Genomic DNA, 461,373 nt, shown 5'->3' on the forward strand with positions numbered 1-461,373 from the left:
TTCTAAATCAATTGTTACCGCTTTAGATGCAACTACAGACGCTGCCGATTCTAAGGCCTCAAATGTTAGTGTAACTGTTCTTTCCGGTATCTTGACACTTGATGCTGTTCCTGATTTCAATTTTGGAAATATGGCACCTGGTTCTACTGTTAAACTAAAGAGCAATGATGCGGACGTGTCAGATTTCAACACTGATAAGGATTCTGGCACTGTCAATGCTGGTATTGATGGTAACAAAAATGGTTATCTTCAAGTTACCGATTCACGTAATCTAACTGACTCAAGTAATATGCCCGGCTTCCAATTGACAGCATCAATCGGACAACTTCAAACTAGTGATAATACACAGACGCTTGACGATATCCTTCATCTTAATTCACTTAACCTAGTAAATTCTAATGATGAAAATGTTTCAAACTCTGGTTCAACACTCAAAACTAATGATGTAGATATCAGTAGTTTAGATGGCAAAGCTCAGACGGTCATGAATTTAAAGAAGGGTGAATACAACCCCGGTGTAATTAGGGCAACATACAACACGCCCGACAGTGCTAATCTTACAATTCCAAGTTCATCAAGTAGCTCAAAAGAAGCTAAAAATATGAACGCTGTTGTTACTTGGACATTAACTGCCAGTCCTAGTGTAACTTCAAACTAATAAGTTAATACAAAAATGAAAATAAGGTTCAGAGATTTTGGGACGCACCCTCAGATCTCTGAACCTTATTTTTTTATTCTATTTTATTAGTACTGCTTACTTTACTGTACCAGTGGGCCGACTTTTTTAATGTCTTAGTTTGAGTATGAATATCATCACGAATCAATCCATAACGATTACGATAAGCATTCTTCCAAGACCAACAATCAATAGCTGTCCAAACAAAATACCCATGGCAATTGGAGCCAGCTGCAATCCCTTTATGCAACTGTACAAGATGTTCACGAATGAAATTAATTCGATAGTCATCCTGAATAACCCCATTTTTCATAAATCGTTCTTCACGTGAAACACCCATTCCGTTTTCCGAGACGAACCACGGAATATTTCTATAATTATCACGAATATTGATGGCAATATCATAGAGTGTTTGCGGATAAATTTCCCATCCTTTATCAACATTCATGACTCTTCCAGGCATTTCATAATTGTCAAAATAAATATCTGGCATCCAATCTTGTAAACTCTTAGGCGATACGCTAGGTCTTTTAACTCTTTCTGGATGATAGAAATTAACACCTAAAACATCCACAGTATTCTCGGCAATCAATTTTAATTCTTCAGGCGTACTTTCCCAAAGTACACCGGCATTATCCAAAATTTTTACCAAATCAGCTGGGAAATGTCCCAAAACTGCTGGATCAAGAAACATATTGTCATCCCACATAGTTGCAAATTTAGCAGCCTTAACATCTTCTGGATCATTAGTTGCAGGATATGCTGGTGTTAAATTCAAAATTGTACCTATTCTCGCATTTGAATTAGATTTCTTTTTCCAATTTTTAAATTTTTCGATTGCCTTAGCAGAAGCTAAGTTTAGATTATAGGCCACTTGAACAGAAGCTGGTCCATCTACACGCAATGGATAATGAAATTGATATAAATACTCTCCATCCAAAATTACTTTAGGTTCATTAAAAGTAAACCAATTTTTAACTCGATTTCCAAACAATTCAAAACATTTTTCGGCATAATCTGCAAAGAGATCCGTTACATGTTTAGATTCCCAGCCTCCAAATTCTTGGTAAAGCTTAACCGGTAAATCAAAATGAAATAAATTAATATACGGTTCAACGCCGTTTTTCAGTAAACAATCAATCACATTGTTATAAAACTCTACTCCATCAGGATCAACTTCACCTGTATCCAAATTTTTAATTAAACGACTCCACTGAATAGAAGTCCTCAAAGCTTTTATTCCAGCCTGAGCCATTAAAGGAATATCTTTTTGATAATCGTTATAGAAATTTGAAGCTTCATCTGGTCCGACTCCGTCATAGAAATCATCTGGCTTTTTCTCAAACCAGTAATCAAAAACATTTTGATTAGGCTTATGAAAGTTACCTTCTGATTGAGGACCAGAAGTAGCCGCTCCCCAAGCAAAATCTTTTGGAAACTCTAACATAATTAACTCTCCTTTGGATAAGTTTGATAAAAGTCTACTGCAGCCCCACGAAGATTAGCTTCATCAGTATACTTACAAGCTACTACCTGTGGTTTAATTGAAGCAATTTTAACTACTTTACGAATTTTTTCAATTTCTTTATTTACAGAAGGAATTAGTTGCGGATTATTTGAAACTGCTCCCCCCAGAACAACTAATTCCGGATCAAAGCTGTACTGCAGATTATAAATCCCCTTAGCAAGTGAATAGTACATCGTTTGAACTTCCTTTTGAGCTCGAATGTCGCCTTGATCAGCTAAATCAAACACTTCTTTACCACTATAGTCAGTCTTGGGCTGAGAATTTTGATTATATCTTTGGGCTACGCCAACCGAAGTAGCTAAGTTACTCAACGTATTTTTATCATCTACTAAAGTAAAACCAAACTCGCCACCGAATAAATGTGCTCCATGCCAAATTTGATGATTAATGATTACTGATCCGCCAACTCCAGTACCAATAATTAAGAACAATAGACTAGAGACATCTTTATCCGCTCCTGAATCTAATTCGGCTAAGGCAGCGCAATTGGCATCATTTTCCATGCTAATCGGTAATCCAAAGTGCTTTTCTAGAGTTTGTTGAATCTTAAAATTATGAATATATGGAATTGCCGAAGCTCCTTCAATAACACCAGTTTTCTTATTAACTGCACCCGGAGAACTAATGCCTACACCAGTAATCTGATAATCTTTCTTCATTAGATTAACTTTATTAGTCAGACTAGTATAAAAATCTTCTAATGTTTCGGGAGTTTTAACCGAGGACAATTTTTTCAATTCATTATTTTGCATTACTGCAAATTTTATTGAGGTACCACCAATATCAATCAAACCTAAATTATTCATTATTTAATCTCCATTTCAAATGGTGCTACTGGAGCCAAGAATTCATTGAACAAAGTACAAGTTGGATAATTCTCATATGCATAACGGATTTTAGTTATATTTTCAGCATTATCAATTGCAATTATTTTGCCAACGGCATTAACTTCTTGTTTTACCCAAGTACCATTTCTTTGAACTAAGAACTCTGTCTTTCCTTTTTGGGACAAAATACCAGCTGCTTTGACAAATAGAATCAATTTGTCGCCGACTATTTGTTGTCGATAAACATAAGGGGTTGAATCGTAACCATTACCGGAAATAATTTCCCCAATTCTAGTTCCAGCAATTCTTTTGTGAGTTGGATGAATATTGTGTTTTTCACCAGTATCTGCTATTGAAATCAAATGAACATCATTGATATTCTGAGTTACTTCCAATTGATATTGTCGAATAATTGCCCATGAATCTTTCGGTTCATCAAAATATCCTGGAAGTTGAACTACATAAAATGGTAATGACTTATCACAAAACAATTTACGCCAGCTTATAATCAATCCTTTTAACATAGTTCCATAGACATCTGGATTAGGGGCATCATTTTCGCCTTGATACCAAACGACCTTATCAACCACGTAATTTTTCACTTGTTCAATCATCGTGTGAAATAAACCATTTGGACGTAAATATGAAGTTGGAGTCATTGGAGGCGGCCATGGCGTATGTCCTACTCTATCTTTAGCATCGCTTAGAGATACTTTAGGATTCTCAGATTGAAACTTTGCCAAATCAGTATTGTGCTTTTCTACTGCAGCATTATAATCAGAAAATTCTTGTTCATAATCAGCCTTACTTTTATTTGTCGTGGCTATTTTAAAGGGTTTGACGAAAGTATCTATCAATTTATTATCTGAATTCAAAACTGACTCAGGAACCCATGATGATATCGAAGTTCCTCCTTTATAGCAATCCACAATACCAATGACTTCGTCCGGATTTAATTCGTGTAATTTCTTAATCATCCAGAACCCAATATCTGACATTTCCCATAGTGTTTCTGCATTAGCAATTTGCCACTTAGAAGTTTCTAGATCTTTAGGCAATGTTATTTTGTCATCTTGATATTCTAGTTGAGGAACGTTATAAAAATAAACATTTTTCAAATTTAAATGAGCAATTTGCTCCTGATATTCTGAATCATCCCGAAATTTGAATTCAATATTCGACTGACCGGTTAGCAAAATCACCGTCCCTGTACGTACTTTTTTAAGCACAATGAATTCATCCAAGCTGCTAATTTTAATATTCGTAGTTACCTGAATTGGAATTGGTGCAATTTCTATTACCCAATCTCCTTTTTCATTTGCTTTAACAGAATAAGTTTTATCCAAAACTTCAAGAGTTACTTGAGTATTTCGGATAGCTTGACCACTAATTTTAAAAGGCTTATTGGCAGGAACTACCATACCATCCGTATAAATATTATCTAATCGTAAGCTACTCATTTACTTGTTCCTTTTTTAATTGCGTAATTTCGGCATGGAGATTGATGACCTTTTCAGCAACTGTCATCATAATATCAGCTGACATGAAATGATCCTGTGAATGAATCAACATAATTGTTTTCTCGACTTTTTCTCCATTCATTTCATCAGTCATCCATTGAGTTTGAATATTATGTGCTTCATGTAATGTTTTTTTAGCCGTTTTCAAAGTAGTTCTAGCCTCATCAATACTACCTTTTTCAGCTTGATTCATCGCATCTATACACATTGATTTAGCTGTTCCTGCAACTGAAATTAAATTCATAGCTCGTTTTAATTGCTTTTCATCCAACTTGTTTTTCCTCCTATGCTTGACTAGTTCTCAATTCTTTTTCTGATTCTTTATGTGCTTCGTCCATTTCTTTTTCTTTTACAATATCAGGGTTCAACTTATTATCCATCTTGACAAATGGGTAATAAATTGCAGTTGTTACTACAACAATAACCGCTTGAACAATTAAGCCCTTGATGGAACCTGTATAAAGAAGTCCTGAAAGTAATGTTGGTACAGTCCATGGAACATTATTAACAATTGGTCCAATAAATCCAACTTTGATAAAGAATAGTCCAATGTAGAATGCTAATGGTTGAGCAACCAACCAAGGGATAAAGTACAAAGGATTCAAAATAATTGGTAAACCGAAAGTAACAGGTTCTGAAATATTAAAGATTGCTGGCATCAAAGAAATCTTAGAAACTTTTTTAGCCGCAGCTCTCTTTGAAAATAGAATTAATGCTAAGACTGGTGATACTGAACATGAACCAGCAGCAACAGTTGAAAAGTTCATAAACAATGTTGAATAAATATGATGTGCTTGACCCAACATATTTTGGGTATCATTGATATTCCATGTTAAACCAAAGATTGGTCCCCAAATTGATGTTGGATGAATACCAAACCATTGCAACAAACTCCAAGTAGTTTGTGATACAAAGGCAAATAATCCGGTACCAGAAATTGCCAAAGCTGGTTTTTGAAGAGCAGTCAAAAGTAGTTCTGGCATTGTTTCACCGGTAAATGTTGTACTCAAACCGGTTAAGATAATGAAAACGCCCATTGTAATAACACCGGGAATCAGTGATTCAAAACTCCGTGCTACAGCTGGTGGTACTGAATCAGGCATTTTAATAGTGATGTTCTTTTCAAGGACTTTGTTATAGATCCATACAGCAAAACCACTAATTAGTAAGGCTGCAAAAACACCTTTAGTTCCGAAAAATGTTGTATCCATGTAATTTAAAACATCAATTGGCTTTTTAGCACCATCTGGTGTGTATTGGAATTTCCATGGCATACAAATGAAGAATGCACCTAAAGCGTATAGAACTGAAGTCATATGTTCCTTACTCTTTGGAAAATACTTTCTCGAAAAAGTATGAGAGAAAATTACAACAATCAATATGGCAAAAGTATTTAAAGAACCATTGGAGACGAGTCCGATTAAGTTTCCTGTTGTAGTCAACCCTTTAAACAATCCCGAAGCAGCCCAAGCTGACCAGGATCCACTGATCAATTTACCTAGACTTAAACCTTGCTTACCGAAGATCAAACCATTGGTTGGATCGACGAAAACATTTTGAATCATAATCGCAAAACCAGCAATCATTGATGTAGCAGCAACAATAATGAAGGAATCACGTAATGTTAACAACAGCTTATTAGCAGCAATTTTACCAGCTACTCTAGTAAAGTTTGCTTGGAATTTTTGCATTCCGCTTCCTTTGCTTTTTCCCATTTTAGCCAATTCCCTTCTCTTTTAATACGTCTACAAGAACTTGTCCGTCCATACTTCCAAATTGTTGCATAGTCAAAAGGATAACCTTGGTGTTTGGATGAGCTGCAACGGTTTGATCGTAAGCCCAACCAATCTGTGGAGCTAGCAAAATAACATCTACATCATCCCCGACCTCATCAACCATTCCGAAGTCATAAGCATCAACTTTTACGTCTTCTCCCTTTTCGTCATAGACTTTTTGCATCTTAGATCCAATTAAACTTGTTGAAAATCCTCCACTACAGAAGATTGCTATCTTTAATTGTTTCATAATGAAACCCCCTTCATTTGTTAACGCTTTCAGTATAAATGCGTATACTTTTGAAGTCAATACCAATTATAAATTTGTTATAACAAATTATTGATTGAAACGCTCAAACCAAGTAATATCAATCAATTTTATTCAAAAAAAAATACAAATCTGCTTTCGCAAATTTGTACCTTCATATTTTTTTTAAATTGATTCGTGTAAAGAAAATTGAGATGAACGAATATAAGTATAAGCATATTCAAATATTTGCCCATTATCCAGAAACGAACGTTGTTCCACTGTTAACAGCGGTTCTGGCTTTGCTAAATCCAATAATCTCGATGTTTCATCATTCGATATTTCTGAAGAGATAGTTCTAATAGCACTATCCACTCCCAAGTCTAATTCTTTTTCAATGAACTCATAAATTGATCCCATCAATGAATCCATCTGCATTCCTTGAATTATTTTCACTGGCATAAAAATGTTTTGTAAGGCAATTATCTTTTCACCATCCATAATCAAACGTTCAATTTCATAAGTTAAATCAAATTGATTGATATTCATCTGTTCCATTACTGTTTGACTAGGCTTACTGACACCGAAATTGATTAATTTAACCTGATATTTATCAAAATCAAAAATTTCCAAAGCACGTTTGCTTTGAATATTTTCTCCTGGTTGGTTATCCTTTACAAAAGTACCTGATCCTTGGATCCGATAAATTAAGTCTTCATTCACTAAAATATCTAAAGCTTTCCGAACCGTGATACGACTGACGTTTAAAGATTTGGCAATAGCTGTTTCTTGAGGCAACTGCTCATTTATCTGGTATTGTTTTTCCAAAATCTGTTGTCTTAACCGATTCGCCACAATCACATATTTGGGCGTCTCTTTCATGTACCTGCCTCCGATAAAATCACTTTTTTCAACATTTGTTATAACAAATATCTACTTGCATTATAGGTAATTATAACGCACGTTCAATATAAGTCTAATCATTCGTCTATACCACTAGAAAATTCAACTTTTAATATAACTATAATTGTTTAAACATGATATTATATTATATAAAGGAAAATAAAAAAGAAGGAATTATCATGATTGAAACTACCACATGGAAACATAATTTTACCAACTACGATAATCTAGAAAATATTAATAAAACTGGTCATCAACATTTAGAGATTTTCCAACCGCTAGCAGGTCACAAAATTCGTCTACAATTAAATAACTTGTATGATGAATCTCCCTTAAAAATTGACCACCTAGAAATTTATAATAATTCAACAGACAAAAAAGCGGTCACCTTCAATCAACAGACATCATTTGAAATTGAACCTCGGCTATTAGAATGGTCGGACTGGATTGATCTAGAAATGAACGGTAATTCTTTTTTATCAATCGACATAGCTTCTCCTAATGAAACGATTCATACTTTGGGACTGACCATTTCCAATACCCTAATCAAAACTGAGGATACCACACCTCAAGCGGCTAAATATTTTTTTGGTGTTTCAGCAATTCAAGTTCAAACTGAACAAGAATACAAGCGGATTGCTTTTTTTGGTGATTCACTGACTAATCAAGGTAATTACAGTGGTCCTTTAGCATATGATTTGGAAACTAAATTTGGATGTATGACCGCTAACTACGGACTTTCCGGAAATCGAATCCTTCATCCTGGTCACAGCACTTCTCAATGGTCGACAAGTTTTGGTGAAGCCGGTTTCACTCGTTTTGATCACATGATTGCTGACTTCCAGCCAAATATCGTAATTTTCATGGAAGGCGTCAACGATTTATTACATCCTGGTACTGGATCACCTATCAGTGAGTTACCTAACGCTTACGCTCTAATTAAAGCCGTTTTCTCTCTCAAAAAGAAATGTAAAAAACACGATATTACTTTCGTACCCATGACGATTACCCCACCCAAAGGTAATATCAATGGCGGTGTCGATGGCTGGTCCGAACAAAAAGAGACTATTCGCCTAACGGTTAATCACGAATTACTTAAAATGCCTCATATCATTGATGTAGCAAATTTAGTTGGTACAAATGGTCGCTTGAAGCCAGAGTTTGATTGTGGCGACCATGTTCATTTCTCCGCTACAGGAGGTAAATTGGTTGCTAAGTTTGTAGAGGAACAACTAATTAGAAAGCGCATGATCTGAAATATATTTCATGATAATTATGTAAATGGTTTTTAATATAATGTAAAATAAATAGTGCATATTGATTTTATTTATTGGAGACATACAAATGGTTGAAACTACTAAGAAAGATATTTATACAGTCTTAAAACAGCGAGTCATTGATGGCTATTATAATATAAAGATGCGTTTACCGACTGAGGACGCACTGATCGAAGAGTTTAATATTAGTCGCTACGCCATTAGAAAGGCAATCAAGAAATTGGCCAATGATGGCTTAGTTTATAGTGTTAAAGGTAAAGGGGTTGTCGTTTTAGAGCAGACGCCCAAAACCAAAGAGATCAATCTAAGCCTAGAAGAAATTGATGGTCTTCATTCACTTAATTCTGATCAAGCAATTGATCGAAAAACAATTATTGCCGATTTTCAACAAGTGATTGTCGACGAAAAATTACATCATAAAACTTCCTTTGCAGTGGGAGTCCCCATCTATGCTATCCAACGTGTCAGACGTATTAACAACAAAAATGCTGTCCTCGATATTAATTACTTCAATGCTCAAATTGTTCCTGGAATAACTCCTGAAATTGCTAAGGATTCAATCTATGATTATATAAAAAAAGACTTGCAAATGAAAATTGCCGTTGTCAAACGTCAATTAAGAATTGAGCATGCTGATCAAATTGATCATGCTCATTTGAATCTTGGAATCAATAACTGTGTTGGCAATATGATCAGTTTTGCTTTCAATGATGACGGTAAACAATTCGAATATACCGAATCACATTTTATTCCTGACAATTTCATCTTCAATCAAATTATTAAATTCTAAAGAAATTATACAGATACTTTCTAGTATATTAAAAAGCCTAGTATGAAAACCGTTAATGGTTTTCATACTAGGCTTTTATGGTGTTTTTAATATGATTCAAATCCTACTAATGAAAAATTATTAGGAATATACTTTGTTTCAGTTGATTCGAATAAATTACCCAAATCAGTATAAACGTATTTTTTCAATACTCCAACACAATTAGCTTTTTTCAAATCTAATAAACGAGTAACTTCTTTGGAAGCTGTTTCAACTGTCGCCACTGAACGAGCAGCTGCAATCTTGAACAGATTCTCCTCACGAATGTATTCGTAAATTGAATGTTCAGCATTTTCTTCTTGTAAATTAGGCATACTATCTTTACGAAAATAACTTGTGTCCAAAGCCATAGCTTTACCATTGACCATCCGTAGTCTTTCCACATGATAGGCAATGTCGCCATAGCTAAATGAGGTATGTTTTGATAATTCTTTATCAATTTCTACCTCTTCAAAGACTAATACTTTAGTTGCTAGTTCTTTGATCGACTTATTCTGCGGAAAACTCATTAAATCTTGAAATCCATAGTGGTTCGCAGCTGAAAAAACCATTCGATTATCGGAAACTGGCTCAAGAACAACTACTCCACGTCCCTTAACCGTATAAACTAATCCTTCGGACTGTAATTTTTTCAAAGCGCGACGAATCGTATTCCTAGTCACGCTGAATCGTTGCGATAATTCTTCTTCACCAGGTAAAATTGTTTTAGGTGGATAAACCTCACTGTCAATCTTACCTTTCAGTATATGGTATATATCTGAATATAAATTTTTTGGCATAATTTCTCCTCAATTCAAATTGCACTCGTGCAATAAACCTCATTTATCTAAAACTTTTTCCCAAACATAACTGATTCATATGGACGTAAAGTTACTGTATCTTCATTTGACTGTAGGTTTTCATAATTCCCCAAAATTAAATTAAAACCTTCAGCTAGCTTACGTTTTTGCTCTTGAGCAGTAAAATTAGCCATTACAATTATCTTAGAATTATTGTTAGATCTTTCATAACTATAAACACTATTATCGTTAGCATCTAATAATTTATATTCGCCGTCAACTAGAACCGCTTTATGCTTACGCAAAAATATCAATGCTTTATAGAAATTAAAAACATTGTCTTTCATATTTAAAACTTTTTCAACTGAATAATCATCATGGTGCAGTGGCTTTAACCAAGGCTGTCCAGTCGTGAAACCGTAGTATTTACTAGAGTTCCATTGCATTGGCAACCGTGCATTCTCGCGTGATTTCTGTTGCAGAATCATAATGGCTAATTCTTTATCAATACCATTGTCAATCAATTCATTATACGCATTGATCGACTCGTGGTCATTGTATTGACTAATATCAGTGAAATAAGCGTTCTTCATCGCAATCTCGTCACCTTGATAAATGTAAGGTGTTCCTTGCAAACCAAATTCGACCATTGCTAACAGCTTAGCTGACTGATCCCGATACTTTTCATCATTGGTAAATCGAGAAATTGCTCGTGGTTGATCATGATTATTCCAGAAAAGAGCGTTCCAGCCACCTTGACGATTCATTTGAACTTGCCATTTACTTAAAATGCTTGTTAGATCTGTCAGTTTATAATGACCCAAGGTCCATTTATTACCATTGGTATAGTCAACTTTTACGTGATGGAAGGTAAAAGCCATTGATAATTCTTGACGTTTTGGATTAGTGTACTTTACAGCTTCAGAAACAGGAGTTGATGACAATTCCCCAACTGTCACGAACTTATTAGGTCCAAATACTTTTTCATACATTTCATGAATATATTCATGTACGTGAGGACCATTGGTATAGAAGTTACGTCCGTCATCTAGAGGTGTAGCGAAAGTATCATTAGGCATGTCTTTAGCTTTAGAAATATTGTTGATAACATCTAATCTAAAACCGTCAATCCCCTTATTGGCCCAAAACTTCAACATTTTGAAGATTTCATTACGTAATTTAGGATTACGCCAATTTAAATCGGGCATAGTTACGTCATACAAATGTAAATAATATTGGTCTAATTCAGGTACATATTTCCAGGCACTACCGCTAAATTTGGAAACCCAATTATTAGGTTCATGTCCATCAACTGGATCTTTCCAAATATAATAATCATGATAAGGATTATCCTTAGATTTCAAGGCTTCCTTAAACCAGTGATTTTCATTAGAAGTATGATTTAAGACCATATCCATGATTATTTTGATATCTCGTTTATGTGCTTCATTTAATAAGCGTTCAAAGTCGTCTATCGTTCCAAAGACGGGATCAATTTGATAATAATCAGCAATGTCATAACCATTATCATTTCCCGGGGAAACGTACATTGGCGTTAACCAAATCAAGCCAATGCCTAAATTTTGTAAATAATCTAAACGTGAAATAATACCATTGATGTCACCGATACCATCTCCATTAGAATCTTGAAAACTGCGTGGATAGATTTGATACACAGTTTCTTTTTGCCATTCTTTCATTTTTGCAGTACTCCTCAGTCTTGTATAAACCTCACTTAACCAAGCAATTTTATAATATGTTTAGACAACTGTCAATTGGTTTGGACCCATACAGATTTTTAAAATCAGCTAATTCTTACCGATATTACTGCGTTATTGATAATAGCCCATTTGTAAAAATAAAATGTCATTTATAATACTTTTATTTATATAATTTTAATTTTTCGAAATATAGCAAAAATACCCTCCACTCATTTTCAAGTTTAGGGGTATTTTATAATCTACTTTATTTTTGAAATTGACTATTATACATTTCTTCGTAGAAACCATTTTCATGCATCAATTCATCATGAGTTCCTCGTTCAATTATCTCACCATCTTTAACTACCAGAATTAAATCGGCATTTTTGATTGTAGATAATCTATGCGCAATTACAAAGGAGGTTCTATTCTTCATCAAAATATCCATAGCCTTTTGAATCTGTTCTTCGGTTCTTGTATCGACCGAACTAGTTGCTTCATCCAATATCAACATCGGTTTATTTCTAATCAAAGCTCGTGCAATAGTCAATAGCTGCTTTTGTCCAACCGATAGGCTAACTGAATCATCTAAGACCGTATCATAGCCCTTAGGAAGAGTTTCAATAAAATGATCTAAGTCCACAGCTTTGGTGGCTTCTTTGATTTGTTCGTCCGTTACACCGGTTTGATTATAGATTAAATTGTTTTTAACCGTATCTTCAAACAACCAAGCATCTTGGAGCACCATGTCAAATTGATTTCTCACATCGGATCGTTTCATATCCTCAATATTGACACCGTCAATTTTGATTTTACCAGCATTCAAATCGTAGAATCTCATTAACAAATTAACTGTTGTCGTTTTACCTGAACCAGTTGGACCAACAATAGCTATTTTTTGACCAGCCTTAGCTTTCATTGTAAAGTTCTTAATGATTTTTTGACCAGGAAGATATCCAAATTCAACGTTATCAAATTCAACATTTCCTTTGGTCCCAACCAAGCTTTGCTTATTGTCATCTGACGCAACTTCTTTTTCCCCAAGGAAAGTAAAAACTCGTTTCATAGCGGCTTGCGCTGATTGTAAACTAGTAAATGCCTGTGTAATCTGTGTCAATGGTTGCGTAAAGAGTCGTACGTAAATCATGAAAGCAACAATTACACCAATTGTTATTTGACCATTTAGCACTAAAACTGCTCCGATAACACTCACCATTACGTAACCAAAATTACCAATAAAGGTCATCAATGGTTGCATGATTCCGGATAAGAACTGCGATTTCCATACATTAGATTGCAAATCATCATTCATTTCTTCAAATTCTGTTCTAGCCTCATTAGTATAATTGTATGTCTTTACTACATCGTGACCTGCATAAACCTCTTCTAAATATCCCGACACATCAGCTAACTTATTCTGTTGATTGTAAAAGTAACGTTGTGATTTCGAAATTAAGAAGATTGTTAAAACAAATCCTAATAAAACAGATAGAACAGCTGTAAATCCTAAAGTAACATTAGTTGTAAACATCATTATAATGCTACCTATCAATAAGGTTACCGCTGAAACAAGCAGGCCCAAACTTTGGTTCAAGGATTGACCAACTGTATCCAAATCATTAGTAACTCGACTTAAAGTATCCCCTTCATTATGAGTATCAAAATACTGCAATGGAAGATGATTAATTTTTTCAGTAATCTTAGTTCTTAACTTTTGAGTAAACTTCTGGGTAATGGTAGCCATAATGAAACCTTGTCCATATGACATAACTGCTGCTGCCACATAGATAATTGCTAGGATTATAACAATTCGCATTACATCTTGAAGATTAATCGTAGTAAAGAGTCCCTTACTGATTAAATCAGTAATTTTACTTAATTGGCTTGGACCTACAATTGTAAAAATACTTCCCGCCATCGCAAAAATAATTGCTAGAATTAACGGTTTAATGTATTCCAAACCATATTTCTTAATACCCTCAATTACTTTCATTAGGCAAGTTCCTCCTTTGACAATTGTGAATAAGCGATTTCTTGGTAAACCTCATTGTTCTTTAATAATTCGCTATGTGTTCCTTGACCAGCGACTTTCCCATTATCTAAAACAATAATTTGATCAGCATCCATAATTGTACTGATCCTTTGTGCCACAATGACTTTTGTAGTCTGGGCAGCCTTTGTTTTCAAAGCACCACGCAACTTACGATCCGTCTCATAATCCAAAGCTGAGAAAGAATCATCGAAAAGAAGTATTTCCGGCTTTCGAGCAATCGCTCTGGCAATTGCCAATCTTTGTTTTTGACCACCCGAGAAGTTATCACCATGTTGAGCAACTTCACTATCCAATTTATGTTGCTTTTGGTCAACAAAATCCCTTGATTGAGCGATTTCCAACGCTTGATAAATATCCTGATCGTTTTGAGAAGCTTGTTTATCTGTTTCACCAAAGGAAATGTTCGAACGAATTGAGCCACTGAATAAGACGGCTTTCTGAGGAATATATCCTAAACGATCGTTCAATTCAGCAGTCGAATAATCTTTAACATCAACGCCATCTATCAAGACTTGACCTTTAGTAACATCATAAAGGTGAGGGATCAAATTCATAACGCTGGATTTACCACTACCTGTTGATCCAATAATGGCAATCGTCTGTCCTTGTTTAGCTTGAAAACTCAAATTATGAACTGCGTCCGCCTCAGCTTGGGGATATCTGAAACTAACATTTTTAAATTCAATTGTTCCCGCTCCTTTAGTTGCTTGATGCTTACTTGGACTACTAATCGAAGGCTCAACATCTAAAACTTGATTGATTCTTCCAACTGAAACTGTCACACGTGGTAACAAAATAAAAATAATTGATAGGAGTAAGAATCCTAAAATTACTTGCATAGCGTAGGAAGAGAAAACAATCATATTGCTAAATAATGTCAATCTTGTTGCACGAGCTGTTGCCTGATTGATAATAATTGCTCCAATTCCATATACTGATAAAGTCAAGGTACTTGAGATAAAGCTCATTCCGGGATTCATCAAGGCTAATACACGATTAGCAAACAAATTAGTCTCAGTTAAATCCTTATTAGCTTTGTTGAATTTATCATTTTGGTAATCCTCAGCATTATAAGCGTGAACCACTCTGATACCTGATAAATTCTCTCTAGTTACTAAATTCAAGCGATCGGTTAAACTTTGAACTTTTTTGAACTTAGGTTGAACCATTAACAAAATAAAACTCAGCATAATAATTAAGACTACCACCGCTATACCTGTTGCAGTCGTCCATTGCCAACCCTTGTTAGCAATCTTTGTAATAGCCCAAATAGCTGTAATTGGTGCTTTAATAATAACTTGCAAGCCCATCGCAATAAATTGTTGTAACTGTGTCAAGTCATTGGTTGAACGAGTTAATAAGCTGGAGACAGAGAACTTTTTAATATCCTGTGTTGAATAGTCCATAACTTTATTAAAAATTTCACTTCTTAATCGTGCCGTAAAACCAGCTGCTACGTGAGCCGCAAAATAACCAACTAAGATTAAGGCTATGGCACTAAGAATAGACAGAAGAACCATCATCATCCCAGGTTCTAAAATCTGATTAACAGTTGTTCCTTGTTGTTCTAATTTTTCAGTAATAGTCGACATATAACTAGGAATTTCTAATTCTAATCCAACTTGTACGACAATAAAAATTAAACTAGCAAGAATCATTAAATATTCTTTTTTATTCAATTTTTTAAATAATTTAAGCATTGATTCCTCCTGTTGTTCGCATGCGAACTATTATATTAAAAACTATTTAGCGTTTTTCTTGATCTGTTTGAGCACCCTAAAGAAGGTAGCCAAATCTTCATCAGAAATTCCACGTTGTAATTCTTTTTCCGTTTGTTCAGCTTGAATAGTGATTTCGTTCATAACATCCTTAGCATAAGTGGTTAAATACAGACACTTTACACGAGCATCATCGGGTGATGGCATCGTATAAACCAAGCCATTCTTAACCATGCGTTGAACCAGACCACTAGCCGTTGATTTACTAATAGACAAGCCCTTTTCTAAATCCTTTTGAATAACTTGATGATCTTCATTCATATGAATAAATCCTGCTGTCATCCCTTGCAAACGAGAGATTCTATCCCTAGATCCATTGTCGAATGGATTATTTCCATCCATTTTTTCATTGTTGCTGTGAATATAACGGAAAATATGTACCGACAAATCTCTAACATTATAAGCAATCGTTTCTTTGAAATTAAGCATTTGCTCCTCCATTCGTTCGCATGCGAACAATATTAATACAGACTATTTTAAAAGTCAATAGATTTCTCCAGTACGAAATAATTTACAATCAGAATCAAAAAGTTTATTATTCTATTTCTAATTTTAATTTATGGAGATATAAATATGCGTCAAATTACAACCGCTAGATTAATTATTCGTCCAATTATTCAAAAAGATTACGATGAACTAAAATCCATTATTTTAGATCCTCAAGTCGTAAAATACATGAGATATCGTGACGTCAAAACTGATTCAAACTTCCAAAAACTTTTTCAAGACCATTTTTTAAATGAATTAGGCTACACTTTTGGAATCGAAGAAAAGAGTCAACACAAATTAATTGGCTTCTATGAATTCCATCCTGAAGATGGTGTCGGCATTCTTACTTATGCACTTAATCAAGCCGCTTGGGGTCATGGTTACGTTGCAGAAGCTGGTCGTGCCATGATGGATTACGGTTTTAGTGAATTAAACCTTGATAGAATTGAAGCTCACTATGCGCACTTGAATCCTAGATCTGGTCGTGTCATGGAAAAAATGGGAATGCATAGCCTAGGCATCATTGAAACTATTACTTTACCAGAAGACAACGACGAAATTAACGTTATGGCCTACTCCTTATCCAAAGATGATTGGAATTCTAATGATCAAGAGCAAGCTGTTTAATTCAATATTCTCTGAAAAAAATAATGGACCAAGGTAATCAAAGTACGATTGCTTTGGTCCATTATTTTAATACTCGAAAACTGACTATATTCGTCTTGCTCTTTTTATTTCTTAAATAAGTTTTTTATGTATATCTTGCATGCCTCTTTCAATATCTTCCAATTCATCGGCGTAACCTTTCAATTGATTGCCATACTTATCAACTAAATTACTGTCGCTATTAGTTTTATAACGTAATTTATGTTCCAAACTAGCCCACATGTCCATTCCAACTGTCCGAATTTGAATTTCAACAGGCACATTGACTGGACCTTTAGATTGGAAGACGGGAACTTGAACTACTATATGCAAACTTCGATAACCACTTTCCTTAGGATGTTTCAAATAGTCCTTCCTTCTTAGAAGGGTAACATCTGTTTGACTCGTCAACAGCTCTTCGATTTTGTAAATATCGTCAATGTAGTTAGTAATCACTCTGATACCAGCAATGTCATGAATATTTTTTTCAATACTTTCCACAGTAAAGTCGGATCCTTTACGCTCAGCCTTTTTGGCCAAGCTTTGGATTTTCTTCATTCTTGATTCCATATGGTGAATAGGATTATAAGCATAATTTACTTGAAATTCTGAATCTAAATTTTCTAGTTTGGTACTGATTTCTTTTTGACCGGCTTGGTAAAGTTGATACATTCTAAGTATCTTAGATAACTCTTGAATATCGGGACGATTATTAATATTACCTAATTGATTCCGCAAGTCATTTAAATTAATAGCATTGGATCTTTCTAATATCATATTTCCATCCTTTTTGTTATAAAAAAAGCAACCTTAACGGTTGCCCTTATTTTATATCTAATTTTCCTAAATATACAATTCTGTTTCAGATGGCTTGGTACTGCCGATTGTTTTTCCATCATGAACTGATAACAAAACATCTGAATGCTTATTAAGGGCATCATAGAAATTATGTGCATTTAAAAGAACAAAACTAGCAGGTTTTCCTACAGCAATTCCATAATCTTCAATATGCATTACTTTAGCACCATTAGTGGTTACAAACTTATACGAATTCATGATTTGTTCGTGTCCCATCATTTGGGTTGCATGCAAGCCGACGTACAAAGCATCTAACATATTGCCATTCCCCATCGGATACCAAGGATCTTTCAAGTCATCTTCGCCAAAGGCAACATTGATTCCCTCGGCATTTAATTCGCTAACTCTTGTCAATCCACGGCGCTTAGGATAATTATCGAAACGACCTCCCAAATACATGTTGACTAATGGATTGGAAACAAAATTCATATTCGACATTTTTAAAAGACGCATCAATTTATACATGTAAGCATCGTTATAACTACCCATAGCGGTTGTATGGGATGCCGTAACTTTTTCTCCCAGACCACTCTCATAGGCTAACGTTGCCAGTGTCTCTAGACTTCTAGAACTAGGATCATCAATCTCGTCTGTATGAGCGTCAAAGAGCAAATTATTCTTCTTGGCCAAATCAAAAGCAACGTGAAGTGATTCGACGGCGTACTCACGATTAAATTCATAATGAGGAATCGCACCAACTACATCGACACCTAATTCAACAGCTTTCTCCATCAACTCTTTACCATTAGGGTATGAAAGGATTCCTTCTTGTGGGAAAGCAACAAGTTGTAAGTTCATCCAATCTTTAACACTTTCACGCACATCAATTAAAGCTTTTAAGGCTTTCAAACTAGGATCAGTGACGTCGACATGGGAACGGACGAATTGCACACCATGACTAGCTTGCATTTTCAAAGCTAAAATAGCTCTTTTTTTAACATCTTGATAGGTTAAAGTTTCCTTACGTTTGGACCAAATATTGATACCGTCAAATAAAATTCCCTTTTCATTCCATTCCGGTTGTCCCGCTGTCAAGGCTGAATCTAAATGAACATGGGGATCAACAAATGGTGGCAACATCAGCTTTTCATGTCCTACAATGACTTCTTCATTATCCTTAGGAGTCAAATGGTCAGCAATTTCAGTAAACTTACCATCTTCAATTCTGACATCTTGTGGTGTTTGATTTTCAATTTTAACTTGTTGTAATAGCATGTGATTGTGCACTCCTCTATTTTGATAATCCAACTTTTAAATCTATTCTAACGCTAAATCGTCAATTTTTAGTAGGATGAAGATTTTTCTCAAAAAGAGTTTAAGACTATTTTCTAGTAACGCGACGGTGCCAGATAAAAATTCCTATCAAAAGAATCACACTGATCACACAGGACAAGCCAAAGGTAAAATGCATCCCATCAATAAATAATTGTGGGTCCCTCGGTAAGTATGACTTCACTCGACCGCCTTTAATAATTGACATCGAACCAAACAACAAAGTAGTCGACATCGCTGAACCAACTACCATACCCACTGTTCTTGCCAAACTGTAGACACTTCCGGCTGATCCGTAATCTTTTTTCTCAACATTATCCATTACTAAAACATTATTAGGCGAATGGAACAAACCATTACCAAGACCTGCCATAGCAGCACCTAAAGCAAAAATTATCACGGCATTATGTAATCCACTGATCACGTAAAAAATTTGTCCAAAACTGATAATAGCTAAACCAGCTAATGTAATTTTAAATGGATCATGTTTATCGGCTAAGCTTCCTGAAATTGGAGCCACGAATAATTGAACCACTGGAAAAATCAATAAGAAGAAACCACTGAATAGTGGACTGAATCCTCTTGCATTTTGAAGATAGAACGGTGCAATTACATCAAAGAAGAAGTCGACAATGAAAACCATGAAACAAGCTAACAACTGAACTGTAAACCATTTATTCTTAAACAATGTCACTGGTAAAATCGGTTCAGCCTGCTTAGTCTCATAACGATACAATAACGCCATCAAAATCAAGCCAACAATCGTCAAACTGAGAATACGCCAATCATTCCAGCCCAGTTGTTGACTCAAAAGAATACCGACAAACATACTAGTGAAGCCCACTATCAAAAATAGCGATCCCCACAAATCAAAACTAGCACTAGGATATTTCTTATCCAAATTGCTTGGTAAATATTTCAATAAAATAAAAATTGCGACTGCACCAATCGGTACATTTAACCAAAAAATGATATGCCAAGGGAAAAAATTCAAAAGGATACCACCAATGCTTGGACCAATGATTCCTCCCAAAGAAACAAACGATCCCATAAAACCAAGAGCCTGTCCACGACGATTATCTGGAAAAATTTCAACAATGATTCCATTAGATGTCGCCATAGTCATTGCAGCTCCCAAAGCTTGTAAACTTCTCGAGATAATCAAAGTCAACCAACTGACTGACAAAGCACACAAAGCTGAGCTAACGACGAATATTATTGTTCCCCATTTGAAGAATTTGATTTTTCCATATTTGTCGCCCAGTTTTCCAAAAATCATCAAGGTAGTACTCATCACGATCAAGTACATCGTCACTACCCAATTGATCAAACTCATATTAGCATTCAATGCCTTACTCAAAACTGGCAGTGCCACTGTGACAATGCTACTATCAAGAGTAGACATGAAAATAACGATGCCCACGCCAATTAGGATCATCGTTAAATTTTTATTCTTAATTGATTCCATAATTATCCTCTATACTATATATTAATATATATAGTTTAATACATATAATGAAATTGTAAAGGAGTCGCCCATGGCACGTACTAATACCCTTCAATATATGATTCTAGGGCTTTTAACTCGTCAACAAATGACTGGCTACGATATCAAACAAATCTTCGATAAGGAAAAGGCTGAATTTTGGACCGCCCCATTTAGCCAAATCTATCCTGAACTTAATCGCCTTTTAGAAAGCAATCTAATTGCATTGGTCAAATCCAATGATCCCAACACACGCAAAAAGACTTACCAACTGACATCAACTGGTAAGCAAGTATTTTTAGACTGGTTAAAGAAGCCTCTAGATCCATCTGTGACACAATTAAATAACGATGACTTTGTTTTACGATTGCATTTTTTAGGGAAAGACCAGCAAGGAATTTTAACTAAACTATTAAAACTACGGAGTCAAACTCTCAAAGTGGAAATTGCTCAATTAGAATTAGAATTAACTGAAGTTACTTCTCATCCCGAACAGTATGGTCGAGAACTGATTATCAAAAAAGAATTAGCTAACAAGAAATCTGACGAACTACTCTGGCATAATCAAATCAGTAATTTTTCTTAATTTATTGAATCCGACCATTTTCAAATTGTTTACGTTTGTCTTGGAGATTATCCGCAAATAAAATCTGAACAATAATTTTAGTTAATTTATCAGGTGCTTCTTTCATACCGCCTTTTACCCATCTTTTTAAGATTCCTTGAAATCCCAACATAATATAAGTATCTTGATAGGCGTCTAAGGTTGTTTTTTTAAACGGATGTGGCCTATAACTTAACATTTTATCCAGCAATTCCGTCTTTCCTTCTACAAATACTAAATTGCTTAATTGTGGATTTTCATAAAAAGCCGTAAGAACAATCGTCAATCCATCAATCAGAGAACTGCCTTCTGGGACTTCCAACTTATCTAGGAAGTCTTTTTCTATCTGATCCACACACATATAAACATCGTTATAATAACGATAAAAAGTGGTTCGATTGACGTCTGCTTCCTTACAAATTTCTGTAACGGTAATAACGTCGATCGTTTTTGTTTGAAGAAGTGATAAAACTGTCTCTTTGATAATTTTTTTGGTATATTTAGCTCGTCTATTATTTCTAATACCGACCATCATTACCTCCTAAACTCAACACTTTGATATTTTTTGTCTAATTTAAAACACTTTGTCTCACATTGACGGTTGAAATCTTCCAACAAAGTTTTTATTATATGAGACATGGTGTTGCAATAATGACAGTTTAACAAAATATTTATTGAAAAACATTACAAATTTAAAAGATTAGAGAGAGTTTGATAAATGCTGGAATTAAAACACATAAAAAAATACTACTACGTTGGTGATTCGGTCACTAAAGCTTTAGATGATGTCTCCGTTTCCTTTCGTAAGCAAGAATTTGTTGCCATTCTAGGACCTAGTGGTTCTGGTAAAACTACGATGCTTAATGGTATCGGCGGACTAGATATATATGACTCCGGAGATCTTATCATTAACGGTAAATCGACTAAGAACTTTTCCGAATCCGATTGGGATGCTTATCGGAATAATTCCGTCGGTTTTATCTTCCAAAGTTACAATATTATCGGTCATTTGAGTATTCTTGATAATGTTGAACTAGGAATGACGCTTAGTGGTGTCGACAATGAAGAGAAGAAAAAGAAGGCTCGTGAAGCTCTAGAGCGTGTTGGATTAGGTCCTCATATCAATAAGAAGCCTAACCAATTATCTGGTGGTCAATTACAACGTGTGGCAATTGCTCGTGCGATTGCTAATGATCCTGAAATTCTTCTTTGTGATGAACCAACTGGTGCATTGGATACTGAGACCAGTGAGGAAATCATGAAGCTGATCAAAGAGTTATCAGCTGAACGTTTAGTTATTATGGTTACTCATAATCCAACTTTAGCTAAAGAATACGCCGATCGTATCATCAATTTTGCTGATGGTAAGATTTTGGACGATTCCAATCCATTCGTTGAAGATACTACTAAAGATAACTTCGAATTAAAGAAAACTAAAATGACTTTTTGGACTGCTTTGAAATTGTCATTTACCAATCTGAAGACTAAGAAAGCTCGAACGGCTCTAACTGCTTTTGCTTCCAGTATCGGTATCATCAGTATCGCCATTGTCTTGGCGCTTTCCTCAGGATTTCAAAAGCAAATCAATAAGACACAAGGAAATACTTTAGCACAGTTCCCTGTGACTATTTCACAGACTGCTTCTAAGCAAAGTGCGCCTGATACTGATAAAGTTAAAAATTCCAAATCTAAAAAAGTTACCGCTAAATTGAGTCAACAAGAGAAATCGACTCATACTAACAAGTTAAATAAAAAATATGTTAACTATATCAAGAATCTCGATCCAGAATTAAGTAAGAACGTTACTTATAATTACTCTACTGGGATGAACCTCTTGAGTAAGGTTGACGGTAAGGTTAAAACTGCTCAATTTTCAAATACTAACAGTTCTAACTCCTTAAGTGGCGTATCTGCTGCCATGGCTTCATCGACAGGTGTCGGCAGTTCTGTCTACCCTTCATCTGACAATAATGGTAAGAACTTTTTGAAGAAGCACTACAAAGTTATTTCCGGTTCATTGCCACAAAATGAAAATGAAGTCGTTTTAATTGTTGATCGTGATAACTCCACTAATATCAACGCTTTAAAGAATATTGGCATGAATGTTAAAGATAATCAAAAACTAGATTTCAACAAAATTGTTGGTCAAGAATTCAAAGTTGTTTCTAACAATGATTACTACAAACAAGTAACTGATAGTCTCTATACACCAAACTCTGATATTTCTAGTCTTTACAATAGCAATAACAATAAGACTTTAAAAATCGCTGGTATCTTGAAAGTTAAATCAGAATCATCTGAAAATATCCTCTCATCAGGTATTGCTTACAGTGATAAATTAACCAAAGACATTGTTAATACGAATAAGAACTCTGACATCGTTAAAGCTCAAAAGAATAGCGACGTCAATGTCTTAACTGGTTCAAATGTTGATGATACAACTAAAGAATCACTTGTTAGTTACTTAGGTGGTTCATCCACTCCATCTAGTATTCTAATTTATCCAAGTACCTTCAAGACAAAGGATAAGGTTCTTGACTACTTAGATAAATTCAACCAAGGCAAGAAAGAATCCAACAAAGTCATTTATACTGATCTCGCTGGTCAAGTTTCAAGTCTAACTGGTGGCTTAATGGACGCTATCACATACGTCCTAGTTGCCTTTGCTGGTATTTCATTAGTAACAAGTATGATCATGATTGGTATCATCACTTATACCTCAGTTCTTGAGAGAACCAAAGAAATTGGTATCTTGAAAGCCTTAGGTGCAAGAAAGAAAGATGTTACTCGCGTCTTCGATGCTGAAACAACAATCTTGGGTGTTTCATCAGGTGTCTTAGGAATCGTGATCGCTTGGTTGGCTACTTTCCCAATCAATGCTATTTTGAAGAATCTAACCGATTTATCAAACGTTTCTCAATTGAACCCTGTCCATGCAATCGTTCTAATCGTCATCAGTACCGTCTTGACCGTTATTGGTGGGCATATCCCCGCACGTATGGCGGCTAAAAAAGATGCTGCAACGGCGTTACGTTCCGAATAGAATTTAGTTTTAAATCATTAAGAAAGCCGATATGGCAATCACCTTTGGATGATTGCTATACCGGCTTTTTAGTTTCTTTTACTTGTACTAGCAAAAAATACATCTAGACCAGTTGATAAATATCAATTAATCCAGATGTATTATTATTCTAAATTTTAACCACTGCTACACCGATCAATCCGGGACCAGTGTGAACACCTAAGGCTGGTCCAACTTGTTCAGTAAACTCTTGTTTACCTTGGATACCATTATCGTGCAAAATATCTAACATGTGTTGACCACCAGCTTCATCAGCTCCATGACCAATTCCAATCAAATAGTCTTTGTCATCGCCAATGAATTTTTTAGCATAATCAAGCATCATTTTCTGACCCTTTTTCATACCACGCGCTTTAGCAGCAATTGTATAAGCCCCCTCAGGCGTACAAGTAACAATTGGTGCTAACTTCAACATTCCACCAACAGCTGAAGCAACCGCACTAATACGTCCTCCGGCACGTAAATAAGTTAGTGTAGGGATGCAGAAATAAACAATCGCATTTTGACACATTTTCTCCACTGCAGCAGCTACTTCGTCTAAATTTTTGCCATCATCAACTAAATTCTTAGCTCCAATGGCTACTAACCCAGAAGCAATAGCTACTTGCTTAGTATCAAAATATTTTGAAACAAACCGGTCGTCGTCTTCTAGAAAAACTTTTAAGAAATTAAATGTTCCACTCAAACCTGATGAAACTGAAATTGAAATAATCTGGGTATAACCATCGGCAGCAATTTTATCCAAAGTTTTTTGAATCGATTCACCTGATGGCAATGATGTTTTAGGAATCTCAACAGGAAGGTTTTGATAAACTTCTTCGGCAGAAATATTCACTCGGTCAAGGTAAGTCTTATCATGATAAGTAATTTGCATTGGTAATTCATAAATACCGGCTTTTTTGAGATATTCTTTTGGCAAATCGCAACAGGAATCTACCAATACGGCAATCTTTTCCATTTTAATTAGCTCTTTTCATCTTGATTATTATTTTCTATCATTAATATTTTTTTAGTAATTAATTTCGTGGCAAACGCCATCGTGACCATCTCGACTAATAAGTAGGCTGATGATTGGTCCTTTTCCGACATGACTTGTCCCTCTTCACGATGATTCAACATCTTTAAAGCGAGTTCTTGCTTATCACAGAAAAAATCAAAAGCTTTGGCAATACCACCATTCAATTTTGTCTGCATATCTAAGCCTTCTTGAATCTCACTGATTGAAACCACTTGCTTCAAAAAGGTTATTGCAATCAAATATGCAAGATGTTCACGATTGTAACGCTTCTTAACAGGATGTGGCATCAAGCCATTCTTAACATAGTTATTGACCATTGATGTCGTTACAACTGGTCCATCTTCTAACCAAATCGGCCCAATATATTTATCAACTAGTGTCAAAAGTTGGTCACGATAGAGATTTAGCTCAGGTAGATCCTCAAATCTAGGTAAGTGATAGTCCTCCAATGTATCTAACCAGTTCTGTAACTCATCCATGAAAATGCACCCCTTTTTGTAATTACCAGTATAATTTATCATAGTTATCGTAACTATTCAATCTAGTTTTTAAAACTAGATATAAATTTAATAAAAAAGCCTTGCACACTACTCAAGACTTTCCTTAACATTATGTTCTCGCCAACCAAAGGCTACTGTCACTGTAATACCAACCAGAGTTAATAAAATTATATAACCTAAATTACGACTGAAATTCGTATCTCCCAGATACAAATCTCCTAACAAAGTCGTCAAGACCGCTATCCAAATCCCAATCAATTGAACTTTGGTAAAGGCTGTTCCCGTCTGACTTCTTTTTTCTCTCTTCGTAATATATGGTAATACGAAACCGAGACCAATTAAAACAAAGATAGCTACAAAATTAATAATCAATTCATACCACCACATTGATGATCCAAAACTGACATCTTGTGGACCAATCGCTGCAATAGTCGCTACCCCAGTAATAATCAGACACCACCAACCAACGATAAGCGAAAGAGTTTTATCCTTGATATAAACATAGCCTGAACTAAAGATATCATCATTTTTTCTAACTTTGATAAATGACCAAAAAATCCAGCAAGTTACTCCTGGCGAAATAATTCCATTGAGATTTAACAGCCAGTTAAAAATATCCTTCATATTTGGCAATAGAATTCCTAAAAACATGATAAAAGCACTTAAACCGACTGTTAATAAATAACCATTAATCGGCAAGCCGGCTGTGTTAGTTTTGCGTAAAAAGCTTGGCATATATTTATTACCCGTATCGGAAATTAACATTCTTGTCATAGCATTCAAAAGTACCGCCAATAAAGCTGCCAAATAAAAAATTTCCGTCACAGCAAAAAGATACATTAAAGTGTTACCCAAATGAAATCTTTGACCCAAAGCTTGAAAGGCGTAGTAAGATCCATTGATCTTCAAATCATTTGGTAAATGATAGGCGTTAAAAAAGACCCCTAAAGAAAATGAACCAAAAATAGTCAAAAAGCCAGTCATCAATGACAACATAATCATGGCTTTAGGAAAATCCCTATTGGGATTACGCATCTTAGTCACAAAAGGTGCAATCCTTTCGGCACCATTAATCGCAAAGATTAAGAATCCCAAAGTCGTTAAATAGTGCAGATTAAAACTAGGTACGATCGTATGAACCGTCAGAGGTTTAGTTGCGATGTGACCGCCCATTCCTAAAGCTGTGACCGTCATCAAGACAAATAAGACCGTCATACCAAACATGGCAATCCCACCGATCGTACTCAACACTTCTAGTGAATGTTCAAAACGAGATTGAATGATGATAAAGAAGACGAATATCAATAACGTAAACAGAGCAAACTTACTATTCGACATCTGATTTTGTAATTCTGCATTGCCGTGATAAACCCAGCCAATCGCGACTGCAATCGTATTGGCGGTATCCACAACATAAGGAATTGAAGCGGCCCAATAAGTCCAGGCAGCAAAATAGCCTAAGAATTCCCCGCTGGTCTCTCTGACCCAAGACGTTAATCCACCACCATCGTCATCAAAAGTTGAACCCAATTGTCCAACCATCAGCGAATACGGAATAACGTACAGTAAAATCATGATAATCCAAGATGTGATGACTCCCATCCCTTGATTTTGGAAGTTATAAGTCAGATCATCGAATCCAACAACTGTCACAAAATCCATTAAAGCTAGCACAGGCCAACTTATATACTTTTTCTTTGTTCCCAAATCTGTCATGGCGTTTTCCTCAGTGAAAATAAATCATACTTTCCTAATTTATTACACCTAGTGGTTACTTAAAATATACAATATTTTCTCGGTAATAAACTAAAAAATGATTCAAAAATGTAAAAATATTTAAGCGCTTACTTTCCCGACATGACCGCAACTATAATGGTTGCCTTTTAAGTGTACAATTTGGAAAATTAGCGACTCGAAATATTCTACCATAAAAGAAGCTAGTGGGATATAAAAAGTTTCACTCAGACATTTCAATTTACTCAAAAAAATATCCATTCAGAATCGCACAGATAAATGTGTGAATTCTAAATGGCAGTTTTCCAACCTAAAACTTTTAATAGACGACTATTTATTAATTCTATTGCTTCATATTTATTATCTTCCGGCCCCATCATATTTTCTGACCCCCAACTTCCATACTAAGATATCAAGTACTACGAAAATTACTGCAATTAAAAATTGAATTATTACAATAAATTCTTTTTCAGGTCTTATTAAAATTAATGCTACTGGAGAAGCTACCATTCCCAAAGGTATTAGAAAATTGAATAATAAACTACCTGTACCTTTATAAATGCTTGAAGGGTATCGACTAATTTGAATCATACTCAGAAATAAATCTGTTCTACCAAAGTTGGTTGGAAACCAGAATGTAGAAATGGTCCATAAAAACCACAGAGAATAATAAATTGTTCCGCCTAAAATACTTGCCAAACTTGCAAGAAATATTTGCGTTGCAGTAAATCCAAATCCCCTGCTAGCATAAAAAATAATTGCCAATCCTAAAAAGCCATTTAAAAACTGTGTAAAGTCTATAGATCCAAAAAAATAAAACAATTGGGGATTAATGGGTTTTAACAAAATTGTATCTAGCGTCCCCTCTCGTATATCATTTTCTAAACGAGGCATTGATTTCACCAAAAAAGCCATCATAATACTATCAATTAGTGTATATATTCCTATCAATAACAGGCATTCCTTAAAACTCCAGCCCGCAATACTATTTACATTTAAATAAATAACCTTAAAAAAAATAATTGGAACTCCTATCCAAATCATTGACGACAGTATTCCAAAAATGATATCCAACCTGAACGTTAAACTTTCCAAAACGGCAACTTTAGTTAATGATTTAACAAAAATAAAATTTTTTCTCATGAGAAATTTAACCCGCAACATCAGAATACTTCTGAAGTCCCTTCCTACTGACAAAAGACAAAGTAACACCAAATCCAACTATCCAAGTTAATTCCAATAAAGTATTCATCAGCCATGTTTTACCAGTCATTCCTTTAATAAGAACATTAATTGGGAATGAACTAAAATACTGAAAAGGTAACCATTGTAAAATACTTTGCCAAAAATCAGGTAATATTGATATAGGAAAATAATATCCAGCCAATAAACTTACTAATACCTCCTTGACTAGTAGAACAAAAAAGAGATTTTCAAACCAAAAAGCTAGGCTTCCTACTATATAGGAAAATAAGAACCAAAGCACCGTTGCTAAAAATAAACTAATTAAGAACTGAAAAACAAGGATTATTGAGATCTTACTTTTAGAAATAATTATTATATAAATCCCGCCCATTAAAATTAGAGGAGATAATATAAATAAATTGGCCATTCTATCACCAACCATTCTAAAAAAATAATATTTTTGAATAGAAATAGGTTTATGTAAAATATTCGATAATTCACCAGAATGAATATCACTATTTAATTCCCAATCAATCGCGTACCAAACAAAAAAATTAATAAAGTTGACCCCCACATAGTAGAGAATTAATTGATTTCGTGAGAACCCGCCCAAAGTCTCATCTCCATTTAATATGCTTGACCATAAATAAAACATTATAGAAATTGGAACAAGCGATTGTAACAATAAAATAAAAACACTACTTTTGTTTGAAAGAATCGACTTCATTGAAAGTTTTATAACCGAAAAATATATCATCATTTTTAATATCCTTTTGAAAATAATTCAAAAATTACATCATCTAATTTCAAATTATGTATTTTAAAATTAGATCCCTCTTGTTCCTTGTTAAGATAGGATAAAGTTTTATCTACCTCATTTTTAGGTACTTTTATAGTAATAGTTGCTTGATCCTGATCTACAACTTTTTGATTAATTTTAGAAATTTCAAAAAATTCACTTTTAGTAAAACTAATATATTTATCCCTGCCAAATTTATTCAATAATTTATCGGTCTCTCCATCCCAAATAATACTTCCCTTATTAACAATTATTAGTCGATTACATATAGTAGAAATATCTTCCATATCGTGCGAAGTGAGAAAAATCGTGATTCCCTCTTCCCTATTTAACTGGACTATAAACTTACGAATATCTCTTTTGGCTATAACATCTAATCCAATAGTTGGCTCATCAAGGAATAATATTTTAGGTTGAATAACAACTCCGGCCAAAAATTCTACTTTCATTCTTTCACCCAAAGATAATTTTCGCGTCTGCACATCTAACTTATTTTCAATTTTCAATAATTTTGCAATTCTTGCGACTGTTGATTCAAAAACTTTACCATCTATTTCGTAAATTGATTTCAACAATTGTAAATAATCTCTTGGGGTCAAATCTGGGAAAAGCTGAGATCTATTTCCCATTACTACAGCTATTGATTTTTTAAATTCTTTTTTTCTTTCAATCGGATCAAAGCCATTAACTACACTATATCCTGAAGAGGGAAATAAAGTCCCCGTAAGCATTTTAATTGTAGTCGTTTTTCCAGCTCCATTTTGACCTATAAAACCGACACTTTCCCCAGCCGAGATAGAAAATTCTAATGATTTTACAGCTCTTATTACCCGCTTATCGGGCTTAAACAAAGATTTAATTGCCCCTAAAGTTCCATTACTCCGATTCGTAACTTGGTAATTTTTTGATAAATTATGCACCTCAATTATATTATTCGTCATAATACCTCAATCTCTTCGCTTTTTTTCAAAATATTAATTTTTTAAGGTCATTTATTCTCTCTACCATTTCCGATAAATCACTAGTAGTAAATAATTGAACTTCATCATCTGCAATAGTAATATTAAATTCATTTTCACATAAAAATATCACAGCCATAGTTGCTATTTTTTAATTTTTATCTAATTATATTCTAATGTAATAATAATTCAACATTTTTTGTTTTATATTTTAATATAAAGCTATCAGCACGAAGGAAATTAATCACATGAGAAATCATTTATTTTACATTAACGATCAATGGAATGGAATTATATAGTCTTTATTTTTAATAATTGTTTACCTATATCATTAGTTTAATTAAAAGATATTTAATTAAATCATTCTGAATAGATTGGAAAGTTAGCAACTCAAAATATTCTCCATAAAAGCTAAGGACTGGATATATAATTTTTTATTACAATGTTTATTGCTTAAGGTAGATTATATACACCACTATTTCTAGAATTAAATAAGCTATAAAAATAATCCATAGTATCCTATCAAAAAAGAATATCGAAAGCAGCATTACAATAGTACAAATTATGTTAACAAGAATACCTATCTATTCTTCAATTTTTATAAATTCAGGGAACTCGTGGCAAAAAAAATCGTGTCGATAAAATGAATCTACCAACACGATTAAATCTAAGCTCGATTTTTTATTTATTACCACTTGAATAGTTAAGTACTTTAACTATGCTTCTTTTAGATTATATTCTTTCCAACCAAAAGCAATTACTAGAGCAATTCCAACTACACTGATAATTATGATAGAAACAATATTATGTTCATAATTCGAACCACCTAGTGCTAGGTCTCCAATAATAGTAGCGGCTAAGGCAACTAATATTCCAGTCCACTGCAAGCGTGTGAAGGCTGAACCAGTAGTACTTCTAACTTCACGACGTGTTACATATGGTAAGAGAACACCTAGACCAATCAAGACAATGATGGCGACAAAATTGATGATCAATTCATACCACCAAGTTGGAGAAGCAAACTGAACGTCTTGAGGTCCAATCCCAAAGATGGTTGCTACGGCAGTGATGATCAGACACCACCAACCGACTGCTAGAGCTAATTTATCATTTTTAATATAGACATAATCAGATGGGAACTTTTGACTATCTTGTCTAATTTTAATAAAGGCAAAGAAAATCCAGCAAGTAACACCTGGTGAAATAATCCCGTTCAAGTTTAAGAGCCAGTTGAATATATCATTCATACTTGGTAAGAAAATACCTAGTAACATGATAAAGGCACTCAAACCACAAGTTAATAGATAACCATTAACTGGTAAACCGTTAGAATTAGTTTTACGTAAAACTTTAGGCATATATTTAGCACCAGTATCTGAAATTAACATTCTAGTCATCGCATCAAGCAACACAGCTAACAAGGCTGCTAGGTAAAATACTTCAGTCCAGGCAAAGATATACATTAAGGTATTACCCATATGATATTGCTTACCTAAGGCTTGGAAGGCATAGTAAGAACCATTCATCTTCAAGTCATTTGGTAAGTTGAATCCATCAAAGAAAACACCCAATGAAAATGATCCAAAGATGGTTAAGAAGGCCGTCATAACGGCTAACATAATCATAGCTTTAGGGAATTCACGTTTGGGATGGCGCATTTTTGTAACGAAAGGTGCAATCAATTCAGCACCATTAACTGCATAAATCAACAAACCGATCGTCGTTAGATAATGTAAATCAAACTTCGGAACGATTGTATGCCAATTCATCGGTTGTGTAGCAATATGACCACCAGCAGCTAGTCCAGCAAAGGTCATTAAGACAAATAGTACCGTCATACCAAACATAGCGATACCACCGATAGTACTCAAAACTTCAAGCGAACGTTTGAAACGTGATTGAACAAAGATAAAGACAATAAAAGTTACTAAGGTCCAAAAAGCAAACCAGCCATTTGACATCTGCGTTTGCATTTTAGCATTACCATTGTAGGCCCAACCTAGACCAACAACGATTGAATTAGCTGTATCGACCACGTAAGGGATCGAAGCGGCCCAATAAGTCCACGCAGTAAAGTAACCTAAGAATTCGCCACTAGTACCACGAACCCATGAAGTAAGTCCCCCACCTTCATGATTAAAAACTGATCCTAATTGACCCACCATTAATGAATATGGAATAACATATAAAAATAGCATGATAACCCAAGAGGTAATAACACCCATACCTTGGTTTTGAAAATTATAAGTTAAATCATCAAAACCAATTACGGTAACAAAATCCATTAAGGCAAGAATAGGCCAGCTTATATAATTCTTTTTTGGTTCCAAATCTTCCATAATAAGCTCCTATAATTTATACATATATTTAACACAAGTTTATATTTTACTCTTTTGAATTGATATACATAGAGTCTGAAATCGTTTTCTTAAAGAAATTCTTCAATTATTTATCGACTTCGATTGTTGAAATTAGCAATTTGTCAGCCAAATTAGACAATTTAGTAATATCAAAATTCTTGTTACGCATTGCAGTATGCAAAACGCCGACCATGCCCCAACAACAATAATTTAAAATATACTCAGCTTCAATCTGATTGGAAAAAGGAATCACTCGCTTGCCGTTCGTAACGGTCAATTGAATTAATTTTTGCATCAATTCTGAGTCCGGATTACGACACAAAACGCCAATCATTTTTTGATTATCCTCGATATAGGACATAGCAACTTTAAAGAATTGGGGACCAATGGCACTTTCATCATTTGGAGGTTCAAACTCCTCTAGTATTTCAGAAAAATGATGCATTACATAGTCTTCCGTTTTATGAAGCAAATCATAAATATCTTCATAGTGCAGATAAAATGTTCGACGATTAATATCAGCTTTGTCGGTAATCTTTTGAATCGTTATCTCTTTAATTGGCATAACTGACATTAAATCAATAAAATTTTCACGGATAGACTTCTGTGTACGTCTAGTACGGCGATCATTTTCATTCATTTTGAACCCTCCTTTAACCACAATTTAGTACTTTGTGTGTATTAAGACACGGATCTCTTAAGTCTGTTTATTGTTCACATAGCACTTTCTTAATATTATAAGTCCATAAGTCAAGGAGGAACACACAATGTATTTAACTTTAAAAGAAATTAGACACGATAAATGGAAATTCACTGCTTTGGGCTTGATCATCTTCTTAATCGTTTTTCTAGTTCTCTTCATTACTGGATTAGCCAACGGCTTGGCTAATGACAGTGGTTCAGCCATTAAAGAGACACCTGCTAAAACCTTCATTCTCCAAAAAGGGTCGCAAGCTCGACTCAACCGATCCAATTTATCTACAAAAGATTGGCAAAAATTTCAAGACAAGTATCATAATGCCGCTACAAAATTGAGTATCGCTCAAATGACGATTCAAAGAAAAAATAACGCTAGTAAGAAAACTGATATTGCTTACTTCATCACCAATCAAAACAGTTTTCTTACCCCTAAAGCTGTTAAAAAGACAACTGGAAACGAAGTCTATGTCAGCAAGAAATTAGAGACAGATGGCTACAAGGTCGGTGACAGTTTCAAAGATTCAAACAGTAATAAAACTTTCAAAATAGCGGGCTTCACTAACAACGAATCCTATTCGCATTCACCTGTCATCTATTTAAACAATCGCCAAGCTACAGATATTTTACCTGACTCCAATAGTTTCAATACTATTGCCTTAAAAAAAGGTCTATCTAAGAAATCTGGCTATCAGGTTATCACTAACCAAACTCTTATTGACAACATCCCTGGTTATTCGGCTGAACAAAGTTCGCTTTACTTGATGATTGGTTTTCTATACTTAATTTCATTATTCGTTCTAGCGGTTTTCTTCTACATCATTAACTTACAAAAAATCAGCGATTTCGGAACGCTCAAGGCTTTGGGTACAAAAACCAGTTATCTAGTCGGACATGTTCTAACTGAAATGGGACTATTATCGCTAGGTGGAATCCTTGCCTCATTTTTAGTAACTTACTTAATCAAACTCAAGATGCCTGCCTCAATGCCTTTCAGTCTCAATTTAACTACGTTATTAGGAACTGGAGTACTATTTCTCGTCATTGCCCTTATCAGTGCACTTTTGTCACTTATTAAGGTGGTCAAAGTAGACCCTATCAATGCTATTGGAGGTAACAATTAATGTCAGTCTTAGAATTAAAAAATATTATTAAAAATTATCCTGATGGACAAAATATCAACGAAGTCTTAAAAGATATTTCTTTTCAAGTCAAAAAAGGCGAGTTTGCGGCTATCATTGGACCTAGTGGTGCTGGTAAAAGTACCTTATTGACCATCATGGGAGCTTTACTTTCACCTAGTTCTGGAAGTGTCTTGTTGAATAATCAAGATATTAGTCAACTATCCAAAAAGAAACAAACACAAATTCGTTTGAATGAGATTGGCTTTATTTTCCAAAATGCTGATTTGATTCCTTACTTAAAAATCTCCGAACAATTACAATTCATTCAAAAGATTTCTAACAAAAAACCAACTGATGCCTCCGCTATCCTCAAACAACTAGGACTGGGGCACCGTTTAAATAGCTATCCCAATGCTTTGTCTGGTGGAGAAAAACAACGTGTTGCTATTGCTCGCGCCTTTATCAATCAACCTGACTTGATTCTAGCTGACGAACCGACTGCTAGTCTGGATTCAAAAAGAGGACATGAAGTTGTTCAAATCATTCAAGAAAGGGTTCATAAGCAAAACAAAGCTGCCGTAATGGTAACCCACGATGAACGTGTCCTCGACTTAGTTGATACGATCTGGCAAATTGAGGATGGTAAGTTAAGAAAAGTAAATCAGTAGTGATAGATTTCGAAATGACCATCTAAATCAAACATTAAGATACCTTTTTTTAAACACAAAATACCACGTCATAGCATGTAAAGTGCAACACAAAAGTTAGACAAAATTGAATATTGTTAAGCTGATAAGGCATGTTCCCTGTATTCGCGGGGAGTCATGCCTTTTGTTTTTCTTGAGATGCGTCGATTGTTAAACCAATCGACGTACTCCTTAGAAAGTTTCCTAAATTCTTTCATATCTTTACAAGGTGGAAATCCATTGAGACATTCTGTTTTGAATAGATGAAAGAAACTTTCGATTGGCGCATTGTCGAGACAATTTCCTTTGCGAGACATGCTCTGTATAAATCCATCTTCAGAAAGCCTATCAGTATAATAATTTAGTTGATAATGCCAGCCTTGATCTGAATGTATCACTGGGTTGCTTCCTTTAGGTATAACTGTCGTTAATTCATTTAATGTATCCATAATTAATTTACTATTGCGACTATTACTTACTTGGAACGCTAGAACTTCTTTGCTTGCCTCGTCGGTAATTGCGGAAACATAAGCCCATTCGTTATCCCTTAAACGAACTTGTGTGACATCTGTATGCAGGACTTTAAAGGGCTCAGTTTCATTAAACTGTTGATGTAAAATGTTGTGTGCGACCTTTCCAACAGTTCCTTTATATGAGGAATACTTTCCATTTTTATGACGATTATAAAGATTTACTTGAACATTTAACTCATTCATCAAGCGACGAGCTACGGCATCTGCTATGTGAACATCTAGTTTAATTAATCCTTCTTGTACGCGACGATAACCGTAGGTTAGGCGTCCACGACATTTTCCACTTTCAGTAATTTTTAATATTTCAGTTTTTATATCTTTGTACTTATCTACATGATTTTTGATACGTTTACGCTCATCATGGTAAGTGGCCTTTTTAAGTCCAATGGCCTTAAGAATATCGCCTATCTTATACCGTTCTGCTTTTGGAAGAGACTCTTGTTCTACCCTGATCTGATCAACTATTTGTGTTTTTTTGCGTCCTTTGAAGTTCCGAACAGGGTCATTGATTTTTTTAAAATATCATTCTCCAACTTTGTGTCATATAATTCTTGATTCTTCTTTGCGAGTTCCTCGCGAAGTTGATCTAATTCATTCTTGTTTATTAAATGACGTAATTTCTTTTTATCATTTTTCACTTTGGATTTTCTGCCTTTCGGATGAGACTTCAAGGCTTCTATGCCATGTTTATTGAATGCCGTTCTCCAGGAACTAATCTGACACTTGTTAACATCAAATCTGGCGGATACTTCAGCTAAAGTTTCATCATGAGTTTGATAGTAGTTTATCACATCAATTTTAAATTCAGCTGAAAAGCTCCGTTTAGTTTTTTTTCGCTTAAGCGAGTCTACGCCGCTTAAGCGATATTTTTGAATCCAGAAACTGACTTGCCGTTTAGGTAAATTATGTTTCTCTGAGAGACTTTGCATGCTGGTTCTACCTTGGAGGTATTCACCAACAACCTCTGCCTTTAATTTTGAACTGTATTTAACCATATAAAAAGCGCTCCATAACTGTTAGATTTCTTGTCTAACAATTATGAAGCACTTTAATGTATTTCGCATACTATAACGTGGTATTTTTTACTAATTATTTCCAATTGTTCTAAAGACCACACTATCTCTAAAATACTTCATATACTTGGGATCTAAACTCTTATCAGTAACTAAGACGTCGACTTGTTGACAATTGGTAACGACATATGGAGAAGTTTTCTTGGTCGTAAATTTGTAATTCTGAGTTACTAAGACAATCTTTTTGCCACGTTGAACTGCCTTTCTCAAGATGGCTGCATCGGCTTTACCCATTACCGTTATATCGCCCTCATCAGTAATCCGTGAGGCACCGATAAAGACCCCATCGAATACAAAATCATTCAAGCGAATCAACGTATCAAGGGAAGAAGTATAACGATTGATTCGGTCTACCATTCCACCTAACAGTTCTACTCTAGGCAATTGGTTTTCCATCAAGTGTTCGGCGTTATCAATTCCATGTGTCACAATGGTTGCATCTATTGCACCTAGTAAATCGCAAACTTGTACTAAAGTTGTTGAAGAACCAATAAAGTACAATTTTCCGGGATGGATGTATGTGGCAGCTATTTTTGCCATTGAGGCTTTCACAGGAGATAAAATACGTTTCCGATTCAAAAACTCTGGCACCTCATCTCCTTGAGTAATCATAACTCCACCATGAACTCTTATTGCCTGTCCTGTCGCAGTCAAATGCAAAACATCCCGCCTGGCAGTATCAAAGGCCACGCCAAAGTGATCAGCGATTTCCTTAGTTGACAACCAACCTTTTAATTTCAAGGTTTCTAAGATCTGTACTTCTCTTTTTTCTCTTGGAATCATAATTATCCCCTCCTTTTAACAAAATGGAAAAATAGTTGCTCTGAAGTCAATCCATCCACTAATAAGTACTGCTACCAAAGCTTTTAAGATTTGTCGCTGGTAGTTGAGTACTAATCTTTATCCTTCTCAAATAAGAATTTTCTAACCGCAACAATTTATTTTCATGTTCCAATTCATCCAGTCTTTTACGGTCTAAAATTACCTGCTGAATATTTTTTCTAAACAAGCCCTCATATCCAAGATCATCATATTTTCTCTGCCAATTAGCGATTGTTCCCGGATTGCTGATATCAAAATAGCTTGCTGCTTGTGAATAAGTCGAATGATTCTTCTGTTTCCATTGTAAAACTTCTAACTTAAAATCGGCATCATATTCATGACTTGCCGTTCTGACTTTGAGTCCATCTGTACCATCTTTTCGGAAACGCTGGACCCAATTAAAAACGCTGAATCTACTAATACCAAATTCTTTTTCTAATGTCACTGAGCTTTTTCCATGCAAATACTCTGTAACGACCTTTAACTTCAATTCATAATCCAATTTAGTCAAAACAAAAACCTCCTATAATCTTTTTTAACTGGTTACGGGAGGATTGCTTCAAAACTCTATTTTTCCTTTACTTCAGCTACTTTTGTATCGTGGTCAACTTGACTATCAAAATTGGCAACAACTTTATAATCCTTTACAACATCACCCGAATTAGTGATTAGGATCATTGTCATAGGATCCTTTTTAGCTTGTTTTATCTGATCAAAGTCGGTTTTGACTAGAACTGTTTCATTGTCGACTTTATCGCCCACGCTTACCAACGTTTCAAATGGTTTACCATTTAGATCGACTGTATCAATACCAATGTGAACAAGAACTTCCATTTGACCACATTGAATTCCTACGGCATGTTTCGTTGGAAACAATTGGCTGACTTGACCTTTTACAGGACTGTAAATATTTCCATCAGTTGGTTCTACTGCAAAGCCTTTACCCATAGCACCACTGGCAAATACTTCATCACTCACTTTATTAAGATCAGTCAATTTACCTGAAACTGGAGCATAGAAATCAATATTCTTTTTAAAATTAAATAAACCCATCTCTTAATCCTCTATCCCTAAATAATCTTCTACTTCTGGACCAATCGTCGAAACCTTAGTTCCATAGATAACTTGAACTCCGGTCCCATGGATAACAGTTCCAACTGCTCCGGTAGATTTCAAAAGACCTTTTTTAACAATATCAGGATTCTTTACACTAACACGTAATCTAGTTGCACAAGCTTCCAAAGTACTTATATTGGATTTACCACCAAGACCATTTACGATCATAGCTGGAACACTGTCATCTGCAGCTGAATTATCATTTGAATCAACAGTTGTACTTGTTGAAGACGAATTCTTTTCAGCAACATAATCTTGTTTTGTATGAAGAGTTGATTCTTCTTCATCATCTTCACGACCAGGTGTCTTCAAATTGAATTTGAGGATAGCAAATCTAAAGACGAAGTAGTACAAAGCAAAGTAGAACAAAATTAATGGTATTAAAGCTAACCAATTAGTCCGAGCTTGCCCTGGCAAAACTCCATAAAGAATCATATCTAGCAAACCACCGGAGAATGTGAAGCCGACACCAATCTTAAATAATGAAACAAAGACGGCAGAAAAGGCGAACAAGACACAGTGAATGCCCCAGAATAAGAATGGTGAAGCAAACAAAACGGTGAATTCTAGTGGTTCAGTGATACCTGTAAGAATTGACGTTAACGATGATGAAAGTAGTAAACCTTTGACATCCTTACGTTTATTCTTCTTAGCGCAATGATACATAGCTAGAGCAGCAGCCGGGAAACCACCGATCATAACTGGGAATTCAAAAGCAAAGTATCTAGCTGCTTGCCATGAAATCTTTTGTCCGGCGCCAAGTTGTGCAAAGACAATATTTTGAGCACCAACAATTGACTTACCAGCAATATGAGCTGTACCACCAACGGCTGTTTGCCAAAATGGCAAGTAGAACACATGATGTAGACCAAAAGGAATCAAAGCACGGTAAACATAGGCATAGAAGAATGTACCAAAGTAACCTGCTTTACCAATCAATGTACCTAAACCAGCAATCCCCATGGCAATGTATGGCCATAAGAAAGCCATGATGAATCCACCAACAATACCTGCTAAAGCCCCTGCAATAGGACTAAAGTGTGTTCCACCGAAGAATGAAATAGCATCTGGGAATTTGATCTTATAGTATTTATTATGTAGCCAAACACAGATCAGACCGATAAAAATACCACCAAAAACACCAGTATTCATCGTATTAGTGAAGCCCAACATATTTGTAAGTAGACCGCCAATTTTCTTAAGACGTCCCAACTCACCAAAATTAACAATGGCACTAGTCATCGTGGCATACATCATAAAGTAGCCAACTAATGCAGATAGTGCGGCAACACCTTTCTCACTCTTAGCTAATCCTAGAGCAACTGAAACGGCAAATAAAAGACCTAAATTATTAAAAATGACACTACCACAATCATTGAAAATTGTAAGCAAACGATTCAAAAATGTACCCGGTCCTAAAATACTTTCCAAATGATACATTTTAATAAATGAAGCACCTGTAAACGAAGCACCGACACCTAGAAACAGTCCAGCAACAGGCAACAAAGCAATTGGAAGCATAAATGTCTTACCAACATTTTGCAAAGCGGCAAAGGCTGTACTCCCACCTTTATTTTTTGACATATTTAACCCTTCTTATCCTCAAAGGGTTACCGGTAACCTTTATTTGTTAATTAACATTATTTATACTAGCATGCAATTATTCCAAAGAGCTTTGTTTTATGAGATTTCAGAAAACTTGCTCAGTGTTTTTCAGCATTTAAGAACTTAAATACTGATTATTGACGATTATTTACCTTCGATAACAACTTATTTGGAAAATAATTATATTCACCGAAACCGCTGTAATTAAAGATGAATACCTTCTGATTATAAGTAAATTTGAGCTTATGCCAGCCCTGATAAATACTTATTTCAACATCTCTTATTTGATCGAGTGACACTTCGTAATATCCAACTTCTCTTCTGCTTCTAAGGTCAAAGGTACTAATGAGTAATTTATTATCAGCAAAAGTATAGTTAACATAGCTCACTTCATGGTCGGTATTATCGATCACTTCTAAATATTCAAACACGTCTTCACGTCCTTTCTTGGCTTCAAAAGTACTTTAAACTATGAAACGCGTTTGATAGCAAGTAAAAAGTAAAAAAAAGTTTGCAAATATTAATTTTTAAACTAATATTTGCAAACTTTCATTATTTTATTAGGATTATATTCTATTTATCAATGTCTTCGACGCCTAGAGTAACATTTTCCTTAGCGCTATCAACAGCATCAATTGCAGCCAGAACTACCATGCTGACAGGTAAACTTCTGTGTGGTTCATCGCTATCTACTACATCGTCATCTGTAACCATTGTGGCGGGTCTAACAATAACTGTTCTAAATTTCCGTTTATTCAAATTATCCTCAGCATCACGCTTAGTTTGGATATAACGCTTATTAGCGTTAGGTATCTCGTCGGCTGACATATATACGAAGACTGGAACGTTATTTTCTTCGGCTGCGTCAGCAATATTCAAAGCACTTTGATAATTGACTTTTTCAAAAGTTAAATTTTCATTTTGATTTTCCCGATATTCACCAATAGTATCAACCACAACATCGGCTCCCTTAAGATATTGTGTCCAAAATCCCTTAGAGAGTGCATTACCAATTTTCCAATCAACATTTTTGAGCCAAGCTTGATTTCCTAAAGGTTCTCCTGTTCTAGAAATACTAGTTACTTCATAACCATCTTCAAGAAATTGTTGAGCAAATTCGCCTCCAGCAAATCCATTTGCTCCTAAAATAACTACTTTTTTTGCCATAATTTATCCTCTTTCAATTAAAATTATTCAAAATCAGAAATTGCTTCGCCAACAATGTAATAATTATTCCATCATTTTTGAAACCGTTACCTTTATAATAGCTCAATTAGGGCTAAAAAAATAAGATTACGAATAAATTTGTAATCTTATCATCTCAATTTTTTAATTTTCTGATGGCAATTCGTGTGATTGACGTTTCTTTTCAATTGATTCACGAACCGCTTCTTCGGTTGCACGACCACGTTTAGCTAATTCGCCATTCTCGAGTTCATCTTTTACTTTGGCTAACTCATCAACATCTTGATGTGCCTCAGGATTATTTCGTCTAAAGATTGCCATAACACGATAAGCAATTTTTTCACCCATCAATGTTACTAATGAACCAAGGAGAATTACTACGATACCAACAATTGTATTAGCTTTCATAGCTTCTCCAAGAATAATTAATGACAAAACTGGAGCAAGTGCAGGTTTAACTAAGAAGATCAGTGAAGCTTGTAAAATACCAACTTTTTCCATTGAAACGAAATACAAACCAAATGCTACACCAGTAACTAAGACTGATATATAAAGAATCAATGGCAAAGTTTGTAAGCTAATTCCCTTAAAGAAGGGAATGTTAATAAATTCAGAATAGCCGCTTGGGATTCTTTGAGCGATTGGTAAATGGCTCAATCCCATCAAAATGCCCAATTCTCCAGAACCGAACAAAAATGCTAGACAAGTCATTGAAAGTCCATTTAAACCAATTTTATTACCATTGACACGTGACATAACGCCGTAAATACCAAAGATAATTGATGACAACAAACCAAGCATAATACCCATAGCTCCACTCAAATGAAGTGGATTAATAATGATCAACAAACCAACTAATGTCAAGATCAAAGCTAACACGTTAGTTCTTGATAATTTTTCTCTTAAGAATATGAAACCAATAATCAAACCAAAGATAGGATTGGCACTTAACATAATCGCAATAACTGATGCTGTAGTCATACCGATCGACAATTGATACAACGTCATACTTAAGACGACGATGACAAAACCTGTTAGAGCAATTCTTCCAAAATCAGATTTTGTCAAACTGACATTATTCTTTTTCAAATAGTGAATTGTAAATGGCAACAAAGCCAAACCACCAATTAAGAATCTGATAAAGTTCAATTCTATGGGGTTAAACTGTCCTCCAGCAATCTTGAGAGCAATTTCCATGGAACTGAATAGAAATGTCGGTATCAATATATAAAAGAAACTCTTTAAATTCAAAACTTAATTTCATCCCCAATTTTTGCAAGTCAATATCCTAAGTGTACTCCTGATTTTGGTGTCTATTAAAATGAAAGTGTTTCCAAATACAAATTTTGCCACGTTAACGTTTTCTTTCTACTTATTAATTGTTGCCTTGGAATAACCTTTACCTGCAGTCAGATCATATTGGACTAAGCGATAATCATGTAAGATTTCTCTTTGCTTTTTCGACAATTCATTAGCAGACACTTGTTGCCCCTTCTCATTAACATAAAGACTTTCATTTGTACCCACACTATTTCGAGCCATCGCCGGTAAATCTTCTTGAACTCGAGTTAACAGTGCATAATATGGTGTTACCTTTTGTTTCATCTGTTTCAAAGCTAACGGAATAAATCCGTTTGGATCCGTGATCTTCGTAGAATCTGAAAGTTTCTTTGTTCCATAATTATGTTTCAGAGCATACTTGTTGCTGTAGACAAAGTAATCTGTCTCATGTTGTACAACATTATACTTAGACATCTTATTGCCATCATAAATTCCTGGAAGATGATCTCCATACCAAACAATTGTTATTGGCTTATTCAATTTATCAATTTGATTTAGAAAATTCTTGGTAAAACTATCCGTCATATTTAAGCCCTTGGCGTAGTTTGAAACTTGCTGGAGATTCTTTCCTGCCCCTTTACCAGTAGCTTGAAATTGATTGCCAGCATAGTTAGTCGTGTATGGCATATGATTTTGCATCGTTACAAGGTTAATAAATTGACCTTTTTTAGTTTGGTTTATCTGCCATAAAGCGTCGTTATAAGCTGACTCGTCACTAATATATTGACCACCGTCAGCCGTAGAAGTATACCTCAAGCCTAAGGCTCCTTTTTCATTAATATTACGAAATTTTTGTATGCCAAATCTTTGATAAACTGTCTTCCGATCATAGAAATTTCCATAATAGGGATGAATTGCTGTAGTTGTTTTGAAACTGTTAGCAAGATTTATTGGATGATCTTGTTTGACCACTAGCTGTGTAAACGGTGAATTCAACGATTTTGAAAATTGATTATAAGCTAATCCTGTCAAAGTCATGTACTCCATATTGGCAGTTCCGCCACCGTAACCAGAACTCATCATCAAGCCAGAAGTATTTTCTTTTTTTATCTGTTCAATATTTGGAGCGGCTTCTTGATTTAATTTAATATTTGGCACTCTTTTAGGGTTGGCAAAACTTTCACTCAAAATAAAAATTAAAGTTTGCTTGCTCAAATTAGCATTAGGACGTGTTTGATTAATTTTTTTGGCATCGTTACGATATTTTGTAACGATTTGTTTCATAGTTGCCTGACTATAATCTTTAGGTTTATTCATAACGTCGATATGCATATTAGCCAAAAAAGTGATCATTGGACCATTACTATTAGCTGACCAATTGATATTAGAATCAAAGTCAGCATACCCAGCTTTAGTCAAAATAAAATTGTTGATTGAGCCCTCACGTTTAGCCGTATAAAAGCTACCCAAGCTCAAGTACCATCACTAAGACTAAAATAACTCGTGTGATTGGATTGAATCGCAACAAATTCTTACCAGAAAGTCTTTCTAGTACAACGCATAACGCTGTCAAAACGATAATTAAAGCGACGACCCAGACAATCAGTCCTACTTTGACCATTGACAATAGTTCTTTAATATTTCCCAAAAACATCAAATCACTTGGTAAAATCGGCTCTGAGCGATAGACAACTTTTAAATGATCAGCTATTCCATAGATTCCAAAGAAAACATAGAAAATTGTCGTAGAAACAAAGAAGCGATTAAATAAACCGTACAACCCCAAATAGATAATAAATAGGACCATTACTGTCACTAAATACACTGGTAAATTGTTTTTAAAGACCATCTGAGCACTGTAAGAAAATGAGGTTAATTGCGCATAATCTAAAAGGTAGCCTACTAAAAACGAAGAGGCAACCATAAATAATCCCTGGCACAAATATATTAATCTTTTTTTATTCATCGTGAATAACACCCTTTAACATATATAATTGTATTAATATTAACCCAGTTTGATTAACATAAAAAGTTCTGAATGAAAATTAACCAAAAATGGTATCAAGTGACTAAACTCTAATCACCTGATACCATTCTTTATTACTTATTAATAGTCTTACGGATATAACCTTTTCCAACGGTCAAATCGTATTGAACTAATTGATAATCGGACATAATTTTTTGTTGTTTCTTAGTTAATTTAGAGACTGTCTGACTCTTCTTATTGACATAGAGACTATTGGTTCCCTCATCAATATTCTTAGCCATAGCTGGAACTTTTTGCTGAACTTGTGTCAACAATGCATAATATGGCGTAACTTTTTGATCCATCTGCTCCAATGCTAGTGGAATGAATCCATTAGGGTCAGTCACTTGTGTATTGCTGTTCAACTTAGTCGTTCCTTCATCGTGCTCTCGAGCATACTTATTACTGTAAATGAAGTAATCTGTTTCATGTTCTTGCACATTGTATTGATAAATATTATTACCGTCATAAATACCTGGTAAGTGATCGCCATACCAAACTAAAGTAATTGGTTTATCAATCTTATCTAATTCATCAAGAAATTCCTTAGTTGAATCATCGGTATAGTTAATACTACGTGAGAAATTCTCCACTTGAGAGCGAGATTTATCACTGACACCAGAACCAGTTACCTTATAAGGATTATTTGTATAATTATTGGTATATGGCATGTGGTTTTGCATCGTAACTAAATTGATGAATTGACCACCTTTTTTCTGATTAATTTGCCAGAGAGTATCTTTATAGGCTGATTCATCACTGACATATTCCATTTCAGGCAACGTATCAGCGTATTTCAATTTTAATGACCCTGTGGTATCAATATTTCTAAACGTCTTGATACCAAATTTTTCATACACTGTACTACGATTATAAAAATTACCATGGAATGGATGAATCGCAGCACTAGTCTTAAAGCTGTTAGTTATGTTAAGTGGATTATCTTGCTTGCTGACTAACTGAGTATATGGCGATTGCAGTGAATCAGAGAACTGGTTCATAGCCAGTCCTGTTAAACTCATATATTCCATGTTCGCTGTCCCGCCACCGTAACCAGAACTCATCATCAAGCCTGATGTTGTCTTTGATTTAATATTGTGAATATTAGGTATTGGATCTTTATTCAATTTAATATTGGGAACACGAGCAGGGTCAGCAAAACTTTCACTTAAGACAAATATTAAAGTTTGTTTGCTTAAATTTTTATTAGAGCGCTTTCTATTAATACTTTTCGCAACGCCTTGATACTTTTTGACTATGCTTTCCATCTTTTCTTTACTGTAACCTTCGGGTTTATCCATTACATCAACGTGCATGTTACCCAAGAACGTTAACATTGGACCATTACTATTAGCCGACTGATTGACATTAGATGCATAGTTAGTATAACCGGCCTTAGTCAAGATTTTATAAGTTACTGAATCAGCATCGTTAGCTTTATAGAAACTACCAATACAAATAGCTACTAAAGCTACAAATACTATTCTTGTGATGTAATTAAAATGCAGCATTTTCTTACCAAAAAACTTTTCTAGTAAGACGAACACAACAATAATCACGACTAAAAAGATACCAACGATAGTCATAATCTTAGGCGTAACCATTCCCAAAAGGCCCTTAGTGTTCTTCAACATGACTAGATCACTTGGAAGAATGGGCTCAGAACGGGATTTTACCTTTAAATAATCTGCAACTGCGTAAATAGCAAAGAAGACAAAGAAAATGGCAGAAGAGACGAAGAAACGGTTAAATAAGCCATACAAGCCTAAATATATTAAAAATAATATTAAAACGGTTAACAAATAGGTATTAACGTTGGATTGGAATACTATTTGCTTAGAAAATATCAAATCATTTGTTTGGGCAAAATTCAAAATAAAGCCGACTACAAAAGCTGATAAAATCATAAAAATAAATTGTACTAAACCTATGAAATTAAATTTTCTTCTCATTGACAATACATCCTCATTTATATCCCTTGATACAATTACATTATATATTAAACCAATTTTCATTAATATCTATAATTTTTCTCAAAGTATTCAAAAAAAGTCTTTTCCAAAATTACCTCATAAATTTATTTATGTTTTGAATCATAATGAATAAAATAGGAATGTTCCAGAATAAATATTCTCGAAACACTCCTTTAAGATTACATTTTAATTTTATTTTCATATTGTTTTATAAAATTGTTTAAAAACTTCTGACGTTCATCGGCACTGATTTGGTTAACTTTTCCAACATGTATCCAACGAGTTTCTTTAGGATTCAATCCAACATCAACTAGAGTACGTTTAATAAAAACGTTTTGGATAGGGTCGCCGCAATTATTGACTAGATAATCTTTAGTTGTAGCTGAGGTCGTTATAACGACTGCTCTTTCAATATTAGTCAACAACCCTTTCCATTCAGCAGTTTCGTCGTAAGCAAAACCACTTAGCATTACTTTATCAAAGAAACCTTTTAACATTGCTGGCATATTGTGCCACCAAATGGGAAAGATAAAAATCAGTTCACTCGAATTGAGAATTTGGCGCTGATACTTTTTCACTAATGGATCATGAGTTTTCCCCTGGCTATAAGTTGCCAAATCTTTTGCAGAAAGAACTGGGTCAAAGCCATCCTCATACAAATCGATTATCTGATACTCTTCATCATTTCTGGAAAGATGATTCGACAATCTATTTAGGATCTCATGATTGAAACTGCTAGCGTTTGGATGAGCATAAATAATTGTTTTCATTTATAAAATATCTCCTCATAAATAACTAAGATTAGTATATTATTTTTCCGGGGAGTTGTGCTTTCAATTAACGTTAAAATAATTATCCAAAATCATTTTAATTATCATTGAATTTACCGGCAATCGACATTGTAGGTTGAATATTAATAAATGCTTCAGGATCTACATCAAGAATGATCTTTTTAGCAAAGAACAATTGAAATTTCGTCAAAACCATCGTAATAGAACCAATTTCTTCACCTGAATAGGCGCCCTTTAAGTGATAATCAAGCGTTAATCCACGATTGAGTGACTTAAGCAATTGTTGAGAGATCTGATCAATCTTATGTGTATAAACTGTAACAGTAATTTTTTGTTGTTGAATATACATCTTGTCGACTACCATATTTGTAATATAAATTGAAATAATTGTATACAAAGCCAATTCCCAACCAAAAGTAAAACCAGCAATTGTAATGATTACTGCATTCACCGCAAAACTGACCTGACCGACAGTCCGACCAGTACTTCTTTGAACAATCAATGCAATAATATCAGTTCCTCCAGTTGAAAAACCATAACGGAAGCAGAGTCCAATTCCAGCACCTGATAGAATGCCACCAAATACAGATGAAAGTAATGGATCATTTGTTATCGGATGGAGTGGAATTACCAAGATAAAGAACGAAGCCGACACGATTGAAATAATCGACAAGATCGTAAATTTTTTACCCAATTTAAACCAAGCCAAAATAACCAACGGCAGGTTTAACAAAGCATACCAAAAATAAACTGGCGTACTCATATGTGAAAACTCATTCAACAAGTTAACAATTAACTGAGCAGCACCAGTTACACCTGCAGTATAAAGTTTTGCTGGTTGTAACAACAATTGGATTCCTAAAGCCGAGGTAATTCCATAAAAAAGAGCCGCAAAAATACTTTTATAATAATTTTTCACAAATTTCATAAGTTTCCCTCCTTTTTCATAAATTTAATTCTCTGTTACATGAATTATAGCAAACAAGACCAATAAAAAAACAGACTAAGCATATCACTACTGGCAAAATTTTTCGTATAATATAATTAATTCGTGATTGGAGGAATTTCTATGCAAAAAATTGGTTTCATTGGTACTGGTGTTATGGGTAGCGGTATTATAAACAATCTATTAAACGCCAATTATAATGTTGATATTTATACAAGAACAAAATCCAAGGCAGAACCATTGATTGCTAAGGGAGCTAAATGGTTCGCCGATCCCAAAGATGTGGCTGAAAGTGCCGATATTATTTTTACCATGGTTGGATTTCCACAAGATGTCGAAGATGTTTATTTCAAGGACAATGGTATTTTTTCTGGCCTAGGCAAGGGTAAAATCATCGTCGACATGACAACTAGCACCCCCACTCTAGCTAAAAAAATTGGTGAAAAAGCTGAAAAAGTCGGCGTAGAAACTTTAGATGCCCCAGTTTCCGGTGGAGACGTCGGAGCCCGTGAAGGTAATTTAACTATCATGGTCGGAGGTTCAAAAAAAGCCTACCAAGAACTACAACCAATCTTTAAAATTATCGGCAAGACCAATCACTACTTCGGAACATACGGTGCCGGTCAACATGCTAAAATGGCTAACCAAATAATGATTGCTGGGACAATGACCGGCTTAACAGAAATGTTCGTTTACGCCAAAGCCGCTGGACTAGATCTACAATCCGTTTTGGAAACCGTCGAAGGTGGCGGTGGAGACAACTGGAGCCTAGAAAATTATGGACCAAGAATCCTAAAAGGCGACTTCAAACCAGGATTTTATTCAAAACATTTCCTAAAAGATTTAAGAGTTGCCTTAGACGAAAGCGAAAAAATGCACCTCAATTTGCCCGCAACCGCTCAGGCTAAAAAGTTATACGAAAAATTAGTCGACGAAAAGGACTTAGGAAACGACGGAACACAAGCCTTAATTAAACTTTGGTAGAGAACGGAAGGCAACCGAGAATCTCTGAGGATTTACCTAAGTCTGGAAATTACATGCGACTTTTGCATGTGGTTTTCAGACTGTAGTAAACCGCAAGAGATTGTTGCCTGTAGTTCGTTTCAATCAGAGAACGGAGGACAACCGGGAATCTCTGAGGATTTACCTAAGTCTGGAAATTACATGCGACTTTTGCATGTGGTTTTCAGACTGTAGTAAACCGCAAGAGATTGTTGCCTGTAGTTCGTTTCAATCAGAGAACGGAGGACAACCGGGAATCTCTGAGGATTTACCTAAGTCTGGAAATTACATGCGACTTTTGCATGTGGTTTTCAGACTGTAGTAAACCGCAAGAGGTTGTTGCCTGTAGTTCGTTTCAATCAGAGAACGGAGGACAACCGGGAATCTCTGAGGATTTACCTAAGTCTGGAAATTACATGCGACTTTTGCATGTGGTTTTCAGACTGTAGTAAACCGCAAGAGATTGTTGCCTGTAGTTCGTTTCAATCAGAGAACGGAGGACAACCGGGAATCTCTGAGGATTTACCTAAGTCTGAAAATTACATGCGACTTTTGCATGTGGCTTTCAGACTGTAGTAAACCGCAAGAGATTGTCGTCCGCAGTTCGTTTCAATCAGAGAACGAAAGGCAACTGGGAATCTCTTATCTCAATTAATTCAAAAAACAGCTTCTATTTAAATTTCACATCGATTCTAACAATCGGTAGGATTTAATAAATAGATGCTGTTTTATTTTTGAATTGCTTGAAGAAGGAACGAAATTTTAATCAAATTCCAAATTTAACAAGCGATTCATTAACTGCAAATGGTGCATGAGTGACAGTTTTTTAACAATTCCTAAACCAGGAAATTTTTCACCTTGATAATAATTCAGTAATTGTTGCACGGCTGGTGTCAAATTCAATCCTTTAATATTCTCATCGACCCAAGGTACCATCTTACCTAAGGCTTCAAAGAACTTCTGCTTTTGTCCACCCATTGTTTGATTACTATCTGAAACAAAATGATGAATTCGTAAATTTCCCTCCTTTGTGGCATAGATCAAATGAAGTGCAATTGCTCTGGACGGCATCCCTTTATCGAAATAAACATGACCGACCATGGAATAATCGCTAAAGCCATTAAAATCAATTTGATGATACCAACTGGCTGGTTCAAAGAACTCATCGTTCAACAAGCCATAATCTTCTACATGACGTACAAAAGTCATCGGATCAGTCAAACTCACTGACTTATCAGTTTTCACAAGTCGTTTCATTCTCGCTACATCAGGAATTAACACCTTATCCACAGTCTGTAAAACGCGCGTCTTCTGATAAGCTTTAAGCAATTCATGATTTTTCACAATCAATAGTGATTGTTGTTGATTTCTTGTTTTAACGAAATCACTGTTAAAATCAGCCGCTAGAATCGCACTGGGATGATAAAAATCTAAGTCGGTAACCTTTGGTACTGGATAAATCTTTGTATCATTTAAACCATATAAACTCACTTGGGGATTGGCAATAACGCTAAAAGGCTGCTTTTTTGATATGAAAGTCCTAACAGTCTGTTGCAATTCTTTGGAATCGCGAACTGGTTCAATTATTGGAACTATTTTAGAACTCAAATCTTCTTGTTCAACCAACTCTTTCAAAGCTAAAAGATCGTACATTCGCCCCCGAAAATAAGGATAATAAATCATATTTTATCCTCCAAATTAGGCTGATTGTACTTTTGCAATTTTAATTTCAATTCTTGACATTCAGCGTTACGAGCATCCAATTCATCCTGTAAACCATCAATTGCCTCATCACGCAAATCAGCGACAAAGCGGTCGTACAAATTTTTATCCGGATTATAGACATCATATCCTGTTTTTTGACGCTTTCGCAATTCTTTGAAAAGTTTATCGTCAGAATACAATTGTAAACCTTTTTCCACTTTTTTAGCCTTGTCGACTTCTCGAAAAAGCGACGCCACAAAATGGCTAGTTAATTGTGCCTCATCAACTTGTAAATCTTGAAATTGAGCTTTTTTAGCTATCGTCAAAAATCCTGGTGCTCTAAGATTTTGAGGTGTAGCTTCCACAGCTTTTTTATCAAAAGCACGATAGATCAAGACGCCAATACGACTAGGAATCTCATCTTGAATTTCTAAGTATAATTTTTGGGGTAAAACAAAATAATTATAATTGCCAATAAATGATAACTTAGCCTTAGAATGAAAATCAGCTTTAGTTACCTTTAATTCATAGCAACGCCATTCAATTTGGTTATCAGCTAATTGTTGATAACTCAAAGTATCCACAATTCCTTTTTTATCCGGCATGACGACTTCTTCAACTACATATGAACCTTGTTCTAGACAGTATTGATAAAGTGTTTTTTCTAAATCTTTAGTTAGCTTTGTCTTCATTTTGCCTTTCCTTCCAAAAATTATCCACATTGTTACTCAATTGTTGTAACGACGCTATACGTTTATAGAATCGCCAATGCTGTGGAAAAAGTTTTGTATAACGAGCACTTGTGAAACGTTGATCTAATAATAAGATTATTCCCGTGTCACGACTTCCCCTAATCAATCGGCCCGCTGCTTGCAAAACATTATTCATTCCTGGCATTTGATATGCATATTCAAAACCACGCCCATTTTTTTGATCATAATAATCACGAATTAAATTATTTTCCGCGCTCAAACCAGGAAGTCCGACACTTACAATCGCTACGCCAATCAATCTATCGCCACGTAAATCAATTCCTTCTGAAAAGATACCTCCTAGAACACAAAAGCCGACCAATGAATCATCAGCATCACTTTGAAACTGATCCAAAAAAGCTTGTCGTGCCACATTATCCATTGCATTGGTCTGAGTAGCAGTTTTTACTTTTGGAAAAGCTGCAACGAACGCGTCGCGAATCTGTTGTAAATACCCATACGATGGAAAGAAAAAGAGATAATTGCCTCTTTTACCATCAATCATTGCTTTTAAACTCATTACTATCTTTTCTTGATTAAATTTTCGTTGCCGATAAGTCGTTTGAATGTATTGTGTAATAAGTATTTCTTGATTTTGTACTGGAAACGGTGATGGCAAGCGATATGCCAAACTATTATCGCTACCTCCTAAAACATTTTGATAATATTCCATCGGCGATAATGTTGCTGAAAAAAGGACTGCTCCTAAACCTAGATTGAGTGATTGGTCAATAAAATCACTGGGGTCAAGACACAATTGCTTTACCATTAGTTTGTTATCTTCTAGTGAAAGTCGCGTTTTATATGTATCGTTATATAACGCTCCAATTTTAACGAATGTCAGACAGTCAAAGAAGAAATCTTTCGTTTTATCCAAAAAATCAGACGGCTTCTGATCCGACATCCACTCTCCATAAAAATCATCGAATTTTCCTAAAACTTTTAGTAATTCATCTGGTGGTTCAGAAGTTGTCTTTTCAATTTGTTCGTCTTCTTTTAAAACTTTTTTCATTCGATTGAAAACCCGTCGAACTTTTTTTAAATGCTTTTGAAAATCTTCACTAGCCTTATTATCAATTTTTCTAGCATCCCTCAACAAACTAGCTATCTTTTGATCGCTGATTGAAGCAGAGTACATAGCGCGTGATCGACTTACTAAATTGTGTGCTTCATCAATCAAGAAGAAATTATCAGTATCTTTTTCAATAAAAAAGCGCTGTAGATAGACTAATGGATCAAATAAATAATTATAATCACAAATTATGACATCACAAAAAAGCGACGCATCCAAAGAAAACTCAAACGGATCAACCGTATGCTTACGGGCATATTTCTCAATCACATCACGTGTAATAAGGTCTTCATTGGTTAATAGATCTGCCAAAGCTGGCTTGAGACGATCATAATATCCAATCATAAAAGGATCTTTTTCCGGTAAAACATCCTGCTGTTCAATAAAGCGAATCTTATCCTTGGCAGTTAAAGTAATACTCTTCAACTTGAGCCCCTTATCTTCCATCAAAGTAATGGCATCTTCAGCAACGTGGCGAGTACTCTGTTTAGCCGTCAAATAGAACAGACGTTGAATCTTTTCTTCTCCCATCGACTTAATTGCTGGAAATAATGTAGAAATAGTCTTACCTGTTCCTGTTGGTGCTTCAACAAACAATCTTTTTTGATAATAAATTGTCTTATAAACTGCCGCTGCTAATTCGTGCTGTCCTGTACGAAACTTGGGAAAAGGAAATGCCAATTTTTTAATCGAATCATTCCGCGTCTTTCGTAATTTAGCTCGTAACACTAACCAGTACTCATACTCATGAATCAAATCCTGAAAGAAAGTGTCTAATTCTGTTTGGGAAAATTCTTTTTCATCGGTCGTAATTTCTTCCGTACTAACCTGAAAATAAGTCAAACGTAACGTTACCCTGTCTAAATCAGGATGATCTTTTAATAACAGATATCCATAAACCTTAACCTGTCCCCAGTACAACTCCAAAGTATTGTCGCTCAGTTCATCGTATGGCTGATCTGAGGTCTTAATTTCTTCGATCAAAGCAGTTTGATTCAATAAAATACCATCAGCACGACCAGATATTAAGTAATTAGTGTCATTCATCTTAACTTCAGTTTTTAAATAGACTTCACTTTCATAATCGCTGTCTTTACTCCGCAGCTTTTGTAGGCGACGATGGATTCGAGCACCATTTAGCGCAGTATTTTGACTATTCTTTGTTTCATTCAAATCACCACTACGCAACACAAATTCTACTAATTGGCGAATTCCAATCTTAGTCGTCATCAAATGCCCCCTAATAATATTAATAATTGTAAAACATACGTTCGAATTTGTCTGTATAATTTTGATTTTGACAAAAAAAATAAAAGAAACTTTTACCTTCCTTTTATCTCTTACCTACTAGAATTGTTGATCCGACAGTAATTTCAGTTACCTTAGTCCAATCAATCAAACTATTATCAACATTGAACAACAATGGAGTCATCTTAATAAATGCTGACCGTTCCTCAGATGTTACTTGATAAGTTTTAGTAGCATCAATTTGGTCAACCAATTGGTAATGCTCTTCAAAGTAATCAAGAACTTTTTTATTAGAATATTTTTCCTGCTTTAATTGATCTTTAGCTTGAGCACGTAATTCCTGTACATGATATTGATTCGGTATAACTTTTAAAATGTAACCATCTTTTTTCAAAATGCGATTGAATTCATGATAATTAGCTGGGGAGAAAATATCAATTATCCCATCAATTACTTGATCTTGCACAGGCAAATGAGCCAAGTCACCGACGAACCATTCCACCGGCGTGTTCATTCCCTTAGCAGCCAATTGGATCGAATCCTTAGAAATATCAAAAGCTAAGACATTTCTAGATGATTCAGCAATTTTCTTAGCATAATAACCCTCGCCACAACCAACGTCTAAAACGGATTCGATATTTAACTCATCAATCAATGTCACCAACTTGTCAGCAATATGATCGTACATCCCTCGCTCCAAAATTAAATGGCGATTTTCAAACGAAGCTAGATCGTAATTTTTCTCTTGCCTATTGTTCAACATAAAATCAACAAAACCCTTTTTTGAAATATCAAAACAATGATTTTGTTCACACATCAAACTATTCTCTTCTAACCTCAATTTAGTGCCACAAATGGGACATTGAAAAAATTGGTCACTGTTACTAAACTTGCTTATTTTACTATTCATGAATTCAGTCCTTTATTCTTCTGCTTCCGAAATTAATTTAGGCATTGCCTGATACAAAAATTGTTCTGCAAATTTATCATCATAGATCCAAGCGTTGATCTGATTTTTCTGAAGTATCAAAGGCATTCGATCATGGATCTGAATCATCGATTCATTTGGCTGAGTCGTAAATAGAATACTTTGTGGAACTCCATCAAAATAATTATAACAACCTGCTATAAATAACGTCTCAGGATCATTACTAAAATTAAATTTATACTTCTGTTTACTCTTACTCCATTCAAAAAATCCTGTGGTTGGATAAACACAACGGCGTTTTTGAAATGACTGTGCAAACATCGACTTATTCTGAACCGTCTCAGAACGAGCATTGATAATCGACTGCCCTTTTTTGAAACCGGGAAAGCCCCACTTCATTCCAATGACATCAACCTGTTTTTTTCCAGCAACAATTAAGGCTGTTTCATCTGTAGGAAAGACTTCGCCAACTTTAGGATTGTAACCAGCTTTCACAGCCAATTGATAAATACGCTTTATTTCAGGATTCTTATCAGGTTGAAACATATAACGTCCACACATAATTTTCCTCCTATTATTGCCCCACAATACAAAAGCGGAACAAAGTATTTTCCCATCTTGTTCAAAAATAGAAATCGAGCATACCTTGTTCCACGCTATTAGTCATTTATTTTCAATTTTGTTCTTTAGGGAAACGATTGCCAAAATCTCTTTGTGGCAAGCAAAGCAAAACTATCAAAACAATTGTTCCAAGAAATGGAATTATCGGTAACAATACCCACCAACCACGCATTTTCCGATCATGTAATCTTCTGATTATCGCTGTAAATATAGCAATTTGGTAATAACCATACGTAATTGCCAAAGCTACTCCAATAATTGAGCTCCAATAAAAATCATCAACTGGCATTTTGGTAATAGCAAAAGCAAGGATTCCCATGATAATGCCGGATACAATTGTCATTCCTAAATAGCCCCACCAAAAATCCTTGCGACTCATTCTTTTTGCACCTATAAATAAATCTTGAAAATACAATTTCGTAGAAGAAAAGATCCCTGGACGGAAGCTTTCATTCCAAACTTGTTCTTTCATTTGCATTATTTTTTACTCCTAAATATGAATACCTATGATGAAACCAAGGATACCAAAAATATAAGTTAAAACAAAGTATAAAAAACAACTTTTTAGACGATGTTGAAACCACAATTGACTCAATTCCATATTAAAGGTTCCAAAAGTAGTGAACCCTCCACAAAATCCGGTTCCTACTAGTAATAATATCGCACCATTATGAATTTGTGCAGTAAAGATTCCCAAGAGCACAGCTCCAAAAATATTAATCAAGAGCGTTATAACGGGAAAGTCAATCTTGATTTTTGATTGTAATAAAGTTAATTCACTCCGCAAGAAGGCTCCAACTGCAGCCCCTAGACCAACAATAAAAAAGTCCATTATCATTTCCCTTTCACATAATCATTAAAAGCCTGACTAGCCGCCCAATAGTTACCCAACAAAGCTAATCCAAAACCACCTACTAAGGTCAAAGTTAAGTAAATCAATAGAGAAAGCCACTGACCAGACTGATATAGCCGATAACTGTCAGCCGTAAAAGTTGAAAAAGTTGTATAAGACCCTAGTAATCCAGTGCTCAATATCAAAATTACTTTCGATGCTAAGTGAAACCGGTCCTGAAGATAATGGATCAAAAATGGTAAAATCAGTGCTCCACTGAGGTTTGCTACCAATGTTCCTAAGGGAAAACCACTACTTGTTTTGAATATTAGGCTTTCAGCATACCTTAAATCGCTACCAATAAAGGCCCCAACCAATAACAGCAAAAAAATTTTACCATGCTTTTTTATCATATTATTTTACCCTTTCAGCAAAAGAAAAAAACTTGCCACAGACAAGTTTTTCCAATTTTATTATTTTTTATCAACATCATGTCCACCAAATTCATTACGTAAGGCAGCCACGACTTTTCCAGTAAAGGTGTCATCTTCCAATGAACGATAACGCATCATCAATGACGCTGCAATAACTGGAGTAGGAACTTGCAACTTCAAAGCTTCTTCTAAAGTCCACTTACCTTCGCCAGAAGAATGCATGACACCTTTTATTTCATCCAAATTAGGATCTTTTGAAAAGGCCGATTGGGATAATTCCATCAACCAACCACGGATAACTGACCCATGTTCCCAAACCTTGGCAACAGCCTCATTATCGTAACCAAATTGACTATGTGAAAGGACATCGAATCCCTCGGCAATTGCTTGCATCATTCCGTATTCAATTCCGTTGTGGACCATCTTCAAGTAATGACCGCTACCTGCTTTCCCAGTATACAAGTAACCGTCAATTTGAGCGATTCCTTTAAAAATTGGTTCAATATAGCCAAAAGTCTTTTTATCGTCGCCACCAATCATGAAGTTTCCATCACGATTAGCGCCACTCATACCGCCTGATGTTCCAACATCAAAGAATTTGATTTGTTTGGCAGTCAAAATTTTGTTATGTTGCAATGAATCTTGATAAAACGAATTTCCACCATCAATCACGATGTCCTTTGGATCTAGCAATACGCTCAACTTGTCAATTGTTTCATTTGTAGGTTTCCCTGCTGGTAACATTACCCAAACAATTCGTGGTGCAGATAGTTTGCTAATAGCATTCTCCAATGAGCTTTCAACCTGTGCCCCTAATGTTGATGCATCATTTCTGGCACCATCGCTCAAGTCGAAAGCGACCACTTCGTTACCATTGCGAATCAAGTTTTCTGTCAAATTGATTCCCATCTTGCCTAGCCCAATCATTGCTAATTTCAAAATTAATCCTCCTAAGTTGTTATCACAAGGATTAATTATACATAAAAAAGCCGTGCCAAAAACAACATTTTGGTACGTCCCGATTGTGCAAAAGGTTGATATCATAGACTTAATTGGCTGATTAGCCCATAAACTTATTCCACCAGTGACCCTTTTTATCGTCGCTTACTTTTTCATTAATACGTTCTTTGATACTTTCGTCCTTTGCTGGTTCAGCGTTTCGAACTTTTTCTTCAGCTTGTTGCTTCAAAGTATCCAACTCAACTTGTAGTTGTTCCTTTGATTTTTGAGCGTCATTTAACTCAGCTTGCAACTCTTTAATTGTGAGCTCACGCTTTTTATTTTCAGACTCTAATTTAGCAACAGTTACCTGCAATTCTTTAACTTTAGATGCTTGTCCGTCTTCATCTTGAACTTTTTTAGTTTCAGAAGTTGGATAGATTTGCATTGCAGATGTTTCCAAAGTCATTTTGGGACCATGACTCAACTTCACCATTTCTTTAAAGTCTTCAATGTTCTTTTGAGTATATAGACGATTATTTTGACTATTACGTTCAAAATAATCACTGTTCTCGGTCGTACGTTCAACGATCAAAGAATATTTACGCAATGTAGCTACACTTATTCCTAAATTTTTGGCAGCTTGTGCAGGAGTTAATAAATTGTTGCTTTTTACTTTAGTCAAAAGGATTCCCCCAAGGTTGTTTCATTCTCTTCATTATAAAAATAATAATTGTGAAGTTCAACCACAAAATCATTGTTGTTGAAATTAAAATCTTCCTTGCTATATTTTACCCGCAAAAATGGATATACTAAAGATGTAATAATAAAATATTTACTCTTAGACACAGTTGTTTTTTCTTTGGTGTATAATTCACATTACAAGAACAGAAGGGGAAATCATATATTGTCAAGTTCTACAATTACAACTAACTCTATTATCATTTTAATAACCTTTATCTTTGCTTTCTTCTTTGTTGCCGCTGAGTTTGCCTTGGTACAAACTAGATCCAGTCAACTTGAAGATGCAATTTCTAAAGGAAATGGTAATACAAAAAAATTAAAACGTGCTCTGATGATGGTCAACAACCTCAATGAGTACTTATCTACGACACAAGTTGGTACTAGTATCGCCGGTATTATCTTAGGTTGGATCGGTGAAAGTACTATCGAATATTTACTGATAGAAGTAGTCGGCGTAGCTCATATTTCCGCTGGTGGCAGCAGTGGTCTGCATGCAATCAGTTCGATTATCGGTGTGCTTTTACTAACCTACTTAGAAGTGGTTTTAACAGAAATCGTTCCTAAAAATATTTCAATTGATATGCCAATGACAATGCTTATGCTTGTCGTCACACCATTACGATTCTTCCATGTGGCCGTTTATCCATTCGTTTGGTTACTAAACGTCTCCGCCTCTGGAATTGTCCGTTTGATGGGAATGAAACCAGCTGATTCTGAAAATGAAGTTTTCTCACAGTCTGAAATTCTTCGACTTTCAAAATCATCTATTAAAGGTGGCGATATGGAACCAGACGATGTTATCTTTATGCAACGTGCCTTCGCATTGAACGATAAAGTTGCTAAAGACATCATGGTCGATCGTACCAGTTTATATGTCGTTGACATTACTGATAAAGTTAAAGACGTCATTAAAGATTATTTACAACAAGGATTCTCAAGATTCCCAGTTGTAGCCGATAATGATAAAGACAAGATCTTAGGTTATGTTTATGCTTACGATATCGTTCGTCAAAATCAGGTAGATGGCGACGTTGGCATCAGTCGGATCTTACGTTCAGTTAATACCGTTCCTGAAACAATGCCAATTCAAGATATTCTTTCAAAGATGATCAAAAAACAAACACCTATTGTTATTGTCGTTGATGAGTACGGTGGTACCAGCGGTATCGTAACTGATAAGGATATTTACGAAGAATTGTTTGGAACTGTTAAAGATGAAATTGATGATGTTTCCGATGAATATATCGTCAAAAATGCTGATGGTTCTTATAACGTTTCTGGTAAAACTACACTTTATGACTTCGAACGTTATTTCAAGTCCGATATTCCTGAATTCCAAGATTCCGATATTATTACCGTTGGTGGTTATATTATCGAGAAATATCCTAATATTCAAAAGAATTTCGAATTTGAAATGGATAACTTCAAATTCAAAGTTGCTGAATTCGATCATGGTTTTGTCAGCTGGTTTAAAGTTTCTGTCAATAAAACAGCGGTAACTAAACAAGACAATTTAGCTTCACTAACTGATGTTGATGATTTAAAGGAATAAGAAAAACATAACAGGTTTAGTCGAGCATTAATAATAAGGCCAGGTAATTAAATGCAATTACCTGGCCTTATTTGTTTTAAGCTAATTTTTACATTGAACTATTATTCCTTATTACCCTTCAATCCTTCTATTTTACTAAAGTCTATTAGATTCAACTTATTAATAAATAGAACTGCAATAATCACTAAGAGTGATAAGAAAGAGATTCGCCGAGAGGCTTTTTGAATAGTTGTTTCGAAGTAATCGACAACCACTTTTCCGTTGCCATTAACTGTGACTTGAGCTAAATTATTGTTTCTCTTATCAACTTTCAATTTGGAAACTTTTCCACTTGATTGGGTGCTCTGATAACCATAGTAACCAATAATTGGTAAATCAATTTTAGCATTCTTAGCATTTTTAAAATTAAAGCTCAACCGTGTTCCGTACTGTTTAAAGTCTGAAATCTTTGCTTTACCAGCTTGAATTTTAGGCTTGTGAGTCGCTCTTTGTAATTCACTTAGATTCGTCCCAATTGGCAAATACTCTTGTCCTGCACCAATACTAAATGGTTCAGTTTGATTATAGGCAGCATAAGTATTTCTTTGCAAAGGCGAACTAGCTACTAAACGATAAGCTGAGGAAACGGAAATCAAAGTTATAAATACCATCAAGACGATTTTCATACTTTTTTTCTTAAAAATCCCTAGTGGATCGGCGGCAACAAAGACTGCTAGAAGCAATGAAACAATCATATAAAAGCGCCATGGGAATTGGATCATCTTCATAGGAGTTTTATTCAGTAATACCCACGGAAAGATTTTAGTACTGCAAATCAACATAAATGCTCCAATTAAGGAGAAGTGACGTACAGCTTTGTTCTTGATCTTAACTGCTGAAACAACTACAACAATTGCCGCAAAAAACAATACTATTCCAGGATTCGCTTGGTTGAAGTTATTATTCATACTAGCGTGAGCCATATCAGTAAAGTCAGCTGCTGCTGTAGCTAAATTCGAACTAGATTCTGTTAATAAGAATTTAGTGTGATGCATTTGCTCTATCATTGGCAAGAAGTAAGCCAGGCTTAGTAAAACTGAGCTTAAAGTTGCCCACAATAATGACAACAAACGTTGGGGGGCTTTTCTCAGTTCACCAATTTGGCAAATTGCTACAATTACAATTAGAATTGCAACTAAAATTGGTGAAATAGCATGGGAATAAATAATTCCAGTCATACCAAAAGTCAGATATAACCAATTTTGACGTTTACCATAAAAAATTTCATAAATACCTAAAAGAGCAACCGGTAAGAATACAAAGGCCCCAACTTCACCTAGATCATGACGGTACAATATATCATACATTCGATAAGTCGAAAGTGTATAAACAAAACTAAATACTAAACTATTCCAATATTTCTTACTAACCTTGTAAAAGCAAAGAAATGCTATACCCATAGTTAAAAATGTCAATAAAATATTCAACCCTGCAATTGCTTGGGCACTAGAATATCCCATTAGACGCATAAAGGCTGCTGGATATAGAAGAAAATCAGAATAAAAAACGTTTACGATATAGCCAAAACCATCCATAAACGACATATTAATGAATGGAAAATATTGATGGCGTAAGAGCGAATGATACAAACCTTCAATTCTCATATTATGAAAACGATCATCGCTAGTCCCCAAATATGACCAAATTCTACCTTGGAAAATCTGAGTTTGATAAATAACTAAAATACTAACTATTAAGAAAAGTGCAATAGTCGCTAAGACTATCATTACCTTTTTTAATTTCTCTTTGTTCAACGCTGTTAATTGCATAACGAAATACCCTTCTTAGTAATGTAAAAAAAACAATATCTACATTATACTAATTTACTTCTCGTAAAAGATACTAATTTTACAAGTAAAAAGGGAAAGTCTTAGGTTTTCTGCCTGAAACTCCCCCCAAAAATAAATTTTCAGTACTTGTACTTCATCGTACTGCCCCAATCGATCAAGCTCAAGATAAATACCATAAAAATAATCGAAATATAGCTTAAAAATATTCCATTGAGGATATTGTACAAGACATCACGGACATTGTAATCGACATTATTTACAATCAAATCTTGTAATGGATAATATGTACATCCTAGCAATATAGCTAATAAAATTGATGTGCAGATACCCACTGTCCCTAAATGATGAAAGAACAACATACTAGATTGAACCTTTATTCGTAAACGTAACGCCAACAGAATAAAGATCCCCGCTGCCGCTACCATTGTAATTTTAATCAGTTTTTTTATTGTTTGAATTCTGACAAGGACTCGTTCAATCGGTCCCATATCATTATTAACAATTTGATTCATTAAACCTTCATTACTTTTAATGACACTATCTATTTCAGGGTCAATATCTAAACCGTAACTTTTAGCTTCAGATTTAAGCTTGGTACTGATTGTGGCTAAGATAGCACTGCCGATTGTTAATTGCGAGTCATCACTGTACACTTCGTCAACCGAAGTATTAATAATCTTTTTTATATCACTATTAGTTAAATTGACCGCTGACAAATTTGTGGAAATAGAATAACTGTTAACTAAACGTCCTAAACGCTGATTAGTATAATTCTTTATTAAAGTCACGTTGGTTTCACTGTTGACGACTTTTTTAACATAATTACTATTTAGCACAGTCGACAAAGTAATTCCTAAGAAAACGATCACCATTAAACAAATTGACAATAGAATCAATGTAAATCCGTGTCTGTTGTACGACAATGACTTGCTCATAATTATTTCTCCATAGCTAGATTAACAATTTCTTGCGGCTTATTGACGATCCACTCTGACTTGGCTTTTTTTAATTCTGCCAAATCCCCGAATCCATAAGTAACGCCAATAGCTTTCAAATTGTTTTTATGTGCCCCCACAACATCACTATTACGATCCCCAACCATAACGAGATTTTTTGTATCTAATTCAATCGAAGTTTTGTCCATTCCATAGGAAATAACATCTTCTTTCAATGAACGAACTGATTCGTCCTCAGCGGCTCCAAAAACGTGTCTAATGTATTGTTTCATATTTAATTGATCGATAATTCTTTTAGCAAAGATCTCTGGCTTCGAAGTGGCAATGAACAATTGCTTATCTGCTTTACTCAAAGATTCTAACATATCATAGACACCATCATAAACAGTATATTCCATCCAACCTTCTTCTTGATAATATTCTCGAAAGGCGTTTATACTTTGATTGATCAATGGATCATCTGGCGCTACATGATCATACTTTTGAAGTGAAGCACCTAGCGTTGGTCCAATAAACTCATGTAAAATAACATCATTATGAGGAATATATCCTAAAGTATGTTGATACATATATCTCAAACTCTTCATGATCCCTGTTTCAGAATTAATGATAGTTCCATCCAGATCAAAAAATAAATTGTTCAAATTAAATTCATCCTTTTATGTTAAATTTAAGTTATGTAAAGATTATATAGCATTCAATAAAAAATAACTAACAGTCGTAGGTAGAGTATGGTAAAAATCAAAAAACCACAAACATATACCAGTCTCGAAAATGGACTGACGGATCAACAAGTTGATACGCAAGTTCAAAAAGGACTGATAAATGTTCAAATCAAGAAATTATCGCGCCCAATCCCTAAGATTCTGGCCGACAATCTCTTCACATTATTTAATCTTCTCAATTTAATTATTGCAATCCTAATTTTTTGGACCGGTTCCTATCGAAATCTCTTCTTCCTAGGTCCCGTTATTGCCAATATTGTTATTGGTAGTTACCAAGAAATTAGAGCTAAACTTACCATTGATAAAATCAGTTTAGTTAATAGTCAAAATTTTACTGTTGTTCGTAATGGTCAAAGAAAAGAAATCGTCATTGATGATTTGGTAGAAGACGACATCGTTTTAATCAAACGTGGCGATACAATGCCTGCGGATGGAATTGTTCGCTCATCTAATGGGCTACAAACCAACGAATCCGGTATTACTGGTGAAGCTGACACAATTACCAAAAGTGTTGATGATGAAGTCTTCTCTGGCAGTTTTGTCATCGCTGGCCAGGCTAAGATTCAATTGACTCAAGTCGGGCATGAAAGTTTTGTCTCTAAGTTATCATCCGCTGTCGGCAAAGAAAAGCGTTCTGTGAGCGTTTTAATGAAAATAATTAATAATATCATTAAAATTTTAACATACACTATCATCCCCATCGGACTTCTTTTATTTTTCCGTTCCTATTTAAAAAATGGCGATGTCGCCCAATCAATCCTTGGTACTTCCGCCTCAGTCATCGGGATGATTCCAGAGGGATTAGTCTTATTAACCGCCGTCGCTTTAGCAACTGGTTCTTACAATCTCTCCAAGCGAAACATTTTAGTTCGTTCTTTAAGTGCCATTGAAACATTAGCTCGAGTCGATACGCTTTGTTTGGACAAAACGGGTACAATCACAACCGGAAAATTAACCGTTAAAAAAACGATTGCGTATGGTAGCGACGAAAATACTATCAAAGCTATCGCAACAAAAATTGTTGAAGCAACGCAGGAAACCAACGCTACTGCTTTAGCCATTGGTAATTTAAACTTCCAGCCTTTTGAAGATGAAGTCAAAGAAGTCATTCCTTTCTCATCAGAAACCAAGTATTCTGGCTTCATTGACAAAAACGATGTCCGTTACACGATGGGAGCTCCCGAGTTCATCATTCAAAATCCTGATCAAAAAGTAGCCAAAAGAATTAAACAAGCTGCGGAAAACGGCTTTCGGGTCATCGCTATCTTGAAAGAGGACATCAAACAAAGCTTACTAGGTTTACTATTGATTTCCGACGAAATTCGTCCTCAAGCTTCTTCAACTTTTAGTTACCTAAGAAACCAAGGGGTCGACTTCAAAGTCATCTCTGGCGATAATCCAGCTACTGTTAGTAACGTTGCTAACCAGGCTGGAATCGCGACTGGTAATAGTTATATAGATATGAGTAGCATTACAGAGGACCAAGACTACCACAAATTAGTCAAGGAGTACAAAGTTTTTGGTCGAGTACGTCCAAGTCAAAAGGCTGATCTAATCAAGGCAATGCAGGACAATGGTTTGACGGTCGGTATGACTGGCGATGGTGTCAACGATGTTTTAGCAATGCGTCAATCCGACTGTAGCGTTGCCATCGCGGGTGAAAGTGATGCTGCGGAAGCCTCCGCTGACTTTGTTCTCTTGGATCGTAATTTTGATTCAATGATCTTTATGCTAAATGAAGGTCGTCGAGTTATCAATAACGTTGAACGTGTCGCTTCATTATTCTTGATTAAAACAATTTACTCAGCTGTCTTGGCAATTCTCTTTATAATTTTAGGAACTGGTTATCCATTCCAGCCATCACAACTAACACCAATCAATGCCTTAACAGTTGGTATACCTACTTTTTTACTCGCCTTAGAGCCCAACTATACGCCACCAGCGGGACGTTTCATGCGTAACGTTATGGAAATAGCCTTACCTTCTGCTCTCTGCAATATCATCATCATTATAACCATTTCAATCTTAGGTAATCATTTCAACTTTAATTTTGCGACGACCTCGACCCTTTCAGTCTTCACAATCGGTATTATCGGTTACTGTGCGTTAATTTCTATCAGTAATCCGCTATTTATGAGAAAGAAAATTATGATTGGTTTCTCATTTGTTTTATTTATTATTACTTTTATCTTTGGCAACAAAGCTTTTGGGTTGGAAAGTATCTTAAATCTACAATACACTTATCTCTTCATCGCTATCTTCTTAATCGCTTGGCCTTTGTTCATGTTCATGCGAGAAGTCTTAGGTAGAAGAGTCTTTTCTAAAATTAATTGGAAATAACAATATAGGCTATTCTTTACATACATAAGGAATAGCCTATTTTTGTTTAAAGCAAAGGAAGCCAAGTAATCAAAATACGATTACCCAGCTTCCTTATTTAGTGCTTGAAAATAGAATTATTCTACACTTTCATTATCTTAATATTAGAATTAATTTATTCATATTTATGATGATGCCGCATGAATATTTCGTGATCTTTTTCCATACCACCTAAATAGACAATCGACAATACGACCACCGAAAACAATGCCAAAATCGCATTGGGGCGATTGAGAAAATATAAGCCAATGGCGATTAATGCCAAAATTACAATTGAGACTTTTAAAGTGACTCTCGGTACCTTATCTTTCATAAAACAACTACCTCTTTTTACTACTTCTAAGTTTATTATGAAAGCAAAATCTCAGTTACGCAATCAAGATGCTTATTTATTTTCCAAATCTTCACCATTTGATTCGATAACTTTCTTATACCAGTAGTAACTCTTCTTTGGAGTTCTACTGAAGTCACCTTCTTGGTTATCGTCACGATCAACATAAACGAATCCATAACGTTTAGCCATTTGACCAGTACCAGCTGATACTAAATCAATGCAGCCCCAAGGAGTATAACCAATTAAGTCAACACCATCTTTGATGGCTTCTTTCATTTGTTCGATATGACCTTTGAGATAGTCAATTCGATAATCATCTTTGATTGAACCATCTTTTTCAACAACATCACGAGCGCCTAATCCATTTTCCACGACCATGACAGGAATACCGTAACGTCCGTAGACATCATTTAGATACCAACGAAGTCCCTTAGGATCCATTGCCCAGCCCCATTCACTGTACTTGAGGTAAGGGTTCTTAACACCAGTTGAGAAGTTACCGGCGGCATCAGCTTTACTTGGGTCTGTTGTCAAAGTATTTGATGAATAGTAGCTGAATGTATAGTAGTCAACTGTTCCTTCTTTTAGAACTTCGGCATCTTCAGCTGTAATATTCAACTTAACGTTGTGTTCATCCCAGAAACGTTGAGCAAAGTGTGGATAAGCACCACGAACTTGCACATCGCCACAGTAATAGTTATTGATTTCATTAGCCAGTTGAGCTTTCAAAACGTCATCAGGTCTTGAAGTCAACGGATAGTTGACATTACCAGCAATCATACAACCAATCATGTTGTTAGAGTTGATCTTATGACCAATTTTAACAGCTAAAGCACTGGCAACGAATTGATGATGTAAACCTTGCAAGTTATTTTGAATATCTTCATCAGTCATCTCGCCATTAAATGGTGCAGCACCGTCTTTAACAGGCAAGCCAAGTGACATGTAACCACCAAACAACATTCCAATATTAATTTCGTTAAATGTTAACCAGTAGTGAACCAAGTCCTTATATTCTGTGAACAAAGTCTTAGCGTACTTGACGTAGAAATCAATCACGCGACGATCATCCCAGCTGCCGTAAGCTTCTGTCAAATGGTATGGCATTTCATAATGAGAAATTGTTACTAAAGGTTCAATCCCATATTTACGACATTCTTCAAAGACATTACGATAGAAATCCAAACCTTTTTGGTTAGGTTCTGCATCGTCACCGTTAGGGAAAATTCTAGTCCACGCTACTGACATTCGATAAGTCTTGTAACCCATGCCAGCTAATAGCTTGATGTCTTCTTTGTAATGATGATAAAAATCACTACCTTCATGAGATGGGTAATAAGCATTATCCTTCAATTCTTTCGTAAAAACACGAGCCTTATCATAAGTTCCGCCTAACAAAAGATCAGCTGTACTGACACCTTTGCCATCAACATCCCAGGCACCCTCATATTGGTTAGCAGCTGTAGCGCCACCCCACAAAAAGTTCTTTGGAAATTCTGTCATATTCTTACTCCCTCTTTTTTCATTATATTTACATGTTAACGCTTTCTGGCATAAAAATTAAAGCCTAACTTAAATCAATCACACTATCTCCTGGTTCAACATGACCATCAGTTAACGTTTTGACTTCGTTATAGTTCTTAGTATTAGTTACGACAATTGGCGTTGTAACGTCATAACCCTGATTAGTGATTCCATCAACATCAAACTCCATCAACAATTGTCCTTGATGTACTTCTTGATCCTTTTCAACATGACTAGTGAAACCTTTTCCTTCAAGTTGTACCGTATCCATACCGATATGGATCAACAATTCAGCGCCACCTTTAGAATTAATTCCAATCGCATGTTTAGTTGGGAAAACAACGGTAACTTTACCATCAACAGGTGAATAAACTTTTCCTTCATCAGGAAGAATGGCAATTCCTTTACCAAGTGCTTCTGAAGCAAACACTTCGTCCTTAACTTCACTTAGTGGAATAGCCGAACCTTTAATAGGACTAATAATTGTTTCTGGAACAACAGCTTCTTTTTCAACTGTTTCTGGAGCAGCAGTTGTTGTTGCTGCAGCTGAACTAGCCATAGCAGTTGCTAATTGTGGTTCAGCATTGTTGTTAGTAACAGTTTCGTTTGAAGCATTTTCAGCTTTCAGTTCATCCTTACTAAATCCAAAGACTAATGAGAGTCCAAGTGCAGCAACAAAAGCTACAACCCAAGAAATAAGAGCACCATAAACCGTCATATCCATACCGCCAGAGCCAATATAACTAGGTAGTAAGAAGACACCTAAACCTCCGACCATGTAACTCTTAGTTCCAAATATTCCTAGTAAAGCACCACCGATACCGGCACCAATACAACTCATTGTAAAGACTTTCTTACGAGGTAAGGTAATACCATAAATGGCTGGTTCGGTAATTCCAAAGATACCTGACAAAAAGGCTGACCAACCAAGTCCTTGAACCTTCTTACTCTTAACTCTCATAATTACAGCTAGAACAGCACCAATTTGAGCAAATGAAGCGGCACCAGTCAATACAAGAATTGGATCATAATGAAGCGTTTGAATATTTAACATAGCCAATGGAACAAGTCCCCAGTGCAATCCGAAGATAACCAAAACCTGCCATAGACCACCGATAAGAATACCAGTAAGAATTGGGCTAAAGTTATAAAGTCCTGAAGCACCAGCAGCTAAAGCGTCACTGATCCATGAAGTTATCGGACCAACAACTAATAGAGTCAAAGGAACAACAACGATTAAGGTAAAGAATGGTACTAAGAAAGTCTTAACAAATGTTGGAATGACCTTCTTTAAATATCCTTCAACTTTAGAGGCAATCCACATTGCCACAATGATTGGAATAACTGATGAAGTATAGTTCATCATGATTACAGGAATCTTCAAAAATGTAATATGAATTGGTGAAGATAAAGCTGTATTAGCAAACAAAGTGAACAATGGTTTTCCGGTTACAGCCGTTGGATTCAAAGCTACGATGGTTGGATAAACCAAAGCAGCCCCAATTGACAAACCGATGAATTGATCAACGCCAAATTTCTTGGCAGCTGACAATCCTAAAATAATTGGCAAGAAATAGAAGAACGCATCACCAATAGCGTAAAGAATTATGTACGTACCAGAAGTCTTAGTTACTACACCAGTTGTTAATAGAATCGTAGCTAAACCTTTGATCATACCAGTTGCGGCTAAAGAGCCTAATGCTGGGGCGAAAATTCCAGAAATCAAATCAATGAATTTATCTAATAGACTAGTTTTTTCATCGTCTTCGCCATAATCATCTGGAACAGTTCCCCCATCAGGGAAACCTCCAATCTTAATCAAGTGGTCATAAACGTCGGCAACTTCATTACCGATAACAACTTGATATTGACCACCGCTCTGAACAACTGTCACGACACCATCGGTATCCTTGAGTTCTTCAGTATTAGCCTTTTTTTCATCTTTTAATTTGAAACGTAATCTTGTGGCACAGTGAACGACGCTTTTTACATTGTCCTTGCCACCGACTAATTTAATAATTTTCTTAGATAAACTATCATAGTCTTTCATGTTTTCCTCCTTCACTACAAGGCAAACAAAAAAGCTCAAGAGTTTACACCATTCTAAATAAATAAAATAGTGAAATTCCTGAGCTAATGCCTGCCGAACAGTAACACGCTGGTATTAATTTTCTCGATGAGTTACTCGCCAGACGTGCAAGATCAAATACACTTGATCATTTGACGAAAGTGCCCATCCTTTAGTATTTCGCAAAAATGTTGAAATCTTTTGAACAGTTTCATTTTCTTGGGGATATTTAACAATCATTAATTTCAATAAACTAGGATCTAATTGTTCACTAGCAGGCTTATTGGATTTGATCTTTCTAATCAAGAAATATCTCAGATGAGAGACCAATCGACTATAATTGAACGATTCATCGTCCAAAGTAGCGTGATAACTGATCTGAATGATATCGATTATGTCGGAAATCATTTTGGAGACCTGGATCGTGTCCTGAAGGGATTCTTTTTCATTCTCCACATTCACAAAATGATAAGTTAAAAAGACTAGTTCGTCCTTAGTAAATTCAACTTGCAAATCTTGATCAATAATCTTTATTGCTCTTAATGATGCCTGATACTCTTTGGGAAATAATTTTTTTACTTCCCAATTAACTGCTCGATCCGTAAACTCAATGTTTTCTTTTGCCCTTTTATAGGCAAAATTGATATGATCAGCCAAAATTAAATATTGATAATCATTGAATTTAACTTTTAGAAAAGATTCGACATCGTTTACAACATCAGAAGCAGTATCAATGATTGATTTATTATATTCCCCTAAATTATCTATGTTTGCTGTATTCTCTGACTTAAAACGTTGAGTGATTTTTGATGCGTCCACCACATCACCCGTTTTCTTACCAAATCCGATGCCTTTTCCAATAACTACCCATTCAACATGATGGTCATCAACTACGAGAGCGGCATTATTATTATAATTTCTTATAAATTTCAACGACTCACCCTCCTAAAAAAAATACCCACTAATCGCGTACAAAATAGACGCAATACTAGTAGGTTTATGCCTGATCGAATCAGTGACACACATCGTTTACAAAAACTATGATAGCGTTTTCTAAACTATACGTCAAGTCTAGTTTTAAATTTAGATACTATTTCCTCAATTTTTATTATAAAAAATGAATTTTTAAGTTTAATTTATTATTACTTTGTTTAGATATTCTTGATCAAATAATTGATCAAAATCAATGTAAGCGTTGTTATTTTTTAAGTGCTAAATAAACACTACAAAATGTCTAGATACTCCGCTATACTTGAGTCAGCAAGGGATTAGAGCATTGTATCAGCAAGCAATAAAGTCGTTTTTTATCAATATATTTTTTATCATGATATTATGCTAATAATTAAACACAGTAAGGAGTCTTGAATATGCCAAAAAAAATTGCTGTTGTAGCCATGAATACCAAAAAGATTCCCTATGTCGATGGTAACGAACTTATCATCACACTCGATAATCAAAAAGTTTGGTACACCGCTAATACTAAACAGATTAAAATTCCTTTTCTTACAAACGTCTTTAATTCAATGACAAATAACTTTATCAAGAAATTTATGAAACGTTCGACTAAAAAGGATACTGTCAAAGCTAATTACTTTTCAAAGCAAGTTGCTCGTTATCTACTTGAGAATGATTTTGATCAGATCATCTTTGAAAATGAGTTGCTCCGAAAGAATATTTCCCGTCGTTTGGAAAGAAAACATACGACCGTTCCGGAAACTTCACTTGCCTAGGACATATAAGTAAGGTTCAGAAATCTTAAATGATTTCTGAACCTTATTTATATGTTTTCTCTTCAAATTAGAAAGATATCCCTCAGAAATATTCAGTAACTTTGTTCCCTTATTCATTTGATCACTTCAAATTCATGTAGTCGTTTCTATAATAAAAATTACCACTACGTTTTTTAAACATTTCTAAATATTGATTACATAATTCATCTGCCCTTTCTTCAATTTAATACCTCTTATGGGAACAAAAAAAGCCCTTGAGTACACAGATTCTATTATTCAGTCTGTATACCTTGGGGCATTTATTTTTAGATTTTATTTTAGAATTCTTTTAATGTTTACTAACGTTCCAAAAGCATAGCAAACATTAAATATTAGTAGCGTTTTGATAACATCATTGTTAAAAGAAAATTTTGAAGGGAAAATAATTGATAATACCCAAGAAATTAAGAAAGTAATCAGGATACTTATGCATATTCTAATCAAATTTTTTTTCAATGTTTATCACTCCAAATGCCTTAATCTATTGCCATCCCCAATTATTAATTGTCCCCATCAAGAAATTATAATCAAACCAAATTCCACTTTTAACGGTTACTCCTCCTAATATACCAGTTACGGCGAGAGCAGCAACTTGTACATAATGAGAATTTTAATAAAGAATCTTTTCAATCTTTCATTCCATCCCTCCCTTTACTTCTCTCTATACCTAAATAATAAAAAAAATCACTTACGATGAAGTGATTTTTCTTCTAAATGTACAAATTTTGCTATGAAATGTATCTTATGCTTCCGTGCTTCATAAAATATAGAAATAAAGAATAAAATAACGACAAAGTAATTAAATATTTAACCAATTTTTCTGATATACTCCTCATTTATTTCCCCTATTCATTTATTAATGTTATTAATATGCCAAAAGAGTTTCCAGTTATTTTCAAACTAACATGCCCTAAGTAGTTTTTTACTATTAAATCAATAAATTTTAATCCATAATCTTTACGCGCAAAATCTTTGTATCTGAAATTTCTAAACTGATTTAAAGACATTTTTTTCGAATAAGAAATAAATATGCTTACTCTTGATTCTTCTTTATAAATTTTAATTTCAAAAAATTTCTTATCAATATCTTGTTTGACGATATCTTCAAATGCCTTAGCAAATATAACGCTCATAAGATTGACTTGATCTTTTACACTAATGAAATCACTTATATCTTCAGAATGATAGTTACTAATAAATTCAATTCCATTTTCATCACAAGTATCCTTTATCTTATCTATTAATAGTCTCATAGAGATTTTTCCAGTTGGATTACTTATTCTTAATAAATTAGTATTTAAAGTCAAAAATCTATTCTCAATTAAAGTTCTGGCTAGAGAAACATCATTACTTTGAATTGCCTCATATATTTTAATTAATACTTCATCACTTCGATGTACTTGTATTGAAAGTTCTCTTTCCTCCTTATCTAGTAACTTAATTTTCTGTTGTTGCTCTTTATATAGGCCACTTAAGGATGCATATCTTTGTAATTCGAATTCATTTTTTCCTAGTTTATTAACTATAAATATCGAATTGACAGACAATAACAGAGAACAAATAACTATCAATACTTGTAAACCAACCGTATATTCAACTGATCTATAAAATAATACCGTATCAAATATTAATCCAATCACGGGTAATGAATATACTGATATCACTATCATCCAGCTTATTTTTGAATTGCCGAAGCTGAATACGTGTTTAAATATCAGAAAAAATAAAATCCCAATTATTGTTGAAATCACAAAAGCCTTTCCACGACTAAATTCATCAACATATGAGATATTTTCTATAATTAATATATAGAAACTTAATAACTCTAATACAGCATTCACAACAAAGAAGGAAATCATATAAAGAAATTTTAAAATAAATTTCCCCTTGTACAGCATAAGTAAAGTAATCCATCCAATAATTGTTATGGTGCCTGTCAATAATGGACTTATTACAATTATTGTAGATATGAAACCAATTAATACATTAATTACAAAGGAGATAATTAAAAGAAATAGTTTTATATTATTTCTACGTACAAATATTATATCAACATAGTTAAACATTATTGTGACATGTACTATAGCAGAAACCAGTATTGCGCAATCGACTAAATAATTATTCACTTTCATTCATCCCAGATAGGATAAAACTATCTAATTTATCTATCAATTTTTTCCTTCTTAATCTCGATAAAGGCAAAACGATATCTTTGTCTTCCATCAGAACAACTCCACTTTTCACTGCCTTTACTCGCCTTATGTTAATAATCACTGATCTATAAATTTGAAAGAAATATTTTTTATTTAATTTTTCTTTTAAATCATTTAACCTATTATGAATAATAATAGATTTATTTTCCATAGTTATAGATATCGATCTATCATAGGAATTCATAACTTGAATGGCAATAATTTTATCCTCAGGTATAATCTCAGTACTATTGTTATCAATATCTTTAATCATAATTACCTTTTTTTCCCTCTCATCTCTTTCAAAATTAGCTAAAATAGTTGATAATATTTTTTCTAATTTTTCATAAACAACAGGCTTACATATATATCCATCCGGATTTGCTCCAAAAGAATCAAATACAAATTCTGGATAGCTTGAAATAAAAATAACACTTCGTATTTTAGAGCCATAGTTTTTTCTTAACAGCTTAGCTTCATCAATTCCATTATTTGCATTCATCTGGACGTCCAACAATAACACAATATTAAGTAGTTCAGCTTGTCTCATATATTCTTTCAAATCATTTATATCACTAAAATAATACGTTTTAAAATCAATATTATGTCTGATTTCATATATACTTATATATTTTATAATCTTATCCAAATCATCTACATTATCATCACAAACCGCTAAATTTAACATTTGCCTTTTCTCCTACATAACTTATTTTGTTTATATAACAAAGTAACTTGTTTCTCTAAAGCAAAACAAATATTCACTATTAATAATGCCTTGATGGTGTTACCATCAAAAGAAAATCCTGAAGGTCAAATGACTGATACTATCCAAGAAGCTGAAAGGGTAACAATAATAGCTATACATATTCTAAAAAATTCGATTTTATCATGTTTTCTCACCCCAGAGAGGACAATGTTGCATCCCAATTTTTTAGTTCTAATTCCAGTATCTCATGCAGTTAATCTTTTTTAAACAAAAAAACTGAATACCTATAATGGCATTCAGCCTAATGATAATAGGACTCAGAAATCTATCTCAATGATTTCTGAGTCCTATTTTTCTGAAAACCAATCTAAATTACCCAATTTATGACGAAATACATCTATAATAAATTCATTGACCTATTTAGAAAGTAGAAAATTTATTATGAAAACTCGCTTATATACACCTAATGTAATTCTGGTTTTGATTGCCAGTTTCTTTTACATGATGAGTTCAATGCTAATTACGCCAATCATCGCTGAATTCACTCAAAGTATCGGAGCCACCAGCGCCATCGCTGGTTTGATTGCCGGAATCATGAATATAACATCATTATTGTTACGACCAATCGCCGGGAATTTAACTGATCGTGTTTCCAAATACCAACTAACTATGATTGGAGCTTCATTTTTACTGCTAGCCAATCTAGGATACAGTCTGACTACTAATATTGCTCTTATCACTTTTTTGAGAATTATAAATGGTTTAGGATACACTTTATGTTCCGTTTGCATGTCAACTTGGATCGCCGATTTATTGCCACCGACTCGTGTCGGAGCTGGTATGGGAATTTATGGTTTGGCTAATGCTTTGGGTATGGCTTGTGGTCCTGCTATTAGTATTTATCTTTACAAACATGTTAGTCACCAATCTTCATTTTGGGTGGCTGCTTTTTACAGTCTATTTTTGATTATCATTATTCAATTCGTGACTAATCGTGGTCTACCTACCAAAAGTTCTAAAGCTTCTAAGCCACACCACTTGAGAATCGTTCAGCCTCGTGTTGTTCCAATTGCGATAATTTTATTGCTCTTTTCATTGCCTTATTTTGCTACCCAGACCTATATCGTCAGCTACATTGCTCGCCGTCATTTCAATGTTTCGCCAGGAATATTTTTCCCCATCTATGCTGTTATTTTACTAGTTCTACGATTATCAATGCGTGATCTTTTTGATCGAGTACCTTTTCGCAAATTCTTATGGATAAGTTTACTCGGTAACTTCGTTGGACTTATCGGATTGACTTATTTGACCAACTGGTTCCTCTTGTTAATTAGTACGACTGGTTTAGCCGTTGGCTACGGTTTGATGTTCTCAATTTGTCAGGCTAAAGCTTTGATGGTGGTAAATCAAAATGAACATGGAATTGCCAACAGTACCTTCTTCATCGGCGTCGATCTAGGGATGTCTTTGGGACCAATCACTGGTGGATTAATCAGTAACTTCTTACCTATGGCGTGGTTTTATCCCATGATGATGATTACTTTGCCGCTGATTGTTTGGGTTTATTGGGCAAATCGTAAGTTGTTAGGTTAGTTGTCAACTCAATTTTCCAGTATAAAAATGCCTGTATTGATTAAATTTACTAATCAATACAGGCATTTTTGTTTTCTATATTCTAAAGATTTATTCAATTACGTCTGTGATATCCTCATCACCCGTGACAAAATTGAAATCTTTTTTAATTGTTGAAGGTGTCTTCAAGGCTTGTGCAATCACTTTAGCAACGTCTTGTCTTGAAACGCTACCACCTTCGTAGTTACTTTGAATCTTAACTTTTCCAGTCGCATCATCATCTGTAAGAGTGCCTGGATGAACGATGGTATAATCCAAATCGGTACCACGAAGATACTTATCAGCATAATGTTTAGCTGTATAGTATGGTCTAATTCCAGAAGCATTCCACTTGCTAGGATCATCGCTATAAACAGCACTGACCATAATGTAACGCTTGATACCGCGATCTTGAGCAATATCCATTGTCTTGATTGCACCATCAAGATCAATCTCCATTGTTAAATCATCCCCAGCACCACCAGCTCCGGCACTAAATACTATCGTATCAGCTCCTGAAGCCGCAATACTTGCTCTAATATCCTCAGCTGAATCAATCAAATTAATATATTGTGTGGCAATTCCTTTGTCTTCATACTTCTTAATTTGTTCTTCCTTACGTAATCCGGCGACAAAATCAATCTTTTGTGCTTGTAGTTCCTCAACTAGCAAACGCCCAACTTTACCATGGGCACCAATAATAAGTACTTTCATTAAATGAGCCTCCTTTGAATACTGTTACTGTATCAACAAATATTTATTTTGGCTATTATTTTGTATTTTGATAAATAGAAAAAAGAATCTCAATAATCCTTAATTGGACTACTGAGATTCTTTTATGTGAAACTGAGAAAATTATTTAATTTCTGTATAGCTATCACGAACTGTGAACAATGAGTCGATTGATTCATTCAATTCAGTCATCTTAATAGCATCGCCTAACAAGTCGGTTACAGAAAGTATCTTTAATTTATCAAACTTACAATCATCTGGAACTACAATTGAATCTGAAACTAGTACTTCCATCAAATCTGATTTTTCTAATTTCTTGGCTGCATCCTTTGAAAAGATAGGATGTGTTGCAACTGCTGAAATTGTCTTAGCACCAGCAACTTTAACAGCCTCAGCGCTATTGATCATTCTTGTTCCTGTATCAATCAAATCATCAACGATAACACATTGTTTACCATCGACATCACCAATGATATCAGGAATAACTTCGTCGTCTTCAGTTGATCTTTGGTCAACGATAGCAATTTGTGAACCAAAAACTTCTGCCAAAGCACGAGCACGTTTAGTTGAATTGTGATCTGGAGCAACGAAAACAAAGTCATCAGGATTCTTGATTTTCTTTTCAAAATAGCTAGCGAAAATAGGCATAGCACGTAAGTGATCAACTGGGATATCAAAGAATCCTTGAATTTGATCAGCATGCATATCAAGTGCGATCACGCGATCGACTTTACCTAATTCCAACATATTAGCAAATAACTTAGCAGAGATAGGTTCCCTTGAACGAGATTTTCTATCTGAACGAGTATATGCAAAGTATGGCAATACACAAGTTATATTTTGTGCACTGGCACGTCTAAGAGCATCTACAGCAATCATCAATTCCATAAAATTATCGTTAACAGGATCTGAAACTGAATGAATGATGTAAACGTCCTTGCCACGAATACTTTCGTTCATTTGAATGTTTATTTCACCATCACTAAAGTGTGAAACCGAAGCATCCAATAATGGAATCCCCATATAGTCAGAAATTCTTTTTGCTAATGGTCGATTACCATTTAAAGAAAGTAAAGCAACGTTATCTAATGTACTATTAGACATATTTGTCCTCCAAAATTATATAAGTACTGGTCTACCAACAGGTTTACTCTCATCAGCAATCACCAATCCCATGTCATTCTCCGACAATGGACGGTCTTTAGTACGGACTCCTGATTGTGAAACTATTGTAAACTTATACTTTAATTTTACACTCAACTGGAGGTAATTATCCAGTAAATATGAATCAATTTTACCATTTAAATAAAGATGATACTCAGGATACTTCCGCATCACATTTTCAACCGTTTTCACATTATCTGGATTCTTCACTTGTGAAACTGTTAAGGCAATTGCTACCCTCTCAGCAAAGTTACCCAAAAATTTGTTCTTCTCATCAGGCTTTAATTGTGGCTTACCAAAAATATTCTTCTTAATGTAATCTTCAACGTTAGTCATATTTAACCCTCCATATGTCATAGTATAGCTGAGAACGGAATAATATAAAAGAATGATAATCTTTCCTTACTTGTCCTGTAAAATTGTATAATGTTCGTAAAGAAAGGATGTGTTACTTATGGATGAAATGGTATTTTTTAATCCCGGTGATGCAATTGCCAATTCAAAAGACTTTGGTGAGGCTGTCCGTGGAGCACAAATTTACAAAGCTAAGGATCCTTATGAATCATCCCTTATCGTTGCTGAGGATGTCAGCGATAACAAATCTTTTGTGGTTTACTTTGCTAAAGATGAAAAATCTAAAGTAAAAGATTCCGATAAAAGTGTTGTACCCTATCATTTGAAGAAAAAAATCTAATAAAACATTAAAGGGCCGATACAGCAATCATCAATAATGGTTACTGTATCAGCCCTTTTTTACATCTTAATTCAACACTTTTTCGTGTGACACAATTGTCATTTTTCAATCAGGATAAACTTTTTTTCAGCCAATTATTCAAAAAAGCAAGCTGTTCTCTAGTATGGAATCTGTGTTGTCCACCCTGCATAATCGTTATGTGAGCGTTATGACTCTTAGTAAAACTATCTAATGTCTCCATAGAAGTATGATCATCATGTTCTCCATAAAGAATCTCAGTGGGAACTTTCCAAACTACAGGATTTTTTCGAACGTACTGCAAACTCTTCCATGTTATTTCTTCACCATTGATACTTACAACTTTTTGCTGTTCCAATTCTGATTCGGTAACAGAATTTTTAGCTAGTAAATCTTCCAAATACTGTTCCATATTCAACAATGGAGAAATGAAGAGAGCTTTTTTGATATTCATCTTCTTGGTCAACATCGTAAAATATGCGCCAATACTATTTGCTAGTATAAGGACTTGATCGTATTGAGAGCTTACTTGATCATAAACATCTGTGATTTGTTTTTCAACAATCCATGGTAAATATTCTTGATAAGCGACGCCAACAAAATCATAATTTGGACAAATTTCTTTAAAACGTTCAATTTCTGAGGCACTGCCACCTTTACCATGAACGTAAATAATCACTTTTTTCAAAATTTCAGCTCCCAACCTCAAAACAGACGATCATCAAATCATTTGCTTTTATTTAATTTTCTCGATTGCGATAATCTTTAACATTAATAAAATTCTGTAATTCTTTCAAATTTCCTTCATCTTTTAAATGCTGACTGTACTCCTTATCCAAATCTGGGATAACCTCATTTGTTCCAGGAACAAAATGAATTGTTTCAGTTCCAGCTTCGACAGCAGTACGGTAATACCATTCTTTGAATTTTAAATAACTCATGGTATCTTCTAAATCCGTAATCCTTTGTTGCAAATCTTTGTGGTGTCTTTCTAATAATTCATATCTTTTCTCAAGAGTATTATCTCCTTGAAGACGATATTCAATAAATTTAGAGATATCAGCTATTGAGACACCAGCATTTTTTAAGCAAATAATTGTTCTCATCAAATGAATATCATTGTCCGTAAATTCGCGTCGACCAATATCGTTACGATTAACAAATGGCAACAGTCCTGATTTGTCATAATAACGAATCGTATCAATTGTGACGCCTAATTTCTTCGATACTTGCCCTATACTATAGCTCATAAATTACCTCTATTATCATTAATCATCTGTAGATAACGAAATATCTTGACGACTTTTTATTTCCGAGACTAAATTCTCCAAATTATTAAGACCACCCTCATAGGCAAATTGACCTAACGGTAAGTGTTTAGGAATCACTTCATTATTCTCAACTTGATTATAAATCACTTCAGCTATTTTTTGAGGATCTCCTGGTGAAGATGTCACGGAGTCAGATACATGTGAAATGGAATCTCCAAATTGTTGATAATCAGAAATCTTAGGTACAACTTTATTTGAAGAACGTCCCGACCAATCAGTTCTAGCACCACTTGGTTCAACGTTCATAACTTGTATACCTAGATCTGTTACCTCTTGTCGCAAAGTATCGGAATAACCTTCAACAGCATACTTAGTAGCACTATAAAAGCCCATTGTTGGCAAGGTCGTCAAAGCCAAAGCAGAAGAGAGATTTACAATAACACCTGATTTTTGAGCTCGCATAATTGGTAATACAGCCTTAGTCATATTAGCCAAGCCGAACACATTAACTTCAAACATATAACGAACTTGATCCATATTGCTTTCTTCAATTGTTGAAAAATATCCTAATCCAGCATTGTTTACTAATACATCAATCGTGCCAAATTTCTCTTTTGCCGTGGAAACGCCAGCTTTGATTTCTGATTGATCTGTTACATCAATAATTACTTTTTCGATTCTACTACTGTCATATTGATCCAAATAATCTAAATCAGACATCTTCCGCGCTGCTGCAACCAAGTTAGTATCTTTTTTACTGGCAACAACTTGTGCTAATTCTTTCCCGAATCCACTGGAAGTACCTGTTATTAACCATGTTTTTGTCATTATTACATTTTCTCCATATTATTCTTAGTATATTTAACCAAGCCGTCTAACCATTTTTGATGTCCATTGAGCATTGGGTTAGGTTCCTGTTTTGACAACTTTGCTGCTGGCTTACCAACTTGTGATTCCTGAGTCAATAAACGAATTCGTCCATCTGTAAGTTTTTCAATTAAGAAAGCGTGATAGACATCAAACTGTGTCTCACTATCGCCATTCTGCCAACCATGCCAAGCTAAACGTGCCACTTCTCCATCATCAGGTGCTACTAATTCCATGACTTGTGCATCTATTGGAAAACCAAAAGTATCAAAATGAAATGTTTCTGCAAAATGGAGTTTTGTATCCTCTTTATCATTCAGATCAATATTTGTTGCATTATCATAATATTTTTCCCATTTCGAAGTATCAACTAAGTTATTCCAGATATCTTCAATTTCAACGCCACTAGTAATAACCTCGTTGGAAACGAAATTGTCAGTTTTTCCTGGTAAATAGTCTGTAGACCAATTAATTGTTTTCATATTTTATATATCCTTTCGTTTAAAGAATAAAACCATCTTATATCCTGGAGCTGACTCTAGGACAAGGATCAATTCAAAATTTTTTAAATATTTCAGTATATGTAAAGCGAAAAGATTTATATCCCAAGAAAAATCTCAAAAACAATCAATCTGATACTTAATTCAAATCCCACTATTTTTCAATTAAATATTCCAACCACATATTATCTGAGGCGCCACGGTTGGTTAACGTACTACTATCATTCAACTGCCACATATCAGTCGTTACCAAAAGATGTTTATCGTCACAGAATTTCTTTAATTTATCAAGCCCGTAAAGGACCCCTTTCGTGCTATTTTCAACTTTAACGACTGCATAATCGCCACTAGGCTTTTCTATCTTAGGCATAACTTTGCGACTGATATTGGTGCTTGATGCCTTAACGACTCGAAAAGCCGCATCAGGATATTTCTCTGAAGCAATTTCAGGTAAATCAGTTAAAAATCCAGATTGATTGCCATCCATTAAAGCCAATTTATCCAATTGTTTATAAAACTCCCCAAACAATCTAGCAATATCCTCGTCCGTACATGAAGCTTCTTTTCTTGAACACCAAAAAATCGTTCTAGGACGACGGGCCACCATCGGTTCATACAATTTTGCCATTAATTCAGAACCCGCCGAAATCTTTTTATTAACAACCGTTTGAATTTTAGAAAGCTCATCAATTTTCTTATCTATATTCTCTTGAACATTTATCAGTTCATCAATAATTTTTCCATTAGGCTTACTCTGCAACTCTTTAATCTTTTCTAGTGGCAAGCCCAAATTCTTCATCCCTAAAATAAATAATAAATCATACAACTGATCGTAATCGTAATAACGATACCCTTTCTCATTACGCTCTTTAGGATGGAAAACTCCTTGCTCATCATAAAAGATCAGTGTTCTACGTGTCGTATCAGCAAGTTTAGCCATTTCACTTATTTTTAGCATACTTTACCTCATATTATCCTATTGTTTTCTCACTTCAAATTATATTCTAAATCGTAAAAAAAGCGGAACCAGCCGTTTTATCTCTTTAAAAAGAAATAAAACCAGTTTGTTCCGTTTTTATTAATATCTATTGACTTGTCTCAGGAAACTTTTTTGAATTCCGTATAATTTAAAACGTTTCTAATTTTTAACTAATTTTATTTTTTTATATACGCGTCCATTGATAACCATCATAATCCTAAAAAAAAAAAAATAAAGCCTTTTTTTAATTTTATCAGAGAGTAATATTAGATATAAATTATAAAGATTAGATTAATGTTAGAAAGAAGAAATTGCTATGATAAAGAAAATGATTCAAGAGCATCCTTTCATGATGATCATAATTACCATCTTATCCATTTCTACAAATGGACTTGAAACGGTAGCTAATTTGATTTTAATAACAGCTACTAACACCATTATTTCCCGTAAGACAGCTCTATTCTTCATACTTTCTGGCGCCATACTATTGGTATATTTAATCCATTGGTTTACTGGCTACTACGCCAATATTTTTGAAGAAAAAATGATTCAAGCTACGAATCACGATATTCGTAAAAAATACATGAGAAATCAAATGACATTGGCTTTAGAGGATAAATTGAACCCTGATGATACTATCAATGTTGTTACTAACGATATTCTTTTATTCGACCAACAATATTTAAAGGGATTCTATAAATTATTCAATTGTATCTTTGGTATTATTCTTTCTTCTGTTGCTCTAATTTCCTTACATTGGTCTCTTTTCTTAGCATCCGTTATTATGACCGTCCTATTAATGTTCGTGCCTAAATTGGTTGGAAAAAGATTAAGAACAACAACCGGCAATATTTCAAGTAATAACGATAAGCTTCTAAAGAAATTAAACGATTGGACTAAAGGCTATCACGATTTACTTTGGAACAACGCCCTTTTTCAACTTTGGAGAAAAACCCATAATTCTTTTCACACCCTAGAAAATTCGTACGTCGATCAAAAAAGAGCCCAACAAACTGCTGTCCAATTCGGGGCTTTCATGAACATGGCTGCACAAGTTGCTGTCAATGCTTTAGCCGGTTATTTAGCAATCAACAATATGGTTACTTTTGGTGTTGTCATGAGTGCAGGAAACCTTGCTTATCAGTTGTTCGGCGCCGTTTCAGTTTCCACAGACAGTATAATTTTATTACAATCTGGTTCTTCTATTAACGACAAGCTTGTATCTCTAACTAAGCCTGTTTCCGTCGACCGCTTCGAAAAACACCAAGATGAGATAGATAATATCAAAAATATTAAATTGCACAATTTATCATATGAATATAAAAATGGTACCAAAATAAAATATCCTGATATAAATGTTTCCAAAGGCGACAAAGTATTAATTACCGGTCCCAGTGGCAGTGGCAAAACCACTTTGATAAACCTTTTAAGCGGCAGGCTAAACGACTACAAAGGCTCGCTGAAATTAAACAATATAGAATACTCATCATTTAATAATCTTTCATTTTTAAAAATATTTGGCTTACAACCGCAGAGTTATCATATTTTTAACGATACTATTGCCAATAATATTGCCTTATCAAATGACAAATATAGTTCTGAACAAATAAATTCAGCCGTGAAAAAAGCACAATTATCAGAAAAAATCACCTCACTTTCACAAGGATTGAAGACCCTTATCGGTTCAGAAAGCGAGGTATTCTCTGGAGGGGAATTGCAAAGAGTCTCCTTGGCACGTTTCTTTATAAGAAAGCGCCCCATTCTGATCGTCGACGAAGGGACATCAGCGCTCGATAAAAATAATGCTTACAAAGTAATGAACCTTTTGACTCAGGATAAGAATTTAACCTTATTCGTCATTACCCACAGTATCGATAACGACGTCTTGAGCCTCTTCAACAAACATATCAATCTTTCTCAAGAATAAATTATTATACATAAACATCTAATAAATCCCATCACGCATTGTGGAATCTGTTAGATGTTTTTGCTTCTATGAAAATATTTTTTTGAAAGCAAGCATATTATAAAGTGCTATTCTTTATTTAGTGCTTCAGACACAAAAAAAGTCGAGTTGACACTCGACTACTCCAATTGATTCTTCTCTTTTCGAGTACTGTCTCGAATCGCTTTGTAAACTTTCATTCTAGCGACGCCAACATCACGGACATTTTCCATGGCAAAACGTTTGGTTATACTGTCTTTTCTAGAAATATAATGATACAAAGGAAGATTATCTAAATAAAATTGACGTGCGACGGTCGCATATTCAACATTAAAGACTTGATCTTCCATTAAATCCAAATCAGTTTGGAATCTTAATTTGTTATCAGTAATAATTGAACGAATGTAGGCTTTGTTCCACGTGTAACCCATCACAGTACCTGTCATTTTAATTATTTGTTTGATAGCTTCGTCTCGCCCAACGACTGATGTTTGACGATTTGAAACCTTATTTTTCACTTTGCCATTCTCGCCCTCATTAAAAAAACCGCAAGTAACCATATCTACATCGTAATCTTCAAATTTGGAAAGAAAGTGTTCTACGTAACTGGGTTCAACCCAATCATCTCCATCAATGAACGTTACTAAGTTACCATCGGCATTGGCTAATCCAGTATTGCGGGCAGCCGAAACACCTGCATTTTGTTTGTGGCAAACAACAGAGATCCAATCATATTTTTTTTCATAAGAAAAAATTATTTTCCGAGTTTGATCTGTAGAACAATCGTCCACAATAATTAAATCAAAATTACGATTAGTCTGAGCGACCACCGATTCAATCGAGCTTGAAATGTAGCTATCTACGTTATAAGCTGTCATAATAATTGAAAGTTTATTTTTCACTATAAGTCACCTTATTATTATTTTACTTCTAATGACCCAAAATACGCAACAAGACCGGGGAGGATAAAAATGCAACGTATCTTAAATCTTGAAGGTGCCATAAATTTACGTGAACTTGGTGGATATCCCACTAAAGATGGTACAACAATTAAATATAATAAACTCCTTCGTTCAGGAGACATAAGTAACTTAACAGCCAATTCTTTAAAGTACCTTAAAAAGTATGGTTTAAAATATGTTGTCGATTTCCGTTCGGAGAATGAACAACAAACATGGTCAGACGTTTCTTCTGATTTTTACAGAATTTATTCTGATCCCGTTTACCCACTAACCGGTAATGGAGACAAGTTAGCTGGAGCTATCAATCATGGCGATTATTCATATTTAGGCTTAATCTACCAAAGCGTTGTTCTCGACAAACATGGACAAGCAGCTTATAAAATGTTGTTCGACCTCTTACTTGATAACGACCAAGACCATCAATCCCTACTCTTTCATTGTGCCGCTGGTAAAGACAGAACCGGTATCGGTGCCCTTTTAATTTTGAAAGCTTTAGACGTAGACAATGAAACCATCACTAAAGATTATTTATTGACTAATCTAATGTACCAAGACAGCAAAGAAATCGAGAAAACTTTAAACGACGCCAACGGTAATCAAGATATTAACAAAATGAATATGACCAAAGCCGATTTAGAAAGCATTACCTCAATTTTTAACGCCATCGAACATTACTATGGAAGTTTTGAGAATTATCTAGACAAAGCCCTCGGAATTGATCAAGCAAAATTGGATAAATTAAAACAGCTTTATACCGAATAACAAATTATAAATATCCAATTATATCAAACTAGATTAGCGTAATAGATTTGGCTTTAGTTATAATACAAGTGGGAAGATAAACTTACCTTACACAACTGCAAAATGTCTATCAGTCTTCCTGAAACACAATCTAATCTTTCTTATTTGACTGAAACAAAACCATTTGTCGTTTTCCTCATACATTATTGTATGAGGTTTTTTTGTTAACATATTCGAACATTTCTAAGCACGACGAAGAAATATTTTGTATAATTAAGTTTCGGATATAACTATACAACATGTGATCTTTTTGTGAACTTTTCGCAAATGGCTTCATATAAGTAGTGGCGTCTTGTATACTTATTTTGTCAACATAATGGAGGAATGCAAAAATGTTTTGTCCAAATTGTGGCCATAAAGTTGAGCCAAATCAAAAATTTTGTGATAATTGCGGCTATGCCCTAAAAAAGAAAAATACTGAAACTTCAAATGAAGCTAAGGATGATGACTCAGTTCGTTCTTTGTCTGAAATTGAAAAGGAATTAAACCAAGAAGATCCTTCTTCAAAGAAAACTGAAAAGAAGTCTGTCTTACAACAAGCTCCTGCTCAAAAACGTGAATATGACCAGCACAATGAGTCTCAGGAAAAAGAACCAGAAATGAAGACCTTCAAACAAAATGATCGTTCATCATTTCAAAAGGCTTCTCAAACGCATCGTGATGAACCTTTAGATGATAGAACTCAAGTCTATAGTAAAAATGACTTTAATCCAATTTCTCAAAAGCCATATAAAAATAACTATGACGACCCTATCAAGGAACCTCTTGGTGATTCTTTCAAACCAACCGAAAGCGAATTACGCGCCGCCAAAGCTAAACAAGCGGCTGAACAAACTGATCCCAATGATGGTTTTATCCACAATATGATCAAGTTTGCTAAAAACAATGCTTTTATCAGTATCATCGCTGTCATTATTGTAGCCATCTTATTGGTATTCAAACGTAACTATGGTTTTATTGCTTTAGCTGTCGTATTAATTGTTTGGTTTTTACTTTCCCAATTGGGTCACGGTAATGAAACAGGTGCGAATAAGGCTCTCAAACGTGAAACATCTTTAAAAAAGTCTCAACCAGACAATGATTCAGGTAACGATTACGTCGCAGATAGACATGAAAGTAAACCTCGTAACAAGAAAAACTATGCGGAAGATAGAATTAAAACTAACAAAAAGACTACTGCTCAAAAAATCATTATTATCTCTTCTATCATTGGTTTTATAGCTTCTATCGGTGGTCCCTTCTTAAATGGTGTCTCATTGACAAGTACTATCTCAACGGCAGCTAACTATACTGCTAACCTTGGTACTGCTCAACCCACTTGGATTACTAATGGTTTTTCAGCGATCCGTTTAATTTGTTTCCTTTCACCAATCATCGCTTTGATTGCGGCTAGTTTTAGAACTCGTGGATCTATCCGCTTGGTAAGAATCTTCACACTACTACCAACGATACTTTATGCTGCTTTATACGGTGCCTTGTATGCTGGATTGGTCAATTCAACAGCTATTACTGGTCAAGTGGCTGTTACTACCAACGGATCGTTTGGTACTAGTTTCTATGTATTACTAATAACTGCAATTGTTTCATTAATAATGTCGTATACTTTACGTCCAAAAATAAGATAAACCTCTTAGAGGTTTATTTTTTTGACCATTAATTAAATCAAATCAGCAAAACAATTTTTATATAAATTGAACCACAAATGTAATCACTTTCACATATACTTATTTATGCAAGAATATTGGGGGTGTCTGGATGAGGTTCTATAAGCATATTTCAAAAAATATAAAAACATTTTTACTATTAATCATACCTTTCTTAGTATTAGGTTTATCAATTTTTTCATCCGAACAACTTACTAAAGCTGACGAAGAAATTGTCGTTGTTCCTAAATACACACCTACTAAAGATCCTAAGAAATTTTTAGGAATCTGGTTAACTAGTGGTTATTCCTTACAGCCTAAAGAGGATTACTACGTTACCGTAAATGATTCCGTTACTATTAAGACGAACACTGGACGTTCAGTCTGGACCTTTTTAACCGGAGCTTTAGACTCAGATAGTTATCAATGGTGGCAAACTACTGATGGCAAAAACTGGACTAAAGTTAGTAAAGCAGATGGCGGTAAGAAACGTAAGTTACCTGTCACCCCTAAAGCAGCCGGAACGACTTGGTATCAGTTGGATACTCAGTATGCTTTTTTGGGTATCAACAAAAAGAATTTTTATTCACGAATTGGGGCTGTTCATGCCCTACCAGAACCAGTGGATGCTACCTCTTTAGACGTAACTGTTGATGACGACTACCTATACAATACGAGCGATCAATTATCCAATACGACTTATGCGCACGCCAAACCAACGCCAAGTAACGCTACAGGAACAATAACTTGGTCGGTTGACGATTCTAGTCTGGCAACAATCGATGAAGATGGTGAGATTACAGCCAATAAAGATGGTAAGTCAGGAATCGTTACAGTTATTGCCACTATGACCAATCCTAGTGGCAATAAAATCACTGGTACAAAAACCGTCGAAATCGGTGGTGGATTAGATGACCAAAAAGTTAAATCTGGTGAAAATGCTACATTCACTTTGAAAGGCAATACTGGTGGTGAAGACGATGAAGAGAATAACGGTTCTGTTTCGATCGACTGGTACCGTTACGACCCCGTTACGGACGCTAAAACCAAAGTAGAAAGCGACGGCGGTCCTTCATATACAACTGACGACACCACTTATGCCGACAACAACGCCTTCTACCAAGCAGTCTTGACTCTGAAAATCAATCTTATCTCTAAAACAATCACGACTAACAAAGCCCGATTGACAGTTACTCCATCAGGAGATCCTAATATTCAAATAACGAATAAAATGACCAATAAATCCTATTCAGATGAATCAGACAATGATCATTTGCTTAATAATGTCGTCAATCAGGATAATATTACTTATCACGATACCCTCAAAAACGATAGTTCTGAAGGATTGCTAAAGGATGCCTTCTACGTGATTCCAATGCACAGCGGCACTGAAATCAATAGTGTTAAAATCAATGACGAAAAATTAGATACTGATCGTTATTCAATTATTCACGAAGACGATTCCGATACCGACAACCTTGTTATTTCATTAGATAATCTAAATATGCAAGAAACGGCAGACATTGATGTGGATACGACCGCCGAAAATATCACTCAAAAAGAAGAACGCTCTTACATTCCTTATGTATACGGAACTAACAATGACGGTAATATCTATCGCAAGGAAGCTCCTATTGACAAAATAAATTACATTACAAATAGTTTATCTGCCACTGTGCAAGATATTAACTTTGGAACAATCAATTCTTTCAGCAAAGATACTTTGAAACACCGTTCTACCGAAGCAAATTCATCTGACAATATTATTGATTTTGATGACCAACGTCGAGATAAAAATGGCGTGAAAGTTTACGTCTCCCAGATGAATGAGTTCATGGACAATAACAATGAAACTTTGCCAGTTAGTCTAAGATATTACGAAGGTACTTCCTACACAGAAGTATTAAATAACAAGGTTCAAATCGCTCAAACCGATAATGGTCAGGCAGTCTCAGCAATAAACTGGGCTAAAGACGATGGCTTATTACTCCATGTTAACGAAGACCATTTGAAAGCCGGAAAGTATAGTACTACTTTGACCTGGTATTTCGAAAATAGTATATAAATATATCTCTATGAAAAAAAGTACAATTAAATTTGTGCTTTTTTTATACCATAATATAAATATAATTAATCATTTTATAGTCTAAATAAATTAGATATTTTACTAAAATTGCTTTATAAAAAATCACTAATTATATACAATTAAAATATGTCTAAACTAGTGGGGATAAAATTGTGGTTATTTTCAAATTACGAGTAATCAAACTGCTTTTTACTTTAGTTGTAATGTTCACAACTTTTTTTGTGGTGCTCACTAACGAACAAATTATAGTTGCTGACTCATCCAATACTTATACTCCTAAATACGCTCCTAGTCCTGGTCCAAAGCGAATCCTGGGTGTTTTAACTAATACCGCATACGTCACTCAACCTCAACCAGACTACTACATTACTGCAGGAGATACTTTAAAAATCAGAACAGACATCGACTGGCCTTTTTGGTATACACCACCACTATTTACCCATTATACTTGGTGGCAATCTACTGATGGAAAATCTTGGAGTAAGGCAAGTAATTCAATCAATGGACACAAATATTTAAATCTAAAAACTGATATCAGCAGTCCAGAAATCACATATTACCAATTAAATACCTTATTTCCCATTTGGTCATATGCTTCCCAGGTCGCCACTGTTCACGTTTTACCTCAACCTATCAATGCGACCGATATAAAAATAGAGACCGATAGTAATTATCTATTCAACATTAATAATAATATCGTTAATAATAAAACTATTGCCCGCGCTCAAAAATTCCCCATTAATTCCACTGAGCCAGTCAATTGGTCGACAGATCGTCCCGATTTAGCAACTATCGACAAGGACGGTGTAATAACTGCCAATACTGTCGGTAATTCTGGAATTGTTAACGTAATTGGAACTATTCAAAATGTCGACGGCACCACTGTCCAAGGCCACAAAGAAATTAATATCGGTGGCGGTTTGACTAATCAATCCGTCGCATTTGGAAAATGTGCCACTTTTAAACTTCAAGGAACCGATGAAAATTCTCGAGATGAAACGAATGGCAATATCACTGTCAAGTGGTATAAACAGCCTTCTGGGCAAAAAAAAGAATTGGTTGCGACAGAAAATAATCCTGTTGGTCAAATTGCATATACTACTTCTAAAGTCACTACAAAAGATAATGACTCCCAATACTATGCTCAAATAATCGTCAATAATACCAAAAAAAGCGTCACGACCAGAGCAGCGACGTTAACGGTCTTGCCACCCAATGATCCTGACGTGCAAATAACAACTGCCCTGTCGAATAGAGATTTTAATATAAATAACACAGACACCGTTATAAACGATGTGACTAGTAACGACCATTTGGATTACCATTTAAACTTAACTAACAATAGTAAACGTTCCATTCACGACTCCTATTTACTATTACCACTACACCTCAACACTTCAGTCGATAACATTAAAGTCAATAATCAAGAAATCAATCCTCAAGATATTTCCACCACTACTAATAATGACAGACAACAGCTCAAAATAAATCTTCACAATCTAGTAATGCATGAAAAGAAGACCCTCGATGTTTCCACCACAGTGGGTAATATCACTAATCGTGAAACGTTTAATTCAATCCCCACGCTTTTCGGATTAGATCCAGACTCTGATGAATATACCAGCAAAGGCCCAGAATTGAGCATTAACTATTTAAGCAATAAATTAACTGCATCTTTTAAGGATATAAACTTTGAACCTATAACCATCTTTGATCATCACCAAATCAAACATCGAACCTACGAAACAAATGATCCTAATGCTGTCATTACGATCGACGACCAACGCCGTAATAGATCTCATCTCAAACTCTTTTTGAAACAATTAACTCCTTTTAAAAATGATAAGGGAAATATTTTACCAGCCGACTTAAGATTATATAGTAATGACTCTTATCAACCAACTTTGAATAATAAAGTTCTAGTCTCCGAATCTACTTTAGGAAAAATTTTTCAATCCGTTATTTGGAGTCATGATGATGGTCTCTTATTGCACATAGATAAGGATCACTTTTTGCCTGGACATTACAGTTCTAATCTTAGTTGGAACATTGAAGATAGCGTTTGATCATGGGTATACCAATTATACAAAAGGTATGATATATAGCCTTTATCTTGGATAACCAATTATATCGTTTATACTTAAAAGTAAGAGGAACGAAAAAGAAGAAGCAATGTTTTTCCTCCCTCAAAGACTCACTATGTGAGCTTACACTTACCAAAATGTCACCGATTAATAAGATCGTAGTCGCGGTAATTGTAATGAATGGGATAGTTACAATTCAAAAAACAGGTTGCAAAGGAGATGACGCAAAATCAATTTAAATAAAGATTTTGTAAGTTCAGAAAATGATATTAAATAAGCCTCGTGTTTCAAGTAAGTTCTTGATAATTCTTAAGAATAAAGAATTGTCACTCATCATGATAAATCCTCTTAAAAAGAAATACAGTTTAAACAAAAATGTCCCGAAAAAAGTTTTTAAAACTTCTTTCGGGACTATTTTTATTTATTCTTCTAAGAAGCTCATACGATCAGCAATATTAGTAATAATACCATCCACACCCCACTTAAGAAGTGTCTGAGCTCGATTAACGTCATCTATTGTCCAAGCATTAATTTCATACCCATAATCTTTCATCTGTTTAACTTTTTCTTCAGTTAGTGAAGAACCATCAGGATGAACTATCTTAGCGTGACAAGCTTGCATAACTAGATTCCAATCATCTCCAAGCGTTGCCCGACTGAATAAGACTGCATATTTCAAGTTAGGTCTTAATTTATACATTTTTTCCAACATAATAGGATTGAAACTCGAAATAATCAACTCTACATGTTCATCTAATCTATCCAAGGATTTCGCAAACTCTTCAACTAATCTATCAGCTAAATAATTGGCATTGTCCCCTACAACACCTTTTAGTTCAATATTAGCATTAATCTTGTGGATATTAAGAAAGTCGATCAGCTGGTCTAAAGTTGGTATTTTTTCACCACGGAATTTCTCCGCAAACCAATAACCCGCGTCAGCCTTTGAAACCAAATCACTATCAAGAGTTTCAATAGATCCAGATTGATTGGTGGTTCTATTTAATTTGTCGTCATGAATGACGAAGACTTTTTCATCTTTAGTAATACTCAAATCAGTTTCGATCCATTTAACATCCCGATTAACTACCTCATTAAACGAGGCCATCGTATTTTCAGGCGCTAGTGTTGGTATCCCTCTATGAGCGACAATTTTTTTATTCATAATAATCCTCCTGATAAGTAGAGTATACAACAGCAATGCAAGGGACTAAAAAAACCGAGGTGTCTATTCACGTAGCCTCAGTTTTTAGTTTTAATTTAGAATTCTAATTATTATCTTAAGCTTGGTATCTTGAAACACCGTCAAGATATGTTTCTGACAATGTCATATCATCATCAAGTACGATAAAGTCAGCATCTCTGCCATCGGCGATGATACCACATTTATCAAGAACCTTTGAACTCTTAGCAGCTGTGTAACTAGCCATTTCTACAGCTTCTTCTTCTGTAGCGATATTCCAGTCAACAACATTCTTAATAGCATCCTTCAACAATAAGATACTACCTGCCAAGTTATGTGTTTCATCTTTCAATCTAGCAGTTCCATTAGCAACAACAACTGGTAATTCACCTAGTACGTAATCACCGTCTGGCATTAAACCAGCACGCATACAATCAGTAATTAGGGCTACATGTTCAGCACCCTTCTTTTCAATTACGATTCTAGCAGCAAATGGGTTAACGTGGTGACCATCACAAATCAATTCATCATCAACTAAATGCATTGAAAGTGCAGCACCAACCATACCAGGTACACGGTGATTCAAGCCACTCATACCATTGTATGTATGTGTAAATCCAGTAGCACCAGCTTCAACACAAGCCTTAGCTTGTTCAAATGTGGCATCACTGTGACCCAAATATACAGCAACATCATTAGATGCAACAGCTTTAACAAACTCTGGAGCACCCTTTCTTTCAGGGGCAATTGAGATCTTCTTGATCATGCCGTGTGCGGCATCTTGCCAGTCTTTGAATTCTTCAGCATCTGGATCTCTGAAATACTTAGGATTTTGAGCACCCTTGTGCTTTTCAGTATAGAAAGGACCTTCAAAATGAATCCCTTGAATCTTAGCACCAGTAGCTTTTTTATAGTTGTCACCGATTGTTTGACAAATGTGTTTTAGTTGATCATGTGATGCTGTCAATGTTGTTGGCAACCATGAAGTAACACCTGCCTTTAATAGACCTTCTGACATTTCATTAAGTTTACCAAAATCATCATCCATAACATCATGACCACATAGACCATGAATATGAGTATCCACAAGACCCGGAGCAATGAACTTGTCTGAGTAATCAACAATCTTGCCTTCAGGTTTTTCATCATCTGTAGTAAAGAACTTACCAAATTTACCGTCATCAGTAACTTCTAGGTAGCCACCGTTTTCAGTTGTATTTTTTAAAAAGAATTTTTTAGCATGAATATAATATGACATTATCGAGTCTCCTTACTAATTTTAACGTTTTCATTATACCATTATTCACTGGTCTATACCACGGTCTAATCAAAAAAAGACTATCTGTCTTCATATAAAAAAAGATGGCGATCAGAAATTCTAATCACCATCAATAACTTTAAAAGATTACTTATTCTTTTTATCATAATAATGCATCTTGCTCATAATGATTCTCTCACACAAGTCAGCATAAGAAATTCCAGCAGCCTCAGCTTCTCTAGGCATCAAGGACAATGGCGTCATACCTGGTAAAGTATTAGCCTCCATGACGTAAAGTTGGCCATCACGCAACAAGAAGTCCACACGACCGTAATTGCTCATCCCTAATGACTCAAAAGTCTTCTTAGTTAAAGCTTGCATCTTACTGTGAATCTCATCATCCAAATTATCTGGAGGAGTGATGAAATGCGTTACATTGTTAGCTTGGAATTTGTGTTGGAAATCATACCAGCCAGTATCAACTGTAACTTCCACAGCTGGAAGCACCAAACCATCAACGATAGCAACGGAGAATTCGCGACCTTTGATATACTCTTCAATCAAGACCTCATCATCGAATCTCAAAGCATCGGCAACGGATTCTCTTAATTCAGTAGCATTCTTAACGATGTGTGTTCCAACACTTGAACCACCATTAGATGGCTTAACTACCATTGGATAGTTGAAAGGTATATCTTCGGATAAAATTTTATCCGTCTTAGTTGTAGTATATTTAGCAGTTGGAATACTATCTTGAACAAAAATTTCTTTAGAATATTTCTTATCCATTGCTAAACCTGAAGCTAACGAGCCACTACCTGTGTACTTAATATCAAAGACATCGAAGACAGCTTGCATTTTACCATTTTCGCCATCTTCACCATGAAGTCCCATGTAGACAATATCGGCATGACGACAGATGTTTAAAACATTTTTACCCAGAAGCCCCTTAGTACCATCAGTCCGTAGAGCATTGATTTTTTCATCAGTTAGTACTTCATCATCAATAACTAACTTGCTATCATCTTCTGGTTCAGTCGTAAAAAGATCATCAATCTTATCTTCTGCTACATCCTTACCTAAAAATGAATCGACATAAGCTACTTCGTAGCCCTTACTACGTAGTGCATTGGTGATTTTAACACCGGAAGATAAAGAAACATTTCTTTCTGTACTTCTTCCACCTGAGAGAACGACAATTTTCATTGTGTTTCACCTAATCCTTTTTATTTAATTACTTACTTAAGCGTAATCCTAGAACCTACAGGGTAGCATAAACTGGCTCTGATTGCCATTTTAAGTCAATCAATTTAAAAATTAATTGTTTTAATTAAGTATGCCATCGTCCACAAAATTCCTGTGATTGGCTGGAACATAGCCGACACGATTTTGAGCCATCACCGAAATTTTGCTCCCGACTAGGTTTCTTCTCCCATTTAGACAGATTTAGACATATGCTTGCACTATAATAATACCCTGACAGAACTCAACTAAACGATTTCTATCAGGGTATTATGTCTAAATTCATATCAATTCTAAATTAATCTTTTGCCATTGTCTTTTCTTTAGCAACCATTCCTTTTTCAGCAACTTTAAAGAATGGATAATACATTGCTCCGGCTAAAACTAATTCGACAGCTGACCAAACAGCCGCACGCCAATCCCAACCGGTGGCCATCAAAGGACCAATAATTGGTGGCATCGTCCAAGGAACCATCGCAACTGGAGCATTCATCAAGCCTAAACTGATCAATAAATAACTGCCAGCTGCCAATACTAGTGGAATAACGATGAATGGAATCATCGTCAACGGATTCATAACGATAGGGAAACCAAAGATAACTGGTTCATTGATTTCAAAAAGTGCACCCGGAAAGGCAACTCTTCCTAAATCACGATAGGTCTTACTCTTAGAAAATAGCATCAAAACGACCAAAGTAATCGTAGCACCAGTTCCCCCAACATTGACCATCAAACTTGAGAAGCCAGATGCAGTTGCGTAAGGCAGCGGTTGATGATGTGCGAAGGCTGTTCCGTTTGCGGCTAAGAATTGGAGAAAAATTGGGTCCGCAATTCCTTCCAAAGTCATATCACCATGAATACCACACACCCAAAGTAAACTGACTAAGAATGTATAAACTAAGATTCCCGGTAAAGTATTCATCGCAAACAATAACGGATGGAAAATTGATTGGATGACCTGATTGATATCAATATGTAATGGCATTCTGACAAACCAAAACAATAATAAGATAACAAATCCCGGCAATAGTGAAACAAAAGAATTAGAAACGGCTGTTGGAACACCGTTTGGCAATTTAATAACAATATTTCTTTTAATAAAGAAATTTAAAATCAAAACTGAAATCATTGCTGTAATAATTGCTGTAAATAAACCAGATGATGAAAAATTATTAGTATCTAATTTGAACTTATCATTGAATGAAACAATAATGAATGCCATTGTCGAAAGTCCGGCACCAGAAATAGCGTCAATATGCAGCTCCTTAGCCAGTTCATAACCGATCCCAATCGCCGCCAATAATGAAATAATCCCAAAAGAACCATTAACGGCCACACTGATCATATTCATATATGGCTTTATCAAATCTGTCCAAGCTTTGATTGGAATATTACCAATAATCAAGAATACACTACCACTGATAATTGCTGGCAATGTGAGAACCAAGCCATTCCGAATCGAAACTAAATATTTATTATTCCCGACTTTTGCCATCGGTGGCATGATTTTATTTTGGAGCCAATCCATAAATTTTTTCAAAACAATACCCCCACTTTCTGTTGCTAAATGCTCTTACAACATAAATGAGTATATTCTTGAAAGCGCTATTATTCAATAGGTATATACCAAATTTACTAAATAGTTGACATAATGTCATTTTTTGATTTAAAATTCGTTAAATAATTATATTCAAATATAAATTATTCTTTATCAAGAGAACTTTTTTACCTAACTTCTCGAATTCTTCACACATATTTGGTTTAATTAGACTTAAGGAGGGTATAAACCTTGAAAAAGTTAAATATCATTTTATTAGGACTAGTATCCTTGATTACATTAGGAGTCTTCACAACTCAAAATGTAAAAGCTGACAGTCTAGACGACCAACCGGTTATGACTTTAGGAACGTCTCTAACTTCTAGCCAACGTCAAGGAACTATTGATGCATTGTCTTCACAAGTAAGTGGCGATTATAAAACCATTACTGTCACTGGAGACACTTTGGTAAAGTATTTGAACCCTAGTGGTAGCTCCTTTACTAGTAACAATGGAGTTTGGTCATCAGCCTTGATTCAAAAGACTTCATCCGGTTCTGGTATTAATGTCAAAATCGTTGATTACAATGGTAAGAACAACATCACCACTATCACTGCTGATCAATATCGTAATGCTGCGGTAACTGCCGGTATCAGTGATGCCAACATCTATGTAACATCTGCTACCCCAATTGATGGATCTGGTGCTTTAGCCGGAATTTATGCCGCTTATGCGGATAGTGGTCAGACTTTGAATCAAAGCCAAGTCAACGCTGCTCAAAAAGAAATGAACGTTTTAAGCAAAATTACCGATTCTAATAAGGGTACTGATGGATATTCCGATAAACAATTGAACAATGCCGTTGCCGGAATGAAATCAGATATGGCTAACAAAGGCGACAATGTCACCGTCAACCAAATTACTACAATCGTTAATAACAACTTACAAAAGAACAACTTGCAAAATATCATCAATAATAATCAAAAACAACAGATTATTAATCTGATGGTACAAATCAAGAATTCTGGTGCTCTAAACAATTCAAACTTCAAGCAACAAGCTAAAAAATTGAGCTCCGATATTATGAGTAAAGCCAAAAATGTTTTCAATAATCTAAATACCGAAGAGAATCGTAACTTCCTACAGAGAATTTGGGATAGTATTGTTTCATTCTTCAGTGGACTATTCAATTAATAAAAAATGACATCTTCTTATGAAGGTGTTGTTTTTTTATACAGATAACATTTATAATCATATTAATATCTTTTTAATTTTAAAAAGGATTATTCATGTTAAATAATTAGGAGAAACTGATTTAATGCAAGACGAAAATTCTTACGAACCTACTTCATCCGAAAATTCTGATTCGGATCATGTCCCGATACACGATTCAAAACAATTATGGGAATTAACTGAGGATGAGTTAGTCAAACTTTACCAAACCGATGCTGAAAACGGCTTAAGTAATGAGGAATACGAACGTCGCTTGAAAAAGTCCGGTCGTAACGAACTGGAGACGAAGAAAACTTCCAAATTCGTTCAGTTTATTAAGCAATTCAACAACAGTATCATTTATATCTTAGCTGCTTCAGCCATTATGACTTTATTTATGAAGCGGTATTCCGATTCAATCGTTATCGGCCTTGTCATCATTGCCAATGCCATTATCGGTTACATTCAGGAACAACAAGCCGGCAACGCTCTGGAAAAAATCCGAGAACTACTGGTTTCAAAGAACTTTATCTTCCGTGGAGGCGAGAAACTAGAGGCCGATTCACGCGATTTAGTCGTCGGTGATCTAGTTAATTTGGAAGCCGGAGATTCCGTCCCTGCCGATATTCGACTAATCTCCGCCGATAATCTAAGCGTCCAGGAATCCGTTTTGACCGGGGAAACTAATCCAGTCGATAAAATTGAGGAACCTATCACGCAGGCTAAATTACCTCTGGCTGAAAGAAAGAATATGGTCTACGCTTCGACTGCCGTAACTAGCGGTTCTGGACTGGGTATCGTCATTGCTACAGCCGCTGATACCCAAATCGGTCAGATTCAAGATTCCGTTGAAACTGTCAAGGAAAAGCCAACACCTTTGATGAGAAACTTGAATTCTTTAGGTTTTGGTCTATCCGTTGCTATCGTTGTAGCCGCAGTCTTACTATTTATCATTGGTTACTTCATTGATACTTACAGTTTACCAACCCTTTTGATCTCCGTTATAACGATGGTCGTCGGTTCTATGCCCGAAGGTTTACCTGCTAGTACCTCAGTTGTCTTAGCTATGGGTACAAGAAAGATGACTAAGCGAAACGTTATCGTCAAGTCATTGCCCGCCGTAGAAACTTTAGGTGCGGTTGACATCGTTAATACTGATAAAACTGGTACTTTGACTAAGAATGAAATGACCGTCAAAAAAGTTGTTACTTTGGATCATACTTTTGACGTTACTGGCGTTGGATATGATGCTGACGGTGGAGTCGATTTCAAGGGTAATTTGGAACTAGGCAGTAAGAAATATGACTGGACCAAAGATACTAATATGAATTGGCTGGTCAATATTGCTGGTCAAACGACTGATGCTCAACTCCACTTTGAAAATAATCGTTGGGAACTAAACGGTGAACCGACTGATGGTGCTTTAACGACGCTTTATCGAAAAATTGCTGGCAAAGACCCCGAAGTTGATGAGGTCGATTCATTGCCTTTCGATTCCGCTTTCCGTTATTCCGCTCGTTTAGCTAATTTCAATGGACAACGAATCCTTATGGTTAAAGGTTCACCTTCTACTATCATTAATTTAAGCAAAAAAGAAACTGATGAAAATTATTGGAACAATACCATCAAGAAACTCTCCGCTGATGGTTTAAGAGTTGTTGCTTTAGCATATAAAGTAGTTAGCTCTGACACAGATTCAATTGATCAAAAACAGATCAGTGATTTGAATCTAGCTGGTATGGTGGGAATCATTGATCCACCTCGTGAAGAAGCTAGAGCCTCAATTCATGAATTACGTATGGCTGGTATCAAGGTCAAAATGATCACTGGAGATCATCCCGATACCGCTTCAGCAATCGCCAAAAGATTAGACTTAGACTCTGTCATCAAAGCTGTCACTGGACCAGAAATCGACGCCATGTCCGACGACGAATTGAAAGCAAAAATTGATGATTATAACGTCTTTGCTCGGACCACTCCTGCTAACAAATTACGAATCGTTCGGGCCCAACAAGCTAACGATCACGTTGTTTCCATGACTGGTGACGGTGTCAATGACGCTCCTGCCTTAAAGCAAGCTGATATTGGTGTTGCCATGGGTATCAAAGGTACCGAAGTTGCTAAAGAATCAGCCAACATGGTCCTAGCCGACGATGACTTTGCTGACATCGTTGTGGCTGTCCGTGAAGGTCGTCACGTCTTTGACAATATCCGTAAAACTATTCGTTTCCTATTACCAACTAGTTTTGCCGAAGGATTAATTGTGGTTATCAGTATCTTGCTTGGTCAAGACTTGCCACTTTATCCAGCTCAATTGCTTTGGATCAACATGGTTTCAGCCTTGACGATCCAATTCGCCTTTATTTTCGAACCACCGGAATCAGGTATCATGGCTCGTGGTCCTAGAAATGTCAAAGCGGGACTGTTGACCAAGCTCGATACCTTCGAGATCGTCTATGTTTCCTTCTTAATCTCTGGATTAGGGATTTGGGCTTATGATATGCTGACTCGACAAGGAATGCCTGAAATTGTCGGTAGCACCATGGCCTTAAACATTATCATATTTGGAAAGATCTTCTATCTCTTCAATTTAAGAAACAATTATCCGGTCATTTCTAAATATTTCTTCCAAAATAAAATGGCCTTTTATATCGTAGCAATTCTGATCGTCTTACAAATGGGAATCGTCTACTTGCCATTCATGCAAGATATTTTCCATACAACTAATATTAACTTTGCTTACGGTTGGGGCATCCCTATTATCATGGGAATAATCGTCTTGATCGTAACCGAAATTGGAAAATTCATTCGAGTACGAGTACTACGTAAAGGTTAAACGAGGTAAAATTATGGATATTCCAACTTATTGGAAAAATTTTAAACAGCAACATTCAGAAGTCACTACTGACGACTACGAAGCCTTTTCTCTTGGCAATCCAAATGATATTGCACAACAGGATAGTTTGGCACATTTAATCAGTGACGGCATAAAAACTGCTACAACTTCAGCTTATGACCTCTATGCCCAAGACGAAAGCGATCCTTTGCCTAAAGTTGGCGAATACGGAATTATCTTGGATGGTCATCAACAACCACTTTGTATCACTAAAACTGTGGTCGTTGAAATCGTTCCTTTCCTACAAGTTTCCGCTGAACACGCCTACCACGAAGGTGAAGGTCCACGAACTTTGGATTATTGGCGTAAAGAGCATTGGAAGTTTTTCAAGAACGAATATAAAGAGGAACATCATGAGTTCAATGAAGAATTACCTTGCGTTTGTGAAGTTTACAAACTAGTTTATAAATAAGCTTATTAAGAAAATAGTTCTGAGTGAAGATTAGATTCTTTACTTGGAACTTTTTTTGATTAAAACAAATAGACCAAGATAATCAAAGTACGATTGCCTTGGTCTATTTGTTTAATGCGTAAAAACTGACCATGTTTGTTCCGTTCTCTTACATTTTATCCATGGTTTCATTCAATAGTTGATCCACACGGTTATTGCCGACATTTTCAGCGTGCCCCTTAGTCCATTCAAAAGTTTTCTTCGGTACAGTCGGTAACAGTTGATCCAATTCTCTCCACAATTCCACATTTGCTACAACTTTTCCATCAGCTTTTTTGAAGCCTCTTCTTTTCCAGCCGTTGAGCCAATTCTTAGTAATTGCGTTGAGGACATATTGTGAATCTAAGACAAATATCGCATTTTGTTGGTTGATTTTAAGCTCATTTAATCGTTTAATACTCTGAATTAGGGCCATTATCTCCATGCGGTTATTAGTTGCTCCAAATTCACCGTCAGTCCCTTCATATACTTGGCCGTGATTGTTGATGTGATAGGCCCAAGCGGCTCTATCAGAATCTTTCACGTGTCCACCTTTAACGTTACCGTGGTTTCTCGAACCACCATCGGTATAAACTACTATGTCAAAATCTTCGATATTAGAAACTTTTTGCTTAGTAGTTTTCTTTTTACTATAGGAATCTTTGCCGTCAAGAAAAGCTTGTGCTTGGGCTTTGTCTGGAAAACTTTTGTATCTTGCTCCAGTAAATCCTTCGACTTGTTTCTTACATTCAGGCCATGTTAAATAGATTCCTGGTTTTCTTCCGTGTCGTACTGCATAATATTTTTGCAATGTCATACCTCATTTGGTTAATTTTTCTCAATAATAATTATATAATAATATCTTGTTGGGGTGAATTTATGAAAAAAGGGCAATGGCCGATTCTTTATATCCACGGATTCCGTGGTGGAGATTATACGACTCATAAAATGATTGAATCAGCTTTAAAAAGCAATGGTAAAACAAAGGACCAATTTCTCAAAGCAATAATTGATTGGCGAGGAAAGGTTACATATGAAGACACTTGGACTGAAGATGAGCATCCTATTGTTCAGGTAGTTTTTCAAAATAAATGGGTCGGCAGCAACCAAATGGCATATTGGTTGGCAAGACTATTATTTGACTTACGCTTAAAACATGAATTCACTACCTATGATGCAATTGGTCACTCACTTGGTGCGGTTTCACTAGTACTAGTCAACCTAAAGGAAAAAATGCGTCCCTATATGCCAAGATTAAAAAAATTGGTACTCATAGCGGCTCCGTTCAACGGTATTATCGGTCTAGGTGATCTTCCCAACATTAACCGGATCAAGCCGAATGGGCGTCCCGCTTTTATGAGTCCGACGTATTTTAGAATTTTTATGAATAAAAATAGTATTTCAGACGATTTACGAGTTTTGAACATTTTTGGAAATGTCGGCGATCACTCAAATAGTGACAAATACATCTCCGTTACATCTGCTAAGTCTATTTCATACATTCTCAAGCCTAGAGTTAAGGAATACACTGAATATCTCATTAAGGGCTCAAACGCAGAACACTCAATGCTTCATGATGATTCAGAGATTCTAAAAATGGTCAACGGGTTCATTTACTATAATCCGCTGTCATAACGTTATATAATTACAATACGTTCAGTTTTAACAGAGATTTGGAGGGGATTTCTATCAAAGCTTGGGAACTATTCAAATTAGACATAAAGAGGACATTAAAATCCAAGCCCGCAACGTTATTAATGCTGGCTCTGGTTATTTTACCTTGTCTGTACTGCTGGTTTAACGTTTGGGCCCTTTGGGACCCATATTCTAACACTAGCGATCTAAAAGTAGCAGTCTATTCAGCTGATACGCCAGTCAAATTAGAGGGTCAAAAAATTGAGATTGGTGATCAGTTAGTCGATAACCTAAAGAAAAATCATAAATTAGGTTGGACTTTTGTCGATTCTAAAAAAGAACTCGATCAAGGTGTCAAAGATGGCTCTTATTACGCTGGAATTTACATTCCAAAAACTTTTTCAAAAGACATTATTAGTTTCCTATCAGGAACTATCAAGAAACCGAATCTAGTCTTCTCGGTCAATCAGAAAATCAATGCCATAGCCCCGAAGTTGACCGAAACAGGGGCGACAACTTTACAGAATACAATTTCTTCAGAATTCGTCGGTACAATCAGTAAGACCGTTACGCAGGCGTTAAACAAATCGGGAATGGATCTAAAAGATAATCTTCCGATGTTGCGGCGTTTCGAGTCACTCCTTGTAACGACCGATGACAATATACCTGAATTACAAAATATTATGGACAAAGTGCAAAAAGCTAACACGATGGTCCCTAATTTGAATCAAAAACTTAATCAAGTTAACGATATGTACGGCTATCTTCCCTTATTAAATGAAGATGCTAACAAATTAGTTAATATCAATAATTATATGCCGCTAGCAGATGTTGGCGACACCGCTTCAAAACAATTAAAAAATAAGATTCCTGAAATTCAAAATGCGGGAACTCAAATTAATGAGGTCGATTCCGACTTTGGTAAAATCAGTGATCTTATGTCTTCTAGCATCACTCAAGTTGAAAACGGACTAGGTGTGATCCAAAAGGTTCAAAACGTTATGCCTGACGTTCAAAAACTTGGTCAAGACGCAAAGAATGCGACTGATAAAATTACTAATGAATTGATTCCTAAGATTCAACAGGCTTTGCCAGTCATCAAATCAACTATTGATACTGGTTTATCCATGGCCTACAACCTAGGAAAACAAATCAGCAGTTCATCCGAAATGGTTAACACTTTAATTGATAAGATTAAAGAAGACCCAACCAATCAACAATTCAAGGAACAATTGAAGACGGTCATTCAAAATGTTGAAACTGATGCTACTCACTTAGCTAAGATTTCTCGACAAGTAGCTTCATCGTTGACCGATCTACAAAATCTCTTTAATCGTCTTGCCGAAATGTTGGGCCGTGATCAGACAACTATCTTCAATCAACCAATTCAACACTTAAATGATCTCGCCGCGCTCAACGATACCTTAGCTACTAAAGCTAATGATATTTTAAATAATTACGACAGCCTTGATACGACCGAGTTACAAAGTAAATTGACTGATCTACAATCTCAAGCTGACAAAGTAACTTCCGGCATCGCTTCAGTAAAAGATTTAAACATTCTCGACAGCGTTTCTAATATTGTCAATGATGTCAATTCGCTCTTAAAAGAAGCCAGTTCAACATTGGGTGAATTCAACACCGATATAATTCCGGCTGTTCCCGGATTGTTGAATAACACCGAAGGTATCCTTAAGACTGCCTTGTCATACTTACAAAAATATCAAAAGCAACTGCCTGCAGTGGGTAATGAGATTCACGATGCTAATCAAATGCTTAACGGTAATATGAATAACATCGTTACAGGAATCAACTTGCTAAACGATTTCTACACTAATGATTACCCTACTTTGAAAAATAAATTAGCCAAGGCAACTTTCTTTGTTCAATATCAACTGCCATCAATTGAAAATGAATTGACGACTACTTTGAACTTAGTCAACTCTAAAACACCTGAATTAGAACAAGCTCTTTCATCAGCTAATGATTTTGCTGAAAATGATTGGCCACAATTGAAAAAAGACGTTCACCACTCAGCAACGCTCTTAAAGAAGGGCAAAAAAGATGTTGACTTGAACGCCATTATTAGACTAATGAAATCTGACGCTAATAAAGAATCCGACTTCTTCTCTAATCCAGTCAAATTGAAGCAACAAAACCTCTACGATGTTCCAAACTATGGTTCTGCTAGTGCTCCGTTCTACTTGGCCTTGTGTATTTGGGTCGGTGCCTTGCTTCTATCAAGTGTCTTCACGGTTCATTTCAAACTCGATGAAAAGCAAAAATTCCTTTATACCTTCAAACAAAGATTCAATGGTCGTTACTTGACCTTCGCGTTTTTAAATCAACTCCAAGCTATCGCCGCGGCACTGGGAAATCTCTTTATTTTAAACGCCTATACTAAAGAAAAAGTTTGGTTGATTGTCTTTTGTATGTTAGTAAGTTTCGTCTTCATCTCGATTCTGTACTCACTAGTGCAGATGTTTGGGACGGTTGGTAAGGGACTAGGTATCATCATCTTAGTTCTCTCAATTTCTGGAGCCGGAGGAAACTTCCCTGTGGTCTTATCGGATGGCTTCTTCCGTTTCATCAATCCTTATTTACCATTTACTTACGCAGTCAATCTGATTCGTGAAGCGGTCGGTGGAATCTATTGGCCAAATGCTACTAAAGATATTATTATTCTTGTAGCCTTTGGCGTCGTCTTCTATTTGCTAGGTTTGCTATGTACTGAGCCGCTTAAGCCATTTATGCATAAACTACATAAGAGTGCTAAGAAGAGTATGATTATCGAGTAGACAGCCAATTAAGGGCATAAGGAGGATGAATTTTTAAAATGACAAATATAAAAATGAAATCTTATCGACCATTTATTACGGAGAATTTCTTCTGGGACTTCCCTAGTCGTTTTAATTTGAAAGAGATTAGTGAATTCTTAGATGAAGAAATTGATCCAACCACCAAATATATTTCTAACACTGCCAAAATCATTATGAGAAACGATGGCATTTATTGGTTCATTCAAAAAAAGGATACTAAACAAATCACGGCAATGATCAGTCTCAGCGACCTTGATTTAGAGAAGCACCACGCTGCCTTGATGGTAACTTTCAAAGATGTGAGTGACTCCGAAAAAATGGAAATTTCAAATCGTTTACTTATGTTTCTTAAAGATCAGATTGCTCTAACTGAAATTGAAATAAATGACTTAGATCACATTGTTCAAGAAAACTTCACAAATAATGGTTATACTGTTCTTAATGAAAAACTATTAAAGAGGAGTTAAAAATATATGTATGGATATGGTTTCTTTGGTCCCAGCTATTTACTGATAATTATTGGTCTTGTTATCAGTTTATGGGCTTCGTGGTATGTAAATCATAATTTCAAAAAATACGATGAAGTCCCTAGTGATCATGGAACTAGTGGTGCCGATGCTGCTAGGTTCATCCTAGATAATGCTGGACTCCAAAATGTACAAATTCAAAGAGTCAGTGGTAAATTAACTGATAACTACAACCCAACTAATAAGACATTAAACTTGTCTGAATCGACTTACAATTCAACTTCTGTTGCGGCTATTGGTGTAGCAGCCCACGAATGTGGACATGCGATTCAAGACCAAACAAATTACGCTCCAATGCGAGCTCGAGCAGCACTTGTTCCTGCTGTTAACCTTGGTTCTAATGCTTCAATTCCTTTGATAATCGTCGGAGCAATTTTAGGTATGAATCAAACCTTAATTCAAATTGGTATCTGGCTATTCGCCTTAGTTGTTTTATTCCAAGTCGTTACCTTGCCAGTTGAATTCAATGCCTCCAGTCGTGCCGTTAAGATCCTTGGTTCAGGCGACTTATTGACTAGCAATGAAGTGCCTATGGTTCGAAAAGTTCTCTTTGCTGCCGCTTTAACTTATGTAGCTGCGGTAATCTCCACTGCCTTACAATTGTTACGTTTGATTATAGTTTTCGGTGACAATCGAAATTAATTATCAAAGTAATTTCAACTTATAAACAATATAAAAGACATTCTTTGTAATCGTGATATGATTATGAGGAATGTCTTTTTAATTGGCAAAATTAATTAGAAATTATGCTTTCAATTCTGCGCAAAAATTAGATTTTATCGTGATTTTGAAGTAAAATTTTTAATATAAATAAATAGAGGGAAATTTATTTTATGGTTGATACTTGGATCATCTGGCTAATTCTCATAATCTTAATCATCAATACTATTTCTGCACTTATTACTGTCTTCCACAGACCTCGTAATATTGTTACTACGTGGGCATGGATCTTGGTCCTTGTCTTATTGCCAATCTTAGGATTCCTTATTTATGCATTTTTAGGGCGTGGGATTGCTCAGGAAAAGATTTTCAATATTAGTAAGCAAGAGCATTATAGTTTAAGCCAGCTAAAGAAAATGGCTATTGCCGCACAAAAGCGTCCGCAAAATGCTTCTCGATATGACGAGACCCATTATGCAGACCATATTATTAGGTTCTTCAACGAGACTGAAGAAGCACCTTTAACACGTCATAACGAAATTAAATTATACTTTGACGGTCAAGAAAAATTCAAAGATATGTTCAAAGACATCAGGCAAGCTAAAGAAACCGTCCATGTCGAATATTATGCCTTCATTAAAAGTAAAATCGGTGATGAATTTCTAACTTTGCTGACTCAAAAAGCTAAAGAAGGTCTAGAAGTTAGAATTCTTTATGATCCTTGGGGTTCTGGTGGAACTAAGCCGAAGTATTTCAAGGAATTTCAAGCCGCTGGTGGAGAAGTTCTCCCCTTTATCACTTCAAAAAATGTGATTGCTAAAACGCGACTGAACTACCATCTGCACCGAAAAATTGTTGTGGTTGATGGAACTACTGGTTGGATCGGTGGCTTTAATGTTGGGGACCAATACGTTAATACGACTGAAAAGTTTGGCTACTGGCGTGACACCCATTCAAGGATTTTTGGTGCTGCTACCTTATTGCTACAGGAACGGTTCTTCCGTGATTGGAATGCTTCACTTGATCGTAATGCGGAACCTTTGGAATTCTTGGAGAAGTATTTCCCGTCTGATAAATTCGATGAAAATGCTAATTTACCTATCCAAATCATCTCTGATGGCCCCGATAGTCGAGAGGAGATTCTCAAGGATGGCTTCATTGATATGATTGTCAGTGCTAAAAAGAGCGTCTGGATTCAATCGCCCTATCTAGTCCCTGACGATGCGATGTTTACTGCTTTAACAATCGCTGCTCGTTCTGGCGTTGATGTCAGGATAATGATTCCTTGTATGCCTGATCATCCCTTTATTTACCGGGCTACGCAATATTATGCTAACCTTTTGACTACTTATGGCATCAAAATCTATAGCTATCAAAAAGGATTCTTGCATGCTAAAACTTCTGTTTTCGATGGAAAAATTGGTTCTGTTGGTTCGATGAATCATGACTTCAGAAGTTATTCTTTAAACTTTGAAGCTAACGCTTTTATCTACGACGCCAAAGTGGCTCATCAAATTGCTCGTTCCTTTGAAAATGATATGAAGGATTCAATCTTGTTGACTCCCGATATTATCAAAGAACAAGGCATGTGGCTACATTTCAAACAGCGTTTCTCACGTTTGTTATCACCAATACTTTAAAAAAAATAAGAACCTGGGAGATAATTATCTATTAGCTAAATTTCAGTGTAAATATGGAATATAACATAGCTTTTTTGCTTAAAAAAATGGACCAAGGTAAAATTACGATTACCTTGGTCCATTTATCTTAATGCTCGAAAGCTGACCATGTTATGTCCCTATTATCTCAAGGTCTAAAAATATTTTTGAGAGGATACAACATGACGACATACTTATTAGTAGTACTAATTGCTTTATTCGGTGCTTTGATGAGAACGGTCTTTGGCTTCGGCGAAGCTTTAGTAACCATGCCACTTTTGGCGTTGATCTCATTTAACCTGCAAACCTCAACTGCTCTGATCGGTGCTCTAGGATTATTAGTCGCAATCCCTGTAGCAATCAAATATCACCAGCACATTGATTGGTCGACTCTAAAACGTTTAGTCTTAGGATCAATCTTAGGAATTCCGATTGGAATTTTGATTATAAAACTTGGCTCTCCAATTATTATTATGAAATTCCTAGGTCTATTCATCATTATTTATGGAACCTACAATTTATATGCTTTAAGACATCCTAGAAAATCGAGTCTTCAAATCAATGACAAATACGATTATCTAGCCGGTATAATTTCTGGTATTTTAGGAGCTTCCTTCAACAGTCACGGTGTCCCTATCGTTATTTATGGAACCGCTAAGAAATGGGATGCGGATAAGCTTAAAGGAATCTTACAAGGACACTTTGTTTGCGTAGGAAGCTTAGTTGTTTTAAGTCAATTGGGTTCCGGAATGTGGAGTTTAGACGTAGTCAAACTGTTAATAGTCATCATTCCCTTATTGTTTATCGTCATACCTTTAGGCAATTGGATCAGTACCAAAATCGACAGTCAGCACTTTACTAAATACGTCTTCATGATCTTAATTATTTTCGGAATAATCTTGCTTTTGAAAAACTAACGACTCATCGCATTAGCACCATTCATCACGCTTTGAATCTCCTCTTCACTGACTAAATTGAGATCTCCAGAAATAGTCAATTTCAAGACACTGGCCGCAATGGCGTACTCAACTTGTTTTTGACCATCGAAGTTATGAATGAATCCATGAATCAATCCTGCTCCAAAAGCATCGCCACTGGCAACACCTTCATAAACGTGCATTTGATAAATTGGACTTTCATAGAATTTGCCGTCACGCAATAAAATGGCTGACCACTTGCTGTCTTCTACGGAATTAATATTTCTCAAAATACTTGCGACCGTATGGCAGTTAGGATATTGTTTGGTAACTTCTTTCATCCCAGCCTTGAAACTTTCAGCTTGATCAATTCCATGCTTCATATCACCATCAAAAGCTTTGATGTCCAAACTAGATTCGAAATCTTCATCGTTAGCCAAACAAATGTTGACGTAAGGCATCACTTTTTTAGAAAATGCTTGTGCTTCTTTGGGAGTCCACATTTTACCTCTGAAATTAGTATCGAACACTACAGTAATTTTATGTTCCTGACAATACTTGCAAGCTGCCAAAATGGTAGTTTGCATTTTTTTTGATAAAGCTGCCGTAATTCCTGAGAAATAAAAGTAATCAACGCCTTGTAATAACTTTTCCCAGTTAAATTCTTTTTCTTCTGCTAAAGCAAACGAGCTTCCCGCACGATCATAAACGACATTAGTTCCTCGAATACTGCTGCCTTTTTCAAAGAAGTAAATCCCTAATCTAGGACCGCCACGCAAGATTTTATCAGTATCAACGCCGTACTTGTTCAACGTTCCAAGTGCTGAATCTCCCAACAAATTATCAGGCAATTTAGTCACATAAGCCGCCTTATCGCCTTGTAAGGATAAAGATACAGCCACATTGGCCTCTGATCCACCATAGTTTGCTTCGAATGAATTTGATTGCAAAATACGTTTACTTTCACTCGGTTTTAAACGTAACATCATTTCTCCAAAAGTCAGAACTCTCATAATTTTGCCTCCATTTGATTTTAAATTTCCTAAATAAGAAACTAAGTTTATTATTAAAAAATCAAAAAGAAAAAATCTTCTTCAGATTTTCTTTATTTCTTATATAGAAATAGCTTTCACATATTGGAAATCATACTTCTAATATAGTCTACTGAAAGCGTTTTATCAAATGAATTATAATGCTTCTTCAATTTCTTTTTTCGTCACTAAAACATCCTTAATAATTTGTTGCTTTCGTTTTTCATCCAAACGATAACTCGGTGTGCTTACACTAAAGGCTCCATAGACTTGTTGCCCTTTTTGAATAACTGCTCCTATACAGACGACCTCAGGTTGGTTCTCCTTGTCATCAATCGAATAGCCGGTTTCTTTCACTAATTGAATCTGCCTATTCAATTCAGAAATACTAGTTACTGTATTATCAGTTATTGCCCGCAGTGGTTCTTTTGAAAAATATTCATCCAATTCTTGAGCCGTCTTTGTGGCTAACAAAGCCTTGCCCATCGCTGAACTGTATAAATTCAATTTGCCACCGATTCTTGATTTCAAATTTATACTTTGAGGACTTTCTAATTTTTGCAAGTAAACAACTTTTTCATCCTGTTCAATACCCAGATGTACCGTCTCTTCAGTTTCATCACGTAATTTTTTCAAAAATGGCAGAGCAATCAAACTAATGTCAAAATCAGCCAAGGCTCTACGACCATAACCAATTAATTCAGTTCCAAAATAATACTGCTTACTGTCTTCATTTCTCCAAACAATATTCTGTTCACTGAGCGTATTCAAAATCTTTAAAGTCGTTGACTTAGGGGCGTGAATCCCTTCACTGATATCCTTCAACGTGACACCTGAATCCTTTGACATCATAAAATCCAGAATTGCCTTAGCTTTGATTAGTACCGTTCCATACGCTTTCTTTTCAGCCATCATTAAAACCTCTCTCAAAATCAGAATTTAAGTTTATTATACAGAAATAATATCCTCTTCGTGCGAAATTTGAATCGAGAATTTCTTGTATAATTAAATATATTTTAATAATATTTGAATTATTACACATTTATTAAAATATCATGATACAATAGGCGGTAAATTTAATAATTGGGGGACAAATTAATGGAATATTTCAAGCTTATTGGAATAGTTATAATAATTCTCGGTTTTGCTTTCAAACTAGATACCATCGCCGTCGTAATTGCAGCCGCCTTGGCAACCGGACTTGTCTCTGGTATGTCATTTGACCATGTTATAACGTTACTTGGTAAGGGATTCATGGATAATCGTATGGTTTCCTTATTCTTTCTAACATTACCAATGATTGGAGTCGTTGAAAGTCACGGTTTGAAACAAGCAGCCGTCAATGGCATCAGCAAAATTAAAAATCTCTCGGCGGGGAAGATTTTCAACCTTTACTTAGCTATTCGTGAAATCACTGACGCTATGGGGATCGCATTGTCAGGTCAAGTTCAGTTCATTCGACCACTAATCAACCCCATGGCACAAGCAGCCGCCAGTGTCAAAAAGCCTTTGACTGACAAACAAGTCGATCTCATCAAAGGAAGAGCTGCCGCAACTGATAATTTCGGTAATTTCTTTTCTCAGAATTTATTCATCGCCTCAAGTGGTGTCTTATTAATGTCTAGTACCATGAAATCATTAGGCTACACTGCAACTCCTGCCAATATTGTGCTTTATTCAATTCCGATGGCAATTATTACCTTTTTAATCACCGCTTATTCTAATAGACGTTTTGATAAACAATTCGATAAATAATTTGTGAGGAAAAAATATGAATGTAAATAATATTCTGGAAATCTTTTATGTTTTAATTGGCTTGATCATGATCTTTGCCAGTATTGAATCATTTCGAGATAAAGACAATTCTGCTCGATTCGGTACCGGATTGTTTTGGCTAATTATGGGTGTAATTTTCGCTGTGGGAAAGTATTTACCCAATCTAGTCATCGGTTTACTTCTAGTTCTAGTAGGAATCCTTTCACTATTCAAGCAAATCAAAGTTGGCAAGCTTAAAGAAGTTAACAAGGAAGTCGCAGAAAAATCAGCCAAACGCTTGGGTGCTTGGCTCTTTTTTCCTTCAGTTGTATTAGCCATCTTATCTATTCTGATTAGTCAGTTCACAAAACTAGGCGGTCAAGTCGGAATCGGGATTGCCTCTGTTATTGCCTTAATTACAGCTATGATTCTTTCCAAAACTGACGGCAAAACTACTTATCATGACAGTGAAAGAATGGTTCGTTCAGTTGGAACTGCCGGTATTTTACCCCAATTATTAGCTACATTAGGTGTTATCTTCACTGCCTCTGGCGTCGGGGATGTTACCTCAAAAGCTATTTCAGGAATCTTCCCAGCTGGAAATCATCTCTTAGGTGTTACTTTATATTGTGTGGCAATGGTCATCTTCACGATGGTTATGGGAAATGCCTTTGCTGCCTTTGCCGTCATCACAGCCGGAATTGGAATTCCTTTCGTCGTTGCACAAGGTGGAAACCCCGCCGTAGTGGCAGCAATTGGAATGACCTCTGGCTATTGTGGAACTTTGATGACACCCATGGCTGCCAATTTTAATTCATTACCGGTAGCCTTATTAGAGATAAAGGACAACCTTGGGGTTATCAAGCAACAATATCCACTCGCTTTAATCTTATTATTGATCCAAATCGTTTTAATGTACTTTTTAGCATTCTAAGGAGGAAATTTTATTATGAAAATACTAGTAACTGGTTTTGATCCATTTGGCACTGACAAAATTAATCCGGCGATTGAGGCGGTTAAGAAATTACCCGATACCATAGCTGGAGCTGAGATTATAAAAGTAGAGATTCCAACAATCTTCAACAAATGTGCGCAAGTCGTTCATCAAGCTATTCTCGACAACAAACCTGACTACGTTTTAGACATTGGTCAAGCTGGCGGACGCTTTGCTTTGACCCCTGAACGAGTTGCTATCAACTTCGATGATGGCAGAATCAAGGACAACGCTGGTTACCAACCTAGAAATCAGCCAATCCATGAAGACGGGCAAAACGCCTATTTCACTCAATTGCCAGTCAAAGCTATGGCACAAGCAATTATTGAAGCTGGCATTCCTAGTAACGTTTCGACCACAGCTGGAACTTACGTCTGCAACCACATCATGTACCAAGTTCAATACATGATCGACAAAGAGTTCCCCGCTTTAAAAGCTGGTTTCATGCACATTCCATTCTTACCCAATCAAGTTCTAAATCGCCCCAACACACCATGCTTATCACTAGCTGATGATGTCACAGGAATTACCGCAGCTATTACTGCTATTGTTGAACGTGACGGCAAAGGCGACATCGAAGTTATCGGTGGAAGTTTGAATTAAATATAAAAAAAGCGATTCAAAGCATTATTTTCTAAGTTGTCTTAGAATAATAATTACTTTGAATCGTTTTTTATTGTAAATCGCTTGATTTGTAAACCTTATGCACGACTCTCTGGTGATACAAGTCATTTCCCTGTCCCCAGAAAATAAAATTCAATGATACGTAAGCGACTGCTAGTAAAACATTAATCGTATTAAATTTCATCGAATCATTTAGCATTTGCCAAACAATAAATATTATTGATAATACCGGAACAATTGCGCCTAACCACACATGAGAATTATTGGCTAAAACATATTTCTCAAGTATTAATGAAGCTATTGAACCAATTACAAAAAATACCCCTAACATAATTACACCCCCTGTAATTAATTCAGCGATAATTATAATAACACAATTTGTTTTCTGAAATAAATCTATTGCTCTATGAAAACGTCTCCAAGAAATAATTTCAGACTTTTTATCTAATTTATTAGATAATATTAGTAGAGAGGTAATCAGTTTTGTACAAACAAATCAATATTTACGACTTATTAGAAATACTTCAACAAAAATTAGGCCCACAAGATTGGTGGCCTGCCGAAAATAACGAAGAGATGCTATCTGGGATGATCTTGATTCAGAATACTAATTGGAAGAATGTTGACAGATCCTTAGCAAATCTCAAGCGTGCCACTAATTTTGATGTCAAAAAGATGTTGCTTATTCCACAAGATCAACTTCAAGAATTGATCCAACCCAGTGGCTTCTTTCACAACAAAGCCATTTATTTGCGTGCTATCTTGACTGCTTACCGTGATGATTTCGATACTTGGGAAAAACTGCCTACTAATTTATTACGAAAAAAATTGAACGCTATCAAGGGCGTTGGCAACGAAACAGCTGATGTATTATTGCTATACTACTTCCATCGTCCGAGCTTTGTAGCTGACAATTACTCAATGAAACTCTTTAGCCGCCTGCATACTTTTAATAAGAAACCAACATATCTTCAACTAAAACATGCTGTCGAAAAGGATTTCGACTTAACCTCTAAACAAGCCGAAGAATTACATGCTCTGATTGACGAATTTGGGAAACTCAACAGTGATTTCTTTGACAATTATCAGCTATCTCTTCCGAATATGTCTTAAGTTAGATTTGCGAAAACGATTACAGTGACATATGATTTATCTAACAGCTATTAGGAAAGGATGATTCTATGTATAAAGCTTCAGATAATCGTTATCAAGGAAATCATATTCGTCATGCTGGCAAAACCGGTCTGATGTTACCACCAATTTCACTCGGACTTTGGCACCATTTTAGTAGTGCTGATCCTTTAAGTGAACGTAAAAAAGTTATTTTGCACGCTTTTGACAAAGGTGTTTTCCATTTTGACGTTGCTAACCACTATGGGGACGGAACCAAAAACGGCTTAGGTAGTTCAGAAACATTATTAGGACAAATCTTGAACACAGATTTAAAATCCTATCGAGATGAACTAGTTATCTCTACCAAGGCTGGCTACGAAATTCACGATGGTCCTTTCGGTGTAGGAACATCGAGGAAATCATTGTTACAAGATATTGATGGATCATTAACCAGACTGCAATTGGATTATGTAGATATCTTTTACGCCCACCGTTATGACGATACAACGCCTATTGAAGAGACCGTCAGGGCTTTAGATGACATCGTAAAATCTGGTAAAGCACTATACGTAGGCGTATCTAATTTTGAAGTTCCAGAAATGAAACAGGCTATTAAAATGTTTAAAGAATTAGGTACTCCATTTGTTTTAGACCAAATGAGTATGAACATTTTGAATCATCATGTTGAAGATAGTGGACTGATCACGGTCTTAAAGGATGCCGGTGCTGGCGCCATTGCCTATGGTCCTTTAGCTGAAGGTCTATTATCAGACAGGTATCTCAAGGGTATTCCTGAAAGCTTTAAGATCCACCCTACCAATGAAGAACTCTTCAAAAATGGTAAAGAAAGTTTAGTTAAAAAATTAAATCAACTCAATGATATTGCTCAAAATCGTAACCAAACGCTCAGCCAATTAGCACTAGCTTGGTTGTTAAGAGACCCTGTGGTCGCAAGTGTCATTATTGGAACGACTAACACTGAACACTTAGATGATAATCTTAAGGCACTAGATAAACTTGATTTTAGTGACGATGAAGTTACCGCTATAACGAACCTACTCAAGTAAAATAGACTCAAGTTTCTGGGATGTTTATCAAATCCAAAAACTTGAGTCTTTTTTTATTTATCCAATTGAATAATTCGATCAAACATAGATTTCTCTTGCTCTGAAATCTTATGTGCAACTTCGATAACAGCAATCTGCGGATTCCTTAAAAGTGTATTGTGAACTTCTAATGATAACGTTGGATCTAAAGCACTGGTTGCTTCATCGGCTAAAAGAATTGGTCGATTCGAGAGTAAGGCCCGCGCAATTTCTATTCTTTGAATCTGTCCACCAGAAAGGTTAGATCCATTCTCGCCAACTTGATAATTCAAACCTTTTTCTTGAATCAAATTAGTCAATCCTGCTTCTCCAGCTACTTGTTCTAATACTGAATCAGTTGCTTTTCTACCTAAAGTGATATTGAATTTCAAAGTATCATCAAAGATAAATGGTTTCTGATTCACATAACTAAAGCTGTCATGAGCTTTTTGCCAATCACCTGTCACATTATTTTGATCAATGTAAATTTTTCCATCATCGGGTCGCAATTTTCCCAACAACAATTTTAGAAGTGTTGTCTTGCCCCAACCACTAGGAGCCATCAATAGAACCTTCTCATTTGGTTTAACTGAAAGTTCCAAATTTGAAAATAAAGTCTTGTCTTTAATTTTATAACTCAAATTATCAACATCTAACCCAGTGAAATTAGTATTGTTAGTAACAGTTGGTTGCACTTTAATATCCCTTCTGTTTATTTATTCTCTTATTTTAGATTACTTTCTTCCCAATTGGATGATCTTTACCCTTTTGGTTGCTATGTATTTCTTACTTAACAAAGGACACTCGATAAATTACCAATTAATAAATTCAATTGTTTTAGGGGCCATATTAGAACTTTCATTATCAATAGTTAGTTCATCAGTAATAGTATACTTGAATAAAAAATTTGCTATAGATGATTTGCCATTTGTTTTAATAGACTTAATAATTTGTTCTTTATTAGCAATGCTATTTATATTACTTTACAGAAATTTTCACCTCAATACTTTTATGAAAAAGCAAAATTCATTCCATTTTAGTCTTTTATTATCGTATTTATATATATCATTATTTTTATTTATGAGTTTAATCCAATATTTCAGGGCATATAAAAAGCTGATAGTTGGTATAATACTTTTTTTAATAATACAAACTATATTAACTCTTTTATATTCGTTATCTGAGATAAAAAAGCAAAAAGAGAGTTTGGAAAAAGAATTACTGATTAAACAAATTGACAATCTGAAATCATATACCAATCAATTAGATGCTGATCAGAAGAATATGCATAAATTTAAACATGATTATAAGAATATAATTCTAAGCCTTGAGGAATTAGCCCAATCTGAAAATAATAGTAAGTTAAAAAAATCACTGAATGAATTAACATCTTATTCAAATAATTATTTTGAAAATACATCTATGAATTTTTATAAAGATCTAGAATATGTCGCTAATCCTTACATAAAGAGTTTATTGATCAGCAAGTTCAAAACAATGAAAACACTTGATATTAATTACAGTTTTGAATGTAAATCAAAAATTAAAGATATTAATATGAATACATTCGATTTTATAAGATTATTGGGTATTTCAATCGATAACGCTATAGAAGAGGTTGAAAATAATCCAAATGGTAGTATTGGAATAGCAATAATTAACGATGATAAAAACATTTCTTTTTCTATTAAGAATTCCCTTGTTCACTCTAAATTACCTACTATTCAAAATATGCGTAAAGAAGGTTTTTCTACCAAAAAAAGTCATTCTGGACTTGGTATGGTAAATATTCAAAATATAAGTAAAAAGTATCCCAATTTATTTATTAACTATCATAAGGACAAAGGGGTATTCTATGTTCAAATTGTCCTTACTAAAGAGTAGGAGATTATTATGAGTTATCCAATAGTTGTATGTGAGGACAACGCCACCCAACTTAAAAATATCAAAGTAATACTAGAAAGCTATCTTATGTTTCACGATGATCCATTAAAACTAGTGTTAGTCGCTCAAAGCCCCGACCAAGTGTTTGAGTACTTATCGAAAAAACCTTTATCCAGAGGAATTTACTTTCTTGACATCGATTTAGGTACAAATATAAATGGCATTGATCTGGCCAAACAGATAAGAAAAATAGATGTCCAAGCAAACATCATTTTCACTACAACTCATGATGAAATGGCACCAATTACCCTTAAAAATAAGGTTGGGGCTATAGACTTCATCGAAAAAGATCAAAGTATTGAAGATTATCGAGATAATTTATATGATGCTTTAAAGTATGCCGAAACTATAACAGATAAAACCATGAAAAAAGAGAATGTTAATTTTTCCTTTGAGATTGGTAACCAAATATATAATTTTGACAAATCAGAAGTTGTTCTCATTGAAACATCAGCCGTTCCTCATCGATTAACATTAGAAACAATCAATGGTAACTATGAATTTTACGATAAAATAAATGGTTTAGAAAAAGAATATTCTTTTCTTCTGAAACTCAGTAGATCCTGCCTAATAAATCCTAATAATATAAGGAATGCTAACTTTACCACTAGAATCATTACATTTAAAAATGGCTCAACAAAAAAATTTCCAATAGGTAAATCGAGAAAATTTAAATTTGAGATTAAAAAAGCTCTTAAACATTAGAAATATCTCCAAATGTGCAATTCTTGATTCATAGTGATTCAAATAAGAATCGCCAAATAATTGTAAATCAGGCTAATCCAATTTCAAAATTCATGTTTCTAATATCTATGTCTGATAGATAATTGAATGATACCTAGACTTCAAGTTATCAAAAATCAATTAACTTCACTCAAAGATAGTTCTTTAACTTTTATTTAAAAATGATTTCAACTAATTCTGATATAAATTTGACGATGTCTTTATTTTTATACTAGACAACTTTTTTCTTGTCTCTGTAATACAAAATTGAGTAACTAATACCAAACACGTCAATACTGAATTGAGAATTTATTTCACTACCGTGACTAGTATCCTCTACAAAGAGTATTCGATTTGAAACCCTAGTTTGAGTTAAAGCCTCACAATTATTGATAAACGAGCTTATTTCTCATCCTAAAGTGATTTTAATTCATTAAATTGTATTAACGATATGTTGCCATTTAATTAATGGTTAAATTCCCATGTATAATAAAAAGTGTTAATTTACAAACAGATATCCAAATACCAATAAAATAATAATGAATCAATACAATATCAAAAGAAGGAGAACATAACCAACATGCGTGAAGACCTTTCCAATATGATAAAGATAGCTTATCAACGAGTAACAGATTCAAAATATATCGAAACCAGAAAAGAATTATTACGTCTTTATAAGAAGTTAAATGGTGGCGAAGACCCCATCAAAATAATGCTTGAGCTGAGAAAAGCATTACTACAATCTGATTCATCATTGAATTTAAAAAATCGTATTTCCGGGTTACCAATTGAATACAGTAACCTGTTTCATTTTATAGATCCACGATTAAAAAAGATTGATGTAAAAACATTAAATAGATACTCCCGATATGGATTCATACCCTTAAAATTTGGAAGTACTATTAAATATCCTTAATGGAGAATCGATTTTTACCAATGCTGAATATATCAAACAAATATGATGAACATTTAGGACCTCACTGTGAATAATAATACTTGATATATTAGTACTTTCGCAGGTTCGAGATGCGACTTGGGAATTGTTAGACGGACTACAGGAAAGAACTACTACTTCTAAACCCAGACACCATGGCTAAATATTTTACATGATATTCAACAGAAATAAAAAAGTGCCCTTAAAATCATTAGATGAAATTAATCTAATAACTTTAAGAGCACTTTTTGAATGTCAATATTTATCGACGAGGCATCTTTTCAAACAATCCATAGAATTGTGATTTATCATTAAAGTTTGCTCGATTTCTACCATTGAGTCCTGATCTCTTTGAGAGGTCACCCAATTCAATCAAAAGGTTATCTTCTTCCCTAGAAAAATGAACTCGACCGAAAGCTTCCATATATATGTAATTTACCAATCTGCTCAACCAAACTTCGGGATTATCAACTATGTCCACACCCAACTGGGACTAAAGACATAATAAAAAGGCCTAACGCTATTTGCACAGTATCAGGACTTACGCATATTTATTTAAAAAGGTTACTCACTTCTGAGGATTTTCTATATGATACATTACACTGAATATTATTATCTAAATACAATATCCTCCTATGAAGATCATATGACACTACCCTATCCTTATTAATTAAATAGCTCTTATCTACTCTTAATAAGTTACTATACTTAGACTCCAATAAATTCAAATTTCCTGGAAAAGAAGTGCTACGACTGTCAGCCTCTAAACTTACTTTACCTGGAAATTGTTTCTTAGTATATAGCAAAACTACTTCTTTCATAGGAACGGAAAAATATTTAGATCCAATCTTATATCCAAAAATTTTTTCTTTCTGATAAAGTGAATTCACATAATAATTTTTTGCCAATTCAATATCTTGTATAATACGTTTCTTTACAAAATCCAATTTATTATCTTTCAAAATATAATCCATCGGTGATATTTTTCTTTCTAATGTTAAAAAAGAAAGTTCTTCATGAGTCGTTAAAAAAACTATTTTTGCATCTTGCATACTTTTCCTAACATTTTCCGCAATTTTTAATCCAGCCTTAACATCATCCCCAATTTCCATATCTAAAAAAAATAATCCGTACTGTTGTTTCACGAACATCTGCTTAAACGTCTCAACACTATTAGCTTCAATTAATTTAATAGAATAATCATTAATCATAATAATATTATTAATGATGTTTTTATAGTATTCTCTTTGACCATCGTTATCTTCAAATAAGTATATCGAAAACATTTTAACTACACTTCCAATACAATTAAAGTAATTCTTAAGAATTTACCTTTTATTTCTGTATCTAAAAAAAGATTAGAATTTTTATTTATAATTTCGGAAACATTAGTTAGACCAATTCCTCGATTCTTTCCCTTTGTTGAATATTCTTTTTTAAATATATTCCTTACATCTATAAAATGATTGATTGGATTCTCTACCGAAACCTCAATAGTATCTTGATTTTTTATAAAGGCAACTCTAACTTCCCTCTTATCACCACTGGCAGCTTCTTCAATGCTATTATCCAAAAGAATTCCAACAACCCTTATAATTTCCAACAAGTTTTTAGTAAACTTTATACAATCATCTACTATTTCTATATTTATTTTAATATTATTGGATCTTGCTTTAAAAAATTTTTGAATAATCAATCCTCTTATAGGCTCGTTTGCAATTTTTTTTAATTCCAAAATGGTCTTTCCATCTAAATCCGCAACAAATCCCTTTTGCTGAACAAGCTCTTTATAAATATCCTCATAATCTTTATTCATATTTTTTTTAGAATCGGCACTTATAGAAAGCACTATATTTTTAAAATCATGTTTAAATTTTCTCAAATCATCATATTGCTCTTGAATATTAGTAAGATATTCACGCATCTGTCTATTCTGTTCAATATCATTAATAGTTTTTTGCCTAATGGAAACCGACTGCACTAGTTCAACCATCTGCCAACACAAAAGAAATGCAAAAAACATAAAAGAAAACAATATTGTCACATTCATTAAATAAGTAATTTCTTGAATATTACCAACGAAAAGTATAATTTCAAAAGATAAAAAAATGGATATTAACATTAGAAAGAACCTATTATTTAATTTTAAAGATAATATCTTTTCTTCAATTTCATTTATTTTTGCATAATTTTCTCTTATCAATTTAACAATTATTAAAACAAATATAATATTAACAAACACAGATAAAATGCTTCTAAAACTATGACTAACGAAGAAAGAACTAATATTAAATAATTTTGATAGGATTAAATAAATCAAATTCGTAAAGACTTCACATAATAAAGACAACATCATTTGAATAACGACAGAAAATATAAGTAAATTTATTTGTCCTTTATCAAAATTTATCTTTTTTTGTTTAATTGAATCCCACATAATAAAAAACATTAAAAATAAAATATAACTATAATCTTCAAATAGCAGGCTTATTAGCCCCCAAAATAACGAATATATAACATATCTATTCATTAGATATATATTATTTTCAGAGATTAACTGTTGATACAGTAAAAAACATAAAAAAATAAATATTGAATCAACAACATACTCGACTGGTATCGGTAACGTAATCATTTTAAATTATTTCTTAATCCATTTATTGATAATGCTTTAAACATATAATTCTTCCTCCTGTTAAAAATAAACATTATAAATATACTACGTTAAATTTAATATATCAATTTTAATTATAAATGCACAAAACCTATGATGTTCATCAAATTTCTTAATAAATCGTTATGCCAATGTCCTCCAATTATTGATAAAAATTGCCGATTCTCAATATCATTAAACATATTCAAATTCCTACTAACTTGATTATCCATTGATAATATTCTCGATTCGTTTTCACTTTTTTAATTAAAAATTAACGTTAAAAGTTTAAAAACTATCAATACTAAGGCTGCAATTCTATGCTTGTTATCTAATTTACTATATGGTGTGAATTGTATTTTTTTCATATTAAGAATTAATACCTAGTCCCCCTGCTTTGTTTCTTACCTCTTCCGCCAATTACCTTACTTAATTGAGAATCGTTGATAGCTATAAATTTAATATTCTTCATAATAATGCTTCCAATCTATATTTTTTTATTGCAATACTCTTAGCACAACTTCATTATAAGAACCTATAGAAAAATTGATTCAAAAAAATATTAACGTTAGATTTTTCATATTATCGAAAAGTATAAATGATTAAAATAAATAGAAAAGGGAAATACAACACTAGCAACTCCTAAAAAGAATATCAACTTAAAATAAATTCATAAAAAAAATACTCTTAAAGCTATCAGATTTGTGTCTGATATCTTTAAGAGCATTTTTTAGTTTGATTCAACGACGAGGCATTCTTTCAAACAAACTATAAAATTGAGACTTGTCATTAAAGTTTGCTCGATTTCTACCATTGAGTCCTGATCTCTTTGAGAGGTCACCCAATTCAATCAAAAGGTTATCTTCTTCCCTAGAAAAATGAACTCGACCGAAAGCTTCCATATATATGTAATTTACCAGTCTGCTTAACCAAGCTTCAGGATTATCAACTATGTCCAACTTCATATAAACCTGACTTAAAACATCTGTAATATTCAATAAATATGGTGATTGATCTGGATGTGCATGTAAAGCGTCGTATAACTCGTGAATAACTTTCTTCGTTGTTTTTATATCTAGCACAGACATCTCTCCTTTTGTGTGAGTTTAGTTAGCGAACCAAGTAAGTATCGACATAAATCCTTTATATTTGTTAGCATCATTTTGCAAAAAATTTGATAGCTCAACAATTGATTTGGGTGCTTTTAAACCATGCGTAAATGTATAAGTACTAATTGCGCTCTCCAATTTAGTTGCCACTATATTTTCAGCATCGCCTTTATTCAATTTGAATTGTGCATTACGCAAAATTTTAGTTAATTCCCCATTGTTTTGTACGTTCTCATCGTTCAATGATGAAGTTATTAGATCGTTTAATTTTGCTTCCCGATTTTTTACCATTTTTATCCCCCAATACTTAACTTAAATAACTATTATTAAAACCTATATATCCTAGATTAGTACCAATAGGTTTCAATTTAATCAAAGCCGAATTAATTACATCGTAAAAGTGAGAAGCACTGGGCGTTAGTCCCTTATTCTTTAAGTCTAATTGTTGAAAACTTACAATTATTTGGTTGAGGACAGCCACAGTATATCTACCTTTTTCCAAATCAGTTTTAGCCATGAGTCCAACCCTACGTTCATCATCAGAAATACTAGGATTCAAGACAAAGTCATAAAGTTTGCTCAATAAAATCTGCTCTTCTCTCTTATCTCCCTTAAACATAATTAATCCCACTTTCATAGTTATTTTATATAATAATTGTAACCTAGTTTTCAATTCCTTTGTGAAAATATTCCTGAATCACCGTATTTAACATCTGCTATTTGATTAATGATAAAATAAAAATAAAAGGTGGTGACAAAGCAAATGAGTAAACTAACTTGGTTTGCTGGTGGCAAAGATCGTGGTAATGAAGCAATTTCTATCATCGATGACTTACTTAATAATTTAAACAGTCAACTTTTACAAGAGGTACTAATCGAATTCAAAGATGAACTAGAAAAAAGAGAATCAGCTGTTCCCTACATCTTAAGTCGAATGAATGTATCAATTTCTAACGCACTTCATAAAAACAAAGTTTCATTAACAGAAGAACAACAATCTAAATTACAACAATTAACTCAATTATCAAATATAAGATACGGCTATTGAAAGTAAAATCGACATAAGTAAAAAAGGCTTGAGAATTTTCCTTCTCAAACCTTTTTTACTTATATTTGTCCAACTTCAACTGAGACTTCATTGGATAATTTCTTATCTAAGAATTTTTGAATATCTTTATATGACGCATTAAAATTCATTTCTACTTGTTGTGGTCGTTTGGTATTAAAAATCACCGCCACTTTGGGTTTACTGCCCTGCAACTCGATTGGTATCAAGGTCACATGGATAATCTGTGAATAGTCCAATACACCTGAATAAAATCCATTGATAACGATTTTCTTTGAACCAATCCCACCGACACCATTCATAATATTAAGTAACATGAATAAAGCAACCATGATGATGTAAGATAATTGATCGGTTGGTGCAAAGAGGAGCCATGCTCCGATAAAGGCTGCAAAGATTAACGACGAAACTTTATAAATTGATTTGATTTCAATTTGAGACTGCCAATAAATATTGAAGGCTGCGCCAAGGAAAAAGATGATATCAACTATTATTAAAATTACACTCATTCGACTTTATCCCTTTTCTATAGAATTTAAATATTGTTTCCTACATTTATATTGTATCGTAACAATGTGACAATTACATGAAGTTGAGCATTAGAAACCAGAAATTATGCATTTACACAGAATTTCTTATGAAATAATATTATTTTTCTTTCAAATTTCATGAACACCAATGCCTGATTTTCTCTACCATCCCTATCTTTTATCATCTTTTTGTTAAGTTGACCTAATTATTAAGTTTAATGTATTTAAAAGACACCTCTAACATGATATTATATGTTGAGAATAAAAAGGGGGAAGAACATTGAGCTCAAAAAATAAAAAACATGAGAGCCTAATCCACTACGCTAACGGTCCTTCTTTAGAGGAAATTAACGACACCGTAGAAATTCCAAAAGATGCCGGTTTCTTCAAGACTCTGTTAGCTTATAGTGGTCCTGGTGCCTTGGTTGCCGTGGGTTACATGGATCCTGGTAACTGGGTTACTTCGATTGCTGGTGGTGCCCAATTTAAGTACAAATTACTATCCGTTATCTTGATTTCTAGTTTAATTGCGATGCTTTTACAATACATGTCAGCTAAACTAGGCATCGTGACCGGAAGAGATTTGGCCCAATTAACGAGGGATCGGACTAGTCGTGTTGGAGGATTTATCCTTTGGATAATCACTGAATTAGCCATTATGGCGACTGATATTGCGGAAATAATTGGTTCCGCCATTGCTCTAAAATTACTATTCAACATCCCAGTCCTCTGGGGTGTCATCATCACAGCTTTTGACGTATTGCTATTGCTAGTCTTGATGAAACTAGGCTTCAGAAAAATTGAGGCTATCGTCGCTACCTTGATTATGGTCATCTTACTTGTTTTCCTATATGAAGTTATCTTAGCTAAACCAGACGTTGGTCAAATGATGGTCGGATTCATTCCTGAACCTAAAATTTTACAAAATCAAAGCATGCTTTACCTATCATTAGGTATCGTTGGTGCAACAGTTATGCCACATAACTTATACTTGCACTCTTCCATTTCGCAAGCGAGAAAATACGATCGTGATGATCCTAAGAGTATTCATCAAGCGGTTAGATTCTCCACTTGGGATTCTAATATTCAGTTGACTTTAGCCTTTGTTGTCAACACGTTGCTACTTCTTTTAGGGGCCGCATTATTCTACGGTACTAGTAGCGATTTAGGACGTTTCGTTGATTTGTTCAATGCCTTGCAAGATCCAAAAGTTGCTGGAGCCGTGGCCAGTCCTGTCTTGAGTATTTTGTTTGCCGTTGCGTTATTGGCTTCTGGTCAAAACTCAACCATTACCGGTACGCTTTCTGGTCAAATCGTTATGGAAGGTTTCATTCATATGAAGATGAAACTTTGGGCAAGACGTGTTATTACTCGTTTAATGTCCATCATCCCGGTTATTACCTTTGCGATTATTTACCATGGTAATGAAGCTAAGATTGAATCACTTTTGACATTTTCACAAGTATTCTTAAGTGTCGCTTTACCATTCTCAATCTTTCCACTGATCAAATTCACAAGTAATAAGAAACTTATGGGCGAATTTGTTAATAATAAATTGGTTGAATACATTGGCTACTTTGTTGCAATAGTCTTAACCATTTTAAATATCTGGTTGATTTACACAACATTTGTACCAACTGCATAACAAAAGAGTTCACTTCATAATGAGGTGAACTTTTTGTGTTTCAAATTTTCTAATTCTCTAACAGCCAATCAATTATATTAATTACTGGTATTCCATCAATATCTTTTATATCTGGATAATGTCTTTGAGTGATTAATAATTTTTGATAATTATCTGATATATTTAATAAATTATCTGTTTCATAACTATTTCTGGGAATTTCATATGTGACTTGGATATACAAAATTTCATCTATTCTTCTTGCTACAAAGTCGATTTCTTTAGTATCCAACTTACCCACATCAACTTTATATCCTCGTCTAATTAATTCCAAATATACAATATTTTCTAGTTGACCTGAATAATTTCCTGGTCTTCGGCCGACTGCATTGCGCCTTAAACCTGGATCAACGATAAAATATTTGCCCGCTGTTCGTAAATAAGCTCGTCCACGTAAATCATATTGTCTGCCACGATAAAAAAGAAATGCGTCTTCTAACAACTGTAAATATCTCTCGATTGTATGATTGGAAACGTTAATTCCTTCGCTTTTCAGAGTCCCCGCAACACTAGCAGCTTTAATTAGTTGACCTGTATTGTCTGCCAAAAATCCGACCAAGCCTCGTAAAGATTCTGTATCACGTACGTTAGCTCTCATAGAAATATCATTTAAAATAATAGTATCAAAAATGCCTGACAAAATTGTATCCTTAATTGTTTCATCAGCTAATACAACTGAAGGAAATCCTCCATAACGTTCATATTCTAAAAACGCCTCATCGACTCTTCTAGAACCAATTGCTATATTTTTAGCTGACAGAAACTCTTTAAAAGAAAATGGATAGATAGGAATCTCAACATAGCGTCCACTTAAAAGCGTAGCTAATTCTCCAGAAAGCATTTTAGCATTAGATCCGGTTACAACAATATCACAATTATAACTTACCCTTAGACCATTGATTACACTTTGCCAGCCATCAACCATCTGAATTTCATCAAACATAAAATAATAATGTTTATTCTTATTTAATCTTGGAGTCAATAATCCAATTAAATCTTTTTGGGTTCTAATTCCTAATAAATCAAAATCTTCAAAATTATAATAAAGAATCGATTTTTCAGAAATTCCCCTACCTTTCAAATAATCTCGATATAACATTAGAAGTACGGATTTACCAGAACGTCTAACACCAGTTATAACCTTTATTGCATCGATATCCTTAAATTTAATAAGTTTATTCAAATACATATCACGCTGAATCATAATTATCCCCTCACAAAATGGAAGTATACTTCCATTTTAATAGATATTTCAAAAAAATGGAAGTATACTTCCATTTTCAAATATAAAATAATCACTAATTGTAAATACACTTAATTATCTGGTATGATTTACCCAACAAAACAAATAGAAAGCAAGGAATCGTGATTGAATGCACTAGTAAATATGTATGGACCTTTCTTTGACCTACACAATTGGGCCACAGTTATTGAATCAGGGGAAGATTGGTTAGTTATTTTATCGTTGGTAATAATGGAGTGTATGCTGTCAGTTGATAATGCTGTGGTTTTAGCTGCTCAAACTCAATCATTACCAAACAAAGTAGAACAGGAAAAATCACTGTTTTATGGACTTTTTGGAGCTTATATTTTTAGATTTCTAGTCATTGGGGTCGGCGTTTATTTGATCAACTTCTGGTGGATCAAGGTCTTCGGTGCTGGGTACCTCTTCTATCTCTTCTTAAAACACTTCTTCTTCAATAAAAAAGAAGTTCAGGTACCAACTGAACCTAAAAAGGAGAATGCTCTAGAAAAGCACTTGCACATTTCTAGATTCTGGCAAGTTGTCATTTCAATTGAATTAATGGATATTGTTTTCTCAATTGATTCTGTTTTAGCTTCTCTAGCTATTTCCAGTAATCCAGTTATCGTTTTGATTGGTGGTATGATTGGTATCCTAGCTATGAGAGGTATCGCCGAATTGATCATGGGCTTGATGAGTAAGATTCCTGAATTAAACGGTATGGCTTACTTCTTAATTCTCTTTATCTCTATCAAGTTGTTCCTCTCCATCCCTGCCATTGATATTGAAATACCAAATCTTGTTTTCGTAGGTGTCTTAATTGGCGCAATTATCGTGACATTGATTATTCATGTTATCAACAACAATAAAGCGCCTAAGGATAAGGAAAAATAACTTTTAAAAGGCATGACTTCAACATTTTGAGGTCATGCCTTTTTATTTGTTTCTGGTATAATAAATCAACACTTTAAAGATAGTTGCATTATGCACATATTGGTGCTACATTAATAGGCGCATAATGCACATAAAATAAAAAACTAAAAAAGAAGGAATTTAAATGAAAGCAGCTATTGTAACCAAAGCAGGAACCAATCCTGTTTACTCAACTTTTAAAGAACCAAAAAATACAGCGGATGAACTAAAAATCAATGTCACTGCGGCAGCTTTGACTAATCTAACAAAGATGCGGGCCTTAGGTAATCACTATTCTTCCACCCAAAGTTTCCCTATCATTGCTGGAACTGATGGTGTTGGAACTACCAATGAAGGCAAAAGAGTTTATTTCGCCATGCCAACGGCACCATTTGGCGCTTTAGCCCAACAGACTATAGTTAATAAGCATTTAATTGTACCAATACCTAAAGAACTAGACGATATTACTGCAGCAGCTATTGCCAATCCAGGAATGTCATCTTGGGTGGCTCTAGTTAGTCGTGCCCATTTCAAAGCAGGACAAACCGTCTTGATTAATGGAGCCACTGGTAGTGCCGGCAGTCTGGCTGTTAAAATTGCTTACCATCTAGGTGCTAAAAAGGTCATTGCGGCTGGTCGTAACGCCGAAAAATTATCCAAGTTAGGCGCTGATGCCACCGTGCCGTTTGATATGACGACTAAAGATGGAATCGATCAATTTGAAAAAGACTTGGATCCATATTTCAAAGAAGGAATAGATGTCGTCTTGGATTATCTATGGGGCGATAGCGCACTATCCATCATGACAGCTATTGCTAAAGCAGGTAATCGCAATAAAAGTCGCTTTGTCAGTATTGGCGCTGCCAGTGGTCAAAAAGATATTAACTTGCCTTCATCATTATTACGTTCTTCAACAATTGAAATCCTTGGAAGTGGTGTTAGAAGCGCTTCAATGCCAGAATTATTGGCAAGTATCAAAGGTGTCTTTGAATTTGCGGCGGCAGAGAATATTTCAATACCTGTAAAAACTTACCCACTAGAAAATATTGAAAGTGCCTGGAACGCACCCACTCAGCCACGTGTCGTTGTTGAGGTTAAATAAGTTGATCGAAGAAGAAATCTATAAAAATTTAATCAATATCTTGGTCTTCTTTAATCGAACTGACCGTGATAAGAAATTAATTCAGGCGGCTGGAGTCGAATTGGAGGCTACTTCTCTACAGGCATTTATTAGTATTGGAAGAATGCAGCCAATAAATGTCAGTGATTTAGCCAATGTTTTGGGAAAGAGCCACTCTAGTACTAGTCGACAAATTGATAAGCTGGAAAGAAATGAATTAGTGATAACTTATAGTTCTAAAAAGGATTCACGGATTCGCTCAATTCAGTTGTCAAAAAAGGGTATGCAAATAATAGAAAACCTCAATGAGGCTAGATTGCAAGCAATGCAGAAGGCTTTTGGCTCTTGGCAAGAAAATGATAAACAGTCACTATTATTGAATTTAAAGCATTTGTCTAAAACAATTGATGAGATGAGTCAAAAATAGCCTCCAAATGGAGGCTATTTTTTATTTTGCAATTTAGAATGTTTCAAACCATAAGTGAAGTAGACGACGATTCCAACTGCAATCCACAAGCCAACACTAATCTTGGAGATAGCTGGCAGCATTAACAAGAAATATAAGCTTGCTAAGCCTGCAAAGATTGGCAGTGCTGGGTACCAAGGCATTTTGAAGCCATCGTTAGGAATATCCTTTCTCTTACGTAGAGGAATTATTCCAAAGGAAATAAAGATAAAGGCTAAAAGGGTTCCGGCATTGATCAAGGAGGTCAATTCAGTCAAGGGAACTAATCCAGCAAAGAATGCTTGAACGACTGTTGCCACGATAATGGCATTACGTGGAACTGAATGTTTGAAATCGACTTGACCCATTTTCTTTGGCAACAATCCATCACGTCCTAATGCGTAAACTAGTCGTGAGCCACCGAAAAACATTGTTAATAACGATGTAAAGATACCCACCAATGCTCCAAGCGTGATTAGTTTATTCCAAGTATCCAGATGAACAACTTTCAAAGCGTAAGCTGCTGGATCATCAACGTTCAATTCCTTATAATTAACGATTCCGGTCAATACTAAGGAGAAGGAAACGTACAAAATCACGGCAACGACGACGGTTCCCAAGATACCTTTGACCATATCCTTTTTGGGATCAATCGTTTCAGCAGAGTTAGCTGCCAATGCATCGAAACCGACAAAGGCGAAGAAAACGGTTGAGCAGGCTGTCGAGATCCCGCCTAAACCAAATGGCTTTGTATGAAACTCTTTCGGATAAAATGGCACATAGTTGCTCGACTTAATATAGAAGAAACCGACAACTACGAACAAGATGATGATTGCTACTTTGATGATTACTGCCACATTCTCAACCTTTTTAGAAAGACTGGCACCGTAAGAAATAATTACAGCAATCACCAAGACGATTAAAGTCGCCGAGATATTGATAACTCCACCTTCTAGTGGTCCTGCTGAGAGATACTTGGGTAAATTGACACCTATAGCGCCTAAAATATTATTGTTAAAATACGAGGCGAAGCCAACTGCCTCGGCTGATACGGTTAGAAAATATTCCAAAATCAAAGCCCAGCCAAGAATCCAGCCAACAATTTCACCATAAATCACGGCACCAAACGAATACGCTGAACCAGCAACAGGCATTGCTGATGAAAATTCTGCATAGGCCATCCCCACTAAACCAGACACCAATGCTGCAATCAAGAAAGCCACTGCCACAGCAGGTCCTGCATGTAACGCCGCTTCATGCCCTGGCAAAATGAAAATACCAGTACCAATTACTGCTCCAATCCCTAGTGACAACAGATCTCTTGCACCTAAACTCTTTGTTAGTCTCGAATCAGCCTTTATGTAGGTATCGACAGATTCTTTTTTAAAGACATTTTTCATAAAAATTTCTCCTTAAATTACGCAGAAACAAGTTATTAACATTAAGTTTAAATTTTACTACAATTTTTTTCATAAAAAAAGGACTTATGTATATAAATCGTATACACGCGTTCAATCATCCTTTACAAAAAATGTAGGAAAAATGACGATTATTAACGCGCCATCTTTCCTACATTTTTTATTATTAATTGATATCTTCAACCCGATATTTTGTAGGTGCATAACCAGTGTACTTCTTAAAAGTCTGACTAAAATAACTTAACCTCGTAAATCCTAATGAATCTGAGATCTCGTTGATACTCTGATTGGATTCTTTCAAGAGAATCATTGCCTTTTGAATTTTTCTGGCATTCAAATAAACTGAGAAGCTCAACCCCGTTTCCCTTTTAAAGAGCTTGCTAAAATAATAATCTGACAAATATACTCGACCAGAAAATTGATCTAAAGTTAAACGCTTATCCAAATTATTATCAATGAATTCGATGGCTGCTATGATTGAGCCATTCGATGTTGATAAATGTTTAATTCTTTTTAAAGCATCACTTTCATTTTCGTCCAGATTATCAATTTCTTTATTCAGATCCAAGGAATATTTAATAACGAAATCATCAATTCCACGATTTTGAATAATCAAGTTAGCAATGCTTTCAATTAAATAGCGTAAATAATCAACTTGTCTATTCAGTTTTTGCATCACTAAAACATTTTTCATGTCAGCGCTTTTTTCAACATCACAGGCAACACAAACTTTACCGATTCGTTGATTAATTGCAGCTATTCTCACCGGAGCGTCGGCATATTCAATACTATACTTATATTTATTGACACTAAGTTTAGATAAATCCCCCATCTTATCTACCTTTGATAAAGCGTCGCTTTCTGATAACTTACCAAACACACCAGCTTGTAAATTGTCATCATTATTCAATACAAAAACAGCTATCTCATTGGTTTGAGCATAAGATTGTAGTAAATGAATAAGCAACTTATCATTACTAGACAACAGAGACTGCAAATCAAATTCTTCCATGATCATTAGCCAACCATTCTACAATATTTAAATATTTGAATTTAGATATTCCATTAGAACTACAGCATCGTTATGTTCCTCATCCTTTGCACTGTATAAAATAAGTACGTCTTGTTTCAAGAGAGCTTCCTTTATTGTTTTTAAAAACTCTTGAGTATAAGGATTATTGTTAATTTCATCCAAATATTTATTTTTAAACTCTAAATATTTCTCTGGATCATGTCCAAACCATTTTCTTAATTCAGTTGAAGGGGCGATTTCTTTTGCCCACAAATCAAGATCGGCCCGAACTTTCGACATCCCTCGAGGCCAAAGTCGATCCACCAAAACTCGATATCCAGCTGGCAATTCTTTATCGTAGATACGCTTTAAAACCAGTTTAGTCATCTTTAACATCCTCTTTTTTATCAATTTTATTGTATCACATCAAATATGATTATTTTTTTCATATTTTTAACATTTTTAGCACTCAGCAATTGAGAGTGCTAAATTCTTGAATTTTAATCCGGATAGGTCTTATACTGTATTTGTAATGAAGGGAAAGGAAGTAATGATCTATGGCAAATGAAATTACTGATCGTAACAATCTGATGAGAAATTGGTTCAATAATGATTCTTGGATGAATAATTTTCCATCAATATTTGATGCCAATTTCCCAGAAAGCTCATATTTAAAGACTGATATTAAAGAAACAGATAAGGATTATCAATTAAAGGTTGATCTTCCTGCAGTCGATAAAAAGAACTTAGATATTACTTACAACAACGATATTTTAACTATCAGAGGTCATCGTGACAGTTTCGATGATCATAATGATAAGAATGGCGACATGATTATGTCAGAACGTTCCAGCGGACGCTTCAGTAGACAATACAATCTGCCAGAAGTTGATCCAGACAATGTCAAAGCTACCTATGATAATGGCGTTCTTCAATTGACGCTTCCAAAATTAAAGAAAGACGTTGACTCTGGACACCACATTCAAATCAGCTAATTGTTTTACTATTTTTTTTGACGTTTCATTAGCACTCCATCTACAGTAGTGCTAAAAAATAAACAAAGGAAGTATATAATTTATGGCAAACGAAATTATGGATCGTAACAATTTGATGAAAAACTTTTTTAATAATGATGGTTGGATGAACAATTTCCCATCAATCTTTGAAGACAATCTAATGGAAGACTCATCATTGAAGACTGATATCAAGGAAAGCGATAAGGATTATGAAGTTCACGTCGATATGCCTGCTTTTGATAAGAAGAATATTGACATTAACTATCAAAACGATGTTTTAACTGTTAGCGGTCGTCGTGACAGTTTCAATGATCATAATGACGAAAATGGCGATATGATTATGTCCGAGCGTTCCAGTGGTCGCTTTATGAGACAATACCATTTACCAGCAGCTGATGTTAAAAATATCAAAGCTACTTATGATAATGGTGTTTTGAAAGTCGTTCTTCCTAAACTAGAAAAGGAAACACCTTCACAACATCACATCGACATCGACTAATTATAGTTATATGGGGGCGAGGGATTGATTCTATTTTGAATCGTACATTTAATAAATGTCGAATTCACAAAATCTTCACATTTTATAAATATATAATTCATAAAGGTTAAGTATTATAGTATTTGTAGATGAGAGATATAAGTAATCCCTTTTCTCACCCCCCTATAACATATATATTTAATCCCCTAATAAAAAAGTACCTTTCCCCGAGGTACTTTTTTTATTGTCTTTTGAGTCTCAGTTGGTAGTAGTTGACTTAAAAATACGATATACTATTCAGTGAAGAGTAGATTTTTCTACTCTCATGGGATGTGGCTCAGTGAGTCACAAAGGACTAAGAATTTATAAAAATAAAAGACTTATCAATAAATGGGCTATCCGTAATTTAAATTTACTTTTAAATCGTAATTAAACGATAAGCCAATAAGTATAAACTGAAAAAAAGAGTCACTGATTCTTTTCTTCATCCCCCCTACAAACCAACATAATCCCCTATAAAAACATCCTCCAATCAGGGTGTTTTTATTTTTGCATTCGTTCTTGAAGTGCACCTCGAGCAATGAATTCTGAAGGAATCAATTTCTTAACCGTCTTATCTTCAAATAGAGACCAAAAAGCATATTCCCCTATTTCTGACAATTTATGATCAATTGTTGAAAAATCCATCAAAAAACTGTAATCCAGATTCTCCTGTCCAATTACTGGAAGTTTGATTTGCATTTTATCCAACTGGTAAATTATACCCGCAGCAACTTGGTCGCCATTAGCAAAAATTACATCCAATTCTTTATTATTAGTCGTTAGTTCTTTTGCGGCCCTGATACCGTCTCTAAAAAACTGCATATCACGAATAACCAATTTTTCAGGAATCTCATGTTGAAAGACTTCATGATATGAATCAATCGTCAATTTGGCACTTCGACTCTCACGTTCGTTACGGCTTATCGTAACGCCGATATGTTGAAAGTCCAATTTCTTGAGTAATTTAAAAGCTTCGATAAATGAAATTTTCCGATTAGTATAAGCACAAGAAATGGGAAAATTTAACGTATCTTCACAACAAGTAATTGGACCATAATTTTGATATTCCTGGATTTTTTCAAAAGAAATTGCTCGAGAAGTAAAAATCAATCCATCAAAAGCTTGGTGTTTCAACATTTCCAAATAATGTATTTCACTCTTAGCGTTATAGTGCGATGGTAATAACGTGACTTGGTAATTTTCTTTGAAGGCTGCTTGGGTAATTGCTGAAACTAATTTTTGAAAATATGGGTGATTACTATACGGCGTAACGACTCCAACACGGTAAGTTTTTCCAGTGCTAAGAGCTCTAGCAATGTCATTGGGATGATAGTTTAGTTCCTTCATGGCACTTAAGATTTCTTCTTTAGTCTGCTTGGCAACATAGCTTCGATGATTGAGCACTCGGGAAACGGTCGAAACTGAATGACCTGAAAGTTTGGCAACATCACGAATATTGGACATAGAACCACTCCTTTTTTACAATTGTTAGCTTCCTACAACTGCTTTTCTTTGATTAAATTCTAATAATTTCAAAAGTTCACAATTTCTTCACATTTTCAATATAATTGGTTCACACTTATTAGTTATAGTATTACTTGTAGATGAGAGAGAGATCTCTTATCTCATCCCCCCTATAACATATATATTTAATCCCCTAAAAATAAAAGAACACCTTCCCCGGGTGTTCTTTTTTATTGCCTTTTTTTGACTGCACTGTGAATTGCAGCAGCTTTCATCATTAAATCATCCACTTCAATATTTTCAAATCCTACATTTTGCATCATTTGGCAAAGCTTCTCAATACTGACAAAATGATTGACGGAATCATCTAAATATTGATAATCAGATTTATTTTTGGCAAAAACTTTTCCCATCAGGGGCATTATATGATTAAAGTATAGCTTCCAACCAGTTTTAATAATCGGTGTTTCCACCTTAAAAGCTTCCAAACAGACTATTTGTCCATTCGGCTTCAAGACACGATAGATCTCACTTAAGACCTTATCGGCGTCGGGAACATTTCTTAAGCCAAAACCAATCGTCACGACATCAAAACTATTGTCCGAAAAATTCAATTTCATGGCATTTCCCGACTCCAAAGTAATGTTGGTTACCTTTGACTTAGCTACTTTTTGTTGAGCTAGTTTCAACATTTCTTGACTGAAATCTACTCCAATGACTTTTGCATGAATGAAACGATGAGCTAACATCACAGTCCAATTAGCCGTACCACAACAAAGATCCAAAATATCTTGAGGTTGGTTATTGATCTTTTGAGTCGCCTTTTGACGCCAGCTTTGATGAGTCCCCAGACTCATGATCGTATTTAATCTATCGTAATTGCCAGCAATATTATTAAAAGTTCTCTGAACATCTTTTTCAGGTACTTTATTCGTTAAACTCATAGTTTGCCTCTAGTCAATATTATTTACACGACCGTAGTATACAAGATATTTGTTGCCACTTGCTGAAACTTTATACTTAGAAACACCACCATTGTTAGGCTGGATAATTTTAGAAATATCTTGCGCACCCGTGGTAACTTTTAAGAATGAGCGGCTAACGAATCCGTGACACACGACTAGAATCTTCTCATCGCCCTTTTTTCCCATTTCATCCATAAAATTCTCTACTCGTTTGTATACGTCAGCGTATTCTTCGCCATTTTTAGCATACTTAGTGTAATTAGGTAAAAGATAATGGTTCTCATCGAATGCGTCTGGATACTTCTCTAATAACTCGGTTTCTTTTAAGCCGTCCCATGAACCGTAATCTGCTTCATAAAGGCGCTTGTCTTGATGTATCTCGTGTGCACCCTGGTTCAAAATTTCTGCTGTTTGCATAGCTCGCTTCATAGGGCTTGTGTAGACTTCATCAAATTTATTAATATCAATATATTCTTCTAATTCCTCAATTTGCTTGATACCTTTGGCGTTTAAGGGCATATCAGTAGACATACCATTAATCCGAGCCTCTGAATTAGTGTCTGTCTCACCATGTCTTACAATATATAATTCAACCATAAATTTCTCCTCATTGTTAACGCTTAAAATCTCCTTTTAGTATTTCATTATTGACTTTACAATGCAACTCAATTATAGTGAAAGAAATTAAATGATCCTTTAAATTTTGGTCCCGTGAGGCTAATAAGGAAACACGTACGTCTTTTATTTCGCATACACGGGATAAAGGACTATTTTTTTACAAAAAAATAATTTTGGGGAGATGTTTTTTTGAATCCAAATAGTAAAGAATACCGCAATCCTGATGCGGTTTTAGATGTCTACGAAAAGCCACCGTTAAGCAGCTGGGCTTTCTTATCATTACAACACTTATTCTCAATGTTTGGGGCGACAGTTCTAGTGCCACTTCTGGTCGGACTTGATCCTAGTATCGCCTTATTCAGTTCTGGTGTTGGTACTTTGATCCACATTTTAATTACACATCGTAAAATACCAGCTTACATGAGTTCTAGTTTTTCCTTCATCGTTCCAATGGTTTCATTGATGAAGACTGTTGGTTATCCTGGTGTTGCTCAAGGTACTATCGCTGTTGGTTGTGTTTATTTAATCGTTTCACTTATCGTTGGTTTCGTTGGTTCAGATTGGATCGACAAAGCCTTGCCACCAATCGTTGTTGGACCCATTGTCATCGTTATTGGTATGTCGGTTGCTGGTAGTGCCGCTGACAATGCCATGATGAATGGCTCCCACTATGATTTGAAATACTTTGGTATTGCAATGTTTACCCTCTTTTTAACAGTTATTCTGAATATGTATTTAAGAGGTTTCTGGAGTAATATTGCGATTCTGCTTGGTATCGTTGGTGGTTACGTCCTTTCCGTTGCTTTAGGAATCGTTGATTTTTCTAAGGTTATTTCTACACCATGGTTCAAGATGCCTGCCTTTGATTTAATGTTCGTCAACTACATGCCTAAGCAGATTTATTGGGGCGCTATTCTGAGTTTTGCTCCCATAGCTTTTGTAACGATGGCTGAACATTTGGGTCATATCATGGTATTGGATGAATTGACTCATCGTGACTTCTTCAAAGATCCTGGTCTTCACAAAACTCTAGCCGGTGACGGTACAGCTTCAATCGTTGCTGCCTTTCTAGGTGGTCCTCCGGTTACATCATACGGTGAAAACATTGGCGTGATGGCTGTTAATAAGATCTACAGTGTCTACGTTGTTATTGGTGCGGCGGTCTTCGCTGCTTTGTTCGGGTTCGTTGGTAAGTTAAGTGCCTTGATTCAAACCGTACCTGGTCCTGTCATTGGTGGTATCAGTTTCGTCTTATTCGGTGTAATTTCTTCAAGCGGTTTAAGAATATTGGTCGATAACAAAGTCGACTTCAATGAAAAACGTAATCTGATGATTGCTTCGGTTATCCTAGTTATCGGAATTGGGAACGCCTATCTACAAGTTGGTAGCTTCCAATTCACTGGTGTCAGTGTCGCTACAGTTGTCGGTATTCTATTAAACTTGATTTTGCCTAAACATGCTTTGTCTGAAAATTGGAATGAAGATAAAGATAATTGGCAAGAAAATAAAAAATAACTCTTCAAAAATTAATCTTTCAATTCAGCACATAGATCTTCTATGCGCTGTTTTATTTTGTCTCCAAAGTCAGTATCAGTAACCATCTTTTGTTCGTCAAAACGTTCAATCGTCTTTCTTTGCGTTGCTATTTCAGCCGAAAAGACCGCGTCATTTAGCGAAATGAATGGACTTAACTTAACTATCTGCATTCCAAATGAATTGTATAGCAGTGTGAATCCACCTTCATTTTGAATCTTGGGACGACCACCATTGACAAAAATAATTTTTCCCTTACTCAAAGGAGACTTCGCTTTAACCTCCGGAGTACGTCCAATAACGATACGACTATCTTCTTCCAAATCAAACTCATCTTTAATCCGTTCAACAAACCATTTTTTGTCGCATAATTTATAGAATGGATTTAAGCTTTCTTTTTGCAAATCAGCATCGTCAATGAAGTATCGCTCGAATGTAGTCATCTTGTCTTTGCCAAACAATGGCGAATCCTTCCCCGACCATAGATACCACAGAACGTCAGAATTAAAACAATCACCAGTAGTTGGATGGCGCATTGCATCCCGCAAAACGCTAGTAAAGTAATCAAAGAGATCTCTACCCGAATATTTGCGACTGTCAATCTCCCATTTAATGAAATTCCCTTGCTCATCAACTGGTACGCAACCGTGGAATAGTAAATTTCCATTGTGCTTTAGATACATTGAGCCATGATCAAACATGAACCACATATGCTCATTTAATTTGCTGGAATTGATAAACTGATTAATTAAATCAATCAAGACCACCTGTTCTGGATGTGAAATTTGATATGGGTTAGCCGGATTAACCATCTGAAAACAACCATTGGTAATATTATATTTCACACCACCAATTTCAATAGTCCTCTTACTCTGACTCAGTTTATCCAAAAAGAGCCTGTCATCCATTTCAAATTCTGGGCGCCGTTTAATTGCCTGACCCTCAAGCTTGAATTGCATAATTGTCGCTGCCTGCTGCACACAATTATCGGTAACTAGTTCTTCCTTAGGAATCTCTTCTACATTATCAACTTTTGGCTCAAAATTAGGCAATGGACGATAGCTGTGACGGGCAAATTTAACAATTGAAGTCAGATCAATATCATACGCTTCATTCAATAATTTCAAATTATGATAACGTGCACAAATACGAATCAGATTCAGCATACACAATTTAGATCCCGCCATGCTGCCCATCCAGAGAATATCGTGATTACCCCATTGAATGTCAAAGTTTTGCCAGTGGTCGCTCAAGTAAGCTATCACCCGATCGGGATGTAGACCTCTGCCATAAATGTCGCCAAGAATATGAATCCTTTCAATAGCCATTCTTTGAATCGCATGACAAAGAGCAATGATAAAATCATCTGCCAACCCTAATTTAACAATGCTTCCTAATAAACCTTGGCAGTAAAGCTGTTTACTATTATAACTAGTATCAATCATCAACAAGTTTTCAATAATTTCCCAAAATTTGGGTTGAACCGACTCTTTGACTAATTTTTTAGGATATTTGTTTGCCATGTAACGCAACATTTCTATCAAATTATTAAAGGTATCCATCTGCCATTGTTCTAAATCTGGTTTATCAGTTAATTTATTCTGTACATTTTTCAAAACCTCAGATGGATAATAAATTAAACAAGCTAATTTTTTTTGATTGGATTTCGTTAATCTACCAGTAAACAATTCCTCAACTTTCTTACTGATATTCCCTGCACCGCTTCTCATAATATGTGAAAAGCGATCTGATTCTCCATGAATATCACTAATGAATGCCTCTGTCCCCTTTGGCAAATTCAAAGTTGCTGATAGATTGACGATTTCCGACGCAATTTCGTTTCTATTCTTTTCTACTTCTTTATGACTGAATCTAGTTTTCATCGAAATCTCCCCAAAGATAATAATGTTTGTCTTAATGATAGCGCATTCAACTATATCTGTGTTAGTCGAAAAGTATTATTCCAACTATCCACTTGATATTTGAGTTAAAATTATAGTTATAGGAGGACTTAAAATGAATTTAAAATTAGATTCTACTGTAACTTTAAATAATGGTGTTAACATGCCCCAATTAGGTATGGGTGTTTGGAAAGTAAACAATACAGGTGCTTCCCAAGCAGTCCAATGGGCATTGAAACATGGATATAAAGCTATTGATACTGCAAAACAATATGGTAACGAAACCGGAGTTGGTGAAGGATTACAAAAAGGCTTTGCAGATAATGGTCTCAAACGTGAAGATATTTTCTTAACAACAAAAATCTTTAATGGTGATCAGGGCTATCAATCAACACTCGACAACTTTGAGGGTCAATTAAAGAGACTACAAACAGACTATGTAGATCTACTCCTGATTCACTGGCCAGTTAATGGAAAATACTTAGACACATGGCGTGCCGTAGAAAAAATTTATCGTGATGGCAAAGCTCGTGCTATTGGTGTTTCCAATTTCAATATTGAAAGATTAAAAGATATTCTAAAAAATAGTTCTATCAAACCCGCTGTTAACCAAATGGAATACAATCCACTTTGCCAAGAAGTAGATATCAAGAACTTCTGTGACGAAAATAATATCTACCTTGAAGCTTGGTCACCACTTGGTGGCGGTACAGTGCTCGGCGATAGTAGATTGAAGAAAATTGCTGCTAAATACAACAAGTCAGTTGCACAAGTTATCCTTCGTTGGGACTTACAAAATGGAGTTATCACAATTCCTAAGTCAGTACACGAAGAACGAATCGTACAAAATTCAGATGTCTACGACTTTGAATTAAGCGATGCCGACATGAAAGAAATTGACGGTTTCGATACTGACAAGAGAAGTCTCTGGTATGGTGACTTCTTCTGGAGCGGTAACCCTGATGGGTATAAAGACTCTGTTGAAGAGTGGGACGACTAATTATTGATCGTCGTTTTTCAAAAAAAGAGCCTCAGAAATCATAATGATTTCTGAGGCTCTTTTGTGTGGTGTCTTAAGCTTTGACTTGTGCATTTTCAACAATATTTCCTAAATTGAAGTTAACTGTCTGTTCACTTTTATCGAGAAAAATTCCAGTCAAATTATAGTGAGCGACAAATGATGAGAATTCCTCCTTATCCGACAGCGTCGCAACTAATGACCAAACGGATGCTTCAACTAGACTGCCACGGATAACAGTCGATTGTTTAATATCGCTTTTAATTCTTCTCAGATCATACCCGGTCAAATTCGTGGTCGACGTAGCGATTGCTCCATTCTTTAGATAATATGTGGTCAGAATCTGTTCATCCTCTGCTGACGGTATAACAATTTCCCAACTAAAACTAGAATCTTGTCTAGTCGCAAATTTCATACTACTACCAGTACCTAGATAGACTCCGACTATTTCGGGATTTTTCAATAATGGTTTAAGATTTTCATTAAAGACTTGTTCGATTGCCCAACTTTTAACTACGACGGAAGGGTCAAATTTTCCTGCAAAATAAGGTTTATAGATACCATTGGTCATTTGTTCAGAAAGGATAGCGGCGTTATAGATTCTTTTAAAGTCATTGGATGACGTCAGTGGCGTCTTATCGCCTCGTTGAAATTTTGAAACCATTGAATCATAACGAAAACTAGAGAATTGTAGATCAATTTCTTTTAATCGTTCATTGATACGATCAGTTGTCACCTTCAATAATTCCATAACTGTAGCATTTCTAGTTAGTGTAGCAAGTTTAATTAAAAAATTCAGATTCATTTGATTAATTGTTTTAATATTTAAATAATACTTTTCATTCTTCATTAGTGTACCTCGATCTTTCTCATTTCTTAATACACCTAAAAGTATACGGAGCGAATTTGAATTATTTATGACTAATTTTAGATTTTTATAGCAAAAAAATAAGACGTATAACGGCGTTATGTGTCTTATTTCTTAATCGCTATTTTATTAGAAATACCGTCTCTAAAATTTATTAAGCCAAAATCTTTATCAATTAACATCCCAGTTAAATGGTACTTAGTTACAAATGTTGGAAACTTATTAGTTCCAGCTGAAAAACCTGCAGCTGACCAAATACTGGCATCCAAAGCATTGCTATTAACAACTGTCACTTGCTGGACGCCACTCTTTTCATTTCTCAAACTTCTAATATCTTTAGTCGTCGAAATGGCACCGTTTTGGAGAAAATAGGTTGCTATTAAAGCATCTAGATCCTTTGGATCTTTAATTTCTATGCGCCACCTGAAGTCAATATCAGGTCGGCTGGCCAAACGAACCGCTTCGCCACATCTCAACGAGATACCATCAACTCCATCTACTTGGAGCATTTCCAAAAGATTTCTATTAAAAATTTGATCAATCATCCAACCGTTTAATAAACTGATTGGATCGTACTTACCATTAAAGTAAGAACTAAAGTAATGCTGCGTCATCTGCTCAGCCGTGATAGTTTGTTCATATACTTCACGAAAAATCTTTGAGCTAACTAAAGGACTCTCGTCTCCTGATTGAAATCTGGATAACAAAGAATCCTTATTCTCCAGTGAAAACAGTTCATCATATTCCGCAATTCTTTGTGAAATTTCGTTAATTTTTTCATCAACTATATCTTGGTTAATTGAAACGTCTTTTTTAACTGCTAACTTTACTTCAAATGGAACATCGAACTTATTAATTACGACACTTGGATATTTATATTCGGGCATATTAAAATCACTCCTTGCATAACATAAAAAGGTACATATGCTTATCTAATTTACCGATAAGTATACGTACCAAATGTGATGAAAATATGACTAAAGTTTGTGAAAAAAGTTAATGTTTCTTGTTAGGATTTAACAAGATATTCAAGATGATCGCAGAAAAACTTCCTACAACTAAACCATTATTCAAAATTGTTTGAATAGTTGATGGCAAAAAATGAAGCAGAGTTGGTTGAACAGTCACACCAAGACCCAAACTGATTGAAACAGCCATGATCATAATATTGTTATTGTTCATCTCAACCTTTGAAAGCATCTTGATACCTTCAATACCAACCGTACCAAACATAATCAACATAGCTCCACCTAAAACGGCATTAGGAATCAATTCGGCGACGGCACCAACTTTCGGAATCAAACCGAGAATTATCAGTAAGAAGGCCGAGAAATAAACCGGTTTGTTCTTCTTAATACCTGACAATTGCACAACCGCAACATTTTGAGAAAAAGTAGAATAAGGGAATGTATTAAATATTCCCCCTAGAATAGCTGCTAATCCTTCAGAAGCGTAGCCTCGTTGTAAATCGTTCTCATCCAAATCACGCTTGGTTAATTCAGCTAAAGCGTAATAAACGCCAGTAGATTCAATCATACATGTTAATGCCGCTAGGAGCATCACTACAATAGATGACCACTCAAACTTTGGCGTGGCAAAGTAAAATGGTTGGGGAATTTGGAACCAATGAGCTGAACCAACACTTGCAAAACCAATTTGGCCCATTCCAATTCCTAACAAGTACCCGGCAACGATTCCAATAAGAACTGCAATCTGTTGAATAAAGCCTCTTCCCCAGATACTGACGACCACGATAATCAAAGCTGTGGCAAAACCTAAAATCAAATTAGTAGAATTACCAAAATTCTTAGCAGTAGCATCGCCACCACCAATATTTTGAAACGCTACGGGAATTAAAGTAAATCCAATCAAAGTAATTAAAGAACCAGTAACAACTGGTGGGAAAAATCTCTTTAACTTAGCAAAAACTTTGGAAATTAGCATGATAAAAATACCAGCAACGATAATTGCACCATACATATAAGCTATTCCAAAATGATGTCCAATATTTTGTAACGGCGTTACATACTCCACTGCTGAGCCCAAAACAACCGGCAAGCCGATCCCAGTCAGTGGTGTTCGCTTAATTTGCAGTAATGTGGCCACCCCACACATAAATATATCAACTGAAATTAAGTAAGTCATTTCTTTAGCACTGAAGCCCAAAGACGCACCGATCAAAATCGGTATCAAAATATCTCCTGAGTACATGGCTAATAAATGTTGAAATCCTAATAGCAAATTCTTTAAAAAAGAATCGCCCTTATCATTCGTATCAAGATCCATTATTGCCCCTCCTATGTTTAGAAAATTATAGCATTTTTTCTGAAAGTTATTAAAGACCAAGTTTCAATAAAATGAACTTCATCTATGATAAAATGAAGTCAGTATAAAATAGGAGGAATTTCTAAGAGATGAATAAAAATCATTTAGATGACGCTTGTACGACTATTTTGGTTGGTAAAAACGCCAGTATAGACGGATCAACAATGATCGCCAGAAACGACGATACATTTTTTGCTGTTGCACCTCACAGCTTCGTATTAAACAAGGCAGTTAAGGGCGAAAAAGGTCGTAAAGTTACATCATGGCTAAACGGCTTCGAATCAGAAGTACCCGAAAACGGCTACAAATGGCCTGCAGTTCCTAATGTGGACTACAAGAAGTTTGGTTATTACGATGAAAGTGGAATCAACGGCAAGAATGTCGCTATGTCTGCTACCGAAAGTACTTATGGTAACGAACGCGCTTTAGCTTTTGATCCATTAGTAAAAGATGGTATGGACGAAGATGTTATCGTTCGAATGGTTCTTCCTTACGTTGATTCAGCTAAAGGTGCTGTAAAACGTACTGGCGAGCTTATTAAGAAATTCGGTTCTCCAGCTGGTAACTCAGTTCTATTCAGCGATAAAGATGACGTTTGGTACATGGAAATCGTTACTGGTCATCACTGGGTAGCTCAAAGAATTCCTGATGACAGTTATGCTGTTTGTGCTAACCGTGTTTCAATCCAACAAGTTGACTTCAATGACCCTAAACAATTCATGTGGTCAGATGGTATCGAAGACTTCGTTGAAAAGAATCATTTAAACACAGACAAAACTGGTTGGAACTTTAGACATATCTTTGGTACTGACAATCTTAAAGACCGTCACTACAACACACCACGTGTTTGGTTCGGTCAAAAATTCTTCAACCCAGAAATTGAACAAGATCCCGAAGATGGTGAACTACCATTCATCATGAAGACAGACCACAAGATCACAGTTGATGATATCGAATATGTTCTTGGCTCACATTACAACGAAACACCTTACGATCCATATAGCCCATATGCTTCAGATGATGACAAACATCGTTACCGTCCAATTGGTTTGAACAGAACTCAAAACTCACATGTTCTTCAAATCAGAAATGACGTTCCTGAAGAATTCTCTGCTATCATGTGGTTATGTATCGGTTTCCCAACATTTTCACCATACATTCCTTTCTATACAAACATGAACGAAACAGATCCTTCATATAACGACGTTTCATTGAAGTTTGATTTCAAAGATGCATATTGGATGTATAACGCCCTTTCTGTCTTAGTTGAATCAAATTATTCTGAATTTATTCAAGATGATATTGATTACTTAACAGATATTCGTCAACAATTACGTGCTTCAGTTGCTGAAACTGACAAGTTAGCCGCTAATTATTCTGGCGACGAATTGGTTGAATTCTTAACTGATAGAAACCAAAAAGTTGTTAAAGATATGCGTGATAAAACTCATAAATTCTTTGGCGAACTTTATACTAAAGGTATCAACCTTTCAAAGCTTACATTCAACATGGATGCAAACTTATAAAATTAATTTTTTGAGGCATCCTCACAGGGTGCCTTTTTTAATTTGATTTCAAATTTAATACATCGAGGTCTTATTCATGGAACCGACTTTTAATAAAATGACACCAGCTGGTTATCACGCCATCGAACAAGAGATTAAACATCTCAAAGAAATCCGGCCAAATAAAATTAAGATTTTAGCTGCTGCAGCAGCACTTGGTGATCGTTCCGAAAATACCGAATACTCAACGGCTAAACGTGATCTTGGTCACTTGGAAGGCCGTTTGAGATTTTTATATAAGCAATTACAATATGCCGACGTTGTTGTACCAGCTAATAACGATAAATTAGACATTGGTAAGTTCGTAACTATTGAGTTCATGGACGATCATGATCAAGCTACTTATCAATTGGTGGGTCGACAAGAAGCCAATTTAGATCAAAACAAGATATCTTTTGCTTCGCCAATTGGCAAGGCTTTAAGCAATCACAAAGTCAACGACGTTGTTACTGTTGAAGCTCCGGATGGCTTTTATGATGTCAAAATTATTAAGATTGAGTTGCGTGATTAGCGATTCGGAGTTTATTTGACACAAATTTTTTATAAATTCTTTGTCATAATTATTTAAATGAGGTCTATACCTATTCCAAGGAATGCTTAAATACTGCTGGCTAAATTGCATACCTTTTATATCGAATATCATGATATAAAAAAAACAATAGTCAAAACCAAATAAGCACGGGTATAATAAAGTATTGGTTTTTTCAGGAGGATACATTTTCATGGATGAAAGTAAAAAATTAACCAAAAAGACACTTGATCGTGGTTTTTGGTTGGCATTTTGTGCGTCTGCCTTGTGGGGAATTTCAGGTACTGTTTTACAAGTTGTTGCTAAGAACCTTGATATCCCCGCAATGTGGTTCATTGCAACTAGAACAACCGTCGCTGGTGTGATTCTATTAGTTGTTGGTCTTATTGTTTTACCAAGTAAAGATTTCTTTGCTGTTTTCAAGAATAAAAAAGATCTCTTAACTCTACTTTGTTTTTCAATTTTTGGTTTGTTAGCCAACATGTTTACCTTTTTTCACGCGATTAAAACTGGTAATTCATCGACTGCTACGATTTTGCAATACCTATCACCACTATTCATTATGATTGGTGCTATTATTTTTACGAAAAAGAAGACTTCTCGAATTGATGTAATTTCCTTTGCATTGGCATTAGTCGGTGTCGTGTTGATGATAACTCGTGGCGATATCGGTCATCTATCAATCCCATTTATTTCTGTACTCTGGGGAATTGGTAGTGGTATTACAGCCGCTCTTTATATCACAATTCCACAAAAATTAATCTCAAAATATCACGGGATTTTAATAACTGGTTGGGGAATGCTTCTAGCTGGTATAATTTCCAATTTCTTTAGCCCAATTTGGGTCAATCCACCCAAGATGACAACTACTAGTATTTTAGGCATTGGAACGGTTATCTTAATCGGTACCGTTTTAGCCTTTTTGATCATGGTTATCAGTACTAAATATACGACTGCAGCTATTGTCAGCATTACCGATGCAGTTCAACCATTTACGACTTTGGTTTTAAGCATAATTTTCCTACACTATTCGGTTAATCTCCCAGAAATTATTGGTGCTGTAATAGTTGTCTTAGCAATTTATGTTTTGAATCGTTATGATACCAACTAAGCAAAATTCACCCTCTGACTTTTTAGTTAGGGGGTATTTTTTTTGGTATAACTTTGTTTTAATGGAGGTGTGATTACTAAGGAGGATTTTTCAATGAAAATATTTGCGTACGGAATTCGTAAAGATGAAGAACCATCTTTAAAAAAGTGGGAACAAGCTAATCCCAATATCGAAGTGGGCTTTACTAAATACACTCTAACTGCCGATTCAGCTAGATTGGCTGAGGGCGCAAGTGGTGTCGTCACACTTCAAACATCGCCTTATACAAGAGAAGCTTTGACAGTCCTCAATAAGTTAGGAATTAAGTTTATTTCAATTCGTAATGTCGGCTTTGACAACTTCAATTTCAAGGATCTCAATGATCTTGGCTTCACTTTGACAAATGTACCCGTCTATTCACCAAACGCTATTGCTGAACACACAGTCCTTTTAATGGGAAGATTGCTTCGCCGTGTCCCTGAGTTTGATGAGAAATTCGACAATGGCGATTTTACCTGGGCTCCAACAATTGGGAAAGAATATCGTGAACAAACGGTCGGGGTCATTGGTACAGGTCACATTGGACGTGTTGTCATCAAAATTCTCCAAGGCTTTGGTGCTAAAGTAGTCGCCTATGACGTTTATCACAATGAAGACATTGAAAAACAAGGATTATATGTTGATTCTCTTGAAGAATTGTACAAACAATCCAGTATCGTGACACTTCATGTGCCATTATTTAATTCCAATAAATATATGATTGATGATCAAGCTATCTCTCAAATGAAGGATGGAGTCTATCTCATCAACTGCGCCCGTGGTGAATTAGTCGACACTGATGCCCTTATTAAAGGCTTAGACAGTGGCAAAATTGCTGGCGCTGGTTTGGATGTCTTGGATGACGAGAACTCTGTCTTTGGCAAAGTTTGGAGCAGCATTAATAATATTCCTAATGAAAAAATTAAGAATCTAGCTAAAAGAACTAATGTTATCATCACGCCACACAGTGCCTTTTATACTGAAACAGCCATTCACAATATGATTACCACTTCTTTTGATTCTAATAAGGCTCTTATTGAAGGTTTGAAACCTAGCAATATTATCGATACTACTAAGTAGTTCTTTAATTATTACAATTAAGCGTTATAACGATTAAAGAATTGATACGTGTACAATATTATCAAAATATTTCACCATTTCTATAATTATTTAATTAATGCACATAAAAGTTGATAAATCAGCTTTTATGTGCATTTTTATTATTTATTTAAAACTAAATAAATTTATTATTATTTATAAATTCTCCTTCTCATCTCTCTGTAAGCGTTTGCCAAATATGTAACGGCGTGTCGTCTTTTGACTCTATTGAATTAGTCTTTTAATGACTTAATATGAAAGTGAAAGCACAAGTATGTATTAATGATTTTGGAGGGGAAATGATTATATGGGTAAGTACATAAATCCTTTCAATTTGATTTTATCGTTTATTATTACTTTTCTATTAATTGGTTTTCTATATCTTTATAACGTCTCAATCAACGTTTTAGCTATCTCTGACGACGACCAAAACGCCATCGACAATGCTCCTAATGGCTTGAACGTCAATAAGCACTTTACTATTCAAACTCCACAAGCACTTGGTGACAACAACCCTTTCGACAAAAACTACGCTTCTACACAAAAAGATGGAACGGTCTTATCACTTGCCAGTGGTAAGGGCTCCTATGGTGCAGCTTGGTCTAATGTCGACGGTGGTAATTACATAAATATCAACAAGGACCAAACTATCTCGGCTTGGCTCTATTTTGGGTCGGATAATTCTGATCAAGGTTTGAATTCACAAGGAATGGCTCTAGTTTTACAAAATGATTCTCGTGGCGCTAAAGCAATCGGTGCCGGTTATCAAGGCTTAGGCGTTTACGGATACGATAAAGCCACAACTGATTTTTATGCTACAGAATATAATCCACAAAACTTTGGAACCGATTATATCGCCAAAACTGCCGTACAAAACCGATTATATCGCCAAAACTGCCGTACAAAATAGTATGGCTTTGGAATTCGATACTCAAAAAAATGACGTTACTTCTGATAAAGATGAAACGCCAATTCAAGTGAAATTTAATCCCGGAAATTTGCTTTATAAAGGAACATACTTTTACACATTAAATGGATACGACACGACGGATACTTCTGGTAGTTTACCTATTCCAGCAAATTATCCAGTCAACTCCAGATTTGGCGCAGGAGGTAACTTTGGTCATATTGCTTTAACCTATCCTGGACTAGCTACTAGTTATGCTCTAACCCCTTTAGGGAGCAATAATCTGAACAATTCAGCTTGGAAAGGATTTCAAAAAGCTGATACCTTGATACATTCGTCCGCCAAAGGAGCTCAACTACTAGACGCAACAGCTCCGGATGGCTCAAATATCTACTGGCACCATATTACTTTTACATGGAAACATGCTCAAGATGGTCAACCAGCACAGATTCAATATGCTTTTAATGACAAATATTTAAACGGAACTACTAATAACAATACTAGTGGAGGTTATCCTCTCGTAACAGATAAGATTAATGTAGATCCATCTATCTTTGGCACCATCAAAGATAACAAATTGCGTTGGGGCTTTACTGGTGCTAATGGGACAAGTTCTGATGTACACAGTAAGTTAGCCGTCCTCGAATCTATTCCCGCATTTTTGAATGCTAATGTTTCCAGTACTTTAACTGACAATACTTCGGGCAAAGTCATCACTGATAAAACAACAGACAACACTGTCGCTCACGGAGATGACCTAACTCTAAACTATCGTCTCCTCTATGATTCAGAAGATAGTCGGACAAACTGGGACAATATTGCTGCCGAGATTAAATTACCAGAAAATATTGATTACACAGCTGATGATTCCGGTAATATTGCCACGATCAATTACAAAAATGACACTACTGGAGATAATATGACCGAATATATCCAGTCCGATAAGATGACCGACAAAGAGTTGAAATTCGTTCTAGGTCAAGCACTTGGCAAATATGACAGTGCCATCTACACCAGTGCTAATATCTCCATCAATGGTAAAGCCGACAATACAACCGACCACGACATTACCGTCCCCGCCAGTCCAGCAACATTTTCAGATAATAGCCAAATTTCATCAACAAGTACGCCTAAATTTACCGTTACTTATTTGAAAGATTGGCTCTTATCCATGAAAAAACCCGATCCGATTGATATCATCTATCACGAGGATTCCGAAGAATTAAATTTGCCGACCCAACTCAGTTATGACAAAAATCATAATTTCAAGAATGACGATCCTATCCGTTATGACGTTACAATCGGTAACAAAAAATATACCACTAGCACCCAAGCAAACTCTGAGACAACAGTGGCTAACGGGATAATTCCATTGAAAAGTATCGTTGGTGTTGACTTTTGGAATATTTTCAAAGAGAACACCACCCAAAAAGTCCAGGTGACTGCTATTGATAAAGATGGCATTACTTCCAATACTGTTACCTATACCATTAACGTACTGAAGGGACAAATATTAGAAGTTCAAGCCTCCCCGACACTCGATTTTCAAGATGTAAACTATCTAGCTACCGCTAAATATTTGAAACGTAAAGGTAAATATAGTTTGAGCATAATTAGTCAAAGAAATCCTTGGAAACTCAGCGTCTCAGCTTCAGAACTCAAAAAGAACAGTGTTCCTTTCAACGGAATCCTAGTTTACAAAAAAGCAGACGGAACAATTTATAATCTCAGCTCCGACGACGTACCTGTAGCCGAAAATGATATCCCAAACGATGAATTGACTACTACAATTGTTTCCAACGAATGGACCAAAGACACTGGTCCACTACTTCATCCCAATGGCATCAGTACCCCGGGAACATACAGTGGATCATTAACTTGGACAGTTAAAAATAGCGTTTAAAACTATTGATGAGATCCCTCATAAATAAATTTGACATTGGAAAAACTAAGGTGTAATTTATTCATCAATCAAACAATTAAAATTTATTTAATTTAATTAGGTGTTGAAGAGAAGAGTAAACTTAATGATTAATTTGGATAGTGACCATCGGACAGTGAAAAGATGGAACGAAAATTAAGTTGAAGATGAACTTGGAGCCTTACTGAGGTAAAAGCCAAAAGTACGCAAGGATGCGATATCATCCCGGACATGTAAGTGTCGTTGAGGTATTTTGTGTAAGCAAGATATGAATTAGGGTGGTACCACGGTAATCGTCCCTACAATGCAGAGAAACTCTGTGATTGTAGGGACGATTATTTTTTTACACTCTCTTTTTTTGTAGCGAAGCTACAAAAATTAGAGAGTGTTATGGGGACGTCATTGACGTCCGTTTTCCTTTATTCCTTTTTTTGTAGCGAAGCTACAAAAATTAGAAAGTGTTATGGGGACGTCATTAACGTCCGTTTTCCCTTATTCCCCCTTTTTTGTAGCGAAGCTACAAAAAACTAGAGAGTGTTATGGGAACGCATAGCGTCCGTTTTCCTTTACTCCCCCTTTTTTGTAGCGAAGCTACAAAAATTAGAGAGTGTTATGGGAACACCCAGCCTTTCCTTTTACAAATGACTTCACCACATATCTTCAACAAACTAATTAAAATAAATAAACCCACGGAGGCTTTAAAATTATGACAGTAAAAACAGCAAATAAAATTGGATTCCAACACGTTGGCAGTTTTCTTAGACCTGACGTTTTAAAACAAGCTCGTAAGGACTATTTCAGTAACCAAATCACACAATCTGAACTCACAACTATTGAAAATGAAGCTATCAAGGATCTCGTCAATAAAGAGGTTGCCGTAGGTCTCGATTATGCAACAGATGGCGAATTTAGGCGGTCTTATTGGCACTTAGATTTCTTCTGGGGATTTGATGGTATCGACCATATTCATTACGGAGAAGGCTACCATTTTGCTCACGAAGAAACTCGTGACGATACGGCTATTCTTTCGGGTAAAATCAAATTTAATCCTAAGTCACATCCTTTTATCAAAGATTTTGAATTTCTCAAATCACTGACCGATGACTTAGAGATTGAGCCTAAGCAAACTATTCCTGCTCCATCTCAACTTTACATAGAATTGATTAGAGGCACCAACGATGACAAGATAAAAGAATTTTATCCCAATATCGATGATTTATACCTCGACATTGAAAAAGCTTACCACGACGCTCTATTAGCCTTTTATGACAAGGGTGCACGTGTTATTCAATTGGATGATTGTTCATGGGGATTGTTTCTTGACGATAAATTTTTAAATACCCCTGACGGTAAAGAATACGCTAATTCTGGTATTCAAGGGACGCTTTTAAATCTAAATAACAAGGCTATTGAAAACTTACCTGAAGATTTAATCATTAATACTCACATCTGTCGTGGTAATTATCACTCTGACTTTGCCTTTTCTGGAGGCTACGGCCCTGTCAGTGACACCTTATTTGCCAAGGAGAACGTCGACACATATTTCCTAGAATATGACTCTAAACGTGCTGGTAATTTTGAACCACTAAGTAAAGTCTCTGGGGATAAAAAAGTTGTCCTAGGTCTTTTGACTACTAAATCAGGTGAATTGGAAGATCGACAAGCGGTTATTAGTCGCATCAAGGAAGCTAGCCAATATTTGCCCCTGGATAGATTGTGGTTATCGACTCAATGTGGCTTCGCTTCTACTGAGGAGGGAAATGTTCTTACTGAACAACAGGAATGGGCTAAATTGAAATTAGTTAAATCTATTCAAGATGAAGTTTGGGGATAACATTGTTGATAGCGCTTTCAAACAAGACTATAATATAAGTAGTAAATAAGGTTTATATAGTTGGGGGTGCTAATTATGATGAAACTTTTAGCAGCATTATTCAACAAGATTGTAGACTATACACTTAATTTTGATTGGTGGTAAACCGGCTTACAAATCTGTAAGAATAATGTAAGTAAATCAAATGTAAAAAAAGTACACAAGCCTTTAGTATATTTCTCAGGAGGTATTTCAAATGAGAAGTTTTCTAAGGCTTTTTCTTTTAGCAATATTTATTTTAGGGGTTGGTTATTTAGGTGCTTGTGCTTATAACAAAGACAATACCAGCGAAAGTGCTCAGGCTCTCAACAAATACAATATCTTGGTCAAACGTGAAGCTAGATATGTCAAAATCGACAATTCTAATGCCAAAGATAAAGATGGCTACGGCAACTATACTTATGATCTTAAAGGTTATGACAAAGATGGACATTCCCACCCTACTTCATTCATGGGTATGGGCAAGTTGAAACAAGACCATTATTTAAAATTAGACACTAAGGGTACTTACGTTTATTCCTATAAAGAAGTTTTCAAAAAAGACATTCCCAGTGACGTCTATACTAAATTGAATCTCTAATTGGAAATTCAATTTGACCACAACATCTTTGATAACTAAAATGAATTAGTTACTACTTTTTTGTTAGGGGTCATTAAACAATGTCAAAACAGATTAAAAAATCACTTTACATCATGGTTTTCGGAACCTTCTTTGGTGTTTTGTGCTCGACTCTCATGAACACTGCTTTACCAGTTTTCATGAGAGTTTTTCAAGTCAATTCTTCCACGGTTCAGTGGTTGACTAACGGCTATACTTTAGTAAACGCTATTATGATTCCTACAAGTGCCTATTTCATCAAAAAATTCTCTTTTAGACATCTATTCATTGCCTTTTCTTCAATTTTTCTTGTCGGAACATTTTTAGGCGCCATTGCTAATTCATTTACCCTCGTTATTATTGGACGAATGATTCAAGCTATCGGAACAGGGATGATGATGCCACTAGTCAACGTTTTAGCCATGCAATATACCGATAGAAGCAAACAGGGTGCGGTTATGGGAATCATAGGTTTAGCCTTTAACTTCTCACCTATCATTGGACCAACACTATCTGGAGTCATTTTGGAATATTTCACTTGGCAATATCTTTTCATTCTCATACTGCCATTTATTATCGTCGTGGTTTTACTATCCATTTTCTTTCTACCACAAATTGAGACTAATGATAATCCGAAATTCGATACCATTAGCTTAATTACAATCAGTTTAGGATTATTACTTTTACTAACTGGCTTCTCAAATATCGGTCAATCCAATCTCTTCACATTTAACGTACTAGGATATGCGGCCATTGGATTAATTTTAATTATTATCTTTTCTATTATGGAAAATAAATCATCTAAGCCTGTTATTAATTTCGAAATTTTCAAACATCATCAATTTACCTTTGCAACAGTTATCAATATGTTGATTGTCCTTACCATGTATGGCAACACGATCTTACTGCCACTGATGATCCAAACAATTTTACACAAAAGCCCTTTAATTTCTGGACTAGCCTTATTACCAGGGGCAGTCCTTACTGGCTTCATGTCACCAGTTAGCGGTCGTCTATTCGATAAATATCCGATTAAACGAATCGTAGTGACTGGTGTCTTAATTGATTGTTTCGGTACGTTTTTACAAGCAGTCATTGACGTCAATGCTTCCGTTTTAATGTTAACGGTTGGACAAACGGTTCGCCAATTAGGATTAGTTTTGATTCTAATTCCTATTCAAACTCAGGCTCTAAGCTCTTTGCCAAAGAAATATATCTCTGATGGTGTTGCAACATTCAACACGCTTAGACAAATTGCGGCATCTTTTGGTACTGCTATTATTATTGCGGTTATTACGATGGCAGATAAAATTATGACGGGAAGTACTGTTAACCAATCCACTGGGATTCAAGCTGGTTTTCTCGCCTGCCTAGGGTTTTTGATTATTGCTTTAATCATGACTTTCAAATTAAGACGTCCAGATTTTGAATAACAAGTTCAAATCTAAAAGGACCCATCAATCACAGCTTTATCAACGATTGATAGGTCCTTTTGATTTATCAATAATAACCAATCTGACTAATTGTTTATTATTTCTTTCATATAAATTGATTTATAATTATTTAGTAAACTAAATTGTCGTGAATCCGGGGGAAACATTTTGCTAAGTAAATTATTTCTAGACATTGCGCCGCTAACTGTAAGTCTCTTCTTCATTATGGGAGCTTTTGTCGTTTTCCAAATTATTTTTTCAGGTATAAGGAAAATTCTTCAAAGTAAAAATATCAATATCGATGAATATGCCCTGCGTTCTGTCCTAGGTATAATCTATATTTTAGTTTTGTTATTTATCATGCAAAGCTCCATCAGAAATGCCAACGAATCGTGGATCTACATCAACTTTCAAATTGTCTCCGTCATCTTCTATACAGTTATCTTAAGCGTTCACTTCCAATATCATATCTTTGGACCAATCATCTTGGCATTCATGCTTTTCAATTCGGCTATTTACAGTTGGCAATCCTGGTGTTTAGCGATAATTTTAATCATTTTTTATTATTCATTGAATTATATCAAGACCCATACGAAAGAAAAATTTCCCTTTTTTCATTATATGTTGCTTAGCATCATTTTAGGTAGCGCTTATTGGTATTTCACCGCCTTAAAATTTTCCATCAGTAACGATATTTTGATTAAAGAAATTATCTATTTAATTATTATGGAATTATTCACTTTTGGATACATCGCCATTCTTTATACCGATATTGAATCTAGAACTGCCCTCTTTAAGGAAGCCACTCATGATAAATTAACTGAAACTTACAATTACGATGCCTTCGATATTGATTTTCGTTCACTCTTTAAAAATACTGCCGTCACTAATGTTAAATCTACCATGATGATGTTTGATATCGATCACTTCAAGAATATTAATGACACTTATGGTCATCTTACTGGCGATAAAGTTCTACGAAGTGTTGTCAAGATCGTCCAAAATATCATTCAAAACACTGATCCAAATATCAAACTATATCGGACTGGTGGCGAAGAGTTTAACATCATCTTCCCAAACTACAGTGTCCAAAGCACCCAAGAGATTGTTGAGCAAATATTTCAGGCAGTCAATCATTCTAGGATTCCTATTGATGGTCATCTGATCAATGTTACGATTTCCGTTGGCGTTTCTGAAATCAACGAAAGTGACGTCTCAGTCAATGATTTCTATTCCCGAGTTGATCGAGCGTTGTATCATTCCAAACGTAATGGGCGCAAAGAAATAACAGTTATTTAAGTACAAAAAAAGAGCTCATGGACGAAGAATCCATTAGCTCATTTTTTATTATTTAGCTTCTTTATTTTCGCGAGTCTTTAGAAAATCAAGAACTGCTTGTGTGCTGGCACGTTTTGCTGCACCATTTTTTTGGTTTACAGGACGGCGGTGGCCAGTCATACCCTTATGTGTATTTTGTGACATCTAAAAAACCCTCCTTCCCGTTACAATTTAACTTATTTTATTAACCCTATTATTGTAAAGGAATTGCCCTCACATTTCAACCTATATTTTCGGTTAATAAAAAAAGAAGATCAATCAAATTTATTATTCGATTGGTCTCCAACGTATCAATTGTTTTCTTTCAAAGCCTAATAATATCTTACGATTAATTCATATCTGTAGCAGCTTCTTTGTCTTGAGAAGTTGCTTTTTCTGTCTCTTTAACATCAACAGTTTCTGCACTCTTATTGTGAACACGAAAAGCTAAGATGAAGCCGAAGACAGCTAAAATCAATGTAAACATGAATCCATAATGAGCACCGTTAGTAAAAGCTAATTTTGCTGAATGTCCACCATTAGCAAAGTAGTTTGATTGACCTGTACTCAAAAGAATTGTAGCAATACCAGTTGCTACAGCACCAATAACTTGTTGGAAAGTATTGATGATGGCAGAACCATCTGCTGATTGATATGCATCCAATGAATTAAGACCATATGTTTGAGATGGTGACATAGCCAATGGAACACCAATCATCAAAACAATATGGGCTGCGATGATATAACCTAAAGAACTATTTGAATTACTGAATAGGAACATTGCTGAACCAATAATAGAAATCAAGAATCCTAAACGTGACATCATCTTGGCACCAATTTTATCGTAAGCACGACCGGCACCAAATGAAACAACCGCATTGATCACACCACCTGGCAACATAACGATACCAGTTAGCGCTACAGCTATACCTAAACCATTTTGTAGATACATTGGCAAGAGATACATAGCTGATAAAGTAATACCAAAGTTCAACATAACTAGAACTGATCCAGTTAGAAATTCAGGTGTTTTTAATACTGAAAAGTCCAATGTAGGAGTTTTAGCATGTAATTGTTGTCTGATATAGACAACTAAGAAAATTAAACCAATTACTAAGGATACAAGAGCAATAATAATATTTTTACTTAAGAAACTGATACCAAAGACGATCAAACCAAAACTGATAGTTGACAGTCCAATAGCTAACCAATCAACTTTTGGCTTAGTAACTTCAAAGACATTAGTTAAGTTCTTTTCCATGATGAACAAACCAATCAATAGGAAAATAACGAATGTCCAGAAGATAAATCTCCATGACAATGCACCAAGAACGATACCAGAAATTGTTGGTCCAATAGCTGGTGCGAACATAATAACTAGAGCAGCCATACCTAAGGCAGCACCTAGTTTGTTTGGTGGGAAAATTCTCATTGCGATTGAGAACGTCAATGGCAAGATAATTCCGGTAGCGATACCTTGGATCATTCTACCTGCAAGAAGCATTGGGAAATTCATTGCTAGGGCTGAAATTACAGAACCTACAATGAAATCCAAGAATCCAAATCTTACTAGTCCACGAGTTGAAAAGTGCTTCGTTAGTAAACTAGAAAGGGGTAAAACAATTGCAATTACAAGCATATAACCTGTAACTAGCCACTGTGCAGTACCTGTTTCAATGTTAAAAGCTTTCATGATAGATGGAAGGGCAATGTTCAATGAAGTTTCACTAAACATACCTACAAATCCACCGATTAAGACACCCAATAGTGACAAGGTTGGATGTTCGGGTCTTGTATTAATTTTTTGAGTTTGACTCATATTTACCTCCAAATTGTTGCAACAGTGGATTAATATACCAGAAAAAACCGCATTTCGTAAGCTTTTTCTGAAATTTTTTTAAGTTTTTCATTTTAATAGGTAAAAACAACGTAACTTTTTGGAGATAAATAGCATAAGATTTCGTCCTCCATAGCCAAGCCGATTTGGCTATTCCGGACTGAATTGTGATTATATTTTTTATTCACGATGTTTGATTAAGATTATTTTGTATGAACGAATTAATAACTTTGATTGCTTCGTTAGAATTATTACATTTACTAATTGCATTATAAAATCTTGAATCGTTTTGCAAATCAACTAAAAAGCTAAACAGAGTTTGAATCTTTGGATACTCATCCTTATTTATTGCTAAAAGAAAAACTAGTTGTATTTTATTTCCTTTATCATCCCACGTAATGGGATGTTTCAATTGCAAAAATGCCACATTAGATTTATTTGCAGCAAATTTTATAGGATGTGGTATTGCGATTCCTCCGCCTATAGCTGTGGAGTACATTCCCTCACGCTTGAACATTTTCTCTCTAAAATCTTGTTTCACTACTTTTTGTTTTTCTAAATTATCACAAAGGAAATTTAAAACTTGTTTTCGATTTGATAACTCACTATTAACAAAAACCAATTCTGGTTTAAATAGACTATAGAGTACCTGCTGGTCATCAGAGGTGGATGTAATGAAATCGTATAATTCCTTACTGTCATTAGCATAGTTTGACAAATCTACTTCAACGACAGGGACAGAACTATTAAGTATAGGAACCGTGGAAATCAAAAAATCAACATCCTTTGGATAAGAGGAATTACAGTACTCCGCATATGAATAAACTCCCATAATATTCAAATAATTACTGAATCTGCCTTCTAATTTTATTTTTAGTAAATTAGCGGTTGCTGTACCTGAGCCACAAATAATTGCTACATTTCTTTTTTTCCACTTATTATTATAATTTCTTTCCATTGAGGCTCCAACATGCAGTGTAATAAATGATAATTCATCTTTAGATAAACGTAATTTCAATTGGTGTTCTAAGATATTAATTGAAGTTACAGTCATTTCATAGGCCAGTGGAAAAGTTGATAAAATAACATCCAATAAAGGATTTTTACGAGTACTATCCAAATCATTTATTTTGATGACCGCTTTAATATGCTCCGTCAAGTTATCAATTAATAATTTATCGTTCAGAAGATTAAAAGTATAATTATCTCTAATTTTATCTAAAAATAAAATTACACTCTTCTTTATTAATTGGGATTGCGGTTCATTAGTATTCTTCACAATTTGTGGATTATTCAAGCCAATATGATATTTAATATATTCCCTTTCAGGTAAGGGTATTTTTATTTTTTCATCTTTTTCCAAATCATTAAACAATTTATTAAAATCGTCTTGAACACTTGAAGATAATTGAAGTTCACTACTGAATTTAGTTAATACGTGTCCTAATTTAATTCTTGATAAGGACAACGCTACATGAATAACTATATTTTTCCGATTGTAATCTGGAATTTCTTTCATCTCTAAATCCACAAAATTATTAACCAATTTGCTTATTGAATCTAAATTAATATTACTGAACAATTTTCTTTCATTACTTGTAAATCCTAAGATATATTCCTTATAATTTTTGTTCTCAAGTTGATCAATAAAACAATATCTTTTGCTTTCTCCATCTCCAACTAGCAATATCCTATTATGTTTATTAACTAAATTAAGGTTATATTTATCTACAATTCTTTTTATTTCAAGAATGTAATTATTAAAAGTATTGATACTAATATATAAATTATCCAAAATATCATCTATAGAAATGGACTGATTACTAATTAACAATTCATTTAATAAATACTTAATCCTGTTCTCAACAGTATCTAATGAGGCTTGCCTATCCAGGCTCTTTAAATCCTTTTTTAATTCTGTCAATTTTTTTCATTCTTAAAATTCAAATAGTAGCCCTTACCTCTTCGGTTAAGTATCTTTAAATCGTAGCCACCAATATCTGAATTCAATTCATTTATATCGCTACGAATTGTTCTAGTACTGACATTTAATCTTTTGGCGAGTTCACTTCCTGAAATCTCAACCCTAGCTAAAATTATTATCATTAATATTTTCTTTAATCTTGGATAAGATAGTTTTAGCATTTTATCACTCCTCAATATTAAAATTAAGCAATCCGATGGAGATCCTTCGCTAAATAAAATAACCAGTCTTCAAAAAATTTGAAGATTGGCTATTCTTTATTCAGATACTAAAATTAATATTCAAAATATAAAGTCTTAATTTTGGCATGAGTTATATTATTCAATTTGACAGTATTATTGACAATTGGAAGTTTTTCAATCGTGTCTTCTTTCAAGTCGACTAATTCAACTCTATTCGGTTTCTTATTAAAAACGATTTCATCATTCGTTGATTTTTGTCCATATCCATTATAGAAACGAATAATGTAACCACTACGATGATCGGCTTTCTTTAAGGTACTTAAAATTAAATTGCCATTAGTTTTTAAAATACTTCCATTTTCGTCTAAAGTACGATCAACTGAATCCATATTGAATATCAAACGACCATTCAAGAAATCGGCATATTCATAATATTGCTCTGGTGTATCATAATCTTTTGCTTTTGCTGCAACGTCACTATCATCAAACTTTTTATTAGAAATTGATAAACCAAATTCAAAGCTTAAATCATTGCGTAACTCTGCATCAGGTGTTGCAATAACCTTTTCTCCTGAAGCTCTTCCTGGACGATAAAGTAAATCAACTTTGCCCATCATGCCGTAAGTTCTAAATAAAGTTAATCTGATTGTTGAGTAATCATCACCAATAATTTCATATTCACGTACTCCCTTAGGGAACACTGAAATAGTATTTTCATCATTAGACAATGAAACGAACGATTGACAAGTTTCAATGGAAATAGGTTTTTCATTCCAATTTTTCTTATTTGCCTCCCAAGATTTCATTTCCTTTTCACGATAAACTGGTCTCTTTATTGTTCCAAATTGTTGATCAGCATATGAAACTTTTGAACTAATTCCTGTTGCAAAATCAACACATAATCTATGATCTAATGGCTCATGGTTATCTATATTGACACTGAACTTAATTACAGGAGAATTCTCCTCAAGTCTGACTTCAAGTGATACAGGCATCTTTACATTACAATCTTTTTGAGCTCTATCCTTTAGGGTACGTGGAACTGAAAATTCATAATCAATTTTTGCTAACGATACTAATTTTGACTTTGACACTGAAACAGTATTGGGCTGATCTGTTGAATAAACAATCATATCTTTTTTAGCAGGCGAATAATTGAAGGAATCTCCATCATCACCATTTTCCTCTAGAACCGCTTGGTTTTCATAAACTTTTCCAGAGTTCTTATCTGTTATCGTCAATGATCCATTATCTTGAACAGTAATTTTAAAATTATCATTCTCTAAGGTTCTATCATTAATATTTTCAATAGCCTTATTCTTATTATCATTTTCACTAAGATAAAGTTGCTTATAACCCATCGCAGGTACATTTTTGGCAAAAACGAATGCTATTACTTTGTAAATCTTTTCAGGCTTATAAATTTTTTCTCCTGGATTTAATTGAATCGTTTGTCCAGAAATATATTCTGTTTGATCATCACATGATTCAATCGAAAAATCGACTGAATTTCCATCTGAATCAACTATGTCAAAATCTTTTGATGGAGCATAGAAAGAAATCTTTGTAATTTCCGTTCTCTGTACAGGTAAAGTATTAAAAACCGATAGTGTGATTTCATACTTCTTATTTTTCTTAATTTGTGTAGCTATTTCTCTTAGAGTTACCTCAACCAAATTTGTGCTGATATCTCGCACTTGCTTGTATCTCATGTATACATCTTCATTTGTTGTATCAGAAACACAGGAACCAATTGAATCATGCGCAGCATTCTCAAACATTAATTTCCAAATATCATTTACAGCTCCTTGTGGGTAGTCAACTCCAAAATGCTTACCCATCGTTAAAACAGGTTCTAGGATATTTACAAGATAATATTGAATTTCAGTATTCAATTTCTTTAAATCTGAACGAGAAGAATAAATGGATTTGTGAATTCTCATATTCTTTCCATTGGTAAATTCACCACTAATTTCTTCAAGGTCCGGTTTTTCACTCTTCACTGCGTCAACGTATTCTTGAATAGAGCTAACCTCAAAATTGAAATCTTTATTAACTGTATTCAGCTTCTTAATCATTTGAGGCAAATCTTTTCTTGCAGGTGCTTGATCGAAACCATTAGGAAAGGCAATGTGATTTGTTGTCGACCTTTTCACAATTGAAGCAAATGGCTCTTGATGCATAATTTTATCTAATTGAGTTTCATCAACAACACCGCCAATGTAATATCCTGATGGAATCTGATAAACGTTTACTTTAGAGCCATCTTCGCCTTTCCAAACAAATTCAGTATGATTAACATTCTCTTCAGAAACGCCACGCCAAAACATTGTATCTGGAATGCCAAATCCTCGATAAATTTGTGGCATGCTTGATTCTTGTCCAAATGAATCAGGAACGTAACCTACGTTCATATACGTACCTAATTCGTTACAAACATCCATACCATATTGCATGTTACGAACAATACTTTCACCAGAAATAACGAATTGATCCGTTTGAGTATACCAAGGTCCAATGATTAACTTTTTATCTGCAACTAATTGTTTAATTGTATTTTTATCTTGAGGACGCCATTTTAAATAATCTTCAATTAATGAGGCTTGACCATCTAGAATGAATCGGTCATACCCTGTATTATGCTGTAAATTATCAATCACATGCATTAAGTCTTTTAACAAATAAACTCTTGAACGCGAAGTAGTGAAATACCATTCCCGATCCCAATGAGTATGGGGAAAAACATGAACTGTCTTAACCATTATTTAATTACAACTTCTTTCTATACTAAATTTATTCAATATCAATCTTAATATCGTCTTCACTAACATCATTTTCTTCTTCATCCGATGAAACATTGAAGTTAACAACCAATGGTGCAACTAATCCAATAAATAGTGCTCCAGCGGCAATCCCTGCTATATATGCAAATTTATTGTCAGCTGTAATAATCCCAGGTAAACCACCTAATGGAGGAATATGTGATTTCATACCTAACAACTCACCAGTAACAGCACCCAATGCACCGCCAATCATATTAACTGGTAATAATTTCAATGGACTAATTAAGAAGAATGGGATAGCACCTTCAGTGATACCAAACGATCCCATAATCAGGTTATTACGACCTGCCATAAACATTTCGTCAGAAAAGCGCTTACGTGGATAAATAAATGTAGCTATAGCGTAGCCAAGGGGAATACAGCAAATAGCGATATTTGTCATCAATGCTGGTCCGTAAATACCCTCAATGAATAGGATGTTACCCACCATCCAAGCGGCTTTATTAATAGGACCACCTAAATCGGTACCAATCATACCTCCTAGAACCAATGCAACAATTGCACCATTTGTATGATTATTGATCATAGCTTTAACCCAAGCTACTAAAGTGGTATTCAGCCATGATAATGGTCCAGCTAAAATGACACCTTCAACAAGTGCAACAGCACCAGTTGTTAATAGTGGCACAATCAGCAAAGGAACAGCGGATTTCCATGCTTCCCCAACTTTAATTCTTCTGCAGTAACGTGCTACATATCCGGCAACAAATCCAGCTACTAATGCTCCTAAAAATCCAGCATTAATATTGGATGCCAATTGACCACCAATGAATCCGGCACCAAGCGCTGGTTTATCACCGATAGCATAGGCAACATAACCAGCAATAACTAAGTTTACTAAACCAATTCCTATCCAACCTACTTGATTAATTTGATAAAGGATATGGAAGAAACCTTCTGCACTCTTATACTTGGTAAGATCATTGACACCAAAAACCATACCAATTAATTGTGGAATACCAACAATCATCGCACCACCAATAACGGTAGGAATCATGTAGGAAATACCACTCATTAAATATCCTTTCCAATCAGATAGTAGCTTTTTCATGAGCTTATGCCCCCTCTACAGTCGAAACACATTTTTTAAGTACTGCTTTTGGCGCTTTTATACAGACATTAATATCAACTCTTAGAACTTTTTTACCTTTAAACCGATCCATTCCAGTAATCTTTTGATCAGATGCAATCAAAATAAAATCAGCGGCATCTGCTTCATCCTGAGTAATGGCATTAACAGGCCCCATCGAACCTTGTTGTTCCATCTTGACGTTATATCCTAATTCTTTTCCTGCTTTCTCTAAGGCTTTAGCAGCCATAGGTGTATGTGCCAGTCCTGCTGGACATGCTGAAATTCCTACAATATTTGCCATCATACATTTACCCCAATCTTTTCAGTTATATAATTTGAAATTTTTTGAGAATCATTCAATTTCCTAATTTCTTTTTTAAAATCATCTTCTAAAAGTGCCGTAGCTAAATTTGATAACATTTTTAAATGAGTTGTGCCTACGCCACTTTCAGGAACCATAAGTGCAAAAATATCTGTTACTGGTTTATCATCATATGTTTTCCACGCTATTGGATTATTAGTTCTAACATAGATAATTTGTGCAGATTTAACATCGTCTGTTTTAGCATGTGGAATTGCAAAACCCTCTTGTAGCCCAGTAGAATAATCTGCTTCTCTTTTTATAAACGAATCATATAAATCCTCGGCTGAATCTGTATAACCAAGTGCCTCACACTTATTAGAAATAAAGTGCAATAAATCATCACGATCTGATACACTAATATTTAATAAAATATTCTTTGCTGGTATCTCCATTAGATATCCTCCTTTCGTTCGTCTCTTGTAACCCCTTACATTTATTATTCTAGTAGGATTTATTTTTTTGTAACTCTAACCAATTTCCAACAAAGTTGGAAATCAATTTTTATATTGGAAACATTACTTAAAACAACAAAAAATAGGGACACTACTAAGCATTTCAACCTAGCAGTATCCCTATTAATTTAAATTTTTATTATCTATTGATTGAGCGTGACATTCTAGAAATGGCATGCCTTTCGCCACGGATAGCTTTACTCAAAGCAAAGATGTTTTCAAATGGTGATTGAATTCCCCAAGCAGCATCCCCGATATGTTGAATATCAACGCCGTCTATCTTATTTCTAACAGCAATATTTTCAATATAACTACTACCTGAGCCTTCTTGACTAGTTCCAATTGTACTCATTACCAAAGCGCCTTTAGCGTGAGCTAATTTGACTACTTCCTTCATCTCAGAATCATCAAACTCTGGTACCGTTCCTACGGCGGGAACTAAGATCACGTCTGCACCTGCTTCTAGAAAGGCTTTCACTGACTCTGGACTGACAACCGGTTCGTCCACTCCGGCACCATGCATTTTACCTGCAATAATTAAACCAGTGAAGTTCTTCTTGGCAACTTTAATATTATTAGCAATTTGAGCATTCGTTACTCCTGTACCGGGATTACCTGTCAATACAACGAAGTTAAAGCCTAACTTTTCAGCTTCTTGCAACGTCTTTTCACTGGCCATTCGACCTTCAGATATAACTAGACGGTCTTCAGCCATTTTGGCATGTGGATCAACTGGTTCTAGATTAACTCCGATTGGTCGACCAACTAATTTCTGCAAACGATGAATACTTTCACCATCGTGATGTGCTTTAGCAGTTAAGAGCGTCTCCTCCCCAGGATATAGTCCTAGAATAATTGGATTCAAAACATCTAAACCATTGAGCAAAATCAAATCAGCGCCAAAGGCTGCCGCAATTTCAGAGGTTGTGATTCCATCTCCTGGTTCATGCATGACTACATTTTCACTTAAAACTACACGTCCTTCACTGGCTTTGATACTTTGCTTCAACTCAGCACCATTCATCGCCAGCATGTCGCTAGTATTTGCACTAATCAATCGTTTAACCATATTTGAAAATATCTCCTTTAAAATTAAGCTTCTTTAATTTTTCCAGCTTCTTCTTCTTTTTGCTTTCTGTTCAATGTCATCATAAATGGCAAGTAGATCAAAACATCAAGTACAACATTTATTAATTGAATTAATGAACCTGTCCAACTATTAGTAGCTAAGAATCCAGAAATAATTGGTGGTATTGTCCAAGGAACAACGGCTCCATTACATAATGGTACAAAGCCAATCTTCATGGCAATATATGTTGTTATAGCATTAATCATTGGAGCTACAATAAATGGAAATACCAAAGTTACATTCAAAACAACTGGCAAACCAAACATTGTAGGCTCGTTAATATTGAAAATACCTGGTGTAATGGTCAAAGGTCCTAAGACCTTTGCTTGTTCACTGGCACGTTTCATCATGATCAAAATACCAATACTGAAAACAAGTCCAATAGTGGCACCGCCACCACCCATGTAGACGAAATTATCCATGAATGGTTGAGCAATAATATGACCACCATGTGCTAGATCAAGATGTCCTGCTTGGAACAAGACACGATTAGCATCAGTATTCATTAACCAAATAGGTGAAATAATTGGGTTGATAACATTTCCACCGTGAATACCGACAAACCAGAACAAACTATTAAGCAAGATGGCAACTAATGTACCGCCTAGAGTATCGCCTAATAATCCTAGTGGCTTTGATAAAATATGTAGTAATAGTTCGTGAATATTGCCTAGCCCAGACCATGTCATGATTGCATAGATAGCACCAAAAATAGTGATGATCACAGCACCAGGAATTAAGGCACTGAAACTCTTAGCAACTGCAGGTGGTACTGTTTCAGGCATTTTAATTTGAATATCTCTATTAATAAACCACTGGAAAATATATCCAGTAAGTAATCCTAACAAAATGGCAACGAACAAGCCTTGACTTCCTAAGAATCCATAAGGCATTCCCTCTAAGGGAACTTTGTCACCACTCATAATGCTTGGCGTTACAACAAAGAAAGCTGAAACGGCAATAATACCGGCCGATTTACCATCAGTCTTATATTGTTCAGCATAACTGGATGCTATACCAAACGCTGCAACTAGACCGATAAGTCCAAAGGACCCATTGACAATCTTAGTAAAAATGGCAGAAATTGTTACTTTATTGATAGCAGTTGTAGCCAACCAATTTGTCCACATTGGTAGTGGAAAACTGTTAGCAATCATAAAAATAGAACCGATAATGATAAGGGGCATTGCAATGGCAATACCATCACGGATCGCAATTAATGGTTTCATTTGACCCATTTTTATTGCGATCGGCATTAGATGTTTCTCGACAGCGGCTGCGAAGCCTCCGTCTTTTTTATTATTAGCCATAATATTTACTTCCTCAAAATTATTGTAACCGGTTACAAATAGAACATAACACGTCGGTATAGTCCAATCAATGATTATCTGTTTTTTTGAAAAAAATAAATTTTGTGCTTTTCAAATATAATATCTTGACTAAAGTATTTTTTGCACAAAAAAAGAAGTGCTATATAACGATAGCACTTCAATATTATCAGTCTTTACAGACTTATTAGCTAAAAATTATCATAACGCATGTAACTTGTTTTTTTATATGTGACACAGATGAAAATAAAGATATTTTTATCAATTTATTAATACCAAGCAGGCTTGTCACCATCGGTATTAGGCTTATTGACACCAATTGATTCCCGTTTAAATTTATCAGGATCTTGCGAAATATCCACAACGATTTGAGCAATTGATCTTCTGGAAACCTCAGTTCCCTTAAAGTCTTCACCCTTTTGAGTGATTTCATAATCAACTTCTGGCTTATCAGTTAACCAAGCTGGACGAATAATCGTATAATCCAAGTCAGAATTCTCAATAACCTTAGCTGCGGCTGCGTAATTTGTTATGTAATCGCCCAAGGTCTTCTTATTCCATTCACCAAACTTACCAGGTACTTCGTCATAAATACCTAATGTTGAAATCCAGACTAGACGAGTCTTACTTTCGGCATGCATTGCTTCAATTACCGCTTTAGCTTGAGCAGTAATGTTAGCGCCAGCCAAATTAGCGTAGACTAAATCGACATCTTTCATAGATCTAATTAAATTTTGAACATCAGTGGCGTCACCTTCGATGGCTTCGGTCAATTTATCGTGTGAATTGACAAAATCCTCCAAACGCTTGGCATCTCGAAGGTATAATTTCAAACTAGTATCAGTTGTATCAACAAAAATATGTTCTGCCAAATGAGCAATCTTCCCATTGGCACCTAAAATTAAAACTTTAGACATTTGTTCTTCCCCCTGTTTTTAGTTTCCATAGTCCAATATAGAAGTCTTCTGAAATTATTACAAAAAATACTTCTCGTCAGACCTGAATCTATCGTAACAACTTAGATGGTATAATTATGATGTAATATTTGATAAGGAGGATCTTCTATGCCCAGCGATGTTGCCCATTTAATCAAAGTCGCCTCAAATGAAATTTCTCGTGGTATCAATACCTTTGCTCATAAATATGGCTTAACTGGAACTCAAGTACAAATAATCCATTACTTAAGCGAGAGTACGGATAACATCTATCAAAAGGATATTGAAAAAGAATTTAATATCCGCCGTCCAACGGCTACCAATATTTTGAAGACAATGGAAAAAGATGATTTAATCACACGTTTGTCAGTTACAAGCGATTCACGTTTGAAAAAAATCGTCTTGTCTGATAAATCCAAAGTAATGGAACAGCCTATTGACCAATTTATGAGCGAGAATAATCAAAAGATTCTATCGACTTTAGGAACCCTTGAGCGGCGTAGTTTCGTTCGGGCATTGAAGAAGATCCCCCAAAAATTAAAAAAGTGAGGTACGTATATTAATGACAAAAGTAATTATGGATTGTGACCCCGGTATCGATGATGCCATAGCTTTAACCGTTTTACTTGCACATCAAACAAAGGCTGATTTAATCGGTGTTACAACCGTCGGTGGCAATGTAAAATTAGATTATGTAACTAAGAATGCTAAGAAACTTTTGACATTCCTCGGATCACACGCCGAACTCGCTTCTGGACAAGCAACTCCACTCGTTAAAGAAATTGAAACAGCTGGCGAGATCCACGGTAAAACTGGGATGGATGGCTACGATTTTCCAAAAGACAGCCAAAATTATCCATTAACCAGCACCAATGCCGTTACATATATGTACGACCGTATCTCCAAGAGTGATGAAAAAGTTAACATCGTCGCAACCGCACCCCTAACGAATATTGCCTTGTTACTAAAGACATTCCCAGACGTCAAAGAAAACATTGAACACATCTATATCATGGGAGGTTCTACCTTGCAAGGAAACATCACATTAGCCGCAGAGTTTAACGCCTATGTTGACCCTGAAGCAATGGATATCGTCTTTAACTCCAAGATTCCTATCACACTATCTGGACTCAATTTAACTGAAAATAAAGCCTATCTTACAATGGATGAAATTGGCAGAATTAAAGATTTAGGACCCGTCGGCGTTATGGCCAGCTCAATTTTAGACTTTTACGCTAAAGCTGAATTGGAAAAAGGCATGACAAAGATTCCAATTCACGACGCCTGTGCAGTTATCAGCTTGATTGCTCCCGAATTATTTACTAAGAGTACTAATTACTCAATGGACGTTTCTTTAAGCAATGATCAGTATCGTGGAATGACTTACCCTGACCGTCGAACTGACGCTCCACACAAAAACAGTATCAAAGTTCTTGAAGACGTTGATCGTGAAGCATTTGTAAAGTTCTTGTTTGATTCCATTCAAAGCTATGATAAGTAAAATATCCTTACCTTCAAAAAGGACCATCAATTAATTGATGGTCCTTTTTTTCGTGAAATACACACACAGACTTTTTTATACAATACTTCTCTTATTCTGCATATTTTCATCAGCCTCCAGTAACCAATGATAAAGTGCACCATACAAGTTAGCATCATTCTTAAATTTACTATCACTAATTTTAGGTCTCAGTAAAGTTGTTTTTATAATTGGTAAACCATTTCTAATTTTATCGAATTCTTTATTAATGGTCTCGGTAACTATAACTTGCGATGAAATACCGCCGCCTATAACATAGCAATCTAAATCTAAAATTCCCTGTATATTATGAATTAAGACAGCAATGTTACGACAATAATCTTCAAATATAGGCATAATATCACGATTATTCTTATTTATTTCTGAAAAAACCGCTTTACCATCATCAAGATCATCTAATCCTAATTTTCTCGCAATCTTATTGATCATTTTCACAGCGGAACCAGAACTACCCTCCAAGTTCTCGTAAGAAATATCCTCATTTTTATTTAAGAGAAAACTAATCTCTCCGGCTTGCGAATGAGTTCCATAGAATAATTGATGATTCAAAATCAATCCACCACCAACGCCAGTTCCAAGTACAATGGCTGCACCATTAGATATATCTTTTAAATTTCCTAGCCAAAGTTCTGCCAATGCCGCTGCTTTACCATCATTTTCTATACTGATAGGCACGCTGCATCTAAATAAATTGCTTAGAGAAAGTCCATTTAGAAACGGCAAACTTCCTCCCCCATGAATAACGTTCTTTTCATGTTCAATCCTACCAGGAATACTGAAAGCTACACCTCTTATAATTTTAGAATAATGATCTATCACTCTTTGAATTTTAATAATAAAGTCATTCAAATTATGTGGAGACTTTATAGAATTTTTTTCCAAAAGTTTTCCAGTTCGATCTATTAAACCATATTTTATATTCGTACCGCCTACGTCTAAAGCTAGATATTTACTTGTCATTTATAAAACCTATTTAACTAAATACTTTCTAATCAAATATGTTGGTGTACAACTCCAAGCATGACAGTAACTATTGATTACTGGACTACCATATGGCGAGAAGTTTGGATCTTCTGGCTCAAATGCTTCCCAGAATGTATCAGCACCTAAATCAACCATCTTTCCCCAATAGCTCTTAATAAGTTCAACACCATCATTCTTATGCCCGGATTCAAACAAAGCTAAAGCAATATGATGATACATATATGGCGTAGCAATTCCAGTAACTGGAAATAATTCTTCAACCGATTTTGTCATTAATTCATTATTTTCATCATCATTTAGTACATGAGCAATTACCATCCAAACTTGACTGGCAATGTTTACTTCTCTATCAGGACCACTTATAAATAGTCCTTTATTACTATCAAATAGTTCATCTTTTGCGGCCTTAGATAAATCATCAATAATCCTCTTATATTTATTAATATCATTATCTTGTTTTTGTTCCGCTAATGCAACGAACTGTTTCAATACATAAATCAGGATTGCCTGTCCAGAAGCTTGCTTATCAATATCATTCGACCAATCGACAAATACCGGCCAATCTTCATTCATTTTTAAAATATTATCTGTTCCGATTTCCTTTAATGCTAATTCAATTTCCTTTTTGGCCACTGGATATAAATCATCTAATATAGATTGATCTTTAAAATTATCGAAATAATCTTTTAATACAGAAATAAAGAACAGGCTATAATCATACATAAAAGTATCATCTGGAATTGACTCAGGCTTTGTGAATACATTTGCAGAAATCTTACCTTCTTCAGTAGTCATTCCTCCAAATAAGTAGAGACATCTCTTAACTAATTCTTGATTATTGAACGTGGCATAATTAGCCAAAGCTTGAAGTCTTAAATCACCTAACCATAATCTGTGATCACGTTTAGGGCCATCTTCAAAGACTTCCTGCATACAATCTTGAAGTGTTTTAATGCTTACTTGGTCAATTTTCTTAAGCATTGGATCATCAATCTCAACTTTTGGCACATCCTTAACTGAAACAGCACTTTCTGTTGTTACTTCAGGATTACTAAAACTAATCTGCCATTTTGGTGATGTATCCTTTACTTCTATTTCAACATATCTAAATGAATAGCGGCGTGGCATTTTTAAAGTAGTTGGTAAAACATCCAAATGAACATATTCTTCAGCAATCCATGAACTACTCAACCAGCCATCATATGTACTTGAATCCACTCCTATTTCTGCCGGTGTCTCTGCAAATGTTAAATGAAGATATGCGGGTGCATCCATAGGTGAGCCGACAGAATTCAAATCAATTTTGAAATGCCCTACTGCATGATTGCCAAAATCCAAAACCAACCTTTGACCCTTCTTGAATGAATAATCAGATAACCTTTCTATCTTCTTATCACTTTTAATGGCTTTAAATCCATTCATCGCGTTCTTATCAGAAATAATATCAACAATTTTAACTGGATGAATTTTCTCATGCTTTAGCTCAGGGATATTTTCATCCGCCTTTTTTAATAAATTTTTATTATGATTGAATTTAACTCCATTATTAATTTGAAATGTAAATGCCATAATTAGCCTTCCTTTACAATATGATTATGATTTCTACTTCGTGCAGTCACAAACACTAATCCAATAATTGCCATAATTGATAGAACAATACCACCAACCATGAATACACCATTAACCTGATCTGTTCCTGAAAGCTTACCTAATAATGCCAGTCCATATGGCGAAAAAGATGATCCTAAGTTAGAGCCGACTAACAACAATGATGTTGACAAAGTAGCTGAGCCTTTTGGAGAAACAATAGAAACTTGATTGAACAAATATGGTACCAAAAGTGAAAATGCAACACCTGTTAGAACTCCACCAACGCCCGAAAGAATGACGCTATTTGAAATGGATAATACAAAAAATGAAATAGCCATTAGAATCATAGAAACAGGAATTGTATAATGTCTAATAATTTTAAAAATGGTACCAAATGCAAATCCAGCTAACATACCACCGATTGAAGTAATACTAATAATATTGGCGGCATCAGTTGCAGTACCATAACCGTTTGATGTAAATAACAATGCTAATTTAACTTGTACACCCATATAAATAATCAAAACGACAAATAACAATAAAACATATCCAATTACTTGTAAATTAGTAGATTGTTTTACTTTTCCATTTGAATTATTTTCATTGCTTGATGATTTTTCTGGATTTGGAACAAAAAGAATAAATAATGCTAATATTGGTAAAATAATTGCATAGATCCAAAATGTAACATGCCAATTAATTTTTAATAATTGACCAGCCACATATGTCATAATTGCAGTACCCAAGCCTTGAAAGGCACTTTGAAATCCAATCAATTGAGCACGCTCATTACCAGTAAAATAATCACTAATCATACTAACAGCTAAGGAATTAAATAGTCCAAAGCCTATACCCAGTGTTCCTCTAGATATTAAAACAACTGTAAAATTAGTACTGAATACTGGTACAATACCTGAAATAAGTGCAATAACCAAACCTAAAACGACAGTTTGCTTTTGACCAATCCACTTTGCAATAAAACTACTTAAAAGTACGAAAATAACAACCATTAATGCAGGAATTGTTGTTAACATTTCTACAGATGACAAAGACTCATTTGAAAATGTTTTTGCCATTGCTGGAATATTACCTGAAATGGCACCTGCAGAAGTCAATACTAGTGATATTGATAGTAACGAAAACTTCATTAACCAGCCTTTCTTCATAATATACCTCCTTAGAATTTGGATAACAATATGTCCTTGTTATCGTTTACATATCCATTAAACAATGATAGCGTTAACATAACAATGTCAAATGCATTGAATAAAAGTAACATATATACAGGTGGTCTTACTTATGAATTTAGACGAAATACTTAGAAAGCCTGATCCCATCGAACAAAAACAGCTAGCAAATCATGCTTTCGTTATGGATTTCCCTCAAATGGAAAAAAGACTTTTACATGGAAATTATCGTTTAAGTAATGAACTTTTCTTTAAAAATAATTCAATATATATATCAAAGCACCATAGATTTGCACCATATCCACTACATTCTCACCAATTTCTTGAAATGAATTATGTATACTCTGGAAAATGTAGGGAAGTAGTCAATGGTCAAGAAATCCATTTACACAAGCATGACATATTGCTGCTAGATACCGGTAGTACTCATAAAATAGACCCTTTAAATGAAAACGATATTCTTATTAACTTTCTTTTTAAGGGAACCGATTTAAATTTAAATTTTTTAACAAACGTCAACCAGCAATATTCTCCTTCATTCGATTTTATCTTAAACGCAGTAACTGGAAACAAAGAAAATAGTCACGAAAATTTCATGTTGATCCAAAACGATAATTCTGAAATACCTCATATTCTTGAACAAATTATGATTGAATATTTTTTTCCTAAAAAATTCTCTGGACAAATAATAAAAAATTATATTTCAATTATTTTTTTCGATCTGGCTCGTGCGGTAAATGCTCAATTAGAAAACAACGTTATTAGCAATAAGGAAATTATTATTCCAATCCTAAAAAGTATTGAACAAGATTACGCAACGATCTCTTTAAATAAAATTGCTCAAAAAATAAATTATAGTAAAAATTATATTAGTAATTTAATTAAGCAAAAAACTGGTCGAACTTTCTCAGACATATTGAATGAACAGAGAATGCAAAATTCCTACGATTTATTAGTAAATACCGATTTACCTATTGGAACAATTATTGATCATATCGGTATGTCTAATAGAACACAATTTTATTCAAAATTCGAAGAATATTTCCATAAAAAGCCTAATACCATACGCCTCGAAAGGTAAACCAGTAAATAACATTATTCTAATATAAAAAAGTTCTAAAAAAAGAAATTAATCTTTTCCTAGAACTAAGCTTTCATTATTAATTAATGAAACGTGGCCGGAACTACAATAACATTTTCCTTTTGCACTTCTCCCTTAAGCCTTTTTACCATTATTTCAGCACACCCTGCTCCCATTAAAAAAGGATCTTGTGAAATCAATTTCATTTTAGGCTCAATTTGTCTTGCCATAGTAGTATCAGCAAACCCTGTGGCGGTTGCTTTTACATTGTCAATATATCCCTTCAATATTAAATTAGGAACAAATTCTAGTAACCACCTTTCCTTCAAAGCAAAAATAACCGTACGCTCTTTTGATTCCGTTAAGAGTTTAACTAAATTATCATAAATTTCCTTATGATTATATAAGGATTCTGAAACTTCCAGTACCTCAATGTTTTTTGCAACTGATTCTATTCCTCTGTAACGTTCTCTTCTGTTCGTTGCTGCCGACAATTTAGAAGTTAATACTATAAATCTGGTAAATCCCTGTTTCATAAAATACGATGCTGCTTCTCTAGAAACTTCATAATTATTTGTTATAACTTGTACCCAAGGAGCTTGATCCATTTCTCTATCAACAATTACAATGGGAATATTTCTATGTATACTTTCTTCAATTGATCCTATGCTATTGAAAGGTTGAATAATTAATCCATCAAACGTATTACTATTAACTACTGACATTAATTTTCTTTCTCGTACAATATCAGAATCCGAATCTAGCATCATTCCAATATACCCATAGCTTTCTAAAATAGAACTAACACCCTTAAATACTTCTGTAGAAAAATAATCATCAGTATTGGCCACAATAAGTGCGATCATTTTACTTGATTTAGTTATCATTTGTCTTGCAGCTGAGTTTGGTACGTACTCCAATTTTTCAATTGCTACTTTGACTCTTTCCGCTGTCTTAGAAGACATCCTATTTAAATTTCCATTTAGATATCTCGATACAGTAGCAGTAGATACTTTTGCAACTGAAGCAACATCCTTAATGTTTGCTATATGTTTTTTTTCTGGCATTATAAATGCATTTCCTAACTTTACTGAATAATACTTATTCTACCAAAAAAGCATTCCAGATGGACAATTCCACCCAGAATGCTTTTTAATTAAGGAAGATTTTATTTAGTTTTTACTTTTTATACGTCTTATTTCTTCATGATACTTTTTAGCTGTATCAGTCACCTTATCAAAATCTCCATTTACAGCAGCACCGGTTAAATTGCTTCCCGCACCTAGAACTGTAGCTCCCTTATCAAACCAGTCTTTCATATTTTCCAAATTTACTCCACCAGTAATCATAAGGTTAACTTTAGGAAATGGTCCGTGAACAGCTGAAACCATCCCTTGACCAACAACTGATCCAGGAAATAGCTTAATAACATCGGACCCATATGTTAAAGCATCTTGTATATCATTTGGCGTCATACATCCCGGAACATAAGGAATAGAATATAAGTTACATAGCTTTGATACTTCTTTGTTAAAAGAAGGACTAACAATAAATTGTGCTCCAGCAATAATTGCTATCCGTGCTGTTGCGGGATCCAATACTGTTCCAGCACCAATAACTACCTCATCATCAGTAGCATATTTTTCAGTTAATTCGCCTATAATTTCATCAGCATGTGGAGCAGTAAAAGTTAACTCGATTGCCTTTACTCCACCAATAATACAAGCCTCAGCCGTTTTATATGCTTCTTCCTTTGTAGATCCACGGACTACAGAAACAACCCCCGCTTCTACTACTTTATTCAAATAATTAAATTTTTGTAACGTCATATTTTATCCACCTATTCCATATTACTATGTTCTGCTTTAGCAGCATCGTTTGAAATATTATCTCTACGACTTAGTTTCAAACATAAAACATCCAATGTTATATGAACACTTTGATCAAATAGTGTACTTAATAATTGAATCGATTTAACTCCATCACCATTCTTAGTTGCACCTGGAACTACTATAACAGCATCCCCTAATTTTCCCAGTGGAGATTCTCCATTACTTGTTACAGATACAATATTGACTCCATCTTTTTTTGCCTTCTCCGTAGGATCAAGGACACTACCAGTTTTACCAGACCCAGATACAGACACTAGTACATCCCCTGGTTTAATAGAAGGTGTTATTGTTTCTCCAATAACGAATACAGTATAACCAATATGCATCAAGCGCATTGCAAATCCTTTAGCCATTAAGCCAGAACGACCCGCGCCAAGTACAAAAATTCGTTTGTCCTTAGTAATTACTTTTTCAGCATTATCCAACTGAATTGGATCCACCATATCCATTACAGTATTAACTTCCTGCATAACCTCATTAATCAAACTCATTGTATAACCTCCATAAAATTCTTAGCTGCACTTACAGGATCATCTTGCCCTGATATTTTACTACCAACAATTACCATATCTGCAATATTTTGTGATGCCAATATTTTAGCCTGTGATAAATCTATTCCACCAGCCACTGCAATATGTTCAATTTCAGGATGATTTTTATGAAAATTAGCAGTTGTTGTCGCAGCATCAAATCCTGATCCCGCATCTTTAGAGTGATGTATACAGAAAATTGCATCTTTAAAATCCGATATTTCCTCTATTTTTTTCTCATCCGTTTCCATTAAGTCAATCAAAATTTGTTTCTGATTCTTCATAGCTACATCATAGACCTGTTCAATTGTTTCTCTTGAACTAGATGCCATTACAGTTAATATGTCAGCTCCAGTTGAGAATCCCTTTTCAAATTCATATTTTCCTTCATCATTTGTTTTTAAATCTAAAAGCAATTTTGAATGATTTAGATGTATCTTTTCATCTCTTAGTCTAACAAGACCGTAATCCTTAACTATTGATGTACCTAATTCAATAACATCAACAATAGAATCCAAGTCTCTCATCATTAACAGAGCCCTTTCAAGAGGCACACGGTCTATAGCTACTTGTAACTTCATTATTCTTCAGAAACTCCTTCTTTGGCATAAAATGTCTTCAGACCCTTTTGGTCTGGATAGCCATCATTGTCTCCTAAGGTTTGAACTTGTAGTGCTCCAATAGCATTGCCACGTAAAGCAGCACTTTTAATTGATTTACCCTCAAGTAATGCCGTAATTACTCCTAAAGCAAATCCATCTCCTGCACCAACCGTATCAATAACCTTATCAACTTTAAATCCTTTTACAGTATAACTCTCTCCGTCACTATTTTTAACAAATGCACCTGCAGGACCAATCTTTACCATAACTGTATTGGTGTTTTTACCTTTAAGGTAGAAATCTGCAATCGATTCCGGATCATCCGATCCCATTAGAATTTTACCTTCTTCTACACCTGGCAAAACGATGTTTGCATACCCGGCCAGTTCATTGATTGTTTTAATCATATATTCTTTACTCTTCCAAAGAGTTGGACGCAAGTTAGGATCAAAAGTCGTTGGTATATTAGAGTCATTAAGACGTTTATATAACTTTCTGAAACTAGCTTCCGCAGTATCCGAAATAGCTGGAAAAATACCTGACATATGGGCAAATTTTACATCACTTAAATCAACATTATCAATTACTTCTGATGATAAATGTGAAGCTGCCGAATTTTTACGAAAATTAAATGTATCTGGATCCCCTTTAGTGACTAATTGTTTCAATTGATGCCCTGTAAAATAATTTGGATCCATAGAAATATATTTAGTGCCAACGCCATGTTCTTTAATTGTATTAATAACGTATTCTCCAAATGGATCTTCCCCAACACGTGAAATATATTGAGTTGAGTGACCTAATCTTTGCACGCCAATTGCAACATTTAATTCAGCACCTCCCATAATCTTGTGCCATTTTTCAACTTTACTCAATGGAACATCTGGCTCACTTGATGCAAAAGTTGTTAAAGGTTCTCCAATTGTAATTACTTCACTCATTTTAAAAATCTCCTTATTATTTTATCGAGAAATTAATTTTATAAATTATCCGAAGAATTGATAGACCAAAAATTCATTAATAATTGAAACTATCCACATGGCCGGAATACCATATTTTAGGAAATCTTTCGATTGAACTTTCATATAATCCAATCCCCACACATTCCAAGATTGTGTAATATCAACGGAAACTGCCATCAAAGTAGGAACATACAACAATGGTAGCAAGAATGGGTCTGTGAACAGTCCGGTACCAGACAAAACCGCAGCTGTAGCTGCACCCGCACCCCAAACGTGTAGTGGACCACGGAATAAAGCTAGTGGTGCCAAAACACCTAAACCAATTGCTAGAATAAGATGACTATTTGGCAAAATTGCTTCAAAAATGGGTTTAAATCTTGATGCATTTAATGAAGCAGCTCCTGTAAACATCGCAAGTGACATCAGAAACATTACCAATCCTGCAATATCTGAAATTGCATGTTTAATTGTTTCATTTAAAAAGTTAACAAAATGTTTATAATTCTTCATATTTCCGGTCAATAATGCACCTAGTAAAGTAGCTAAAGTAAGTGCTGGAACTGCATCCCAATGGAAAAGCATATTCATAAGAACAGGGACGATTGGAATAATGAATGAAATCTTAGGTACTGATTTTACTTCCTTCGCATCACTCATACTTGCTCCGATAGTATTCAAGTTACTCTCTGCTTTATTCGGGTTAAACTTTTTACGCATAATGAATAGAAATACAATTACTGCTATTAATTGAACAATCATAGCAATTATTCCAAAATGCAAATACGAAGCATTGTAACTTGCTTTAGGAAAGAAAACTTTAATTTGGTTATATAAAACAACGTTAATATACATTGGAGCACCAATAGCCATTGAGAAGGCTACCAATGCAATATCACGTGGAACACCTACTGATAGTAAAATTGGCAACAAGATTACCCCTATTGCGATAACTGATCCAACACCATAGGCTGAAACGAAGATAAAACTAGTTACGATCATGACAAGTATAGCCGCGATTAATGGTTTCTTACGTCCTACCTTATTTGTTGTTTCAGAAATAGCAGGGGCTATTCCAGAATCAACAAGGACACGACCAAACCAAGAACCAAAAACAATATAAATAATTGTAGGACCATAATTTGTAGCAGGTTCAGCAAAGATCTTTTGAACGGCGGTATCAAATGGTACCATACCGATAATTGCCCAAAGGATTGCCATTATAAAGAACCCAATCATCAAATTCCCGCCCTTTAAAATATATCCAATAAAAATTACAAAAGTAATTAATAAAAGGATTGCGATTATAGTTGAGCTCATCCTTTATGCACCTACCTCATTGTTCAATAATTTCATTTGAGAAAGAACTTGTTCATCATCCTTCATTGGAAATTCAAGAGCATATGATTGATCAATCGGCAATATTTTGATTAATTTCTTCCAATCAAACATTCCCTTGTTCAAATCATCTGACGTAATTAATTTTCCATTATCGTCAATTACATTCTTCAAATGAATGTAATGAGTATATGGTGTGAGCTCTCTTGCCGCCACTTCAGCATTACCATTAGTAAATGCCCAATTTCCCAAATCATAAACATATCCTAAACTTGTTAATCCAACTTTTCTTGCAGCTGCTAAAAAGGTTTCAATTGATTTCGCATTTCCAGAAACCGAAGTCTGGTCATTTTCAATATTCAATTGAATCTGATCTAAAGGTAACTTGCCTAATTCTGATCTTAAGTCCCCTGTAAATTTATCAAAATGTCCCACATTAAATTTAATCTTTTTCAATCCTAAAATTTTACCTTCATCAAAATATTGTTGCATTTTAGGATTTACTGAACCATCATCTTCAAAAATAACATCAGGAACACTATAATTAACCAACAAATTACTCTTTTTAGCTCTTTCTGCTACTTCTGATAATTCTTTATTTATATCTCTAAAATATTCTCTACGTACTTCAACACCGTCGGCTCCCAATTTAGCAACGCGGTCTACCAAATCAGCCTGTTTTGCTCCTTTTTTCCAATCGTTTTCAAAAATCAAAGTATTTAAGACAAGAGTCATAATTATTTCCTCCATATAATTTTTAATATTTATTCATTTTTTTAACACGTTCCATTAATTGTGGAAATGTCATATCTTCAAAATGTGTTTCTGTATTACTGTCAAAGTTCTTATTTTCAACAGTATTAAATTCTTCTACCAAATAGTATGCCGTTAGATAATTTAATAAATATTTCTTTGCTTCTGATACTGTTTGACTCTTATCCGAGTTCGGTATAACTGAAGCACTTGCAAAACCTAAAGCAAATTTTTCTGGATTAACAAATGTTCGATCTTTCATATGTATTCCCCCATTCGTTTGTAAGCCTTTTCACAACTATATGGTAAACGATTACCTAAAATATTTCAATAGCTTTTTATAAAAAGTAAATATAAATACGTTGAGATACCAATAATAATAAAATTCAGTTATTTATTTTTAGGAAAACGATTTCCCTTACCTTATATTGAATATAAGCTAAAAGAGGTTCAAAAATAGTTTTCCATTTTTGAACCTCTTTTTAATCAGTATCTATAATATTCTAAGAGTAAATATGTCTACCTAAAATTTGATTAACGAACTAAATAACCACCATCAACTGGAACAATTGCACCATTGATATATGCGGCAGCATCACTTGCTAAGAAGACTGCTGGTCCCATCAATTCATAAGGTTCTGCCCAGTGGCCCATTGGAATTCTGCCTAAGATTTCGTCGTTACGTGACTTGTCGGCACGAATAGGAGCTGTGTTTTCTGTCTTGATGTATCCAGGAGCAATTGCATTGACTGTGACATTGTATGCACCCATTTCTGAAGCAAAGGCTTTTGTCAATCCAGCAACACCATGTTTTGAAGCTGTGTATGAAGGAATGAATTTACCACCTTGGAATGAAAGCATTGAACCAATGTTGATAATTCTTCCTGATTTTTGCTTTGCGAAGACTTTGCATGCTTCAAGTGACATATGATATACGGCACTCAAGTTGATACTAATAACTTTGTCCCAATCTTCATCTTTTGATTCTAGTAATGGATTACGTTTGATCATTCCGGCATTGTTTACCAAAATATCAATGCGTCCCATCTTAGAAACTACTTCATCAATAACTTTCTTTGGTGTATCTGAGGCTGTTAAGTCACAGTCCATAAATTCAACTTTACGACCTAAGCTTTCGATCAATTCACGGGTATTATCCCATTCCTTCTTACCAAAAGTTGGAATAAAGATATCAGCACCGGCTCTTGCCATAGCAATTGCATAGCCTTGACCTAATCCAGTATTACCACCTGTGATAACGGCAACTTTACCTTTTAGGCTAAATTTATCCATATTGAAGTTATTCTTTAGTTCTTCCTCATGTTGACGAATTTCTTCAGCACTCTCATGAATTTCTGACATTGAAAAATCCTCCTAGAATTGTTTGTTTATATTTCTTAATAAGAAACACTATTTCTTATTTACAATTAGAGTTTAATATATCTCAAAACTCATTGCAAGCCCTTTCACGGTGTTTTTTTTTATTTTTTGGTATAAAATTGAATAAGATTATGTTGAAAAGAGGTTTCGTAATGACTGAGAAACGCTTATATGGCACAGTTTTACTGAAAGCCAAGGAAATATTAGATTTTATCGCTAACTCAAAAACAGCACCCGGATTAAAAGAAATAAGTCAAAATGTGGACATTTCTAAGCCAACTATTTTAAAAATTCTCCAAACATTAGAATATTGCGGTTATGTCAGATCTTTGGGCACGGTCAAACAATATTATTTGGGAACTATTTTTATTAAATATGGCAATGAATCTACTCAAAGCTTTAATTTAGTCAAAATAGCAATGCCATTTCTTAACAAGCTACGTGATCAAACTACCGAAGCTATTAACTTAGGAATTGTAGAAAATGACAAAGTTGTTTTACTAGATCGGGCTAAGAGTACTAACAGTATTCACTTCGATTTAGAGCTTGGTGGAACGATGGACATGTATTCATCAGCGATGGGCAAGGCTATTTTGTCCTATTACTCTGAACAAAAAATTGATAGCTACCTAGATAAAACAGTCCTGACACCGCTTACTAAAAACACCCTAGTGACTCGCCAAGATTTAATGGCTGATCTTTCTACAAACAAAGCCAGAGGCTATGCAATTGACGACATTGAAAATCAGGATGGTGTCTATTGTGTTGGTTTCCCGCTAGTTAAAGATGGACAAATCTTTGGCGGATTTAGTATCAGTGCTCCGGTCTTTCGTATCAACGAGGATACTGTTAAAAATTGGATTGAATTAGGTACAAATACTAAAAACCAAATTCTTGCACAATTCTAAAAACAACAAAATAAGCCAGTGCGACAACCATCAAGAGTGATTGCTACACTGGCTTATTTACATGGAGAAATTTTTAAAAAAATAAAGGGTTCTTAACTAATCAATTTCAATCACGCCTACCGTAATTTACTTATGATATGTTCGATGATTAATAATCATGAATGAACGATAAATTTGTTCTGTCAACACTAAACGCATCAGTTGATGTGGCAAAGTGAATTTACCAAAACAAATACTAAAATCGGCTCTTTTCATAACTTCTGGACTGACACCAAGTGATCCTCCGATGATAAAAGTAATATCACTAGTCCCATATGTGGATAAGTCATCAATTTTTTTAGCCATTTGTTCAGAAGTCAATTCTTTACCACGTAAATCAAGTAAAATGACATATTCCTTATCTTTGATTTTGCTTAATATTCGTTCTCCTTCAATTTGTTTTACTTTCTCATCTTGTGCTTCACTCAAATTTTCAGGGGCTTTTTCATCGGGACATTCAACGATTTTAAACTTACAAAAAGCTCCTAAACGCTTGGCATACTCGGCTATTCCTGCTTTAAAATATTTCTCTTTTAATTTCCCTACTGTAACCATTTTAATATTCATAATAAAATTCTCCTCAATTAATTATCATACGTAATAATCCCAAAATTGCCAAATAATTTCGATAATTCCGAATTATCATGACAATTCACTTTTACACCGAAAAATAAACGTTTGGATAGATCTGTGTAACAGCTCTTAACTGTACTAAATTAGGAAATATATACGTTTAGTAATTTTTGTCATTAAAGTTATTAACAGCTGTGGGTAATTCTGTGGAAAACTTTTCTACAACGTCATAGTCATTTTTTCCCTACTTATGCACAAGTTATGAACACTTGTGGAAAAGTCCTGTTGATTAAGCTTTATTTTTCCCGAAGAAAATATCTTATTTTCAGAAAATTGTTCAAAAAAAGACGTGAAACCACTATTACTTGGTTTCAACGTCTTATTTGTTAATCTGAAGTTTTCTTAGTTAGATGTACACTTGCTGTCTTCAAACTACCATTACGATAATATTGAACGTTCACAGTATCACCAATTGCGTGTGAGTACAAAGCGGTATGCAAGTCGGCAACTGAGGTTACTTTCTTATTACCTAACTTGACGATAACATCATACTTCTTCAATCCAGCTGCCTTAGCAACCGAACCACTAGTTGTACTATAGACAACTACACCCTTAGTAACATTACTTGGTAATTTCAAACTAGATTGTGAATCATCCGTAATTTGGTCAAGATCCAAGACTCGAATGCCTAATGATGGTCTCTCAACTTTACCATTTTCAACTAATTGATTGATGATCTTCACTACTTCATTACTTGGAATAGCAAAGCCCATTCCTTCAACCGATGAACCGTCAGTACTTGAAGCTAATTTCATCGAATTGATACCAACAATTTGTCCAGCAGCATTAACTAATGGACCACCAGAGTTACCAGGATTGATAGCTGCATCAGTTTGGAGAACTGTTGCTTCGCCTGTAGCTTGTCCAGTATTTTGATCCTGAGTCGTCACAGTTCTATTTGTAGCAGAAATGATACCTTGTGTAACTGTCGTAGCGTACTCGCTTCCTAATGGCGAACCAATGGCAATTACCGGGTCACCAGGAGAAACGTTGTCAGAATTGCCAAATGATACCGTAGCAGGCACTTTACTGCCATCTATCTCCAAAACAGCTAAGTCAGTCGTTGAATCGGTTCCGACAAGTTTAGCAGAAACCTTTGTACCATCTTCCAAAATGATTTCCAATGAATCTGAGCCAGAAACAACATGGTTATTCGTTACGATATAACCCTTACCATTTTGTTTAGCATAAATCACACCAGAACCTTCACTATATTCTTGCAAATCACTGCTGTTAGAAGAACTCGACGAACTTGAATTGGAATCGGAGCTTGAATCTGATGAATTGCTATCAGACTGTGAATCCTCCGAAGAACCACTATCGCTACTGCCACTGTCGTCGCCAAAGAGGTCACCGAAGATGGATGAGATATCCCCATCACTCGATTGTTCTTTTTGCTTTTGCAGATTGATTACAGAAACAACTGCACCATTAACTTTTTTATATGCGCCCGACATTGAACTCGACGTATTAACTTTCGTATTGCTGACTTGCGTAGTCCCCGCAGATCCCGTCGATGAGGACTCGGAAGAATTGTTACCTACTCCGAAATAAGTGAAACCAGCAAAGGCTATTACAACGCCTAATGCGGCGGAAATAAAGGCTACAATTCCTATCTTAAGTAAAGAATTATTGCCCGACTTCTTAGGTGAACTGCGCTTACTTTCTTCTACTCTTGATTCAGATTTGTCGTTTTTGTCATTATTCATTTGTAATGTCCACTTCCCCATATTTTCTGTCTATTATATTAACTTTAAATTATGAAAAAATTATGAACTACTTATGATTTATTTATTAAAGCCTACAAAGCAATCAGCGGATCAGCTACAGCTGGGTCCGTATCGTGAATTTTAAAGTCATGTCCAACCGCAAAATCATGATCCTCTAAGACTTGTGTAACCTCAGTCCGAGCCACTTTTTTAGTATTATTCTCATGGCTCAAATGACCTAAGTAAATCTGTTTAGTATTGTTACCGATCACGTCCATTAGAGTATGGGCTCCGTCTTCATTAGACAAGTGACCCTTCTCACTCAATATTCGCTGTTTCAAAGGCCAAGGATAAAATCCTTCACGTAACATTTCTACATCGTGGTTACATTCCAATAAATATCCATCGGCATTTTCAATTGTCTTTTGAACCCGATCAGAGACATAACCAGTATCGGTTAAAATCACGAACTCCTTGCCATTATGATAAAATTTGTAAAATTGTGGATCTGCCGCATCATGCGAAACGGCAAAACTTTCAATATCTAAATCGTCCAAGGACATAATTTTATTATGTTCAAAAACATTTATCTCATCTTCTGGAACTTTACCAATCTTAGGTAGCATAGCTTCCCAAGTTTTTTCATTGGCATATACGTTTAGATTGTAACGTCTAGCTAAAATACCGACACCTTTACTGTGATCAGTATGCTCATGCGTTACAAACAAAGAATCGACTGTATTGATATCTTTACCGATACTCTCCATTGCCTCTTTAATTTTTTTACCTGACAATCCAGCATCAACTAACACATGATGCTTAGGTGTCTCAATATAAGTGGCATTGCCAGAACTGCTGCTAGCAAGTACACTAACTTTCAAACTATCATCATTGGGCATTATAATTGCTATCTCCATTTGTTGAATTCTTTATAATATTGCCCGTAAAGGCATTAACCTTCTTAATGGAACTGACTTTACTATCTTTATTTTTAATTGTTACGAACCAAACTGGAATATAAATCGTACTATCCTTAGCAACTAACAATTTTGTATAAGCTAAATTAGCATATGAAATTTTAGAATTATTGGGAATTTCAGAATTGGCATAAAGATTGGTAATAACGTCTTTTTCACTCTTAATTGCTTGTCTTTCGTGCAAAATAATCATTGATCTAACATGTGTCTGAGTATAACTAACTACTCGACCGCTCTCAATTGTAAAGGTCAATTGATTAGTTTTATCATACACTTCGCCTAAAGGTCCAGTTCCAACATACACCATTTGGGAACTAGTTGATAATTGTGGTGCATATTTGTAATCTTTTCCAAATAAAACATTAGATTCTTTCTTTATAAACTTATCCATCACTTTCTGTCGATCAGATGTGGTAACAGAAATTGAACTATTCAAACTACTAGTAATCTTATGATTCTCTTCATCATATTGAACCTCTTGATTACGTAATTTATTAACGTTTTGAGCCAAAGAATCATCTGGTTGCGAGCCTAAATAATAAGCATTTCCACCCTTAGTATCTAACGTACCAAAACTGATATTACGTTTTCGCATCTCGGTAACCGTTGATATGTTGGTACTAGTGCTGCTGACCAACTGTTGGCTGTTTCGAAAGGACAAGAACAAAAAGATATCCAGTGAGAAAAAAACTATTAAGAAAATAACTTCGATTCTTCTAAAGTCCATCTATTTATCCTCCGCAGTATCGTTTGTCCAATCGCTATATGGTTTCCAATGACCGTCAATCTTAATGTAGTACGTTGGTTTCAAATCAACCACCTTTTCGTTATCAGTCTCACTTTCCCATTGATAAGCTACTTCGATATTTTGAACATCATTTGGCGAATAACCAACTTTTTCCAAACCTTTGAAAATGTCGTTAGTTGATTTCAACTTAGTTGCTGCTTGATCAGATGGAACTGGAACTTCTAGCACTTTGTTCAAGAAGTTCTCAGTGCTGCCTTTACGACTAAAGTTAATTCGAATTGAACCAAAGTGACTCTTCTTAAAGATTGGAAAACCTTCTACATACTCCCTAAAGACTAAGTCTTTGTCGCCCCAATTAGCACTGTACAAGCGTAAATTGGAAATCGAATTCTGTAGATTGACGACTTTTTGATAACCTCGTTGTAAAAAGGCTAACTTAGTCTTAGGAACTGAGGTATCGGTATAGTCCTCAAACGATAATTCTCCCGAATTATGATCCGAAACCAATCGTTTGGATTCGCCATAATTATACGTATAGACCCCATTGTCTTCTGAAGTAACCAATCCATTGGTATTGGAATCAAATAAAGCTGTTGTATATTCGCCATCTTCTTTGCTGCTGATAACGTACGAATAGGTCTTTAAACTAACCGGATTCGTAAAGAACGTAAAGACACCATGTTTCATGATATTCAAACGGATCTTTAATTTGATATTAGCCTTTTTAATCAGTTTAGTAATTGGTGCAGATGTAGCATTCCTGACTGGGGCTTTGTAAACTGCATAGTTACTATCATTGGCTAAATAAATATTCTTATCATTTTTATCTTTCAAATTAATTAAAATCCGGTTGAAAGAATATGATTTATCATTACGCAAACTATTATTGTTTAACAGATAACCCAAAATACTCGTTGAAACTGAACTTGGATACACTAATTGTAAAACATCCTTTGACTGAATGATTTTCTGATAGTAAGCGCCATCTTTCTTAGAAACTAATCTGGGACTGTCAATTTTCCAATCTTTCATGACCTTTTGAATGCTTAAAGCAATATTATCATTGCTATTGTAAATTAAATTCTGTCCCGAATCGCCATGCCAAATGACTGAAGTAGGACTAATTACTTGGTTAATAGGAATCTCATTCTTATTTGCCTGTGTTGATGATGTAACGTCAATGTTGCGACCACGTTGATAGCGGGCCGTATTGGTCCAAATAAAGAAGGACAGGACGATACTCATTATAACGGCAATGACTAATAACACCTGAATGATCAATCGACTAAACTTCATCCCATTCTCCTCCTGTCTCGTTAGGGTCAAATGGTAAGGAGATATAGAATGTTGATCCCTTACCTTCAGCACTGTTTACCCAGATTCTACCTTTATGTTGCTCAACAATTTCCTTAGAGATAGATAATCCAAGACCAGTACCGCCTTGTTTTCTAGAGCGTGCTTTATCAACACGGTAGAAACGTTCGAAGACTTTCTTGATATCCTTTCTTGGAATACCAAGACCTTCATCAGAAATACTAATAATAATATGTTTATTAGTTTCCAATAATCGACAAGTAATCACACCACCATCGGGTGAATACTTGATTGCGTTATTGATTATGTTATCCATAACTTGCGTCATTTTATCAGTATCAATTTCAACCCACAAGTCTTTGCTAGTAAAGATTCGTTTGATTCGATAATTCTTTTCAATCTTCGAACCATTCTCTTTAGCATCAGTCTTCTCTTTTTTAAGCATCATATCGAAACGATCCAGAATATAAGAGAAGAATTCATTGAAATTGACCAATTCCTTATCCAACTTAGAACGACCTTGATCCATTCGAGACAAGCTTAAAAGATCTTTGATCATTCGAATCATTCGATCTGTTTCTTCGGCCGTAACGCCTAAGAATTGTGGAGCAAGCTTTTGATCCTTCCAAGCACCATTATTTAAAGCGTCAATATAACTACTGATACTTGTCAAAGGTGTTCTCAATTCATGAGAAACATTGGAAACAAACTGGCGACGTTCGCTATCAATTTTTTGTTGTTCCGTGACATCATGCAAAACGCAAACCATACCACTAATGAAGCCACTGTTCCTTTGAATCAAAGAGAAATCTGCGTTTAAAATTAAAGAGTTGTCATCATTAACGTCATAATCTTCACTGGAATCGTTGGTTTCAATGACCATTGGATCAGGATTTTCTAACAGTTCATCAAAACTAACTCGATCCTTGACTCCTAAGACATCAACTAGTGGTTGACCAATAGCTTCATCTTCATCTTTTTCCAAAAACTCTTGTGCCATTTCGTTGATTACCGTTATGTTACCCAAACGATTCGTCGCTATAACGCCATCAGACATTTGTGTCAAAACGCTATCCAGCCTTCGTCGTTCTGACTCTGAGTTCTCAGTAGCCTCTTCGACTTTGACAGATAAATCATTGACAGCCATTGCTAATTGACCCAATTCATCCGGTGAATAAACTCGAACTTGTCCAGAATAATCTCCTTCGGCCATTCGAACAGCTTGTTGCTTCATTTCATCAATCGGTCGCGTAATGGCTCGAGAAATGAAAATTGCAATTATCGCTCCCAACAATCCTGCAACTAGTGACGCGGTTAAAAAAATTAGGATAATATTGTTGATCCCAGTATAAACTGATTCCATACTAGCTCGAACATAAATTGCACCTACTACGGTACTATTATCTGGCGAGGTAACTGGCGAGATGGACTCGTAAGAACTTCCATTATTCTTTTCATAATAGATCTGAGTGATTCGTTTACCAGTTCGAATACTTTGTTTGATATTATCTTTCAAAGTCTGTGTACCAATAATATTGTTTCCCTCAGAGTCCTTGGCTCCAACGATAATTCCACTACGATCTATTACTTGAACATCGGTAATATCAGTACTGACTCTTGAATAGTCTTGAATCGCGTTACTAATATTATCTCGTGTATGTTGATCATTATCCATCAGATTTTCTGAAATCTGATTCAAAGTGTAAGCTGGTACAACAACCGAGTTTTCAAAATTAGCAACATTTTGATCCTCCAGTTGACGCACAAAATATGCCCCAATAATTTCAATTGTGACAATAAGAATCAGGATAAAAGATAATCCGATTTTGAAATTTATTGAATGTAACAAAGCAAATCTATTTTTCAAAATTCTTCCACCTAAACAATACAGACTTAATTACATTATACAGCTAAGCAAGTGAGATAAAACAGGTTTGACCTTTAGCGTTTAAAATAAATATCCGTGATAAACCCTTTTTCGATTTACCACGGATATTTATTTTCAGTGAAGTAAAATCATACTTTATTCCACTATTATTTTTAATTTTTAATGATGAAATTCCCAATTTAACTTGAAAATTATTGAAAACTTCTATTCCCCATCAGGATCTCGCAAATAATAACCAACTCCACGTCTGGTCATCAACCACTCTGGTTGACTAGGATTATTTTCAATTTTTTCACGTAATCTTCTAACAGTAACATCGACTGTTCTTACGTCCCCAAAATAATCATAACCCCAAACCGTTTGAAGTAAGTGTTCACGTTTCATCACTTGACCTATATGTTGAGCTAAGTAATGCAACAATTCAAATTCACGATGTGTTAATTCAATTTCTTTTCCATTTTTCGTTACAGTATATGCATCGGGAAGAATGGTTAAATCACCGATTTTAATTTCGCTACTCTTCTTATCATCATTTTGCATATGGCTTTGTGATCTGAGACGTGCTTTAACACGAGCTACCAATTCCCTATTAGAGAATGGCTTTGTGACATAGTCGTCAGCCCCTAATTCTAGGCCGATAACCTTATCAATTTCAGTATCTTTAGCCGTTAACATAATAATTGGAGTATCTTTAGTTTTTCTGATAGTTCTAGCTACTTCAAGACCATCAATAACTGGAAGCATTAAATCAAGTAGAATTAAATCAGGATTATCCTCATCCACTTTATCCAAAGCTTCTTGTCCATCAAAAGCAGTTATGACTTCGTAGCCTTCATTTTCCAAATTATATTTAACAATATCGGAAATTGGTTTTTCATCATCTACTACTAGAATTTTTTTAGCCATTTTATATCTCCTTGACGTGATTATTATACTAGTTATTTCCCATTAAAACAAAATCAACATAAACTCACCTTAAATTTTTTCAATTTTTTTGAAAAAAATACTTGTCATTAATTTGGAGCTTATGGTATGATATATCTCGTTGGTTGAGAGGGAAACATTTCAATCAACCAAGATACATGGGTGGTTAGCTCAGCTGGCAGAGCAACGGACTCTTAATCCGTGGGTCTGGGGTTCGATCCCCCAACCACCCATCAGCGATTCTCGCTTAACCGATTATGATGAAAATCATGATCGGTTTTTTAGTGTCCTTTTTTAATGAATAACAGTTTTTCTTACTGCAACTGCATATGCTAACACTAATATATTATCAATGACAATAGTTGAAATTTAATACTCAGTCCTAAAAGCTTTCAATTCATCCATCATTGCAGGTCTTCTGGCGTATTTTTCTTGCCATTCCTTTACTATTTTAGAAGCCTCTACTAGTCCATCGGGATATGACAGCATGCGATTCAAAATTCTTACTATCTTTTTATAATACTTTCTATTACCTGTCTCTTGAGCCATTTTTTGAACAATATTCGTGTAGACCGATAGCAATTGTTTCGAATATTTGGGTTTTAAAACTTTTTCATACTCTTCCAATGAATAAATATTTTCATTTTCCATGACAAATTTCAACAGACGATCATACATTTTATCCGCTAAATATAATTTATCTACCTGAGCATATTTTGGTAATCTCTTAAAAATCTTTTCCCGTTCAATTTCCCACTGCTCGGGTGTATATTGTTGTTTCAATTCTTGATATATCTCAACATCCCCTACACTGTATTCAGTTTCTAACAACCACAATTCATTGAGGTAGTCATCGTTTAATTCCATTTTTTGATATAGATTCTTTAACTTTTTACTATATTGAAAAGTCAATCCTTGATAATCGTCTTTTTGTGAATCAATCTTACCTTGTTTTAAAACTTCTATAGCAGCTGTGTAATCCTGTTGTTCGATACAAAAATTTGCATAAAGAAATTTCACCCTACTAGAATCGAGATTATCCAAATAAAATTTTCTCATCTTATCCTTTGGAAACTTCAATCTTTTCATTAGATCAACATAAATATCGACCCACTTATCGAGAATAAAATCACCATACGAACCAATCGATTTACGTGCCTGTTTAATTTTTTTAGAAGTAAATTTTAATTTTTCTTTTAAAAAATTATCCTCATTAAAGTTATTAGCAAAAGTTTCTTCAACTAAATCTTCTAAAATATCATTTTCATCATCTAAAACTGTACAACACCACTGATACATTTCTTTTTTTAAATCATCAGATGCTTGTTTGATTATATCTTTCCAAATATCTTCAGTTTCAGAGAGTATCATTATTATTTCGCCATCAGAATCGTCTATATCCAATTCACTAACTTTTAATAATAGGTGACTAATCGTTTTCCAGGCCTCTTTTAATTGACCGTTCGTAACCAATTCACTTATATCATCATCAATCAATTTAAGTATTTCTTGTCCGAAATAAGTTGCTGAATAATAGTCGATGAATCCATTTTTGTCCAAATATGATCCAATGATGGCATCAATTACATCACAATAGTCAGGTTCAACTTTCTGTTCTTTGATTGTCTTGATGAATTTATTTAAAAGTCCTTTATCTTGGGCCATTTCATCAATCAAAAAAGTGCGAATTTGTTCGTCACTGACACCGTTCATTAGTTCTTTTACTTGAGCAACCTTCTCCTGTCTTTTCGTCCCAGATTCATACTCTAACTTTTCAAAATCAAATAATACAGCAGCCATGTGCTTACAATTATTTCCTGCTAATGCGTAGGGGCAAGCACAAGTCGCTTCCATAAGGCGTCCATTTTTTAAAGTGATTTTCACACTATAAATATTGGTTCCATCGACCTCAGCTGTTATCCGATTTCCATTTGATTTAAGATTTTTAACTGCACCTCTTCGAAAATAATCGTATCCTCGATCTAAAATCTTTGATTTAAACAATTTTTCCCATGTCATAATTTATCCCTTTCACAAATATCAATTGGTTTTGGAGTTTTATTTTGTAAATCATAACAGATATGGTTAATCTGAGTATAGATAATTATTGGAGGGAATAAAATATGAATTTTTTAAATGAAGAAGAACGTTTAGATATTCTTAAAAAATTAATTGCTATTAAATCAGTCAACGATCATGAAAAAGTGGTTGCTACTTACTTACAAAAGTTATTGGCTCAATATGATATTAAGTCAGAAATCAAACCTGTTCATGGCGACCGTGCTAACTTAGTTGCCGAAATTGGATCAGGAAAGCCGGTCTTAGGAATTTCTGGACATATGGACGTCGTAACGCCTGGTAATCCTGACGATTGGGACAGCGACCCCTTTGAAATGACCCAAAGAGATGGGCAGCTCTTCGGTCGTGGCATCACTGATATGAAATCAGGTCTAGCTGCTTTAGTTATCACAATGATTGAATTGCACCACCAAAATTTACCTAAGACAGGAACCATCCGTTTGATGGCTACAATGGGCGAAGAAGTTGGCGAAGTTGGTTCAAGTTATCTTTTAAAAGATGGCTATATGAAAGACGTCGACGGCCTCGTTATCGCTGAGCCATCTGGATACAATATTGGTTACGGCGAAAAAGGTTCGATGGATATCAAATTTATTTCTAAAGGTAAAGCCAGTCACAGTTCTATGCCCGAAAATGGCTTCAACGCTATTGACGCTTTGATGAGTTTACTACTCGACGCCAACAAAATTTTTCGTGACGAAAGCATTCCACAGGATACAATGGGACCATTGATTTTCAACACCACTTTAATCAAAGGCGGAACCCAAATCAATTCAATTCCCGACTACGCCGAATCCGAAGCCAATGTACGGACGATTCCAGAATATAATAATGAAAAAATTGTCACAGAATTAAATCAATTAATGGAAAAGTACAATCAACAAGGTGCTCAAATCAGCACTGATATTTACATGAACGAAAGTCCCGTTCTAATGAGTCCTGACAATTATTTAGTCAAAGCTATCAAGAAATTAATGACACCTTATGCTAAAGAAGATATCAAGATTCGCCCCATTTCTCCCGTTACTGACGCCTCTAATCTAGTCCAAGGTAAACCTAAAGATTTTCCTTTTATCATTGCAGGACCCGGTAACGACACACCTCATCAGATTAACGAGAGTCTCGATAAACAAATGTTTTTAGATTTTATTGATATTTATGAGAAATTGTTTATTGAATTCTTAGAAAAATAGTTTTTACGCATCATATTCAGCGTACGCTGACTAATTCCAATTTTCTTAAATTCTTTGCTTGCCATAAAACCCGTTCGACGGAATATAGTCATGGTGAATCAGGAAAGGTCAGTGAAGAATATGTTTAGTTACATTGAAATAATCAATAATAAATCAGAAGCAGTTTTCAACTACGTTAATTTTGAAATCACCAAGAATATCCTATCCATTAAACCTGTGAAGGGACTACTTTCAGCCACGACCATTAAAATTCCACTTAAGGAAATAACCGATATTCACGACGGCAACTATTATGGTTGGAATCGAATCCAATTTACCTATAATGATAAGAAATATATATTTATTTACAGTGGCTATGGCGAGTTCGATTATCTCAAAGAGAACCTTCTGGCTTCCATCATGGCTTAGATATTCAAAATTGAAAATACCAAAATAAACCTCAACCGTTTAACACGTTGAGGTTTATTTTTTTATATTAAGACTTATTATTGATGGTTCTAAATTTATGGTACCTAGCTTACTTTTCCGCGAGTATATTCTTTAGTAAAAGGATGGTTTATCCCATTCTGTATTTGGTTCTACAACCCCAATACTTTCTGCTTTATACAAGGCTGGATCTTCAACTATGTCAGTGATCAATCTAGCGATAGCTTGGCGAGTTACCTGTGTCCCCTTCATTGGTTCACCTTGAGGAACAATTTGATACTTTAAATTATTATCTTGATTGTATAACCAACTCATTCTCAAGAAAGTGTAATCCAGGCCACTGTTATCAATTACTGCTGCGGCCTTTTTTATTCCTGTGTAATCGCCCATCATCTTTGCATTCCATTGTCCGAACTTACCGGCTACTTCGTCATAAATTCCTAAGCCACCAGCAACGATTAATCTACTAACTTGATTCTTTTTCATCGCTGAAACAACATTCTCGTTGGCTTCAATAAAATGTCCGGTAGCTAGGTAAACGATGTCCTGACCAGAGATACTCTTATCTAAATCAGCTTGATTATTCCAGTTGCCATCAATCAAAGTAATTCGCGGATTATCTTGATATTCTGTTAGTCTTTGGGTAGCTCTTCTAGCAAAAAGCGTCAATTCTGAGTCCGTTTCGCTCAATAACATTGGAATTAAATATTTGGAAATATTACTTGTTGCACCTAATAAAATTATTTTTGGCATAATTTCTCCCTTTATTAGCTTTGTTTTGTTGGATAAATAGTAAATTCATTAACATTGACATCTTCTGGTTGGTCGATTGCAAAGTTAACCACACGGGCAATCGCATCAGGTGTAATTCCCACAGCTTGATAAAACTTGTCCATTCTCTGTTTCGAATTATCATCAGTAATGTGCTTCAATAGTTCAGTATTAATGGCTGCTGGATACAAAGTAGCAGTTCTAATATTAGTTTTTTCTTGAGCACTTTCCATTCGGATTACTTCCATTAAGTCTCTGACAGCAAATTTAGTTGCTCCATAAACACCAGAACCAATTGATCCTTTGAGTCCGGCAACGGAAGAAGTAGTAACGATTTGACCATGTTTTTGTGCGGTGAAATCTGGCATTACTGCGGCTACACCATTGAGAACACCTTTCAAATTAACATCAACCATTCTGTTCCAATCTGCTACTTTTAATTCACTAACTGGTGAAGTCAACATGATTCCAGCATTGTTGAAGATGACGTCGATAGCACCAAATTTTGATTTAGCCAATTCTACTAGTGCCTTCAAATCTTCTGGCTTTGTAACGTCAGTAGCCTTGTAAGTTGATTCACCACCAGCGTCATTAATTTCTTGACTAATCTTTTGTAAACGTTCTTCACGTCTTGCACCTAAAACGACCTTAGCTCCATTACTTGCTAACAATTTAGCAGTTGCCGCTCCAATACCTGATGATGCTCCTGTAATTACAACTACTTTATTTTTAACTGACATATCAATGTCCTCCTAGTTATTCTTCTTGTTTAAAACATCCATTCGTTCTTGATTACAAATACCAGTATACGAGGATCTGTGGAAATGAGAAGAATCCAATAATTGATATGGTATCAACTAAAGGTTTATACTATTAAAAAGGAGTGATTCGGATTATGGATATCTCACAATTACAAACATTTATCAGGGTTAGTACTTATGGTAGTTTTACCAAGGCAGGCGAAGAGAGTTTTATTTCTGGGACGGCGGTAATGAAGCAAATTAACCGATTAGAGAGTGAATTAAACTTAAAACTTTTTGTTCGAACCGCTACCGGAACTAAGTTAACTCCCGAGGGTCAAAAGTTCTTGCCTTACGTTCAACAAATCTTGAGTCTCTTGGACACGGCGATTGACGAGACTCGAAAGGTCGGATTATTGGGGCAAAATATTATCACTGTTGGAACCTCTATCCTGCACCCTGCTGATCCTTTTATGGAAATCTGGAAAAAAATAACTGCCCAAATGTCAGATTTTCAAATCCGCATTGTGCAGTTACAAGAAGATCTTCACTCCAGTAACAGAGAATATGCTATGTTAGGTAAACAGTGTGATTTAATAGTAGGAACTTTTGATAATACTACTTTGAAACAGTCCTTTCGGGCATTGCCTCTAGGACAATATAATTTCGGTATCGCTGTTCGAAGTGATAATCCTTTAGCAAAATTAAGTAAAATCACTTTCAAAGACTTGATCAATCAGACTCTTATTAGCGTTCCTCTGGGTATCAGTGAAAAAAACGATCAATTACGAAAGATTATTGCCAGAGATTTTCCTCAAATAAATATCTCTGAGACTAATGGTCGCTACGATATGAATACTTTTAATCAAGCTGTTGAAGAAAATATTGCCCTTATCACTTTGACTCCTTGGAAAAGAATCCATCCCAATCTGGTTTCCATTCCTTTGGATACGAAGGTTACTGTTCCTTACGGAATCTTGACGACTAAGTTTCCTGGCAGTAATGTGGAAAGATTTTTGGTTGAATTCTCTAAGATTTATAAATCTTTAAAGTAACTAATATAGGAGAACGGGACATAACATAGTCAACGTTTAAATATTAATACAAATAAGCCATACCAGCAGCTTCAATTTCATCATCAGTATCTTGTTCAGAATCCTGATCGCCAGTTAAACGAACAACGTCTTTTAGAATCATCAACTCTTCATTAGTAGGTACGACTAAAACTTCAGCGGAGGATTGTTTAGAACTGATCCGGTGAATCCCCGTACCACTTTCATTTGCTTGTTCATCAATTCTAATACCTAAGTAACTAAAGTGTTCCATAATCTTAGCTCTGATTTCGGCATTCCTAGCTCCAGTTCCAGCGGTAAAGATTATAGCATCAACACCATTCAATAGAGAAATATAAGAACCGATATACTTAACAATTCGATTGACATAAATTTGAATAGCTAACTCTGATCTTGAGTTAGTCTCTCTGGTTGAAATCAAATCACGTAAATCAGGGGAAACACCAGAAATACCTAATAAGCCAGACTTATTATTTAAAATGTCGACCATTTCGTCTACATCTTTTATATTGAGTTTCTTCATCAAATAAGCTACTAATGATGGGTCAATATCACCAGCACGAGAGCTCATTGTCAAACCAGACTCCGGCGTGAAGCCCATTGAAGTATCGACTGATTTGCCACCATCAATTGCATCAATCGAAGCGCCACTACCTAAATGACAGGAGATGATCTTTAAATCTTCAATTGGTTTGTGGAGAAATTCCGCAGCCTTTTGGGAGACGTAACGGTGACTGATTCCTTGGGCGCCAAACTTTCTAGCCCCATATTTTTCATAATACTCGTACGGAATACTATAGAGATAATTTACTGGTTTCATTGTTTGATGAAACGAAGTATCAAATGCTGCAACTTGGGTTACTCCCGGCAACAGTTTTTCAAAAGCCTTGATTCCCGCCACTTGACTAGGGTTGTGCAATGGTGCAAGTTCTGAAAGATCACTTATTTGTTGAATGACTTGAGGAGTCACTACCACTGAGTCTTTGAAAATAGTTCCTCCCGCTACGATTCTATGACCTACACGAGAAATTTCATCGTAACTCTCAATTGCCCTTGACGAAATCAACATCTGCAAAGTTTCCTGAACAGCTGCTTCATGAGTCAGGATTGCTTCATCCTTACGAATTTTTTTACCATTATATTTAAGTTCAAAAACAGAATTTGATTGACCTAAACGATCGACCATTCCCTCAGCAACGATTTCTTCATCAGGCAAATTATACAATTTCCACTTAAAAGTTGAACTACCTGAATTTACAATTAATACTTTCGACATTTATACCACCAACCTACTACAAAATGATAAATACATTTCAGTTTTAATTAAAAAACAATATGAACATATAATTATGATTGTTCCTTGTTCACTTCTTAATATATTATCTTTTGAAAACGATGTCAAGGATTGGAACGTACCACATAATTTTGTGGTTGGTGTCAATGTTAGAACGACACGACTTTAGTCTATTTTTAGATCAATAAATTTATCTAAAACATTTTTTCTGTCTATTAAACCCAAAGAAAAAAAGTATCCTCAATTATGAAGATACCTTATATATTGAATTCTTATTATTCAGCTGTCTGTTTTACGCCACTTTGTGAATCATCAATCTTTAAATATCCACGATAATTATCATTAGAGAAAGAAATTTCTTGACTACCTTGATTCAATTTTTTTGCGTGTTCCTCGCCCCAAATTGACATATCTATCAAAACTCTACGCAAACTCTTCCCCTCATCAGTCAAAGAATATTCAACATGTAACGGCAAGCCCGGATAACTGTCACGCCTTACTACGCCATCACTAATTAACTCTTTCAATTGTTGCGTCAGAACTTTTTGACTGATTCCTGGCATTTTACGCATCAATTCACCATTTCTTTGAGATTTCTCTCCCAAATGGCAAAGAATCAACGACTTCCACTTGCCATTAATAACTGACAGAGTTAGATCCATACTCATATGATAATTTTTTTCTACCATAATTAGCCTCTTTCAAACTTATAGTTACTAAAAAGTGCGTACTATGATTCTAGCATATACGCTTTTACAATTGATTTATTGAAACTTATTAAGTGAGGTATTATTTATGGCTACTAAATATAACTTTTTGAAACCTTATACATTCAAAAATGGAACTACAGTTAAGAATCGGATTGTTATTCCGCCAATGACTGAGGCTGCTGCACTAGAAAATGGTGCCGTTTCCCAAGACGAATTGAAATATTTTGACATACATACTGGTGGAGCTGGAATGTTCATCACTCCCGTACTGAATGTTTCTAACGATGGAAAGGGATTTGAAGGCGAACCTTCTGTTGCTAACGACAAATTCATGCCTGGTTTGATCAAATTAGCTCATACTATGAAGCAAAATGGTACCAAAGCTATTATGCAAATTTTTGATGCTGGTAGAATGTCCAATTCTAAAATTCTGCGTGGCACACAACCTGTTTCCGCTAGTCCTGTTGCTGCTTTGCGTCCCAATGCTGAAACTCCCCGCGAATTGACCGAAGATGAAATTGAACAAATTATTGAAGATTTCGGTCAAGCAACTCGTCGCGCTATTCAAGCTGGTTTTGATGGGATTGAGTTGCATGGTGCTAATACTTATTTAATGCAACAATTCTTCTCACCTCATTCTAACCGTCGCAACGACAAATGGGGTGGCAGTCTTGAAAACAGAATGCGTTTTGCATTAGAAATTATCAAGCGGGTTCAAAAATCTGTTGACGAATATGCCGATGACAAATTTATCGTGGGTTACCGTATTTCTCCTGAGGAAATTGAGGAACCCGGTATTCGCTTAGATGATACTTTGAAATTCATTGATGTCTTGGCTGATCAACCAATCGACTATTTGCACATTTCCATGGGTTACGCTTGGAGAACCTCTTTGAATGATAAATCTGATGACGAACCAATCATTTTAAAAATCAAGCAAACTGTCAATAATCGTCTACCATTAATATCTGTCGGTTCGATCGAGAAACCGGCTGACGCTGAAAAGGTAATCGACGCTGGAATTGATTTTGCTGCTATCGGTCGTGAATCCATTCGTGAACCAAATTGGGTTCAAAAAGTGGAATTAGGTCAAGAGGATTCCATTCACTATCAACTCTCACCAACGGAACTAGACTCTTTAGGAATCAATTCTGCTTTCCTAGACTTTTTGAATTCGATGAACGCTGACTTACACTGGGTCGATAAGAAAGAAGCTAAAGATAATTTCGACAAGGAAATTGGTGGCGTTGAAGGTAACTAATTTTATTTTTAAGCACTAAAAAAGTCGATGTGACGACTATCCTTGATAGTTGTTGTATCGACTTTTTTATATACAATAATTGTCTAATTTTCAACGTTTACAGTGGGTACTTCACTTTTCACCCGTTCATGACGTTTCACAACCAGAGCCAATCCGATTCCTATAATTGTAATAATAACATTTAACAAAATAATCATTCTAGGGGCATCAGCTCCAGTTATTTTAGTCAAATAAGCAGCTACTGACAAGACTGCATAATTAGCAGTACTTGAGGCAATCATAACCAAAGATGTAGCTAGACCCTTACTCTCAGGAAAGAAACTAATTGTCGTTGAAGTTGCCAGTTGCAAGACACCACCGGCAGCAGCATAGCCTATCACGAAACTTCCTACGTAAAGGATTATCGGACTTGTGATGAAATAACATAATAACGGAAATACATGGGTAAATAACTAAAACCGTCGTTTCCTTTAATCCTAAGTGAATCAAACGAGCTGTCAATAACACAGCCACCGTAGCACCTACAGCATAAAACGACTGTAATAAACTAGGATTCTTGACTCCGTAGCTGGCACCAAGCTCTTGGTTACAATTCAACCAGATCATAAAAGTTGTTGAGCTAGTGAAACCAATTAGAATCGAAGCGATCGCTGCTGTGGAGAAATGATGTTTACCCGTTGATTTACTTTTTTCTTTAGCAGCAACTTTTTCCTGCTTGGGAAACGGTAAGAACATTACTAAAACTGCATCCAGCAACATTAAAATCCCACAGCCGATAAAAATCACTTTATAAGACAAATATGCGCTGGCTACCAAACCAATTACAAATGGTAACAAAAATTGTGCTACCGTAATTGCAAATTTAGTAAACAAATTAGCAATAGAAGCTGACTTGGGGAATATTTCCATCACGCTTGGAGAAATACAAGTATCCAAAAATGAATTGGCAGCTCCATTGACGATTCCCATGGCATAAGCAATCCACAGTTGATGAACTGAAATCACCCCAAAGAAGAATACTACATATAAAAGAATTCCTATTAACCCACTGACTCTACGTCCTACCTTATCTGAGATAGGTCCAGCAAACGGATAAGCTAATAATCGTCCTAATCCGTATGCGGCAATTACTGAAACCACCATAGAAACATCGATGGCTCCATTGGACAAAGTTGAAGCTCCCCAAGCTTTTGCAAACTCAGTTTTATATTGTCCCATGATTGATAATGCAATTCCTAAAATAAAATAAGCAAAATATAGAGCAAAAGCAGTTGGGTAATACTTTTTCTGATCATTTACCATTTTACTTCCTCCATTTAATTAGAAGAACAGTTTCTTAACATCATCTACTGGCATATTTTCTCCAGTATAAAGTTTAAAAGCCGATGCACCTTGTTGAACAAGCATCCCTTTTCCACCAATAATTTGACTGCCATGTTCTTTAGCATCTTTTAACATCTTGGTTAAAGCTGGACTGTAAACTGTATCGGTAACCACTAAATCAGGACGAAAGACCGAAGTATCTTTGATATTTGTCTGTTCGACATTTGGTGCCATCCCTGCTTTAGTGGCATTAGCCAAGATATTGCTTTGTTCAATTGCCGATTTCAAAGTAGTCTGATCGTTTATATCATCAACAGTCACCCGACAATTGGAAACTTTTGACATGATTTTATCCGCAATCAATTCAGCGTTGTGATAGAAGGCATCCTTAGGATTAAAAATATGAATTTCCTTTACACCATCTAGCGCCATTTGAACAGCAATGGCAGTACTGGCACCACCAGCACCGAGAAGCGTTAAAGTTTTACCTTCCGGCGAAATTCCATGTTGACGAAGATTAATTACATATCCCGCTCCATCAGTGTTATAGCCTGTCAAAACTCCTTCATTATTTACAATTGTATTAACTGCTCCTATCAATTGAGCAGCCGGTGACAAGTGATCAACTAGTTCACTCGCAATTTTTTTGCAAGGCATTGTGATATTAGCTCCGCGCATTTTTAAAACACGCATTTTTTCTAGAGCACTAGCCATCTCATTTTCTTTAATATCAAATGCTAAATAAGCATAATTTATTCCCGCGTTTTCAAAACTATAGTTATACATTGCAGGAGACCCTGAATGTCCAACTGGAGAGCCGAATAAAGCTAACATTGTTGTATGACCATCAATTCTTGCTTCCATGACTTAGCCCTCTTTTACAGTTTTTTTGGCTTGGTGTTTTTCATAAGCTTGATATTCAGCAGTTGGCATTTCTTTACCTGTGAATAATCCATAAGCTGCAGCTCCTTGCCACAATAGCATCCCTTTACCGGGTGCTACCGTACATCCCAAATCTTCTGCATCCTCAATTAGTTTTGTCTTAAGTGGATTATAAACTGTATCTGCCACAACAAGATCTGGACGTAAGTACTTCTTATCTACTAATGATTGACCATCTAATGGCTTCATACCAACGACCGTAGCATTAACGAGAATATCAGCTTGAGAAATTTCTGATTTCAATTTAGCTTGGTCATCAAGAGTATATACATTAACTTTTACCTCTGGCTTAGCTTCTCCTATTTTTTCTTTAGTCTTTTCAGCGTTTTTATAAAATTCGTCGTCACGATTAAAGATTGAAATCTCTTTGGCACCATCCAGAGCACATTGGACTTGTAGAGCCGTGGCAGCGCCGCCAGCACCAAGGACAACCAATTTCTTTCCGGAAACATCCACGCCATTTTCCTTAAGATTCCGAACGAATCCAATTCCATCAGTAATATGTCCTGTCAATTTGCCATTATCATTGACGATAACGTTAATAGCTCCAATAATTTTAGCTGCTGGTGAAAGATCATCAACTAAAGTTGCTGCAACGCTCTTGCATGGCATGGTGACGTTACTGCCACGAACTTTAAATAGCCTTAAGGCATCGATTGCTTGTGGCATCTGCTCTTTTTTAACATCAAAAGCCATATAGGCGTAATCTAAACCTTGCTTCTGAAAACTAAAATTGTACATAGCAGGCGACCCCGAATGACCTACTGGTGAGCCTAGCAATATAAATAAACCAGTTGTTCCTGAAATACGTTTTTCCATAATAAGCACTCCTATAAAAAAGGACCAAGACTTTTCGTCCCAGTCTCTTTTAGTAAATTTTATTTTTTAGCAGGTTGATGATGATCAATGGCATACTGACGACGACCACCTGGTTTAGGAATCATATCTGAGATCATCATATGGATTCCTCCGTCAACCATAACTTCACTACCATTGGTATAATCTGAGCGATCACTGGCCATGAATAAAACTGTATTAGAAATATCAGTTAGATTACCAATTCTCTTGCTAGCAACCAAGCGTTTTCTACCATCTTCAACTTTCTTATCGCTGTAGAAATTCTCTGACAATGGTGTCTTAACCAAACATGGAAGGACACAATTACTACGTAGTCCAAATTGTCCCCATTCGGCAGCCATTTGCTTGGACATCATATTGACAGCGGCTTTAGTTGTACTATAAGCACCACTATATGTTTCTGGAGAAAGCGATGCAGCCGTAGAAATATGAACCAAAGTACCATGTTTTTGCTTAATCATAACTTTACCGAATCTTTGTGACATTAGGAAATAGCCCGTAATATTAACATTCAAAGCTTGTTTCCACTCGTCTAAACGCAAATCTTCCAAAGGTGAGAATCTCAGAATAGCGGCAGTATTGACCAAAACATCCACTTTGCCAAATTTATCGACCACTTTTTTAACAGCTGCATCGACTTCTTTTTCATCTGTCGTATTACATTGAATTGCTAAAGTCTCAACTTCGTATTTTTCAGAAATATCTTTAGCCAATGCTTCGGTCTTATCCTTTAGTAAATCGACTAAGACGATATTGCTGCCTTGCTGTGCAAAATCATTCGAGAATTTAGTCCCCATTCCACCGACAGCACCGGTAATAACAACTACTTTTCCTTTTAAACCTAACCATGTATCACTCATATTTGTACCTCCAACTTAACTAAGCTTTAACTGTTTCTTTTAATATTTCAGGCCAAGCTTCTTCCATAACTTTGACCGTATTCTTATATGTATAATCAGCAACGTAATCAATTCCTTTAGCCATATAAGCGTCGGAAATAACTTCAACCCCAATGACTTTTGGATCAACTCCGGCATCTTTGATCATTTTGACGAATCCAGCTGTATCCAAGTCGCCTGTACCTGGTGCTAAGCGATCATGCATTGATTCATCACGTAAAATTGATTTGGCATATGGTCTAGTATAGGCATCGTCCAATTGAATCGAGATAACGCGTTTAGCTTGTTCCTTGGTCAACATATTGTATGGTTGATCTGCTCTTACCCAATGCCACATGTCCAAAAGCATGTAAACATTGTCGCAATTTGCCTTTTGCATAATTTTCCAAGTCTTGTCTAAATTAGGTAATCCACTGTATGGCATAGGTTCCAATGCAATGATCCACTTACCTGCTCGAGCAGCTAGTTCTTGAAGTTTTTTAGCTGTATAGTCAATCGGATAATCTTCCATCAATCCTGTATTGATATGTTTAACGCCAAACAATTCACACATATGGAAACACATTTGTTCCTTATACTTTTGTTCATAAGTCCGAGGCTCTTCACACCATTGAACAATATATTCAACTTCAGTACATCTGATATTGTATTTAGCCAACATATCCAAAATATCTTGATCTGTTAAACCTTCGTTCAAAGCGTCAACATAGGTTTCGGCACGAAGTCCAATGCCATCGTAACCAGCCTCACTAGCTGCTTTGCAACGTTCTTCGAAACTGCATTTATCTCCTAATGTCCATGAACTAACCGTAATGGGATGTGACTTTGTCATAATTAATTCCTCCAGAAATTGTGGATTTTTTACATGCATGTTCTTTAATTCACATATTTATTTTACGTATTCAATGTAATCGTTTTTGGTGATATCGTCCAATTACTCTTTATCGCTAACATCTATAGCCAAAAGTTATTAATTCTGTTATATTGGCTATGTTAAGCGTTTTCTAAACATATTAAATTTTACTTTTTTAAGGAGAAATTTCATTATGAACTTAGATCATCTACGTTATTTTGTCGCCTTATCACGAACCGAAAACTATACTCAAACAGCTAAAATGTTACATATTACACAACCAAGTTTAACTAAGGCTATTCATTCTTTAGAAAAAGAACTCGATTTAGCCTTATTCAAAAAAGATGGTCGCAATGTTTCTCTAACTTCTGAGGGTAAACTCTTTGCTAATAGCGTTTCCGCATCATTAATCTCACTTGATAAAAGCATTGCCGAAGCAAAGAGTTTTAACCAAGAAAAAACCATTATCCGCTTAGCCTCCTTAAGGACGTTAAGTATCAAATGGTTACCTGATATGGCACAACGTTTTCTGAAATTCACCGACAATCATACTATTGATTTTCAATTTAATACTGATACAGGCTTATCGCCAGACATTCTAAATGGACTACGTGCTAAGAAATATGACGTTGCCTTTTGTTCCAAATTAGACAACTATCCCGACTTAAGTTTCTTTCCCGTAGCTGAACAGACGATGGTTTGTATCACTCCAATTGATCATGCGTTAGCAAACTACTCGAATGTTAGTTTAATGGAAACTCTGAATTATCCTCAAATCACCTTTTCAGAAAGTAGTGGCTTACATCCAATTATGAACAAACTTTTCAATGACGTCGGTGGTAAACCTATTAGTGCTTATTCGGTTGAGGAAGACCAATCGATCGCTGGTCTAGTTGCCAATGGCTTTGGAATTGCCATCGTTCCCAATATGTCGATTTTACAGACCCTGCCTGTTAAAATTATCCCGATTTCTTTTCCCAAATGGCAAAGGATCCTTTACATGGCAACTTTGAAACAAGTCGAAACTCAACCAACTATCATGAATTTTGTTAATTTCGTCAAATCTCAGAGTAAACAACTTTCAATCAATAACATTTAAAGAAGAATATTATCATTAAATATTTTTTAATTATATTACAAAAATATTTCATCTGTAAGAATTGCATTGACCTCAACCCCACTTTAGGTATTAATATAATATTAATCGAATACTCGAAGGGGGTAAGTTAATTATGAGGTTAGTAAAGTTGAACGCGTTAAAAAATCGTAACAAAGTTGAAACAGGGATTATTATTGAGAATAAAAAAATTCTTAATTCTAAAAATCGTTTTCTAATTAAGCTTGATGAATTAAAAAATGTACCTGAATCAGGAGATTATTATTTAATTTCATTTCGTGGAACTCGCGGCGTGAATAAGAATTACCGTCGTTTCTTGGTTAATAGAGTACCTGATGAAAATAATCTCTTAAGTTTGTCCATAGAAACTGGCGCCGATCTAGATCATAATTTGGATTTAATTAAGCCCGGCTCCAGAGTCAAAATCAAAGGACCTTTTAACACCTGTGTAAAGAAAGCTAGTTAAAGTAAAAGATCAGTATAGTAATCACTAATATGACTACCATACTGATCTTTTTTACTGGATAAATTATATTCAATCCAAAGTTATTAATTTATCAATTCTTATATCATGATCTTTGACTTCCCAATCAACACTAGTAAATTCCATCGTTGAAGGTACTAATGCCACAGTCTTTCCTTTGTACTGGGCTAAAAAGCGGTCATAATAGCCGCCACCAAAACCGACACGATAATTACTATCCTTGGCAAAGGCTAAACCAGGTACAATTACTAAATCTGGTTTTTGGTTTAAGTTATCTTCATTATAAACTGGTTCGGGAATACTAAAATCACTTTTCACTAAGTCCTCATAATCAGTAAACAACAAGAAAGCCATTTGACGATGTGGCATAGTCTTAGGCAAATAGACTTTTTTGCCAGCATTTTGAGCGGCCTCAATGATTGGTTTAGTAGGTACTTCAAACGGCCCGCTCACTGTAGTAGCAATCGTTTTAGCTTGTTGCCACTCCGGAGTTTTTAAAAGCTTTGCCAACAACTGTTTAGCCTCTTCAGCCGTCTTATCCTTATTCTGATTCAGTGCCTTAATTTGCTTTCCTCGTAATTGCTTCTTTTCGATAATTGTACCCTCCTGTTGAATCTAGAATTAATTATTCATCATTTTTGTCAAAAATATCTGGTCCAATAACTAATGTTTCAGCTAATAAAACTTCATTATATAACTCGTAAACATAGTCCTGATATTTCACTTCGCTCTGCGAAACCATATCTAAATATTCTCTTTCCTTAGCCAAAGCAGCCATGAATGCCCGCATTTCAAGTTCTTTTTCCGCACCTGTAAACTCTGGGCGCTTGACTACATTCAACCAAGCTTTAACAAAATCACGTGTCTTCGTGCGTTGTTTTTGACTCAATAAATCAAACACCACTGATTCTTTAACATTGTCAGGCAAGTACATCTTATTTACAACTTCAATTGCCTCGTGAACCATATTGTAGCGTAATTCATCGACTTCGTGACCAATCGCAAGATTATTAGTACTCTTTGGTAAAAGAAATCGGAAGACAATTGTCGGCACAATCAAGCTCAAGATGATCAAAAAACTTTCTGACATTAAGACTAAATTGAAATCACCCGTCTTCACGTGAACCTCAGCTAGCGTATAGGCTAATGCCAAGGTAACCGCTCCATGGACACCGCCCAGTGAGAAAATCCAAGCCGATTTATTATTAAACTCTAATCTTAATCTGCCATAGAAATATCTTGTCAAAACGTTAATGATGTAAAGAGTCAAGCCAATCAAGATCCAATTCAGCGAACTTGTGGTGATTTTATCGTCAATAATAATTTTGACAAACATAAAACCTAAAATAACGAAAACAACACTATTGAAAGTTTCCGTAATCATGGAAACCAAATCATATCCTTCATGAACCTGTGGAGCATTCGTTAATTTACTACGTTGTGCTTCAGCGTTATGAACCAAACCGGCACAAACCACTGCAATAATTCCAGAAACATTAATCTGTTCAGCTGAATAATAAATCACTAGTGGTGTAATAATGTACAAAATATTTTGAGCATTCAAGGAATTATACGAAGTACGTATCAAGATTTGACGGAATAATACCATTACAAACGCTGCTATAAAGCCAAACAAAACTCCACCAACGGCCGAGATCAAAAAGCCCTTAATCGTTTCCCCATAGTCGATATATCCATTCGCATACCAAAGGGCTGCCATGTTTAATAAAATAATTCCTGAGGCATCGTTGAAAAGAGATTCCATTTTCAAGAAGACCCCTTCTTCTCGTGGTGCTTTTAATCCATTGGTAACTGACTCCATGGCTGTCGCATCCGTAGGTGTACTGACTGCCGCTAAAATAAAGGCCAATGGTAAACTGATTCCAGCAATCAAGTGAACCCCAAATCCTGAAAGTATTAGACATAACAAAACCAAAACAACAGCTGTCTGAATAATGTGCTTTAATTCCTGACCAACGGCTCTTAAACGAGTCGCCTGCCCTTCAAAAAATAGTAACGGCGCCACAATTAAGCCGATAAAAATTTCCGAATTAAAATTCCCAATATGACTATTCAAAATTGGTATTAAAGCAATAATCCCCCCAACAATCATACTGATATAACTGACTGAAATTTTTTGAAAAGCTTGAGCCAAAAAGATACTCAAAACAGCCGCTAACAAAAGGACAAAGGTCGATATCATCAAGTCCATAATTAACCACCTTTCAACTGTTTTAAATATATCATATAAGTCTAAAATCAGTTATCCATAAGCTGCTCAACACACTTTGAAAAAATAATTTTACAGACTCTTTTGGCAAGAAAATGTTTCACATGGAACATATAGTATTATCTCCATTTCTAAATACTATATATAGTGTTTAGATTTCAAACTTTACGTAATTTATCATTTAATTAATAAAATTGTGATTTTTACAATACTAGTAAAGACACAAAAATTGTTTTATCCAAATCAAAAAGGTTTAATATTAAAATGTACACTTTTGTGGGAAGGGGTTAAAAAAATGAATAAAAAAGCAGATCTCAACGACAATCCAGTAGATAAAGTCATTGATGAGGTATCTGGGGGTATCAACGAAGCCGAGCCAGTCTTCTCGGCCCAGTCTAATGTAATTGAGGAAAGTACTGGTAAACAGGCCGTTCGTTATTTACTATGGGGACTACTATCAGTTGTCGTTAATTTTGGCACTTTTTTCATCCTCTATCACACTTTACACATCAATTATCAGGTTGCTAATATCATCGCTTGGTTCTTAGGAGTTCAGGTTGGTTTCTGGGTCGATCGCGTCATCGTTTTCCGTCATAAATCCAGCACCGTCTTTGCGGAAATGTTGGCTTTCTATGGTACGAGAGTTCTAACGTTTTTAATTGAAACTGCCACCCTTTGGGTAGGAATCTCATTATTGAGTGCCAATGGAACTGGCTCCAAAGTTGTTGGTCAAATCCTAGCAATTGTCGGTAACTATATTCTTTCGAAATTCTTTATTTTTAAAAATCGTAAATAATTATTTGTGAAAAAAGAGCGGAATATAACATAGTTTTCGAGCACATTAAAATAGACCAAGGTAATCGAAATGATTACCTTGGTCTATTTATTTTTAAATTACTTTTTAAGCAACTTTTACATTAGTACTAATCTTAGCTTTATTTAACAAGACTGAACTTGTTACAACTGACAAGGAACTGAAAGCCATTGCTAAACCGGCTAATTCAGGACTGAGCGTTAATCCTATAGCAAAGAACAAGCCTGCAGCAACTGGTATGCCTAAGACGTTCAATTTAATACGATTGAAAGTCTTTCTACTCAATTCCAAAGCCTTAGCAACATCGCGTAAATCATTTTTCATCAAGACGATGCCACCAGATTCAATGGCAATATCTGTTCCTGAACCCATAGCAATTCCGACATCAGCCATGGTCAAAGCTGGAGCGTCGTTGATTCCGTCACCGACGAAAGCAACTTTACCAGATTTTTGTAAGGCTTCCACATGATCTGCTTTATCGCCTGGCAAAACATCAGCGATTACGTCGTCAATTCCAACTTCTTGAGCAATTGCTTGAGCAACTCGTTTATTATCACCTGTCAACATGACAGTTCTTAGTCCACGAGCTTTCAAAGTAGCGATAGCTTCTTTAGAAGTCTCTTTGGGTGCATCTTGAATAGCAATCAGACCAATGATTTGGTCATTCAAGCCAACGAAAACGACGGTTTTAGCTTCATTTTGTAACTTTATCATTTGGTATTTCATATCTTTAGTGATATCAACGTCGTGCAATAATTTGTCATTACCGACAAAAGCATTTTGACCATTGATTGTAGCTGAAACACCTTTACCTTCGATTGCTTGGAAATTGTTTACAGCTGACTTTTCAACTTTTGACTGTTTAGCTTTTTCCAAAATGGCTGTGGCTAAAGGATGTTCTGAAGATTCTTCCAAAGCGCTGGCAATCTTCAAAACTTGTTCATTGTTACCAACAATATCAGTTACTTCTGGTTTACCTTTAGTGATTGTTCCTGTCTTATCGAAAACAACTGTTTTAACATCGTTAACATCTTCCAAGACTTCACCATTTTTGATTAAAATACCCATCTTAGCTCCGCGACCAGTTCCGACCATCAGAGCCGTTGGTGTAGCTAATCCTAAAGCACATGGACAAGCGATAACTACGACCGAAACAGCGAAAATCAATGCTTTTGCAATAGTGGCGCCTAAGAAAACGTACCAAACTAAGAAAGTCAAAATTGATAATATCAAAACTGTAGGTACAAAAATTTCTGAAACTTTATCTGTTAAATTCTGAATTGGTGCATGACTATTTTGAGCCTTCTTAACTAATTCAACAATCTGTGAAAGCATTGTGTCTTTACCGACTTTTTCAGCTTTAAACATGAAAGTTCCGTTACTATTAATAGTTGAACCAATAACCTTGTCGCCAACAATTTTACTAACAGGCATACTCTCACCAGTAACCATTGATTCATCAATCGTCGAGTTACCTTCCGTAATAACACCATCAACGGCAACTTTTTGACCGGGCTTCACTTTAATCAAGTCCCCTTGGACAACTTCTTCCAAAGGAATCTTAACTAATTTGCCATCACGCAATACTTCAGCCTCTTTGGCTTGAAGATCGACCAATTTTTCAATAGCGTTGGAGGCATTGTTACGCATTCTCTCTTCAAAGACTTGACCTAAAAGAACAAACGTTACTACAAAAGCAGCACTCTCAAAGAAAACTGCTTGGCCAGTCAACATAGCGTAAATACTGTAAATATAAGCTGTGGCGGTACCAATTGCTACTAAGGTATCCATATTTGAATGATGCTTTTTAAACGATGCCCAAGCACTTTGCAAAAATGGGCGAGCAGCTACAGCCATAACGATAGTCGTCAAGATAAACTGCGTTATAGCTCCTCCGTACAAACTGACCCCAAAGGGCATTAGAATCATCCCTACTAGCATTGGGAAAGAAAATAATAGTGCAATCCAGAAACGCTTTGTAATTGTCATTATTTAATCACGACCTTACCATGAAACATATCCATTCCACAGCTAAAATCATATTCGCCAGCTTTGTCGGTAGAGACATTAACTGTTTGGGCTTCATTTAATGGTAGTTTTGTTTCAAAATCCAAATCCTTAGAGTGAACTACATCCAAACAACCTTGATCCTTAGTTCTAGTAAAAGTTAATTCAGCGGGTACACCCTTTTTCAGATTAACGACACTAGGTTCATATTTTCCTGCAACATTGATAGCTATTTTTTGAACTGACATAATTTTTTCTCCTCTTATTTAATAATCAATTTACCGTGGAACATATCCATACCGCAGGCCCATTGATATTCGCCTGACTTAGAAGTGTCAATTTCAACGGTTTGTTTCTCATTTTGTGGTAGTTCTTGGTTAATTCCGAAATCGGAAAAGACGACTCGATCCAAACAACTAGAAGCATCTTTTCTCGTGAAATTCAAAACTGCGGGAAAACCTTTCTTCAAAGTAATAACTTCGGGTGAATATCCCCCATTAACTTCCACATCAACCTTTTGTTTATCTGCCGAAACTGTAGCAGTGGCTTGTGCTACTTGGTGTTTGCCGAAGAACCACCAAAGTATAAAACCAATAATTGCTAAACCAACTATTAACACTAATATCCTTGTCATATTTTTACTCCCTCTCATGTTTACATTTGTCAACTATAAAACAAAAAAATAAAGCCCGACTATTGTCGAAAGCTTATTCTATCAATATTTAACCTTCACACCTAAGAAATAATGAGCAAAGAATGCCGCCTGATCAGGACTGACTTTTAACCCTTTAATTAGATTTTCTTCCATCTCCAAGGTTTCAAACTGGCAACTACTGATGTCGATTCCCTTTAGATTAGTATTCCAAAACGTCATTTCGTTCAGATTGCAGTTATCAAAAGTAACCTTAGATAATTTATTTTCATTAAAACTAGCATCACTTAGTCGACAATTTTTGAATTCAACCGTTTTTAAATTCAACTGATTCAACGATGCCATATCCAACAAACAATTCTCAAAACTGACATTCTTGAAATAAGCCTGATCAAAGTTAACTCCAATTAATTTACAGTTTTCAAACTTCACTTGATACAAACTGCTCTCATTTAAGTAGCAATTCGACAAATCACAGGCTTTAAAAATTGTATCCGTCGCATCTAATTTTTCCAAATCACACTTGATGAAAGTCTCATGCTTCAACAAACTCTTATCTAAAATAGGATGTTGAATTGTCTGCTCTTCTATAACTTCATTTTGTAAGAGTTTATCAGTTAGATAAAAGTCTTCTTCATCATAAATTTGTAAAAATGACGTCTCATCTAAGTAATCAATCGCTATCTTAGGATCTTCCAAACCAACCACCTCACATAAATCATATCAAATTTATTATCGAATAACTCTTATAAGACAAAAAATGCGAAACATAACATAATCAACTTTTAATGTTATGTTCCGTGTTTTTTGCTAGCTAATAGATACTACTTTTCAATTGCCTATGCTGTAACAGCTTTTTGAGCAACTTTTTGATATGCAATATCAGCGACAACGCTCTTAGCTGCTTTGACTTCTTGATTAGGCTTCATGAAGTCAATCTTTTGAATATCGCTGCCTTGTTTAGTAATTGCCATAATAACGACATTACTGTGTCCAGCTGCTTTGATCTTTTTACTGTCAAATTTAATTAAGCCTTGACCAGCTTTTACATACTCATTAACATCAACCAACGGTTTAAAACCGTCGCCTTTCATATCTACTGTATCAATACCAATATGAAGTAAAATTTCTGTACCGTCATTTAAAGTTAAGCCGACGGCGTGATTGCTACCTTGCATCATTACCGTTACCTTGGCGTTTGCGGGAGCGACCAACTTATCACTTGTTGGTGCGATAGCAATGCCATCGCCCAATTGTTTCTTAGAGAACATTTCGTCAGGGACATTTTCAATGGCTTCTGTCTTGCCTGAAACAAAGGCTGATAGATCGTGAACTGTCTCATCTGTACCAATTTTTCTAGCAGCATTCAATTTAGTTCTTGATAATATTAATGTCAAAATAATGGTTAAGAAGAAAGTCATAATTTCTCCGGCTAAATAAAATCCCCACTGCTTTGGGAAGACACTTAGAAAACTCAAGACGCCACCGACACCAACACTGGATGAACGTACTTGCCAAAATCCCATCCAAGCACCACCAAAGGCACCGGCTAGCATAACAGCCACGAAGGGAAATCTGTTCTTTAAATTAACACCATAAATAGCAGGTTCTGTGACACCTAGAAATGATGACAGACCACTAGTCCAAGCGACATTTTTCTTTTTAGCATTTTTTCTAAACAAATAAGTCATGGTCAAACATGCGGCACCTTGCGCCATCGTAACTGGTTCTCCAACTGGCCAAAGCGTTACATAACCTAAGGTTCCGGCCATTTGTAAATTTACTCCGAGGAATAAATGGTGCATCCCTGTGATGACCAATGGTGCACAAATAAACCCATATAACGCACCGCCGAGAATTGGAACGGCGTTAAAGATCGAAACGATTCCTTTAGTGATCCAATTAGCGCCAGTCATTGTAACTGGTCCAATTACTAAGAAAGAAGCAAATCCTGTAATTAATAAGGTTAATGGTGCAACTAAAATCAATTGCAACGTATCGGGCAAATGCTTTTCAAAATACTTTTCCAGTTTTACTAAGACCCACGCGGCCACCAGAACTGGAATAACTTGGCCTTGATAACCAACTTGAGAAACGTGCCAACCAAACAAATTCCAAGTAGGCGTTGCTGCAGGATGTGCGGCATAAACGTAAGCACTAGTTAAAGCAGGATTGACCAAAATCAATCCTAAAACGATTCCTAATAGTGGATTGCCGCCAAATTTCTTAACTGCTGACCAACCAATTAAAGCTGGCAAGAATGAAAACGAAGTTTGGGCAATCAACTGAATAATATCATTAACGCCTTTCCACTCAGCATGCATTTGAATGAATGAAGCATTCGGGTAAAAGATTCCTTTATTACTTAAAACATTATTGATACCCATTAATAAACCAGCAGCAACAATCGCTGGAATAATTGGGATGAAAATATCACCCAATAATCTAACTAATCGTTGTAACCAACCTTGCTTTTGTCTACCTTGGTCCTTAACAGACTCCATCGACTCAGCTTTAGCATTCGTCTGCTTGATAAATTCCTTATAGACTCTAGGAACACTAGGTCCAATAACGATTTGAAATTGTCCAGCAGCTAAAAATGTCCCTTGAACAATATCGACATTCTCCAGTTCTTTATCATTTACTTTCGATTGATCCTTGAGAATGAGTCTTAATCTGGTAATACAATGCGTCGCCGATTCGATATTATCTTTGCCACCGATCAATTTGACAATTTTAGTGACGTCGCCTTCTATATCAGCCATAAGATCACCCCTCCTATTTATATATTTAGCACCTGTTTGAACAGGTACAGTATAACTTGTTTAAACTAGTTTTTCAATATATACTGTATCCGTAATAAAAATGTTCTTAAAACAAGTGTTATATAAAAATATGTTTAATCTAGTAGGTGAATTAATAATGAACATTGAAATAACCCCTTTTAGTTATCGAGGCTCTTATATGTCCCTGTTCAAGCATAACGACAAATTGTGGCTCCAATCGTTGCACGGAAAATCTAAAACACACATGGATAGTCTGGAAATATTGATTACTCATAAGAACAACTCTATCCCTTTTGAAGTTATAGAAAATTACACATCGCTGTTATTAAAATCTGACTTTGGTGATGTCAAAGTTTGCTTTGATACCGCTCAAAAAATTGTTTTCTTTAGCCAAGATAATCTAGGAATACGACTCGAATCGCATCCCAAGTTCAACTTTGAATACAACTTTCAACTCGGTAAAGGAAATAATCCGTACTACATTGTCAACAGTTATAAAAATCTGACTAAATATTTAGTCTATGAAAAAAATAGCCAAACCAGTCTTCATCAGTCACTAAACGTTGACAATACCGGCAGTAACAAAATTGCCAATAATAGTTCAATCATTAACATTGCTCCCAAAGAAGGCAGCTCATCAATCCTGGTAGTGATTCAAGACATTCCTACCAATATGGAAAAGCCCATCAATAGTGCACTTGATTTTGATTCTATCCAAAAAATTGCTCAACAGAATTTCGATGATTTTGTTAAAAAATTCAAACCTGTTCAAATGAGCTATCAAAATATTCAAAAGAATGCCATTTACACTATTTGGTCAGCCATCGTCAACCCCTTAGGAAACCTCAAGCTCACATCAATTTATGCCTCGAACAATAAATTTCCTGGCATTTGGAGTTGGGACCATTGTTTCATGGCTTTAGCTATAGCTGGAGTTGATGACAGACTTGCTTGGGATCAGATGAAAGTAGTCTTCCAACATCAAGATGAATTAGGACAATTGCCTGGATCAATCAGTGATTCAACAATTCGTTGGAATTTTTCTAAACCACCTATCCAAGCATTTGCTTTTCAGAAAATGTCTCAAAAAATGTATTTTGATGAACCACGATTACGGGAAATCTATCAATGGATCAGTAAGCAAGTTAACTTTTACCTTAATTTTAAAGATTCCAATGGGGATGGTATCTGCGAATACGACCATGGTAACGACAGTGGTCAAGATAATAGTAGTGTTTTTGCTAATAACGTTGTCGTCGACTCTCCTGATTTATCAGCTTATTTAATTTTTGCCATGAATTATTTAATGAAACTCTGTAAAAAACTCAATCAAGGTGAAAAGCTAGAATATTGGACTAAAAGAAAAGCTGCACTCTTGAGTAAATTCAAAACGTACTTCTTCGATGAAAATAACTTACCCTTTGCTAGAGAAATGTTCATCGGACAAAAGATCCACTCACAAGGATTACTGCCACTAATATCATTAATTATTGGCAACGATTTAGAACCCGCCCAAGTTAAAGCTATTGTTTCTGATTTAAAAGATAATTTCATTTCACCCTTCGGAGTTGCTACGGAAGCTCTGAATAGTCCCCTTTATCAGGACGACGCATATTGGCGTGGGCCGATTTGGGGACCATCTTCGGTTATTATGTATGAAGCTTTGAAAGATGTCGGTGAAACAGATTTAGCCCAAGAAATCGCTGAAAAATTCTGTAAAACAGTGAAAAAGTATGGTTTTGCTGAAAATTTCAATGCCAAAACCGGAATTGGATTGCGTGACAAGTCATTTTCATGGACTGCCAGTGCCTTTCTTTATTTTGCAAATGAATTAAATTTGTAAATCCATATGTAAAAAGTAATAATTATAAACATAATCAATTTTTGGAGGCGATGAATATTCCTAATAATAAATATGAAGCCATCTATGCTGATTTAAAGAAAAAAATTAGGCAAGGTGAATACCAATATCAAGATAAATTGCCTTCAGAAGCCAATCTCATCTTGGAATATGACTGTTCAAGAAACACGTTGCGACGAGCTATTAAGAAGCTGGGTACCGATGGCTTTGTGCAAAGCGTTCGTGGCAAAGGCGTTATCGTTATCTACAGTCCTCACTTAGAGAATGTGCTCATCAAGCGTGGCGATTATTCTTTCAGTCAAATGGCAGACCGAAATAAGATCAAATTTAGAACTTCGGTGCTATTATTTGATGAAATTGAAGTTGATGAGAAATTATCCTCAGAAAGTACTTTTCCAATCGGTACGCCTGTTTATTACATTAAGCGCCTACGTTCGATAGACGATGACAACTATATAATTGAAGAAAATTATTTCATGCGTAAAATTGTTAAAAATTTGACCATCGACATTGTTAAAGATTCTATTTATAAATATCTAAGAGAAATTTTGAATGAACCGATAGCTACAACTAAACGTATTTTGACTATAGGCTTAGCTAGTGAACAGGACAGAAAATACTTAAATTTAAAAAATTACAACGCTATCCCCATTGTGACCAACTATTCATTTATTAACGATGGCACTATGTTTGAATACACCGTCTCACACCACCGGCCCGATAAGTTCATTTTTTATGACCAACATAAGAACAATCCCGTCTCTTTTATGTTAGATAATTAGTTTTAGACTATTTAAGACAAATAAAGCCCTGATAAAACTCGATCGAGTTCTATCAGGGCTTTATTATTTTTAAATTTCTAAATTGATTCGCTTAAACTCCAAGTCAGAGTTCCACTATAAGTCCCAGCATTGGTATCAGGTGAAAGTCTCATCTGCCAATCATTGGCACCAACGTAATTAGTTAAGTTGAGTGCTTGTTGCGACCCGGAAAAATCACTAGTTCTAATCATAGTTCCTGTCGGTAAAAGTGGTTGCCAAGTACCAAGATCATCTTCTGAATTATCTCTTTGTTTGATGAATAACAATCCATCACTACTGCTTGGCAATGTACTGCCGTTAGAATTTTGCATTTGCGTAGCGGCGTTATTGTTGTCATAAGCTACACTAATGTTGAAATTACTGCTATCTGGATGCGTGACGACTAATTCTCCTTTGGTAGCAACGTTAGTAATTGTCTTACTTGCACCTGTCATGTTAACAGAACCAAAATCTATCAAACTTGGTACAGAGGTAAAGGCATTGGACTTTTGAACATTAACGATGGCGTCGCTTGATACCATTGTTGGGATTGTCTCGTTACCAGGCGTCGTAGTTCCACCTGTGATTGTAACGGTGTTATGCAATTGTCCGACTGCTGCACTGGTTACTTTAGCTTTAAAATCAATCGTCAAATTCTCACCTGGTTTTACGACGGAAATTCCTGTTCCAATACTACTTGAATTGTATTCGTAACCATCTGGTCCTTTGACCTTAGCTGATCCATCTTGTTCTATTCCGGTTGGCAAGCTTTCATTCAGCTTTGACCCAGCGGCTAAAGAATCTGTACTATCTGATTTCACGCCGAAATAGATATGATATTCAACGGTATCGCCAATTTTAGCGTCAGTGCTATCTTTAAAATCTGTCTCACCATTAGTTACATTCTTAACTTCTTTAGTAAAGTCGAAATCATAACTGGGCTTTTCTACATCAATGTCGACTGAGGCACTGTATGTCTTATCATCAGTCTTAGTATCATGACCTGTAAAGTCAGCTGTGTTAGTGATTGTCTTGCCACCAGCTGCTTTAGTGATGGTTGCTTCATAAGTAATTGTGGCTTGTTGACCATCAGTCAACGACAATGCTGGTGGAATCGACAAGGTCTTTGTTGAATCATCATAATTTTCTGACGAAAGCTTCTGCGTTGTGCCATCGTTATATTTGATTGCTAAAGAATCAGGGTCAATCTGCAAACCGTCGGGGATTTTATCTTCCAATTTTTTATACGTCCAAGTACTGCCATAACCGTTATTCTTAACCTTTAAAGAAAATTTGAGCTTATCATTTACACTATTTTTGCCCGTGCCGCCAGCTTCTCCGGTCGTTTCATTAGTATAACTTTTAGAAACAACTGGCAAAGCATATGGGTTAGCCGTGACACCCATAGTTGAACCGTAGTGGGATGATTCACCTTGCTTTAGAGTGGTTGGATTCCATTTCAACGTATAACTGGAATCAATTCGACCCGTTCCTGTGATACTATCGCCATAATTATAATCCTTGGATTCAGCCCCACTGCCATCGCTACTAAATCCCTTAGCCCAATTCATTGATCCTGAGGTAAATGCTTGTCCAGCGTACTGGTTGAATCCGTCTGGCATTTGGTTAGTAACCATTAACTTATAGCTACCATCTTCGATATAAAGACCATTCTTAGTTCCCAAATCTTTAATTTGAACTTGGTCATTATTACTTAATTTAGTATCTTCACCGAAAAGAACTTGAAAACTCTGTGTCTGGTCACTATTATTCTTTAGATATAATTCTCTTTGAATATCGGCTGAATTGGTTGGCGAAGCACGCAGAACAATTTCAGCGGTTAAATTAAAGACGTTATTGCCACTGCCAGTGCCACGAACAAAATCACCTACTATTTTCAAAGCCAAATGGCCGTTTTTATCTTCACCTGTATAAATTTTCTTATTAGTCATGTTAGACAACAAAGAATAATCTTTAGCTGTTACATTCGAGGGCATAGTTGTTGGTACGATGAGAAAATCAGGTGAGGTCAATGATACTTGTTCGGTCCGATCACTAGCAACCGAACTTGTGTGAGTTCCTTGGAAAACAGATCCCACATAACTTTGATTATTGCGTAAAAATATATTCATTTTCGTATTATAAATATTATTGGCACCGGCAATTACTGAATCCTTTGTGACAGTGTCATCATTGTTGGTTCGCACCAACCCATCGGAACTATTAGGCTGAAAAACATTACCATTTGTATCTTGGGCCAGTCCGAAAGTATAACCTAAATCTAAATTTCCACCAATATTAATCAGTTGCATCGAAGAGTACGTACCAGCGGACTCATTCCAGGTAATATCATTATCAGCTTCTGGCGACGCATTAGAATCGGCATGAACAATTTTAGGAATACTCAAGAAAGCCATCAATATAAGAAAACTGATTATTAATATTCTTTTCGAAATTTTATATCTTCTAATCATGATTTTCCCCCGACGTTACAATAATTTAGCGATTATATTATTTATACTCCATTATTGTAATACAGTACTATCATGATATTGATTCACAATAAGCAAATATATTTTTATGAAATCGAAATCTCAAATATTCAAATTTTCATCTAAGAATTTCAATTCTGATTGCTAAAGCTCCATATTTTGCTTCTCGAGTTTGAGAATAAATCTTTTGATTTTCAAGATCCAAATCTGTAACTGATTTATTCTCAAACTCACCAATAATTTCTCCAGAATATTTCGTGAACAATTCTTTAAAACTTGAGAACTTCTCTAAACCTAAAACCTTTACTTGAACAGTCTCAGACGTAGTTAGATCCGTAAATTCAATTCGATCTCCCACATGTAATTTCGAGCGTTTCTCATCATTTAATCTAACTTCAATCTTTTTAGTTCCAGCTTTAATTGCTTCAAATGGTTGATGATACAAACTCATTTTCATTTTTTATCAATCCTTTTTTAAGTTTCATTATATAATAATTGGGTATGTAATATTTGGGGGAATGAAATATGGGGATTTTTTCTGAATTTCGAGAACAAAATCATAATTTTTGGCGTTATTTTTGGAAATATAGTCAAATAATTATTTTAATACAATTATTAATAAACTATGTCCTGATACCGATTCTAAGTTACTTAGCTAACGGCATCATTTTTCTAGGACGTGTCAATTATATTTCTTATACCAACGCTCTTTATCTGCTCACTAAGAAACCGTTAGTCGTTATTGGTTTAATTTTGATACTATTATTAATTTTATTATTAGTATTCACGCAATTTACATTGCTATTAATTAGTTTTCAAGCTATCAAATCTAAAGCCAGCCTAAGTTGGTGGGATTATTTAAAAAAAGTAGCTAAAAACGTTTTCGGATTGCCATTTAAAGCCTTTGGGTTCTTCCTCCTCTACTTTTTGATCATTACGCCATTTGGTAGTTTAGGAATTTCCTCAACCCTCCTCAGTAAAGTTAAGATTCCACAATTTATCTTGGATTGGTTGATACAAGAACACCAATTTTTGGCTTTTCTACTGTTGATAATTTACTTGGTTATTCTTTATATCGGATTACGGTGGTTGTTCGTTTTACCGATGATGATTTTTGAGAACAAATCAATCAAATTTGCCATCAAGAAAAGTTGGGAATTAACCCGTGGCAAAACCATTTTCTACCTCGGCCTCTTTGGATTATTGATTGTCGTTGTAGCTATTGTCGCTTCAATAGCCACTGGAATCGTAATTTTTGCACAGTGGATCATTGATAATGTTAGTTTTCTCAAAACAATTGATTTTACAATGGCCGTAGTTAACATGACCTTAATTCAATTCATTAATATTACTATTAGTCTGTATGCTTCTGGGATGGCAGTCCTCATCATGCTTAGTCGCACGCACACACGATATTTTTATCCTTACAAGAATCACCGTGGACATAAATGGTTCTGGGGAATACTAGCTTTAACTGTGGTCATCAGTTTTGTTAGTTATAACGTTACGTACTTCAATGATTGGCTCTTGAAACCACCCGTAACCGTGTCTCATCGTGGAGTTGATGATGGAAACGGCGTTCAAAATTCAATTTCTGCTTTAAAAACAACCTCTAAAGAAAATCCTGATTATATTGAAATGGACATTCAGGAAACTAAAGATCATCAATTCGTAGTTTATCACGATAACACCTTGAAGAATCTAGCAGGAATTAATAAACGACCAAGTGAAATGACCTTAAACGAATTGAAACAGACAAAAATTCACGAGAACGGTAAAACGACCTATATCGCAAGTTTTGATGACTACCTCAACGCTGCCACTAAGCTCCACCAAAAATTACTAGTCGAGTTAAAACCAGTCTCCGGCAATAGTAAGAATTTTGTCCAACTATTCGCTAAGAAATATGGCACCAGTTTAAAGAAAAATAAAGATATAATTCACTCACTTAGTTACAATTATATTGAACAGAGTAAAGAACTCATGCCCAACGTAAAAGCTAGCTATATATTGTCATTCAACCTTTCTGGCGTTCCCATTACAAAGGCCGACGATTTTACAATGGAATATACCACCCTCAATCGTCAATTTATTGATGGCGCTCATTTACAAAGAAAGAACGTCTTTGCTTGGACCGTCAACGATGAAGATGCTATGGATCGAATGATCTTCCTTGGATCTGGTGGCGTTATAACGGATAACCTAGCCACCTTGAATGGCGAAATTAAACGCTTGTTTAACGACAGTAGTTATTCCGAACGTATGACTATCTATGTTGCTCAGATGCAGGATCCTTTTGACTAAAAAAATCCATTATTTTCAGTCATTTCTTTAAACCACAACCCACTTTTTTTAATGCTTCGTTTGAAATGATTATCTAAATCAACTCGGTAAAATCCATAACGATTACGGTAACCATTCAACCAAGACCAACAGTCAACAAATGTCCACATATGATATCCAAAACAGTTGCTACCAACTTCAATTCCCTTATGTAATTGTTCTAGATGTTCTTTGATAAAATCAATTCGATATTGATCATCAATCATTCCATTATTCATAAATCTCTCTTCATCAGCAACACCCATCCCATTTTCACTAACATACCAAGGAATATTCTCATATTCATCACGCATCATGATTGCAACATCATACAAAGCTTCTGGATAGATCTCCCAACCTCGATAAGGATTAATTCTCTTATCTGGCCAATCATATATTGCAAAAAAACCTTCAGGCTTTTTTGCAATATTGTTTGAATTGGCTGGTGCCTGGACCCTACATGGCTGATAGTAATTAATTCCAATAAAATCAATGCAATTATTACTAATTAGATAAGCATCCCCTAACTCAACTTGGGGTAACAAATGATTATCGGCCAACAGTTTAACTAATTTTTCAGGAACAATACCTTTAACCGCTGGATCTAAAAAGCTTTTGATGTTCAATAAATCTGAATACTCCTTAGCTTGTTGATCAGCTTCTTCAGTACTTTTACTATAAGCTGGTGAAACATTTAGAATAATACCAATCTTGCCATCAAAATTATTCTTTTTAAATTCATTTACCGCTGATACATGTGCTAAAAGTGTATGATATCCGACTTGTACCGCTTTCCTAAAATCAACAATGGCTGGATAATGATAACCATATAAATAGCCACTTTCAATATGTACCATGGGTTCATTAAATGTTGTCCATTTATGTACCAAATCACCAAACTGTTCAAATGCTGTGCGCGCATAAAATGCAAAAGCAGTCACCGATTGACGATTTTCCCAACCACCCTTTTCCATGAGCCACCATGGCATGTCAAAATGAAAAAGATTAATGATTGGTTCAATTCCATTATCCAGCATATCTTGAAAATAATGTCGATAAAAAGCAACTGCTTCTACATTCAAATGAACGCCATCGGGTAAAAGTCTAGCCCAAGAAATGGATGTTCTATACGAATTCATTCCAATTTTAACCATATTCAAAACATCCTCATGGTACATTTCATAAACATTAGATGCATCTTGTGGCCCTTGTCTTTGATTGAATAATTCAGGATTCTTTTCAAACCACTTATCCCAAGTAGTCATAGATTTACCGTTTAATAGATCATGGCCTTCAGTTTGAGGTGCTGAAGCTGCGGCCCCCCATAAAAAGTTATTTGGAAATTTAATCATTTCGAAAACCTCATTGTTTTAAAATATTTTCCGAACTTAACCATTTATCAACGCTTTTACGATGTAGACTTATGTATTTTGAATAAATAATGTCTAATTGAATCAGAATAGGGATTTGAGGTGAAATATTCCCCAGTTTTTCATCAGCCGAAAAGCTTGCTGCATAGATAGTCTCATCGCAATAATTAACGAAAGGTGAATCTTCATTAGCTGTAATCAATAGAAAGTGTGCCTTATGTTCTTTTCCGATTTTTATTGCTCGAAGTATTTCTGGATCTATTGCGCTCAGAGAAGATACCAATACAACATCACCTTTTTTCAATGACATAGCTGACAAAAGAATTGAATGTTGATCACCAAAGGATTGAATAAATTTTCCAAAACGAGAGAATTTAAACGTAAAATCTAGCCCTGCAAAAGAATTAAAACCTAATCCCCAGAACAGAATGATTCGCGTAGAATAAATCAAATCACAAAAATTTTTAACTGCTTGTCCTCGATACGAGGCATCACTTCTCGTGGCTAAAGCATGATAACTTGCAGTCACTGGCGTGGAAATCATACTAGCATCAGCTGTTTGATCATGCAAAGAGAGACTGTATAGGAAAATCAACTCCTTATAATTGTTCAATCCCAACTTCTTGCAAAAACGAGTAATCGATGGTGCCGAAACTGAAATTTTTTTAGCCAAGGCGCTGATACTCAAAATGGGCTGTTTTCCAATAAAATAATCAGCTACCACTTGTTCGACGGAGGTAAATTCATTTCTCTTTGATTCAATCAATAAATATAAATCATCAACCTTATTAGACATTTTTACCCCTCTTATTTATTAATTCTAATTGTTCTAATTTCTCCTGGTTGAAAATCATCTAATGAAACTTTTTTTAATTGACCTAAAGAATTGAGAATTTTACCAGTAAAATCAGTCAAACTAATCATTTTTGCATCAGTTAACTCAATCACATTAGAACCACTACATATTTTTTTATTAGGATTATAAATTCTAATTAACCAACCAGCTTCATCAGAACTTTCAGTTAAACTGCTAAAGATTAAATCTTGATTATTAAATATAAAAAATGGTTTCGGTTCAATAAGCTTGGGCAAAGGATGTATCACAAAATATTTCAACGTATTAGTAAACTGGTTCAATTCTTGCTGCTGATAAAATGGATTACTGATAGCATATTTTTGGAAATCACGCATAATTTGCGCCGGTGAAAATTGATTATCCAAACTAATAGCAAACTTGAAATGTAATCGTTCTTTTAATTGACTATTAGGGGTTGGAATATAAGTGAATTGATTACCTGAAGCTACACCTGGTCGTCTTAAAAGATCAGGTCGGCCTAAGTAACCAACCGATCTAAAAAGTGTCAAAGCAATCTCATTAAATTCATCACCAACAATTTGATACTCCTTAATTCCCTTTGTTAGCACTGAAATACTACTTTTTTCATCATGAATATTTGTATAATGTAACATTGGAAAAATTGCTGTCGGCTCCTCTTTAAGGCCCTTTTCTTTCCAATTAAATAAATTCTTATCGACCACTGAGCGTTTGATATATCCAAATGCTGTATCTGCATACGAATATTTATTTTGTTTCAAATCTGTTCTAACGACTACTCTCATTCGATGATCTTCTATTTGGTTATCCAATAACAGGTGAACTTGAATCAAATTGCTTTGATTGCCCAATTGAATTGTCAATTCATAATTAACAATTCCATTAAATTCTTTATCTTTTCGTTCTTGAAGATTTTTTGGCAAATTCCAGGATCCGACTAATTTCAATTCACTCAAAGTTTTGCCACATTTACAAATCACTTCAGCATCACCTAAATCTAAATTAAACACTTGATTAAAATGAGCTGGGGAATAATCGTATGTATCTCCTTCATCACCGTCATCAACAATTCTTATAAAATCAGAAATCGTATTTTGTTCTTGCTTATTGATTAAATTCAAAAGTCCATCTTCAAATTCTATTTTGAAATGTCCATTTTCAATACTCTTTGATTCACAGGCTTTCGCCACTTCTTCCATTTCTACTGTTGGCTTAATCTTGAATGTCTTCCACTGCAATGCTGGTAATGTAACGGTTGCTGAACAATGGAAAGTATAATAAAAATTCTTCTCTTCATACGAAGACTCATCGCGTTTAATTTGACCATGATATTTCTTCTCAATATCCCAAATATCCATCGACACTTTAACATCATTATCAAATAATTCGAAATTTTTTTCCTTTAAGGAAATTTCAAATTTAACATTTTTGGTTACCGGATATGGAAGAAGATTGAAAAAGGTTAAATTATTGTCCTTCTTATCGACTTCTGATTCTGAAATCTTTCTGGTTAAATAATCAACAGTAGAATATGACAATTGATCTGCTTCACGCAATCGTTCTAAAATTATTTCGTTCGTCTTGTCACTATTACATCCTCCAGCACTATCATGGGCTTGGTTTCTGACAATCAATTTCCAAATTTTGTCCAATAACGACTTTTTATAAGAGATTCCAATTCGTCCTGCCATAGCCATCAAGGGTTCCAATTGATAGATCAAGCGGCGTTCAACTTTGTCGCTTAAATACTTTTGATCATATCTTGATGAATAAATCGAGCGATGAATTTTAGAAACTGTACTGTCAATGAATTCTCCTGATACGGTATCTAAGTTTCCTTTTGATTTATCAACTTGTTCAAAATACTTTGAATAAGTACTTTCTACTAATTCTATACCGTCTTTTTTTAAATCAGGATTACACTTATTGATTTTCTCTTTTAAATTAAAATCAACGTAACGCTGATCTCCACCAACTGGTAACACAGCATCTTTAAGTGTTACTCCATCTAATGTACGCGACATTAAATCATGAATATCATCGTTATAAATCAGTTCTCCACCTACAAAATAACCATCCTTAATATTTACAACTATAACCTTCGAACCATCTTCTGCTTGCCAATTAAATTCGCGATTACTAGTCTTTTCTTTAGGTAAACCTCGCCAAAAAACAGCATGTTTAATTCCCATACCATTGTAAATTTTAGGCATGTCAACACCTTGTCCAAAAGAATCGGGTAAATAACCAATTTTTTGACTACCACCTAATTCATTTGCTAGATTGATTCCTAAATCCAAGTTCCTCACAATGGCCTCACCTGAAACAATTAATTCATCTGTCTGCGTATACCAAGGTCCAATGAGTAATCTTTTAGCTTTGACCCATTTAATAACTTCTTCCTTTTGCTCAGGATAAGCATCTAAATAATCGTCCAAGATACTCATCTGACCATCTAACAAATAATAGTCAACCGCTTGATTTTCTAAGGCTCTAAACACTTCATCCATATGATAAACGAATTGCACCATGGCTTCATTTCTAGTGAAGTACCATTCAAAATCCCAATGTGTATGTTGTATTACGTGTATTTTTTTCATCATATCCTCTTTCTAGAAAAAAGGAAGAAACCTATCCCTCCTTTATCTAAATTTCGTCAACAGTTGCTGAAAGCGTAGCTATATCATCATTTTCTAAAATATTTTGTCTGAATTCATCATCCATCAACTTACGGGCAATTTTGCTCAACAGTCTCAAGTGTTCTTCTGCACCTTCTTTAGGAATACTGAGAACAAATGCTACTTTGATAGGTTTCTTATCCAAAGCATCCCATTCAATGGATTTGTCAAATTTAATTAAGAATAATCCTGGTTTGGTAATACTTGCGTCATTACTATGTGGAATTGCAATTCCATCTTTGAAACCAGTAGTTGATTCTTTTTCACGATTAACTAACCCTTGGTAGAAACTTTCAACATCCGTACTGTATTCTTTCTCCATGACAAATTTAGCGATTTGTTTAAAAGCATCATCTTGCGTTTGACTAGTCTTATCAAAGTAAATATTTCCTTGATTAAAAATCTCTTTATCCATACTGAAATATCCTCCTATTCGGCTTGTTCTACAGTTTCAGCAGCTTCCAAAACTTTATCTGTTCTCGTTAATCCAATAATTAAAGCCGTCACCGCAATACCGGCACAGACACAAACGATCCAAGTGACAAATGGAATTGGTTGCTCAATATATCCAATAAATGTTCCCAATGGTGAACCAATACCACCATAAAATTTACATCCGGTTGCTGCTACAAGCCCCCCAGCTACAGCAGATCCTGAAACATTTGCAATAATCATTCTGATAGGATCAGCAGCAACAAATGGAATAGCACCTTCAGTAACACCAACTAATCCCATACCTAAAGCAGCACTAGCAGCGGCTTTTTCATCAGTTGTAAATTTCTTTTTCCAAATCATTGAAGCTAACCAAACGCCTAGTGGAGCGACTGAGATAGCAGCTTGGGCTGCCGTACCTGGAACAAAGTTAGCATTTTGAATACCGTATTTAGTCATAGTATCTGTAAAAATAGCTGTACCAAAGATCAATGCTGTTTTATTAATAGGTCCTCCAAGGTCAAATCCAATCATAGCTCCGATAACGGCACCTAGAATAATTGGGGCACTAGCAGAGCTTTTATTGATCCAGTTCAACCAAGCATATAAACTATCCATTCCCGAAGCAATCGGTTGTCCAATTATATAAAAGACAACTAGTGATATGAACAACGTGGCAATAAAGGGAATAATCATAATTGGAACAATCGGCTGTAGAATCTTAGGCCATTTGATTTTCTTCAGAACCTTAACAAAGTAACCTACAATAAAGGCAACTAAGATGGCAGCAATAAAACCCCCACCAGATTTTGCATGTAACAATTCAGCATCATTGGCAATATAAGCACCAATCATGGCTGGAGCAATGGCAGGCTTGTCAGCAATAGAATTGGCTACAAATCCTGCAAACAGTGGAATCATCAATTTAAATCCGACTTGACCTACCTGGAACATGTTTGACATCAATTGTCCCATCGGCGTACTTGTATCAAATCCCCACTTAACGATTCTACCTAAATCATCTCTTTGAAACGCATATAAGTTCGCTATAGTAAGAATTAATCCAGCAGCAATAACCATTGGAATCATATACGAGATACCACTCATTACATGAGTAAAGAAATTCACCTTTTCTTTGTTGCTACCAATTTGAATTTTACCTACCTTACCACCCTTTTTACCAAAAACAGTAGCTTCCTTCTCAGCTCTTTCAATTAATATCTTTCCATCATTGATAGCATCATTTGAATCTGTTACAAAAAGTTTCTTTCCAGTGAATCTAATTGGATCAATTTTAATATCTGCTGCAATGATGACTAAATCAGCACTGTCAATATCTTCTGCTGTTAATTTATTTTCAGCACCAATTGCGCCATCGGTTTCAACTTTCACCTCATACCCTAATTCTTTAGCCGCTTTTTCAATTGATTCTGCAGCCATATATGTATGAGCAATCCCGGCTGCGCAAGCTGTTACTGCAATAATTTTCTTAGCCATTTTTTCATCTCCTTCGTTTTTATGATTTGATAATAATATATAAAGCAATTAAAGTAAACGCTTTCTATAGACTTAGAATCTATTTACAAACATTGCCAAGTTGAGGAATTTATTGAAATTATTTACATAAAAAAAACATCTTATAGCAAGATGTATTTATCAAAATATATTAATTTAATAATTTATATATTAGTTATAAAAATTATAAGCTGCTCCAATTAGGTTAGAATCATTGTGAAATTTTGAGGCCATTATTTTGGGATAAATTGGTATATTCCCCAAAGAATCAAGATAAACATTTACAGTTTCTATTAAATGTTTCATGAAAATTGAACTCCTAGACACACCTCCGCCAACAATAATTGCTTGAGGATCAGTAACGAATTGTAGATTATAAATTGCTTGGGCCAAATTATCATACATTACTTGGGTTTCCGCTTTAGCAGTAAAGTCTCCAGAATCGGCCAATTCAATTATCTGTTTGCCAGAAAGATTCATTCCATATTTAGAATTGTACCTTTCTGCCATGTGGACAGCAGTGCCCCAAAGGCTTAATTGTTTTTTACCGTCGCCCATCATCATTCCAAATTCACCACCATAAAGATTAGATCCACGAATGATTTTTCGATTAGAAACAACGGCACCACCAACTCCTGTTCCAATAACCAGAAAAAGAATATCATTCAAATCTTTTGCCACACCTATAGATAATTCAGCCAGTGCCGCACAATTTGCATCATTTTCCAGTGCCACCCTTAGATTCAAATGTTCTTGAATTACCTGTTTTATTGGGAAATCATGAATGTACGGTAGAGCACTACTTCCACCAATAATTCCAGTATCCTGATCGACGATACCAGGAATACTGATTCCTACGCCATCTATTTTTCTGTTTTTAAATTCATTATTGATTGATTCAAAATTATGATAAAAATCTTCTATATTATTAGGGGTCTCTAAGCTGCTTTTATTACTTAATACTTGTATCTCATCATCCCATAAACCATATTTTATGGATGTTCCACCAACATCAATCACTATTAATTTTGACATTTATTTTATCTCCAATTGTTTATTTTAGTTTACGGTTTAGGATACTTTAAAACAATGGAAAGTAGTCACTTTGAAAATTTATTCACTAACTTATAAGATCAATTATTTTATTTTCAATCTTAATTTAAAATTTTACCTTTAAAACCTGCTTTAATTAGTGAACTATATCCAAATAACCTGAGATCCTATACTAAGCAATTAGAATCCCAGGTCATTTTTATTTCATCATAATCTGACACAAGAAATGTTTTTTGGTATTGATTAAGCCAGAACTTTTTTAACAATTTCATACAGTTTCTTAACATCTTCAGGTCTTGTTAGTCCATCGTCACCAATAATTGAACTGTAAATATGTGGAATAATTTTCTTTACACCTGCATCTACGGCAATTTGAAGTATTTCTTCAAAATTATCTAAATCAATACCACCCGTAGGTTCCAAATTGAAATCATATTTAGCACATGCCTTAGCTACAGCTCTAAATTCATCCTCATGCTTCAATCCTCCCATTGGGAAGAACTTAATGGCAGTACCCCCCATATCTTTCAAAAGAGCAATTGCCGTTTCAATAGGAACTTCAGCAGCCGGTTGCTGACTGCTTAATGGACCTGTGGCAATATTGACTAGTCCAACTTTTCCTGTTGGTGAAACTAATCCATTAATGACAGTTTCATTCTCTTCTAGCAATGCGCGTGAGGTTCCTACACCTGTGAATACCTGATTAACATGTTGTGGTTTCAAAACTTTTGAAACACGACTAACCATTTGACTTTGTTTAGGGTCACCTGCACCCAAACCGACAGAAATAGCATTATCAACTTCTGCTTGATATTTCTTCATATCTTCAATTGCTGCTTCATCAGTATCGTAGTTTTTAGTCAAAACACCAACGACTGTATGCCCCTCTGCGGCTTCATAGATATCCTTAGCATTTTGTATTGAGCCTGCCAAAACATTGATAGCTACTCTATCTTTATAATAATTTGGAATTAATTTCATTTTAATTTCTCCTCAACTATTTTTGAATTTCCTTCAGTCTATTAACAATCATGTCCATTTCTTCTGCATCAACAGCACGAATATCAAATTCAATAATTCCCTCATTTGCTCTATATTCACGAGTATAAATAGCTGGATCCCCCAATTTTAGTTCTCTAGTAACTTCTTTAGCATCCTTTTTAGAGCTATTTTCCACTGTAATCGCAGCACGATAAATTTCACGGCCGGCTCCGTCTTGAACTTCCTTAGCTTGAATATTAGGAACCTCGTTTAAATTCTTCAAGAATGGTGCCAGTCTTTGACGCATATGTTCGCCATCTTCAGGTCCAATCTTTAAATACCTTTCAATAGCAGCTGTCAATCCTAAGATATTTTCCTTACCAATCTTCATGGCACGTCCGATACCTTTCTTTTGGAGACGAATCCAGTTAATATATTTAGACTTACCATATACCAATCCAGATGCTGGACCCTCAAGAGCTTTTGCACCACTGAAAATAATAATATCAACTCCTAATGCCAGGTACTTCTTCATATCCTCTTCTGCAGCGGCATCAAGAATCAACGGAAGATTATTCTTATGCGCAACTTCAACGGCATCTTTAACAGATAACATACTTTTCTGAACAGTATGATGACTCTTTACATAAAAGATGGCCGCTGTTTTATCAGTAATCATCATTTCAATATGTTCTGGAGTACACATATTAGCATATCCAGCTTCAATAACATGTCCACCACCAAGTTCAATCATTACTTCTTCCGGAGTTCCGTAGTCAACATTATGGCCTTTAGGCAAGATAATCTCTCGTTTCTCAAATCTCGGACTATTTGAGTGATAAACATGGTACATACTTCCTTGTCCAATCAATGCAGCGACAGACATTGCAATACCGGCTGATGCAGAATTAACGACAATAGAATCCTCGGCTCCCAACAATTTAGCAAGATGTTTACACGTCTGAACATCCAAATCTGCCATTTCAAAGAAATGCTTATCACCAAATTGTTGTGCATTAATAACATCATCTGGAACCTGTGAAACACCTAAAATCGTCATTTTTCCACTAGCATTAATTACCTTTTTTAATCCGTATTCGCTATAAATATCTTCAACCAATTTATCTTCCTCCAATTGAATACTCATTACCGGCAATAACCGAATAAATAGGTTTAATAAGTGTATCCGTTGTCTTTTGATTTCCATTAGAATCTGTTAAAACTTTAGAACCTTTTTCGATATTAAATATTGTTAAATCTCCATCGTAGCCAGGTCTTAATGACCCTTTACTTTGTAAATGAAAGTTATCGGCAGGTGCCCATGTGACCATTCTAATAACTTCTGGTAGTGAATAACCTATCAATAGCATCTTTTCAAGCGTTGTAGCCATATCATAAACTGGACCATTAGCTCTATTTTTGTGATAGATATCAGTACTTACTGATTTAGGAACAATTCCTTCATCACGCGCAATTTCACCTGTTCTGAAATTAAAACTATCAGTTCCATGGCCTACATCAAAAATAACTCCTCGATCATAGGCATCCAAAGCAAAATCTTCAACATGACCATTTTTATCGATCATTCCATTTGGCTTACCATTATAAGCATGTGTCAAAATATCACCACGAGACATTGAATCCAAAACGTATTTAAGCTCTGGAGGATTTGCCCCGACATGAACCATGATTGGTAATCCCAGTTGTGCCTGAAATCGCTTTGCTTCAAGCAAAGGCTTAACATCGTTATCTACCACAACAGAATGACTCTCCCTGACTTTTATACCTACAATAAAGTTTTGCAATTCTTGTACAGCATCATAAAGTGGTTTCTTTTGGACTCTAGTAATATCTCCAAGTTCATCTTGCGCAAGAATACCTGTTTTTGAAATATTAATCATTGCTAAAACATTAGTCTTCTTACCACGAGTTATCTTATAGAAATCACGAATATTATCTGCACCAGTTGATCCAGCATCAATAACTGTCGTTACACCTGTTAGATATCCATCCTTATCAGGATCATCGTAATAAAGATCTAATTTTTCATACGAGTGAACATGATCATCAATCCAACCTGGAGTCACGTACGATTTATTCTTTAAATCAATTGTTTTATTAGCAGTAATTCCTGCTAATTTACTATCAACGGCTGTAATTTTACCATCGGTAATTGTTATCTCAATTGGTTGGTTACGCTCAGTTTTACCATTTTTGATATATAAATCTTCCATTATATTACACTCCTCAAATCTTAAAATTATTTCTGTATTATTAGACTGCTATTGGGAAGAAGAAGCCAAAGATCATAGCGCCAAGAATGGCACCACCAGGAAGGGGTTTCTTCCAAGCGTAGAATAAAGCCGCTCCGATTATTGCACCAATGCCAATAGGAATTGAAGCTGAAACAGCGCTTAATATTATTAATGGTCCAAGAAAGCGCCCAGTTTCATTACCGGCACCCATCATTACATCAGCGCCAAACGTAGCGTTAGATTGACCGATGGTATACTTTCTTACAAGGTAGATAATCAAACCAATAACGAGTCCAATGACCAGTCCTGTTAATAATGCTAGTGGGAAATTTTTAACCGGAGCATCCCAACCAACGCTCAATAAAATAGCGGGAATACCAATACCGACACCAGTTAAAATTGATCCTCCTAAATCTAGGATTCCAACTAATGAGCCTTCCAAAACACGTGCAAATAGAAAACTAGCCCCAAAAGCAGCTGCAGGTCCAAATGATTTTCCTGTCAAACCTGCTTTTAACATTGCAACGATGGCAACTTCATTAAAAGCACCAACACCGTATTTAATGTACATTGAGGTCCCTGCAAAGACACCCATGGACATTAATCCAACGATAATGGGAAATGACCAATCTGCATACCAAAAGCTTTTAGCGTGTTCTAGATCTTTTACGTCATCTTGCATGATATACTTCCTCCTTTAACTATTTTGGTGTTACGACGCTATGTAAATTATTTAACCAACTTGGAATTCCAATCTTGAATGCTTTAAGCATATTCACATCAAATCCTCTAAAGAATCCACTCAAAACGAATAAAGCTATAGTTGCAATAAGAATAATCTTGGTTAATTTAGTCCAGCCAATCTCATCAACACCTTTACCAACTAATATTCCTAAAACAACACCAGGAACAGCATTACCCATAATCAGAGCAGCAATACCTCCAAAGACCGTTCCAAATAATCCTGAACGCCGGCCAGCATCAATGGCTGCTAGCCAGAATAGAATCGGCATAACCATATTGATCAAAGTATCAGCGGCAGGAACTAAAACCTTTACTGCTGTGACTTGTAATGAAGCGGGAATTGAGGCTGAAGTAACATTCAAAAATGGAACTAAAATGGCACCTATAATTCCACTAACGATTCCCATCTTTTTAGGATTATGTACCGTTTCCTCAACCTTTTTATTTTTAAGTAATAAAATACTTGCAGCCCAATTAGGAATAACACGATGTGTAATATCCTGTGTAAAGGCACCAGCACCAACTGTTGAGGCCCATGCATTGAAGAAGAATCCTAAACCGAATGAGAAATGTGATGCTGGATCTCCTTCAGCAGCATTCATTTCACCTAATGTTCTAAATGCACCTAGAGCTTGAACTGTGGGAGCATTGAACATTCTGGCGGCACCAACACCAGTGGCAAATCCAACGGCCACACCAACAATAATGGATTCTATTAAAATTATTAGTATTTGCATTATTTATCGCCCCTTATTAGTTTCGCAAAGTCAGGTATATTTATATGATCCGGTGATGGTATCTCTTCATCTACAAAATCGATTGCCCTTAAATCAATAGCATTCAATTCAACATCTATATTTAAAGCAATTTTATAGTTCACTCTAGTTCTCTTAAAAAAGAAGAAGAGAAATTTTTCTTGATAAGAAACCCGTTCAGCACTTAAAACATGCACATTTTTCGGAATAATTTGTAAAGTTACCTGACCTTCATCTTGAACAATTTCTTTACGAATGTTACTTAGTGCATTAGCAAAGGCTCTTTGTCTTGTTTCCCCTTCACCATAAACTCGAACTGTTTTTGTAATATAGTTGTTAATTTCTGAATCCATATCTTTCACCTACCAATAGATTAAGCTTTCTCTGGATATTTCTTTGCAAATGTTTCTAACAACTTCTTACCTAACTCTTCTTTATCCATGAATCCAAATCCTAAAACGGTTTTTCCTTCTTGAATTGCAGTAATACCTTCCTGAATTGATCTCATTCCATGTCTTTCTGGATATCCATATTGAGTATTTGCTGTAATGGCACCAGCACCACCTGAACCGCAGAATGAAATTCCCATATCAGCTTGTTCATCGTGCATCACTTTTCCTAAACGCATGTCAGCACCCATTCCTGGGACAACAACCGCTTGTCCACCGGCTTCTTCAATACCTTTTGCTACTTTTTGTCCTTTACCCATTCTGTCTGCAATAACTACCTTAATCATAATGAATTCCTCCTAATTATTTTCTATAGCGTTTTCAAAATGAATTGATAAAACTAATGGTTCTGATGGAGCTAAATTACCAATTCTTTCTGTAATATTTTTAGCTAGATCTAATGATTTATCTGAAACACCATTGAATAGTGCTTCATCAACTGGATCTAATGGATTATTATCCCTTGATCTCATTACCATTTCAGCGAGATGATTAGTCAATACAGTCAGTTGCAATTCAGTTAGTATGATTCCTCTTTTATGCATCTCGCCAAGAGTATATTTTAAAATATCTAGTGTTCCCTTTGGATATTTAGATTCCTTGATGATCTTACTTATCTCTGGAATATCCCATTTATTTTGCATCATATTTTTATCACTCTCTTCCACTGGGTAAATATGTATATTCAATAATCGCATTAATTTCTGATTCATTTATATTTAATTGATTTTTTTGAAATATTTCTTTAATCTTTTTTTTAAGTTTATCGTCAGTTGTCGGATTATCATTCTCTTCTTGATATTCTTCATTAAATTTTATCCGATGAACTACCATAAAAACATGTAACATAAAAGCATCTCTATAGTCATCTGGAATACTTTTTTTTTAATAGTTTATAAAGATCTTCATAAACTGCAAACATTGTCATAATCAAATCCTTGGAAAAATTCTTCAATGTTAAATTTTCCTTTAAAGAATTAGGTAATATATTTTGACGAGATTCCAATTGAATACCATCAGAATTTTTGGTTAATATTTCAGCAATCGTATTTCTTATTTTTGCTATGTCACTGTCGGTTGGTAAAGGATTAACTTGTATCAATGGTGAATTAATACCCTTTAAATCAAAAATACTAATTACTAAATCCGGTTTAATTTTATTTATCTGACGTTTAGCCGCAATAAAAGATGTAAAGCCTGCGATTTCAATATTAGGAATATTTTCTTCAATCTTTTGTTGAATCAAATTAGTAACACCTAAACCTGTAGAACAAACGTAAACAACTCTAACCTTTCGTTCATGAGTCTGAATCCTTTGTTCGGAAACCATAAAATGTAAAGCAAGAAACGATACAAAGGAATCATTAACAATAGCTGGATTATTTGAAACTTCTCTTGTACAAACGTCGTATAAGGCACTAAATAATTTGGGATAATTTTGTTTAATATCATTAACAAAGGGATTATATTCATTAGTAAATTTGTATTTTCCATTCAATTTACTAATTAAATGTGATAAAAGACTGTCGAATAATTGTTTATCCTCATAAAAAGGTAAATCTATTTTTTTACTAACTGCATCGATGATTCTCTTAGTAATACCGGCTAAATTATTATCCTCTTGAAGCCCCTGTCCCCCATTTATTACATAAAGGTACTCATCCTGATACAAAGGAAAATCATATTCATCGAACATATTTTGGAAAAGTTCCGTATCAAATGAATCTAATGTTGATTCATTCACACTAAGTTCTTGATAACTATTAATTGGATGATTAATACTTAATCTGGCAATTGCGATTGCTAATCGACAAGATATCGTTAAAATATCGTTGTAATCAAGATCTGCTGAACTTTTTTCAATAAGTTTTCCAGTTTGAATCAATACTCTTTTGAAAATATATTCAAATTCAACATTTAATCCTAATAAAAGTCCCGTAACTTCCTCTGAATTCAGTTGTAACAAATGAATAACTGAATAAATGTCAAAATTAGAAATAACCTCTTGCAAGGATGACTCTAGATACGACCTTAAATTAAATTCATTTCCGTCTAACTGATAACCATAGAAATCCTTGTGTACTAATCTAATATTGAAATTACTTAATTTATTACGTACTCTTTCCAAATCATTGAGTATTGTGGTTTCACTAACATGAAGCTTATTTTCTAATTGCTGTAACGTTACAGATTGATCTGTCAGTGATAATAAAAATACAATTTGCAGAGATCTTTTCTTAGGAGCGGGACAATATTCAAACCCCGTTTGTCCCAGAAGCCTTTTTCTAATAATTTCTTTTACTTTACCGTCTCCTTTCAACCAAACGCCGACATGAGGTTTAGTTTCAAAAACTTGTAAATTTTCACTACAAAGCCAATCTCTTATGTCTTTAAAATCATATTTAATGGTACGAACACTTACTGAATAAACCTCTGAAAGTTTTTGAACGGTTATGGCCTTATCTTGATTGAGTAATAGATAAATTATTTTGATTTCCCTATCAGTTAATTGCACTATTTTCACTCCTAATTATCTTTTTCCTCAAGTCCCTTCTTACAGTTCATATGTTAAAACGCTTACATTAATAGAACAACAGTTAATTTATGCACCATAATTAGTGCAAAATATACTTTTCGGTACATCAATTATTATTTTCATATAGCAAAACCAATCACTTCAAGCAGAGTAACCTTTCATTTGACATATACCAATTATTGCAATAAAAAAAAACATATTGAAAACGATGAAAAAATAATCGCTTTTAAATATGTTTTTGTAAATTTGTATAAATCAATCGATTTAGGATTATAAAACTAAGCACTTCACTTTTTTAGATCTCTTCATATTAATATTTTTAGAATTCACCCAAAAAGTGAGATATTTCTTTTTCTGTAGTTAAATTAATTAAATCATTCAATGGAGTTCCCTTAGTTGGTTCTAAATATTGAATTAATTGTCTTTTATTCAATGGTCCCAAAAAAATAGTAGATAGTTGATTAGGTGTTAACACCTGACTGTTCTCAATTCCTCTTTCAAATTTCAAACCTTTTGAACTCAATAAATAGGTGCCACTATTCCAATTAGCTGTATTATCTTTAATAGAAAATTCTATCTCAGATGAAATATTTATTTTCTTTATTGCAATGTCTAAAAATTTTTTTACATCAACAATTCTTATCATAGTATCCAAATAAATATCTTGTTCTATTCTAGGATCATGAAAATCAAAACTAAGGTTATGATTCATAGTAGATATACCTTCAATAGTAAATATATTGGATTTATGAGATTCTAGGAACCACCATAATTGTTTTCTTACCTTATTGGAATTATAAATAAAATCTATAATCCTAAGGGTTGTATTACTCTTTATATAACTTATAAATCCGACATACTTGTCATTTTCAAGAGCAAAACAATAATTCAAATTAGGATATTGATTCCAATGCCGACGCCACCACAATTCATTTCTTATCTGCATACCATTGGTTGATTTTGCCATAGTATCATAAACATTTTTAATATTATGAATATCCAATTTACTTATTTCTTCAGGAATCTTACGAATTATAGCTACTGATTTATCTCTAGTGAATTCAGGATATTTATCTTTATTTACTCGATAATTTATTCTTTCAGTATATAAATCAAAACCAAATTTACGGTAAAATTCGGGTGAGAATGGCTGTAATATGGCTAATGCCTGATGATTACATTTTGCGGTTTTTAAACTCTCTAACATTAACTGGGTGGCAATGCCTTGCTCTCGATTTTCAGGATAAACACCAACATGATTTATTCCAGCAGTAGGAATGATTTCTCCATAATAATTTATTAAAATAGGCAAATTGAGTATTTGTCCTATTAATTTTCCTTCAGAAAAAGCCCCAATTTTATTGGCCATACCTAATAAATGTTGATAATCGTTAGACTTTTGTGTAGTAAAGTCAGAATGAAAAACATATTTCCTTAAAGCAACAGATTGTTCCAAATCTTTTCCTTCAGTAAAATGTTTTATGAACATACTATCTATTCTCCTATAATTTAAAATGTTTTTTATAGTCTTTTACAATTGATTTAGAGGACGTAATAGCTTCGAAACTACGATTAAAATCGCGACTAAAATACAAGTATAATATGGTATCAATCACATAAAACTGACCAGTTATAGAGTTTGTAGCCCCGACTCGGACATCGGGTTCCATAGGTTTACAAGTTTTAAGCGCTATATTCGATAATTTAGATAATTTGTTCTGGCCAAACATAGTTAACGTTATACAAAATAACTTTTTTACCTTCGCATATTGAGCTACATAAACGATTTCTGGTGTTTCTCCAGAATTAGAGATAAGCCACAAAGTATCACCCTCAGATGAATTACTCAACTCTGCCAAAAAAACATTTAAGTCACGTCCAACTATGACGTGAAAACCTATTCTTGACCATTTTTGATGAATATTTTCAGCAGCTAATGCTGAGGCCCCTATACCAAAGACATATAATGTTCTAGTTTTTAATAATCTTTTTACAGTGTTTTCACAGTCTGTTTCTTTTAATAGATCCTTAGTTTGTCGAATATTTTTAATTTCATTTTCAGCTAACTTATCATCTATCGATTTAAATGATTCATTTGCCTTAATATCAAGCTTACGTTCTGTTTCATTATCCTGACCCACTAAATCCATTGAAATCATTATCTTCATTGTGGTAAAAGAATTAATATCTAATTTTTTTACCATTCTTACAATAGTAGCAGAACTGGAGCCAGAAGCCTTCGCTAATTGCTCTACATTAGATTTAACGGTCTCCTCTTGATGCTTAACAATATAATTTGCAACCTTCTTTTCTGCAGTCGTTAAATCCTTTTGTACTGAATCCACTCTTGTTTTAAAATTCATAATTCTCCTCCTCGAAAAAAAGAAAGAGAAACTCTGATAAACTTATCAGAGACTTCTCCATACGTTAATCGACTATTCAATGGTTATGTTTTTTATTTAATTCTTGGATTTTACGAGTACGATCAGCTATCCAGCCTTTTCCCTTCCCAGCCAAATACAATTTATAATTACGTGTAAATGCCATAAAGAAAACAATTGTTCCAAACATAAAAATAACTTGAACGAAAATCAAAGCTATTTGATTGTGTATTGTTATGGTACCAATTATCAAAAGAATAAAGCTCAATAAACCTACACACATACTCCATATTTGATGTCCATGTTTATAAACTTCATTCACCATTTCATAGGCAATAATGAATAGAACAGCCAAAACCATAAACAAAGTAATCACGTATGTCATTTTTTCATCCTTTCAATACAACAAATATTCACTTACACTATTTGCAAAATTCATATTTATATTACTATTTTCTTTTAGAAGATTATCTAGGTCTTGCGTACTTCTCATTTGTTTACCCGACAAATATTCAATAAAGCGATGATCTGTTCCAATTGCTGGTGAAACCAAATCAAAGGTAAATTTATCCGGATACAAATGAACTAAGGTTCTCAATATTCCATAGCCTAGTGAAAGTGCATCAAAATTATCATTTTTAATATGTATTTGAATACCCTGGCAAATTTTTCTTTCATATTTAGAGGTCAGTGGTTCAAACCACACTGGCTGAAAGCCTAAAGAATCATTCTGACCACATTCTTCAGCTAACGAAGATGACAATTCCTTTGCGTTAATCCAAGGAGCGCCAAATTGTTCAAAAGGTCTGACTGTTCCCCTTCCCTCAGAAACATTCGTTCCTTCAAGGAAACATAATCCGGGATAAAATTTTAATGCATCAAAAGTTGGTAAATTTGGAGATGGTGAAATCCATGGCAAACAATTTTTTTTGACATCTAACGAACTATCCCAGCCAGATAATCGACTAATATATAATTTCAAACTAAGAGACTGATCATCTCTTATCCAAATTGCAAGTTCTCCAATTGTCATACCATAACGATTAGGTAATTCTAACAGACCTACAAAAGAGAAATAATCTGAAGTCAATATGTCTCCCAATGGTTGCTCCCTACCTAAGGGAAGTGGCCTATCCATCACAACAATTGGAACATTAACATTTGCAGCAACTTGCATCACGTTTAATAGAGTGTAGATATAAGTGTAATATCTTACTCCAATATCTTGAATATCGAAGACTATAATATCAATACCAGACAACTCACTAACCGTTGGAGCTCTATGATTTCCATATAAACTGACAACTTCTAAATCTAAATCCTTATCAAAATAACTATCAACACTCTCACCAGCTGCAGCTACTCCATATAGCCCATGTTCAGGTGTAAATATCTTAACAACTTTACCAAACAGATTTAATTGCTCTGCACTAGACTTAAAATTTGAAGTTACTCCAGTAAAATTCGTAACTAATCCTATTTTTCTATTACTTACTAAATTCTTATACTCTGATACATTTTCAATTCCTAATTTCATAATCATGATTAACCAATACGAAATATTTTTTCAGTAACTTCTGGGATCTCTTCTGCATCTACGTGATCCACACTATAAAATTGGTTTCCAGCTGAGAGTTCTTTTATAAACTGATTGATCTTACTCTCATTACCTTGAACCTCAACTAAAATTGTTCCTTCAGGTCCACGGGCAGATATACCTGTTAAATTCAATTGCATTGCAACCCTTTGCGCAACGTATTTAACTCCACCTTCTGAAAGTTTCCCATGAAATGTTAATTTTTTACGCATTGCTCGGTTTCCTCCTACAAAATAACTAAATTAAGCAATTACACTTTCAGCTTTCTCAGCATCTTCTTCCTTCTTTTCTTCTCTTTCCTTCTTCAATAATTGTCTGTCATACATCATTGTAAATGGATAATAAATCAATAGATATATAATAAAGTTAAGTATCATAAGGAATATGGCTCTAACGTCCGCCTGTGTTATCATATATCCCATTATAGGGAACGGTACTGTAAACGGCGCTAGCATAGAAGTTTTATTAACAAGATCTAGAGACATTGCAATATATGTAATGGTTGATGTAATGAATGGACCTACAATAAATGGTATAGCTAGAATTGGATTTAAAACAATTGGAGCACCAAATATAATTGGTTCGTTAATATTAAATATACCAGGAACAAAGGCTAATTTACCAATTTGTTTCAAGTATGCGGATTTGGCAAAAATCATGGCAATTAAACAAAGTGCCAATGTACCACCAGATCCACCAATCCAAACGAATGTATAGAATCCTTCAGTAGCAATATTATGTGCCACATGACCAGCTGCCACAGCATCCGCATTTTGTTGCCATAAAATCAACCAGAATGGACGAACTAAGTTACCAATAATAGAATCACCATGAATACCTGTTGCCCACAATAGAGTAATTAGTAGTGGTGGCAAAACTAATCCGATATATGAATTCATCCCAACATGAATGATTGGTTTGAATAACGTCATCAAGAATTCATTGATGTTCCATTTAAAAATTCCTGAAATGACCCAAACTACAATAATAACAACTGCTGATGGAATAATAGCAGCAAATGAACGTGAAACAGATTCTGGAACTGAATCAGGCATTTTAATAGTAATATTATGCTTACTACAGAAGTAAATAATTTCAGTTGAAAAGATAGCGACAATAATGGCAGTAAACATACCCGAACCACCTAAATAGGTCATTGGCATAACCATACCCAATGAAGTTTTAGGATTTGCAGCATCATTAGCCAAAACTGGAATAGTTGTCATTAAAAAAGCACCCATTGAAATTAGTCCACTAGATAATGCATCCAGTTTATAATGTTTAGCTAATTGATACCCAATACCAAAAGCAGCATAGACAGACATTAAACCAACTGTAATACGGTATGGCAACATAATGGTTGCAACGTATGGTTTAACAAGATTTTGATATGCAGGAATTGGAAATTGAGCAAATAACACGAAGAAACTTCCCAGCATAACTAACGGCATTGTAGCAATAATACCATCACGAATAGAAACCAAATAACGATTCTGTGACAATTTAACCATCGGTGGCATTAGTTTTGCTTCAATCCACTTTAAAAAATTTTGCATTTTTTACATCCCTTCCTGAAAACGTTTTCTAATTTCAAATTAAGTATACCATTTCGTTTTATTGTTTCAACTTTATCATAGAAAAATTGAAATAATATTTCTTGATGCATCTAATTTGTGAACTTAAACTTTGTCCATGGATACAAGTATTTTAGTAATGGTAATTCTTCTTCTTTGATAGATCCTACTTTATTTTTTCTAGAATCCTTATGTGGTTTTAATACCACTTGCAACTCATTTTTATATACTCCAAAACCATCATTACCAATTAAAATATCTCCACTTTCAAATTCACAATCATTATCGTGTGGTGTATTTGGAATTTCTCTATACTTGACTCGTGATTCCGTTGAACGAGCAACCAAGGCGTTACTATCCCCTCGACGATAATGATTCTCATTTAACAAAATTTTTCTTTCCACTTCATTTATGACAGGTACAGTATCAATAGAAAAGCTTAGTTTATAACGATTCAATTCTCCTAATTTCTTTAGTTCTTCTTCACTAGCATAGGCATTTCCAATAATTACATCATCAATCAAGCCACTCATGAACATCGACTTAGCTTGAACCTCTACAGGTAAATATCGATCTGACTCTCTAGTAGGTAGTCCATCATTTACATTCCAAGGTCCTTGGGTTCCATTTTGACTAGATACAAAAGCAGCAGTATGAATATTACGAGTTTTAAATCGCTTACTACATCTTTCAAAAAAACCATCTTCTAATCCTGTCCCCACCTGAGGATAAAAATTATGACATCCATACAAAAATGGCTTGTTGGCTTGATAACTCAAAATATTATCTAAATACCCAGTATCATTACTCATATTTAATTCAATAATTAACCCTTCCGGATTGTAAGATAAATCTGCTTCAGTAATTCCATTAAATCCCTGATCTAACCTTACGGCTGCTGCACCCAGTTTTTTAAAGAATGACAAATCATTATATGAAATTTCTAAACTTTCAAAGATATGTGGAGAAATGTCTAATGTCGTACTAAACCCATGCTTATTTCCAAATTCAATAATCCTTTTGAATTTCTTTTCAGTAGCTGCGACATCTTTAGCTTCAAGCATACTCATGAAAATTCGAGTGAAACCATACTTCTCTCCTAGTAATAAATATAACTCATCTTGCTTTTCATTACTGTGATCTGGATAAATTGATAATCCAATTTGACGCATTGTCATAAATTAATCCTCCTTATTTTCCTGATACCAATAAAAAGCTCCAAAGGAATTATTCCTACTGGTATAAACAAATTTTACTTTTGGATATATACCTAATATTCTTTTTTCAAAATAAAATTGATAATCTCGATTCTTTTGTAAAACACTACCTGACTCACCAATTAATAATTCTGATTTGTTTCCCCATCTTTTCAACATTAATAATGCTTGATCGGCCAAACTATTGGCAGAATCTTCAATGATTTGTAAAGCTTCCGGATATTGATTAGATAGTTCACTTGTAATAAGTGCTAAATTTGCAATTTGTTTTCTATTCATTTTATAAATATCGGCTATTACTTCTGGTACGTTATTTTTACCCAATTCTTGAATAAATTTACTAGCAAAACTATTATTTTCTTGATTATCATATTTAATTGTTAAAAATTTTAGAGTCCTGCGGGATATATCAAAGGCACTACCTTCATCACCAAATAAATATCCCCATCCACCAACTCTTTGAATATTGTTAAATCTAGAAAAAATTGCTGAGCCTGTCCCTGCTAAAGCCACAACACCTTTTTTCCCAGATAGTATATTCCAAAGAGCCAACATTGCATCACTCATTAAAATAATTGGAATACCAAACTTTAAATTTAATTCATCTTTTAATTCAGAGCCTCCACCAAAGGTATCTAATCCAGCAATACCAATAATAACGGCCTTACATTCATTCCACTGATTACCATATTTTGATTTAATTTGGTTTATCAAATTAAACAAATTAAGCCTAGTTTTATCGTAATCAACCAAAATATTACCTGGTCCTACTTCAAATCGTTCTTTTATATTACCGTCAACATCGATAACTTGAGAAACAATATGAGTTCCACCACTATCAATACCAATAATAAATGACATTTTCCCCCTCCTTTTATACTTGACTATAACTATGATTACGGTTACATTATAATCGCAAGAAATAATATTTCAACATATGTTATTATTTTCAGTTTTTTTATTTCATAAGCGAGGTGCTTTTATGGCAGTTATTTCGGTACACTATTCCTCACAATTATTGAATTCCCAAACCATAGTAAGAATTATTATGCCTGACAATATTTTGAACAAACCAGTACCAGTTATTTGGTGGTTACACGGGTTAGGAGATGATGGAAGTGTTTGGATAAGAAAGACACGTTTAGAATTAATAGCAACTCAGTATAAAGTTGCCGTCATAATTCCTGACATGCAACGATCGTTTTCTCAAAATATACAAGGTGGTCTCCCTTTTTTTGATTATATAAATAAAGAACTCCCTGAATATTTACATTCAATTTTTAATTTAAGCGACAGACGTGATGAAAATTTTTTAGTCGGTAATTCTATGGGCGGTTATGGTTCATATAAACTATCAGCAATCAGTCCAAAAAGATTCAGTTATGTTGCTACACTATCACCTGTAACTAATTTAAAAACAGTTACTACATTCATGAGGGATTTTCCATCCATTTTTACAAGTAACCCTGAAAGTATCGAAAATTTAGTAGGCTTAATGGGAAAAACACAAAACGAGCTTTCCAATATTCATTGGCTGCAATTAATGGGGGCAGATGATCCATTAAAGAGTGATAGTATCAACTTTGTCAAAGAAACTAAAGATAAATTACATATAAATTTAAATCAAAAAATTTCACCAGGAAATCATAATTGGACTTTTTGGGATAAACAGTTAACAGAAATTTTTAATTGGCTGCCCCTCCAAAAGGTTCTAACAGGAGGCATCATCCAAAAATGAATATCACAGAAAAACGTAACAAAAATTCTACCCATATTGATGAGTGCGAAACTAAAGACATTTTAAAAATAATCAATCAAGAAGATCAAACGGTTCCTAAGGTTTTGGATGATGAGAAAATATTAAACACTATGACTAAACTAATTAATGAAATTGTAAAATCTTTTCAAAAGAATGGTCATTTAATTTATGTTGGTGCCGGAACTAGCGGTAGATTAGGCGTTTTGGATGCATCAGAATGTGTTCCTACATTTGGTGTAAAACCAACCATGATCCAAGGACTAATCGCTGGTGGCAATAAAGCCCTAACGATACCAGTTGAAGGAGCAGAGGATTCTCTAACACAGGCTTCCATGGACTTACAAAAGATAAATCTTAATAAAAATGATATTGTGATAGGAATAGCTGCCAGTGGACATACGCCTTATGCTATTTCGGCATTGAATTATGCCAATGATATTGGATGCACAACTGGATCAATAAGCTGTAACCCAGATTCTGAAATTAGTAAATATGCTGACTTTCCAATCGAAGCCGTGGTGGGTCCTGAAGTTGTAACTGGCTCGACGAGAATGAAATCAGGGACTGTTCAAAAGCTTATTTTGAATATGATTTCAACCACAGCCATGATTAGATTAGGAAAGACATATAGTAATCTAATGGTTGATCTTCAACCTACTAATCATAAATTGGTCGATAGAGCTATCCGAATTATTTCTGAGGCCGCCGGTATTTCATATGAACTTGCTGAAAAATATTTTCAAGAATCTAAAAAACAGCCCAAAGTTGCTATTTTAATGGTTCTATGCAAACTGAATCGTGGTGAAGCGGAAAAGAAATTGAGAGAAACAAAGGGTAGAATTGCAGATAATATAAAATAAGAATAGTAATTCACTTAAAAAACAGCCTTCGAATAATTTCAATTATTCGAGGGCTGTTTTTTTCTATTTATTCAAAATGTTCAACATACTTCTGAGCAATTTTATTTTTATCAAAACCTAAGTCTTTCATAATTAAATCAGCATCTCCGCTTGCTCCAAAATGATTAATACCAATATTAATTCCATTCAAGCCAGTATACTGACCCCAAGACTGCGTCGATCCCATTTCAATTGACATTCTATTTACTACTTCACTTGGCAATACGCTTTCCTTGTATTCATTCGATTGTTCATTAAACAATTCAAACGAAGGTATTGATACAACCGAAACATCAATATTTTTCTTCAAAAGAATTTCTTGTACATCTAAAGCTAAACTAACTTCAGAACCAGTTGCTAAAATAATTCCATCGGAAATATCTTTTTGGCTACATGATAAGATATACCCACCTTTTTCTACACCTTTAAAAATATTATCAGAATACTTTCTCAAAGTTGGTAAACTCTGTCTGGATAATGCAAATGTTACTGGCCTATCGTTTTGATTCAAAGCAAATTTCCAAGAAGCCACCATTTCCAGCGCATCTGCTGGTCTAAACACTAACATATCTGGCATTGCACGTAAGCTATCCAATTGTTCAATTGGTTGATGAGTTGGTCCATCCTGACCAAGTGCCACAGAATCATGACTAAAAATAAACATACTTGGAATTTTTTGAAGAGCAGCTAATCTCATAGCACCCCTCATATAATCTGAGAAAACAAAAAATGTACTACCAAATGTTTTCGTCCCTCCATAAAGAGTAATTCCATTTACCGCTGCAGCTTGAGCAAATTCACGAACACCATAGAAAATATTTAGATTACTTGGCGTCTCATCACTAAATCCATCATCGTTTTCAAAATATGTTTTATTAGAACTAGAAAGATCTGCAGATCCTCCCCAGAATTCTAAACTGCTTTTTTTAGTAGCTTGTAATAACTTATGCATCGTTGCACGAGTAGCTTCATTGTCAGTGATCTCAATATTTAAATCAGAGTCATTTACTTTTGCTTTATTTTCAAAATTATCAAATAAGCGTTTTGACAATACTGGATAATTATTCTTGTATTCAGCGACTACAGATTTCCAATTGCTCTCTTCCCTAGATCCATCTTTGACAATAGTAGAAAATGTACTATAAATATTATCAGGAATCTCAAATGGACCATGACTCCAGCCTAATTTTTCTTTAGTTTCCTTAACTTCATCAGTAGTTAAAGGATTTCCATGAACTGTATGTTGATTAGCGTGTGGAGACCCATAACCTAACACAGTCTTCACTTCGATAAATGTTGGACGATTTTCTTCATCATCAGCTACTTGTAAAGCATTTTCTAATTCATCCAAATTATTTCCATCATCAACTCGTAAATAGTTCCAACCGTATGCTTCAAATCTTTCACCAGCGTTATCACTAAGTTCCTTGCTTGCACTCGAATCAAGCGTTACATTATTTGAATCAAAAAGTACGACTAGATTATTTAACTTCAAATGTCCGGCTAAACTTGCTGATTCATGGCTAATACCTTCCATCAAGTCACCATCACTAACAATAGTGTAAACTTTATTATTAATAATAGGACAATGCTCTTTATTATACAGTGAAGATAAATGTTTTTCTGCCATTGCCATACCAACAGACATACCAAAGCCCTGTCCAAGAGGACCCGTTGCTGCATCCACACCAGGAATACCTAGTTCGGGATGACCTGGTGTTTTACTTCCAAGCTTACGAAAGTCTCTCAAATCGTGCATTGAAATATCGTAACCTGCCAAATGTAATGTGGCATAAAGCATAGATGAACCATGACCTGGAGATAAAATAAAACGATCACGATTAATCCAATATGGATCTTTAGGATTTACCTTTAAATGATTTTTATATAATAAATACATCATTGGAGCAGCATCAAGTGGAAAACCCGGGTGTCCTGAATGCGCATTAGTTATCATATCAACGCTTAGTGCTCTAATAGCATTTACCGCATCCTGATCTTTTTGTGTGAATTTCATTTTAAGCATTCTCCTTTCCAATTTCTTTATTCAAATTAAGACTTGCTTTACGATGTGAACTTACAATTACTGAAACAAGAATGAATAAAATAAGTGCGGCAATAATTCCTATTGAAATTGCCACTGTTCCACCTGCTTGACCTAACCAGCCAACATAAGAACCAACAATCCCAAAATCAGAATCTGAAAACATTGCATTTCCTAATCCTATCTTTCCTAATACAGGAATTAATGCTAATGGTAAGAAACTAATAAATATACCTTGTACAAAAGCTCCTAAGACGGCCCCTCTACGTCCACCAACTGCATTACCAATAACACCTGAAGTTGCTCCACACATAAAGTGAGCGACTACTCCTGGGATTACGATTACTGTATGAAGCGTTATCATGATGATCATGCTTAAAACTCCACCAACAAAACTTGAGAAAAATCCAACAATAACAGCATTTGGTGCATATGGAAAAATAATTGGACAATCTAAAGCGGGCTTTGCATTTGGAACCAATTTTTCAGAAATACCTTTAAATGCAGGGATAATTTCATTAAGAATTAAACGTACACCTGCTAAAATTACATACACACCGGCAGCAAAGGTACCAGCCTGAATTATAGAATAAACAATGTAATTAACTCCTGAACTCATCTTTCCAACATATACTGGACCAGCAAAAATGGCTAAAATAACATAAATTACAACCATGGTTAGAGTAATAGAAACTGTAGAATCACGTAAAAATGATACGCTCTTTGGAATCTTTAGGTCTTCAGTGGACTTTGATTTGTTACCAAAGATTTTTGCTACAACACCTGAAATAAAGTACCCAAAATCACCAGTATGTGCTAAAGCAACACTATCACTATGCGTTACTTCTTTTATAAACGGCTGAACCAATGCTGGCATTAATGTATCTGCGACACCCAGTGCTATTCCACCTAAAATAATTAATGGCCAAGTTGAAAAACCGGCAACCGACATGATTACGGCAAGCATAGCCGACATATAAATCATTACATGACCTGATAGATAGATATACTTAAAACTAGTAAATCTAGCCAGTAAAACGTTTACAATCATGCTTACTAACATGATCAATGCTGTCGAACTACCATAAGTAACTAATACAGTTGCGACAACAGCCTCGTTATTAGGTATAACTCCTTGAACGTTAAATGCATGAATAAACATTTTACCCATTGGAGCTAATGCTCCAGATACAATTCCAGCACCACCAGATAATACTAAAAATCCAATAAAGGTTTTTATACCATCTGTCATCACATCTGAAAAACTTTTCTTTTGTAAAACTAAGCCTAAAATGGCAATTAAAGCTACCAAAATAGCTGGTGTCTTTACAATACTAATAATTAAATCCAAAGTAGCAGTCATATTAAGAATCCCCCTTTAAATCAAATTTTCTTGTTTCAAAAAATCAATCATTTTTTTCTCAAGCTCATCTTTGTCGATGATACTAGTAAGAACAGTAACCTTATCCTTTCCCAATCTGTCCTCCGCTGCATCAGCTAAATCCCGACCAACAAAGAAATGATCTGCTGATTCTGGACTAGCGCTCCCCATATCCATATGAGTTGTTTCAACATCCTTTATTTCCAATTTCTTAAGGATATCAGCCATATTCATATCTACCATAAAGCTTGATCCTAAACCCGTACTACATACTGCTGCTAGTTTCATTTTCTTCACTCCTTAAAATTACATTTAAAAATTCATTTTTATTCTTGGAATCTAATAACTGTTTTAATTTCTTTCTATCTCCTAAAATATTGGCTAGCTCCGACAAAGCCTTTAAATGTGAGGTTGAATCAACAGCAGCTAAAACAAAAATTAATCGAATCTTATGATTTGAATCCACTAAATCAATTGGTCTATTTAATTTCAAAACTGCCATACTTAAATTCTTAACACCCATCTCAGGACGAGCATGAGCTAAGGCCACCTGACTCCCTATATTTATATAAGGACCATTCTTATTAACACTGCCAATCATCGCATCTATATAGCTATCGGATATATCACCATTAATTAATAATGGAGCAGCTGCCCTTTTAATTGCTTCTTCCCATGAAAAATTTGCTGTATCAGAAAATTGAATCCTGCTCAAATCTATAAGTTCACTTAACATTGGCTGATACCCCCTTTCAATTTTTGGTTTTGGATCAATATCAAATGTAAGGATTTCCTTTAATCCAATAATTAATTGACTAATATTATTTATTTCTGCATTATCAGCTATCACATCTAGTAATGACTTTAATTGATTATTAGATTGCTTTGAAAAAATAATGTTGTGTATAGCAAGTTCTTTTCTTAACCTATTAATTTCTGATTCATTTAATATTGAATTTACCGTAATAACATCACGATTACGTTTCTTCAAAGTAATAGTTGAAATGACAATATCGGGTTTTATTTTTGTTATAGAATTATATTCATTTTCAGAAATTGGACCAATCAATTTTAAACTTGGAAAGATATTATTAAGTTGTGCCATTAAGAATCTCGATGTTCCAATCCCACTTGAACAAACAATTAAAGCACTCTTCTTAGTTCCGTTTTCTTTAATTATTTGAGCTCCAAAATATATTGCTATTAGAGATATCTCATTCTCATGCAATTTTTCACCATTCAATTTTTCAAAAGGATAAATTGAAATTCTGGTATAAGTGTAAATATCTGGATATTCATTCTTTATTTGATCATCTCCATCAGTATATTGATGATGATATTTAACCCGATAATAAGTAGCCAATAAATGTCCATACAGATCATGCTCTAGTTGAGTTTCATCTTTAAAAATCGTCCCAGAAATATTTTTGAAATTTTTGATGATTTTTCCAGTAATATTAAAAATTCTATTTTTGACTTTCCCTCTGGAAAGAATACTTTGCGTACCCCTTTGACCCTCCAATAATAAACTTTCAAGATACAAACATTCGTCAGTATCGTCAGCTAAATTTCGACCAAATTGAATTATAAAGGTACGAATAAGCTTAAACTCCACATTATTCTTCATATCTTCTATTTCAGATTTATCGCTTATAAATTCCTTAGATAAAAGTAATTTATTATTCATCATTCTATAAAGAACAAAAGAATAATAATTTTCAAAAAATAATCTCATATTATCTGTATAAGTAATTTCTAAATCCAATTCTATTTTCTTTACCCAATCATGCAATATAGATTTCAAGTTAAGGAGTTCTGAAAATATTTTTGACGGCTGTATTTGTCTCCAAAAAATTTCTAATAATTTTGAATTTTGTTCAAATTTAGACCTACAAAAATCTCTTATATTTAGCTCTCTACCCACCAATTGATGACCTTTTTGATTAGATTCCAGATAAATTGCATGTTCTTTCAATTCATTTCTTAAAATATTTAAATCGGATAAAATTGTGTTTTTACTAACATCTTCCAACCTAATTATTTTCTTTGTTGTTACTTGATCATTCAAAAATAACAATAATAAATCTATTGTCCTTCTTTTGGTTGACGTTAATTTTCCGATTTTATTTATTCTTTTATCACCAAGTATTTCTTGTATTTTTATCTTACTTTCATCAATTAAAAAATATCCTTGGTGATAAACATTCCTTGGTGGAACTATCTTTAAATTCAGGCATTTATTACTTATACTTCTAAAAAATGTATAAATAGATCTTTTAGAGAATCCCATCTTCTCAGCTAAAGAATTAATATTTTGATAACTATTGGCATTTATCAATATTTTTAGGAGTTTCGTTTCATTTTGTGTAAAACGTTTCGTCATGACTAATCCCTCCTACAAAAACATTATATGAAAGCGCTTAAAATCATAAAAGAGCAAAAACTTCATCTAACTTTATGAAAAACTGAACCATTTATTGAGAAGGAAAATGTATTTATACGATTTTATAATTTTTGGCATTATTGTGGAAGCGATATCTTTTATAGTTGACTTCTACCTGCCAGACAACAATAATTGAAGTAATATCAATTATTGGAGGCACTTATATGAAACAACGTTACATTGGTGAAACTAATTGGCAAGCTTCTGCAATTGCCCTAGGTATCATGCGTATGAACAGTTTAAGTCCAAAACAAGCCGCTGAAGCTATCGACACGGCTTACGATAATGGGATCAATTTCATTGATTCAGCCGATATCTACGGTGATGGCGATTCTGAAAAAATCTTCGGCCAAGCCTTAAAACAAAGTGGTGTTCAAAGAGACAACTTGTACATTCAATCTAAGGGTGGAATTGTTTCTGGAAAAAGATACGATTTTTCTAAGCAGCATTTAATTGACGCCGTTGATGGATCACTTGAACGTATGGGCGTCGACTATCTGGACTCATTTCTAGTCCATAGACCAGATCCTTTAATGGAACCAGAAGAGGTTGCTCAGGCATTCGATGAATTACAAACAGCTGGTAAAGTTCGTCACTTCGGTGTTTCTAATTTTAATCCTCAACAATATTTGCTACTTCAAGAAGCAGTTAATCAAAGACTTATTATCAACCAGTTGCAATTCAGTATCATGCACTCCGGAATGATTGACTTTGGATTGCACACTAACATGACTGATGCACGTTCAATCAACCATGATGGTGGCCTCTTAGAGTTTTCCAGACGCATGGGTGTAACCGTTCAAGCCTGGTCACCATTCCAATACGGTAACTTTGCTGGAACATTCATCAATAGTGATAAGTTCCCCGACTTGAATAAGAAATTACAAGAGTTAGCCGACAAATATGGCGCAAGTAAAAACGCCATTGCCGCAGCCTGGATTCTCAGACATCCCGCTGATATTCAAGTTATTATCGGAACAATGAATCCTGAACACATCGCTGACAGTGCTAAAGGTGGAGACATCAATTTAACCAAGCAAGAGTGGTATGACATCTACTTCGCCGCTGGCAATGATTTACCTTAAAATGAGTTTATAAATAAAGACTCCGAAAGAATTCTTAATTGAGTTCTATCGGAGCCTTATTTGTTTAATAAATTTTTGCCCAAACTATTTTCATGTTATAATTTACCCCGTTATAACGCTTAGAATCGAGGACTATAAATGACCGAAGAAACTGAACCATCTCTGGTAAATCAAGTAACTGAAGGTATGAAATGGCAAATTCATCATACGAAGAAACAAATCGAATCTCTTAAAAAAGCTACAACTAGAATCGGCAATTCTGATGAATTAAAAGTTAAAGGAACCCTCTTAAAATCCTATGCTAATCAAATCGACCTAAAAAAAGGGTACGTTATCCTACCCGACTATCGTAATCCAGATCAAAAAATCACTATCTATTTGGATGTTAAGAAGTCAATTATGGAAAACGCTGAAACGTACTTCCACCAATATCGAAGGGATAAACGTGGCTTAGAAACTATCCAACAGAATTTACAAAAAGCCCAAGTTGCTCTTCAAAAACAGCTTGATAGACAATCTTCTTTTGATCCAAACAATTTGGAACAAATGGAAGTTATCAAACAACAATTAATTGATGAGGATGCTTTGAAAACAAAAGTTTTACATTCTTCAAAAGCTCCAGAACCAGCCCATCCACGACGTTTTTATACAACTGATCACGTCCTAGTAGAGGTTGGTAAAAATAGTGACCAAAATGATCACCTCACTTTGAGCGCTGAAAAAGATTACTATTGGATGCACGTTAGTGAATTAGCTGGCTCACATGTTGTAATTCATAGCAGTACTCCCTCCAAACAGACATTAAAAGAGGCTGCCATGTTAACTGCGTATTATAGCAAAGGACGCGATCTGAAAAACGTTGAGGTTGATGTCTTAAAAGTTGGCCAACTTTACAAACCTGAGGGAGCAAAATCTGGACTTGTCTTGTTCACTGGAAAAGCAAAAACGTTAACTGTCACTCCAAACGAACAATTACCACAAAAACTGATTGAAAAATAACGGAACGGAACACATTTTCAGTTTAATAACTGAAAGTGTATTTCGTCCCGTTTTTAATTAATTTTCTTCAATTTTCGGCTCGCTTTTCTATAAACTAGATAAGTGGTAATTGGCACGGTCAAAATAACGCCAATCGTACAGATCAAAGTCGTTAGTACTTCTGCTACAACCAATTTATCATTAATAATATCGGTAAACTTATAACCCAATGAGTGAATCAAAAAGAACAATGGGAATGTTGCCGAGAAGAAATTGAATAGAAGCGTGTTAGTCTGTGTATTCAAAATTTTATTTCCAACTGAAAAACCATCATCAAAGATTTCCTTAGGCGTCAAAGTTGGCTTATTCAAAACAATTTCGTTTAATCCACTAGTTATGGCAACACTAGTTTCCGAAATGACACCTAAACTATTGATCACAATGATTGCCGTCGCTAATCGTGGGAAAGAAATTCCCGCCGCCAAAGAAAATGACTCTAACTCATCTTGATTTTCAGCACCCAATCCTTGAGCACTTGCCCAATACTCTAAAGGAATCGTAATCAGTAAGATAAACAACATTATTAACATCGACGTTTGAAAAGCAGTATTAGCTGTTTCACCGTTCTCAACATTCATATAAATTGCCACGATTAAAATGACCACGGAAATGAGTACTGTCGTGACCAAAATATTAAAACCGTCAGCAATTAATATCAGTAAAGCAATCACGGAAATAACATTGATTCCCAAACCAAAGAGCAACGTAAGCCCTCTAGTTCCAGTAACGAGTAATAGTAGAACCACAAAAGTTGCGAATAAATAAAGCATTATTTCAACCTCCTTGTTATAACCTTGCTAGCAATGAAACTAGTTATTGGCACTGTCAAAACGATTCCAATAGCACTAATCAACAATTGACCAATACCCAAGCTTAGCGTCATATTTAACGTATAACTAATCGAGTTGCCGTTACTCAAATACAACAAAACGATATTTAAATTTTGAGCTATTACAATGAATAACAAGATATTGATTAACGGACCAATCAATTCTCGTCCAATATTGATCCCAGATTTAAACAAAGTTTTATCAGTAACTTCAGAAACTTCTTTTTTCATTTCAATTAAAGATGAAGATATATCCATGGTTTCATCCAAAATGACTCCCAAAACTCCAAACAATACTTGCGATAAAAAGACACTTAGATATGGCTGTAATTCAAAGTCATTAAGTTCCAGATGCATCCCGCTGTAACCCGTCATTCCCAAGATAAAAGTACTCAACAATATAGCTGCAGCCGTAGAAATCACGGTACTCGAGTATGCCATTAACATTGAATACGACGGTCCTAAAATGACTAATAGAGCCGTTGCAGATATTAATAACGACGTTATAACGGTTAACGGCAATAAGACACTATTATGCGTTCCGATAATTATTTGCAAATATCCAAAATAAATCACTGCATTGATCAAAACACTAATGAACAATTTCTTTCGATCAAATTTCATGCAATAAAGTAAGAATATTACTAAGCCAAACGTGAATACCAATGGCGTATCACGTTTAATATTTTTAGCAGTATAACTTCTACCACTCTTAGAAAGAATTACTTGCTGCCCAACACGATACTTATTGTCGATCAATTGCGACTTATAGTACGTATTTTTAAAAGTTATCTTTTTGCCTTTATTCTTCGTATTGAGCAAATTACCAGTAACTTTTTGAGTTATCTCAGTATCAGTATTTTTATATTCATCAGTCGATGTCTTTTTATTGGTCGTATCAACCTGCTCTACTTTAACAATCGGATCTTGATACAAAAAACTGTCAAAGTAAGATAATCCTGTTGCAAACAAGACTACCAATCCAACAATCACTAATATTCGTATATTTTTTTTCATAAAAATTTCCTCGCATTTCTGCTTATGACTACATTATATGTTTTTTCAGAAAATTTTTAATTATTTTCCCATTATTAATTTGTAGTTGACAAGATTCGATTTATGAAATATATTTGAAACATCAAATTCGTTAGGAGATTTTATTATGACAAAAACATACTCTCTCAACATCGCGAATATTCGTTGGCAAAGCCGATAACTCAGATTGATCCGATATGGATTCAGTCTGAGAGGATTGTATCCATGTCGGCTTATTAAACTATGATAATTTTAGAGCCCACATGGAATTTTTTACAAAAGACCATGTGGGTATTTTATTTTTTGGCAATCCCACAAACTCTGGGATTGCCTTTTTAATTTGGGGGAATTTAACGATGAAACATACGAGAAGACTTTACATAACCTTAGTTGCTTTAACTGCTTTTTTAGTCTTTGCTTTCTTTTATACCGGACATACCGATGCAAAGAAGCAAAATGCCATTCCTAAAGTAGGAATCTTGCAATTAATGTCGCATCCAGCTTTGGACCAAATCAATAAAGGAATCAACGATACCTTGAAAAAGCACGGCTATATCAATGGCAAAAATATTAAAATTGAGTTTCAAAATGCTCAAAACGACCAAAGTAATCTAAGAACTATCAGTAAGCAGTTTGTGCAAGATAACGTTGACGTAGCAGTAGGAATCGCCACACCATCAGTTCAATCACTTAAAAATGCTACCAGCAAAACACCAATCGTTATGGGGGCGGTAACCGATCCTGAAGGAGCCGGTATTATCTCAAACAATAAAAAACCGGGCGGAAATATTACAGGTGTCTCCGATCAAGCACCATTAAAAGCCCAATTAAATTTAATGAAACAAGTTATTCCAAATTTAAAAACTATCGGTATTATTTATACTTCCAGCGATGCTTCAGCAACTAGTCAAATGAAAAAAATGAAGAAACTGGCTTCACAACAAGGAATTAAGGTAGAGATATCCAGTATTAATTCAGTTAATGACATTCAACAAGTTGCCTCATCGTTGATTGAAAAATCGCAAACTATTTATGTTCCAACTGATAACACTGTAGCCAGCGGTATGAAATTATTGACTTCCATTGCTGCAAAACAAAATAAAGCTGTTTTCCCTGCAGCAACTACCATGGTTAAGGATGGCGGTTTAGCTACGGTTGGTTTGAGTCAATATGAACTCGGAGAAAAAACTGGTGAACATGTAGTTAGAATTCTCCAAGGAAAAGAAAAGACCGCTACTACGCCAGTTACCTTTATGCAAAAAGGGCATCTTATCTTAAATGAAAAAATGGCTAAGAAATTAAATATTCAATTTTCCAACTCACTTATTAAAGAAGCTCAAAAGAAAGGACAAATAATCAAATGAATTTAATCGTATCTACTATCAGTCAGGGCTTCATCTGGTCCATAATGGCTATCGGCTTATTTATAACTTTTCGAATCCTAGATTTTCCTGATATGACCGTTGAAGGAAGTTTTCCACTTGGCGCCGTAACAGCAGTAAGTTTGATTCAACAAGGACATTCAACACTTTTAGCGCTTTTCATGGCTTTTGTCTTCGGTTGTTTAGCCGGATTTGCCACAGCTTTTCTTTATGCAAAATTAAACGTACCAATTCTTTTAGCCGGAATTTTAACTATGACCGCTATGTACTCTATCAATTTGAGGATTTTGGGTAAGGCTAATATGTCTTTAACTAAATCCAACAATATTTTCAATGAATTTGGCTTAGACAAATTACCCACTAATTTCAATGGAATCATTCTTGGCGTTATCGTTATAACGATAATTATTTTCTTATTAATCATTTTTCTAAATACCGAAAAAGGCCAAGCCGTTATCGCTACAGGCGACAACGAAACTATGGCCGCATCCCTTGGTATCAATACTACTGTTATGAAGTTTATTGGATTGATGGTCTCAAATGGTATCGTCGCTTTAACCGGAGGATTAATTGCCCAACAGAATGGTTTTGCGGACGTTAACATGGGAATCGGCGTCATCGTTATCGGACTTTCCGCCATTATTATCGGTGAGGTAATCTATCCCGATGTACCACTAAGCATTCGCTTGATTACCATTGTCATTGGTAGTATCGTCTACCGTCTAATTTTGATGATCGTTCTACAATTAGGTTTCAATACCAACGATTTAAAATTGATTTCGGCAATTATTTTGGCACTTTGCCTTGCCCTACCAACTATTCGTGAACAATTCCTAAAAACTATGAGAAACGGGGTCAAGACAAAATGAAACCATTACTAGAAATTAAACATGCTGTCAAAACTATCTATAATGATGACGAAAATTTGAATATTCTCAATGACATTAATTTATCTATTAATCCTAAAGATTTTCTAGTCGTCTTAGGGACAAATGGAGCTGGTAAATCAACTTTAATGGATGCCATCACTGGAACCAATGAACTAACTTCAGGAAAAATTTTATTGAACGGCAAAGATATTACTGATGAGAATTTGGCTAAACGCAGTCGTAATATCAGTCGCGTCTACCAAGATCCAAAATCGGGGACAGCACCACGAATGACCGTTGCTGAAAATCTACTTTTAGCAAAACGCCGTGGACTACCAAGACGATTGTATTTACGCCACCTAAAGGAAAATCTTCCTGAATTTCAAAAATTAATCTCCAATTTACCTACCTTAGATAATCGTTTGAATACTTTCACTGAGAAACTCTCTGGAGGTCAAAGACAGACATTAAGTTTTCTGATGGCAATCATTCAAAAACCCGAGTTATTGTTATTAGACGAACACACAGCAGCTCTGGACCCTCAGACAAGTAAAGACTTAATGGAATTAACTAATAAAGTTATTTTGGAAAAAGAACTGACCTGCATGATGATCACACACGACCTCTCCGACGCTATGAACTATGGCAATCGCTTGATTGTTTTGAAAAAAGGAAAAATAATTCTTGATCTTGATCAATCCGAAAAAGACAAACTAAAGGAAAAAGATTTACTACAATATTTCTGAAACAAACTGCTAAACAACTTAGAACTTTTTTGGGCTAATCGAGTAAGAGGTAACAATCAATCACCTTCTACTCGATTTTGACGATTTGAGTAATTGGGATCGTGCAATAAAGCAATTTCTCCGCGTTCAATCTCAGTTAAGTGCTGTCCTTTTGTTCTTTTTATGGTATCCTGTTCTAGCATCAAGGCGAAAATCTTCTTTCATTGTTAGTGTAGGAACTCCAATGATACCTGATTTTTTACGTCTTGGTGTTCTTTTATTTATTTTTTCTTAAGATGGCTAACTTGATTATAAAATTCGCCAAAGGAAGTATTATGAAAAATATTTAAAAAAATAAATAAATCCATTTTGACGGATCTAAAATCTTTAAAAAATTATTCAAAAAATTTTTTCTAAAAGTTCCCTTTTGTTTCTTTATTACCCAATCTATCAGTGTTTTGAAGGTGGCAATTAGTAAACAAATTATTACATAGCTGATTAAAAATATCATTAAATATTCTAGTGCATTATATAGAAAGTTAAAGACGGCTTTTTGCATTTTTATTTCACCCTTGTTATTGTACCCGTGTACCAATTATAAACACGGGGAAAATTATGAAGTCAAGAATTTATAAATCAATATTATTATCAATGAGCGTAGTAACATTATTTAGTGGTTCTATTTCTGAAACGTTAACAGTGGATGCTGCTACGGAGATTACTTCTTCAGATTCAAATAGTAACGAAATTGATGAACTTTTAAATCAATTACCAGAAAATAAACAAACTGAATTTCAAGCATTCGTTTCTGAATATAATATCTCACCTTCAGATCAAATCAGTTGGTTAAATGATGCTATACAATTTCAAAACACACCAAGTCCAAGATGGAAAGGTTGGTTGGCAAAACAAGCTATTAAATTGGCTTTAAAGAGAGCTGGTAAGTCTGCATCAGATGTTTGGATTGCAAAACAAGTCTTAAAATTTAACGGGACTGTTCAGAGTTTTAAAATGGGATTGACTGATTCATTAGTTAGTTTAGGTGTGAATAGAAAGGTTGCATCTGGAATTGTATCTGGAGTGTCATTTATTGTATTTTAGGATCAATTAAATGTCATTATAATATAGTAAGTAATAGTCACTAAAGTAATATTAGTGGATATTTTCTTAATTAAAAACATCCTTCGATTCAATCAGAAGGATGTTTTTAATAACCGTAAATTGTAAAATTAATCCGAACGCCTAAGCAAAAAATACCCATAGTAAATGCTTTACAATGGTTAGTGACTAAACAGACCATGAAGGAAACATTACTATGAGCATATCTACTTTATCACAATTTGATCGTGGAGCCATTTATCAATTATTTAATTAGTGAAGTGAACTAGTTCGGACATGAAACCAAACCAAGGGAGTTAATTATGGTCAAATTTGAATAAAGCAGTGGTTGAGAGCATATTTCATATTTTAAAAATAGGTACAATTTTTAACTCTAACTATGAATCCTGTGAAAAATTGAGAAAATCAAAAGAATTAGCCGGATAGAATACTGGATACCCTCCGACCAACTAGCTTCTTTATTAATTCATTAGACTTATCCCTAAGATTATTTTGCTTTATTTTCCTTAAATCATTTTTGGAAGATCTTTTAAATTTTACTTTGTAAGTACCTACTATACTTCGTCCCAATTTACGCCGTCTGTAATATCAATAAATCCTGAATCATCTTCCTCGGCTTTATGTACCTTATCCAGAGTACCATCATTCATGAGATATAATGTTGCTTGAATTGGGTTTAATGATCTTTGCATTGTATTATCTCCACTTTTCAAGTTATTATGATGTACGCTTTTAAGTACGTCAATTGAGAAAGCTCGATAACTCATTGCCGAGATCAATCAGTGTCTCATTCTAAGTTGAAAAAAGAGATGACAATTACTTGTGACTGCGTTATCATATATTCCATGTTCATAACACATCTGTTCATTAATAATGAACAAAAGAATTGAGGTCAATATGGCAAAGGAAAATTTAAGTCGTAGTTTATCCTCTCGACAAATGCAAATGATTGCTTTGGGAGGAACTATTGGTGTGGGTCTATTTATGGGGTCCGCTTCAACTATAAAATGGACTGGTCCTTCAGTCTTACTAGCCTATGGATTAGCAGGTTTAATCTTATATATGGTTATGCGTGCTTTAGGAGAGATGCTTTACGTTGATCCATCAACTGGATCGTTTGCCAAGTATGCTACAGAGTATCTTCATCCCGTTGTCGGTTTTTTGACGGCCTGGAGTAACGTCTTCCAATACTTGGTCGTCGGCATCAGTGAGGTTATTGCGGTAGGAACTTATCTGGAATTTTGGTTTCCAACTATGCCCAAGTGGATTGCTGGTGTTGTAGTCGTTGTAACGTTATGCTTAGCCAACCTTTCATCGGTTAAAGCTTACGGAGAATTGGAATTTTGGTTTGCTTTAATCAAAGTCTTAACTATTATCATGATGATTATTTTAGGGTTCTTCGTTATCGTATTTGGAGTTGGTAATCACGGTCATCCTGTCGGTATTAGCAATCTTTGGACACATGGTGGCTTCTTTACCGGCGGTTTGAAAGGATTCATCTTTGCTCTATCAATCGTCGTTGCTTCCTATCAAGGAATTGAAGTCATCGGAATTACTGCTGGGGAAGCTGAAAATCCTCAAGAGAATATTGTCAAAGCCATTCGTTCAATCGTTGGACGTATTTTAATCTTCTATATTGGTGCTATATTTGTTATCGTAGCAATTTATCCTTGGAATAAGCTGGGGACTATCGGATCACCATTTGTTGAAACGTTTGCTAAAGTTGGAATCACTTTTGCTGCTGAAATCATCAATTTTGTCATGTTAACGGCTGCTATGTCTGGTTGCAATTCTGGTATTTTCAGCTCGAGTCGTATGCTTTATACACTAGGATTAGAAAAGCATTTACCTAAATCATTTACGAAATTATCCCGTCATAACGTACCTTATATTCCTGTTTTAACAATATCTATTGGAATTCTTTTAGGTTTGATTTTGAATTATTCACTGCCACTGTTACTGCATACATCTAACAATATTTTTGTCATTGTTTATAGTTCCAGTGTCTTACCTGGTATGGTTCCTTGGTTCGTTATCCTCTTTAGCGAATTACGTTTTAGAAAAATCAACAAAGAAAAAATGAAGGATCATCCTTTCAAAATGCCACTCTTTCCTATTAGTAATTATTTAGCTATTATAGCTTTAATAATTATCTTAATCTTTATGTTCTTAAATCCGGAAACAACTGTTTCTCTATTAGTAGGGGTTGTCTTCTTAGTTGTCATGACCCTCATTTACTTCTTAAAAGAACATCGAAAAAACCGTCGAGCACATGTGTAAAAAAATAGACTAAGGTAATCGTACTTTGATTACCTTAGTCTATTTATCTTAATACTCGAAAACTGAATGTTATATTCCGCTCTCTTACATAAAATCAGTAACATCTTTAACGTTATAACGAACTGACTTAGTATAGTCACCTTCTGGTTTACCAATAGCAACGGCTGTAACTGGAATAAATCTTTCACTATCCAAACCAAAGGTTGAAGCAATTTTACCGAAATCATAACCTGACATTGGATTTGCTTCATAACCGTGAGCACGTGCAACTAGTAATAATTGCATTGCGGCCATACTGCCGTCGATTGTAGCGTCTTTTTCAAGGAAACTTCTATCAGCGTGTTCGTACAATGGCAAGAACGTCTTAAAGACTTTGTCACGTTCCTCGGGACTAATTTGACCATTCTCACAAGCCTTATTCCAAACATCACGATACTTGTAATGTGATTGTGTATCACCTAAAACGAAAATAACAGCTGAACTACTATCAGTCTGTGGGTAATTGAAGGGCATCATAACTGAATGTGCTTTCTTCTTCCCTTCTTCATCGTCACAAACGACGAAATGCCATGACTGGAGGTTGCAAGCTGAAGGAGCTGTGATTGTCTCTTCGAGCATTTCTGAGATTTCCTCACGAGGAATCTTTACATCACTTTGAAACTTTCTATATGAATGGCGATCGAACATAATATCTTTAAAATCATTATTAACTAAATTCTTTGTTTCATCCATTAATTTCATCTCCTAATATTCATCATACTTAATTTTACCGTTTCAAGCAGACTATGTAAACGTATTCACAAGCGAAATATCCGGCTAATCAACTAAAGATTATAAATAAAATCTAAAAAGTACTAAGTATTAGAAATGTCTCACATTATCTTCAAAGACTTTGTTGCCATCGTACTCTTTTCCATTTACTACAAAACTATTATTATCACGCAGCTTTACTTCAGGGCCTATCCAATACCAAGCAGGTGTCAATGTGAGTAATCCACCATAAGGAACAGCACCCTTTTCAAATAAATGCGTCTCAGTATAGTACATACTGCCCTTTGCATAACGAATTGATCCATCTTCATAATCAACCTTTAAATAAAAATTGGGTAATAAGTTAACTGATACTACTTTTGGAACTTTTTTCTCATTCATCTTAATTCTCCCTCATTTTTTATTTGGACAAACCATCATTATGGTTACGCTTTCATTGTGTGATTTCTATTTTAATATTTCAAGTATAATTTTTTCTTTAATTAACATATTCAAAAAGACTCAACGTAGAAATCATCTACATCGAGTCTTTTTTACTAATAGGGATTATTCTTTTTTATCCTTATTTTTACTAGTCTTAAGTCCGTGTTCACGCATTTCGTGGAATTCAGTCAAACTGATTACACTGGAAAGTGTTAATGGAAGTAAGAAGACTAAGGCGACTAATCCGATAATTACACCTAGGGCAACTTGAATCAATGTTGTAACACCACTAGGAATCAAAGCAGCGAAGGTACCACTTAGAATAATTGCGGCACTGATAACAACTGCACCGATTGCTGTAGCGGCTCGTAACATTTGATTCTTCAACTCGGCATCATCGTGATCATCCTTATAACGAATCATCAAGAAGATACTGTAGTCGACACCTAAGGCCATCAACATAATGAATGTGAAGAATGGTGTATTCCAACTCAATAATGGTCTACCTAAGAAGGTAGCGGAAATGATACGTGTTAAGCTCATGGAAATTGCATAAGCTGCTAACAAAGTACCGATAATCATCATTGGTTGCAATAACGATTGGATAACGACGATCAAAGCAATTCCAATACCAATTAACATGATAATGGCTGTTCTTTGGAAATCGCCATTAGCTAAGGTTCTCAAATCATTATCTTGTGATGTTTGACCACCAATAGCTATTTGAGCATCGCCTAAAGCACCATGCTTAACTTGAGCCTTGATATCTTTTTGAAGACGTTTGAATTGAGTATTAGCTTTAGTTGAATTTGGATCACCCTTCAAGACAACTGTCATCGTTGTGATCTTGTTGTTGTCAGCCATATATGTATCTAGAGCTGGCTTAAAGGTCTTAGATTTAATCGTAGACTTAGGTAAGTAGAAATCTTTTCCAATATATGACTTACGTAACTCTGTCAAATATTGATTCATTGTATCGTTACCTTCAGACAAACTAGCTAATCCATCTGAGGCATCCCCTAAACCACTTTGCAATTGATCAACTTGTGAAGACATTGCTTGAAGCTTAGTATTTAGAGTTTGAACACCAGTATTAACTTGTTGACTAGCGGATGAAACTGTACTTGCACCGCTATTCAAAGTTGAACTTGAAGAATCCAGAGTACTTGTACCACTAGCTAAGGTACTTGCACCACTAGCAAGTTGTGAGTTAGCACTAGCTAAAGTTCCAGCACCAGAAGCCAATTGACTTGCACCACTAGCGACTTGGTTTGCACCAGAAGCTAGAGTTTGCGTAGCACTAGATAATTGACTGATTTGACTAGTCATTCCAGGCAATGCACTTGTAAATTGACTGATACCACCATTTAAGGTTGAAGTACCGCTGTTTAATTGATTAATGCTGCTTACTAATGTAGCAATCTGACTCGTACTCAATTGGCCATTTGTCATTTGTGAAATGGCATTAGATCCTTGCATTTGTGCAAGCAATGGTCTTAATTGATTAACTGCTGTAGTCAATTGATTCATTTGTGTAGCTAAAGTTTGACTACCAGAATTCAATTGTTGAACTTGACTAGATAAGGTAGGCAAACTAGCTGAGGCACTGCTTACACTAGAAGCCAATTGATTGGAACCGCTGGCTACTTGACTAGCACCAGAAGATAATGTTTGGCTACTTGATGAAAGCGTATTGGCACCAGAAGCTGCTTGACTACTACCAGATGCAAGTTGTTGAGCACCTGAATTGGCACTTGAAACACCTGCTGTGTAGCTATTAATACCAGATTGTAGTTGTTGAGTCCCACTAGCTAATTCTTGAGTTCCATCAGCTAATTCCTGAACCTGACTCATACTGCCACTGATATTAGCATTACTTAATTGAGTATTGGCATCATCCAAACCAGATTTAATCTTATTTAGACCCTTCTTAGAAGTATCCAATCCCTTAGTAATTGTCTTCAACTGATCACCCAAGTACATGGAACTGATCTTATTGCCACCGGGTTCAGTTACAGAAGCAACAGTTTTAACGCCGTCTTCTTTTTGAACGTATTGTGTCAATTGATCAATTGCAGCTAACTTAGATTGAGTATTTAATTTACTGTCATTTTTAATATAAACAGTTATTGGAGCTGTCATACCTTTAGAGAAATGATCTTGAATTACTTCGTAACCAGCTTTTGACTGATAGCTGCTTGGTAATTCATCAGCGTTATTAAAGTTCAAATCACCATTCATAGTTAAAGCAAATGGAATTGCTAAAGCAGCGATGACTACCAACACGATGGCTGGTTGAGCTAAAGCGGCCTTAGATAATCCATGCCATAAACGACTTGAACTACTACCGCTAGAAATCTTACTTGGCCAGAATAGTTTTGGTCCAAGTGTTGCCATAAAGAACATGTTCAATGTCAATAGAACTGGCAATAATACTAGAACACCAATAGCAACAGCGGAAGCACTCTGATAGAACGAGAACTTAGCTAACCATAGAACTGAGAATCCAATCAGAACTGAAAGTCCTGAATAAAGCACTGTTCTACCACCATGTTTTCGCGTCGAGCGCATAGCTTCTACCGGATCTAGTCCGTCTGCCAGCGCTCCCTTAAAGTAATCATACAGTAGGATATTGTAATCCGTACCAATACCAAACAAGACAACCACTAGAAAGACTTGGGTAAAGTTAGAAATTGGAAATCCTACATGCTGGGCCAAATTCATTACGATACTTAAACTGGTAATGAAGGCTACACCAACATTTAGCAGCGAAATAATAGGTACGATTGGAGAACGGAATACCAAGATCAATACAATGAAGATAAAGATAATCGCAATTACTTCAGTCTTTTGAATACCTTTTTCCGTTACAGTTGAGAAATCATCGTTCAACGGATCAACACCAGTAATGTAGGTTTTGATTCCTGATACTTTCAACTGCTTATTCAAAGCATTAACTTGATGCTTAACGGTTCCATTTTCCTTAACCGTTATTTGAGCCAATTGCGTCGTTTTATCCTTAGAAATTAACTGTTTCCGAGTTTCGGCGTTATCGCTTGGACCCATGATATTTGTTACGTCCAAACCTGATTGGTCCTCAAGATCGTCTAACGTACTCTCAATATCACTTGATTGACTAGAAGAAAGCTTACTATTGTGATTGCTAAAGACAGCCGTATATGTACGAACTGACTTATTATTGTTAGCTTTTTTCTGAATCTTATTAGCTACCTCACTTTCAACGGTGCTAGGTAACTGTATACCCCCATTTTCTCGAACTAACGCCGAGACATTAGGCATAGCCACAATTGCTATAAGAACCACTACGATCCATGCAATTAACGCTGGCCATTGTTTCTTGCGAAAATCATTCATTATAATCACATTCCCTTAATCGAAATCAGATATCCATACTTGGACAGTTGTAAAAATACAAAGGTAATGATAAGGTTAAATACGAAATAGAGCAAGAGACAAGTCTTGGAGTTTGTCTAATAATTGACATTTTATGAAAATTGTCAAAAATCGAGGCGCTTACATTTGAAATATAATCCGAATCAAAAACAATCAAGAGGAATTCAACGCACCCAAAGAGCCTTTGCGGCCGCTATGTTTAAATCCTTAGCGGAGAAACCTTTTGATAAAATTACAATAAATGCACTTTGCCAGCGTGCTGACTATCCACGAGCCACTTTTTATAATTATTTTGATGATAAATTTGATTTATTGAATTTTTGTTGGTTCAAAATAGCTCAAGATATTCATTTGAACGTGAATGATGTGCATCTAAATCGGGCAACCATTAAAGAAGCTTTTGCCCAAATTTATAAACTATTTAATAGTTATCAATCTCTTCTTTTGAGTATTATTGAGAATAATCCCATCGACAGTCCCTTGGTCAATCATTTTATTCGCTATTTTACACAAATTATTTATACTTCTATCAAATCAAATCTTAATTTGAAAGCCATTCAAACCCCTACGGAGTTAGTTGCTCAACATTGTAGCTCTACAATTTTAGAGGTATTGAAGTGGATCTATTTGGGACAACACAAAGTCTCCCTTGAAGAAGCTGAGAATTACTTGAGTGAACTATTGTCAGGCCCCATTTACTTAGAAGATAACCCTGAATAATTATGAAAATGGTTGACCCTTTTTCCATTCTTTGAAAAAAGAGTATTATGGGACTTATATATTGAACTGAAGGGTGTCTTCTTATGGGTGTTTTTTTCTCTAGTATTCAAGGAATACTAATAATTATTGTTTTAATTGCTGTAGGTTACGGTTTAACCCACCTAGGTTGGTTCTCGGAGAACTCAACTAAACTGATTGCCAGATTGGTCACGCAAGTCGCACTTCCAACTTATATGATCTCAACGATCACCAAAGATTTTACTGCTGAAAAATTGATCAAATTGTTACCTGACTTGGCGATTCCGGTTCTTTCGATGACGATTTTGATTTTTGTTTCTATTATATTAATCAAAATCTTAAAGATTGATCCCAAGCATAAAGGGCTCTTCTCCTCTATGTTTTTCAATTCGAACACTGTCTTCGTCGGACTACCCGTTAATATGGCTTTGTTTGGTGAAAAGAGTCTTCCTTACGTCTTAGTTTATTACATGGCTAACACGACTTTCTTTTGGACATTGGGAACTTATTTAATTCAAATGGATGGTGAAATAAAGGGTAAATTCAAACTCAAAACCACTTTGAAGAAAATTTTTTCACCACCATTACTAGGATTTATCATCGGACTTATCTTAGTTATGTTGCACATTCAGTTGCCGAAGTTCTTAATGTCAGACTTTGAATATCTCGGCAATTTAACTATTCCATTGTCGATGATTTTCATCGGTATTTCAATTTATAACGCCGGTTTAAAGAATATTTCCTTTCACAAAGACAATGTTGCTATTCTAGTAGGAAGATTCATCTGTGCACCACTATTAATGGCTGCACTCTTCTTATTTATTCCTGCTACCCCATTAATGAGACAAGTTTTTATCGTTCAAGCTGCCATGCCTGTAATGACAAATGCTCCAGTTGTTGCCAAACTTTATCACGCTGACTCTAATTACGCCGCCATTATGGTTACCGAAACAACCCTATTAAGTTTAATTGTTGTCCCTATTATTATGGTGCTTATAAAATAACTATTTACCTCTCTGGATTTTTTCACAAAGTTTATTTCCTCACACCCAGAAAAGGCTTACAATGTTGATATAAAGTTGTGATGAAGGAGTGAATTTTATGTTTTTTATTGATACATCCAGAAATGGCAAACCAGTTTATGATGCAATTGTCAATCAATCGCTAGATAACTACCTAGTTAACGATTTAAGACTGGAAGGACACGGACTTATTCTTTATGTCAACAATCCTTCTGTAATCATCGGTGTTAATCAAAATGCTTATGCTGAAGTAAACTTACCCTATCTTAAGAAAAAGAAACTACAACTAGTCAGAAGAACTTCTGGTGGTGGCGCCGTCTATCACGATTACGGCAATTTTATTTTCGAAAATATTGTCATTGGTAACGACGATCACTTCGCTGATTATGCATAATCGACGCACTCCACGATATGGGTGCTAAAACAGTTGAGATGCGTGGTAGAAACGATATTGTTGTCGACGATAAGAAGTTCTCCGGTATGACTATGTTTAAAGTTGGCGACTCCTTTGCTGCTGGTGGAACTTTAATGTTTGATCTTGACATGGACACCGCTAGCAAAGTCCTCACACCTGAAAAAGATAAACTGGAATCAAAGGGTGTTAAGTCCGTTAACAAACGTATCACTAATATCAAACCTTATCTCGATGAACCATTTAGAAGTATGTCACCCGTCGAGTTTAAAGATGAACTTTTAAAACGCATTTTTAAAGTTGATAAGCTTTCTGATATTAAAACATATAAACTAACTGATCACGATTGGGAAATTATTGATTCCCGCTTGAAAGATAAATACGATACAGACGCTTGGAATTACGGTAAGAACCCCGGATTCACTAACTACGTTTCCAAACATTTTGATATTGGAACAGTTGCCTTCAATTTCTCTTTGAAAGATAATAAAATTTCCAACATTAAAATTTACGGTGACTTCATTACTGGCGGTGACATCACTTTGATTGAAAAGTCATTGCTAGGTGCTGAATTCACCAACGATGGTTTAACTTCTGCGCTTGAAAAAGTTGATTTAGAGGCTAACCTAGGTAAAATACAGCCACAAGCTTTGGTCGATTTACTTTTATCATAAAAATGAAAAAAAGACTAGTATAACAACCATTTAATAGTTGTCATACTAGTCTTTTTATCGTTATAACGGTAAATTATTTAACTGAATAATTAGGAGCTTCTTTAGTAATAGTTACATCATGTGGATGCGATTCTTTCAAACCAGCATTAGAAATTTGAACAAATTGGGCATCCTGTAATTCTTTCAAGTTATGAGCTCCAACATAACCCATACCTGAACGTAGACCACCAAGCATTTGATAGATTACATCGCCCACGGCACCCTTTGCGGCAACACGACCTTCAATTCCTTCTGGAACTAATTTGTTGGCCTCATTAACGCCACTTTGGAAGTAGCGATCAGATGATCCGTGTGACATGGCTGCCAAACTGCCCATTCCACGATAAGTCTTAAAACGACGACCTTGATAAATTTCAAATTGTCCCGGTGCTTCATCAGTTCCAGCTAACATTGAGCCAAGCATAACGGCGTTACCACCACCTGCCAAAGCCTTAACCATGTCACCCGAATACTTGATACCACCATCAGCGATGATTGTCTTACCATATTCGTGTGCAACGCCAGCAGCGTCATATACGGCTGTCAATTGAGGAACCCCAACACCAGCAACGATTCTAGTCGTACAAATTGAACCTGGTCCAATACCAACTTTAACAACATCGACACCAGCATCATAAAGTGCTTTCGTACCTTCAGCTGTGGCAACATTTCCTGCAATCAAAGTAGCTTCTGGGAACTTGTCTCTGATTTCTGAAATTTTTCTTAATACACCAGCAGAATGACCATGGGCTGTATCAATAATAATAGCATCAGCACCAGCGTCTAAAAGTGCCTCAGCACGTTCAAATGTATCGCTTGTGACACCAACGGCTGCAGCAACCAACAATCTACCATACTTATCCTTAGCAGCATTAGGGAACTCTTTAACTTTTTCAATATCCTTAATTGTTACTAAACCACCTAAGCGGCCATTCTTGTCGATCAATGGTAATTTCTCGATCTTGTGTTCTTGAAGAATTTGTTCTGCTTCTTTGAGAGAAGTACCTACTGGTGCGGTGATTAATTCTTCACTAGTCATAACGGTACCAATTTTTACTGAATAATCAGTAATAAAACGTAAATCTCTATTAGTAATAATTCCGACTAATTTCAAATCAGTTGTATTAGTAACAATTGGAACGCCACTAATACGGTAAGTACTCATCAATTTCTCTGCTTTACTAACTTCATCATCGGCTGTTAAATAAATTGGGTCGATAATAACGCCATTTTCAGAACGTTTAACTTTTGAAACCTCATCGGCTTGTTGTTCAATACTCATGTTCTTGTGAATAACACCTAAACCACCCTGACGGGCCATGGCAATTGCCATTGGAGCTTCAGTAACTGTATCCATACTTGCACTCAAGATTGGTGTATTTAACTTAATATTTTTAGCTAATTGAACTGATAAATCTACCTCATTTGGTAAAACATGACTCTCTGCTGGTATTAATAAAACATCATCAAACGTGAATCCCTTTTTATCAAATTTTGTATCCCATGCCGACATGATATTCCTCCTAGTTATTTGTTTTACCTAATTATTTGGGTAAAATTTATACACATGGTATCTAATTTTTTCTCGATAGTCAATTAAAGTCTGCGAAAAGAAATAGGGTAACCGTTATAACGGTTACCCTATTCATACATTTTTATTGCAATAACTTTATAATTCCATAAATTTTCTTTTTTTAAATAAAAATCAAATCTTCTTTTCTTCAAGTACAGTTTATAGTGAATCACATTATTCTTACGTGAGACATACTCATTGATCCGCTGTAATTCATGCTTACTATTCTTCTTTAAATACTCAGCCGTTTTATCATCAATCGCTATTTCGGCTATTTTTAATTTATTTTGAAGCGCATTTTTGCAGGCGAACTCCATTCTTTTACGAATCAAATCATTTATGAATAGTAATATCATTATTACCACCATAATTAATAATAATAGTCCACCATATATTTCTGCCAATTCTATACTTGAAACGTTCATAACCTATCAACACTTTTATATTTATTTTAATTAAATAATATCATGAGGATATTATTATTATCAAATACTGCGCTTACAAGTTCGTGTGTGGTAAGATTTCTCTACAAACGTTTTTGGGGGAATTTATAATATGAAAAAATTGGTTCGGGACAAAATACCCGATATTATTCATGATGGAACTAAATTTGAAGTTCTTTCGAATGAGGACTACCGCACCTCACTACGAGAGAAGTTAATTGAAGAAGCTGTTGAAGTCAAAGACTCTAACACTCGTGCTAATCTAGTTGAAGAATTAGGCGATCTGGAAGAAGTTATCCGCGCTATTTTGGACGATGCCTCCATTACCTATGAGGAAATGGACAGTTTGCGCCAAGCTAAAATAAATCAAAAAGGCAAATTCATGGAAAAGTTTGTTATGATAAATAGCAATGAAGAATCATAATTTACACATTGTATGCTATTTGAAAACAGTCTAATATAATATTTATACTTTTAATAGAAAGAAGATTAAAATGCAAATCTTAACTTTATTCTTAGTTGCACTAGTGGCTTTGGAACATATCGGCATTGCAGGTTTAGAAATGTTTGCTAAACCTGAGAAACAAGCCGAACTTTTCGATATGCCTTTGGAATTCATTAAAAATAAACATGCCAAAATGGCTTTAGCCAATCAAGGTATTTATAATGGTCTTTTGGGAATTCTTATTCTCATGATGATTCTCTTCTTCACAGGAACTACTTTGAAAATAATTCTAATTATGTTAATGCTTTACGTCATCATCGTTGCTATTTATGGAGCTGCGACTGCTACTAAAAAGATTATCTACTTACAAGGTTTACCTGCCCTTATAGCTTTAGTTTTCGTACTTTTCTTTTATAACTAGAGTTACTTAATTTGAGCAATTTTATCAAAGAATGGAAAAAAATATGAAAAAAGATTCATTACTAAAAAGTTCCCTGTGGATTTCAATCAGCGGAATAATTTCTCGAGTTCTGGCAGTTGTCTATATTATTCCTTGGAATATTTGGATTGGTCCTTTGGCTGTCAATGCTGCTAATTCCATGTACGGGAAAGTCTACAATATTTACAATCTCTTTTTGATCATCGCAACAGCCGGAATCCCTTCAGCTATCTCTAAAGAAGTCGCTTCTCATAACGCTTTAGGACGCTTTGATCAGAGTGAAAAACTCTTCAAGAAATACAGTTTTTATATGACTTTAGTCGGTATCGGTTGTGCTGCTATCATGTTCTTTGGTGCCAAGTATGTAGCAATCGTCTTAGCTGCCGGCGATATGCGTGTTGTAACGCCGATTAAATACTTGAGTGTCGCTATGCTTATCATTCCAGCCCTGGGTATTTTAAGAGGTTACATCCAAGGATATGCCTTCATTTCTTATTCTGCCTTTTCTCAAGTCATCGAACAAATCGCTCGTGTTGCTTATATGCTTTATGCAACCTACACAATCATGGTTTTACAAAAGGGCAATTACGTTTCCGCCGTTAATCAATCGACTTTGGCTTCATTTATCGGAGCTACATTAGCCTATGTCTTCTTGTTGTGGATTCGTGTTCGTGTGAGAAAATCAACTACTATCGAAGATATTAAAACTAAAGACGATCTCCCAACTGACGGTTCATTAGACATCAATTTTGGATCTATGTTACGTTCGGCCATTCCATTTTTATTGGTCGATACTATCATGACCGTCTTACAATTGTTTGACCAAACTACCTTCACTTGGATCTACCAACTGATTCTTCACGCTAGCGAAAAAACAATTGATAACTTATATGCAATGTTTGGTTTCCAAGCTAATAAAATTATCATGGTCTTAGTTTCACTAGCCATTTCCGTTTCTGCTTCTGTTATTCCAGCACTATCGGCTATGGTCAGCAAAAAAGCCTCAGATGAATACATTCAAAGTTTCATGCGTAAAATCGTACAATTCACTGTTTTCATCATTTTGCCTGCTACTTTTGGCGTGATTGCTATCAGTCGTCAGCTTTGGACCGCATTCGTTTTTTACGACCAAAGCATTCTTGGTTCCAAAGTATTGATTGTCTCTTGTGTGGAAGCTTTCTTCTACTGTATTTTCATGATTTTGGAAAATATTCTCCAAGTTACTCGACACATGAGAAAATCAATGTTGTATCTAGCAATTGCTTACTTACTAAAGATTATCTTACAGTTGCCGTTAACGTTGGCTCTGGGCGTTTATGGACCTGTCACAGCAACAGCTATTTCCTTTATCATCATGAGTCACTTTGCCTTTAGACTGATCAATAAGCAGTTTAAAATTGTTGATAAAGTTTTAGGCAAAAAATTATTGCGGATTCTGTTTGACGGTTTAGTCATGCTCTTTGTCGTATCGATAGCCAATTTCTTAATTGTCAAAGTCATCTCTGACGCTACCAAAGTTGGTGCCATTATCGTCATCATCATCTGTGGAATCATCGGTGTTCTCGTTTATGGATTGATGAGTTATAAAGATGGCTCATTGAACATCTTGAAAGAAATTCGCGATACTAAAATTTATTAAAATTATAATCAGTTCTGGGTAGAAGATTCACTTCATTTACTCAGAGCTTTTTTATTTGGAGTCCAATACAAATAGTCTTGTATTTATCCATTAAAATTTCTATTCCATAAAATTTTGAATTATACTAAGAATATATTTGAAAAGGTTAGGACAAATTTTATGGCATACGAAAAGAAATTTATGGAATTAGCCGCTCAAGAGGCTCAAAAGAATGTAGGGACACAGATTGGTGGACCCTTTGGTACCGTTATTGTTAAAGATGGAAAAATTATTGCACAAGGTCGAAATCACGTTTTAGCCAACCATGACCCCTCAGCTCATGGGGAAATCACCACGATTAGAGAAGCTTGCAAAAAGTTAGGTACGCACGACTTAACTGGATGCGAGTTGTATACAAACGCTTATCCATGCCCTATGTGTTTAGGAGCGATCATTTGGTCCAATATTAAAACTTGTTACTACGGAAATACTGCTGAGGATGCTAAAGATATCGGTTTCCGAGACGATTTTATTTATAAATTTTTAAATGACGGTTTGAAAGATAAACAAGTTCTCGACTTAGAACAATATGACCGTGATATGACTATCAAGGCATTTGATGACTTTAAGAATGATACTTCACACACTATTTATTAAAGGTCTATTCATTGTAGTTCACTCCTTTACCCACTATTTCCAACAAAAATAATGTTAAAAGCAAACTAACTATACCATTCACTAAGAAAATCACTTGGTAGTTCACTTTGGCGAACACAATACTAAATATAAATACAGCAATTGGTGTTAAAATCTGTGCAGCTGTATACATTGACGTGTTGACTTTTCCAAGATCTTCTTCAGGAACTACTTTTTGTACATATGTAAAAATGGGAGGCTCCGAGATAGCATTCATTATGCCAATCGAAAACTCAAAAAATGCAAAGATGAATAAAACGTAATGTGGTAGAACAAAAAGTGACAAACCTAAAAGGAACAATTGTAAACTAGGTACCCAATACATATTTCTTATAAATTTGAAAACATTTTTTAAACTCACCAATGTAATAATTATCCCACCAATAAGTGCACCGACAGAATATATACCTTCAATGTTTCCACTAATTGTTGTCGAATACTTCAAAATTTGTATTACAACATAAGGCATTCCTATAACGAGAGCAGTGCTGGTAATATTTAGACACATAGTAACTATTAAAAAGAAACGTACTGCTGGATATTTATTCAGGGACTTGAATATATTCAAGTTACGTACTTGTTTTGCATTATCTACATCATTATTATCAAAATGTGTTACCACTGTTAAAATTAACGTTACTACCTCCGTAACAATTTGCAAAATAATCAACCATTTGAAATCTATAATTCCAAATAAGAATCCCGCTATTGCAGGAGCTAAGATACTTGACACCGTGGCAGCAGTTGATTCAATTGAATTTAATCTTTGAATGTGTTCACCATTTACTATTTGCGGAGTTGATGATAAATATGAGATGGTAAAAAAGCGAGCTGTAATATTATTCAAACAAACAACTACAATAGCTGAAATCAATATATTAGTATGAAATATCTCAAAAACTAAAAAGTATATGATAAGTGTTAGAATCAGTGCACTTTCAGCTATTAAGGCAATATTCTTTCTTTGATATCTATCAACAGTATTTCCCACCCAAGGGGCGACAAGTACACCCACTAATGGCCCAATAATCAAACTCGTTCCATAACCCATTGCTGAACCTGTAACTTGGAGCAATTTAAGGGACAAAGCATAATTAAATATTGACGCACCTAAATCATTAATTACTGTTGTAGCTCCTGCTTTAATTAATTGTTTATTTGTAGCAGTTTCTTCAAGATCCATCTATCCCACCCCACTTCTAAAAAGAACACTGAAACTAATAAAAGTCTCGGTGTTCTTTTTAAGCTAATTATCTTTCTTGTTAAAAGTATTATTTACTCTTGTCTTATACTCAGCTTTATAATCCTCCCAAACTTGTTTAGTAATTTCCCCTTTGGCAAGTTTAGATTTCATTTTCTAATTTCATTAATTAAGTTATAATCTTAAAATATAAAGAAGTCAATATTTCTTAATATTCAATTCTACATTTTTATATCTAGCTTTTCTAATCCTTAGCAACAATACATAACAATCGTTTATAAACACTATTTTAAAATTAGAAAATAATTAGTAAAAAATGAGTAACATTAAAATTACAATTATAAACCGCATTCCAATTTGACCTTGAAAATAAATAATAGTATCTTATTAGTATTGAAAACGATTGCTAAATTGAGGAGAGATTATTTTGCTAGTAGGAAGTATTGAAGCAGGTGGAACAAAATTTGTTTGTGCCGTTGGTGACGAGGACTACCGTATCAAGGATAGTGTCCATTTCCCAACCACAACACCAGAGGAAACATTACAAAAGGCCATTGATTATTTCAAGAAGTTTGATATTCAAGCTTTAGGAATTGCATCATTTGGTCCTATCGAACAACGTAAGAATTCACCAAAATATGGTTATATCACATCTACACCTAAGCCAGGTTGGAAGGACACTAACTTTATCGGTAAGATGAAGGAAGCTTTCGACATTCCAATGTTCTGGACAACCGATGTTAATGGTTCAGCTTATGGTGAATATATCATGTCGACTTTATCTAACGAGATGATTGACTCTCTTGTTTATTACACTGTTGGAACTGGTGTTGGTGCCGGTGCAATTGATAAAGGTAATTTTGTTGGTGGTATGGGACATCCTGAAATGGGTCATACTTTTGTCAAACGTCATCCTGATGACCTCGATTTTAAAGGAATCTGTCCTTTCCATGGTGACTGTCTTGAAGGATTAGTCGCAGGACCAACTTTTGATGCTCGTTTAGGAATTAAAGGACAAGATGTTCCATTGACAGACCACGTTTGGGATATCATGGCTTACTATGTTGCCCAAGCAGCTATTCAAGCAACTCTTATTCTAAGACCTGACAAAATCGTCTTCGGTGGTGGAGTTGTCAGTGAAGCTTTCTTAGTTAAAGTTCGTGCTCAATTCAAAGAATTATTAAACGATTATCTTAACGTTCCAGCTTTGGATAAATATATTACTATGCCAGTTATTAAAAATAACGGTTCAGCTACATTGGGCGACTTTGCCTTAGCTATCCGTGAATTACAAGAATAATTATTAGACAGCTTCGTGTCATTTGAGTTCGAATGATATGAGGCTGTCTTTATTTGTAATATAATTAAAATATCAATTTATTTAATTTGGAGGAAGATTATGCAATATAAACAATTAAGTAATGGCGTTTTCATTCCAATGTTAGGATTTGGAACTTACGAGATCGACAATTCCGACGTTGCTGATGCCATCCAAGGCGCTTTGGACGCTGGATATCATCATTTTGACTGCGCTCATATCTATGGCAACGAGGAAGCCATCGGTAAAGCCTTCAAAAATTCAGACGTAAAAAGAGAAGACCTCTTTATTACTTCAAAAGTTTGGAATGCGGATCAAGGTTACGATAAAACTTTGAAAGCTTTCGAACAAACCCTCAAAGACCTACAAATGGATTATTTAGATCTTTATTTGATTCACTGGCCCAATGAAAAGGATTTTCAATTGACTTTAGATACTTGGAAAGCCTTGGAAACTCTTTACAATCAAGGCAAAATTAAAGCCATCGGTGTTTCAAACTTTTCAGAAAAACAATTAAAAGACGTCTTTTCTATGGCAAAAGTGAAACCAATGGTCAACCAAATCGAGCGTCACCCTTACAAGACACAGCCTGAATTAGCAGCATTCGATGAAGCAAACGACATCGTCAATGAAGGATACTCACCAATTGGACATGGTCACTTGATTCTGGAAGATAAAACCATCAATGAAATCGCCAAAAAACATGGAAAAACACCAGCACAAGTCGTCCTACGTTGGCAAATCGACACAGATTTTGTCATCTTCCCTAAATCATCCAAAGTTGCAAGAGTTAAAGAAAACTTTGATATCTTCGACTTTAATCTTACAGAAGACGAAATTAAAGACATCAACGCTTTAGACCAAGGTAAACATCTTAACTATTAGTTCAAAACTGATACTAACAACTTAATAAGGCCCCGATAGAATTCTTAATTGAATTCTATCAGGGCCTTATTTAATTATAAATTCAAATCTATCCAAATAAAAACGAAATCTAGTCGGGAACAAAATCCCCGTGTCGGCTATGTTCCAGCCAATCACAGGGATTTTGTGGACGACGGCATATTTACCCCTTACGTTTTCTGAAAATAATAAACTTACTGAAAACATAATTCAAAACAACAACCACTACATTGGCAATCAATTTAACAATAAAACCATTTCCATGTAATAATTCCATTCCGATAAACATCGTTCCTTGATCAATGATCCAAGAACCACCTCTGAACAAGAAAAATGAGCCCATTTCTTGAAAAAAGGCTTTCCAAGTCGTTGTGTGGGAATTGAAGACCCATAATTTATTCGTTACATACGCAAAAATAACCGAAATTAAGTAGGCAATGGCATTGGCAATCTGTGAATTCATCCCCGCCGTTCGCCATAACAAGGCAAAAGCTACGTAATTTACTACTGTTGTTAAGACTCCGAAAAATAAATACGGAATCATATCTTTATATTTATTCCACAATTCTTTCATTTAGTAATTGTCCTTAATGATTTTATTTCCAATTCTACAACTTATATCCTAAGGAATAAGCAGTTACTTCTCAACCACTTTTTCAACATGATCAATTAATTTTAACTTAGATTTCTTAAAATTAACTTGATAATAATAGAAAATGGCATCTATTTAAGGATAAAACACGCTGATTTCAAAAATCAATGTGAATCCTGAATAGATGCCATTATTTTCAACAATCTAGACATAAACGATAGAACCACTATTTAGTCTGGAATAGCTAAATCAAAATATAACTAATTCTTCTTACATAGATAATGGCATATCCTAATTACCAAATTTGGAAATATTGACCATTGGTTGGTACAAGATAACTTCCGACTGGTGAATCTGAATTCTTACTATAAATATTTATTTGATAACCATTCACATTATTCCAAGTAACTTTTCCATTAGCAACATACTGTGTTGTCGACTTGTCATAAGTTGAACTTAATTTATCAACCAAAAATGAAACAGCTTGATCTGCAGTTGTGATATTAGTTGATTCTTGCGTCTGTGAATCAGTTTGTTGAGTCGTCTGATCTTTAGTCGTATCAGATGAACTATTACTGTTATCAGATGTTGTTGAATCCTGATTGTTTTGTGTTGCTTGATTTCCACTAGCACCGTTAGAACTATTGGAATTATCTGTATTAGTCTTAGTAGTACTATCATTATTAGCATCACTATTATTAGTATTAGTGTTTGCTTGGTTTTCATCATCATCTGATGATGTAGAGTCTGTATCATTATTGTTTGACTCCTTAGGAGTCGTTTTCTTAGTACTCTTGGTCTGTTCAGATTTTGTACTAGTACTTGATTCTGCACTTGAGGACTGTGAATTAGAACATCCAGCCAACAATACCCCTGACAAAATCACCGTAAAAAGCGATAATTTTTTAAACATATAGTAAATTCCTCCTTGTTCCTGAACATTATAAAGGAATAAGGGCTTTCTTAGCAATGTTCCATGAGAAACATTACTAAAACATAAAAATTGGAGCAAACCAATTTCAGTTTTGCTCCAATTTTATGCTACATATTGAATTAAAAATTATTTATAAATTTGTGTGTAATCAATCTTTTCGCCACGACGAATCTTTTGACCGAGTTCAATTGATTTATCAACAATAATACTTTGACCGTCAGCAACGTTATAAGGGTGGTCAGGAGCTTTTTCCTGAGCATAAGATAATTCGGTACATCCCAAAACAATTACGTCACATTCGAATTTATCATGCATTGTCTTCAAAATGTCGTAATACTTAGCTGCATCAACCTTACCCTTAATTTTAATATCATCATAGATCAAACTTTCAACTTGATCTCGAATTTCTTGATCACCCATACTAAATTCGAAACCAGCCTCTTTGATCTCATCTTCATAAATGTGATCAGCAATAGTTCCTTTAGTAGCAATCAAGCCAATTTTCTTAGCGTTAGGATACTTATCCTTCATTACACTAACCGTCATATGTGGCATATGAATCAATGGAATATCAGTAGCAGCTTGCAGTTCTTTATAGTAATAATGAGCAGTATTACAAATCATAACCATGAATTCAGGCTTTAACAAACTTTGTTGTTTAATATCTTCAACCAATGGTGGCAAAAAACTAGGCTTACTATGATCCAAAATATGCGCTGTCCGATCGGGCACGGTTGAGTGATTGACTAAAATATAGTCTAAGTAATCTTGGTCTTTCTTACTAGGTGTCCGTTCATTTAATAAATGTATATAACTTTCAGTGGCTAAACTTCCCATACCACCGATTACTGTAAAGAATTTTCTCATATTCCTAACCTTCAATATCCTTTAAAATTTTCTTAGCAACAACGGGGTCGCTCGGATAGGGTACATCAATGCCTTTCGTCTTCTGATAAGCATCGTTTCCCTTTGCAGCAAGGACGACTATATCATCATTGTTACTTGATTCAATCATTTCACGAATAGCTTCTTGACGGTCGAGAACTGTCTTCACTTCCACTTTTTCATGATCGATTTGGTCATCAATTTCCTTACAAATTTTAGCTGGATCTTCAAATCCAGGATCATCAGTTGTCAAAATAGCTGAATCTGCTAATTCTGTTAAGACTTTAGCAAAGCCACTACGTCTGTCGACCCCTTTATCTCCAGGGCTTCCAACTACAACTTTAATTTTTGAATCTGGATACTCACGTTTCAAGAAACTCAACAAAGCGTTCATACTAGCGTAGTTGTGGGCGTAATCTACGAAGATTGTCCCGTGGTTCTTGGTATTAATGTGCTCCATTCTCCCCGGGACGAATGCTTTTTTTAGGCTATCAGCAATCACCGAGTTATCGATTCCCATAATTTTAGCAGCGGTAATAGCTGCTCCAGCGTTTAATTCATTGAAATCACCGACTAACCCCAATTCATAAGTGTATTCACCATGATCTTGCAAGTCTTCGGCTTTGTCGCTTTCGGCTGTATAAGTAAAGACAGAATCATTCAGATTAGATTCTTTGTTACGAATACTGAAATCAGTATCTCCAACTTCGTTTTTGGCAAAACGATAAATATCTTTATCTGGACTCGTCTGCTTTGCAGCAGCATAAACCGTATCATAATCATTAGTTTGACGATTAATGATATTAATCTTTGAGTTAACCATCAATTGCTTCTTGCAATTCAAATAGTCAGCATAAGTTGGATGTTCATTTGGTCCAATATGATCTGGTGTAATATTCAAGAATCCACCAATATTGAACTTCAAACCGTAGACCCGATTCTTCTTATATGCTTGGGATGACACTTCCATAACCAAATACTTCATGCCATTATCAACCGCTGTTCTCATATCATGGAACAATTCCAATGACTCTGGTGTAGTTAGGTCTGATTTGAACTCATCACTTGGTTTTGGTCCTACGATTCGATCGACAGTTGAGAACAAAGCGACTTTCTTAGGATAAGCACTGTTTAAAATGTCATATGTGAAGTATGACGTTGTTGTCTTACCCTTTGTGCCTGTGAAGGCCACGATATACAAATCATTTTGAGGATTGCCATAAAACTCCGAACTCAATAGAGCCAAAGCCTTAGAAGCATCCTTAACGATTATGCGGTCAATATCTTGACTGTATTCTTTTTCAGAAACATAAATCTTGGCACCATTTTTAATTGCTTGGTCTAAATATTCTGCTTTGAATTGATTTCCTTTGCAGAAGAAAATTCCATTAGTTTGGTCTTTTCTAGAATCGTAACTAATACTTGTTACTTCGAGATTTTCATCGCTTACTGAATCAGAAACCAGCAAGTCATCTTTTTTCAGAATCTCAATAGCTTTACTTACTTTCAAACTCATTCTTTCACCCTGCTTTTTCTAAAATAGACGTTTAATTAGATTATTAAAAAAATCAACGATTGGATCCCACCAAGACTTCTGGCTAGTCTTCTTGTGTATTACTTTTTTAACATCTGCCTTTTTGAACGGAAGATATCCACTAGCAGTATTAGCAGCAATTAATTTCACCGTTTGCTTTTTGTGGGTCGCAGTAAAACCTAAGTCGTTACTACTTTCATTATAGCTTAAATTTTCAACATTAGAATTTTTTGGTACCCAAACATAAACTGGCTGATTTATTTTATATTCTTTTTTATGAATTTTTATCTTCTGGCCCTTTTTCAATGTCTCTTTATGTTCATAATTATCTTTCACATCTTGAGCCAATTTTTGTGCACTTCTGAATCGCTTATCCACATCACTCTTCTCACCACTAGCTCCCATGACAATAGTCACGATCCTAGTACCATTCATCGGCAACGTACCAACAAAGGATTCTCCAGCTTGATTAGTCGTTCCCGTCTTCAAACCATCAAATTCATATCCAGCTTGATAGTCACGATTTCCTTTTAACAAGAGATTCAATGAGTCATAAGTCTTAGTTTCATTTTCATAAGGGAACTCAAACTTAGCAATTGAAGTCGTCTTCAAGATTTCTGGGAATTGGTCCAGAACATGCTTGACGATCACACCAATATCATTAGTCGAAAGCTTATTTTCACCATCTTTAGCGCCTAAGTACATATCGGGTTTAAGATCGGAATTATTCAATCCTGAAACATTATAAATTTCAGCGTCCTTAATTCCCCAATCTTTTAAAGTCTTTCGCATCAATTTAACAAACTTTTTTTGACTCCCAGATACTTTATCAGCCAACATCATTGCCGCCGAATTCGACGAGACAATCCAAGCAGCTTTATAAAGTTCCTCGACGGTATACGATTTGTCCGTATCCAAGCGAACATTGGTCAATTCACTATCTTCGGTCATATCAGCTTGTTCTTGGGTAGGAGCCAGTGTATCTTGTTGCGTAAATTGCTTCTCCTTAAGAGCTTTTGTTACTAAATACAACGTCACAATTTTAGTTATGGAACCTATGGCAACTTTTTTATCAGCATTCTTACTGTAAATAATTTGTCCAGTATTTTCATCAAAAGCCATTCCCGCATTCGCACTTAAATCAAAAGTGGAATTCGAATCAGCTTGAACAGTCGAAGTAAACAGTGGCAATGTCAAAATAACTAACGACATTATCAGAGTTAATTTCTTCCAGAAATTTTTCATTTTTAAACCTCACAAATTATTCTTTTCTTAAACGATAGGAAAATGACTTATAAATGATGTCCTATCTTTATCAGAAGTAACTGCTATTGTACCACCGTGAAGTTTCACCATGCTTTGAGCAATTGCCAATCCTAAACCAGTTCCACCAGTCTTCTTAGAACGTGAATCTTCAACCCGATAGAAGCGGTCAAACACGTGATCCAGCGAGTCTTTAGGAATAGATTGCCCATTATTAGCTACCGTTACAACGACCTCTTTTTCTTTTTGTTCCGCGGTCAACCAGATATGCGTAGCACCCTTGCCATATTTGAAAGCATTCATGATCAGGTTATTGAAGACACGCCCCAATTTCTCTGTATCGCCTTGCATCATAATCTTGTCAGGATCAGAATTAACAATAATTTCCATACCGCGCTTATTAGCTTCCAACTCAAAATCAGCCGACAATTGATCCAGCATCTGTGCCATATCAAATTTAGTCATATTCAAACGACTAGTTGCGTGTTGAACATTCGCAAATTCAAAAAGAGAGTTAACCAAATTTTGCATTTCCAATGATTTCTTGTACGCAATATGGGTATATTTCAAAATTTGTCCTAAATCATTATAATTTTTGCTTTCAATCAAGCCTAAATAGCCGATAACGGAGGTCAAAGGCGTCCTTATATCATGACTGACATTGCTTATTAATTCATCTTTACTCTTCTCAGATTTTTCCTGTTCCTTAGAACGACGGTTCATATTATCTATTAAAAGATTGAAACTATCGATAATGTCTTGTAAGTTATGATCGACTTTTACTTTAATTGGCTTAGGCAAATTAGCTGTTGCGCTCTGTTGTAAAATTCGCTTAATTTGGCGTAATTCTAGACGATGATACTGTGTTATTACCCAAAAATAGGACAAAATTAACTGAAGGACTAATACAACCATTACTTTCCAAAGATTATCGGCAAGCAGATTATGCCAATTCGTTTGAAAATTCTGGATGAAATCACTCTTACCAATCATACTTATCAAAAAAACATTCATAATCTGAAATAAAAGAAAGGCGCCTATTCCTTCAAAAAGGAGGACACCTTTTTCTCTTGTATTCAGTTTGATCCTCTTTTTCAAAAATCAGACCTCCACTTTATACCCAACGCCCCAAACAGTTTCTATAACCTTTTCGCCGTTGGTAGCTTCTTCTAATTTATCGCGTAAATGACTAACGTGAACCATAACTGTTTTAGCGGAGACGACACTCTCTTGTTTCCAAACACGTTCAAAAATTTCGTCTGCAGAGAAAACGCGATTAGGATGACTAGCTAGTAAATAGAGCACTCCAAATTCTAACGCCGTCAACTGCACTTTTTGATTGGAATCCGTCACTACTTCGTGAGAATCTTTATAAATAGTAATTGGACCTACTTCCAATTTATCAGGAACATTTTTAGACGTCTGTTGCGTGCTACGACGTAATAGTGAACGGATCCGTGCCATAATTTCCAAAGGATTAAAAGGCTTTGTTACATAATCGTCCGCACCAGTGATTAAACCTTGAATTTTATCCATATCAGTTGTTTTAGCCGATACAATAATAATTGGTATCTGCGAATTTTTACGGACCCGTTTAACAACCTCAATCCCATCTATACCAGGCATCATGATATCAAGAACCATTAGCGCTATATCGCTATGAGCCGCTAATTGGTCTAATGCTTCTTGACCAGAGTTAGCTGTAACGGGTTCATAACCTTCATTTTTTATATAAATGCTAAGTAGTTCTACAATCTCTTTATCGTCATCAACCACTAAGATTTTCATTATTAGACCTCTCAAGCGTACATATATTTACAAGTATACAACTAGTTAGTATTATACAATAAGATAGAACTAGATTACTAATCAGACTGTGAAAGAGAGCTTTTATGGAATATTTAAAAAAGAGAATGAAATTTTTGTTGATAATCATTTTTTCTGTAGCCATTATCTTGTTTGTTCAATATGAGATCAACTACGATAAAAATTTGGATTTTAAAAAAGTTGGTACAATCATGACCATCTTGAAAATTGCTGCCGGAGGTTATGGTTTATACGGATTGGTACAGTTCTTCCGGGTCAAATAATACTTTCGTTTGTATATTCCTTTCTAATTATTTAGGAGTAAAATTAAAAAATAACAGCATTTATTCAGAATTTTTTCTGAATAAATGCTGTTTCTTTTTGCTCTCTTTAATTCTTTTTATCTTCTTGTTTCTTTGCTTCTTTTGCGCGGTGTTCGTCAATATTGCAGCCTTCTGGACCACAAACAGCACTTTCATCGCTGCCTAGGCTTTGGAACATATTTTTCTTATCGTCCATAATTATCCCTCCTTAGCTTGTACTTGTTGTAGAGCTTGAACAAAGGTTTCGTATGGTTGAGCTCCGGAAATTCCGTATTTGTTGTCAATAACAAAGAATGGGGCCCCTTGGATTCCCAACTTTTGGGCCTCTATTTCATCACTGCAAACTTCACGCTCGAATTGCTTGCTGTTGAGGACTTCGTCGATTTTTTTGGCATCCAAACCAGCTGCGGTAGCAGCCTTTTTCAAGACGGCGTGATCGGCAATTGATTCACCATTGCTGAAGTAAACTTGGTAAAAAGCATCAATAACTCTTTCAGTTAGATCCCGATTACCCAATGAATCTGTCAATTTGATTAAACGGTGGGCGTCAAGTGTATTGGTTGGAACGGCGTTTAGTAAATCAACTTTTAATCCATCAGTTGCTCCCATCTTTGAAATCTGTTCGATTTGAGCGGTTGCTTGTTCAGTTGTCATTCCGTGTCCGGATGAGAAGTTTTCAAGCATTGTCTTATCTGTTTTTGTTGGTAATGTTGGATCTAGTTGAAATGATTTAAATTCTAAAGGTGTTTCATCATATAGGTTTAATTCCTTTAAAGCCTTTTTCATTCTTGTTGAGCCGATATAGCAAAATGGACAAGCAATATCTGACCAGTATTTGATTTCCATAAATTTTATCCTCTAACTTTTCCTATTCAACTAATTGATTGAATAGTTTTATATTAGCATGCTTTACCAACATGTCAATTTGCTTGCTCACTGACAAATTCACGCCAATCATAATAGCTTTCGTTTAAACTATATGCGTGATGGCCATTCTCATTTAATAGGTGTGCTGCTTGATTCGTTAAGGCACAGAGATGACCTCGACAATAGACGATAATGTCCTTGTTGACATCTAGCTGTTGCAGTTCTTTTTTCAATTCGTCTACTGGAATATTGATGGCACCATTGATATGACCCGCGTCGAATTCATCTTTTGGTCGAACGTCTAATAGCTGAACATCATCTCTGGCAAGCAATTTGAGTGCTGCTGATAAATCAAGTGTTTGAACTTTTTGTTCGAGGTTAAACTGATTCTGGAGTTGTTTCATCTCCGATAGTTGATTTTCACCAACATCCCGTAACAAATAAAATAGTTGTTCAACCTGTGGGGAGGCTAATTGATAAATTACGTAATTGCCTTGCTTTTTATACTTAACCAAATTAGCTTCACGTAGATTTTTTAAATGTCTGGAAGTATTGGCAATGGTCATTCCTGATTCTTTTGAAAGAGACTCCACCGTTTTTTCACTTTGGGAGAGTAAATCTAATATTTCTAAGCGGCGATCACTGGATAAACTTTTACCGACTTTTGACAATTCACTGTAGAGATTATTTTTGTATTCATCAGCTATTTTGTTCATTTTTTGGTTCCTTTGATGGTATTTGATTAATTGATTGAATAGCTTTAGTTTAATTAGATTTTAGGAATTGTCAATTTTTGTGTATTTTTACAAAAAAATTTCAAAAAACTGCTGTTAAAGAAATGAGACATGGTATAAAACTTAGATAGGAATATTTTGATAGGATGGAGCGATAATTATGGAATTAGGAACTTCTATTAACAACCTTCTAAAAAAAGAACTCAAAAACCCTGAATTCAAACGTGAATATGAAGCTGAAAATGGAAAATTAGAGAGTGCTTATGCAGTATATAAGGCTCGTGAAGAAATGGGATGGACACAGGCAAAACTAGCCAAACGAGCTGATGTTCCTCGCTCTACAGTTTCCAGCATTGAATCAGGAAATAATACAACTATCGAAACTTTAAATAAATTAGCTTTCGCTATGGGCAAAAAATTAAGTATCAATATCAAGTAAATTCATCTCAAAATACATTATCTTATAATGATTTTTGCAGCTAAGATCACAAATATTCAAAAAGCATTCTAGGAATTTATCCAGAATGCTTGATTGTTTAAAATAATTCAACTATAAAATAAAATAATGAGATAAAAACGAGAGATTTCAATTGTTTTTTAGATTGTTCAGTTCTTTTTAATAACCAATTAATTAGCCCTACTATAATAAAAAAAAACGGTGGCACAGCAGCCTTAATTAATTTCTTTACCATTGGTTCCATAATTATTTACTAATTATTCCCCCTATACATACTGCAAAAATACTAATAGCCTTCAAATGAACTCCAATAACTTTTTGAAGGTCACTGTAGATTAACTTAACTAATGATTTCCTCATCTTTAATTTCTCCTTTTTTTATACCTTTATTCTAAGAAGAAACATACGAATATAGTGAACTTTATCTCAAGACAATAAAATTCTATCTTAATATCGAAACAGTATGCATAAAATCAGATTAATGATTTCACCAATTTCATCTTTACTAGAGGGAAAGTACAAGAATATTCTTCTGGGAAACATATAATTCTATTCCTAAAATCCACACTATTTATTTGAATAGGATTGATCAAAAAAGATTTATGTACTCTGATTAGTTCTGGATATTCATGCTCTATCTCATTCATCTTTCCGTAAAATTCATACATCATATTTTTTCCATATAAAACTATCTTATGCGGAGTTGTGGAAGTTTCTAAGAAATATACAGAATTAATATCGACTCTTATTTCCCTAGAACCTAATTTAAATACTAAATGACGACGAACGTTAGAACTTTGATCATTAAATGTCAATTGATGATTCTTTTTTAAAATCAACTCTATTTGTTTTTTTTCATCATCATCACCCTTTACAATAAAATCGAGAGGTGCCACTTGATGTTTTATAGATTCCAAAGCAAGTTCTTGATGAGAAGTAATAAACACTATCTGTGCAAATTCATTTTTGTTCCGAATGGTCTGTGCTACTTCAATACCGTCCGTTTTATATCTCAAATCAATATCTAAAAAAAATAGACTATTCGTTATTTGCTTTTTTTTCAAATATAGGAGGATATCAGCAGGATCCGTCGTTGACATAATCAATTCCATATCGTAATCATTGATTATGATAGAATTTTCAATAATTCTTTTATAATATGATAATAAAGTCACGTTATCATCGCATAAAAATACTGGTATTGTCATAAGATTCATCCTTCCTTAATTATTATAGAAGACTTAAATAAACCATTTTCTGAATAATTTATTAATTCCATATTATGATTATGCTTCTCTATTTCTTTAACATTAGAAAGCCCCATACCTCTGTTAGAACCTTTACTGCTATATCCATATTGATTTATATCCTTAAAAGAAGGCAATTTTCCTAAAAAAGAATTTTCCATTATTATTTCAATGCCTGAATTATTACTCAATATAAAGCAATTAAAGATTTTCTCATCCGATTCACTTGACGCTTCTATCGCATTATCAGCTAAAATACCAACTGTTCGTACTAAATCAATTTCATTAATGTTAATTTCATTTATAGGATATAAACATTCAAATTTTATGTTTATATCCTTTTTTTCTGCTTCTGATAATTTTGCGATGATAAGGGATTTTAATGGTGGGATTCTAATTTGTCGAATATCATTAAATCTCATAACACTTTTATCATTCAATTTATTAGTATATTCAATTAACTTACTCAGATATTCGTTATTAGATTTATTTAGATTAGAATTAATTTTCATTCCCAAAAGCATATTTTTGTAATCATGACGAATTTTTCTAAGATCTTGATAATTGCTTTCTACTTCTGATGTATATTTATTTAGCATTCCCATTTGCTTCTTCAAATCTAAAATTTTGTTTTTTTCCTTATTTCTTTTTAAAAATATATATGATGTATATATTGAAAACACAAACTGAACAATCAGAAAAGACATTGTCATAATTCTTACAGTTCCTAAGATTTTTAAAATCTGCATAATTTCTATAAACGTATAAACTAAACCTAAAAATATTCCAAATTGAAGAACACATATAGTAGTTTGCTCAAAATTCAAATTACTATTATTAAATACTGATTGGCAAATAAGAATAGAAATCACAAAAATGATGGCTGCAATAATTAGATATGTGGGAAGAATTAATTTATCATTACTAACGACGTTCAGTTTAAGGTTAAAAAACTCTTTAATTATCATTGAAGTCACGAATGGAACGACCATATATATAAAAAGTGATAATTCTAATGCAAATATCTCATTTAACATTTTTCTTCTACTCATGAGCCATGCTTTTAATCTACTAACAACAAATAAAATAGTTACAGAAATTCCTAATAACAATGAGTCTTTAACAGCTATCAGCGTTAAAGGAAAACTTCCAATTATGAATAAAAAATAGATATACTTATTATGTATTTTAGTAAAAATACTTATTGATATAAGTAAAAGTACTATGCAAAAGAATTCCTTTGTAAAATACGAATAAGCATCTAAAATAATCATAATTCCTCCAATCAAGCCACTACATTAATAATACTTGATATCATCACTTAATAGGTAACACCACAATTTTTTCATCATAATGTTTCATAAATTTGAAATTATCCAATTCATCTCCACCTCACATTATATAAAACAGAATAATGGTTTTAACAAAATTAGATTTTAATATATCTCAAAACATTATAATTGTGTCTTGATTTATAATAATGAGGCTCAAGGATCCTAAAAAAAGTTGCCAGCATTCATTGAATGACTGCTAGCAACCCTTTTTTGAACAATACTATTTTAAAAGAAAGTTCTTTCCTTAATTCCCATATACTTACGGAAAGCAAATCTCAATCCGTATGCGACAACTGCTGCAATAAAGTAACCTACTGCATTTAGAGTTGGATTAATTGTTGCTGGTACAAATGCCATAGCACCTAGGAAGAAGAACATTGCGATTAATCCTAGAGCCAAGTATCCAATAGTCTTACCCCAACCTGGTCTTTCAGATTTTGGCAAGCGCATTTGATTGTTGAACCATGTCAATAGTGCACCCCACATAGCTGACAATACTACCAACGTCAAGATTCCGGTTTGATTGTTAGGATCAGTCTTCTTGCTTGTTAAAGCAACGACTCCGTATAACAAACCAAACAAAGCAAAGAATAACAAGCCAGTATCGATCCACAAGCCCCAGAATGGTGTTTTCTTGGCTTTCTTAACTGGATGAGCAATAGCTTGAGCCTTTTGGGTAACGGGACCATAAAGCTGATTAGCTGGAATTCCCTTAATCTGATTATCAATAATTTCAGGAAGCAAGCCATCGATGACTTCTTTGGTTTCTTCTTCTTTGAAACCATCTTCGAGCAAACGCTTATTGAGTCTGAAAATGTATTCAGAATTTTTATTACTTAGTTTCTTATGCAATTCATCAGTATCTGCACTGTAAATCTGACTTGTTGTTTCTTCTTTTTTCTCATTCTTAACTGAAGCAACTTTTTGCTTTTCAGCAGCCTTTTTATTCTTTTCTCTTAAATCCTCTGACATTTTGCTCCCCCTGGATTAGACATTGAATCTGAATTCGATGATATCGCCGTCTTGTACTTCGTAATCTTTACCTTCGACACGTAATTTACCGGCTTCTTTAACAGCTTTCTCGCTACCTAATTCATCTAGGTCGCTAAAGGCCATTACTTCGGCACGAATGAAACCACGTTCAAAGTCGGAATGGATGATTCCGGCAACTTGTGGTGCTTTCATCCCTTCATGGAATGTCCATGCACGAGTTTCCTTACCACCAGCAGTGAAGAAGGTTCTCAAACCTAACAACTTATAACTAGCTTTGATAAGTTTATCAAGTCCTGATTCACTGACACCTTCGGCTTCAAGGAATTCTTTTCTTTCATCATCATCTAATTCAGCAATCTCTTCTTCAGTCTTTGCTGAAACTCCGATAACTTGAGCATTTTCTTTCTTAGCATAATCTTCAACTACTTTATAATACTTAGAAGCTTCAGGATCAGCCATATCGTCTTCAGCAATGTTAGCAACGTACAAAACAGGTTTAGATGTCAAAAGGAATAATCCTTTAACAATCTTTTGCTCATCTTCATCAAAATCAATTGATCTTACTGCTCCACCTTTTTCAAGAACTGGCTTGATCTTTTCGAGCACAGCAAATTCTGCTTGAGCTTCTTTATCTTTAGCACTCTTAGCAGCCTTTTCAACTCTTGTGTAGCGCTTGTTGACACTGTCTAAATCGGCAATGCTCAATTCCAAGTTAATTGTCTCAATATCATCTAATGGATCAACTTTTCCTGTAACACTAGTGATGTCGTCATCATCAAAAGCACGGACAACATGAACAATTGCATCAACTTGTCTAATATTTTCCAAGAACTTGTTACCAAGTCCTTCACCTTTGCTGGCACCCTTAACGATACCTGCAATATCAGTGAATTCAAAAGTTGTATGGATCAATTTTTTAGCGGGAATTAAAGAGTCGATTCTAGATAAACGTGCATCTGGAACCTCCACCATTCCCACGTTAGGGTCGATCGTAGCAAAAGGATAGTTAGCCATTTCGGCACCAGCCTTTGTAATAGCATTAAATAAAGTTGACTTACCAACATTTGGTAGTCCGACAATTCCGGCAGTTAAAGCCATTAGTTATTCCTCGTTTCTTTTAATAAAATTAGGTGGCATTAATTGATCTTTTTTCAAATAATGCTGCTCGTTTTCCGTTTTTACCTGGTCAGCTTGAGTTAAGACTTTCTTGAATTTTTTATTAAATTCAGCCCGTGGAATCATTACAATATGTCCACATCCTAAGCATTTAACCTTAATATCCGCACCCATTCGGATAACTTCCCAGCGGTTTTCCCCACAAGCATGAGGTTTTTTCATTACGATAATATCTCCAAGTTTAAACATACAATTCCTCTAATCTAAATGGATTCCTAATATGTCTAAAATACGGTTTAAATCATCCGTATTCGAGAAATCAATTTCAAGTTTTCCATGACCACTTCTAGTTTCCTTTACAGAAACAGGTGTATCAAATCTTTCGACCAATTTATCCTCGGTAGCTTTAATATAAGGCGATTTCTGAACGGCTTTACGCTTCTTCTTGCTATCGTGCTTAGATTCAGTCGCTAATTGTTCTAGTTGGCGAACAGTTAAATCTTCTTCAACTGCTCGTTTAGCCAATTTATCAATTTGGTCTTTATCTTTTAAACTCAAAAGCGTCCTTGCTTGTCCCATCGACAATTTACTGCTTTGGACTAGTTTCTTAGTTTCCTCAGGTAAATTCAAAAGACGTAGATAGTTAGCAATGTAAGGACGACTCTTGCCCAATCTCTGTGACACTTGTTCTTGAGTCAAGTTCAACTTTGTGATCAAAGTTTGATAAGCGTCTGCCTCTTCTAGAGGAGTTAAATCTTCACGTTGTAAGTTTTCCAAAACAGCAATTTCCATCATCCCTGATTCACTCAAAGGACGAATGATTGCAGGAATAGTAGTCTTCTTAGCAATTTTACTTGCTCGAAAACGTCTCTCACCAGCAATGATTTCAAACCCATTCACGCTTTCACGTACAATAATCGGTTGAAAGACGCCGTTTTGCTCAATAGAACGTGCCAATTCATTCAAAGCATGTTCATCAAAAGTCTTTCTAGGTTGGTATGGATTAGGTCGAATATCGTCAATCGACAAATCTACTACGGTTTCACTGTTTTCATCAATTGCTTCAAATTCAGAAAAAATTGCGTCAATTCCTCTGCCTAAACCTTTTTTATTTTTGCTTGATGCCATTACGTTTTAACACCTCCTTAGCAAGATCACGATATGCTTTTGCACCTCTTGACTTATCATCAAAGTCGACGATTGGTAGTCCATAGCTTGGTGCTTCGGCCAAACGTGTATTTCTTGGTACGATTGATTTATAAACCGAATCGCCAAAATATGACTTCACTTCTTCTACAACTTGAGCTCCCAGATTAGTCCGAGCGTCTAACATCGTAATCAAAACTCCTTCAATAGCTAAACTAGTATTAAAGTGTTTTTGAACTAAGCGAATTGTATTTAGCAATTGACTCAACCCTTCCAAAGCATAGTACTCGCTTTGAACTGGAATAATGATTGAATCGCTTGCCGTAAAGGCATTCGTTGACAATTGACCTAATGAAGGTGGGCAGTCGATCAGGATAATATCATAATCAGCGTCTACTTCCTCAAGTCCTGCACGCAAGCGTGTTTCACGTGCCATCATGGAGGTCAATTCCATTTCTGCACCAGCCAATTGGATTGTTGCTGGCACAATATCAAGATTTTTATGTTTTGTATGTATAATGGTCTTCTTTAGTGGATATTCATTGACTAAAACGTCATAAACATCCTTTTCAACATTGGCCTTTTTGATTCCTAATCCACTAGTCGCATTTCCTTGCGGATCAGTATCAACAATCAATACTTTTTGGCCCAGATCAGTTAAACATGCTCCCAAATTGATGGTGGTTGTAGTTTTTCCAACACCACCCTTTTGATTTGCAACAGATATTTTTCGTGCCATTTTATTCCCCTATCTCTAGAAATTGTTAAACAATCTCAAAAAATATTATCTATGGTAATCACTTTTTTTGGCGCTTTTGCCATAACTATATAATCTTATCATTTTTACAACATTATTTAATAGCTTGGAATTATTTCACGAGCGGTTTTTTAGCTGGTGTACCAGGTTTACGTGGATATTTTTTAGGTGTTTTAGAAATTTTTTCAACAAAGATGAAATTACGAATTCCAGCTTCATTTGGTAACTCGACTGACTCTTGTTTTTTAACATCGCCACCTAAAGTCTTAATCGCAAATGAAGCCTCTTTAACTTCTTCTGGTGCTTTTTCAGACTTCATTGCTACAAATTGTCCACCAATCTTAACCAATGGTAAACAAAATTCAGTCAAAGCATTCATTGCTGCGACAGCTCTTGCTGTTACGACGTCAAAGGATTCGCGAAATTGGGGATTTTTACCAACCTCTTCGGCACGACCATGAACCAATCTCACATCAGTTAAATTCAATTTGGCAACTAAACTATCCAAAAATTTAATTCTCTTATTTAATGAATCAACAATCGTTATTTTTAATTTAGGATTGATAATTTTTAATGGCAACGAAGGAAAACCTGCACCTGAACCGATATCGCACAAAGTTAGCTCTTCATTCAAAATACTTTCATCCACAAATCCTAAAACAATTGAATCATAAAAATGTTTTAAATAAACTTGATCTTCTTCAGTTATGGAAGTCAAATTCATAACCTTATTCGTCTCGACCAATTCATGAAAGTATGTCGCAAATTGTTCTTTTTGAACACTACTCAATTCAATACCTTTTTGGGCTAAAGCTTTAAAAAATTCTTCCGGTTTCATCAAATACCTCCACTCGTGAAACACATGTTTCACACTCTTTAATCCTATATTAATGAAGCATTTAATTCAATGCTGAGTTAGCGAAGACTTTTTAAAATATAGTTGTATTTGCAACAAAGATACTTTATGCTAGTAATAATCAAAATTTGGGAGGATTTTTTATGATAATCGTTAAACATACCAATGAGTTAAGCCCTAAGGAATTAATTGAGATTTTCAAACAACGAGTAGCCGTTTTCGTAGTCGAACAAAATTGTCCTTATCAAGAAGTCGATGATCATGATTATAACGACCTCCACGTTTGCCTAATCGAAGACAATAATCTCAAAGCTTATACAAGAATCATTGATCTCGGTGATCATATTACTTTTGGTCGAGTTCTAGTCGTTAACAAATATCGTAAAGAAGGTTTGGGTAAAGAAATTGTTGCAACAACTATTGAAGAAATTCAAAAGCGTTTTCCCAAAAAGAATATTCAAATACAAGCCCAAGCATATCTCCAAGAATTTTATGAAAGTTTTGGATTTAAACCCATTTCAAAAGTTTATTTAGAAGATAATATTCCTCACTTAGATATGTTATTGGAAGCAAATATTTAATAATAAAATTTCCATCAAAAAAGCCAGTCTAGCAACCATTTATGGTTACTGAACTGACTTTTTTAGTGCCCCTGCCAAGGAACTTTATTATACCTCTTATTAACACATATGGTCACAGCCATCTGGCAAACAATCGCAATTAACACGAACAGGAGCATTCTTTAATTTATTATCCAATGCTTTTTGCAACAATTTAATATCATCTTTACTGATATCTAAAGTGTCTATCAATTCATTCAAAACCGAACCAGTTTTGTGAGCACAAAAATTACTAAAAAGACTATTAGCGTACTCATCCATTGTCTCTTGTTCGGAAACGGTAGCTGAATAAATGTAGTGTCCCTTATCTTTTTTACGACTTAAAAATTTTTTCTTCGTTAGTCGCGTGATTAAAGTCTTGATTGTTGAATCTGACCAAGTTTGCTTTTGTTGCATTAAATTAATGATTTCCGTACTTGTCACATGCTTTAAAGTCCAAACAATACGCATAATTTGCCATTCTGCTGAAGAAATTTCAACTTTTCTCTGTTCTTTTTTTGGTGCTACAGTATCCATCAAAATCTTCCTCTCTTGATAATTCAATTATATAACAGATTATTTTCAATTTGGACTTATTCCTAACCCAACTATTTTTCTACGATATAATCTAATAGTTTATACAAAGTTTGTTTATTATCATCAGATATTCTAGTTTCTAGGATTTCCTTACTAGTCTGATTCAAAACTGAACCTTTCAGGTAAGGAAAATCATTTACAACTATCTCTCTAACATTATCTCTTTTAGGTTCCAGGTGAAACTGCAAACCGACAACACGGTGATTTAAAATAAAACCTTGGTTTTCAACTCTGTCACTGGAGAACAACAATTGTGCGTCTGCTGGAATTTCAAACATTTCTTCATGCCAATGTAAAACGTTCAATTCTTCCGGAATATTAAGAAACTTAGCGTCACGCCGATAAACTGGTGCGAAACCGACTTCTTTAGCGGGAGCTTTAGAAACCTCGTATCCCAGTGCTTTAGTGATCTGTTGTGCTCCAAAACAAACACCGAACAAGGGTTTATTTTGATTTAACAATTCTTTGATTAAATCACGTTCTTGCTTGATCCATGATAAATTATCATTCGGACTCATTGGACCGCCAAGAATTACCAATAGATCGGTTTCTTCAGCTGTTGATAAGTATCCGAATTGGTATGGATGATAAATATACATTTCATGACCATGTTTTTGCGACCAATCTTGGATCATTCCTGGTCCTTCGTTAGGTGTATGTTGCAAAACATTTATTCTCATAAAAATCCTCTCACATCAACGGCAATATTTGGTCTGGGTATCGCCTGCAATTCCCCAAGATGTCGTTATTATAGCAGGTTTTTCTTAATTTTGATAATTTCGTTACCAAGAAGCTGAATCTCCATTGTCATAAACCTCAATACAATAATCTTTCTTACCACAGACAGGGCAAGTTAATTTACGTGCTCGAAAATTATGACTAGCCCAAAAGGCCTCTTTGATACTAGGCTTGAACTCTGAATTACAATTTGGACAAATATAATTGGTTTTTTGAAAATAAAATCTTGTCAAAAAAATTGCACCAATGATGACTAAAATCATAGATCCAAAAAAGGGCCACCAAACTCTCTTAAAAATTCCTAAAGCCAAAGTTCCATATTCAAGTACATCAATTAGGAGTCCGTATAAAATCATTTTTAGATGAACTTTTTTTAAACCTTTTTTGTTATTCATAATATCTTCTATGTCATCAATCGTTTTTATGGAGACTTGGTTTATCTGCGGTAAATTACGGTACAATTCCTCAACGGTTTTTAATTGTGCTTTCGAATCATCAATAGAATCTTTAAGAATTTTTTGCTGCTGTTCGAGTAGTAATTTCAATATCACGATCGAATTCTTACTCTCTAGAATTTCCGCAATCGCTTTGAGAGATAAGCCTAATCCTTTTAGTAGTAAAATCAGTTTCAATTTGCTCAAATCTGTTTCGGTATAAATTCTTCGACCACCTTCACCGATTTTGCTAGGTTTCAAAAGTGCTCTTTTATCGTAATATTGTAATGTACGAATGGAGATTCCCGTTAATTTAGCTAATTTTCCCGTCGTAAATTCTGACATAGATTTTCACCTCTTTTAATCATTTTTACAACATTACGTCGGAGGACTTGCAAGTATTAACTTATCAAAAAGTACTATAACGGCGTTATAATTTCACAAATAAACATTTTTATTCTTTGCGATAAAAGTATAATATTATTTAATTGATATACTTGTAAAAAAGTCATAGAATAGGCCAATGGAAGAAACATTTATAGACCCTAACTATAGGAGGATAGAGATACGAAATATAGTTTTTTTATTCAGCCACAAGTAAACAAAGGCAATAATTCCATTTTTGGATATGAGGTTTTACTACGTAAAGAAGATAATGGATCATGGCACTTACCAAAGGACTTCACTGAGCTTTCTGTTGGGGAACAAGTCAAATTGGTTGAAAAAACTGCCAATTCCTTAAAACACGCCACTGGGAAAAGTGACCGTGTTATTTCGTTTAACTTAAATCGGGAACAAGCGTCTGATCCGTTAACTTTAGGGGAAATTATTGCCCTCAAGAAGAGAATTGCTCCCATCAACTTAACGATTGAATTAACCGAGTCAGTGCCTTTGAGTAAAATTAAAGAGTTTAGTCTACTATTGCATCTCTACGATATCTCTCTGGTTATCGACGACGTCGGTACTGGTTCTAACACGTATGATAATATCAGAAACCTCTTACCATATGTGGATCGAATCAAATTTGCTATGCAAAACTTTCGTATGTCTGGTAAACCAGAGAAAATACCAGAATGTCTCTCCTTTTGGGTCAAACAAGCAAAAGAATTTTGCCTAGACATGATACTTGAAGGTGTCGAAGATGGTAAAGATCAAATCTTAGCTAAAAAGTATGGCATCAATATCCAACAAGGCTACCTTTATGGCAAACCCTCTGCTGTTTAACAAAACACACAAACAAGCCGCTATGATAATCATTCGATTGTCACAGCGGCATTTTTAATTATATTTATTAAAAAGATCAAGCTAACGAATCCCAAGCCGGCAATACGACTGGTTCTTGATTGAATTCAGAAATTTCTTCTTCTGTGAGATATTTCTTATCAATAACCACTTCGTATGTATTGTCGTTGAACCATTTGTCGTCCATTAGGTAATAACCATGGAGACCATTTGCCACACCCCATGAATTCTCAACTTTCCAACGATTTGGTTGACCGTTAAGCAAATTAACGCCAGTAATAGTCATCGCATGAGAGACTTCGGCTTCCTTGTAATCAAGCGCTAGTCCTTTTTCTATTTGACTATCAATACCAAATATTTTGTCATATTGATATAAATCACCTAGCAAATAACCTTTCTTACGATCTGATTGTTTCAAAACATCGTTTCCAAACCAAACTAATTGATTATTCTTCAATTGTTGGATTGTCAATTCTTGCAGACGTTTCATTGGTAGGTTTAAGAACTTGTGTCCGTTTCCGCCAACGACGTTATTTGCTGTTGAAATTTCATAAACTTGATGATACTTTTTACTCTTTTGTGGAGAATTCTCAATTGTTATATAATCATCTAAATTAGCTGTAAAGTACTTTTTGAAGAAATCCTTAGGTGTGATACTTGATTCCTCGATTAACTTACCATTGTCAGTTTGAAGTGACAATTCAAATTCCTTAGGTGGTTGACCAAATGAGTAAACGCACAGTTTATAAACTTCGCTCAACATTTCTTCAACACTTTGATCAATTTTTGCTTGTTCAGTATCTTCTTCAACTAGTTTTCTTAGTTCAATTCCGTTTTTACGTAAGAGCTTGTTCAAAACAGCATCAAATTCGCTAGTACTTTCGGAAGCAGCCGTTTCTGGCATGACATAGTTAGGAACAACCCCATATTTACTGATCAAATTAGCTGCATAATCCCAGAAACCACCATCGCCATTAGGATAACTGAAAAGATTATTCACTTTTCGATCCGTGATGGGTAACTTTGCTGTTGCCAAAACATCTTGGAAGAATTGATTAGATTTTTCCAAACGATCATAAAATGATAAATAATTCTGTGATAACTCGAAGTCTTTGAGATTATTTCTCAGCGCAAATTCAGTTCTCAATGTATTCAAAGCTGCAAATAACCAGCAGCGTCCTGATTGCTTTTGGTTGGAGACTTTTCCAGTGTCAACAACAATGTTAAAAGATGGATTTAACTTTGTTTTAACCTCTGGATCTTCTGAAGCTTTATAAATTCCTACTTGTGCTACAGAATTTTTTAGAACATTATTAGTTGCATCTTGATTTAAGTTCTTGTTAAAATCTGCTAAAATTTCCTTATTGATTTCCTTTGTCAATTCCATCACCTCGTTATTAAACTATATTACAATTATTTAACCAAATTACAATGCTTCTAATTTATATTGGAGAAATTATCATGACAGAAACTATAAAAATTGCTTACTTGTATGAAGATCTAATGAATACTTATGGAGACAGCGGCGACGTTAAAATCCTTAGCTTTCTCTTAAAAGAACAAGGCTACGATACAATCGTCGATAATATCAGTCTAGGAATGAAGTTCAATGCCTTTGACTATGACTTCGTTTTCTTTGGCGGCGGTCAAGATTTTGAACAATCCGTCGTTGCTCCTGACCTACAAAGACATCGTCAAACTATCAAAGACTATATTGAAGCCGATAAGCCAATGCTCTGTATCTGTGGTGGTTATCAATTCTTAGGTAAGTATTATGAAACTAGTTCTGGCGATACCATTCCCGGTTTGAACATCCTACCGCTACACACAATCTTTAAAGCCGATAGCCGTATGATTGGTGACACTGAATACAAGACTAAGTGGGGTACGGTAAAAGCCTTTGAAAATCACAGTGGCAGAACTTACTTTGACGACAAAGATAAACTCAAGCCTTTTGGTACAATGATTCAAGGTTATGGTAATAACCCTGACAGCGGTCAAGAAGGTATGCGTTATAAGAATACCATCGGTAGCTATTCTCACGGACCAATTCTCAGAAACGAAAATGTTGCCCGCGCCATCGCTGATGAAATTATTAAATCACATAAAGAACGTATGGCTAAAAAAGTTAAATAAAATAATACCCTGATAGGATTCTCAACTAAGTGAATTCTATCAGGGTATTTTATTTGTCCAAAAACTTATTTGTCTTAAAAATAGCATTAGAAATCGCAGGAGCTATTATGATAGCAACAATCATTTCTGGAACGCCATTTGTTCCCACAATCACCAATAATAACTTATTCAAGAGATCCGTTTGTGTGGCGTAAGCTTGAGCCATCGTAGTAGCATACATCATTCTCATCAAACCTAAAACTAGAATCGTATTTACTAATGAACCTACTCCAGAAGCTATCGCCATCCCCAGAACTTTCTTTTGTGTATGTTTTCTAAACCACAAATAGATCCAACCTGCAACAAGGCCCACCGCAATCCGTGGTAAAACAGCCACAACTGGATTAGTGAACACCGTTGTATCAATAATAGATGTCGGACTGGTAAAAGCACGAATTATCGTCCCAATTCCCCATACTAAACCAACGATTGCCCCATCCTTTGGTCCTAAAACAATGGCTGCAACAATTACCGTTATATGAATAATTGTAATATTAATAAATCCTGTCGGAATATATCCTAAAAAAGGCACCATTGATTGAACAAATATGATTGCTATTAAAATCCCTAAAATGGCTGTCCGATATGCCTTACGTTTTTGCAAAGATCTTCACGTCCTCAATTAATTTTCTTAATTTTACCCGATTAAGCTTCAAAGAACAAAAAATAGCATCAGGTAATTATATTTCAATTACCTAATGCCAAAAATTTACAATATATTACTCTTCAGCCGCATCAACAGCCTTAATAACAGCATTTCTGAATCCATTTTCTTCTAGTGCCGCCACACCTTTAATCGTTGAACCACCCGGTGAGGTAACTTCATCTTTCAAAGCTGATACGTTCAATTCAGATTGTTTAGCCAGTTTACCGGCACCAATAGCCATACCAATCGCAGCTTCATAAGCAAGTTGACGATTCAAACCATGCTTAACACCGGCATCACTCAAAGCTTCAATAAATACATCAAGAAAGGCTGGTGAACATCCAGCAACAGTTCCCAAAATACCAAGCTGATCTTCTGGTACCTCTACGATTTGTCCTGTATATCCCATAATGGAAGCGACTTTCTTTTTATCAGCAGCGGTAAAATCACTTGAATAAGTAATTCCTGTAAAACCTGCTCCTACTTTCACAGGAGTATTAGGAATAGCGTGAGCTACTTTTACTTCGCCTAGACCTTGTTTTAAGACTGAAATAGAAGCACTTCCTGTAAATGCCACAATTAACTTATCGGCAGCTATCTCTTTTAACTCACTTAGAACACTGTCTAAAGCATTTGCACCAACGGCAATAAAGATCACTTCAGCATCTTCCAATTGCTTAACTTTCTTAACAATTTTGAAACCTAATTGATCTTCTAAAAGCTGTGCTCGATTAGAGCGGCCACCCTTTACTGTGATTTGATCTGCATCAAAACCATTCTTGATTAGACCCGTTATAACGGCTCCACCAATACTTCCAGCACCAATAAATCCAATCATAAAATCTACTCCTTTACTAAAGTTAAATTCATTATATACGAAATTACTTTCACATTAGTAGTAATAGCTATCTCAATTAGTTTTGTATTCCTTGGATTTATTGTATCATTGTGGTCTTAGGAGGGATATTTATGAATAGGTATAAGACAAGAGCAGAACTCAAAGCAGACGTAAAAAACTTATTGCAGGGGAATTGGGGAAAAGCTATCTTGCTTTATTTAATTCCCGCGATAAGTATTATTTTCAATATCAATATTAATGGATCCAATTCATCAGGCGCTGTTCGTAATTCTATTTACTATGGTAACTGGAATTTTCTGCCCAGCTTTCTTTCATTAGGCTTGGTTTCCTTTATTATTAGCCTAATCTTTTTACTAATTTCTCTTTCGGCGACCTTTAGAGGACTTGATTGGGTTGAAGATTCAGAACTTGATTTTGAACCACTCAAGAGCAATTTTACCTACTTCCGCAGTCCTGATTGGTGGAAACTAATTTTTATTTATATTCTTATTTATATTTTTACTATTTTATGGTCAATCCTTCTCTTTATCCCTGGAATCATCAAGAGTATGGCCTACTCACAAACATATTTTGTTTATAAAGATCTCAACGACCGTGGACTAGCTGACAATTATTCATTGACTGACTACATTACACGTAGCCGCCAATTGATGGTTGGAAATAAGGGCCGTTATTTCGTTCTACAGCTTAGTTTTATTGGTTGGTGGTTAGTTGGCGCCATTACTTTGGGAATCGGCTATATCTGGATTCTTCCCTACTACAAATTAACTATGGCTAACTTCTATCAAGATTTAATTTCTACAAATAATAAAAACAATATTGAATAATCTAGTAAATCTTCGACATAATCGCTTTATTGTACAAAAATGATAAAATCACAATCATATTTTTTTTGATTCTGTTAATATGTAGGAAACAACTAATTAGGTGGGTGACTAATTTTGAATAATTTTATACAAGTATTAACAATTGCTGGCTCCGATTCTGACGGAAGTGCTGGAGCACAAGCTGATCTAAAAACTTTCATGGCACGCGGTGTCTACGGAATGTCTGTTTTAACTGCTGCTGTTGCCGGTAATTCTTATGGAATCCATGACAGCGTCAATATGTCGGCTAAATTCATCAATAGCCAAATCAATGACATTAAGGATGATTTTAAAGTTTCAGCTTTTAAAACTGGGATGCTCTCTGATTCTGAAATCATCACAACTGTCGCTAAAGCAATCGCCGATAAACCATTTGGTACTTTTGTCCTTGACCCTGTCATTATTACTAAACATGGTGCTATGCTACTTGAAAAAGAAGCTTATCAAACACTAATTGATAAACTGTTTCCTTTAGCTGATCTAATAACTCCTAATTTCTATGAAGCTAAGAAATTATCTGGTTTAGCTTTGGACAATAAAGAAGAAATTGTTAAGGCAGCACATAAATTACGCAATTTAGGTCCAAAAAATATTATGATAAAGGGTGAACATAGCGACGATTCTATCAGTGAAGTCGAAGACTACGTTCTCTTAGAAGATGGTCAATCATTTTGGATCTCTGAACCCTTCGTTAAAACCGATCATATCAATGGTACTGGTGATACTTTATCATCATGTATCGTGGCGGAAATCGCTAAGGGTAAGAATATGGAAGATGCCATCAGAACTGCTAAAACATTTACTTACAATGCTATTAAAAATGAAATTGATGTTGGCCATAAATATGGTCCTATTAACCATTTTATAAAGGATGATATACAATAGTATTTGTTAGTAAAATCGGAGGTTACTTTATGGTAAGAATAACAAAAATTTCTGCCGGTATTTTATTGCTTATACTATCAATCATCTTAATGGTTAAGTCTGGATTTGAAGGCTTCATTGCGGCTCTAGTCGGTACAGGTGCCATTGGAGGTGCAGCTGGTATTCTTATGGCAATAACTTATATTATCTCGGCTGCAATTTATATCTTCACTAATCGGACATACAGTATAGTTCCTGATATTGTCGGTTTCATCATTTTAATTCTAGGTGGTCTAATGGGACTATTTAATGCCAATATGCCTGGTGCCAGCTTTTTAAAAATTTGGGCTTGGGTCGGTATTATTATTGGTGCAATTGATTTAATAATTGTTATCATTGATACAATTGTTAATCCCGTTCCAGAAGATGAACCAAACGACAATCAGAATCAATATAACAATGGTCAGTTCAATAACCAGATGAATCAAGGGCAATTCAATAATCAACCGAACAATTTTAATCAACAAAACTATGGCTATAATCCTTATCAAAATAACAATCAAGGATATAATCAACCAAATCAATATCAACCTCAAAATGGACAATATAATCAACAACCAATGAATCAACCATATCGTCCTAATCAAGCGCCAAATCAATCTCAGAATTATAATAATAACCGTTATAACCAACAACAGCCGATGAATCAAAACGGACAAATGAATAACGGCTATAACAATCAACAACCATTTCCTAATCAACCAACGAATCAAAACTTTGGTCAAACTCAAAGGAATTTCCCGCAAGGTCAACCAAATTCAAGTAATGGTCAATTTAGGAATCCTAATAACTTTAATCAACAACCACAGAACTTCAACCCCAATAACCAAAACAGTCAAAACGGTAATGAGGGTCAATTGAATTCTTCACAACAACGAAATAATCCAAATAATTTTGGCAGACCTACTAGAACTCGTAGTGGGCGTCATTAAGACAAAATGAGCCTAGTAATCACATTTGATTGCTAGGCTCATTTTATTTTTAGTGTAGCAATGGAACTACAATATTGGTCCAAAACCATGAAATAGGTATGATAATCCCTCAGCTATACTTGATTCGTTCTATCCATTTTGTCTACATGTATCGTTATAACACCTATGCCTATACACTAATTTAGTCCTTTCGTAGTACATCTGTATTTTGTAAAAAAAACTTATCAATACTGATGATAAAAGCGATTTCAAAGTACTATATTTAAGTTAGGACATTAATATATACATGCTCTCATATGATTCTTCTTATATGAGATGATAACAACAATGATAGCCCTTTTTCACAAGTCAATTTTGTTGCCTATCAAGTTAATTAATCATATGATAAATGTGTGATTAGGATTTAAATTTATACTGTTCTAAGGAGGTTTTTACAATGCTCACAATGGGTTTAAGCATTGTCTCTCTGGCACGTTTTCAGTTCGCTATGACAACTGTCTTCCATTTCTTCTTTGTTCCATTTTCAATCGGAATGGGATTTCTAGTTGCTATCATGGAAACTATTTATGCTGTTAAGAAAGACAAGGTTTATCTAGATATGGCAAAGTTCTGGGGAAAAATTTTCCTTCTAAGTTTTGCTGTAGGTATCGTTACCGGTATTATTCAAGAGTTTCAGTTCGGTATGAACTGGTCTGAATACTCACGTTTCATGGGTGATGTATTCGGCGCCCCACTTGCTATCGAAGCTCTTTTAGCATTCTTTATTGAATCAGTCTTTATTGGAATTTGGATGTTCACTTGGGATCGTTTCAAACCAGGTGTACATGCACTTATGATTTGGATAACTTCAATAGGTACTATGCTTTCAGCCATTTGGATTTTAGCTGCTAACAGTTTCATGCAACATCCAACTGGTTTTAAGATCAACAATGTTACACATCGGATTCAGTTGACTGATTTCGGTGCTGTTATCAGAAATCCACAATTGTGGAAAGTCTTTCCACACGTTATTTTAGCGGCTTTCATGACTGCTGCTGTAGTTATTACAGGTATGAGTGCCTGGGGGTTATTGCGTAAAAAGAAGAATGAACACCAATTCTTTAAAACTTCTTTACGCTTTGGACTTTGGGCTAGTTTAATTTTTGCAATTCTTTCTGCTGGTGCTGGTGATTTACAGACGCAACAAATCATCAAAGATCAACCAATGAAATTTGCTGCCACTGAAGGTGTCTATGAAGACACTAAGAGTCCTGCACCTTGGACCGTTGTTGAATTAATCAATGCCAAGGATCACAAGGCTGGCAGTAAGATTGAAGTTCCTGGTGTCTTGAGTCTGTTGGCTTATCACAAATTAAGCGGTTCTGTTAAGGGTATGAATACCATTAACAAAGAACTACATGCTAAGTATGATAAAAAGTTTGGTAAGAATATGAATTACTTCGTTCCACCAAAGACACTATTTTGGAGTTTTAGAGTTATGACCGGAATTGATGCCTTGATCATGTTAGTCTCACTTGTTGGTTTAATCTTCTCACGTGAGAGTAGGAATACTATCGAAAACCACAAGTGGATGTTAGTGGTCTTAGGAATCTGTATCTGGGTTCCATTTATTGGTAATTCTGCCGGTTGGTTCATTACTGAATTCGGTCGTTACCCATGGATCGTTTATGGACTATTCACAATTGCCGAAGCTGTTTCACCAACCTCAACCGTTGCCAGTCTATTATTCAGTAATATTGTTTACTTCTTACTCTTTACACTATTGGGCGGCGTTATGATTTGGTATTCAAGACAAACGCTTCATCATGGTCCATATTATGAAGAAATTGATTCCAAGCAAAATGTAGACCCATTTGCAAGGGAGGCTTTTGGAAAATGACACTCAGTACATTATGGTTTATTGTAATTGGACTCCTCTTTTCAATCTTCCTCTTTCTTGAAGGTTTTGACTTTGGTGTTGGTATGTCAACTCGATTCCTAGCCAAAAACGATGAGGAGAGAGTTGCTTTAATGTCCACTATCGGTCCTCATTGGGACGGTAATGAAACATGGTTAGTTACTGCCGGTGGTGCAATGTTTGCGTCATTGCCACTCTGGTATGCCACATTGTTCTCAGGTTATTACATTCTTTTTCTATTAGTTTTAGTCGGCTTGATTCTTCGTGGAGTATCCTTTGAATTCCACAAACACGCTGAAACAAGAACTGGTAAAAATCTCTGGATGTGGACTTTCTTCGCTGGTAGTATCATCCCACCATTTTTCCTATGCATGATTCTACTCAGCATGGTTCAAGGTATTCCTATCAATGCCAATGGTGATGCATTCCCTAAATTCTTTGACGTTGTTAATCTCTTGTCTGTTGTCGGAGGCGTTGCTGGTGTGCTGTTATCATTAGTCCACGGCTTAAACTTCATCAGATTAAGAATCGAAGGTCCATTACGTGAACGTGCTCGTAAATTAAATCAAATATTATATCCAATCCTATTTCTAGGCGAAGTCGTCTTTGCAGTATTAGTCTTTCTACAAACTGACTTCTTTACAAAGAGATTCGGTTCATCACTTTTAATCACTGCTCTAATTGTTTTGTTCTCACTATTAGGTTACTATGGAGTCCTAAAGGACAGAGAAGGCTTCAGCTTCATTGGTAGCGGTCTATCACTAAGTATGGTCATTGTCTTATTATTCAACGGACTATTCCCACGTGTCATGATTGCTACTAACCCAGCACATAGCATTTTGATCAGAAATGCCGCCAATTCACAATACACCCTCACAATTATGACGATTGTAGCTTGTATCTTGGTACCAATCATAGCGATCTACTTTATCTGGTCATACTCTCTATTCACAAAGAGAATAAATCCAAGGGAAAATACGGTGAAATATTAATGATTGATAAGCGTTTATTTCGCTTACCAGGAACAAAGAAACTACTCTTAATGCTTGCAGGATTAACTCTCTTGCAGGCATTTGTTGTCTTATTCCAAGGTAAGTATTTAGCAGAATCTTTAGTAAATTCGTGGGAACAAAAAGCGTTACAAACTATCATCACGCCGATGACACTCTTTGTGGCGGCCTTTATTTTAAGACATCTCTTCAATCTGATTAACACCAAGATTGTCGAAAGCTATGCTAGTAAAACTTCCGAAATAATTCGTGGCAAGTTATTAGATAAAGTCTATCAGGCTGGACCCGAAATGATTTCAGACGAAGGAACCGGCAATTTGGTTACTTCATCCCTTGATGGCATTGATTTAGTTGAAAATTATTTCAAATTGATTTTTACCAAATTGATGAACATGTGCATCATTCCACCAGTTTTATTAATTTATATTTATACGCAAAATATTGCTTCAGGTATAACTTTGACGATCATTGTGCCACTAGTTATCCTCTTCATGATTATTTTAGGCCTAGCGGCTCAAGCCAAGGCAGATTCACAGTACAAACAATATACGATTCTTTCTAATCACTTCTTAGACGCTTTAAGAGGTTTGCCAACTCTAAAAATGTTGGGTCTAAGTAAGCGCTATGCTAAAAATATCTATACCGTCAGTGACGAATATCGCCGTCGGACAATGAATACTCTGAGAATCGCTATTTTATCGACTTTTGCCCTCGATTGGTTAACTACCTTAGGAATTGCTATTCTAGCCGTCTTCTTAGGCTTAGGACTAATTAACAATAGTTTCCCTCTCTTCCCGGCTCTAGTTACCTTGATCTTGGCTCCAGAATATTTCCTACCACTTAGAAACTTCTCCAATGACTATCACGCTACCTTAAATGGTAAAAATGCTTTAGCCGCTATTTTTGAAATTCTCGAACGTCCTAGTAAAGCTAAAGAGGACAAATTAGAAACCTTTGACTGGAACAAAGATTCTCAAGTCGAAGTTAAAGGTTTACAGTTCTCTTATCAAGGAACAAGCAACCATGAGGTCAGTTTGGATATTGACCAACTGAAGCTCAAAGGCTATCAAAAGATTGGCGTGATTGGAAAATCTGGCTCCGGTAAAACTACTTTAATCAGAACCATCGGAGGATTCATTATACCTGACCACGCTGATATTAAAATTAATCAACAAAATTTAACTAATTTTAAACAAAGTAACTGGCAAAACAAATTAACTTTCTTACCGCAATCACCATACTTATTTGCGGGCTCAATTGCCGAAAACATTGCTTTCTATCGTCCTAAAGCCTCAATGGATCAAATCATTCAAGCCGCTAATGAGGCTGGTCTAACAGAATTTATTAAAACTTTAAATGACGGATTCCAAACACAGATTGGTGAAGGTGGTCGTGGTATTTCTGGTGGTCAGCAACAACGGATCATGCTAGCACGGGCCTTCTTAGCTGATGATCGACACGTTTTGATTTTTGACGAACCAACCGCCCATCTGGATATTGAAACTGAGTATGCCTTAAAGAAACCAATGGAGAAACTATTTCAAAACCATTTGGTTATTTTTGCAACACACCGACTACATTGGATCAAAGAAATGGATTACGTCATCGTTATGAATAACGGTAAAATTGCTGAACAAGGCACTCCTGACGAGCTTAGCCAGCATAACGGTGCTTTCTTTCAATTAATTAGTAATATGAGAGGTGAACAAATTTGAACTTCTTTAAAACTTTCAAACACGATACTTGGGTCAAACCTTATATCAAACAATACAAGGGCCTTCTCATCACAGCACTATTCTTAGGATTGATGACTTCCTTTTGTGCTGCAGCCTTAATGTTCACCTCTGGCTATACAATTGATAAAGCTGCCACTCATCCAGTCAACATTCTGCTGATTTACGTACCGATTCTTTTAACAAGAGCTTTTGGTATTGGTCGACCAGTTTTTAAATACACTGAGCGCCTTAAGAGCCATAACTGGGTCTTACGAGTCACTTCTGATCTGAGAACTAGACTCTATAAAACTTTGGAAAGTGACGCTTCATTCTTTAACGAACATCACAAAACTGGTGACATTATGGGACTCTTATCCGAGGATATCAGTCACTTACAAAATCTATATTTAAGAACTATTTTTCCGGCCGTAATTGCTTATTTACTGACAATTATTGCCTCAGTCGCCTTAGGAATTTTTAATCCATCCTTTGGTTTCTTCGTTTTCCTACTACTCTTTATTGAAGTCTTCTTAGTCCCACTTTTCTCGGTTACAATTGAAAGTGCTCGAAGAGCCTATCAAAAACAAGTCAAAAGCGACCTTTATGTTCAACTCACCGACAATATTTTAGGTGTTGATGATTGGATCATTTCTGGAAGAAAAACCGATTTTCAAAATTTGACCGCCGCAAATATTCAAAATCTCGATCACTCGAAGAATAAATCGAAAGCCTTCAGACGTAATCGTGACTTTGCTCTACAATTCTTTTTCGCTGCAATCGTAGTTTGTTTCCTAATTTTCACCAATCTAACTATGACTGGTAATCAAGCTCAGGCTAACTTTGTTTCTGCCGTTGTTTTAGCTATTTTTCCACTATCAGATGCCATTATTCCTGTTAGTCAGGGATTTGAAGAATGGCCTTTATATAAAGATTCAATTAATCGGCTCAATACACTCCAACCAGTCAAAAGTAACCTACCAAAACAAGTTGACTTAAAACCAGCTGATTTTCAGCAATTAGATCTCCAACATGTTAGTTTCGAATATGATACTGATTCTCCAATCCTTATTAAGGACTTTTCACAGACTATCACTCGCGGAGAAAAGCTGGCCCTTTTAGGTCCTAGTGGCATTGGTAAAACAACTATTTTACAACTGATCTTAGGTGATTTGATTCCTCAAAAGGGTACGATTGAAATCAATAACCTAAATGTTCAACAAATTCAAACTAGTCGTGAAAAAATTTTCTCAGTCTTAAATCAAAAACCATTTCTTTTTAATACTACTTTGATGAATAACGTTCGTTTAGGAAACGAAAAACGTTCCGACGCAGAAGTTAAACAGGCCTTAGAACGTGTGGGACTAAAACCATTAGTTGAAACGCTACCTGATAAGTACAATACCCTCGTTGGTGAAAATGGCTCCCGTTTCTCCGGCGGTGAACAAGAGCGGATTGCTTTAGCTCGAATATTACTGCAAGACGCTCCTATCGTCTTATTGGATGAACCTACTGTCGGTCTGGATCCTATTACCGAAAATGACCTCTTGGAAACTATTTTTAACGTGTTAAAAGATAAAACAATCATTTGGGTAACCCATCATTTGCAAGGTGTCAAACACGTCGACAAAATCGTCTTCATTAATAACGAAGAAATCGAAATGCAAGGGTCGCCTCAAGAATTGTATAAAACTAATCAACATTTCAAGGAACTTTATAAAATGGATCAAGGATTATAATCGTTATAACGTTACAAAAATAGCACCTATTTAGAGCCCATCGATTCTTAAAATCGGTGGAATTCGACTCCAAATAGATGCTATTTTTAGAATGTTTCTTAATGAAAAACAACTCCATTAATAATACCAATACCACTTTGTAAAATTGATTCACGAGATACTCTATTTAATTCATTGATAATTTTATCTTGCTTCTCATTAAAGTGATATTTCTTTTACAACGCCAACTGTTGAAAATTATAATTCAAATCTCTGATTGTTTGGGAAATTTGGTCATACTTTTGCGAAATTTTTTCAGGGCGATTGATTTTATTATAAGCACTTCGAATTTCTTTCTTTACTTGGTTTTCTTCGGCAACTGATTTATACAAGTCCCCCAAAAACTGATTGACCCTTTCCAGAAGTGCTTCTTTCTTCTCCAGTTTAATTATTAGCATCCCCTATTTAATACGATTGATTAGTCTTTTAACAACGTTTTTTAAAACTTCTTGACTACGTTTCTTAGGCAATTTTTCAATCTCAATTACAGCTCGGTCAGTAAATTCACGTGCAATATCCTTGGCTTGATTCAAATAGCCATTATCAACCACGATTGCAGTTGCTTTTTGATCATCGTCGGCTGTTAAATGATTCTTTGATAAAATTTCAATCAGATGATGGTTCTTATCTTCCAAACCTAGAATATATGGTAATGAATAGACTCCATTTTTCAAGTCTTCATGAACTGGTTTCCCAGTTTGTGAAGTGCTACTGAAATCTAAAATATCATCAATTATTTGAAAAGCCATCCCGATATCATGTCCAATGTTTTTACAGCGTTCAATCACTTCTTGATTAGCTCCACTGACGATTGCTCCCATCTGTGCGCTTAAACCAAACAATTCGGCCGTTTTTCCCGAAATTTCTTTAAAATACATCTCGGTGGTAGCCTCAACGTTGAAGTCAATCAACATTTGATCCAACTCACCAATCAGAATTTTTTTCATACTCAAAGCATTCTTCAAAATATCAGTATTACTTTGTAAATGCTTGGAGATCAATTCAAAATACAAGGTAAATAGGTAATCCCCTGCATAAATAGCGTTACGGCGTCCATATTTTGTATGAATCGTTGGTTGTGATCGACGTAATGGCGAATCATCAATCACATCATCATGAACTAAAGTTGCAACGTGTAAGATCTCTAACGATGCTGCCAAAGGAATCAATTCTGAATCCTTTGGTCTGTCTTCGCCAAATTCACTGAATAACAAGAAAAAGGCTGGACGCAACATCTTGCCTTCTGAAGTTAAATTGACAATCATTGAACTAATTTCTAAATTGTTTATCTTTACCATCTTGTGAATAAAGTTGGTCGTTAAATCCAATTGTTCCCCTAATTGAGGATAATTTTTCCAAATTGAGTTCGCCATAAAATTCCTCTTACCCCTATATTACTTTGTTGTATTCAAAAATAATTCTATAATAGAATCTATCAAATCCAAAGGAATGATTTTTGTGAAACCTTCAGTATTTTTTGAGCTCGTCGAGATCAAAGCTAAAACAGCTAGTGTCTTCCCGTTTCTAATGGGAACATTGTACTCATATTATCACTGGCATTCTATTAACGCTCTTGATTTGATTTTATTTTTCATTGCCATGTTTCTTTTCAATATGGCCGTCGATATCAATGACAATTATTGGGACTACAAGAATGCCACCGGTGATGAGAGTTTCCGTCGCCAAACCAATGTCATCGGCGTTCACCATCTCAACATTCATTTGATTGGCTGGTTAGATCTTTCATTCTCAGTCATTGCGGCTATTATTGGTTTATTTATCGTCTACAGGACAGGATTGCCTTTACTTTATTTAGGTCTATTTTCATTCATTGTCGGATTCTGTTATGCCGGAGGACCTTGGCCAATTAATCGTGGCCCCTTCGGAGAGTTCTTTTCTGGTTTTACCATGGGATACGTTATTTATTTAATTGCCATTTATATCAACGTTGTGAATGTACCTGATCTTACTTTAGACTTTAAGTTTTATGCGGATGCACTTCTTTCTGCACTCTTAACCGTTTTTGCAATTTCCAATCTTTTATTAGCCAATAACATTGCTGATGAACAAGAGGACATCGGTTTAGGTCGTAAAACTTTAGTTTATTACCTCGGCAAAGCCAATTCTATCTTTATTTTGAAATCACTTTACGTGCTTGGATATTTAGCACTAGTTTGTTCCGTTATTCTAGGATTATTGCCAAAACTAATGCTTTTGACCTTCCTCATAACGCCAATTGTATATAAAAATGCCAAAGCTTTCAGCGAAAATCCTATCAAGAAGAAAACTTTTCCCTTGATCATTAAGAATCTTCTGCTGATAACTTTGACAGAGACAGTTACCTTTATTTTAGGCGTTATTTTTAATTTTTAGTCAAGATATTTAGCAAAACTATAGGTATCTTGAGCAATCATCAATTCTTCATTTGTAGGAATTGTGTAAGCTGCAACAGTTGAGTCATCGGTAGTAATGCGACTTTCATGACCATTTTGAGCGTTCTTATCATGATCGATCTTCACACCCATATATTCCAAGCCACTTAGAATGTCTTCACGAACTTCCGTTGAATTCTCTCCAACCCCAGCTGTGAAAGCAATGACATCGACACCGCCCATTTCGGCTGTATACGAACCAATAAACTTAAGTATGCGATTACGGTACATTTCCAAGGCTAATTTAGCGCGTTGATTCGTGTCTTCTTGTGCTTCAACATCACGCATATCTGGCGAAACCCCTGAAATACCTAAGAGACCTGATTTATTGTTCAAAATATCAATCATTTTAGATACATCTGAAATGCCTAATTTTCTCATTAAGTAAGGAATAATTGAAAAATCAATATCTCCACTTCTTGAACTCATCATAATTCCTGCTAGTGGCGTGAAGCCCATTGAAATATCAAAGGCTTTGCCCTGTTTAATAGCGCTAATTGAAGCGCCACTACCTAAATGTAGGATAATAGCATTCTTATCACCAATACCGCCATCAACGATTTGATTTAATCGTGAAACGATATAACGGTGGCTAGTACCATGTGCCCCATAACGGCGTACATGGTATTTTTTATAGTCTTCTAAATCAATACTGTAAAGGTAATTAACCTCTGGAATATCGACAAAGAAAGATGTATCGAACACTGCTACTTGAATAGCTCTAGGAACCAATTTTTTAAAGACACTGATGTAATATGATTCAATTTTATTATGTAGTGGTGCATATTCAGCTAATTGCTGGATTTTTTTTAAGTTTTCTTCAGTAACAATTTCAGACTTTTTAAAGACTTCCCCACCGGCAACGACACGATGACCAAAGGCGACAATATCTTCAAACTTCTCAATTATTTTCATATCTTTTAACGCATCCAAAATTGACAAAACGGCGACTTCATTGGATTCGATGGCTTCTTCACGTTGAATCTTTTGACCATTATACTTTAATTTAAAGACAGACTTAGGACTACCCAAGCGGTCAATCATTCCTGAAGCAATTGTTGTTTTATCAGGCATTTCAAAAAGCTTCCATTTTAAAGTCGAACTACCTGCATTTATAGCCATGATCTTCATACAAAAACTCTCCTTTTTTGGTCTAGGTATTCTCTATAAATAGCTTTATATCAAACTTTACACCGATATAAAAAAATGCTACTCTTTAGTAACTATTATAAGTCTTTTTATGGGGGAATTCATTCGTGAAATTTTTAGACATGCTACGCAAAATTGATGAGAAATCGGAACCTACTAAAACGGTTCCAGATTCTCCTGAAAATGACCAAAAAAATACCAAATCAGAAGTTAACTCCGACACTTCGACAACAGAAGTTGCCAAGGATAATGAAAATAAGGATGAAAAACTTCCTGTATCTGTTCACGACAAGCGTATTAAAATTGAAGAACAAATGAACGACCTATCGCATCAGTATGCCCAATTAAGAAATGATCTTAAGACCAATCTTTTCACTGAAAAAGACGATTTTGAAGCTAAAAAAGAAACTCTAGACAATTATCTTAAAACTTTAAAGCGCGATGAAAAAGAATCAACTGAAAAACTAGCTGATACTAAAGCCCAAAACGACGATGCCGCTAAAGAACATTTAGCAGTCGTTAATGCCGATCGTAAAGAACTTGAACAAAAACTGAATGATCTACAAGATCAATTAAAAAAACTCAACTCTGAAATTGATACTAAAACAACTCATTTAAAGTCGCTCCAGACAAAGTTAGCTCAAAACGAACAATCTGAAACTGATATGTCCACTTCGATCAAGGAAGAAAAAGATCTTCAAAAGATGCTCGTCTTGATGGAAAAGCAAAAACAATCGATCAATACGCTTTACGATCAAAGAAAAGACCTCAAGGAACAGATTAATTCATCACAAGAGAACATTGCAACTCTAAACAGCCAAGCTGACGAACTCAATACTAATATTAGTGATGTCAACAAGCAAATAACCGAATTGCAACAAAAGGCACAAGATATTAATGACCAAATGAAGAGTGACCATAATTACCGAATTGAAACAATTGCTGGTTTGGAGCGTCACATTCAAAGTCTTGGTGAAGAACATAAAAAGATTGATGGAGAACTAAGCGAAGTTAACGAAAATATCGCTTACATTAGTAAGTATATCAAAGATGTCTTCCATTCTGCTTATTTAGTTCGAGATGTTTATCTTGATAAGGACAAAGAATATTACGTAGCCGCTGATGATTTTGACTCCGATTCATCCCAAAATGATCTCTTTGGAATGATCAATTACCTTGAAAGTAAGCTCCAAAAGCCTGTAACGCTCGTTTCGACTTTCTACAATAATCATCTTCATGAAATTATTGACCAAAAGGCTAAGGATCAACATATTGCTATTCCAAATGTCGTTAATCTATTCGATCAATTACAGTCAAGTTCCAATCCTACTGATAAAAAGGTCGCAATTCCCGAAAACACTGAGTGGGTGACTCGAACTGATGTCGAATCCAAAGATACTTTTATTTATGATCAAAAACAGACTTTGTTAATGACTGTTGAATACTTCACTAAAAAAATTAATCGTATCAATTATTACAAAAATGACCAAATCGTTAAAACAAACATTTATAATAGTGATGGTCAGTTATCAGCTACACAAAACTTCAATAAGACTAAAGAACTGTCAGAAGAAAACTTCTACCGCACTGATGGTTCAATTGTCTTAACAGTCATCTTTGATAAAAAGAAAGCTGTCAGTTACCAGTTATTTGATAAGAACGGACTTCTTGAACAAGACTTCAATGAAAAATCTGAATTGATCACTTGGTGGCTCAAGAGTATTTCGCCCAATACTCAAAATGCTGTTTTTGTTGGAAATAATTCTGACTTATTGTATCAATTGATCATTAATTCCAATAGTATTTCTAGCGATGATACGATTCTTTTATTACAAGATGTATCTCAAAAAATCGACGATGTCATTGCTCTATTGGATAAGAAACCTGAATTATCTGACCTCTTCGTGCAAACCGAGGACGACTTGCATGCTATCGAAAATAAAACTAACCGAGATATCAGTGTCAGCGTAATCAACACATCGAGTGATGGCACATTATCTCTACCAGAATCACTAAAAATTTAATAATTTGGGGGACTGTAATTACATTACAGTATGGAGTGTGGTGAACACAATCTCTCTTCTATTGTGAAAAGACCAAGTTCATACTTAATGAGTTTGATCTTTTTCTGTAATTACACATCTTTTAATCTTACGAAAGTGGAAAAATTATGAAAACTATATCTGTTATTGTTCCGTGTTTTAATGAACAAGAATCCATCAATATTTATTATGATGCTATGACAAAAATTAAGGAGCAGACTAATAAATTCAAATTTGAATACTGGTTTATCGACGATGGTTCTAAGGATAAAACTTACTCGATTCTTAAGGATCTTCAAAAAGCCCACAGTGATGAAGTTCATTTCATTTCTTTTTCAAGGAATTTTGGTAAAGAAGCTGCTCTTTATGCCGGTCTCAATGAAGTTACTGGCGAATACACTGCCGTTATGGATGTTGATTTACAAGATCCTCCAGAAATGTTGCCAGAAATGTTTGATCTCCTTGAAGAAAAAGAATACGACTGTGTCGGAACTGCCCGCATGGACCGTGAAGGTGAGAATAAGATTATCTCCTTTTTCTCCAACAGTTTTTATAAATTAATCAATAAAATGTCTCAAACTAAAATTATTCCTGGTGCTCGAGACTATCGCTTGATGACTAGACAAATGGTCGACGCCATCAAATCAATGACCGAATATAATCGTTTCTCCAAGGGAATTTTCAGTTGGGTTGGTTTCAAAACTAAATATCTACCTTATAAAAATCGTGAACGCGTGGCCGGCAGTACTTCTTGGAATTTCTGGAAATTATTCAAGTATGCTATCACTGGGATCGTTGATTTCTCTGAGGGTCCATTGATGTTTGCCACGTGGATGGGGTCTCTTTCCTCTGTAACTTCGATTTTAGCAATTATTGCCATTATTATTCGAAAAATCATCAACCCACTCAGCAGTGTTAATGGTTGGGCCTCAATTGTCTCAATTGTCTTGTTGATCGGCGGTATTCAACTCTTGAGTATCGGTATTTTAGGCGAATATATTGGAAAAATATTCTTAGAAGTTAAAAAGCGCCCTATATATATAGTTAAAGACAAAAAATAATTTCGGAAAAGCAGAGAATCTGGATGTCTTGTTACATCTGATTTCTCTGCTTTTTATTTATATACTGAAACGTTATCACATGATAAACGATATACATTAAGATATAATAGACGTGAACAGATCAAGGGATGGATTAAAAATGAATGTACGTGACCGACAGGCTGAAAATACTAAGAATGCCATTTTAAAAGTTGCTGCCGAAATGTTTCTTTCACAAGGATACCAAGCAACTTCAATGCGTAAAATTGCGCAAGAATTAAATATTACACAGCCAAATATGTACCATTACTATAAAAACAAGAAGGTACTTTATATTAAAGCCATTGAATATGCCGTCGATGGCTTTAGTGAAAACTTGCTGGATGAATACAACCAACAAAAGAATTTACCCTTCGAAGAATTATTGAACTACATGGCAAAGTATATGATTGAAAATTTCCGGATCAATTACTTTATCATGCGCAACGATATTGAGAATTTCTTCACTCCTGAAGAAAAAAAAGATATTAGTAAAAATTGGGATGGCGGTTACTACAAAGTGTTATTCAATATTTTTCAATCGCACAAAAATGAACTACGAACTGATCTGGCCATCCCGGTACAAGTTGGAACCTTTTTAACAATGTTACTGCCTTACATTGAATATAACGATGCCAAAAGGAAGCGTAATATTGCTAACCTAAACACTGTTATCAATATTTTCATCAATGGCGTCAAAAAAGAATAGGGGTCGATATGGAATTTATAACTCTACTTGCATTGATGTTGTTTCTAACATTAGTTGTTAGTCATATTTTTAATAAGCTCAATCTTCCGGCCGTAATTGGTCAATTAATTTTAGGCGTTATCCTTGGTAAAGGTGTCCTAAATATCGTCAAGTACAACAGCGACGTTGATTTATTTGCTGAAATTGGCGTTATCTTATTAATGTTCTTAGCTGGTTTAGAAAGTAATCTAAAGCTCCTCAGAAAACATCTCCTGCCAAGTATTAATGTCGCTATTTTTGGCGTGATTTTACCAGTTGCTCTAACGCTTTTAACAGCAATTCTTTTCGGAATCAATTTAAGAGAAAGTGTCTTCATTTCCGTTGTTTTTGCAGCAACCTCAGTTTCAATTTCTGTTGAAGTTCTCAAAAGCCTCAACTACCTTTCTAGTGCTTCAGGAACCGTCATTTTAGGAGCTGCCGTGGTAGATGATATTTTAGCAATTTCAATTTTAAGTATCATGTCTGGTACCTTAACAGGTGATTTTTCAGCCAGAAAATTGATTTTACTATTAGGACTTTGGATCCTCTTCGGCATCTTGGTTGTTGTTTTGCATAAATGGGTCGTGCCACAATTGATGCATTTATCCGAATATGTTGAAGCAACTCATGCCACAACGATTTTTGCTCTAGTCATCTGTTTCGTGATGGCTTATATCGCTGATGAAGTGCAACTAGATGCTGTTCTAGGTGCCTTCGTAGCCGGTATCGCTGTTTCTAATTCTGAATACTATAACGAAAAAATCAGTCGAAACATTGAGACTATTGGCTACAGTATCTTCATTCCCATTTTCTTTATTAGTATTGGATTGAACTTGGAATTCAGCAGTTTTATTCAAGACTTTTGGTTAATTCTCTTATTTACAGTTACCGGAATTATTGGAAAACTGATTGGAGCTGGATTCGGTGCTCGAATTTCCGGATTCGACCTCAAGGATTCATACGTGATCGGTTCAGGGATGATTTCACGTGGTGAAATGGCTTTGATTATTGCTCAGATAGGCTTTGGTGCCAAATTATTATCCGAAGAATATTATTCCGCGGTAATCATTAGTGTCATCCTCATTACAATCATTTCGCCATTCTTTCTCAAGCATTCCATTAGCAAGAATCCCTTATAGCTTATAGTTACCACTAAATTACAGTACGAGATATAATGATAACGTAAACATTTAATTTTATGATAGAAGGAGAAGGTTTAATTATGGCACACATTTTAGTACTAGGCGCTGGCTATGGTGGCTTGAGAGCTGCCCGTGACTTAGCCAAAAGCACTCCCGCAGGAACACAAATTGATTTAATTGATAAAAGTGATAAGCATGTTGAAAAAACAGCTTTGCATACTATTGCAGCCGGAACTAACAGACCTGATGCAGTAAGTTTTGAGATCCGTTCAGTCTTACCTTCAAATGTTAACTTCATCAAGGCAACTGTTTCAAAACTAGATTTAGACAACAAGACAGTTGAGTTCTCTGACCACGAAGCAATCAAATATGATTACATTGTTGTTTCTCTTGGCTTTCGTTCCGAAGACTTCGGGCTTGAAGGTGCAAGTGAAAATGCCTTAATCCTTCAAGATCTAGAAACAGCTAAAAATATCTATAAGAAAATCAACGAACATATCGCTAATTACAAAGAATCCCAAGATCCTAAAGATTTAAGTATCATTGTTTGTGGTGCTGGATTTACTGGAGTTGAAATCCTTGGTGAATTAGTCGATACAGTCAAGATCCTCAAAGCTAAATATGACGTTCCAGAAATTAAAGTAACTTGCCTAGAGATGGCAACAAGAATTCTACCAATGTTTGATGAGAATCTTGCTAGTTATGCGGTTGAATATCTAGACAAGAATGGCATTAATCTTTTGACTGGTGCCAAGATCAAGAAAATTGAAAAACAAGCTGTCGTTTATATGGACGGTGACACCGAAAAACGTGTCGAAGGAAGTACAATTCTTTGGACCGTTGGTGTCAGTGGTAGTGATGTTATCAAGAGTTCTGGTATTGATGCCAAGAGAAATCGTGTCATGACGACTCAATTCCTTAACCTTGAAGCTCACCCAGAAGCTTACTTTATTGGTGATGATTCAGCTATTATTCCTAAAGGCGAAAAACGTCCTTATCCAACGACTGGCCAATTGGCAACTGCCGAAGGAGCTGGAGCTGCATTCAATATTGCCGCAGCCTTAAACGGCAAGGATTTGAAGCCATTCGTTTATAAATCAATGGGTACTGTCGCATCCTTAGGTCAAAATCACGGAATTGCTGAAATTACTGGCAAGAATCTTAAATTCAAAGGCTCAGTAGCTTCTCTATTGAAGCACCTTTCAGCTGATCGTGGAATCATGGAAATTGCTGGTTTGAAGACAGCGATTAGAAAAGGAACTATTTAAAAAATAATATTTAAAATGTTCACATAAAAATGAGTTCGGTAATCATATGTTGATTATCGAACTCATTTTTTATGTGCGAACCCACGCACCCCATGAGGTTCATCAGTAAATAATTTCATCACTTCCATTAGCTTTTACCTGTATTGTAGAAAAAACAAACGTATGTTCTCTAAAGCTGTTAGAAAGCTGATTAAAATTAGTCGAAAGTTAGTTATAGTCATGCTATAATGTAGATAGAAAAAGGAAGTCCTGCTGGAACAGGGCTTCCCGTGTAGAGCCGCTTAAGACGGTGGCAAAGTTTAATAATAGATTAAATAATTCGTTAGCCCTGCCAAAAGCTAAGACGGATTATTTTTTTTGCTGACTTTTGATCAGCTCAACAATTAATGCGATTAAGGCTACGATAAACGTACCGAAAGCCAGCATTAATTGTAAAGCGTCCGCAACGGACACTTAGGCTACTCCTTTCGTTAGGATTTATGGGCTTTAAAGGTTTAACACCATAGCACCACCTCCGATCGGAAATAGCCACCGCCTTAACTTCTCTACTTGATCCATTATACAGGGAATACAATTGTTTTAGAAACATATTTTTAAGCAATGGGTTAAGGCAGAAGGTCTATTCGAAGGATCAACTATACTAGGTATAGCTTTGGATAATCCGCAGAATGTTATGGAAATTGCCGATTTGAAGACAGCGATTAGAAAAGGAACTATTTAAAAAATAATATTTAAAATGTTCACATAAAAATGAGTTCGGTAATCATATGTTGATTATCGAACTCATTTTTTACGTCCCTATTTTTTGATTTAAAAAACGCCTAATAATATACTTACCAATGAATAAACCCAAGAGGTGTTAATCATGGCAATTAAAAAGAATCAAATTTGTGCGATTTGTGGAAATCGTTTTACACTTACGGAAGGACTATTTCTAAGGGATTTAAGTGATCTCTTACAAGAACAAGTTTTAAAAACAAATAGTTATGCGAAAGAGTCATCCTTTATCTGCTTGAAAGATCTACAGAAATTACGCATTTCCAGAATGCAGACGATTATCGACAAAGACCAAGAAATTGATCACCAAATGAGTGATAAATTGAAAAAAGAACTCGCAAAAGATACTTATGTTATCAAAAATATCAACGATACCGTTTATGGCAAAAGAACTAAGGGTCAAAGAATGGCTGATGCTGTGGCTAAATTTGGTGGTAGCTGGGGATTCATCATCACCTTTATCATCATTTTAATAGTATGGATGACGGTCAATATAGTACATCTCTTTGGCATTAATTTTGATCCCTATCCATTTATACTACTGAACTTATTTTTGAGCTGTGTGGCTGCCATACAGGCTCCTATCATTATGATGAGTCAAAATAGACAAGCCGATCGGGATCGCTTTGATTCTGAAAACGATTATCGCACAAATACTAAATCAGAAATGGAAATTAGAATCCTCCATGAAAAATTAGATCAACTAAACGAAGTTCAATGGCCCCATATCTTGGATATTCAAAAGATGCAAATTGAAGTTTTAAGTGAAATCGAAAATGAAATTCAATCCTTAAAAGCTGAGAACAAGCCTAAAAGAGAGCGTAATACTAGACACCCTCACAGTAAGGAATGAAACAAAAGCGCAGTGCATTATATCTTCAAAAGATTAATGCATTGCGCTTTTGTTTTTACTTAATAATTCTTTTCACACCGACATCATTTTTAAATAGTTTACTCAAAATCGTAATAATTATAATAGATAAAACAGATACAAACACAATTGTAAAGATTGTTCCAGTGAACTGTAAGCCTAATAGTTTCAACCCACCACCGTAAAACAAGCCATTCGTTATAACGGTACTATTCACTGATTTGGTGGCAAATAATCCCACTGAAAGTGAACCAATAATTCCGCCGACTCCGTGACATCCAAATATATCTAGATAATCATTCAAATGCAATTTATACTTCAAATAATTCATAAAATAAAAACTACCAATGGCCGTTATTATACCAATAATAAAACTACCAAAAACTGTCACATATCCTGCTCCTGGGGTAATGCCGACTAAGCCACAAATACTCCCCGTACAGATTCCACTAATGCTTACCTTCGATTTAAATATATCTTCCAAAACAACCCAAGTCATCAAAGCCGAACAAGCTGCTACTGTCGTGGTAAAGAATGCGTTGATAGCTTGCGTATTCAATCGTAAAGCACTGCCAGCATTAAACCCATACCAGCCAATCCATAACAAAACCGTACCCATCAAAATCCACATCGAATTCCCCTTTGCCTGTTCGTTGTTGTATTCATAGGGTTTTCGTAAAGTAATTGCTAAAATCATTGCCGTTATTCCTGCATCAATATGAATCACCGTTCCCCCGGCAAAATCTAGTACGCCTAATTTTGCTAAGAAACCGCTGGCTGACCAGACAGTATGTGCTAATGGATAATAAATTAGTAAAGACCAACAAACGACAAATAATATAATAAATTTAATTCTAGCTCGACTAGCCACTGCTCCTAAGAACAATGCTGGCGTCAAAATCGCAAACATCATTTGAAACAGAAGATAAATTGAGTTTGGTAAACCTGTTGTTCCATAAGTAGACGATAAGTCTATACCATTTAGGAATAAATGCTTAAAATTCCCAATTATTCCTAAAAAATTACCTTCAAAAGAAACTGAAAATCCAACTACTATCCACAATAGTCCTGCTAAGCCAAACATCAGAAAGCTATTGAAAAGAATCCGATTAACATCTTTCTGTGGTACGAAACCACTGTAAAATACGGCAATCCCTGGAACCATTATCCAGACCAATATAATTGCAACAATCATAAAATTTAAGTTCATTCTTATCACACTCTTTGTTTTTGATAGTTTTCTCTCTATAGTTTCAGTATTTTAGCCCTATCAATATTTCATGTATACCAATTGCACTTCAATTCGAGTGTTAAAATTTCTAATTACCATTTGAACAATTATAATAAAGTCATAATATAAAAGGATTTGTTTGATTTAAAAGGAGTCAAATAATGATGGGAAAGAAAAAATTATCATTATCTACTTTAGGTATGTTGATTACTCTTGGTATTGTTTACGGCGATATTGGCACCTCGCCACTTTATGTTATGAATGCAATTATTAATGATGCTGGTTCTATAGATCAAGCTAAGCCTGAATACATCCTTGGCAGCGTCTCGTTGATTTTTTGGACCTTAATGCTCATTACTACTATCAAATATGTCTTGATAGCTATGAAAGCTGACAATAATAACGAAGGTGGGATTTTTGCGCTCTACGCCTTAGTACGCTCCAAGGGGAAGTGGTTGATCATACCAGCCTTAATTGGAGGCTCTGCCCTTTTAGCTGATGGAACCCTTACACCGGCAGTGACTGTCACCTCAGCCATTGAGGGCGTCAAAGGACAGCGTTTCGGCCAATTTATTTTTCCTAACGAACAACTAATTGTCTTAATTATCGTGACGATTATTCTATTAGTAGTTTTTATTATTCAAAAATTTGGTACCGAAAGAATTGGTCGCTCATTTGGACCTATCATGCTGATTTGGTTTAGCTTTATCGGCATTGCTGGATTATTGAATCTTCTTAATGATCCTAATGTGTTATTGGCAATTTCACCCGTCTACGCTTTAAAAGTTTTATTCAGTCCGGTAAATAAGGTTGGTATTTTCATTCTAGGCAGCGTCTTTTTGGCAACCACTGGTGCTGAAGCCTTATATTCTGATATGGGACAAGTTGGTAAGCATAATATCTACGCTACTTGGCCATTCGTTTATGCAATGCTTATGTTGAATTACTTTGGTCAAGCTGCTTGGGTCATTAACAATTATCAAAATGAACACTACGCTCACGTTTTCGGTCTTAATCCCTTTTATGAAATGCTACCAGGCAATTTTAAAATTTTTGCCATCGTTATCGCTACATTAGCCGCTATCATCGCCTCGCAAGCCTTGATAACCGGATCTTTTACTCTAGTTGAGGAAGCCATCGGTCTCAAAATATTGCCACGTTTAAGAGTTAAATTTCCAGGTAAATTTGAAAGCCAGCTTTACATTGGCACTATCAACTGGCTATTATGCGTTATAACGGTTAGTGTAGTTTGGGGCTTTGGCACTTCCGAGCATATGGAAGCCGCTTATGGACTGGCGATCACCTTAACCATGCTAATGACAACCATTCTCTTGCATCAATTTTTAATTATGAAAAAACACCGCTACTTTGCTAATATTTTTATGATCCTATTCTTAGCTTTGGAAGGTTTATTCCTATTGTCCAGTCTAATTAAATTCATTCATGGCGGTTACATCACCGTTATCATAACTATGGCAATCCTCTTTGTAATGATTATTTGGTACTTTGGCAATAAGCGCCGTGATGCTTATCTAGCTGAAAGTGAAAATGTTTCATTGCTTGACTATATTTCACAATTGGAAAAATTAAGTGCCGACTCTACTATTCCTACTTACGCCACTAACTTAGTCTATATGGTCAAATTAGGTGAGGATTATACTATTAAACGTTCCATCATCTATTCAATTTTGGACCAAGACCCCAAACGTGCTAAAGTTTATTGGTTCATTACCGTTAATCAGACCAGCGCACCTTACGAATGCAACTATACTATCGACATGATGCATACCAGAAATGTCGTAAATGTTCATTTAAATCTTGGTTTCAAGAAATCCCAACACGTTAATATTTACATTAGACAAATCATCAATTCTTTAATTACTAATCACGTTATTGATGATCAAACTCCAACGTATTCAATGGTTCAAAAACGTCATGTTGGCTCTTTCAAATTCATTATTCAAAATCAACAATTTCAAGACCTTGGCGCTCAGGAACAGATGAATGGCTTTGATCATCTATTAATCGGAGGTAGATTGCTTTTGCAAAGAATAACCATCTCACCTTCGTTATGGTATGGTTTAGAGTTCAGTGATGTTGTCGAAGAAAAGGTTCCACTATTCTTAGGTAATCAAACTGATGAATATTTGACTCAAAAAGAAATTAAAAACGACGTTAAGAAATAATCATAACGCCGTTACAGTAAAAATGAATTTGCAGTATAAATGCGGAACATAACATAACCTTTTGCGTCTAAAAAATGGACCAAGGTAATCAAAGTATGATTGCCTTGGTCCATTTGCCTTGTTGCTCGAAAACTGGCTATATTATGATTTCGTCAACTACCACTGACTAAAGTCAGTGGCTTGTAGGTAATACATAAACTTTCTATCTACCAGCTACAATTTGCATAGATACAGCTTTGCGTACCGTCACTTGACGAATACGTCTTACATGCTAATTACCAATGCCTTTTTAGTCCGCAAGTTGCCAAACGGACTTATTATTTACTGAGTTATGGTTAGTAGACCCTTGTTCAGTATATTTATAGCTGCATTATGATCTCTGCTATGGTGAGTTTTACATACTGGACAATCCCATTGTCTATCAGATAAAGTCAATTTATTGTCACCACTCATGACGTGTCCACACGTGGAACACGTCTGGGTGGTGTTTTTTGGATTGATTGCTATAAATGTCTTACCGTATAAATCAGCTTTATAAGTTAACATTGACAAAAAAGTTCTCCATCCAACGTCAGAGATTGACATCGCTAAAGCATGATTTTTTAATAAATTAGAACTTCTCAATTCTTCAGCTACTACTAAATCGTGGTTATTGATGAGTGTAGTAGATAATTTATTCAAGAAGTTGTGACGTTGATTTTTAATCTTAGTACGTAATTGGGACACTAGTAGTCTTTGTTTCTGATAGTTTTTTGAAGTCCTAAGTTTTCTCTTTTCAGCCTTGGCACGAGTGCCTCGTCTAGATAGTATTCGTTGTTCTTTAGCTAATCTCTTTTTGACTCTTCGATAAAATCTCGGATTACTAAAGACAATATTGTTACTAGTAGTTAAGAAATTCTCAGTATTCAAATCAATTCCGATACTTGTCCCAGTTTTAATCTTTTCTGGGACAAATGGAGTATCAGAGCCTAATTGAAACGAAACAAAGTATCTGTTACAAGCATCCTTACTAACAGTGACGGTACCGATTCTTATGTCTGTCTTATGATCAAATATCCTTTTATGTTGTCCCTTTATTCTAAGTTTGCCAAGCTTTGGTATTTGAACGTGTTTGTTATCCAATAATCTAACTGAGCCGGAATAAATATTCATTTTAGATTTTTTATGATACTGGCAATTGGTCTGATATTTCTCAAAATATCCCTTCTTACGAAATTTTGGAACACCAGCTTTATGGACCTCTCGAAACATTTGCCAGGCCTTCAAATAATTTTGAACGGCATTAGCCTTAGCTAAACTATCAATTCTTTTGTCTTCCATATATTGGTAATGATTGGCTAATTCACGGATCTTTTTACGTCTTTTCAATTCAGCAATACGTGTTTGAACTATCTTTATTGGCAGTCCAATTTTGCTTAGATGATAGACTTTTTTATCTATTTCAACTAATTTATTATAAATGGTTCGACTGATATTAGAATTTAATTTTATTAATTCCTTTTGCTTATAACTTGGGTAAATACGTACTTTAATTCCATAGTGATATTCAAGTTCAGACATTGACTTCAAATCATTCACCACCTTTGTGGCATAAGTATACCAGAACGTACGTTCTGGTAGCAACAAAAAGGACAAAAAAGATGGCTATCCATCCCCCGACTAAAGTCAGGGGATTTCCGCCAATTCTTTATTAAACTACTTGAGCTCCTAAACAATTTTTGAAATGGTCCAAAGCCCACTCATGTCCCGGTTGATTAAAAGAAGCGACTCCATTTTCATGGACGACAATTTTATAATTCAAATTGTAAGCATCAATTGCCGTATGCAGCACGCAGATATCTGTACAGACGCCTACCAAATGCAACGTATCAACATTTCTTTCTCTTAAGCGCAGATCCAAATCAGTTCCTGCAAAGGCACTGTAACGCGTCTTATCGAATAATTTAACTTGCTCGCCATCGTTATATTTTTCGAACCAAGTCTTTATACTGCCATATAATTCTCGTCCCCAAGTGTTTCGCACATTGTGCGTTGGAAAAAGTTTACTTTCAGGGTGATAAGGATCATTTTTCTTATGCACGTCCGTTGGAAACCAGATCCAATCATTATTTTGATACATTTTTTCAGCCAAATCATAAATTGAACTTTCAATCTCTTGGCCCGGCTTGCCGCAAGTCAAAGCACCCTTGTCAGCAACAAAATCGTTCGTGTAATCAATAATCAGTAAAGCTTGGTGTGAAGACATAGTATTTCCTGCTTTCTTCGTCAAATTTGTTTACAATTTGATTATTCAAAATTACTTTTGTGAAGTCAATTAATTCGACTAACCATAATCATTGATTCCCCGCAATCATGGTATAATTTCTCTAATCAATGGATTAGGGGCCTTAATATATGCATAAAAATTATCGTGAACCCATTAAAGTAAAATATCTTATTATTTCTATTATTGGTGTGATTATTTTTGCTACGGTTCTATCGTTCTTCACTTTAAAGACACCCACTCAAACGACCACATCACAATCAAAGGTTAATTACGTTAAGATCAAGCGTGGTCTTGACCACCAATTTAATAGCAATGGAGATGTCGCTCAAATCAAGCAAGAGGACAATATTCACGACAAAAATGGTAAAAATCCTCATACAGTTATTATTGTTAAATTAACTGACAAACAGACTCAAAAATACATCAAAACTACTTATGAAGCCGTACGAAACAATAAAGCTACTAATGATCAAAAACTCTATATTGCTTCGATTCAACATATCATCGCTACTCAAGCCAAGAAGTTGAAAAACAATAATGACGTTATCCAATTCGTCTATAAAGATGGCAAAAATTACGTCTTAGTTGCTAGTTCGCAAAAACATCGTAACCTAATTCCTTTAGTCAAAACTAATTAACCTTGTAAAAAATTATCACCAAAAAGGGGTCAGTCTAGTAACCACGTTCATAGTTACTACACTGGCCCTTTTATATTCACACGAAAGTATCCGCTTATTCTACTTCTGTTTTAGTAGTAGTTTCATCAAACTCAATGATTTTTTCAGCTATTTCTTGAGGTTTTTCCAACATTGCTAAATGTCCGGCACCCTTGATATCTTCTACTGTCAAATCAGGTACACGACCAATCGTAGCTTTGGCATCCTTAATACCCTTTTCACCCAAAATTTGATCACCTTCAGCAAACATGGCTAAAGTAGGAATTTTGATAGCACGAAGACGTTTGTTCAAGAATTTCTCGCCTAAATAAAGTGAAGACATCTTTTGCAATTTCTTCGCTACTTTGTGATCGACCATATTGGCTGCCTCATCAACAATCTTGTGATCTTTCAAGGATTTACGATCAAAATCTTTATCAAAGTACATGCCAGCTTTAACTGGTGACTTAGCTAACTTTCCCAATAGTGGAATATTTGCTACAGCAGACGATGCGTCCATATCTGCATATTTATCAGTTGCTGGTGTGTTTATGAGGATTAATTTTGATATAGTAAAGCCGCGGAGTTCTGCCATATTAACTGCAACTAGTCCACCTACCCCGTAACCGACAATAATTAACTGATTAATTATTTTCCAACGAGCGATGGCTTCCAACATATTCCAAGCCTCTGAATCAATCGTATAGTGATCGCTCTTTGATTTGCTAGACTTACCTTGTCCCAACAAATCCAGTGCAATGACGGTATATTTATCTTTTAAATAGGGAATCATTTCATTGAAATAGTCGATTGAACCATTGATTCCGGGAATCAAAACGACAATCTTTTCACTGTCAATTGGACCGACTAAGTTTGTATTTACGTTACCTTCGGATGTAGATAATATTTTTTCCAAATTATTCTGCCTCTTTAGTTTTTATCTCTTACATAAAAAATATACCTAATTTATGAAGATTTTGCATTGATTACTACAAATTTAACTTATTTTCTATTTAATTAATCTATTTTATTGACAATCCACTAAAAATGCATTAGATTGGACTAGACCAGATAAATAGAGATGGGAGATTTTAATGATGAATATAATTAAAGTTAATGATACACAAATGGGTGGTAAGGAAGCTTTTAAGATTGTTAAAGCTGATATGGAAAATGGTATCAAAGTACTCGGACTTGCTACTGGTAGTAGTCCCATCACGCTTTACAAAGAAATGACAAATAGTGACCTTGATTTCTCCAATATGACTTCTGTTAACTTGGACGAATACGTTGGTCTAAAGCCTGATAACGAACAAAGTTATCACTATTTCATGAAGGAACATTTATTCAGCAAAAAACCTTTCAAGAATTCATACGTTCCTGATGGTTCAAATCCTGATGCCGAAGCTGCTACAAAAGCATATGACAAGATCATCGAAGAAAATCCTATCGACCTTCAAATCTTAGGTATCGGTAGAAATGGTCATATCGGTTTCAACGAACCCGGTTCACCACTTGACGGTACAACTAGAAAAGTTAGTCTAACTGAATCAACAATCGAAGCTAACACACGTTTCTTCGAAGATGAAAAAGACGTTCCTCGTTTTGCTTACTCAATGGGTATCGGTTCAATCATGAAAGCTAAGAAGATTATTCTTCTAGCCTATGGTGAAGCTAAAGCTGATGCTATTGCCGCAACTGTTAATGGGCCTGTTACAACGGATTGCCCAGCCAGCGCTTTACAAAATCATCCCGATGTTACTCTTATCGTCGATGATGCTGCAGCATCAAAACTAAATTAAAATATTTTTAAACACATAAGAAAGACCAGCACAGCAATCAGTTCAGATTGTTATACTGGTCCTTTTTTTATTAAAAAAATTGTATTCTACAAATTGTCTACGATTTCTGAAACGATTTGTTCTGGCGTCAATTTAAATTCATGCCATAATTCAGCTGTAGTTTCACGATCATTGAATCGTTTAGCAGCACCAAAATTCAACACATGCATAGCCGAATTATTATAAAAACGACTAACTTTTTCACCGAAGCCGCCACTTAAACTAGCTTCTTCTAGTGTGACTACTAATTGATGGTTCTTCTCTAAGTCACTCAAAGTTTCCTGATCGAGTTTTGAAATATCGCGTGGGTCAATCACCGTGGCATCAAGATCTTGTTTACTCAACTGTTGTTGGACTTCTTCAGCTAGTGGCAAGAGACTACCAACGCCTAAGAGAGCAACTTTTTTGCCAGAGTGTAAGACATTCATCTTGTGAGCATCAAAATCGGTTAACTTAGCAGAATGAACCTCATTGCTTGGAACTCTGATAGCAACTGGACCAATATTTTGGTGTAAAGCCCAATGCATCATTTCCGATAATTCTTCCTTAGTCGTTGGAGCTAAGTAAGTCAATCCAGGAATATTGCTCAACATCGCAATATCAAAAATTCCTTGATGAGTAGGGTCGCCTGCACTGATACTACCGCCTGAAACCATGATTGTTACCGGCAATTTATTAATTCCCAAGTCATGTGAAAGTTGATCATAGGCTCTTTGCAAGAACGTTCCTGATTGAAAGACAATTGGACGTAGTCCTTGTTTAGCTTGACCGGCTGCTAAAGTGATGGATTCTTGTTCAGCAATACCCACATCAAAGTAACGTTCTGGATATTTTTTACCAAATCGCTTCAAATCATATGAGCCAGGAATGGCTGCCGTGATTGCCGTGATTGGTGTCTTCTCTGCCATTTCTTTAGCCAATTGTTCATGAATAACATCAGTATAAGTTTCGCCTGTCGTTGGATGAAGAGTTTTTCCGGTCTTCAAATCGAAGGGAACATGCCAATGGAAAGCCTCTTTATTCGTAATAGCTGGTTGATACCCGTGACCCTTTTGCGTATGAACGTGTAATACGATTGGGTGATCGATATCTTTCACTGCTTTGAACGCCTCTAACATTGTTTCCATGTCATTACCGTTCTCAACGTAACGATAATCTAAGCCCATGGCTTTGAATAAATTGTTAGGACTTTGACCGTTGGTCTCGCGCAGATCCTTGAGTCCTTCATAGATACCGCCGTGATCTTCAGCAATGGCCATTTCGTTATCATTAACTAAAATAATCAAATTAGAATCTAGTGTAGAAGCAATGTTCAATCCTTCCAAAGCTAGACCACCTGACAGAGAACCGTCTCCGATAACAGCCATAACGTTGCCTGCTTTATTCAAAAGATCACGAGCACTTGCCATACCAGTGGCTAAAGCAATTGACGTAGAAGTGTGTCCGATATTGAAATAATCATGTGGACTTTCTTCTGGAGCAGTATAACCGCTGACATCATCGAAGTGCTCTGGGCTCAACCAGGCATTCTTACGACCAGTCAGAATCTTGTGGGTATAGGATTGATGTGAAACATCCCAAACGACTTTATCAATTGGTGAATTGAAGATTGTGTGAAAGGCAATCGTCAATTCGACTACGCCTAAATTGGGACCAACGTGTCCGCCAGTTTGACTGACTTTGTTCAATAAAACATCGCGAATTTCAGCAGCTAATTTTGTCAATTCCTCTAAATTGAGTTTCTTTAAATCAGCTGGCTGATCAATTGTATTTAAAATTGGTGTTTCCATATATTAATATTCCTCTCTAACATGAATAACTAAATATAGATTTATATTAATACATCAAGTTAACTTTAGGTCAAGAATTTTATAAATTATATTGACAAGATATCAAACAAACCAGTAATCTATGTAGATGTGTTTATGTGATATAGGTGGTTTATATGATAGAAAAATTATTTAAAAAAGCAGATTATAAGAAGTTTGTTGCCGACGATGCTCACTTTGAAAAAGTTTTGACACGTGGCAACTTAATCTCCATGGGAATTGGAGCCATTATTGGAACTGGAATCTTCATTCTCCCCGGTATTGTAGCTTATGGGACCGCTGGTCCGGCAATTACCATTTCATTTATTCTTGCGGCAGTCGTCTGTGTTATGACGGCGATGTGCTTTGCGGAATTATCATCAACTTTTCCAGTTGCTGGTAGTACTTATTCATATGGAAGTATTATCTTTGGACAATTTCCCGGTTGGTTGATTGGTTGGGCGTTATGTTTGGAATACGTCTTAGGCGTTTCAGCTGTATCCTCAGGCTTTTCAGCCTACTTTGTCAGTCTCTTTAAGGGATTAGGCATCGCTTTACCTAAGGCTTTAACCGGACCCTTAGAACCAAGCAATGGTACCTTTGTCAATCTTCCCGCTATTATCGTTCTTGTTTTGATTTATTTATTGCTCAGAAGAGGAGTTTCAGCCTCCGCTCGAATGAATACCGTTATGGTCTTCGTAAAGATTGCTGTCGTTTTGGCATTTATTATTATTGGATTATTTTACATTAAGCCAACTAATTACCATCCTTATTTTCCTAAAGGTGGCATGGGAGTTGTCAAAGGAGCGGCATTAGTCTTCTTTGCCTATTTGGGCTTTGACGTTATTCCTTCATCCGCACCAGAAGTTAAAGATCCGCAAAAGAACATTCCTATCAGTATCATGAGTTCTTTAGCCATCTGTGCCTTTTTGTACGTCATTCTTTCAGCTGTATTAACAGGTATGGTCAGTTACAAACACCTTAACGTTTCCGATCCAGTCGTTTTTGCTTTACAACGAGTAGGACTAAATAAAGTGACCTTCCTAATCAGTATTGGTGCCTTAGCAGGAATGTTTACTATGATGTTAAATACTGTTTATGGTGGTTCCCGTTTAATCTACGCCCTTGGACGTGATGGGATGATTCCTAGTTCATTTGGAAAAATCGACTCTAAAGCCAAAATGCCACTACTGTCACTCAGCACTATTACTACTTTGGCAGTTATCTTAGGTGGCTTTGTTTCATTAAATGAATTAACCAGTTTAGTTAATATTGGAACTTTGATCTCCTTTGTCTTCGTAGCACTTGGCATTATTAAATTACGCCATCGACCAGACGTTCCCAACAGTGAATTCAAAGTACCCTTCTACCCTTGGTTACCAATTATTTCAGCAATATCCTGCCTTATCCTTATGACGCAAGTCAGCATCAACTCCTGGATTGCTTTTATCTTTTGGATTTTGATTGGAGTAGTAATTTACTTTGCTTATGGCTATAAAAAGAACGACTAAAAAATGCTATAAAACACATTGAAGTGTTTTATAGCATTTTTGGGTTCTTATTTTTTTATAAAATGAAAAATCACTAATTGACATATAGCAATAATCAAAAAAACAATAGATATAATGGCAATATTTATTAATTTTGTAGAGTAATTTTGTATTGCTCCGGTCGCATCTACCTGCCTAAAACATAGAAAAAGTGTAGTAACAATATATAATAAAATCCAAAAGACATTAATTAACCACCATATCTTTATTTTCCTCATATTTAACTTATTCAGCAAAGTAAGGTTCAATAATTTTCAATTTCCTATTATCCAAATCCACTCTAGCTTTCAGGCCATATGGCAAAGCAGTTCGAGGATAAGCATGACCAAAGTTCAGATTAGTCATCAATGGCGTCTTAGTATCCTCTGTCTCTTCTTTTAAGATTTGGCAGTATTCATCATAATGAACCTCGTTTTGTGGCTTACCAGTGATAATAGCTACGACTGCTTGCAAGATTCCTTTGGATTTCAACTTCTTCAACATCCCACAATATTCTTCTGGCGTAGGCTTCTCTTCACTAGTTTCCAAGAATAAGATTTTACCCTCAAACTCTTTGGCATCAGGAATCAAATGATATTTTTCATTAATCTTCGGTTCATCGTTATAACGCTTATCGGTCAGCAAGCTATTGAGACTATCTAGACAACCACCCAATAGTTGACCTTCAACAATTCCCGATCCACGTTGAACTTGATATCCTTTAGTTTCTGGATGACTAACACGAGGCGTATCTAAGGCTGCCTTTGAAAAATCTGTCCGTTCTTCGTACCAGACAGGGCTACTTGAAATTTCTGTAGTAGCTGGATTTTGAAAATAATGTTTCAAAGTCTTTTTAGTATATGGAAGTAATTCAGTGTCTAATTCGGCTAAATCATTGATAACATTAGGACCGTAATAAGTTGTTAATCCTAATTGGTACAACATTAAATGATTAACGGTCGTATCCGAAAAACCAGTAAACAATTTAGGATGTTGTTGTACATTTTTAACAAATTCTGGATCATTTAACAAATAAGGTGCCAAGCGATATGTATCTTCCCCACCGATCGCACAAAAGATTCCTTTAATCTGATTATCTGCAAAAGCCTGCTTCAAATCATCTGCACGTTTTTCGGGATGATTTTTTATGAACTCGATTCCTTTCAAACTATTAGGCATAAATTCTGGAATTAAACCTAATTCTTCAATCCGTTTCCTACCCTGATTCAATTCATGTTTGGCAAACTCTTCCCCCAACACGCCCGCGGAAAGACTGACAATTGCAACATGATCTCCTTTTTTTAAAGCTTGTGGTTTAATCATTAAAAATCCCCCCTCTTAACAAATACTTTCTTTTCAAGAATAATACGCCTGCTACCAAAATAATAATAGGCATTAGTGTAATTGGGAAAAATAGCGCAATAAAAACTCCTGCAACAATTGGTGACAACAATTCACTCATAAGTGTCGTTGCCAAGACAGCTACTACTAGTAAAGTATCAAAATTTGGCAAAAGTGTTGCAACCCCAAAACCAGCCGTCATTGTAGCAAAAGTGATCGGGAAAATATCCCCACCACGCCAATTAAAGGTTAAACACCAAGCTAGAAAAATCAATTTCAAAAGTGCCATTAAAAATAAAAACGTTGCCGATTGATTACTCCAAGCTCCAATCAATAAATGCAAACTATGTTGACCAGAGAATAATAAATTAGGCTCCAAATATGAAATAACGATGATTCCTATGGCTCCCAAAGTAATTCTCACAGCTAAATTTAAGTTCAATCGTTGAATAGATTTTTCAAATAAATAATTTAATTTTTTCAAAATCATCCCAATAATGATCCCTACAATCATTAAGAGCGGTACAATCCACAATTCGCTTAACTGCCAATGCGAATGCCCTAATTTCATAATGAACGAAGGCTGATCAGTTTGTTTAATCAATAGAACAAATGCCAACAAACCGTTAATAGAGAAAACTATGTAGAGTAATTTTTTCCATTTCAAAAATTTCGGTGTCTTAGGAGCAATTCTCCCATCATACCTCTGACGATATTTAAAGGGATTCAAGAGATGTTTTACTGATGTCCCCAGCGATAATTGTTTTAGTTCATCATATTGGAAGTAAAAGTAACGTAAATTATCAGCCTGCCAAATTGACAGTGAAATAATAGCACTCAACAGTGCTGCTTCAGGACCAACACCACTTCCAAAACTCAATATAACCAGGGTAACCAACAGGTTCAAGAAAACATCTTGGTAATCAATCGTTTGATTTTGCCTTAATTCCTTTATTGAATCTTTTGAGGTCTTAGGAAGATTCGGCCAACGTTTTAACAAAAAATACAATATAAAACTACCAACAATGATTAAAAACGTTTGAAAAACATAACTATTACTGAGCCAAATGACTTTAGTCATAAAGCCCTCAATAACTAAAAAGGCTGCCGCAATAAGACCAATAATAGCACTCAATATTAATCCATAACCGACGAATAGAACTTTTTTGATAGCCACCACCCACTCTCATAAATTAAGAAAATTATAGCATTGAAATTTAGATAAAAAAAAGAAGCCCTGCATGTCTGCAGAACTCCTTGAGTGGTAAGTGCGGTGTGATTTTCCAAACGTTTGCACGCCAACCTCTTGCCCTTACCTCGGTTTGGCACCAAGATGTAGTATCGCACGTTCAAACATCCCCGTCAATCTAAATCACATTAAAAGTCGTAACAAAAATTTATTTAATAATCATTAACCAACATATTTTCAAAATAAATAACTAATTTCGATATTACACTTAATTAAATATTTTTACTTTTTTAGCTTGGCAACATAATTAAACCAATAAAAGTGACCAAAACATTTATATCAAATCCTACGTTCCTAAGACATTAGCTGACATTAAAATGAATCCCTAAATAACAATGGCATTTTAAACAGAATCAATTTTTTGTTGAATACATACATCTGAGTAATTAATTTAAAATGATTCTTGACATTCCATACCTCCTTATACATAGTATTATGTATAAGGAGGTATGGAATGAACCCACAAATAAAAAAAGGATTGTTAGATGTTTGTGTTTTAGCAAATCTAGTTGAATCCGAGTCCTACGGATATGCTATTATCAGCAACTTGGAACCAGTAATTGAAATATCCGAATCTACGCTATATCCCATACTCAAACGCTTATTAGCTAAAAATGCAATTACTGTAACTAAACGCATTCACAATAATCGAATTAGAAAATATTACAAAATTACAGAAATTGGTAAAAATGAAATTCGACAATTTTTAAAGAATTGGAATCAAGTAGAAGATATTGTTGATTATATTCGGAGGAAAAACACAAATGCCTAAAGAGAAATTCTTATTAGAACTAAAATTACGATTAAAAAAATATGGAATATCTAATAGTAATCAATATATAAATTATTATTCTGAATATTTAGATGATTTAATTGAAAATGATTACACTGAAGCTGATGCAATTAAGAAAATTGGCGGAGTTAATAACGTATTTCTAGCAATTCTATCCGATAATGATGTTCAAATATCAAATACTAAGAATAAGATTAAAGCTGCGTTATTACTAATGGGAATTCCGGTATGGGGACCCATTGTAGCCGCAGGGTATATCATTTTACTGGCATTAGTATTTGCAGTTATGATTTGTAGTATTGCTTTTTCATTTGCAGGTTTGTGGCTATTATTGGGAAGTCTGATTGTATTATTAAAAACAGGCTTTATAGATTTTCTATTTCAATTGGGAACTGCTTTTATTTTTGGAGGATTAGGTATAGTATTTTGGCAATTATTCGTACTTAGCTCCAAAAAAACTTTTAACTTAGTAAAATTTATATTATTGGGTTTCGGAATTATATTATTAGGAATTCTGATTTGTATAATTGTTTTTGCTGCTTTGGGATTTGACGTCAATACGATAGTTAAAAATTCTGGCAATATTTATTCCCCTATTGGTTGGTCCTCACATTATTAAAAAATCATCAGAACCTAATCTAAAATAGATAAGATAAGAATGAAATCAATTGACGAAAAATTATTATTAGACGAAGGAAAATAAAATATGCTAATTATTTTCTAAATATTTCCAATGTCGTAAAAAATAAATATTGTTTTCAGATATTGCTCGAAAAATGACTAACAATTCTAGGAATCTTATTGAAACAGACGTCCATGGTCAACTACTAATTCTCTTTTTAGTCTGCAAACTACTAAATGGGACTTATTATTTACTGAATTATGTTCAGTAGATTTAATCCTGCGACAAAAATTATTAGAGCTCATAAGATAAACATTTTAAAATAAAAAAGATCCCTCCTATGATCTAGTTAATGAAATATAGAATTCATCAATTAGACATAGAAGGGTTCTTTAAATTCTAATAAAAAATTTAAGCCATTATAATCACTTCTACAAAGTTTTATACAATATGTTTCACATGGAACATATTGTACAAAGACATATGTTTGCCACTATATATTGTGGTTAATTTCAAGCTACTATTTTTTAATCGTTTTGACCAAATCATAACAAAGTTTATGACTAAGAATGGCTGACTCAGGGCTAACAGGATTTTCTCCACCGTTATCTACTGCTTCAAGAAAGGCTCGAATAATTGGATCAAATCCTCTTGTCACCAAAGTATTTTCCCAATCTGGACGAGAAGCTTGTGTCACGCCACCAGTTTGATAGGTCTGTAAAAGATTCAAGTTAGTAACTACTTGACGTGTCTTTAATCCTTGAACGGTTGTCTGTTCCAAATTACTGCCACCAACCATATTAGTAATAATTTGAACCTGACTCTTTTTTCCTTGTAAAGTAATGTATCCTTGCTCCAAATTACCATCCCTTGTTACCAAGAAATTATTAAATGTTTCAATGGGCTCATCCATTAAATAAACTGCTGTATCAACTGAATGGATCATCAAATCAAAGATAGCATACCCTACAGGCTGCAACGCATCTTCCCGGATCTTCTCGGAAACGATAGTTCGCTTATCTGAAATCTGCTTTAATTCTTGGTCGAATGGTGCAAAGCGACGATTAAAACCGCAAGTTAATAGCAAGTTATTTTTAGCAGCCAAAGTATACAGCTCTTTTACCTCTGCTAAATTTTCCGAAATTGGTTTATCAACGTAGACATTGATCTTGGAGTTCAACAGACGCTTGATAATTTCATAGTGCGTTTTTGTTGGTGTGTGAACAAAGACTGCCAACGGCTTTTCAGCAATTAATTCATCTAAAGTCTGATGGAAGTGTTTAAAACCATATTTTTGTTCTAACATCTCACCCTTTGCTTCATTTCTAGTAGTTAAATGCCATTCATATTGGTCTTGCAAAGTAGCCATGACTGGCAAATAAGCTTTTTGTGCAATATTCCCTAATCCGATCACGCCAATTTTTTTCATTATTTCACTCCTTAATTACGATTAAACAGTTGTAAATGCTTCTTGAGATACTGACCAGTTATACTATTAGAATTATTTGCAACCTCTTTGGGTGTACCTGTTGCAATAATTTTACCACCATTGATCCCACCTTCAGGACCTAAGTCATTAATATAATCAGCATTACTGATAATATCCAAATCGTGCTCAATTACAATGATTGTCGCATGCTTCTTAAGTAATTTATTGAACACATCAAGTAGAACACCTACATCTTTAGGATGCAGTCCCACACTAGGTTCATCAAAAATAAATAATTGATCCTTTTGACTCCGCTTCATGTAAGTGACCAATTTCAACCGTTGAGCTTCACCACCGGACAAGGTTGGGGTACTTTCTCCTAACTTCAAATAACTCAAGCCAATACTTATCAAAACGTCTAAGGTATTTTTGATCCGTGGCTCGTCTTGGAAAAATTCAGCAGCTTCTTTAACTGACATGTCTAAAATTTCAGCAATATTTTTCCCGTGCCAAGTAATATCTAAAATTTCCTTCTTATAACGATTGCCATGGCAGACTGGACAGGTTTGAACCATATCTGGCAAGTATTGAATATCCAAAGTTATGACGCCTGTTCCTCCACAATTTGGGCAAGCACCTTGCTTATTGTTATATGAGAAATAAGTTGGCGTAAATTTCTTAGCTTTAGCTACATCCGTTTGCGCAAAAATCTTTCTGAGATGGTCTAAGATTTTGGTATACGTCCCCACTGTCGAACGAACATTCTTACCAATTGGCACTGAATCTACGGTGACAATGTTCTTAATTCCGGCACTATCAACAGCTTTAACAAATTTTGGTAAAGGTTCATTCGCTATTTGGTCACGCATAGCCGGCAACAAACTATCAAAAATCAATGTCGTTTTACCAGAACCAGACATCCCTGAAACAATATTAAGCGACTCTTTACTGAATTTAGCCGTTAAATCATGAATGTTATAACGATCGCCAATTTCGACACTAATACTTCCCTTTTGAAAAGGCTTTATCTGTTGATGCTTAATAATATCCGCTTTCCCCACTAAATAAGGTTGAATTACTGAATCCTTATTCTGCTTAATTTCATCAACTGTGCCTTGAGTGATTACTCGACCACCATCTTCACCAGAATCAGGCCCAATCTCAATCACATAATCGGCTGCGGCAATGATACTAGTATCATGATCGACTACAATTAAGGAATTTCCTAATTGAACTAATTCTCGTAATATTTTAATCAAGCCCGCTACATTAGCCGCATGTAATCCTACACTTGGTTCATCTAAAACGTAGAGTACTCCGGTCATTTGATTTCTAATAGTTCGAGCCAACTGAATTCTTTGTAATTCACCTGTAGATAAGGTATTTCCCGCACGTGAAATGGATAAATAGTTAAGTCCCAAATCAACAATGGGTGACAGTAAATCCAATAATTCATTAGTCAAGTTTTTTCCTAAGGACTTCATATCTTCTGGCAACCAAGCCATAATTTTTTGGCAGAAGTCATGTAGTTCAGAAATGGTAAACTGACTGACTTGGGCAATGTTCTTTCCTACTAATTCGTTTGAAAACAATTTAGGATTGAACCGGCTTCCGTGACAAGCTGGACAAATTTTTTCGGAATAAAATCTTTCCAAGCGAGCTAATGTGTTCTCATTTTTGGTACTCTTCAAACTATTCTTAACTGCCATAACTGCATTTTCATACAAGGCATTTAATCTAAATGAGCGTCCAGTCTTTGTCGGTACAAGAATCTCTTTCTTTTGTTCCTTACCGTTAACGACGATCTCTTTTTCCTCAGCTGTTAAATCTTTAAATGGAATATTAGTTCTGACGCCTAGTTCTCTGATGATTTCTTTTTGCAGAGTCCGCCCGGGCAAATTCCATGAACGAATGGCACCTTCATCAATTGTCAAAGTCTTATCGGGGATAATCTTGTCGATTTCAATTTCTTTCAAAAAGCCGGTACCCTGACATGTTGGACAAGCTCCATCTGAATTAAAGGCGAAATCTTCCGCACTAAAGGCCATGAATTTAACTCCGCAAACTGGACAGGTCATCATTCCCATAGCCTCATCAGAAGTCGGTAGATCCATTACTTCAGATATCTTCAAAGTTGGATCAAGTCGATGTCCATTAGGACATTTTACAGAAGCCAAGCGAGAAAACATCAAACGTAAAATATTCAGACTTTCTGTCATTGTCCCCACTGTCGAGCGAACACCTGGAACCGTCGGACGTTGACGCAGAGCGATAGTTGAAGGTAGATTCTTGATATTCTTAACATCGGAACGCCCCATTTGAGTGATTCTTCTTCTAGTGTAAGTAGACAATGCATTAAGATACTTTCTAGCTCCCTCGGCATAGATTGTATCCATTGCCAATGAGGATTTCCCAGAACCTGAGACACCCGTAATTGCCACAAATGAATTCAATGGTATATCAACGTTAATATTCTTGAGATTATTAGCGTTGGCTCCAATGACCTCAATATCATCTGGTATGTAATTTTTATGTCTAATCGTCATAGTTTCTCCCTTCCATTAATAATTTGATTATAACATTGAGAGAAACTTTTCTAATTGTTCTAGTCCTCTGGTTTATAACGGCAAGATTTCTTTATTTATCAATCGATAAATTTGGGCGGAAATTTTTTTTAAAAGAAAAGGGTACGTGTCGCTTGCGACACTTACCCTTTATATATATTTAGCAATTTTCATTTCATTGCATAACGTTATAACGATCAGTTGCTGGCAGGAACTTTAGCAATCTTTCCTTGTTCGATATATACACTCAAGATACCGATATCAGCCGGATTAACCCCACTGATACGACTTGCTTGAGCAATCGTTTCTGGATTGATCTTGCTTAATTTTTGAACGGCTTCTGTAGCTAAACTATCAACCTTTGTGTAGTCAAGACGAGCGGGAATCTTTTTAGATTCCATCTTCTTTAGACGTTCAATTTGAAATTCTTCTTTTTTAATGTAGCCTGCATACTTAGTAGCAATTTCTACTTGTTCAGCAACTCGATTATCAACTGGAAAATCAGCTTCACCGACTATATCAATAATATCTTGATAATGTACTTCTGGTCTTCTTAAGAAGTGATCAGCTAAGATTCCATCCTTCAATGGCTTAAGATTATGAGCCTTCAAAAATGGTAAAGCCATCTTAGGAGTGATCATCTTACGTGAGAGGCGATCTAATTCCATTTTGATAGTTTGACGCTTTTCTTTAAAGGCGTTATAACGGTCATCACTGATTAAACCTAAGGCATAGCCCTTGTCAGTCAAACGAAGGTCAGCATTGTCATGACGCAATATCAAACGATATTCAGCACGACTAGTCAACAAACGATATGGTTCGTTAGTTCCCTTAGTTACAAGGTCATCAATCAAAACTCCGATATAAGCTTCGTTACGGTGCAAGATGAATGGATCTTTTCCTTGGGCACGCAAAGCAGCATTGATACCAGCCATAATTCCTTGACCAGCAGCTTCTTCATAACCAGATGTTCCATTCATTTGACCTGCAGTAAAGAGGTTTTTGACAACCTTTGTTTCAAGATTTAACTTCAATTGCCATGGTTCGATAACATCGTATTCAATGGCATATCCTGGACGCATCAATTTAGCTTTTTGCAATCCAGCAACTGAATGAAGCATCTTCAATTGAATTTCCTCGGGCATAGACGTTGAGAAATCTCCAACATAATACTCTTGTGTATCTTTACCTTCTGGCTCCAAGAAGATTTGATGTCTTGGCTTATCAGCGAAACGAACAATCTTATCTTCGATTGATGGGCAATATCTTGGTCCAACACCCTTGATAACTCCTGAGAACATTGGAGCTCGGTTGAGATTATCACGAATAATCTTGTGTGTATCAGCATTGGTATAAGTCATCCAACAAGAGATCTGGTGTTGTAAGTAACTTGAATCTGGTGTTTCAAATGAGAAATGATTAGGTTCTTTATCTCCGGGTTGTTCGATTGTTTGATCAAAATCAATTGTATCTTTGTTAACACGTGGAGGTGTTCCAGTCTTAAATCTCGTTAATTTGAAACCATGCTTCTCTAAATCTTCAGATAGCTTGATTGAAGGAATACTGTTGTTAGGACCTGATGAATAAGTCAATTCACCAATAATGATCTTACCTCTGGATGATGTACCAGCCGTCAAAACAACGCTCTTAGCGTGATATCTAGCCCCAGTAGCTGTAACGATACCTTTGCAGACACCATCTTCCACAATCAATTTTTCAGCAATACCTTGACGAAGAGTCAAATTAGGCTCTTTTTCCAAAGTATTCTTCATTTCACGATGATACATATTCTTATCGGCTTGGGCCCGAAGCGCTCTAACGGCAGGTCCTTTACCTGTATTAAGCATTCTCATTTGAATGTATGTCTTGTCGATATTGCGGCCCATTTCGCCACCTAAAGCATCGATTTCTCTAACAACGATTCCCTTAGCCGGTCCACCGACTGAAGGATTACATGGCATGAAAGCTACCATATCCAAATTGATAGTAATTAATAATGTTTTTTCACCCATCCGAGCAGCAGCCAAAGCAGCTTCTGAACCCGCATGTCCGGCGCCTACAACGATAACGTCATAAGTCTCTGAATCAAACTCTTTTACTTCCATCTATCTTTTCACCTTTACTATTTTCCTAAACAAAATTGTGAGAATAATTGCGTGATCAGTTCATCAGGATAACTTTCTCCCGTAATTTCTCCTAGAGTGTTCCAACAAGCCGTCATATCGATTTGAACGAGGTCGATAGGCATTCCTGCTTCAATTCCTGAAATTACGTCATTGAGGCTATTTTTGGCCTTACGGAGCAATCCAGCTTGACGAGCACTCGTGATAATGACATTGCTGCTGTTGTCTTCAATTCCTGAATTAAAGATTTTACCAATGGTTTGTTTAATTGTCTCAATCCCATCATTCTTGATTGCCGAAGTTTGTAGAACAATATCGTCAGCTTTCAATTGAACGACTGAATTAGGCGTTATAACGGGCATCAAATCATTTTTATTAAAGATCACAATTCGTCTTTTGTCGGCGGTCGCATCTAATAATTCAAGATCGTCTTCTTCAAGCTCACGACTAGAATCAAGGACTAGAATTGCCAAATCAGCACCCTTTAAAGCAGCCTTGGAACGTTCTACACCGATTTTTTCAACTTTATCTTCTGTATCACGAATCCCAGCGGTATCAATCAATTTAAGTGGCACGCCATCAATATTGACGTATTGTTCAACTACATCACGTGTTGTACCGGCAACGTCAGTTACGATTGCTTTATCTTCATCCAAGAGACGATTCAACAGACTAGATTTACCAACATTTGGTTTACCAACAATTGCTGTTGCTAATCCATGTTGTAAAATTTCACCACTATCAGCGGTCTTTAATAACTGATCAATGCTTGAACTAACAGTTTTAGCTTTCTCTAAAAGCATTTTAGTCGTCATCTGGTCGGTATCGTATTCGGGATAGTCAATATTTACTTCAACTTGTGCTAAGGAATCAAGAATCTCTTGACGCAAGTTACCAATCAAATGGTGTAAATTACCATCCAGTTGATTAACGGCTACTTGCATAGCCTTATCAGTTTTTGCACGAATCAGATCCATAACTGATTCTGCTTGAGTTAAATCAATTCGACCATTCAAGAATGCCCGTTTAGTAAATTCACCTGGTTCAGCCATTCTGGCTCCGGAACCAATCAAAAGTTGGAGTACTTTATTAGTTGCCACTATACCCCCATGGGTATTTATTTCGATGACATCTTCGCGGGTAAATGTCTTTGGAGCACGCATTACAGACACCATAACCTCATCGACTAAAGATCCATCGCTTGGATCAATAATGTGACCATAATTTATAGTATGGCTAGCGACTTTATCTAGATCGCGTCCTTTAAAAACCTTTTTAGCAACCGCAACTGCCTGATCTCCTGACAAACGAACAATGGAGATGGCACCTTCCCCTGGAGGCGTTGAAATGGCTGCTATCGTATCATATTCAGTTACTGCACTTGGCATAAAATAGCTCCCTTCTCTAATTTTGAGCATAAAAAAAGTGCATAATCCGCCCGTTTGACGGAAAAGCACCTTGACTACTTTTCGATATTTAAATCTAATATGAACAATTTCTAAAGTATCATAACGACATTTTTAGAAATTGTCAATTATTTACGATTTTTATAAACACGCTTCTTAGCTTTTCTAAGACGACGTTGTTTTTCACGTTCTGCTTCCTCAGCCTCTTTTTGTTCACGACGATACTTGAACGGATTTTGGAAAGCCAATGTCTGAAGAACTTGGAACGCATTAGTTACAACCCAATAAACTGTGATAGCAGATGGGAATGTCAATGCTGGCACAAAAATAAAGATTGGCATGACATACGTCATGATCTTCGTAGTTGAGTTTTGTTGTGGTTGTGAGTAGCTAGAAATGTATGTACTTAAGAAAGTAAATACAGCCGCAAGAACAGCCATGATATAGTACGGATCAGCTTTACCTAGTTGCATCCACAAAAATGATCCATCACGCAATTGTGTTGTCTTGTAAATTGCTTGATACAAAGCAAACATAACTGGTAATTGAATAACCAACGGCAAACATCCGGCCACAGGATTTACTCCGGCCTCACTATATAACTTTTGTGTTTCTTCCCTCAATTTTTGTTGAGTATCAACATCTTTTGATGAATATTTCTCTTGAAGTGCCTTCATTTGAGGCTGAATCTTCATTTGTTTATTCATACTTCTAATTTGAAGCCAGTTAAGTGGCAATAGAATAACACGCACAATAACTGTGAAAAGAACGATAGCCCAACCATAACTGTTACCGACTATTGATGCCAACCAAAGAATGAATCTTGAAAAACTATACAAGATATAGTGATCCCAAAATCCGGTACTTTGGCTTGTGATTGGTTCATTTAGGTTTGAACAACCTGCCAGAACCAAGACAACACTAAGTAACAGTGCAATACCTATGTACTTCTTTAAGCTTTTTTTCTTCACTTTTACACCCATTATTTTTTATTTATTAAAATCCTTACCCTATTGTAGTATTTTACCTAATTTTAATAAATGCACAATGTTCTTTTTTGTTTCAAACATGTCCAAATCAAAAGATGGTTTTCTTGCAATAATCAAGAAATCCAATTCTGCTGGAATTTCAGGTTTCAACTCTAAAAGAGATTGGCGAATATATCTTTTAATTCGATTTCGGCCAACCGCTGTATGTGAAACTTTTTTTCCAACTGATATTCCGACACGAAAATGCTTTTGATCTTTCTTAGCAATTCTATACAAGACAAAATTTCTGTTTGCGACTGAATATCCATTTGAATAGACATACTGGAACTCATTTTCTTTTTTTATTCGATAGCTTTTTCTCATATGTCACCAGACTACTCTCGTTTTGTAATAAAAAAAGACCACCAAAATGTTTAGTGATCCTTCAAAACTAAGCTGATAATACTTTACGACCCTTTTTGCGACGTCTTGCTAGAACCTTGCGACCATTACTTGTACTCATTCTCTTCATGAAACCATGGACGCGTTCACGGTGACGCTTCTTAGGTTGATATGTTCTCTTTGTAGTCATCAGTAAACCTCCTGAATCTTAAAATTTAATTATTTTTAATAACACTTCTTCAGACAATTGCTTAACTATAATATCATGTTCTAGCTCTAATTTAAACAGCTAATTTCCTATTAATGGAATTCTTTTCCTAAAAGTTTTACTCATTTTGCAGTGTGGATAATTTGTTCAAAAAAATAATAACTTCTTTTTTCCACAGCGCTTTAAACAAAGTTTTCCCACATATTTTTTACTGTGTTTTAGTTTTCCACAGGAATTGTGTAATTCTTGTTTTTTGGACGTAACAACGGTAATATAGGCTTTTGTTAGACTGTTAATTGTGCATAACTATGTTAATAACTGTTAATAGCTCTTATTTTCCACAACCCTGTGTATTTAAAAAATACCTGTTGTTATTTTCAACAAATTTAAACAAGTGTTCTGTGGAAAACTTCTTAATAGAATGATAAACTATAGACTGTCATTTTAGGGAAAAAATTATCCACAACTACAGATTGGGGGGAAATAATTGCAAAATATAAATAATTCGACTGACCCAAAGCTAACTGAGTTTTGGGATTATTTTACGAATAAGCTCAGATCCCAATTAACTTCTGTCAGTTATTCAACTTGGGTTGAGAGTGCTAATCCTTTGTATATAGATGGAAATAACATCTATATTTCTGTCCCAACAAAACTACATAAAGATTATTGGGAACGTAACTACACAGAAAAAATTGCTATTTATTCATACGAATTAAATGGAATTGAACTTAATCCAATCATTGAAAATGACGATGAGAGTACAAAAAAAGAGGAGCAAACTATCGCTCCTCAAGTCGAACCGACTACCGAGTCAGCTCAACCAAAACATATTTTTCATAATTCACACTTAAATCCAAAATATACTTTTTCATCTTTCATCGTCGGCAGTGGCAACCAAATGGCACACGCGGCAGCTCTTGCAGCAGCTGAAGATCCCGGCGGTGTTTATAATCCACTCTTCATTTATGGAGGCGTTGGTTTAGGTAAAACACATCTAATGCAGGCTATCGGACATCAAATGATAAAACTTGATCCAACCGCCAAAGTTAAATACGTTACCAGCGAAACTTTCGCCAACGATTTTATTAATTCAATTCAAATGAGGACTCAAGATGATTTCAGACAGGAATATCGAAACGTCGATCTACTATTAATAGATGATATTCAATTCTTTGCTGAAAAAGAGGGAACTCAAGAGGAATTTTTCCATACATTCAATGAGTTATACGAAAATGGTAAACAAATCGTGATGACATCAGATCGTTTACCTAATGAAATTCCTAAGTTGCAGGCTCGTCTGGTTTCCCGATTCACCAGTGGTTTATCAGCCGATATTACCGCTCCTGATTTAGAAACACGTATTGCTATTTTAAGAAATAAAGCTAAAGCTGAACACTTAGAAATTCCAAACGATACTCTGTCTTACATTGCAGCTCAAATTGACACAAACGTTCGAGAGCTTGAGGGTGCTTTAATTCGCGTTCAAGCCTATTCAACGACGAAAAATACTGATATCACCAAATCCGTTGCTGCTGATGCCTTGAAAGTCTTTAAATTATCTAATGACAAAAAGGGACTTTCTATCGCAAAAATTCAAACCAAAGTGGCTAAATACTATCATGTTTCCGTTCAAGACTTAAAAGGAAAGAAGCGTGTCAAAACAATCGTCGTACCTAGACAAATTGCGATGTATCTAGCCCGAGAGTTAACTGATCGCTCACTTCCACAAATCGGAATGGAATTTGGTGGTAAAGATCACACGACGGTAATGCATTCTTGTGATAAAATATCCGAATTGGCTTTAAAAGATGATGATCTAAAACGTTCCATTAATGAATTAAAAGATGCCCTCAGAAATTAACTTGTTTATAACTTCAAAGTTTTCCCTAAGTTATCCACAGCTGTTAATAACATTTAAATTTCTTGAAGCACCTTACGTTTCTTGAGTTATCCACAGTTTCAACAGTACCTACTACTACTTCTATCTTTATATTAATTAATTAAAAAAGGGAGTTACCTATGAAATTTTCTATTGATCGATCAAAATTCATAAATCAAACAAGTAACGTTCAACGAGCTATTTCCACGAAAACAACTATTCCAATTTTGACAGGAATGAAACTAGACCTTTCAGAAAGTGGTCTAACTATAACTGGAAGTAATTCAGATATTTCCATTACTTCATTCATTTCAAAAGATGATTCTGAAAATGATTTAAAAATCGAAACAACTGGATCAATTGTTTTACCAGCTCGTTTCTTTAACGAAATCATTAAAAAATTACCTGGCGATAATTTTGAACTTGAAGTTTTAGAAAATAATCAGACATTAATTAAATCTGGCGTTTCTGAATTTACAATTAATGGACTAGACGCTGTTAATTATCCACATCTACCAGAAGTTGAAACGGACAACCAACTAGTTTTACCAACTGATGTTTTCAAAGAAGTCGTTAATCAAACAGTAATTGCTGTTTCCACTCAAGAAAGTCGTCCAGTCCTAACTGGTGTTAACTTCTTGATTACCAAGGAAGGTCTAACGGCGGTTGCAACTGACAGCCATCGTCTTTCTCAAAGAAGAATCAACATCACTAGCGATGAAGACTACAATTTGATTATTCCTGGAAAAAGTTTGACAGAACTAGTCAGAACTATCAGTGATAGTGTCAAAGAAATTTCGATGTCAATTTCCGAAAACCAAGTGCTTTTCAGTTTTGACAATATTATGTTCTATTCCAGATTACTTGACGGACGCTATCCTGAAACTGATCGCCTAATTCCTGAAGAATCAAGTACACGTTTAACCTTTGACTCTTCAAAATTACTTGCTTCAGTTGAACGTGCCTCACTTCTTTCTCATGAGAGTAGAAATAATGTTATCAAATTAGAAATTAAAGCTGTTGATAAAAAAGCCACACTTTATGGAAATTCTCCAGAAGTCGGAACAGTTGAAGAAGTCCTTGATTTTGACAATCTTGAAGGCGATGACTTGGAAATTTCTTTCAACCCAGATTACTTAAAAGATGCATTGCGTTCATTTGGCAGCAACACAACTATTGAAATGAGTTTCACTTCACCGCTGCATCCATTCACACTCAGACCGGTTGATGACCGCGATAATTTTGTTCAATTGATTACACCAGTTCGAACATTTTAATGTGAAATCTTGAAATAGACTGAACTTTTCGGTTTGGTCTATTTTTTTTGCGTTATTTATTTAAACGCCGTAATTTAGCTTAAGGACTTTTTTTGAGTAATTTTAGTGGGTGGATACTAATTATCTCAAAAATTGCTCAAAACGCCTGATATTTCGTTCTGAGTTGTTTTTTCTTGTGAAATCAACTATAATATTAATATGTCATTAATGGATAAATCTAATAAATAGGGTGTTAATATGTCTGAAAAAATTAAGCTTGAAACTGAATTCATTACTTTAGGTCAACTTCTCAAAGATGAAGGTGTCATTGCAACTGGTGGCCAAGCCAAATGGTTTTTAAGAGAGAATTCAGTCTTACTTAATGGCAATCCTGAGGATCGTCGCGGTAAGAAGTTATATTCTGGTGATGTTGTTGTTGTCGGTGAACAAACTTTTGAAATCGAATAAATAATGTTTGTTCAAGAATTAAGACTACAAAACTATCGCAACTACGAATCCTTGAAGGTCGAATTTTCACCACACATTAATGTGTTTTTAGGTGAGAATGCCCAAGGCAAGACCAATTTATTAGAGGCTATGTATTTTTTAGCTTTAACAAGAAGCCATCGAACATCAAATGACAAGGATTTAATCAGATGGGGCAGTGAGTTTGCTCGAATTTCTGGTACCGTGATCAAAGATAATTCCAGTCACTTAAAATTGGATCTAGTCATCAGCAAGTCAGGTAAAAAAGCCAAACTAAATAATTTGGAGCAACGAAAGTTGTCAACGTATATTGGTAATTTGAACGTTGTTCTTTTTTCGCCTGAGGATCTTTCAATTGTGAAAGGTAATCCTGGGATTAGACGAAGATTTATTGACATGGAATTTGGACAAATGTCGACACAGTATTTGAAAACGATGAGTCAATTTCGCTCAGTTTTGAAACAACGTAATGCATATTTGAAAAAACTTCAGCATCGTCAAGCAAAAGATATGGTTTATTTAGATGTTTTATCTGATCAATTTTCGGCTTATTGTGCTGAAGTAGTTTTTTCGCGCTTGCAATTTCTACAGAGATTGCAAGTCTATATTGAAAAGATTCATGCAAATATCACTGAAGATCATGAAAAACTAGAAATCAGTTACAGCACATTTTTCAATACTGAAGGAAAAACTCTTGAAAACATCTATGATATTTTCAAAGATAATTTCAAGAAAAATTATCAAAAGGAAATTCAACGTGGCGTGACACTAGTTGGTCCGCACCGAGATGATATTAAGTTTTTGGTAAATGGAAAAAATGCACAGGATTTTGGTTCGCAAGGTCAGCAGAGATCAGTTGCGCTGAGTTTGAAATTGGCGGAAGTGGAATTGATGAAAGATCAAGTTGGCGATTATCCAATTTTATTGCTGGATGATGTTTTGTCAGAACTAGATCATAAACGTCAAACACACTTACTGTCGTCAATTAAAAATGGTATTCAAACATTTATTACAACGACGTCGTTGGATGATGTAGATCCTAATTTGGTTAAAGATCCTAATATTTTAAATATTAATAATGGCAAAGTTCAACAGGAGGAGATTTAATGGCTGAAGACAGAAAAGCTGAGCTAGAAAAAAGAGAAGAGCAAGTCGAAGAATACGACGCTAGTCAAATTCAAGTTCTTGAAGGACTAGAGGCTGTTCGCAAACGTCCCGGTATGTATATCGGTTCTACTAGTAAACAAGGTTTACACCATCTTGTTTGGGAAATTATTGATAATGGTATTGATGAAGCTTTAGCTGGTTTCGCAACGAAAATTGAAGTTACTGTTGAACCTGACAACTCCGTTACTGTTACTGATGATGGACGTGGTATTCCAGTTGATATTCAAAAGAAGACTGGTAAGCCAGCCCTTGAAACAGTTTATACAATTCTGCATGCTGGTGGTAAATTCGGCGGCGGCGGATATAAGGTATCTGGTGGACTCCACGGTGTTGGTGCCTCAGTTGTTAATGCCTTAAGTAGCGAATTAGATGTCGAAGTAGTTCGTGGCGGCAAGAGATATGGAATCGACTTTAAACGTGGAAAAGTTAATCACGCAATGCATGTTTTAGGTGATGCTGGTGAATTTGACCATGGAACTCGAGTTCATTTCGTACCCGATCCTGATATCTTTACTGAAACAACTACTTATGATGACAAAGTTTTAACGACTAGAATTCGTGAACTAGCTTTCTTAAATAAAGGATTAAAACTTACATTTACTGATAAAAGAGCCGAAACAGCCGAAAAATTAGTTTTCCACTATGAAGGTGGAATCAAGAGTTATGTTGAATTTATGGATAAGGACAAGGACGTTCTTTTCCAAGATCCAATTTATCTTGAAGGAGTTCAAGACGGAATCACTGTCGAAGTCGCCTTGCAATATACCGACGAATTCCATACTAATTTGATGACTTTCGCTAATAACATTCACACCTATGAAGGTGGTACGCATGAAGTTGGTTTTAAAACTGCTTTGACACGTGTTATTAATGATTACGCTCATAAAAATAAATTATTGAAAGATACTGAAAAATTGTCTGGTGAAGATGTTCGTGAAGGTATGACCGCAGTTGTTTCTATCAAACATCCAGATCCACAATTTGAAGGTCAAACAAAGACAAAACTTGGTAACAGTGACGCTAGAACGATTACTGATCGTTTATTCAGTGAGCATTTTATGAAGTTTTTGATGGAAAACCCTAATGTTGCTAAGAAAATCGTTGAAAAGGGTTCTCTGGCTACAAAGGCTCGTCTAGCTGCTAAGCGTGCTCGTGAGGTTACTAGAAAACAAAATGGTTTGGAAATCAGTAATTTGCCAGGGAAGTTGGCTGATAATGCCAGCAAGGATCCTGAAATTTCTGAATTGTTTATCGTCGAGGGTGATTCAGCCGGTGGTTCTGCTAAAACTGGTCGTTCACGTTTGACTCAAGCAATTTTACCTATTAGAGGTAAGATTTTAAACGTTGAAAAAGCTTCGATGGACAAGATTTTAGCCAACGAAGAAATCAGAACATTGTTCACTGCTATGGGAACAGGTTTTGGGGATGATTTTGACATCTCTAAAGCTAGATATCACAAAATTATTATCATGACCGATGCCGATGTCGATGGTGCCCATATCAGAACTTTGCTTTTGACTTTGCTTTACAGATATATGCGTCCGGTCGTTGATGCAGGATACGTTTATATCGCTAAGCCACCTCTGTATCAAGTTCGTCAAGGTAAGATGATGAGATACTTTGATACTGATAAAGAAAAAGATGAATTCGTTGAACAATTGCCATCAAAGCCAGAACCAAAGATTCAACGTTACAAGGGTCTTGGTGAAATGGATGCTGATCAACTTTGGGAAACAACTATGGACCCTGAAAAGAGAAGATTAGATCGTGTTAACCTCGATGATGCAATTGAAGCTAATAAAATTTTCTCTATGCTGATGGGCGATAGAGTTGAACCTAGAAGAGAATTCATTGAAGCAAATGCACGTTATGCAGAAGTAGATTACTAGGAGGATGACAATTTAATGGCAGATCATAGAATAGAAAATGTTAACTTGACAGAAGTCATGAAGAATTCCTTCGTTGACTACGCTGCTAGTGTTATCGTGTCACGTGCGTTACCTGATGTTCGTGACGGTTTAAAGCCAGTTCATCGCCGAATTCTTTATGGTATGAATGAATTGGGTGTTACACCTGATAAACCATATAAAAAGAGTGCTCGTTTTGTTGGTGATATTATGGGTAAATATCATCCTCACGGGGATTCGGCTATTTATGAATCAATGGTCAGAATGGCGCAAGACTTTAGTTATCGCTATCCATTAGTTGATGGACACGGAAACTTTGGATCAATCGATGGTGATCCACCGGCTGCTATGCGTTATACCGAAGCTAGAATGAGCAAAATGGCGGTTGAAATGTTGCGTGATATCAACAAAGATACTGTCGATCTTGTTCCTAATTATGATGGTGAAGAAAAAGAGCCAATGGTTCTACCAGCTAGATTCCCCAACCTTTTGGTAAATGGGGCAACTGGTATTGCGGTTGGTATGACAACTAATATCCCATCACACAACTTGAAAGAAGTTATTGATGCTTTACATATTTTGATGAAAAATAAGGATGCAACAATATCTGATTTGATGAAAGTTGTTCCCGGACCTGATTTCCCAACTGGTGGTATTATCATGGGACGTTCTGGTATCAGAAAAGCTTACGAAACTGGTAAAGGGACAATTATCCTACGTGCCAAAGTTGATGTTGTAACCAAGAAGAGCGGTGCCGAACAAATTATCGTTACCGAACTTCCATACATGGTCAACAAAGCTAAGTTGGTTGAAAGAATTGCCGAATTAGCTCGTGAAAAGAAGCTTGAAGGTATCACTGATCTAAATGATGAATCTGATCGTGAAGGTATGCGAATCGTGATTGACCTTCGCCGTGACATGAGTGCTTCAGTTGTCTTGAATAATCTTTACAAATTGACTCAATTACAAATCTCATACGGTATCAATATGGTTGCTATCGTGGGTAAGACTCCACGTGTATTTTCACTAAAAGGAATTTTAGTTGAATACTTGAAGCACCAAGAAATTGTAATTAGACGTAGAACTGAATATGAATTGAGACGTGCTCAGGCTCGTGCTCATATTCTTGAAGGTTTGAGAATTGCCTTAGACCACATTGATGAAATTATTAAAATTATCCGTGGTTCACAGACTTCAGCTGTTGCTAAACAAACTTTGATGGATAGCTATAAGCTTTCTGATAAGCAATCACAAGCAATCCTTGATATGCGTTTAGTTCGTTTGACAGGATTGGAACGCGATAAGGTTGAAGCTGAATATCAAGATTTATTGGTAAAAATTGCTGATTTCAAAGATATTTTGGCAAAGCCTGAACGTGTCGATAAAATTATCTATAACGAATTACTTGAAATTCAAGAGAAATTCGGCGATGACAGAAGAACAGAAATTCGTGCTAGTGAAGTTGCTAACATTGAAGATGAAGACTTAATCGAAGAAGAAAACATTCTAGTAGTTTTGACACATAATGGCTACATCAAACGTTTGTCGGCGGATGAATTCCGTGTTCAAAATCGTGGTGGTCGTGGTGTTCAAGGAATGGGAATTCACGATGACGACTTCATTGAACAGATGATTTATACTTCAACACATGATCGTCTCTTGTTCTTTACTAATGCAGGTAAAGTCTATCGTATTAAGGGGTATGAAGTTCCTGAATATGGCCGTACTGCTAAGGGAATTCCGGTTATTAACCTCCTGAATATTGAAAAGGGAGAAAAGATTCAAACTGTAATTAATGTTGACCGTGACGTCGATGTTGATAATTCATATTTGTTCTTCGTGACTAAATATGGAACAGTTAAACGAACTCCTGTAAATGATTTTGCTAATATCAGACATTCTGGTCTAAGAGCTATTACTTTAAGGGATGAAGATGAAGTTACAAATGTCTTTTTGACTGATGGCGATAAAGTTATCGTTATTGGAACTCACAAAGGGTATGCCGTGACATTTAGAGAAAGCGATGTTCGTCCAATGGGAAGAACAGCTTCTGGTGTTCGTGGAATTAAACTTCGTGAAGAAGATTATGTTGTTGGTTCATCGATTGCCCAAGAAGGACAAGAAATCTTGACTATCTCTGAAAAGGGATATGGGAAGAGAACTTCTGTCAGCGAATATCCAATTAAGGGTCGTGGCGGTAAAGGTATTAAGACTGCTAACGTAACTGAAAAAAATGGACCAATTGCTGGATTAACCGTGGTTGATGGCGATGAAGATATCATGTTGATCACAAATAAAGGTGTTATGATTCGTTTTGAGGTTCAGAGTGTTTCTCAAACCGGACGGGCAACTTTGGGTGTCAGATTGATCAAAGTGGATGACGATTCAATTGTTTCAACTATGACTAAGATTGCTTCTGACGATTCAGAAACTGAAGATGATTCGACTTCTTCAACTGAATCAGAAACTGATACAACAGATTCTTCGACTGATTCTGAAAATAATAAATAAAAGCTAATCGTTTCTGCGTAATTTGATATGTACCTTGATAAAGGTGCGTGTCAGGCAGAAACGATTTTTTATTAGAATTTTTTCTAGTAATTGCTAGGGATTTATGATAAACTCATAACTTGTGAGTATAAAATTGCAGTTAATTTATGCTCCTTGTTCTTTAATTAGAACCATTAGACCATAAGGAGGTGTACAGTCCATGGCTGAAGCACATTACGAAATTACATATATCATCAAACCTGATATTGAAGAAGACGCAAAGAAAACATTAATCGATCGTTACGATAAGATCATTACTGACAACGGCGCCAAAGTAATCGACTCAAAAGACTGGGAAAAGAAACGTTTAGCATATGAAATTGCTAACTACAAAGAAGGTATCTATCATATTATCAATGTAGATGCTGAAAATGATGAAGCAATTAACGAATTCGACCGTCTTTCAAAGATCGACGATAACATTCTTCGTCACATGATCGTTAGACGTGAAGACTAGTTTTGTTTCACGTGAAACAATTAAGGAGGCAGATAAATGATTAATCGAGTAGTTCTAGTTGGACGCCTGACACGTGATCCTGAATTAAGATACACTGCCAATGGGGCAGCGGTTGCTAGTTTTACTGTTGCTGTTAATCGACAATTTACTAATTCTCAAGGTGAACGCGAAGCCGATTTTATTAATTGTGTTATTTGGAGAAAAGCCGCCGAGAATTTTTCTAATTTTACTAATAAAGGTTCGCTTGTTGGAATTGATGGACGTCTTCAAACACGTAACTATGAAAACCAACAAGGACAAAGAGTTTATGTAACTGAGGTAGTTGTTGAAAACTTCTCATTACTAGAATCTCGTGCCGAAAGTGAAAAGAGGAATTCAGGTAGCAATAACTCTAACCAATCTTCTAACTATAATAATTCAAATCAATCAAATCAGTCTCCATACAGTAACAACAATAGTTACAACAGTAATAACGGCAATTCTAATACTAATAATAGTAGCAATGCTAACAATAGTAATAATGCCAATAGCAACAATAATCAATCTAACAACTCAAACAATAATATGAGCGATCCGTTTGCTGACAACAGTAAGCCAATCGACATATCTGATGACGATTTACCATTTTAAAATTTTAATATAGAAGGGAGCAATTATAATGGCCCAACAAAGACGAGGCGGACGTAGAAGACGTAAAGTTGACTTCATCGCTGCTAATCATATCGAATACATCGATTACAAAGATACAGACTTACTTAAGAGATTTATCTCAGAACGTGGTAAGATTTTGCCAAGACGTGTTACTGGTACAAGTGCCAAGAACCAACGTAAGCTTACAATCGCAATCAAGAGAGCAAGAATCATGGCTCTATTACCATTCGTTGCTGAAGACTAATTTTTAGTAAATGATTAAGATCACTCATATGGTGGTCTTTTTTTTATGCGCTCTTAGTGGCTACGCCACTTAAAGCGCATTATGCATGTGACCGGAAGGGCACATGCGAACCAGGGATTTGTCTATGCCACTAAAAATAAATATAACTAAAAAAAACAATTCCTTAAATTAAATGGCAACGCTTTCTAAATTTTGCCAAATATCTGATTTTAAAAACTCTGAATCGTGTTCGTGATTATCAACGTACTCAAAAATTATCGCAAATAACATTAATTGAAAAATTAGTGTCGCGCCAAACAATAAATTTAATTAAGAATAGCGAATACAATCCGTCGCTAGATTTATGTTTGAAGTCAATGTGGATTTTCTAGACTGATTTGAATACGTTTTTTTTATAGTTCTTATTTTGTTTACCTGGAATGGAATTCGTCTGGCATTATCACAAACAATCTTTCCATTTATTATTCTAATATCAATAAAACTGAATAAAGATGTGCTAGTTGAAGATAAAAGTTAAAGTATACCTAACTTTCTCAAAAAAATAATAAATAATTGATAAACACCAGCATCTAATTTGATAAAAGATGTTGGTGTTTTTATAATCGCATATATGAAGAAAGAAATGGTCTGCTGTGATAAAATTAAGAGGTATATCTAAGAGGGGACTATTATGAAAAAGATAAAATCTAATCTGAAATTCTTCCTTTCGCGAGTTGATCATTCGACTCAACTCACGGCAATCTCTTTGATAATAATGTTAATCTCCATTTTAGTAGTTGGCTTGTTCCATGGATCTATTAGTGGTTATATTCAAGCTATTTTGGTGATTATTGCATTAATTTTGTTTGTCTATTTGTTCCTATTATTAGGTGAAAAAGCCGGTAAATACACAAATAACTTACAATATCGAATTGATCGAGGAACGGATAACAGTTTTGTTGAATATCCATTGGGGATACTTTTATACGATACTGATAAACAAATTCAATGGGTTAATCCTTATTTTGTCGAAAGAACAGGATTTAATCCATCCAATAGTATGAGCGTCAAAGATATTTCGGCGGATTTATCTAATTTAATTGATGATAAAACGCATGGTGACAGTACGACAATTCAAATCGACGATAAATACTTTTTAGTTCAAGTTCAAAGTGAATTAAAAGTTATCTACTTATTTGAAATCACTCACTATTCTAAGATTGAAAAACGATATGAAGATAATCGTTCAGTAATTGGACAAGTTTATTTGGATAATTATGCCGAAATTACGCAATCAATGAGTGATCGTGATATTTCAAATTTGGATAATTATATTACGAATGAGTTGTCAAACTGGGCTTCGAAAGAACAAATGTTTTTGAAGCGGATCGATGATGACCATTTCTTTATCATGGCTTATACGGGTCGCATCTTTGATATGGAAAAGAATGGTTTCAAAATATTGGATGTCATTCGTGAATTCACATCCCAACAAAATGTTCCATTAACGTTGAGTATGGGCTTTTCTTATGGAGTCGATGATTTACATAAGTTAAACGATGAAGCACAAAAAAATCTTAATTTGGCATTAGGCCGTGGTGGTGATCAGGTCGTAGTTAAGGAAATTGGTGAAAAAGCTCGTTTCTATGGTGGCAACACTGATCCAATGGAAAAGAGAACTCGAGTACGTGCCAGAATGATCAGCGAGGCTTTACAGGAGTTATTGAAGGATAGTGATCAAGTTATCGTTATGGGACATGCACATCCGGATATGGATGTTTTGGGGTCTTCATTAGGTATCAGAAGAATTGCTATTATGAACAATACTCCATGTAAGATTGTTATCAATCCTAATACCTTACATTCTGATGTCAGTCGACTTTTGGGTATGATTGATAAGAACCCTGACATTAAAAAGGATATTATTACACCTGAAGAATCGATTGCTATTAGGACTTCAAAAACTTTGATCGTAATGGTCGATCATTCCAAGCAGAGTATTTCAATTAATCCGGATTTATTTAAAGCTGAAAATGAAAAGATTGTAGTTATTGATCACCATAGAAGAAGTGAAGAGTTCCCAGAAAATCCAATGTTGATCTATATCGAACCATATGCTTCTTCAACTAGTGAATTGATTACAGAAATGTTAGAATATCAGCCTAAGAATAAGAAGGCTATTGAAAAAATTGAGGCAACCGCATTGCTTGCGGGTATTACTGTCGATACAAAGTCATTCTCGCTTAGAACAGGGACTAGAACTTTTGATGCTGCTAGTTACTTGCGTTCAGTGGGTGCCGATGAAGCAGTTATTCAAAATGTTTTGAAAGAGAACGTTGATTCCTTTATTCAAAGAAATCATTTGATTGAAACAATTACGATGGTTAATAGCAATATGGCAGTTTGTTATGGTGAAGAAGATAAGTCGTATGATCCAGTCATCGTAGCTCAAGCAGCTGACACGTTGTTGTCGTTAAATAATGTTGAAGCATCGTTTGTAATCAGTAAACGTCCTGATGGTCGGGTAGGTATTTCAGCCCGTAGCCTGGGAAATGTTAATGTGCAAGTTATTATGGAGAAACTTGGTGGTGGCGGACACTTGTCTGATGCTGCGACCCAGATTTCGGATTCAACAGTAGAAGAAGCCAAGGATCAATTAATTGATGTTTTGACTGATTCTGAGAAGAAATAGAGGAGGACCATTATGAAAGTTATTTTCCTAACAGATGTTAGAGGTAAAGGTAAAAAGGGCGAGGTAAAGAATGTTGCGACAGGTTATGCGCAAAACTTCTTGATTAAGAATCGTCAAGCAATTGAAGCAACAAAAGCTAATATTGCTAAACTCCAAGCTGAACAAAATCGTGAAGCAAAAGATTATGAAGCTGAAAAAGCTGAAGCTAAGGTTTTAAAAGGCAAGATTGAAGATGACAAGACCGTTGTTGAAGTTCTTGCTAAATCTGGTGCTGATGGTAAATTATTTGGCTCTGTCACAACTAAAAAAATTGCTGATGAATTAAATAAGCAATATCAAATCAAAGTTGATAAACACAAAATGGAACTCAACGACGGTATCAAGTCTCTAGGATATATTAATGTACCTGTTAAGCTATTCGAAGGAATTGAAGCTACCATTCGAGTTCACGTTGCTGAAAAGAAGTAGGATATAAATGAATAATGATATAACTTCAAGAATACCGCCCAATGATAAGGATGCTGAGCAAGCCGTATTAGGAGCGGTTTTTCTTAGTCAAGACGCTTTAATTGAAGCGATGGAATATGTTGACGCAGAAGATTTTTATCAACATGCCAATCAATTAGTCTTTCAAGCTATGATGAATTTAAACGATGAAGAAGAACCAGTTGATGTTGTTACGGTTCAAAATGAGCTTGATCGTCAGAATCAAATTGAAGATATTGGTGGAGTTAGTTATTTAGCCGAACTGGCTAATGCTGTTCCCACAGCTGCAAATACTGTTTATTATGCAAAAATTGTCAAAAATAAATCGGTGTTGCGACGCTTGATCAATGCAGCGACTAGTATTGTTACACGGAGTTTTGAAGAAGATGAAGATGTTGATAGTATCATCGATCAATCTGAAAAAGATATTATGGATGTCTCTGAAAATAGAAATCACAAAGGTTTTCGAAGAATCTCTGATGTCGTAAAGGCTTCATTTGAAGATATTGATAAACTCTATGATCAAGATAGCGATGTTACCGGTTTGTCAACGGGATATAAAGACCTCGATGCAATGACGACTGGTTTACATAAAGATGAATTAATTATTTTGGCAGCTCGTCCGGGTGTTGGTAAAACTGCCTTTGCTTTGAATCTAGCTCAAAACGCTGCGACAAAGTCTAATGCGACTGTAGCGATATTCTCTTTGGAAATGGGTGCGGAACAGTTAGTAAACCGTATGCTTTGTTCTGAAGGAAGTATTGACGCTAATTCTTTACGGACGGGTAAATTGGATGAGAATCAATGGAATAGTTTAGTTGTTGCTATGGGGAGTTTATCAAGAACAAATGTTTATATTGATGACACTCCAGGTGTGAAGATGGCTGAAATTAGATCCAAATGTCGTCGACTTTTGAAAGAGAGTGGCAAATTGGATCTAGTGATCGTCGATTATTTACAATTGATCGAAGGAACTGGTCAAGAGAATAGACAACAAGAAGTTTCCGTTATCTCGCGTGGAATGAAAAAATTAGCAAAAGAGCTTCATGTACCAATAATCGCGCTATCACAGCTTTCTCGTGGTGTGGAAGCAAGACAAGATAAAAGACCAATGTTGTCAGATATCCGTGAATCTGGTTCAATTGAACAGGATGCTGATATCGTTGCCTTTCTTTATCGTGATGATTATTATCGTGATGAAGATGGCGATGACAATAGTGGTGATCAAGAAGAACCTGAGGATCAAGATGTTGGCGAAGTTGAAGTCATCATCAGTAAGAACCGTTCTGGTCCAAGAGGTACAGCAAAACTATTGTTTGTGAAATCTTATAATAAGTTTTCATCAATAGCGAATATTCCAGAAAATTAAATAGTGTAGGTGTAGAAGATATGACGACAGTTGTTGTAGTAGGTACCCAATGGGGCGACGAAGGTAAAGGTAAGATTACCGATTATTTCAGTGGTGAAGCTAATATTATTGCACGTTATCAAGGCGGCGATAATGCAGGGCACACTTTGAATATCGACAATCACGTTTATAAATTGAGATCCGTTCCCTCAGGTATTTTGTATTCAGATAAGACTAGTGTTATTGGAAATGGCGTTGTTTTAAACTTAGAATCTCTACAAGAAGAATTAGGTCGTTTGCATGATCAAGGTGTAGATACTACTAATTTAAAGATTTCTAACCGTGCACAACTTATTTTGCCTTATCATATTGAACTAGATAAACTTCAAGAAAAAGCTAAGGGTGATTCCAAGGTAGGAACAACTAACCGTGGAATTGGACCTGCTTATACTGACAAAGCATCCCGTGTCGGAATTAGAATGGCTGATATTCTTGATAAAGATCTATTCAAAGAATTGTTGACAGAGAATCTTAAGCAAAAGAATGAATTGTTTACTAAAATTTATGGTGTCGAACCAATGAAATTTGATGATATTTTTGAAAAGTATTATCAATTTGGTCAAGATTTAAAAGATCGTGTGATTGATACATCTGCATATTTGAATAAAGAATTAAAGAATGGCAAAAATGTTCTATTTGAAGGTGCTCAAGGAATTATGCTCGATATCGACCATGGAACTTATCCTTATGTAACTTCATCTAACCCTGCTGGTGGCGTAACTACTGGTGCTGGTGTTGGTGCTCCTTTGATCGATAAGGTTATTGGGGTTGTTAAAGCTTATACATCCCGTGTCGGTGCTGGTCCATTCCCAACTGAACAATTGAATGAAACTGGTGATTTCTTGCGTGATGCAGGTCACGAATATGGAACAGTCACTGGCCGTCCTAGACGTGTTGGTTGGATTGATCTAGTTGTTCTTAAGCATTCATGCAATGTTTCTGGTGTAACTCATCTATCATTAAATTGTCTGGATGTTTTAACTGGTTTGAAAGAAATTAAAGTATGTACCGGTTATGATTTGAATGGCAAAGTCATTGATGAGTATCCAGCTAATTTAAATGTTTTGGCTAAATGTAAACCAGTCTATAAAACTTTCCCTGGTTGGACTGAGGATATGACTCAAGCTAAGTCCTTAGAAGAATTACCAGCAGAAGCTCGTGATTATCTTGACTTTATCAAGGATCAATTAGGCGTTGAATATGCCACAGTTTCAGTTGGACCCGATAGAGAACAGACAATTGAAGTAAATGATGTTTGGAAAGCATAAAAATAAAGAACAATACCCTGATAGAATTCTTAGTTGAATCCTATCAAGGTATTTTTTTGAGGAATAGTGCTGTTATTCAAAAACATGCGTCTAAATCTATCTAAATAGAAGAAGGAATCTAGTCGGGAGCAAAATCACTGTGATGGCTCAATAGCCAAATTATTCTTAGCAACTTGTTGCTTAGAATAAGACCGAGTTTTGAGATTTTGCGAACTATGCAAAAGCTCAAAATCGTGTCGGTTATGTTCCAGCCAATCACAGGGATTTTGTGGACGACGGCATACTTGTAGTTAAACATGAGAACCCCCTGATTATTCTTTAAGCTGAATTCTTGCAAGAAATTCTAATGGTGTTATTATATTGATAACAAGTTATTTATAAAGTAACATTAATAAATAGGAAGAAGGATTCTTTTATGACAACATATGCAATTACAGGAGTAACAGGACATTTTGGTCAAAATGCTCTCAAGGAGTTAGCTAAATTAGTACCAGCAACGGATATTGTAGCTTTAGCGCGTAATACTAAAAAGGCACAGCAAATTGTTCCCGATGGAGTAGAAGTACGTTCAGGAGATTATACAGACGTAATTCAATTGAGCAAATCACTTCAAGGAGTCGACCGCTTGCTCTTTGTCTCATCACAACCCGGTGGACCAATTCCAAGATTGACACAACACCAGAATGTAATAGCCGCAGCTAAAGAAGCAAAAGTCGGTTATATCGCTTATACTAGTTTTCCCCATGCCGATTTGGCTAAGGCTGGTTTAGCATCAGATCATAAAGCTACAGAGAAATTGATTTTAGAATCAGGAATGAAGTATTCATTCTTACGTAATAATTGGTATTTAGAAAATGAAGCAGCAACCTTAAAGGCAGCCGCTTCTGGGAAAGATTTTGTTTATGCTGCAGGTGAAGGTAAAGCTGGTTGGGCCTTAGAAAAAGAGTATTCTGAAGCTGCCGCAAAGGTATTGGCCGCTAAGGAAACGAAGAATATTTATGAATTTTCTGGAAAAGCTAGAACTTATCAAGACTTAGCAGAGGCTATCGACGGAGATTTCAAAGTGGTTTCTCTAACTGATAGTGAATTTCGTCAAGGCTTAGCTGATAGTGGTATGGACGGTGACACAATCGAAGTAGTTGCTTCAATTCAAACTTTGATTCGCCAAGGAGATTTGGCTAAAACTAGTTCTGATCTACCAGATGTTTTAGGTCGTTCACTAACATCGATCTCAGAAGCAATTAAAATGGTTATTGGTAAATAATAATTGTTATCTATCCCCTAAATGTCATATGATACTAGATAGTACTTTCTAGGAGGAGATATTATGAAGTTTTCAAGCAAATTGAGTGATGGTGTTCATATCTTAGCTTATGTTGATATTTGTCAAGATGGAGATTTATCAAGCAATGCGATTGCAAGTAGTATCGAATCAAATCCTAGCTTAGTTAGACGTATGATGTCACGATTGAAGAAATCAGGACTATTAAGTAGTCAACCGGGAAAAGTGGCGCCTAAATTAGGTCGTCGCGCCTCAGAGATAAGTCTTTTAGATGTTTATCAAGCAATAGAGGACAATCAAAAGTTGTTGCATATTGACGAGAAGACTAATCCGAAGTGTATCGTTGGTGGCAACATTCAAAAAACTTTAACTAATGTTTATGATCAAATTCAAGCTGATGCTGAAAAAAGTATGTCAAAAGTAACCTTGCAATCTATCATTGATGATATCTTAGTCAATAATAAAAAAAAGCAGGAACTTAAATCACAAAAGTGATTTGGTCCCTGCTTTTTTCATGAAAACTATTTGTTTTGAGAGTCAGTCGAAATAATGTCTTTCTGAAAATTGATGAAACGACTACTATTACGACTGTACGTTAACGTATAATAATAGGTGTTACTCTTACTCAGTTGTTTGAGATAAAATCTTGTGTAACGTGGTACATCGGAAATTTGATAGCCAACGATACCGAAGTTACTGACTCGAGAGTTAGAATTTTTCGCTAGATTAAAGAGTCCTGTGTTACTCTTGTCAGGATCAAGTCCTAAGTTAATTGAGATTTGGTTGAAGTTACCAGGTTCATTAGCATTAGTAGCGGTTAAATTTGAATTGATAATAGCTGTTTTGAAACGTTGTACGAAGTTTTGGGCCTGATTTACTCCAGAGTTACCAAGGTCAATGTTTTCCATTACGTATTGGGGAGCGTATTTATTAGTTTTAGTGTTGAGATATTTAGCTGAAACAATTGAATCATCCCGATAATAGAGGCGATAACGGTAACTAACGATATTTTTAGTATCGTCATAACGATTACAACTGACGGTAATATATTTACCATGGGTATCTTTGCCGAAATTTAAAAGAGTCATATTGGTAATATAACGGTGTGATTTCTTATGGACTCTTTTCAGTAAAGCTTTTTCCTGTTTGTTAGATAAAAATGATAATTCATTTGTATTGTGATAGTCATCGTTGATTGTACTGACCAAATTTAGAGCTTGCTGCTTAGTCTTTGACATATCCGATTTGTCTAGACTGATAGTTTTGGGAGCAATGTCTTCATCAATATTCTTAGGATTGACAATTAACGAAAAGGGAATAGTTATTTGGGCAATGCTATCGACGGTTTTGTCCTTGATCTTGCCGAGATTTAAGGCATAGCTTACAACAATCATTGCTAATAAAAAGAGAACGATTATCCATTTTATATATTTTTTGTTTAATTTTTTCAAAATTTACACCCTTTATTTGCATGATAATTTACTATAATGATAACAAGATGAACTAGATATTTGGGGAAAATAATGAAAGATAAGAAAGATTTAAAAAGTAGAACTAAATCAGAACATTATTTATTATTGAGTGCTGGAATAGTTGGTGCGTTCACAGCTATCATCTTTTTAATTATGCTTTCACGTGGAGTAGTCAACGCTGTCGTAACTTCCAAAATATCTAGCCAATATCAAGATAAGGAACTAGAAGTCTTAAAGACTAAGTTGGATTATCCAACCTTGAACTTTGTAGGACGTATTATAAAAGTCAGTGACAATTATGTGATCACGCCCAGTAATATTAAAAAATACAATGAATTAGAATCCTACATCAAGGCTCGAAAACTTCGGAATAAAGAAGTTGATAAGCTTTATGATGGTAAAAATAACTATCGTGATGACGTATCTAGTCAAAAAATCAACGTGCTAGATAAGAGTTTGCTAAAAGAGAAGAATCAAGATGTTTATCAAAAATTGCGTAATAAGTTAGATATGATTCAAATCTGGTTTGAACAAACGAAAGACGCCGATCAGTATTTGACTAAGACGTGGCAAGAATTTAATGATGACAAATCTAGTCTTAGTTTTAAAAAGATTTCAATGGTTAATACTTATTATAAGTTAATTAAAAATAAAACGGTCAAAAATCGCTGGAATGAAGCAGTTGATCAGATGGATCAATACTTCTCTAATCATCAAGCTGAGAGTTCTCGAGTTGAAGCAGCAAAGCAGGAATTAAATGCTTTAAGGGATGCTCCATTGACACAACAATATACTCCCGCCAAGGTAGATATTGTTACGAGTCTGAAATTCTCAAGTGGAGTTTCTGATAATTTAGTTCAAGCAGGAGTCACTGGAAAAAATGTTTTGTACTTTAATACAAGTACTAATAAATTGGCACTGATGACTAAGGTTAATAGTCGATATGTTGCCGAGAATGGTTATATTAATGTAACTGGTTCACAAATTTCTTCTGGGAAATATACAATCAATAAATTGATCACAAATGGAGATAATGATGCATTGATTACTGACAGTAATAATAGTAATTTTGGACGATACGTCGTTAATGCCAGTGATGATGGTCTGGAAGACTTAGATGTAACTAATCCTGAGAACACGACGAGTGATTACAATTCAGCTACACCAGTTTTCTGGTTGAAGAACAATTCTGATCTAACTAAGTCAATTTACTTCAGTAATGATTCTACTTTAGGATTTATCTATACAGGTGGATCTAGTTATAATAACAGCTTACAAATCAGTTCAGCAGATTTATCCAGTTTGATGTCAGAACTTTCTACTGGAATAACATTCTATGTTAATTAGGGGCTAATTATGCGTAAAAGAAAAACAGGCTTGCGAGAACAAGTAGTAAGAAAAAGACGAAAATGGCCATGGATTTTACTAACGTTTATTTTATTGATTTTCTTAAGTGTTGGTTTATTTTGGATGAAATATGGTTATGAAATAAGAAATACGATTGCCGATGGTTATTCATATAGTCAGGGGTTAAAAGCCTCTGATTTCCATCCAAAGAATTCAACCGTTATATACGATCGTAACGGTAAAATGTTGAAAAAATTATCACAATCTAGTTCTAATTACACACCGATTAAACAGATCAATCCAAAGATTAGGAAGGGATTAGTCGATGTTGAAGATCAACGTTTTTATATTCACCACGGTGTCGATATGTATGCCATTATGCGGTCTATTGGGGCCAAATTATTGCGTAGAAGGACAGAGGGCGGCTCGACATTAACGCAGCAATTAGTTAAGAATGTTATTTTACAAGATCAATCGCAGAATTTAACACGTAAGTTGAAAGAAATGGTTATTGCCCAGCAATTAGAAAAGAAATTTTCCAAACAACAAATTTTGGAATTCTATATCAATAATGTCTACATGGGACATGGTTCTTACGGATTCAGTTCAGCTGCGGATTACTATTTTTCACAAGATCAAAAGGATTTATCAATTGATAAATTAGCGGTACTAGTAGGGATTCCTAATAATCCCGTTTATTATGATCCAGTCTCTGCACCAAAGCGGACCTTGAAAAGGCGTAATATGATTCTTTACATTTTCCACCAACGCGGGCTTATCTCTAAAAAGACCTATCAAACGGCACGTAAACGTCCTTTGGGGTTAAAGATTAATGAGAAGAAATATGATAATGACGTTTCTAGTAATTATGCAGTAAACTATGCTGTCTTTAACGCAACAGAGGAATTAATGAAATCTTCTGGATTTACAATGCAATATACGTTTAACAATAGTAAAGAACGTTCAGACTATAATACGCGGTATCAACAGGAGTTTGAACGGGCTCGTGGTGAATTGTTAGATGGTGGTTATACGATTCGTACGACAATAGATATGACCGTTCAAAATCAGATTGAAAATCTAGTTAACAAGACCTATAAGTCTTATACAGGAAGAGATGTACATGGCAAGTTGACCCCACAAGTATCTAGCACCGTTATAGACAATAAAACGGGTAACGTTATAGCGATAGTTGGTGGGCGTACTACGCAAGGAGACCAAGTTAATCGTGCGATAAATGGTTATCGTCAACCCGGGTCAACTGCTAAACCACTAGTAGCTTATGCGCCTGCTTTTGAACGAGGATATTTGCCGCAGAGTACAGTAATTGATTCAGCCGTTGGCAATGTTCACAATTGGTATAGTGGCTATACGGGACGTACGACTGTGCGTCATGCTCTGGAAAACTCAATCAATACGATTGCTTATAAACTAGCTCTACAAGATACGGATTACAGTTTTTATAACGATTTAGCGAAGATGGAATTTGCTAGATTGCGTCCGAGCGAAGATAAAAATGCCATTGCAGCCTTGGGAACTTTTAGTACGACAACGACAGAAATGGCTTCGGCTTATAGTTCATTCTCTCGTGGAGGAAAGTTCATTCATCCTAGTAACTTAAATAGTATTTATAATAATGATAATAAGCGCTATATTTATCAAAATACTCATATGACTAAAAAGGTCTATACGAAAAACGCTAGTTATATGATGTTGAATACAATGCAGTCAGTTATAAGTGATGGTCTTGGTAAGGATGCCGCATTAGATAATTATAAGTATTATACGGCCGGTAAAACTGGTACGAGTGATGATACAAAGGATTCTTATTTTGTTGGGATGACACCAGACTTTACGATTGCTAACTGGACTGGAAATGATGTTCCTTCTTCATTGACTGGTACGGAACAGACACTGTCAATGCAGACATTTAAGAATGAAGGGCAGTATTTAGTTGATCAGATGAAAGAGAGTAATACTGATTTTAAGAAACCAAAAACTATTACCGTTAGTGGCAATAATTTGTCTGTCAATACAAGTAATGAGAAGCCCAGTGTACAGGATATTATTGATAATGACTTTTCAAAATATGTAACAACTCAAAAACAAAAGAATAGTAGTCGTTTGTATAATCTTGATTATCGAATTATTTATCATTTGACGAAAAAAGAAGAGTTTAAGCGTGAGAATAAGGTTCAGACGGCTATTAATGATTATAATGACACACCAATTACTGAGGAGTCGCAATATAATAAGAAGTTAAGCGCCTTGCAAAAGATCCGTTATCTCAATGCCAATGTTAAACGCCAATCAGCAAAGATTGAATTTAACCAGCAAATTTTAAAATTACAAAAGGAATTGAATTTAAGTCAAGCGACCTTCCAAGCAGCTAAAGATAATAAGAAGATTTCTAAATATGAATCAGAAAAGGCAACTATTGAATCGCAAAGAGAGCAGAAACGTCAGGCAATGGTTGATAAATTGATGCCACAGTACAATTCTCAATTACAAAAAGTAAAGGATGCGTACAAGAATGATGATTCTGATAAAGCCGATCAAAAACAGAAGCTGATTGATATTATGAATGAGATTAGAAGCTATGGTGGAACAGTTGATGACGTTAAAATCAATGTTGAAACTTCCTCTGATAATGATTCAAATTAAGCTTTTTTATATCAATGAGTTATGGTTCTTGAATTAAATATTTAATCAGTGTACTATTCAATTAACGTTTTAATTCAGTTCATCGGAGGGTTTGATTCAATTCAGACTAGATAAGGTGCTGTGTAGTTAACTACTACAGGTGTCTTATTTTTTTATCCTGAATTAAGGCTTAAATGAAGGGGGGAAATATAAATAATGAAGGTATTAATGCCTTATATTAAGCGTTATCGAAAGGACGTTTACATTGCACTTATTTCGGTAATTGCTTTGGTATTCGCAACACTTTGGCAGCCACGTTTGTTGCAAGTGATAATGAATGCAATTTTGAAGGGTGACAGGAATGTTATTTTTCAACAGGGAATAGTTTTGATCGGATTGGCTATAGTTGGAATCATTGCTGGGGTCATCAATACCGTCTATTCCGCCCATGTTGCTTTAGGAGTGGCAACGGATCTTCGAAGTGATTTATATGGGAAGGTTCAGACTTTTGCCTACGCTGATGTTGAGAGATTCTCAGCTTCTAACTTGGTCGTAAGAATGACTAATGATATTAACCAGATTCAACAAATTGTTATGGCTGGCTTTCAGCAAGTGAGCCGAATTCCTCTATTATTTATTGGGGCCTTTATTTTGGCCATGGTAACGATGCCACAGCAGTGGTGGGTTTTGTTGGTAATGATGGTGATTGTTTTAGCTGTCAGTTGGTATACCTATCAAAAGATGGGAGATTACTTTGCCCAGACTCAACAAAATATTGAAGATGTTAATACGGTAGCTCGTGAGAACTTGATGGGTATTCGTGTTGTAAAGTCATTTGTCCAAGAGCCACACGAGATTACTAAATTTTCCAAGTCATCAGATAAATTGACGAAAGTTACGGCTAAAGTTGGTTACACATTTGCAATTTTGATGCCAATATTCTTTTTGACAGCCAATATAGCGGTAGTCTTAGCAGTTTATTTAGTAGGGAAGAATTTAACAGTCCATCCGACATATTTGGCAGCAATAACTAGTTTTATTTCTTACTTGATGCAAATTCTTTTTGCGGTGATCAATGGAGGATTTCTAATGATTGCCGCTTCAAGAGCTAAGATCTCTATGGGAAGAATCGGCGAAGTCATGGAAACAAAACCTAGTATGGAATATGTTAAGGGTGATTCTAAGCCAGTTGATGGTGACATCGAATTCGACCATGTGACGTTCACTTACCCAGGAGATAGTTCACCTACCTTAAAGGACATTAGTTTCAAAGTAAAAGTTGGCGAGATGATTGGTATCGTTGGGGCTACTGGTTCTGGTAAAACCACTATGGCTCAACTTATTGCTCGGTTATATGATCCAGATTCTGGCGTGATACGAGTTGGCGGAACTGATGTAAGACAGCTTTCAGAAGCATCGTTACGTAAAACTGTGGCCTATGTACTGCAACGTTCAACACTATTTTCAGGAACAATCTCGGCTAATTTACGTCAAGTAAAAGACGACGCTACACCAGTACAAATGCAATGGGCCGCAAATGTTGCTCAAGCCTCAGAATTTATCGAGCGCTTGCCTCAGACTTATGATGCACCAGTTGAAGAACGTTCTTCGAATTTCTCAGGTGGACAAAAACAACGTTTGTCGATCACACGTGGGGTAATTGCAGAACCTAAAATTTTAATTCTTGATGATGCCACTTCGGCACTGGATGCTCAATCTGAAAAACTAGTCCAAGAAGCACTGGATCGGGATTTGAAGAAAACTACGACGGTTGTAATTGCAGAGAAAATCTCTTCGATTTTGCGAGCTGATCGAATTTTAGTTTTAGATAATGGAAAAATTGTCGGTAATGGCAATCATAAAGAGTTGGTAGCACATAACTCGGTTTATCAAAAAATTTACTTTACTCAAAAAGCACAAAAGGGGGCAATGTCGTGAAAGATTTAAAGAGTGTAGGAAAATACTATTGGCACTATTTAAAGAGATATTGGTTTGGATTCATTGTTACGGCATTGCTAATTGGTATTTCAACAGCTTGTATCGTTATAGCGCCTACATATTTAGGAAAAGCCGTTTCGGAGTTAACAACTTATTTGCAACAATGGACTAATACGGCAACACGTTCTAATGCTAGTTTAACCACGTTTCATCGAACTTTATGGACCTATTTAGGACTGTATATTGGTGACGTTTCAACATTATTGATTGCCAGTATGATTCTTGCTAGAATTACCGCTTATTCAACTGGTACAATGCGAGTGGGACTTTTTCGGAAGATGCAACGCATGCAAGTGAAGTACTTTGATTCACACAGTGATGGCGATATTTTAGCCCGTTATACTTCAGATTTAGATAATATCTTTAATGCTATGAATCAAGCTTTAATTGAGATCTTCTTAGCTATTGCTCAGTTTATTGGCTTATTGATTGTTATGTTTAACCAGAATGTCACAATGGCTTGGGTTACGATGGCATCAACGCCAGTTTCTTTGATTATTGCAGCTTTTGTGATGAAAAAGGCTAGCGTAGCTGTCAATCGTCAGCAAGAAGATATTGGACAATTGAATGGTTATATCAATGAACAGGTAACCGCTCAGAAGGTTATCATTACCAATGGATTACAAAAAGATTCCATCAAGGGTTTTAAGAAGCATAATCAAACCGTTCGTAAATCCGCAATGTCAGGTCAAATTTGGTCTGGTGTCTTAAATCCATTGATGCAAGGGATGTCTTTGTTAAATACAGCTATCGTGATTTTCTTTGGTTCTTGGTTTGCTTTGAATGGAACCATGTCGACTGGAGCAGCTTTAGCATTGGTCGTAGTTTTTGTTAACTACGCACAACAGTATTATCAACCAATTATGTCTTTAACTAGTTTATACGGGATGATTCAATTAGCTATTACCGGAGCACATCGGGTCAATGAAGTTAGAGAACAACCTGATGAAATTGCTCCACTTGATGGTAAGACTTTGCCTGGAATTAAAGATGATTTACAAATTGATGACGTTCACTTTAGTTATTTACCTGGTAAAGAAATTCTACATGGGGTATCAATCTCAGTTCACAAAGGAGAAATGGTGGCTTTGGTTGGACCAACCGGTTCAGGAAAAACTACCGTTATGAATCTTTTGAATCGCTTTTATGATGTCGATAGTGGGGCTATTACAATTGATGGGACAGATATTCGTGAATTCTCATTACAAGAGTTGCGTAGAAATGTAGGGATCGTCTTACAAGATCCACAATTATTCTCGGGAACAATCGCTGATAATATTCGCTTTGGCGACCCAACCGCAAAGATGGATCGAGTGATTGATGCTGCTAAACAGGCTAATATTCATGAATTTATCACTAGTCTTCCTAAGGGGTACGAAACGAATGTATCGGACGAACAAAGTGTCTTCTCAGCGGGCCAAAAACAGTTGATGTCAATAGCTAGAACGATTCTGACCAACCCACAATTATTGATACTAGATGAAGCTACTTCAAACGTTGATACGGTAACGGAAGCTAATATTCAAGCGGCTATGGATCGGGTTATTCAAGGACGGACTAGTTTTGTTATTGCCCATCGGTTAAAGACAATACTAAACGCCAATAAAATTGTTGTTTTGAAAGATGGTAGAGTTATTGAACAAGGAGATCACCAAGCTTTGCTTAAGGAGAACGGTTTTTATGCAGAACTTTATCGTGATCAAATGGTTACTGATTAGATAAAAATGCACACAAAAAAGAGATAGAAAATTCTGGACAATTATATCCAAGAATATTTCTATCTCTTTTTTTAATTTAAACTATCTTATTTAATATCTTCAACTTCATTAGTTCTCTTAGCAATAGCGGGAAGAATCAAACCAAGAGCAATCAGAGCTATTGGAGTGATAATGTTTAAGGCTAATTGGAACCACCATGATGATGGGTCTTGAGCCATATTCATCTTTGGAACCATTCCCATGATACAAGCAAAGGCTGTTAAGAAGAAGGTCCAAAGACCTAAGCCAAATCCGATATACTTGTTCTTAACGAACATGTAATCTGATTTATACTTATCCAAGTTCATTGAAAGTAGCATAAAGGCTAAGAATACCCAAAGGTAACGCATAGGCATAACGATTGAATTAAGATTCAATAACCAGTTGTATAAATCGTTCATACCATTGATACCTAGTGCAGGCACAACGATAAGAATGGAAACTAGAATTGCAGTCATCTTGTAACCATTGATGGCAATTCCACGTTTGTTTTTCTTCAAAAGTGACTTAGGGATGTATCTGCTATCGGCATCGCCTAAAAGCATTCTCAAAGGTGCATCAATTGAAATGGCAAGAGCCGCAGCGCTGGCTAAAGTATTAGTAATAGCAAATGCCCAAACGAATAAATTGCCAACGTGGAAACTTTGACCTAAGAATTGAAAGGCTTGGTAAGCACCATTGGCCATTAGATCTGCTGGAATGTGATTTGAATTGACGATCATTCCAATTGCAAATGAACCTAGAACGGCTGAAACAGCAACCATGACGGCTAAAATAATCATTCCTAGTGGGAATTCTTTTGAAGCGTTTTTAGTCTTATTAACGTATGGCGAAATTTTCTCGGAACCACCAACCGCAAAGACTAACATTGAAATAGTAGTAAAGTATTGTAAATCGAATTTCGGTATATATGTATGAATATCAGTCATGTTTGGTGTAGCGATTTGAACATGAGTGATAAAAGGAGCACTAACACCTAAGATAATGAACAGCATTGACATAGTAAACATAGCAACCCCGGCGATGCTACCGATATTATTCAATGTTGCAGCACCTTTACTTGCTAACCACACGAAAGCAAGAAAGATGATCAAGCTTAAACCTTGAACGATAAATGGGGATGATTCTTTAATGAAAGAACCATTACCCTTAAAGAGCCAACTAAGACTGACCATAATGATCTGTGGCTTTTGAGCTAAATAAGGAACATGAACCACCCAATAAGTCCAAGCTGCAAAGTAAGCTAACTTATTGTTAGAGAGCGTTCTGATCCAAGAACTGACACCACCACCAGCTTCTTGGAAAGCTGATCCTAATTGTCCCACCATTAATGTGTATGGAACAAAATAAAGAATCATAATTAAAATCCATGATGTTACAACGGCTAAACCTTGATTGGCAAAGTTGTTAATAACATTATTTAAACCCCAGACGGTGGTAAAACCTAGTAAGGCAATATTCCACCATCGGAAGGTCTTTGCATTTTTTGCATCTGACATAATCAAATCCTCCTACAGAAGAGATTATACAGGAAAAGCTTGAAGAAAAGGCTCGTAATAATAAGATGTTTTTTTCGAAATAACTTAGTTTTATATTTTAATAATTTATTTTTTGTAAAATTGACAGATGGCATTAAAAAATTATAATTTAGGAATACACCTACTTGATTAAATTTGGTTTACACATTTGATTTAGGCTGTATAATTGTAATCTATCTACTATATAATAAAGATGCTTTTTATAATTATTGATAGAAGTTAACGGAGTTAATTATGGATAACAACAACAATAGATTCAGAGGTCGTCGCCAAAAGACGCGTAACAGTGCTTTAGCTTCGAACAATAATGGGAAAATTAAACGTCCATTTTTAAAAATATTAGGTTTAATAGTATTAGTTACTGTCTTTGTAATAGGAGGATATGGTTTCAGGCTTTACGCCCAAGCTCAAAACTCTTTAGACAAGACGTATAAAGCTTTAGATGGTAAGAATGCTTCAGCTAAGATCAGTAGTAAAAAGCCTGTTTCAATTTTGTTATTAGGTGTTGATACTACTGATAACGGAGTTAGAGATACAGAAAAGGATTATCGAGGTAATTCAGATACAATGATCGTCGTTACGGTTAATCCGAAGACGAATAAGACTACAATGACTTCAGTTCCACGTGATACAATGGCTCAAATCTGGAAAACTTCCAGTTCGAACACCAATAAGATTCAAAAAATAAATTCAGCTTATAACATCGGCAATGAAGGAAGTGCCGTTGTAACGACAGAGAAATTATTAAACATACCAATTGATTACTATATCAAGGTTGACTTTAATTCCTTGAAGCAAATTGTCAATGCTGTCGGAGGCGTTGATGTTGACGTACCGTTTAGTTTCTCGTATGGTGATACAGGTGAAAAGGAATCTCACTTTAAAAAAGGTAAGATGCATTTGAATGGAAAACAAGCCTTGGATTATTCCAGAATGCGTTATGAAGATCCTAAGGGGGATTATGGACGTCAAATGAGACAGCGTCAGGTTATAACAGCAATTATTAAGAGTGCTGCTAGTGCCAATACCTTTACCCATTATCAAAAAGTTCTAGATAGCATTTCCAGCTCAATGACAACTAACTTGAGCTTTAGTGATATGCAATCGATGTTCTTTAATTATCGCGGTGCTGCCAAGAATATTAATTCGGATCATTTACAGGGTTATAGTTCAACGATAAATGGGTCATCTTATGAGATTGCTTCAACAAAAGAATTAAGAAGAGTTTCAAATAAGTTGCGTAAGCAATTAGGATTGTCAGAAGAGGAATTGAATAATAAGGAAACTAAGTTGAATGCATATAATAAGAAACTTGGTTTTTCATTCAATTACACCGGCGATCAACAACAGAATTACACTACATCTATTTCAAAAACTACTACTTCGGGTTATGGCGAATCCAGTCACTCGACAAGTTCATATGGAAGCGAATCAGATGGGTCCAATAACTCTGGTTATCCTGGAGGATTTGGTGGCTATTAATGTCTGAATAATATGTGGTTTTAACCATAAATTGGATAAAGGCTGAGACAATAGTTTCAGTCTTTTGTTATGTATAAAGGGAGAATAATATGAGCGTTTTAGAAGTACACGGATTAACACAGCAATTCTTAGATAAGAGATTGTATGATGATGCTAATTTACAAGTTAATAAGGAGGACCATTTAGGTATCATTGGTCAAAACGGTGTTGGTAAGAGTACCTTCATCAAGATTTTAACAGGACAGATTGAACCTGATGAAGGCAAGATTTCCTGGAAAAAGCATTTAACAATTGGTTATTTGGATCAACAAGCCAAGCTTTCAGCGGGGATGACTATTTTTGAATATCTTCAAACTGCTTTTGCAAAATTGTATGAAACAAGCGATGAACTGAATGCAATTTACATGAATAATCCAGATGATGAAGATTTGGAAAAGGCTGGAAAACTTCAAGAAATCTTGGATGCCAACGATTTTTACGAATTGGATACTAGAATTGAACAAGTTGCTACAGGATTAGGATTAGATGCAATTGGCTATGATCACGATGTTTCTAAACTCAGTGGTGGTCAACGTTCCAAGATTATTTTGGCTAAAATCCTTTTGGAACAGCCTGATATGATCTTATTGGATGAGCCAACTAACTACTTAGATACTAATCATATTGACTGGTTAGCAGATTATTTGAATAATTTTGAGGGTGCTTTCATCGTTATTTCCCATGATTATAATTTCTTGGATCGAATCATTAACTGTGTGGCTGATTTTGAATTTGGTAAGATCACTAAGTATACAGGTACTTTGAAGCAAGCATTGAAACAAAAGGCTGCTAACAAAGAGACCTATATGAAAGCATACGTTAAGCAACAGGAGAAAATCTCGAAGACTAAGGCTTATATCAGAAAGTTTAAGGCTGGTTCTAGATCAAAGAGTGCTAAGAGTAGGGAGAAGCAACTATCTCATATGGACGTTTTGACACCTCCTGGGAATAAGACTGCTTCAAGTTTTGGTTTTCCTTATATAGAAGTTCCTAGTTCTCGAATGCTTTTGGAGGTAAACAATCTTAAAGTTGGCTATGACGGGAAGGCTTTGTTTGATAAAGCTCTTAATTTCTCTATTGTTAGTGGCGAAAAGATGGTCATTAAAGGATTTAATGGAATTGGTAAGTCTACATTGATTAAGACTCTATTAGGCATACTGAAACCTATAGAGGGTAACTATGACTTTTCAGAAGTGGCTAAGATAGGTTACTTTAAGCAGGATTTAGTTTGGAAGAATAACCTAGAGAGTCCTTTCAAGTATGTAAGTGATGAACACCCAGACCAAGGTGGTAAAGATGTTAGACGAGTTTTAGCTAGAACTGGATTAACTAATCAACAAATCATGTCACCTTTACGCTCACTTTCTGGTGGAGAACAGACAAAGGTCAAGATCGGTGACTTAATGTTCAATCAATCAAACTTCCTTTTCATGGATGAGCCAACTAATCATTTGGACGATGAAAGTAAGGCAGCCTTACGTAAGGGTCTTAAGAACTATGATGGATCACTGATTTTAGTAACTCATGAGGAAGATTTCTATAGTAGTGATTGGATAGATAAAGTCCTCGACATTGAAAAAATCAAAGAAAACTAACTATTTTCAAAAAAATATGAAAAAGTACTTGCATTGGTTTACCATTAACGGTAAGATATTACCTGTTGTCGCGGTAGAGCCGATACATCAACGATTGATGATTTGTTTCATCTAATTGTTGAAAAGATAATTTTAAAAAGTTCTTGACATTAGGTTTTGAACTTGTTATGATTATTAAGTTAACTCGTTAGAGCAACAGCCTAACAATTTCTTGATTCATTTCATTAAATTGTTAGTAAAATTATTTTAAAAAAGTCCTTGACATCAACTTGTCGGCTTGATAAAATAATTAAGTCGCTGATGAGCGTAAGCGCTTAATCAGCTGGTAGACCTTTGAAAACTGAACAAAGTTTTAACACTAAAATTGTGTAGGTCAACATTTTTGTTGATATACAACGAAGTCAATTCGCTAGTAATATTTTTTATGAGTCACAAACTTTTAATATGAGAGTTTGATCCTGGCTCAGGACGAACGCTGGCGGCATGCCTAATACATGCAAGTCGAACGAACTTTCCTATTGATTGATGCTTGCATCATGATTTAGATCTAAGTGAGTGGCGGACGGGTGAGTAACACGTGGGTAACCTGCCCAGAAGTGGGGGATAACATTTGGAAACAAGTGCTAATACCGCATAACAACATTAAACACATGTTTTTTGTTTAAAAGATGGTTTTGCTATCTCTTCTGGATGGACCCGCGGCGTATTAGCTAGTTGGTGAGGTAATAGCTCACCAAGGCGATGATACGTAGCCGACCTGAGAGGGTAATCGGCCACATTGGGACTGAGACACGGCCCAAACTCCTACGGGAGGCAGCAGTAGGGAATCTTCCACAATGGACGAAAGTCTGATGGAGCAATGCCGCGTGAGTGAAGAAGGTTTTCGGATCGTAAAACTCTGTTGTTGAAGAAGAACATATGTGAGAGTAACTGTTCACGTACTGACGGTATTCAACCAGAAAGCCACGGCTAACTACGTGCCAGCAGCCGCGGTAATACGTAGGTGGCAAGCGTTGTCCGGATTTATTGGGCGTAAAGAGAATGTAGGCGGTTCATTAAGTTTGAAGTGAAAGCCCTCGGCTCAACCGAGGAAGTGCTTCGAAAACTGGTGAACTTGAGTGCAGAAGAGGAAAGTGGAACTCCATGTGTAGCGGTGGAATGCGTAGATATATGGAAGAACACCAGTGGCGAAGGCGGCTTTCTGGTCTGTAACTGACGCTGAGATTCGAAAGCATGGGTAGCAAACAGGATTAGATACCCTGGTAGTCCATGCCGTAAACGATGAGTGCTAAGTGTTGGAGGGTTTCCGCCCTTCAGTGCTGCAGCTAACGCATTAAGCACTCCGCCTGGGGAGTACGATCGCAAGATTGAAACTCAAAGGAATTGACGGGGGCCCGCACAAGCGGTGGAGCATGTGGTTTAATTCGAAGCAACGCGAAGAACCTTACCAGGTCTTGACATACCATGAAAAGCTAAGAGATTAGTCTTTCCCTTCGGGGACATGGATACAGGTGGTGCATGGTTGTCGTCAGCTCGTGTCGTGAGATGTTGGGTTAAGTCCCGCAACGAGCGCAACCCTTATTATCAGTTGCCAGCATTCAGTTGGGCACTCTGGTGAGACTGCCGGTGATAAACCGGAGGAAGGTGGGGACGACGTCAAATCATCATGCCCCTTATGACCTGGGCTACACACGTGCTACAATGGTCGGTACAACGTGTTGCGAACTCGCGAGGGCAAGCAAATCACTTAAAACCGATCTCAGTTCGGATTGCAGGCTGCAACTCGCCTGCATGAAGCTGGAATCGCTAGTAATCGCGGATCAGCATGCCGCGGTGAATACGTTCCCGGGCCTTGTACACACCGCCCGTCACACCATGAGAGTTTGTAACACCCAAAGTCGGTGGGGTAACCCTTCGGGGAACTAGCCGCCTAAGGTGGGACAAATGATTAGGGTGAAGTCGTAACAAGGTAGCCGTAGGAGAACCTGCGGCTGGATCACCTCCTTTCTAAGGATATGGTACTTTGGTACCAACGGAATACACAATCGTTAAAACTTTGTTTAGTTTTGAGGGGTCTACCCTCAAACTCGTACCTTGAAAACTGGATATTAAGAATTAATGAATTAAAGAAACACCGAAAACTGCGCGGCAACTTTTTAGTTGCCAGCTGTAACTTATGTTATGGCAAATGATTTAAATTGCTTTTGTAATTTATTAGGTTAAGTTATAAAGGGCGCACGGTGGATGCCTAGGCACTAGGAGCCGATGAAGGACGTAACTAACGACGATACGCCTCGGGGAGCTGTAAGTAAGCTTTGATCCGGGGATTTCCGAATGGGGGAACCCAAATATCGTAATGGATATTTACTTGTCTGTGAATACATAGCAGTCAAGAGGAATACGCAATGAACTGAAACATCTAAGTAGTTGCAGGAATAGAAAGAAATTCGATTCCCTGAGTAGCGGCGAGCGAAACGGGAATAGCCCAAACTAAAGAGCTTGCTCTTTAGGGTTGTAGGACTGATGTTGTGAGTACAAATAGTTGAGATAGCTGAACAGCTTGGAAAAGCTGGCCAAAGAGAGTGAAAGCCTCGTAAGTGAAATCAATACTTCTCCATTCAGTATCCTGAGTACGGCGGAACACGAGAAACTCCGTCGGAATCCGGGAGGACCATCTCCCAAGGCTAAATACTCCCTAGTGACCGATAGTGAACCAGTACCGTGAGGGAAAGGTGAAAAGAACCCCGGAAGGGGAGTGAAATAGATCCTGAAACCGTGTGCCTACAAGTAGTCAGAGTCCGTTTATGGATGATGGCGTGCCTTTTGTAGAATGAACCGGCGAGTTACGTTAACATGCAAGGTTAAGATGAAAAGTCGGAGCCGGAGCGAAAGCGAGTCTGAATAGGGCGATCTAGTATGTTGATGTAGACCCGAAACCAAGTGACCTATCCATGTCCAGGTTGAAGATGCGGTAAAACGCATTGGAGGACCGAACCCGTGTATGTTGAAAAATGCTGGGATGAGATGTGGATAGCGGTGAAATTCCAAACGAACTTGGAGATAGCTGGTTCTCTCCGAAATAGCTTTAGGGTTAGCCTCGGGGATTAGGATCGTGGAGGTAGAGCACTGTTTGGACTAGGGGCCCGTCTTGGGTTACTGAATTCAGATAAACTCCGAATGCCATTGATCTTTACCCGGGAGTCAGACGATGAGTGATAAGATCCACCGTCGAAAGGGAAACAGCCCAGATCACCAGTTAAGGTCCCAAAATTCATGCTAAGTGGAAAAGGATGTGGAAACGCATAGACAACTAGGATGTTGGCTTAGAAGCAGCCATTCATTCAAAGAGTGCGTAATAGCTCACTAGTCGAGTGATTCTGCGCCGAAAATGTACCGGGGCTAAGCATGATACCGAAACTGTGGATGTATCGTAAGATACGTGGTAGGAGAGCGTTGTAAGAGCATTGAAGCTATACCGTGAGGAGTAGTGGAGTTCTTAGAAGTGAGAATGCCGGTATGAGTAACGAAAGACCAGTGAGAATCTGGTCGGCCGAAAGACTAAGGTTTCCTGGGGAAGGCTCGTCCTCCCAGGGTTAGTCGGGGCCTAAGATGAGACCGAAAGGTGTAATCGATGGATAACAGGTTGATATTCCTGTACTAGTTTATTTTGTTTGAACGATGGAAGGACGCAGGAGGATGATGTGTGCACGCTGATGGATATGCGTGTCCAAGCAGTGAGTCTTGAGTTGAGTCAAATGCTTAACTCTTTAAGGACAAGCTGTGATGGGGAGTGAAATTTTAGTAGCGAAGCACAGTAACTCACACTGCCGAGAAAAGTTCCTAGTTAGAAATAAACTACCCGTACCGCAAACCGACACAGGTAGTCGAGGAGAGTATCCTAAGGTCAGCGAGTGAACTCTCGTTAAGGAACTCGGCAAAATGACCCCGTAACTTCGGGAGAAGGGGTGCTGGTGTAACAGCCAGCCGCAGTGAATAGGCCCAAACAACTGTTTATCAAAAACACAGGTCTATGCTAAATCGTAAGATGACGTATATGGGCTGACGCCTGCCCGGTGCTGGAAGGTTAAGAGGATCAGTTAGCTTTTGCGAAGCTGAGAATTGAAGCCCCAGTAAACGGCGGCCGTAACTATAACGGTCCTAAGGTAGCGAAATTCCTTGTCGGGTAAGTTCCGACCCGCACGAAAGGCGTAATGATTTGGGCACTGTCTCAACGAGAGACTCGGTGAAATTATAATACCCGTGAAGATGCGGGTTACCCGCGACAGGACGGAAAGACCCCATGGAGCTTTACTGTAGCTTGATATTGAGTTTTTGTGTGACATGTACAGGATAGGTAGGAGCCGTTGATATCGGAACGCTAGTTTCGATGGAGGCATTGGTGGGATACTACCCTTGTTATATGAAAACTCTAACCTACGTCGTTTATCGCGACGAGGGACAGTGTCTGGTGGGCAGTTTGACTGGGGCGGTCGCCTCCTAAAATGTAACGGAGGCGCTCAAAGGTTCGCTCAGAATGGTTGGAAATCATTCGTAGAATGTAAAGGCATAAGCGAGCTTGACTGCGAGACTGACAAGTCGAGCAGGGACGAAAGTCGGACTTAGTGATCCGGTGGTACCATATGGAAGGGCCATCGCTCAACGGATAAAAGCTACCCTGGGGATAACAGGCTTATCTCCCCCAAGAGTTCACATCGACGGGGAGGTTTGGCACCTCGATGTCGGCTCATCGCATCCTGGGGCTGTAGTCGGTCCCAAGGGTTGGGCTGTTCGCCCATTAAAGCGGTACGCGAGCTGGGTTCAGAACGTCGTGAGACAGTTCGGTCCCTATCCGTCGCGGGCGTAGGAAATTTGAGAGGAGCTGTCCTTAGTACGAGAGGACCGGGATGGACATACCTCTGGTGTACCAGTTGTGCCGCCAGGCGCATCGCTGGGTAGCTACGTATGGACGGGATAAACGCTGAAAGCATCTAAGTGTGAAGCCCCCCTCGAGATGAGATTTCCCATTCCGTTAAGGAAGTAAGATCCGTTAAAGAATATGACGTAGATAGGCTGCGGGTGGAAGTGTAGCGATACATGGAGCTGAGCAGTACTAATAGATCGAGGACTTAACCGAGAAGAGTTCACAGTTTGAAGTGTTTCATTATTTAATTCATAGTCTTAATATCTAGTTTTGAAGGTACGAGCAAATATAGTGTGGTGGCGATAGCGAGAAGGATACACCTGTTCCCATGCCGAACACAGAAGTTAAGCTTCTCCACGCCGAAAGTAGTTGGTGGGAAACTACCCGCGAGGATAGGTAGCTGCCACGCTAATGATAAGAGGTCAACTTAGGTTGATCTCTTTTTTTGTGCTTAAAAATTAATTTTCAGAAAATATGAATATATTTTTACCATTTATTAATGAAAATCTTTTATCAGATGATTCGCTACGCTTTCATCTGATGTTTATTATGATGTTTAATATCATTATGAATTTGGTTAGCGTAATATCTACATTTAGATTGAAAAAATAAATGTTTTTTTCAATCTAATCTTTTTATTTTTATGAAATTTGTTTTTTTCTGAATTAAGGAACTGTTAAAAGCTATACTTATTTTAAATAAGGCGTAAAATAACTTATTGGTATAGATAATAAAATGTATTCATATTTTGCTAAATATTTTGTCTACTTATTTAGGTTCTAAAAAGTTATTGGTTATTTATTTAATAAAAAAATTACTATAATATAAATATATAATGTAGGTTTTTGGGTATGTTCTATTATAATAGAATTAATTATATCTATGGGGGTGGAGTTCTTGGATAGTTTTACTGACTTATTTTTATCAAAATCAGAAATTGAAAAGATTCAATTATTTAATAAAATTAAACTAATAAGAACAAATCAGCTTGCTAGCGCGGATCTTATCGGAACATATCGTAATCGAGATATCAGAGTTAAAGATATTAATTTACGAAAAGCCGCTTATCAGATGAATAAGAGCTACGGTAGTGTCTATAATACATTTTTAGGGATTCAAGATGATTTTAAAAGGATTCTTAAAAAGGATAAATATAGTACTGAAGAGATGTTTGCGGTCACGAGGGATGGTTACCATGCCTATTTGACTACTAATTCGGATGGATATCTATTTCTAGATGCCATTGTTAAAGAGAAGGAAACTTCCTTCAAACATTTCTATGAAACATTGGATAGTAGTAAAGCAACTGTCTTACGTCATTTAAAGCCGATGAGAGGCTATTTAAAACGTTTTGGTGTCAGAATTGCTTATGAGCCAATGCGCTTTGTTGGAGACGAGGAATCAATTCGTTTGGCTATCGCAGCATTGTATTGGAATGCTACTAGGGGATACGTATGGCCATTTGAAGATTTCACGCAAAAGACAGCCTTCAAGGTTGTTGATATTGCCTTAGATAAATATCGTTTAAAACCAACTAACTATATTACGAAGACTTTTTATGCATATGTCGTTATGGCACACTTGTATCGGATCATTGCGGGAAATCATGTACAAAACATGGATGCTTTGAATGTAATTAATTATCCTTTCCCTAATATTTTTGAAAGTGCTGGTTCAATGCTTGAAGGGGATACCGGTAGTGAAAAAGTTAAGGAATTAAAACGTGCTATTAAAGAAGATGTTAGTTATGAGGAGCAAATGTTCCAATCAGCTGATTTCTACATTCTTTTGATGTGCGTTCCCGCTACTTTTGAAGTTTCTGAGGATTATTTGCAGTCAGTTTCTAAACAATTGGTTAGATATAATCCGTTATTTGCTAACTTCATTGATGATTTCTTGGAACTTATTCCAATTGATATTGAACAAACAATTTCAGACATGGCAATGTCTCACAGCGAATTCTTAAGATATAAATATAATCTGACAACTTGTATTATTGGTGTCTTAGCTTTAGATCATAATTACATTGAAATTCTTAACTTATATTCAGGATTTGGCGATGCAATCAGTAAATTAAATGATGAAGGGCTGGAGAGTAAAATCTACTCAACCGTTCAACATTTGATGTTACGTGATAAGTATCAATCATTAAATGGTAAGTCGAAACAGATTTCTGAGGCTATTTATGCGATTGCTTATCGTTTCTTCTCACTTTATAATAAGAATATTCAAGTAAAGGTTTACTTAGAATTAGAATCATTTTTCTTAGTCTATTCAGACCTTTCTGTGACGTTACAATCTTTACCATATGCCAAGATTGTTAGTGATCCTAAAGATGCTGATATTATTGTAACAGCCAATAGCGCCAATCCACCGGAAGATCAAATGAGTAAAGACGTATGTATTTATCGTTGGATGTATAACGGTGTAGATGGACAAATGGGCGGCTTGTTGAACTTAATATATAAGATCTGGACAGAAGAGAAAGTTAGCGAGAATCCAAATCTTTAATTAAAAAAGTTGCAACTATTTTCAGAATATATTATGATGAGGATTGTGCGATGAGTCGAGAGCCGTCGAATTTGGACGGCACTTATAAAGGTAGGGTATCGAGCACTACTCACCGGATTTGTGAGTGATATCTTTAGAAACTGGATGTGAACCGGAATCTAATTACTCTTTTGAGTACTACCAAAAAACCATGGTTGATTTATACCATGGTTTTTTTTATAGGAAATTTTATGAAGAGGTGAGAAAATGCGTGCACAAAGAATATGGTTATTGATTTTAAATGTTGCCTTTAATTTGGTAATGGGATTTATCCTACCTGTTAATATGATATTTATCCATAAAAACTTACACGAATCCTTAGTTACAGCTGGATTTGCGTTGATGGTATATTCTGCTTTTATGATGGTAGGAAATGCTTTAGGTGGTATTATGTTCGATCGATTTTCGAGGCGAGGGACACTTTATACCGGCTATGGAATATCAATTATTTCGCTGTTAGGTATGTCATTTCATCACGTCTGGCCTAGTTATGCCGTTATGTTATTCATTTTAGGATTTGGTATGGGACTCATTTATACGGCTGTTAATGCGTACACGGCTTTTGTAGCTGAACAAATGTCTGGTAACAGTCGAGTGGTTTTCAATAACATGTATCTAGCTTCGAATATTGGGATTGCAATTGGATCTACTGCAGTTGGATATATATTTAAATGGAGTATTTTCTTTACTTTCTTTATACCGATGTTATTGTTTGTAATCAGTACTATTATTTTGTTTTCTAAGGCTAATTTGTTGGATCATGTATCACAACGAGGAGATTCCGATACGGAAGTGACAGATTATAATAGTAGTGAGGTTGATCCTCGAGTTGAAATAGGCTCTAGACGGTTTAATTTAAATATCTTTATCATTTGTGCATCAATTTTCATCGTTTGGTTAGGCTATTCACAGTGGGACAGCAATATGTCCGCTTATATGTTGAATCAAGGTTATACAACTAGAGAATACGGTCTAGTATTTACTATTAATGCCGGCTCGTTATTGATTATTCAGCCAGTAATGAATCGTGTCATTTCAAAAATATTTAAATTGCTAAAATATCAAATTTTTATTGGAACAATAATTATGGGCTCATCATTTTTATTGTTGCCTGAAGCCAGAACTTACAGCGCCTTTATCATCAGTATGTTAGTTTTGACTGTTGGCGAATCAATGGTCTTTCCAACTATTCCAGCTTTATTGAGTAAGATGTCAACGAAGAGAAATCGTGGAACGTTCCAGAGCTTCTATAGTATTTTCGGTTCCTTAGGAAGAGCTGTGGGTCCATATGCGGGTAGTTTGGTCATTACAGCCTTATCTTTCTCAAACCTGTTTATCGGAATTACAGTATCAATGATTATTGTGGCAGTGGCCATGATAGGCGTAAAAGAATTAGCTTAAGTGAGGTAATATCATGATAATTATTTTGTTGATATTGTTATTACTAGTCGTTCTAATCCTGAACGCCTTTTTTTTGTATATTCAAAAGAGAGGCTCAAAGGCTTTGGGTGGTGGTGAGGCCCCTAAAGTAAAGATGGATGACGGATTAGTGGATAAAACAAATCAATTTTTAAAAAAATCGAAACAAATTTGGCATATAAAATCGAAATTTAATGGCAGTAAGCTAATCGGATGGTTTACCGACAATAAAAGTGAAACGACGGTTATTTTAGTACATGGTTTTGGCGTCGATCACAATTCTTTAAATGTTCATGCTCAATTGTTCGATAGTCTAGGATACAATGTATTGCAGATAGATGATCAGGCTGCTGGAAAGAGTGAGGGTAAGTACTTAGGCTTTGGATATATTGAGAGTCTTGATCTGTTGGATTGGATTCAACGTGTTTTGTCTGAAAGGCCGAATGATAAAATTATTCTCTATGGGGCTTCCATGGGAGCAGCTACAGTTATGCTTGTGACTCAGTATCATTTGCCAAAGAATGTTAAACTAATTATTGAAGATTCAGGATATACGAGTGCGTATGATATCTTGAGTTATCACTGTCAAAAAAGGTATCATATTAAAGGCAAGTATTTGATAAAAGGAATATCATTAGTGTCTAAGTTGCGAGCTGGTTTTTCTTATGCGAAAACTGATTGTACTAAGGCACTTGCTAAAAATAAGTTGCCAATTTTATTCATGCATGGGCATAATGATTTTACAGTTCCCTTTACAATGCGTGAAAAGTTATTAACATGTGGAAAATTTCCAAGAATGTCATACGAAAGTCAAGGGGTTCATATAAGAAGTTACTATATGGATTCAAAAAAATATCAGGATACTGTAGAAAAATTTTTGAAAATGTATCTCTAGGAGAAAATAATGAAAATTAAAGTTGCTGACTTCATCGAGAAAGTCCAAGATGAAAAATTCAAACAAACTAAGCTAGATATAAGTAAAGATGATTTACTTCAAGAAGATCTTTGGGCCTTAAACACTGCCAAGGATCAAATGGAAAAAGATCTAGCAGAAAATGAACTGTCACAAATAATTATTCATGTGGCTGATGCTGAATTTGAAATTGATTATTACCTTGAAAGTGGCATAATCAATTTGCCTTTTGCCGATGCTAAGAAGGTTACACACTTTTTTGATGATGATGCTGAAACTGAAACAAAGATTTATCTATCAACTAGTTGCGAATATTTAAATGCCTCTAAATTCCATATTGACTTAATTTCTGAAAATAGCTTAAAAAATGATGAAATAAAACACACAATGGATATAATGAAAAGTAACTATGAAACTTCTTTAGAGAATTTTTCTAAGAAGGATGAGGAAGAAAAAGAGGATAAATAATGAATTCAATGCTGCTACTTTTGGTAATGGGAGTAGGAGCTGGAGTCTTAGGCGCAATTTTAGGAATTGGTGGCGGAATGATTATCACGCCAGTTTTGACTATTATGATGGGGTTAGATATTAAGTATGCGATCGGTGCTAGTATCATCTCTGTTATTGCGACGAGTTCTGGTTCTACTATTGCCTATTTAAAAGATGATATGCTGAATTTGCGTGTAGCGATGTTTTTGGAGATAGCTACCACTATTGGGGCAATCATGGGTGCGTTATTAGTTGGAGTTTTTTCAAGTAATTTTCTTTATGTTCTATTCGGATTTTTCCTATTGTACTCAACATACAATATGATTAGAAAATTGATGGATAAAAAGGGTGAACAAGTTTTCACAGGTCACGATCCAGTGGTTGAGAAATTCAAATTAGCCAGCACTTATTATGATAAATCGGAGAAGAAACAAGTTGATTATTCAATGAAAAATGTTCCCGGTGGTTTTATCATGATGTGGGCCGCAGGATTAGCCAGCGGTTTGTTGGGAATCGGTAGTGGTGCTTTTAAAGTTATTGCTATGGATACTATTATGAAGATGCCTTTGAAACCATCAAGTGCAACTAGTAATTTGATGATGGGTGTTACTGCTGCTGCTAGTGCAACTGTTTATTTCTTTAATGGATCAATTCGACCAGATATTGCAGCACCCTTGGCTATTGGTGTTTTGGCTGGGGCAACGATTGGTGCTCGTTTAATGCAAGTTATGAAACCAAGAATTATTAGGATGATCTTTGTTCCTATTATTCTCTATATGGGTGTACAAATGGCTCTCAAGGGATTCGGGGTGAACATCTAATGAATACACATGAGGAAACCAGAGAAGTTGAGTTAGTAATTGGTAAAATTTTGCGGATCGGTGTTATTACTTCTGCTTGTGTAATTTTGATAGGAATAGCACTTTACTTTATGAGTGGTAGTGGTTATGCTCCAGGTGATTATCCGACGAGGTTTGAGGCAATTTTTTCTGGAATTGCTGAAGGTAAATCTTATGCTGTAATTATGTTGGGAGTCTTTCTTCTGATTTTAACGCCAGTATTGCGGGTAGTGGTTTCTATCTATGCATTTTATAAAGAACACGATAATTTATATGTGATTATTACGACGATTGTTTTGGTTATTTTGATGTTTGCCATGTTTATGGGATATCGAAGCTAATAAAAATTTTAAAACATAGTAAAGTCCCTGTATTAATTGATAGATTTCAATTAATGCAGGGACTTTTTTTAGATGTTCTGTAACGAATCTAATAATGTCCAATTGATAGTTCCTCTATATTGACCAGCGGTATTATTATTGTCATTCATTGATAGTAAAATTCCACTTTCTTTAGTCCAAGGGACCGTGATATCTTTAGTATCAGTTTGATCATTGGGTTTAGTATACTGAGCAATATTAACATTATTGCTTAAATCGAAACTGTGACTGTCTGGCGTAGCCCGATAAATTAAATTGCCATTAAAAGTTTTCTTGTTGGCATTTACTAATGGTGTGGCATCTGCTTGAACGGTCCAGCTGGAACCTTTTTCTCGACTATCAATAACGTTGACATGCCAGTCATCGATTCTAGGGATGATTTGTTTATTGCCGCCGTAGTTAATGTTTTTGAAAGCCACATTACTAGAAACATCTCCAAAAGCTACGGTTCCACCAATTTGAATCGAGCGGTTCAAAGTATTGGTTTGACCAAGCGTATTTGCGGTGGAATCATCTTTAACATAAAACGAAACTGGAGTTGTAGCTGAGGTAAGTTGGCTACTACTAATATGAAGCGTAAATTTCCCTGATGAATCAATCAGATTTTTAATTGGCATTGGGTCATTGTCACCTATTTTTTGATAAATAGTTAATTTAGAAAAATCAGGTATAGAACCACTACCGAGATAATTTACCTGTGCAGGTATGTCAACGTCAGTATCCTTTTTGACCTTAATAATATCCGGTGTAGAGCTTTCCAACGTAATTGATTTAGGATCGATGATAAATGAATGGGCATCGGTGTCGGTGATTAAGTTGTCACCATCAAAATGACCATGAGCCTTAGGTACGGTTAATTGAGTAGTCGATGTTTTGGCAGCTTTTCCGTGTAACGTTATCGTAGCAGTACGATTGTTGGTATCTAGTGTTTGCTGCAATTGATAATTGATTTGGCTTGAATTAAAGACTGAACTAGGTATACTTTCCTGTTGGCCATTAGCATAGGTAACTTCACCACTAGAAAAACTCATGTTATCAGGAATATCTATTTTTGTTTTGATATTAGACCAGTTCTTTGTCCAACCGATATATTTCAAATTGTACTTGTAGCTAATATCATCGTTAGTATTAACGTGATCACCATCGTTAACTTCAGTGTTAGAAGTGTCATCAAAGATGTTTGCACTAGCCTCAGCATCAACGAATGAGGGGATGGATTCAAAAGCTATTAAGTTATTTTCTGTATATCTTCCGGTCGACCCAGTAAAGCCCCAATATAATTTACCATCACTTGAGGAAAACTTATTGGTATCGACGTTGATGGATCTAGTGAGCCCGCTAGTATTGATTTCACCAGTAGCAGGATCTTTATCGTCATAGTGATAGATTAGAGTACCTGTGTTGCTTCCATTTTGCGGTTTTTCCCAATTAACGGTTAAATGATGCCACTTGCTGTCGACTAAATTAAGTGATTCATCATATCCTGATCCATAGCTGTTCAAATGATTTAAAATGAAGTAATGTTTTTTATTGCCACTAGCATTGGTTACGTATTGATTGACATAGTTAGTTGCTTCTCCTGGATAGCCAAAGGCAATATGAGGAGCATAATTTCTAGAACTACTACCGGAGTTGAGTACATCAAAAGAGGCTCCTTCACCTTTTAGATCGTCATAATTTGTCACTCGATCGAGGAAGGTATCAAATTCAATGGCGACACTATTTTGAATAGCTGTTTTAGCTATTTTAGAAGAATTAGTTTCGTCCATATCCCAGTCAGTTCCCCAAACTCCTAAAGTTTCACCATCTCCAGGAACAGTTTTGCCATCTTTCAAACCAGTTGAATGGGCATTGATACCTCTTGGATCATTGTGCAATACAAAGGCCATTCCATCTCCGGGGAAGAATTGGTCTGGATTAGTATAGCTTTTAGCATATCCAAAATAGAGCCACATGGAGACAGTTTGGTTATGATTAATATTGAAAAAGTTGTCATTATCGAAATTACTCCAGATTCCTCCCACTTGATAACTTTTATTAGTCATTTTGAGAATACTAGTATCCTTTGAATTAGGATTCTGAGATGCTACTACTTGAGCCGAGTTATCATCGAAATTAGCTTTAGAAAAGGCGCCGCCGTCCCAGCTTAGACCCTTAGGAGCCGTCTTTAAAGCGGTATTATAATCGGCTTCGTTACTGGTGGCTGCGGATATTGTTTGAAAATTTCCCCATAATATTAATAAAATGGTAAATATAATAAATATAAAAATATAGAATTTTTGCACTTTCTTCTTATATTTACTCATAATAAATCCCTCTCAATTGATATAATTATCATTATTCAATCAAAGTGTAACAGGTATATGAATTTTTAACATGTTTTAACAACGTTTTTATTAGTATATTTTTATATAAAAAATACAAATAACGAGATAGAAAATATATCATTTATGTTATAAATAAACATTTATAATTATTTAAAATGGACCTGTGAATATGAAGTCCCGTTGTTTAAAAGTAATTTGAGTTACTTTAACTTTAGCAATCATAATTTCCACTATACTTATTGTTGACAATTAAATTGTATAAAATAAAATAGTTTACATTTTTTTAATAAAGTATAGAATATAATAATAAACTAATAAAAGGAGGGATTATTTTGCCAAATTTTAAAGACAATCAACCAATTCCTTTAGATGATCACTTATGTTTTTCCTTGTATGCCACATCTCGTGCTATTCAAAAGTTATATCATGGTGGATTGAGTGAATGTAAATTAACTTATCCCCAGTATTTAGTGTTAGTTGCGTTATATGAGCATCAAGAGTTGACGGTTAAAAAATTAGGCGCTTTACTATCTCTTGATTCTGGTACTTTGACGCCACTGTTAAAACGGTTAGAAAATGAAGGCTTGTTAACAAGAAATCGTAGTAAAAGTGATGAACGAGTTGTAAATGTTCATTTGACTGACGCCGGAGTAGCAAAAAGGGAGGAAGCAAATAATCTACCAGAAATTTTGGTTGAAAAGAGCGGACTTTCAGAAGCTGAATGGAACCAATTAGAGAATTTGTCAAATAAGTTATATGAGAATATCTCTAAATAAAATAACTATTAAAAAATCTCTGACTTCATAAAAGTCAGAGATTAAAGTGCAACACAAAAGTTAGACAAAATTGAATATTGTTAAGCTGATAAGGCATGTTCCCTGTATTCGCGGGGAGTCATGCCTTTTGTTTTTCTTGAGATGCGTCGATTGTTAAACCAATCGACGTACTCCTTAGAAAGTTTCCTAAATTCTTTCATATCTTTACAAGGTGGAAATCCATTGAGACATTCTGTTTTGAATAGATGAAAGAAACTTTCGATTGGCGCATTGTCGAGACAATTTCCTTTGCGAGACATGCTCTGTATAAATCCATCTTCAGAAAGCCTATCAGTATAATAATTTAGTTGATAATGCCAGCCTTGATCTGAATGTATCACTGGGTTGCTTCCTTTAGGTATAACTGTCGTTAATTCATTTAATGTATCCATAATTAATTTACTATTGGGACTATTACTTACTTGGAACGCTAGAACTTCTTTGCTTGCCTCGTCGGTAATTGCGGAAACATAAGCCCATTCGTTATCCCTTAAACGAACTTGTGTGACATCTGTATGCAGGACTTTAAAGGGCTCAGTTTCATTAAACTGTTGATGTAAAATGTTGTGTGCGACCTTTCCAACAGTTCCTTTATATGAGGAATACTTTCCATTTTTATGACGATTATAAAGATTTACTTGAACATTTAACTCATTCATCAAGCGACGAGCTACGGCATCTGCTATGTGAATATCTAGTTTAATTAATCCTTCTTGTACGCGACGATAACCGTAGGTTAGGCGTCCACGACATTTTCCACTTTCAGTAATTTTTAATATTTCAGTTTTTATATCTTTGTACTTATCTACATGATTTTTGATACGTTTACGCTCATCATGGTAAGTGGCCTTTTTAAGTCCAATGGCCTTAAGAATATCGCCTATCTTATACCGTTCTGCTTTTGGAAGAGACTCTTGTTCTACCCTGATCTGATCAACTATTTGTGTTTTTTTGCGTCCTTTGAAGTTCCGAACAGGGTCATTGATTTTTTTAAAATATCATTCTCCAACTTTGTGTCATATAATTCTTGATTCTTCTTTGCGAGTTCCTCGCGAAGTTGATCTAATTCATTCTTGTTTATTAAATGACGTAATTTCTTTTTATCATTTTTCACTTTGGATTTTCTGCCTTTCGGATGAGACTTCAAGGCTTCTATGCCATGTTTATTGAATGCCGTTCTCCAGGAACTAATCTGACACTTGTTAACATCAAATCTGGCGGATACTTCAGCTAAAGTTTCATCATGAGTTTGATAGTAGTTTATCACATCAATTTTAAATTCAGCTGAAAAGCTCCGTTTAGTTTTTTTTCGCTTAAGCGAGTCTACGCCGCTTAAGCGATATTTTTGAATCCAGAAACTGACTTGCCGTTTAGGTAAATTATGTTTCTCTGAGAGACTTTGCATGCTGGTTCTACCTTGGAGGTATTCACCAACAACCTCTGCCTTTAATTTTGAACTGTATTTAACCATATAAAAAGCGCTCCATAACTGTTAGATTTCTTGTCTAACAATTATGAAGCACTTTAGATTTTTTAATGGATATTATTTTATTTAAGTTTCTTAACGCGATTGAAAAGAGAACTATCATCGGGTGTCTTGTTGTCGCCGGTTCGTCCGATATCATAGTCTGAATCTTTCATGGCTTCAACTTTTCCCATCAGGTAACCATTACCTACTTGTGAGAAGAAATCATGATTGCTGGTTCCAGTTGAAATCCCGTTCATAACGATCGGATTGACATCTTCAGCATTACCATCGGGGAATAGTGGCTCTTGACCAAGATTCATCAAAGCTTTATTAGCGTTATAACGAAGGAAGACCAAAACTTCATCGACCCAACCAACCTCTTTGTAGAGTTCACGAGTATATTTTTCTTCGTTATCATACAAAGTATAGAGTAAATCGTACATCCAATCTTTTAATTCTGACTTTTTATCATCACTCAATTCGTTGAAACCTAATTGGAATTTATAACCGATATAAGTTCCGTGAACTGATTCATCGCGAATAATTAATTTAATAATTTCAGCTACGTTAGCTAACTTGTTATTACCTAGATAGTAAAGAGGAGTATAGAAACCGGAATAAAAGAGGAAGCTTTCTAGGAAAACACTTGCGACTTTCTTTTGAAGTGGAGTTCCATTTTGGTAAATATCGTTAATGAATTTAGCTTTCTTTTGAAGATATTCATTATGATCAGTCCATTCAAAAATTTCATCAATTTCTTCGGCTGTGTTCAGGGTACTAAAAATAGATGAATAACTCTTAGCATGAACTGACTCCATAAACTCAATATTGTTGAAGACGGCCGTTTCAGCTTGGGTTCTAGTATCCTTTAGCATAGCTTGAATACCGTCTTGCGATTGTAAAGTATCAAGTAAAGTCAAACCGCCAAAGACGTGTCCAACGACTGTATGTTCAGCTGGACTGAGGGTACGCCAATCATCGAGGTCATTTGATAAAGGTATTCTAGTATCTAGCCAAAATTGAGAAGTTAATTTTTCCCAAGTTTCCTTATCAATTTGGTCTTCCAGCTTATTCCAGTTCATTGATTTGTAGTATGTATCGACCATTATAAAAATTTCCTCCTAGATTGAGCAGCTTTCACATTCATTACTGCCAATTTCGTCATTGTTTTCGGTAAAGGTTCTAACGTAGTAAAGTGATTTAATTCCTTTGTAATAGGCATAGTTACGTAAAATACTTAAATCACGAGTTGTCTGTTTAGGTTCATCTTTCCATTCATAAAGTCCTTCAGGAATCTCAGAACGCATAAAGAGAGTTAAACTCATTCCTTGATCAATGTGCTCTTGTGCGGAAGCATAAGTATCTATGACTTTTCTCATATCGGTATCGTAAGCTGATTTGTAATATTTGATAGTGTCATTACTTAAGAAAGGTGCTGGGAAGTATAACTTACCATTCTTCTTTTCTTGTCTCTCTTCAACCAAACGGGTAACGGGTTGTAAACTTGCACTAGTGTTGTTGATATAAGAGATAGATCCAGTAGGGGCAACAGCCATACGATAGGCGTTATAAAGACCATCACGCATAACTTTTTGTTTCAATTCTTGCCAATCAGCTATTTCAGGAATTTCAATATCCTTAAATAACTTTTTAACTAAATCTGATTTAGGAGCAAAACTCTTTTGAACGTATTTATCGAAGTATGATCCATCAGCATATTTTGATTTTTCAAAATTACTAAAGGTTTCATGACGTTCTTTAGCAATGTTGTTGCTTTCAACCAAGGTCCAGTAATTAAGCAACATGAAGTAAACATTGATAAATTCAATTGCCTCAGGAGAGCCATATTCGAGATGATGGCAAGCTAAATATGTATGCAGTCCCATTGCACCTAAACCGATTGAATGGCTCATTTGATTACCATGAGCGACTGGTGGAACGGAACTAATATTAGAAGCGTCACTGACAAAAGTTAGGGCCCTAGTCATGGATCGAATAGATTTTCCAAAGTCAGGGCTTTGCATCATGTTCAAAATATTGGTCGATCCTAGATTACAACTGACATCTGTTCCTAATTTAACGTATTCTTGAGCATCGTTTAACTCTGAAGGGACTTGTACTTGTTGAATTTCGGTACAGAGATTACTCATAATGATCTTACCGTCAATAGGATTGTCACGGTTAACGGTATCGATATTTAAGACATAAGGATAACCTGATTCTTGTTGAAGTTTACTGATTTCGTCTTCTAATTCACGAGCATCGATCTTGTACTTTTTAATCCGGTCGTCATTGACCATATTGTCATACTCTTTTGTAATATCAACGTATGAGAAGGGTACGCCGTAAACTCGTTCAACGGAATAAGGACTGAAAAGATACATGTCTTCATTGTTACGAACTAATTCGTAATATTTATCAGGAACGATGACTCCTAAGGAGAGAGTCTTTACACGGATCTTCTCATCAGCATTTTCTTTTTTAGCTGAAAGGAATTCAATGATATCAGGATGGAAGACGTTAAGATAAACGGCACCAGCACCTTGTCTTTGACCAAGCTGATTACTGTAACTAAAACTGTCTTCCAATAATTTCATAACGGGTAAAACTCCAGATGAAGAATTGTCGACATTTTTAATTGGTGAGCCAGATTCACGTAAATTAGTAAGAGTAATACCGACACCGCCACCGATTCTTGATAGTTGCAAAGCACTATTGATGGTTCGTCCGATACTGTTCATGTCGTCAGTAACTTGTAATAAGAAACAAGAAACATATTCGCCACGGCGCTTTCTACCAGCATTCAAAAACGATGGTGTAGCGGGTTGGTAGCGTTGGGCAATCATTTCAGTGGCCAAATTTTTAGCTAAGTTTTGATCACCATTAGCATATAAAAGGGCATTAAAAAGGATTCTCATCTCATAATTTTCAAGATAGAAGTCGCCGTCGTTTGTTTTTAGGGCGTATTGGTTGTAAAACTTGTAAGCGGCCATAAATGATTGGAATTGAAAATGTTGATCTAATAGGTTTTGATAGAGTTCTTCAATGAAATCATATGAATATTCATCTAAAACGTTTTTTTCTATATAATCATTTTTAACAAGGTAGTTAAGGCGTTCTTTGAAAGAAGCAAAGTTTTTAGTATTTGGTTCTACGTTCTCAGCAAAAAAAGCTTTAACAGCTTCTTTATCTTTGTTTAAAGGAATTTTATCATCCACGGGGATGTTGATTTCGTTATTTAATTTAAAGTAGCTGAGCTTGGTTGCATCAAGGTTATTTAATCCCAATTTTATTCACTGCTTTCTTAAAGTTTTCGACATCTTTTTGAGTTCCATTGAATTCAAATTCAAAAACAACTGGAACGTCAAGACCGTGAGCAATGTCTTTGGCTGTGTGATTATATAAGGTGTTGAAATTACGATTCCCGCCGCCAGCAACACCAACACAATTCTTGGCATTATCTTCATATTGAAGAAAGTCGATGACAGGATCCATCATATCGTCGTCATAAGCAGGTACAATAAGAATAAATGGCCGACCCATTTTAAAAAAAGGATCGGCGTCGGTTATTTCGTAACCATCTATTCCTAGCTTATTAACGAAACGTTTAGTTTGTCCGGTGATAGAATAATAAGCTATTTCTTTCATAATAATTAACCCACCAATTCTTTAAGGCTGTCTGGACGAAAGCCAACGATAGGGTCGCTAGAAGAGTTCATTACAACCGGTACGCTCTTAAAGCCTTGTTGTTTTAAAGCATCAAGATATTGTGGGTCCTGATTGATATTTCTTTCCTCAAAAGAAACATTGTGTTCCTTAAGATATCTTTTAGTCATCTTGCATTGCATGCAGTTATTTTTACTATATACGATTACATTATTCATTTGGAATACCTCTCTTCAATTACTAAATTAGTATAATCATTTACGATAAAAAACACAATATATTGTGTTCGTTATAATGATACACACACGATATAGCGTGGTTATGAAACTTGAATATTGAAAGCGCAAACTTATGTGCCCCAATAAATTAACCCGTATCGCATCTGATTTTCAAAAAAATTTCTGATTCGTGGTAAAATTAGCGTAATAACTATTATAAAGTTATTGAGTATAATTTAAAGTGTTTCAGACAATTAATTTTGGTTGGGAGAAAACTATGAATTCTTGGAATTTTGTGGGAATTATTGCATGGATCATCGTGATTGCATTGTTGATCTTTGTAGTATTTAATATTAGAAATCGTCATTTAAAGATTCTTGTAGAAAAGAAGAAAAAAATAACTTGGACAACTATTCTAACAGATTTATTAGAAATCGTTGTAGTAATATTAGCGGTCAGTGGCTTATTGTATACTAGTTTATTTACGAAGGTTGATTTAACTAATCAAGATGATGTCGCTGTCACTTATAAATATAATCCAATGATTGTTCAGACAACTGAGGATGGTCAAGGCTATTACGTTAGAATCAATAAAAAGGAATCCAGTTCAGCGACAGATGTTTATCAGTATTGGTTGAACAATACAAAATATACTGTATCAAGTCAAAACTCAACTATATCTGATGCGACATTACCGTTTACTGTATCAGGTTTACATTTGGATTGGCCAATGAAAAAGATTAAAAAAATGGATTCACGTTATCAAAATGCATACGTTATAACTGTTCAAGCTAAATATAAGAATAATTTTATTAATGGATTAGGATTGAAAGCTAATCGTTTTGCCATGGAGTACCGTGTGTTAAGAGTACCAGCACGTTCATTTATTAATGTAGCTAAATAAAGAGAATAAAAATGGCATCAGATAATCAATTTGATTATCTGATGCCATTAATTTCATACTATGCTTTTTTGATTTTCTTGATACTAACAACAATTTTGTTATTTAGTTCAGTTTTATTAGCATTATCTTTAGGATCATTCTTAACAATTTCCATTAAAGCTGAATGTTCGTAAATCTTTTCAACTTTACCTTGGAATGGATAATCCATATCTTCATCAACGGAGCAGTTGTAAACAGTACCAACTTTTAAGTCTTCTATTTTCATATGTCAAATCTCCTCGGATTTAATTACTTAACAGATTAGTATATTAATATAGTAGAAGAAATATTTCAAACATAGGGGTTTTATAATGGATAAAAAAATCATCGTTATTACTGGTGCCAGCGGGACAGGTAAAACAACCATTAGCAAATATTTGAAAGATACTTATCATATACCAAGTGTCATAACTCACACTACTAGATTACCACGTGAAGGCGAAAAAGATGGCATTGATTATCATTTTGAGACAAAAGAGTCTTTTTTCAAGAATCATTATTTAGAAAAAGTTGAATATAGTGGTCATTGGTACGGTTCATCTGAGGAGAGTCTAAAGAAGACTTGGGAAAAGTATGATGCGGTAAGTATCGTGGTTGATACGAAAGGTGCTATCTCATATAAGAAGAAATATGGGAAAAACGCTGTCGTAATTTTTCTAGAAGTTAGTTTTGATAAAGTAACACAAAGACTCAAAAAGCGTGGGGATGATCAGAGCCGGTTGTCAACGAGAATAAACAGCGAAGAATTTCAACGTGATTTAAAAATTCCATGTGAATTAGTTAATGAATGTTATAAAATTACTAATGATAATATTAAAAAAACTGAGGAAAAAGTTAATAATATCTTGAAAAGTGAAAAAATCAAATAAAATGTTTTTTCACAATAGAGTCTTAATCGTTGTTATGAAAACGATTAAGACTCTATTTTTTTGTGAAGTTCAAAGTGTAACATTCTTATACAATTGCTGTAACAGTTTTGCAATATTCAGAGAGTAGTATAGTGGTCGTTGAGTGATAAGAAATTAATAATTATAAAAAATTTAAACATTAAAAAATATACCAATTACGGGGGATTTCAATTTTGAATACAAACGTTAAAAAGAGTCTAATTTCATTTACAGCTGCTGCAGCTTTGGCAGTTACAGGTTTGGGTCTATCAAATGCATCATCAGCAAAGGCTGATACAGTTATTCAAAACGCACCTTCAGTCGTTCGTACAAAGAACGAATCAGCATTATTCAGAACACCATCATCAGCTTCAAAAATTACTGGTCGTGCACTTGCTTCAAATACTAGCTGGCGTGTAGCTAAGGCTGTTCAAGATGACAATGGTACAACATGGTACCTTGTTGGATCAAACGAATGGTTAAGTAGTGCAGATGTAGCAACAACTGCTGCTGTTACAGAATCAGCTTCAACAACAAATACTACAACTACAAATTCTTCAACAACAACTACAGCTTCATCAGCTGAAAATGTTATCAATACTGCTAAGAAGTACCTTGGCACACCATATGTATGGGGTGGTAAGACACCTGCAGGATTTGACTGTTCAGGTTTCACATCATACGTTTACAGCCAAGCAACTGGTAAGAGTATTGGTGGATACACTGTAGCTCAAGAAAGTGCCGGTACACAAGAATCTGTTTCTCAAGCATCAGCTGGAGACCTTCTATTCTGGGGTAGCAAAGGTTCAACTTACCATGTAGCTATCTACTTAGGTAACAACCAATATATCGCTGCACCACAACCTGGTGAATCAGTTAAGATTTCATCAATCTCAGGTTACTTCATGCCTTCATTCGCTGTTAAGGTTCTATAATTTAAAATTGAAATTTAATCGTAAAGATCACCCTCTTCGGTGGTCTTTTTTTGTATCTCCGTATAAAATAAAAAAGAAATAAAGATTCCTAAAGGAGAGATATGGAAAAATTAATTGAGCAAGCTAAGTCTCTAATTAAACCCCAGATGAGCGTTAGTTTTGGTGGTGGAAGAACGGTCGGGCGATTGATTAAAGCCGTTAAAGGATTGGATATAAAGGTTTCAAGTCCTTCAGAGATGACACGTCAACTTTGTTTGGAATTGAATATTCCAGTAGTACCATTAGAACAAGTAAAAAAATTTGATTTAGCATTCGATGGTTGCGATAGTATTGATTCTAATTTGAATGTTTTAAAGAGTAATGGTGGAATTCATACTTTGGAAAAATTGTATGGTAATTTAGCTGATCGTTATATTATTTTAGCTCCAGAATCTCGTCAAACTGAAGAATTAGATGCAAAAATACCATTGTGCTTAGAAGTTTTAGATTTGGCGATACCACAAGTAGTCAATGAAGTAGAAAAACTAAATGGTCAAATTAAAATTCGCCAATCCAGTGACATAGCTGGAATGGTTAGAACCGTAAATGGCAATAGTTTAGTAGACTGTTATTTTGATAACTGGCAAAATATCGCTGAAATAAATGATAAATTAACAAAAATGACAGGTGTATTAGGAACATCTTATTTTGAAATTGTGACGGATGCATTTTTGGCTACAGATGATGATGTGATTCATTTGCAAAAATAGCATTGACGTACTAAAAAAGTCGATATGGTCAATCATATCGGCTTTTTTTAGTGAAATAGATTAATTATCAGAATTCTTGTAATATTCTTGGTGCCACTTGGCAATGTAGTCTAGACGTTGCTTGAAAAACTTCTCTTTACCCTGTTCAGTAGGGCGGTAATAAATACTATTCTCTACTTCTTTAGGGACAGTTTTCATTGTGGTAAGTTTGTCAGCATAGTCGTGTGCTAGTTTGTAATCTTTACCATATCCGAGATTTTTCATCAACTTGGTAGGCGCGTTTCGAATCTGTAAGGGAATCGGCAAATTGCCATACTTTTTAACGTCTTTTTTAGCACGTAAAACAGCTTTATAAGTGGCATTTGATTTGGGAGCGACAGATAAATAAATAACAGTCTCCACTAAATGAACGTCGCATTCAGGCATACCAAGAAATTGGCAGGCTTGAAAGGCATTGATGGCGACATTTAAAGCATTAGTGTCAGCTAAACCAATATCTTCACTAGCGAAACGGACTAATCTTCTAGCAATATAAAGAGGATCCTCGCCACCTTCGAGCATTCTAGTAACCCAATAGATAGCGGAGTCGGTGTCGCTATTACGCATTGATTTATGTAAAGCTGAAATAATGTTGTAGTGTTCCTCGCCAGTTTTGTCATAACGCAATGATTTAGTATTGAGTAATTGACGAATATCTTCTAAATCTACCGTAGCCGTTTTATCAGTTACTGTTGAATTAATGACAGCCATTTCCAAGGTATTCAAGGCAACACGTGCGTCACCATTGGCATAGTTGGCAATTAGTTTTAAAGTATCAGAATCAATTTTAATTTTTAACTTAGGAAAAGCCTTGTCGTTAGCGAGAGTTTTCTTTAAAAGATCGACTAAATCATCGGAGGTTAATGACTTTAATACAAAGACCTTGCATCTCGATAGTAAGGCTGAATTAATCTCAAATGAAGGATTCTCAGTCGTGGCACCGATCAATGTAATACTGCCTTTTTCAACGAAAGGCAAGAAAGCGTCTTGTTGAGCTTTGTTAAAACGATGGATCTCATCGATGAAGACGATTGTTTTTTGTCCCATTTCTCGATTCATCTCAGCTTCTTTCATTACTTTTTTAATATCGTTGATACCACTAGTAACAGCACTAAAAGTAATGAAGTTGGCTTTAGTTTTTTGGCAATAATTTCAGCTAAGGTTGTTTTACCAACCCCGGGAGGTCCCCAGAAAATTAATGAGGGAACTTTATCCTGATCGATGATTTCGCGTAAAATTTTACCTGGACCAAGTAAGTGTTGTTGACCAACAAAGCCCTCCAGCGTGGAAGGACGAACCCGATTGGCTAGAGGACTATTGTTGTTATTATCTTTATTATTATTTGCGAAGAGTGACTCTTGTTGCATTTTTTAACCTCTCTAATTAATTGCCTTTTGAATCTCTTTTTCGTTATAGGCCAAGAGAATTAGAAACATGACTAAGTATAGAACTAAGGGGATCAAAGCATAATTTAAGTTAATAGCTGAAATTGTGGCAGCGCTTTGAGTTTTGTTGGAGACATATCCTGATATCTGTAGGGATTCAGCGGTAATCAAACCACCTAGACCTAGTCCTAAATTGACGCCGAAATCATCAGTTGAAGCAAGGACGCCCTCAGCTTGAATGCCCATAGAAGTACCATAACGGATGGTATCAGCAATCATGATTGAAACTAGTCCAATGATGAATCCACCACCGATACCGTTGATAAAGATACCAGTGAAGATTGTTGGCAAAACTTTTGAATAGGCTCCAAATGTAATAATAATTTGACCGATAAAGGCAGTAACAATGCCTAATAGCATCGTGTTTTTCTTTCCCAATTTAGCAGAGATAAAGTAGATGGCTACAACCCCGATTAAAGCGGTGAAGGTGAAACTGTTGGCAAGGGAAACCAAATTTTCATCGTTAAGAACGTACTTAAAGTAATAAATGGTAGTCTGATTTTTAATAGCGGTGGTCAGCCAGTACAAGAAAATGACGATGGATATAACTATCCAAGGTTTATTTTGTTTTAGCATTTTCCAAACTTCTTTGAGCGGTTGATGACTAATCTCTTTGTTCGTATAGCGCTCACGAACGTGGAAGAAGGTATTAAGAATCAAAGCTAGAGAGATTATTCCAAAAAGAATTATGGTTCCTAAGAAGCCCTTTTGTTGATTTCCTTTACCAAATAAACTTACTAAAGGAATTGTAAAGACAGCTACGATAATTTGTACAGAACTACCGAAAAATTGTCTGATGACTCCCAAAAGCGTAGTTTCCTGCTCATTATTAGTCATAGTCGGTAGGATTGATGTAATTGGTAAATTAACTGCTGTATAGAAGAATCCTAGACCTAAATAAGTTACATAAGCCCAAATCAATTTTCCGGAATGTGGGAGAAAATTAGGAGTAACGAAGGTTAGTACAGCAAAAATGACGTATGGAAATGAGTACCACAAAAAGAACGGACGACTTTTTCCCCAGCGGGAATGCGTGTTATCAATCATGACACCGATAATCAGACTTTCAAATACGTCGGCAGTTCTGGCGACAACAAAAAGAATTGCGACTTCATTAGCGTTTAGTCCAAAAACATCGGTATAGAAAAATAATAGATAAGTGGTCATCATTTGAAAAACTAAGTTATCTGCGGCGTCACTTAAGCCATAACTGATTCGTTCAGTTAGTGAAGTTTTCCATCTATTCAAAGATAGGCTTATTTCTTCGCAGTTAGACGACGATAAAGCTCACGACCGACGATATCGTTTGTCCACATCCAGGCGATGTGACCGAGAGCTTCGGAAATATGTTCTTCACTAGGCTGGTCTTTGGGATTTGGAACAGTCTTCATCATTGGCATAATACCGATATGGAAGGCAACCCAGATGGCAAGACCGAAAATAGCGCCGGAACCTTTTCTGAGAAATGGTTTGTATTCAGAAAGAACTTCATAAATAACAGCAAATGAAGTGGAGAAACCAAAGTGCATTAGAAAACTAGCCCAAGGCATTTTTTGTTCCGAATAGGTATAAGTACCACGAGTAATCTTCTTAGGAATACCGAATTGTTCCATTAAAGTCTGTGGAGGATTTACGGCATCACGTTCTGGAGTACGGGGAGGCAAAACATTTTCCCAACCTAATTTGACGAATCCTGAAATAACTCCTGCAGCTGTACCAGCAATGATTGCTGCTTTTAAATCTACTTTTTGTGCTTTATTCAAATGCATAAATAATACCTCTTTTCGATTATTAAAACCCTAATTGTAAGTATAAATCAGAGTGGATACTAATTCAGGTAATTGGTCTTGTCATTGGTAACAGAAAGTAATTGTAAACTATCTACTAACGTTACAGTCAATGAGAAAAGGTACTTTAGTCATAATTTCTTCACATATTTTTATTAATTAATTCGTAATTTGGAAACCATATGTTCATAAATTCCCGTTATTATTTAAGCATAGTCAAATAACAAAGAGGTGACCGGATGAAGAAATAATCTCCCAGATAACTTTTCCTTGAAATTATACTTATTGAAAATAAAATGAATAGAATTAATTCCCTTAAATAAATTTAACCCTTAACTTAAATAATATATCTCCCCCCAAAGATATATATAAATGAATAAAATTTTGAAAGAAGTGACCTGATGAAACTGGATAATTGCTTGTAATTGGAAAGAAAATTTTTGAATTACTCACTTAACGAATAGAACAAACCCTTAATATATAAAACCCTATTTTTTAAAAGTTTAATCCCCTTAAACATAAATATAACTTTTATCTCCCCCCTAAAAGATATAAAGTTAAAAAAATAAAATAACAACCAATTCCTCCCCAGAATTGGCTGTTATTTTGCGTTAATGATAAGTATATGGTAAATGAGCAGCGTCTGGTACTTGATCCCAAGCAACTGGATAACCGGCACCGTGAGCACAAAAGACTGAATCAGGAGTATTTTCTAAGTCGGAAACGGGATGATAGTCACGATCAATGATAATCTCTTCTTCGTTATGACAAGGACGGAATTTATCGACAATGACCTCAAGGTGTCCTTGACCATGAGTATAAGCTGTAACTTCCTTGGAATAACCCTGCATTTCTGAAACAGGGGCGAACCCAGTCAAAACTGCCAATTGAGTATTGTCAGTCAGAACATCAGGATCGTTAAAGGTACCGTGCATCTTTTGGATGTCATTCATGGCTCGACCAACTTGATCTTGAGTGATTTCTAATCGGAATTGGTACCAAGGTTCCAATAATTGACAGGCATCTTGTTTCTTTAACATCATCAGACCTTGTCTAACAGCTCGCCAGGTAGCTTCTCGAAAATCACCACCGACAGAGTGGACGTTATTAGCTTTGCCATTGATCAAAGTGATTTTCATATCAGTGATCGGTGCACCTATTAAGACTCCCAAGTGTTCTTTAGCTTTAAGGTTAGTGAGGACTTGGTGTTGCCAATTGCGAGCGAGCACATCTAAATTACAGTGTGAATCGAGACTTAAACCATGATTTGGATTAGGTTCTAGTAACAAATGGACTTCTGCATAGTGACGTAGTGGCTCAAAATGACCGACGCCTTCGACTTTTTTAGTAATCGTTTCTTTATAAAGGATACTGCCTTCATCAAAATTAATATCCAAGTCGAATCTGTCTAACAATATTTGTTGTAAAATTTCCAGTTGGACTTCACCCATGATTTGAACACGGATCTCTTGAAGATGATTGGACCAAGCAACGTGCAATTGAGGGTCTTCATCTTCCAATTGTCTCAAGGCAGTTAGGCAAGTGTGAAGGTCGTTGTCTTTAGGATTGACCGTGTAATTTAAGACGGGTTGAATAGTAGGTTGCTGAGAATTAGTTTGTTTTCCCAAACCTAAGCCTGGATAAGTTTTATCTAAACCGGTAATTGCGCAGACGAATCCGGCAGGGACTTCTTGAGTAGTCTCAAATTTAGCACCGTTGTAGACACGTACTTGATTGGCCTTTTGCTCGTTGAAGAGGACGGCTTTATTATGTAAGGTTCCACCAGTAACTTTGACCCAAGTCAGACGTTCAGCTTTTTCATCATGAGAAATTTTAAAAACTTTAGCTCCAAATTCATTAGAGTACTTAGTTTCTTGAGTCCAATTTTCAAAACCATTTAGAAATTCATCAATTCCAGAAAGTTTTAAAGCCGATCCAAAGAAGCAAGGAAAAACTTGACGTTGTTTGATCATATTTTGAATAATATCTGAGGAGATAGAACCTGTCTCCAAGAAATTATTGAGAATATCATCATCTTGAAGAGCTATCTCTTCAAGCGTTTCTTCCGAAAGTTTATCGTTAGGAGCATTAAAGGCAATACAGCCCTTAGATAAATTCTTTTGTAAATTGACGAGTGTTTTCTTTTGTTCGACGCCAATTGAATCCATTTTGTTTACAAAAATAAAAGTTGGTATTTGATATCGTTGTAAAAGATTCCAAAGAGTTCTGGTATAGCCTTGAACACCATCGGTAGCGGAGACTACTAAAATAGCGTAATCCAAAACGCTGAGAACTTGTTCGGTTTGGGAAGCAAAATCGACGTGTCCAGGAGTATCAAGTAAAGTTAATTGTAAATTATCATACTTTAAATTAGCTTGATGAGAGAAAATTGTAATGCCACGCTTCTTTTCCAGGTCATCAGAATCTAAGAATGCATTGCCATTGTCGACTCGTCCTAGTTTTCGTAATTGTCCGGCTTTGTATAAAAGAGCTTCGGAAAGCGTTGTTTTACCGGCATCAACGTGTGCAACGATTCCCGCTACAATATGTTTCATAAAATATTTTCTCCTCTCAAACGGAACTTAATAACTATTTTACTATTACTAAAAAAGAAATTGTTTAGAGTCATCGAATTTTCTTCACAATTAATTATTATTTATTTCGCACTTTGCTAATTATATATTCATAAATTCTGGTTATTATTTAAGCATAGTCAATGAAGAAGAGGTGACCGGATGTATAGATAATCTCTAAGAGAGAAAAAATTAATTACTTAAAATAATGAAAAATAAACTTAATAAATAATCCTTTTAAATTTAATCCCCCTTAATAAAATATATCTCCTCCCCAAAGATATAGAATTTTAAATAGAAAGAAGTAAACATTATGAAAAATAATATGACAAAAAGAGCTCGCCAATCGGCAAGCTCTTTTCTTTTGCAACTTTTATTTTAGGATTTGATTTGTCAGATATTATTTTCCAGCTTTTAATTTGGCTGCTTGTTCATCGTTACAGTAAAGGAAGTGTCCGGGAAATACTTCCTGAAGTCTTTGGTCATCCAAGAAAGGACGTTTGTGGTCAAAGTCGATTCTGGTTCTTTGCTTTTCAATCTCAGGGTCTGGGACTGGAATAGCGGAAAGAAGACTCTGTGTGTAAGGATGTAACGGGTGATTATAAATCTCATCAGAAGCAGCTAATTCAACGATTTTACCGCGATACATAACGGCGATACGGTCTGAAATGTATTTAACCATGGAAAGATCATGGGCGATAAAGAGATAAGTTAAGCCTTGCTTCTTTTGAATGTCTTGCATTAAATTAACAACTTGAGCTTGGATAGAAACATCCAAAGCGGAAATTGGTTCATCAGCGATGATGAATTGAGGATCAACGGCTAGAGCACGGGCAATCCCGATACGCTGTCTTTGACCACCAGAGAACTCATAAGGGTAACGTGTCATGTGTTCTGGATTTAAGTTAACCATGTCGAGTAATTCACGAATTCGTTGATCACGTTCTTGGTCGTTTTTGACTAAGTGGTGCACGTCAAGTCCTTCAGCAATGATATCCTTGACCTTCATTCTAGGATTCAAAGAAGCATAGGGGTCTTGGAAGATCATTTGCATTTCACGACGGAATTCTTTCATCTTTGGACCATGACTCTTGATTTTACTGATGTCTTGACCATTGAAATAGATGTGACCATCAGTAGGATTGTAGAGCCTGATGATTGAACGTCCAGTCGTACTCTTACCAGAACCGGATTCACCAACTAATCCAAAAGTTTCACCTTTATAAATATCGAAGGAGACATCATCAACGGCTTTAACCATGTTAGGTTTACCAATGTTAAAATATTGTTTTAAATTTTTTACGGATACGATTACTTGTTTTTCATCTGCCATTATTTCACATTGCCTCCTAACTTTTTAAATTTTTCGTAGCGGTTAAGAATACCTGCTGGTGGTGTAACTTTTGGTGCATTGGGATGTAATAGCCAAGTTGCTGCGTAATGGTGCTTGGAAACTTTGAAGAATGGTGGTTGTTGTTCTTCATCAATTTCCATAGCGTAAGCATTACGAGGAGCAAAGGCATCTCCCTTGGGTGGATTCAAAAGGTTTGGTGGCGTACCAGGAATAGAATTCAAACGATCAGTTTCACTAGTGTCCAAAGTAGGCATTGAATCCAACAACCCCCAAGTATAGGGATGTTGTGGATTGTAGAAGACGTCATCGACTGAACCATATTCAACGAAACGTCCAGCATACATAACAGCCACACGATCAGCAATACCAGCAACAACACCTAAATCATGGGTGATAAAGATGATAGAAGTACCGATTTTTTGTTGAAGTTCCCTTAATAAATCAATGATTTGAGCTTGAACGGTAACATCCAAAGCTGTAGTTGGCTCATCAGCAATTAGAATTTCAGGATAGTCAACGATAGCAATCGCGATGACGATACGTTGTCTTTGTCCACCAGAAAATTGGTGAGGGTAATCTTTCATTCTAGCTTTAGGGTTAGGAATACCAACTAAGCGTAGAACTTCCTCAGCACGCTTTAGAGCGTCTTTTTTAGAAACGTTATTGTGGATCAACAAAGGCTCAGCAACTTGCTTACCGATTGTCATAGTAGGGTCAAGCGAGGTCATAGGATCTTGGAAGATCATTGAGATTTTATTCCCACGGATCTTGTCCATTTCCTTGTCGCTTTTTTGTAAGAGGTCGTCTCCGTGATAGAGAACCTCCCCCTTAGAAATTGTTCCGTTCTTGGCTAATAATTGTAGTATTGAACGAACCGTGATGGATTTACCAGAACCAGATTCACCAACGATAGCTAAGGTTTCACCGGCATTTAAATGGAAATTAACACCACGGATAGCATGAACGACACCATTGTAGGTGTCAAAATCAACATGCAGGTCTTTTACTTCTAGAATTTTCTCCATTGCGATTTCTCCTTAGTTAGTTTTCTGATGATTGTGGGTCAAAGGCATCACGTAAACCGTCACCAAGAAGGTTAGTGGCAATCATGATAATACTCAAGATAATAGCTGGAGCCCACATTTGATATGGTAAGAACCTAAAGGCCTTTTGTCCATCTGAGAGAAGAGTACCTAATGAAGCGTTTGGTGCCGGAATACCGATACCAATGAAACTTAGGAAGGCTTCAAAGAAGATGGCGTTGGGAATTGTAAACATTGTTTGAATAATAATTGTTGATGAAAGGTTAGGAATCAAGTGTTTAGTAGCAATCTTAGTTGAAGATTCACCAAGAGTTCTAGCTGCCAAAATATATTCTTGCTCTTTCAATTGGAAGGTTTGCGCCCGCACCAGCCGGGCCATGGTGACCCAACCAGTAATGGCAATCGCAATAACGATTGATGTCAAACCAGGTTTTAGAATGATCATCATTAAGATAACAACGATTAAGTTAGGGATAGATGAAACAATTTCAACGATACGTTGCATGAATGTATCAGTTCTGCCACCTTTCCAACCAGAAACGATACCATAAGGTACCCCGATTAGAAGATCAACTAGTGTAGCTAAAACAGCAACGACTAATGAAAGTCTAGTACCATAGATGATTCTTGACAACAAGTCACGTCCAAGGTAATCAGTACCTAAGATGTAAAAGTCATTTTTAGAAGCACCTGCTTGTTTATAAGCATCGACCATATGTCCACCCATGTTTTGGTAACCATTCATACCAGGGATATTGAGATTACCTAATTTAGGAGGCAAGTTGGAAAGTGTAACTTGTTGAGCGTTAGGATCGTGTGGAGCAATGATTGGGGCAAAGATAGAGATAACGACGATGATTGATAGAAGTGACAAACAAACGACAGCCACTTTATTTTTGAACAAACGACGACGAACATCCTGCATGTAGGTAAGTGAAGGTGTGCCGATCTTTTCTTGTTCTTTATTATTTTCGTCGTGAATTAATTTAAATTTTTCCTTAGGAATTTGAGGAATCTGTTCCATTATTCTTTACCTCCATTTCCTAGTCTAATTCTTGGATCGATTAGTCCGTAAAGGATATCGACGATCAAGTAAACTATGATTAATAAGAATGAATAGAAGATTGTAAGTCCCATGATAGTTGGGTAGTCATTAGTAGTAATTGATTTAACGAATTGTTCACCGATACCAGGAATTGAGAAGATATTCTCAACAACCATAGAACCAGTCATAACTGAAACAGCCATAGGTCCGATGATAGTAATAACAGGGATCAAGGAGTTACGCAAGGCATGCTTGGCAACGACACCCCAGTTAGTATTACCTTTTGACTTAGCAAGTTCGATATAGTCACTACTCAAAACATCAACCATTTCAGTTCTCATGAATCTGGCAACAGTACCTAGCGGCAAGGCTGCTAGAGCAAATGTTGGAAGCACACTTGATTGGAAGTTGTCCCAAAGAGCAACTGGGTAAATCTTCCATTTGTAGGCTAGATAGAACTGTAGAAGAACAGCTAGAACGAAAGATGGAATTGATAGACCAAGAATAGAGATAAATGTTGCAAGTGTATCAACCCATGTGTTTCTACGAATAGCAGCCAAAGCACCAAGGAGGATTCCTCCAATAGTACCGACGACCATTGCTTGAGCACCAATTTGCATTGATGGAGCAATTCTTTGGCCGATTAAGGCAGTAACAGGTTCGTTGTTAAATTGGAAAGAAGTACCAAGGTTTCCTTGGAGCAATCCTCCGATATAACGAATGTATTGAACGAATACCGATTGATCCAGTCCATATTGAGCTTTAACGATCTTCAATTGATCTGCTGACATCCGGTTCTGATTAGAGAATGGAGTACCAGGCAACATTTTCATCATGAAGAATGTTATCGTCGCAATAATGAAAAGGGTCAAGAATAAATAAAGAATTCTTTTGAGAATATATTTAGTCATTATTTAATCTCCCTCAACATAATTATTTTTTGTAAGCTGTAACTAGATTATAACTACCATTTGGTGTGATGCGGTAACCCTTAACGTTACTTCTAGTTAAGTTAGCTTGATATGATTGATACAAAGGAATAGCTCCTTGATCATCAGTCAAAATCTTAGTTGCTTGTAATAGGTCTTGCCATCTGGCATCTTCATTTGTGGTATCAGTTGTCTTAGATTTATTAATCAAAGCGTCATATTGAGCGTTTGAATATTTACCATTATTTTGAACGTTGCCAGTTGTGAAGATATCTAAGAAGGTAACAGGATCTGGGAAATCGGCATTCCAACCAGTAACAACAATATCGAAGTTACCAGATGAAGATTTATCTAGACGTGACTTAAATGGAACGTTTGATAAAGTGATCTTGATACCAGGCAAATTCTTTTCCATTTGTCCTTGAAGGTATTCATTTTGTTTCTTTGAATTATCAGTATCATCACCAAGAAGTGTAAAGCTTAGATTCTTTTGACCAGTTTCTTTGATACCCTCTTTCCAAAGCTTCTTAGCTTCTTTAGGATTGTATTCAGTGTACTTGTCTGAAGATTTAAGCATCTTTTCTTTGGTAAAGTCGACCTTAGTTGAAGGATTATATGACATTCCTACTGGAACAATCGTATGCTCGATACCACCAGTTTTACCAAGAACATTATTAGTCAATTGTTCACGGTTGATCGACATTGAGATAGCTCTTCTGATCTTTTCATTTCTAAAGAACTTGTATTTCTTTTGGTTAAGTTCTAGATAGAAGTTACCAGTTTGTTTATCCATTGAGAAAGTCTTGTAGGTGGATACTTGACGAGCTGTATCTCCACCAAGTTTTTCATAACGGTTGATTCTGTTAGCATCGTAAAGGTTTAAGCCGGTATTGGCATCCTTAACAACGTAATATTTTAATTTCTTTAATTTTACGGCTTTGGCATTCCAATAGTTATTATTTTTAACCTCAGTCCAACTGTTCTTAGAAACATTCCAGTTAGTAAGTTTGAAAGGTCCATTGAAGACCATACCTTTACTATTCAAACCATATTGTTTGCCAGCTTTTTCAACTGAAGGTTTGTATTGAGGATAGAAAGTTGAACTAGCCATTAAGGTATTGAAATAAGGAATTGCGTTTTCCAAAGTTACTTGAAACTTGTACTTACCAAGGGCTTTAATACCTAAAGTATTTACAGGCTTTTTACCAGCGTTGATTTTGTCGGCATTCTTGATACCAGTATAAATGTAGGCGTATTGAGAAGCTGTCTTAGGATCAACGGTTCTTCTCCAAGCGTAGACGAAATCATTAGCAGTTACAGGCTTACCATTTGACCATTCAGTATGTCTTAGATCAAAAGTATAAGTTTTACCGTTGTTAGTTGGCTTAACAACTTTTTTAGCGATAGCTGGTTTGAGGTCTTTACCATCATATCTGTATAGACCCTCCATCGTGTTTGTTAAATGTTGAGCACCAATGACATCAGTGTTCATAGATGAATCCATAGTTGCAATAACGTCGCCGGAGTTAATTGCAAGTGTATCTTTACTGTCTTTTTCAGTAGCAGAACCACAGCCACTTAAAACTAAAGCGATTAGAAATATCGGTAACAATGCAAGTAAATACTTCTTAGATTTCATTGTTTAACCTCCCTAAAATAATTTTTCTTAGAATGCCCTAATGAACATTAAAACGGATTGCCCTTAATTAGAAAAATTCTAATGTTGATAAAATAATAATACATTCTGTACGAAAATGCAAAAAAAAATAGAGCCATCTTTTAAAAAGATGACTCTGTTTCGATATATTTATTAAATTTTTCTAATTCTTTGGGGCTAAGATTGGCGGTAATTAAAGAACCGTCGTTGGTAAATTCTTTTTTGACGATTTGAGAATTTCTTAAAATTTCTTCAGTAATTTTTTGATCGCTGTAAGGAATTAGAAGTTCGGTTTGTTTATAATCGGCAAAAATCTTTTGTTTGATCAACTGGACTAAGAGGGCAATTGACTTCTTATCGAGAGCTGAGTAATAAATATTGTCGCCTTCGATGGTTGGAAATTGTTGACCCTTTTTGAGATCAGCTTTGTTGAAAGCATAAATCATTGGTTTATCAACGACACCAATTTCTTTTAGAGTTTGTTCAGTAACTTCCAACATATTTTGCCAATGCTCGTCACTGACATCAATTACTTGAATCAAAATATCAGCGTCTTGAGCTTCTTTCAAGGTTGTCTTGAAGGACTCAACTAGATTATGGGGCAATTTGCTAACGAATCCAACTGTATCGGAGAGAAGAAAGCTTGAATTATCTTCTAAGTCAATTCTTCGAACACTGGTATCTAGTGTGGCGAAGAGCATATTTTTTTCAAAGACTTTCCGATCTTCTGAGTCTTCCTTATTAAAATTCAATAAGCCGTTCATAGTTGTCGATTTACCAGCGTTGGTATAACCAACTAAAGAGACTAGAGGTAAAGTCGTGTTAGTTCGACGACGACTTTGAACATCAACGGTTTTGTCGACGGTTTTTAGTTCGTTTCTAAGGGCTGTGATCCGTTTGCGGATAACTCGACGATCCAGTTCCAACTTCGATTCACCAGCACCACGGTTGGCTAAACCACCGGAAGCAGACTGTTGATCCAATGGATTACCAGAGGGATGAATCCTTGGTAATTGATATTGAAGTTTAGCAATTTCAACTTGGAGTTTAGCTTGTTTCGTTTGAGCTCGATTGGAAAAAACTTGGAGGATCAGTTCTGTTCGATCCATGAAACTCAATTTAGTTTCTTTTTCCAAGTTTCTGATTTGGGAAGGTGTCAATTCGTCATTTAAAACGATAATGTTAACATCGTCAGCATTGGCGATCTCTTTGATCTCAGTAACCTTACCAGAACCAAAGTAAGTGGCTCCACTGACAGTGTCCGATTTTTGTGTAATCGTATCAGCAACTTCCATATTGTTGGCCTCGACTAATGAGGCGAGTTCTTGCATCGTGTATTCGAAATCAGGTTGTAAGTGGCTAACCCCGGCAACGATGACGCGTGTTTTTTCAAATGTTAATTTAGATTCAGTCATAAATCCTCCTGGTGGCACTATTTACCCCAGGGATAATAATGCCTTTTTATTATTTGTGTGAAATGATATTTGTTTTTAAGCGCATGATAGTAATACCATCCTTTCGCTAAGCTGTTTAAATAATAACATGGAAGTTCATTTCACGCTATATAATAGGTAGAAGACGAGTACTTAATCAATATTTGAATTAGAAATGATTGTAAAATAGGATAATTATTTTTATGTGGTTGAATAAAACAATAAAATGGTTCAAAAAGTTTAGGTAAAGTGAATGCTGATTTCATAATTTGTTAAAATAATGAAAAAATTTGTAATAATACTTGCCCTAAAGTGGACTTTAAGCATTACTATAAAAAACAAATTAAAGTAACTTATTAATTTTAGAGGAGGGACAAAGTATGTTAAAAAAACATCCATTATCGTTGTATCTAGTTTGGATAGCTATCTTAGTTCTATTGCCATTACCACTGATAATAATTTTGAATTCAGCTTTGGTTGATTCACCAAGTCGTTTAGCAATCTATGATGCAGGTGTGATTGCCTACACTTGGTGGTTGGGAATCGTTTTTTTATCAACGCGTCCCAGATGGCTTGATCGCTTAATCGGTTTACCAGCAATGTATTTTATCCACGGGATGGTCGGGGTCTTGGCTTTAGTGGTGGCTACGATACATGTTCAGTTATCTTTTTCGATGCATGCGATAATTCGAAATACTGGTCACATTGCTTGGTATTTGGCGATATTTGGAGTGTTATATGCTTCTTTTTTTCTATCAGGTTGGTTGGTGGATCGATTTCCAATAGCTCAGAAATTGAAGAATAAATTACAGTTCTTCTTTAAATATCAACTTTCTATTTGGATCCATCGTCTAAATTTTGTAATGATTGGGTTGATTTGGCTACATGTTCAAGTCATTCCCCGAATTAGTAGTATTACGGCGTTTGTTGTTGTTTTTGATATTTATACAGTGGTCAGTTTAGGAACGTATGCTTGGTATAAATTTGTTTCGCCTAGTTCTGAGAAAAGAAGTGGACAGGTTTTATGCAATAGCCAGGTGAGCGATCATGTTCGTCAGTTACATATTCAATTAGGTCCTGATTCTGCGAAAGTTTTACCGGGAGATTTTTACTTTTTGAGTTTTCCTAAAGTAGCAGGTGTCTCCAAAGAATCACATCCATTTTCTGTAACGGATATTCAAAAAAGTAAGTCTAAAAGAGAGATCACTTTCACAATTCAAACGAGTGGTGACTTTACGAAATCGTTAAGTAGGGTCAGTGAGGGAGACAGGGTTAATTTAGAAGGTCCCTTTGGTAGGTTCGATAAAATTATTAGTGGAGATTCAGATAAGACCCCTCTAGTCTTAATCGGAATGGGGACTGGATTAGCACCCTTAGTAGATATTACCAGAGCTTATTCTAAAATTCGTGCAACCCATTTAATGTGGAGTTTGCACGAAGAAGAGACGGATATATTTGATGAACAGCTAGCTTCATTGAATATTCAGGCGTCAAAGTTAAAATTTGAAAAGCACTTACATCGGTTTAAATTAGATGATTATCAAAATTTATTAACACAAACTGAGATCAAAAGAGGCCGGTTCATAATTGTAGGACCAGCTAGAGGAGTTTTAGAAACTGAAAAAATATTGCATAGTCTGGGTGTTAGTCGCAGTCATTTGACAGATGAACGTTTGACAATGTAAATGAGAAGAGGGTTTTAATATGCGCAAGAGAATAATTGCTTTTATCAGTGCCATCGTAGTAATTTTAGTCGCAGTCGTCGGTTATAACTTATACAATAATCGCCAAACGAGAAGTAATTCTTCAACAGTTGGCAGACAGTCAAGTCAGCAGGTTACAAGAAGCAAGACCACGAAAAGCAATGGTAATGGGAAGACTTTGGTAGTCTATTTCTCTAGAAAAGAGGGAGTTTCTGGAGGTCCACTGAAAGTTGGAAACACAAAGGTTATTGCTGATTATATTCAACAACACACTGGTGCAGATGAATACGAAATAAAAGCAGCTAAATCTTATCCAAAGGGTTATCAGGCCACAGCTGACCAAGCTCAAAAAGAACAAGAAAATAATGCTCGACCAAAAATAAAGGGATCATTGCCAGATGTTAGTAAGTACGACACGGTCTTTGTAGGAGCTCCTGTTTGGTGGGGCGAATATCCAATGATCGTGCGGACATTTCTTGACGCTACGGATTTGAATGGCAAAACAGTTATTCCTTTTACCACTCACATGGGTTCTGGTTTAGGGAATACACAGGAACAACTAGAAAAACAGTATCCTAAGGCCAAGGTTCGTAAGGGTCTAGGGGTTGAAGGTACTGAAGCTAAAAATTCGAAAGGCACAGTCGATAAGTGGCTCAATAAATTAGGCTATTAATTTTATCAAAAAAGCCGATATGGTAGTGAGACAGAAGATATTCTGTTCAAAACTAAACCATATCGGTTTTTTATGTATATAGAATTATAAATGTAAATCTGATTTTTTCTTGGCTTTTGGTTTATGGAATAGGCTTAGAAGAAAGAAAACAATCGCTGAAATAATAAAAATGGCGTCTATTAAGGCCCAAGTTGATTTGATTGAGTGATCGATAAAAATGAATCCTACGACTAAAAGGATTACCCCATACCAAAAATTCATAGTTTTATAAAATTGTTTGTTCATTAATTATCTCCAGATGTCTAAATAAGTTATACTAGAGATTATACACCATCAGATTAAGGTAAATTTTGTATCTATTTCGTTAAATAAGTTATATAAATTGGTAGGTGAAAAGAACAAATGGAACATTCTAAACAGAAATTGTTAATTTCCTTACTGGTTGAGTTCAGTAACTCGTTTTCTAAGCAGATCAATGAATCTGCTATCAATCAGGAAATGGAACATTATATTAAGAGAACCGTCCAGGATTTTGTTGAAAGACAGTATCGAGGATCAGTTTTTAATAAAGAATTTAAGAAAATGGTCGATAAAGTTAATCATGCCAAAGATAATGAGAATCTAGTTCTTAATTATCGTTCAGATAAGTTGTGGACGGAGATTTCTGAGTTATCAAAGAAAACAACAAGCTTTGCTAATGCTTATTCGATTATTGATCTTTTAGGCAAAAACAAAGATGCTTTCTTTTAGGTAGTAAAGTACAACGTGATGAGCGTTTCAATTTCAAATCAAAAAGGCATCCGGTAATTGTAGGATGTCTTTTTTGGAGCATAGCGTTATAACGCCTAATAACTAAGCTTAGGACTGTGGCTATTGGACCTGTTATAAATCTTAACATTAGAATCGAGGCTGTCGAAGAGCTTATCTAACTTTTCGAGAGTCTCTTTTTTGTTATAAATTAAATCTCTAGAAAAATCTAAGTTAATCTTTTGACCGTTCTTCAAAGTGACCGCAAGACTAGCTTGATTCTGTGCCATAGCGACTGAACCAGAAAAGATTCCTAAGGCGCCATTGTAAAGTAAGGCAAATGGAGCTGACTTCACATTTTCCAAATTTCCATGAATCGTGATTGATTCGATTGAATCTTTAGAAAAGGACTTGAGTTCGATAAGCGATGGGATGGTCATCATCAATAGACAATTATTCAAAGACATGTCTTTATAACGAATTGATTTGTCATCGACTTCCCAATAGTTAAAAAGAATAGCTGATGTGCGCCAATAATAACCGAGAAAAACTAAAAGAAAGAACGATACCCCAAAAATAAAACCGATGCTAGGTGAAAATATATCATTAAAAGCTAAACCAAGAAATAACCCCAAAACTAAACTAATAATCAATGGGCGAAAAGATCTTTTCTTACCGAATTTCAACATAATCAACATTCCCCTCAAAAATAATTTGAAACGTCTGAATCTATAGCTAAAACTTTGGTACTAATATAATTCAAATATACACCTTTATTGTATTATGTAATACAAAATAAAAAAATATCTTTAATCTCAGTCGTTCATGATGGCTTAAGCTACGCTTGAGGCAATTTCTATCTTTTAGAATATGAAATAAGGTAAGATAAAAATAATTAAACAGAAGGGAGAGACAAAATGAAATTCAATAATAAATTTTATAAAAATAAATGTTTTTGGCTAGGAGTCGTTGGAATATCATTTGTAGTTGGTTTTCCCTTGGAAGATGTCTGTTCAGTGAAAGGGATTATGCATTTGATAATTATTGTCATTGGAGTAATAGCGGTCATTGGTTCATTATTTAATTTTTCAAGTTATTTTTCATAGGATTTTTGAAGTATGATGGAATCAATGAAAGAAGTTGAATCTTATGAGTATAAAAGTTTTAGGTATTTTAGCAATTTTAATTGGAATTTGGCAAATAGCTATTGCTCAAAAGATGTATCAAGATATTAGGCGTCACGTTAAGAACCCCAAGATAAATATTTTTTTTGGAGTTACGATCTGTTTGGTTATTGGCGTTATATTCTTGATGGTTGGAGGATCGTTGTTACGATAGTTTGTCGATAAATTAGGAGTGCAACTAGCTTGGTTGAGCTGATTGTGCTCTTTTTTTGTATGACAACTGATAAGTGCGTGCATTGTTACCGTTATGATATTAATACTTAAGTTGTAAACAGAAAGAAGGAAATTATGATGATCAAATTTGGTAAAAAAATTAATTATAGACCATTGCTGATAAGCTTAGGTATTTCTTTATTTGTAGGATTGATTTTTTTAATGATTTCAAAACTAGTTGGTCTTATTGCTTTTCTAGGTGTCTTCGCAATAATATTTGGATTCTACTATTTGAGATCATTGCCAATCATATTCAATTATTGGGAAGCTAGTGAAGACTACATCCAATATAGTGATTTGAAAAAAATTTCGAAGCGATTAAAAGCTATGTTGGTGCCTTTTCCTACAAATCTGAGGAGAATTGGTTTTACCTCAATTTCAACAGTAACGATTGCAGGTGATTTGGTGGCGCCAAAAAATATCCCAACGGCGATACCTTATTCTGGATATTTAGCTGTAATTTCACCTAGTCTTTCAATGGTCAATAATCCAGTTGATATCACTTTTAATTTAAATGACGGAACTTCGGTAACTCTGAGTGTTGCACGAGATTTAATTTATCAGAGGAAATCAACTTTGAAAAAGTTAGATCAGTTATTTCAACAATTTGAAGATAATGGAATTAAAATCAACAATCAGACAAATCATGAGCTCAAATTAATATAAAGATAGCTATAATTAGGGTAAAGAGTCACAAGAGGATGTGGGGGAAAGTGAACTTAGGGAAGAATATTGTTAAATATCGACAAAAAAACCAATTGTCGCAAGAGCAATTGGCAGAGGCGTTAAATATTTCACGGCAATCAATATCAAAGTGGGAAACTGGCGAAAATTTACCCAGTATTGATAACTTAATATCATTGAGTGGATTATTAAATATTTCTTTGGATGAGTTGATCACGGGTGCGCCGTATTTACATTTCCCATTTGCTTATGGAAGACCGAAAAGCAGATTCCCTCAATTGTTATTAATTCTAGGGATGACGCTTTGGACAGTAATAGAGACGCTTTTCTTCAATTCTACGGTGATGTCGATAATATTCAATATTGTGTTTGGGATAATAATTTCCTACATTTTTATCACACAAATAGGACCGTATGATTTCAAGAGATACTATGATTATTGGACTTTAGATAAAAAAGGTATTATTTATCCAGCTGATAATGGGGAAGTACGCTCACTTGGACATGATTTTTTGATTCCATTACAGGGTATTTTCAATCTTCGAAAAACTAAATTTGTTTCTTATAAACAAATTAAAAGTATTGAAATATCAGTAAATCTTTATGAGTATGATCCCAATAAAACTGTCACGGTTCGTGGTGGTAGTGCAATAATTGCCAGTACGATGATAGAGAATTTTGATTTTCTTTTGACTACTGCGGATGGACAAAAGATTTCCTTAAAACTTAATCAATTTTATTGGAAAAGCAGTCAGGAGCGAAAAATATTAAACACTATTATTAGTTTCTTTAAACGAAAAAATCTTATTTTTGTTGATAAACAGGGAATTGCTAAATTGATTCGTGAAGATGATGGTAGTAGTTTGACACATAAACTTTATAAATTAAGAGATCAGGAACATATGCAGTCTAATTAGTTCAGATTTGGAGCGTTAAGGCAAATAGGCTAAGGCAATCGTACATTGATTACCTTGGCCTATTTGTTTTAAGAGAGAAAGCCATGTTATGTTCCACATTTAATTAACGTCTCAAGTTCGCTATTTATATCTTATTGATGTTTTTGTTGGTTTAATTTATCCATATCAGAGATCAAATCTTTAACTTTATCGATACTGTCAACATAGGTTCCACTGGCCAAAGGATGACCACCGCCACCATATTCTTCGGCGACACCGTTGATAGGAATACATTTGGAACGAAGGTTGATGCGGAACCGATTGAGATCTTTTTCGCTGACAACGATCCAATTGTTAACCTTGTTGATACGACCAATCAATGGGACGACATGATCAATTTCACCGTCATCTAAATTGAAATCTTCTAAGATATCTTTTCGAATGACAATATAGCCAAAGCCAGAATCGGTAATCTTTAAATGATTTAAAATATAAGCTTCTAGATGGGCTACTTGCAAAGACATTTCATCTTCTTGCAAGCTAATTTTAGAAATATCGATTCCCGTTTTAGCTAATTTAGCAGAAGTCAATAAGGTTCTGTAACTAGTCTCGCCATTTAAGAAGCGGACTGTATCGCCGATGATTCCAGCGTAAAGTTTTTCAGCAATAGTTTTAGTTAATTGGAAACCTTGGATTGCCTCAGTAAATGAAAAAATCATTTCGGCACAACTTGAAAAGGAAGCGTCGACCCAATTAATATCACCAAAAGGATCAACATTAGGATGATGATCAATTTTTATAATCTCTTTAGCATTCTTGTAGGCTCCATTATTGTCGATACGTCTCGCATTGGCAGTATCTACGGCAATTACTAAGGAATCCTTATAAAGTTCATCAGGAATATCTTGCATTTTGCCAATCCAATCAAGAACTGAAAGATCGGTTCCAGTAATATAGAACTTCTTTTGAGGGAAAACCTCTTGAAGAATGGCACTCAATCCAGCTTGCGAGCCAATAGCATCAGGGTCAGGATTCTGATGTCTGAGAATAACAATTGTATTATATTGTTCAATCTTTTTTAAAATGTCATTAATCATAAGATTACTCCTCAAATTAGCGTATTTAATGAAACAAACTTACTTCAAATTAACCTTTAATAGTCTGATAAGTCAATAAAAAATTAAAAAATTTATCCTTTAAATAAACAGATGAAAAAAGTCCTTGGCATTACTGTATCACTTCAAATAACTCTGACTTACAAAAATGTAAGGAATTGTAAGAAGAATCGAACGACTAAAAAAGGTTCAACCGATATGATAGAGACATCAATTAGAGATTTACAGTTAATAAATGTTCATGGAGGGAAAAATAAGTGCAAAAAATAGTTGAGGTACAAAGTGTTGAAAAAATTTATGGTAAAGCTGATGAAAAACAATTTAAGGCTTTGTCAGATGTCAATTTCGATGTTAAGCCTGGCGAATTCGTAGGAATTATGGGTGCATCAGGTTCGGGTAAAACCACACTTTTGAATATTCTATCGACATTAGATACACCGACTAGTGGTCAGGTGAAAATTGCTGGTGAGGATATTACTAAATTAAACAATAATCAGATGGCTGATTTTCGAGCTAATAAGATTGGATTTATCTTCCAAGATTTCAACTTGTTAGAGAATTTAACTGCCTATGAAAATATTGCTTTGCCACTAGCGTTACAAAATGTGTCGGTTAAAAAAATTAAGCCAGCGGTAATGAGTATTGCTGAAAAATTAGGTTTGACAGATATTCTCAATCACTATCCAACCGAGTTGTCAGGTGGTCAAAAGCAACGTGTAGCCGCTGCTCGTGCCTTGGTTCATGAGCCTTCAATCGTCTTTGGGGACGAACCTACTGGTGCTTTGGATTCTAAGAGTGCTAGAGCGTTGTTAGATACACTAATGAAAATTAATCGTGACGACAATGTTTCAATTCTTTTAGTCACACACGATCCATTCTCGGCCAGTTACTGTGATCGAATTTTGTTCATCAAAGATGGTGAAATTGGTCAGGAACTTAAAAAAGAAGATAATTCACGTGCTGAATTTTATCAAGAAATCTTAGATTCATTAGGAACATTTACAGAATAGGGGAGGAAAAATGTTAAATAAATTAGCCTTAAGTGGAATCAAACATCGAATTCGCGATTACACGGTTTTATTCTCTGGATTGATGATTGCCTCAGCAATCTTTTATATGTTCATGTCACTAGCGACTAATCAAGCTTTTCTAAGTTCCAATTCTCCAGCCGCAGCGACTAGTTTTATTTTTGCCTTTGGTATTGTTTTATTGGCAATTATTACAATTGTCTACATTAATTATGCCAATACTTTTCTTTTAAGTATGCGCCAAAAGGAATATGGGATGTTTATGATGCTCGGTGCTAAGAGTAGTAAAATCTCACGAATGATCTTTGTTGAAACCTTCGCGATTGGTGCTATTTCAACAATTATCGGTTCAGCTATTGGTGTTTTAGCCACTAGTTTTGTTGGTCGTCTTTTGATCAATTCTTTAGATATGAAAGTGAAACACTTCAATAGTTTTTATTTACCGGCTCTTTTATGGACACTAGTTTTCTTCATCGTTATCTTTATGTTTTCCGCTTTTAGAAATTCAATTTCCTTGCGTCGTAGTAAAGTTTTAACATTATTGAATCGTGATAGTCAGCCTGTAAAAATCAAACGTAACGGCGTGATGAAATCTGTTCAGGCAGTTCTAGGTTTAATTTTACTTGTCATTGGTTATTTCTCAATGTACTTGTCAGGAAATAATCCAGGCGCAATTTATATTGGAATTCCCATTGCTTTAGTGACAATTGTCGGCGGTACGTATTTCACAATTAATTCTTTCATAACGGCTATCATCGTTATGTTGAAGAAGAATACTAAGTATTCTCAAAAAGGCTTGAATAATTTTACGTTATCTCAGTTGAGTTTTAGAATTAATGACTATACGAAGATTCTTTCAATGGTTTCCATCATGTTTGCTTTAGCCTTAGGTGCCATTACCGTAGGATTAGGCTTTAATAATCAAATTGACAACGTTGTAAATGGTCAAAATTATTACGATGTTCAGGTAACTAATCCAAATTCGGCACAACAGAAACGAATCAAAGAATTAAATATCGAGAAAAAAGATATTTATAATTATAAAACTTCTGGAAAAACTGTTTACTATCGTAGTAGTGAATTTAAGAAGCAACCGCTTGGTTATGCACAGATGAATATGAATACAATGTATTTTAAACTCAAGCATTCATCTAATCCGGCTAAGAATGAAAGTGCCAATTATGAATTGATGAATACACGTTTACCGGAATCTAGAATGCTTGCAACTAAGTTTGTGAGTGACGCTCAATATAGTGCTATTAAAGGCAAAGAGACAACCACGGTATTAGTAAAAACTAATTCCTTCAAGAATAATTTATCAACTATTAAGAGAATTTCTAAAGCTGAAACACAGCGTTACGCGACCCTTAAGCAAGCTGGTGGCGACAAGTACTCTTCCTATACGTTAGTCAATGGTTTCTTCTCAGGTTTAGAGTTCATGGGATTTTTCTTAGGAATTGCTTTTCTAGCAATGTTAGCTAGCTGTTTGATGTTCAAAATTCTGTCAGGTGCTAATAGTGACGTTAAGCGTTACAACATGCTTTATAAGATTGGTACAAGACAAAGTGTACTCCGCAGTGCAATCAATAAAGAGATTGCTGTCTTATTCTCGGTGCCAGCAATTCTTGGAATTATTCATGTTTTGATAGGTTTGCAATTGTTCGTTAAATTGCTTTATAAGCCATATACAAATATTGAAATTCCTTTTGCAATTTTCTTGGTTTTATATCTGGGTTATTATTTCTTAACTCGTTATCTTTACAAGAAAATTGTTCTCAAATAGTTCCAGTTCCCTCCTGGGAACTGCGATCGACGGGTATTGACCTTTCGATCGCAGCTTTCTGGAAAAGGAAAGCATTCCCCCTTAATAATGGAGATTGGACATTTTTATTCAATTCTCTAATTTCGAGATCCTCAACAAATCTCTTAGCACATCAATTTTCGTTCGGAAATTGATGTGCTTTTTTTCGATTTTGGGTCGAAAATCGTTTGTTGAGAAAAAAATATTTATTTATTTTTTATTAAAAATTTAGGTGTTAAAAAGCCGATTTAACAATGATTATAAGTTTTTTCTTAATAAAATCATATGCTAAAATTGATTTCACAAAAAGTTTTTTGTTGTCAAAACTGCGGAAACACATTAAAATTTTATTAATAAATAAAAATTAAATTTAAGAAATGAAGAAAGGGGAACTAAATTATGTCAATGATTGAATTCCGCGATGTCCAAAAATATTATGGAAACTTCCATGCATTGAAAGATATCAACCTAAAGATTGATAAGGGGGAAACAGTTGTACTAGTTGGTCCCTCTGGATCAGGAAAAAGTACTCTAGCTCGAACAGTTAATGGTCTAGAAACAATTCAAGAAGGTCAATTGATTGTTAATGGTCACAATATTTCCGATAAAACTACTGATATCAATCTAATTAGAAAAGATGTAGGGATGGTTTTTCAGCATTTTAATCTCTATGCAAATAAAGATGTTTTGGAAAATGTTATGTTGGCACCAAGAATCGTTTTGAAATTAAGCGAAGAAGAAAACAAGAAGACGGCAATGGCTTTATTAGATCGAGTAGGCTTAGCTGATAAGGCACATAACATGCCCTCACAGATTTCTGGTGGACAAAAGCAACGTGTGGCAATTGCTAGATCTTTAGCTATGAAACCTCGTTGTATGCTGTTTGACGAACCAACCAGTGCGCTAGATCCAGAAATGATTGATGATGTGTTGGGAGTTATCAAATACGTTACTAGTCAAAGCGATATGACTTCTTTGATTGTTACTCACGAAATGGGATTTGCCCAAGAAGTAGCTAATCGAGTAATTTTCATGGATGAAGGTCAAATTCTAGAAGATGAAGCAACAGATATTTTCTTCGAACAACCTAAGAATGACCGTGCTAAGCAGTTCTTAAGTAAGATCATCAAACACTAAAGGGGGAATGGCTGATGAAACGTTTAAAATATTTAACTTTAATTATCACCTCACTGTTCCTAGTCCTGACTCTAGTTGGCTGTGGTGCGAAGCCGCTTTCAGAGCAGAACGTTCTCGAAAATGTTAAGAAGGATAAAACTATTACTTGGGGTGTAAAAGCTGATACCAAATTGATTGGTCTGATCGATGTTAAAGATGGTCAGGAAAAGGGATTTGAAATTGATTTAGCCAAAGCGATTACGAAAAAGATGTTAGGTAAGAATGCTAAAGCTAAGTTCGTTACGGTAACGTCACAATCAAGAATTCCACTTTTAAAGAATGGAAACATTGATGCTATCATCGCTACAATGACCATAACGCCTGAGCGAAAGAAAACCATTGATTTCACACAGTCATATTTTGATGCTGGACAATCAATTTTGGTTAAAAAAGGATCGTCAATTAAAAAGGTTCAAGATTTGAACGACAAAACCATTATTGGTGTAGTGGGTTCAAACTCAGTTGAAAATGTGAAAAAATATGCGCCTAACGCACAGGTTCTACAGTTACCTGATTATGCCCAAGCATTGACGGCTTTAAAATCCGGCCAAGGAGACGCTTTGACGACTGATAATGTCATCTTAGCGGGAATGGCCGTAAATAATCCCGGTTATGTCTTACAAGGTAAGGCTTTTACAACAGAGCCTTATGGGATTGGTGTTAATAAAGGACAAAAAGACTTTAGAAAATCTATCAACAAAGCTTTAGATGAATTAGTAAAAGATGGAACGTACAATAAATTGATCAAGAAATGGTTTGGCGATGTTCCAGGCTTCAATTACAAGGAGGTGCTACGTCATGATTAATCTTTTGACAAATAACTGGAGTGCCTTTATCAGTGGCTTCGGTTGGACGATTCTTTCGAGTATCTTGGCACTATTCTTTAGTTTGATCATTGGTTCGTTAGTTGCCATCTTGGAAGTAGTTCCAAATAAATTTGCTCGTATCGTTGGAAATGTTTACGTTGAAATCTTCCGTAATATTCCACTGTTAGTTATCACAATGTTTTTCTACTTGGTAATTCCATTGTATGTAGTAAAAATCAACGGATTCACAGCGGGAACGATTGGTCTGACGATTTATACTTCGGCGTTTATTGCTGAAACAGTTAGAGCCGGGATTAACTCAGTTGATATAGGACAGATGGAAGCAGCCAGATCGCAAGGAATGACTTTTTGGCAGGCGATGCGTTATATCGTTTTACCACAAGCATTCAAGTTGGTAATACCACCATTAGGTAATCAATTCGTTAACTTAGTTAAAAATTCGTCAGTCTTAGCTTTCGTGGCAGGATTCGATTTGATGTATCAAGGAAATGCTATCGCTTCGCAGACGTTTGATACAGTGAATACCTATATCATCGTCGGAATATTCTACCTAGTTATCACGTTACCAATTAGTTATTACATGCAGTATTTAGAAAGAAAATTAGCTTAGGAGGAGAAAATTATGCAAAATTGGGTCAATGCTTACTCATGGATCAACATTCGATTTCTTCTCCAAGGGTTAGAAATCACAATCTTGATCTCCGTTATATCGGTGATATTAAGTTTCATTATCGGGTCAGTCTTGGGAATTATTCGTTACTCAAAGATCCGTTACGTATCAAAAATCATCGGTATCATTATCGACGTTATTAGAAACTTGCCATTGCTGTTGATTATCTTCTTCGTTTACTTTGGATTACCGGCATTTGGATTTAAACCAGATACAATTCCGGCAGCCATTATGGCGATGACAGTCTTTGAATCAATGATGATTGCTGAAATCATCCGTTCCGGAATTTTAGCGGTTGATATCGGTCAGATGGAAGCTTCCAGAGCAATGGGAATGAACTTTATTCAGGCTATGTGGCATGTCGTTTTACCTCAGGCTTATAAGAAAATGATTCCTGCTTTAGTAAGTCAATTCATTTCACTGATCAAGGATACGTCTTTAGCAACAATCATTGTGGTCCCAGAATTGATGCAACATGGTCAAGTAGTTTATGGACAGAATCCAAACTACATTATTCCAGTCTTCGTGATGATGGCAATAATGTACTTCGTAGTCTGTTACGCGCTATCGCTCTTATCAAAATATATTGATCATAGAATGGCATAAAATAAAATATTTATTGACAGATGAAAAAGAACCGTTTATAGTGAGTGTCAATCAAATAAACAAATATAAGTGTCTGAATCAAGTAGTAATGTATCTGAGTGTAAGAAAGCCGGTGGTTGATGCGAATCGGTCAGGGTGCAGTTATGAAATACCAGACATGACTTGGATTTCCAAGCGGAAGAAGAGAGCCGTTATTTCTCGTAGAGTGGAGTAAGTGCTTTTTTTGAAGTACTTCTCAAGCTGGGTGGTACCACGGTAAATCGTCCCTGTTGCATTTATGCAGCAGGGACTTTTTTTCTACCAAGGGGTAAGAGATATGATGATAAACACATGTGGGGGCAATCCTCGATATTGGATCTTCGATTTTAAATAAAAACAAATTGGAGGATTCATTATGAATAAGAGTAAAAAGAGCATTAACTTTAAAGAAGCCATTGCAATACTGATTGTGATGCTAATCATCTTAGGAACTGGAGTCATCAAATTTGGTCTGTCGCCACAGACACCAGTTTTAGTCGTTATCGGCTTATTAGTTTTATGGGCCAAAGTTCGTGGAAGTAATTGGGATGAAATCTCTGATGGAATTGTTGATGGAGTTAAAAATGGAATTGTTCCTATTTTCATTTTTATCTTAATCGGAGCTTTGATCGGTACCTGGATTGCTGCTGGTATTATTCCATCAATGATGGTGGCTGGCTTTCATATGATTTCAATTCGTTGGTTTGTCCCATCAGTTTTCCTAGTTTGTGCACTGATTGGAACCTCAGTCGGAAGTGCCTTTACAATCATTTCAACCCTAGGGATTGCATTGTTCGGTATGGGTCAAACTTTAGGAATGAATCCAGCATTAGTAGCTGGTGCAATTATTTCTGGCGCAATTTTCGGTGATAAAACTTCACCGCTTTCAGATTCAACTAACTTAGCCGCTGCCATTGCAGAAGATGATTTATTTGCTCACATTAAAAATCTAATGTGGACTACGATTCCCGCTTTTCTGATTTCATTAGCATTATATGCAGTGATTGGAAATAGTGGTACGAATGCTAATTTAGGAAAAATTGATACAACTTTAAATACTTTAAATAATAATTTCGTAATTTCATGGTGGTCAATTCTACCTATTGCTTTATTGTTTATCTGTGCAGTTAAAAAGGTACCAGCTATTGCCACTTTGCTTTTAAATATTACAGTCACAGTTGGGATGATCTTCATTGAGAAACCTAATACACCAGTAAAAGATATTGCAGGATTTATTGAAAATGGTTTTGTTTCAAAGACTGGAAACGCCAGTGTTGACCAATTATTGACTCGTGGTGGAATCTCTTCAATGATGGGTACAGTTTCATTGATTTTTCTAACATTATCCTTAGGTGGGCTATTAATGAAGTTTAATGTTATTCAAACAGCGATGGCTCCTTTAGCTGAGAAATTAAAGACACCAGGATCAGTTGTGACAGCAACGATTCTATCCGGAATCGGAGTTAACATTTTTATCGGCGAACAATACTTATCAGTTATTTTACCCGGTAAGGCATTCAAAGGGACTTTCAACAAACGTGGTTTGGACAATTTAGCTTTAAGTCGAGTCTTGGAAGATGGTGGAACTGTAATTAACTACTTAGTTCCATGGGGTGTTGCTAGTGCTTTTGCTGCCAATACATTAGGAGTACCAACATTATCATTCTTGCCATTTTGTTTCTTTAGCTTACTATCACCAATTCTTTCTATTATTAGTGGTTTCACTGGTATTGGTTTGAAGAAATTACCCGAAGAAAAAACAGCGAGCAGTGACGAAGTAGTTACAGCCTAAAATATCAAAAATGAAACATAATAAATGGACTAAGGCAATTAAAGTACGATTGCCTTGGTCCATTTGCTTTAATCGAAAAAACTACGTGAGCCTATAATTATTTTTATTTTTTACCCTAATTATTGGCACTTTGCCAACTTAGTCGTAACTTAGGACTGTTATGCTTAAAAAGACAAATGTTTAGGGAGATTATTATTATGAAAAAAATTAAAATAGCTATTTGGGGTATTAATGTTATTTTAATTGCGATTATTCTCTTTTTAGTTCTTGGAAAAGGCTATAAGAATAATAACAATGAAAATAATTATAAAACTTATACTGTTCAAAATGATGGTACTAATTATTTTAACGGAATCGTACAAGAGACTGACAAAAAAATTGTTAGTGACGAACCAAAATCAGAAGATGAAAGTCTAGTAGCAACGCAAGTTACTAACGGTGACAAAGTTACCAAAGGACAAGTGTTATTTACTTTTTATAAGAATATGAGTAGTGACATCAACAGCGTCAATACAGAAATTCATCAGGCACAATTGGCCATTCAAGAATATAATTCTTCTGAGAAGAAGACTGATGACCAGATTGAATTAAGTAAGAATCAAGAGATGTTATCTGAGGCTCAAGCCAAATTAACCAAATTGAATGAAACGCAAAATCGCCAAGTATTAGCTCCAATCAATGGAACATATTATAAGGATGATACAGGTCACAGTTATATTTATGGGGCACCAGTTATTCAAGGTAGTGTTAATGAATATAGTTTGGACAAAATTAAGGTTGGTGAAAATGTCACAGTTGTCAAGAATGATGGAACAAAGATTTCTGGCAATTATGATCAAAAGGATAGTATTCCTTACAGCACACGGAACGTTTCTTACTATCATTTCCGCGTCGCAACTGATGAAAAATTGCCATACGGGATGCATGTTCAAATTAAAAATGCGTCAGATGGCTATAAAATTCCAGAAAATACTGTTTGGTCAAAAGATACTGTTTATGTTTTGAAAAATAATAAGAAGTATAAACGTGTCGTAACGATGACTAAAAAAGGTCAAAACTATTACGTACTCGATGGAATCAAGGCTGGCGACAAGCTGGTTATCAAGTAAGGCGGTGAAATAATGCTTAAAGTTACTAATATTGGCAAAGCTTATGGCAAATTCACGGCACTGGAAGATATTAACTTAGAGGTAGCTGATGGTGAATTCTTAGCTATTATGGGACCTTCTGGCTCTGGTAAATCAACTTTGATCAACATTTTAGGATTATTGGATCAGAGTTATAGCGGCGAGTATTTGTTAAAAGGGAAAAATTATAAAGAGGTAAATGATAATCGGTTATCACAGATTCGTGGGGACCAATTAGGATTCGTGTTTCAGAATTTCAAATTATTAACGACTTATAGTGTGTATGAAAATATTGAAATTCCACTAGTCTATAGTAAAAAAGAACAACACAATAAACAGACACTAGTTGAAGACGTAATCAATAAGGTTGGATTAGCAGGCAAAGAAAGAAATCGTCCTTCTGAGTTATCTGGTGGTCAGCAGCAACGTGTTGCTATTGCTCGTGCAATTGTTAATCGACCTAATTTAATTATCGCAGACGAGCCGACAGGGGCCTTAGATTCGAAGACTAGTAAAGAGATCATGGATATCTTTACTAAATTGAATCAAGCTGGAACAACCGTCATTATGGTTACTCATGATAGCGAAGTAGCAAAGTACGCTATGCGGACAGTTTATATTCGTGATGGCCGTCTTTATAGCGATGCGGAAAGCGTGAAAAATCATGACTGAAAAAATTTTGATCGCTTTAAAATCAATTGGTAAAAATAAAAATCGAAACTTTCTAACGATGCTAGGAATTATTATTGGTATTGCTAGTGTTATTTGTATTTTAGCTATTGGAGATGGTTTTGCACACACGGTTACTAAAGGGATGGGAGATCACAACACCCATAACAAAGTGATCCTTCAATGGGAAGCCACTTCTGATTACAATACTGACGGTGGTTTCACTTCAAACGATGCGGCGGTCCTTGAAAAGATCCCTGGAGTCAATCGGGTCAAACTAACGAGCAGTATCGTTGAAGCTGGAGCTAAGGTTCAATACAAAACCAAGCATGTCTCGATAGGTTTGAATAAGCAACCGAAACATCTGAAGTTAATTAAGGGAAACTATTTCACGATGGATAATGCATCTAATGGAATTTATATTTCTCATGACTTAGCCCAAAAATTGTTTAAGAAAAATGCTCTCAATCGTTTAATATCGGTTGATGGAACTATCTTTGTAGTTCAAGGAATCTACAGTGCAAATGGGATGACTTATCGTCCTGATGCCTATGTTTCAAAAGGCATTTTTAAACAATTATTTGCCAGCCAGTTGTCACGTGATGAAGTTAAAATGTATATTCAACCAGACGCTAGTAAGAAGCGGATTGGTAAAGAAGCAGTAAAAAAGATGAAGAAAATGGGTGAACAAAAAGATACTGGACGCTATTCAGTTTCTAACCCTGATCAAATCAGTAAACAGTTTACCAAAATCTTAAATGGTATTACTTACTTTATTGCATTCATTGCCGGAATCTCGTTGTTAATTGCTGGTATTGGGGTCATGAATGTGATGTACATAACGGTGTCAGAACGCCGTAAAGAAATTGGAATTCGACGAGCCTTTGGGGCGACTGCTAGCGATATAAGAAATCAATTTCTTATTGAAAGTGTTGTTCTATGTATTATTGGGGGCTTGATAGGAATTGCTTTAGGATACGGATTAGTAGCCGTTATTAATGCATTTCTACCATTCAAAGCCGTTATAACGACCTATGCAATTATTTTATCGTTGTCAGTTTCAACTGCGGTTGGATTAGTGTTTGGATTCATTCCATCAAATAAAGCTGCAAAATCCGAATTAGTAGGTCTATTGAAAGAAGAATAGGGGAAAAAATGAAAAAATTATATAAATTAGATCGAATTTCCGTACTAGGGATCTTCTTGATCTATCTATTTATGACAATTATCAAAATGCTAGTCGCAGATCAAAATGTAGCGGAGATGCCACAGATGGGGAGATATTTGAAATTAGGAATTTTTGCCTTAGTAGCATTGATTGCGTTTGGTGTTTTTTATTGGGTCTATACTTTATTGCTAAAGAATAATGATCACTATAAAGTTACTTTGCTTGTTAATATGTCATTGTGTCTGGCTTTCGTAGCATTGTTAGGAACAATTGTGTACTTAATTGCAGGTAAAACTAATATCTGGGTCAGTGGTATCGTTGGAGCGATCGGATTCGGTGGCTTAGGTTTATTAAATTGGGAAAGTTTGGATGTGCCGCAAGCTGATAAGATTAAAATAAGTGTTCTAACTGTTATTGGATTTATTTTAACCTTAGTTTAAAAATCTTGATAAGTAGCGAATATAGAACAAGAGATAAATTTCCATCTAAAAAGGCCAATTCGTCAATCATTTTTGATTGCCAAATTAGCCTTTTTTGATACTTTAACTAAATTATTAATTATTCATCAATTCTGTAAGTAACTCTTTAGCCGATTCATGGAGACTGGCTTTAGATTTGTCATAACCTAAATGTGTATAGATTTCACCGACATAGATATTATCTTGATAAAGTTTATTAAAGACTTTATCAATTATAGGGCGAGTCTTCTCTTCTTCTTGTACTGGTCCAAATGGATTAGCAAAGAAGGTTGTGCTCATGCCAACTTCATCAGTTGTGCCAAGAGCTTTACGTTTACCAGCGATAAAAGTAGCCTTGGCTTTCTCTTCGTTAGGGAATTGATGCAAGCCAATCTCTGCATCGTAATTGTTAGCATAGACCCACATATCAATCGAATGATGTTCAACAACGTGTTTGTAAGTGTTAGCTGGAAGAATAACTCGAGCATTCTTCAATTCAGGATTTAGATAAATACCACGATCCATATTATTAAAAGCAACAGAACTGCTCAAATCGTCCAAGCGGACGAAAGCACCAGTCTCGGTACCTTGTGCGTAGACATTGCCTTGATCATCGAAAGCAAAACTACCCATATCATCGAAGATGGTTTCAATGTTGATAATTTTGTCGTCAGCAATCTCTTGTAAAGCTTCGATTGATTCAGATTTTCCAGCACCGGAATCACCGAAGAAGACAACTGATTTAGTCTTACCGTTAGAAAAGCTGATCTTAACCATAGAGCCATGAATAGGAAGACGATTTTCATAGATCATGTGCAAGTTGTGAAGTGTCAAACACATCTTCTTCATATAACCAAAGTAAGTCGTTTTATCGTTATAAGGTACTTCACCGACCCAAATATTGTTGTCAGTGTCGTGATAGTAGTGGCTAACATCGCCTTTGGTTTTGTTTAAACCAAAGAGTAAGATTTCATCGGGCTTTTGACCAGCGATACTATCTTTGTCGGCAACTTCAAAGAGATTAGCTAGAGCAATTCCACTGACGAAATAATCACGATGGAAGTAGATAAAGGCTAAGCTTTCACCAATTTTAGCAGGGAAGCAGTACCAATCTTTTTGATTACCATCGAATTTGTCAATCGGATTGTCGAAGACTTCGCTAAAGACACCTTCACGCTTATTACTCTTAGTGTGCATCATCATAGGTGGACGTAACATCAAGGTATCTAAGAAACGGATACTTTCGAGTGATTGATATTTTTGAGGTGTATTCCATTGGATTGATTGTGTTAGAACACAGGCATTAGTTCCAGCATTCACTTGACGATAAGCCTTATTAGTAAATCCCTGGAGTTTTTCTTCAATTGAACGATACATTTGGATGACGATTTCGTTAAAATGATTATCAAAATTCATGAAGTTGCCCTTAACAATAGCACTGTTATGCTTGTTGATTAGAGAAACTCGGAAATAGGAACGGTAGTATGAATAAAGTTCCTCAATACTTTTGAGAATTTGTTCATTACCATATTTTTCATAACCAGCTTTATTATCAATTAAAATAGCTTTTAAAATATCAATATAGGCTTTAGTATCTAGAGCTTCAACCTTATTGGTAACGGCAAGTTGGCTTTCCTGTAGATATACATCGACTAAGTTATAAAAACCTTGGCTGTTGACGAGTTGAAAAATATCTTGAATATATTCCTCGCTGTAGTTGATGACTGCGACTGATCGATCGGGGTTAAGATAAAACGCCTTAGATTCAGTTGCTTTTGGTGACTTTGACATACTAGAGATCTCCTTTCGAATCGTGAACTTAAGTAACAGTTTATATCATTTTTTTGTAAACTGATAGCAAAAGATTAGAATAAATTTAATCGTCTACAAGAAAAATCGCTCTATGCAATGGGATATATGATTTTTTTATGTAATAAAAAGTTTATTATTGAAAAAACGAATCATTTAATTAGAACAGATATAATTTAAAAAGTGAGGCAAAATATCTAACTTCCCGTAGAAAGTTAATATATCTTGTCTCACTTTTTATAATCCAATTTATTCTAATACTTGGCTATACTTAGTGACTGTATTAACGCCATTATCACGTTCTAATAAAGTCAAACTAGAGTTTTTAGGACTTTGTGTTAAGTCAAATTTACCATTACCGAAACGTTCAGTGATCGAACGAATAGTGGTTCCATGTGTAACTAAGAGAATCTTGTCGCCATCTTTGGCAACTTTATCAATCCTTTTGAAACCACGATCAACTCTTGTCCAATATTCCTCAGCATTTTCAGCGTCATGGAATGGATCGGCTTCTTTCATGAAATCTCTAGTAGCATCGAGTCCATACTTTGAAAGGATACCGCTGAAGTCTCTTTCTCCATGGGGTTGACCAACGATGAACCAGGCCTCAGAAGAATTCATTCCTTCAAAGTAACCATAGAATTGTTCTCTAAATTCCATTAATTTCTTAGGATGTAAATTTTCACGATTTTCATTATTATCAACTATTAACTTGCAAGTATCAATTGCTCGACGGGCGTCTGATGAAAAGGCCGCATCGAATTTAACATCGCCTAAAGCTTTAGCAGCCACTTTAGCTACCTCTAGTCCCTCGGGTGCAAGGGGAGTATCAGACCAACCTTGCATTTTGTTGTATTTATTAAACCAAGTTTTGCCGTGACGGATCATGTAAATTTGGTATTTAGCCATTGTTTCCTCCTCAAAGTTTGTAGTTTAATTCTACTACATTAAAAGAGAGATTGATTGTATTTTGTAACACGATTTACGCCATTATCACGTTCCATTAATGTCAAACTAGCATTTGCTGGAACATCATTTAGTTCGAAATCCCCAGCTTTGTAACGATAAGCTAAGCCCAAAATAGTAATGCTGTGTGTTACTAGAAGAATCTTGTCGCCATCCTTAGCAATTCGATCGATCTTTTTAAAACCACGTTCGATTCGATTCCAATATTCGGTTGAATCTTCGGCATCGTGTAGAGGATCGGCATCTTTTACAAAATCCATTGTGGCATCAAAACCGTAGTTTTTCACGATTTCAGCAAAGTTTTTGGCATGGTGAGGTTTTCCAATAACGAACCATGATTCATCAATCCCACGTCCTTCATAGTAGCCATAGAATTGCTCTCTGAATTCTGAAAGTTCCTTTGGAGTTAAATGATTTTTATTTCTTCTAGTTATAATGCGACAAGTATCAACCGCACGTTTCATATCGGAAGTAAGGGCAGCTGAGAAATCGACATTCTTTAAAGCTTCCGCTGCTTTTTGGGCAACCTCAACACCCTCATTAGTCAAAGGAGTATCAGACCAGCCTTGCATTTTTTGGTATTCGTTGTACCAGGTTCTTCCATGTCTAACTAAATAAATTTGATATGCCATAAATTGCGCCTCCTAGTACGCCCATTCTACTATAAGTAGAGCGCATTTTTAGTAATTTTGCTTGTAATTGTGTAAAGTAAAGTTAATTAGTTTATTTGGAGGTAATCAAATGAAAGTTGCAGTAATTGGTGCGAATGGTAAAGAGGGTTCTTTGATTGTCAAAGAGGCCTTGAGTCGTGGGTTAGATGTGACCTCAATTGTTCGTGATAGTAAAAAATCACCAACAGATAAGTATTTAGTGCGCGATGTATACAATTTAAAAACTGAGGATGTAAAAGATTTTGATGTCCTAGTAGATGCTTTAGGATTCTTTGGACCAAATGTGAAAGAGTACGTACCTTCAACAGAGCATTTGATTGAAATCTTAAAGGATTCTCAAACAAGATTACTTGTCGTTGGTGGAGCTGGCTCATTGTTTGTCGATGACAAGCATACAAAACAGTTGTATCAAGGAGCTGATTTCCCAGAAACGGTTAAACCTTTGAGTGAAGAAATGGGCAAAGCCTTAGTTAAATTACGTGAAAGTTCAATCAACTGGACTTACATTAGTCCTGCGGCAGCTTTTGATGCTAAAGGAACAAGAATGGGCAAGTATGTTTTAGCAGGTGAAGAATTAACTTTCGACAAAGATGGTAAAAGCGAGATCAGTTACGCTGATTTTGCCATTGCAATGGTTGATGAAATCATTAATGCTAAACATCAAAAGGAACGCATTAGCGTTAGATGGTAGAAAAAATGAATATTTTGATAGCTTATATAAGTATGACTGGTCGCAATAAAAAAATTGCCGAACATTTAGCCGATTATTTAGAGGAACATAACGCTGACGTAACGCTTGAACAAATGATTGATACAGATGCTTTCGATTTGGATAGCTATGACGCCGTTATAATTGAAACTTATACTTATAATGATGGTGAAGTGCCAGATGAAGCCAAAGATTTTTACGATGATTTGGAAGATGTTGACCTAAAGAGAACTAAGTTTGCTGTCCTAGGTTCAAGCTCTAAGGAACATCTCCATTTCGGTCGGGCCGTGGATTACTTTACTATGCGACTAAACTCGAGTAATGGTGAGCAAGTGTCTGATTCAGTCAAAATTGATCAAGATCCCAATGAAGATGATTTCAAAAGAGTCGACCAATTAGGTAACTATGTTTTAAAAAGTTTGAATAAAGATTAATAAATCTGTTTCAAAATAGAAGGGTTATGATAATGAAAAATGATTATCATAGCTCTTTTTATATTGTCTTGTGAACGCTTATCTTTTCTTATATGATGGAGTAGATATTAATTATAAGGGGGACCTAGGGGATGAGTAATTTTATGTTATTAGTCTGGTTCGTATCGCTAATAGCGATGATTATTTATATTGTTAAGTGGATAAAAAATCGTCGTGGCAACAACAATTATCGCAAGAAATTTTTAATAAGTTTGGCGGTAATGGTTGTTTCATTTATATTAGTTGGTGCAACTGGAGGCAATGACGCAACAAGGAATGCTAGTAATTCTAGTGACACAACTAAGGTAGCTAGAAAATCTAAAACACCAAAAGTAGTTAAAAAGACTAAATATGTTGGTAAGGATAAGTACGATATTGCTAAAAAAGAAAATTTAGCATTAATTGCAAAAAAGAAAAAATTATCTAAGCAAGAGGATAAGCTTCAAGATCAAAGAGATAAGATCGAAGAACAAGTCGCTCAAGAAAAACAACAAGCCCAAGAACAACAAGCTGAAAAAAAGCAGCAACAAGTTGCTAAGGCGGCTCAAAAACAACAGGAACAACAAGAACAACAGGCATCGCAACAAACTGAACAATCTTCACAAGCACAATCGTCACAGGGACAATCGCAAGGCGATATGAATACAGATGATGCGGGAACAATTGTTGGGAATTCTCGTAGTCATATTTATCATGTTCCGGGACAAAGAGGTTACAATATGAATTCGGCAAATGCAGTTTACTTTAAGAGTGAACAGGATGCTATCAATGCTGGCTATAGGAGGTCCAAAGTATAATGAAAAAATTAGTCAAATTAATGGTTTTATTAGCTTTAGTACCTACAGCGACAGCTTGCGCCAATCAGAGTCAAGCGGCTTCGAATGATGGTGCGAAAACGGAAATAGTAAAGAACTATTCCTATCAAAAGAAAACTAAAAAATTAGTTTCAAAAAATAAGAAATTAAAACAGAGTATTGTTGATCTTCAAAAAGAAATTACTGATGATCAAAATTTTATTGATCAGCATAACGATAAAACAACCCAAAGTACGGCTAATACTTCCGATCTAGCTAATTTGGATTATAACGGTACGCAAGAGATTGTCGTTAATAACAATAAGCCTAATTTTTCACAAGCTGATTTAAGCACTGACAAAGGAGCTTGGCAAGAATATGGCAATTTGGATAATCTTAATCGAGTTACAGCAGCCAATGCTTTGTTGAATGTATCACTAATGCCTAGTGCCAAACGTGAGCCACTTCATTGGAATCCAACTGGATGGCATAACAAACGTATCAATGGCAGTGGGTGGCTATATAATCGTAGTCATTTGATTGGGTATCAGCTAACTGGACAAAATAATAATCCTAAGAATTTGATGACAGGAACACGTTCATTGAATAGTCCAGAAATGTTAGCTCACGAGATGGACGTTGCTTATTATTTGAAACAAAGCCGTTCCCATTTCATTAGATATCGAGTTACACCAATTTTTAGGGGTGACGAACTATTGCCACGCGGTGTACAAATGGAAGCACAATCTATAGGTGACAATTCAGTCAGTTTCAATGTTTATATTTTTAACGTCGAATCTGGTGTCACTCTAAATTACGCAGACGGAACTAGCCAAGTCGGATAAAATTAATAATCAAAATGGCATCTATTGAAGTGAATTTCAATAGATGCCATTTTGAGGTTTCATTGATTAAATCTTCGAGCGGCACTCAAGCTATCACGTTTATGTCCCTTGATGATACTATTTTCCAGTTTGATTCTGCGGTTCAATTCGTCTAAATTCTTTTGAGCATTGATGACGTTTAATTCAGCCTGTTGTTCTTGCTTGATCAGAAGTACATGACGCTTAAGTAAGGAAGCTTTGCCAGGCGTTTGGCATAAAACGATGTATTCTCTGATTTCGGAAAGTGGCATGCCCAATTCACGGAAAAATTTAATTCCTTTTAGCCAACAGATAGCTTCGTCATCAAACATACGTTGATTGTCAATATTTCTCTTTAAAGAAGGTATCATATTTAATTCTGCATAATAGCGAATTGTTGCCACAGGTAAATCAACTTTTTTGCTAGCTTCAGAAATTTTAAGCATATGATCACATCCTTGTTCAACTCTATGATGACAGCTTTTTTTAATAGAAGTTGAAAAAAGACAATATGGATAATTTTTTTTGTTAAAGTATCAAAAAAAATACAATTTATTCATAGTTTCATAAATTTAATCGTGCAAGATAAAAAAATATTAGAAATTATATGAATATGTTTTTTTTACAGTAAAAGTTAAACTATGCTTAAGAAATATATTTGGCTAATATAATATTTTTTGAAAAAAGTACTGAAACTCAATAGTTATCGCGCTTAGCTATTGTATAATACAAATTGAGGTGATGAACGCATGATTAATACACCATATACTTTTCAGGATACGGATGCATTCAAAAGTACTGAACGCTTAATTATAAAGGGACGCTTTTTTGCGACGGCGGTGTCAGATTCGTTTGATACATTTAAACCGAAGAAAAGAAAAATACATAAAATTCTAAATATTAAAAATAAATTATTGGTGCCAGAACTATTGGCCGTTAAAAAGGAAAGAATGTCTAAGTCAGTTTTTGCTTTCTTTCGTGGGACCGTTGATGTAATGCACTACGATCTGTCACGCAACGAAAATAGTGGTATCAAAGTTCTAGTGGGTGGGGATGCTCATTTAGGTAATTTTGGCTTCTACGGCTCTTCTGAGGGACAATTGTTATTTGATATGAATGACTTTGATGAAGCCCACTTGGGTCATTGGGAATATGACTTGAAACGCTTGTTAGTTAGCGCTTTGCTTGTAGCCAGATCACATAATTTTGATGAAACCGATGTGCAAGAGTACTTATTGACGGTAGTAGATACTTATTTTGACACCTTAAAGCACATGACTAAGATTTCAGAGATGAAACGATTTATTCTCCCTAACACGCTTCAAAATATTACGGAGATATTTGGAAAGCTTAAAGATAATGAAGAATATTTTCAGGATTCTTTCAATAGTATGATTGCTAAGAGTATCAAAAAGGCTCAAAGAAGCAACTCTAATTTGGTAATTGAGAAATATACTGAAGTCAATGACGATGGTGAACGCCTCTTTGTGGAGAATAAGCCAGTTACGCAACATATTAGTAAAAAAGATTACCAAAGTGTGTCTAAAGGATACGAAAAATACAAGAAAAACCAACGTAGCGATGTTAGACTATTCTTAGAGGACTTTAAAATTATTGATATTGTTCGTCATAGTGTTGGAGTCGGTAGTGTTGGTACGCTTTGCTATTTGATTCTTCTACGAGATTTGGATAGTAACTACTTAGTTTTACAGGCAAAGCAAGCACTTCCTATTTATAACAATGATGAATTGTATTTTGACGATAAAATCAGTCAAGGTCAAAATATTGTTAATAGTCAACTAATTTTGCAAAGTGCATCTGATCCATTTCTAGGAGCATTTGATACTGAACAGTATAGTTTTTACATGCGTCAATTTAAGGATATGAAATCGTCTATTAATTTAGATAAATTAGATTTTGAATCTTTCAAGGATTATACAAAGGTTTGTGTTATCTTACTTGCTAGAGCCCACTCCCACTCACCTAATTATCCATTGATTATAGGGTTTGGTGCTGAATATTCAGATATAGCTAATTCGCTGATGAACTTCACTAATAGTTACGCTCAGCAAGTGGAGTACGACTTTGAATCATTCAAGAAGGATTTGAAAGATGAAGGGTAGTTTTTAAATGAAACGAAAATATTATAATAGGGATTTAAGTTGGATTCTATTTGATAATCGAGTGATTGATCAGGCTTATAACAGCGATGTGCCTCTTTTGGAAAGACTACGCTTTTTATCCATTGCTTCAAATAATTTAGATGAGTTTTTTAGAGTTAGAATGCACAATATCGACAGCATGGTAACTAATAACAAAACTGAGAAACGAACTGATTTAACCGGGGATGAAGTACTTGATTTAGTCTACGAATTCAATGCTCGAAATATTGCTAAGCAATATAAAAAGTATGATTCATCAATGAAAGACGCCAGAAAACGGGATCTTTTCTATATTTTGAAATATAAAGAATTGTCCGATTCCGAAAAGAAGTACGTTAAAAAGTTCTATAGTAAGAAAATTTTGCCACGACTTGATATGCAACGATTCTCAAAGGTATACAAGTACCGTCATAATTTGAACTTCTTAATGGAAACGCCACATCATATTTATACTTGTCCAGTTCCGGAGGATTTGGGCCGTTTGATTGAGACCGGCGTTGATAATCATTATATTTTGATTGAAGATTTAATTAAGAATGTTTCGACTGAATTAATGAGAAAGTATAAGGTCTCTAAGACTTATGTTTTTCGAGTTACTTATGATCAAAATAAGCCGTATGATTTTCTTGATAAAAATATGTCAGACGAAGAATATCTCAATAAAATGATCAACTACGTTGATACGCGAGAACTTCGTAAGATTATGCGAGTTGAATTTGCAGGCGATGAAGAGAAACGTGGTCGGAATTACTTTACAAAATTATTCGATATTAGTAAGAAAAGCGTTTATAAAATTCCTGGACCAGTTGATATTAGATTTTTGAATACACTTTTCAAACGTTACAAAAATCATTCTGATTTGGTTTTTGCTCCATTCAAGGCTTTGAAGTGGAATCCATCGAAGAATATTCTGCAATACTTGAATAATTCTCCTATTTTGGTGCAGTATCCTTATGATTCTTTTAGTGTTTTCATCAATTACTTAGAAATGGCCGTCAATGATCCAAAAACGACGAAGATTTTTATTACAATTTATCGAACAGAGAAAAATTCTGATTTGCTGAGACTTTTAAAAGAAGCTGCAAGTAAAGGTATTAAAGTCACAGCCATAGTGGAATTACGTGCTAGATTTGATGAGGTGCATAATATTCAAGTCGCAAAGGTTTTAAAAGATGCGGGCGTAAGAGTTTTACTTGGCGATAAAGTTAATAAAGTGCATTCAAAGATTTGTTTAGTACTACATGGCGATAATAGAGGGTATGTTCAAATCGGAACGGGTAATTATAATGCTATTACAGCTAATGCTTTTTCCGATCTAAGTTATTTTACAAGCAATCAGATTTACGTTGATGATGCTACGAAATTCTTTGATCATTTGGTCAATGGAACTAAAGAGGATTACAACCTGTTAGTTACTTCACCTGATGGAATCAAGGACATGATCATTAGCAATATCAAAGAGGCTACTGCAGCTTACTTACGCGATGGTCAGGGCAGTGTCTTTATGAAGGTCAATGGGTTGACCGATGTTGATATTATCAGCGCAATTTACACTGCTGCTAAGCAAGGCCTACCATTTAGAATGATTGTTAGAGGACCTTGTTCATTGAAGATAGGAATTTGTGGTTCCAAAGAGGATATTCGCGTTAAGAGTATTGTTGGGGAATTATTGGAGCACAGTCGTATTTTTAAATTTCAATATGGTAATGATCACACAGATGTTTGGATTTCCTCAGCTGATATGATGACTAGAAACCTAGAGCGTCGTGTCGAAATCGCTGTTCCAATTGTTGAAGATAAAGCTAAGTTGAAATTGACTAAGATTATTAAAGTATTCTTGAAGGATACTGAGAATTCTTATTGGCTAGATTCTGATGGCGATTACGATAAGGAAGAAGAAGAAAATGGTATTTCTGCACAACAGACTTGGTTGAGTCGGCTGAAGTGGAGAAAATACATTGAAACAAATTAATTTTAGGGATTTATTTATATAGAATTCGAGCCATGGATTCTATTTTTTTTGCCCAAATGCCAATAAAAAAGCTGCCATCAACTAGGTTGACGAACAGCTTTTTTGTTAGATTTGAAAGACTTAGTTTAACATGATTCTTTTAGAAGCACCAATTTTACATTAATTAAAAGGTAAATATTAGTCAGAAAAACTACCGTCTTCAACGTCTTTAATAAATTGTTCTAAGTGATCAAAATAAACGGGAGCATTGTCGATCATATGATGGTGTCCACCATTTGGTGTTGTTACCAAACGTGCATGTGGAATTTCCTTTTGCATGATCTTAGCAGTTTCGATAGGCATTGTTTCATGTTCACCGAATGTTAGAAGTGTGGGAACAGTAATCTCCTTAAGATGTTTTCTGAAGTGCCAATCTTTTAATTTACCAGTAATAACAAATTCGTTGTCACCTTGGAATGTATTGTAAACAGGTGTAGCAGTTGTATCAATTAAGTGTCTGATAGCTGTTGGTTGTTTACGGTCAACATATTCAGCGTTTAAAACATCGACGTAGCTTTGGTAAGTTGGATCTGAAAGATTATTTTCAGCTTCAACTTTTTCCATATATTTAACTTTGTCAGCACCTAAGGCATCTAAACGACATTGATTGATATGTTTTACATAGTCGTCAATTTCATCAACCATACTTGAGATAATAGCACCCTTCAAATGTTTGCCATATTTAGCAGCATACATTTGAACCAATGCGCCACCCCATGATTGACCAATTAGATAGAAGTTGTCTAATCCTAATTTTTGTCTAACTTCTTCGACTTCTTCTAAGAAATAGTCGTATGTTAGATATTTTTTAGCGATTTCGGGGTCGCTATAGTCGGGTTGATCAGAATACCATGATCCTAGTTGGTCATACATTGTTACTTGGACACCTAAATCGGCAAGTTTTTCACCGAAATTCTCCCAATATTCGTGGTTGCCACCAGGTCCACCGTGTAAGCAAAGTAGTTTGATGTCACCATGGCCTTGGGTATTAGTCCATAAATGGTAGCCATTATCCAATGTCAAAATTGTTGTTCCTTGTTTCATAAGATAGTCACCTTCCTGCAAATGATAGTTCTAAGTATATCGCTATATCCAAGGTCATTTCAAATAATCTATAATATATTTTTAATGATTTTAATAAAAATCTTATTTTAATTATGGAAAAATATAGCGTAATATTTAAATGCAAATAATATATATGATAAAATTGGTATACACATTTTAAAGAAGGGCGATACGATGAAGAAGTGGGTAATTAGTCTATTGTCTGTGGGGATACTCTGGGGGACATTTGGTGTATCGGGATCAAGTGATCTTGCTCTGCCAAATTCAGTGGAAGAAACAGTTCAAGCAGACGTCAGTAATAACAATGATGAACGAACAATTAATTATGAAGTATATAAGAAAGATTCAAGTGAATTGTCACCAGCAGATACTTTTTTTACAAAGAGTGCTGAGATTTCATCCAATGACGATGGCACTTATAAAGTAACGATTACAGCGGAGATTTCCAATTTGACTAGTTTGGAGGTTACCGCAATCAATGAACAAAATCCTAGTGAATCCGCTAGTTATATGAAAAATGACAAAAAGTATGTCGACATTAGTTTCAATATTAAACAATTGTCTGATCTAGAAAAGCCGATAGACGGTACGGTTCAGACGAAGTTAATCAACTATAATATCAATAAAACAGATGTGAGTTTCAAATTTGATTCCAGTAGTTTAGATGAATTAGGACCGAAAAAATCATTTTCTGATAGTTTGAAATCAATTACTGATGCGGAAACAGAGAATAATTCAGTAGATACTACGGATACAACTATACTAAAGAAGAGCAAGCAAGATAGTAATATTATTGCGACACCTGATAGTAGTACACAGACAGAAAATACTAACGATAACAAGGGTAATGATAGAACTATTTTAAAAGAATTGACCTATAAAGTTGATAAAAGTGTGGGGGACGGGGCACTGATTTCACCGTACTTTACCAATACAGCCAAGGTAATTCAAGATTCAAATGGTACTTATTATGTAGAACTGACGGTTAAGTACCCTAAGAAGTTTGGTAATTCAGCTATAAAAATTAATTATCTTAATCATCAAAAACCAATCAACTTAAGCTTTACGAGTGTGGGAGATAGCAATTATCTTAGAGTTGCTTTTCCAATCAGTAGTATGATGGCTTTAAGTAAGGATATTGATGGAAATGTATCGTTGAATTTGCCTGAATTTGGAATTGATAAGAACCTTAATTTCAAGTTAGATTTTGGAAGTGTAAACACAGCGGATTTGACAAGTTTAACTAATAATTCCGATCTTCCTGGTCTTTTGTCTAAATTAGGTAAAGTTGATTCGGAAACGGTTAGGTCCGATAAGACGGATTCAACAAAGAATAAGCTCATTACTTTGCCGCAAACGGGTGAACAAACTGATGGTGCCTTAGGTGTTATTGGTGGTCTGCTTTTGATTTTGTGGATTGTCTTGATAAAGGAAACCTATTTGAAAAAATAAACTAAGTTCTGTGCAAAGTCACAGGCTTTTTTTTACAATTAAATCTACCAGTTAAGGAGAAAATTATGGGAGATTTCGATGAAAAAGATGTTGTGACTCTCTGTGGTCAAATTGGCACAGTACTTTTGGAAAATGGTGCTGAAACGTCTCGAGTAGAGAATACAGTTGAATATATTGGGCGAGCCGTAAATATGCCAGTGATTTGTCACGCTACCATGACTGGTATTTTTGTCAGCTCCGAAAAAACAGCGACGACTAGGATATTTAAAGTACGTGTAGGAGATTTTAATTTACAAAAAGTTGATAAGATAAATACTCTTTCTCGAAAGTTCTCACAACATGAATTGACTTTCTCTGAGTTAAAAAATGCCGTGGTAGAAGTTGAATATGACACCTCTGATTTTACTTGGTGGCAGAAATGGTTAGGAGCGGGGTTAGTCTCAGTTGCACCGATGTTACTCTTTAAGGCTACTTGGTTTGATCTCTTTTTATCGTTTTTTGTTTGGATCATGGGTTATGTTATGACGCAATTTGTAGGGAAGCATTCCAAAATACCTTATATTTCTGTGGCGGTCGGTGGTTTGACTATTAGTATTCTGGCTCATGTTCTAGCAATTTCAGGAATAGCTACTAGTGCTAATAGTATTATCATTAGTTCCTTAATGCCTTTAGTGCCAGGTGTTCCCATGACCAACTCTTTGCGAGAGATAATTGAGCGAAATACCATTTCAGGATTAGTTAGAGCGACTGACGCTATCATGGCAGGAATTTCAATTGGTAGTGGCGTGGTAATCGGTCAAATTTTGATTAAAGCAATTGTGGGAGGAATGTAAAATGCAGATTTTATTAGGTTTTGTTTTTGGGTTCCTTTCCAGTGTGGGCTTTGGAATCATTACTAATAATCCGAAGAGAACCTTAATACCAGCTGGTTTGATTGGCGCAATTGCTTGGGTCGTTTATATAATCACTGGTTGGTACACTCATGGTGTTATTATGCCTAATCTTTTAGCGGCAATAGTAATAGGGCTGCTGGGAAATTTTGCGGCCATTTTAGTTAGGGCGCCAGTAAATATTTTTTATGTACCATGTTTGGTTTCTTTAGTCCCCGAAATTATTATCTATAATAGTATGAAAAATTTTACCTTAGGATATGATGGCTTAGCTGCTCATGGCTTAATTAAGGCAGTGACCGTAGGGATGTCATTAGCTATTGGTTTTGTGATAGCTGAAGCTATAGCTAGTAAAGTTTATCCACCATTTAAAAAGTATTTGGAGAAAAGAAGGACAAGAATAAGGCGTAACAAACGTTTAGATTGAGCATTAAACCCCAAAGAGCTCGATAATCAGAATATGATTACCGAGCTCTTTGGGGTTGTTTTTTACTATTCTTCTTTGTTGTCGTCGTTATTGTCATTTTTCTTACTGTTTTGTTGTTTACTCCATTCGGAGTGAGTCATTAAGTCATCAACATTTAATGTGATCTTATCGACTTCTTTACCAGTCATTTCTTTTACTGAGCGAGCAACGCTATTAACGACTCTATCAAAGATTTGTGGGGCTGATTTTCCATATTCTAAAATAGCCTTCAATTCAAATGATAATTTATCGTCCTCATTTTCTACATCAACGCCCTTAGTAGGATTGTCAACGAATCTGTCAGTTAAATTACTGATAGCACCGCCACTTAGTGATAAAACACCATCAATCGAGTGGGCTGTTTGACTAGCAATTTTTTCTAAAACCTTATCTGAGAAATTCAATTCCTTTTGAACTGACTTCGCTTGTGAACCTTGTGAGTTTTGTGAGTTTGTTTGTGAATTAACCATTTTAAATTACCCCTATTCTAATTGACACGATTATTATCGTTAGATTTGTTTTGTCTTTGCCATTCTTTTTTAGTCATAACGTCACTAATGTAGACATTAATTTCGATGACTTTCAAACCAGTCATACTTTCAATTGCGGCGCTTACTTCTTGAAGAATATTTTCAAAGACCCGGTGAGCGTCTTTGCCATATTCAAGAATAATTTCCAAGTCCAGAGCAGTTTGTTTCTCACCAACGTCAACGTCAATACCTTTGGTAATGTCGTTTTTACTACGAATCTTGTCGGCAAGATTGTCGAAAACATTCCCATTCATGGAGAGAATTCCATCAATATCTTGGATCGCCATGCCAGCTATTTTGGCAATCACGTCTTCATTAAATTTTAATTTGCTGTTTTTCATCAAATCAACGTTCAATTGTTGTGCTGTCATGAGTTACTCCTTTATTTGTAAAATTTTGGTGATCCTTGTACGTAGATCACTCTTGTCTTTAGAAGAACCTGTCACGGTGGCGACTAAATATCCAACCATCCCGGCTAGTACTACTAATAATAAGTTTCCAAAGCCTAAGACGATCCAGATAATAACTAAGACGCTTCCGATAATAGAACCGATTATGCCTCTTTTCATAATATTATCCTCACACTACTTTGACTTTTTCGTTATTTAGATTAGGTTTCAAATCAACCGTTGTCTTCTTAATAGGAATACTTAGGTGTTGTGAAAGTTGTTCATTAGCAATCCGTTTGATCTGTTCGCCTTGTTGTTTCAAGTTTTGACTTTCGCTACTGAGAGCTGAGATGAACATCTTTGCCTGACGATTTTTACCTAAAATTTTTAGGTCGACATCAACTTTGGTAAGTGATGGGATTTCCCGAACTTTTCTCGTAATAATTTTTTCAATAGAATCTTTAGAAATACGTAATTTTCCATTGGAAGAATTAAAACTAACCTCTTGATGTTTCGTCGGAACGAAGATGGCATACATCATTAAAACTATGAAAACGATTGCCGAGATAATCGCAAAGACTAAAGCTGTGTAGAAGAAGAAATCTCGTGAGATTGGTAAGCTATTAGTCCAATTGATTACTGGTACTAACGGATATGTTAAAGCAACAAACCATAAAACCTGAAGCAATCCTAAGATAGATGCAACTATGAGAATACCTTTCGATATTTTTTTCATAATTTTTACCTACGCTCTTTTATTTATGCTGCTGAAGATCCAAGTGGTTAAGAGTACTACGATCACGGCTCCGATGATAGCTGGAACAATTGCCATACCGGCAATGTTTGGTCCCCAAGCTCCAAAGATACTTTCACCAAGCCAAGCTCCGATTAGTCCTCCAACGATATTACCGATCCACCCCCAAGGCATGTCTCGATTGATAATCATACTAGCTACGGCCCCGATTACGGCACCAACTATAATAACCCACAATGCATGTAACATATTAACCATTCCCTTCATCCAAGAAATTAATATTTCTTTTATTTATAAATCTATATTAAAAAAATTCTGGTAACTTTGTCTAGTAATAACTAATCAAAACTATAAAAAAAATATAATAAGCAAATTTAAGTTAATTAAATAAAACTTGATGACTATCAATTTTTTATACGGCACTTGCTATTAGAATAGGTCTTGTAAGTTAAGTCAGTGAGTTACATGACTTTGATAAATGATAATTAAGTGGGGTAATTGAAATGATTAAATTAAATGTTTGGATCACGAAACACCAAAATAAAATCACAGCTTCAATTGCTATTCTTATTGCGTTGAGTTTGATTTCAGAATTTCTACTCAAACTACCAACGCTTGGAACGGCAATGATGATTGTTGCAAGTATTATTGGGGCAATCCCGGTGGCACTGCATGCGATATCAGCTTTGCAGAATAAAGTAATCAGTATCGAATTATTAGTGACAATTGCCGTTATCGGTGCTTTTATTATTGGCGAATATGAAGAATCAGCTGTTGTTACTTTTCTATTTCTCTTTGGTAATTTCTTGGAACAAAAGACTTTGGAGAAGACACGTTCTTCAGTGAAGAGTTTGACAAAAATGGCACCAACCACCGCTGAACTAGTTAATGAAGATGGTAAGACTGAAACAGTCGATGTTGATGATTTGGATGAAGGGGATCATGTTCTAGTTAAGCCTGGTGGTCAAATTCCCGTTGATGGCAAGATTATTGCTGGAACAGGTTATATGAATGAGGCTTCAATTACTGGTGAATCAACTCCAGTTGAAAAGGGACTCGGAGATCAGGTTTTTGCCGGTTCAATCACAGATAATGGAACAATTACGATTGAAACAACTTCTGTTGGTGAAGATACTACCTTTGGTAAAATTATTGAATTAGTTGAAGAAGCACAAGATAGTCAATCACCCGCTGCACGTTTTATTGATAAATTTGCGACATATTACACACCAGCTGTTTTAATCATTGGAATCTTAGTTTGGGCTATTACTCAAGACTTTGCACTAGCAATCACAGTGTTAGTTTTGGGATGCCCTGGTGCTTTGGTTATCGGTGCGCCAGTTTCTAACGTAGCCGGAATCGGTAATGGTGCTAAGAATGGTATCTTGATGAAGGGTGGAAATGCTGTTAATACATTCTCACACGTTGATACTTTGGTACTTGATAAGACTGGTACTTTGACGACTGGCAAGATGTCAGTTACAGAAGTAACCAACTTTGGTAAGAATAAGAATGAAATGATGGCTTTGCTTTCTGGCGTTGAACAGACTTCTGATCATCCATTGGGACAAGCAATTGTTAAGTACGCTAATGATCTCGGTGTAACAGATACTCCTAAATTGCCAGAACTCGATACAGTTAAAGGGCAAGGCTTAGTTGGCCAAAACGAAGACTTCAAGATTCTTGTCGGTAACGAACGTCTTATGAAAGCTAATGATATTAAGATTTCTGCTGCACAAAGAAAAGCTATCGACAGTCGGATGAATGATGGTGATTCAGTCGTTTTAATGGCAATCAATGGTGAATTACGTCTCGTCGTGGGTGTTAATGATCAATTGAGATCAGATGCTCGTGAAGGTTTACAAGCTTTAAAGGATGCCGGTTTGAAGAGAATCGTCATGTTGACCGGTGACAACAAGGTGGCTGCTCAAAGAGTTGCCGACAGATTGCCAATTGATGAAGTTCATGCTGAACTATTACCTGAGGACAAAGTTGAATTTGTAAAGAAATTCAAACAACAGGGTAGTACCGTAGCCTTTGTTGGTGATGGAATCAATGATTCACCATCCCTTGCTACTGCTGATATTGGTATTGGAATGGGTAGTGGAACTGATGTTGCGATTGAAACATCTGATATTATCCTAGTTAAATCAAGTTTTGACGCTTTGGCACATGCTTATAAGTTATCGAAAAAGACCGTTGCCAATACGAAGGAAAATATCATTATTGCGGTAGGAACAGTTGCTCTATTGTTGCTTGGCTTAGTTGTCGGAGTAATTCATATGGGTAGTGGAATGTTTGTCCATGAAATAAGTATTTTAGTCGTTATCTTCAATGCGATGAGATTAATTAGAAATAAATCTAAAAAACTTGATACAAATCAAGTTCTTAAAACAGCAAACTAAGTAAGATAGTATTTGTAAGTTAGATAAAAGCAAATGGAGGAATCAATTATGGCAAAAGCAATTTTACAATTAGGTGAATTAACATGCCCATCATGTTTAACAAAGATTCAAAAGGGTGTTGAAAACCAAGATGGCGTTTCAAATGTCAAGGTTCTCTTCAACGCTGGAAAAGTTAGAGCAGATTTTGATGAGGATACAACTTCCGCAGATAAAATTTCTGATGTAATTAAAGATTTAGGCTATGAAGTTAAAAAAGTTAAAGTTAAGGAGACTAAGTAATGGCAAAATTAACAATTGATGAAAAGTTTGCAGCAGAACAAAAGCAAGCTGACGCAGATCACCACAAACCAACCGCAGGGGCAATGACAGGACATATCGTCTCTAATCATTTCTTATTGAATATCAAGTTGCACCAAATCAAATGGTTCGTTAAAGGCGCAAACGCTGAGAACTATAAGGCTGTTTTGAATCAAACAATTGACGAAAACAATGCTTGGTATGATAAGATTGCTGATGAATTATTAGATGAGGGCGAATTGCCACCATCAACTATGAAAGAATATACTGAATATTCCATGCTTGAAGAAGACGGCAAGAACAAGTACATGAAGGCAGAAGACATGCTACAAACAGTCGTAGATGACTTTAGTACTGACAATATGTTCGTAACTCGTGCTATCAAGTTGGCTGAAAATGAAGATCGTCCATTCATGGCACAAGTTCTAGTACAATTACTTGGCTTCAATAATCACCAAATCAGAATCTATCAAGCACTACTTGGCAAATCAGCTAAGGAAGGCTTTGAAGAAGAGGATGACGAAGACTTCGATTAAGGAGAGATAATTAATGGCAAAGTTAGCGCATGACCATACGGCAGAAGATTGTGTCGAGTTGGTCCCAATTTTTAAAACCCTATCGCAAAAGGATATTGAAACTGTGGCAACTCTAGTAACGCATCACCATTATAAAAATGGCGAATACATCTTTTCCGCTGGGGATGTTGCTGATTCGTTAGTTATCGTGGCTCACGGACAGGCAAAAGTTTTCCAAATGTCAGCGAGTGGGAAAGAACAAATGTTACGTGTCTTGCAGACTGGTGATTTCGATGGAGAGGCAGCCTTGTTCTCTGATGCTGAACATAGCAATTTTTCACAAGCATTAATGGATACCGATGTTTGTCAGATTTCTAGAACAGATTTCCAAAAATTGATGCAAGAATCCCCGGCATTGGCAGTAAATATGGTCAATGCCCTAGGTCGAAGAATCGTCCAGTTGGAGCAACAAACTGCTGAAGTTACTACTTCCAGTGTTGAAAGCCGATTGGCAAATTACTTGTTGGAAACAAGTGCCGGTTTGGATGAAGAAGTTTTCACCTTACCACTTAAGAAAAAAGATATTGCAACATACCTAGGAACGACCCCTGAGACAATCAGTCGGAAGTTAACACTTTTAGTTAAGCAAGGTATGATTGAAAAGATTAGTAATAATAAATTTAAAATTTTAGATGAAGACAGGCTGATGATGATAGACTAGAGCCGTTTATATCTAAGTTATAAAAAGCAAAAAGACACCAAGTATCTCGAATAGAAGATATTTGGTGTCTTTTTTGCTTTATTCTAATATAATTCTAATTTAAAATATTTTGATTATTTGAAAGAAAATACTATTGGAATAATAATTATACTCAAAAGAAGAAACAAATAAAGGGTTTATTTTTTTTTTTTTTTTGAACTAATATTAAATATAAATTAGAACATTAAAAAATATTAAGAAAGAAGCCGTAGTACAAATGATAAAGAAAATGATTAAGAAACATCCAATTTTAATCTTGTTAGTAACTTTTCTAACAATTTCAACCAATGCACTGGAAACTGTTGCTAATTTGATACTTGTTTATGCAATAGATACTATCATTGATCGTAAAGTAAAACTTTTCTTGACGTTACTGGCAATAATGATTTTAGGATATTTAATCCATTGGGTAACTGGTTATTATACTCGAGTTCTCGAAGAAAAATTGATCCAAAAAGAGAATCATGATATACGGCAAAAATATATGGAAAATCAGATGTCCACGGCTTTAGAAAACGACTTAGATTCCGATAAGATGATTAATGTGGTCACTAATGATGTTCTGTTGTTCGACCAACAATACTTAAAGGGATTTTACGAATTATTCAATTGTATCTTCGGTATCGTTTTTTCAGCGATTGCTTTGGTTTACTTACATTGGTCACTTTTGCTTCTATCAATCGTGATGACAGTTTGTTTGTTGCTAGTCCCTAAAATCGTTGGTAAGAGATTAAGAACCACAACGAAGAATATTTCTAATAATAATGACGAACTGTTGAAGAAGTTAAATGATTGGACTAAAGGATACAAGGATTTATTGTGGAATGGTGCGCTTTTCCAACTGTGGAATCAAACTCGGCACCAGTTTCACAAATTGGAGAATTCGTATGTTGATCAAAAAAAGGCACAACAGACTGCGGCCCAATTAGGAGCTTTTATAAATATAGTGGCACAAGCTGCAATAATTGCATTAGCTGGTTATTTAGCAATCAAAAGTATAGTTTCTATTGGTGTTGTAATGAGTGCCGGTAATCTAGCTTTTCAGTTGTTTGGGTCAGTTTCTGTAGCAACAGATAGCATTATTCTTTTACAATCTGGATCTTCAATCAAAGATAAAATTGAGTCATTAACAAAAGACATTCACGTCAATGATTCCGAAAAGAAACAAAATCAAAGTGCCTTGGATGATGTTAAAAAGATTGAATTGAGTAATTTATCTTATACATATAAGAATGGCACACGAATAGCATATCCTGATATTAAGATAGATAAAGGAGATAAGGTCGTAATAACTGGACCAAGTGGAAGCGGAAAAACAACGCTCATAAACCTTTTGACCGGACGAATGAACAATTATAATGGTTCATTAAAATTGAATGATATTGAGTATTCTAATTTTAATAAAATTTCATTTTTAAAAGTATTCGGGATACAGCCTCAAAAATATCATATATTCAACGATACTATTTCACGAAATATTACCTTGTCCAATGGAAATTACAATCAAGAACAAATAGATAGAGCAATTCAAAAAGCACAGTTGACACAAAAAGTATCGACCTTGCCTAAAGGGTTAGACACATTGATTAGTTCTGGAAGCGAAACTTTATCTGGTGGTGAACTACAGCGGGTATCTTTGGCAAGATTCTTTATAAGAAAGCGTCCAGTTCTAATAGTTGATGAAGGGACCTCTGCCTTGGATAAAAAGAATGCTGAAAAAGTAATGGACGTACTAGTTAAGAATAAAGAATTAACATTATTCGTAATTACACACAGCATTGATCAAAGCATACTTAGATTATTTAATAAGCAAATTGATCTTTCAGAATAAATTAATGTAGAGGTACTATTCGATTAGAAATCACTTATTAGAATTACTTTGGCTTTTTTAGTGATTTTAAGTAATAGTTGTCCGTACCAATAAGAAATAATGATAAAATGAGAATAGTTGAATTGTTTTGGTAAGGAGGTGAGATGTTTATTGGAAACAAAATACGAAATGGTCGAAAAAGATATCAAAGAAAAGATTTTATCTGGTTCTTATGCCATCAACGATAAGCTACCGACTGAATCAGCTATGATGAAAACTTATCAAGTCAGTCGTTACACGATTAGACGAGCTATCAGTGACCTTGAAAATGAACAATTTATTTATACGATTCAAGGCGGTGGGATGTTTGTCGATGATTGGCAAAAGAAAATACGTCAAG

The 461,373-nt window shown here is 35.3% G+C and carries 430 protein-coding genes, 1 tRNA gene, 3 rRNA genes and 5 pseudogenes (2 of these 439 cut by a window edge); 182 read left to right on the plus strand and 257 right to left on the minus strand.

Translation table 11 applies throughout. The features are described from left to right. Positions 1-658 carry the 3' portion of a WxL domain-containing protein gene (locus LA20249_RS06655; RefSeq protein WP_057738268.1) on the plus strand. 149 nt of this gene lie to the left of the window's left edge, so 658 of the gene's 807 nt are visible here — the last part of the coding sequence; its start codon lies beyond the left edge, outside the window; the stop codon is at positions 656-658. A 73-nt stretch (positions 659-731) separates the two neighbouring features. Here LA20249_RS06655 and LA20249_RS06660 read toward each other — a convergent pair whose 3' ends face one another. From LA20249_RS06660 to LA20249_RS06690, 7 genes are all read right to left on the minus strand, one after another. Further along, complete coding sequence (locus LA20249_RS06660) at positions 732-2,123, minus strand: glycoside hydrolase family 1 protein (protein WP_057738266.1); 1,392 nt, start codon at positions 2,121-2,123, stop codon at positions 732-734. Between the two features lie 2 nt (positions 2,124-2,125). Next, positions 2,126-3,010, minus strand: coding sequence for an ROK family protein (locus tag LA20249_RS06665; protein ID WP_057738264.1), 885 nt, complete (start codon positions 3,008-3,010; stop codon positions 2,126-2,128). Next, on the minus strand, positions 3,010-4,491 hold the full coding sequence (locus tag LA20249_RS06670; RefSeq protein WP_057738262.1) for a sialate O-acetylesterase: 1,482 nt from the start codon (positions 4,489-4,491) through the stop codon (positions 3,010-3,012). Before LA20249_RS06670 ends, LA20249_RS06665 begins: the two co-directional genes overlap by 1 nt. Next, complete coding sequence (locus LA20249_RS06675) at positions 4,484-4,822, minus strand: PTS lactose/cellobiose transporter subunit IIA (protein ID WP_057738260.1); 339 nt, start codon at positions 4,820-4,822, stop codon at positions 4,484-4,486. Before LA20249_RS06675 ends, LA20249_RS06670 begins: the two co-directional genes overlap by 8 nt. A gap of 13 nt (positions 4,823-4,835) precedes the next feature. After that, on the minus strand, positions 4,836-6,266 hold the full coding sequence (locus tag LA20249_RS06680) for a PTS sugar transporter subunit IIC (protein WP_057738377.1): 1,431 nt from the start codon (positions 6,264-6,266) through the stop codon (positions 4,836-4,838). Between the two features lies 1 nt (position 6,267). Beyond that, positions 6,268-6,576 (minus strand): PTS sugar transporter subunit IIB, encoded by a 309-nt coding sequence (locus LA20249_RS06685; RefSeq protein ID WP_057738258.1) that lies wholly within the window; start codon positions 6,574-6,576, stop codon positions 6,268-6,270. Positions 6,577-6,759: 183 nt separating this feature from the next. Then, positions 6,760-7,455 (minus strand): GntR family transcriptional regulator, encoded by a 696-nt coding sequence (locus tag LA20249_RS06690; protein WP_057738256.1) that lies wholly within the window; start codon positions 7,453-7,455, stop codon positions 6,760-6,762. A gap of 200 nt (positions 7,456-7,655) precedes the next feature. Between LA20249_RS06690 and LA20249_RS06695 the strand changes: the two genes are divergently transcribed. Both LA20249_RS06695 and LA20249_RS06700 read left to right on the plus strand, forming a co-directional pair. Further along, entirely contained in the window at positions 7,656-8,732 is a 1,077-nt protein-coding gene (locus LA20249_RS06695; protein ID WP_057738254.1) for a GDSL-type esterase/lipase family protein, read from the plus strand. 88 nt (positions 8,733-8,820) lie between these two features. Next, positions 8,821-9,543: a UTRA domain-containing protein gene (locus LA20249_RS06700; protein WP_057738252.1), complete on the plus strand. Its 723-nt coding sequence runs from the start codon at positions 8,821-8,823 to the stop codon at positions 9,541-9,543. Between the two features lie 86 nt (positions 9,544-9,629). On the opposite strand, the gene LA20249_RS06705 is transcribed toward LA20249_RS06700, so the two are convergent. The 5 genes from LA20249_RS06705 to LA20249_RS06725 form a co-directional block, all read right to left on the minus strand. After that, complete coding sequence (locus LA20249_RS06705; RefSeq protein WP_057738250.1) at positions 9,630-10,361, minus strand: GntR family transcriptional regulator; 732 nt, start codon at positions 10,359-10,361, stop codon at positions 9,630-9,632. A 47-nt stretch (positions 10,362-10,408) separates the two neighbouring features. Then, positions 10,409-12,061: an alpha,alpha-phosphotrehalase gene (locus LA20249_RS06710; RefSeq protein ID WP_057738248.1), complete on the minus strand. Its 1,653-nt coding sequence runs from the start codon at positions 12,059-12,061 to the stop codon at positions 10,409-10,411. Between the two features lie 265 nt (positions 12,062-12,326). Next, complete coding sequence (locus LA20249_RS06715) at positions 12,327-14,054, minus strand: ABC transporter ATP-binding protein (RefSeq protein WP_057738246.1); 1,728 nt, start codon at positions 14,052-14,054, stop codon at positions 12,327-12,329. After that, a complete protein-coding gene (locus LA20249_RS06720) occupies positions 14,054-15,814 on the minus strand; it encodes an ABC transporter ATP-binding protein (protein WP_057738244.1) in 1,761 nt (586 codons plus the stop codon). Before LA20249_RS06720 ends, LA20249_RS06715 begins: the two co-directional genes overlap by 1 nt. A 42-nt stretch (positions 15,815-15,856) precedes the next feature. Next, complete coding sequence (locus tag LA20249_RS06725) at positions 15,857-16,321, minus strand: MarR family winged helix-turn-helix transcriptional regulator (RefSeq protein ID WP_057738242.1); 465 nt, start codon at positions 16,319-16,321, stop codon at positions 15,857-15,859. A 144-nt stretch (positions 16,322-16,465) separates the two neighbouring features. Here LA20249_RS06725 and LA20249_RS06730 point away from each other — a divergent pair, with 144 nt between their 5' ends. Beyond that, entirely contained in the window at positions 16,466-17,008 is a 543-nt protein-coding gene (locus LA20249_RS06730) for a GNAT family N-acetyltransferase (protein WP_057738240.1), read from the plus strand. A gap of 111 nt (positions 17,009-17,119) precedes the next feature. Here LA20249_RS06730 and LA20249_RS06735 read toward each other — a convergent pair whose 3' ends face one another. From LA20249_RS06735 to LA20249_RS06745, 3 genes are all read right to left on the minus strand, one after another. After that, positions 17,120-17,803 (minus strand): GTP pyrophosphokinase, encoded by a 684-nt coding sequence (locus LA20249_RS06735; protein WP_057738238.1) that lies wholly within the window; start codon positions 17,801-17,803, stop codon positions 17,120-17,122. A 66-nt stretch (positions 17,804-17,869) separates the two neighbouring features. After that, a complete protein-coding gene (codA, locus tag LA20249_RS06740) occupies positions 17,870-19,099 on the minus strand; it encodes a cytosine deaminase (RefSeq protein ID WP_057738236.1) in 1,230 nt (409 codons plus the stop codon). 106 nt (positions 19,100-19,205) lie between these two features. Beyond that, complete coding sequence (locus tag LA20249_RS06745; protein ID WP_057738234.1) at positions 19,206-20,624, minus strand: MFS transporter; 1,419 nt, start codon at positions 20,622-20,624, stop codon at positions 19,206-19,208. A gap of 70 nt (positions 20,625-20,694) precedes the next feature. Between LA20249_RS06745 and LA20249_RS06750 the strand changes: the two genes are divergently transcribed. After that, complete coding sequence (locus LA20249_RS06750; RefSeq protein WP_057738233.1) at positions 20,695-21,228, plus strand: PadR family transcriptional regulator; 534 nt, start codon at positions 20,695-20,697, stop codon at positions 21,226-21,228. 1 nt (position 21,229) lies between these two features. On the opposite strand, the gene LA20249_RS06755 is transcribed toward LA20249_RS06750, so the two are convergent. Further along, on the minus strand, positions 21,230-21,778 hold the full coding sequence (locus tag LA20249_RS06755) for a TetR/AcrR family transcriptional regulator (protein WP_057738231.1): 549 nt from the start codon (positions 21,776-21,778) through the stop codon (positions 21,230-21,232). A 186-nt stretch (positions 21,779-21,964) separates the two neighbouring features. Here LA20249_RS06755 and LA20249_RS06760 point away from each other — a divergent pair, with 186 nt between their 5' ends. Continuing rightward, a complete protein-coding gene (locus LA20249_RS06760; RefSeq protein WP_057738229.1) occupies positions 21,965-24,289 on the plus strand; it encodes an ABC transporter ATP-binding protein/permease in 2,325 nt (774 codons plus the stop codon). Between the two features lie 148 nt (positions 24,290-24,437). On the opposite strand, the gene LA20249_RS06765 is transcribed toward LA20249_RS06760, so the two are convergent. The 8 genes from LA20249_RS06765 to LA20249_RS06800 form a co-directional block, all read right to left on the minus strand. Further along, positions 24,438-25,286, minus strand: a complete 849-nt coding sequence (locus LA20249_RS06765) for a DegV family protein (RefSeq protein WP_057738227.1) — start codon at positions 25,284-25,286, stop codon at positions 24,438-24,440. 5 nt (positions 25,287-25,291) lie between these two features. Continuing rightward, the gene (locus tag LA20249_RS06770) at positions 25,292-25,825 is read right to left on the minus strand and encodes a DUF1836 domain-containing protein (RefSeq protein ID WP_057738221.1); all 534 of its coding nucleotides are present in this window, start codon (positions 25,823-25,825) and stop codon (positions 25,292-25,294) included. A gap of 108 nt (positions 25,826-25,933) precedes the next feature. Continuing rightward, the gene (locus LA20249_RS06775) at positions 25,934-27,562 is read right to left on the minus strand and encodes an APC family permease (RefSeq protein WP_057738214.1); all 1,629 of its coding nucleotides are present in this window, start codon (positions 27,560-27,562) and stop codon (positions 25,934-25,936) included. A 378-nt stretch (positions 27,563-27,940) separates the two neighbouring features. Next, positions 27,941-28,723: an ABC transporter permease gene (locus LA20249_RS06780; RefSeq protein ID WP_235806747.1), complete on the minus strand. Its 783-nt coding sequence runs from the start codon at positions 28,721-28,723 to the stop codon at positions 27,941-27,943. Positions 28,724-28,730: 7 nt separating this feature from the next. After that, positions 28,731-29,525 (minus strand): ABC transporter permease, encoded by a 795-nt coding sequence (locus LA20249_RS06785; protein WP_235806746.1) that lies wholly within the window; start codon positions 29,523-29,525, stop codon positions 28,731-28,733. Between the two features lie 2 nt (positions 29,526-29,527). Beyond that, complete coding sequence (locus tag LA20249_RS06790) at positions 29,528-30,505, minus strand: ABC transporter ATP-binding protein (protein WP_057738208.1); 978 nt, start codon at positions 30,503-30,505, stop codon at positions 29,528-29,530. A gap of 734 nt (positions 30,506-31,239) precedes the next feature. Continuing rightward, entirely contained in the window at positions 31,240-32,862 is a 1,623-nt protein-coding gene (locus tag LA20249_RS06795) for an APC family permease (protein ID WP_057738203.1), read from the minus strand. Between the two features lie 106 nt (positions 32,863-32,968). After that, positions 32,969-33,523, minus strand: coding sequence for a TetR/AcrR family transcriptional regulator (locus LA20249_RS06800; RefSeq protein ID WP_057738201.1), 555 nt, complete (start codon positions 33,521-33,523; stop codon positions 32,969-32,971). A 127-nt stretch (positions 33,524-33,650) separates the two neighbouring features. Between LA20249_RS06800 and LA20249_RS06805 the strand changes: the two genes are divergently transcribed. Then, positions 33,651-34,703 carry an ABC transporter permease gene (locus tag LA20249_RS06805; protein WP_057738199.1) on the plus strand — a complete coding sequence of 351 codons (1,053 nt, stop codon included), beginning with the start codon at positions 33,651-33,653 and terminating at the stop codon, positions 34,701-34,703. Then, entirely contained in the window at positions 34,703-35,371 is a 669-nt protein-coding gene (locus LA20249_RS06810) for an ABC transporter ATP-binding protein (protein WP_057738195.1), read from the plus strand. Before LA20249_RS06805 ends, LA20249_RS06810 begins: the two co-directional genes overlap by 1 nt. Before the next feature lie 116 nt (positions 35,372-35,487). On the opposite strand, the gene LA20249_RS06815 is transcribed toward LA20249_RS06810, so the two are convergent. From LA20249_RS06815 to LA20249_RS06880, 14 genes are all read right to left on the minus strand, one after another. Beyond that, the gene (locus LA20249_RS06815) at positions 35,488-36,432 is read right to left on the minus strand and encodes an IS3 family transposase (RefSeq protein ID WP_335583117.1); all 945 of its coding nucleotides are present in this window, start codon (positions 36,430-36,432) and stop codon (positions 35,488-35,490) included. Then, a complete protein-coding gene (locus LA20249_RS06820; protein WP_101836851.1) occupies positions 36,384-36,917 on the minus strand; it encodes a helix-turn-helix domain-containing protein in 534 nt (177 codons plus the stop codon). Before LA20249_RS06820 ends, LA20249_RS06815 begins: the two co-directional genes overlap by 49 nt. A gap of 90 nt (positions 36,918-37,007) precedes the next feature. After that, positions 37,008-37,778 carry a DeoR/GlpR family DNA-binding transcription regulator gene (locus LA20249_RS06825; RefSeq protein WP_057738408.1) on the minus strand — a complete coding sequence of 257 codons (771 nt, stop codon included), beginning with the start codon at positions 37,776-37,778 and terminating at the stop codon, positions 37,008-37,010. Between the two features lie 58 nt (positions 37,779-37,836). Further along, complete coding sequence (locus LA20249_RS06830; protein WP_057738410.1) at positions 37,837-38,328, minus strand: helix-turn-helix domain-containing protein; 492 nt, start codon at positions 38,326-38,328, stop codon at positions 37,837-37,839. A 56-nt stretch (positions 38,329-38,384) separates the two neighbouring features. Next, entirely contained in the window at positions 38,385-38,870 is a 486-nt protein-coding gene (locus tag LA20249_RS06835) for a PTS sugar transporter subunit IIA (protein WP_057738413.1), read from the minus strand. A gap of 3 nt (positions 38,871-38,873) precedes the next feature. After that, positions 38,874-40,517: a PTS transporter subunit EIIC gene (locus tag LA20249_RS06840; protein ID WP_057738416.1), complete on the minus strand. Its 1,644-nt coding sequence runs from the start codon at positions 40,515-40,517 to the stop codon at positions 38,874-38,876. A gap of 155 nt (positions 40,518-40,672) precedes the next feature. Next, a complete protein-coding gene (locus LA20249_RS06845; protein WP_057738418.1) occupies positions 40,673-40,969 on the minus strand; it encodes a hypothetical protein in 297 nt (98 codons plus the stop codon). A 142-nt stretch (positions 40,970-41,111) separates the two neighbouring features. Beyond that, complete coding sequence (locus LA20249_RS06850) at positions 41,112-41,705, minus strand: NAD-dependent epimerase/dehydratase family protein (RefSeq protein ID WP_057738420.1); 594 nt, start codon at positions 41,703-41,705, stop codon at positions 41,112-41,114. 162 nt (positions 41,706-41,867) lie between these two features. Next, positions 41,868-42,974, minus strand: coding sequence for a DMT family transporter (locus LA20249_RS06855; protein WP_057738422.1), 1,107 nt, complete (start codon positions 42,972-42,974; stop codon positions 41,868-41,870). A gap of 117 nt (positions 42,975-43,091) precedes the next feature. Beyond that, the gene (locus LA20249_RS06860; RefSeq protein WP_057738424.1) at positions 43,092-44,474 is read right to left on the minus strand and encodes an LTA synthase family protein; all 1,383 of its coding nucleotides are present in this window, start codon (positions 44,472-44,474) and stop codon (positions 43,092-43,094) included. Beyond that, a complete protein-coding gene (locus LA20249_RS06865) occupies positions 44,467-44,970 on the minus strand; it encodes an LTA synthase family protein (protein ID WP_146983825.1) in 504 nt (167 codons plus the stop codon). The genes LA20249_RS06860 and LA20249_RS06865 overlap by 8 nt, the downstream gene beginning before the upstream one ends. Positions 44,971-45,104: 134 nt before the next feature. Continuing rightward, positions 45,105-46,982, minus strand: a complete 1,878-nt coding sequence (locus LA20249_RS06870; RefSeq protein WP_057738428.1) for an LTA synthase family protein — start codon at positions 46,980-46,982, stop codon at positions 45,105-45,107. Positions 46,983-47,182: 200 nt separating this feature from the next. Then, a complete protein-coding gene (locus LA20249_RS06875; protein WP_057738430.1) occupies positions 47,183-47,773 on the minus strand; it encodes an NAD(P)H-dependent oxidoreductase in 591 nt (196 codons plus the stop codon). A gap of 97 nt (positions 47,774-47,870) precedes the next feature. Further along, positions 47,871-48,722 (minus strand): YitT family protein, encoded by an 852-nt coding sequence (locus LA20249_RS06880; protein WP_057738432.1) that lies wholly within the window; start codon positions 48,720-48,722, stop codon positions 47,871-47,873. 141 nt (positions 48,723-48,863) lie between these two features. Here LA20249_RS06880 and LA20249_RS06885 point away from each other — a divergent pair, with 141 nt between their 5' ends. Next, positions 48,864-49,724 (plus strand): NAD(P)-dependent oxidoreductase, encoded by an 861-nt coding sequence (locus tag LA20249_RS06885; RefSeq protein WP_057738433.1) that lies wholly within the window; start codon positions 48,864-48,866, stop codon positions 49,722-49,724. A 780-nt stretch (positions 49,725-50,504) separates the two neighbouring features. Here LA20249_RS06885 and LA20249_RS06890 read toward each other — a convergent pair. The 10 genes from LA20249_RS06890 to LA20249_RS06935 form a co-directional block, all read right to left on the minus strand. Then, the gene (locus tag LA20249_RS06890) at positions 50,505-51,425 is read right to left on the minus strand and encodes a sce7725 family protein (RefSeq protein WP_101836887.1); all 921 of its coding nucleotides are present in this window, start codon (positions 51,423-51,425) and stop codon (positions 50,505-50,507) included. Next, a complete protein-coding gene (locus tag LA20249_RS06895) occupies positions 51,422-52,138 on the minus strand; it encodes a hypothetical protein (RefSeq protein WP_057736979.1) in 717 nt (238 codons plus the stop codon). The genes LA20249_RS06890 and LA20249_RS06895 overlap by 4 nt, the downstream gene beginning before the upstream one ends. Further along, on the minus strand, positions 52,119-54,500 hold the full coding sequence (locus LA20249_RS06900; RefSeq protein WP_057736981.1) for an ATP-dependent DNA helicase: 2,382 nt from the start codon (positions 54,498-54,500) through the stop codon (positions 52,119-52,121). Before LA20249_RS06900 ends, LA20249_RS06895 begins: the two co-directional genes overlap by 20 nt. A 103-nt stretch (positions 54,501-54,603) precedes the next feature. After that, positions 54,604-55,428 (minus strand): methyltransferase domain-containing protein, encoded by an 825-nt coding sequence (locus LA20249_RS06905; RefSeq protein ID WP_057736982.1) that lies wholly within the window; start codon positions 55,426-55,428, stop codon positions 54,604-54,606. Positions 55,429-55,440: 12 nt separating this feature from the next. Beyond that, a complete protein-coding gene (locus tag LA20249_RS06910) occupies positions 55,441-56,007 on the minus strand; it encodes an SOS response-associated peptidase family protein (protein ID WP_057736984.1) in 567 nt (188 codons plus the stop codon). Positions 56,008-56,119: 112 nt separating this feature from the next. Next, complete coding sequence (locus LA20249_RS06915; protein ID WP_057736986.1) at positions 56,120-56,545, minus strand: DUF805 domain-containing protein; 426 nt, start codon at positions 56,543-56,545, stop codon at positions 56,120-56,122. A 12-nt stretch (positions 56,546-56,557) separates the two neighbouring features. Then, a complete protein-coding gene (locus LA20249_RS06920; RefSeq protein ID WP_057736988.1) occupies positions 56,558-56,899 on the minus strand; it encodes a fluoride efflux transporter FluC in 342 nt (113 codons plus the stop codon). A 2-nt stretch (positions 56,900-56,901) separates the two neighbouring features. Then, on the minus strand, positions 56,902-57,312 hold the full coding sequence (locus tag LA20249_RS06925; RefSeq protein WP_235806724.1) for a fluoride efflux transporter FluC: 411 nt from the start codon (positions 57,310-57,312) through the stop codon (positions 56,902-56,904). A 60-nt stretch (positions 57,313-57,372) separates the two neighbouring features. Further along, positions 57,373-58,272, minus strand: coding sequence for a phosphogluconate dehydrogenase (NAD(+)-dependent, decarboxylating) (gene gnd, locus LA20249_RS06930; RefSeq protein ID WP_057736990.1), 900 nt, complete (start codon positions 58,270-58,272; stop codon positions 57,373-57,375). A gap of 121 nt (positions 58,273-58,393) precedes the next feature. Then, positions 58,394-58,957, minus strand: a complete 564-nt coding sequence (locus LA20249_RS06935; protein WP_057736992.1) for a MerR family transcriptional regulator — start codon at positions 58,955-58,957, stop codon at positions 58,394-58,396. Positions 58,958-59,179: 222 nt separating this feature from the next. Between LA20249_RS06935 and LA20249_RS06940 the strand changes: the two genes are divergently transcribed. Then, a complete protein-coding gene (locus LA20249_RS06940; RefSeq protein WP_057736994.1) occupies positions 59,180-60,568 on the plus strand; it encodes a hemolysin family protein in 1,389 nt (462 codons plus the stop codon). Positions 60,569-60,669: 101 nt separating this feature from the next. On the opposite strand, the gene LA20249_RS06945 is transcribed toward LA20249_RS06940, so the two are convergent. The 3 genes from LA20249_RS06945 to LA20249_RS06955 all read right to left on the minus strand — a co-directional run bounded on the left by LA20249_RS06945 (position 60,670) and on the right by LA20249_RS06955 (position 63,997). Then, complete coding sequence (locus LA20249_RS06945; protein WP_057736996.1) at positions 60,670-62,376, minus strand: glycosyltransferase family protein; 1,707 nt, start codon at positions 62,374-62,376, stop codon at positions 60,670-60,672. Positions 62,377-62,516: 140 nt separating this feature from the next. Next, on the minus strand, positions 62,517-63,332 hold the full coding sequence (locus LA20249_RS06950; protein ID WP_057736998.1) for a hypothetical protein: 816 nt from the start codon (positions 63,330-63,332) through the stop codon (positions 62,517-62,519). Positions 63,333-63,334: 2 nt separating this feature from the next. After that, positions 63,335-63,997: an HAD hydrolase-like protein gene (locus tag LA20249_RS06955; protein WP_057737000.1), complete on the minus strand. Its 663-nt coding sequence runs from the start codon at positions 63,995-63,997 to the stop codon at positions 63,335-63,337. 87 nt (positions 63,998-64,084) lie between these two features. On the opposite strand from LA20249_RS06955, the gene LA20249_RS06960 reads away from it, so the two are divergent. Next, entirely contained in the window at positions 64,085-66,418 is a 2,334-nt protein-coding gene (locus tag LA20249_RS06960; RefSeq protein ID WP_057737002.1) for an HAD-IC family P-type ATPase, read from the plus strand. A gap of 154 nt (positions 66,419-66,572) precedes the next feature. Here the strand turns inward: LA20249_RS06960 and LA20249_RS06965 are convergent, their stop codons facing one another. From LA20249_RS06965 to LA20249_RS06980, 4 genes are all read right to left on the minus strand, one after another. Next, positions 66,573-66,770 (minus strand): hypothetical protein, encoded by a 198-nt coding sequence (locus LA20249_RS06965; protein WP_057737004.1) that lies wholly within the window; start codon positions 66,768-66,770, stop codon positions 66,573-66,575. 72 nt (positions 66,771-66,842) lie between these two features. After that, positions 66,843-68,294 carry a glycoside hydrolase family 1 protein gene (locus LA20249_RS06970; protein WP_057737006.1) on the minus strand — a complete coding sequence of 484 codons (1,452 nt, stop codon included), beginning with the start codon at positions 68,292-68,294 and terminating at the stop codon, positions 66,843-66,845. Positions 68,295-68,358: 64 nt separating this feature from the next. Then, positions 68,359-70,365 carry a beta-glucoside-specific PTS transporter subunit IIABC gene (locus LA20249_RS06975; protein ID WP_057737008.1) on the minus strand — a complete coding sequence of 669 codons (2,007 nt, stop codon included), beginning with the start codon at positions 70,363-70,365 and terminating at the stop codon, positions 68,359-68,361. 114 nt (positions 70,366-70,479) lie between these two features. After that, complete coding sequence (locus LA20249_RS06980; protein ID WP_057737010.1) at positions 70,480-71,316, minus strand: PRD domain-containing protein; 837 nt, start codon at positions 71,314-71,316, stop codon at positions 70,480-70,482. 434 nt (positions 71,317-71,750) lie between these two features. On the opposite strand from LA20249_RS06980, the gene LA20249_RS06985 reads away from it, so the two are divergent. Further along, positions 71,751-72,113, plus strand: coding sequence for a hypothetical protein (locus LA20249_RS06985; RefSeq protein ID WP_057737012.1), 363 nt, complete (start codon positions 71,751-71,753; stop codon positions 72,111-72,113). 884 nt (positions 72,114-72,997) lie between these two features. Here the strand turns inward: LA20249_RS06985 and LA20249_RS06990 are convergent. Both LA20249_RS06990 and LA20249_RS06995 read right to left on the minus strand, forming a co-directional pair. Further along, positions 72,998-74,278 (minus strand): ATP-binding protein, encoded by a 1,281-nt coding sequence (locus LA20249_RS06990; protein WP_057737014.1) that lies wholly within the window; start codon positions 74,276-74,278, stop codon positions 72,998-73,000. Further along, positions 74,271-75,032, minus strand: coding sequence for a LytR/AlgR family response regulator transcription factor (locus LA20249_RS06995; RefSeq protein ID WP_057737016.1), 762 nt, complete (start codon positions 75,030-75,032; stop codon positions 74,271-74,273). Before LA20249_RS06995 ends, LA20249_RS06990 begins: the two co-directional genes overlap by 8 nt. Before the next feature lie 462 nt (positions 75,033-75,494). Between LA20249_RS06995 and LA20249_RS07000 the strand changes: the two genes are divergently transcribed. Continuing rightward, positions 75,495-76,646, plus strand: a complete 1,152-nt coding sequence (locus tag LA20249_RS07000) for an MFS transporter (protein ID WP_057737017.1) — start codon at positions 75,495-75,497, stop codon at positions 76,644-76,646. Positions 76,647-76,736: 90 nt separating this feature from the next. Here LA20249_RS07000 and LA20249_RS07005 read toward each other — a convergent pair whose 3' ends face one another. The 3 genes from LA20249_RS07005 to LA20249_RS07015 all read right to left on the minus strand — a co-directional run bounded on the left by LA20249_RS07005 (position 76,737) and on the right by LA20249_RS07015 (position 78,896). Continuing rightward, entirely contained in the window at positions 76,737-77,378 is a 642-nt protein-coding gene (locus tag LA20249_RS07005; RefSeq protein ID WP_057737019.1) for an SDR family oxidoreductase, read from the minus strand. 141 nt (positions 77,379-77,519) lie between these two features. Next, positions 77,520-78,500, minus strand: a complete 981-nt coding sequence (locus LA20249_RS07010; RefSeq protein WP_057737021.1) for a ribose-phosphate diphosphokinase — start codon at positions 78,498-78,500, stop codon at positions 77,520-77,522. Positions 78,501-78,515: 15 nt separating this feature from the next. Continuing rightward, the gene (locus LA20249_RS07015; protein ID WP_057737023.1) at positions 78,516-78,896 is read right to left on the minus strand and encodes a YueI family protein; all 381 of its coding nucleotides are present in this window, start codon (positions 78,894-78,896) and stop codon (positions 78,516-78,518) included. A gap of 118 nt (positions 78,897-79,014) precedes the next feature. On the opposite strand from LA20249_RS07015, the gene LA20249_RS07020 reads away from it, so the two are divergent. After that, on the plus strand, positions 79,015-79,254 hold the full coding sequence (locus LA20249_RS07020) for a hypothetical protein (RefSeq protein ID WP_057737025.1): 240 nt from the start codon (positions 79,015-79,017) through the stop codon (positions 79,252-79,254). 109 nt (positions 79,255-79,363) lie between these two features. Here the strand turns inward: LA20249_RS07020 and LA20249_RS07025 are convergent, their stop codons facing one another. The 5 genes from LA20249_RS07025 to LA20249_RS07045 all read right to left on the minus strand — a co-directional run bounded on the left by LA20249_RS07025 (position 79,364) and on the right by LA20249_RS07045 (position 82,868). Beyond that, positions 79,364-79,951, minus strand: coding sequence for a YqiA/YcfP family alpha/beta fold hydrolase (locus tag LA20249_RS07025; protein WP_235806729.1), 588 nt, complete (start codon positions 79,949-79,951; stop codon positions 79,364-79,366). 61 nt (positions 79,952-80,012) lie between these two features. Further along, complete coding sequence (locus LA20249_RS07030) at positions 80,013-80,522, minus strand: MerR family transcriptional regulator (RefSeq protein WP_057737029.1); 510 nt, start codon at positions 80,520-80,522, stop codon at positions 80,013-80,015. 18 nt (positions 80,523-80,540) lie between these two features. After that, a complete protein-coding gene (locus LA20249_RS07035; RefSeq protein ID WP_057737031.1) occupies positions 80,541-81,371 on the minus strand; it encodes an SDR family NAD(P)-dependent oxidoreductase in 831 nt (276 codons plus the stop codon). Positions 81,372-81,373: 2 nt separating this feature from the next. After that, positions 81,374-81,892: an SRPBCC family protein gene (locus tag LA20249_RS07040; protein ID WP_057737033.1), complete on the minus strand. Its 519-nt coding sequence runs from the start codon at positions 81,890-81,892 to the stop codon at positions 81,374-81,376. Between the two features lie 172 nt (positions 81,893-82,064). Then, positions 82,065-82,868, minus strand: coding sequence for a MerR family transcriptional regulator (locus LA20249_RS07045; RefSeq protein ID WP_057737035.1), 804 nt, complete (start codon positions 82,866-82,868; stop codon positions 82,065-82,067). A gap of 337 nt (positions 82,869-83,205) precedes the next feature. Here LA20249_RS07045 and LA20249_RS07050 point away from each other — a divergent pair, with 337 nt between their 5' ends. Beyond that, on the plus strand, positions 83,206-84,816 hold the full coding sequence (locus LA20249_RS07050) for an ATP-binding cassette domain-containing protein (RefSeq protein WP_057737037.1): 1,611 nt from the start codon (positions 83,206-83,208) through the stop codon (positions 84,814-84,816). 158 nt (positions 84,817-84,974) lie between these two features. Here the strand turns inward: LA20249_RS07050 and LA20249_RS07055 are convergent, their stop codons facing one another. Then, the gene (locus LA20249_RS07055) at positions 84,975-85,736 is read right to left on the minus strand and encodes a glycosyltransferase family 2 protein (protein WP_057737039.1); all 762 of its coding nucleotides are present in this window, start codon (positions 85,734-85,736) and stop codon (positions 84,975-84,977) included. A gap of 69 nt (positions 85,737-85,805) precedes the next feature. On the opposite strand from LA20249_RS07055, the gene LA20249_RS07060 reads away from it, so the two are divergent. The 4 genes from LA20249_RS07060 to LA20249_RS07075 all read left to right on the plus strand — a co-directional run bounded on the left by LA20249_RS07060 (position 85,806) and on the right by LA20249_RS07075 (position 92,392). Beyond that, positions 85,806-86,558 carry a tyrosine-protein phosphatase gene (locus LA20249_RS07060; RefSeq protein ID WP_057737041.1) on the plus strand — a complete coding sequence of 251 codons (753 nt, stop codon included), beginning with the start codon at positions 85,806-85,808 and terminating at the stop codon, positions 86,556-86,558. Positions 86,559-86,929: 371 nt separating this feature from the next. Further along, positions 86,930-88,222 carry a zinc ribbon domain-containing protein gene (locus LA20249_RS07065; protein WP_057737043.1) on the plus strand — a complete coding sequence of 431 codons (1,293 nt, stop codon included), beginning with the start codon at positions 86,930-86,932 and terminating at the stop codon, positions 88,220-88,222. A 130-nt stretch (positions 88,223-88,352) separates the two neighbouring features. Further along, positions 88,353-90,305 (plus strand): Ig-like domain-containing protein, encoded by a 1,953-nt coding sequence (locus tag LA20249_RS07070; RefSeq protein ID WP_057737045.1) that lies wholly within the window; start codon positions 88,353-88,355, stop codon positions 90,303-90,305. A gap of 173 nt (positions 90,306-90,478) precedes the next feature. Then, on the plus strand, positions 90,479-92,392 hold the full coding sequence (locus LA20249_RS07075) for a hypothetical protein (protein ID WP_057737048.1): 1,914 nt from the start codon (positions 90,479-90,481) through the stop codon (positions 92,390-92,392). 439 nt (positions 92,393-92,831) lie between these two features. On the opposite strand, the gene LA20249_RS07080 is transcribed toward LA20249_RS07075, so the two are convergent. The 4 genes from LA20249_RS07080 to LA20249_RS07095 form a co-directional block, all read right to left on the minus strand. Further along, positions 92,832-93,575, minus strand: coding sequence for a glycerophosphodiester phosphodiesterase family protein (locus tag LA20249_RS07080; RefSeq protein WP_057737049.1), 744 nt, complete (start codon positions 93,573-93,575; stop codon positions 92,832-92,834). Positions 93,576-93,690: 115 nt separating this feature from the next. Next, complete coding sequence (nagA, locus tag LA20249_RS07085) at positions 93,691-94,851, minus strand: N-acetylglucosamine-6-phosphate deacetylase (RefSeq protein ID WP_057737051.1); 1,161 nt, start codon at positions 94,849-94,851, stop codon at positions 93,691-93,693. Positions 94,852-94,998: 147 nt separating this feature from the next. Further along, the gene (locus tag LA20249_RS07090) at positions 94,999-96,057 is read right to left on the minus strand and encodes a D-alanine--D-alanine ligase (protein ID WP_057737053.1); all 1,059 of its coding nucleotides are present in this window, start codon (positions 96,055-96,057) and stop codon (positions 94,999-95,001) included. A 334-nt stretch (positions 96,058-96,391) separates the two neighbouring features. Beyond that, positions 96,392-97,633 (minus strand): PTS sugar transporter subunit IIC, encoded by a 1,242-nt coding sequence (locus LA20249_RS07095; RefSeq protein WP_057737055.1) that lies wholly within the window; start codon positions 97,631-97,633, stop codon positions 96,392-96,394. A gap of 267 nt (positions 97,634-97,900) precedes the next feature. On the opposite strand from LA20249_RS07095, the gene LA20249_RS07100 reads away from it, so the two are divergent. The 3 genes from LA20249_RS07100 (at position 97,901) to LA20249_RS07110 (ending at position 102,150) form a co-directional block, all read left to right on the plus strand. Continuing rightward, entirely contained in the window at positions 97,901-98,824 is a 924-nt protein-coding gene (locus tag LA20249_RS07100; protein WP_235806730.1) for a DUF1002 domain-containing protein, read from the plus strand. 124 nt (positions 98,825-98,948) lie between these two features. Further along, on the plus strand, positions 98,949-101,678 hold the full coding sequence (locus LA20249_RS07105; RefSeq protein WP_057737059.1) for an HAD-IC family P-type ATPase: 2,730 nt from the start codon (positions 98,949-98,951) through the stop codon (positions 101,676-101,678). Between the two features lie 13 nt (positions 101,679-101,691). Further along, positions 101,692-102,150 carry an ASCH domain-containing protein gene (locus LA20249_RS07110; RefSeq protein ID WP_057737062.1) on the plus strand — a complete coding sequence of 153 codons (459 nt, stop codon included), beginning with the start codon at positions 101,692-101,694 and terminating at the stop codon, positions 102,148-102,150. Positions 102,151-102,298: 148 nt separating this feature from the next. On the opposite strand, the gene LA20249_RS07115 is transcribed toward LA20249_RS07110, so the two are convergent. Continuing rightward, positions 102,299-102,979 carry a ribonuclease H family protein gene (locus LA20249_RS07115; protein WP_083477864.1) on the minus strand — a complete coding sequence of 227 codons (681 nt, stop codon included), beginning with the start codon at positions 102,977-102,979 and terminating at the stop codon, positions 102,299-102,301. Positions 102,980-103,047: 68 nt separating this feature from the next. Between LA20249_RS07115 and LA20249_RS07120 the strand changes: the two genes are divergently transcribed. From LA20249_RS07120 to LA20249_RS07145, 6 genes are all read left to right on the plus strand, one after another. Continuing rightward, positions 103,048-103,803, plus strand: a complete 756-nt coding sequence (locus LA20249_RS07120) for an alpha/beta hydrolase (protein WP_057737066.1) — start codon at positions 103,048-103,050, stop codon at positions 103,801-103,803. 38 nt (positions 103,804-103,841) lie between these two features. Next, positions 103,842-106,601, plus strand: coding sequence for a YhgE/Pip domain-containing protein (locus tag LA20249_RS07125; RefSeq protein WP_257790471.1), 2,760 nt, complete (start codon positions 103,842-103,844; stop codon positions 106,599-106,601). Between the two features lie 38 nt (positions 106,602-106,639). Beyond that, entirely contained in the window at positions 106,640-107,089 is a 450-nt protein-coding gene (locus LA20249_RS07130) for a hypothetical protein (RefSeq protein ID WP_057737067.1), read from the plus strand. Positions 107,090-107,095: 6 nt separating this feature from the next. Continuing rightward, a complete protein-coding gene (locus LA20249_RS07135; RefSeq protein WP_057737069.1) occupies positions 107,096-107,791 on the plus strand; it encodes a zinc metallopeptidase in 696 nt (231 codons plus the stop codon). Between the two features lie 191 nt (positions 107,792-107,982). Next, positions 107,983-109,449 carry a cardiolipin synthase gene (gene cls, locus LA20249_RS07140; protein ID WP_057737071.1) on the plus strand — a complete coding sequence of 489 codons (1,467 nt, stop codon included), beginning with the start codon at positions 107,983-107,985 and terminating at the stop codon, positions 109,447-109,449. 200 nt (positions 109,450-109,649) lie between these two features. Then, positions 109,650-110,384: a sulfite exporter TauE/SafE family protein gene (locus tag LA20249_RS07145; protein ID WP_057737073.1), complete on the plus strand. Its 735-nt coding sequence runs from the start codon at positions 109,650-109,652 to the stop codon at positions 110,382-110,384. Here the strand turns inward: LA20249_RS07145 and LA20249_RS07150 are convergent. Both LA20249_RS07150 and LA20249_RS07155 read right to left on the minus strand, forming a co-directional pair. Beyond that, positions 110,381-111,400, minus strand: a complete 1,020-nt coding sequence (locus tag LA20249_RS07150) for a sugar kinase (RefSeq protein WP_101836889.1) — start codon at positions 111,398-111,400, stop codon at positions 110,381-110,383. The two genes, LA20249_RS07145 and LA20249_RS07150, sit on opposite strands and share 4 nt — an antisense overlap. Positions 111,401-111,571: 171 nt before the next feature. Continuing rightward, entirely contained in the window at positions 111,572-112,327 is a 756-nt protein-coding gene (locus LA20249_RS07155; protein WP_235806725.1) for an IclR family transcriptional regulator, read from the minus strand. Positions 112,328-112,513: 186 nt separating this feature from the next. Between LA20249_RS07155 and LA20249_RS07160 the strand changes: the two genes are divergently transcribed. Genes LA20249_RS07160 through pcp form a run of 3 tightly spaced genes read left to right on the plus strand, consistent with a single transcriptional unit; the run spans position 112,514 to position 114,767 of the window. Beyond that, positions 112,514-113,170, plus strand: a complete 657-nt coding sequence (locus tag LA20249_RS07160; protein ID WP_057737078.1) for a DUF969 domain-containing protein — start codon at positions 112,514-112,516, stop codon at positions 113,168-113,170. A 16-nt stretch (positions 113,171-113,186) separates the two neighbouring features. Further along, positions 113,187-114,104: a DUF979 domain-containing protein gene (locus tag LA20249_RS07165; RefSeq protein WP_057737080.1), complete on the plus strand. Its 918-nt coding sequence runs from the start codon at positions 113,187-113,189 to the stop codon at positions 114,102-114,104. A 15-nt stretch (positions 114,105-114,119) separates the two neighbouring features. Continuing rightward, positions 114,120-114,767: a pyroglutamyl-peptidase I gene (gene pcp, locus LA20249_RS07170; protein ID WP_057737082.1), complete on the plus strand. Its 648-nt coding sequence runs from the start codon at positions 114,120-114,122 to the stop codon at positions 114,765-114,767. A gap of 70 nt (positions 114,768-114,837) precedes the next feature. On the opposite strand, the gene LA20249_RS07175 is transcribed toward pcp, so the two are convergent. After that, positions 114,838-115,119 carry a hypothetical protein gene (locus LA20249_RS07175; protein WP_057737085.1) on the minus strand — a complete coding sequence of 94 codons (282 nt, stop codon included), beginning with the start codon at positions 115,117-115,119 and terminating at the stop codon, positions 114,838-114,840. Positions 115,120-115,271: 152 nt separating this feature from the next. Here LA20249_RS07175 and LA20249_RS07180 point away from each other — a divergent pair, with 152 nt between their 5' ends. Together LA20249_RS07180 and LA20249_RS07185 are read left to right on the plus strand one after the other, a co-directional pair. Next, positions 115,272-115,901 carry an endonuclease III domain-containing protein gene (locus LA20249_RS07180; RefSeq protein WP_057737087.1) on the plus strand — a complete coding sequence of 210 codons (630 nt, stop codon included), beginning with the start codon at positions 115,272-115,274 and terminating at the stop codon, positions 115,899-115,901. A 68-nt stretch (positions 115,902-115,969) separates the two neighbouring features. Further along, positions 115,970-116,968 carry an aldo/keto reductase gene (locus LA20249_RS07185; protein WP_057737089.1) on the plus strand — a complete coding sequence of 333 codons (999 nt, stop codon included), beginning with the start codon at positions 115,970-115,972 and terminating at the stop codon, positions 116,966-116,968. Between the two features lie 53 nt (positions 116,969-117,021). Here the strand turns inward: LA20249_RS07185 and LA20249_RS07190 are convergent. Continuing rightward, positions 117,022-117,654, minus strand: a pseudogene (locus tag LA20249_RS07190) (ATP-binding cassette domain-containing protein); the annotation flags it as partial. Between the two features lie 109 nt (positions 117,655-117,763). Here LA20249_RS07190 and LA20249_RS07195 point away from each other — a divergent pair. From LA20249_RS07195 to LA20249_RS07205, 3 genes are all read left to right on the plus strand, one after another. Continuing rightward, positions 117,764-118,870, plus strand: a complete 1,107-nt coding sequence (locus tag LA20249_RS07195) for a sensor histidine kinase (protein ID WP_235806731.1) — start codon at positions 117,764-117,766, stop codon at positions 118,868-118,870. Positions 118,871-118,879: 9 nt separating this feature from the next. Continuing rightward, the gene (locus tag LA20249_RS07200; protein WP_057737096.1) at positions 118,880-119,635 is read left to right on the plus strand and encodes a response regulator transcription factor; all 756 of its coding nucleotides are present in this window, start codon (positions 118,880-118,882) and stop codon (positions 119,633-119,635) included. Between the two features lie 598 nt (positions 119,636-120,233). Then, complete coding sequence (locus tag LA20249_RS07205) at positions 120,234-120,569, plus strand: hypothetical protein (protein ID WP_057737098.1); 336 nt, start codon at positions 120,234-120,236, stop codon at positions 120,567-120,569. Between the two features lie 280 nt (positions 120,570-120,849). Here LA20249_RS07205 and LA20249_RS11665 read toward each other — a convergent pair whose 3' ends face one another. The 6 genes from LA20249_RS11665 to LA20249_RS07230 form a co-directional block, all read right to left on the minus strand. Continuing rightward, positions 120,850-121,029, minus strand: a complete 180-nt coding sequence (locus LA20249_RS11665) for a hypothetical protein (RefSeq protein WP_157054424.1) — start codon at positions 121,027-121,029, stop codon at positions 120,850-120,852. 109 nt (positions 121,030-121,138) lie between these two features. Then, the gene (locus tag LA20249_RS07210) at positions 121,139-121,873 is read right to left on the minus strand and encodes a response regulator transcription factor (protein WP_057737100.1); all 735 of its coding nucleotides are present in this window, start codon (positions 121,871-121,873) and stop codon (positions 121,139-121,141) included. Positions 121,874-121,878: 5 nt separating this feature from the next. Continuing rightward, a complete protein-coding gene (locus LA20249_RS07215; protein WP_057737102.1) occupies positions 121,879-123,222 on the minus strand; it encodes a sensor histidine kinase in 1,344 nt (447 codons plus the stop codon). A gap of 758 nt (positions 123,223-123,980) precedes the next feature. Then, positions 123,981-124,328, minus strand: a complete 348-nt coding sequence (locus tag LA20249_RS07220; protein ID WP_057737104.1) for a bacteriocin immunity protein — start codon at positions 124,326-124,328, stop codon at positions 123,981-123,983. A gap of 18 nt (positions 124,329-124,346) precedes the next feature. Next, positions 124,347-124,640 carry a bacteriocin immunity protein gene (locus LA20249_RS07225; protein ID WP_057737105.1) on the minus strand — a complete coding sequence of 98 codons (294 nt, stop codon included), beginning with the start codon at positions 124,638-124,640 and terminating at the stop codon, positions 124,347-124,349. 16 nt (positions 124,641-124,656) lie between these two features. Beyond that, positions 124,657-124,968, minus strand: a complete 312-nt coding sequence (locus tag LA20249_RS07230) for a bacteriocin immunity family protein (protein WP_057737107.1) — start codon at positions 124,966-124,968, stop codon at positions 124,657-124,659. A gap of 144 nt (positions 124,969-125,112) precedes the next feature. Here LA20249_RS07230 and LA20249_RS07235 point away from each other — a divergent pair, with 144 nt between their 5' ends. Beyond that, a complete protein-coding gene (locus LA20249_RS07235) occupies positions 125,113-125,397 on the plus strand; it encodes a bacteriocin immunity family protein (protein ID WP_057737110.1) in 285 nt (94 codons plus the stop codon). Between the two features lie 59 nt (positions 125,398-125,456). Here LA20249_RS07235 and LA20249_RS07240 read toward each other — a convergent pair whose 3' ends face one another. Beyond that, the gene (locus LA20249_RS07240) at positions 125,457-125,924 is read right to left on the minus strand and encodes a hypothetical protein (protein ID WP_057737111.1); all 468 of its coding nucleotides are present in this window, start codon (positions 125,922-125,924) and stop codon (positions 125,457-125,459) included. Positions 125,925-126,225: 301 nt separating this feature from the next. On the opposite strand from LA20249_RS07240, the gene LA20249_RS07245 reads away from it, so the two are divergent. Next, positions 126,226-127,590 (plus strand): Nramp family divalent metal transporter, encoded by a 1,365-nt coding sequence (locus tag LA20249_RS07245; RefSeq protein ID WP_057737113.1) that lies wholly within the window; start codon positions 126,226-126,228, stop codon positions 127,588-127,590. A 49-nt stretch (positions 127,591-127,639) separates the two neighbouring features. On the opposite strand, the gene LA20249_RS07250 is transcribed toward LA20249_RS07245, so the two are convergent. Further along, the gene (locus tag LA20249_RS07250; RefSeq protein WP_057737115.1) at positions 127,640-128,833 is read right to left on the minus strand and encodes an ATP-binding protein; all 1,194 of its coding nucleotides are present in this window, start codon (positions 128,831-128,833) and stop codon (positions 127,640-127,642) included. A 183-nt stretch (positions 128,834-129,016) separates the two neighbouring features. On the opposite strand from LA20249_RS07250, the gene LA20249_RS07255 reads away from it, so the two are divergent. The 3 genes from LA20249_RS07255 (at position 129,017) to LA20249_RS07265 (ending at position 131,331) form a co-directional block, all read left to right on the plus strand. Beyond that, positions 129,017-129,766 (plus strand): TerC family protein, encoded by a 750-nt coding sequence (locus tag LA20249_RS07255; RefSeq protein ID WP_057737500.1) that lies wholly within the window; start codon positions 129,017-129,019, stop codon positions 129,764-129,766. A 163-nt stretch (positions 129,767-129,929) separates the two neighbouring features. Then, positions 129,930-130,886 (plus strand): quinone oxidoreductase family protein, encoded by a 957-nt coding sequence (locus tag LA20249_RS07260; protein WP_057737117.1) that lies wholly within the window; start codon positions 129,930-129,932, stop codon positions 130,884-130,886. A gap of 1 nt (position 130,887) precedes the next feature. Further along, on the plus strand, positions 130,888-131,331 hold the full coding sequence (locus tag LA20249_RS07265; RefSeq protein ID WP_057737119.1) for a MarR family transcriptional regulator: 444 nt from the start codon (positions 130,888-130,890) through the stop codon (positions 131,329-131,331). Positions 131,332-131,345: 14 nt separating this feature from the next. Here the strand turns inward: LA20249_RS07265 and LA20249_RS07270 are convergent, their stop codons facing one another. The 3 genes from LA20249_RS07270 to LA20249_RS07280 all read right to left on the minus strand — a co-directional run bounded on the left by LA20249_RS07270 (position 131,346) and on the right by LA20249_RS07280 (position 134,166). After that, positions 131,346-132,749, minus strand: coding sequence for an APC family permease (locus tag LA20249_RS07270; protein ID WP_057737122.1), 1,404 nt, complete (start codon positions 132,747-132,749; stop codon positions 131,346-131,348). Between the two features lie 184 nt (positions 132,750-132,933). Continuing rightward, the gene (locus tag LA20249_RS07275; RefSeq protein ID WP_057737502.1) at positions 132,934-133,779 is read right to left on the minus strand and encodes a helix-turn-helix domain-containing protein; all 846 of its coding nucleotides are present in this window, start codon (positions 133,777-133,779) and stop codon (positions 132,934-132,936) included. A 27-nt stretch (positions 133,780-133,806) separates the two neighbouring features. Beyond that, complete coding sequence (locus LA20249_RS07280; protein ID WP_057737124.1) at positions 133,807-134,166, minus strand: DUF488 domain-containing protein; 360 nt, start codon at positions 134,164-134,166, stop codon at positions 133,807-133,809. Positions 134,167-134,336: 170 nt separating this feature from the next. Between LA20249_RS07280 and LA20249_RS07285 the strand changes: the two genes are divergently transcribed. Both LA20249_RS07285 and LA20249_RS07290 read left to right on the plus strand, forming a co-directional pair. Next, the gene (locus LA20249_RS07285; protein WP_057737126.1) at positions 134,337-134,774 is read left to right on the plus strand and encodes an Hsp20/alpha crystallin family protein; all 438 of its coding nucleotides are present in this window, start codon (positions 134,337-134,339) and stop codon (positions 134,772-134,774) included. 82 nt (positions 134,775-134,856) lie between these two features. Then, positions 134,857-135,294: an Hsp20/alpha crystallin family protein gene (locus LA20249_RS07290; RefSeq protein WP_057737128.1), complete on the plus strand. Its 438-nt coding sequence runs from the start codon at positions 134,857-134,859 to the stop codon at positions 135,292-135,294. 522 nt (positions 135,295-135,816) lie between these two features. Here LA20249_RS07290 and LA20249_RS07295 read toward each other — a convergent pair. The 3 genes from LA20249_RS07295 to LA20249_RS07305 all read right to left on the minus strand — a co-directional run bounded on the left by LA20249_RS07295 (position 135,817) and on the right by LA20249_RS07305 (position 138,341). After that, positions 135,817-136,779, minus strand: a complete 963-nt coding sequence (locus LA20249_RS07295; protein WP_057737130.1) for a LacI family DNA-binding transcriptional regulator — start codon at positions 136,777-136,779, stop codon at positions 135,817-135,819. A 230-nt stretch (positions 136,780-137,009) separates the two neighbouring features. Then, complete coding sequence (gene ubiE, locus LA20249_RS07300; RefSeq protein WP_057737132.1) at positions 137,010-137,723, minus strand: bifunctional demethylmenaquinone methyltransferase/2-methoxy-6-polyprenyl-1,4-benzoquinol methylase UbiE; 714 nt, start codon at positions 137,721-137,723, stop codon at positions 137,010-137,012. Between the two features lie 9 nt (positions 137,724-137,732). After that, positions 137,733-138,341, minus strand: a complete 609-nt coding sequence (locus tag LA20249_RS07305; RefSeq protein ID WP_057737134.1) for a histidine phosphatase family protein — start codon at positions 138,339-138,341, stop codon at positions 137,733-137,735. 210 nt (positions 138,342-138,551) lie between these two features. On the opposite strand from LA20249_RS07305, the gene LA20249_RS07310 reads away from it, so the two are divergent. Beyond that, entirely contained in the window at positions 138,552-139,877 is a 1,326-nt protein-coding gene (locus LA20249_RS07310; protein WP_057737136.1) for a uracil-xanthine permease family protein, read from the plus strand. Positions 139,878-139,888: 11 nt separating this feature from the next. On the opposite strand, the gene LA20249_RS07315 is transcribed toward LA20249_RS07310, so the two are convergent. After that, positions 139,889-141,778, minus strand: coding sequence for a fructose-bisphosphatase class III (locus LA20249_RS07315; protein WP_057737138.1), 1,890 nt, complete (start codon positions 141,776-141,778; stop codon positions 139,889-139,891). Between the two features lie 133 nt (positions 141,779-141,911). Between LA20249_RS07315 and LA20249_RS07320 the strand changes: the two genes are divergently transcribed. Beyond that, the gene (locus LA20249_RS07320) at positions 141,912-142,796 is read left to right on the plus strand and encodes an aldo/keto reductase (RefSeq protein WP_057737140.1); all 885 of its coding nucleotides are present in this window, start codon (positions 141,912-141,914) and stop codon (positions 142,794-142,796) included. Between the two features lie 73 nt (positions 142,797-142,869). Here LA20249_RS07320 and LA20249_RS07325 read toward each other — a convergent pair whose 3' ends face one another. From LA20249_RS07325 to LA20249_RS07335, 3 genes are all read right to left on the minus strand, one after another. Further along, the gene (locus LA20249_RS07325; RefSeq protein WP_057737142.1) at positions 142,870-143,664 is read right to left on the minus strand and encodes an FAD:protein FMN transferase; all 795 of its coding nucleotides are present in this window, start codon (positions 143,662-143,664) and stop codon (positions 142,870-142,872) included. A 125-nt stretch (positions 143,665-143,789) separates the two neighbouring features. Next, complete coding sequence (locus LA20249_RS07330) at positions 143,790-144,569, minus strand: hypothetical protein (RefSeq protein ID WP_057737144.1); 780 nt, start codon at positions 144,567-144,569, stop codon at positions 143,790-143,792. A gap of 109 nt (positions 144,570-144,678) precedes the next feature. Next, entirely contained in the window at positions 144,679-145,968 is a 1,290-nt protein-coding gene (locus tag LA20249_RS07335) for a nucleobase:cation symporter-2 family protein (RefSeq protein WP_057737146.1), read from the minus strand. A 128-nt stretch (positions 145,969-146,096) separates the two neighbouring features. On the opposite strand from LA20249_RS07335, the gene LA20249_RS07340 reads away from it, so the two are divergent. The 10 genes from LA20249_RS07340 to LA20249_RS07385 all read left to right on the plus strand — a co-directional run bounded on the left by LA20249_RS07340 (position 146,097) and on the right by LA20249_RS07385 (position 158,359). Beyond that, positions 146,097-147,533: a C69 family dipeptidase gene (locus LA20249_RS07340; RefSeq protein ID WP_057737148.1), complete on the plus strand. Its 1,437-nt coding sequence runs from the start codon at positions 146,097-146,099 to the stop codon at positions 147,531-147,533. Between the two features lie 76 nt (positions 147,534-147,609). Beyond that, the gene (gene greA / locus LA20249_RS07345) at positions 147,610-148,083 is read left to right on the plus strand and encodes a transcription elongation factor GreA (protein WP_057737150.1); all 474 of its coding nucleotides are present in this window, start codon (positions 147,610-147,612) and stop codon (positions 148,081-148,083) included. 211 nt (positions 148,084-148,294) lie between these two features. Continuing rightward, complete coding sequence (locus tag LA20249_RS07350) at positions 148,295-149,212, plus strand: DMT family transporter (RefSeq protein ID WP_057737152.1); 918 nt, start codon at positions 148,295-148,297, stop codon at positions 149,210-149,212. A gap of 93 nt (positions 149,213-149,305) precedes the next feature. Further along, positions 149,306-150,310 carry a D-2-hydroxyacid dehydrogenase gene (locus LA20249_RS07355; protein ID WP_057737154.1) on the plus strand — a complete coding sequence of 335 codons (1,005 nt, stop codon included), beginning with the start codon at positions 149,306-149,308 and terminating at the stop codon, positions 150,308-150,310. A 325-nt stretch (positions 150,311-150,635) separates the two neighbouring features. Next, positions 150,636-151,238, plus strand: coding sequence for a hypothetical protein (locus LA20249_RS07360; RefSeq protein WP_057737162.1), 603 nt, complete (start codon positions 150,636-150,638; stop codon positions 151,236-151,238). 1 nt (position 151,239) lies between these two features. Beyond that, positions 151,240-153,138: a hypothetical protein gene (locus LA20249_RS07365; protein ID WP_057737164.1), complete on the plus strand. Its 1,899-nt coding sequence runs from the start codon at positions 151,240-151,242 to the stop codon at positions 153,136-153,138. Between the two features lie 724 nt (positions 153,139-153,862). Beyond that, entirely contained in the window at positions 153,863-154,990 is a 1,128-nt protein-coding gene (locus LA20249_RS07370; protein WP_057737166.1) for a 5-methyltetrahydropteroyltriglutamate--homocysteine S-methyltransferase, read from the plus strand. 235 nt (positions 154,991-155,225) lie between these two features. Then, entirely contained in the window at positions 155,226-155,609 is a 384-nt protein-coding gene (locus tag LA20249_RS07375; protein WP_057737168.1) for a YxeA family protein, read from the plus strand. Between the two features lie 80 nt (positions 155,610-155,689). Beyond that, a complete protein-coding gene (locus tag LA20249_RS07380; RefSeq protein ID WP_057737170.1) occupies positions 155,690-157,060 on the plus strand; it encodes an MDR family MFS transporter in 1,371 nt (456 codons plus the stop codon). Between the two features lie 168 nt (positions 157,061-157,228). Continuing rightward, positions 157,229-158,359 carry a GGDEF domain-containing protein gene (locus LA20249_RS07385; protein ID WP_057737172.1) on the plus strand — a complete coding sequence of 377 codons (1,131 nt, stop codon included), beginning with the start codon at positions 157,229-157,231 and terminating at the stop codon, positions 158,357-158,359. 48 nt (positions 158,360-158,407) lie between these two features. On the opposite strand, the gene LA20249_RS11990 is transcribed toward LA20249_RS07385, so the two are convergent. The 11 genes from LA20249_RS11990 to LA20249_RS07435 all read right to left on the minus strand — a co-directional run bounded on the left by LA20249_RS11990 (position 158,408) and on the right by LA20249_RS07435 (position 170,485). Beyond that, entirely contained in the window at positions 158,408-158,542 is a 135-nt protein-coding gene (locus LA20249_RS11990; protein ID WP_257790472.1) for a hypothetical protein, read from the minus strand. Between the two features lie 184 nt (positions 158,543-158,726). Further along, positions 158,727-160,196, minus strand: coding sequence for an MFS transporter (locus tag LA20249_RS07390; protein WP_057737174.1), 1,470 nt, complete (start codon positions 160,194-160,196; stop codon positions 158,727-158,729). Positions 160,197-160,398: 202 nt separating this feature from the next. Next, positions 160,399-162,138 (minus strand): BglG family transcription antiterminator, encoded by a 1,740-nt coding sequence (locus LA20249_RS07395; protein WP_057737176.1) that lies wholly within the window; start codon positions 162,136-162,138, stop codon positions 160,399-160,401. Next, positions 162,135-162,359: a helix-turn-helix domain-containing protein gene (locus LA20249_RS07400; protein ID WP_057737178.1), complete on the minus strand. Its 225-nt coding sequence runs from the start codon at positions 162,357-162,359 to the stop codon at positions 162,135-162,137. The genes LA20249_RS07395 and LA20249_RS07400 overlap by 4 nt, the downstream gene beginning before the upstream one ends. 113 nt (positions 162,360-162,472) lie before the next feature. Continuing rightward, a complete protein-coding gene (gene mngB / locus LA20249_RS07405) occupies positions 162,473-165,142 on the minus strand; it encodes a mannosylglycerate hydrolase (RefSeq protein ID WP_057737180.1) in 2,670 nt (889 codons plus the stop codon). Between the two features lie 31 nt (positions 165,143-165,173). Further along, positions 165,174-166,274 (minus strand): PTS fructose transporter subunit IIC, encoded by a 1,101-nt coding sequence (locus tag LA20249_RS07410; RefSeq protein WP_057737182.1) that lies wholly within the window; start codon positions 166,272-166,274, stop codon positions 165,174-165,176. Between the two features lie 4 nt (positions 166,275-166,278). After that, complete coding sequence (locus tag LA20249_RS07415; RefSeq protein ID WP_235806726.1) at positions 166,279-166,599, minus strand: PTS fructose transporter subunit IIB; 321 nt, start codon at positions 166,597-166,599, stop codon at positions 166,279-166,281. Continuing rightward, entirely contained in the window at positions 166,596-167,051 is a 456-nt protein-coding gene (locus tag LA20249_RS07420) for a PTS sugar transporter subunit IIA (RefSeq protein WP_057737183.1), read from the minus strand. Before LA20249_RS07420 ends, LA20249_RS07415 begins: the two co-directional genes overlap by 4 nt. 199 nt (positions 167,052-167,250) lie before the next feature. Then, a complete protein-coding gene (locus LA20249_RS07425) occupies positions 167,251-168,180 on the minus strand; it encodes a DUF7916 family protein (protein ID WP_057737185.1) in 930 nt (309 codons plus the stop codon). Positions 168,181-168,203: 23 nt separating this feature from the next. Continuing rightward, positions 168,204-169,550 carry a PTS sugar transporter subunit IIC gene (locus tag LA20249_RS07430; protein WP_057737187.1) on the minus strand — a complete coding sequence of 449 codons (1,347 nt, stop codon included), beginning with the start codon at positions 169,548-169,550 and terminating at the stop codon, positions 168,204-168,206. 287 nt (positions 169,551-169,837) lie between these two features. Next, positions 169,838-170,485, minus strand: coding sequence for an SDR family oxidoreductase (locus LA20249_RS07435; RefSeq protein ID WP_057737189.1), 648 nt, complete (start codon positions 170,483-170,485; stop codon positions 169,838-169,840). A 147-nt stretch (positions 170,486-170,632) separates the two neighbouring features. On the opposite strand from LA20249_RS07435, the gene LA20249_RS07440 reads away from it, so the two are divergent. Next, the gene (locus LA20249_RS07440; protein WP_057737191.1) at positions 170,633-171,052 is read left to right on the plus strand and encodes a MarR family winged helix-turn-helix transcriptional regulator; all 420 of its coding nucleotides are present in this window, start codon (positions 170,633-170,635) and stop codon (positions 171,050-171,052) included. 13 nt (positions 171,053-171,065) lie between these two features. Then, entirely contained in the window at positions 171,066-172,004 is a 939-nt protein-coding gene (locus LA20249_RS07445) for a nucleoside hydrolase (RefSeq protein WP_057737193.1), read from the plus strand. 75 nt (positions 172,005-172,079) lie between these two features. On the opposite strand, the gene LA20249_RS07450 is transcribed toward LA20249_RS07445, so the two are convergent. Genes LA20249_RS07450 through LA20249_RS07460 form a run of 3 tightly spaced genes read right to left on the minus strand, consistent with a single transcriptional unit; the run spans position 172,080 to position 175,783 of the window. Continuing rightward, positions 172,080-173,003: an ROK family protein gene (locus LA20249_RS07450; protein ID WP_057737195.1), complete on the minus strand. Its 924-nt coding sequence runs from the start codon at positions 173,001-173,003 to the stop codon at positions 172,080-172,082. Between the two features lie 9 nt (positions 173,004-173,012). Beyond that, on the minus strand, positions 173,013-174,596 hold the full coding sequence (locus LA20249_RS07455) for an alpha-L-rhamnosidase-related protein (protein WP_057737197.1): 1,584 nt from the start codon (positions 174,594-174,596) through the stop codon (positions 173,013-173,015). 2 nt (positions 174,597-174,598) lie between these two features. Next, complete coding sequence (locus LA20249_RS07460; protein ID WP_057737199.1) at positions 174,599-175,783, minus strand: MFS transporter; 1,185 nt, start codon at positions 175,781-175,783, stop codon at positions 174,599-174,601. Positions 175,784-175,916: 133 nt separating this feature from the next. Here LA20249_RS07460 and LA20249_RS07465 point away from each other — a divergent pair, with 133 nt between their 5' ends. Beyond that, positions 175,917-176,885 carry an AraC family transcriptional regulator gene (locus LA20249_RS07465; protein ID WP_057737201.1) on the plus strand — a complete coding sequence of 323 codons (969 nt, stop codon included), beginning with the start codon at positions 175,917-175,919 and terminating at the stop codon, positions 176,883-176,885. Positions 176,886-176,968: 83 nt separating this feature from the next. Here LA20249_RS07465 and LA20249_RS07470 read toward each other — a convergent pair whose 3' ends face one another. The 9 genes from LA20249_RS07470 to kduD form a co-directional block, all read right to left on the minus strand. Beyond that, a complete protein-coding gene (locus tag LA20249_RS07470) occupies positions 176,969-177,952 on the minus strand; it encodes a LacI family DNA-binding transcriptional regulator (RefSeq protein ID WP_057737203.1) in 984 nt (327 codons plus the stop codon). Positions 177,953-178,057: 105 nt separating this feature from the next. Next, positions 178,058-178,714, minus strand: coding sequence for a bifunctional 2-keto-4-hydroxyglutarate aldolase/2-keto-3-deoxy-6-phosphogluconate aldolase (locus LA20249_RS07475; protein WP_057737205.1), 657 nt, complete (start codon positions 178,712-178,714; stop codon positions 178,058-178,060). Positions 178,715-178,725: 11 nt separating this feature from the next. Further along, positions 178,726-179,268, minus strand: coding sequence for a 6-phospho-3-hexuloisomerase (gene hxlB / locus LA20249_RS07480; RefSeq protein WP_057737207.1), 543 nt, complete (start codon positions 179,266-179,268; stop codon positions 178,726-178,728). Continuing rightward, positions 179,265-179,888: an orotidine 5'-phosphate decarboxylase / HUMPS family protein gene (locus LA20249_RS07485; protein ID WP_057737209.1), complete on the minus strand. Its 624-nt coding sequence runs from the start codon at positions 179,886-179,888 to the stop codon at positions 179,265-179,267. Before LA20249_RS07485 ends, hxlB begins: the two co-directional genes overlap by 4 nt. Beyond that, entirely contained in the window at positions 179,888-180,850 is a 963-nt protein-coding gene (locus tag LA20249_RS07490; protein WP_057737211.1) for a sugar kinase, read from the minus strand. The genes LA20249_RS07485 and LA20249_RS07490 overlap by 1 nt, the downstream gene beginning before the upstream one ends. Positions 180,851-180,895: 45 nt before the next feature. Beyond that, entirely contained in the window at positions 180,896-182,188 is a 1,293-nt protein-coding gene (locus LA20249_RS07495; RefSeq protein WP_057737213.1) for a gluconate:proton symporter, read from the minus strand. Positions 182,189-182,191: 3 nt separating this feature from the next. Continuing rightward, entirely contained in the window at positions 182,192-182,941 is a 750-nt protein-coding gene (locus tag LA20249_RS07500; RefSeq protein ID WP_057737215.1) for a sugar phosphate isomerase/epimerase family protein, read from the minus strand. Positions 182,942-182,963: 22 nt separating this feature from the next. Further along, on the minus strand, positions 182,964-183,221 hold the full coding sequence (locus LA20249_RS07505; protein ID WP_057737217.1) for a hypothetical protein: 258 nt from the start codon (positions 183,219-183,221) through the stop codon (positions 182,964-182,966). 272 nt (positions 183,222-183,493) lie between these two features. Next, the gene (kduD, locus tag LA20249_RS07510) at positions 183,494-184,321 is read right to left on the minus strand and encodes a 2-dehydro-3-deoxy-D-gluconate 5-dehydrogenase KduD (protein WP_057737219.1); all 828 of its coding nucleotides are present in this window, start codon (positions 184,319-184,321) and stop codon (positions 183,494-183,496) included. A gap of 170 nt (positions 184,322-184,491) precedes the next feature. On the opposite strand from kduD, the gene LA20249_RS07515 reads away from it, so the two are divergent. Then, positions 184,492-185,247, plus strand: coding sequence for an IclR family transcriptional regulator (locus LA20249_RS07515; protein WP_057737221.1), 756 nt, complete (start codon positions 184,492-184,494; stop codon positions 185,245-185,247). Positions 185,248-185,373: 126 nt separating this feature from the next. Here LA20249_RS07515 and rlmH read toward each other — a convergent pair whose 3' ends face one another. The 7 genes from rlmH to yycF form a co-directional block, all read right to left on the minus strand. Continuing rightward, on the minus strand, positions 185,374-185,853 hold the full coding sequence (gene rlmH / locus LA20249_RS07520) for a 23S rRNA (pseudouridine(1915)-N(3))-methyltransferase RlmH (protein ID WP_057737223.1): 480 nt from the start codon (positions 185,851-185,853) through the stop codon (positions 185,374-185,376). A 392-nt stretch (positions 185,854-186,245) separates the two neighbouring features. After that, the gene (locus tag LA20249_RS07525; protein ID WP_057737225.1) at positions 186,246-187,628 is read right to left on the minus strand and encodes a S1C family serine protease; all 1,383 of its coding nucleotides are present in this window, start codon (positions 187,626-187,628) and stop codon (positions 186,246-186,248) included. A gap of 92 nt (positions 187,629-187,720) precedes the next feature. Further along, positions 187,721-188,527 carry an MBL fold metallo-hydrolase gene (locus tag LA20249_RS07530; RefSeq protein ID WP_057737227.1) on the minus strand — a complete coding sequence of 269 codons (807 nt, stop codon included), beginning with the start codon at positions 188,525-188,527 and terminating at the stop codon, positions 187,721-187,723. Further along, complete coding sequence (locus LA20249_RS07535) at positions 188,517-189,332, minus strand: two-component system regulatory protein YycI (RefSeq protein ID WP_057737229.1); 816 nt, start codon at positions 189,330-189,332, stop codon at positions 188,517-188,519. The genes LA20249_RS07530 and LA20249_RS07535 overlap by 11 nt, the downstream gene beginning before the upstream one ends. After that, complete coding sequence (locus LA20249_RS07540; RefSeq protein WP_057737232.1) at positions 189,333-190,649, minus strand: YycH family regulatory protein; 1,317 nt, start codon at positions 190,647-190,649, stop codon at positions 189,333-189,335. Next, on the minus strand, positions 190,639-192,534 hold the full coding sequence (walK, locus tag LA20249_RS07545) for a cell wall metabolism sensor histidine kinase WalK (RefSeq protein WP_057737234.1): 1,896 nt from the start codon (positions 192,532-192,534) through the stop codon (positions 190,639-190,641). Before walK ends, LA20249_RS07540 begins: the two co-directional genes overlap by 11 nt. A 225-nt stretch (positions 192,535-192,759) precedes the next feature. Continuing rightward, entirely contained in the window at positions 192,760-193,461 is a 702-nt protein-coding gene (gene yycF / locus LA20249_RS07550) for a response regulator YycF (protein ID WP_057737236.1), read from the minus strand. A gap of 178 nt (positions 193,462-193,639) precedes the next feature. Here yycF and LA20249_RS07555 point away from each other — a divergent pair. Then, positions 193,640-193,712 (plus strand) — tRNA-Lys (locus LA20249_RS07555). 136 nt (positions 193,713-193,848) lie between these two features. Here LA20249_RS07555 and LA20249_RS07560 read toward each other — a convergent pair. Next, positions 193,849-195,498: an SWIM zinc finger family protein gene (locus LA20249_RS07560; protein ID WP_057737238.1), complete on the minus strand. Its 1,650-nt coding sequence runs from the start codon at positions 195,496-195,498 to the stop codon at positions 193,849-193,851. A gap of 104 nt (positions 195,499-195,602) precedes the next feature. Here LA20249_RS07560 and LA20249_RS07565 point away from each other — a divergent pair, with 104 nt between their 5' ends. Together LA20249_RS07565 and LA20249_RS07570 are read left to right on the plus strand one after the other, a co-directional pair. Then, complete coding sequence (locus LA20249_RS07565) at positions 195,603-196,751, plus strand: ArgE/DapE family deacylase (RefSeq protein WP_057737239.1); 1,149 nt, start codon at positions 195,603-195,605, stop codon at positions 196,749-196,751. Between the two features lie 111 nt (positions 196,752-196,862). Continuing rightward, positions 196,863-197,159, plus strand: a complete 297-nt coding sequence (locus tag LA20249_RS07570; protein WP_057737241.1) for a hypothetical protein — start codon at positions 196,863-196,865, stop codon at positions 197,157-197,159. Between the two features lie 132 nt (positions 197,160-197,291). Here the strand turns inward: LA20249_RS07570 and LA20249_RS07575 are convergent, their stop codons facing one another. After that, entirely contained in the window at positions 197,292-197,930 is a 639-nt protein-coding gene (locus tag LA20249_RS07575) for an NAD(P)H-binding protein (RefSeq protein ID WP_057737243.1), read from the minus strand. A gap of 14 nt (positions 197,931-197,944) precedes the next feature. After that, on the minus strand, positions 197,945-198,688 hold the full coding sequence (locus LA20249_RS07580) for an SDR family oxidoreductase (RefSeq protein WP_057737245.1): 744 nt from the start codon (positions 198,686-198,688) through the stop codon (positions 197,945-197,947). A 155-nt stretch (positions 198,689-198,843) separates the two neighbouring features. Here LA20249_RS07580 and LA20249_RS07585 point away from each other — a divergent pair, with 155 nt between their 5' ends. Then, positions 198,844-199,743 (plus strand): LysR family transcriptional regulator, encoded by a 900-nt coding sequence (locus LA20249_RS07585; protein ID WP_057737247.1) that lies wholly within the window; start codon positions 198,844-198,846, stop codon positions 199,741-199,743. 43 nt (positions 199,744-199,786) lie between these two features. On the opposite strand, the gene LA20249_RS07590 is transcribed toward LA20249_RS07585, so the two are convergent. Next, positions 199,787-201,037, minus strand: coding sequence for an acetate/propionate family kinase (locus LA20249_RS07590; protein ID WP_057737249.1), 1,251 nt, complete (start codon positions 201,035-201,037; stop codon positions 199,787-199,789). Positions 201,038-201,330: 293 nt separating this feature from the next. Beyond that, complete coding sequence (locus tag LA20249_RS07595; protein WP_057737251.1) at positions 201,331-201,744, minus strand: winged helix-turn-helix transcriptional regulator; 414 nt, start codon at positions 201,742-201,744, stop codon at positions 201,331-201,333. 106 nt (positions 201,745-201,850) lie between these two features. On the opposite strand from LA20249_RS07595, the gene LA20249_RS07600 reads away from it, so the two are divergent. After that, entirely contained in the window at positions 201,851-203,026 is a 1,176-nt protein-coding gene (locus LA20249_RS07600; protein WP_057737253.1) for an NADH-dependent flavin oxidoreductase, read from the plus strand. An 83-nt stretch (positions 203,027-203,109) separates the two neighbouring features. On the opposite strand, the pseudogene LA20249_RS07605 reads toward LA20249_RS07600, so the two are convergent. The 5 genes and pseudogenes from LA20249_RS07605 to LA20249_RS07625 all read right to left on the minus strand — a co-directional run bounded on the left by LA20249_RS07605 (position 203,110) and on the right by LA20249_RS07625 (position 207,880). Continuing rightward, positions 203,110-204,328: pseudogene (locus LA20249_RS07605) on the minus strand (MFS transporter). Positions 204,329-204,346: 18 nt separating this feature from the next. Next, positions 204,347-205,213, minus strand: coding sequence for a shikimate dehydrogenase (gene aroE, locus LA20249_RS07610; RefSeq protein ID WP_057737255.1), 867 nt, complete (start codon positions 205,211-205,213; stop codon positions 204,347-204,349). Between the two features lie 3 nt (positions 205,214-205,216). Continuing rightward, positions 205,217-206,110 carry a shikimate dehydrogenase gene (locus tag LA20249_RS07615; protein WP_057737257.1) on the minus strand — a complete coding sequence of 298 codons (894 nt, stop codon included), beginning with the start codon at positions 206,108-206,110 and terminating at the stop codon, positions 205,217-205,219. A gap of 59 nt (positions 206,111-206,169) precedes the next feature. Continuing rightward, positions 206,170-207,009, minus strand: a complete 840-nt coding sequence (locus LA20249_RS07620; RefSeq protein ID WP_057737259.1) for an SDR family NAD(P)-dependent oxidoreductase — start codon at positions 207,007-207,009, stop codon at positions 206,170-206,172. A gap of 19 nt (positions 207,010-207,028) precedes the next feature. Continuing rightward, positions 207,029-207,880 carry a sugar phosphate isomerase/epimerase family protein gene (locus LA20249_RS07625; protein ID WP_057737261.1) on the minus strand — a complete coding sequence of 284 codons (852 nt, stop codon included), beginning with the start codon at positions 207,878-207,880 and terminating at the stop codon, positions 207,029-207,031. A 214-nt stretch (positions 207,881-208,094) separates the two neighbouring features. Here LA20249_RS07625 and LA20249_RS07630 point away from each other — a divergent pair, with 214 nt between their 5' ends. Together LA20249_RS07630 and LA20249_RS07635 are read left to right on the plus strand one after the other, a co-directional pair. Continuing rightward, positions 208,095-209,000 (plus strand): LysR family transcriptional regulator, encoded by a 906-nt coding sequence (locus LA20249_RS07630; RefSeq protein ID WP_057737263.1) that lies wholly within the window; start codon positions 208,095-208,097, stop codon positions 208,998-209,000. Between the two features lie 133 nt (positions 209,001-209,133). Continuing rightward, a complete protein-coding gene (locus LA20249_RS07635; protein ID WP_057737265.1) occupies positions 209,134-209,484 on the plus strand; it encodes a hypothetical protein in 351 nt (116 codons plus the stop codon). Positions 209,485-209,553: 69 nt separating this feature from the next. Here the strand turns inward: LA20249_RS07635 and LA20249_RS07640 are convergent, their stop codons facing one another. Both LA20249_RS07640 and LA20249_RS07645 read right to left on the minus strand, forming a co-directional pair. Next, a complete protein-coding gene (locus tag LA20249_RS07640) occupies positions 209,554-210,099 on the minus strand; it encodes a 5-formyltetrahydrofolate cyclo-ligase (RefSeq protein ID WP_057737267.1) in 546 nt (181 codons plus the stop codon). 28 nt (positions 210,100-210,127) lie between these two features. Beyond that, a complete protein-coding gene (locus LA20249_RS07645) occupies positions 210,128-211,714 on the minus strand; it encodes a cation:proton antiporter (protein WP_057737270.1) in 1,587 nt (528 codons plus the stop codon). A 313-nt stretch (positions 211,715-212,027) separates the two neighbouring features. On the opposite strand from LA20249_RS07645, the gene LA20249_RS07650 reads away from it, so the two are divergent. Then, positions 212,028-212,528 (plus strand): GtrA family protein, encoded by a 501-nt coding sequence (locus LA20249_RS07650; RefSeq protein ID WP_057737272.1) that lies wholly within the window; start codon positions 212,028-212,030, stop codon positions 212,526-212,528. A gap of 105 nt (positions 212,529-212,633) precedes the next feature. Here LA20249_RS07650 and LA20249_RS07655 read toward each other — a convergent pair whose 3' ends face one another. The 5 genes from LA20249_RS07655 to LA20249_RS07675 form a co-directional block, all read right to left on the minus strand. Further along, positions 212,634-214,535, minus strand: a complete 1,902-nt coding sequence (locus LA20249_RS07655; protein WP_057737275.1) for a copper-translocating P-type ATPase — start codon at positions 214,533-214,535, stop codon at positions 212,634-212,636. Continuing rightward, positions 214,535-214,801 (minus strand): cupredoxin domain-containing protein, encoded by a 267-nt coding sequence (locus LA20249_RS07660; protein ID WP_083477870.1) that lies wholly within the window; start codon positions 214,799-214,801, stop codon positions 214,535-214,537. Before LA20249_RS07660 ends, LA20249_RS07655 begins: the two co-directional genes overlap by 1 nt. A gap of 14 nt (positions 214,802-214,815) precedes the next feature. After that, positions 214,816-215,187, minus strand: coding sequence for a cupredoxin domain-containing protein (locus LA20249_RS07665; protein ID WP_057737279.1), 372 nt, complete (start codon positions 215,185-215,187; stop codon positions 214,816-214,818). An 81-nt stretch (positions 215,188-215,268) separates the two neighbouring features. Next, positions 215,269-215,904 carry a pentapeptide repeat-containing protein gene (locus LA20249_RS07670; RefSeq protein WP_057737281.1) on the minus strand — a complete coding sequence of 212 codons (636 nt, stop codon included), beginning with the start codon at positions 215,902-215,904 and terminating at the stop codon, positions 215,269-215,271. A gap of 140 nt (positions 215,905-216,044) precedes the next feature. Further along, entirely contained in the window at positions 216,045-217,970 is a 1,926-nt protein-coding gene (locus LA20249_RS07675; RefSeq protein ID WP_083477872.1) for a PTS sugar transporter subunit IIABC family protein, read from the minus strand. 157 nt (positions 217,971-218,127) lie between these two features. Here LA20249_RS07675 and LA20249_RS07680 point away from each other — a divergent pair, with 157 nt between their 5' ends. Both LA20249_RS07680 and LA20249_RS07685 read left to right on the plus strand, forming a co-directional pair. Beyond that, positions 218,128-219,834: an amylo-alpha-1,6-glucosidase gene (locus LA20249_RS07680; protein ID WP_158294591.1), complete on the plus strand. Its 1,707-nt coding sequence runs from the start codon at positions 218,128-218,130 to the stop codon at positions 219,832-219,834. Between the two features lie 50 nt (positions 219,835-219,884). Then, a complete protein-coding gene (locus LA20249_RS07685) occupies positions 219,885-220,634 on the plus strand; it encodes a GntR family transcriptional regulator (protein WP_057737285.1) in 750 nt (249 codons plus the stop codon). A gap of 77 nt (positions 220,635-220,711) precedes the next feature. Here LA20249_RS07685 and LA20249_RS07690 read toward each other — a convergent pair whose 3' ends face one another. Together LA20249_RS07690 and LA20249_RS07695 are read right to left on the minus strand one after the other, a co-directional pair. Beyond that, positions 220,712-223,126, minus strand: a complete 2,415-nt coding sequence (locus LA20249_RS07690) for an isopeptide-forming domain-containing fimbrial protein (RefSeq protein WP_057737287.1) — start codon at positions 223,124-223,126, stop codon at positions 220,712-220,714. A gap of 136 nt (positions 223,127-223,262) precedes the next feature. Next, positions 223,263-223,601: an ASCH domain-containing protein gene (locus LA20249_RS07695; RefSeq protein ID WP_057737289.1), complete on the minus strand. Its 339-nt coding sequence runs from the start codon at positions 223,599-223,601 to the stop codon at positions 223,263-223,265. 68 nt (positions 223,602-223,669) lie between these two features. Between LA20249_RS07695 and LA20249_RS07700 the strand changes: the two genes are divergently transcribed. Beyond that, positions 223,670-225,448 carry a glycerophosphoryl diester phosphodiesterase membrane domain-containing protein gene (locus LA20249_RS07700; protein ID WP_057737291.1) on the plus strand — a complete coding sequence of 593 codons (1,779 nt, stop codon included), beginning with the start codon at positions 223,670-223,672 and terminating at the stop codon, positions 225,446-225,448. Here the strand turns inward: LA20249_RS07700 and LA20249_RS07705 are convergent. From LA20249_RS07705 to LA20249_RS07815, 24 genes are all read right to left on the minus strand, one after another. Further along, positions 225,445-226,818, minus strand: coding sequence for a glycoside hydrolase family 1 protein (locus tag LA20249_RS07705; RefSeq protein ID WP_057737293.1), 1,374 nt, complete (start codon positions 226,816-226,818; stop codon positions 225,445-225,447). The genes LA20249_RS07700 and LA20249_RS07705 overlap by 4 nt on opposite strands. A gap of 10 nt (positions 226,819-226,828) precedes the next feature. Further along, entirely contained in the window at positions 226,829-227,632 is an 804-nt protein-coding gene (locus LA20249_RS07710) for a MurR/RpiR family transcriptional regulator (RefSeq protein ID WP_057737295.1), read from the minus strand. Positions 227,633-227,643: 11 nt separating this feature from the next. Beyond that, a complete protein-coding gene (locus tag LA20249_RS07715) occupies positions 227,644-230,274 on the minus strand; it encodes a glycoside hydrolase family 38 N-terminal domain-containing protein (protein ID WP_057737297.1) in 2,631 nt (876 codons plus the stop codon). A gap of 43 nt (positions 230,275-230,317) precedes the next feature. After that, complete coding sequence (locus tag LA20249_RS07720; protein ID WP_057737299.1) at positions 230,318-230,764, minus strand: PTS sugar transporter subunit IIA; 447 nt, start codon at positions 230,762-230,764, stop codon at positions 230,318-230,320. Between the two features lie 14 nt (positions 230,765-230,778). Next, positions 230,779-232,278: a PTS fructose transporter subunit IIC gene (locus LA20249_RS07725; protein ID WP_057737301.1), complete on the minus strand. Its 1,500-nt coding sequence runs from the start codon at positions 232,276-232,278 to the stop codon at positions 230,779-230,781. Positions 232,279-232,467: 189 nt separating this feature from the next. Then, positions 232,468-233,331, minus strand: coding sequence for an ROK family protein (locus LA20249_RS07730; protein WP_057737303.1), 864 nt, complete (start codon positions 233,329-233,331; stop codon positions 232,468-232,470). Positions 233,332-233,592: 261 nt separating this feature from the next. Further along, positions 233,593-234,330 (minus strand): 2-dehydro-3-deoxy-phosphogluconate aldolase, encoded by a 738-nt coding sequence (dagF, locus tag LA20249_RS07735; protein ID WP_057737305.1) that lies wholly within the window; start codon positions 234,328-234,330, stop codon positions 233,593-233,595. 16 nt (positions 234,331-234,346) lie between these two features. Continuing rightward, entirely contained in the window at positions 234,347-235,450 is a 1,104-nt protein-coding gene (locus LA20249_RS07740; protein WP_257790473.1) for a DgaE family pyridoxal phosphate-dependent ammonia lyase, read from the minus strand. Position 235,451: 1 nt separating this feature from the next. Then, entirely contained in the window at positions 235,452-236,564 is a 1,113-nt protein-coding gene (locus LA20249_RS07745; protein WP_057737309.1) for an amidohydrolase/deacetylase family metallohydrolase, read from the minus strand. Between the two features lie 40 nt (positions 236,565-236,604). Beyond that, on the minus strand, positions 236,605-237,267 hold the full coding sequence (locus tag LA20249_RS07750; protein ID WP_057737311.1) for a DUF4310 family protein: 663 nt from the start codon (positions 237,265-237,267) through the stop codon (positions 236,605-236,607). 19 nt (positions 237,268-237,286) lie between these two features. After that, positions 237,287-238,066 carry a DUF4311 domain-containing protein gene (locus LA20249_RS07755; protein ID WP_057737313.1) on the minus strand — a complete coding sequence of 260 codons (780 nt, stop codon included), beginning with the start codon at positions 238,064-238,066 and terminating at the stop codon, positions 237,287-237,289. After that, entirely contained in the window at positions 238,066-238,437 is a 372-nt protein-coding gene (locus tag LA20249_RS07760; protein WP_057737315.1) for a DUF4312 family protein, read from the minus strand. The genes LA20249_RS07755 and LA20249_RS07760 overlap by 1 nt, the downstream gene beginning before the upstream one ends. Positions 238,438-238,457: 20 nt before the next feature. Then, the gene (locus LA20249_RS07765; protein WP_057737317.1) at positions 238,458-238,820 is read right to left on the minus strand and encodes an SFCGS family glycine-rich protein; all 363 of its coding nucleotides are present in this window, start codon (positions 238,818-238,820) and stop codon (positions 238,458-238,460) included. Between the two features lie 12 nt (positions 238,821-238,832). Then, positions 238,833-239,180 carry a hypothetical protein gene (locus LA20249_RS07770; protein WP_057737319.1) on the minus strand — a complete coding sequence of 116 codons (348 nt, stop codon included), beginning with the start codon at positions 239,178-239,180 and terminating at the stop codon, positions 238,833-238,835. Between the two features lie 7 nt (positions 239,181-239,187). Then, complete coding sequence (locus LA20249_RS11670) at positions 239,188-239,382, minus strand: hypothetical protein (protein ID WP_057737321.1); 195 nt, start codon at positions 239,380-239,382, stop codon at positions 239,188-239,190. A gap of 16 nt (positions 239,383-239,398) precedes the next feature. Next, positions 239,399-241,048 (minus strand): BglG family transcription antiterminator, encoded by a 1,650-nt coding sequence (locus tag LA20249_RS07775; protein WP_057737323.1) that lies wholly within the window; start codon positions 241,046-241,048, stop codon positions 239,399-239,401. Between the two features lie 340 nt (positions 241,049-241,388). Further along, positions 241,389-242,558: a GNAT family N-acetyltransferase gene (locus LA20249_RS07780; RefSeq protein ID WP_057737325.1), complete on the minus strand. Its 1,170-nt coding sequence runs from the start codon at positions 242,556-242,558 to the stop codon at positions 241,389-241,391. 13 nt (positions 242,559-242,571) lie between these two features. Then, positions 242,572-243,432 (minus strand): MurR/RpiR family transcriptional regulator, encoded by an 861-nt coding sequence (locus tag LA20249_RS07785; protein WP_057737328.1) that lies wholly within the window; start codon positions 243,430-243,432, stop codon positions 242,572-242,574. 76 nt (positions 243,433-243,508) lie between these two features. Next, positions 243,509-243,835, minus strand: a complete 327-nt coding sequence (locus tag LA20249_RS07790) for a hypothetical protein (protein ID WP_057737329.1) — start codon at positions 243,833-243,835, stop codon at positions 243,509-243,511. Between the two features lie 12 nt (positions 243,836-243,847). Next, a complete protein-coding gene (locus LA20249_RS07795; protein ID WP_158294592.1) occupies positions 243,848-244,987 on the minus strand; it encodes an exo-beta-N-acetylmuramidase NamZ family protein in 1,140 nt (379 codons plus the stop codon). 8 nt (positions 244,988-244,995) lie between these two features. Further along, the gene (locus LA20249_RS07800) at positions 244,996-245,259 is read right to left on the minus strand and encodes an acylphosphatase (protein ID WP_057737333.1); all 264 of its coding nucleotides are present in this window, start codon (positions 245,257-245,259) and stop codon (positions 244,996-244,998) included. Positions 245,260-245,289: 30 nt separating this feature from the next. Next, entirely contained in the window at positions 245,290-246,603 is a 1,314-nt protein-coding gene (locus LA20249_RS07805) for a PTS sugar transporter subunit IIC (protein ID WP_057737335.1), read from the minus strand. A gap of 110 nt (positions 246,604-246,713) precedes the next feature. After that, positions 246,714-247,799 carry a DUF871 domain-containing protein gene (locus LA20249_RS07810; protein WP_057737337.1) on the minus strand — a complete coding sequence of 362 codons (1,086 nt, stop codon included), beginning with the start codon at positions 247,797-247,799 and terminating at the stop codon, positions 246,714-246,716. Positions 247,800-247,802: 3 nt separating this feature from the next. Beyond that, positions 247,803-248,699 carry a BadF/BadG/BcrA/BcrD ATPase family protein gene (locus LA20249_RS07815; protein WP_057737340.1) on the minus strand — a complete coding sequence of 299 codons (897 nt, stop codon included), beginning with the start codon at positions 248,697-248,699 and terminating at the stop codon, positions 247,803-247,805. 121 nt (positions 248,700-248,820) lie between these two features. Between LA20249_RS07815 and LA20249_RS07820 the strand changes: the two genes are divergently transcribed. Next, a complete protein-coding gene (locus LA20249_RS07820; protein WP_057737342.1) occupies positions 248,821-249,576 on the plus strand; it encodes an alpha/beta hydrolase in 756 nt (251 codons plus the stop codon). After that, a complete protein-coding gene (gene murQ, locus LA20249_RS07825) occupies positions 249,573-250,457 on the plus strand; it encodes an N-acetylmuramic acid 6-phosphate etherase (protein ID WP_057737344.1) in 885 nt (294 codons plus the stop codon). Before LA20249_RS07820 ends, murQ begins: the two co-directional genes overlap by 4 nt. Positions 250,458-250,524: 67 nt before the next feature. Here the strand turns inward: murQ and tkt are convergent, their stop codons facing one another. Genes tkt through LA20249_RS07845 form a run of 4 tightly spaced genes read right to left on the minus strand, consistent with a single transcriptional unit; the run spans position 250,525 to position 256,304 of the window. Next, positions 250,525-252,513 (minus strand): transketolase, encoded by a 1,989-nt coding sequence (gene tkt, locus LA20249_RS07830; protein ID WP_057737346.1) that lies wholly within the window; start codon positions 252,511-252,513, stop codon positions 250,525-250,527. A 1-nt stretch (position 252,514) separates the two neighbouring features. Then, positions 252,515-253,903 (minus strand): PTS ascorbate transporter subunit IIC, encoded by a 1,389-nt coding sequence (locus tag LA20249_RS07835; RefSeq protein ID WP_057737348.1) that lies wholly within the window; start codon positions 253,901-253,903, stop codon positions 252,515-252,517. Between the two features lie 15 nt (positions 253,904-253,918). Beyond that, positions 253,919-254,209 (minus strand): PTS sugar transporter subunit IIB, encoded by a 291-nt coding sequence (locus tag LA20249_RS07840; protein WP_057737350.1) that lies wholly within the window; start codon positions 254,207-254,209, stop codon positions 253,919-253,921. Beyond that, positions 254,187-256,304 (minus strand): BglG family transcription antiterminator, encoded by a 2,118-nt coding sequence (locus tag LA20249_RS07845; protein ID WP_057737352.1) that lies wholly within the window; start codon positions 256,302-256,304, stop codon positions 254,187-254,189. Before LA20249_RS07845 ends, LA20249_RS07840 begins: the two co-directional genes overlap by 23 nt. Before the next feature lie 224 nt (positions 256,305-256,528). Here LA20249_RS07845 and LA20249_RS07850 point away from each other — a divergent pair, with 224 nt between their 5' ends. Together LA20249_RS07850 and LA20249_RS07855 are read left to right on the plus strand one after the other, a co-directional pair. Then, on the plus strand, positions 256,529-257,449 hold the full coding sequence (locus LA20249_RS07850) for an aldo/keto reductase (protein WP_057737354.1): 921 nt from the start codon (positions 256,529-256,531) through the stop codon (positions 257,447-257,449). A gap of 138 nt (positions 257,450-257,587) precedes the next feature. Then, positions 257,588-258,448, plus strand: a complete 861-nt coding sequence (locus tag LA20249_RS07855; RefSeq protein WP_057737356.1) for an NFACT RNA binding domain-containing protein — start codon at positions 257,588-257,590, stop codon at positions 258,446-258,448. Between the two features lie 53 nt (positions 258,449-258,501). Here LA20249_RS07855 and LA20249_RS07860 read toward each other — a convergent pair whose 3' ends face one another. Continuing rightward, entirely contained in the window at positions 258,502-259,257 is a 756-nt protein-coding gene (locus LA20249_RS07860; RefSeq protein ID WP_057737358.1) for a YibE/F family protein, read from the minus strand. Beyond that, positions 259,257-260,333, minus strand: a complete 1,077-nt coding sequence (locus LA20249_RS07865) for a YibE/F family protein (protein ID WP_057737360.1) — start codon at positions 260,331-260,333, stop codon at positions 259,257-259,259. The genes LA20249_RS07860 and LA20249_RS07865 overlap by 1 nt, the downstream gene beginning before the upstream one ends. 374 nt (positions 260,334-260,707) lie before the next feature. Here LA20249_RS07865 and trpX point away from each other — a divergent pair, with 374 nt between their 5' ends. Genes trpX through LA20249_RS07880 form a run of 3 tightly spaced genes read left to right on the plus strand, consistent with a single transcriptional unit; the run spans position 260,708 to position 263,348 of the window. Continuing rightward, positions 260,708-261,715, plus strand: coding sequence for a tryptophan ABC transporter substrate-binding protein (gene trpX / locus LA20249_RS07870; RefSeq protein ID WP_057737362.1), 1,008 nt, complete (start codon positions 260,708-260,710; stop codon positions 261,713-261,715). Further along, positions 261,712-262,602, plus strand: coding sequence for an ABC transporter permease (locus LA20249_RS07875; RefSeq protein ID WP_057737364.1), 891 nt, complete (start codon positions 261,712-261,714; stop codon positions 262,600-262,602). The genes trpX and LA20249_RS07875 overlap by 4 nt, the downstream gene beginning before the upstream one ends. Continuing rightward, on the plus strand, positions 262,599-263,348 hold the full coding sequence (locus tag LA20249_RS07880) for an ABC transporter ATP-binding protein (RefSeq protein WP_057737366.1): 750 nt from the start codon (positions 262,599-262,601) through the stop codon (positions 263,346-263,348). Before LA20249_RS07875 ends, LA20249_RS07880 begins: the two co-directional genes overlap by 4 nt. Positions 263,349-263,425: 77 nt before the next feature. Here LA20249_RS07880 and LA20249_RS12115 read toward each other — a convergent pair. After that, positions 263,426-263,530 (minus strand): annotated as a pseudogene (locus LA20249_RS12115) (IS30 family transposase); the annotation flags it as partial. A 412-nt stretch (positions 263,531-263,942) separates the two neighbouring features. Here LA20249_RS12115 and LA20249_RS07890 point away from each other — a divergent pair. After that, positions 263,943-264,428: a hypothetical protein gene (locus LA20249_RS07890; RefSeq protein WP_057737369.1), complete on the plus strand. Its 486-nt coding sequence runs from the start codon at positions 263,943-263,945 to the stop codon at positions 264,426-264,428. A 572-nt stretch (positions 264,429-265,000) separates the two neighbouring features. Here LA20249_RS07890 and LA20249_RS11675 read toward each other — a convergent pair. Continuing rightward, positions 265,001-265,138 carry a hypothetical protein gene (locus tag LA20249_RS11675; RefSeq protein ID WP_157054425.1) on the minus strand — a complete coding sequence of 46 codons (138 nt, stop codon included), beginning with the start codon at positions 265,136-265,138 and terminating at the stop codon, positions 265,001-265,003. A gap of 205 nt (positions 265,139-265,343) precedes the next feature. On the opposite strand from LA20249_RS11675, the gene LA20249_RS07895 reads away from it, so the two are divergent. Next, positions 265,344-266,726 carry an amino acid permease gene (locus LA20249_RS07895; protein WP_057737371.1) on the plus strand — a complete coding sequence of 461 codons (1,383 nt, stop codon included), beginning with the start codon at positions 265,344-265,346 and terminating at the stop codon, positions 266,724-266,726. An 84-nt stretch (positions 266,727-266,810) separates the two neighbouring features. Here LA20249_RS07895 and LA20249_RS07900 read toward each other — a convergent pair whose 3' ends face one another. The 3 genes from LA20249_RS07900 to LA20249_RS07910 all read right to left on the minus strand — a co-directional run bounded on the left by LA20249_RS07900 (position 266,811) and on the right by LA20249_RS07910 (position 271,295). Further along, the gene (locus tag LA20249_RS07900; protein ID WP_101836890.1) at positions 266,811-267,458 is read right to left on the minus strand and encodes a nitroreductase family protein; all 648 of its coding nucleotides are present in this window, start codon (positions 267,456-267,458) and stop codon (positions 266,811-266,813) included. A 129-nt stretch (positions 267,459-267,587) separates the two neighbouring features. Next, the gene (locus LA20249_RS07905) at positions 267,588-267,878 is read right to left on the minus strand and encodes a hypothetical protein (protein WP_057737375.1); all 291 of its coding nucleotides are present in this window, start codon (positions 267,876-267,878) and stop codon (positions 267,588-267,590) included. Positions 267,879-268,043: 165 nt separating this feature from the next. After that, the gene (locus LA20249_RS07910; RefSeq protein WP_057737376.1) at positions 268,044-271,295 is read right to left on the minus strand and encodes an MMPL family transporter; all 3,252 of its coding nucleotides are present in this window, start codon (positions 271,293-271,295) and stop codon (positions 268,044-268,046) included. A gap of 165 nt (positions 271,296-271,460) precedes the next feature. On the opposite strand from LA20249_RS07910, the gene LA20249_RS07915 reads away from it, so the two are divergent. From LA20249_RS07915 to LA20249_RS07925, 3 genes and pseudogenes are all read left to right on the plus strand, one after another. Continuing rightward, entirely contained in the window at positions 271,461-272,054 is a 594-nt protein-coding gene (locus LA20249_RS07915; protein ID WP_057737378.1) for a TetR/AcrR family transcriptional regulator, read from the plus strand. A gap of 83 nt (positions 272,055-272,137) precedes the next feature. Continuing rightward, positions 272,138-273,076: an AEC family transporter gene (locus tag LA20249_RS07920; protein WP_057737379.1), complete on the plus strand. Its 939-nt coding sequence runs from the start codon at positions 272,138-272,140 to the stop codon at positions 273,074-273,076. Positions 273,077-273,173: 97 nt separating this feature from the next. Next, positions 273,174-274,180, plus strand: a pseudogene (locus tag LA20249_RS07925) (lipoate--protein ligase). A gap of 73 nt (positions 274,181-274,253) precedes the next feature. On the opposite strand, the gene guaB reads toward LA20249_RS07925, so the two are convergent. After that, positions 274,254-275,732: an IMP dehydrogenase gene (gene guaB / locus LA20249_RS07930; RefSeq protein WP_057737381.1), complete on the minus strand. Its 1,479-nt coding sequence runs from the start codon at positions 275,730-275,732 to the stop codon at positions 274,254-274,256. A 128-nt stretch (positions 275,733-275,860) separates the two neighbouring features. Then, positions 275,861-276,148, minus strand: a complete 288-nt coding sequence (locus LA20249_RS07935) for a hypothetical protein (protein ID WP_146983811.1) — start codon at positions 276,146-276,148, stop codon at positions 275,861-275,863. Positions 276,149-276,347: 199 nt separating this feature from the next. On the opposite strand from LA20249_RS07935, the gene LA20249_RS07940 reads away from it, so the two are divergent. The 4 genes from LA20249_RS07940 (at position 276,348) to LA20249_RS07955 (ending at position 279,394) form a co-directional block, all read left to right on the plus strand. Next, positions 276,348-276,659: a nucleoside triphosphate pyrophosphohydrolase gene (locus LA20249_RS07940; RefSeq protein ID WP_057737385.1), complete on the plus strand. Its 312-nt coding sequence runs from the start codon at positions 276,348-276,350 to the stop codon at positions 276,657-276,659. Between the two features lie 70 nt (positions 276,660-276,729). Beyond that, positions 276,730-277,101, plus strand: coding sequence for a DUF1304 domain-containing protein (locus LA20249_RS07945; RefSeq protein WP_057737386.1), 372 nt, complete (start codon positions 276,730-276,732; stop codon positions 277,099-277,101). Between the two features lie 43 nt (positions 277,102-277,144). Then, positions 277,145-278,758, plus strand: a complete 1,614-nt coding sequence (locus LA20249_RS07950) for a polysaccharide biosynthesis protein (protein WP_057737388.1) — start codon at positions 277,145-277,147, stop codon at positions 278,756-278,758. Between the two features lie 159 nt (positions 278,759-278,917). Next, the gene (locus LA20249_RS07955; protein ID WP_057737390.1) at positions 278,918-279,394 is read left to right on the plus strand and encodes a nucleoside deaminase; all 477 of its coding nucleotides are present in this window, start codon (positions 278,918-278,920) and stop codon (positions 279,392-279,394) included. Positions 279,395-279,398: 4 nt separating this feature from the next. On the opposite strand, the gene LA20249_RS07960 is transcribed toward LA20249_RS07955, so the two are convergent. After that, complete coding sequence (locus LA20249_RS07960; protein ID WP_057737392.1) at positions 279,399-280,616, minus strand: MFS transporter; 1,218 nt, start codon at positions 280,614-280,616, stop codon at positions 279,399-279,401. Positions 280,617-281,061: 445 nt separating this feature from the next. Between LA20249_RS07960 and scrK the strand changes: the two genes are divergently transcribed. Next, the gene (gene scrK, locus LA20249_RS07965; RefSeq protein WP_057737394.1) at positions 281,062-281,934 is read left to right on the plus strand and encodes a fructokinase ScrK; all 873 of its coding nucleotides are present in this window, start codon (positions 281,062-281,064) and stop codon (positions 281,932-281,934) included. Between the two features lie 99 nt (positions 281,935-282,033). After that, positions 282,034-282,837, plus strand: coding sequence for an aldo/keto reductase (locus LA20249_RS07970; RefSeq protein WP_057737397.1), 804 nt, complete (start codon positions 282,034-282,036; stop codon positions 282,835-282,837). Positions 282,838-283,018: 181 nt separating this feature from the next. Here the strand turns inward: LA20249_RS07970 and LA20249_RS07975 are convergent, their stop codons facing one another. From LA20249_RS07975 to LA20249_RS08005, 7 genes are all read right to left on the minus strand, one after another. Beyond that, positions 283,019-283,429 (minus strand): GtrA family protein, encoded by a 411-nt coding sequence (locus tag LA20249_RS07975; RefSeq protein WP_057737399.1) that lies wholly within the window; start codon positions 283,427-283,429, stop codon positions 283,019-283,021. A 313-nt stretch (positions 283,430-283,742) separates the two neighbouring features. Next, complete coding sequence (locus LA20249_RS07980; RefSeq protein WP_057737400.1) at positions 283,743-284,360, minus strand: hypothetical protein; 618 nt, start codon at positions 284,358-284,360, stop codon at positions 283,743-283,745. Between the two features lie 147 nt (positions 284,361-284,507). Next, positions 284,508-285,248 carry an aspartate/glutamate racemase family protein gene (locus LA20249_RS07985; RefSeq protein ID WP_057737402.1) on the minus strand — a complete coding sequence of 247 codons (741 nt, stop codon included), beginning with the start codon at positions 285,246-285,248 and terminating at the stop codon, positions 284,508-284,510. A 4-nt stretch (positions 285,249-285,252) separates the two neighbouring features. Then, positions 285,253-286,782, minus strand: a complete 1,530-nt coding sequence (locus LA20249_RS07990; protein WP_057737405.1) for a UDP-N-acetylmuramoyl-L-alanyl-D-glutamate--2,6-diaminopimelate ligase — start codon at positions 286,780-286,782, stop codon at positions 285,253-285,255. 18 nt (positions 286,783-286,800) lie between these two features. Next, entirely contained in the window at positions 286,801-288,045 is a 1,245-nt protein-coding gene (locus LA20249_RS07995; protein ID WP_057737407.1) for a D-alanyl-D-alanine carboxypeptidase family protein, read from the minus strand. A gap of 27 nt (positions 288,046-288,072) precedes the next feature. Next, on the minus strand, positions 288,073-289,161 hold the full coding sequence (locus tag LA20249_RS08000; RefSeq protein ID WP_057737409.1) for a sensor histidine kinase: 1,089 nt from the start codon (positions 289,159-289,161) through the stop codon (positions 288,073-288,075). Positions 289,162-289,164: 3 nt separating this feature from the next. After that, positions 289,165-289,851 carry a response regulator transcription factor gene (locus tag LA20249_RS08005; protein ID WP_057737412.1) on the minus strand — a complete coding sequence of 229 codons (687 nt, stop codon included), beginning with the start codon at positions 289,849-289,851 and terminating at the stop codon, positions 289,165-289,167. Positions 289,852-289,955: 104 nt separating this feature from the next. On the opposite strand from LA20249_RS08005, the gene LA20249_RS08010 reads away from it, so the two are divergent. Then, positions 289,956-290,153, plus strand: a complete 198-nt coding sequence (locus LA20249_RS08010) for a hypothetical protein (RefSeq protein ID WP_057737414.1) — start codon at positions 289,956-289,958, stop codon at positions 290,151-290,153. A gap of 106 nt (positions 290,154-290,259) precedes the next feature. Here LA20249_RS08010 and LA20249_RS11995 read toward each other — a convergent pair whose 3' ends face one another. The 3 genes from LA20249_RS11995 to LA20249_RS08020 all read right to left on the minus strand — a co-directional run bounded on the left by LA20249_RS11995 (position 290,260) and on the right by LA20249_RS08020 (position 291,775). Next, positions 290,260-290,388, minus strand: a complete 129-nt coding sequence (locus LA20249_RS11995) for a hypothetical protein (protein ID WP_257790474.1) — start codon at positions 290,386-290,388, stop codon at positions 290,260-290,262. A gap of 2 nt (positions 290,389-290,390) precedes the next feature. Further along, a complete protein-coding gene (locus LA20249_RS08015; RefSeq protein WP_057737416.1) occupies positions 290,391-291,038 on the minus strand; it encodes a DsbA family oxidoreductase in 648 nt (215 codons plus the stop codon). Positions 291,039-291,112: 74 nt separating this feature from the next. Further along, entirely contained in the window at positions 291,113-291,775 is a 663-nt protein-coding gene (locus LA20249_RS08020) for an ArsR/SmtB family transcription factor (RefSeq protein ID WP_057737418.1), read from the minus strand. A 178-nt stretch (positions 291,776-291,953) separates the two neighbouring features. Here LA20249_RS08020 and LA20249_RS08025 point away from each other — a divergent pair, with 178 nt between their 5' ends. Then, positions 291,954-292,232, plus strand: coding sequence for a helix-turn-helix domain-containing protein (locus LA20249_RS08025; protein WP_057737420.1), 279 nt, complete (start codon positions 291,954-291,956; stop codon positions 292,230-292,232). A gap of 491 nt (positions 292,233-292,723) precedes the next feature. On the opposite strand, the gene LA20249_RS08030 is transcribed toward LA20249_RS08025, so the two are convergent. The 8 genes from LA20249_RS08030 to rsmG form a co-directional block, all read right to left on the minus strand. After that, the gene (locus tag LA20249_RS08030; RefSeq protein WP_057737422.1) at positions 292,724-293,458 is read right to left on the minus strand and encodes a LytR/AlgR family response regulator transcription factor; all 735 of its coding nucleotides are present in this window, start codon (positions 293,456-293,458) and stop codon (positions 292,724-292,726) included. Between the two features lie 5 nt (positions 293,459-293,463). Further along, a complete protein-coding gene (locus tag LA20249_RS08035; RefSeq protein WP_057737424.1) occupies positions 293,464-294,771 on the minus strand; it encodes a sensor histidine kinase in 1,308 nt (435 codons plus the stop codon). Positions 294,772-295,056: 285 nt separating this feature from the next. Next, on the minus strand, positions 295,057-295,803 hold the full coding sequence (locus LA20249_RS08040) for a DUF1129 family protein (RefSeq protein ID WP_057737426.1): 747 nt from the start codon (positions 295,801-295,803) through the stop codon (positions 295,057-295,059). A gap of 15 nt (positions 295,804-295,818) precedes the next feature. After that, a complete protein-coding gene (gene ychF / locus LA20249_RS08045; protein ID WP_057737428.1) occupies positions 295,819-296,922 on the minus strand; it encodes a redox-regulated ATPase YchF in 1,104 nt (367 codons plus the stop codon). A 3-nt stretch (positions 296,923-296,925) separates the two neighbouring features. Then, positions 296,926-297,189 carry a DUF951 domain-containing protein gene (locus LA20249_RS08050; protein WP_057737430.1) on the minus strand — a complete coding sequence of 88 codons (264 nt, stop codon included), beginning with the start codon at positions 297,187-297,189 and terminating at the stop codon, positions 296,926-296,928. A 9-nt stretch (positions 297,190-297,198) separates the two neighbouring features. Continuing rightward, positions 297,199-298,068, minus strand: a complete 870-nt coding sequence (locus LA20249_RS08055) for a ParB/RepB/Spo0J family partition protein (RefSeq protein WP_057737432.1) — start codon at positions 298,066-298,068, stop codon at positions 297,199-297,201. Then, a complete protein-coding gene (locus LA20249_RS08060) occupies positions 298,049-298,825 on the minus strand; it encodes a ParA family protein (RefSeq protein WP_057737434.1) in 777 nt (258 codons plus the stop codon). Before LA20249_RS08060 ends, LA20249_RS08055 begins: the two co-directional genes overlap by 20 nt. A gap of 130 nt (positions 298,826-298,955) precedes the next feature. Next, positions 298,956-299,681, minus strand: a complete 726-nt coding sequence (gene rsmG / locus LA20249_RS08065) for a 16S rRNA (guanine(527)-N(7))-methyltransferase RsmG (RefSeq protein ID WP_057737436.1) — start codon at positions 299,679-299,681, stop codon at positions 298,956-298,958. Positions 299,682-299,842: 161 nt separating this feature from the next. On the opposite strand from rsmG, the gene LA20249_RS08070 reads away from it, so the two are divergent. Beyond that, positions 299,843-300,280: a GNAT family N-acetyltransferase gene (locus tag LA20249_RS08070; RefSeq protein ID WP_057737438.1), complete on the plus strand. Its 438-nt coding sequence runs from the start codon at positions 299,843-299,845 to the stop codon at positions 300,278-300,280. A gap of 99 nt (positions 300,281-300,379) precedes the next feature. Here the strand turns inward: LA20249_RS08070 and LA20249_RS08075 are convergent, their stop codons facing one another. The 3 genes from LA20249_RS08075 to LA20249_RS08085 all read right to left on the minus strand — a co-directional run bounded on the left by LA20249_RS08075 (position 300,380) and on the right by LA20249_RS08085 (position 302,412). Next, positions 300,380-300,835: a CopY/TcrY family copper transport repressor gene (locus LA20249_RS08075; protein ID WP_057737440.1), complete on the minus strand. Its 456-nt coding sequence runs from the start codon at positions 300,833-300,835 to the stop codon at positions 300,380-300,382. Between the two features lie 71 nt (positions 300,836-300,906). Beyond that, positions 300,907-301,575 (minus strand): type 1 glutamine amidotransferase, encoded by a 669-nt coding sequence (locus LA20249_RS08080; protein ID WP_057737442.1) that lies wholly within the window; start codon positions 301,573-301,575, stop codon positions 300,907-300,909. A 102-nt stretch (positions 301,576-301,677) separates the two neighbouring features. Next, complete coding sequence (locus LA20249_RS08085) at positions 301,678-302,412, minus strand: MerR family transcriptional regulator (protein WP_057737444.1); 735 nt, start codon at positions 302,410-302,412, stop codon at positions 301,678-301,680. A gap of 240 nt (positions 302,413-302,652) precedes the next feature. Between LA20249_RS08085 and LA20249_RS08090 the strand changes: the two genes are divergently transcribed. Beyond that, entirely contained in the window at positions 302,653-303,291 is a 639-nt protein-coding gene (locus LA20249_RS08090) for an EAL domain-containing protein (protein ID WP_083477877.1), read from the plus strand. 76 nt (positions 303,292-303,367) lie between these two features. On the opposite strand, the gene LA20249_RS08095 is transcribed toward LA20249_RS08090, so the two are convergent. Further along, positions 303,368-304,690, minus strand: a complete 1,323-nt coding sequence (locus LA20249_RS08095; protein WP_057737449.1) for a C1 family peptidase — start codon at positions 304,688-304,690, stop codon at positions 303,368-303,370. An 80-nt stretch (positions 304,691-304,770) separates the two neighbouring features. Between LA20249_RS08095 and LA20249_RS08100 the strand changes: the two genes are divergently transcribed. Further along, positions 304,771-305,445: a type 1 glutamine amidotransferase gene (locus LA20249_RS08100; RefSeq protein WP_057737451.1), complete on the plus strand. Its 675-nt coding sequence runs from the start codon at positions 304,771-304,773 to the stop codon at positions 305,443-305,445. 49 nt (positions 305,446-305,494) lie between these two features. Here the strand turns inward: LA20249_RS08100 and LA20249_RS08105 are convergent, their stop codons facing one another. Both LA20249_RS08105 and proC read right to left on the minus strand, forming a co-directional pair. Beyond that, positions 305,495-306,088, minus strand: a complete 594-nt coding sequence (locus tag LA20249_RS08105) for an ECF transporter S component (protein ID WP_057737454.1) — start codon at positions 306,086-306,088, stop codon at positions 305,495-305,497. A gap of 115 nt (positions 306,089-306,203) precedes the next feature. Then, positions 306,204-306,968 (minus strand): pyrroline-5-carboxylate reductase, encoded by a 765-nt coding sequence (gene proC / locus LA20249_RS08110; protein WP_057737455.1) that lies wholly within the window; start codon positions 306,966-306,968, stop codon positions 306,204-306,206. 131 nt (positions 306,969-307,099) lie between these two features. Between proC and LA20249_RS08115 the strand changes: the two genes are divergently transcribed. The 7 genes from LA20249_RS08115 (at position 307,100) to cydC (ending at position 316,069) form a co-directional block, all read left to right on the plus strand. Continuing rightward, the gene (locus tag LA20249_RS08115) at positions 307,100-307,816 is read left to right on the plus strand and encodes a DUF975 family protein (protein WP_057737457.1); all 717 of its coding nucleotides are present in this window, start codon (positions 307,100-307,102) and stop codon (positions 307,814-307,816) included. A 111-nt stretch (positions 307,817-307,927) separates the two neighbouring features. Then, positions 307,928-308,740 (plus strand): bifunctional hydroxymethylpyrimidine kinase/phosphomethylpyrimidine kinase, encoded by an 813-nt coding sequence (gene thiD, locus LA20249_RS08120; RefSeq protein WP_057737459.1) that lies wholly within the window; start codon positions 307,928-307,930, stop codon positions 308,738-308,740. 29 nt (positions 308,741-308,769) lie between these two features. Then, on the plus strand, positions 308,770-309,711 hold the full coding sequence (locus tag LA20249_RS08125) for a hypothetical protein (RefSeq protein WP_057737461.1): 942 nt from the start codon (positions 308,770-308,772) through the stop codon (positions 309,709-309,711). Positions 309,712-310,147: 436 nt separating this feature from the next. After that, a complete protein-coding gene (locus LA20249_RS08130; RefSeq protein ID WP_057737464.1) occupies positions 310,148-311,590 on the plus strand; it encodes a cytochrome ubiquinol oxidase subunit I in 1,443 nt (480 codons plus the stop codon). Next, the gene (gene cydB / locus LA20249_RS08135) at positions 311,587-312,600 is read left to right on the plus strand and encodes a cytochrome d ubiquinol oxidase subunit II (protein ID WP_057737466.1); all 1,014 of its coding nucleotides are present in this window, start codon (positions 311,587-311,589) and stop codon (positions 312,598-312,600) included. The genes LA20249_RS08130 and cydB overlap by 4 nt, the downstream gene beginning before the upstream one ends. Next, positions 312,600-314,333: a thiol reductant ABC exporter subunit CydD gene (gene cydD, locus LA20249_RS08140; RefSeq protein ID WP_057737468.1), complete on the plus strand. Its 1,734-nt coding sequence runs from the start codon at positions 312,600-312,602 to the stop codon at positions 314,331-314,333. Before cydB ends, cydD begins: the two co-directional genes overlap by 1 nt. After that, complete coding sequence (cydC, locus tag LA20249_RS08145; RefSeq protein ID WP_057737471.1) at positions 314,330-316,069, plus strand: thiol reductant ABC exporter subunit CydC; 1,740 nt, start codon at positions 314,330-314,332, stop codon at positions 316,067-316,069. The genes cydD and cydC overlap by 4 nt, the downstream gene beginning before the upstream one ends. Before the next feature lie 215 nt (positions 316,070-316,284). Here cydC and LA20249_RS08150 read toward each other — a convergent pair whose 3' ends face one another. Together LA20249_RS08150 and LA20249_RS08155 are read right to left on the minus strand one after the other, a co-directional pair. Further along, positions 316,285-316,506 (minus strand): hypothetical protein, encoded by a 222-nt coding sequence (locus tag LA20249_RS08150; RefSeq protein WP_057737473.1) that lies wholly within the window; start codon positions 316,504-316,506, stop codon positions 316,285-316,287. Positions 316,507-316,509: 3 nt separating this feature from the next. After that, on the minus strand, positions 316,510-317,481 hold the full coding sequence (locus tag LA20249_RS08155) for a polyprenyl synthetase family protein (protein ID WP_057737475.1): 972 nt from the start codon (positions 317,479-317,481) through the stop codon (positions 316,510-316,512). Positions 317,482-317,566: 85 nt separating this feature from the next. Between LA20249_RS08155 and LA20249_RS08160 the strand changes: the two genes are divergently transcribed. Next, the gene (locus LA20249_RS08160; RefSeq protein WP_101836892.1) at positions 317,567-318,481 is read left to right on the plus strand and encodes a 1,4-dihydroxy-2-naphthoate polyprenyltransferase; all 915 of its coding nucleotides are present in this window, start codon (positions 317,567-317,569) and stop codon (positions 318,479-318,481) included. Here the strand turns inward: LA20249_RS08160 and LA20249_RS08165 are convergent. Then, positions 318,478-319,671, minus strand: coding sequence for an acetate/propionate family kinase (locus tag LA20249_RS08165; protein ID WP_057737480.1), 1,194 nt, complete (start codon positions 319,669-319,671; stop codon positions 318,478-318,480). The genes LA20249_RS08160 and LA20249_RS08165 overlap by 4 nt on opposite strands. A gap of 125 nt (positions 319,672-319,796) precedes the next feature. Here LA20249_RS08165 and LA20249_RS08170 point away from each other — a divergent pair, with 125 nt between their 5' ends. The 5 genes from LA20249_RS08170 to LA20249_RS08190 all read left to right on the plus strand — a co-directional run bounded on the left by LA20249_RS08170 (position 319,797) and on the right by LA20249_RS08190 (position 325,947). Further along, positions 319,797-321,713 carry a coiled-coil domain-containing protein gene (locus tag LA20249_RS08170; protein WP_057737482.1) on the plus strand — a complete coding sequence of 639 codons (1,917 nt, stop codon included), beginning with the start codon at positions 319,797-319,799 and terminating at the stop codon, positions 321,711-321,713. A 146-nt stretch (positions 321,714-321,859) separates the two neighbouring features. Further along, a complete protein-coding gene (locus LA20249_RS08175; RefSeq protein ID WP_057737484.1) occupies positions 321,860-322,792 on the plus strand; it encodes a glycosyltransferase family 2 protein in 933 nt (310 codons plus the stop codon). A 139-nt stretch (positions 322,793-322,931) separates the two neighbouring features. Continuing rightward, positions 322,932-323,519: a TetR/AcrR family transcriptional regulator gene (locus tag LA20249_RS08180; RefSeq protein ID WP_057737486.1), complete on the plus strand. Its 588-nt coding sequence runs from the start codon at positions 322,932-322,934 to the stop codon at positions 323,517-323,519. 8 nt (positions 323,520-323,527) lie between these two features. After that, complete coding sequence (locus LA20249_RS08185) at positions 323,528-324,676, plus strand: cation:proton antiporter (RefSeq protein WP_057737488.1); 1,149 nt, start codon at positions 323,528-323,530, stop codon at positions 324,674-324,676. Positions 324,677-324,759: 83 nt separating this feature from the next. Beyond that, entirely contained in the window at positions 324,760-325,947 is a 1,188-nt protein-coding gene (locus LA20249_RS08190) for an NAD(P)/FAD-dependent oxidoreductase (protein ID WP_057737491.1), read from the plus strand. 348 nt (positions 325,948-326,295) lie between these two features. On the opposite strand, the gene LA20249_RS12035 is transcribed toward LA20249_RS08190, so the two are convergent. Next, entirely contained in the window at positions 326,296-326,373 is a 78-nt protein-coding gene (locus LA20249_RS12035; RefSeq protein ID WP_076661461.1) for a putative holin-like toxin, read from the minus strand. Positions 326,374-326,812: 439 nt separating this feature from the next. Here LA20249_RS12035 and LA20249_RS08205 point away from each other — a divergent pair, with 439 nt between their 5' ends. Then, entirely contained in the window at positions 326,813-327,577 is a 765-nt protein-coding gene (locus tag LA20249_RS08205; protein ID WP_057738909.1) for a DUF1003 domain-containing protein, read from the plus strand. A gap of 55 nt (positions 327,578-327,632) precedes the next feature. On the opposite strand, the gene LA20249_RS08210 is transcribed toward LA20249_RS08205, so the two are convergent. Next, entirely contained in the window at positions 327,633-328,805 is a 1,173-nt protein-coding gene (locus LA20249_RS08210) for an ammonium transporter (protein ID WP_057738911.1), read from the minus strand. A 185-nt stretch (positions 328,806-328,990) separates the two neighbouring features. Here LA20249_RS08210 and LA20249_RS08215 point away from each other — a divergent pair, with 185 nt between their 5' ends. After that, positions 328,991-331,012 carry a KUP/HAK/KT family potassium transporter gene (locus tag LA20249_RS08215; protein ID WP_057738913.1) on the plus strand — a complete coding sequence of 674 codons (2,022 nt, stop codon included), beginning with the start codon at positions 328,991-328,993 and terminating at the stop codon, positions 331,010-331,012. A 321-nt stretch (positions 331,013-331,333) separates the two neighbouring features. On the opposite strand, the gene LA20249_RS08220 is transcribed toward LA20249_RS08215, so the two are convergent. After that, positions 331,334-332,581, minus strand: a complete 1,248-nt coding sequence (locus LA20249_RS08220) for an RNA-guided endonuclease InsQ/TnpB family protein (protein ID WP_101836893.1) — start codon at positions 332,579-332,581, stop codon at positions 331,334-331,336. 121 nt (positions 332,582-332,702) lie between these two features. Then, positions 332,703-333,257 (minus strand): cysteine hydrolase family protein, encoded by a 555-nt coding sequence (locus LA20249_RS08225; protein WP_057738903.1) that lies wholly within the window; start codon positions 333,255-333,257, stop codon positions 332,703-332,705. Between the two features lie 149 nt (positions 333,258-333,406). Here LA20249_RS08225 and LA20249_RS08230 point away from each other — a divergent pair, with 149 nt between their 5' ends. Next, positions 333,407-333,916, plus strand: a complete 510-nt coding sequence (locus LA20249_RS08230; protein WP_057738901.1) for a hypothetical protein — start codon at positions 333,407-333,409, stop codon at positions 333,914-333,916. Positions 333,917-334,010: 94 nt separating this feature from the next. Here the strand turns inward: LA20249_RS08230 and LA20249_RS08235 are convergent, their stop codons facing one another. Continuing rightward, complete coding sequence (locus LA20249_RS08235) at positions 334,011-334,850, minus strand: alpha/beta fold hydrolase (RefSeq protein ID WP_057738899.1); 840 nt, start codon at positions 334,848-334,850, stop codon at positions 334,011-334,013. Positions 334,851-335,031: 181 nt separating this feature from the next. On the opposite strand from LA20249_RS08235, the gene LA20249_RS08240 reads away from it, so the two are divergent. After that, positions 335,032-335,736 carry a glucosamine-6-phosphate deaminase gene (locus tag LA20249_RS08240; RefSeq protein ID WP_057738898.1) on the plus strand — a complete coding sequence of 235 codons (705 nt, stop codon included), beginning with the start codon at positions 335,032-335,034 and terminating at the stop codon, positions 335,734-335,736. Between the two features lie 86 nt (positions 335,737-335,822). Here LA20249_RS08240 and LA20249_RS08245 read toward each other — a convergent pair whose 3' ends face one another. Beyond that, positions 335,823-337,565, minus strand: coding sequence for a 1-deoxy-D-xylulose-5-phosphate synthase (locus LA20249_RS08245; protein WP_057738896.1), 1,743 nt, complete (start codon positions 337,563-337,565; stop codon positions 335,823-335,825). Positions 337,566-337,720: 155 nt separating this feature from the next. Here LA20249_RS08245 and LA20249_RS08250 point away from each other — a divergent pair, with 155 nt between their 5' ends. Then, positions 337,721-339,094: an APC family permease gene (locus LA20249_RS08250; RefSeq protein ID WP_057738894.1), complete on the plus strand. Its 1,374-nt coding sequence runs from the start codon at positions 337,721-337,723 to the stop codon at positions 339,092-339,094. Positions 339,095-339,141: 47 nt separating this feature from the next. On the opposite strand, the gene LA20249_RS12085 is transcribed toward LA20249_RS08250, so the two are convergent. From LA20249_RS12085 to LA20249_RS08265, 3 genes are read right to left on the minus strand one after another with little or no spacing between them, the layout of a single operon-like run. Continuing rightward, positions 339,142-339,351, minus strand: coding sequence for a DUF3923 family protein (locus tag LA20249_RS12085; protein WP_057738907.1), 210 nt, complete (start codon positions 339,349-339,351; stop codon positions 339,142-339,144). Between the two features lie 7 nt (positions 339,352-339,358). After that, entirely contained in the window at positions 339,359-340,435 is a 1,077-nt protein-coding gene (locus LA20249_RS08260) for a S66 family peptidase (protein WP_057738892.1), read from the minus strand. Next, positions 340,428-341,630, minus strand: a complete 1,203-nt coding sequence (locus LA20249_RS08265) for a chloride channel protein (protein WP_057738890.1) — start codon at positions 341,628-341,630, stop codon at positions 340,428-340,430. The genes LA20249_RS08260 and LA20249_RS08265 overlap by 8 nt, the downstream gene beginning before the upstream one ends. A 526-nt stretch (positions 341,631-342,156) precedes the next feature. Between LA20249_RS08265 and LA20249_RS08270 the strand changes: the two genes are divergently transcribed. Continuing rightward, positions 342,157-342,474 carry a PadR family transcriptional regulator gene (locus LA20249_RS08270; protein WP_057738887.1) on the plus strand — a complete coding sequence of 106 codons (318 nt, stop codon included), beginning with the start codon at positions 342,157-342,159 and terminating at the stop codon, positions 342,472-342,474. Next, positions 342,467-343,114, plus strand: coding sequence for an HAAS domain-containing protein (locus LA20249_RS08275; protein WP_057738885.1), 648 nt, complete (start codon positions 342,467-342,469; stop codon positions 343,112-343,114). The genes LA20249_RS08270 and LA20249_RS08275 overlap by 8 nt, the downstream gene beginning before the upstream one ends. Positions 343,115-343,637: 523 nt before the next feature. Here the strand turns inward: LA20249_RS08275 and LA20249_RS08280 are convergent. From LA20249_RS08280 to rpmH, 7 genes are all read right to left on the minus strand, one after another. Beyond that, complete coding sequence (locus LA20249_RS08280) at positions 343,638-344,546, minus strand: Gfo/Idh/MocA family protein (RefSeq protein WP_057738883.1); 909 nt, start codon at positions 344,544-344,546, stop codon at positions 343,638-343,640. 11 nt (positions 344,547-344,557) lie between these two features. Next, positions 344,558-347,092, minus strand: coding sequence for an excinuclease ABC subunit UvrA (locus tag LA20249_RS08285; RefSeq protein ID WP_057738881.1), 2,535 nt, complete (start codon positions 347,090-347,092; stop codon positions 344,558-344,560). 215 nt (positions 347,093-347,307) lie between these two features. Further along, positions 347,308-349,215 (minus strand): tRNA uridine-5-carboxymethylaminomethyl(34) synthesis enzyme MnmG, encoded by a 1,908-nt coding sequence (gene mnmG, locus LA20249_RS08290; protein ID WP_057738879.1) that lies wholly within the window; start codon positions 349,213-349,215, stop codon positions 347,308-347,310. 17 nt (positions 349,216-349,232) lie between these two features. Then, positions 349,233-350,621, minus strand: coding sequence for a tRNA uridine-5-carboxymethylaminomethyl(34) synthesis GTPase MnmE (gene mnmE, locus LA20249_RS08295; protein WP_057738877.1), 1,389 nt, complete (start codon positions 350,619-350,621; stop codon positions 349,233-349,235). 146 nt (positions 350,622-350,767) lie between these two features. Then, a complete protein-coding gene (yidC, locus tag LA20249_RS08300; protein ID WP_057738875.1) occupies positions 350,768-351,622 on the minus strand; it encodes a membrane protein insertase YidC in 855 nt (284 codons plus the stop codon). A gap of 27 nt (positions 351,623-351,649) precedes the next feature. Beyond that, positions 351,650-351,991, minus strand: a complete 342-nt coding sequence (gene rnpA, locus LA20249_RS08305; RefSeq protein WP_057738873.1) for a ribonuclease P protein component — start codon at positions 351,989-351,991, stop codon at positions 351,650-351,652. Between the two features lie 67 nt (positions 351,992-352,058). Next, a complete protein-coding gene (rpmH, locus tag LA20249_RS08310) occupies positions 352,059-352,199 on the minus strand; it encodes a 50S ribosomal protein L34 (RefSeq protein WP_025085419.1) in 141 nt (46 codons plus the stop codon). Between the two features lie 505 nt (positions 352,200-352,704). Here rpmH and dnaA point away from each other — a divergent pair. The 16 genes from dnaA (at position 352,705) to LA20249_RS08390 (ending at position 370,427) form a co-directional block, all read left to right on the plus strand. Beyond that, complete coding sequence (gene dnaA, locus LA20249_RS08315; protein ID WP_083477920.1) at positions 352,705-354,081, plus strand: chromosomal replication initiator protein DnaA; 1,377 nt, start codon at positions 352,705-352,707, stop codon at positions 354,079-354,081. 158 nt (positions 354,082-354,239) lie between these two features. Next, positions 354,240-355,376, plus strand: a complete 1,137-nt coding sequence (gene dnaN / locus LA20249_RS08320; protein ID WP_057738871.1) for a DNA polymerase III subunit beta — start codon at positions 354,240-354,242, stop codon at positions 355,374-355,376. Positions 355,377-355,613: 237 nt separating this feature from the next. Next, positions 355,614-355,823, plus strand: coding sequence for a S4 domain-containing protein YaaA (yaaA, locus tag LA20249_RS08325; protein WP_057738869.1), 210 nt, complete (start codon positions 355,614-355,616; stop codon positions 355,821-355,823). A 3-nt stretch (positions 355,824-355,826) separates the two neighbouring features. Beyond that, on the plus strand, positions 355,827-356,948 hold the full coding sequence (gene recF / locus LA20249_RS08330) for a DNA replication/repair protein RecF (protein ID WP_057738867.1): 1,122 nt from the start codon (positions 355,827-355,829) through the stop codon (positions 356,946-356,948). Further along, positions 356,948-358,897 (plus strand): DNA topoisomerase (ATP-hydrolyzing) subunit B, encoded by a 1,950-nt coding sequence (gene gyrB, locus LA20249_RS08335; protein WP_057738865.1) that lies wholly within the window; start codon positions 356,948-356,950, stop codon positions 358,895-358,897. The genes recF and gyrB overlap by 1 nt, the downstream gene beginning before the upstream one ends. 15 nt (positions 358,898-358,912) lie before the next feature. Next, positions 358,913-361,426 (plus strand): DNA gyrase subunit A, encoded by a 2,514-nt coding sequence (gene gyrA / locus LA20249_RS08340; protein ID WP_057738863.1) that lies wholly within the window; start codon positions 358,913-358,915, stop codon positions 361,424-361,426. Positions 361,427-361,625: 199 nt separating this feature from the next. Next, positions 361,626-361,922, plus strand: coding sequence for a 30S ribosomal protein S6 (gene rpsF, locus LA20249_RS08345; RefSeq protein ID WP_057738861.1), 297 nt, complete (start codon positions 361,626-361,628; stop codon positions 361,920-361,922). 36 nt (positions 361,923-361,958) lie between these two features. Continuing rightward, positions 361,959-362,552 (plus strand): single-stranded DNA-binding protein, encoded by a 594-nt coding sequence (gene ssb / locus LA20249_RS08350; protein ID WP_057738859.1) that lies wholly within the window; start codon positions 361,959-361,961, stop codon positions 362,550-362,552. Positions 362,553-362,580: 28 nt separating this feature from the next. Next, positions 362,581-362,817, plus strand: coding sequence for a 30S ribosomal protein S18 (gene rpsR, locus LA20249_RS08355; RefSeq protein WP_057738857.1), 237 nt, complete (start codon positions 362,581-362,583; stop codon positions 362,815-362,817). Between the two features lie 218 nt (positions 362,818-363,035). After that, entirely contained in the window at positions 363,036-363,188 is a 153-nt protein-coding gene (locus LA20249_RS11870; RefSeq protein ID WP_083477919.1) for a helix-turn-helix transcriptional regulator, read from the plus strand. A 299-nt stretch (positions 363,189-363,487) separates the two neighbouring features. Then, positions 363,488-365,488: a DHH family phosphoesterase gene (locus LA20249_RS08365; RefSeq protein WP_057738855.1), complete on the plus strand. Its 2,001-nt coding sequence runs from the start codon at positions 363,488-363,490 to the stop codon at positions 365,486-365,488. Between the two features lie 12 nt (positions 365,489-365,500). Then, positions 365,501-365,956 (plus strand): 50S ribosomal protein L9, encoded by a 456-nt coding sequence (gene rplI, locus LA20249_RS08370; protein WP_057738853.1) that lies wholly within the window; start codon positions 365,501-365,503, stop codon positions 365,954-365,956. Between the two features lie 7 nt (positions 365,957-365,963). Next, positions 365,964-367,343 carry a replicative DNA helicase gene (gene dnaB, locus LA20249_RS08375; protein ID WP_057738851.1) on the plus strand — a complete coding sequence of 460 codons (1,380 nt, stop codon included), beginning with the start codon at positions 365,964-365,966 and terminating at the stop codon, positions 367,341-367,343. Positions 367,344-367,363: 20 nt separating this feature from the next. Continuing rightward, complete coding sequence (locus LA20249_RS08380; RefSeq protein WP_057738849.1) at positions 367,364-368,650, plus strand: adenylosuccinate synthase; 1,287 nt, start codon at positions 367,364-367,366, stop codon at positions 368,648-368,650. Between the two features lie 415 nt (positions 368,651-369,065). Then, a complete protein-coding gene (locus LA20249_RS08385) occupies positions 369,066-369,914 on the plus strand; it encodes an NAD(P)H-binding protein (RefSeq protein WP_057738847.1) in 849 nt (282 codons plus the stop codon). A gap of 63 nt (positions 369,915-369,977) precedes the next feature. After that, complete coding sequence (locus tag LA20249_RS08390) at positions 369,978-370,427, plus strand: Rrf2 family transcriptional regulator (protein WP_057738845.1); 450 nt, start codon at positions 369,978-369,980, stop codon at positions 370,425-370,427. A gap of 26 nt (positions 370,428-370,453) precedes the next feature. Here the strand turns inward: LA20249_RS08390 and LA20249_RS08395 are convergent, their stop codons facing one another. Beyond that, positions 370,454-371,383: a hypothetical protein gene (locus tag LA20249_RS08395; protein ID WP_057738843.1), complete on the minus strand. Its 930-nt coding sequence runs from the start codon at positions 371,381-371,383 to the stop codon at positions 370,454-370,456. Between the two features lie 72 nt (positions 371,384-371,455). Here LA20249_RS08395 and LA20249_RS08400 point away from each other — a divergent pair, with 72 nt between their 5' ends. From LA20249_RS08400 to LA20249_RS08415, 4 genes are all read left to right on the plus strand, one after another. Next, positions 371,456-372,751, plus strand: coding sequence for a hypothetical protein (locus LA20249_RS08400; protein WP_057738841.1), 1,296 nt, complete (start codon positions 371,456-371,458; stop codon positions 372,749-372,751). Between the two features lie 9 nt (positions 372,752-372,760). Beyond that, positions 372,761-375,415, plus strand: a complete 2,655-nt coding sequence (locus LA20249_RS08405; RefSeq protein WP_057738839.1) for a transglycosylase domain-containing protein — start codon at positions 372,761-372,763, stop codon at positions 375,413-375,415. Positions 375,416-375,610: 195 nt separating this feature from the next. Further along, on the plus strand, positions 375,611-377,332 hold the full coding sequence (locus tag LA20249_RS08410; protein WP_057738837.1) for an ABC transporter ATP-binding protein: 1,722 nt from the start codon (positions 375,611-375,613) through the stop codon (positions 377,330-377,332). Next, positions 377,329-379,110, plus strand: coding sequence for an ABC transporter ATP-binding protein (locus tag LA20249_RS08415; protein WP_057738835.1), 1,782 nt, complete (start codon positions 377,329-377,331; stop codon positions 379,108-379,110). The genes LA20249_RS08410 and LA20249_RS08415 overlap by 4 nt, the downstream gene beginning before the upstream one ends. A gap of 86 nt (positions 379,111-379,196) precedes the next feature. Here LA20249_RS08415 and LA20249_RS08420 read toward each other — a convergent pair whose 3' ends face one another. Further along, positions 379,197-380,648: an amino acid permease gene (locus LA20249_RS08420; protein ID WP_057738833.1), complete on the minus strand. Its 1,452-nt coding sequence runs from the start codon at positions 380,646-380,648 to the stop codon at positions 379,197-379,199. Positions 380,649-380,921: 273 nt separating this feature from the next. Between LA20249_RS08420 and LA20249_RS08425 the strand changes: the two genes are divergently transcribed. The 11 genes from LA20249_RS08425 to LA20249_RS08475 all read left to right on the plus strand — a co-directional run bounded on the left by LA20249_RS08425 (position 380,922) and on the right by LA20249_RS08475 (position 395,275). Next, positions 380,922-382,169: an LCP family glycopolymer transferase gene (locus tag LA20249_RS08425; protein ID WP_083477918.1), complete on the plus strand. Its 1,248-nt coding sequence runs from the start codon at positions 380,922-380,924 to the stop codon at positions 382,167-382,169. 89 nt (positions 382,170-382,258) lie between these two features. Further along, positions 382,259-383,803, plus strand: coding sequence for an ABC-F family ATP-binding cassette domain-containing protein (locus LA20249_RS08430; protein ID WP_057738831.1), 1,545 nt, complete (start codon positions 382,259-382,261; stop codon positions 383,801-383,803). Between the two features lie 440 nt (positions 383,804-384,243). Continuing rightward, a 16S ribosomal RNA gene (locus tag LA20249_RS08435) occupies positions 384,244-385,810 on the plus strand. Between the two features lie 210 nt (positions 385,811-386,020). Continuing rightward, positions 386,021-388,937 (plus strand): 23S ribosomal RNA (locus tag LA20249_RS08440). Positions 388,938-389,016: 79 nt separating this feature from the next. Beyond that, positions 389,017-389,133: ribosomal RNA gene (gene rrf / locus LA20249_RS08445) — 5S ribosomal RNA — on the plus strand. The 16S, 23S and 5S rRNA genes sit together here, the layout of an rRNA operon. Before the next feature lie 479 nt (positions 389,134-389,612). Beyond that, the gene (locus tag LA20249_RS08450) at positions 389,613-391,235 is read left to right on the plus strand and encodes a helix-turn-helix domain-containing protein (protein ID WP_236900086.1); all 1,623 of its coding nucleotides are present in this window, start codon (positions 389,613-389,615) and stop codon (positions 391,233-391,235) included. Between the two features lie 246 nt (positions 391,236-391,481). Beyond that, positions 391,482-392,675 (plus strand): MFS transporter, encoded by a 1,194-nt coding sequence (locus LA20249_RS08455; protein ID WP_057738159.1) that lies wholly within the window; start codon positions 391,482-391,484, stop codon positions 392,673-392,675. A 13-nt stretch (positions 392,676-392,688) separates the two neighbouring features. After that, positions 392,689-393,588, plus strand: coding sequence for an alpha/beta hydrolase (locus LA20249_RS08460; RefSeq protein ID WP_057738157.1), 900 nt, complete (start codon positions 392,689-392,691; stop codon positions 393,586-393,588). Between the two features lie 9 nt (positions 393,589-393,597). After that, positions 393,598-394,074 (plus strand): hypothetical protein, encoded by a 477-nt coding sequence (locus LA20249_RS08465; RefSeq protein ID WP_057738156.1) that lies wholly within the window; start codon positions 393,598-393,600, stop codon positions 394,072-394,074. Further along, the gene (locus LA20249_RS08470) at positions 394,074-394,916 is read left to right on the plus strand and encodes a sulfite exporter TauE/SafE family protein (protein WP_057738154.1); all 843 of its coding nucleotides are present in this window, start codon (positions 394,074-394,076) and stop codon (positions 394,914-394,916) included. Before LA20249_RS08465 ends, LA20249_RS08470 begins: the two co-directional genes overlap by 1 nt. Next, entirely contained in the window at positions 394,916-395,275 is a 360-nt protein-coding gene (locus LA20249_RS08475) for a DUF1634 domain-containing protein (RefSeq protein ID WP_057738153.1), read from the plus strand. The genes LA20249_RS08470 and LA20249_RS08475 overlap by 1 nt, the downstream gene beginning before the upstream one ends. Before the next feature lie 68 nt (positions 395,276-395,343). Here LA20249_RS08475 and LA20249_RS08480 read toward each other — a convergent pair whose 3' ends face one another. After that, a complete protein-coding gene (locus LA20249_RS08480) occupies positions 395,344-397,620 on the minus strand; it encodes an L-type lectin family protein (RefSeq protein WP_057738152.1) in 2,277 nt (758 codons plus the stop codon). 353 nt (positions 397,621-397,973) lie between these two features. Between LA20249_RS08480 and LA20249_RS08485 the strand changes: the two genes are divergently transcribed. Further along, complete coding sequence (locus LA20249_RS08485; protein ID WP_057738150.1) at positions 397,974-398,417, plus strand: MarR family winged helix-turn-helix transcriptional regulator; 444 nt, start codon at positions 397,974-397,976, stop codon at positions 398,415-398,417. Between the two features lie 80 nt (positions 398,418-398,497). On the opposite strand, the gene LA20249_RS08490 is transcribed toward LA20249_RS08485, so the two are convergent. The 6 genes from LA20249_RS08490 to nrdH form a co-directional block, all read right to left on the minus strand. Then, positions 398,498-399,442 carry an IS3 family transposase gene (locus LA20249_RS08490; protein ID WP_307724104.1) on the minus strand — a complete coding sequence of 315 codons (945 nt, stop codon included), beginning with the start codon at positions 399,440-399,442 and terminating at the stop codon, positions 398,498-398,500. Further along, positions 399,394-399,927, minus strand: a complete 534-nt coding sequence (locus tag LA20249_RS08495; protein ID WP_101836851.1) for a helix-turn-helix domain-containing protein — start codon at positions 399,925-399,927, stop codon at positions 399,394-399,396. Before LA20249_RS08495 ends, LA20249_RS08490 begins: the two co-directional genes overlap by 49 nt. 77 nt (positions 399,928-400,004) lie before the next feature. Further along, positions 400,005-401,030: a class 1b ribonucleoside-diphosphate reductase subunit beta gene (nrdF, locus tag LA20249_RS08500; RefSeq protein WP_057738117.1), complete on the minus strand. Its 1,026-nt coding sequence runs from the start codon at positions 401,028-401,030 to the stop codon at positions 400,005-400,007. A gap of 15 nt (positions 401,031-401,045) precedes the next feature. Then, positions 401,046-403,211, minus strand: a complete 2,166-nt coding sequence (nrdE, locus tag LA20249_RS08505) for a class 1b ribonucleoside-diphosphate reductase subunit alpha (protein ID WP_057738115.1) — start codon at positions 403,209-403,211, stop codon at positions 401,046-401,048. Then, positions 403,198-403,572 (minus strand): class Ib ribonucleoside-diphosphate reductase assembly flavoprotein NrdI, encoded by a 375-nt coding sequence (gene nrdI, locus LA20249_RS08510; protein WP_057738113.1) that lies wholly within the window; start codon positions 403,570-403,572, stop codon positions 403,198-403,200. The genes nrdE and nrdI overlap by 14 nt, the downstream gene beginning before the upstream one ends. A gap of 5 nt (positions 403,573-403,577) precedes the next feature. Further along, positions 403,578-403,808: a glutaredoxin-like protein NrdH gene (gene nrdH, locus LA20249_RS08515; RefSeq protein WP_057738111.1), complete on the minus strand. Its 231-nt coding sequence runs from the start codon at positions 403,806-403,808 to the stop codon at positions 403,578-403,580. Between the two features lie 277 nt (positions 403,809-404,085). On the opposite strand from nrdH, the gene LA20249_RS08520 reads away from it, so the two are divergent. Beyond that, on the plus strand, positions 404,086-404,712 hold the full coding sequence (locus LA20249_RS08520) for an LVIS_2131 family protein (protein ID WP_057738109.1): 627 nt from the start codon (positions 404,086-404,088) through the stop codon (positions 404,710-404,712). A gap of 58 nt (positions 404,713-404,770) precedes the next feature. Here LA20249_RS08520 and LA20249_RS08525 read toward each other — a convergent pair whose 3' ends face one another. Further along, on the minus strand, positions 404,771-404,977 hold the full coding sequence (locus tag LA20249_RS08525) for a hypothetical protein (protein ID WP_057738107.1): 207 nt from the start codon (positions 404,975-404,977) through the stop codon (positions 404,771-404,773). A gap of 85 nt (positions 404,978-405,062) precedes the next feature. Here LA20249_RS08525 and LA20249_RS08530 point away from each other — a divergent pair, with 85 nt between their 5' ends. The 3 genes from LA20249_RS08530 to LA20249_RS08540 all read left to right on the plus strand — a co-directional run bounded on the left by LA20249_RS08530 (position 405,063) and on the right by LA20249_RS08540 (position 407,322). Then, positions 405,063-405,620: a guanylate kinase gene (locus LA20249_RS08530; RefSeq protein ID WP_057738105.1), complete on the plus strand. Its 558-nt coding sequence runs from the start codon at positions 405,063-405,065 to the stop codon at positions 405,618-405,620. A gap of 212 nt (positions 405,621-405,832) precedes the next feature. Further along, a complete protein-coding gene (locus tag LA20249_RS08535) occupies positions 405,833-406,573 on the plus strand; it encodes a C40 family peptidase (protein ID WP_057738102.1) in 741 nt (246 codons plus the stop codon). 101 nt (positions 406,574-406,674) lie between these two features. After that, positions 406,675-407,322, plus strand: coding sequence for a ribose-5-phosphate isomerase A (locus tag LA20249_RS08540; RefSeq protein WP_057738100.1), 648 nt, complete (start codon positions 406,675-406,677; stop codon positions 407,320-407,322). A 60-nt stretch (positions 407,323-407,382) separates the two neighbouring features. On the opposite strand, the gene LA20249_RS12090 is transcribed toward LA20249_RS08540, so the two are convergent. The 11 genes and pseudogenes from LA20249_RS12090 to hflX all read right to left on the minus strand — a co-directional run bounded on the left by LA20249_RS12090 (position 407,383) and on the right by hflX (position 420,609). Then, positions 407,383-407,928: an AAA family ATPase gene (locus LA20249_RS12090; protein ID WP_371861859.1), complete on the minus strand. Its 546-nt coding sequence runs from the start codon at positions 407,926-407,928 to the stop codon at positions 407,383-407,385. Between the two features lie 54 nt (positions 407,929-407,982). Then, a pseudogene (locus LA20249_RS12095) lies at positions 407,983-408,728 on the minus strand (AAA family ATPase); the annotation flags it as partial. Positions 408,729-408,740: 12 nt separating this feature from the next. Beyond that, on the minus strand, positions 408,741-410,054 hold the full coding sequence (locus LA20249_RS08550; protein WP_057738098.1) for a glycoside-pentoside-hexuronide (GPH):cation symporter: 1,314 nt from the start codon (positions 410,052-410,054) through the stop codon (positions 408,741-408,743). 8 nt (positions 410,055-410,062) lie between these two features. After that, a complete protein-coding gene (locus LA20249_RS08555; protein WP_057738096.1) occupies positions 410,063-410,575 on the minus strand; it encodes a DUF1440 domain-containing protein in 513 nt (170 codons plus the stop codon). Positions 410,576-411,204: 629 nt separating this feature from the next. Beyond that, entirely contained in the window at positions 411,205-413,148 is a 1,944-nt protein-coding gene (locus LA20249_RS08560; protein WP_057738094.1) for an elongation factor G, read from the minus strand. A gap of 418 nt (positions 413,149-413,566) precedes the next feature. Then, on the minus strand, positions 413,567-414,499 hold the full coding sequence (locus tag LA20249_RS08565) for an ABC transporter ATP-binding protein (RefSeq protein WP_057738092.1): 933 nt from the start codon (positions 414,497-414,499) through the stop codon (positions 413,567-413,569). After that, complete coding sequence (locus LA20249_RS08570; RefSeq protein WP_057738090.1) at positions 414,499-415,545, minus strand: ABC transporter ATP-binding protein; 1,047 nt, start codon at positions 415,543-415,545, stop codon at positions 414,499-414,501. Before LA20249_RS08570 ends, LA20249_RS08565 begins: the two co-directional genes overlap by 1 nt. Before the next feature lie 16 nt (positions 415,546-415,561). Further along, entirely contained in the window at positions 415,562-416,587 is a 1,026-nt protein-coding gene (locus LA20249_RS08575) for an ABC transporter permease (protein WP_057738088.1), read from the minus strand. After that, a complete protein-coding gene (opp3b, locus tag LA20249_RS08580; protein WP_057738086.1) occupies positions 416,587-417,519 on the minus strand; it encodes an oligopeptide ABC transporter permease in 933 nt (310 codons plus the stop codon). Before opp3b ends, LA20249_RS08575 begins: the two co-directional genes overlap by 1 nt. Before the next feature lie 22 nt (positions 417,520-417,541). Then, positions 417,542-419,176 carry a peptide ABC transporter substrate-binding protein gene (locus LA20249_RS08585; RefSeq protein ID WP_057738084.1) on the minus strand — a complete coding sequence of 545 codons (1,635 nt, stop codon included), beginning with the start codon at positions 419,174-419,176 and terminating at the stop codon, positions 417,542-417,544. Between the two features lie 140 nt (positions 419,177-419,316). Then, on the minus strand, positions 419,317-420,609 hold the full coding sequence (gene hflX / locus LA20249_RS08590) for a GTPase HflX (RefSeq protein WP_057738082.1): 1,293 nt from the start codon (positions 420,607-420,609) through the stop codon (positions 419,317-419,319). Between the two features lie 398 nt (positions 420,610-421,007). Here hflX and LA20249_RS08595 point away from each other — a divergent pair, with 398 nt between their 5' ends. Next, positions 421,008-422,312, plus strand: a complete 1,305-nt coding sequence (locus LA20249_RS08595; RefSeq protein WP_057738080.1) for an FAD-binding oxidoreductase — start codon at positions 421,008-421,010, stop codon at positions 422,310-422,312. Between the two features lie 19 nt (positions 422,313-422,331). Then, positions 422,332-423,003, plus strand: a complete 672-nt coding sequence (locus LA20249_RS08600) for a flavodoxin (protein WP_057738078.1) — start codon at positions 422,332-422,334, stop codon at positions 423,001-423,003. An 84-nt stretch (positions 423,004-423,087) separates the two neighbouring features. Here LA20249_RS08600 and LA20249_RS08605 read toward each other — a convergent pair whose 3' ends face one another. Beyond that, on the minus strand, positions 423,088-423,288 hold the full coding sequence (locus LA20249_RS08605) for a hypothetical protein (protein WP_057738076.1): 201 nt from the start codon (positions 423,286-423,288) through the stop codon (positions 423,088-423,090). 117 nt (positions 423,289-423,405) lie between these two features. Here LA20249_RS08605 and LA20249_RS08610 point away from each other — a divergent pair, with 117 nt between their 5' ends. Beyond that, positions 423,406-423,753, plus strand: coding sequence for a hypothetical protein (locus tag LA20249_RS08610; protein ID WP_057738074.1), 348 nt, complete (start codon positions 423,406-423,408; stop codon positions 423,751-423,753). A 95-nt stretch (positions 423,754-423,848) separates the two neighbouring features. Here the strand turns inward: LA20249_RS08610 and LA20249_RS08615 are convergent, their stop codons facing one another. Beyond that, complete coding sequence (locus tag LA20249_RS08615; protein WP_057738072.1) at positions 423,849-424,439, minus strand: hypothetical protein; 591 nt, start codon at positions 424,437-424,439, stop codon at positions 423,849-423,851. A gap of 228 nt (positions 424,440-424,667) precedes the next feature. On the opposite strand from LA20249_RS08615, the gene LA20249_RS08620 reads away from it, so the two are divergent. The 4 genes from LA20249_RS08620 (at position 424,668) to LA20249_RS08635 (ending at position 426,748) form a co-directional block, all read left to right on the plus strand. Next, on the plus strand, positions 424,668-424,856 hold the full coding sequence (locus tag LA20249_RS08620) for a hypothetical protein (RefSeq protein ID WP_057738070.1): 189 nt from the start codon (positions 424,668-424,670) through the stop codon (positions 424,854-424,856). Positions 424,857-424,899: 43 nt separating this feature from the next. Further along, entirely contained in the window at positions 424,900-425,088 is a 189-nt protein-coding gene (locus tag LA20249_RS08625) for a hypothetical protein (RefSeq protein ID WP_057738068.1), read from the plus strand. 134 nt (positions 425,089-425,222) lie between these two features. Further along, complete coding sequence (locus tag LA20249_RS08630) at positions 425,223-425,813, plus strand: hypothetical protein (RefSeq protein WP_146983830.1); 591 nt, start codon at positions 425,223-425,225, stop codon at positions 425,811-425,813. A 47-nt stretch (positions 425,814-425,860) separates the two neighbouring features. Continuing rightward, entirely contained in the window at positions 425,861-426,748 is an 888-nt protein-coding gene (locus LA20249_RS08635; RefSeq protein ID WP_158294593.1) for a helix-turn-helix domain-containing protein, read from the plus strand. Between the two features lie 131 nt (positions 426,749-426,879). On the opposite strand, the gene LA20249_RS08640 is transcribed toward LA20249_RS08635, so the two are convergent. Continuing rightward, the gene (locus LA20249_RS08640; protein ID WP_057738061.1) at positions 426,880-427,824 is read right to left on the minus strand and encodes a DHH family phosphoesterase; all 945 of its coding nucleotides are present in this window, start codon (positions 427,822-427,824) and stop codon (positions 426,880-426,882) included. Between the two features lie 275 nt (positions 427,825-428,099). Here LA20249_RS08640 and LA20249_RS08645 point away from each other — a divergent pair, with 275 nt between their 5' ends. From LA20249_RS08645 to LA20249_RS08695, 11 genes are all read left to right on the plus strand, one after another. After that, positions 428,100-428,852 carry an ABC transporter ATP-binding protein gene (locus LA20249_RS08645; protein ID WP_057738058.1) on the plus strand — a complete coding sequence of 251 codons (753 nt, stop codon included), beginning with the start codon at positions 428,100-428,102 and terminating at the stop codon, positions 428,850-428,852. Between the two features lie 10 nt (positions 428,853-428,862). Then, positions 428,863-430,653, plus strand: a complete 1,791-nt coding sequence (locus LA20249_RS08650; RefSeq protein WP_057738056.1) for an FtsX-like permease family protein — start codon at positions 428,863-428,865, stop codon at positions 430,651-430,653. 417 nt (positions 430,654-431,070) lie between these two features. After that, positions 431,071-431,808, plus strand: a complete 738-nt coding sequence (locus LA20249_RS08655; protein ID WP_057738054.1) for an amino acid ABC transporter ATP-binding protein — start codon at positions 431,071-431,073, stop codon at positions 431,806-431,808. Between the two features lie 14 nt (positions 431,809-431,822). Beyond that, positions 431,823-432,653: a transporter substrate-binding domain-containing protein gene (locus tag LA20249_RS08660; protein WP_057738052.1), complete on the plus strand. Its 831-nt coding sequence runs from the start codon at positions 431,823-431,825 to the stop codon at positions 432,651-432,653. Further along, entirely contained in the window at positions 432,646-433,284 is a 639-nt protein-coding gene (locus LA20249_RS08665) for an amino acid ABC transporter permease (protein ID WP_057738050.1), read from the plus strand. Before LA20249_RS08660 ends, LA20249_RS08665 begins: the two co-directional genes overlap by 8 nt. Before the next feature lie 12 nt (positions 433,285-433,296). Next, positions 433,297-433,950: an amino acid ABC transporter permease gene (locus LA20249_RS08670; protein WP_057738048.1), complete on the plus strand. Its 654-nt coding sequence runs from the start codon at positions 433,297-433,299 to the stop codon at positions 433,948-433,950. Positions 433,951-434,344: 394 nt separating this feature from the next. After that, positions 434,345-435,760 carry a Na+/H+ antiporter NhaC gene (gene nhaC, locus LA20249_RS08675; RefSeq protein ID WP_057738046.1) on the plus strand — a complete coding sequence of 472 codons (1,416 nt, stop codon included), beginning with the start codon at positions 434,345-434,347 and terminating at the stop codon, positions 435,758-435,760. 197 nt (positions 435,761-435,957) lie between these two features. After that, complete coding sequence (locus LA20249_RS08680) at positions 435,958-436,869, plus strand: efflux RND transporter periplasmic adaptor subunit (RefSeq protein WP_057738044.1); 912 nt, start codon at positions 435,958-435,960, stop codon at positions 436,867-436,869. Positions 436,870-436,881: 12 nt separating this feature from the next. Further along, positions 436,882-437,559, plus strand: coding sequence for an ABC transporter ATP-binding protein (locus LA20249_RS08685; RefSeq protein WP_057738042.1), 678 nt, complete (start codon positions 436,882-436,884; stop codon positions 437,557-437,559). After that, positions 437,552-438,703 (plus strand): ABC transporter permease, encoded by a 1,152-nt coding sequence (locus LA20249_RS08690; RefSeq protein WP_057738040.1) that lies wholly within the window; start codon positions 437,552-437,554, stop codon positions 438,701-438,703. The genes LA20249_RS08685 and LA20249_RS08690 overlap by 8 nt, the downstream gene beginning before the upstream one ends. An 8-nt stretch (positions 438,704-438,711) precedes the next feature. Further along, positions 438,712-439,164, plus strand: a complete 453-nt coding sequence (locus tag LA20249_RS08695) for a hypothetical protein (protein WP_057738038.1) — start codon at positions 438,712-438,714, stop codon at positions 439,162-439,164. A 114-nt stretch (positions 439,165-439,278) separates the two neighbouring features. Here the strand turns inward: LA20249_RS08695 and LA20249_RS08700 are convergent, their stop codons facing one another. The 3 genes from LA20249_RS08700 to LA20249_RS08710 all read right to left on the minus strand — a co-directional run bounded on the left by LA20249_RS08700 (position 439,279) and on the right by LA20249_RS08710 (position 442,589). Continuing rightward, the gene (locus LA20249_RS08700; protein WP_057738036.1) at positions 439,279-440,973 is read right to left on the minus strand and encodes a hypothetical protein; all 1,695 of its coding nucleotides are present in this window, start codon (positions 440,971-440,973) and stop codon (positions 439,279-439,281) included. A gap of 267 nt (positions 440,974-441,240) precedes the next feature. Next, the gene (locus LA20249_RS08705; RefSeq protein ID WP_057738034.1) at positions 441,241-441,900 is read right to left on the minus strand and encodes a histidine phosphatase family protein; all 660 of its coding nucleotides are present in this window, start codon (positions 441,898-441,900) and stop codon (positions 441,241-441,243) included. 38 nt (positions 441,901-441,938) lie between these two features. Further along, entirely contained in the window at positions 441,939-442,589 is a 651-nt protein-coding gene (locus tag LA20249_RS08710) for a histidine phosphatase family protein (protein ID WP_057738032.1), read from the minus strand. A gap of 109 nt (positions 442,590-442,698) precedes the next feature. On the opposite strand from LA20249_RS08710, the gene LA20249_RS08715 reads away from it, so the two are divergent. The 4 genes from LA20249_RS08715 (at position 442,699) to LA20249_RS08730 (ending at position 445,449) form a co-directional block, all read left to right on the plus strand. Continuing rightward, entirely contained in the window at positions 442,699-443,319 is a 621-nt protein-coding gene (locus LA20249_RS08715; RefSeq protein WP_057738029.1) for an NAD(P)-dependent oxidoreductase, read from the plus strand. Between the two features lie 5 nt (positions 443,320-443,324). Then, positions 443,325-443,771, plus strand: a complete 447-nt coding sequence (locus tag LA20249_RS08720; RefSeq protein ID WP_057738027.1) for a flavodoxin domain-containing protein — start codon at positions 443,325-443,327, stop codon at positions 443,769-443,771. A gap of 131 nt (positions 443,772-443,902) precedes the next feature. Further along, entirely contained in the window at positions 443,903-444,607 is a 705-nt protein-coding gene (locus LA20249_RS08725) for a sunset domain-containing protein (protein ID WP_057738025.1), read from the plus strand. Further along, entirely contained in the window at positions 444,607-445,449 is an 843-nt protein-coding gene (locus LA20249_RS08730) for a DNA/RNA non-specific endonuclease (RefSeq protein WP_057738023.1), read from the plus strand. Before LA20249_RS08725 ends, LA20249_RS08730 begins: the two co-directional genes overlap by 1 nt. 59 nt (positions 445,450-445,508) lie before the next feature. Here LA20249_RS08730 and LA20249_RS08735 read toward each other — a convergent pair whose 3' ends face one another. After that, complete coding sequence (locus LA20249_RS08735; protein ID WP_057738021.1) at positions 445,509-445,913, minus strand: MerR family transcriptional regulator; 405 nt, start codon at positions 445,911-445,913, stop codon at positions 445,509-445,511. Positions 445,914-446,216: 303 nt separating this feature from the next. On the opposite strand from LA20249_RS08735, the gene LA20249_RS08740 reads away from it, so the two are divergent. Then, positions 446,217-447,590 (plus strand): DUF2252 domain-containing protein, encoded by a 1,374-nt coding sequence (locus tag LA20249_RS08740; protein ID WP_057738019.1) that lies wholly within the window; start codon positions 446,217-446,219, stop codon positions 447,588-447,590. A 7-nt stretch (positions 447,591-447,597) separates the two neighbouring features. After that, positions 447,598-449,601: a polyphosphate kinase 1 gene (gene ppk1 / locus LA20249_RS08745; protein ID WP_057738017.1), complete on the plus strand. Its 2,004-nt coding sequence runs from the start codon at positions 447,598-447,600 to the stop codon at positions 449,599-449,601. Positions 449,602-449,778: 177 nt separating this feature from the next. On the opposite strand, the gene LA20249_RS08750 is transcribed toward ppk1, so the two are convergent. Next, complete coding sequence (locus LA20249_RS08750) at positions 449,779-450,684, minus strand: proline-specific peptidase family protein (RefSeq protein WP_057738015.1); 906 nt, start codon at positions 450,682-450,684, stop codon at positions 449,779-449,781. Between the two features lie 195 nt (positions 450,685-450,879). Between LA20249_RS08750 and LA20249_RS08755 the strand changes: the two genes are divergently transcribed. The 3 genes from LA20249_RS08755 to LA20249_RS08765 all read left to right on the plus strand — a co-directional run bounded on the left by LA20249_RS08755 (position 450,880) and on the right by LA20249_RS08765 (position 453,474). Next, positions 450,880-452,157: an LPXTG cell wall anchor domain-containing protein gene (locus tag LA20249_RS08755; protein WP_057738013.1), complete on the plus strand. Its 1,278-nt coding sequence runs from the start codon at positions 450,880-450,882 to the stop codon at positions 452,155-452,157. Between the two features lie 65 nt (positions 452,158-452,222). Continuing rightward, positions 452,223-452,990 (plus strand): threonine/serine exporter family protein, encoded by a 768-nt coding sequence (locus LA20249_RS08760; RefSeq protein ID WP_057738011.1) that lies wholly within the window; start codon positions 452,223-452,225, stop codon positions 452,988-452,990. Between the two features lies 1 nt (position 452,991). Beyond that, the gene (locus LA20249_RS08765; protein ID WP_057738009.1) at positions 452,992-453,474 is read left to right on the plus strand and encodes a threonine/serine exporter family protein; all 483 of its coding nucleotides are present in this window, start codon (positions 452,992-452,994) and stop codon (positions 453,472-453,474) included. Between the two features lie 65 nt (positions 453,475-453,539). Here the strand turns inward: LA20249_RS08765 and LA20249_RS08770 are convergent, their stop codons facing one another. Genes LA20249_RS08770 through LA20249_RS08790 form a run of 5 tightly spaced genes read right to left on the minus strand, consistent with a single transcriptional unit; the run spans position 453,540 to position 455,435 of the window. Then, positions 453,540-453,983 (minus strand): Asp23/Gls24 family envelope stress response protein, encoded by a 444-nt coding sequence (locus LA20249_RS08770; RefSeq protein WP_057738006.1) that lies wholly within the window; start codon positions 453,981-453,983, stop codon positions 453,540-453,542. 17 nt (positions 453,984-454,000) lie between these two features. Beyond that, positions 454,001-454,414: an Asp23/Gls24 family envelope stress response protein gene (locus LA20249_RS08775; RefSeq protein ID WP_083477895.1), complete on the minus strand. Its 414-nt coding sequence runs from the start codon at positions 454,412-454,414 to the stop codon at positions 454,001-454,003. A gap of 3 nt (positions 454,415-454,417) precedes the next feature. Continuing rightward, complete coding sequence (locus LA20249_RS08780) at positions 454,418-454,612, minus strand: hypothetical protein (RefSeq protein WP_057738004.1); 195 nt, start codon at positions 454,610-454,612, stop codon at positions 454,418-454,420. Between the two features lie 10 nt (positions 454,613-454,622). Further along, on the minus strand, positions 454,623-455,168 hold the full coding sequence (amaP, locus tag LA20249_RS08785) for an alkaline shock response membrane anchor protein AmaP (RefSeq protein ID WP_057738002.1): 546 nt from the start codon (positions 455,166-455,168) through the stop codon (positions 454,623-454,625). Between the two features lie 9 nt (positions 455,169-455,177). Further along, positions 455,178-455,435, minus strand: a complete 258-nt coding sequence (locus LA20249_RS08790; protein WP_057738000.1) for a GlsB/YeaQ/YmgE family stress response membrane protein — start codon at positions 455,433-455,435, stop codon at positions 455,178-455,180. Positions 455,436-455,692: 257 nt separating this feature from the next. Here LA20249_RS08790 and LA20249_RS08795 point away from each other — a divergent pair, with 257 nt between their 5' ends. The 6 genes from LA20249_RS08795 to LA20249_RS08820 all read left to right on the plus strand — a co-directional run. Further along, the gene (locus LA20249_RS08795) at positions 455,693-457,591 is read left to right on the plus strand and encodes a heavy metal translocating P-type ATPase (protein ID WP_057738121.1); all 1,899 of its coding nucleotides are present in this window, start codon (positions 455,693-455,695) and stop codon (positions 457,589-457,591) included. A gap of 48 nt (positions 457,592-457,639) precedes the next feature. Then, complete coding sequence (locus LA20249_RS08800; RefSeq protein WP_057737998.1) at positions 457,640-457,870, plus strand: heavy-metal-associated domain-containing protein; 231 nt, start codon at positions 457,640-457,642, stop codon at positions 457,868-457,870. Then, complete coding sequence (locus LA20249_RS08805; protein WP_057737996.1) at positions 457,870-458,424, plus strand: ferritin-like domain-containing protein; 555 nt, start codon at positions 457,870-457,872, stop codon at positions 458,422-458,424. The genes LA20249_RS08800 and LA20249_RS08805 overlap by 1 nt, the downstream gene beginning before the upstream one ends. 13 nt (positions 458,425-458,437) lie before the next feature. Continuing rightward, positions 458,438-459,124 (plus strand): Crp/Fnr family transcriptional regulator, encoded by a 687-nt coding sequence (locus LA20249_RS08810; protein ID WP_057737994.1) that lies wholly within the window; start codon positions 458,438-458,440, stop codon positions 459,122-459,124. A gap of 256 nt (positions 459,125-459,380) precedes the next feature. Next, complete coding sequence (locus LA20249_RS08815; protein WP_057737991.1) at positions 459,381-460,994, plus strand: ABC transporter ATP-binding protein; 1,614 nt, start codon at positions 459,381-459,383, stop codon at positions 460,992-460,994. A gap of 150 nt (positions 460,995-461,144) precedes the next feature. Next, positions 461,145-461,373, plus strand: partial view of a GntR family transcriptional regulator gene (locus LA20249_RS08820; RefSeq protein WP_083477894.1) — the 5' portion only. The gene runs 854 nt beyond the window's last position; only the first 229 of its 1,083 coding nucleotides appear in the window; its start codon is at positions 461,145-461,147; the stop codon falls past the right edge of the window.

The sequence above is a fragment of the Companilactobacillus alimentarius DSM 20249 genome (genome assembly GCF_002849895.1).
GTDB lineage: Bacteria > Bacillota > Bacilli > Lactobacillales > Lactobacillaceae > Companilactobacillus > Companilactobacillus alimentarius.

What these genes read in the sequence shown, in the direction of transcription:
- LA20249_RS06660 (WP_057738266.1), bottom strand. Translation starts at nt 2,123, where the DNA reads ATGTTAGAGTTTCCAAAAGATTTTGCTTGGGGAGCGGCTACTTCTGGT.
- LA20249_RS06665 (WP_057738264.1), bottom strand. Translation starts at nt 3,010, where the DNA reads ATGAATAATTTAGGTTTGATTGATATTGGTGGTACCTCAATAAAATTT.
- LA20249_RS06670 (WP_057738262.1), bottom strand. Translation starts at nt 4,491, where the DNA reads ATGAGTAGCTTACGATTAGATAATATTTATACGGATGGTATGGTAGTT.
- LA20249_RS06680 (WP_057738377.1), bottom strand. Translation starts at nt 6,266, where the DNA reads ATGGGAAAAAGCAAAGGAAGCGGAATGCAAAAATTCCAAGCAAACTTT.
- LA20249_RS06685 (WP_057738258.1), bottom strand. Translation starts at nt 6,576, where the DNA reads ATGAAACAATTAAAGATAGCAATCTTCTGTAGTGGAGGATTTTCAACA.
- LA20249_RS06690 (WP_057738256.1), bottom strand. Translation starts at nt 7,455, where the DNA reads ATGAAAGAGACGCCCAAATATGTGATTGTGGCGAATCGGTTAAGACAA.
- LA20249_RS06695 (WP_057738254.1), top strand. Translation starts at nt 7,656, where the DNA reads ATGATTGAAACTACCACATGGAAACATAATTTTACCAACTACGATAAT.
- LA20249_RS06700 (WP_057738252.1), top strand. Translation starts at nt 8,821, where the DNA reads ATGGTTGAAACTACTAAGAAAGATATTTATACAGTCTTAAAACAGCGA.
- LA20249_RS06705 (WP_057738250.1), bottom strand. Translation starts at nt 10,361, where the DNA reads ATGCCAAAAAATTTATATTCAGATATATACCATATACTGAAAGGTAAG.
- LA20249_RS06710 (WP_057738248.1), bottom strand. Translation starts at nt 12,061, where the DNA reads ATGAAAGAATGGCAAAAAGAAACTGTGTATCAAATCTATCCACGCAGT.
- LA20249_RS06715 (WP_057738246.1), bottom strand. Translation starts at nt 14,054, where the DNA reads ATGAAAGTAATTGAGGGTATTAAGAAATATGGTTTGGAATACATTAAA.
- LA20249_RS06720 (WP_057738244.1), bottom strand. Translation starts at nt 15,814, where the DNA reads ATGCTTAAATTATTTAAAAAATTGAATAAAAAAGAATATTTAATGATT.
- LA20249_RS06725 (WP_057738242.1), bottom strand. Translation starts at nt 16,321, where the DNA reads ATGCTTAATTTCAAAGAAACGATTGCTTATAATGTTAGAGATTTGTCG.
- LA20249_RS06730 (WP_057738240.1), top strand. Translation starts at nt 16,466, where the DNA reads ATGCGTCAAATTACAACCGCTAGATTAATTATTCGTCCAATTATTCAA.
- LA20249_RS06735 (WP_057738238.1), bottom strand. Translation starts at nt 17,803, where the DNA reads ATGATATTAGAAAGATCCAATGCTATTAATTTAAATGACTTGCGGAAT.
- codA (WP_057738236.1), bottom strand. Translation starts at nt 19,099, where the DNA reads ATGCTATTACAACAAGTTAAAATTGAAAATCAAACACCACAAGATGTC.
- LA20249_RS06745 (WP_057738234.1), bottom strand. Translation starts at nt 20,624, where the DNA reads ATGGAATCAATTAAGAATAAAAATTTAACGATGATCCTAATTGGCGTG.
- LA20249_RS06750 (WP_057738233.1), top strand. Translation starts at nt 20,695, where the DNA reads ATGGCACGTACTAATACCCTTCAATATATGATTCTAGGGCTTTTAACT.
- LA20249_RS06755 (WP_057738231.1), bottom strand. Translation starts at nt 21,778, where the DNA reads ATGGTCGGTATTAGAAATAATAGACGAGCTAAATATACCAAAAAAATT.
- LA20249_RS06760 (WP_057738229.1), top strand. Translation starts at nt 21,965, where the DNA reads ATGCTGGAATTAAAACACATAAAAAAATACTACTACGTTGGTGATTCG.
- LA20249_RS06765 (WP_057738227.1), bottom strand. Translation starts at nt 25,286, where the DNA reads ATGGAAAAGATTGCCGTATTGGTAGATTCCTGTTGCGATTTGCCAAAA.
- LA20249_RS06770 (WP_057738221.1), bottom strand. Translation starts at nt 25,825, where the DNA reads ATGGATGAGTTACAGAACTGGTTAGATACATTGGAGGACTATCACTTA.
- LA20249_RS06775 (WP_057738214.1), bottom strand. Translation starts at nt 27,562, where the DNA reads ATGACAGATTTGGGAACAAAGAAAAAGTATATAAGTTGGCCTGTGCTA.
- LA20249_RS06780 (WP_235806747.1), bottom strand. Translation starts at nt 28,723, where the DNA reads ATGAGAAAAAATTTTATTTTTGTTAAATCATTAACTAAAGTTGCCGTT.
- LA20249_RS06785 (WP_235806746.1), bottom strand. Translation starts at nt 29,525, where the DNA reads ATGATGATATATTTTTCGGTTATAAAACTTTCAATGAAGTCGATTCTT.
- LA20249_RS06790 (WP_057738208.1), bottom strand. Translation starts at nt 30,505, where the DNA reads ATGACGAATAATATAATTGAGGTGCATAATTTATCAAAAAATTACCAA.
- LA20249_RS06795 (WP_057738203.1), bottom strand. Translation starts at nt 32,862, where the DNA reads ATGGAAGATTTGGAACCAAAAAAGAATTATATAAGCTGGCCTATTCTT.
- LA20249_RS06800 (WP_057738201.1), bottom strand. Translation starts at nt 33,523, where the DNA reads ATGAATGAAAATGATCGCCGTACTAGACGTACACAGAAGTCTATCCGT.
- LA20249_RS06805 (WP_057738199.1), top strand. Translation starts at nt 33,651, where the DNA reads ATGTATTTAACTTTAAAAGAAATTAGACACGATAAATGGAAATTCACT.
- LA20249_RS06810 (WP_057738195.1), top strand. Translation starts at nt 34,703, where the DNA reads ATGTCAGTCTTAGAATTAAAAAATATTATTAAAAATTATCCTGATGGA.
- LA20249_RS06820 (WP_101836851.1), bottom strand. Translation starts at nt 36,917, where the DNA reads ATGGTTAAATACAGTTCAAAATTAAAGGCAGAGGTTGTTGGTGAATAC.
- LA20249_RS06825 (WP_057738408.1), bottom strand. Translation starts at nt 37,778, where the DNA reads ATGATTCCAAGAGAAAAAAGAGAAGTACAGATCTTAGAAACCTTGAAA.
- LA20249_RS06835 (WP_057738413.1), bottom strand. Translation starts at nt 38,870, where the DNA reads ATGGGTTTATTTAATTTTAAAAAGAATATTGATTTCTATGCTCCAGTT.
- LA20249_RS06840 (WP_057738416.1), bottom strand. Translation starts at nt 40,517, where the DNA reads ATGTCAAAAAATAAAGGTGGGAGTACAGCCTTTGCCGCTTTGCAAAAT.
- LA20249_RS06850 (WP_057738420.1), bottom strand. Translation starts at nt 41,705, where the DNA reads ATGGCAAAAAAAGTAGTTATTTTAGGAGCAAATGGATTTGCTGGAGGC.
- LA20249_RS06865 (WP_146983825.1), bottom strand. Translation starts at nt 44,970, where the DNA reads ATGAATAAAAAAAGATTAATATATTTGTGCCAGGGATTATTTATGGTT.
- LA20249_RS06870 (WP_057738428.1), bottom strand. Translation starts at nt 46,982, where the DNA reads ATGAGAAGAAAATTTAATTTCATAGGTTTAGTACAATTTATTTTTATG.
- LA20249_RS06875 (WP_057738430.1), bottom strand. Translation starts at nt 47,773, where the DNA reads ATGAAAACAATTATTTATGCTCATCCAAACGCTAGCAGTTTCAATCAT.
- LA20249_RS06880 (WP_057738432.1), bottom strand. Translation starts at nt 48,722, where the DNA reads ATGAAATTTGTGAAAAATTATTATAAAAGTATTTTTGCGGCTCTTTTT.
- LA20249_RS06885 (WP_057738433.1), top strand. Translation starts at nt 48,864, where the DNA reads ATGCAAAAAATTGGTTTCATTGGTACTGGTGTTATGGGTAGCGGTATT.
- LA20249_RS06890 (WP_101836887.1), bottom strand. Translation starts at nt 51,425, where the DNA reads ATGATTTATTATCCTTATTTTCGGGGGCGAATGTACGATCTTTTAGCT.
- LA20249_RS06895 (WP_057736979.1), bottom strand. Translation starts at nt 52,138, where the DNA reads ATGAAGACAAAGCTAACTAAAGATTTAGAAAAAACACTTTATCAATAC.
- LA20249_RS06900 (WP_057736981.1), bottom strand. Translation starts at nt 54,500, where the DNA reads ATGACGACTAAGATTGGAATTCGCCAATTAGTAGAATTTGTGTTGCGT.
- LA20249_RS06905 (WP_057736982.1), bottom strand. Translation starts at nt 55,428, where the DNA reads ATGAATAGTAAAATAAGCAAGTTTAGTAACAGTGACCAATTTTTTCAA.
- LA20249_RS06910 (WP_057736984.1), bottom strand. Translation starts at nt 56,007, where the DNA reads ATGTGTGGACGTTATATGTTTCAACCTGATAAGAATCCTGAAATAAAG.
- LA20249_RS06915 (WP_057736986.1), bottom strand. Translation starts at nt 56,545, where the DNA reads ATGCAAATGAAAGAACAAGTTTGGAATGAAAGCTTCCGTCCAGGGATC.
- LA20249_RS06920 (WP_057736988.1), bottom strand. Translation starts at nt 56,899, where the DNA reads ATGGACTTTTTTATTGTTGGTCTAGGGGCTGCAGTTGGAGCCTTCTTG.
- LA20249_RS06925 (WP_235806724.1), bottom strand. Translation starts at nt 57,312, where the DNA reads ATGATAAAAAAGCATGGTAAAATTTTTTTGCTGTTATTGGTTGGGGCC.
- LA20249_RS06945 (WP_057736996.1), bottom strand. Translation starts at nt 62,376, where the DNA reads ATGCAATTAACAGCGTTGAACAAAGAGAAATTAAAAAAGGTAATGATA.
- LA20249_RS06950 (WP_057736998.1), bottom strand. Translation starts at nt 63,332, where the DNA reads ATGAGCAAGTCATTGTCGTACAACAGACACGGATTTACATTGATTCTA.
- LA20249_RS06960 (WP_057737002.1), top strand. Translation starts at nt 64,085, where the DNA reads ATGGTAAAAATCAAAAAACCACAAACATATACCAGTCTCGAAAATGGA.
- LA20249_RS06965 (WP_057737004.1), bottom strand. Translation starts at nt 66,770, where the DNA reads ATGAAAGATAAGGTACCGAGAGTCACTTTAAAAGTCTCAATTGTAATT.
- LA20249_RS06970 (WP_057737006.1), bottom strand. Translation starts at nt 68,294, where the DNA reads ATGACAGAATTTCCAAAGAACTTTTTGTGGGGTGGCGCTACAGCTGCT.
- LA20249_RS06975 (WP_057737008.1), bottom strand. Translation starts at nt 70,365, where the DNA reads ATGAAAGACTATGATAGTTTATCTAAGAAAATTATTAAATTAGTCGGT.
- LA20249_RS06985 (WP_057737012.1), top strand. Translation starts at nt 71,751, where the DNA reads ATGCCAAAAAAAATTGCTGTTGTAGCCATGAATACCAAAAAGATTCCC.
- LA20249_RS06995 (WP_057737016.1), bottom strand. Translation starts at nt 75,032, where the DNA reads ATGTTAAATTTAGCGGTTTGTGATGATAATGTAGATGATTTGGATAAG.
- LA20249_RS07000 (WP_057737017.1), top strand. Translation starts at nt 75,495, where the DNA reads ATGAAAACTCGCTTATATACACCTAATGTAATTCTGGTTTTGATTGCC.
- LA20249_RS07005 (WP_057737019.1), bottom strand. Translation starts at nt 77,378, where the DNA reads ATGAAAGTACTTATTATTGGTGCCCATGGTAAAGTTGGGCGTTTGCTA.
- LA20249_RS07010 (WP_057737021.1), bottom strand. Translation starts at nt 78,500, where the DNA reads ATGTCTAATAGTACATTAGATAACGTTGCTTTACTTTCTTTAAATGGT.
- LA20249_RS07015 (WP_057737023.1), bottom strand. Translation starts at nt 78,896, where the DNA reads ATGACTAACGTTGAAGATTACATTAAGAAGAATATTTTTGGTAAGCCA.
- LA20249_RS07020 (WP_057737025.1), top strand. Translation starts at nt 79,015, where the DNA reads ATGGATGAAATGGTATTTTTTAATCCCGGTGATGCAATTGCCAATTCA.
- LA20249_RS07030 (WP_057737029.1), bottom strand. Translation starts at nt 80,522, where the DNA reads ATGAGCTATAGTATAGGGCAAGTATCGAAGAAATTAGGCGTCACAATT.
- LA20249_RS07035 (WP_057737031.1), bottom strand. Translation starts at nt 81,371, where the DNA reads ATGACAAAAACATGGTTAATAACAGGTACTTCCAGTGGATTCGGGAAA.
- LA20249_RS07040 (WP_057737033.1), bottom strand. Translation starts at nt 81,892, where the DNA reads ATGAAAACAATTAATTGGTCTACAGACTATTTACCAGGAAAAACTGAC.
- LA20249_RS07045 (WP_057737035.1), bottom strand. Translation starts at nt 82,868, where the DNA reads ATGCTAAAAATAAGTGAAATGGCTAAACTTGCTGATACGACACGTAGA.
- LA20249_RS07050 (WP_057737037.1), top strand. Translation starts at nt 83,206, where the DNA reads ATGATAAAGAAAATGATTCAAGAGCATCCTTTCATGATGATCATAATT.
- LA20249_RS07060 (WP_057737041.1), top strand. Translation starts at nt 85,806, where the DNA reads ATGCAACGTATCTTAAATCTTGAAGGTGCCATAAATTTACGTGAACTT.
- LA20249_RS07065 (WP_057737043.1), top strand. Translation starts at nt 86,930, where the DNA reads ATGTTTTGTCCAAATTGTGGCCATAAAGTTGAGCCAAATCAAAAATTT.
- LA20249_RS07070 (WP_057737045.1), top strand. Translation starts at nt 88,353, where the DNA reads ATGAGGTTCTATAAGCATATTTCAAAAAATATAAAAACATTTTTACTA.
- LA20249_RS07080 (WP_057737049.1), bottom strand. Translation starts at nt 93,575, where the DNA reads ATGAATAAAAAAATTGTCGCTCATAGAGGGATACCAACACTAGCGCCT.
- nagA (WP_057737051.1), bottom strand. Translation starts at nt 94,851, where the DNA reads ATGTCATATTATATTCATGCTAAAAAATTCTTTTTAAAAAATACAACT.
- LA20249_RS07090 (WP_057737053.1), bottom strand. Translation starts at nt 96,057, where the DNA reads ATGAAAATTGTCGTTCTCTCAGGTGGAAGAAGTACAGAAAGAAATGTT.
- LA20249_RS07105 (WP_057737059.1), top strand. Translation starts at nt 98,949, where the DNA reads ATGCAAGACGAAAATTCTTACGAACCTACTTCATCCGAAAATTCTGAT.
- LA20249_RS07110 (WP_057737062.1), top strand. Translation starts at nt 101,692, where the DNA reads ATGGATATTCCAACTTATTGGAAAAATTTTAAACAGCAACATTCAGAA.
- LA20249_RS07120 (WP_057737066.1), top strand. Translation starts at nt 103,048, where the DNA reads ATGAAAAAAGGGCAATGGCCGATTCTTTATATCCACGGATTCCGTGGT.
- LA20249_RS07130 (WP_057737067.1), top strand. Translation starts at nt 106,640, where the DNA reads ATGACAAATATAAAAATGAAATCTTATCGACCATTTATTACGGAGAAT.
- LA20249_RS07135 (WP_057737069.1), top strand. Translation starts at nt 107,096, where the DNA reads ATGTATGGATATGGTTTCTTTGGTCCCAGCTATTTACTGATAATTATT.
- cls (WP_057737071.1), top strand. Translation starts at nt 107,983, where the DNA reads ATGGTTGATACTTGGATCATCTGGCTAATTCTCATAATCTTAATCATC.
- LA20249_RS07145 (WP_057737073.1), top strand. Translation starts at nt 109,650, where the DNA reads ATGACGACATACTTATTAGTAGTACTAATTGCTTTATTCGGTGCTTTG.
- LA20249_RS07155 (WP_235806725.1), bottom strand. Translation starts at nt 112,327, where the DNA reads ATGGCTGAAAAGAAAGCGTATGGAACGGTACTAATCAAAGCTAAGGCA.
- LA20249_RS07160 (WP_057737078.1), top strand. Translation starts at nt 112,514, where the DNA reads ATGGAATATTTCAAGCTTATTGGAATAGTTATAATAATTCTCGGTTTT.
- LA20249_RS07165 (WP_057737080.1), top strand. Translation starts at nt 113,187, where the DNA reads ATGAATGTAAATAATATTCTGGAAATCTTTTATGTTTTAATTGGCTTG.
- pcp (WP_057737082.1), top strand. Translation starts at nt 114,120, where the DNA reads ATGAAAATACTAGTAACTGGTTTTGATCCATTTGGCACTGACAAAATT.
- LA20249_RS07175 (WP_057737085.1), bottom strand. Translation starts at nt 115,119, where the DNA reads ATGTTAGGGGTATTTTTTGTAATTGGTTCAATAGCTTCATTAATACTT.
- LA20249_RS07185 (WP_057737089.1), top strand. Translation starts at nt 115,970, where the DNA reads ATGTATAAAGCTTCAGATAATCGTTATCAAGGAAATCATATTCGTCAT.
- LA20249_RS07195 (WP_235806731.1), top strand. Translation starts at nt 117,764, where the DNA reads ATGTATTTCTTACTTAACAAAGGACACTCGATAAATTACCAATTAATA.
- LA20249_RS07200 (WP_057737096.1), top strand. Translation starts at nt 118,880, where the DNA reads ATGAGTTATCCAATAGTTGTATGTGAGGACAACGCCACCCAACTTAAA.
- LA20249_RS07205 (WP_057737098.1), top strand. Translation starts at nt 120,234, where the DNA reads ATGCGTGAAGACCTTTCCAATATGATAAAGATAGCTTATCAACGAGTA.
- LA20249_RS07210 (WP_057737100.1), bottom strand. Translation starts at nt 121,873, where the DNA reads ATGTTTTCGATATACTTATTTGAAGATAACGATGGTCAAAGAGAATAC.
- LA20249_RS07215 (WP_057737102.1), bottom strand. Translation starts at nt 123,222, where the DNA reads ATGATTACGTTACCGATACCAGTCGAGTATGTTGTTGATTCAATATTT.
- LA20249_RS07220 (WP_057737104.1), bottom strand. Translation starts at nt 124,328, where the DNA reads ATGTCTGTGCTAGATATAAAAACAACGAAGAAAGTTATTCACGAGTTA.
- LA20249_RS07225 (WP_057737105.1), bottom strand. Translation starts at nt 124,640, where the DNA reads ATGGTAAAAAATCGGGAAGCAAAATTAAACGATCTAATAACTTCATCA.
- LA20249_RS07230 (WP_057737107.1), bottom strand. Translation starts at nt 124,968, where the DNA reads ATGTTTAAGGGAGATAAGAGAGAAGAGCAGATTTTATTGAGCAAACTT.
- LA20249_RS07235 (WP_057737110.1), top strand. Translation starts at nt 125,113, where the DNA reads ATGAGTAAACTAACTTGGTTTGCTGGTGGCAAAGATCGTGGTAATGAA.
- LA20249_RS07240 (WP_057737111.1), bottom strand. Translation starts at nt 125,924, where the DNA reads ATGAGTGTAATTTTAATAATAGTTGATATCATCTTTTTCCTTGGCGCA.
- LA20249_RS07250 (WP_057737115.1), bottom strand. Translation starts at nt 128,833, where the DNA reads ATGATTCAGCGTGATATGTATTTGAATAAACTTATTAAATTTAAGGAT.
- LA20249_RS07255 (WP_057737500.1), top strand. Translation starts at nt 129,017, where the DNA reads ATGTATGGACCTTTCTTTGACCTACACAATTGGGCCACAGTTATTGAA.
- LA20249_RS07260 (WP_057737117.1), top strand. Translation starts at nt 129,930, where the DNA reads ATGAAAGCAGCTATTGTAACCAAAGCAGGAACCAATCCTGTTTACTCA.
- LA20249_RS07270 (WP_057737122.1), bottom strand. Translation starts at nt 132,749, where the DNA reads ATGAAAAATGTCTTTAAAAAAGAATCTGTCGATACCTACATAAAGGCT.
- LA20249_RS07275 (WP_057737502.1), bottom strand. Translation starts at nt 133,779, where the DNA reads ATGGAAGAATTTGATTTGCAGTCTCTGTTGTCTAGTAATGATAAGTTG.
- LA20249_RS07280 (WP_057737124.1), bottom strand. Translation starts at nt 134,166, where the DNA reads ATGACTAAACTGGTTTTAAAGCGTATCTACGATAAAGAATTGCCAGCT.
- LA20249_RS07285 (WP_057737126.1), top strand. Translation starts at nt 134,337, where the DNA reads ATGGCAAATGAAATTACTGATCGTAACAATCTGATGAGAAATTGGTTC.
- LA20249_RS07290 (WP_057737128.1), top strand. Translation starts at nt 134,857, where the DNA reads ATGGCAAACGAAATTATGGATCGTAACAATTTGATGAAAAACTTTTTT.
- LA20249_RS07295 (WP_057737130.1), bottom strand. Translation starts at nt 136,779, where the DNA reads ATGTCCAATATTCGTGATGTTGCCAAACTTTCAGGTCATTCAGTTTCG.
- ubiE (WP_057737132.1), bottom strand. Translation starts at nt 137,723, where the DNA reads ATGAGTTTAACGAATAAAGTACCTGAAAAAGATGTTCAGAGAACTTTT.
- LA20249_RS07305 (WP_057737134.1), bottom strand. Translation starts at nt 138,341, where the DNA reads ATGGTTGAATTATATATTGTAAGACATGGTGAGACAGACACTAATTCA.
- LA20249_RS07315 (WP_057737138.1), bottom strand. Translation starts at nt 141,778, where the DNA reads ATGAAAACTAGATTCAGTCATAAAGAAGTAGAAAAGAATAGAAACGAA.
- LA20249_RS07320 (WP_057737140.1), top strand. Translation starts at nt 141,912, where the DNA reads ATGAATTTAAAATTAGATTCTACTGTAACTTTAAATAATGGTGTTAAC.
- LA20249_RS07325 (WP_057737142.1), bottom strand. Translation starts at nt 143,664, where the DNA reads ATGAAGAATGAAAAGTATTATTTAAATATTAAAACAATTAATCAAATG.
- LA20249_RS07330 (WP_057737144.1), bottom strand. Translation starts at nt 144,569, where the DNA reads ATGCCCGAATATAAATATCCAAGTGTCGTAATTAATAAGTTCGATGTT.
- LA20249_RS07335 (WP_057737146.1), bottom strand. Translation starts at nt 145,968, where the DNA reads ATGGATCTTGATACGAATGATAAGGGCGATTCTTTTTTAAAGAATTTG.
- LA20249_RS07340 (WP_057737148.1), top strand. Translation starts at nt 146,097, where the DNA reads ATGAATAAAAATCATTTAGATGACGCTTGTACGACTATTTTGGTTGGT.
- greA (WP_057737150.1), top strand. Translation starts at nt 147,610, where the DNA reads ATGGAACCGACTTTTAATAAAATGACACCAGCTGGTTATCACGCCATC.
- LA20249_RS07350 (WP_057737152.1), top strand. Translation starts at nt 148,295, where the DNA reads ATGGATGAAAGTAAAAAATTAACCAAAAAGACACTTGATCGTGGTTTT.
- LA20249_RS07355 (WP_057737154.1), top strand. Translation starts at nt 149,306, where the DNA reads ATGAAAATATTTGCGTACGGAATTCGTAAAGATGAAGAACCATCTTTA.
- LA20249_RS07360 (WP_057737162.1), top strand. Translation starts at nt 150,636, where the DNA reads ATGGGTAAGTACATAAATCCTTTCAATTTGATTTTATCGTTTATTATT.
- LA20249_RS07365 (WP_057737164.1), top strand. Translation starts at nt 151,240, where the DNA reads ATGGCTTTGGAATTCGATACTCAAAAAAATGACGTTACTTCTGATAAA.
- LA20249_RS07370 (WP_057737166.1), top strand. Translation starts at nt 153,863, where the DNA reads ATGACAGTAAAAACAGCAAATAAAATTGGATTCCAACACGTTGGCAGT.
- LA20249_RS07375 (WP_057737168.1), top strand. Translation starts at nt 155,226, where the DNA reads ATGAGAAGTTTTCTAAGGCTTTTTCTTTTAGCAATATTTATTTTAGGG.
- LA20249_RS07380 (WP_057737170.1), top strand. Translation starts at nt 155,690, where the DNA reads ATGTCAAAACAGATTAAAAAATCACTTTACATCATGGTTTTCGGAACC.
- LA20249_RS11990 (WP_257790472.1), bottom strand. Translation starts at nt 158,542, where the DNA reads ATGTCACAAAATACACATAAGGGTATGACTGGCCACCGCCGTCCTGTA.
- LA20249_RS07390 (WP_057737174.1), bottom strand. Translation starts at nt 160,196, where the DNA reads ATGAGTCAAACTCAAAAAATTAATACAAGACCCGAACATCCAACCTTG.
- LA20249_RS07400 (WP_057737178.1), bottom strand. Translation starts at nt 162,359, where the DNA reads ATGCTAAAACTATCTTATCCAAGATTAAAGAAAATATTAATGATAATA.
- mngB (WP_057737180.1), bottom strand. Translation starts at nt 165,142, where the DNA reads ATGGTTAAGACAGTTCATGTTTTTCCCCATACTCATTGGGATCGGGAA.
- LA20249_RS07410 (WP_057737182.1), bottom strand. Translation starts at nt 166,274, where the DNA reads ATGAAAAAGCTACTATCTGATTGGAAAGGATATTTAATGAGTGGTATT.
- LA20249_RS07415 (WP_235806726.1), bottom strand. Translation starts at nt 166,599, where the DNA reads ATGATGGCAAATATTGTAGGAATTTCAGCATGTCCAGCAGGACTGGCA.
- LA20249_RS07420 (WP_057737183.1), bottom strand. Translation starts at nt 167,051, where the DNA reads ATGGAGATACCAGCAAAGAATATTTTATTAAATATTAGTGTATCAGAT.
- LA20249_RS07425 (WP_057737185.1), bottom strand. Translation starts at nt 168,180, where the DNA reads ATGGTTAAACGATTGATTAGTGCAAATACTAGCGACATGCTGGCGATG.
- LA20249_RS07430 (WP_057737187.1), bottom strand. Translation starts at nt 169,550, where the DNA reads ATGGCTAATAATAAAAAAGACGGAGGCTTCGCAGCCGCTGTCGAGAAA.
- LA20249_RS07435 (WP_057737189.1), bottom strand. Translation starts at nt 170,485, where the DNA reads ATGTCTAAAGTTTTAATTTTAGGTGCCAATGGGAAGATTGCTCATTTG.
- LA20249_RS07440 (WP_057737191.1), top strand. Translation starts at nt 170,633, where the DNA reads ATGCCCAGCGATGTTGCCCATTTAATCAAAGTCGCCTCAAATGAAATT.
- LA20249_RS07445 (WP_057737193.1), top strand. Translation starts at nt 171,066, where the DNA reads ATGACAAAAGTAATTATGGATTGTGACCCCGGTATCGATGATGCCATA.
- LA20249_RS07450 (WP_057737195.1), bottom strand. Translation starts at nt 173,003, where the DNA reads ATGACAAGTAAATATCTAGCTTTAGACGTAGGCGGTACGAATATAAAA.
- LA20249_RS07455 (WP_057737197.1), bottom strand. Translation starts at nt 174,596, where the DNA reads ATGGCATTTACATTTCAAATTAATAATGGAGTTAAATTCAATCATAAT.
- LA20249_RS07460 (WP_057737199.1), bottom strand. Translation starts at nt 175,783, where the DNA reads ATGAAGAAAGGCTGGTTAATGAAGTTTTCGTTACTATCAATATCACTA.
- LA20249_RS07465 (WP_057737201.1), top strand. Translation starts at nt 175,917, where the DNA reads ATGAATTTAGACGAAATACTTAGAAAGCCTGATCCCATCGAACAAAAA.
- LA20249_RS07470 (WP_057737203.1), bottom strand. Translation starts at nt 177,952, where the DNA reads ATGCCAGAAAAAAAACATATAGCAAACATTAAGGATGTTGCTTCAGTT.
- LA20249_RS07475 (WP_057737205.1), bottom strand. Translation starts at nt 178,714, where the DNA reads ATGACGTTACAAAAATTTAATTATTTGAATAAAGTAGTAGAAGCGGGG.
- hxlB (WP_057737207.1), bottom strand. Translation starts at nt 179,268, where the DNA reads ATGAGTTTGATTAATGAGGTTATGCAGGAAGTTAATACTGTAATGGAT.
- LA20249_RS07485 (WP_057737209.1), bottom strand. Translation starts at nt 179,888, where the DNA reads ATGAAGTTACAAGTAGCTATAGACCGTGTGCCTCTTGAAAGGGCTCTG.
- LA20249_RS07490 (WP_057737211.1), bottom strand. Translation starts at nt 180,850, where the DNA reads ATGAGTGAAGTAATTACAATTGGAGAACCTTTAACAACTTTTGCATCA.
- LA20249_RS07495 (WP_057737213.1), bottom strand. Translation starts at nt 182,188, where the DNA reads ATGAGCTCAACTATAATCGCAATCCTTTTATTAATTACTTTTGTAATT.
- LA20249_RS07500 (WP_057737215.1), bottom strand. Translation starts at nt 182,941, where the DNA reads ATGACTCTTGTCTTAAATACTTTGATTTTTGAAAACGATTGGAAAAAA.
- LA20249_RS07505 (WP_057737217.1), bottom strand. Translation starts at nt 183,221, where the DNA reads ATGAAAGATCGAACATTTGTTAATCCAGAAAAATTTGCTTTAGGTTTT.
- kduD (WP_057737219.1), bottom strand. Translation starts at nt 184,321, where the DNA reads ATGTCAGAAATTCATGAGAGTGCTGAAGAAATTCGTCAACATGAGGAA.
- LA20249_RS07515 (WP_057737221.1), top strand. Translation starts at nt 184,492, where the DNA reads ATGACTGAGAAACGCTTATATGGCACAGTTTTACTGAAAGCCAAGGAA.
- rlmH (WP_057737223.1), bottom strand. Translation starts at nt 185,853, where the DNA reads ATGAATATTAAAATGGTTACAGTAGGGAAATTAAAAGAGAAATATTTT.
- LA20249_RS07525 (WP_057737225.1), bottom strand. Translation starts at nt 187,628, where the DNA reads ATGAATAATGACAAAAACGACAAATCTGAATCAAGAGTAGAAGAAAGT.
- LA20249_RS07530 (WP_057737227.1), bottom strand. Translation starts at nt 188,527, where the DNA reads ATGCCCAATGATGATAGTTTGAAAGTTAGTGTACTTGCTAGCAGCAGT.
- LA20249_RS07535 (WP_057737229.1), bottom strand. Translation starts at nt 189,332, where the DNA reads ATGGACTTTAGAAGAATCGAAGTTATTTTCTTAATAGTTTTTTTCTCA.
- LA20249_RS07540 (WP_057737232.1), bottom strand. Translation starts at nt 190,649, where the DNA reads ATGAAGTTTAGTCGATTGATCATTCAGGTGTTATTAGTCATTGCCGTT.
- yycF (WP_057737236.1), bottom strand. Translation starts at nt 193,461, where the DNA reads ATGGCTAAAAAAATTCTAGTAGTAGATGATGAAAAACCAATTTCCGAT.
- LA20249_RS07560 (WP_057737238.1), bottom strand. Translation starts at nt 195,498, where the DNA reads ATGACATGGGAAAAATTGTTTAAATCAAAGATTTTAGATCGAGGATAC.
- LA20249_RS07565 (WP_057737239.1), top strand. Translation starts at nt 195,603, where the DNA reads ATGAATTTTTTAAATGAAGAAGAACGTTTAGATATTCTTAAAAAATTA.
- LA20249_RS07575 (WP_057737243.1), bottom strand. Translation starts at nt 197,930, where the DNA reads ATGCCAAAAATAATTTTATTAGGTGCAACAAGTAATATTTCCAAATAT.
- LA20249_RS07580 (WP_057737245.1), bottom strand. Translation starts at nt 198,688, where the DNA reads ATGTCAGTTAAAAATAAAGTAGTTGTAATTACAGGAGCATCATCAGGT.
- LA20249_RS07585 (WP_057737247.1), top strand. Translation starts at nt 198,844, where the DNA reads ATGGATATCTCACAATTACAAACATTTATCAGGGTTAGTACTTATGGT.
- LA20249_RS07590 (WP_057737249.1), bottom strand. Translation starts at nt 201,037, where the DNA reads ATGTCGAAAGTATTAATTGTAAATTCAGGTAGTTCAACTTTTAAGTGG.
- LA20249_RS07595 (WP_057737251.1), bottom strand. Translation starts at nt 201,744, where the DNA reads ATGGTAGAAAAAAATTATCATATGAGTATGGATCTAACTCTGTCAGTT.
- LA20249_RS07600 (WP_057737253.1), top strand. Translation starts at nt 201,851, where the DNA reads ATGGCTACTAAATATAACTTTTTGAAACCTTATACATTCAAAAATGGA.
- aroE (WP_057737255.1), bottom strand. Translation starts at nt 205,213, where the DNA reads ATGGAAGCAAGAATTGATGGTCATACAACAATGTTAGCTTTATTCGGC.
- LA20249_RS07615 (WP_057737257.1), bottom strand. Translation starts at nt 206,110, where the DNA reads ATGGAAAAACGTATTTCAGGAACAACTGGTTTATTTATATTGCTAGGC.
- LA20249_RS07620 (WP_057737259.1), bottom strand. Translation starts at nt 207,009, where the DNA reads ATGAGTGATACATGGTTAGGTTTAAAAGGAAAAGTAGTTGTTATTACC.
- LA20249_RS07625 (WP_057737261.1), bottom strand. Translation starts at nt 207,880, where the DNA reads ATGACAAAGTCACATCCCATTACGGTTAGTTCATGGACATTAGGAGAT.
- LA20249_RS07630 (WP_057737263.1), top strand. Translation starts at nt 208,095, where the DNA reads ATGAACTTAGATCATCTACGTTATTTTGTCGCCTTATCACGAACCGAA.
- LA20249_RS07635 (WP_057737265.1), top strand. Translation starts at nt 209,134, where the DNA reads ATGAGGTTAGTAAAGTTGAACGCGTTAAAAAATCGTAACAAAGTTGAA.
- LA20249_RS07645 (WP_057737270.1), bottom strand. Translation starts at nt 211,714, where the DNA reads ATGGACTTGATGATATCGACCTTTGTCCTTTTGTTAGCGGCTGTTTTG.
- LA20249_RS07650 (WP_057737272.1), top strand. Translation starts at nt 212,028, where the DNA reads ATGAATAAAAAAGCAGATCTCAACGACAATCCAGTAGATAAAGTCATT.
- LA20249_RS07655 (WP_057737275.1), bottom strand. Translation starts at nt 214,535, where the DNA reads ATGACAATTACAAAGCGTTTCTGGATTGCACTATTATTTTCTTTCCCA.
- LA20249_RS07660 (WP_083477870.1), bottom strand. Translation starts at nt 214,801, where the DNA reads ATGTCAGTTCAAAAAATAGCTATCAATGTTGCAGGAAAATATGAACCT.
- LA20249_RS07665 (WP_057737279.1), bottom strand. Translation starts at nt 215,187, where the DNA reads ATGACAAGGATATTAGTGTTAATAGTTGGTTTAGCAATTATTGGTTTT.
- LA20249_RS07675 (WP_083477872.1), bottom strand. Translation starts at nt 217,970, where the DNA reads ATGGCTGATATAGAAGGCGACGTCACTAAAATTGTCAAATTGATCGGT.
- LA20249_RS07680 (WP_158294591.1), top strand. Translation starts at nt 218,128, where the DNA reads ATGAACATTGAAATAACCCCTTTTAGTTATCGAGGCTCTTATATGTCC.
- LA20249_RS07685 (WP_057737285.1), top strand. Translation starts at nt 219,885, where the DNA reads ATGAATATTCCTAATAATAAATATGAAGCCATCTATGCTGATTTAAAG.
- LA20249_RS07690 (WP_057737287.1), bottom strand. Translation starts at nt 223,126, where the DNA reads ATGATTAGAAGATATAAAATTTCGAAAAGAATATTAATAATCAGTTTT.
- LA20249_RS07695 (WP_057737289.1), bottom strand. Translation starts at nt 223,601, where the DNA reads ATGAAAATGAGTTTGTATCATCAACCATTTGAAGCAATTAAAGCTGGA.
- LA20249_RS07700 (WP_057737291.1), top strand. Translation starts at nt 223,670, where the DNA reads ATGGGGATTTTTTCTGAATTTCGAGAACAAAATCATAATTTTTGGCGT.
- LA20249_RS07705 (WP_057737293.1), bottom strand. Translation starts at nt 226,818, where the DNA reads ATGATTAAATTTCCAAATAACTTTTTATGGGGGGCCGCAGCTTCAGCA.
- LA20249_RS07710 (WP_057737295.1), bottom strand. Translation starts at nt 227,632, where the DNA reads ATGTCTAATAAGGTTGATGATTTATATTTATTGATTGAATCAAAGAGA.
- LA20249_RS07715 (WP_057737297.1), bottom strand. Translation starts at nt 230,274, where the DNA reads ATGATGAAAAAAATACACGTAATACAACATACACATTGGGATTTTGAA.
- LA20249_RS07720 (WP_057737299.1), bottom strand. Translation starts at nt 230,764, where the DNA reads ATGGATAAAGAGATTTTTAATCAAGGAAATATTTACTTTGATAAGACT.
- LA20249_RS07725 (WP_057737301.1), bottom strand. Translation starts at nt 232,278, where the DNA reads ATGGCTAAGAAAATTATTGCAGTAACAGCTTGCGCAGCCGGGATTGCT.
- LA20249_RS07730 (WP_057737303.1), bottom strand. Translation starts at nt 233,331, where the DNA reads ATGTCAAAATTAATAGTGATTGATGTTGGTGGAACATCCATAAAATAT.
- dagF (WP_057737305.1), bottom strand. Translation starts at nt 234,330, where the DNA reads ATGAAATTAATTCCAAATTATTATAAAGATAGAGTAGCTATCAATGTT.
- LA20249_RS07745 (WP_057737309.1), bottom strand. Translation starts at nt 236,564, where the DNA reads ATGGAAGATTTATATATCAAAAATGGTAAAACTGAGCGTAACCAACCA.
- LA20249_RS07750 (WP_057737311.1), bottom strand. Translation starts at nt 237,267, where the DNA reads ATGCAAGATGACGTAAAAGATCTAGAACACGCTAAAAGCTTTTGGTAT.
- LA20249_RS07755 (WP_057737313.1), bottom strand. Translation starts at nt 238,066, where the DNA reads ATGCAAATACTAATAATTTTAATAGAATCCATTATTGTTGGTGTGGCC.
- LA20249_RS07760 (WP_057737315.1), bottom strand. Translation starts at nt 238,437, where the DNA reads ATGGATTCAGAAATTAACAACTATATTACAAAAACAGTTCGAGTTTAT.
- LA20249_RS07765 (WP_057737317.1), bottom strand. Translation starts at nt 238,820, where the DNA reads ATGATTAAGGTAGTTATTGCAGACAGAATGGGTAAAGGACAAAAAGTA.
- LA20249_RS07770 (WP_057737319.1), bottom strand. Translation starts at nt 239,180, where the DNA reads ATGATGCAAAATAAATGGGATATTCCAGAGATAAGTAAGATCATCAAG.
- LA20249_RS11670 (WP_057737321.1), bottom strand. Translation starts at nt 239,382, where the DNA reads ATGTTACATGTTTTTATGGTAGTTCATCGGATAAAATTTAATGAAGAA.
- LA20249_RS07780 (WP_057737325.1), bottom strand. Translation starts at nt 242,558, where the DNA reads ATGTTCATAAAACATTTTACTGAAGGAAAAGATTTGGAACAATCTGTT.
- LA20249_RS07785 (WP_057737328.1), bottom strand. Translation starts at nt 243,432, where the DNA reads ATGAATTTTAAAACAAGAGTGGATTCAGTACAAAAGGATTTAACGACT.
- LA20249_RS07790 (WP_057737329.1), bottom strand. Translation starts at nt 243,835, where the DNA reads ATGACATACGTGATTACTTTGTTTATGGTTTTGGCTGTTCTATTCATT.
- LA20249_RS07795 (WP_158294592.1), bottom strand. Translation starts at nt 244,987, where the DNA reads ATGAAATTAGGAATTGAAAATGTATCAGAGTATAAGAATTTAGTAAGT.
- LA20249_RS07800 (WP_057737333.1), bottom strand. Translation starts at nt 245,259, where the DNA reads ATGCGTAAAAAATTAACATTTCATGGGAAACTTTCAGAAGGTGGAGTT.
- LA20249_RS07805 (WP_057737335.1), bottom strand. Translation starts at nt 246,603, where the DNA reads ATGCAAAATTTTTTAAAGTGGATTGAAGCAAAACTAATGCCACCGATG.
- LA20249_RS07810 (WP_057737337.1), bottom strand. Translation starts at nt 247,799, where the DNA reads ATGACAATGCGTCAAATTGGATTATCAATTTATCCAGATCACAGTAAT.
- LA20249_RS07815 (WP_057737340.1), bottom strand. Translation starts at nt 248,699, where the DNA reads ATGTCATTTATTATTGGTATTGATAGTGGTGGAACTCATATTGTTTCT.
- LA20249_RS07820 (WP_057737342.1), top strand. Translation starts at nt 248,821, where the DNA reads ATGGCAGTTATTTCGGTACACTATTCCTCACAATTATTGAATTCCCAA.
- murQ (WP_057737344.1), top strand. Translation starts at nt 249,573, where the DNA reads ATGAATATCACAGAAAAACGTAACAAAAATTCTACCCATATTGATGAG.
- tkt (WP_057737346.1), bottom strand. Translation starts at nt 252,513, where the DNA reads ATGAAATTCACACAAAAAGATCAGGATGCGGTAAATGCTATTAGAGCA.
- LA20249_RS07835 (WP_057737348.1), bottom strand. Translation starts at nt 253,903, where the DNA reads ATGACTGCTACTTTGGATTTAATTATTAGTATTGTAAAGACACCAGCT.
- LA20249_RS07840 (WP_057737350.1), bottom strand. Translation starts at nt 254,209, where the DNA reads ATGAAACTAGCAGCAGTATGTAGTACGGGTTTAGGATCAAGCTTTATG.
- LA20249_RS07845 (WP_057737352.1), bottom strand. Translation starts at nt 256,304, where the DNA reads ATGACGAAACGTTTTACACAAAATGAAACGAAACTCCTAAAAATATTG.
- LA20249_RS07850 (WP_057737354.1), top strand. Translation starts at nt 256,529, where the DNA reads ATGAAACAACGTTACATTGGTGAAACTAATTGGCAAGCTTCTGCAATT.
- LA20249_RS07855 (WP_057737356.1), top strand. Translation starts at nt 257,588, where the DNA reads ATGACCGAAGAAACTGAACCATCTCTGGTAAATCAAGTAACTGAAGGT.
- LA20249_RS07860 (WP_057737358.1), bottom strand. Translation starts at nt 259,257, where the DNA reads ATGCTTTATTTATTCGCAACTTTTGTGGTTCTACTATTACTCGTTACT.
- LA20249_RS07865 (WP_057737360.1), bottom strand. Translation starts at nt 260,333, where the DNA reads ATGAAAAAAAATATACGAATATTAGTGATTGTTGGATTGGTAGTCTTG.
- trpX (WP_057737362.1), top strand. Translation starts at nt 260,708, where the DNA reads ATGAAACATACGAGAAGACTTTACATAACCTTAGTTGCTTTAACTGCT.
- LA20249_RS07875 (WP_057737364.1), top strand. Translation starts at nt 261,712, where the DNA reads ATGAATTTAATCGTATCTACTATCAGTCAGGGCTTCATCTGGTCCATA.
- LA20249_RS07880 (WP_057737366.1), top strand. Translation starts at nt 262,599, where the DNA reads ATGAAACCATTACTAGAAATTAAACATGCTGTCAAAACTATCTATAAT.
- LA20249_RS07890 (WP_057737369.1), top strand. Translation starts at nt 263,943, where the DNA reads ATGAAGTCAAGAATTTATAAATCAATATTATTATCAATGAGCGTAGTA.
- LA20249_RS11675 (WP_157054425.1), bottom strand. Translation starts at nt 265,138, where the DNA reads ATGCAAAGATCATTAAACCCAATTCAAGCAACATTATATCTCATGAAT.
- LA20249_RS07895 (WP_057737371.1), top strand. Translation starts at nt 265,344, where the DNA reads ATGGCAAAGGAAAATTTAAGTCGTAGTTTATCCTCTCGACAAATGCAA.
- LA20249_RS07900 (WP_101836890.1), bottom strand. Translation starts at nt 267,458, where the DNA reads ATGGATGAAACAAAGAATTTAGTTAATAATGATTTTAAAGATATTATG.
- LA20249_RS07905 (WP_057737375.1), bottom strand. Translation starts at nt 267,878, where the DNA reads ATGAATGAGAAAAAAGTTCCAAAAGTAGTATCAGTTAACTTATTACCC.
- LA20249_RS07910 (WP_057737376.1), bottom strand. Translation starts at nt 271,295, where the DNA reads ATGAATGATTTTCGCAAGAAACAATGGCCAGCGTTAATTGCATGGATC.
- LA20249_RS07920 (WP_057737379.1), top strand. Translation starts at nt 272,138, where the DNA reads ATGGGTGTTTTTTTCTCTAGTATTCAAGGAATACTAATAATTATTGTT.
- guaB (WP_057737381.1), bottom strand. Translation starts at nt 275,732, where the DNA reads ATGTCGGCATGGGATACAAAATTTGATAAAAAGGGATTCACGTTTGAT.
- LA20249_RS07935 (WP_146983811.1), bottom strand. Translation starts at nt 276,148, where the DNA reads ATGATATTACTATTCATAAATGATTTGATTCGTAAAAGAATGGAGTTC.
- LA20249_RS07940 (WP_057737385.1), top strand. Translation starts at nt 276,348, where the DNA reads ATGAAAAAATTGGTTCGGGACAAAATACCCGATATTATTCATGATGGA.
- LA20249_RS07945 (WP_057737386.1), top strand. Translation starts at nt 276,730, where the DNA reads ATGCAAATCTTAACTTTATTCTTAGTTGCACTAGTGGCTTTGGAACAT.
- LA20249_RS07950 (WP_057737388.1), top strand. Translation starts at nt 277,145, where the DNA reads ATGAAAAAAGATTCATTACTAAAAAGTTCCCTGTGGATTTCAATCAGC.
- LA20249_RS07955 (WP_057737390.1), top strand. Translation starts at nt 278,918, where the DNA reads ATGGCATACGAAAAGAAATTTATGGAATTAGCCGCTCAAGAGGCTCAA.
- LA20249_RS07960 (WP_057737392.1), bottom strand. Translation starts at nt 280,616, where the DNA reads ATGGATCTTGAAGAAACTGCTACAAATAAACAATTAATTAAAGCAGGA.
- LA20249_RS07970 (WP_057737397.1), top strand. Translation starts at nt 282,034, where the DNA reads ATGCAATATAAACAATTAAGTAATGGCGTTTTCATTCCAATGTTAGGA.
- LA20249_RS07975 (WP_057737399.1), bottom strand. Translation starts at nt 283,429, where the DNA reads ATGAAAGAATTGTGGAATAAATATAAAGATATGATTCCGTATTTATTT.
- LA20249_RS07980 (WP_057737400.1), bottom strand. Translation starts at nt 284,360, where the DNA reads ATGTTTAAAAAATTATCGCTTTTTACGGTGATTTTGTCAGGGGTATTG.
- LA20249_RS07985 (WP_057737402.1), bottom strand. Translation starts at nt 285,248, where the DNA reads ATGAGAAAATTCTTTACAGTAATCGGTGGTATGGGAAGTTTAGCCACT.
- LA20249_RS07990 (WP_057737405.1), bottom strand. Translation starts at nt 286,782, where the DNA reads ATGAGTTTGAAAGTAAGTAAAGCTATTGAGATTCTGAAAAAAGATGAC.
- LA20249_RS07995 (WP_057737407.1), bottom strand. Translation starts at nt 288,045, where the DNA reads ATGAAAAATTTCTGGAAGAAATTAACTCTGATAATGTCGTTAGTTATT.
- LA20249_RS08005 (WP_057737412.1), bottom strand. Translation starts at nt 289,851, where the DNA reads ATGAAAATCTTAGTGGTTGATGACGATAAAGAGATTGTAGAACTACTT.
- LA20249_RS08010 (WP_057737414.1), top strand. Translation starts at nt 289,956, where the DNA reads ATGGAATATTTAAAAAAGAGAATGAAATTTTTGTTGATAATCATTTTT.
- LA20249_RS11995 (WP_257790474.1), bottom strand. Translation starts at nt 290,388, where the DNA reads ATGGACGATAAGAAAAATATGTTCCAAAGCCTAGGCAGCGATGAAAGT.
- LA20249_RS08015 (WP_057737416.1), bottom strand. Translation starts at nt 291,038, where the DNA reads ATGGAAATCAAATACTGGTCAGATATTGCTTGTCCATTTTGCTATATC.
- LA20249_RS08020 (WP_057737418.1), bottom strand. Translation starts at nt 291,775, where the DNA reads ATGAACAAAATAGCTGATGAATACAAAAATAATCTCTACAGTGAATTG.
- LA20249_RS08025 (WP_057737420.1), top strand. Translation starts at nt 291,954, where the DNA reads ATGGAATTAGGAACTTCTATTAACAACCTTCTAAAAAAAGAACTCAAA.
- LA20249_RS08030 (WP_057737422.1), bottom strand. Translation starts at nt 293,458, where the DNA reads ATGACAATACCAGTATTTTTATGCGATGATAACGTGACTTTATTATCA.
- LA20249_RS08035 (WP_057737424.1), bottom strand. Translation starts at nt 294,771, where the DNA reads ATGATTATTTTAGATGCTTATTCGTATTTTACAAAGGAATTCTTTTGC.
- LA20249_RS08040 (WP_057737426.1), bottom strand. Translation starts at nt 295,803, where the DNA reads ATGTCAGAGGATTTAAGAGAAAAGAATAAAAAGGCTGCTGAAAAGCAA.
- ychF (WP_057737428.1), bottom strand. Translation starts at nt 296,922, where the DNA reads ATGGCTTTAACTGCCGGAATTGTCGGACTACCAAATGTTGGTAAGTCA.
- LA20249_RS08050 (WP_057737430.1), bottom strand. Translation starts at nt 297,189, where the DNA reads ATGTTTAAACTTGGAGATATTATCGTAATGAAAAAACCTCATGCTTGT.
- LA20249_RS08055 (WP_057737432.1), bottom strand. Translation starts at nt 298,068, where the DNA reads ATGGCATCAAGCAAAAATAAAAAAGGTTTAGGCAGAGGAATTGACGCA.
- LA20249_RS08060 (WP_057737434.1), bottom strand. Translation starts at nt 298,825, where the DNA reads ATGGCACGAAAAATATCTGTTGCAAATCAAAAGGGTGGTGTTGGAAAA.
- rsmG (WP_057737436.1), bottom strand. Translation starts at nt 299,681, where the DNA reads ATGAAACCGGAAGAATTTTTTAAAGCTTTAGCCCAAAAAGGTATTGAA.
- LA20249_RS08070 (WP_057737438.1), top strand. Translation starts at nt 299,843, where the DNA reads ATGATAATCGTTAAACATACCAATGAGTTAAGCCCTAAGGAATTAATT.
- LA20249_RS08075 (WP_057737440.1), bottom strand. Translation starts at nt 300,835, where the DNA reads ATGGATACTGTAGCACCAAAAAAAGAACAGAGAAAAGTTGAAATTTCT.
- LA20249_RS08080 (WP_057737442.1), bottom strand. Translation starts at nt 301,575, where the DNA reads ATGAGAATAAATGTTTTGCAACATACACCTAACGAAGGACCAGGAATG.
- LA20249_RS08085 (WP_057737444.1), bottom strand. Translation starts at nt 302,412, where the DNA reads ATGTCAGAATTTACGACGGGAAAATTAGCTAAATTAACGGGAATCTCC.
- LA20249_RS08100 (WP_057737451.1), top strand. Translation starts at nt 304,771, where the DNA reads ATGACAGAAACTATAAAAATTGCTTACTTGTATGAAGATCTAATGAAT.
- proC (WP_057737455.1), bottom strand. Translation starts at nt 306,968, where the DNA reads ATGATTGGATTTATTGGTGCTGGAAGTATTGGTGGAGCCGTTATAACG.
- LA20249_RS08115 (WP_057737457.1), top strand. Translation starts at nt 307,100, where the DNA reads ATGAATAGGTATAAGACAAGAGCAGAACTCAAAGCAGACGTAAAAAAC.
- LA20249_RS08125 (WP_057737461.1), top strand. Translation starts at nt 308,770, where the DNA reads ATGGTAAGAATAACAAAAATTTCTGCCGGTATTTTATTGCTTATACTA.
- LA20249_RS08130 (WP_057737464.1), top strand. Translation starts at nt 310,148, where the DNA reads ATGCTCACAATGGGTTTAAGCATTGTCTCTCTGGCACGTTTTCAGTTC.
- cydB (WP_057737466.1), top strand. Translation starts at nt 311,587, where the DNA reads ATGACACTCAGTACATTATGGTTTATTGTAATTGGACTCCTCTTTTCA.
- cydD (WP_057737468.1), top strand. Translation starts at nt 312,600, where the DNA reads ATGATTGATAAGCGTTTATTTCGCTTACCAGGAACAAAGAAACTACTC.
- LA20249_RS08150 (WP_057737473.1), bottom strand. Translation starts at nt 316,506, where the DNA reads ATGCTAATAATTAAACTGGAGAAGAAAGAAGCACTTCTGGAAAGGGTC.
- LA20249_RS08155 (WP_057737475.1), bottom strand. Translation starts at nt 317,481, where the DNA reads ATGGCGAACTCAATTTGGAAAAATTATCCTCAATTAGGGGAACAATTG.
- LA20249_RS08165 (WP_057737480.1), bottom strand. Translation starts at nt 319,671, where the DNA reads ATGAAGATCATGGCTATAAATGCAGGTAGTTCGACTTTAAAATGGAAG.
- LA20249_RS08175 (WP_057737484.1), top strand. Translation starts at nt 321,860, where the DNA reads ATGAAAACTATATCTGTTATTGTTCCGTGTTTTAATGAACAAGAATCC.
- LA20249_RS08180 (WP_057737486.1), top strand. Translation starts at nt 322,932, where the DNA reads ATGAATGTACGTGACCGACAGGCTGAAAATACTAAGAATGCCATTTTA.
- LA20249_RS08185 (WP_057737488.1), top strand. Translation starts at nt 323,528, where the DNA reads ATGGAATTTATAACTCTACTTGCATTGATGTTGTTTCTAACATTAGTT.
- LA20249_RS08190 (WP_057737491.1), top strand. Translation starts at nt 324,760, where the DNA reads ATGGCACACATTTTAGTACTAGGCGCTGGCTATGGTGGCTTGAGAGCT.
- LA20249_RS12035 (WP_076661461.1), bottom strand. Translation starts at nt 326,373, where the DNA reads ATGCTGGCTTTCGGTACGTTTATCGTAGCCTTAATCGCATTAATTGTT.
- LA20249_RS08205 (WP_057738909.1), top strand. Translation starts at nt 326,813, where the DNA reads ATGGCAATTAAAAAGAATCAAATTTGTGCGATTTGTGGAAATCGTTTT.
- LA20249_RS08210 (WP_057738911.1), bottom strand. Translation starts at nt 328,805, where the DNA reads ATGAACTTAAATTTTATGATTGTTGCAATTATATTGGTCTGGATAATG.
- LA20249_RS08215 (WP_057738913.1), top strand. Translation starts at nt 328,991, where the DNA reads ATGGGAAAGAAAAAATTATCATTATCTACTTTAGGTATGTTGATTACT.
- LA20249_RS08225 (WP_057738903.1), bottom strand. Translation starts at nt 333,257, where the DNA reads ATGTCTTCACACCAAGCTTTACTGATTATTGATTACACGAACGATTTT.
- LA20249_RS08230 (WP_057738901.1), top strand. Translation starts at nt 333,407, where the DNA reads ATGCATAAAAATTATCGTGAACCCATTAAAGTAAAATATCTTATTATT.
- LA20249_RS08240 (WP_057738898.1), top strand. Translation starts at nt 335,032, where the DNA reads ATGAATATAATTAAAGTTAATGATACACAAATGGGTGGTAAGGAAGCT.
- LA20249_RS08245 (WP_057738896.1), bottom strand. Translation starts at nt 337,565, where the DNA reads ATGGAAACACCAATTTTAAATACAATTGATCAGCCAGCTGATTTAAAG.
- LA20249_RS08250 (WP_057738894.1), top strand. Translation starts at nt 337,721, where the DNA reads ATGATAGAAAAATTATTTAAAAAAGCAGATTATAAGAAGTTTGTTGCC.
- LA20249_RS12085 (WP_057738907.1), bottom strand. Translation starts at nt 339,351, where the DNA reads ATGAGGAAAATAAAGATATGGTGGTTAATTAATGTCTTTTGGATTTTA.
- LA20249_RS08260 (WP_057738892.1), bottom strand. Translation starts at nt 340,435, where the DNA reads ATGATTAAACCACAAGCTTTAAAAAAAGGAGATCATGTTGCAATTGTC.
- LA20249_RS08270 (WP_057738887.1), top strand. Translation starts at nt 342,157, where the DNA reads ATGAACCCACAAATAAAAAAAGGATTGTTAGATGTTTGTGTTTTAGCA.
- LA20249_RS08275 (WP_057738885.1), top strand. Translation starts at nt 342,467, where the DNA reads ATGCCTAAAGAGAAATTCTTATTAGAACTAAAATTACGATTAAAAAAA.
- LA20249_RS08280 (WP_057738883.1), bottom strand. Translation starts at nt 344,546, where the DNA reads ATGAAAAAAATTGGCGTGATCGGATTAGGGAATATTGCACAAAAAGCT.
- LA20249_RS08285 (WP_057738881.1), bottom strand. Translation starts at nt 347,092, where the DNA reads ATGACGATTAGACATAAAAATTACATACCAGATGATATTGAGGTCATT.
- mnmG (WP_057738879.1), bottom strand. Translation starts at nt 349,215, where the DNA reads ATGGAAGTAAAAGAGTTTGATTCAGAGACTTATGACGTTATCGTTGTA.
- mnmE (WP_057738877.1), bottom strand. Translation starts at nt 350,621, where the DNA reads ATGCCAAGTGCAGTAACTGAATATGATACGATAGCAGCCATTTCAACG.
- yidC (WP_057738875.1), bottom strand. Translation starts at nt 351,622, where the DNA reads ATGGGTGTAAAAGTGAAGAAAAAAAGCTTAAAGAAGTACATAGGTATT.
- rnpA (WP_057738873.1), bottom strand. Translation starts at nt 351,991, where the DNA reads ATGAGAAAAAGCTATCGAATAAAAAAAGAAAATGAGTTCCAGTATGTC.
- rpmH (WP_025085419.1), bottom strand. Translation starts at nt 352,199, where the DNA reads ATGACTACAAAGAGAACATATCAACCTAAGAAGCGTCACCGTGAACGC.
- dnaN (WP_057738871.1), top strand. Translation starts at nt 354,240, where the DNA reads ATGAAATTTTCTATTGATCGATCAAAATTCATAAATCAAACAAGTAAC.
- yaaA (WP_057738869.1), top strand. Translation starts at nt 355,614, where the DNA reads ATGTCTGAAAAAATTAAGCTTGAAACTGAATTCATTACTTTAGGTCAA.
- recF (WP_057738867.1), top strand. Translation starts at nt 355,827, where the DNA reads ATGTTTGTTCAAGAATTAAGACTACAAAACTATCGCAACTACGAATCC.
- gyrB (WP_057738865.1), top strand. Translation starts at nt 356,948, where the DNA reads ATGGCTGAAGACAGAAAAGCTGAGCTAGAAAAAAGAGAAGAGCAAGTC.
- gyrA (WP_057738863.1), top strand. Translation starts at nt 358,913, where the DNA reads ATGGCAGATCATAGAATAGAAAATGTTAACTTGACAGAAGTCATGAAG.
- rpsF (WP_057738861.1), top strand. Translation starts at nt 361,626, where the DNA reads ATGGCTGAAGCACATTACGAAATTACATATATCATCAAACCTGATATT.
- ssb (WP_057738859.1), top strand. Translation starts at nt 361,959, where the DNA reads ATGATTAATCGAGTAGTTCTAGTTGGACGCCTGACACGTGATCCTGAA.
- rpsR (WP_057738857.1), top strand. Translation starts at nt 362,581, where the DNA reads ATGGCCCAACAAAGACGAGGCGGACGTAGAAGACGTAAAGTTGACTTC.
- LA20249_RS08365 (WP_057738855.1), top strand. Translation starts at nt 363,488, where the DNA reads ATGAAAAAGATAAAATCTAATCTGAAATTCTTCCTTTCGCGAGTTGAT.
- rplI (WP_057738853.1), top strand. Translation starts at nt 365,501, where the DNA reads ATGAAAGTTATTTTCCTAACAGATGTTAGAGGTAAAGGTAAAAAGGGC.
- dnaB (WP_057738851.1), top strand. Translation starts at nt 365,964, where the DNA reads ATGAATAATGATATAACTTCAAGAATACCGCCCAATGATAAGGATGCT.
- LA20249_RS08380 (WP_057738849.1), top strand. Translation starts at nt 367,364, where the DNA reads ATGACGACAGTTGTTGTAGTAGGTACCCAATGGGGCGACGAAGGTAAA.
- LA20249_RS08385 (WP_057738847.1), top strand. Translation starts at nt 369,066, where the DNA reads ATGACAACATATGCAATTACAGGAGTAACAGGACATTTTGGTCAAAAT.
- LA20249_RS08390 (WP_057738845.1), top strand. Translation starts at nt 369,978, where the DNA reads ATGAAGTTTTCAAGCAAATTGAGTGATGGTGTTCATATCTTAGCTTAT.
- LA20249_RS08400 (WP_057738841.1), top strand. Translation starts at nt 371,456, where the DNA reads ATGAAAGATAAGAAAGATTTAAAAAGTAGAACTAAATCAGAACATTAT.
- LA20249_RS08405 (WP_057738839.1), top strand. Translation starts at nt 372,761, where the DNA reads ATGCGTAAAAGAAAAACAGGCTTGCGAGAACAAGTAGTAAGAAAAAGA.
- LA20249_RS08410 (WP_057738837.1), top strand. Translation starts at nt 375,611, where the DNA reads ATGAAGGTATTAATGCCTTATATTAAGCGTTATCGAAAGGACGTTTAC.
- LA20249_RS08420 (WP_057738833.1), bottom strand. Translation starts at nt 380,648, where the DNA reads ATGTCAGATGCAAAAAATGCAAAGACCTTCCGATGGTGGAATATTGCC.
- LA20249_RS08425 (WP_083477918.1), top strand. Translation starts at nt 380,922, where the DNA reads ATGGATAACAACAACAATAGATTCAGAGGTCGTCGCCAAAAGACGCGT.
- LA20249_RS08430 (WP_057738831.1), top strand. Translation starts at nt 382,259, where the DNA reads ATGAGCGTTTTAGAAGTACACGGATTAACACAGCAATTCTTAGATAAG.
- LA20249_RS08455 (WP_057738159.1), top strand. Translation starts at nt 391,482, where the DNA reads ATGCGTGCACAAAGAATATGGTTATTGATTTTAAATGTTGCCTTTAAT.
- LA20249_RS08460 (WP_057738157.1), top strand. Translation starts at nt 392,689, where the DNA reads ATGATAATTATTTTGTTGATATTGTTATTACTAGTCGTTCTAATCCTG.
- LA20249_RS08465 (WP_057738156.1), top strand. Translation starts at nt 393,598, where the DNA reads ATGAAAATTAAAGTTGCTGACTTCATCGAGAAAGTCCAAGATGAAAAA.
- LA20249_RS08470 (WP_057738154.1), top strand. Translation starts at nt 394,074, where the DNA reads ATGAATTCAATGCTGCTACTTTTGGTAATGGGAGTAGGAGCTGGAGTC.
- LA20249_RS08475 (WP_057738153.1), top strand. Translation starts at nt 394,916, where the DNA reads ATGAATACACATGAGGAAACCAGAGAAGTTGAGTTAGTAATTGGTAAA.
- LA20249_RS08480 (WP_057738152.1), bottom strand. Translation starts at nt 397,620, where the DNA reads ATGAGTAAATATAAGAAGAAAGTGCAAAAATTCTATATTTTTATATTT.
- LA20249_RS08495 (WP_101836851.1), bottom strand. Translation starts at nt 399,927, where the DNA reads ATGGTTAAATACAGTTCAAAATTAAAGGCAGAGGTTGTTGGTGAATAC.
- nrdF (WP_057738117.1), bottom strand. Translation starts at nt 401,030, where the DNA reads ATGGTCGATACATACTACAAATCAATGAACTGGAATAAGCTGGAAGAC.
- nrdI (WP_057738113.1), bottom strand. Translation starts at nt 403,572, where the DNA reads ATGAAAGAAATAGCTTATTATTCTATCACCGGACAAACTAAACGTTTC.
- nrdH (WP_057738111.1), bottom strand. Translation starts at nt 403,808, where the DNA reads ATGAATAATGTAATCGTATATAGTAAAAATAACTGCATGCAATGCAAG.
- LA20249_RS08520 (WP_057738109.1), top strand. Translation starts at nt 404,086, where the DNA reads ATGAATTCTTGGAATTTTGTGGGAATTATTGCATGGATCATCGTGATT.
- LA20249_RS08525 (WP_057738107.1), bottom strand. Translation starts at nt 404,977, where the DNA reads ATGAAAATAGAAGACTTAAAAGTTGGTACTGTTTACAACTGCTCCGTT.
- LA20249_RS08530 (WP_057738105.1), top strand. Translation starts at nt 405,063, where the DNA reads ATGGATAAAAAAATCATCGTTATTACTGGTGCCAGCGGGACAGGTAAA.
- LA20249_RS08540 (WP_057738100.1), top strand. Translation starts at nt 406,675, where the DNA reads ATGGAAAAATTAATTGAGCAAGCTAAGTCTCTAATTAAACCCCAGATG.
- LA20249_RS12090 (WP_371861859.1), bottom strand. Translation starts at nt 407,928, where the DNA reads ATGCGTAATAGCGACACCGACTCCGCTATCTATTGGGTTACTAGAATG.
- LA20249_RS08555 (WP_057738096.1), bottom strand. Translation starts at nt 410,575, where the DNA reads ATGCATTTGAATAAAGCACAAAAAGTAGATTTAAAAGCAGCAATCATT.
- LA20249_RS08560 (WP_057738094.1), bottom strand. Translation starts at nt 413,148, where the DNA reads ATGAAACATATTGTAGCGGGAATCGTTGCACACGTTGATGCCGGTAAA.
- LA20249_RS08565 (WP_057738092.1), bottom strand. Translation starts at nt 414,499, where the DNA reads ATGGCAGATGAAAAACAAGTAATCGTATCCGTAAAAAATTTAAAACAA.
- LA20249_RS08570 (WP_057738090.1), bottom strand. Translation starts at nt 415,545, where the DNA reads ATGGAGAAAATTCTAGAAGTAAAAGACCTGCATGTTGATTTTGACACC.
- LA20249_RS08575 (WP_057738088.1), bottom strand. Translation starts at nt 416,587, where the DNA reads ATGGAACAGATTCCTCAAATTCCTAAGGAAAAATTTAAATTAATTCAC.
- opp3b (WP_057738086.1), bottom strand. Translation starts at nt 417,519, where the DNA reads ATGACTAAATATATTCTCAAAAGAATTCTTTATTTATTCTTGACCCTT.
- LA20249_RS08585 (WP_057738084.1), bottom strand. Translation starts at nt 419,176, where the DNA reads ATGAAATCTAAGAAGTATTTACTTGCATTGTTACCGATATTTCTAATC.
- hflX (WP_057738082.1), bottom strand. Translation starts at nt 420,609, where the DNA reads ATGACTGAATCTAAATTAACATTTGAAAAAACACGCGTCATCGTTGCC.
- LA20249_RS08595 (WP_057738080.1), top strand. Translation starts at nt 421,008, where the DNA reads ATGTTAAAAAAACATCCATTATCGTTGTATCTAGTTTGGATAGCTATC.
- LA20249_RS08600 (WP_057738078.1), top strand. Translation starts at nt 422,332, where the DNA reads ATGCGCAAGAGAATAATTGCTTTTATCAGTGCCATCGTAGTAATTTTA.
- LA20249_RS08605 (WP_057738076.1), bottom strand. Translation starts at nt 423,288, where the DNA reads ATGAACAAACAATTTTATAAAACTATGAATTTTTGGTATGGGGTAATC.
- LA20249_RS08610 (WP_057738074.1), top strand. Translation starts at nt 423,406, where the DNA reads ATGGAACATTCTAAACAGAAATTGTTAATTTCCTTACTGGTTGAGTTC.
- LA20249_RS08615 (WP_057738072.1), bottom strand. Translation starts at nt 424,439, where the DNA reads ATGTTGAAATTCGGTAAGAAAAGATCTTTTCGCCCATTGATTATTAGT.
- LA20249_RS08620 (WP_057738070.1), top strand. Translation starts at nt 424,668, where the DNA reads ATGAAATTCAATAATAAATTTTATAAAAATAAATGTTTTTGGCTAGGA.
- LA20249_RS08625 (WP_057738068.1), top strand. Translation starts at nt 424,900, where the DNA reads ATGAGTATAAAAGTTTTAGGTATTTTAGCAATTTTAATTGGAATTTGG.
- LA20249_RS08630 (WP_146983830.1), top strand. Translation starts at nt 425,223, where the DNA reads ATGATGATCAAATTTGGTAAAAAAATTAATTATAGACCATTGCTGATA.
- LA20249_RS08640 (WP_057738061.1), bottom strand. Translation starts at nt 427,824, where the DNA reads ATGATTAATGACATTTTAAAAAAGATTGAACAATATAATACAATTGTT.
- LA20249_RS08650 (WP_057738056.1), top strand. Translation starts at nt 428,863, where the DNA reads ATGTTAAATAAATTAGCCTTAAGTGGAATCAAACATCGAATTCGCGAT.
- LA20249_RS08655 (WP_057738054.1), top strand. Translation starts at nt 431,071, where the DNA reads ATGTCAATGATTGAATTCCGCGATGTCCAAAAATATTATGGAAACTTC.
- LA20249_RS08660 (WP_057738052.1), top strand. Translation starts at nt 431,823, where the DNA reads ATGAAACGTTTAAAATATTTAACTTTAATTATCACCTCACTGTTCCTA.
- LA20249_RS08665 (WP_057738050.1), top strand. Translation starts at nt 432,646, where the DNA reads ATGATTAATCTTTTGACAAATAACTGGAGTGCCTTTATCAGTGGCTTC.
- LA20249_RS08670 (WP_057738048.1), top strand. Translation starts at nt 433,297, where the DNA reads ATGCAAAATTGGGTCAATGCTTACTCATGGATCAACATTCGATTTCTT.
- nhaC (WP_057738046.1), top strand. Translation starts at nt 434,345, where the DNA reads ATGAATAAGAGTAAAAAGAGCATTAACTTTAAAGAAGCCATTGCAATA.
- LA20249_RS08680 (WP_057738044.1), top strand. Translation starts at nt 435,958, where the DNA reads ATGAAAAAAATTAAAATAGCTATTTGGGGTATTAATGTTATTTTAATT.
- LA20249_RS08685 (WP_057738042.1), top strand. Translation starts at nt 436,882, where the DNA reads ATGCTTAAAGTTACTAATATTGGCAAAGCTTATGGCAAATTCACGGCA.
- LA20249_RS08690 (WP_057738040.1), top strand. Translation starts at nt 437,552, where the DNA reads ATGACTGAAAAAATTTTGATCGCTTTAAAATCAATTGGTAAAAATAAA.
- LA20249_RS08695 (WP_057738038.1), top strand. Translation starts at nt 438,712, where the DNA reads ATGAAAAAATTATATAAATTAGATCGAATTTCCGTACTAGGGATCTTC.
- LA20249_RS08700 (WP_057738036.1), bottom strand. Translation starts at nt 440,973, where the DNA reads ATGTCAAAGTCACCAAAAGCAACTGAATCTAAGGCGTTTTATCTTAAC.
- LA20249_RS08705 (WP_057738034.1), bottom strand. Translation starts at nt 441,900, where the DNA reads ATGGCTAAATACCAAATTTACATGATCCGTCACGGCAAAACTTGGTTT.
- LA20249_RS08710 (WP_057738032.1), bottom strand. Translation starts at nt 442,589, where the DNA reads ATGGCATATCAAATTTATTTAGTTAGACATGGAAGAACCTGGTACAAC.
- LA20249_RS08715 (WP_057738029.1), top strand. Translation starts at nt 442,699, where the DNA reads ATGAAAGTTGCAGTAATTGGTGCGAATGGTAAAGAGGGTTCTTTGATT.
- LA20249_RS08720 (WP_057738027.1), top strand. Translation starts at nt 443,325, where the DNA reads ATGAATATTTTGATAGCTTATATAAGTATGACTGGTCGCAATAAAAAA.
- LA20249_RS08725 (WP_057738025.1), top strand. Translation starts at nt 443,903, where the DNA reads ATGAGTAATTTTATGTTATTAGTCTGGTTCGTATCGCTAATAGCGATG.
- LA20249_RS08730 (WP_057738023.1), top strand. Translation starts at nt 444,607, where the DNA reads ATGAAAAAATTAGTCAAATTAATGGTTTTATTAGCTTTAGTACCTACA.
- LA20249_RS08735 (WP_057738021.1), bottom strand. Translation starts at nt 445,913, where the DNA reads ATGCTTAAAATTTCTGAAGCTAGCAAAAAAGTTGATTTACCTGTGGCA.
- LA20249_RS08740 (WP_057738019.1), top strand. Translation starts at nt 446,217, where the DNA reads ATGATTAATACACCATATACTTTTCAGGATACGGATGCATTCAAAAGT.
- ppk1 (WP_057738017.1), top strand. Translation starts at nt 447,598, where the DNA reads ATGAAACGAAAATATTATAATAGGGATTTAAGTTGGATTCTATTTGAT.
- LA20249_RS08750 (WP_057738015.1), bottom strand. Translation starts at nt 450,684, where the DNA reads ATGAAACAAGGAACAACAATTTTGACATTGGATAATGGCTACCATTTA.
- LA20249_RS08755 (WP_057738013.1), top strand. Translation starts at nt 450,880, where the DNA reads ATGAAGAAGTGGGTAATTAGTCTATTGTCTGTGGGGATACTCTGGGGG.
- LA20249_RS08760 (WP_057738011.1), top strand. Translation starts at nt 452,223, where the DNA reads ATGGGAGATTTCGATGAAAAAGATGTTGTGACTCTCTGTGGTCAAATT.
- LA20249_RS08765 (WP_057738009.1), top strand. Translation starts at nt 452,992, where the DNA reads ATGCAGATTTTATTAGGTTTTGTTTTTGGGTTCCTTTCCAGTGTGGGC.
- LA20249_RS08770 (WP_057738006.1), bottom strand. Translation starts at nt 453,983, where the DNA reads ATGGTTAATTCACAAACAAACTCACAAAACTCACAAGGTTCACAAGCG.
- LA20249_RS08775 (WP_083477895.1), bottom strand. Translation starts at nt 454,414, where the DNA reads ATGACAGCACAACAATTGAACGTTGATTTGATGAAAAACAGCAAATTA.
- LA20249_RS08780 (WP_057738004.1), bottom strand. Translation starts at nt 454,612, where the DNA reads ATGAAAAGAGGCATAATCGGTTCTATTATCGGAAGCGTCTTAGTTATT.
- amaP (WP_057738002.1), bottom strand. Translation starts at nt 455,168, where the DNA reads ATGAAAAAAATATCGAAAGGTATTCTCATAGTTGCATCTATCTTAGGA.
- LA20249_RS08790 (WP_057738000.1), bottom strand. Translation starts at nt 455,435, where the DNA reads ATGTTACATGCATTGTGGGTTATTATAGTTGGTGCCGTAATCGGGGCC.
- LA20249_RS08800 (WP_057737998.1), top strand. Translation starts at nt 457,640, where the DNA reads ATGGCAAAAGCAATTTTACAATTAGGTGAATTAACATGCCCATCATGT.
- LA20249_RS08805 (WP_057737996.1), top strand. Translation starts at nt 457,870, where the DNA reads ATGGCAAAATTAACAATTGATGAAAAGTTTGCAGCAGAACAAAAGCAA.
- LA20249_RS08810 (WP_057737994.1), top strand. Translation starts at nt 458,438, where the DNA reads ATGGCAAAGTTAGCGCATGACCATACGGCAGAAGATTGTGTCGAGTTG.
- LA20249_RS08815 (WP_057737991.1), top strand. Translation starts at nt 459,381, where the DNA reads ATGATAAAGAAAATGATTAAGAAACATCCAATTTTAATCTTGTTAGTA.